Origin of the sequence: Rhodococcus sp. B10 (genome assembly GCF_011770055.1) — a bacterium.
Taxonomy (GTDB): Bacteria; Actinomycetota; Actinomycetes; order Mycobacteriales; family Mycobacteriaceae; genus Rhodococcoides; species Rhodococcoides kyotonensis_B.
In genome coordinates this window covers 1-338,193 of record NZ_JAAFYV010000001.1, presented here as the reverse complement: position 1 = coordinate 338,193, position 338,193 = coordinate 1, and the positions used below count along the sequence as shown (strand labels likewise).

General features: G+C 64.9%; 250 protein-coding genes. 143 read left to right on the top strand and 107 right to left on the bottom strand.

The features are described from left to right. The 14 genes from RhoFasB10_RS01255 to RhoFasB10_RS01190 form a co-directional block, all read right to left on the bottom strand. The coding region (locus tag RhoFasB10_RS01255) for a biotin carboxylase N-terminal domain-containing protein (protein ID WP_277345820.1) at positions 1–433 on the bottom strand (433 nt) is incomplete at its 3' end. 14 nt (positions 434–447) lie between these two features. Further along, positions 448–684: an acyl-CoA carboxylase subunit epsilon gene (locus RhoFasB10_RS01250; protein WP_167674738.1), complete on the bottom strand. Its 237-nt coding sequence runs from the start codon at positions 682–684 to the stop codon at positions 448–450. Continuing rightward, positions 681–2,306, bottom strand: coding sequence for an acyl-CoA carboxylase subunit beta (locus tag RhoFasB10_RS01245; protein ID WP_167674736.1), 1,626 nt, complete (start codon positions 2,304–2,306; stop codon positions 681–683). Before RhoFasB10_RS01245 ends, RhoFasB10_RS01250 begins: the two co-directional genes overlap by 4 nt. A 70-nt stretch (positions 2,307–2,376) precedes the next feature. Next, positions 2,377–2,628 (bottom strand): hypothetical protein, encoded by a 252-nt coding sequence (locus RhoFasB10_RS01240; RefSeq protein ID WP_114329892.1) that lies wholly within the window; start codon positions 2,626–2,628, stop codon positions 2,377–2,379. A gap of 13 nt (positions 2,629–2,641) precedes the next feature. After that, a complete protein-coding gene (locus tag RhoFasB10_RS01235; protein ID WP_167674734.1) occupies positions 2,642–3,823 on the bottom strand; it encodes a 2-oxo acid dehydrogenase subunit E2 in 1,182 nt (393 codons plus the stop codon). A 22-nt stretch (positions 3,824–3,845) separates the two neighbouring features. Beyond that, the gene (locus RhoFasB10_RS01230) at positions 3,846–6,176 is read right to left on the bottom strand and encodes a pyruvate dehydrogenase (RefSeq protein ID WP_167674732.1); all 2,331 of its coding nucleotides are present in this window, start codon (positions 6,174–6,176) and stop codon (positions 3,846–3,848) included. A 420-nt stretch (positions 6,177–6,596) separates the two neighbouring features. After that, positions 6,597–8,219 carry an AMP-binding protein gene (locus RhoFasB10_RS01225; RefSeq protein ID WP_068431892.1) on the bottom strand — a complete coding sequence of 541 codons (1,623 nt, stop codon included), beginning with the start codon at positions 8,217–8,219 and terminating at the stop codon, positions 6,597–6,599. Positions 8,220–8,306: 87 nt separating this feature from the next. Further along, positions 8,307–9,341 carry a 3,4-dihydroxy-2-butanone-4-phosphate synthase gene (locus RhoFasB10_RS01220; RefSeq protein WP_068431889.1) on the bottom strand — a complete coding sequence of 345 codons (1,035 nt, stop codon included), beginning with the start codon at positions 9,339–9,341 and terminating at the stop codon, positions 8,307–8,309. Then, positions 9,338–9,856 (bottom strand): flavin reductase family protein, encoded by a 519-nt coding sequence (locus RhoFasB10_RS01215; RefSeq protein WP_068432097.1) that lies wholly within the window; start codon positions 9,854–9,856, stop codon positions 9,338–9,340. The genes RhoFasB10_RS01220 and RhoFasB10_RS01215 overlap by 4 nt, the downstream gene beginning before the upstream one ends. Before the next feature lie 76 nt (positions 9,857–9,932). Continuing rightward, a complete protein-coding gene (locus tag RhoFasB10_RS01210) occupies positions 9,933–10,688 on the bottom strand; it encodes a creatininase family protein (protein WP_068431886.1) in 756 nt (251 codons plus the stop codon). A gap of 8 nt (positions 10,689–10,696) precedes the next feature. Beyond that, positions 10,697–12,586, bottom strand: a complete 1,890-nt coding sequence (locus RhoFasB10_RS01205; protein WP_068431883.1) for an AMP-binding protein — start codon at positions 12,584–12,586, stop codon at positions 10,697–10,699. Between the two features lie 149 nt (positions 12,587–12,735). Beyond that, positions 12,736–13,533: an enoyl-CoA hydratase/isomerase family protein gene (locus RhoFasB10_RS01200; RefSeq protein ID WP_068431880.1), complete on the bottom strand. Its 798-nt coding sequence runs from the start codon at positions 13,531–13,533 to the stop codon at positions 12,736–12,738. 2 nt (positions 13,534–13,535) lie between these two features. Then, on the bottom strand, positions 13,536–14,399 hold the full coding sequence (locus tag RhoFasB10_RS01195; protein ID WP_167674730.1) for an enoyl-CoA hydratase/isomerase family protein: 864 nt from the start codon (positions 14,397–14,399) through the stop codon (positions 13,536–13,538). An 11-nt stretch (positions 14,400–14,410) separates the two neighbouring features. Continuing rightward, a complete protein-coding gene (locus tag RhoFasB10_RS01190; protein WP_068431878.1) occupies positions 14,411–15,589 on the bottom strand; it encodes an LLM class flavin-dependent oxidoreductase in 1,179 nt (392 codons plus the stop codon). Between the two features lie 286 nt (positions 15,590–15,875). Here RhoFasB10_RS01190 and RhoFasB10_RS01185 point away from each other — a divergent pair, with 286 nt between their 5' ends. Then, positions 15,876–16,511: a TetR/AcrR family transcriptional regulator gene (locus RhoFasB10_RS01185; RefSeq protein ID WP_206030356.1), complete on the top strand. Its 636-nt coding sequence runs from the start codon at positions 15,876–15,878 to the stop codon at positions 16,509–16,511. 47 nt (positions 16,512–16,558) lie between these two features. Here RhoFasB10_RS01185 and RhoFasB10_RS01180 read toward each other — a convergent pair whose 3' ends face one another. Continuing rightward, positions 16,559–17,722, bottom strand: coding sequence for an MFS transporter (locus tag RhoFasB10_RS01180; RefSeq protein ID WP_206030355.1), 1,164 nt, complete (start codon positions 17,720–17,722; stop codon positions 16,559–16,561). A 204-nt stretch (positions 17,723–17,926) separates the two neighbouring features. On the opposite strand from RhoFasB10_RS01180, the gene RhoFasB10_RS01175 reads away from it, so the two are divergent. The 4 genes from RhoFasB10_RS01175 (at position 17,927) to RhoFasB10_RS01160 (ending at position 22,116) form a co-directional block, all read left to right on the top strand. Further along, on the top strand, positions 17,927–18,817 hold the full coding sequence (locus RhoFasB10_RS01175; protein WP_167674728.1) for a LysR family transcriptional regulator: 891 nt from the start codon (positions 17,927–17,929) through the stop codon (positions 18,815–18,817). Between the two features lie 297 nt (positions 18,818–19,114). Then, positions 19,115–19,267, top strand: coding sequence for a hypothetical protein (locus tag RhoFasB10_RS01170; protein ID WP_157105438.1), 153 nt, complete (start codon positions 19,115–19,117; stop codon positions 19,265–19,267). Positions 19,268–19,427: 160 nt separating this feature from the next. Continuing rightward, entirely contained in the window at positions 19,428–20,924 is a 1,497-nt protein-coding gene (locus RhoFasB10_RS01165) for an MFS transporter (protein ID WP_068431872.1), read from the top strand. A gap of 148 nt (positions 20,925–21,072) precedes the next feature. Beyond that, positions 21,073–22,116 (top strand): NAD(P)-dependent alcohol dehydrogenase, encoded by a 1,044-nt coding sequence (locus RhoFasB10_RS01160; RefSeq protein WP_068431869.1) that lies wholly within the window; start codon positions 21,073–21,075, stop codon positions 22,114–22,116. A gap of 12 nt (positions 22,117–22,128) precedes the next feature. On the opposite strand, the gene RhoFasB10_RS01155 is transcribed toward RhoFasB10_RS01160, so the two are convergent. The 3 genes from RhoFasB10_RS01155 to RhoFasB10_RS01145 all read right to left on the bottom strand — a co-directional run bounded on the left by RhoFasB10_RS01155 (position 22,129) and on the right by RhoFasB10_RS01145 (position 23,460). Beyond that, on the bottom strand, positions 22,129–22,407 hold the full coding sequence (locus RhoFasB10_RS01155; protein ID WP_068431866.1) for a helix-turn-helix domain-containing protein: 279 nt from the start codon (positions 22,405–22,407) through the stop codon (positions 22,129–22,131). After that, complete coding sequence (locus tag RhoFasB10_RS01150; protein ID WP_114329879.1) at positions 22,404–22,808, bottom strand: VOC family protein; 405 nt, start codon at positions 22,806–22,808, stop codon at positions 22,404–22,406. The genes RhoFasB10_RS01155 and RhoFasB10_RS01150 overlap by 4 nt, the downstream gene beginning before the upstream one ends. Before the next feature lie 76 nt (positions 22,809–22,884). After that, positions 22,885–23,460 (bottom strand): dihydrofolate reductase family protein, encoded by a 576-nt coding sequence (locus RhoFasB10_RS01145; protein WP_068431860.1) that lies wholly within the window; start codon positions 23,458–23,460, stop codon positions 22,885–22,887. Positions 23,461–24,419: 959 nt separating this feature from the next. Between RhoFasB10_RS01145 and RhoFasB10_RS01135 the strand changes: the two genes are divergently transcribed. Together RhoFasB10_RS01135 and RhoFasB10_RS01130 are read left to right on the top strand one after the other, a co-directional pair. Further along, complete coding sequence (locus tag RhoFasB10_RS01135) at positions 24,420–24,590, top strand: CsbD family protein (RefSeq protein WP_068432087.1); 171 nt, start codon at positions 24,420–24,422, stop codon at positions 24,588–24,590. A gap of 99 nt (positions 24,591–24,689) precedes the next feature. Next, positions 24,690–24,959, top strand: a complete 270-nt coding sequence (locus RhoFasB10_RS01130) for a DUF1049 domain-containing protein (RefSeq protein WP_114329878.1) — start codon at positions 24,690–24,692, stop codon at positions 24,957–24,959. 28 nt (positions 24,960–24,987) lie between these two features. Here the strand turns inward: RhoFasB10_RS01130 and RhoFasB10_RS01125 are convergent, their stop codons facing one another. The 5 genes from RhoFasB10_RS01125 to RhoFasB10_RS01105 are packed head-to-tail and all read right to left on the bottom strand — an operon-like array spanning position 24,988 to position 33,416. Further along, on the bottom strand, positions 24,988–25,695 hold the full coding sequence (locus RhoFasB10_RS01125) for a TetR/AcrR family transcriptional regulator (RefSeq protein WP_206030354.1): 708 nt from the start codon (positions 25,693–25,695) through the stop codon (positions 24,988–24,990). Positions 25,696–25,720: 25 nt separating this feature from the next. Further along, entirely contained in the window at positions 25,721–27,247 is a 1,527-nt protein-coding gene (locus RhoFasB10_RS01120; protein ID WP_167674726.1) for an FAD-dependent monooxygenase, read from the bottom strand. Between the two features lie 32 nt (positions 27,248–27,279). Beyond that, positions 27,280–28,971: an AMP-binding protein gene (locus RhoFasB10_RS01115; RefSeq protein ID WP_167674725.1), complete on the bottom strand. Its 1,692-nt coding sequence runs from the start codon at positions 28,969–28,971 to the stop codon at positions 27,280–27,282. A gap of 2 nt (positions 28,972–28,973) precedes the next feature. Further along, entirely contained in the window at positions 28,974–31,295 is a 2,322-nt protein-coding gene (locus RhoFasB10_RS01110; RefSeq protein ID WP_167674722.1) for a hydantoinase B/oxoprolinase family protein, read from the bottom strand. Positions 31,296–31,313: 18 nt separating this feature from the next. Next, positions 31,314–33,416: a hydantoinase/oxoprolinase family protein gene (locus RhoFasB10_RS01105; protein ID WP_068432081.1), complete on the bottom strand. Its 2,103-nt coding sequence runs from the start codon at positions 33,414–33,416 to the stop codon at positions 31,314–31,316. Positions 33,417–33,672: 256 nt separating this feature from the next. Here RhoFasB10_RS01105 and RhoFasB10_RS01100 point away from each other — a divergent pair, with 256 nt between their 5' ends. From RhoFasB10_RS01100 to RhoFasB10_RS01085, 4 genes are read left to right on the top strand one after another with little or no spacing between them, the layout of a single operon-like run. Next, positions 33,673–34,425, top strand: coding sequence for a maleate cis-trans isomerase (locus tag RhoFasB10_RS01100; protein ID WP_167674720.1), 753 nt, complete (start codon positions 33,673–33,675; stop codon positions 34,423–34,425). A gap of 12 nt (positions 34,426–34,437) precedes the next feature. After that, positions 34,438–35,067: a VOC family protein gene (locus RhoFasB10_RS01095; RefSeq protein WP_068431785.1), complete on the top strand. Its 630-nt coding sequence runs from the start codon at positions 34,438–34,440 to the stop codon at positions 35,065–35,067. Further along, positions 35,064–35,309: a hypothetical protein gene (locus tag RhoFasB10_RS01090; RefSeq protein WP_068431782.1), complete on the top strand. Its 246-nt coding sequence runs from the start codon at positions 35,064–35,066 to the stop codon at positions 35,307–35,309. The genes RhoFasB10_RS01095 and RhoFasB10_RS01090 overlap by 4 nt, the downstream gene beginning before the upstream one ends. Beyond that, positions 35,306–36,541 (top strand): alpha/beta hydrolase, encoded by a 1,236-nt coding sequence (locus RhoFasB10_RS01085; RefSeq protein WP_167674718.1) that lies wholly within the window; start codon positions 35,306–35,308, stop codon positions 36,539–36,541. The genes RhoFasB10_RS01090 and RhoFasB10_RS01085 overlap by 4 nt, the downstream gene beginning before the upstream one ends. 66 nt (positions 36,542–36,607) lie before the next feature. Here the strand turns inward: RhoFasB10_RS01085 and RhoFasB10_RS01080 are convergent, their stop codons facing one another. Together RhoFasB10_RS01080 and RhoFasB10_RS01075 are read right to left on the bottom strand one after the other, a co-directional pair. Beyond that, positions 36,608–37,600, bottom strand: coding sequence for a sugar phosphate isomerase/epimerase (locus RhoFasB10_RS01080; protein WP_068431777.1), 993 nt, complete (start codon positions 37,598–37,600; stop codon positions 36,608–36,610). A gap of 71 nt (positions 37,601–37,671) precedes the next feature. Next, positions 37,672–38,847 carry a Gfo/Idh/MocA family oxidoreductase gene (locus RhoFasB10_RS01075; protein WP_068432078.1) on the bottom strand — a complete coding sequence of 392 codons (1,176 nt, stop codon included), beginning with the start codon at positions 38,845–38,847 and terminating at the stop codon, positions 37,672–37,674. 143 nt (positions 38,848–38,990) lie between these two features. Between RhoFasB10_RS01075 and RhoFasB10_RS01070 the strand changes: the two genes are divergently transcribed. Next, positions 38,991–40,016 carry a LacI family DNA-binding transcriptional regulator gene (locus RhoFasB10_RS01070; protein ID WP_068431774.1) on the top strand — a complete coding sequence of 342 codons (1,026 nt, stop codon included), beginning with the start codon at positions 38,991–38,993 and terminating at the stop codon, positions 40,014–40,016. A gap of 21 nt (positions 40,017–40,037) precedes the next feature. Here the strand turns inward: RhoFasB10_RS01070 and RhoFasB10_RS01065 are convergent, their stop codons facing one another. Then, on the bottom strand, positions 40,038–40,352 hold the full coding sequence (locus RhoFasB10_RS01065; protein ID WP_084424080.1) for a WhiB family transcriptional regulator: 315 nt from the start codon (positions 40,350–40,352) through the stop codon (positions 40,038–40,040). 123 nt (positions 40,353–40,475) lie between these two features. Here RhoFasB10_RS01065 and RhoFasB10_RS01060 point away from each other — a divergent pair, with 123 nt between their 5' ends. Beyond that, positions 40,476–41,672 (top strand): ROK family transcriptional regulator, encoded by a 1,197-nt coding sequence (locus RhoFasB10_RS01060; protein WP_068432076.1) that lies wholly within the window; start codon positions 40,476–40,478, stop codon positions 41,670–41,672. A 23-nt stretch (positions 41,673–41,695) separates the two neighbouring features. Here the strand turns inward: RhoFasB10_RS01060 and RhoFasB10_RS01055 are convergent, their stop codons facing one another. From RhoFasB10_RS01055 to RhoFasB10_RS01040, 4 genes are read right to left on the bottom strand one after another with little or no spacing between them, the layout of a single operon-like run. Further along, complete coding sequence (locus RhoFasB10_RS01055; protein WP_084424078.1) at positions 41,696–42,976, bottom strand: SpoIIE family protein phosphatase; 1,281 nt, start codon at positions 42,974–42,976, stop codon at positions 41,696–41,698. Continuing rightward, positions 42,973–43,404, bottom strand: a complete 432-nt coding sequence (locus RhoFasB10_RS01050; RefSeq protein ID WP_068431768.1) for an ATP-binding protein — start codon at positions 43,402–43,404, stop codon at positions 42,973–42,975. The genes RhoFasB10_RS01055 and RhoFasB10_RS01050 overlap by 4 nt, the downstream gene beginning before the upstream one ends. Next, positions 43,401–43,784, bottom strand: coding sequence for an STAS domain-containing protein (locus RhoFasB10_RS01045; RefSeq protein WP_068431765.1), 384 nt, complete (start codon positions 43,782–43,784; stop codon positions 43,401–43,403). The genes RhoFasB10_RS01050 and RhoFasB10_RS01045 overlap by 4 nt, the downstream gene beginning before the upstream one ends. A gap of 18 nt (positions 43,785–43,802) precedes the next feature. After that, positions 43,803–44,300, bottom strand: a complete 498-nt coding sequence (locus tag RhoFasB10_RS01040) for a pyridoxamine 5'-phosphate oxidase family protein (RefSeq protein ID WP_068431762.1) — start codon at positions 44,298–44,300, stop codon at positions 43,803–43,805. Between the two features lie 249 nt (positions 44,301–44,549). Between RhoFasB10_RS01040 and RhoFasB10_RS01035 the strand changes: the two genes are divergently transcribed. The 5 genes from RhoFasB10_RS01035 (at position 44,550) to RhoFasB10_RS01015 (ending at position 51,756) form a co-directional block, all read left to right on the top strand. Further along, positions 44,550–45,998: a glyceraldehyde-3-phosphate dehydrogenase gene (locus RhoFasB10_RS01035; protein WP_068431760.1), complete on the top strand. Its 1,449-nt coding sequence runs from the start codon at positions 44,550–44,552 to the stop codon at positions 45,996–45,998. Between the two features lie 226 nt (positions 45,999–46,224). Then, on the top strand, positions 46,225–46,659 hold the full coding sequence (locus tag RhoFasB10_RS01030; RefSeq protein WP_068431757.1) for a DUF6069 family protein: 435 nt from the start codon (positions 46,225–46,227) through the stop codon (positions 46,657–46,659). A 186-nt stretch (positions 46,660–46,845) separates the two neighbouring features. Then, positions 46,846–47,697 (top strand): arabinofuranosidase, encoded by an 852-nt coding sequence (locus tag RhoFasB10_RS01025; protein WP_308115125.1) that lies wholly within the window; start codon positions 46,846–46,848, stop codon positions 47,695–47,697. A gap of 43 nt (positions 47,698–47,740) precedes the next feature. After that, positions 47,741–49,351 (top strand): HNH endonuclease signature motif containing protein, encoded by a 1,611-nt coding sequence (locus tag RhoFasB10_RS26200; RefSeq protein ID WP_068431752.1) that lies wholly within the window; start codon positions 47,741–47,743, stop codon positions 49,349–49,351. 479 nt (positions 49,352–49,830) lie between these two features. Continuing rightward, positions 49,831–51,756, top strand: a complete 1,926-nt coding sequence (locus tag RhoFasB10_RS01015) for a carbohydrate-binding domain-containing protein (RefSeq protein ID WP_167674716.1) — start codon at positions 49,831–49,833, stop codon at positions 51,754–51,756. Between the two features lie 9 nt (positions 51,757–51,765). Here the strand turns inward: RhoFasB10_RS01015 and RhoFasB10_RS01010 are convergent, their stop codons facing one another. Then, positions 51,766–52,167, bottom strand: a complete 402-nt coding sequence (locus tag RhoFasB10_RS01010) for a MarR family transcriptional regulator (protein ID WP_068431746.1) — start codon at positions 52,165–52,167, stop codon at positions 51,766–51,768. Beyond that, positions 52,164–53,588 carry an MFS transporter gene (locus tag RhoFasB10_RS01005; RefSeq protein ID WP_068431743.1) on the bottom strand — a complete coding sequence of 475 codons (1,425 nt, stop codon included), beginning with the start codon at positions 53,586–53,588 and terminating at the stop codon, positions 52,164–52,166. The genes RhoFasB10_RS01010 and RhoFasB10_RS01005 overlap by 4 nt, the downstream gene beginning before the upstream one ends. 128 nt (positions 53,589–53,716) lie before the next feature. Here RhoFasB10_RS01005 and RhoFasB10_RS01000 point away from each other — a divergent pair, with 128 nt between their 5' ends. Next, on the top strand, positions 53,717–54,079 hold the full coding sequence (locus tag RhoFasB10_RS01000; protein ID WP_068431740.1) for a hypothetical protein: 363 nt from the start codon (positions 53,717–53,719) through the stop codon (positions 54,077–54,079). Positions 54,080–54,091: 12 nt separating this feature from the next. Here the strand turns inward: RhoFasB10_RS01000 and RhoFasB10_RS00995 are convergent, their stop codons facing one another. The 3 genes from RhoFasB10_RS00995 to RhoFasB10_RS00985 form a co-directional block, all read right to left on the bottom strand. After that, entirely contained in the window at positions 54,092–54,883 is a 792-nt protein-coding gene (locus RhoFasB10_RS00995) for an SDR family oxidoreductase (protein WP_068431737.1), read from the bottom strand. 44 nt (positions 54,884–54,927) lie between these two features. Then, positions 54,928–55,341: a GntR family transcriptional regulator gene (locus tag RhoFasB10_RS26760; RefSeq protein ID WP_157105435.1), complete on the bottom strand. Its 414-nt coding sequence runs from the start codon at positions 55,339–55,341 to the stop codon at positions 54,928–54,930. An 80-nt stretch (positions 55,342–55,421) separates the two neighbouring features. Next, positions 55,422–56,366: an iron-siderophore ABC transporter substrate-binding protein gene (locus RhoFasB10_RS00985; RefSeq protein ID WP_068431732.1), complete on the bottom strand. Its 945-nt coding sequence runs from the start codon at positions 56,364–56,366 to the stop codon at positions 55,422–55,424. Positions 56,367–56,576: 210 nt separating this feature from the next. Between RhoFasB10_RS00985 and RhoFasB10_RS00980 the strand changes: the two genes are divergently transcribed. Then, the gene (locus RhoFasB10_RS00980; protein WP_254303667.1) at positions 56,577–57,836 is read left to right on the top strand and encodes a DUF3500 domain-containing protein; all 1,260 of its coding nucleotides are present in this window, start codon (positions 56,577–56,579) and stop codon (positions 57,834–57,836) included. A 92-nt stretch (positions 57,837–57,928) separates the two neighbouring features. On the opposite strand, the gene RhoFasB10_RS00975 is transcribed toward RhoFasB10_RS00980, so the two are convergent. The 3 genes from RhoFasB10_RS00975 to RhoFasB10_RS00965 are packed head-to-tail and all read right to left on the bottom strand — an operon-like array spanning position 57,929 to position 63,551. Next, positions 57,929–58,510, bottom strand: a complete 582-nt coding sequence (locus tag RhoFasB10_RS00975; RefSeq protein WP_068431727.1) for a phosphoribosylanthranilate isomerase — start codon at positions 58,508–58,510, stop codon at positions 57,929–57,931. 23 nt (positions 58,511–58,533) lie between these two features. Further along, complete coding sequence (locus RhoFasB10_RS00970) at positions 58,534–60,864, bottom strand: MMPL family transporter (RefSeq protein ID WP_167674714.1); 2,331 nt, start codon at positions 60,862–60,864, stop codon at positions 58,534–58,536. A 14-nt stretch (positions 60,865–60,878) separates the two neighbouring features. After that, entirely contained in the window at positions 60,879–63,551 is a 2,673-nt protein-coding gene (locus RhoFasB10_RS00965) for an aminotransferase class III-fold pyridoxal phosphate-dependent enzyme (protein ID WP_068431721.1), read from the bottom strand. Positions 63,552–63,802: 251 nt separating this feature from the next. Between RhoFasB10_RS00965 and RhoFasB10_RS00960 the strand changes: the two genes are divergently transcribed. Genes RhoFasB10_RS00960 through RhoFasB10_RS00945 form a run of 4 tightly spaced genes read left to right on the top strand, consistent with a single transcriptional unit; the run spans position 63,803 to position 67,119 of the window. After that, positions 63,803–64,249 (top strand): hypothetical protein, encoded by a 447-nt coding sequence (locus RhoFasB10_RS00960; RefSeq protein WP_068431718.1) that lies wholly within the window; start codon positions 63,803–63,805, stop codon positions 64,247–64,249. Next, positions 64,246–64,737 (top strand): hypothetical protein, encoded by a 492-nt coding sequence (locus RhoFasB10_RS00955; RefSeq protein ID WP_068431715.1) that lies wholly within the window; start codon positions 64,246–64,248, stop codon positions 64,735–64,737. The genes RhoFasB10_RS00960 and RhoFasB10_RS00955 overlap by 4 nt, the downstream gene beginning before the upstream one ends. A gap of 13 nt (positions 64,738–64,750) precedes the next feature. Continuing rightward, entirely contained in the window at positions 64,751–65,761 is a 1,011-nt protein-coding gene (locus tag RhoFasB10_RS00950) for a hypothetical protein (RefSeq protein WP_068431712.1), read from the top strand. Next, positions 65,758–67,119: an NAD(P)/FAD-dependent oxidoreductase gene (locus RhoFasB10_RS00945; RefSeq protein WP_068431710.1), complete on the top strand. Its 1,362-nt coding sequence runs from the start codon at positions 65,758–65,760 to the stop codon at positions 67,117–67,119. The genes RhoFasB10_RS00950 and RhoFasB10_RS00945 overlap by 4 nt, the downstream gene beginning before the upstream one ends. Here the strand turns inward: RhoFasB10_RS00945 and RhoFasB10_RS00940 are convergent. Beyond that, on the bottom strand, positions 67,113–68,471 hold the full coding sequence (locus RhoFasB10_RS00940) for an MmgE/PrpD family protein (RefSeq protein WP_068431707.1): 1,359 nt from the start codon (positions 68,469–68,471) through the stop codon (positions 67,113–67,115). The genes RhoFasB10_RS00945 and RhoFasB10_RS00940 overlap by 7 nt on opposite strands. A gap of 163 nt (positions 68,472–68,634) precedes the next feature. Between RhoFasB10_RS00940 and RhoFasB10_RS00935 the strand changes: the two genes are divergently transcribed. Together RhoFasB10_RS00935 and RhoFasB10_RS00930 are read left to right on the top strand one after the other, a co-directional pair. Further along, positions 68,635–69,447: a cyclase family protein gene (locus RhoFasB10_RS00935; protein WP_068431704.1), complete on the top strand. Its 813-nt coding sequence runs from the start codon at positions 68,635–68,637 to the stop codon at positions 69,445–69,447. Then, a complete protein-coding gene (locus tag RhoFasB10_RS00930) occupies positions 69,444–70,856 on the top strand; it encodes an MmgE/PrpD family protein (RefSeq protein WP_167674712.1) in 1,413 nt (470 codons plus the stop codon). The genes RhoFasB10_RS00935 and RhoFasB10_RS00930 overlap by 4 nt, the downstream gene beginning before the upstream one ends. Positions 70,857–70,907: 51 nt before the next feature. On the opposite strand, the gene RhoFasB10_RS00925 is transcribed toward RhoFasB10_RS00930, so the two are convergent. Both RhoFasB10_RS00925 and RhoFasB10_RS00920 read right to left on the bottom strand, forming a co-directional pair. Further along, the gene (locus RhoFasB10_RS00925) at positions 70,908–71,747 is read right to left on the bottom strand and encodes a CoA ester lyase (RefSeq protein ID WP_068431701.1); all 840 of its coding nucleotides are present in this window, start codon (positions 71,745–71,747) and stop codon (positions 70,908–70,910) included. After that, positions 71,744–72,544 carry an IclR family transcriptional regulator gene (locus RhoFasB10_RS00920; protein ID WP_084424070.1) on the bottom strand — a complete coding sequence of 267 codons (801 nt, stop codon included), beginning with the start codon at positions 72,542–72,544 and terminating at the stop codon, positions 71,744–71,746. Before RhoFasB10_RS00920 ends, RhoFasB10_RS00925 begins: the two co-directional genes overlap by 4 nt. A 251-nt stretch (positions 72,545–72,795) precedes the next feature. Here RhoFasB10_RS00920 and RhoFasB10_RS00915 point away from each other — a divergent pair, with 251 nt between their 5' ends. From RhoFasB10_RS00915 to thiD, 10 genes are all read left to right on the top strand, one after another. Continuing rightward, a complete protein-coding gene (locus tag RhoFasB10_RS00915; protein WP_068432062.1) occupies positions 72,796–74,016 on the top strand; it encodes an ABC transporter substrate-binding protein in 1,221 nt (406 codons plus the stop codon). Then, complete coding sequence (locus tag RhoFasB10_RS00910; RefSeq protein WP_084424067.1) at positions 74,013–75,005, top strand: branched-chain amino acid ABC transporter permease; 993 nt, start codon at positions 74,013–74,015, stop codon at positions 75,003–75,005. The genes RhoFasB10_RS00915 and RhoFasB10_RS00910 overlap by 4 nt, the downstream gene beginning before the upstream one ends. Continuing rightward, positions 75,002–76,045 (top strand): branched-chain amino acid ABC transporter permease, encoded by a 1,044-nt coding sequence (locus RhoFasB10_RS00905; RefSeq protein ID WP_068431696.1) that lies wholly within the window; start codon positions 75,002–75,004, stop codon positions 76,043–76,045. Before RhoFasB10_RS00910 ends, RhoFasB10_RS00905 begins: the two co-directional genes overlap by 4 nt. After that, a complete protein-coding gene (locus RhoFasB10_RS00900; RefSeq protein ID WP_068432065.1) occupies positions 76,042–76,764 on the top strand; it encodes an ABC transporter ATP-binding protein in 723 nt (240 codons plus the stop codon). Before RhoFasB10_RS00905 ends, RhoFasB10_RS00900 begins: the two co-directional genes overlap by 4 nt. After that, entirely contained in the window at positions 76,761–77,465 is a 705-nt protein-coding gene (locus RhoFasB10_RS00895; protein WP_206030353.1) for an ABC transporter ATP-binding protein, read from the top strand. Before RhoFasB10_RS00900 ends, RhoFasB10_RS00895 begins: the two co-directional genes overlap by 4 nt. A gap of 11 nt (positions 77,466–77,476) precedes the next feature. Beyond that, positions 77,477–78,109, top strand: coding sequence for a hydantoin racemase (locus RhoFasB10_RS00890; RefSeq protein WP_167674710.1), 633 nt, complete (start codon positions 77,477–77,479; stop codon positions 78,107–78,109). Next, positions 78,106–79,461, top strand: coding sequence for an FAD-binding protein (locus RhoFasB10_RS00885; RefSeq protein WP_167674708.1), 1,356 nt, complete (start codon positions 78,106–78,108; stop codon positions 79,459–79,461). The genes RhoFasB10_RS00890 and RhoFasB10_RS00885 overlap by 4 nt, the downstream gene beginning before the upstream one ends. Positions 79,462–79,490: 29 nt before the next feature. Next, positions 79,491–80,954 (top strand): dihydroorotase family protein, encoded by a 1,464-nt coding sequence (locus tag RhoFasB10_RS00880; RefSeq protein ID WP_068431688.1) that lies wholly within the window; start codon positions 79,491–79,493, stop codon positions 80,952–80,954. Continuing rightward, on the top strand, positions 80,951–82,141 hold the full coding sequence (locus tag RhoFasB10_RS00875) for a CoA transferase (RefSeq protein ID WP_068431685.1): 1,191 nt from the start codon (positions 80,951–80,953) through the stop codon (positions 82,139–82,141). The genes RhoFasB10_RS00880 and RhoFasB10_RS00875 overlap by 4 nt, the downstream gene beginning before the upstream one ends. A 170-nt stretch (positions 82,142–82,311) precedes the next feature. Then, complete coding sequence (gene thiD, locus RhoFasB10_RS00870) at positions 82,312–83,103, top strand: bifunctional hydroxymethylpyrimidine kinase/phosphomethylpyrimidine kinase (protein ID WP_068431682.1); 792 nt, start codon at positions 82,312–82,314, stop codon at positions 83,101–83,103. 12 nt (positions 83,104–83,115) lie between these two features. Here thiD and RhoFasB10_RS00865 read toward each other — a convergent pair whose 3' ends face one another. From RhoFasB10_RS00865 to RhoFasB10_RS00835, 7 genes are all read right to left on the bottom strand, one after another. Next, positions 83,116–83,565: a hypothetical protein gene (locus tag RhoFasB10_RS00865; RefSeq protein WP_068431679.1), complete on the bottom strand. Its 450-nt coding sequence runs from the start codon at positions 83,563–83,565 to the stop codon at positions 83,116–83,118. A gap of 1 nt (position 83,566) precedes the next feature. Continuing rightward, entirely contained in the window at positions 83,567–83,866 is a 300-nt protein-coding gene (locus tag RhoFasB10_RS00860) for a WhiB family transcriptional regulator (protein ID WP_302050745.1), read from the bottom strand. A gap of 61 nt (positions 83,867–83,927) precedes the next feature. Further along, positions 83,928–84,740 (bottom strand): CoA ester lyase, encoded by an 813-nt coding sequence (locus RhoFasB10_RS00855; RefSeq protein ID WP_068431676.1) that lies wholly within the window; start codon positions 84,738–84,740, stop codon positions 83,928–83,930. Continuing rightward, on the bottom strand, positions 84,737–85,222 hold the full coding sequence (locus RhoFasB10_RS00850; protein WP_346764328.1) for a MaoC family dehydratase: 486 nt from the start codon (positions 85,220–85,222) through the stop codon (positions 84,737–84,739). Before RhoFasB10_RS00850 ends, RhoFasB10_RS00855 begins: the two co-directional genes overlap by 4 nt. Continuing rightward, a complete protein-coding gene (locus tag RhoFasB10_RS00845; RefSeq protein WP_068431673.1) occupies positions 85,219–86,385 on the bottom strand; it encodes an acyl-CoA dehydrogenase family protein in 1,167 nt (388 codons plus the stop codon). The genes RhoFasB10_RS00850 and RhoFasB10_RS00845 overlap by 4 nt, the downstream gene beginning before the upstream one ends. A gap of 2 nt (positions 86,386–86,387) precedes the next feature. Next, complete coding sequence (locus RhoFasB10_RS00840; RefSeq protein ID WP_167674706.1) at positions 86,388–88,379, bottom strand: acetyl/propionyl/methylcrotonyl-CoA carboxylase subunit alpha; 1,992 nt, start codon at positions 88,377–88,379, stop codon at positions 86,388–86,390. 8 nt (positions 88,380–88,387) lie between these two features. After that, on the bottom strand, positions 88,388–89,965 hold the full coding sequence (locus RhoFasB10_RS00835; protein ID WP_167674704.1) for a carboxyl transferase domain-containing protein: 1,578 nt from the start codon (positions 89,963–89,965) through the stop codon (positions 88,388–88,390). 112 nt (positions 89,966–90,077) lie between these two features. On the opposite strand from RhoFasB10_RS00835, the gene RhoFasB10_RS00830 reads away from it, so the two are divergent. Then, positions 90,078–90,692 (top strand): TetR/AcrR family transcriptional regulator, encoded by a 615-nt coding sequence (locus RhoFasB10_RS00830; protein WP_068431666.1) that lies wholly within the window; start codon positions 90,078–90,080, stop codon positions 90,690–90,692. Here RhoFasB10_RS00830 and glsA read toward each other — a convergent pair whose 3' ends face one another. Beyond that, entirely contained in the window at positions 90,693–91,898 is a 1,206-nt protein-coding gene (gene glsA / locus RhoFasB10_RS00825) for a glutaminase A (RefSeq protein WP_167674702.1), read from the bottom strand. It abuts the gene before it with no gap. A 134-nt stretch (positions 91,899–92,032) separates the two neighbouring features. Here glsA and dapA point away from each other — a divergent pair, with 134 nt between their 5' ends. After that, positions 92,033–92,911 carry a 4-hydroxy-tetrahydrodipicolinate synthase gene (gene dapA / locus RhoFasB10_RS00820; protein ID WP_084424065.1) on the top strand — a complete coding sequence of 293 codons (879 nt, stop codon included), beginning with the start codon at positions 92,033–92,035 and terminating at the stop codon, positions 92,909–92,911. A gap of 4 nt (positions 92,912–92,915) precedes the next feature. On the opposite strand, the gene RhoFasB10_RS00815 is transcribed toward dapA, so the two are convergent. Both RhoFasB10_RS00815 and RhoFasB10_RS00810 read right to left on the bottom strand, forming a co-directional pair. Continuing rightward, positions 92,916–94,232, bottom strand: coding sequence for an NAD(P)/FAD-dependent oxidoreductase (locus RhoFasB10_RS00815; protein ID WP_068431660.1), 1,317 nt, complete (start codon positions 94,230–94,232; stop codon positions 92,916–92,918). A gap of 29 nt (positions 94,233–94,261) precedes the next feature. Next, entirely contained in the window at positions 94,262–95,467 is a 1,206-nt protein-coding gene (locus RhoFasB10_RS00810) for an FAD/NAD(P)-binding oxidoreductase (RefSeq protein ID WP_222634329.1), read from the bottom strand. On the opposite strand from RhoFasB10_RS00810, the gene RhoFasB10_RS00805 reads away from it, so the two are divergent. Next, positions 95,370–96,452 (top strand): YihY/virulence factor BrkB family protein, encoded by a 1,083-nt coding sequence (locus RhoFasB10_RS00805; RefSeq protein ID WP_346764327.1) that lies wholly within the window; start codon positions 95,370–95,372, stop codon positions 96,450–96,452. The genes RhoFasB10_RS00810 and RhoFasB10_RS00805 overlap by 98 nt on opposite strands. Here the strand turns inward: RhoFasB10_RS00805 and RhoFasB10_RS00800 are convergent. The 6 genes from RhoFasB10_RS00800 to RhoFasB10_RS00775 all read right to left on the bottom strand — a co-directional run bounded on the left by RhoFasB10_RS00800 (position 96,345) and on the right by RhoFasB10_RS00775 (position 102,106). Then, entirely contained in the window at positions 96,345–97,097 is a 753-nt protein-coding gene (locus RhoFasB10_RS00800; RefSeq protein ID WP_167674698.1) for a CDP-alcohol phosphatidyltransferase family protein, read from the bottom strand. The two genes, RhoFasB10_RS00805 and RhoFasB10_RS00800, sit on opposite strands and share 108 nt — an antisense overlap. Then, the gene (gene nadE / locus RhoFasB10_RS00795; RefSeq protein WP_167674696.1) at positions 97,094–97,936 is read right to left on the bottom strand and encodes an ammonia-dependent NAD(+) synthetase; all 843 of its coding nucleotides are present in this window, start codon (positions 97,934–97,936) and stop codon (positions 97,094–97,096) included. Before nadE ends, RhoFasB10_RS00800 begins: the two co-directional genes overlap by 4 nt. A 44-nt stretch (positions 97,937–97,980) precedes the next feature. Next, complete coding sequence (locus tag RhoFasB10_RS00790) at positions 97,981–98,487, bottom strand: CinA family protein (protein ID WP_068431647.1); 507 nt, start codon at positions 98,485–98,487, stop codon at positions 97,981–97,983. A gap of 74 nt (positions 98,488–98,561) precedes the next feature. Further along, positions 98,562–99,626: an NAD-dependent epimerase/dehydratase family protein gene (locus RhoFasB10_RS00785; protein ID WP_167674694.1), complete on the bottom strand. Its 1,065-nt coding sequence runs from the start codon at positions 99,624–99,626 to the stop codon at positions 98,562–98,564. A 4-nt stretch (positions 99,627–99,630) separates the two neighbouring features. Continuing rightward, the gene (locus tag RhoFasB10_RS00780) at positions 99,631–100,719 is read right to left on the bottom strand and encodes a glutamate--cysteine ligase (RefSeq protein WP_167674692.1); all 1,089 of its coding nucleotides are present in this window, start codon (positions 100,717–100,719) and stop codon (positions 99,631–99,633) included. Between the two features lies 1 nt (position 100,720). After that, positions 100,721–102,106, bottom strand: coding sequence for a cytochrome P450 (locus RhoFasB10_RS00775; protein WP_167674690.1), 1,386 nt, complete (start codon positions 102,104–102,106; stop codon positions 100,721–100,723). A 78-nt stretch (positions 102,107–102,184) separates the two neighbouring features. Here RhoFasB10_RS00775 and RhoFasB10_RS00770 point away from each other — a divergent pair, with 78 nt between their 5' ends. Continuing rightward, positions 102,185–103,645 (top strand): ornithine decarboxylase, encoded by a 1,461-nt coding sequence (locus RhoFasB10_RS00770; protein ID WP_167674688.1) that lies wholly within the window; start codon positions 102,185–102,187, stop codon positions 103,643–103,645. Between the two features lie 52 nt (positions 103,646–103,697). On the opposite strand, the gene RhoFasB10_RS00765 is transcribed toward RhoFasB10_RS00770, so the two are convergent. Genes RhoFasB10_RS00765 through RhoFasB10_RS00750 form a run of 4 tightly spaced genes read right to left on the bottom strand, consistent with a single transcriptional unit; the run spans position 103,698 to position 105,991 of the window. Next, positions 103,698–103,865 (bottom strand): hypothetical protein, encoded by a 168-nt coding sequence (locus tag RhoFasB10_RS00765; protein ID WP_165839527.1) that lies wholly within the window; start codon positions 103,863–103,865, stop codon positions 103,698–103,700. A gap of 37 nt (positions 103,866–103,902) precedes the next feature. Further along, positions 103,903–104,175, bottom strand: a complete 273-nt coding sequence (locus tag RhoFasB10_RS00760; protein WP_068431638.1) for a DUF4235 domain-containing protein — start codon at positions 104,173–104,175, stop codon at positions 103,903–103,905. Further along, on the bottom strand, positions 104,172–104,444 hold the full coding sequence (locus RhoFasB10_RS00755) for a hypothetical protein (RefSeq protein WP_068431635.1): 273 nt from the start codon (positions 104,442–104,444) through the stop codon (positions 104,172–104,174). Before RhoFasB10_RS00755 ends, RhoFasB10_RS00760 begins: the two co-directional genes overlap by 4 nt. Then, entirely contained in the window at positions 104,441–105,991 is a 1,551-nt protein-coding gene (locus RhoFasB10_RS00750) for a YhjD/YihY/BrkB family envelope integrity protein (protein ID WP_167674686.1), read from the bottom strand. The genes RhoFasB10_RS00755 and RhoFasB10_RS00750 overlap by 4 nt, the downstream gene beginning before the upstream one ends. A 43-nt stretch (positions 105,992–106,034) precedes the next feature. On the opposite strand from RhoFasB10_RS00750, the gene RhoFasB10_RS00745 reads away from it, so the two are divergent. Then, a complete protein-coding gene (locus RhoFasB10_RS00745; protein ID WP_254303665.1) occupies positions 106,035–106,493 on the top strand; it encodes an ankyrin repeat domain-containing protein in 459 nt (152 codons plus the stop codon). 3 nt (positions 106,494–106,496) lie between these two features. On the opposite strand, the gene RhoFasB10_RS00740 is transcribed toward RhoFasB10_RS00745, so the two are convergent. After that, positions 106,497–108,587 carry a catalase gene (locus RhoFasB10_RS00740; protein ID WP_167674684.1) on the bottom strand — a complete coding sequence of 697 codons (2,091 nt, stop codon included), beginning with the start codon at positions 108,585–108,587 and terminating at the stop codon, positions 106,497–106,499. A 203-nt stretch (positions 108,588–108,790) separates the two neighbouring features. Between RhoFasB10_RS00740 and RhoFasB10_RS00735 the strand changes: the two genes are divergently transcribed. After that, positions 108,791–109,870: a hypothetical protein gene (locus RhoFasB10_RS00735; RefSeq protein ID WP_167674681.1), complete on the top strand. Its 1,080-nt coding sequence runs from the start codon at positions 108,791–108,793 to the stop codon at positions 109,868–109,870. On the opposite strand, the gene RhoFasB10_RS00730 is transcribed toward RhoFasB10_RS00735, so the two are convergent. Further along, positions 109,871–111,748, bottom strand: coding sequence for a heavy metal translocating P-type ATPase (locus RhoFasB10_RS00730; RefSeq protein ID WP_167674753.1), 1,878 nt, complete (start codon positions 111,746–111,748; stop codon positions 109,871–109,873). A 134-nt stretch (positions 111,749–111,882) separates the two neighbouring features. Between RhoFasB10_RS00730 and RhoFasB10_RS00725 the strand changes: the two genes are divergently transcribed. Continuing rightward, the gene (locus tag RhoFasB10_RS00725; protein WP_167674679.1) at positions 111,883–112,278 is read left to right on the top strand and encodes a metalloregulator ArsR/SmtB family transcription factor; all 396 of its coding nucleotides are present in this window, start codon (positions 111,883–111,885) and stop codon (positions 112,276–112,278) included. Between the two features lie 220 nt (positions 112,279–112,498). On the opposite strand, the gene RhoFasB10_RS00720 is transcribed toward RhoFasB10_RS00725, so the two are convergent. After that, complete coding sequence (locus tag RhoFasB10_RS00720; protein WP_068431620.1) at positions 112,499–112,858, bottom strand: hypothetical protein; 360 nt, start codon at positions 112,856–112,858, stop codon at positions 112,499–112,501. 522 nt (positions 112,859–113,380) lie between these two features. Between RhoFasB10_RS00720 and RhoFasB10_RS00715 the strand changes: the two genes are divergently transcribed. The 4 genes from RhoFasB10_RS00715 to RhoFasB10_RS00700 all read left to right on the top strand — a co-directional run bounded on the left by RhoFasB10_RS00715 (position 113,381) and on the right by RhoFasB10_RS00700 (position 117,915). Beyond that, the gene (locus tag RhoFasB10_RS00715) at positions 113,381–114,085 is read left to right on the top strand and encodes a GAF and ANTAR domain-containing protein (protein WP_068431617.1); all 705 of its coding nucleotides are present in this window, start codon (positions 113,381–113,383) and stop codon (positions 114,083–114,085) included. A gap of 290 nt (positions 114,086–114,375) precedes the next feature. Continuing rightward, positions 114,376–114,666, top strand: a complete 291-nt coding sequence (locus RhoFasB10_RS00710; RefSeq protein WP_157105431.1) for a hypothetical protein — start codon at positions 114,376–114,378, stop codon at positions 114,664–114,666. A 188-nt stretch (positions 114,667–114,854) separates the two neighbouring features. Further along, a complete protein-coding gene (locus RhoFasB10_RS00705) occupies positions 114,855–115,196 on the top strand; it encodes a hypothetical protein (protein ID WP_157105430.1) in 342 nt (113 codons plus the stop codon). A 235-nt stretch (positions 115,197–115,431) separates the two neighbouring features. Continuing rightward, positions 115,432–117,915, top strand: a complete 2,484-nt coding sequence (locus tag RhoFasB10_RS00700) for an ATP-binding protein (protein WP_167674677.1) — start codon at positions 115,432–115,434, stop codon at positions 117,913–117,915. Positions 117,916–117,935: 20 nt separating this feature from the next. On the opposite strand, the gene hydA is transcribed toward RhoFasB10_RS00700, so the two are convergent. Genes hydA through RhoFasB10_RS00680 form a run of 4 tightly spaced genes read right to left on the bottom strand, consistent with a single transcriptional unit; the run spans position 117,936 to position 121,825 of the window. Continuing rightward, a complete protein-coding gene (hydA, locus tag RhoFasB10_RS00695; RefSeq protein WP_068431604.1) occupies positions 117,936–119,324 on the bottom strand; it encodes a dihydropyrimidinase in 1,389 nt (462 codons plus the stop codon). Then, positions 119,321–119,707 carry a gamma-glutamylcyclotransferase gene (locus tag RhoFasB10_RS00690; protein ID WP_068431601.1) on the bottom strand — a complete coding sequence of 129 codons (387 nt, stop codon included), beginning with the start codon at positions 119,705–119,707 and terminating at the stop codon, positions 119,321–119,323. Before RhoFasB10_RS00690 ends, hydA begins: the two co-directional genes overlap by 4 nt. Before the next feature lie 14 nt (positions 119,708–119,721). Beyond that, a complete protein-coding gene (locus RhoFasB10_RS00685) occupies positions 119,722–120,870 on the bottom strand; it encodes an FAD-binding oxidoreductase (RefSeq protein WP_068431598.1) in 1,149 nt (382 codons plus the stop codon). Continuing rightward, a complete protein-coding gene (locus tag RhoFasB10_RS00680) occupies positions 120,860–121,825 on the bottom strand; it encodes a dihydrodipicolinate synthase family protein (protein ID WP_068431595.1) in 966 nt (321 codons plus the stop codon). Before RhoFasB10_RS00680 ends, RhoFasB10_RS00685 begins: the two co-directional genes overlap by 11 nt. A 188-nt stretch (positions 121,826–122,013) precedes the next feature. Between RhoFasB10_RS00680 and RhoFasB10_RS00675 the strand changes: the two genes are divergently transcribed. The 7 genes from RhoFasB10_RS00675 to RhoFasB10_RS00645 all read left to right on the top strand — a co-directional run bounded on the left by RhoFasB10_RS00675 (position 122,014) and on the right by RhoFasB10_RS00645 (position 128,871). Further along, positions 122,014–123,024, top strand: coding sequence for a LacI family DNA-binding transcriptional regulator (locus RhoFasB10_RS00675; protein ID WP_068431592.1), 1,011 nt, complete (start codon positions 122,014–122,016; stop codon positions 123,022–123,024). Positions 123,025–123,212: 188 nt separating this feature from the next. Beyond that, positions 123,213–124,073, top strand: a complete 861-nt coding sequence (locus RhoFasB10_RS00670) for an ABC transporter substrate-binding protein (RefSeq protein WP_068432031.1) — start codon at positions 123,213–123,215, stop codon at positions 124,071–124,073. Between the two features lie 27 nt (positions 124,074–124,100). After that, the gene (locus RhoFasB10_RS00665) at positions 124,101–124,841 is read left to right on the top strand and encodes an amino acid ABC transporter permease (protein WP_068431589.1); all 741 of its coding nucleotides are present in this window, start codon (positions 124,101–124,103) and stop codon (positions 124,839–124,841) included. Between the two features lie 23 nt (positions 124,842–124,864). Further along, the gene (locus RhoFasB10_RS00660; protein ID WP_157105439.1) at positions 124,865–125,614 is read left to right on the top strand and encodes an amino acid ABC transporter ATP-binding protein; all 750 of its coding nucleotides are present in this window, start codon (positions 124,865–124,867) and stop codon (positions 125,612–125,614) included. A 54-nt stretch (positions 125,615–125,668) separates the two neighbouring features. Beyond that, a complete protein-coding gene (idi, locus tag RhoFasB10_RS00655) occupies positions 125,669–126,277 on the top strand; it encodes an isopentenyl-diphosphate Delta-isomerase (RefSeq protein ID WP_084424057.1) in 609 nt (202 codons plus the stop codon). Between the two features lie 127 nt (positions 126,278–126,404). Continuing rightward, positions 126,405–127,046, top strand: coding sequence for a ScbR family autoregulator-binding transcription factor (locus RhoFasB10_RS00650; protein ID WP_167674675.1), 642 nt, complete (start codon positions 126,405–126,407; stop codon positions 127,044–127,046). 49 nt (positions 127,047–127,095) lie between these two features. Further along, entirely contained in the window at positions 127,096–128,871 is a 1,776-nt protein-coding gene (locus RhoFasB10_RS00645; protein ID WP_167674673.1) for an acyl-CoA dehydrogenase, read from the top strand. A 57-nt stretch (positions 128,872–128,928) separates the two neighbouring features. On the opposite strand, the gene glgX is transcribed toward RhoFasB10_RS00645, so the two are convergent. Further along, a complete protein-coding gene (glgX, locus tag RhoFasB10_RS00640) occupies positions 128,929–130,968 on the bottom strand; it encodes a glycogen debranching protein GlgX (protein WP_167674671.1) in 2,040 nt (679 codons plus the stop codon). Positions 130,969–131,039: 71 nt separating this feature from the next. On the opposite strand from glgX, the gene RhoFasB10_RS00635 reads away from it, so the two are divergent. Next, a complete protein-coding gene (locus tag RhoFasB10_RS00635) occupies positions 131,040–131,231 on the top strand; it encodes a hypothetical protein (RefSeq protein WP_068431577.1) in 192 nt (63 codons plus the stop codon). 24 nt (positions 131,232–131,255) lie between these two features. Here RhoFasB10_RS00635 and RhoFasB10_RS00630 read toward each other — a convergent pair whose 3' ends face one another. From RhoFasB10_RS00630 to RhoFasB10_RS00615, 4 genes are all read right to left on the bottom strand, one after another. Then, positions 131,256–131,732: a GNAT family N-acetyltransferase gene (locus RhoFasB10_RS00630; RefSeq protein ID WP_068431573.1), complete on the bottom strand. Its 477-nt coding sequence runs from the start codon at positions 131,730–131,732 to the stop codon at positions 131,256–131,258. 87 nt (positions 131,733–131,819) lie between these two features. Then, the gene (locus RhoFasB10_RS00625; RefSeq protein WP_167674669.1) at positions 131,820–132,638 is read right to left on the bottom strand and encodes a galactosyltransferase-related protein; all 819 of its coding nucleotides are present in this window, start codon (positions 132,636–132,638) and stop codon (positions 131,820–131,822) included. Beyond that, entirely contained in the window at positions 132,635–133,618 is a 984-nt protein-coding gene (locus RhoFasB10_RS00620) for a glycosyltransferase (protein WP_167674667.1), read from the bottom strand. The genes RhoFasB10_RS00625 and RhoFasB10_RS00620 overlap by 4 nt, the downstream gene beginning before the upstream one ends. Beyond that, on the bottom strand, positions 133,615–134,676 hold the full coding sequence (locus tag RhoFasB10_RS00615) for a glycosyltransferase family 4 protein (RefSeq protein ID WP_167674665.1): 1,062 nt from the start codon (positions 134,674–134,676) through the stop codon (positions 133,615–133,617). The genes RhoFasB10_RS00620 and RhoFasB10_RS00615 overlap by 4 nt, the downstream gene beginning before the upstream one ends. Before the next feature lie 147 nt (positions 134,677–134,823). Here RhoFasB10_RS00615 and RhoFasB10_RS00610 point away from each other — a divergent pair, with 147 nt between their 5' ends. The 5 genes from RhoFasB10_RS00610 to RhoFasB10_RS00590 are packed head-to-tail and all read left to right on the top strand — an operon-like array spanning position 134,824 to position 141,464. Then, entirely contained in the window at positions 134,824–135,774 is a 951-nt protein-coding gene (locus tag RhoFasB10_RS00610; RefSeq protein WP_167674663.1) for a WcbI family polysaccharide biosynthesis putative acetyltransferase, read from the top strand. Then, a complete protein-coding gene (locus RhoFasB10_RS00605) occupies positions 135,771–136,784 on the top strand; it encodes a glycosyltransferase family 4 protein (RefSeq protein WP_167674661.1) in 1,014 nt (337 codons plus the stop codon). Before RhoFasB10_RS00610 ends, RhoFasB10_RS00605 begins: the two co-directional genes overlap by 4 nt. Further along, positions 136,781–138,136 (top strand): glycosyltransferase, encoded by a 1,356-nt coding sequence (locus RhoFasB10_RS00600; RefSeq protein WP_167674659.1) that lies wholly within the window; start codon positions 136,781–136,783, stop codon positions 138,134–138,136. The genes RhoFasB10_RS00605 and RhoFasB10_RS00600 overlap by 4 nt, the downstream gene beginning before the upstream one ends. 50 nt (positions 138,137–138,186) lie before the next feature. Then, positions 138,187–139,101 carry a LysR family transcriptional regulator gene (locus RhoFasB10_RS00595; protein WP_068431564.1) on the top strand — a complete coding sequence of 305 codons (915 nt, stop codon included), beginning with the start codon at positions 138,187–138,189 and terminating at the stop codon, positions 139,099–139,101. 47 nt (positions 139,102–139,148) lie between these two features. Beyond that, positions 139,149–141,464, top strand: a complete 2,316-nt coding sequence (locus RhoFasB10_RS00590) for an FdhF/YdeP family oxidoreductase (RefSeq protein WP_167674657.1) — start codon at positions 139,149–139,151, stop codon at positions 141,462–141,464. Here RhoFasB10_RS00590 and RhoFasB10_RS00585 read toward each other — a convergent pair. After that, a complete protein-coding gene (locus RhoFasB10_RS00585) occupies positions 141,450–142,841 on the bottom strand; it encodes an HNH endonuclease signature motif containing protein (RefSeq protein ID WP_157105429.1) in 1,392 nt (463 codons plus the stop codon). The two genes, RhoFasB10_RS00590 and RhoFasB10_RS00585, sit on opposite strands and share 15 nt — an antisense overlap. 238 nt (positions 142,842–143,079) lie before the next feature. Between RhoFasB10_RS00585 and RhoFasB10_RS00580 the strand changes: the two genes are divergently transcribed. After that, complete coding sequence (locus RhoFasB10_RS00580; protein WP_240930800.1) at positions 143,080–144,162, top strand: ParB/Srx family N-terminal domain-containing protein; 1,083 nt, start codon at positions 143,080–143,082, stop codon at positions 144,160–144,162. Positions 144,163–144,277: 115 nt separating this feature from the next. Then, positions 144,278–145,030: an NAD-dependent deacylase gene (locus RhoFasB10_RS00575; RefSeq protein ID WP_068432009.1), complete on the top strand. Its 753-nt coding sequence runs from the start codon at positions 144,278–144,280 to the stop codon at positions 145,028–145,030. 4 nt (positions 145,031–145,034) lie between these two features. On the opposite strand, the gene RhoFasB10_RS00570 is transcribed toward RhoFasB10_RS00575, so the two are convergent. Further along, positions 145,035–145,607: a giguanylate cyclase gene (locus RhoFasB10_RS00570; RefSeq protein ID WP_254303656.1), complete on the bottom strand. Its 573-nt coding sequence runs from the start codon at positions 145,605–145,607 to the stop codon at positions 145,035–145,037. Positions 145,608–145,847: 240 nt separating this feature from the next. On the opposite strand from RhoFasB10_RS00570, the gene RhoFasB10_RS00565 reads away from it, so the two are divergent. After that, positions 145,848–146,879: a Gfo/Idh/MocA family oxidoreductase gene (locus RhoFasB10_RS00565; protein WP_346764326.1), complete on the top strand. Its 1,032-nt coding sequence runs from the start codon at positions 145,848–145,850 to the stop codon at positions 146,877–146,879. Position 146,880: 1 nt separating this feature from the next. On the opposite strand, the gene RhoFasB10_RS00560 is transcribed toward RhoFasB10_RS00565, so the two are convergent. Then, a complete protein-coding gene (locus RhoFasB10_RS00560) occupies positions 146,881–148,239 on the bottom strand; it encodes an aspartate aminotransferase family protein (RefSeq protein ID WP_068431557.1) in 1,359 nt (452 codons plus the stop codon). 122 nt (positions 148,240–148,361) lie between these two features. Between RhoFasB10_RS00560 and RhoFasB10_RS00555 the strand changes: the two genes are divergently transcribed. Both RhoFasB10_RS00555 and RhoFasB10_RS00550 read left to right on the top strand, forming a co-directional pair. Beyond that, positions 148,362–149,384: an LLM class flavin-dependent oxidoreductase gene (locus RhoFasB10_RS00555; protein ID WP_068431554.1), complete on the top strand. Its 1,023-nt coding sequence runs from the start codon at positions 148,362–148,364 to the stop codon at positions 149,382–149,384. An 83-nt stretch (positions 149,385–149,467) separates the two neighbouring features. Beyond that, on the top strand, positions 149,468–149,902 hold the full coding sequence (locus RhoFasB10_RS00550; protein WP_068431551.1) for an SRPBCC family protein: 435 nt from the start codon (positions 149,468–149,470) through the stop codon (positions 149,900–149,902). A gap of 61 nt (positions 149,903–149,963) precedes the next feature. Here RhoFasB10_RS00550 and RhoFasB10_RS00545 read toward each other — a convergent pair whose 3' ends face one another. The 6 genes from RhoFasB10_RS00545 to RhoFasB10_RS00520 all read right to left on the bottom strand — a co-directional run bounded on the left by RhoFasB10_RS00545 (position 149,964) and on the right by RhoFasB10_RS00520 (position 154,205). Continuing rightward, positions 149,964–150,119: a DUF6131 family protein gene (locus RhoFasB10_RS00545; RefSeq protein WP_165839526.1), complete on the bottom strand. Its 156-nt coding sequence runs from the start codon at positions 150,117–150,119 to the stop codon at positions 149,964–149,966. Between the two features lie 356 nt (positions 150,120–150,475). Then, on the bottom strand, positions 150,476–151,024 hold the full coding sequence (locus RhoFasB10_RS00540; protein WP_068431545.1) for a DNA starvation/stationary phase protection protein: 549 nt from the start codon (positions 151,022–151,024) through the stop codon (positions 150,476–150,478). 89 nt (positions 151,025–151,113) lie between these two features. After that, positions 151,114–152,103: a TerC family protein gene (locus tag RhoFasB10_RS00535; RefSeq protein WP_068431544.1), complete on the bottom strand. Its 990-nt coding sequence runs from the start codon at positions 152,101–152,103 to the stop codon at positions 151,114–151,116. After that, positions 152,100–152,255, bottom strand: coding sequence for a hypothetical protein (locus RhoFasB10_RS00530; protein WP_165839525.1), 156 nt, complete (start codon positions 152,253–152,255; stop codon positions 152,100–152,102). Before RhoFasB10_RS00530 ends, RhoFasB10_RS00535 begins: the two co-directional genes overlap by 4 nt. 148 nt (positions 152,256–152,403) lie before the next feature. Beyond that, positions 152,404–153,609, bottom strand: coding sequence for a helix-turn-helix domain-containing protein (locus tag RhoFasB10_RS00525; RefSeq protein WP_346764325.1), 1,206 nt, complete (start codon positions 153,607–153,609; stop codon positions 152,404–152,406). A gap of 113 nt (positions 153,610–153,722) precedes the next feature. Then, positions 153,723–154,205 (bottom strand): Lrp/AsnC family transcriptional regulator, encoded by a 483-nt coding sequence (locus RhoFasB10_RS00520; protein ID WP_167674652.1) that lies wholly within the window; start codon positions 154,203–154,205, stop codon positions 153,723–153,725. Positions 154,206–154,240: 35 nt separating this feature from the next. On the opposite strand from RhoFasB10_RS00520, the gene RhoFasB10_RS00515 reads away from it, so the two are divergent. After that, a complete protein-coding gene (locus tag RhoFasB10_RS00515) occupies positions 154,241–155,023 on the top strand; it encodes a tyrosine-protein phosphatase (protein ID WP_114329792.1) in 783 nt (260 codons plus the stop codon). 24 nt (positions 155,024–155,047) lie between these two features. Next, the gene (locus RhoFasB10_RS00510; protein WP_114329791.1) at positions 155,048–155,572 is read left to right on the top strand and encodes a peroxiredoxin; all 525 of its coding nucleotides are present in this window, start codon (positions 155,048–155,050) and stop codon (positions 155,570–155,572) included. Here RhoFasB10_RS00510 and RhoFasB10_RS00505 read toward each other — a convergent pair. Continuing rightward, entirely contained in the window at positions 155,555–155,692 is a 138-nt protein-coding gene (locus RhoFasB10_RS00505) for a hypothetical protein (protein WP_167674650.1), read from the bottom strand. The genes RhoFasB10_RS00510 and RhoFasB10_RS00505 overlap by 18 nt on opposite strands. Before the next feature lie 118 nt (positions 155,693–155,810). On the opposite strand from RhoFasB10_RS00505, the gene RhoFasB10_RS00500 reads away from it, so the two are divergent. Beyond that, positions 155,811–156,935, top strand: coding sequence for a methyltransferase (locus tag RhoFasB10_RS00500; RefSeq protein ID WP_068431536.1), 1,125 nt, complete (start codon positions 155,811–155,813; stop codon positions 156,933–156,935). 9 nt (positions 156,936–156,944) lie between these two features. Here RhoFasB10_RS00500 and RhoFasB10_RS00495 read toward each other — a convergent pair whose 3' ends face one another. After that, a complete protein-coding gene (locus tag RhoFasB10_RS00495) occupies positions 156,945–157,367 on the bottom strand; it encodes a hypothetical protein (RefSeq protein ID WP_068431529.1) in 423 nt (140 codons plus the stop codon). A 217-nt stretch (positions 157,368–157,584) separates the two neighbouring features. Here RhoFasB10_RS00495 and RhoFasB10_RS00490 point away from each other — a divergent pair, with 217 nt between their 5' ends. Continuing rightward, the gene (locus RhoFasB10_RS00490; RefSeq protein ID WP_068431527.1) at positions 157,585–158,433 is read left to right on the top strand and encodes a Bax inhibitor-1/YccA family protein; all 849 of its coding nucleotides are present in this window, start codon (positions 157,585–157,587) and stop codon (positions 158,431–158,433) included. A gap of 54 nt (positions 158,434–158,487) precedes the next feature. On the opposite strand, the gene RhoFasB10_RS00485 is transcribed toward RhoFasB10_RS00490, so the two are convergent. Both RhoFasB10_RS00485 and RhoFasB10_RS00480 read right to left on the bottom strand, forming a co-directional pair. Continuing rightward, complete coding sequence (locus tag RhoFasB10_RS00485; RefSeq protein ID WP_167674648.1) at positions 158,488–159,708, bottom strand: acetyl-CoA C-acetyltransferase; 1,221 nt, start codon at positions 159,706–159,708, stop codon at positions 158,488–158,490. Positions 159,709–159,768: 60 nt separating this feature from the next. Further along, positions 159,769–160,725, bottom strand: coding sequence for an SGNH/GDSL hydrolase family protein (locus tag RhoFasB10_RS00480; protein ID WP_174551504.1), 957 nt, complete (start codon positions 160,723–160,725; stop codon positions 159,769–159,771). A 113-nt stretch (positions 160,726–160,838) separates the two neighbouring features. On the opposite strand from RhoFasB10_RS00480, the gene RhoFasB10_RS00475 reads away from it, so the two are divergent. Beyond that, positions 160,839–162,224, top strand: coding sequence for a cystathionine beta-synthase (locus RhoFasB10_RS00475; RefSeq protein ID WP_068432006.1), 1,386 nt, complete (start codon positions 160,839–160,841; stop codon positions 162,222–162,224). A gap of 56 nt (positions 162,225–162,280) precedes the next feature. On the opposite strand, the gene RhoFasB10_RS00470 is transcribed toward RhoFasB10_RS00475, so the two are convergent. After that, entirely contained in the window at positions 162,281–163,465 is a 1,185-nt protein-coding gene (locus RhoFasB10_RS00470) for an acyl-CoA dehydrogenase family protein (protein ID WP_167674646.1), read from the bottom strand. A gap of 73 nt (positions 163,466–163,538) precedes the next feature. On the opposite strand from RhoFasB10_RS00470, the gene RhoFasB10_RS00465 reads away from it, so the two are divergent. Beyond that, positions 163,539–164,714: a cystathionine gamma-synthase gene (locus tag RhoFasB10_RS00465; RefSeq protein WP_068432487.1), complete on the top strand. Its 1,176-nt coding sequence runs from the start codon at positions 163,539–163,541 to the stop codon at positions 164,712–164,714. 3 nt (positions 164,715–164,717) lie between these two features. Continuing rightward, entirely contained in the window at positions 164,718–165,500 is a 783-nt protein-coding gene (locus tag RhoFasB10_RS00460) for an aspartate/glutamate racemase family protein (RefSeq protein ID WP_167674644.1), read from the top strand. Here the strand turns inward: RhoFasB10_RS00460 and RhoFasB10_RS00455 are convergent. After that, complete coding sequence (locus RhoFasB10_RS00455; protein ID WP_068432456.1) at positions 165,459–166,031, bottom strand: TetR/AcrR family transcriptional regulator; 573 nt, start codon at positions 166,029–166,031, stop codon at positions 165,459–165,461. The two genes, RhoFasB10_RS00460 and RhoFasB10_RS00455, sit on opposite strands and share 42 nt — an antisense overlap. 95 nt (positions 166,032–166,126) lie before the next feature. Between RhoFasB10_RS00455 and RhoFasB10_RS00450 the strand changes: the two genes are divergently transcribed. From RhoFasB10_RS00450 to RhoFasB10_RS00420, 7 genes are all read left to right on the top strand, one after another. After that, on the top strand, positions 166,127–167,380 hold the full coding sequence (locus tag RhoFasB10_RS00450) for an MFS transporter (RefSeq protein ID WP_167674642.1): 1,254 nt from the start codon (positions 166,127–166,129) through the stop codon (positions 167,378–167,380). A gap of 126 nt (positions 167,381–167,506) precedes the next feature. Further along, a complete protein-coding gene (locus tag RhoFasB10_RS00445) occupies positions 167,507–169,117 on the top strand; it encodes an ABC transporter substrate-binding protein (protein ID WP_167674640.1) in 1,611 nt (536 codons plus the stop codon). Further along, positions 169,072–170,148, top strand: coding sequence for an ABC transporter permease (locus tag RhoFasB10_RS00440; RefSeq protein WP_167674638.1), 1,077 nt, complete (start codon positions 169,072–169,074; stop codon positions 170,146–170,148). The genes RhoFasB10_RS00445 and RhoFasB10_RS00440 overlap by 46 nt, the downstream gene beginning before the upstream one ends. Continuing rightward, positions 170,141–170,962: an ABC transporter permease gene (locus RhoFasB10_RS00435; protein ID WP_167674636.1), complete on the top strand. Its 822-nt coding sequence runs from the start codon at positions 170,141–170,143 to the stop codon at positions 170,960–170,962. Before RhoFasB10_RS00440 ends, RhoFasB10_RS00435 begins: the two co-directional genes overlap by 8 nt. Continuing rightward, a complete protein-coding gene (locus RhoFasB10_RS00430) occupies positions 170,959–171,870 on the top strand; it encodes an ABC transporter ATP-binding protein (RefSeq protein ID WP_167674634.1) in 912 nt (303 codons plus the stop codon). Before RhoFasB10_RS00435 ends, RhoFasB10_RS00430 begins: the two co-directional genes overlap by 4 nt. Further along, positions 171,867–172,535 carry an ATP-binding cassette domain-containing protein gene (locus tag RhoFasB10_RS00425; RefSeq protein WP_167674632.1) on the top strand — a complete coding sequence of 223 codons (669 nt, stop codon included), beginning with the start codon at positions 171,867–171,869 and terminating at the stop codon, positions 172,533–172,535. Before RhoFasB10_RS00430 ends, RhoFasB10_RS00425 begins: the two co-directional genes overlap by 4 nt. 35 nt (positions 172,536–172,570) lie before the next feature. Continuing rightward, entirely contained in the window at positions 172,571–172,864 is a 294-nt protein-coding gene (locus RhoFasB10_RS00420; RefSeq protein ID WP_068432436.1) for a PASTA domain-containing protein, read from the top strand. Between the two features lies 1 nt (position 172,865). Here the strand turns inward: RhoFasB10_RS00420 and RhoFasB10_RS00415 are convergent, their stop codons facing one another. Further along, the gene (locus tag RhoFasB10_RS00415) at positions 172,866–173,912 is read right to left on the bottom strand and encodes a ferredoxin--NADP reductase (protein WP_167674631.1); all 1,047 of its coding nucleotides are present in this window, start codon (positions 173,910–173,912) and stop codon (positions 172,866–172,868) included. A 216-nt stretch (positions 173,913–174,128) separates the two neighbouring features. Here RhoFasB10_RS00415 and RhoFasB10_RS00410 point away from each other — a divergent pair, with 216 nt between their 5' ends. The 3 genes from RhoFasB10_RS00410 to RhoFasB10_RS00400 are packed head-to-tail and all read left to right on the top strand — an operon-like array spanning position 174,129 to position 177,337. Then, positions 174,129–175,346 carry an iron-containing alcohol dehydrogenase gene (locus tag RhoFasB10_RS00410; protein ID WP_068432434.1) on the top strand — a complete coding sequence of 406 codons (1,218 nt, stop codon included), beginning with the start codon at positions 174,129–174,131 and terminating at the stop codon, positions 175,344–175,346. Next, on the top strand, positions 175,343–176,680 hold the full coding sequence (locus RhoFasB10_RS00405) for a histidine kinase (protein ID WP_068432431.1): 1,338 nt from the start codon (positions 175,343–175,345) through the stop codon (positions 176,678–176,680). Before RhoFasB10_RS00410 ends, RhoFasB10_RS00405 begins: the two co-directional genes overlap by 4 nt. A gap of 6 nt (positions 176,681–176,686) precedes the next feature. Beyond that, positions 176,687–177,337 carry a response regulator transcription factor gene (locus RhoFasB10_RS00400; RefSeq protein ID WP_068432423.1) on the top strand — a complete coding sequence of 217 codons (651 nt, stop codon included), beginning with the start codon at positions 176,687–176,689 and terminating at the stop codon, positions 177,335–177,337. Here RhoFasB10_RS00400 and mftM read toward each other — a convergent pair. Further along, complete coding sequence (mftM, locus tag RhoFasB10_RS00395) at positions 177,334–178,158, bottom strand: mycofactocin oligosaccharide methyltransferase MftM (protein WP_068432421.1); 825 nt, start codon at positions 178,156–178,158, stop codon at positions 177,334–177,336. The genes RhoFasB10_RS00400 and mftM overlap by 4 nt on opposite strands. 121 nt (positions 178,159–178,279) lie before the next feature. Then, positions 178,280–178,912, bottom strand: coding sequence for a mycofactocin system transcriptional regulator (mftR, locus tag RhoFasB10_RS00390; protein WP_068432418.1), 633 nt, complete (start codon positions 178,910–178,912; stop codon positions 178,280–178,282). 114 nt (positions 178,913–179,026) lie between these two features. Between mftR and mftA the strand changes: the two genes are divergently transcribed. From mftA to mftD (RhoFasB10_RS00365), 5 genes are read left to right on the top strand one after another with little or no spacing between them, the layout of a single operon-like run. Further along, positions 179,027–179,140, top strand: a complete 114-nt coding sequence (gene mftA / locus RhoFasB10_RS00385; RefSeq protein WP_068432484.1) for a mycofactocin precursor MftA — start codon at positions 179,027–179,029, stop codon at positions 179,138–179,140. Position 179,141: 1 nt separating this feature from the next. Next, the gene (gene mftB, locus RhoFasB10_RS00380; protein ID WP_068432417.1) at positions 179,142–179,459 is read left to right on the top strand and encodes a mycofactocin biosynthesis chaperone MftB; all 318 of its coding nucleotides are present in this window, start codon (positions 179,142–179,144) and stop codon (positions 179,457–179,459) included. Positions 179,460–179,519: 60 nt separating this feature from the next. Beyond that, entirely contained in the window at positions 179,520–180,752 is a 1,233-nt protein-coding gene (gene mftC, locus RhoFasB10_RS00375) for a mycofactocin radical SAM maturase (RefSeq protein ID WP_068432415.1), read from the top strand. A 13-nt stretch (positions 180,753–180,765) separates the two neighbouring features. Beyond that, positions 180,766–181,944 carry a pre-mycofactocin synthase MftD gene (gene mftD, locus RhoFasB10_RS00370; RefSeq protein WP_068432414.1) on the top strand — a complete coding sequence of 393 codons (1,179 nt, stop codon included), beginning with the start codon at positions 180,766–180,768 and terminating at the stop codon, positions 181,942–181,944. Further along, positions 181,941–183,116 carry a pre-mycofactocin synthase MftD gene (gene mftD / locus RhoFasB10_RS00365; protein ID WP_068432481.1) on the top strand — a complete coding sequence of 392 codons (1,176 nt, stop codon included), beginning with the start codon at positions 181,941–181,943 and terminating at the stop codon, positions 183,114–183,116. Before mftD (RhoFasB10_RS00370) ends, mftD (RhoFasB10_RS00365) begins: the two co-directional genes overlap by 4 nt. A gap of 18 nt (positions 183,117–183,134) precedes the next feature. Here the strand turns inward: mftD (RhoFasB10_RS00365) and RhoFasB10_RS00360 are convergent, their stop codons facing one another. From RhoFasB10_RS00360 to RhoFasB10_RS00345, 4 genes are all read right to left on the bottom strand, one after another. Beyond that, positions 183,135–183,788 (bottom strand): nucleoside/nucleotide kinase family protein, encoded by a 654-nt coding sequence (locus RhoFasB10_RS00360; RefSeq protein ID WP_302050748.1) that lies wholly within the window; start codon positions 183,786–183,788, stop codon positions 183,135–183,137. A 6-nt stretch (positions 183,789–183,794) separates the two neighbouring features. Then, on the bottom strand, positions 183,795–184,490 hold the full coding sequence (locus RhoFasB10_RS00355) for an aspartate/glutamate racemase family protein (RefSeq protein WP_167674629.1): 696 nt from the start codon (positions 184,488–184,490) through the stop codon (positions 183,795–183,797). A 9-nt stretch (positions 184,491–184,499) separates the two neighbouring features. After that, a complete protein-coding gene (locus RhoFasB10_RS00350) occupies positions 184,500–186,062 on the bottom strand; it encodes an NCS1 family nucleobase:cation symporter-1 (RefSeq protein WP_114329771.1) in 1,563 nt (520 codons plus the stop codon). A 142-nt stretch (positions 186,063–186,204) separates the two neighbouring features. Next, positions 186,205–186,921: a GntR family transcriptional regulator gene (locus RhoFasB10_RS00345; protein WP_068432403.1), complete on the bottom strand. Its 717-nt coding sequence runs from the start codon at positions 186,919–186,921 to the stop codon at positions 186,205–186,207. Positions 186,922–187,009: 88 nt separating this feature from the next. Between RhoFasB10_RS00345 and mftE the strand changes: the two genes are divergently transcribed. From mftE to RhoFasB10_RS00285, 12 genes are all read left to right on the top strand, one after another. Continuing rightward, positions 187,010–187,699 carry a mycofactocin biosynthesis peptidyl-dipeptidase MftE gene (mftE, locus tag RhoFasB10_RS00340; protein ID WP_068432396.1) on the top strand — a complete coding sequence of 230 codons (690 nt, stop codon included), beginning with the start codon at positions 187,010–187,012 and terminating at the stop codon, positions 187,697–187,699. Positions 187,700–187,802: 103 nt separating this feature from the next. Beyond that, positions 187,803–189,200 (top strand): mycofactocin biosynthesis glycosyltransferase MftF, encoded by a 1,398-nt coding sequence (mftF, locus tag RhoFasB10_RS00335; protein WP_068432393.1) that lies wholly within the window; start codon positions 187,803–187,805, stop codon positions 189,198–189,200. Then, entirely contained in the window at positions 189,197–190,681 is a 1,485-nt protein-coding gene (gene mftG, locus RhoFasB10_RS00330; protein ID WP_167674627.1) for a mycofactocin system GMC family oxidoreductase MftG, read from the top strand. Before mftF ends, mftG begins: the two co-directional genes overlap by 4 nt. A 137-nt stretch (positions 190,682–190,818) precedes the next feature. Further along, positions 190,819–192,114 carry a transcriptional regulator gene (locus tag RhoFasB10_RS00325; protein ID WP_068432387.1) on the top strand — a complete coding sequence of 432 codons (1,296 nt, stop codon included), beginning with the start codon at positions 190,819–190,821 and terminating at the stop codon, positions 192,112–192,114. 95 nt (positions 192,115–192,209) lie between these two features. Then, the gene (gene adh / locus RhoFasB10_RS00320; RefSeq protein WP_068432382.1) at positions 192,210–193,733 is read left to right on the top strand and encodes an aldehyde dehydrogenase; all 1,524 of its coding nucleotides are present in this window, start codon (positions 192,210–192,212) and stop codon (positions 193,731–193,733) included. Next, positions 193,733–194,275: a DUF779 domain-containing protein gene (locus RhoFasB10_RS00315; protein ID WP_174551508.1), complete on the top strand. Its 543-nt coding sequence runs from the start codon at positions 193,733–193,735 to the stop codon at positions 194,273–194,275. The genes adh and RhoFasB10_RS00315 overlap by 1 nt, the downstream gene beginning before the upstream one ends. Positions 194,276–194,392: 117 nt before the next feature. Beyond that, positions 194,393–195,364 carry a cation diffusion facilitator family transporter gene (locus RhoFasB10_RS00310; protein ID WP_068432371.1) on the top strand — a complete coding sequence of 324 codons (972 nt, stop codon included), beginning with the start codon at positions 194,393–194,395 and terminating at the stop codon, positions 195,362–195,364. 90 nt (positions 195,365–195,454) lie between these two features. Beyond that, on the top strand, positions 195,455–196,894 hold the full coding sequence (eat, locus tag RhoFasB10_RS00305; protein ID WP_167674625.1) for an ethanolamine permease: 1,440 nt from the start codon (positions 195,455–195,457) through the stop codon (positions 196,892–196,894). Then, on the top strand, positions 196,891–198,303 hold the full coding sequence (locus RhoFasB10_RS00300) for an ethanolamine ammonia-lyase subunit EutB (protein ID WP_167674623.1): 1,413 nt from the start codon (positions 196,891–196,893) through the stop codon (positions 198,301–198,303). Before eat ends, RhoFasB10_RS00300 begins: the two co-directional genes overlap by 4 nt. Then, positions 198,300–199,076 (top strand): ethanolamine ammonia-lyase subunit EutC, encoded by a 777-nt coding sequence (gene eutC, locus RhoFasB10_RS00295; protein ID WP_167674621.1) that lies wholly within the window; start codon positions 198,300–198,302, stop codon positions 199,074–199,076. The genes RhoFasB10_RS00300 and eutC overlap by 4 nt, the downstream gene beginning before the upstream one ends. Positions 199,077–199,125: 49 nt before the next feature. Next, positions 199,126–200,751 (top strand): AMP-binding protein, encoded by a 1,626-nt coding sequence (locus RhoFasB10_RS00290; protein WP_167674618.1) that lies wholly within the window; start codon positions 199,126–199,128, stop codon positions 200,749–200,751. Positions 200,752–200,875: 124 nt separating this feature from the next. Then, the gene (locus RhoFasB10_RS00285; RefSeq protein ID WP_167674616.1) at positions 200,876–202,807 is read left to right on the top strand and encodes an acetoacetate--CoA ligase; all 1,932 of its coding nucleotides are present in this window, start codon (positions 200,876–200,878) and stop codon (positions 202,805–202,807) included. Here the strand turns inward: RhoFasB10_RS00285 and RhoFasB10_RS00280 are convergent. Next, a complete protein-coding gene (locus RhoFasB10_RS00280; protein WP_346764324.1) occupies positions 202,804–203,232 on the bottom strand; it encodes a thioesterase family protein in 429 nt (142 codons plus the stop codon). The two genes, RhoFasB10_RS00285 and RhoFasB10_RS00280, sit on opposite strands and share 4 nt — an antisense overlap. Before the next feature lie 41 nt (positions 203,233–203,273). Here RhoFasB10_RS00280 and RhoFasB10_RS00275 point away from each other — a divergent pair, with 41 nt between their 5' ends. The 10 genes from RhoFasB10_RS00275 to RhoFasB10_RS00230 all read left to right on the top strand — a co-directional run bounded on the left by RhoFasB10_RS00275 (position 203,274) and on the right by RhoFasB10_RS00230 (position 307,196). Beyond that, positions 203,274–204,722, top strand: a complete 1,449-nt coding sequence (locus tag RhoFasB10_RS00275; protein ID WP_167674615.1) for an amidohydrolase family protein — start codon at positions 203,274–203,276, stop codon at positions 204,720–204,722. Continuing rightward, complete coding sequence (locus tag RhoFasB10_RS00270; protein WP_114329757.1) at positions 204,719–205,327, top strand: TetR/AcrR family transcriptional regulator; 609 nt, start codon at positions 204,719–204,721, stop codon at positions 205,325–205,327. Before RhoFasB10_RS00275 ends, RhoFasB10_RS00270 begins: the two co-directional genes overlap by 4 nt. A gap of 9 nt (positions 205,328–205,336) precedes the next feature. Next, positions 205,337–205,774 carry a PPOX class F420-dependent oxidoreductase gene (locus RhoFasB10_RS00265; RefSeq protein WP_068432343.1) on the top strand — a complete coding sequence of 146 codons (438 nt, stop codon included), beginning with the start codon at positions 205,337–205,339 and terminating at the stop codon, positions 205,772–205,774. A gap of 419 nt (positions 205,775–206,193) precedes the next feature. After that, entirely contained in the window at positions 206,194–236,358 is a 30,165-nt protein-coding gene (locus RhoFasB10_RS00260; protein ID WP_167674613.1) for a non-ribosomal peptide synthase/polyketide synthase, read from the top strand. Between the two features lie 166 nt (positions 236,359–236,524). Next, the gene (locus RhoFasB10_RS00255) at positions 236,525–250,387 is read left to right on the top strand and encodes a non-ribosomal peptide synthase/polyketide synthase (protein ID WP_167674611.1); all 13,863 of its coding nucleotides are present in this window, start codon (positions 236,525–236,527) and stop codon (positions 250,385–250,387) included. Positions 250,388–250,642: 255 nt separating this feature from the next. Beyond that, positions 250,643–264,211 carry an amino acid adenylation domain-containing protein gene (locus RhoFasB10_RS00250; protein WP_346764323.1) on the top strand — a complete coding sequence of 4,523 codons (13,569 nt, stop codon included), beginning with the start codon at positions 250,643–250,645 and terminating at the stop codon, positions 264,209–264,211. Positions 264,212–264,496: 285 nt separating this feature from the next. Next, positions 264,497–272,563, top strand: a complete 8,067-nt coding sequence (locus RhoFasB10_RS00245) for a non-ribosomal peptide synthetase (protein ID WP_167674609.1) — start codon at positions 264,497–264,499, stop codon at positions 272,561–272,563. A gap of 342 nt (positions 272,564–272,905) precedes the next feature. After that, positions 272,906–291,910, top strand: coding sequence for a non-ribosomal peptide synthase/polyketide synthase (locus RhoFasB10_RS00240; protein ID WP_167674607.1), 19,005 nt, complete (start codon positions 272,906–272,908; stop codon positions 291,908–291,910). 177 nt (positions 291,911–292,087) lie between these two features. Then, entirely contained in the window at positions 292,088–293,107 is a 1,020-nt protein-coding gene (locus tag RhoFasB10_RS00235; protein WP_167674745.1) for an alpha/beta hydrolase family protein, read from the top strand. A gap of 190 nt (positions 293,108–293,297) precedes the next feature. Further along, positions 293,298–307,196 carry a non-ribosomal peptide synthetase gene (locus tag RhoFasB10_RS00230; RefSeq protein WP_167674605.1) on the top strand — a complete coding sequence of 4,633 codons (13,899 nt, stop codon included), beginning with the start codon at positions 293,298–293,300 and terminating at the stop codon, positions 307,194–307,196. On the opposite strand, the gene RhoFasB10_RS00225 is transcribed toward RhoFasB10_RS00230, so the two are convergent. The 8 genes from RhoFasB10_RS00225 to RhoFasB10_RS00190 all read right to left on the bottom strand — a co-directional run bounded on the left by RhoFasB10_RS00225 (position 307,129) and on the right by RhoFasB10_RS00190 (position 314,288). After that, positions 307,129–308,091: an alpha/beta fold hydrolase gene (locus RhoFasB10_RS00225; RefSeq protein WP_240930799.1), complete on the bottom strand. Its 963-nt coding sequence runs from the start codon at positions 308,089–308,091 to the stop codon at positions 307,129–307,131. The genes RhoFasB10_RS00230 and RhoFasB10_RS00225 overlap by 68 nt on opposite strands. A 92-nt stretch (positions 308,092–308,183) precedes the next feature. Beyond that, positions 308,184–309,074: a glycosyltransferase gene (locus tag RhoFasB10_RS00220; RefSeq protein ID WP_167674603.1), complete on the bottom strand. Its 891-nt coding sequence runs from the start codon at positions 309,072–309,074 to the stop codon at positions 308,184–308,186. A gap of 99 nt (positions 309,075–309,173) precedes the next feature. Further along, positions 309,174–310,025, bottom strand: a complete 852-nt coding sequence (locus RhoFasB10_RS00215; protein ID WP_068432334.1) for an ABC transporter permease — start codon at positions 310,023–310,025, stop codon at positions 309,174–309,176. 2 nt (positions 310,026–310,027) lie between these two features. Next, complete coding sequence (locus tag RhoFasB10_RS00210; RefSeq protein ID WP_167674601.1) at positions 310,028–310,861, bottom strand: ABC transporter permease; 834 nt, start codon at positions 310,859–310,861, stop codon at positions 310,028–310,030. Next, a complete protein-coding gene (locus RhoFasB10_RS00205; protein ID WP_167674599.1) occupies positions 310,858–311,829 on the bottom strand; it encodes an ATP-binding cassette domain-containing protein in 972 nt (323 codons plus the stop codon). Before RhoFasB10_RS00205 ends, RhoFasB10_RS00210 begins: the two co-directional genes overlap by 4 nt. An 87-nt stretch (positions 311,830–311,916) precedes the next feature. Further along, positions 311,917–312,870, bottom strand: coding sequence for a diiron oxygenase (locus RhoFasB10_RS00200; RefSeq protein ID WP_167674743.1), 954 nt, complete (start codon positions 312,868–312,870; stop codon positions 311,917–311,919). 14 nt (positions 312,871–312,884) lie between these two features. After that, the gene (locus tag RhoFasB10_RS00195) at positions 312,885–313,760 is read right to left on the bottom strand and encodes a prephenate dehydrogenase dimerization domain-containing protein (RefSeq protein WP_167674597.1); all 876 of its coding nucleotides are present in this window, start codon (positions 313,758–313,760) and stop codon (positions 312,885–312,887) included. A 24-nt stretch (positions 313,761–313,784) separates the two neighbouring features. Next, complete coding sequence (locus tag RhoFasB10_RS00190) at positions 313,785–314,288, bottom strand: hotdog fold domain-containing protein (protein ID WP_167674595.1); 504 nt, start codon at positions 314,286–314,288, stop codon at positions 313,785–313,787. Positions 314,289–314,772: 484 nt separating this feature from the next. Here RhoFasB10_RS00190 and rpsJ point away from each other — a divergent pair, with 484 nt between their 5' ends. Genes rpsJ through rpsQ form a run of 11 tightly spaced genes read left to right on the top strand, consistent with a single transcriptional unit; the run spans position 314,773 to position 320,057 of the window. Beyond that, positions 314,773–315,078, top strand: coding sequence for a 30S ribosomal protein S10 (rpsJ, locus tag RhoFasB10_RS00185; protein WP_003938093.1), 306 nt, complete (start codon positions 314,773–314,775; stop codon positions 315,076–315,078). Positions 315,079–315,092: 14 nt separating this feature from the next. Further along, on the top strand, positions 315,093–315,758 hold the full coding sequence (gene rplC / locus RhoFasB10_RS00180) for a 50S ribosomal protein L3 (protein ID WP_068432479.1): 666 nt from the start codon (positions 315,093–315,095) through the stop codon (positions 315,756–315,758). Further along, positions 315,755–316,426, top strand: coding sequence for a 50S ribosomal protein L4 (gene rplD, locus RhoFasB10_RS00175; RefSeq protein ID WP_068432322.1), 672 nt, complete (start codon positions 315,755–315,757; stop codon positions 316,424–316,426). Before rplC ends, rplD begins: the two co-directional genes overlap by 4 nt. Then, positions 316,423–316,728: a 50S ribosomal protein L23 gene (gene rplW / locus RhoFasB10_RS00170; protein ID WP_068432316.1), complete on the top strand. Its 306-nt coding sequence runs from the start codon at positions 316,423–316,425 to the stop codon at positions 316,726–316,728. The genes rplD and rplW overlap by 4 nt, the downstream gene beginning before the upstream one ends. A gap of 39 nt (positions 316,729–316,767) precedes the next feature. Next, complete coding sequence (rplB, locus tag RhoFasB10_RS00165; protein WP_068432314.1) at positions 316,768–317,604, top strand: 50S ribosomal protein L2; 837 nt, start codon at positions 316,768–316,770, stop codon at positions 317,602–317,604. A 13-nt stretch (positions 317,605–317,617) separates the two neighbouring features. Continuing rightward, positions 317,618–317,899 (top strand): 30S ribosomal protein S19, encoded by a 282-nt coding sequence (gene rpsS / locus RhoFasB10_RS00160; protein ID WP_008718309.1) that lies wholly within the window; start codon positions 317,618–317,620, stop codon positions 317,897–317,899. Next, positions 317,896–318,315, top strand: a complete 420-nt coding sequence (gene rplV, locus RhoFasB10_RS00155; protein ID WP_068432312.1) for a 50S ribosomal protein L22 — start codon at positions 317,896–317,898, stop codon at positions 318,313–318,315. The genes rpsS and rplV overlap by 4 nt, the downstream gene beginning before the upstream one ends. After that, positions 318,315–319,118 carry a 30S ribosomal protein S3 gene (gene rpsC, locus RhoFasB10_RS00150; protein ID WP_068432310.1) on the top strand — a complete coding sequence of 268 codons (804 nt, stop codon included), beginning with the start codon at positions 318,315–318,317 and terminating at the stop codon, positions 319,116–319,118. Before rplV ends, rpsC begins: the two co-directional genes overlap by 1 nt. A 2-nt stretch (positions 319,119–319,120) precedes the next feature. Beyond that, entirely contained in the window at positions 319,121–319,537 is a 417-nt protein-coding gene (gene rplP / locus RhoFasB10_RS00145) for a 50S ribosomal protein L16 (RefSeq protein ID WP_068432308.1), read from the top strand. Then, positions 319,537–319,782, top strand: coding sequence for a 50S ribosomal protein L29 (gene rpmC / locus RhoFasB10_RS00140; protein WP_019663551.1), 246 nt, complete (start codon positions 319,537–319,539; stop codon positions 319,780–319,782). Before rplP ends, rpmC begins: the two co-directional genes overlap by 1 nt. After that, on the top strand, positions 319,779–320,057 hold the full coding sequence (gene rpsQ, locus RhoFasB10_RS00135; protein WP_068432307.1) for a 30S ribosomal protein S17: 279 nt from the start codon (positions 319,779–319,781) through the stop codon (positions 320,055–320,057). Before rpmC ends, rpsQ begins: the two co-directional genes overlap by 4 nt. Before the next feature lie 75 nt (positions 320,058–320,132). On the opposite strand, the gene RhoFasB10_RS00130 is transcribed toward rpsQ, so the two are convergent. Then, on the bottom strand, positions 320,133–321,479 hold the full coding sequence (locus RhoFasB10_RS00130; protein WP_240930805.1) for an AIM24 family protein: 1,347 nt from the start codon (positions 321,477–321,479) through the stop codon (positions 320,133–320,135). 209 nt (positions 321,480–321,688) lie between these two features. Between RhoFasB10_RS00130 and RhoFasB10_RS00125 the strand changes: the two genes are divergently transcribed. The 14 genes from RhoFasB10_RS00125 to map all read left to right on the top strand — a co-directional run bounded on the left by RhoFasB10_RS00125 (position 321,689) and on the right by map (position 330,283). Continuing rightward, a complete protein-coding gene (locus RhoFasB10_RS00125) occupies positions 321,689–322,609 on the top strand; it encodes a glycosyltransferase (RefSeq protein WP_167674591.1) in 921 nt (306 codons plus the stop codon). A 154-nt stretch (positions 322,610–322,763) separates the two neighbouring features. Next, positions 322,764–323,132: a 50S ribosomal protein L14 gene (gene rplN / locus RhoFasB10_RS00120; protein ID WP_068432300.1), complete on the top strand. Its 369-nt coding sequence runs from the start codon at positions 322,764–322,766 to the stop codon at positions 323,130–323,132. After that, positions 323,133–323,450: a 50S ribosomal protein L24 gene (rplX, locus tag RhoFasB10_RS00115; protein ID WP_068432297.1), complete on the top strand. Its 318-nt coding sequence runs from the start codon at positions 323,133–323,135 to the stop codon at positions 323,448–323,450. A gap of 1 nt (position 323,451) precedes the next feature. Then, the gene (gene rplE, locus RhoFasB10_RS00110) at positions 323,452–324,015 is read left to right on the top strand and encodes a 50S ribosomal protein L5 (protein WP_068432294.1); all 564 of its coding nucleotides are present in this window, start codon (positions 323,452–323,454) and stop codon (positions 324,013–324,015) included. A gap of 4 nt (positions 324,016–324,019) precedes the next feature. Further along, complete coding sequence (locus RhoFasB10_RS00105; protein WP_084424121.1) at positions 324,020–324,205, top strand: type Z 30S ribosomal protein S14; 186 nt, start codon at positions 324,020–324,022, stop codon at positions 324,203–324,205. A 389-nt stretch (positions 324,206–324,594) separates the two neighbouring features. After that, complete coding sequence (rpsH, locus tag RhoFasB10_RS00100; protein WP_068432291.1) at positions 324,595–324,993, top strand: 30S ribosomal protein S8; 399 nt, start codon at positions 324,595–324,597, stop codon at positions 324,991–324,993. Positions 324,994–325,007: 14 nt separating this feature from the next. After that, complete coding sequence (rplF, locus tag RhoFasB10_RS00095) at positions 325,008–325,547, top strand: 50S ribosomal protein L6 (RefSeq protein WP_068432288.1); 540 nt, start codon at positions 325,008–325,010, stop codon at positions 325,545–325,547. 1 nt (position 325,548) lies between these two features. Continuing rightward, positions 325,549–325,959: a 50S ribosomal protein L18 gene (gene rplR, locus RhoFasB10_RS00090; RefSeq protein WP_068432286.1), complete on the top strand. Its 411-nt coding sequence runs from the start codon at positions 325,549–325,551 to the stop codon at positions 325,957–325,959. 31 nt (positions 325,960–325,990) lie between these two features. Next, positions 325,991–326,650: a 30S ribosomal protein S5 gene (rpsE, locus tag RhoFasB10_RS00085; RefSeq protein ID WP_068432282.1), complete on the top strand. Its 660-nt coding sequence runs from the start codon at positions 325,991–325,993 to the stop codon at positions 326,648–326,650. Then, a complete protein-coding gene (rpmD, locus tag RhoFasB10_RS00080) occupies positions 326,650–326,829 on the top strand; it encodes a 50S ribosomal protein L30 (protein WP_019663565.1) in 180 nt (59 codons plus the stop codon). Before rpsE ends, rpmD begins: the two co-directional genes overlap by 1 nt. Positions 326,830–326,831: 2 nt before the next feature. After that, complete coding sequence (rplO, locus tag RhoFasB10_RS00075; RefSeq protein ID WP_068432279.1) at positions 326,832–327,275, top strand: 50S ribosomal protein L15; 444 nt, start codon at positions 326,832–326,834, stop codon at positions 327,273–327,275. 337 nt (positions 327,276–327,612) lie between these two features. After that, positions 327,613–328,935: a preprotein translocase subunit SecY gene (gene secY, locus RhoFasB10_RS00070; protein ID WP_068432276.1), complete on the top strand. Its 1,323-nt coding sequence runs from the start codon at positions 327,613–327,615 to the stop codon at positions 328,933–328,935. After that, the gene (locus RhoFasB10_RS00065) at positions 328,932–329,486 is read left to right on the top strand and encodes an adenylate kinase (protein ID WP_068432273.1); all 555 of its coding nucleotides are present in this window, start codon (positions 328,932–328,934) and stop codon (positions 329,484–329,486) included. Before secY ends, RhoFasB10_RS00065 begins: the two co-directional genes overlap by 4 nt. Beyond that, complete coding sequence (gene map, locus RhoFasB10_RS00060; protein WP_068432270.1) at positions 329,486–330,283, top strand: type I methionyl aminopeptidase; 798 nt, start codon at positions 329,486–329,488, stop codon at positions 330,281–330,283. The genes RhoFasB10_RS00065 and map overlap by 1 nt, the downstream gene beginning before the upstream one ends. A 189-nt stretch (positions 330,284–330,472) precedes the next feature. Here the strand turns inward: map and dtd are convergent, their stop codons facing one another. Then, positions 330,473–330,910, bottom strand: coding sequence for a D-aminoacyl-tRNA deacylase (gene dtd, locus RhoFasB10_RS00055; protein ID WP_167674589.1), 438 nt, complete (start codon positions 330,908–330,910; stop codon positions 330,473–330,475). Positions 330,911–331,106: 196 nt separating this feature from the next. Between dtd and infA the strand changes: the two genes are divergently transcribed. The 9 genes from infA (at position 331,107) to RhoFasB10_RS00010 (ending at position 336,413) form a co-directional block, all read left to right on the top strand. Further along, positions 331,107–331,328 (top strand): translation initiation factor IF-1, encoded by a 222-nt coding sequence (infA, locus tag RhoFasB10_RS00050; RefSeq protein WP_005140011.1) that lies wholly within the window; start codon positions 331,107–331,109, stop codon positions 331,326–331,328. Positions 331,329–331,423: 95 nt separating this feature from the next. Continuing rightward, positions 331,424–331,537 (top strand): 50S ribosomal protein L36, encoded by a 114-nt coding sequence (rpmJ, locus tag RhoFasB10_RS00045; RefSeq protein ID WP_025347279.1) that lies wholly within the window; start codon positions 331,424–331,426, stop codon positions 331,535–331,537. Positions 331,538–331,736: 199 nt separating this feature from the next. Beyond that, the gene (rpsM, locus tag RhoFasB10_RS00040) at positions 331,737–332,111 is read left to right on the top strand and encodes a 30S ribosomal protein S13 (RefSeq protein WP_068432265.1); all 375 of its coding nucleotides are present in this window, start codon (positions 331,737–331,739) and stop codon (positions 332,109–332,111) included. Then, complete coding sequence (gene rpsK, locus RhoFasB10_RS00035) at positions 332,111–332,524, top strand: 30S ribosomal protein S11 (RefSeq protein WP_068432262.1); 414 nt, start codon at positions 332,111–332,113, stop codon at positions 332,522–332,524. The genes rpsM and rpsK overlap by 1 nt, the downstream gene beginning before the upstream one ends. Positions 332,525–332,546: 22 nt before the next feature. Next, positions 332,547–333,152 carry a 30S ribosomal protein S4 gene (gene rpsD / locus RhoFasB10_RS00030; RefSeq protein WP_068432259.1) on the top strand — a complete coding sequence of 202 codons (606 nt, stop codon included), beginning with the start codon at positions 332,547–332,549 and terminating at the stop codon, positions 333,150–333,152. A gap of 97 nt (positions 333,153–333,249) precedes the next feature. Next, complete coding sequence (locus RhoFasB10_RS00025) at positions 333,250–334,314, top strand: DNA-directed RNA polymerase subunit alpha (protein ID WP_114331908.1); 1,065 nt, start codon at positions 333,250–333,252, stop codon at positions 334,312–334,314. Between the two features lie 36 nt (positions 334,315–334,350). Further along, positions 334,351–334,926, top strand: a complete 576-nt coding sequence (gene rplQ / locus RhoFasB10_RS00020) for a 50S ribosomal protein L17 (RefSeq protein WP_068432253.1) — start codon at positions 334,351–334,353, stop codon at positions 334,924–334,926. A gap of 5 nt (positions 334,927–334,931) precedes the next feature. Beyond that, positions 334,932–335,822, top strand: coding sequence for a tRNA pseudouridine(38-40) synthase TruA (truA, locus tag RhoFasB10_RS00015; RefSeq protein WP_167674587.1), 891 nt, complete (start codon positions 334,932–334,934; stop codon positions 335,820–335,822). A gap of 24 nt (positions 335,823–335,846) precedes the next feature. After that, positions 335,847–336,413, top strand: coding sequence for an NAD(P)H-dependent oxidoreductase (locus tag RhoFasB10_RS00010; protein WP_167674742.1), 567 nt, complete (start codon positions 335,847–335,849; stop codon positions 336,411–336,413). Here the strand turns inward: RhoFasB10_RS00010 and eccE are convergent. Then, a complete protein-coding gene (eccE, locus tag RhoFasB10_RS00005) occupies positions 336,401–338,080 on the bottom strand; it encodes a type VII secretion protein EccE (protein WP_240930798.1) in 1,680 nt (559 codons plus the stop codon). The genes RhoFasB10_RS00010 and eccE overlap by 13 nt on opposite strands. Between the last annotated feature and the right edge of the window lie 113 nt (positions 338,081–338,193).

Here is a 338,193-nt window from a genome sequence, read left to right as displayed (position 1 = left end):
CGGTACCGGGAACGGAGGGGGCTTTGGCGCGGGTGGCGATGTGGCGTGCGGTGACCTTGTCGCCGAGGTCGCGGATGGACTGCGGTGACGGTCCGATCCAGATCAGGCCTGCGTCGATGACGGCCTGAGCGAACTCGGCGTTCTCGGACAGGAAGCCGTAGCCGGGGTGGATGGCGTCGGCGCCGGACTTCTTGGCGGCGTCGAGAATCTTGTCGATGACGAGGTAGGACTCGGCGGAGGTCTGCCCGCCCAGGGCGAAGGCCTCGTCTGCCAAGCGCACGAAGGGTGCGCCTCCGTCGGGTTCGGCGTAGACAGCGACACTGGTGAGGCCGGCGTCCGCTGCAGCCCTGATCACCCGGACTGCGATCTCGCCGCGGTTCGCGACAAGGACTTTTGAAATGCGTTTCTGTGCAACACCATTGATGGAAGACATGAGCGTGTGGACACCTATCGGGAGTAGTGAGCGTTGACGAAATGCGCTGGTGCCGAATCAAGTCCGTAACGCAGCTGGTCGGTGGGGTGACCCCAGTCCCCGAGCGAACTCACCGGCGACCGGGGCACGTGCGGATGGGCCGACGCCGCAGCGATCAGCACCGCCATGAGTGCGGCGACCTCGGTGTCGGTAGGGTTGCCGCCGAACTGCACTGCCGCTGACGTTTTCGCTTCTGTGTCCTCGACTCTCATAGTGGGATGTTTCCGTGCTTCTTGGGGGGCAGGGTGACTTGTTTGCGTTCGAGCAGACGCAGTGCGGAGACGATCTGTCCGCGGGTGTGGCTCGGTGGGATGACGGCGTCGAGGTAGCCGCGTTCGGCTGCGACGTACGGGTTGACGAGGGTGTCTTCGTATTCCTGCTGCAGCTTCAGGCGCAGCGCGTCGACATCTTCGCCGTTCTTCGCCGCTTCGAGGAGCTGTTTGCGGTAGACGAAGCCGACGGCGCCGGAGGCGCCCATGACGGCGATCTGGGCGGTGGGCCAGGCGAGGTTGACGTCGGCGCCCATGTGCTTGGAGCCCATGACGTCGTAGGCGCCGCCGTAGGCTTTGCGGGTAATGACGGTGATCTTTCCGACCGTGGCTTCACCGTAGGCGTAGAGCAGCTTCGCGCCGCGGCGGATTGTGCCGTTGAACTCTTGCCCGGTGCCGGGGAGGAAGCCGGGGACGTCGACGAGGGTGATGATGGGGACGTTGAACGCATCGCAGGTGCGGACGAAGCGTGCGGCTTTCTCGGAGGCGTCGATGTCGAGGGTGCCGGCGAACTGGGTGGGCTGGTTGGCGACGATACCCACCGAGCGGCCGTCGACGCGTCCGAAGCCGACGATGATGTTGCGGGCGCGGCCTTCTTGGACTTCGAGGAATTCGTCGTCGTCGAGGATGCGGCGGATGACCTCGTGCATGTCGTACGGGGTGTTCGGCGAATCCGGGATCAGGGTGTCGAGTTCGAGGTCTTCGGCGGTGAGGTTGTCCTCGATGCCGCCGATGATCGGGTCCGAGGGGGCCAAGCGGGGAGCTTCGGCGCGGTTGTTGCTCGGCAGGTAGGACAGGATGTCGCGGACGTAGTCGAGTGCGTCCTGTTCACCGGAGGCGACGTAGTGCGCGACACCGGACTTCTCCATGTGGGTGTGGGCGCCGCCGAGTTCTTCCATGGTGACGTTTTCGCCGGTGACGGTTTTGATGACGTCGGGGCCGGTGACGAACATCTGCGAGGTTTGATCGACCATGACGACGAAGTCGGTCAGGGCGGGGGAGTAGACGTGTCCGCCGGCGGCGGCGCCCATGACCAGTGAGATCTGGGGGATGACGCCGGAGGCTTGGACGTTGCGGTGGAAGATTTCGCCGTACAACCCGAGGGAGACGACGCCTTCCTGGATGCGGGCGCCTGCGCCTTCGTTGATGCCGATGAGCGGGCGGCCGGTCTTGATGGCCAGGTCCATGACCTTGACGATCTTCTCGCCGTAGATTTCACCGAGGGAGCCGCCGAAGACGGTGACGTCCTGGGAGAAGACGCAGACGTCGCGGCCGTCGATGGTGCCGTAGCCGGTGACGACGCCGTCGCCGAAGGGGCGGTTGTCGGCGAGGCCGAAGTTCTGGGAGCGGTGGCGGGCCAACGCATCCATTTCGACGAACGAGCCCTCGTCGAGCAGCGCGAGGATGCGCTCGCGGGCGGTCAGCTTGCCTTTGGCGTGCACCTTCTCCACCGAGGTCTCACCAGATGATATCTTGGCTTGCGCTAAACGTTCTCGAAGATCCGCGAGCTTGCCCGCGGTGGTGTGTATGTCGGGCTTGGACAGGCGGGACGGGTGCGTGGTCACTGTGTGTCAATCCTTTTGTATAAGAGCTGCTCTCGATCTCCGAGATAGTGCTGTGCTGATATCGGCGGGTTCACGACGTCGGACGCCAAAAAGGGTAGTTACGCCGCACTGCATCCGTGAGCGCGGATCTACGGTGCTGCGGATCGATCTGGTTCAGAATGTGGCCCAAACGGTCGTAGAATTCATCGATGCGGATTCCGAATTCGGGAAAGATGAATTCGTGTCCGCCGCCGAACGGCGCCCAGCGCTCGGCGAATTCGAGGATCGCGGCGTCGACGGTGTTCAGCGGGGTCCGGGGCGCTCGTCGCTCATCGGCGGTCATGATGCTTCGTGTTTCACGTGAGATCCGCTGCTGTGTAGCCTTTTTCCAGGCGGTCTTTGACGTCCGTGAGGTATCGGGCGGCATCCGCTCCATCGACTATCCGGTGGTCGTAGGACAGCGATAGATGCACGGTGGGTACGACTGCGATCGTCAGATTTCCGGCTGCGTCGTACGCGGGCTTGAGGCGTTCGACGACTGCTCCGGTCCCGAGGATCGCTGACTGGGGCTGATTGATGATCGGTGTGTCGAACAACGCCCCGCGGCTGCCGGTGTTGGTGATGGTGAACGTGCCGCCGGTGAGGTCGTCGGCTCCTACTTTTCCGGTCCGCACCGATTCTGCGGCTGCTGCGATAGCGTGGGCGAGTTCGGTGATCGTCATGTTCTGGGCATTGCGAATGACGGGAACCATCAATCCTTTGGCGCTGTCGACCGCCATTCCGAGATGCACCGATCGGTGGTAGGTCACTTCGGTGACGTCGGAGTCGAGGGCGGAGTTGATGACCGGGTTTGATTCCAGCGATTCCACTGCAGACTTCGTCAGGAACGGTAGGTAGGACAGTTTGTGTCCGGTTCGTTGATGGAAGGCGGTCTTGTGGTCCCGCCGTAGTGCGGCGATCCTTGCGATGTCGACCTCGACGACGGTCGTCAATTGTGCTGCGGTGTGCAGAGATTCGACCATTCTCGCCGCGATGGTGCGGCGAATGCGGGGTAGTTTCTCGACCCTGACTGCACCTGCGTCGTCGGACGTCCCGGGGTTCGGCACTTCTGGCGCACCCGGGGATGTCCGACTCGAGGAATCCACTAGGGCAGGTCTGTCAGCACTGATGGTTCGGGTTGCTGTTGAACATTTTTCGTCGGACGCAGGAACGATGGCACGTTGTGGGTCAGGATTGGTCGGTAACTGTGTTTGGGGGGTGATGTCGGCTTCAGGTTGCGCAGTCCCGTGTACAGCGACCAGAGCGAGTGGGGCCCCGATCTCGACGACGGCATCCTCGTCGGCGATGATGTCGACCAACACACCGGCCACGGGAGATGCAATCTCGGTATCGACTTTGTCCGTCGCGACTTCGAGCAACGGCTCGTCGATGTCGACTGTGTCGCCGATCTGTTTCAACCATCTGGTCACGGTGCCTTCGGTGACGTTCTCACCGAGAGCGGGCATCGGTACGGTCGTCGTTTCCTGCGTGGTCGTCATGATTCGCTTTCCTGTGTCTTCGTCAGTGCCCGACGACGTCGAGGGCAGCGCCGACGATGGAGTCGGTGTCGATCCGGTGGTACTTGTAGACCTCGTCGAGGGATCCGACCTGCCCGAAGTTGCTGACTCCCAACGAGGTCGACGCGACTCGGTTGACTGTGGCGAGAAATGCCAGGGTGTGTGGGTGACCGTCGAGGACCGTGACCAACGGGGTGGCGCGGTCGGCCGGTAGCAGTTGGTCGAGAATCCAGGATTCCGCGGTGCCGTGCCCGCGGCGGGCTTGGAGGGCTTTGTACAGCTCGCCGGGACTGGTGATGCACAGAACGTCGGCGACGATGCCGATCTGTTCGAGACGCTGCGCTGCTTCGAGGGCTTCGGTCATCATCGCGCCCATCGCAGCGATGGTCACCACTGCGCCCTCGCGGCGGATCAATGGATAGCCGCCTGCGACGACCTGGCGACGACGCCGCTCGCGGGCCGCCGGATCGGCGGGCACGTCGGCGAGCTTCTGGTCGACGGGGCGGGTCGACAGGCGCAGATACGCCGATGTTCCGTCGGACCGCCCGAGTCGGTTGATGCTGGCCAGTAGTGTCCATTCGACGTCGATGGCGAATGCCGGTTCGTAGGTGATGCAGCCGGGTTGCTCGAGTCCGATGGACGGTGTCTTGATCGACTGGTGTGCCCCGCCTTCGGCTGCGAGCGTCACCCCGGACGGTGTGCCGACAAGAATGGATTGTCCACCTGCATAGATGCCGTACGACCAGGGTTCGAGTGCGCGTTCGACGAACGGGTCGTACATGACGCCGATCGGGAACAACGGCTGACCCCACCGGCTCCAGGTCGCTCCGAGCTCGCCCATGAGGCCGACGAGGTTTGTTTCGGCGATGCCGAGTTCCATGTGCTGGCCGGTGGGCTTTTCGCGCCAGTGCATGATGGTTTCGGCGTCGTCGGCGAACCAGTTGTGGCGCTCGGCGGTGGACCAGACGCCGACCTTGTTGACCCATCCGCCGAGGTTGGTGGTGGAGCTGACGTCGGGGCTGACGGTGATGATGCGCTTGGCGGCCTCGGGTACCTCACGAGTCAGATCGATCAGAACGCGGCCCAGCGCAGCCTGGGTTGTAGCGGTTCCCTTGGGAGTGCGGCCGATATCGGTCGGCACGGCAGGGGGAGTGGCGGCCGGGATGGGCTCGCGCCGAATGCGTTCTGCTGTTTCGGCACAAAGTTGTCCGGCGGCGGTGTCGTCAGGGAATCGGCCCCACGGACTGCTCGCGTCAGTGCCGAGTGTGCGCGCGAGCTCCTCGTACTCGTCGATGCTCAGTAGCGAGGAATGGTTCTGCGGATGGCCCTGGGTCGGGAGCCCGAAGCCCTTGACCGTGTAAGCGATGATGACGGTGGGGCGGGTGTCGTCGATACGGGAGTACGCCTCGCGGAGTGCGTCGAGATCGTGCCCGCCGAGGTTGCGGATCGACTCGACCAACGTGGCGTCCTCGACGTCGGCGATGACCTCGGCAATGGCGGCCGCGTCGGGACCGCCACCGGGAAGACGGTCACGGACTTGGTCCGCGGTGCAGCGCAGGAGCCGCTGGTACTCGGGATTGGGCATGTCCAGGATCCTGCGGCGCAATGCTTCGCCTCCGGAGCGGGCGAAGAGGTCTTCGAGCAAGCGGCCGAATTTGACGGTGATGACTTGCCAGCCGGCGGCGTCGAACATCTTCTCGAGCCTGCGCGCGGCGATGTTGGGGACGACGCGGTCCAGGGACTGGCGGTTCAGGTCGACAATCCACACGATTTCACCGAGTTCGGCGACGCCGGGGTCGATGATTGCTTCCCACACGGCGCCTTCGTCGAGTTCGGCGTCGCCGACCAACGAGTACTGACGGCCCGTACCCGCTCCGCCGAAGCTGGTGTCGACGTAGCGGCGCGACATGGCACCCCATATCGGTGCTGTCGCACCGATACCGACCGAGCCGGTCGAGTAGTCCACGGTGTCAGGGTCTTTCGACCGCGACGGGTAGGACTGCAGTCCACCGAAGGAGCGCAGTGTCGTCAAATATTTTTCGTCGAGTTCGCCGAGGAGGTAATTGATCGCGTGCAGTACCGGGGACGCGTGCGGTTTGACCGACACGCGGTCCCCGGGCTGCAACTGTTCGAACCACAAGGACGTCATGATCGCGACCATCGAGGCGCAGGAAGCTTGATGGCCCCCGACTTTGAGCCCGGTTGTGTTGGGTCGGACTCGGTTGGCGTGGTGAATGATCGACGTCGAGAGCCACAGCACCTTTTCGGCGATCTCCTGCACATCGTTCGAGGTGTTCCGTCCCGAATTGTGTTCGGCGGAAATAGTGCTGGTCATGACATGTACTCCTGAATCGATGACGTCCGGTGGGTGAATGGTTGGCTGTACCGAGCCGCAATGATGGGCAGAGGGTATGCCAGGGGCGCCGACGAGAGGGTGTGTGCGGCTACATGGTCCGCGTCCGGGTCGCGGAGCGCGTCGAGTTGCGTCCTGTCAGCAACGAGCATCAGTGCATCAGAGTGAATTCCTCTGCACAAGTGGTGATTCTGCGATTGGGCATTCTGCGTAGTTCATCGCCGCGAAAGGTGTTCGAGGTTGTGTTGCTGCGCAGCGCGGGCGACCGCCGCGCGTGTGGACGCAGTACTGAATCTGATTCGAAAATCCTCCGAGACAGTGTATTCGGCTTCGAAAGGTAAGCGCCTACGGCGCCGTCTCACATGGAGGCAGTGGGTGGTCAGCGGCTCGGAGTCGAACGTGTCATCCTTTGATCCTGATGTCCGATGACGCCCATTCCGCCTCGCGCAGTTCGTTTTTGCGAATCTTTCCGGTCGATGTGCGAGGCAGGCTGCCGACGAACTCGACCGAACTGGGCGCCTTGTAGGATGCAATCTGCGTTTTGACGTGAGCGATGACGGAGGCTTCGTTCAACCCCGCGCCCGCGTAGCTGATGACGAACGCTTTCGGTCGCTCACCCCACTTGTTGTCCGGTGTTCCCACAACAGCCGCATCCTGCACCCCTGGGTGGGAAAGGATTGCTTGCTCGACTTCGATGGTCGAGATGTTTTCGCCGCCGGAGATGATGACGTCTTTGGCGCGGTCGAGCAACTGCACGTAGCCGTCTGGGTGCATCACACCTAAGTCTCCTGAATGGAACCATCCGCCAGCAGTAGCTGCCTGGGTCGCCGCATCATCGTTGTAGTAGCCCTTCATGACCGTGTTTCCTCGCATCACGATCTCGCCCATCTCCGTGCCGTCCGCGGCGACGTCGATCAACTCTTCGTCGGGGGAGGTCGTCGTTCGAACCACTCTCAGCCGTTCGGAGGTCAACATGCCGACCCCCTGGCGTGCCATCAGCGTCGCCTGGGTATCCGAATCCAGGGCTGCCCATTCGCTTTTCGGTTCGGACAGCGAGTACGGACCGTAGGTCTCGGTAAGCCCGTAGATGTGCACGAGCGTGGCACCCAGTGCCCGGATACGCGCAATAATCGTCGGGCTCGGTGGCGCACCGCCATTACTGATCGTCAGCGGCGTTGAGAGCTGGTGGGCTCGATCGGCGTTGGCGAACAAAGTCAACACCGTGGGCGCCCCGTTCATGTGAGTGATTTCGTGATCGTCGATGAGCGTCCACATGGTGTCCGCGCGCACGGCCCGGTAGCAGATGTGCGTGCCCAATGCCGCGGTCACTGCCCAGGTGGTGCACCATCCGTTGCAATGGAACATCGGAAGCGTCCATAGATATCGGGTGTCACCGTCGAAGCCCGAGTGGTGGATGTTGCCCAGCGAGTTGAGATACGCACCGCGATGGGAATACATCACCCCCTTCGGGCGACCTGTGGTGCCTGACGTGTAATTGATTGCTATGGTTCGGTTTTCGTCGTCGACGTCCCATGGTAGGTCCTCACCACGTGCATGGGCGAGCGCAGAATCGTAGCGGACCGGCACCCCTTGTTCTTCGTAGCGCCCGGAGGCGTCCGGCAGCTGGACCCAGCGGTCCACTGTCGAGAACGAAAGGCCTGATGCGATCACAGGTCGTAGAAGGTCTGCATCACCGAAAACGGTGCGCGCACCGGAGTGTTCCAAGATGTAGTGGATTTCCTTGGCGGACAGCCGGGTGTTGATAGCGACGAGCACCCCACGCGTCAACGGTACGGCGTAGTGCGCGATCAGTAGTTCCGCTGAGTTGGTCGCGAGGTAGGCGACTCGTTGGCCATCCGAGATTCCCTGCGCACGTAACGATTTCGCGAGTTTCTGCACCGCTGCTGCAAACTCTTCGTACGTCCATTTGCGGTCACCGTCGATGACGGCTGTCTTGGTGGGCGTGACCTCGGCGGCGCGTTCGAGAAATCGAAGCGGCGTCAAGGGCACATCGAGACCGGACACAGTTTCTCCAAGCTGTAGAGCGCTCGAGTCAGAGCGCTGCGGTCAAAGATCGATCGGATCGTTCGAGATCGTGCTGTGGGCAAGCAACTACCGGAGCACCGGCTCTGAAGAACAGGATGCGCCGGTCGTCGTCTCTCGATTGCGTTCCTCTGCTCGCGTGCGGCTGAGGTTCGCGACGACGGCCGCGGCAGCTCCTTGCATCAGCGCGTCCTGCGACACTGCCCACCGGCGGTGGAACCACGAGTAGGAGCGCAGGTAGACCACAGTGCCGCCCTCTTCGGCGATCCGTGATATCTGTTGTTCGAAGTCTTGTTGGCTGGGAGCGGCGGAGACGAACGGGTCGTGGTGTGACGATTCGATGATGACGTGCACCGGGTGGGTAGCTGTTGTACCTACGCCGACGCAGGCGAAGTGCGACGCCCCGGTCAGCTCGTCGAGGTAGTCAACGACGTGCACCGTTCCCTCGGGTACGTCCACGGTGCGGCTGGCCACTGGACGCACCCGTTCGCGGTGGCCGTCGCCGTGGTGTAGACGGTGGTGCGCGACGTCGCGAACGTCGATGATCGGGACGTCGTGTTCGTAGGCGAAGGAGGTTCGCGCGGAAGCGGCGATTTCGGCTCCGTCGTCGTCGAGCAGGGCTGCGGTCAGCGCCACCGGTTCGAGTCGGCCGAGGCGGCACAGATCCACTGCCGCCTCGAATTTCGAGCTCCGTGCGAGTGTTCCGCCGTCGGTCGTTCTGACCGTCAGGACGTGTCCGGGTCGCGTCAGGTCTGTGGGTCGACTGCCGGGACATGCGAGCGTGCGTGCGGTGCGGGCTCGATCGGTGGCGCTGATGCCCGTTCCGACACCCGCGGCTGCATCGACGGCAACACCGAAGGTGGTGGTCTGGGCACGGTATCGAGCATCAGCGGACATCGCCGGCACGTCGAGTTCGTCGGCGCGGGACGCAGGCAGGGCGGCGCATAGCAGGCCCGAGGTGTGCCGGATAGCCCAGGCCGTCCAGTGGGTGTCGGCGAGCTGAGCGGACAGCACCACCTCGGCCCCGTCGTCGTCGATGATGATTACCGGACGGCCGGCTGTGAGGGACTGCAGTGCCGCATCGAGTCGTGTGGTCGTGATCATCGGGGACGTTCCGTGGCTGCGAGAGAGCGAAAGATACTGCCATGGAACACCAATGGCTCGGCCGAGTCGTCGACTGCGGAGTGGTGCACTTCGAGTAGGACCACGTCGTGGTCGCCGGCGGTAACGCTGGTCGAGATGGTGCATTCGAGCCACGCGGCTGCTCCGGTGAGAAACACAGCATCGGAGTCGTCGGTGAACCAGGAGGTTCCCGCGAACCTGTCCACATTCTTCGCTGCCAGCTGGCGGCTGGCCGCTTCCTGGTCGGTGGCCAAGACCGACACTCCGAGTGCGGAAGTACCCGCCAGCCGCGGCCACGTCGTAGAGGTGTGCTGGATGCAGATGGACACCAATGCCGGTTGCATCGAAACCGGTGTGAACGAGGTGGCCACGATGCCGACTGGAGAACCGTCTTCGTCGAGTGCGCAGATGGCAGCGACGCCGGTCGGATAGCGTCCGTACAGTCGGCGCAGCCGTGTCAAATCAGTATCCGTGTCGCCGGAGTCGATGGGGGACAAGCGTGTCGAGGGTGCGTGGAGCCCGTTTGTGGTCGTTCGATAGTTCATGTGAGCCGCCTCGAAGGGTTTGTGGATGTCAGGCGCCGTGATGTCGCGCGTATTGGACGATCAGCGAGGTCACTGCATGCAGGCAAGCGACGCCGATGGCGTTCGATGCCCCGTGTGGGTCTCCGAGAATGCCGGAGGGGGACATCGATTCGATGCCGTCTCGGAAGGTGCGCTCGAGAAATTCCGTGTCCACCGTTCCTGTGAATCCGCGGGCATAGCGCTTCGCTCGCACCTTCTCGGGGTGAAGGGCCAGCATCACCGACGTTTCCGCGACGTCGGCATGACCTCCGACGGATGCGCCCAGGGAGGCTATTTCGTCCGCGGTGCGGCGCCAGGCGTCGATGATCGCCTCGCCGTCGTCGAAGACGACGAGCGATAGCGGCGCTAACTTGGCAGCGAGCCGACCGCTGAATTCGCGCATGACCGGATAGTTTCCGATGTGCCCGGAGAACACGATCAGTCGCTCGAATCCGCTGTCGGTCAGGTGCGCCCCGTAGTCCTCGCACAGCGCTTCGAGGGTAGACGCCCGAATTGTCAGTGTTCCTGGAAAGCCCAGGTGATGAGGGGAGTAGCCGACCCGAATGGTGGGTAGCACCAGTGCGTTGCCGAGTTCGTGGGCGATGCGGACCGCCAACGCATCAGCGTGGTCTGCATCCATCGACAAGGGTAGATGAGATCCGTGTTGTTCTGTTGCGCCCAGGGGGAGAATGGCCGTACGGATGCCTCCCGAGATTGCCTCTCGGACTTCTTCGGTTGTCAGGTTTTCGATCCGCAGCTCGGTCACGATGTCACCTACTTGCGGCCCGTCGGCGCATAACGCGCTTGGCGGGCAATCTCGTTCTGCTCGTCACCGTCGTACAGCTCGTCGATGAGTTCGGCGAAGGATTCGAGAATCGCTGCCCGTCTGATTGTCGCTTTGGCTGTCAGTTCTCCTGCAGCGGCGGACAAGGCGCGCGGCAAGATTTTGAACTTCTTCAGCTGCAGCGGCCGCGACAATTCGGTGTTGACTTCGTCGATCCAGTTCGTCAGCGCGGCGTCACGCTCTCGCGGGGCCATCAATTGTGCTTCGTCGCTGACGCTGAGCAGCACGGTCAGATATTTGCGCCCTTCTCCTACAACTATGGCTTCCTCGATCAGCGAGCTCGCTTTGAGTCGTACCTCGATGGGCTGCGGGCTCACACTCTTGCCGCCGCTGGTCTTGAGAACGTCTTTGAGCCGGCCGATTATTCGAACTTCGCCGTGGGCGTCGATGTCGACCAAATCGCCTGTGCGATACCAGCCGTCCTCGAAAGCCGACTCGGTCGCGTCCTGATTGTTCCAGTATCCATCGAACAGACACGGGCTGCGCAGCTCGAGTTCGCCCTCCTCGGACACCCGGACGGCCCATCGCGGATCGGGCAATGCTTTGCCGATGGTGCCGGGGGTGGGGAATGCTCTATCCCATTGGGCGATAACCGACCCGCATGTTTCGGTGGTGCCGAACAGTTCGCGCAGATCGAGCCCCCACATATGCCAGAGGGCAGCTACGTCCGGTGTCATGGTTCCAGAGGCGGTCCAGCTGACCGTGATTCGGTCCATTCCGACTTTGGCGCGCAGGGGCATGAATGCATACTTCACCGCGGCATCGTTCAGCGTGTCGAGGTAGCGGGGTATCGGCCGATCAGCCCAACGGAGCGCACTGACTCGGCGGGCGACTTTCATTGCGGCAGCGTGCCGAAGACGGAAGAGGCGGCCGGATTCGGATAGTGCGTCGAGGGTCTCGCTGGCAAGTTTTTCGTGCATGCGCGGTGGCCACAGAACAGTGTTCGGCCTTACTGCACGTAGGACTTCCAGCCGCTGGTCCATGGTGCAGTACGTCATGACCAGTTTGGTCATGATGGGCGCAAATACGCCGAGCAGAGCAGGCGCAACGTGAGAGAGGCCGAGAAATCCGACCATATCGTGCCGGGTGGATCCGATGTCGGGATACGACGCGGCGAACCCCAACACCGAGTACTGCAGGGTTCGGTGCGTGTGCTTGACAGCTTTGGGTGCACCAGTCGAACCCGAGGTGAAGAACAATGCAGCCAAGTCGTCTACATGACCGGCGGCGACGAGCTGTGAAAACAGGGTGGGCTCGGCCATGCTCGACGATCGGCCGCTGTAGAGGAGTTCCACCCATTCGGTGACCTGCACGCCGCTCGCGAATCCATCGGGTGCATCGTCGAATCCGATCACCGATCGCACATCCGGTGTTTCAGTGGCCACGGCGGCGATCTTGGCGCAGTCGTTCGCGCTCTCGGCGAATATAGCCACGGCACCGGTGCTTTCGAGGGCGTGGGAGACTTCGGCAGCTGAGCTGGTCGGGTACACCCCGACAGGTACGGCGCCTATCGCGAGGATGGCCAGAGCGGCGACGACCCATTCCCCTCTGGTCGAAGACATGATCGCCACCCGGTCTCCGTGCACGATGCCCAGTCGATGCAGGCCGAGAGCTGCGTCGGTGACGGCGTCGAGATACTCTTTCCAACTGGTGGAGCGGACAGCTCCGTTCGTCCAGCTGCGGAACGCAACGCCGTCCGGTTCGCGCTCGGCACGAGTGCACAGCATCTGTGCGAACGTGCGGTCGACCGCCTCGAAGTCCGTGACATTGCGCAGTACCGGAACTGTGTCCTGACCGTCGTCCGGTGAATTCGTTGTCACTCTGTTCTCCGTATTCGTATCAAGTCGATCCGTCGGCGCGGTCGCCGCTGCGGATAGTGAGAAGCGTTCTGTTCATAGGATTGTCCGTCGACGTCCCTGTCGCCGCCACACTGTGAGCACGCTGATCGTCGAGCTGTCGGGGTCGGCCGTCATTGCCGGGCAGGGGTGCGTGGGCGGTCACGATTCCAGCTCTGGCGTAGGCGGGCTGCGGTCGGATCGTCGAAATATTCGGTGGAGGCGACGAGGGTTCGCCGAAGAGAATCGTCGTCGTGGTGTGCGTTCGGGTTGTTCACGCTGCGTTTGAGCGCTGCGTACAGCACGGGAGCTTTTCGACCGGCAGCGCGTGCCGCAGCGACGGCCGCGTCGAGCAGTCCATCGGGATCGATCAGTTCGTCGACGATGCCCATCCGATGTGCACGCTCGGCACTGAACAGATCGCCTGACAACACCATCTGCCTGGTCGCGCGTACTCCGAGCAGGCGGGAGGCGCGCTGGATGCCTTTGTCCGCTGGAAGCAACCCGTGGTTGATCTCAGGAAACCCGAAACGTGCAGTGTGGGCGGCGAAGATGACGTCGGCGAAGAGTGCAAGCTCCAATCCGCCCCCCACACAGTGCCCGTTCACCGCGGCGACGACGGGGCGCGGGTACGACTCGAGTGCGACGAGCATCGCGTGGAAGTTGCGCATCCGGGAGTCCATGTCACCGCGCTGCGCATAGTCGAGTTCCTTGATGTCGCCTCCTGCGCAGAAGAACCGCTCGCCGCCTCCGGTGAGAACGACCGGAGGCGGGGTCGGCGTGGCTGCGAGATCGGTGAACAATCGACCGATCGCTTCGATGAGTGCGCCATCGAGGGAGTTTGCGGGCGGGCGGTCCAGAATGAGGACGAGAACTCCGTCGTGATCATCGAGCACGATGCCGTCCGCGTGCTCGATGGCGAGATCAGTCATGGTCAGTTCGCTACGTTATGGGTCGAGGCGACGAGGACGGAATGACTGTTCCCGTGGGCCGAGGGGTAGCGTGCGGGCCGGTTTTCGCGGAAGGCCTGTCGTGCTTCGATGTAGTCGGCGCTGGCGAATCCGATGGTTTCCAGTGCTGCAGACAGTTCCTGCTGGGGCAGTGCGTTGGTCAGCCATCCGGTGTTGAGGGAGCGTTTGGTCCAGCGGATGGCTTGCTGGGAGCCTTGCGCAAGATCGTCGGCAATGGCCAGCGCCCGTTCCAGGACGTCGTCCTTCGGTACCGCCAAGCTCACCAGTCCCATGCGTTCTGCTTCTGCGCCGGTCAAGCTTGCCGAGGTGAGTTGGTAGTACTTGGCTTTGGCCATGCCGACCAGAAGAGGCCAGATGAGGGAGGAGTGGTCTCCGGCTACGACGCCGATGCGGGTGTGTCCATCGCGGAGCAGCGCATCGTCTGCTGCGACGCTGATGTCGGCGAGCAGTGCCATCGACAGGCCCCATCCCACTGCGGGACCGTTGATGGCCGAGATCAGAGGCTTGTCCATGTTCAGCAGGGTCGAGATCCGTCGGCGTTCGTCTTCCATCAGCTCGATTGCGTCGTCGAGAGTAGGGTCTGGCTGACGAACGTCCATTCCCGTACAGAAACCGCGGCCGGCCCCGGTGACGACGGCAACCCGTGTCTGTGGATCTCGGTCGACGTCCACCCAGATGTCGGCCATCGCCTTGAACATCGGCATGGTGAGCGAGTTGAGTCGGTCGGGGCGGTTGATGGTGATGAGCAGAACCCCGTGGGGTTTACGCTCGATCGAAATTTCTTCGGGGTACTTGCTGAAAATATCGTCTGCGGGCAGCGTGGTCATCAGAACTCCTTCTACTTCGATGGTGCGTGTGATCGGGTGTTGTCAGCCGCGGCGAGCGCTTCGACCTCGGCGTAGTGGTCGGGCCGTGCGGCCCGAATGTCGTCGAGCACTTTTTCCGGACTGCGCACGACCGCACGCGGGTTCTTGAAGTGCGGGATCACGTATTTGCCGAACAATTCGATCGACTTCATGAGTTCTCTGTGCGGGAGTCCGTCGATGCGCATTACCAAGGAATCGACACCGAGGTCGGCGAACCGCTGAACCTGCGCGATGCAATCGTCGGGATCGCCGACGATGAAGCCCGACGAATCTTCGAACATGTACCGCTCGTCGTGGAAGTCGAGGTCTTTGACCGCTCCCATGTACTGATAGTCGCTCGACAGCTTCGACAGTCGCTGGTAGGCGTCGGTCGACAGAGCGACCGATTCTGTCAACTTCCGCGCCCAGTGCTGCGCCTCGTCCCGGGTTTCGGCGCAGTGCATCCCGCCACCGACTGCCACCAGCTTTTGTGCCTGTAGCGGGTAGGTGTGCGCCGCGCCTGCGAGCGCCTCGTCGTAGATTCTCAGCATGTTCTCGAGGAACTCGAAGCCGAGATAGAACCCTCCGACGATGGCTCCGACCCCCAGCTCGGCCGCGGCGCGAACCGACTCGGGCGAGCCGGTTGCCATGTGAATCGGGGGGTACGGAGTCTGAATTCCCCTAGGCACCAGGCTTCGTGGAGGGATCTTGTAATGTTCGCCCACGAAAGAGAAGACGTCGTTGTGCAACGCACGACGTATTACCTCGAGACCCTCGAGCTGTTGCGCCTTGTTCTCCGCAGGCGAGACTTCGAACGCTCGCAGAGCGAGTGTGGTGTTACCGCGTCCCACACCCAGTTCCACGCGTCCGTTGGAAAGAATGTCCTCGGTGGCGAGCCTTTCCGCCACACGGAGAGCGTGGTTGATGCGCGTGGGCAGAAGGGTCACCAGGTGGATGAACCGAATGCGGCTCGTACGCGCCATTAGATACGGGTAGATCACCTCGGGTGCCGACGTCGTCGCTGTACCGATGGCAACATGCTGCTCGGAAGTGCCGAAAGCGTCGAAGCCCACCTCCTCTGCCAGCAGAACTTCATCGATGAGTTCTCGGTAGCGGTGCTCGTGCGTGTGGCCCGCGGGCGTCTCGCCCTCACTCATGAAAATGAATCGCATCGTCCTCAACCCTTCCGGTCAGTGATGCAGTGATGTGAATGATGATTAACGTAAGCTCAGTCACCGTCCATGTCAACAGATTCGGCGGATTTTCTCCACAGAACGTTTCAACAGCGAAGACTTGCGCGAAAGCTACACACCTGATGCGAGGCGCGATGCTCGCTTTTCGCATTGCGACATGTATCGAGTTACTGACTGTTAACATTGAAGCCGCCTGCGGCTGTCGATGCGAGATCGCACAGGTGCGGTGGCTTCAGATCCGACGAACGGTGGTTAACGTATGAGCATGACTGACGCACGGGATGCGAGGATGGAACCGGCAGCGCGCCGTACTCGCCGGGAGGCCCTCTTGCGCGTTGCTGCCGACCTGTTTCTACACAACGCTTACGATTCGGTGACCGTGGAAATGGTGTGTGCCCAGGCCGGCATCTCGGGGCCGGGACTGTACCGCCACTTCCAGAACAAGCAGGCATTGCTCATCGCCGTGGTGGAAAACCCTCTCGAATTTCTCCAGAAATATGCGCGTGAGACAGTCGAATCGGTATCAGAACCGCGCGACGCGTTGGAGGCCTTGGTCGATTTTCATATCCGGTCTGTATTGTCCGCTGCGCCGACGACGCTGATCTTTCTCAAGAACGAGCATGCATTTCCTGAAGTGGACCGTCGTCGTATCCGCCGCGCTATGAACCAATACGCCGAGGAGTGGATTTCGATCGTTGCACCGTTGCGTCCGGACTTGTCCGAGCCCGAGGTTCGACTTCTGACGCATTCGGTGTTCTCGATGCTCAATACGCTTCCTACGCTCAACCGAGGGTTGGATCAAGACGCCACTATCGCGACCATGTCGAACGCCGCGCTCCAGGCGTTGACGGCGCCGCGGCCGACTGTTCGAAGCGTTCGAACAGACTCGACCAGCCCATAGCGCAGTGCAACCGCTGACCGATCGACAGGTCGATGAGTCCTCGGCACCTATTTCGAGCGGGCGACGAACGTGCCACGCGTAAACCAAGCAACCGTCGACAGCAGCACGAGTACCACTCCCACGAGAATTGAGATAGCCGTCGAGAGCGCGACGAAGTGTGTCGTGACCCCTACGCTCAATACCGGCAAGCTCAGGCCCAGATAGGACACGAAGAACAGTCCAGCGAGCGCCTCGCTTCGAGCAGCGGGCACTGCCATCGCTGCCACAGTGGCGACCGAGCTCTTGAACAGAATTCCGGCCCCGGCACCCGCGCTGACACCTCCAACGACGAAGACGACAAAGTGCTGGCCCGCACTGCCCGCCATGATGGCCGCCATGCCGGCCATCATGGCGCCCATTCCCGACCGTGCTTTCACATGGGGCGACAGGCGACGCGTCGATGTTCCCGATAGCGCAGCAGCCCCGAACACCAGGAACAGGATCAGACCGCTGAGCATCCGAGACGTTTGGTGCAGGGTTCCCGCAACGAATCCCGTCGCGACAGAGGTGAACAATCCGATCACGGCGAATGACGCAAAGCCGATCGTCGCGGCGGCGATGTAGCGCGGCCGATCACCCTGACCGACACCGATTCGTTGCGGGCGATATGCGATGCGCACGGACGGCGCAACGGTGGTCTCGGGAACGATGACGACCGCAACGGTTACTGCCGCCAGCGCTACCGCAAACACGACGTAAGGTGCCTGCAGGGGCGCGTCGGTCCACTGCGACAGTGCCCCCGCAATCAGCGGGCCGACCCCGAGACCGCCGATATTGGCAAGGGTCGAAACATTGTCGAAGCGGTGGCTCGGCCGATCGGGACGGTGTCGAGCGTGCAGTTCGTACAAATACGCCGTTGCAGTGGCAGTCAGAATCCCGATGCCCAGACCCGTCACGAACCGGGCAATCAGAAGCACAACCAGTGAGCTGCTCGTCATGAACAGGACTGCCGCACCCAACTCCAGTAGCAGTGCCGGAATCAGGATTTTCTTACGCCCCACCAAGTCGGATACGTGGCCGACCAGTAACAGGCTGAACACCACCCCGAGGGCATACACCGCGAAAACGACAGTCACGGTGAATGTCGAAAGCAAGTTGAGCTGTTGATAAATCGGGTAGAGCGGGCTAGGTGCTGTGGAAAATGCCATTGCAGTCAGAAATGCAACCGCCACGATCCAGAATCCGACGCCGTGGCGGCGATTTTCGCAGCGGTGTGCATGCCGCGCAAAATCTGAGCTGTTTCTATGCGAGATCAATGAATGACTCCGATGCGAGATGTGGAAGAAGGTTCGACGAGAGAATTCTCTCCGTCGACACAGTTCGCAGTCCAACATGAAAAGCAGCTCGAAACTATCGCGAACGGAGATTCTTGTTCAATGGAGCTACGTCATCTCGAGTACTTCGTCGCAGTTGCCGACGAACGGAATTTCACTCGCGCCGCCGGCCGACTGCACATCGTGCAGTCGGCCGTCTCGGCAGCGATCAAAGCGCTAGAGCGCGAGCTCGGGGCGACCCTGCTCGATCGCAACTCCAAGCGCGTTCTACTGACCGATGCTGGTGCGGCACTGTTGCCGCGGGCACGGGCGGTGCTCGAGGCTGCTCGGTCTGCGCGGGAGGTCGTCGATGAGGTCAACGGCGGGTTACGCGGTTCTCTGCGTATCGGAATCATCGGATCGATCACTCTGTACGATCTTCCCAAACTACTCGGCCACTACCACCGTCGTTACCCACGCGTGCGGCTGTTGACCAGGGCCGCCCCGTCAGGGACACAGGGTCTTCTCGAAGCAGTCGCGGACGGCAGTCTCGACCTGGCATTCGTGTCCCAACCGGAAGAACGTCCAGCGGGTGTCGTCCTACGCAGTCTCGCGTTCTCGGTGTTGGATCTGGTGATACCGCACGAGTATGTACTCGACGGCAGCAACGGAGCTTCGATCGCTGACCTGGCCGGGCTCGACTTCATCGACGCCCCAGTCGGATACGGCACCAGGACGGTGATCGATCGCGCCTTCGATCACGCGGGGATACAGCGTCGTGTCAGCATCGAGATAACCGATCTCGCCGCCGGCGTCGACTACGTCCGCCATGGCCTCGGAGTCGCGCTGTTGCCGCGCTACATCCTCGACGCCGTCATCGACCTACCTGTCGTCCCCGTAGTCGACGCCGATCTGACTCTCGCCCTGTCCGTAGCTACATCGGCTGTGCGGCCTACCACCACGGCGGTCGAAGCGTTGCTGGAACTCGTCGAAGACACAGAACGCGCCACCTAGCCCATGCAAGCACGAACACCCAAAGGCAGGGCAAGCTCGGCGCACGTCGACGACTGCGTGGTCGGGCGACCGAGACGATTCGACAAGCAGTTAAGGATATTTCACGGTATCGTCCACGACACTCTATCGCTGCTCGTCGGTCACGCAACGCGGCCTGTCGATGGCAGCGCGAAATGATGCACTCCACTGTGGATTTGAATCCGACGCTACCGGTACACGACGCGTACTCCAGGTGTTGACAAGATCACACCACCAGATCTATGTTAATTTTGACTCACATTCAAGGAGTTGTCTGGCATGGTCACCATCGCCCTACGTCGCAGCGCAAGTCGCACGCGCTACGTCAAGCTCGGGTCTGGTGTTGCAGAACTGCCGCCCGACGAACAGAACACGGGTGTACCGCAAACGTCGCCTGCTACAGAGCTTTTCGTCCTCGACGTCGTTACTTGACGTGGCAGGCGGCACGCGTCGCGTGCACGAACTCGGGCGATTGCGCGCCACCGAACAGACTCATGGATTATCTCTTCCCACAGCAAACTCTACCGGCGTCCATTCCGACGGCCAGCGCAACGATGCGCGGTCTGCCATCTCCCTCCTCGAAGGAGCGCTCATGCGCTTGAACAGAACTCGCATGTCACACGCACAGGTACGAACCAACGCCACCGCCGTCCTCGCTACGTCGATTGCCTGTGTGGCAGCCTTCAAAGGACTCAACGAGTCGGTAACACCTCCAGCGCTCCCCGTTCTGCAAGAAGAGTTTCAGGCTCCTGCGTCGACCATTGCGTGGGTGCTGACGGGCGTACTGCTGACCGGAACGATCGCTACCCCCATTGTCAGCAGACTCGGGGAGGTTTGGGACAAACGACGGGCACTTCTCGTCGTGCTGACCATCGTGGCGCTCGGCACGTTGACGTCTGCCCTGTCGTCGTCGATCAGCATGCTGATCGCCGGCCAACTCCTGCAAGGTATCGGCCTGAGTACCGTGCCCCTGGCGATCGGCATCATCCGCGACACGCAAACCGAGTCCCGCACCAAATCTGCGAACGGTTTCATGGTTGCAGCAATCTTCGCCAGTACCGCGGCCGGGACGATGATTGCCGGACCGATAGCCGACTACCTTTCTTACCGATGGCTTTTCTGGGTGCCGTTCGTTGCCTTGACGTTGTGCTTCGTAGCCGTGTGGGTCTTCGTACCGCGTTCGCCACGACTACGCAGTGGCGAGCGGCCGAGTCTCGATGTCGTCGGCAGCCTCCTCCTGGCGGCGGGGCTCGCATGTGTGTTGCTCGCCTTGACGTTCGCCCCGCAGTGGGGGTGGCTGTCGCCGAAGTTCGTTCTACTGACCGCCGCTGGGCTACTGGGTCTCCTCCTGTTCATCCGTCGAGAACTCACCGTCGATCAACCCCTCGTCGACATTCGCTTGATGGGAAGCCTCACTGTCGTGGCGGCGTCGGGGATGATGTTCCTCGCCGGGTTCTCGATCAATGCCACCCTGATCAGCGTTCCGTTGCAGATGCAGCTCCCGGACTCGGTGTCTCACGGATTGGGCAGGTCCGCGACGGCCACCTCACTTGTGCTCGTGTCGGCTATGTTGATGGGACTGACCGCCCCCCTGATCTCCTTCCTGGACAGGAAGGTCGGACCACGATTCGCGTCCGCCATCGGACCGATCGCGATCATGTTCGGTGCGGCAATCATGATCGGCCTGGGAGAACGCGGCAGCATCGTCACCATCTTGGCGGCGGCGTTGTTCGTCAATTTCGGGATCAGTGTCTCGATGACTCAGTCGCTGAACCTGGTTGTCAGTGGCGTACCGGCTGAAAAGGTGACCGAATTCAACGGGCTGAACTTCGCCATTCAAGCCGTTGCGGGAACGATCGGCGCCCAGGTATGCGGAGCCGTTCTCACGGGAGGCTCGGGCGACGACGGTGCGACGCTGCCCTGGAGCGCATTTTCGACCTCGTGGGCGGTTCAAGCGGTCATTGCAACTGTCGCGCTACTGCTGGTTTTGGCCGCTCGAACCAGGCCACGAACAAGTCAGGGCCCGGCCCCGGTGCTTCCCCGGGAGGCCGCGCGGGACGCAACGTCGATCACCCCGTCCGAAAACTAATGCACGAGAACGAGTCACGCAGATCAGTGCACGCGTACCGGGGTTTCGGTCAGCCGCAATACCCGCCGACACGACCCCTGCGCCACGGAGGACCGCGGCACGGCGTCACGGGCATCTCGTCGACAGCGCTCGACCCGAAGGAGAATAAGTGAAAGCCCTGCAGTACCGCGTCTTCGGGCACGTTCCGGAAGTGGTGGACATTCCGACACCCGATCCGCAACCGGGACAAATTCGCCTGAAAGTGACAGCAGCTGGCCTTTGTCATTCGGACCACGTTGTCATGAACACACCAGAATCGGCTTTCCGCTTCGGCCGACTACCGCTGACGCTCGGCCACGAAGGAGCAGGCGTCGTCGATGCTTTGGGCGAGGGAGTCGGCGGTGTCGGAATAGGCGATGCGGTGGCCGTCTACGGACCGTGGGGCTGTGGTCTTTGCGTGAAATGTGCTGTGGGAAAGGAGAATTACTGTATCCATGCACGATCTTTGTCCATCCGCCCTCCCGGGCTGGGTTCTCCCGGGGCAATCGCCGAGTACATGATCGTCGGCGACGTTCGCCATCTCGTCCCTCTCCACGACCTCGACCCTGTAGCGAACGTGTCGCTGACCGACGCCGGCCTGACTCCCTATCACGCAATCAAGAAATCGATTCCCAAACTCACCGCCGGAAGCACAGCTCTGGTTATCGGGGTGGGGGGTCTGGGCCACGTCGCCGTCCAGATACTGCGGCAGCTGACCGGCTCGACGGTCATCGCCACCGATCTGACCGAAGCGAAACTCGAACTGGCCCTTCGACACGGGGCACACCACGCCATCCAGAGCGATCACGAAGCGATAGCGACCATCCGTACGCTGGCCGGGCCCGCAGGGGTTCAGTCGGTTTTCGACTTCGTCGGGAGCCAATCAACCGTCACCACAGCCGCAGCGGTAGTAGGCGCCGAAGGCGACGTCTCCATCATCGGCATCGGCGGGGGAAAGTTGCCGGTGGGATTTCAGACCACAGCGTTCGACGTCGATGTCAGATCACCGTATTGGGGAAGCCGAAGCGAACTGATCGAAGTCTTCGCCATGGCCAGACGCGGCCAGCTGCAGGTCGAAGTCGAAACATTCACGCTCGACGAAGCCGCCGAAGCGTATGACAAGCTCGCGCGTGGACAGATCAATGGACGCGCGGTCGTGATCCCACACACCTGAAATTCGATAGACCTAGAGGTCGGCCGCCCAACGTCCGAGCGCATCGATGGCCTCGCGGAGGTCGTGTCCGCGGTCGGTGAGTGCGTAGGCCCGTGTGTTGTGCCGCAGGGGTAGACGGGTGAGGACGCCTGCCGCTTCGAGCTCGCGCAGGCGGGTTGCGAGCATGTTCGTCGGCACTCCGAGGTCACGTTGCAGGTCGCCGTATCGCTGGGGCCCGTCTAGCAGCCGCTCGACGATCAGCAGCGCCCACCGCGCTCCTACGACGTCGAGGGCGGCGGCGAGGTCGCTCATGCAGTCGTGTCGACGTCCGGCTTCATCCAGAACGGCGAGTAGTGGTAGCCGTCAGGGTCGTCGAACTGGCGTTGGTACATGAAGGGATAGTCGTCGGTGTCGCCGATACGCCCGCCCGCAGCGGCGGCACGTTCGACGAGTGCGTCGACTGCCTCGCGACTGTCGAGGTCGAAGGACACCGTGACTTTCGAGGGTGTGGAGGGTCCGCCGATCAGCTCTTCGGTGCCGCCGACGCTCGCGTACATCTCGCGGCTGCCGAGCATGACGTATTGCTCGGGTGCGATCGCGAAGCAGGACACGTTGTGATCGGACATGTCGGCGTTGAGGGTCCAGCCGAGTGCGGTGTAGAACTCGGTCGCGCGTTGGACGTCGTCGACCGGGCAAGTGATGAACAGGCTCATGCAACGTACACTTGCAAAATGCAAGTGCGTAGTCAAGGGCAGCGTTGTGCGCCCAAGCCTTCTCCGCCTCGACCCGTCAGCGAACGACGTCGTACACGACTTTGACGACCCCGTTCGAGTAGGCCTCGGATTCGCGGAGTTCGAGGCGCTGCTCGGGCCGGCTCTGATGGCTGAACAGATTCTTGCCTGCACCGAGAACGACCGGAAACACCAACAAGTTGTATCGGTCGATCAAGCCGGCGTCGGCGAGGCTGCGAGCGAGTTCGCCGCTGCCATGGACGAAGATTGCTCCACCATCCTGTTCCTTCACCGCGGCGACCTCCTGGGTCGACCGCAGAACAGTGGTGTCACCCCAGCCGTCGATCAGCGCGGAATCCTCGAGTGAGGTGGACACCACGTACTTGGGAAGCTCCTTGTAGGCGGCGTGGTCCTCCGAGTCGACCCAGATCGGAGCGAATGCCTCATAGCTGTTGCGGCCGAACATCAATGCTGTCGTATCGGCGAGTTCCTCGCCCTTGAGGGAGAACGCTTCGGGAACGAACGGCGTGCGGACGACCCAGCCGCCACTGGGGTGGCCCTCCGATTCACCACCGGGGGAGTCGACGACTCCGTCGATCGACATGAAGCCGGTCCACACCAATTCACGCGCCATCTGCTGTATCTCCGATTCGGAATTCTGAACGATGCCGCATCCTGGACGGCATCGAAGGGTGGGATTGGAACACCGGTCAACCCTAGCGGGGCCTGGCTCGAAATGTCCGGTACGTGACGATTGCTTACTCCTCGGGTCGACGCCAGTCATCTCTAGGTGCATTGTCGGACCACAACGGGAGGCGAGAGATGAACGGTGATGTGCGAAAAGATCGAACGTGACCTACGTTCGGCCCGAGTGCCGAACAGGTCGATCCGATAGCGAAGCGGGTCGACCGCTCGCAGGTCGTCGGCGTTCGTATGAAGCACGTTTTCGACCTGGCGAAAGCGAATGCGCACCTCGACCTGGAGACCGTACGCGATCTGCTGCGGTCGAGGTGGTTCGAATCGAGGATGGTCGCCGTGAGCATTCTCGACGCCCGCGCCCGCAGGAAAGCCCTAGGCGATCCCGAGCGAAAGCATCTGTACGAAGACCCCGCTGCACGTCTTGTCTCGATCAGCGAATCTGTGGGAGCGGCGCACGCAACACCGTCAGTCGGCCCCATTCCCGTTGACGTACAACGATTTTCGCAGCCTCGGCCGCGGCTGATGCTGGGACCCCAGTCCTTCCGGGGTGCACGTGGACCGGCCCGCCCGTCCGTCTTCGACGCTGCTCAGGCCGCCCATCTTCAGAGAGCCTGAGTCGTGCGTGCGCAATACCAGAACCCCGCCGATCGTGCACGCTGTGGCAACACTCCGACATGAGGACCCGGACCTTCGGGACTTCGACTTACTCGACACGTTCTACAGCCAAAGGCGCCGGTAGAAGGCCGAATTCGAATCGGGTATTCGGCAGGCCAAGGCCGGCGGATGGGCGATCCAACTGTGAGGTAGATCACAGATGCGTGCCGTTTGTTTTCGGGCGTGAGAACCGACTACTTACTGCAACTTTTGATCACGCTCAACGAGAAGGTGGAAGACATGAGCTTTGTCGACAAGGCCAAGAACGCAGCGGAAGACGCCCTCGGAAAGGCCAAGGAAGTCGTCGGCGACATCACCGACAACAAGGACCTCGAAGCCGAGGGCAAGGCCGATCAGGGCAAGGCGGGAGTGAAGAAGGTCGGCGAGAACATCAAGGACACGTTCAAGTAAAACCGCCCTGCCGCAATCACTGCCTGGCGTGTTCGGGGCCGCCGACCTGGTCGGCGGCCCCGCTCCCGCAACCATTCACTTCTACCGTGAGGACCGAACATGACTACCGCCGATTCCACTCCCATCGCACCCGCCCGCCCGCGCCGCCGCGGCGGATTCGCAGCCAAGCTGTCGCTGATCGTGGCTCTGGTGTTCACGATCGCCCTGGTGATCTTCGTGCTGCAGAACACCGTGCACGAGAACGTCAATTTCCTCGGCTGGAACTTCGGCCTTCCTCAGGGAGTGTGGCTGTTGGGCGCTGCCGCAGTCGGATCGATCATCACCCTCGCCGCCGCAGCCTCGCTACGTGTGCGCCGGGCGGTGCGTTAGACACGCGAGCCGCGCCCGGAGCAGCTGCTCAGTCCTTCAGGAGCCTCTCGAGATAGTCGAGGTCCTGGCGGAGCATGGCGATCGCTCGCTCCGGGCCCTCGGGCGCCGACGGTTCGCCGTCGTTCTTGGCGACGGTTCGGATGGCCATGTCAGCGAGATGCGTTGCTACCGAACGATCGGCGTCGGGATCGCCGCTTTGATGCCACCAGGCAACCCAGTTCAGCATGCCGATGATGCCCAGGGCCGCGGTGCGAGGGTCGACGGGCCGCATCTCGCCGGTCTTGATGCCACGTTCGATGACGAGGACGAACTCTTTCAACACGTGCCGTCTGCTCTGCTGGTACTTCCGTGAAATCTCTTCTGGCAGGTCGGCTTCCGATCGGATGATCAGTTTGAAGCGATCGGAACTCTGCGCCTGGTTGAGCGCGATCGCGGTGGCCATCTTGCGCAATTTCTCGGTGGGGCCGAGATCCGTTCTTTCGTTGATGTCGTGCAACACCGCGGCAGGTGTCTCGGTGCTTTCGCTGACGAGCCTCGCGAGAAGTGCGTCCTTGTTCGCGACGTAGTGATACAAAGCAGGCCGCGTGAGTCCGGTGGCGTCGGCGATGTCCTGCAGCGTGGTGCTGGCGAAGCCCTTCTCCGCGAACAGCCGCGTCGCCTGGTCGAGTATTTGATTCTCGACCAGCTCGCGACGCGGGTTGCGCGCGGATCCCCGGGATGCGTCCTCGCGTGTCATTGTCGAAGGATAACCGTCGCCAAAGTCACGACTCCACCGACACGAGGTGCGTGCGCGCGCTGACGAGCCCTGCGACAGCGTCGGACGTGCAGGTCGACGGGACGGCGACGACGACGAGAGCATCGCTGCCACGCATCATCCGCTCGGCCACGTCGAGCCGCGTGAGGACAGCCGTCCGGTCGGGCGGACCCGTCAACCACACGGTGGCACACGCGCGAGCCTCGTCGACGAGCGCCGTGGCTTTCTCGTTCCATGCCGATTCGACGTCGACGGACAGCACGGCCGTGGACGGCTCGTCGCGCAAAGACGCTGGGGCGTATCGGGTGTCGAATGTGCCTCGACGGTGTGCGAGTGGACGGTGCAGAACCCAGTCGGAGATTTCCTCGGGTGGCTCGACATGGCCACCGATGTTCGCGTAGCTCGCAATACCGTTCCACGCGACGTCGGGTGCGGATTCGAGAAACCGTTCCAAGCCGACCTTTCCCGCGCGAGTCATGTAGGCAACCATCAGTTGCTCGACGGGCAGGTCCATGCGCTGGGGGAACGACTCCCACCAGTGTTCGCTGCGACGCGCGATTTCCTGGAGGTGCCGCACATCCGGGCGACGAACACGCTCGTACTCGGTGAGTGCGTCGTCGATGGAGTTCGCAGAGGTCAGAGCGGCGTCGAGCGCGATGGCGTCTTCCATGGCCAGCTTGGTGCCCGAGCCGATCGAGTAGTGCGCGGTGTGGGCGGCGTCGCCGAGAAGGACGACGTTTCCGACGGACCAGCTGCGGCAGGAGACGGTCCGAAATCGCATCCACCGTGTTCGGTTGCCGATAAGGCTGTGTCCCTGCAGCGTCTCGCGGAACGCGGCTTCGAGGTACCGTAACGACGCCTCGTCGCTGTCGCCGGGCTCGACGGAATCCGCGGCGTCGAATCCTGCTCGACGCCAGGTTTCTTCCTCCGTTTCGACGAGGAACGTGCTGCGATCGGACGCATACGGATAAGCGTGTGCGACGAACGTCCCGTGCTCGGTCGTGACCGGGACGAAGATCGCGCTCGGCAGCGCGAAATCCGTTCCACACCACAGATAGAGCCCGGAACCGGTGGAGATGTCGGCTCCGAAAGCGGGCTCGCCGGAGCGCGTCGCACTGTTGATTCCGTCGGCCGCAATGACGAGGTCGACGTCGAGCTCCTGGGCATGGCGGCGTTCGCCGAACTCCAGACGTACCCCGGCGTCCCTCGCTTGGTCCTGCAGTACGGCCAGTAGGGTCGTGCGTGCAATCGCGAGGAGATCCCCGTGTGCAAGGCGCGCCGTCCGGTCTCCCACCTGCAACGACATCTCGTGCGAATAGGCCTCGGCGACAATGGCATCGAGCGATGCCGCGTCGGCTGCGCGAAGGTTGCGCTGAGTTCGCGATGCGAGACCGACGCCGAACCCGAACGTCGAGTCCGGCGCGCTCTGTTCGTAGACGGTGACCTCTGCGTCGGGGTTGGACAGTTTGAGCAGTCGTGCTGCGTAGAGGCCGCCTGGCCCCCCGCCGATGACTGCGACGCGGTCGAGTTTCATGGATACTCCAGTGTTCGAACGTGATACCCGGTCTACGAGGTGGACCCGGGCGTGGTTTCGGTCTGCACCTTCGCAGCGATGTCCATCCGAAGCCGTTTCTTGTCGATCTTGTTCACGTTGGTTCGGGGCAACGAGTCGAGCCATTCGAGGCGCTCGGGCCACTTGAACTTGGCGACGCCGAGCTGGGTCAGATGGTCCTGGACCTCGGTGAGCGTCAACTCCTGTTCTGCCGCAACGAGATATGCGCACGTCTTCTCGCCGAGACGCGGATCGGGCATCGCGACGACGGCCACACCCACGATGCCGGGGTGTCGAAGCAGGAGAACTTCGAGTTCTTCGGCGTTGATCTTCTCTCCGCCGCGGTTGATCAGGTCCTTGATGCGGCCTTCGATCGTGACGAACCGCTGGCCGTCGATCACGGTGACCGATGCGAGGTCGCCGGTGCGGTAGAACCCGTCGGAGGTGAATGCCGTCCGATTGTGTTCTGGCGCTGCGAAATAACCGGCGATGGTGTACGGACCCCTGCAGCTCAGTTCGCCGACCTCCCCGTCCGCGAGTTCGGTCTCGGTGCCCGGGTCGAGAATGCGCACTTCGTCGTCCGGTGAGACCGGTGTGCCGACGGTTGCGATGCGGGCCTCACGTGGTGCGTCGACCGGCGTGACCGTGAACAAGCCCTCCGACATTCCGAAAAGCTGCCCGGCCCAGTGGCTTTCCCCGTCGTCGACGCGGTCCATCAACGCATTCGACACCTTGGCCCCGGACAGGATGACATGTTTCAGTGCGCCTCGCACCCTGTCGAAGTCCGGATCGAGCACGGTCTGGTAGTGACCGTGGCCGATCAAGACTTCGGTGGCCCGTGCGGACTCCATGAGGTCGAGTGCGGGTCCGGGGTCGGCCGTTGCCAGAACGAGGCATGCTCCGACGGCGTGCGATGCATGCAGCCCGCACGAGATACCGGCGTTGTGCACGATCGGAATCAGGTGCGCGACCCGGCTGTCCATCGTCCATTCGAGTCGTTGCGCATAGAGCAGTGCGTTGTTCCAGTACTCGGCGTGAATGCGCGGAATCACCTTGGGGACACCCGTCGTTCCGCCGGAGAGCTGAAAGGCGACGACGTCCTGGGGGTCGGTGTCCGCTTCGATCGCTTCGACCGCCGCCCTGGCGTCACCCGGGTCGATTCCGTGTCCGAGATCTTCGAGACGCATTTCATCGCCACTGTTGCTTCCCACCGTGATGACGCGTCGCACGGTCTCGCTGCCCGACGCGTGCTCACGGGCGAACTGCACCAGGTCGAACGACGGCAATTCTGCCTCGACGATGTGCAGTGCAGCGCCGACGGTCTTGCTGACGTGGCCGATCTCGTGCATCCGATGCGCGGCCAGCGTGGCAACCGGCACCAGGCCGGCTTTGATGCACCCGTACCAGGCGAGGACGGTCTCGAGGCGGTTGGTGATCTGGAAGAGCACAGGTTCGAGTCGCGTGAATCCCAACTGCATCAGACCTGCGGCGATCGCGTCGGTGCGACGGTCCAGTTCGGCGTAGGTGAGCGAGCCTTGGGCCGTGACGAGAGCCTGCCTGTCGGGGTACCGCAGTGCAACCTCGTGGAACCGCCTGCCCGTAGGGAGGTCACTCCACGAACCGCTGTCGCGGTAGCGGCGTGCGCGCTCTTCCGGATAGGGCACCAAGTGCCCACCCCAGTCGAAGTACGTCTGACTCGCTGCCATCGTCATCTTTCTGCCACCGCGGGAAGAAGCCGGGACATCTCGAGCGAGTGATCGGGATGGTCGGCAGGAACGATGCCGGAGTAGATGGCGGTCCAGCATCCCGGGCAGCAGAGCTGACGGAACACGATCGGAGTGTCGACGTACTCGGAGGCGTCGGACGTCACCTGCGGCCCTGCCTCCGAGGACGGTCCTTCGTAGCGAGCCAACTCCAGTGTGCCGTCGTTCTTCTCGTCGCCGAGGAGGCGTCCGCAATGGGCACACGCGACGACGCGGACGTCGGCGACGGTGATCTCGGCGAGATTGTCGTCGAGACGGCGCGCGAGCGTCAGATCCATCGTGGGGGCGTCGCCGTGCGTCGTGGAACGGGCTCGACGCTGCGCGAACATCTCCCGGCGCCGATCGGCCGTGGCCGATTCGTCCACGGCACCGGCGTCGACGACGACACCGTAGACGGCCGACGCGCCCTCTTCGGTGACCTTGCCTTCGCGGAGGTCGACGACCACCGCAGCCGGATCGCGACGCAGCGGGTCGCCGTATCCGCCGCCGCCCTGCCAGTGCATGTACAGGACTTCGCCTGGCGCAACGTAGCTTTCGGCATAGCAGGGGCCGAATTCCTGGCCTCCCGCGACTTCGTCGAGAGTCGACGGAATCCTGCCTGCCGCGAATTGCTCGTTGATGTCGGTGCCGCGCGCCAGGATCTCGAGACCGGTGTTGCCTGGGTAGCCGCCTGCGAGACCGTTGTTCTGTGCCACGGCCTTGCCTGCGGAGGCCAGGACGAGACCCATGGGGAGCGACGTTCCGTAGGGTGTCACCGCGAGCGACGCGCTGACACCGCCTCGGTGGCGTCCCGGGCCGCCGGAGTCGGGCTCTTCGCGACGCCACAGCGTCAGCAGCGGGTACAGGAACTCGGTCATTTCGGTGTCGGGGATGCGGCCCATCGGGATGCAGAAGAGGCCACCGGTATCCATGCCGTCGGCTGTAGGTTGCGCCCCGTACCCGCCCGCCATGGGCTCCATCATGATGTTCAGGAACGGGACCGGTTGTTCGGCTCGTTCGTCCAGGCCGGCGATCACAGCGGTGTCCCATGTGCCGCAGCATGCGGCCTGCACGCTCTTGCCCAGGTCGACGGACCTGTCGAGCATCTGTGACAGGCATTCGGCGATGAGGTTGCCGGTCAACCAGGCTGGTCCGATGGGGCCTCGGCTGACGGCAGCGGGGAAGCTCGCGTTGTTGATCGTGCCTTCCTCGGACACCAAGTCGAAGCAACGCATCAGCCCGCCTGCCGACCACGGGATGTCACCGGCCAGGATCGGGAGCAGGGCGAGCATGACGCCGCCGCGCATACCTGCGTAGGTGCAGTTGATGACGCCGGTCTGCTGGTCCGTCCCGGTGAAGTCGAACGTCAGGTGATCGGCGGTCTTGGTCATCGCGACGGTGATCTTGTGGACGTCGCGATCACCCACGCTCGACTGGTCCTGGTAGCCGGTCGCCTTCCACGTTCCGTCGGGAAGCGATGAAAGCTTGGTGCGGAGGCGCGATTCGGCGTCGGTCATCATGCGCTTCATGACGGCTTTGACGGTATCGGCGCCGTACTGTTCGATGACGGCGAGCATACGGTTGCGTCCGACGGTGTTGGCGCCGATCTTCGCTCGCAGATCGAGGCCGACGAGCATGGGCACTCGTGACCGCCTGACCCACAGGTCGGCGATGTCACGCTGAAGTTCCTGTCCGCGAACCACTTTGACAGGTGGGGTCGGAAGTGATTCGGAGAAGACGTCTTTCGCCGACGGGTCGAACGATCCGAGGCCGGAGCCACCGAGGTCTGGTTCGTGGCAGATCGCGCTCGTCCATGCGAACAGCTTGCCGTCGTGGAAGATCGGCTGGTAGACGATGACGTCGCTCTGATGCAGTCCGCCGCCGACCCACGGGTCGTTGCAGAGGAACATGTCGCCCTCTTCGATGCCGGGATTGGTGGCTCGGTTCTGTAGCGTCCAATAGATCGCCAAGTCCACGGCCCCGACGAGCATTGTGTTGTACAGACCGACCTGAACCTCTTGTCCCACTTCGTCGCTGATGGCGAAGTCGAAGTCGTTCGCATCGGTGACGATGGGGGAGCCGGACATACGCTTGAGTGCCTCGCCCATCTCGTCCGTCACCGACCACAACCTGTGCCGTACGACCTCGTACGTCAGGGGATCGAGATCGTCGATCTGCTCCTGAGTGACGGTATGGATCGGCAGGTTCGGCGGAAGGGAACGGGACAAAGCATCGGGGTCGACGGGTCGACTCGAGAACACTTCCGAGCCGGGAATCGCTGATGTCATGGGAATGCTCCTGGGTGCTTACTGGGCGACGATGTTCAGGTTGCCGAGGCGGTCGACGGTGCCTGTGGTGCCGTGCGGAACGACGACGGTCGTGGTGGGTACCTCGACGATCGCGGGACCGGTGATGACGTGGCCCGCGGCGAGCTTGCTGTAGTCGTAGACGTCGGTGTCCACGTAGCCGATTCGGCCGTCGAGGCACACCTGCCGTGATCCGATGCGTGCGTCGGCCGAGTCGGCCGAGTCGGCGGATTTCAGCTCCGGGAGTGTCGGGGAGAAGGGGAGGACGCCGGTGGCGCGTACGCGATAGGTGATGGCTTGAATTCCTGCCTCGCGGAATCCGCTGTCCTTGCCGTACAGGTCCGCGTACCGCATCTCGAACAGGTCCGACGCATGAGCGATGCTCGCGGCGTCGAGATTGCCTGCGGGTATCGACGTCGCGACCTCGGCGAGCTGCATCGTGTACCGCATGTCGATCTCGCGCTCGATCTCGATGTCGGCGAACTTCAGGCCTTGTCGACCGAGCGCTTCGCGGACTCGTTGCTCGAGGCCGTCGAAATTCTGTTCTGCACGGGCGGGATCGAGTGGCATGGCTGCGGGATCGGACAACTCGGCTGCCAGAACGATGTTCGACGACGCCAGGCCGTAGGCCGAGAAGGCCGACGCGACCTGTCCGAGCGGCACGATCACTTCCTTGACTCCGACCTCGGCTGCGTATCCGGCGCAGTGCGCTGGTCCTGCACCACCGAAGGCGTAGAGAACGAAATCTCGTGGGTCGTGGCCCGCTTCGACGACGGTCTTGCGGAGGAGGTCGCCCGTTTGAGCGTTCTGAACGGCGTAGATCGCGGCGGCGGCCTCCTCGACAGTCAGTCCGAGCGGTTCGGCAATGCGACGCCGGATGGCCTCGCGTGCCTTTTCCTTGTCGAGAGCCTTTCGGCCACCGAGCAATCCGCGTTCGGGAAGAATCCCGAGGACGAGGTTCGCGTCGGCGTTGGTGGGTTCGGTTCCGCCCTGGCCGTAACACGCGGGGCCCGGTACTGCCTGTGCGCTGTGTGGTCCGATCTGGAGGTTGCCGCCTGCGTCGACCCACGCGATCGCGCCGCCGCCCGATCCGATGGCGTGCACCTCGAGGGTGGGCACGTTGATCGGGTGGTGGTTGATGATGGTGCTGGACGCTCGTACCGGCTCTCCGTCGACGACGAGTCCCACGAGGAATGTGGTACCGCCGACGTCGGTGGCGATGATGTTCTCGTGCCCGAGTTGCTTGCCGAGCGAGACCGCCCCGACGACACCACCGGTGAGGACGGAACCGACGGTACTGATGGCATTGTTCGGTGCTTCGGAGGCAGCGACGGCGCCGCCGTTGCTCTGCATGACCAACAGAGGACCGGCCAGATCGAGCGCGCGCAGCTTCTCTTCGAGTGAACCGAGGTAGTCGCGAAGCCCCGGACCGATCTGGGTGCTCATGATCGTGGTCGCGTTGCGGGCGAACTCGCGAATGCGAGGACTTACTTCGGACGAGAGCGAAACGAACATGGTCGGATCGATCTCGTGCACGAGTTCACGAATTCGCTGTTCGTGCACCGGGTTTCGGAACGACCACAGCAACGATACGGCGATGCCCGACACGCCGTCGTCCACGAGCCGGCGGATCGAATCACGCGCGGAGTCCTCGTCGAGGGCGACGACGATGTTGCCGTCGCGGTCGAGGCGTTCGGTGACCTCGAGGGCATGTTTCTTGGGCACGAGGCCGTGAGACTTGCTCTGGCCGAGCACGTTCTGCAGTTGCTCCGGTGACCGGCCGAGGTACCGGCCCTCGACGTTCATGATGTAGATCGAGTCTCGGTGCCCCTTGGTGGTCAGAAAGCCGACCGGGGGAACGTTGCCCATGACCAGCGCATTGAGCGACGACGTGGTGCCGTGTGCGATGTGGTGGGTGTTCGCGAGCATCTCGGCAACCGGTAGGCCGAGCTGAGCGGCCAGAACTTCCAGCACGTCGATGACGCCCTGGGAGTAGTCGGGCGGGGTCGAGGGTGCCTTGGCTGCGACGACGGTACCGGATCCGTCGTCGAGTACTGCGTCTGTGAACGTGCCGCCGACGTCCACTCCGATCACGTAGGTCATGTCGGTGTGCTCCTTAGGTCCGAGTCGAAGACGCCCGAGAGGTGTGAGTGCGTGCTCCAACACCGCTTACGTCTGCGTCGAGTATTCGACGTTGACGAAAACATGTCAAGTAGTAAACGTGAGCGGGATCACCACCTGTGATCTTGCCTGATGGCCCGCCGGGTCGGGATGGCGCAGCTGGGGCGGGCTTGACGGATCGTCGCGGACGTCGAATACTCGTCATTGGCGTAAATTTCTTCGATTCGAAGGGCACACCATGAGTTTTCACCGCATCGGACTCGTCGTACCGAGTTCCAATGTGACCGTCGAGACCGAGATGCCGGAGCTGTTGGCGCGGCACTCGGATGCGCGCTTTTCGTTCCATTCCAGCCGTATGCGCATGCAGGCCGTGTCACCGGAACAGCTGCGCGCGATGAATGCCCAACGTGAGCGGTGCATTCTCGAACTGGGTGATGCCGACGTCGACGCGATCCTGTACGCATGCCTGGTCGCGCCGATGGCTGCCGGCCCCGGCGAACACCAGCGTGTCGAAGGGCTCGTCGCCGAACAACTGGCGGCGGGAGGGTCCGACGCGGCCGTCAGGTCCAGTGCCGGCGCGTTGGTGGAAGCATTGAACGCGCTGAAGGCCACCTCCATCGCACTCGTCACGCCGTACATGAAGCCGCTGGCCGAGAAGGTCGTCGAATACCTCGAAGCCGAAGGCTTTCACATCGTCGACTGGCGCGCACTCGAGGTGTCCGACAATGCAGAGGTCGGTTGCATCCCCGGAGCACGGGTGATGGATGCCGCGCGGTCGCTCGAGTTGACGGGTGTCGACGCTCTCGTCATTTCCGCCTGCGTGCAGATGCCGTCGCTGCCGCTCGTGCAGGCAGCCGAAGACGAGTTCGGAATTCCGGTTCTGTCGGCAGCGACCGCAGGCGCATACAGCCTGCTTCGTGCACTCGACCTACCTGTCGATCTGCCCGACGCGGGGTCCCTGCTTCGAGCAGACGCGGCAGTAACTCTCTAGAAAGGAGATCAGATGTCCCTCCCACACAAGGTCAAAGGCGTCGACCACGTCGCCTACCCGACGTTCGACCCGGCCGCGACGGTCGAGTTCTACCGCGACGTCCTGGGGTTCCCCGTCGTGCACTCCATCTGCGCAGCAGGCTGGGGCCCGGAGAAGCACCCTGATTTCATTCATTTCTTCTTCGACATCGGAAACGACGACCGACTCGCCTTCTTCTACTACTTCGGACTCGAACCGTTCGACGGTGGGCCACAGGGGGATTCGTACTCGCGGTTCGCCGAGGACGTGCCGATCTTCTTCATCCGATCACGGCACCTCGCGATCCACGTGGACAGCGAGGACGATCTGCTCGAGTATCGGCGCCGTCTCGACGGCAGCGAATGGCCTGTCGAGATGCAGATCCAGCACGAGACGATCGAGTCGATCTACACGCACGATCCCAACGGATACATGATCGAGATCACGAGGGCGATGCGTCCGGTCACCCCGCAGGAAGATCTCGACGCCAACCTGACGATCGACGCTCTCATCGACGTCGTGCGCGGCCCCGACCCCAGCATGGCGAACCTGTTGACGCGCAAAGCTGAGTTGATCGTCGAACGCGCAGCCGATTGGGTTCCCGAAGAGGTCGGTACTCGATGACTACTTTGTTCGTTCTGGATGTTCCCGAGAACACCGCGATCGCCGCTGTCGCAGGCCAGGATTCGGCGGTGGAGATCGATCGCATCGGACCGTACTTTCGTATTCGATCCGCTGGCGAGATCGTGATAGATCGCCGAGCGACCGGCTGCAGACACGCAGTCTGGTACTCCAGTGTCGCCGGTTTGCATCGGTCCCGAATTCTGCAGTGGGACAAGGACGCGATGCGGGTCGACGCGCTATGACCTCGACCAGTTCGAGGCTGGGCGCAGGCCGCTACATCGATGCCGCGGAGGCGCCGCCCTCGACCGTGACGTCGGTACACGAGTTGCGGACGGCCGACGATGCCCGAGTGAGCGGCGTCCTACGAACCGTCCCGGGCGCGCGCACCGTCGTCACGTTGATGCATCCACGGCAGGACCTGACACACCACGTTCTGGTTCCCGAGCTGCTCGCTCGCGGTTACGCGGTGTGGACTCAGGGCACCCGATCGGTCAACAACGATCTGGCCCTGGTGCACGAGCAGGCGCTTCTCGACGTCGCCGCGGGGCAGGTCTTCGTGCAGGAGAAATTCGATCACGTTGTCACGTTGGGTCATTCGGGGGGCGGTACGCTCTTCGCGTTCTATCACGAGCAGGCCGGCCTCGCGCCCTCGCAGCGATTGACGACAACCCCGGCGGGACGGCCGATCGACCTTGCGTCGGCCGACATGCCGATCCCCGACGGCGCGCTGTTCATGGCACCGCATCCCGGCCAGGGCGCTCTGCTGCTGCGGTTGATCGACCCGTCGGTCATCGACGAATCGGATCCGATGTCGGTGGATTCGGCGCTCGATCCGTTCGATCCGGCGAACGGTTTCGCCGAGGCGCCCGAAAGTTCATCGTACTCACCGGAATTCCTCGTACGGTATCGCGCAGCGCAGCGGCAGCGAATCGAGCGTCTCGACGAGGTCGCGCGTGACCGCGTCGCCGAGGCGACGGACGCTCGTCGACGGTTCGAGACCAGCGGCAACCCCGTCGACCGCCGAACCGCCCTCGCCCCCAGAATCCTCACCGTTCACCGGACGGACGCCGATCCGAGGTTCATGGATCTGTCGTTGAGTCCGAACGACCGGCCGTACGGGTCGTTGTTCGGCCGTCGGCCGGATCTGACCAATTACGGGCTCGTCGGGTTCGGGCGTCTGTCCACACCGGACGCCTGGCTGTCCACATGGTCGGGGCTGTCCACCAACGCGGATTTCGTTCGATGCGCTCCAGGCGTCGTGGTGCCGTCGTTGTTCGTCGAATTGACCGGCGATCAGGCGTGTTTCCCGGAGGACGCCGAAGTCATGTTCGATGCATTGGGCTCGGTCGACAAGACCACCGTCGGGGTCGCAGGAACCCATTTCGGAGGACCGATCGCCCCCGGCGCACCTCCGGGTGCTTCGCTGGCTGCCGCCGACATCGGCGCGTGGCTTGCCGAGCACTTCGACCGGTAGACAACAGAAGCCGGTCTGAGACGACTCATCCGGGCGCGGCTGAAATGCTGCGCCCGGATGCCGTTGTCAGAGAGCAGCTTTGGCATTGTTCAGCGTATCGACGGCGATCTGGAGACCTTCGAGAGGACCGTAGGCGGTGTCCTCGTGTTCGATGTTGACGGCCATGTTGGGGTCGATCTTCTGAAGCGCTGCGAGGAAGCGGGTCCAGAACTCGACGTCGTGGCCCTCACCGACGGCGACGAAGTCCCAGGCGGAGTCCTCGGGCCACTTGTTGACCACGTGCCTGCCGCCGAGACCGGTGGGGTTCTGATCGGCAGGGATGCGCGTGAAGCGGTCGTCGAGGACGCCGTAAATTTCGCAGTTCGGGTTGATACGGGTGTCCTTGGCGGCAGCGTGGAAGACCAGCGGTCCGAGCCATTCGATGGCCTTGACCGGGTCGATGCCCTGCCAGAACAGGTGCGACGGATCCATTTCGGCGCCGACGTTCGTCAGCCCGCCCTTCTCCACCAGACGCTTCATCGTCGGCGGGTTGAACACGAGGTTCTGCGGGTGCATCTCGATGGCGACCTTGACGCCGTTCTCGCGGGCGAGGGAGTCGATCTCTTTCCAGAACGGGACGGCGACCTGGTCCCACTGGTAGTCCTGGGAGTCGAGGTAGCCCGAATCCCACGTGTTGACGTGCCATGCCGGCCACGTGCCGCCCTCGTGTGCTGCCGGTAGTCCGGACATGGTGACGACGCGGTCGACGCCGAGCAGTCCGGCGACCTCGATGGACTTGCGCAGGTCCTCGGCGTCCTCGGGGCCGACCTCGGGATCGGGATGCAGGGGATTGCCGTTGCAGTTCAGGCCGGCGATGGAGACGCCGGTGCCCTCGAAGTTCTTCAAGTATTCCTCGGGGCTGATCTTTCCGGCGAGGAGGTCGTCGACGGGAAGGTGGTTCGGGGGCAGGAAGCCACCGGAGTTGATCTCGATGCCTTCGAGACCGAGGGACGCGACCGTCGCGATGGCGTCGGGCAGGGTCTTGTCGTGCAGGATTGCGTTGTAGACGCCGAGCTTCATGTTGTCAGTCCTTGTAAGAGTCTGCGGTGGTGGTCTTTTCGGGGGCTGTTGGGGACGGAGCCCCCCGACTGTCAGATCTTGACGGCGATGCCGTTGCCTGCGGCCGACTCGGTGATGGCGGCGACGATCTGCATGCCGCGCAGGCCGTGCGCGAAGTCGGGGAGCTCGGGCAAACCTTGGATTCCAGCAACCTGATCCAGAAACGCACGTGCCTGATAGGCGAAGAACTCGGCCTTGCCGTGTCCGACGCCGCCGGCATCCATGGGCAGGCCGCCGCGAATGTAGGGGTGCTGGGGTCCGATGATGACCTGACGACGGCCGTTGACCGTGTCGTCGATGTCGGTGGTGGAGATGTGGAACTCCGAGGCGCGCTCGAGTGCCCAGGACGCGGAGCCCTTCGTGCCGAACACGTCGAACGAGAGCCCGTCCGGGTTGCAGTGCGAGACACGGGAAGCGGAGAACGTTCCGACGAACCCACCCTCGAACTGCACGGTGAAGGTGGCGACGTCCTCGTTCTCGACGGCAGCCATCTCGCCCGTCGTGTCGGCCTTGGTGTGGCCGTAGGTGACACCGACGGGGACGGGGCGTTCGGTGATGACAGTGGAGAACTGCGCGCCACGGACCGAGGTGATGGGTCCGGCGACGTATTCGGCGAGGTCGATCAGGTGGCTACCGACGTCGGCGAGGGCGCCGGTGCCGAGGCCGCCCTTGTAGCGCCAGGTAATCGGTCCGGTGGGATCGAGGGAGTAGTCGGCGCGGTAACGGCCGTCGAAGTGGACGATGTCGCCGAGGCGGCCGGCTTCGAGTTCGTCGGCGATGGCCTGGACCGCGGGGGAGCGGCGGTAGGTGTAGCCGACGGAGGCGATGCCGGTCGCGGACGCTGCTGCGGAGACCATGGACTGAGCGTCGGCGATGGAACCGGCGAGGGGCTTTTCGCACAGCACGTTCTTGCCCGCGGCGAGGAGTCCTTCGACGATCTCGCGGTGCAGGTGGTTGGCGACGACGACGCTGACGACCTGGATGTCGTCGGCAGCGGCGATGGCCTGCCAGCTGTACTCCGCACGTTCGTAGCCGTAGCGCTTGGCGGTGTCGTCGGCGATGGCCTCGTTCGTGTCGGCGATCGCGACGAGCCGTACGTCGGGACGGTCGGTACCGAACAGGGTCGATGCCATGCGGTATCCGGCTGCGTGGGCGCGGCCGGCCATTCCGCCGCCGATGACGGCAACGCCGATGGAGTCCTGTCTCATGAGCGTGATGCTTTCTGTCGTGGGGAGTTGCACATTTAGTTCGATCTATTTGACCGGTCTAATATGGCTACTATGAGACACCGGTCACGGCCATGTCAAGGCGGCGTAGGCGATGATCGGAACCGTCGAAGCGAGGAGGGCGCATGGGTAACGGGCGTTCGGTGACGATGCAGGACATTGCGGATCGGGTGGGTGTCTCGAAGGCGCTCGTCTCGATGATCTTCCGAGGGGTACCGGGCCCGAGCGCCGAGACCAAGGAGCGGGTCTTCGAGGTCGCCGCCGAGCTCGACTATCGCCCGAATCGCACCGCGGCTTTGCTGTCCCTGCGACGCACGCATCTGATCGGCGTCATGACGAACATCCGCAACCCCTTCCATGCCGAGATGGTCGAGCACATGGTGGCTGCGGCAGACGCGGTCGGGTACGAGATAGTTCTCGGCGCCGTCACGTCGACGCACCCCGAGTCCAAGGTGATCGAGACGCTTCTGGATTTTCGATGCGAGGCTGTCGTTCTTCTCGGACCCGAAGCCCCCGCGGAGTCGCTGATGCTGTGGGCCGAGCGTGTGCCCGTCGTATCCGTCGGACGTCGCGTCACCGGGGCCGGTGTCGATGTCGTGCGCGCCGGGGATTCGCCCGGCATGAGTGACGTCGTCGATCATCTCGTCGACTTCGGGCATCGCCGAATTGCACATTTGACCGGCGGCTCCGGATCGATCGCGATCGATCGATCGGCTGGGTATCGTCGCGCGATGCGCAGGCACGGCCTTGCCGAGTACGAGTGCGTAGTGGACGGTGACTTCACCGAGAACTGCGCGCCGCGCGCCGTCCACGAGTTGTTCGGTTCCTCGGGGCCGCGGCCCACCGCAATCGTGGCAGCCAACGATCTCAGCGCCGCCGGTCTTCTGGATGCGTTGCGGCGCAATGGGTTCGCGGTACCCGGCGACGTGTCGGTCACCGGGTACGACGACAGTACCCTCGCCCGAATGGCGCACATCGATCTCACGACCGTCAGCCAGCGGCCGGAGGAGCAGGCAGTCAGGGCTGTGCGCGCTGCGGTCGAGCGGCTCGACGACGGCCGCGACGAGGCGGCGTCGACGGTCCTCAGACCCCGTCTCGTGGTGCGGGCAACTACTGGTCCGGTGCCTGCGGCAACCGACCGAGTCGTCTGACCACCCCAGGGCCCGCGACCGTTACGCTGTCTTGCGCTGCGCCCTCAGGTAATCCGCCCGCTCCGTCTGCGACATTCCGCCCCAGACACCGTACGGCTCACGGGTCTTGAGCGCATACGAACGACACTGCTCGAGCACTGGGCACCCCGTGCAGATCGCCTTGGCTTCCTGTTCTCGGCGCACCCGCGCGTGCCCGCGCTCGTCGTACGGGTGAAAGAACTGGGAAGAGCTGTGGCCGCGGCATTTTCCGTGGAGCTGCCAGTCCCACTCTTCTGTCACGGCAGGAGGCAGCCACACGGTTTTCGTCGGAACGTCGCGGACTCTCGGTGATGTCATTGCTCCTCCTTCAGGTCCTCGGGTACCACCCTAGAGCGACTTCGGATGTTAAACAACCCCACTTAGGTATTTAAAAGTCGTAAGTATGTTGCTGTTGTCATGTCCAGTTGGTTCAATGGCCTCATGCGAACACCGCGACCCAGCGCGCCTTCTGCCACCGCGGGTGCCGTATTCGCGCTTGTTCGTGACGGAGTTGCGACGACCCGCGCCGATCTGGCCAAACACACGGGCTTGTCACGTTCGGCCATCGTGTCGCGTGTCAATGCGCTGAGTGCGCTCGGACTCGTCGTCGAGACCGAGGACGATCGGTCGACCGGCGGTCGACCGCCTGCGCGACTGTCGTTCGATGTCGACGCAGGCATCGTGCTCGCTGCCGCGATCGGACGCAGTCGCTCGCAGTTGGCAGTGTTCACCGTCGGGGGTGACTTCCTGGCGGGGGATACCGTCGACCAGGAGATCGGCGTCGGACCAGATGAGCTGATGCCGCAGATCACCACACGGTTCGACGCGCTGATCGACGACGCAGGACGCGCCGGCCACCGAATTTTCGGGGTCGGACTGGCCATACCCGGTACCGCGGACACGGTGCGTGGGTGCAGTCTCGATTCGCCGATCATGCACGGATGGGACGGCGTTCCACTGGCGCCCTACTTCGGCCAATTGACCTCCGCGCCAGTCTTTCTCGACAATGACGCGAACGCGATGATCCTGGGCGAACGACGCGACACCCGAGAACACTTCGAGAACGTTCTGTTGGTGAAGGCGTCGACCGGTCTCGGTGCCGGGATCATTGCGGGCGGAGTGCTGCAACGCGGATCCTTGGGTGCTGCAGGCGAGTTCGGGCATACCAAGACGGCCGCGGCTGCAGGCGTGGCATGTCGCTGCGGGGACTCCGGTTGTCTCGAGGCAATAGCGGGCGGGTGGGCTCTGGTTCACGCGCTCCAGGACCAAGGGCGTTCGGTCGGACATATCCGAGACGTCGTCGATCTCGCGGTCGGCGGAGATGCCGAAGCGCGACGGCTCATCCGCGACAGCGGACGCCACATCGGCGAGACACTCGCCGGCGCAGTGAATTTGCTCAACCCGGAAATTCTGGTCCTGGGCGGAGACATGGCCAAGTCGTACGACATCTTCGTCGCAGGACTGCGGGAAACGGTCTATGGACGTGCGACGGCTCTGGCCACCCGCAACCTGACCATCAGAGCCACCATGCACAGTGGCCAGTCCGGTGTGATCGGCTGCGCCGCCTTGGTTTCCGATCGCGTGTTGAGTTCGGACGCCATCGATGCCTCGCTGCGTGCGAGTTCGGCCTCGGCCTGACCGGGCGAGCGGCGGGCGCGGTGTCAATCGTCCGATGTCGCAGGCAGTCCGAGCGCCAACAGAGCCACGTCGTCCTGCAGACCGCTGCCGAAACTGTCGAGGAGTTCGGCCAGACGGCCGATGATCGACTGTGCGCTGGTCGGCGCGGCTGCCGTCGCGAAGGACTGCAGTGCACCGTCGTCGTCGTACCGAGCCCGACCAGGCCCTACAACAGCTTCGGTGAGACCGTCGGTGTAGAAGGCCAAGACGTCCCCAGGCCGCAGATCCACGGTCGCCGCGACGAAGTGGGCGGACGCGAACGCCCCGACGAGCTGGCCGCCGCGGGTGTGCACATACTCGGCTGTGCCGTCTGCTTGTAGCCGTAGCGCCGGGGGATGTCCTCCGCTGGCCAGATGGACCACGACACCGTCGTCGCCGAGTGTGATCGTTCCGTACACGACTGTGCAGAATCGGGGATCGTCACCCCGAAACTCCTGATGCAAAACGGAATTGAGATTGTGCAGGACGGCGATCGGGTCGCGATCGAATACCGCTGCTGCGCGCAGCGTGTACCTGGTGAGCGATGTGACGGCAGCCGCCCCTGCGCCCTTGCCGCTGACGTCTCCGAGGAAGAACGCCCAGGTGGCCTCGTCCAACGGGAACACGTCGTAGAAGTCGCCGCCCACCTCGTCCAGCGACGCGGGGTGATAGAAGCCTGCCACTTCCATGCCGGGTGGTGCTGCCAACACGGGAGGCAACAACGTCCGCTGCAAGGTCGTAGCGAGAACCTGGACTTGCGTTCGCTCCGCCTCGGCGACTCTCCTGGCGTCCTCGGACTCGTCGAGCGCGATCCGAGTTCGCCCCAGAGCTGCTTCGGCGTCGATCTGCGCCGCGTGCGCTGTGTCGCGGTCGGAGATCAAGGCATTTTCTCGCACTACGTGATCGCCCGTGGAGTGAACCGAGATGACCACCGCGGCGTCGCCACTCGCTGATACGCGGTGATTGGCCACGAGTGACACTGGATTACCGCGCGTCGAGTCCGGTGCGGCCAAATCGGCTGCGGCCCCGATCGACGTACCGTCGGAGTGCGACGCGACAGCCAGGAGAATCGACAGTGTCTCGACACTGTCGTCGGTGAACAGCCGCGTGAGAGGCGATCCGATCACATCGCTGCGATCGCGTCGCACGAGGCGGAGCAACGTCGTGTTGATGTAACGAACGGCCTCGGAGTCCGCGTCGACGACGACGATCCCGCAGGGAGCATCGTCGATGAACTCCGAGATCCCTTCGGCCGAAAGGCTTTCGGGACTGCCGGGTGCGGTCATGACGACGCGGGTTCCGACAGACTCCAGACGATGGTCACCACCGTGCCGTCGTCGGTGTTGTCGACATCGAGGTTGTCGCTGACCGCTTCGATGAGTGCGAGACCGTGGCTGCGATCGGGTGTCGGAGTGGGCGGCTGCCAGGTCCCTGTGTCGGAGACGGTCACGCTGAGCGCGTGCGATTCGTGGATGGCCGTCAGCGTCATCTCTCCTTTGTTCTCGGAGCGGGCGTAGGCATGTTCGACGACATTCGCCAACGCCTCGTACGACGCCAGTTCGATGGCGTCGACGACGCTGTCAGCGACCTTCAGCCCTGTTGCCCACTTGCGTACACGGCGTCGCAACGTGGTGGCGGCGTCCGGCGCGGCGGGGCTGGTGTGTGTCCACCGGTCGGGGTCCAAACCGGGCTCGCCCGTCGAGGTCTCGGTCACGATCGAGCCGCCTGAGCTCGATCCCGGATGTAAGCGACCGCGGCAGGGATGCTCGCGAACGTCGACATGACTCGATCGATACCACTCAGCTGAATCGGCAGCACAACTTGATTGTTCACTGCGACGAGCGCCATCGTCGCAGCGGCCGGCAGATGCTCGTGGGTACGGACCAGTTCGGTGATCGCGCTCGACGCCAGGAACCGCACGTCGGACAAATCGACGACCAAGCCGGCCTCTGCAGATTCGGCTACCGGCCGTGCAGTGTCTGCCAGGTTGCGCACAGTCGACACGTCGAGTTCGCCGCTGACTGTCAAGATGGTCACCTGCCCATCGCGGGTCACCTGTGCATGAAAATGCCTGCCCGGAGGCTCGGTCGTCATGGATCGTTCGCCTTTCGGTCAGAGGTCGACGGTGTCATTGCTTCCCACATCCGGTTTTTCGCCGGTGATGCGGGATTTCGCGTAGGCGATGAGTGTGGAGACTTTCGAACCCGGCGCCGACCAATATTCTGCACCCTCCGCGCGAACCTTGATCAGCACGACCTCGGTGGACTCGGGCCCGTTGTCGAACCAGGCGGCCGCAGCTCGGTTCCACAGATCCTTCTTCTTCGCGACATCGTCGACGACGATCTCCGCGCTGCCGGACAAAGACACCCAGGCAGTGCCGGATTGGAATGCGACGTTCACCGAATCGTCGGCACGAATGTCCTCGACCTTGCGTGAACCGTTGCGGGCGAAGAACCACAAGTCGCCGTCGAACTCCGTCTCCTGCAACGCCATCGGTCGAGACAGCAAATGCCCGTCGCGGCCGACGGTCGTGAACATGCACAGCTTGGAATCGCTCATCAGCTCGGCAACCTTCGTGATTCCGGCTGTGTGGTCGTCGGTGGAAGTCATGCCGCCACAGTTACCCGTCTCGAGCTTGAAGGAAACACCACCTCGACACCGTCGGGCTCGATTCGTTCGTCTGTGCAGCGGTTCGCTCAGGCGCAGATTCACACGGCAACAGCCGATTCCGACTGAATTGATTCAGGATTTCCGGTCGGTCGAACTGCGTGCGGACAGCTTGGACGCCCGAGTATGTTCCGCTCGTACGTTTCGAGGATGCGACGGCGAGGCGAAATCCGGGGAACCTAGGATGTCCTCGTGTCCTCAGTAGAACTCGCCCGTTGGAATGCCCAGGAAGCGATCGCAGAGTCGATGATCCCGATCATCGGTACATTGCATCGCGCGAAGAATGTGACGATCCTTCTGCACAGCAGGTCGCTGGTGAACAAGTCGGTGATCAGCATTCTTCGAACACACCGCTTCGCTCGGCAGATCAGCGGCGAGGAGTTGTCGGTCGACGAGACGTTCCCGTTCCTGCAGGCACTGGCCGACTTGGATCTGAGGCCGTCGAAGATCGATCTCGCTCTGTTGGTGATGGCGTACCACGCCGACGATCGTGGACTGTCGGTCCCCGCGTTCACAGCAGAACAACTGGCTGAGGTCACCGGCGCTGACCCCGACGAGCCGCACGCCGGGCCGCGTGACGTGGTGCTCTACGGATTCGGCCGGATCGGTCGCCTCGTCGCTCGGTTGCTGATCGAGAAGTCGGGATCGGGCGGAGGGCTGAATCTGCGAGCCGTCGTCGTGCGCAAGGGCGGGGAAGGCGACCTGGCCAAGCGCGCGTCGCTCCTTCGACGCGACTCGGTTCACGGCAAGTTCAACGGCACGATCAAGATCGACGTGGAGAACAACGCGCTGATCGCCAACGGCAACGTCATCAAGTTCATCTACAGCAACGACCCGTCGGGTGTGGACTACACCGAACACGGCATCGACGACGCGATTCTGATCGACAACACCGGTAAGTGGCGCGACCGCGACGGGCTGTCCGCGCACTTGCGTCCCGGTATCGCCAAAGTTCTGCTCACTGCCCCCGGCAAGGGTGACGTCCCGAACATCGTGCACGGGGTCAACCACTTGACTCAGAACCCCGACGAACAGATCTTCTCGTGCGCGTCGTGCACCACGAACGCGATCGTCCCGCCGCTGAAAGCGCTCGACGACGCATTCGGCATCGTGCGCGGACACGTCGAGACCGTCCACTCCTTCACGAACGACCAGAACCTGCTGGACAACTTCCACAACGCGGACCGTCGTGGACGTTCCGCGCCGTTCAACCTCGTACTGACCGAGACCGGTGCAGCGTCGGCCGTCGCGAAGGCGCTGCCCGAGCTGAAGGCCAAGATCACCGGAAATTCGATCCGCGTTCCCACACCGGACGTCTCCGTCGCAATCCTCAATCTCCAGTTGAAGCGTGAGAGCACCAAGGGCGAGGTGCTCGATTCGCTCCGGCTCGCATCGCTGACGGGCCCGTTGAGCCGCAACCTCGACTACACGGCGGCAACCGACGCGGTCTCGAGCGACTTCATCGGCTCGAGGGCCGCGTGCATCGTCGATGCGAACGCTGCGATCGTCGACGGCGACACCGCCATCGTCTACGTCTGGTACGACAACGAATTCGGCTACTCCAGCCAGGTCGTGCGTACGGTGCAGTACCTGTCGGGCATCGAGTACCCGATCTATCCGGCAGTCGCGTCGAACAACTGACGGTGCCCGACGCTCCCCGCACGCCCGAGCCGGGTGTGCGGGGAGTTCGTCGTTACGAAGCAGATCGACTAGGCCCGTCTGGACAGTGGCGACGACCGAACGTGAGGATGCCTTCATCCGTCCATCCGACTACGCGCGATTTCACGGTGTCCGATGAGTTCCGCGGTCGCGCCAAGTCGGATCCGTCGACAAGTTCGATGCAACCCATCAACGACGGGACCCAATCATGGCGATTTCGGCTTCGACCACTCGTTCACTGTCGCTTTCTCGGTGGCAGGCAGTTCTTTTCTCGGTGCTTGCCGCGCTCGCGACCAACCTCGTGCTGTGGCTGATCGGACTCGCTGCAGGCGGATCGTTCGAACTGACAGACGCCGGCGAGACCATGGCCGTCGCGCCCGGAGGTGTAGTGATGTTGACGGTCGTGCCGATGGTCGTCGGCATGGGGTTGGCTGCGCTCGTGTCGCTGCGATGGGTCGGTGTCGTGCGGGTGGCTCAGGTCGTCGGCGTGATCGCGCCACTGGCCACGATTGCAATGACCATCTCGGCCGACTTCGACGCAGCCTCCACGGTCATGCTGTCGCTCATGCACGTCGTCATCGCCGCCGTCGTGTTCTTCGGATTGGAAGCGATGCGTCGACGCCTTGTGGATCCGCGGCGTTGATCGCACGATCGCGAAGAGCACCCTGCCCGAACCCGCCCGTACCGAGCGCTTTTCAGCCATACTGCTTCGGTGAACAAGACCGGGGGGTCCCGCTTTTCGATAGGTCTCGTACTGCTCGCCGTCGTCGCCTTGCTTGTTTCGGGGCAGGGGATCGGTGGCGCCGAACCGTCCGCCTGGAGATACACGATGGTGGCGTTCAGCAACACGAACGACCGTGACATGGACGTGTACGAGTCCGGAGACGGCACGCAGTTCGCGCCCGTGCAGCTCGGTGCGTTCCGGCCGCAGGCGGGGCTGGTGCGTGACCCGAGTATCTTCCGGCACACCGACGGGTCGTACTACCTGACGTACACGACCGGCAGCGGGGCAACCATCGGTTTCGCGCGCAGCGTCGATCGCGTCAGCTGGACGCCGATGGGGAACTACCCGGTTCCGTTCTGCTGTGCATTCTTGCCGGGGACAGGGGATGGGACGGGTTCCGCGAGTCTGCCTGGGTTCACGGGATCTGCAGGGTCGTCGGACGGCCCGTCGTTGTCGCCGTTCACCACCAAGGCGTGGGCGCCGGAGTGGTTCGTCGACGGCAGCAGCGTGAATGTCATCGTCTCGTTGTCGACGGGTGGCGGGTTCGTGCCCTACCTGATGACGGCGTTGAATCCGTCGCTCACCGCGTGGAGTTTCCCGGTACCGCTGGCAGGGATCGGGGCGGACCACATCGACACGACGGTCGTCGAGGTCGGGAACACTTATCACGCGTTCACCAAGAACGAAACGACGAAGGTCGTCGAACATGCGGTCTCGCCGTCCCTGGCCGGGCCCTACACGTTCGTGCCGCCCGGAAACTGGGGGTCGTTCGTCGAAGGGCCTGCGGTGGTTCAGCTGCCCAACGGGGCTTGGCGGATCTATCTCGACAAGTACACCGAGAACAGGTACCTCTACTCGGACAGCTCGGACGGGATGCGGACCTGGTCGCCGGTGAACGAGCTTCCGGGGTTGTCCGGAACGGTCAGGCACGTGGGCGTGCTGAGAGAACCCGCCTGACAGAAGCCTTGCGATTCGAACATCTGTTCTATAGTCTTGGTTCATGGGCGGGGACGCAGACACGATCGAGATGAATGCCGGTGTTGTGACCGGCGATTTGTCGGACGAGACGTGGCGCAGATCCGAGCGGGAGCTTCTTCAGGATGCCGTCGCGTTGTCGCAGAAGATTCAGGATTTGGAGATCGAACGGATCCGGCTGGTGCGTGCGATCGACGATCGTGTTCCCGCCGAGGTCCTCGGGTTCAAGACTGTGCGGCCGTGGCTGGTGGCGTCGACGTTGCTCGACAACACCGCAGCAGGCCGGATCCTCGCCCTGGCCCGCGGACTGAAACACCACAAGCCCGTCGCCGACGCGTTCTACACCGGATCGATGCCCATCGATCTGGCAGTGATGCTGCTGAACTTCTGCGAGAAGCCGCCGGCGAACATGCCCGAGGAAGCGATGGAACCCGCCTTGGCGGCCCTGGTCGCCGCCGCGACCGGTCCCCGCGCCAGCCGCGACGTCGTCCGGGACGGCATCAAGACTCTCGAGCACATCTTCGACTCGGACGACCCGCCGCCGTCGGAAGACCTCGACCGCAACACCCTGCACGCCTCGACCACCTTGAACGGCCGCGTCGCGGTCAAAGCCGACCTCGACGCAGCCACCGGAGAACAATTCCTCACCGCACTGTCAGCCTTGTCGAAACCCGTTCCCGCGCACGACGGCACCCCCGACCCGCGTACCCCGGCCAAACGCCGCGCCGACGGATTCACCGAACTCGTCGAACGCTACCTCGCCTCGGGCACAGGACCGACCGAGGGCGGGGAGAAGCCGCACATCAACCTGCACATCCGCGCCGATCACCTCGCCGACATCCACCGCACCCGCAACCACGTCGACCACGAACCACACGAACGCTACGACGACGAACCCGCAGAACACCCACATCACTGGAACGCCGCGCGGGACAACGAACTCCACCGACTGCTCGCCGACGATGCAATCGCCCGGGTGACCGGACGCGATACCCCCGCTGATTGGGATATCACCGGGGGCTGGGACCCGGCCGCATCCGCAGACTTGCGGGTGAAGCTGCTGTCCTACAGCGATACCTGGAACGAAGCCGACCACTGGACCGCCTGGGCCCAGCAATTCAATCAAACACAGCAGTTCGATGAGGCCGGCGATGCTGGGCCCAGGAACGAACGTGTTCGCGATACCTCGTTCTACCGTGACCTGATCGACGACGCCGGTGTCGGCTGGGTGCCGTGGACCGGGCCGGTCACCGTCACGACCGCACGCCGATTGTCCTGTGACTGCATCCTCCATCCGATCTTTCTCGACCAGAATCATGTGCCGATCGACCATGGGCATTCCGAACGGCTCGCCTCACGCAAACAGCGTCGAGCACTCGTCGCACGCGATCACGGATGCGCCTTCCCCGGCTGCACGCAACCCCCGGCGTGGACGCAAGCGCATCACATTCAGCATTGGATCGATGGCGGACCGACGGTCCTGGACAACCTGGTCCTGCTGTGCGGATACCACCACCGGATACTGCACCACTCCGATTGGGAAGTGGTGATGGAACCGACCGGCACCCCGAATTCATCCCACCCGCCAGCGTCGACCCGTTCCGACGACCCGTGCCCTCGAACCGAAGCCCCCTAAGCAGACCAGGTGTCCGGAGCAGAACGGGTGCCCGGAGCAGAACGACCCGACATAAACCGGTCGCCGCACACCACTGCACACCAGCCCTGCATCGGACAAACAACCCGGTGCAGGGCCAGACGTGGTCGCGGTAGTCCGTCGAGGCGGGGGCGCCGTGTCTGCTGTACGGGTGCCTAGAGCGCGACATCGACGCGCACGCGAAACCCTTCAGGGTTCGGTCTCGGCCTGCTACCGTCGAAGTATTTCGTATTGCTAAGCACGCCAAGCGATTCCATGACCTACGTATCTCGGGATAATTCGCGCGAAAAAAGCTATCTGTCGGTTAATCGCCGAAGAGCAACCAGTCGGTTCCATACGTGCGCCAAGACAAACTCTGTGTCTATTGTTAACTACTGGGGTTCATGATGCCATTGGGGTATTCCTACCGAGGCGGATAGATGAACCGTTTTGCGCTCGTCCCTATCGCAATTTTGTCCCTGGTGGCCGGCGCCGTAATTCGATCGCCGCACGCCGTGGCCCAAGACGCTGTCGCGCTGGCGCCTGCCTTCGTGCTGTCGCCGTCGACGTCCGGCGCGGTGTTCGACGAGAGTGCTGCCCCAGGTGGGCGAACGCTGGGAATGTGGTCCCAGTCGACCGCGACGGCTCAGATGACCACCCCGTCGGCGACGGGACTGACGCTCCGTGCGCGCGGCGACAGTTGCCTGGGCGCGGCCAAAGTGTCCGTCGCCGTCGACGGCAAAGCGGTGGGCACCGCGACACTGTCCGGGATCTGGGCGAACTACACGATCAAGACGGCGCTCCCAGCTGGAAGCCACTCTGTTGCAATCACATTCACCAACGATTACCGATACGGATCGTTGTGTGACCGTAACGCATACATCGGTTCGGTGACCGCGATCGCCGCGGCCCCCACGACAACCAAACCCCCGACAACCACCAAGCCGCCGGTGACCACGACGACGAAGCCGCCGGTGACCACGACGACGAAGCCTCCGGTGACCACGACGACGAAGCCGCCGGTGACCACGACGACGAAGCCTCCGGTGACCACGACGACGAAGCCTCCGGTGACCACGACGACGAAGCCGCCGGTGACTACCACGACGCCGCCGACCACCACGCCGCCCGTCGACACCGGCAAATGCGGAGTCAACATGTACCTCGCGGCGTATTACAACAACTTGACCGCGACTGGCACGCCGGTGACGAGTCGGTGCGAGTACTCGGTCGGAAACACCTGGGACGCACAGTCTCCCGCCCCGGGCGTCAACGCAGGTAACTTTTCGGTTCTCTACACCGGCTCCATCAACTTCCCGACGTCGGGCACCTACAACGTCAACGCTCAAACCGGATTCGTCGGAGTGCAGGCGAAGATCGACGGTAAGTCGTTGATCGACTATTGGCCCAATCAGACCTGGGGGCGCTACCACACGACCACGAACGTCACCGCCGGACTTCATACGGTCTCGGTCGCGGTGTCGAACCCGACGAAGAATGGGCACCAGCACTTTTCGATCACTCCGGCGGGAACGAGTCCGGCTTCGAACAACGGCAACTACTTCGCCGCCAATTCCTTCTGGAACCAGCCGATTCCATCCAATGCGATCGTGCATCCGAACAGCGAGACGTGGCGGACCATGGTCGCGAACGACTCCCGGAACAACGCGATCAACGTGAACTCGTCGCAGTGGAGCACCGGCATCTACAAGGCGCCCGCAGGCACGCCGACGACCACTGTGCGAGTGACCAATTCGAACAAGACGATCACTGTTCCGTACCTGTCGTCGTACAAGCCGACGCCGGACGCGGACGCGCATCTGTCGATCATCGACGAGAGCAACGGCTGCCTGTACGAATTCCAAGCGTTCAATGCGAGCAACAAGACCGCAATCGCTCAGGCCAGCTACCCGGCATACACGGGATCGGGTGCACACGCGAGCGGGCCGGCGCACTCGGGTGGTGAACTGTCGTACGTCGCCGGCATGATCACCCCTCAGGACGTCAGGGCAGGCGTCATCGACCACGCGCTGCGTTTCGCGATACCCAACAACTCGTCGGAATTCTTCTATCCGGCAACACGTTCGGACGGAACGGTGTCCGGTGGCGTCCCGGAAGGGGTCAGGATTCAGCTCGACCCGAATCTGAATCTCGACACGCTGGGGCTGACACCGTTCCAGAAGATGGTGGCCAAGGCGTTGCAGACGTACGGCGGATTCAACGCAGACGGTGCCGCCAACTTCGCGATCTACGCGCAGAGCCCCGACGACGGCTCCACGTATCCGATGTCGCTCGACGCGCTGCCCAAGTCGCTGATCGGTAAGTTGCGTTACCTCGCACCGACATTCACGTCGACGGATGTCCAGATGGCGACGATGTTCGACAGCGGGTGTCAGCAGCAGCGCTGATCGGAGGGCCTATCCAAGCAGTGTGGCGAGAATTCGTCCCAAGCTCGCGAGGTCGTCGTCGGACAAGGCCGAGAACGACTCCGGGGGCGTGGCGAGGGCACGGTCGGCCCGCGCGGCGATGTCACGTCCTTCGTCGGTGAGTTCGACGAATCGTCGACGACGATCCTCCGGGTCCTGCGTGCGCACGAGGAATCCGCGGGCTTCCAAGTCACGTAGGGTGATCGAGACGTAGGCAGGATCGGATCCCAGTAATTCTGCGAGCGCACCAGCAGACATCGGGCCGGCCTGAAGCCGCCGCATCAGCTTGCACCGAAAGAAGCTGACGCCCGTTGCGGCAACGACGGCGCCGTGCGGATCGGCTACATCGAACATCAACGTGCGCATGTCGCGCCAAACGTCCTCCGTGCTCACGCCACCTCCTGTGGCACCCGTGCGGCGACGCGTTCCGCCGTGGCTCGCGCCCAGGTTCCCGTCGTCACCACCGCCAACGCCAGTACGACCACACCGGCGCCGAGGAGGACGAACCAGGCGGGGCGGGCCGCGTCGACGAAGCCGTCTGCGAAGCTACCCACCATCCCGGCGGTGACGATCGAACCGACTACAGCAACACCGAGAGACTGTCCGACCTGACGACTGGTCGACGCGATTGCCGACGCGACGCCTGCTTGGCTGCGCGGCATTCCGGATACCGCTGTGTTCGTGATCGGCGCGTTGACCATTCCGAATCCGATGCCGAACACGATGTACGGCAGCGCAAGCCACACGAACGGTGTGTCGGGACCGAGTCGAGTCAACAGTGCTCCGGACACGATGAATCCGATTCCGGCCACTACCAACGATGTTCGGGGGCCGCGAGATCCGGTGAGCCGTCCGGAGATCGGCGCGAGGATCAGCGTCATCAGCGCCATGGGCAACGTGTACAGCCCGGCGTGCAGCGGTGAATATCCACGTACGTCCTGCAGGTACAGCGTGTTGAGGAACAGGAATCCGCCGAGGGACGCAAACGAGCAGACGGCGATGATCGTCGCACCCGAGAAGGGAACAGATCGGAAGAAACCCAGTTCGACCAGCGGTTCTTTCTGTCGAGTCTCCACGTACAAGAACCCGATCAGGGACAGCACGACCACCGATGCAGACAGGAGGATGGGCGTCGACGACAATCCTTTGCTCGGGATCTCGATGATCGTGAACACCACGCTCGCGAGCAGAACGATCATGAGAATCTGGCCGACGGGATCGAAACGGCGGGCGTGTGCGGCTTTGGATTCGGGCACGAATTTCCAGGTCGCGAACAGTGCAAAGAGCCCGATCGGAACATTGACCCAGAAGATCGACTGCCACCCGGCCGACGAGACGAGCGCCCCGCCGATCAGTGGACCACCCGCCATCGAGATCCCGACGACGCCACCCCACACGCCGATGGCGCCTGCACGTTCCTTCGGATTCGTGAAGGTGTTGGTGATGATCGACATAGCAACGGGATTCATCATCGAGCCACCGACGGCTTGCACCATACGGAACGCGACCAGCCAGGCGAGCGACGGCGCGATGCTGCACAACAGCGAACCAGCGACGAACGTCGCGGTGCCGATCATGAAGAATCTCTTGCGCCCGAATCGGTCTGCGCTCGAACCGCCGAGCATGAGGAGCGAAGCAAGGACGAGTGTGTAGGCGTCGATGATCCACTGAAGTCCAGAGACCGACGCGTTCAAATCGGTGCGGATCGAGGGCAGCGCGACATTCACGATGGTGTTGTCGATGCTGACGAGGAACAGACTCATGCAGCAGATTGCCAACACCAGATAGCGGTGCCGCTTCGTCAAGTCGGTCATGTGCGTCCAATACTTGTAGTACTACAACTATTAGCTGAAGTATGAAACTAGTTGGGCTCTACATGCAAGTCCCGGTGCCGGATTTCCCGCATGTCGGTACCCTTGGGCGGCGACGGAGGGAGTCGACCATGGTGGACGGCGGGCAGATCTTTCGGACGGTTGCGAACGTGGTGAACAAGGGCGTCGTCCCGCTGCTTCGGCATGGTGGACCGGTCGGCGCGAAGCTGAAGGAGTCGATGGCGGAGGTCACCTACACCGGGCGCAAGTCCGGCAAGGAGTTCACTCTCGTCGTGGGCTACAGGCGAGAAGGCGACACGGTCACGATCGGGTGCGTCATGCCCGACGCGAAGACCTGGTGGCGCAACTTCCTCGGAAAAGGTGCGCCGATGCGATTGACACTGGGGGACAGCACTTACGACGCGCACGCCGTGGCGACGCGCGATCCGGACGGCGCGGTGACGATTCGCGCGCAGTTGACGTCTCCGAGGTAGAGCATCCCTGGCTCAGGGATGAACGTACGACGATCCGTTGATGTCGACGACCGTTCCGCTGCACCACGCCGCCTCGGGGGAGGCGAGATGAACGATCGTCGATGCGACTTCCTCTGGGGTACCGACTCGACCGAACGGGCTCTGGCTTCGGATCTCGTCGCCTGCGGGTCCGTTCAGCTTTCCGAGCTGGCGTTCACTGGAGACGAACCCGGGTGCGACGGCAGTCACCGAAATGCCGTGCGGTGCGAGAGCAATTGCCATCGACTGGCTGAACGCGTGCAGTCCGGCCTTGCCGGCGCCGTATGCGGGGTAGTCAGGCTCGCCACGAAACGCGCCGCGCGATCCCACCGACACGATGGCCCCGGGGCGGCCGCTGTCGATGAGGTGGCGCGCGAAGGCCCAGGAGAGGTGCGCGGTGCCGATCAGGTTGACCTGCACCATGTCTCGCCAGGCCGCTTCCCACTGCTCGAACGTGTCCTCGGTGATGCGATGACGGTTCTGCTCGGTGGGGCCGACTGCCGCGTTGTTCACGAGTACGTCGAGCCTGCCCAGTCGATCGACAGCGCCGGAGACGATGCCGGGTCCTGCCGTCGTCGACGCGAGATCGCCGGACACCGCGATGTGGCCTGAGCCGTCGAGCAGTCCCAACGTTTCCTCGGCAGCTGCGGATGCCGACGAGTAATGCACCGCGACGCGATAGCCTGCTGCGGCGAACGCAACGGCGGTTGCTCTGCCGATGCCCCGAGATGCGCCGGTGATCAGAGCGGTGCGCGTAGCGGTGTCGTCGTCGGAGTGAGGCTGCATGAATTCACTGTATTCACCCGGGGCGCGCTACCCGAGTTGCGGATCTAGGCGAAGCGAAAATCGTCACCGCTGCGGTGCAGTAACCGGTCGTCCACGAGAACGGCGACGGCGGAGCGAACGGTCTTCTTGCCGACGCCGACCCACGACGCGAGCCTGTGCAGCTGCGGAAGCTGTTCGCCGGCAGTGATGACGCCCTGTTCGTGTAGGTCTCGCAGTTGCGTCGCGAGCTGGAAATAGACAGGTACGGCATGCCAGTGCCGCAGGGCGATCGAATGAACCCAGGTCGGCATCGCAGACGAGTTGGTCCGACTCGCAACGGTGTCGACAGCACCGGTGCCTGGCGACTCGGCAGTCGTCGGAGACAGGTGTTCTTCCATTGCTGTCGCCTCCCCGGGTAGCCCTCGTGCTTCGCCGGGCGGGATAGCGCCGACAACGAAGTAACTCACATTCTGGGCCACCAGGGGCAGAATTCGACAGCCTCGAATCCATCAAAAACGCCTCAGCTGCAGGCGTGTCGTCGGCGCCGCCGTGTACGCGATCAGTCCGTGTTGATCCGCGGAACCAACGTGTCGATGGCGTAGGGAATCGACAGGACCGAGTTGTACGTGATCGCCCCGCGCTGATCGATCGACGTCGCGATGACGTTGTTCTGTCGGGCCGCACGCAAAGTACCGAACAAAGGGTTCTCGGCGACGACGTCGACGTTTTGGTCGGTGCTCAGGAACAGGACGACGTCGGCGTCGAGCATTCCGATGTTCTCCGCCGACACGGGGACGAAGAAGCTGTCGCCGGTGTCCTGGCTGGTGATGGCCTCGGGTGTGTCGAGGCCCAGCGAGTTCAGGAACTGCCCGCGTGCGTCTCCTGGCAGGAACGCGCCGTACTGACCGTCGTAGGGGAGTACGGCGACGCCGGTCATGTCTGCGAATTCAGGATGGTCCGACTTGGCCTGGCTCAGTAATTCGGTTGTCTCGCGGTTCAATTCGTCACCGCGTTCAGGGACGCCGAGGGCGGTTGCGATGGTGGATGTCGCGTCCTCCCTGCTGACCGTGTACGCCGCGGTGCCCGCGGGGCGCGCGATCGTCGGCGCGATGTCGGAGAGTTTCCTGTAGACGTCCTCGTCGAAACCGGCGTTGATACCGACGATGAGATCTGGAGCAAGTTCGGCAATTTGCTCGAGGTTCGGTTCGGAGTCCGAGTCGATCAGGGTGAGCGGTGCGTCACCGACCGCCTCGTCGGTCCATGGGCCGAGTCCTGTCTCGTAGAACGAGTAGCCGGTGTTGCCGACTGGGACCGTGCCGAGGGCGATGGCTGCGTCGGCATCGGAAACCCCGAGTGTCACAATGCGTTTCGGCGTCTCGTCGATCGTCGTGCTGCCGAAGATGTGCTCGATGGTGACGGAACCGTCGCTCGACGCGTCTCGATCGGTGTCGGCGCTGCACGACACCAGTGCTACCGCCAGCAACCCTATGCTCGTACTCGCCATCCACGTGTGAATCCGCAACTGCTGCCCCTTACCGATGTCTGAAGTTAGGGCAGCGTAACATTACCGTCCGATTCTGGGTCCGACGACGCTGCCGAACTCCCGGCTGGCATCCAGCTGGCTCACAGGGTTCTTGCAGGAACGGCAAATATCGTCCTCCACATGATGATTCGAAGTTCTTCCGCGACTCGTCGCACACGAGGCAAAGTTGCCGTGACCTCGCTGGTCCTCGTCGGCGGCCTATTTCTCGGCGGCTGCGCGAGCGACGCCACCGACGCCGCGACGACGACGGCCGCAGCACAGCAGGTCTCCACGTCGCAGACGGCCACCACCGCCACTTCTACCGACGCGTCCACGACGGCCGAAACGATCTCCGCCACAACGGAAGCCGCCGAAGCATTTCTGGCTACACTGTCCGACGAGCAGCGTGAGCAGGTCACGTACGCCTTCGACGACGAGACGAAGACGACGTCGTGGTCCAACTTCCCGGTCGCCTTCGTCGATCGAGCGGGGCTGAACCTGGCCGATCTGACGGACGAGCAGAAGGCTGCGGCGCTGAACGTGCTCGAGGCGCTGCTCAGCGACGAGGGATACGAGACGGTCACCGGCATCATGGGTGGTGACGAGTATCTTCACGAGAACAGCAGTTCGACCGAGGAATCGCTGGGACAGTACTACATCGCGTTCTTCGGCGATCCTTCCGATTCGAGTGCCTGGGAAGTCCAGTTCGGCGGCCACCACCTCGGGATCAACGCAACCCTCGACGGCGCCGAGGACTCCGTGACATTCGCGCCGACTCACCTGGGAATTCAGCCCGCCGTCTATACCGACGCCGACGGCAACGAGGTGCAGCCGTTCGACGGTATCTACACCGATGCATTCGCGTTCTACGACAGTCTGACCGACGAGCAGAAAGCGACGTCGTATCAGGGAACCAGTGTCGCAAATATGGTGTGCGCACCTGGCAGCACGTGCGACTACCCAACGGGCACAGGGATTTCCGGTGCCGACCTCGAGGACGAGCAGAAGCAGCTCCTCCTCGAGGTCATCGCCAACTGGGCAGGTCTGGCCGACGAACAAACGATGTCGGACGCACTCGCGAAGATCGAGGCGACGCTCGACACCACCTACGTGAACTGGTCGGGTGCGACGACGTACGACATGAGCCAGGGTGACGGCATCTACTTCCAGATCTCCGGACCCGATGTCTACATCGAGTTCGCAGCCCAGCAGGGTTCGGCGGGTGCCGACGTCTCGGGCGTCACGACGTCGGGATGGGGCCACGTGCACACCATCTACCGCGATCCGACGAACGACTACGCGGGTAGCGCGACGCAGCAGGCAGGATCAGGTCCCGGCGGCGGAGCAGGTGCCCCTGGCAGTGGAGCTGGTGCCCCGAGCGCCGGAGCGGGTGCTCCGGGTGGCGGCCAGCCTCCGGCAGGTGGGATGGGAGCTCCGCCGGCCGCGGGCTGATCCGAATCTGCCCACCCGGCAGTGGCATCGATGGTCCGTGGCAGCCGATAGACGGTTGCCACGGACCATCGATGCCTGCCCGGGCTTCGTTCCTACCGCCGAACCTCGGCGACGAACCGCTCGATCAATCGTGCGTCCTTGACTCCGCGCGACGACTCGATCCCGCTGGAGACGTCGACGCCTGCTGCTCCGGTCGCCGCGATGCCTTCACGAACGTTCTCGACGCCGAGCCCGCCCGCGAGGATCCACGGACGATCCGGACGCTCCAGACGATCCCAGTCCCACGCCTCGCCCGCGCCGGCTGTCGAGCCGTCGATCAACAGATCGTCCTCGCCGATCGAGGTGTAGTCGGCTCCGGCTGTAACTGCGCGGTACACCGTGAGCCCGGCGTCGTGCAGGCGTGAGACGTCGTCACTTCCTGCGAGGTCGTGCACCTGCACCGTGTGCAATCCGGCGTCGGACGCCGTCGCGAGTATGTCGGAGACGGTCGCGCCCTTGAACACGCCCACCGGCTCGGCGCGGCCACGCGTCAGCTCGACGAGAGGCCGCGCATCCTCGACCGAGATCTGCCGTGGGCTTCGTACGAAGACGAAGCCGATCGCATCCACGTCCAACGACAGCGCGACGTCGAGGGTCGACCGATCGCGAAACCCGCACAGCTTGATGAACGTCACGGGTCCAGATTACCGAGCTGTCGTCAACGGCTTCCCGACGCGTCTGCCAGCTCCCGAGTGTCCGACGGCTCGGCAGCCAGGTCGGCCCGTCGACGCCGTCCGGGGAACCACCAGTTCGCCGACGCGGCGACCGCCATCGCGGCGGGCACGACGACCATGCGCACCAGGGTGGCGTCGAGAAGCACCGCGATCGCGAGCCCGAAGCCGAACTGTTTGACTTCGAGTACGTCGCCCACGACGAGGGCGCCGAAGACCGCGACCATGATAGTTGCGCCTGCCGTGATCTGAGGACCTCCACGCGAGAGGGCCGTCAGCACGGCATGGTCGTTGTCGTTCGTCTTCTGCCACTCCTCACGCATACGTTCCACGAGGAACACTTCGTAGTCCATCGACAGTCCGAAGAGGAGGACGAACAGCGCGACCGGAATGAACGCCTGCACCGTCCCAGGGCTGTCGAAGCCCAAAATTCCTTGGCCCCAACCCCACTGGAACATCGCGACGGTGGCACCGAGCGCGGATGACGTCGCGAGAACGTTCAACACGACCGCCTTCACCGGGAGAAAGATGCTGCGGAACGCGAAGACGAGATACACCAACGACATCAGTAGCACTACGCCGACGACGAGTGGGAGCGAGTCGACCGTGACGGTCGCCAGGTCTGTGTACTGCGCGGTCACGCCCCCGACGAGTATGTCGAGATCGTTCTCGTCCGCAAGTCCGCGTATTCGTTCCACTGTCGCCGACGCGTCGGACGAGTCGATGGCAACGGAGGTCACCGCCTGGAGGTAGAAGCACGTGCGGTCGGTGTCCACGAGCGCGTCGACGATGGGTGCTGCTGTGGGCGCCGATACGAGGCGTTCCAGATCAGCGGGCGAGTGACCGCCGAACTGATCGTCAAGCACGGATGTCAACGACACCACCGACGCGACGTCCGGGTCGCTGCCTACGGACTGGGTGAGGGCCGCGAGTGAATTCAGGCCTGCCTCATCGGTCGCACCTCGCCCGCACGCAAGTATCTGGACCGGGCCGACGCTGCCCGCCGAGAACGACTCCTGCAGAACGTGCTGACCGTGGCCGGACGGTGTGTCACGGAGCGAGGACAAACCGAGGTCCATGCCGAGCTCGATCCTGAACACAGGGACGGCCGTCAACGCCAGCAACAGCAAGGCCGGAATTCCGAAGACCAACGGCCGGCGCAGTACCGCACGGCCCCACGCCTCCCATCGCCTCGATGACCCGTCGGACTTTTTCGGACGCAGCATCGCGGGAAGTGTCCCCTTCGCGACGCGTGTGCCGAGCAGCGCGAGGCCAGCCGGCAATGCAGTCAGGGCAACGACGACCGCGCAGAACACGACGAGGCCTGCCGCCAGTGCTATTTCGCGGAAGACATGTGCGCCGATCATGGCCAGCGAGCCGACGGACACGATGACGATTGCGCCGGATGTCACGACGGTTCGGCCCGACGTCGCGAGTGCACGCCCCACCGCTCCCTCGACGGACTCGGTGGCGAGTTCCTCACGAAAGCGGCTGACGACGAACAGCGCGTAGTCGATGCCGACACCGAGGCCGAGCACGGTCGCGATGACGAGTACGAACTGACTCAGAGGGAAGATCGACGTCAACGCGGCCAGAACGCCCGTGCACAGGACGACGGCAGCGCCCGCAGCCGCGAGTGGTACCGCGGCGGCAACGAAAGCTCCGAGGACGAACAGCAGTACCACGAGAGCGACGGGAAGGCCGATGATCTCGGCGGTCTGCTGGTCGGCGACCTCGACGTCGGCCAGATCGTTGGACAGAGCCGACGCACCCGTGAGGACTGCGGTGACGCCGGTCCCCGCCCCGTACTTCGACACGGTCTCCTGGAGTTCTCGGCTTGCCCGCGCGCGATCGGGAGGTCCGCCGTCCATGGCGACCGCCACGTAGGCGACGGTACCGCTCGCCGCGACCTGACCCTGGCCGGCCGCATCGTACGGCGTGATCACCGATGCGACGGAAGAGTGCTCACGAACAGGACGTATCACCCGCTCGACGGCAGCGCGAAAGAAGGGATCGTCGACGGTCGTCTCGGGGTCCTCTGCTACGAACACGACTGCCTGTTGTTCGCTACCGAGCGCAGGGAACATGCGTGCGAGGTCCTGCTCGACCGCCGCTGACTGAGATCCTTCGACGGTGTAGTCCGGTGCACCGAGTTTCTGCTCGATCGTCGCTGCCGACACACCCGCCACCGCGAGTACGAGCGCGGCGAGGACCAGAACGAAGCGGGCACGGCGGGCGACCGCGCGGCCCCACCTGTCGAGAAGCGAGACAGGTGGGGCCGCCGCGACCGAAACAGTCGACGTCACATGGTTGTTCACGGATCGCCTGCGATCTAGGTGGCGAAGAAGCCGGCTGCGGACATGTCGGACACGCTGTTTCCGAACGCCTCCGCCACGACCTTCATGTCGGTGTCGGAATGCGCTGCGCTCAGCAACATCGTGTGCAGTTCGGGCATGTACACCCCGTGTCGACGCATGTAGTACGCCAGCGCGATGTTGGCCTTGATGTTGGAGCCCGCCAGCCGATCTCGGACGCGCTTGGGCTTGGCGTAGTCGAACGTCAACGAGAAGATCGACCGAAACCCCTTGACCGACAACGGCACGGACAGTCCCGCTGCGCGATCCCGCAGTTCGTCGGTGAGCCAGTCCGTCCTGCGCTCGAGGTCGTCGTAGATCTCTCGGTTCTCGTCGAGGTACGCCAGCGTCGCCGACCCTGCTGCGGCGGTGATCGAGTTGCCACTCATGGTGCCGCCGAGGAATGCCTGGCGTTCGATGTCGACGAACGGGTCCTCGGTAGTCTTCGCCATGGACACGACGTCGACATCACCGACGACGGCCCCACACGGAAGGCCACCGCCGATGATCTTCCCGAGGCATGTCAGGTGCGGACGAATGCCGGCGAGCGTCTGTACGCCGCCATATGCGACGCGGAATCCGGTGACCACCTCGTCGAAGATCAGAACGATGCGGTGCGTGTCGCATGCGCGACGCAGATCCTCGAGAAATGCACGATCGTACGAAGCCATCGCCGTCGGCATCGGTTCGACGAGAACGCATGCGATGTCGGACGCGGATTCGACGAGCCGGTCGATCGATCCACGTTCTCCGTACTGGAGCACAAGGGTTTCCGAGACGGTCGACGCCGCCATGCCTGCAGTTCCCGTCGGCTCCGGGCGGTCGGCGCTACCGCTGTAGCGGAACCACGAACTGACGAGTCCCTGATCGGAGAAACCGTGGTAGTGACCTTCGAACTTGGCCACACGTTGTTTTCCGGTGTACGCACGAGCGAGTCGGACTGCCATCTGGACGGCTTCGGTGCCCGAATTCGACAGAATGACACGGTTATCGGAGCCGAACGCGTCGGACAACTGCCGTGCCAGTGCGATCTCGGGCTCGTTGCCGAGAGCGTTGATCGAGCCCGCGGTTGCGGCCTCGGCGATTGCCGCAGTCTGCACTGGATGCGCGTAACCGAGGATGTGAGGGCCGTATCCGCACGACAGGTCGATGTAGTCGTTGCCGTCGACGTCGGAGAGGACGCTTCCCTGCGCCGACTTGACGAGAAGTGGGAAAGCGCTCGGCAGTGCGAACCGATCGAGGTGGGTCGGCGCGATCAGGCGACGATCCGGATCGCGCTTCTCGGCCATGGATTTCGGAATCCGGTCGCCGATCTCGCGATCGAACTGCTCGGCGACTTCTTCGCTCATGTACGGCGAGAAGCGATCGGTGAAGGTGCGCCCGTTCGCCCAGATGTCGATGTCGGGATCGATCTGCGAGATGAAACCCTCACCCGTCAGAAAGGCTAAGGCCAGCAACGAGAATCGTGTCGAGACACGAGCGTTGTACTCGCGGAGCAGCCGGGTCGCGTCGTCGAAGAAGGACATCGTCGACCAGCGGGCCGACGTCTCCTCGAAGTGGCGGCGAAGAACGACCTCCAGCTTCGCGTCGTATTCCGCTCGGTGATCGTCCAGAAGGCTGGGGTCGGCGACGAACGCACGTGTGCATCGCTCGACGGCGAGCTCCCACTGACCCTTGACACACGCGTAGTAGAAGGACGCGAGATTCCATTTGTCGTTCTCGTCGAGGCGGCCGACCAGACCGAAGTCCAGCGCGATGATCTTCCCCTCGTCCGTGAACATCAGATTGCCCGGGTGCGGGTCCACGTGGAAGAAGCCGTGAAAGTACGACATCGCATAGAACGCGTCCTGCAGACGGCGGGCGATCTCCGGTCGCGGGAACTTCACGGTTTCGAAGTCCGGGCCCGGCGTCGCGTGCACGAACTCCATGACGAGAACCTTGCGGCCCGTCAGATGATCCACCGTGGCGGGTACGCGCAGATGCGGGTGGCTGCGGAAGTTCTCCGCGAGTTCGTTCTGGCGGGCAGCTTCGGCCACCATGTCGGTCTGACCGGTCAGCAGAGGGCGAAGTTCGGCGAAGTGCCCGGGCAAGTCGTAGCTGCGTGCTCGTGACGATGCGCGGTGGGCGATGGCAGCGAGGCGCCCGATGACCCACGCACTGGTGCGCAGCCGCAGGTCGACACCCGCCTTGACGACCTTGATCGCGACGTCTTGACCGGTGGCCAGCCGGGCCTTGTGAACCTGGGCGACCGAACCGACGGCGATGGGTGCCCAATCGAATTCGGCGAACACGGCCGTGACCGGACGTCCGAAATGCTCGTCGAGCACTTCACGCAGTTCCGGCGTGCTCATCGGTGGCAGATCGGCGAAGAAGGACCGGAATCGATCGGTCGCATCTTTGGACAGCAGCCCGGACTGCGTTCCGAGCACCTGTCCTGCCTTCATGTACAGCGGACCCATCCGAAGCAGGAATCCTCGGAGTAGACCCGCCATGAACTCGTCGCTTCTGAGTCGTTTCGGGCGCGTGTAGTAGCGGAGCGCGAAAACGGTCGTCCAGACGATGATGCGGATGGCTTCTCGAAACGTTCCGCGAACCAACTCCGGCAACTCCGCCAGGTGGCTCACGCCGAACAGCCGAGACGAACTAGACATGTGTATAACCCCCGTCTACACAATGGACGGACGCGAGAACCGCGTCCGCTGGAGCGGGCAGAAATCTACTGCAGCACTGTGCTGTAGTACAGATGTACGTCGGGTGCGGTGGGTATTTCGCCGGGTTGGTCAGCGCGTTGCGCCTGGTCAGAGCGTATTGCCGCGGAATTGTGGTGAGTGCCACAGTTGCGAGCTATGCTGTGGCAATTTACCGAACGTCCACCGAACGACTACGAACAGTGCAGGGCCACATGAGTACGAACTCGGATGCGAACGGAGACAGTTTCGCCGCCCGCCTCGACCATCTCTTCCGTAAATTGCCCTCGGCGTCCGGAGGTCGGTGGTCGGTGTCCGAAATCGCGCGTCGCAGCACCGATTTCGGTTATCCGATTTCCGAGGCGTATCTCTACCAACTTCGCAGCGGCGTCAAGGAGAATCCGTCGTTGCGTCATACCGAGGGCCTGGCACGTGCGTTCGGTGTGGACATCAGGTTCTTCACCGACCGTGACGTGTACGAGCGGGGTGTCCAGGAAATCGATTATCTGCGGCTGCAGTCGAGTCCCGGAATACACGCCGCGGCGCACCGTATGGTCGATCTGTCCGAGACGCGTCTGTCCGAGGTGATCGATTTCATCCGATTCATGCGTATCAAGGAGGGGTTGCCCGCGGATCCGGGGGAGGGGGACGAGCAGCGATGAAGCATCTGCGTCGGCAGCGACTGCTTCGCGGAATGTCGGTTCCGGATCCGTTCTCGATCGATCGCTTGTGCGACGAGGTCACCGCCGTGACCGGACGTCCATTGCGAGTCGAGTCAGCAGCGCTGCCGTACGGCGTCGCCGGTGCGTTGTTTCGTTCCGAGGCAAGCGATGTCATCGTCCACGATCAGGTCTTGCCGCGGCTCGCGCGATTGAACACGATCCTGCACGAGGTCGGACACGTGATTCTCGGGCACGACAGCGCTCGTGGCGACGACGTCGAACCGATCGAGTTCTCGGTCCTGATGCCCGACGCAGTGGCGAACTTTCGATGCTCGGCGCGTCGTACAGATTTCACGACCGGTCCCGAGCGTGATGCCGAGTTGTTCGCACGAGCGACGCTGCGGCGCATTCTCGAGTCGAACACGGAAGTGACCGCGGCGGGCCGCCTGTGGGCTTCGCTCACTCACCCGGTGCGCACGCACTGGTGAGGGAGCGTATGCGATGACGGTCGTAGCGCTCTTCGTCGTGTCCGCCCTGTGTTACGCCGCGCTCGGTGTGGCGTTCGTGTCGTGGGCAGAGAGGCACGGTTCGTCGCGACTGCCGGGTCTCGCCCTGCTGTTCGGTGCAGCGTCGTCGATCTTCGATTCGTACGCAATGGACATGCCGACAGGACCGTGGACGGCCCTTCCCCGAGTGTCGGCCGACGTCTGCACGTTGGCCACGTGTGCTCTTCTCCTGCAGTGGCGGTTGGTCGTCTCGGGTGAGAAAGGCGGGCGCGTGCGCGTGCTGTGGATCTCGTACGTCGCGCTTGCGACGTTCGCAGCTGCGATGTCGCTCGTCGCCGACGCGTCGGGAAAGCCCATCGTGGTGCTCGGAGCCCCAAGTGGGTCGGTGGTCGAAGCGGCGTACTGGACCGCGATCGGTCTGGCATTCGCGTTCGGATTCGGCGCGGGCGCAATGCTTCTCGGTCCTCGACTACTGTCTTCCGGTAGCCGAATGCTCTGGTGGTCCGCGGTGCTGGTCAGTGCTGGGAGCTGTGCCGCGGTCGCGTACGGCATCTGGCGTCCGCTGTCGCACTGGTCCTCGGTGATCGGAGTGGGCCGTTCACCGCAGGGCACGACCGACGTGGTTGCACTTGCGTTGCTGATCGTGTTCGCGACGTCCGGCCTGGCAGGCCTGGTGGTGCTCGGCGTCGGGGGATGGCTGTACCGGCGTCGGCGCTACCGCGACACGGTCGACATGCTCGGTCGCCTGCATGCGTTCCTCGTCGGGCTCTACCCGGAAATCGACGGTCCGTTACCCAACCGGGGTTCAGCGCACCGATGTACGAAATTGTTGGTCGAGATCGAGGACGGGCTCGCGATCTTGGGGCGGCGCGAACCCGGCGTCGCAGCTGCGCTCGACCTGTATTTCGTCGACTCGGACGGCGACGAGTCCGCCGAACTGACGTACGTCGCACGAGAAGCAGCCAGGCGTTTCAACCGACGATTCACGGGGGTGAGTGCATCATGAACGACAGCCGAGTTCTTGTCATCGGTGCTGGGGTATCCGGTCTGACGTGCGCGTATCGACTGCAGCAGGCCGGGATCGACGCGTTGGTGCTCGAGGCTTCCGACCGGGTCGGAGGTCGTACTCGCACCGTCCGTTCGCCCGACGGCGTCCTGCTGGAAGGGGGTGGGCAATGGTTCGGTCCGGGACAGACTGCCGTTCTGCAGTTGATCGACGAACTCGGTCTGGAGACCACGCCGACCTACACTCACGGACGCACTGTCTTTCGTCTGCGCGGACGTACGTCCACGAGCCGTGTCGGGGTTCCGTTCGAATGGCCGCTCGTCACGCTCGACCTTTCGATCGCGATCACGAGGCTGCAGATGCTGGCAGCCCGGGTGAACAGGGAACGGCCGTGGACGTCGGCGCGAGCTGCAGGCCTTGACCGGACGACGTTCGACGAATGGTTGACCGAGCACACGCGGACCGTCGCAGCGAGGCACATTTTCGATGCAGTCTCCGCGTTGACGCTGGGCGGCGATCCGCGCGATCTGTCGCTTCTCGGTGTGCTGCAACACATTCGCAGCGCAGGAGGTCTGCTTCGGTTGATCGGGGTGCGTGGGGGTGCCCAGGACCGACGCCTGATCACCGGCGCTCAATCCATTTCGACCTCGCTCGCCGACCGGATGCCCGGTCGTGTCTTGCTCGAGACGCCCGCGAAGCAGATCGAATGGGACGCGAACACCGCGACGGTGCGGGCAGCAGGGCACGAATTTCGAGCGTCGGCGGTCGTCGTGGCGATGTGCCCCATCGACCGTGGACACATCGACATGGTGCCCGAACTGCCGCCCATCGAGCGGGACCGAATTGCGCTCAGTGCGCAGTACTCCGGCATCAAGGTGCACGCCGTCTATCCGACGCCGTTCTGGCGTGCGCGCGGGTTCAACGGCCAAGCGGTGTCCGACGTCGGTCCGGCACCGGTGGTGTTCGACAACTCACCCGCCGACGATCGAGTGGGCGTGCTGTCGGCCTTCGTCGCTGGGACGGTGTCCGATCATCCCGCGTCGCCGACGATCGAGCAGATACAGGACCCGGATGTGCGACGCGTCGGCGTCCTCGAATGTTTCGCCGAGCTCTTCGGCGACGAGGCGCGACACCCCACCTACTTCACCGAAGTCGATTGGCGCGCAGAACCTTACATCGAAGGATGCATCCCGAGCGTCGCGCCGGGCGTTCTGACCGCCACCCACGGGCATTCGCACGGAACCGGCAGGCTCGTGTGGGCCGGGACCGAGCAGTCCGACGTGTGGAACGGGTACATCGACGGTGCAGTGCGGGCGGGGGAGAGGGCCGCAGCACACGCACGGCAGTTGCTTCACTGAATGTCGGACAACAGCGCCACGACGTCGCGGGATTCGGGGATTCCTTCGACGACGCGTGCAAGACGATCCGCATCGGTGCCGATCAGCCTGGTGATCTTGCGGTGAATGTCGTCGTAGGTCATCGGAAGATGGTCGACGTCGCCGACGGGGTTGGGCGTCGACGCGCCGATTTCCTCGCCGCTGCGGAGTGTCACCGTCACCTCGGCAGCTCTGCGGTGTGGCAGGAGCGCGTCGAGCTCGTCGGACGCGCTGACCTCCACTCGACTGCTGAACCGTTCCGCGTCGGGAAACACCGAACCGCCCGGGTCGAGCGCGTCGGCGTCGATGTCGTCGGTGACGAAGGCAGCGGACACGACGAAAGGGAGGGAGAACATAGCTCCGAGGCGAGTGACCGGGTGTCGCCGAAACAGAGGCTCCGCAAGTGAATGCGTCTGCACGCGAACCGTTTCGACATCATCGGCGGTCCAGGTTGCACCGGCTTTGATGCTCTGCACCGAATCGATCGCGGCGTGCGTGTAGGAACAACTGGCGTGACGCTTGGCGTAGCCGTGGAGCAGCAGCCAACGGTCGTCGAGATCGTCCGTCAGCACATCGAGATCGAGGGTTCCCACGATGTCGCCGAGGCTGTGTTCGATTGCACCGGAATTGCGCACGAGTCCTGCGCTCGACAGACGTGCCGCGTCGAGTCCGGCTCGGACGGCGCCTGCTATCCACAGGTTCCGACTGAAGTTTCCGTCCAGCACGACGCCCCACGGGGCCACGTGTACCAATGCCGATGCCGAATCGATCGCGCCTGCCACGCACTCGGCGTCCGCGCCCCAGATGGACGCGGCAGCTGCAGCTGCTCCCGTCGCACCCCAGTGACCGTGGGTATGCCACCTGGGGTCGCGGGTCAGTGCGTGGCCGAACCGGGCCGCAACCTCGTACCCGCCGACCACTGCAGCAAGAAACGCCCGCCCGTCGACGGGAGTGTCGGACAGCCTCGCCGCAGCGACGGCCGCCGGGACGACATGCGCGGCCGGGTGCCCTGCGGCGTACTTGTTGCCTTCGTCGAGTTCGAGACAGCAGGACGCGATGGCGTCCAATTCGGCCGCGGTCGCCGCGGTGGTACCGACGGTCGTTCCGAGCGGAGAGACCGAACCCGCTTCGGAGCGCCAGGCCGACGACAACGCGCGTAGCTCGGCCGTGCGCGCTCCTGCGATCGTGACGCCGAACAGATCGAGAAGGATCGAGCGTGCGCGATCGGCGAGTGGCGTCGGCAGGGCCTCGTCTCGAAGTTCGCAGACGGTTCGTGCGAGCGACGCGACGCGGGCGGTGTGTTCCTCTGAGCGGAACGATCTGTGCTCCGGCATGCGTCGCACAGTAGAGACCGCAGCGTGGTTGGTCAACGCGTCACGCCAGGAATGCCTGCAATGATAGTGTGACTCACACCGCAGCCTCGCTTGTCAGATCGTTTCTTTCAGCGGAACGGCACAACTCGGTACAGCATCGCGAAGCAGACGAAGGAGACGTGCAATGTCCGATCAACTCCTCCAGGCCGTGCAGGCCGGGGTGCAGTTCGTCGACCTGGGTAGACAGTTGCGGGTGGGTATGCCGCAGTCGCCCAATCACCCGCAGTTCTGGCACACTTTGCCCAGACGGCACGGCGACATGACGCGGTCGGACGGCGGCAGCGCGGCGAACGACATGATCACCACCGGAACGCACGTCGGCACCCACATCGACGCCCTGGCTCACGTGTCGCACGACGGCAAGCTGCACGGCGGCGCCGACGCGGGGCAGTCCTGCCTGGGCGGCAAGTACGTCGAACACGGTGTGCACACGATCTCGCCGATGATTCGACGCGGTGTATTGCTGGACATCCCCGGGCTTCTCGGCGTCGAACGATGCGACGGCGGATACGAGATCACCGTCGCCGATCTCGACGCGGCATGCGAGGCCGAAGGAGTCGAGATCGCCGAGGGCGACGTCGTACTGATCCGCAGCGGATGGGGCCAGTTGTTCTCCGAAGGTCAGGCGTATGTCGGCGGCCCCTCGGGCGTTCCGGGCGTCAGCAAGGCGGGCGCACAATGGCTGTCGCAGAAGAAGGTGCACGCAGCCGGCGCAGACACCATCGCGTTCGAACGATTGGCGCCCGGTGGTGGGCACGCACTTCTACCCGCGCATCGAGTCCTGTTGGTGGAGAGCGGGATCTACATCATCGAAGCACTGGACCTCGAGGAACTGGCAGCGCAGAAGATGTACGAGTTCACGTTTCTGCTCGTTCCGTTGAACATCTTCGGCGCCACCGGGTCGCCCGTTCGCCCCTTGGCGGTGAAGTCGGCATGACCGAACCGACACTGGCGCAGCATCTTGCGCGCTTTGCCGTCGATACGACGTTCGACACGTTGCCGGCCGACGTCGTCGCGAGTGTCGGAATGCGTGTCCTCGACACACTCGGAATCGCTATCGCTGCAACCGAACTCGACACCAGCCGCGCTGCGATCGCGTGGGCTGCCGAGCAGGGAGGTGCGGCGACGGCGTATGCGGTCGGTGTCGAAGAGGCGCTTCCAGCACCGTTGGCAGCGTTCGTCAACGGCGTGCTGGCGCACTCTCTCGATTTCGACGACACCCACCTTCCTTCGATTCTGCATCCGAGCGCGAGCGTCGTGCCCGCGGCGCTCGCGGCGGCGCAGCAGCATGGGGCAGATGGCAGGGCTCTGGTGCGCGGCATCGCCATCGGGCTCGAAGTCTGTGTCCGGTTGGGCATGGCCGGCTTCGACCCGGAGACGAAGAACTCGGTCTTCTTCGAACACGGCCAGCATGCGACGTCGATCTGCGGGGCGATGGGAGGAGCCGTCGCGGCCGCGGTGATCGGTGGCGCATCGGAAGGTCGAATTGTCGATGCACTCGGTATCACTGCATCGATGGCGTCGGGAATCATCGAAGCGAACCGTACGGGCGGCACGGTGAAACGATTGCACTGCGGCTGGGCGGCGCACTCCGCAGTGTCGGCGGCCGGACTTGCGCGACATGGCATCACAGGCCCTCCGACCGTCCTCGAGGGCCGGTTCGGGTTCTACCAGGCGTGGCTCCACGAGGCTCCCCGCGCGTCCGAGATCGTCGACGGTTTGGGCGCGCAGTGGGCTGTGCCAGGTATCTTCTTCAAGCCCTACCCGGCGAACCATTTCACGCATGCCGCAGTGGACGCGGGTGCAGCGCTCCGTGAACGCGGTATCACTGCTGACGACATCGACAAACTGGTGCTCGGTGTTCCTGCCGCCAATCTGCGGACGATCGGCGAACCCATCGAGGTCAAGCGAGCTCCGGAAACCGGCTACATGGCGCAGTTCAGCGGACCGTACGCGGTGGCGGTCGGGCTGTTCGGCGGTGGTGGTCTCGGTGCGGCGCTGGAAGACTATTCCGACGACTTGGCCCGGTCGACGGACCGTCGAGCGCTGATGGCCAAGGTGGACGTCGTTCCCGACGAGCGGTGCGACGCGATCTTCCCGCATCAGTTCCCTGCGGTACTCACGGCAACGTTGACCGATGGGTCGACTGTTGTGGAGGAGGTACTCACGACGCGCGGGGGACCGGAACGTCCGTTGTCCTTCGACGAAGTGACGGCCAAGTTCAGAGCCAATGCGGGCGCGTTGCTCACCGACGATCGAGTCGACGAGTTGGCCGAACGATGTCACGCAGTGGCCACTCTGAGCGACGTCGGGAAACTGCTGGCTCCTCTGACGAAGCTTCGCTAGAGCCGAGTGCCGGTGATGTGAACGACGGGTTCGTTCACATCACCGGCGGGCCTATACGCGGGCCAGGATCTCCCTGGCCCCGCGCACGACAGCTTCGTCGACGAATCGGCCGTTGTCGTCCACCGTGGGTCCGCCGTCTGCGAGGCGATACAGCTCGAGCAGGCGATGGGCGCGGGTGACATCCTCGTCGGACGGGGTGAGGGCGTCGTTGATGATCGGAATCTGCTTGGGGTGCAGCGCAGTACGGCCACGGAACCCCATCTCCACGAAACGGGTAGTCGTAGCGGCGAATCCATCGAGATCGCGGAAATCCGTCGAGGTCGGCGCGATTGGTGCAGCCAGACCAGCTGCGGCACAATCGATCACGACCTGTAGTCGCAGCGCATCGATCACGCCGGTCGTGTCGGCGGTCCGGGTGATCCGGAGATCCGCAAGCAGATCGACCTCGCCTATGCCGAAGGTCCGAACCCGTTCGAACTTCGCCATTCCATCGATGGAGCGCAGCGATGCGGCTGTCTCGATGAGTCCGATCAGTCCGAGCGGGCGCAATCCGCGGGCCGTCTCGAGGTCGTCGAGCAACGTTTCGGCCCAGGCCAGAGCGTCGACGGAGCATTTCGCAATCATGACGCCGTCGACTCCCGCGCTCGCGGCGACATCGAGGTCCTCGTGGAGAAACTCAGGAGTGACACGAACCCACACCTCGGTGCGCGTGGCGATGCGTCCGGCGAGCCAGGCCCGCACATCCCGGCGAGCCGCGTCCTTGAGGCCGAGGGGAACCGCGTCCTCCAGATCGACGATGATCGCGTCAGCATCGCCGGCGGCCGCTTTGTCGAAGAGTTCGGGCTTCACTGCGGGGACATAGAGAAAAGAACGTGGAACGGCTTTGTTCATCGGGCAGTCCGCGATTCGAGCATCTGGGTGATCTGTTGCGCCGCGGCGATCACCAAACGCGCATGAGCAGTGTGTTCCTCGTCGGCAGACGCCGAGTAGCGAAATGCGGGGCCCGACGAGCTCACCGATCCCAGTACGTGTGCGGCCCCGTCGAAGAACGGCGCGGCTATCGATGCGGCACCGGTCTTCCGTTCGTTGATCGAGGTTGCGTATCCGTCGTCGCGAATTCGTGCGAGACGCGCGTGGAAGGCCTCCACGTCGACATCATGTGTGGCGCCCTGTAATTCCCGCGCGGCATCCACTGCGAAATGCTCCGGCAGAAAAGCGAGGATCGCCAGACTCGATGCCCCCGAATGCAGCGGGAATTGGGGACCGATCTCGATCACCATCTTCACTTCCTGCGGACTCTCGTACTGGTCGAGATAGACGCGGCGATGGCCGACGAGGGCGGACAGCGTTGCAGTCTCACGCGTCTCCGCTCGTAGTTTTCGCAGGACCGGCGCGGCGATCGATCGAACGTCGAGTTGGCTCCACGCCTTCGTGCCCAGACCGATCGCTGCGGGCCCGAGTGAATACGTCGATTCACCCGCCATCGGTTGCACGATCGACCGGGACGCCAGGGACTGCAGTATCCGGTGCACAACGGCTTTGCTGAGCTGCAGGCGACGGGCAATCTCGGTGACACCGAGTGCGCGATCGGACTGCGCGAACGCAAGAAGAACGTCTGCGACGCGATCTGCCGATTCGGTGCCCGTCGACGTCTCGACCGGGGGTCTCGATTTGGGCGGCGTGACCATATGGGTCATCCTTCCTGATGTGGGCGGGACTTCGTAGTCGACCGTCTCGAGATGACCATACCGTTCCGCTGGGCGAACCATCTGGTTTACAAGAAAGTCACGAAACGACCTGTTGCATCCACGTGTCCCGTGTCATACTCGTCGTCAGAAGGAATGTTCTTCATTCAACTGGTGCGCTCAGCGGAACGCTAGGAGCGTCGAAAAGAATGATTCGACTCGGTGCCAAGTGGGCGCGAAAGGCAGACTCGACAATGAAGAAGCTCGTAGGCGTGCTGACGGCCGCCGTGGTGATGAGCGCGGCAGCATGCGGCTCGTCCTCCGGTGGCGACGACTCGGGGGCGATCAAGATCGGTTCGGTGCACCCCACTACCGGCGCACTCGCCGGTGTCGGTGGTTTGATGAACGACGGTGCCGCTCTTGCTGTTGCGGACATCAACGCTGCGGGCGGCATCGCAGCCCTCGACGGCCGACAGCTCGAACTCGTATCCGGTGACAGCCAGGGCAAGGCCGAGGTCGGTCAGAGTGAGGCGCAGCGTCTCATAGACGACGGTGCAGTCGCATTGATCGGGACGTACCAGAGCGACGTCACGCAGAATGTCGCGTCGGTGGCCGAGCGGTCTCGCGTGCCCTTCGTCATCGACGTCGCTGTCGACGACAAGATTCTCGATCAGGGATACCAGTACACCTTCCGTATCCAGCCGAACGCGTCGAGCATGGGAACCGACGGCGCACGGGCGTTGGCTGCCATCGAGAGTCGGACCGGTCAGCCCATCGACAAGGTGTCCTATCTCCACATCGAAGGTTCGTTCGGAGACAGCGTCTTCGACGCGTTCGAGGCCGAGGCGGCAGCCCAAGGTATCTCGTCGGTGCAGGAAATCACCTATCCTGCAACGAATTTCTCCGATGCGACCACCCAGGTTCGCGAAGCTGCGGTGAGCAACCCCGACGTCATCGTCGCAACTGGCTACTACCCGGATTCGCTGCTGATCGCGCGCGCAGTCGACCAGCTCGGCCTGAATGTCAAAGGCCTGTACGGTATTGCCAACGGCGGATTCGACGACAGTTCGTTCCCGGCAGACGCAGGAGCTGCGGGACAAGGCGTGCTGAGCGCCAACTACCACTACGACGCGACGAGCGAGCGCACCAATGAAATCCGTGCCCGCTTCGAGCAGCAGTTCGGCCGCCCGATGGAAACGGCAGCGATGTTGTCCTACCAGGCAGTCGAGGTCGTCGCGGAAGGCCTGAACAGCGGCGCCGACAGCGATCCGGAAGCTCTGCGCGAAGCCATTGCCGGAGTGTCGATCGACGATCCGCTGTTGGCGTTCGCCGGTCCCATCGAGTTCGACGAGACCGGGCAGAACAAGAACGCGACCGTCATCGTGACCCAGGTTCGCGATGGCTCTGTTCTGCAGGTGTTCCCCGAGGAATTCGCAACCGACGCACTCCAGTTCCCCGCCGGAGCCGGACAGTGACCGCTGCGTCCCAGGCGGTGTCCACGACAAAAGGTCTCCGTGGCATCTCGGGACGTAGCCCGGGGGTTGCGGTAGCAGGCGCGATCGTCGTCATCATGGCCGTCATCTACTCGGTCGGCGGTAAGGACCAAGGACTGGTCACCCAATCCGTCGTGTCGGGACTGCTGTTGGGTGGCGTGTACGCCCTGATCTCGGTCGGTCTGACTCTGATCTTCGGTGTGCTCGGAATCGTCAATTTCGCTCAAGGCGCCATGTTGACCATGGCCATGTACGTCGTCTATGCGCTGTCGACCGCAGGATTGCCCGTCTACCTCGCGACGATCATCGCGGTACCTCTGATGTTCGTGTTCGGCATGATCGTTCAGGCGGCATTGCTGACCAAGCTCACGGTCAGCGGGAGCCACGACGGTCCGCTGCTCGTCACCCTCGGCTTGTCGTTGCTGATCATCAACGTCCTGCTGATGATCTTCGGTGGCCGGCCGCAGTCGGTCCAGGCGCCGGTCGACGGTTCGCTGTCCGTTCTGGGCGCCGTCGCGTCGTGGCCCCGCGTGATCGCATTCGTCGGCGCCGCTCTCGTCGCGTTCGCGTTGACTGCCGTGCTGAGGCGCACGCCGCTCGGCTTGTCGATTCGTGCAGTGGCGTCGAATTCGGAGGGCGCGAAGCTCGTCGGAGTCGACATCGGACGCGTCTACGCGCTCACTTTCGGTATCGGTGCGGCGTGCGTGGCGGTGGCCGGGGGACTGATGACCCCGTTCACCAGCCTCACGCCCTCGGTGGGTGAGCAATTCACGATCCTTGCGTTCGTCATCGTCGTTCTCGGTGGCCTCGGAAGCGTCGTCGGCGCCGTGGTCGGTGGTCTGGTGATCGGACTCGTGCAGACGGTCGGCGCGCTGTACCTACCTGGCACCGGCTCGCTCATTCTCGTGTTCGCTGTGTTCATTCTCGTTCTGTTTCTCAAGCCCGAAGGACTGTACGGAGCTCGCCGATGACCGCAACCGTGACAGCACCGACACCGGTGTCCGAGGATTCGCGACTGAAGGACACGTGGCTGCGCCGCCAATTGCTCACGCTCGCAGTGGTATTCGTTCTCGTCGCGCTTCTTCCTCTCGCACTGGGCGAACAAGCGCAGACAGTCGCTGTGCGCACGCTGATCTTCGGCATCATGGCGGTCGCTTGGAACATCATGAGTGGTTTCGGCGGCATGTTCAGCTTCGGTCACGCCGCGTTCTTCGGAATCGGGGCGTACACCGGCGCCTACCTTCTCGTCGATCACGGCATCTCGCCGTGGATTTCCATGGTGTTGGCGGCGATCATCGCAGCGACCGTCGGCACACTGTTGGCCTATCTGTGTCTCCGATATCGGCTCGCTGGATCGTATTTCGCGTTGGCGACCTTCGCTTTCGCGCAGATGTTCTTGCTCCTGGTGCAGAATTTGGAGGTCTTTCACAAGACCGAGGGCTTCAACGTGCCTATCCTGCCGCGCGATTCGTGGTGGATGCTGCAGTTCGAGAAAGGCAGCCCCAATTACATCTGGATTCCGCTCGTGATTCTGACCCTGGCGGTGCTCGGAACGATCTTCTACGTGCGTTCTCGGCCTGGACAATTCGTCCAGGCGGTGCGTGACGACGCAACAGCTGCAGCATCTCTGGGCATCGACACCATGAAGTACCGATTGATCGCAGTGGCTGCGAGTTGTGCACTCACGGCTGTGGCCGGCGTGTATTACACCCAGTACTACTTCTTCGTCGGGCCGGAGCAGGCATTCGGTTCGGCAGTGTCGGTCGAGGCCATCGTCCCGGCCGTCATCGGTGGAATCGGAACCATCTGGGGCCCCGTCCTCGGGGCGGCCGTCATCGGACCGCTGTCCGAGGTGATCAACGATTTCATGCGGAACCCACCTGCCTTTCTCGACTTCCTCGGAGGCACGATCGGTCTCGACGTCGCGACCTACTCGATCATCCTGATTCTCATCGTCATCTTCCTTCCGAAGGGAATCTTCGGCACGATCCGTGAGAGGTGGTTCCGGTGAGCCTGTTGAGCATCGAGGGACTGAGCAAATCGTTCTCGGGTATTCACGCGGTGCGTGATGTGACGCTCGACGTGGCCGAACACGAATTCCTCGGAATCATCGGACCGAACGGCGCGGGCAAGACGACACTGTTCTCGTTGCTGTCCGGCGAGCAGCGTCCCACCGAGGGCCGCGTGATCTTCGACGGCACCGACATCACCGGGTGGTCCGCCGACAAGATCGCGCGTCATGGCCTCGTGCGTACCTTTCAGCTGATGCGTCCGTTCGAGTCGATGTCGGTACTCGAGAACGTCACCATCGCGGCGCTCACCAAACGTCGCTCGCGGAAGGACGCTCGCGCGCACGCACTCGAGGTGCTCGACCGCGTTCAGCTGTCGGATCAGGTAGGAGGCAAGGTGTCGACGATGTCGACAGCAGGCCTCAAGCGTCTGGAACTTGCGCGCGCATTGGCGATGGAACCGCGTGTCGTTCTGCTCGACGAGGTGCTCGCGGGACTTGTTCCCGCAGAACGCGCACCGATGATCGATCTGCTGCGAACCCTGCACGGTCAAGGACAGACAGTTCTGTTCGTCGAGCACATCATGGCGGCAGTGATGGCGCTGTCCGAACGATTGGTCGTCATGCACGAAGGCGCGGTGCTCCTGTCCGGGGAACCGCGGACGGTCATCGAGGACAGTCGTGTCATCGAGGCCTATCTCGGCGAGGAGGCACCCGCATGATGTTGGAGATCGACGACCTGCACGCCGGCTATCGACGGCTCGAGATCCTGCACGGACTGACGATGTCCATCGCACGCAACGAAATCGTCTCGTTGATCGGCGCGAACGGCGCTGGCAAGACGACGACACTGCGTGCGCTGTCCGGGCTGGTCTCGCCCAGTGGTGGACGAATCCTGTTGGACGGTAATCCGATTCAAGGAATGCGTGCGGACCGCATCGTCCGGGAAGGTTTGGTGCACGTCGCGCAGGACCGCGCGCTGTTCGGCAGCCTCCCCGTGTTCGAGAATCTCGAGATGGGTGCCTACACGCAGAAGCGCAGCTCCGTGAAGGAATCCTTGGACCAGGTGTTCGATCTGTTTCCGATTCTCGCGGAGCGACGGGGGCAGCGGGCGGACACGATGTCGGGCGGGCAGCAGCAGATGCTCGCGATCGGACGAGCGATGATGGCGCGGCCGCGCGTGCTCACCCTCGACGAACCGTCCGTCGGGCTTGCACCCAAACTGGCGGCGCAGGTCCTCGAGGCCATCGTGCGCATCCGTGGCACCGGCGTCACCGTTCTGATCGTGGAACAGAACGCGGCTCAGGCTCTCGAAATCTCCGACCGCGCCTACGTCATCGAAAGCGGTTCCATCGTGCTGACCGGCAGCGGGACCGAGCTTGCCCACGACGACCGCGTCAAAGCGGCATATCTCGGCATTTAGGAGTTCTGTACATGCACCTTCTGGCTTTCACGCCGATCGACGTCGACGCAGCCGAACTGCGTCGCCGTCAGGAACGGTACGACCACTTGGCGCCGACGTCGGTCACCGTCGAGCTGCGCAACATCGGTTCGGTTGCACCGTTGGCGCTGAACACCGAAGCCGACATCAGGGCGTCGGAAGACGTTCTGACAGAGGCGTTCCGCGCAATCGATCCGACGGGATTCGACGGGTTCCTTCCCGACTGCGTTCTCGATCCGTGTGCCGAGCAAGCGGAGGACTTCGCTGTGCCGCTCTACGGCTTGTCGCGTCTGACCGCCTCGTTCTACGCGTCTCAGGGACAGCGCCTCGGTGCGCTGGCCCGAAACGCGGCGATCGCCGCCGAGCTCGACCGGCGACTGGCGTTCTACCGCCTGGACGCGGATCCGACCCAGGTACTCGGCTTGGACGTCCACGACATCGCGGATACGGCCGCGTGGGGTGACGCGGTCATCGAGCACGCACGTGGGCTGACCTGCTCGGTGGCGATCAACGCGTGTTCGGCCGTCGAACTCGTCGACCCTCCGCGGCAGCCGCTCGTCGTGGACCCGACGGCGACCGCATTGCGTCTTCTGGGGCTGAGCTCGGAACTCGAGTCGGTCGCATGAGCGAGAACGGACCCGACCTCGTCGTGGCCGGTGCCGGCGGCGGTCTGGTCGCCGCTCTGCGCGCGGCCGAGCGTGGCTTGGATGTTGTCGTCGTCGAAGCGAGCGAACACTTCAAGCGCGGCAACAACACTGCGATGTCGACGGCGATGATCCCGGGTGCAGGCTCGCGTTGGCAACGCGATGCGGGAATCGGCGACACGCCGCAGAATTTCGTCGACGACGTGATGCGGAAGACGAAGGGCACCGCCGACGAGCGACTGACTGCAGCACTGGCCGACGTCAGCGCCCCCTTGGTCGAGTGGCTCGCCGACCATCTACGCATTCCGCTCGAGCTGGTCACCGACTTTGCCTACCCAGGACATTCGAGCTTCCGATGCCACACGGTGGAGGGGAGGCACGGCAGCATTCTGCTCGACTACCTCGTCCGTGCAGCGAACGCCGAGCCGCGCATCGACATACTCGTGCCTGCGCGGCTCACGGACATTTCCATCGACGTCGACGGCGCGGTGAACGGAGCCACCGTGACCCTTCCCGACGGCACGACGGAATCGATTCCCACGCGAGCAGTTCTGTTGGCCACCAACGGATACGGCGCGAACACCGACATGGTGTCCGAGCACATTCCGGAAATCTCGGCGGCTCGGTACCACGGCAGTGAGTACTCGGCCGGTGATGCGCTGACCATCGGTGCACGCCTCGGCGCGAAATCGAAATACCTCGACGCCTACCAGGGACACGCGGCGTTGTCGAAGAAGGCGACGACGCTCGTCGGGTGGGCAACCGTGATGCACGGCGGTATCGTTCTCGATCTCGACGGGCGCCGCTTCGGCGACGAAACCACGGGCTACTCCGAGTATGCGGCTCGTCTCGCAGCGCAACGTGAATCCGAGGGCTGGATCGTCATCGACCGCCCCATCTACGACAAGTGTCTGGCGTTCACCGACTTTCGTCAGACCGTGGAGTCCGGCGCGGCGACGTGGGCCGACAGCTCGGCCGAACTCGCCGACGCAACAGGCTTGCCGCGCGATGCCGTCGAACAGGAACTGGCGGCGGTGCGGGGGTACGCGCGAGGAGAAGAGCGGGATCCGTTCGGGCGCACATCGTTCGAGCACGTCCTGGGTGCGCCGTACGCAGCCATCAAGATCGTGCCTGCGCTGTTCCATACGCAAGGTGGGCTCGTGGTCGACGAACACGCACGAGTGCTGCGTGCCGACGACCGGCCGATCGACGGTTTGTTCGCGTCCGGTGGCGCGGCGATCGGCATCTCAGGCCACGGAGCAGCAGGGTACCTGGCGGGCAACGGACTGCTCCCGGCGCTCGGACTTGCCTATCTCGCGGCTAGTTTCATCTGATTTTTCTCCCATTTCGAAAGGATCTCTCGATGTCCACGTTGATCACCAATGCACGCGTCGTACGCCCGGGCGCGGATGCTCCCGAGGACGGCGAATTCCTCGATCTGCTGATCGAAGACGGCAAGTTCACCCGAATCGAAGCGAACATTCCGGCCGACGCAGCCGACACCGTCATCGATGCGGCGGGGAAGGTGGCATTCCCCGGTGTCGTGGACGCGCACCAGCATTGGGGCATCTACAACTCCCTCGGTGACGATGCCGAAACCGAGTCACGCGCCTGCGTGCAGGGTGGCGTCACGACGTCGCTGTCCTACATGCGCACCGGTCAGTACTACATGAACACGGGTGGTTCCTACGCCGATGTGTTCCCGACGGTACTCGAGGCAACCGAGGGCAGGCCCTACGTCGACTACGCGTACCACCTTGCGCCCATGTCCAAGGAACACATCACCGAAATCCCCTCGCTCATCACCGATCACGGTGTGACGTCGTTCAAGATCTTCATGTTCTACGGCAGCCACGGGCTGCACGGGCGTTCGAGCGACCAGAGCGAATTCCTCATGACGCCGGAAGGGGAGCGCTACGACCTGGCGCACTTCGAGTTCGTCATGCGTGGCATCCAGGCCGCCCGGGAACAGCTGGGCGACAAAGCAGATCACATCTCGCTGTCCCTGCACTGCGAGACGGCCGAGATCATGAGTGCATACACGAAGATCGTCGAAGAAGAAGGCACCCTGCAGGGTCTGGCTGCCTACAGTGCGTCACGTCCGCCGCACTCGGAGGGACTCGCGGTCACGATCGCGTCTTTCCTCGCCGACGAGACCCAGCTTCCCAACATCAATCTGCTGCACCTGTCGTCGCGCAAGGCTTTGACTGCCGCGATGAGGATGGCAAAGGCGTTTCCGCACGTGAACTTCCGTCGTGAGGTCACGATCGGACACCTTCTGGCCGACATCGACACCGCGTACGGACTCGGTGGGAAGGTCAACCCGCCGCTGCGCCCACGCGAGGACGTCGAGGCGTTGTGGGAGCACCTCATCGCAGGCGACATCGACTGGGTCGTCAGTGACCACGCGTGCTGCAAGGACGAGAAGAAGTTCGCCGAGGATCGTGGAGACATCTTCGCCGCGAAGTCAGGATTCGGCGGCGCCGAATACCTGCTGCCCGGCCTGGTCAGCGAGGGCCGCAAACGAGGCTTGAGCTGGCGACGCATCGCGGAGTTGACGTCGCTCAACCCTGCGTCGCGCTACGGACTTCCTGGCAAGGGCGACATCGCGATCGGTATGGATGCGGACATCGCGCTCGTCGACCCCGACCACACCTGGACCGTGCGTCCCGAAGACTCGGAATCGACGCAGGAGTACACGCCGTTCGAGGGCTTCGAACTGGGAGCCAAGGTCACCGACACATTCGTCCGCGGACAGCGCGTCCTCGCCGACGGTGCCGTGTCCGGTGCGCCCGCCGGCCGCTACCTGCACCGTCCGTACAAGTGACCGGGCCGCTCGAGGGCATCAAGGTCCTCGACATCTCGACGATCCTCGCCGGTCCGCTCGTCGCTCAGATCCTCGGTGACTTCGGTGCCGACGTCATCAAGATCGAACATCCGACCCGGCCCGACGGTATGCGTGGGCACGGGTTGGACAAGGACGGGCATCCGCTCTGGTGGACGATGATCAGCCGCAACAAGCGGACGATGACGTTGAACCTCGGAAGCGAGCAAGGCGCCGAGATCTTCGAATCGCTCGCAGCCGAGGCGGACGTCGTCGTCGAGAACTTTCGGCCGGGAACGCTCGAGCGTTGGGGACTCGGCTACGACGTGCTCTCCGAGAAGAATCCCGGTCTGATCCTGTTGCGCGTCACAGGTTTCGGGCAAACCGGCCCGTACTCGACGCGGCCGGCCTTCGGAACCCTCGTCGAATCGATGAGCGGATTCGCGCATCTGACCGGGGCCGCGGACGGCCCACCGACGTTGCCTGCCTTCGGTCTGGCGGACTCGCTGGCGGGCATCGCCGGTTCGTCGGCGGTCTCGATGGCACTCCTGCATCGGACGAACAACGGCGGTAAGGGGCAGGTCATCGATCTGGATCTGCTGAGCCCCATCATGGCTGCAGTGGGACCGGGCATCATCTATGCGGACCAATTGGGAATCGACCAGGAGCGAACGGGCAACCGTTCGAGCAACAATGCACCGAGGAACTTGTACAAGACGTCCGACGGCCATTGGTTGGCGATATCCACGAGCGCCAACTCGATTGCCGAGCGTGTGCTGACGTTGGTGGGTCATGCCGAGGTGATCGACGAACCGTGGTTCGCGACGGGCCGTCAGCGTGCGGCTCACGCCGATCTGCTCGACGAGTACGTGGGCGGATGGATCGGAGAGCGCACGCGCGAGGAAGTGGTGGCGGAGTTCGAGAAGGCGGGCGCAGCGGTCGCCCCCGTCTACAAGCCGAGCGAATTGCTCGACGATCCACAGGTCAACGCGATCGGGATGGTGACCACCGTCGAGGACCGCGAACTCGGCCCGGTCCGAATGCAGAACGTGATGTGGCGGATGGGCGGTTCGCCCGGAAGTATCCGGCACACCGGGCGCGCCCACGGGGAGGACACCGACGCGGTGCTCGCCGAATTGGGTTGTGACGCCGACTCGATCGAGAAGTTGCACAAGTCCGGCGTCGTGTGATGCGGCTTCGCCCCACGTGCGCGGGAATGTGTAGCGGGCTATACATTCCCGCGCACGAGGCGGAGCCCCTTCGTCCGTGAACATCTGCTGTTGCCATACTGAACCTTCGGGGTCCCGCGGCTCGAGCGGGGGGTCGCAGGGAACGAAAGCGCAGTAGAGGAGCGGAACGAATGTCGACACTGTCGTATGTCATCGCCGGCTCGGAGGCGACCGGAGGAGCAGGTCTGCAGGCAGACCTCAAGACCTTCGAGCGCCTCGGGGTCTACGGTGTCGGAACCGTCACCTGCATCGTGTCGTTCGACCCGAAAGCAGGCTGGGGCCACCGGTTCGTTCCGATCGACGGCTCGGTCATCGCCGACCAGATCGAGGCCGCGACGTCGGCTCATGACCTCGACGTCGTGAAGATCGGCATGCTCGGCACACCCGAGACCGTGGCGACCGTCGCGAATTCGTTGAAGAAGCAGAGCTGGCGTCACGTCGTCGTCGACCCTGTCCTGATCTGCAAGGGTCAGGAACCGGGCGCCGCACTCGACACCGACAACGCACTGCGGGCCGAGATCCTGCCGCTTGCGACCGTGGTCACCCCGAACCTGTTCGAGGCGCAGACTCTCTCCGGCATGGACACGATCGAATCCGTCGACGACCTGGCCGAGGCGGCCCGCCGCATCGCCGATCTCGGCCCGCAGTACGTCGTCGTCAAGGGTGGTGCGGGACTGCCCGTCGACGAAGCCGTCGACGTGCTGTTCGACGGTCAGGACGTGACGGTGTTGCGCGCACCGAAAATCGGCAACGAACGAGTGTCCGGTGCAGGATGCATCTTCGCCGCGGCCATCACCGCCGAATTGTCGAAGGGCACACCTGTCGGCGACGCCGTGCAGACCGCCAAGGATTTCGCCCACGCCGGCATCGTCGGCCGTATCACGACGAATGCGCCGTTCGCCGCCGTCGGCTGGCAGGGCTGACCGCGGGCAGATCTATCGACGACCGCGTAGAGCTCGGTCGAGTGCGTGTAGGTGATCGATCATCGTCCCCGGGTCGTCGAGGGCGAGAAGGTCGCCGCCGTAGGCATCCAGTGCGCGACGAGCCCGCTCGTGCACCGCACGCCCGGGTCGTGTCGGCTCGACGACGAATTCGTCGCTGCGGTGCCCGCCGAGACTGCGCGTCACGTGGCCTACGTCGACCAGACCGGCCACGATGCTGCGGACACTGGTGCGGTGCCGGTCCAGCGTGTGGGCGAGGGCCCGGTACGTCATCGGACCCTCGGTGCAGACGAGGTCGAGAACTTCGTATCCGGCCCAGCTGACGCGATGGCGTGCCAGGACTTCGTCGAGCCGCGTCCGCATGGTGTTCGCGACGCGGATGAGCGTCGCCGCGAGGTCGAGCGCGACGGTGCCTCGTGGGGGAGCTAGTTCGTGGCCGTACACGTCAACTCCTGACGCTGTGGATCGGCCGGCGTGTGAGGCGCGGCAACCGGGTTCGTCGTCGTTCCGAGGGCGTCAGCCCACCCCAGATGCCGTGCTGTTCACCGTTCAGCATCGCATGCCGCAGGCATTCCCTCGTGACGGGGCAACGACCACAGACACGCTTGGCATCCTCGATCGACGCCCCGCTGTACTCGTCACCCGACGGGAAGAACATCTCGCCGGCAGAACTCCGGCACGCGGCACTCTCGGACCACGACGTGAGGTCGTCGAAACCCGGGTACAGCGGTTGAACACTGGTCACGAGTCTCAGCTTAGATGGTCGGGCATCCTAGTAGTGGAAGTCCTAGTAGTTGTGAAGAACTTCACGCGCCGGGGACGCGTGCGACGATGCGCCGTGCTTGCTGAATCACCGGCGCATCCACCATGAGGCCTTCGAACGTGAACACCCCGCGGTTGTCCTGAACCGCTGCGAGGAGTCGTGTCGCCCACTCGATGTCCTCGTCGGTCGGTGCGTAGGCTTCCCGGATCACCGGAACCTGGCTCGGATGGATTGCCACCTTGCCGTCGAAACCGACCGCCACCGCATCGTCGGATTCCTCCCGAAGGCCGTCGAGGTTAGGAATGTCGAGAAAGACCGAATCCAGTGCGAAAAGCCCCCGTGCCTTGGCCGCGAGCAATGTCTGCGACCGGACATGCCGTGCGACGTCGCGGTAACCGCCGCCGGCGAATCTGCTCGAATTGCCACCCAGCGCGGCGACCAGATCTTCCGCGCCCCACATCGCGCCGACGGCGTTCTGCGCTGTCAACGAATAGGCTACCGAGATCGCGCCGAGCGGGGACTCGACGAGAACAATGACCTCACGAGGTGCCAACGACGAGACCTGCTCCACCGCTTCGCACTTCGGCAGCATGACGACGCGATACTCGGTCTTGTCCAGTGCTTCGAGGTCGGCTGTCCAGTCTGCGGTTCCATGCGCATTGATCCGTACGACGGTGCGTTTTGGATCGAGGGGCGTGGACGTGAGTGCTTCCCGGGCAGCGTCTTTGTCCGCGGGCGCGACGGCGTCCTCGAGATCGAGAATCACGACGTCCGCCCGATCCGCAGCCTTGGAGTAGCGTTCGGGCCGGTCCGCGGGGCAGAACAACCATGCAGGTCCCGGCGGTGTCCACGTCACGACGCGTCCTCCTCTGGTCGCATACGTACCAACGTCTTTCGGACGGCAACCGCGACGACGTCGCCGTGCTGGTTCCGTCCGGTGTGCGTGAAGGTCACGATGCCCTCGCCCGGGCGTGACTTGGATTCTCGTTTGTCCGAGATCGATGTTTCCGCGTACAGGGTGTCGCCGTGGAACAGCGGCTTCGGGAACGACACTTCGGAGAAGCCGAGATTCGCCACGATGGTGCCCTGCGTCAGTTGTGCCACCGACAGTCCGACGAGTGTGGACACGGTGAACATCGAATTGACAAGTCGCTCACCGAAACTGGTCGTCTCGGCGTACGCTGCGTCGAGGTGGAGCGCCTGCGTGTTCATCGTCTGGGTGGTGAACAGCGTGTTGTCGGCTTCGGTGATCGTGCGCCCGGGGCGATGTTCGTAGACGGCCCCGAGTTCCATCTCCTCGAACCACAACCCGCGCTGGAGAATGCGCTTCTCGCTCACAGCCCGAGTCCCCGGGCGATGAGCATCAACTGCACTTCGGTGGTGCCCTCACCGATCTCGAGGATCTTGCTGTCGCGGTAGTGCCGCGCAACGGTGTACTCGTTCATGAATCCGTAGCCGCCGTGAATCTGCGTGGCGTCGCGAGCGTTGTCCATCGCGGCCTCGGACGCGACGAGCTTCGCGATCGATGCGGCCTTCTTGAACGGCTTGCCCGCCAACATCAATGCGGCCGCGTCGTAGTACGCCGTCCGCGCGGTGTGGGCACGCGCCTCCATGCGCGCGATCTTGAACGAGATCGCCTGATTGTTCGCGATCGGCTGCCCGAACGCCTCGCGCTCCTTCGCGTACTTGACGCTCTCGTCGACGCATCCCTGTGCCGCGCCGACCGACACCGCCGCGATCGCGATGCGACCCTCGTCGAGGATGTGCAGGAAGTTCGCGTACCCACGCCCTTCCTCACCGAGCAGGTTCTCCTGTGGGACTCGAACGTCGGTGAAGCTCAACGGGTGCGTGTCCGACGCGTTCCATCCGACCTTGTCGTACGCGGGTTCCGCGACGAAACCCGGAGTGTTCGTCGGGACCAGGATCGACGAGATCTGCTTGCGGCCGGTTGCCTCGTCGACCCCGGTGACTGCCGTGACGGTGACCAACTCGGTGATGTCGGTACCGGAGTTGGTGATGAACTGCTTGCTGCCGTTGATGATCCAGTCGCCGCCGTCACGCTTGGCCGTGGTCTTGGTGCCGCCGGCGTCGCTACCTGCACCTGGTTCCGTGAGTCCGAACGCGGCGAGCGCCGTACCGCTGGTGAGTTTCGGCAGCCATTCCTGCTTCTGGGCGTCGTTTCCGAATCGGAACACCGGCATCGCACCGAGCGACACACCGGCTTCGAGCGTCATCGCGACGCTCTGGTCCACCTTGCCGAGTTCTTCGAGGGCGAGGCAGAGAGCGAAGTAGTCGCCGCCCATACCGCCGTATTCTTCGGGGAACGGCAGTCCGAACAGTCCCATCTCGGCCATCCCCGCAACGACCTCGTACGGAAAGGAGTGCTCTGCATCGTGTTTCGCCGCGACCGGTGCGACGACGGTACGCGCGAAGTCGTTCACCGACTTCGCCAGTTGCTGATACTCGTCGGGCAAATTGGCCGATGACAGGTAGTCGGTCATGATCAACCTTCGTTCTTCTCGGTGGGGACGATACGAGCCAGGAGCTGATCGACTCGAACCTGATCGCCGACGGCGACCTCGAGTTCGACGGTGCCGTCGATCGGGGTGGTCAACGTGTGTTCCATCTTCATCGCTTCGACGACGACGACGGCACTGCCCGCGGTCACCGTATCGCCCGACGCGGCTGCGACGGCGATGACGGAACCGGGCATGGGGCTGAGGATCTCGGCGTCGCCGGAATGCGCGTCGGTTTCGCGCACGCTCGGCTCGTCGACGGGACGCAATGCCCATGTTCCACGTGAATCGGAGATCCACGTCTCGGCGCCGTCGTGGCCGAACCGCATGGTGTCGCGCCGTCCGTCGAGCACGACGGTGACGGTGTTCTGCGACGCCTCGGCGGTCAACGCCATCGGCGGCTGGTCGTCGAGCATCACCTTGGCCGACGTCGGCGTTCCGGTGATGGCGACGTGGACCGAACGGTCACCGGTCTTCAGTCGCACCGTGTACGGCGCGTGCGCGCCGACGCGCCAGCCGCTGGGCGTCGACCACGGATCGTCGCCGCGGCTGTCCCACGTCGCCAACCAGGACACCGACGCGGCCGCCACGAGCACTTCGTCCGGTGCCGCCGATGCGGTGAAGTCCGGGGCGCGGCGATCGAGCAGCCCGGTGTCGAGCGCGCCGGCTCGAACGTCGTTGTCGGCGAGCAGGAATCGAGCGAACTCGATGTTGGTGACGACTCCGAGGACTGCGGTGTCGGCCAAGGCACGGTCCAACGTCCGCAGTGCTGCAGCGCGGTCGGGGCCGTACCCGATGACCTTGGACAGCATCGGGTCGTAGTTGCTGCCGACCTCGGTGCCGACCTGCAACCCGGAGTCGACGCGGATGCCGTCGCCGACGGGTTCACGCAGTCCGACGACGGTGCCGCCGGTGGGCAGGAACCCACGGCCCGGATCTTCGGCGTAGACGCGCGCTTCGATGGCGTGTCCGGTGAGCGTGACGTCGTCCTGTGCGAGTGTCAGGTGCTCGCCCGCCGCGATACGCACCTGCCATTCGACGAGGTCCTCACCGGTGACCATTTCGGTGACCGGGTGCTCGACCTGCAGACGGGTGTTCATTTCCATGAAGAAGAACTCGTCTGGGCTGTCGGCGGAAACGATGAACTCGACGGTGCCTGCACCCGCATAGTCGACGCTACGGGCCGTGTTGCAGGCTGCTTCACCGATGCGGGCGCGGGTCTCGACGTCGAGAAGCGGCGACGGCGCTTCCTCGATCACCTTCTGGTGACGGCGCTGCAGGCTGCATTCGCGCTCGCCGAGGTGGATGACGTTGCCGTGTGTGTCGGCCAGGATTTGGACTTCGATGTGCCTGGGCCGCAACACGAAACGCTCGAGGAACAGAGTGTCGTCGCCGAACGACGACGACGCCTCCCGACGCGCACTCGCCAGCGCAGCAGGCAGGTCTTCGGCGCGCTCGACAAGACGCATGCCTTTGCCGCCGCCACCTGCGGAGGGTTTGACGAGCACCGGAAAGCCGACGTCGGCGGCACCCGCGATCAGATCCGCGTCGGTCAGGCCCGGCCGCGAGATGCCGGGCACGACGGGGACACCGAACTCGGTGACCGCGGCCTTGGCGGTGATCTTGTCGCCCATCACCTCGATCGCGCGGGCGGACGGGCCGAGGAACGCGATACCGGCGGCCTCGCATGCGGAGGCGAACTCGGCGTTCTCGGACAGGAAGCCGTATCCGGGGTGGATACCCTGTGCACCGGTCATCCGGGCGGCCTCGATGACCTTCGGTATGGAGAGGTAACTCTCTCGCGCGTTCGCCGGTCCGAGCCGGATCGCCGTGTCGGCTTCGGCGACGTGCCGAGCGTCGGCGTCGGCGTCGCTGTAGACGGCGACGGAGCGAATACCCAAGCGCCGCAACGTGCGCGCGACGCGGACTGCGATCTCGCCTCGGTTGGCGATGAGAACGGTGTCGATCTGCGTGGTCATGTGTGTCGTCACATCCTGAAGACGCCGTAGGAAACCGGTTCGAGCGGTGCGTTGGCGCATGCCGACAACGCAAGTCCGAGAACGGTTCTGGTGTCGGCCGGGTCGATGATGCCGTCGTCCCACAGCCGAGCCGTCGAATAGTAGGGGTTGCCCTGGGTTTCGTACTGCTCGCGGATGGGCGCTTTGAACGATTCCTGGTCGTCAGTCGTCCACGGGGTGCCTGCCGCGTCGAGTTGTTCGCCGCGGACGGTCGCGAGAACGGAGGCTGCCTGCTCGCCGCCCATGACGGAGATGCGCGCGTTCGGCCACATGAACAGAAAGCGTGGGGAATACGCGCGGCCGCACATCGAGTAGTTACCTGCACCGTAGGACCCGCCGATGACGACGGTCAGCTTCGGCACCCGTGCGCACGCGACTGCGGTCACCATCTTGGCGCCGTGCTTGGCGATGCCGCCCGCTTCGTAGTCGCGGCCGACCATGAATCCGGAAATGTTCTGCAGAAAGACCAGCGGAATGCTGCGTTTGTCGCACAGTTCGATGAAATGCGCGCCCTTCATGGCTGATTCGGCGAACAGCACGCCGTTGTTGGCGATGATCCCAACGGGGTGGCCGTGAATGTGTGCGAAGCCGGTGACGAGTGTCTTGCCGTATTCGGCCTTGAACTCGTCGAACTCGCCCGCGTCGACGACCCGGGTGATGACCTCGCGCACGTCGTACGGAGTTCTGGAGTCGGTGGGGACCACGTCGTAGAGCTCGGTCTGATCTGCATTGGGTTCGCGAACGTCGATCACGTCCCACGGGCGCGGCGTGCGCGGACCGAGTGTGGAGACGATCTTCCGGACGCGGCGTAGCGCGTCGCGATCGTCGTCGGCGAGGTGGTCGGTCACTCCGGAGATCTTCGAATGCAGATCGCCGCCGCCGAGCTCCTCGGCTGTGACGACCTCACCGGTCGCGGCTTTCACCAGTGGCGGGCCGCCGAGGAAGATGGTGCCCTGGTTCCGGACGATGACCGCCTCGTCGCTCATCGCGGGGACGTACGCACCACCTGCCGTGCACGAACCCATGACCGCGGCGATCTGGGCAATTCCCTTGGCGCTCAGGTTGGCCTGGTTGTAGAAGATGCGGCCGAAGTGGTCGCGGTCGGGAAACACCTCGTCCTGACGGGGAAGGAATGCTCCTCCGGAGTCGACGAGGTAGATGCACGGCAGAGTGTTCTGCAGCGCGATCTCCTGCGCGCGTAGGTGCTTCTTGACGGTCATGGGGTAGTAGGTGCCGCCCTTGACCGTTGCGTCGTTCGCCACGACGACGCACTCGCGTCCGGAGACGCGGCCGATGCCGGCGATCATGCCTGCACCGGGGCATTCGTCGTCGTACAGACCGTTGGCGGCCAGTGGAGCGATTTCGAGGAACGGGCTGCCCGGGTCCAGTAGTTCGTCGACGCGGTCACGGGGGAGCAGCTTGCCGCGTGCGACGTGGCGCTCTCGGGATTTCTCGCTCCCGCCGAGTGCCGCCAAGGCGAGCCGCTCGGAGAGCTGGGCAGTCAGCAGCTCGTGGTCTGCCCTGTTGGCAGCGGTGTCGATAGCCATGGTGGTGCGCGTCCTCGGTCTCGTCTGTCGGAACACGATTTCAGTTAACTGGGAATAACTGATTGCAATAGTAAACTACGATTAACTGAGATGTCCAGAGAGGCGACGACAGATGGCGACACCGACCGACCCCGGGCTCGACGACAAGCCCGCGACGTCCCGTGACCAGAAGAAGGCCGAGCGTCGTGAGCAACTCCTGCAGGCAGCGGCGTCGTTGTTCGCCGAGCGCGGTTTCTCGTCGGTGCGCCTCGAGGATCTCGGAGCAGCCGTCGGTATCAGCGGACCAGCGGTCTATCGGCACTTCTCGGGCAAGGAAGCCGTCCTGGTCGAATTGCTCGTCGGAATTTCGCAGTACCTGCTCGACGGTGGCCGCGCCGTCGTCGACGAGCATGCGCCGAGCGACGCCACGGTGGAGCGCCTGATCGATTTCCATCTGGACTTCGCGTTCGCCTCGCCCGCGCTCATCCGAATTCAGGACCGTGATCTGGAGTCTCTGCCCGAGACGCCGCGCCGGTCGGTCCGACGCAAGCAGCGTGAATACGTCGAATTGTGGGTGTCCGCGCTGTGCGACGCGGACGCGACACTCGGCGAGTCGGACGCAAGGACGAAGGCGCACGCGGTGTTCGGACTGATCAACTCGACGCCCTACAGTGCCGGCAGATCCCCGTCGAAGCAGACTCGACCTCTGTTGCGGGACATGGTGTTCGGCGCTCTTCGACTGGACTGACTACGTGTCGGCCGGTTCGAGCAGATCGTGCGGGTCCGATACGTCGACGTCGTGGCCCTCCGATCGCAGTCGGTCCATCGCCTCGCGCAGCAATCGTCTCGCGGCGTCGTCGACGGCGCGCACGTGCTCGAAGTCGAGCCTGATGCGGTGGTGCGACGGTATGCCGTTTCCGAGACGCGCGAGAACCGACTCGGCGCCGGCGAAGCGCAGGTCTCCTTGCAATTCGAGGACCGTCGCGTCGTCGCTCTCGTCGACGGTCCGCAGCGAGGACATTCCCGACGGCGAGACGTGCATCATGTGCAGTTCGAGATCGCGAGAGAGCCGCTCGAAGACAGCGACGCCGCGCACGCTGTTGCCGTGCTCGTTGAGGCGGGGCGACACCACGGCGATGCCGACCTGGCCGGGGAGCACGCCGATGATCGCACCCGAGACTCCGCTCTTGGCCGGAATCCCGACCGTGGAGATCCAGCTTCCCGTGCCGTCGTACATGCCGCACGTCGTCATGGTGGACAGGACGTGGCTGTTGACCGAGAGGTCGAGAAGTCGTGTACTGGAACCGGGTTCGAGCCCACCGTTCGCCATCACGGAGGCCATGACGGCGAGGTCGCGGCAGGTGACGGAGATGGCGCATTGCGCCGCGTAGCCGTCGACGACCTCATCGGGATCTGCTCCGAGCACACCGACGGCCTTCAGCAGGTGGGTGATTCCGGTGTTGCGGTCGTCGGCATCGAGCTCGGACTCGTACACGGCTGTGTCGATGGACAATTCACGACCCGCGAGTGCACTGTGCAGCGCGCGGATACGTTCGACGCGCTCACGCGCCGAGTCGGCACGCACCATCGCGTGTACTGCGAGTGCACCGGCGTTGATCAGTGCGTTGCGTGGTCTACCGGATCCCGGTTCGAGCGAGATCTCGTTGAACGAGTCGCCGGACGGTTCGACGTCGACGACGTCGGACATCGCATCGAGGCCGTTGTCGGCAATCGCCAGTGCATACGCCAGCGTCTTGGCGATCGATTGAATCGAGAACTCGACGTCGGCGTCACCGGCGGTGTAGACCGTGCCTGCGACGGTGGCGATCGCGACCCCGAACATGTCCGGATCGGCCGCAGCCAGTCGGCGGTTGCCGCTCTCGATCGAACCACCGTCGACCGATCGGCATTCGGCGAGCACGGTGTCCAGATAGTCGGGTATGGGGGATTCCATCTCTCGACGGTAACGGTTCGACACACGTCGGTGACGGTCGGCACGACCGAGCAGCGGCGATGGTCGAGGTGCCGTGACGCTGCGGTCGACTACGATTCGGGACGAACCACAGACCCGAGGAAGGCAGCCCCACCGTGATCACCGGAAGCATCGTTGCGATCGTCACGCCCATGACCGACAGCGGCGACGTCGACTACCCGTCGCTGGATTCCCTGCTCGAGCGACAGATCAGCGGCGGTACCTCGGCGATAGTGTCGGTCGGAACGACGGGTGAGTCGTCGACCCTGTCGGTGTCCGAACACGAGAACGTCATCCGACGCACCATCGATGTCGTCGCAGGACGGATCCCCGTGATCGCGGGCACCGGCGCGAATTCCACCGACGAGGCCATCCACCTGACGGAGGCGGCCCGCGTCGCAGGCGCCGACGGCGCACTCCTGGTCACCCCGTACTACATCAAGCCCCCTCAGGAAGGCCTGTACCGCCACTTCAAGGCGATCGGTGAGGCAGTCGACCTTCCTCAGTACCTCTACAACGTCCCGTCGCGGACCGGTTGCGACATGCTGCCGTCCACCGTCGCCCGGCTCGCCGAGCTGCCGAACATCGTCGGCATCAAGGAAGCGTCGGGAGACCTGGATCGAACGCGCGATCTCGTGGCTCTCGAACTGCCCGATTTCGGGCTGTACTCGGGCGACGACTCGACCGCACGAGCCAGCATGCTCGCGGGCTTCCACGGCAACATCTCGGTGACGGCCAACGTCGCACCGGACGCGATGGCGAAGATGTGTGCCGCCGCCCTCGCGGGTGACGCGGACACGGCGTCGGACATCGACGCGACCCTTGCCGGTCTGCACAGCGCCCTGTTCGCCGAGCCCAATCCCATCCCGGTCAAGTGGGCCCTCGCCGAGATGGGATTGATGTCCGGAGGTATTCGCCTGCCTCTCGTCGAACTGGACGAATGGCATCACGCCGACGTTCGCGCCGCACTACGCAACGCGGAACTGATCGACTGACCCGTCAGCTGTAGGGCTTGCGGGCGGTTTCCGGATCCCCGTAGGTGATGGCTCGCTCGCGTCTCGAGTTGGTGGCCAGCGTGGCCGCCCAGTTGACGAGAGTCCCGACGCGATTCCTGGCTCCCGACAGGAACGCGATGTGAATGAACCCCCACGACAGCCATCCGAGGAAACCGGACATGCGCAGCGGTCCGGCCTGCACGAGCGCGTGTCCGCGCGCGATGTAGGCCGCGCTGCCGAGGTCGCGATACTTGAACGGAGCTCGGGCGTTGCCCGGGTGCTCGAGCTCCGCCGCGATGACCGATCCGACGTGGCGTCCGCCCTGCATCGCCACCTCGGCCACGCCCGGCAGGTCGTCCTTCGCCATCATGTCGCCGACCACCCAGACGTTCGGATGTCCGGGGACCGACAGATCGGGCCCGACGGAAATCCGGCCGGACCGGTCAGGATCGACGCCGAGCGCTGTCGCCAACGTGCGCGCGAACGGCACGGCCTCGACACCCGCCGTCCACAACACCGTGCGCGCGTCGTACCGGGTCTTCGTCTTCGGTTCGGCTTTCGTCGTGGTCTCGACATCGGTCTCGGTGACGTCGGTGACGTGCACGCCGAGGTGCGTTTCGACGCCCACGATGTCCAAGGTCTTCTGAGCCGCCGCCGACAGTTTCCTGTCGAACGACGGCAGAACTCGATCGTCGCCGTGGAAGAGCAACACCCTTGCCTCGCGCGGGTCGATCGAACGGAACTCGTGCGACAGTGCCCTCGTCGCGAGTTCCCGTATCTGACCGGCCAATTCGACACCGGTGGGCCCGCCGCCCGCGACCGCGAACGTCAGCCAGGGCTGTCGCTCCTCGGCAGTCGGGAGCGATTCGGCCATCTCGAACGCGGCAATCAACTTCCGTCGGATCGTCAGGGCGTCGTCGAGAGTTTTCATGCCGGGCGCGTACTGGATGTATTCCTCGTGACCGTGGTAGGCCTGCTGCATCCCGGCGGCGACCACGAGGAAGTCGTACTTCAACTCGTACGTGGACCCGTCGAATCGGCTGGCCGTGACGATGCGCGCTTCGGCGTCGATGGCCGAGGCCTCACCGAGAGCGACATGGGCATTGTCCTGATGCCGCAACAGATGTCGCAGCGGGCTCGCGATGGAACCCTCGGACACGAGACCCGTCGCGCACTGATAGAGCAACGGTTGGAACACGTGGCTGGTGCCTCGTTCGAGTACGGTGACGGCCACGTCGCTGTGGCGCAGTCGCTTTGCCGCGTACAGGCCGCCGAAGCCTCCGCCGATGACGAGGACATGCGGCCTACCGGGTGCGGTCATGAATGAAATCCTCTCGGTGCGTTCGTGACTCAGACTCGACCGCGGAGGATCGAGTGCCAGTAGATCTGGGGTAGACCGTATCTGTCGAATGCGAACGCGGATCGGCGGGGCGTGAGCGGGTCGAGGAACGAGGGCAGCGACGACGACAGTCTTCCGGCGCGGTCGAATTCGGCGGCGACGAGATGACGGTCGTCCAGCGGGATCGGGGCGACCGTGTAACCGTCGTACGTCGACGTGGCCCGACCCTCACGCGTCGCATGGATGTTGTCGACGAGCACCGAAACCTGTTTGCGCAGACCGCCACCCGACGGGTCTGTGTCGATCGACGCGCCATCGCCGACGGCCCAGATGTTCGGGTGCGTGCGATGCCGGAACGTGTGGGGATCGACGTCGACGAGCCCGTGCATGCCGTCGGCACTCAGGTTCGATTCGGTGATCCATCGAGGTCCACGAAACGGCGGTACGAGATGCAGGAAGTCGTACTCGACGGTGCTCGGCGTCGAGCCTGCGGTGACGGTCTCGATCCGCCGAGACGCCGGTTCGAGCGACACGACCGTCGTGTCGAAGTGGAGGTGAACCCCGAGTTGCTGCAACCGATCCATCAGCACAGCGTCGAGCTCCGGGACTCCGAGCAGGCGAGGACGGTCGACGAGCAGAGTGATCTCGATGCCCGAAAGTCGGCCGACGCGGTGCCAGTGCGACGCCGCCAGAAACAGAGGTTTCAGTGTCGTCCCGGTGCAGCTGACCGGCGGCCGCGGCACCGTGAACACGGCGTGCCCGAACGCAGGCATGTTCTCCACCAGTGTCCAGGTCTTGTCGGCGCGGTCGAGATAGTTGCTGGCCACTCCGGGCGAGTCGACGGCCTCGGCAGTGCCGGGGAGTTCGTCGTCGTCCGGTACGAGTCCGGGACCGAGCACGAGGTCGTGATAGCGGAATCGGCGTCCTGACGCGCACGTGACCGTGTTGTTCGGTGCGTCGACGACGGTCGCCGAGTCTTCGATCCACGTACAACCTCGTGGGATCACGGACCGTTGCGTGCGTTGCGCCTCGTTCAGCGTGGCCTGCCCGGCGCCGACGTAGGACAACAACGGACGGTAGGTGTGTACCTGCTGTGGTTCGATCACCGCGACATCTCGTATGCCCGTTCGGATCGCTCGGGCAGCGGCGCTGATACCGGCGTTCCCGCCTCCGATGACCAGGACGTCGAAAGTGGGAATGTCGGTCGAGGTCGTGATCGGGTCCAGTCTGTTCACCTGTGCCGCATTACCCGTCGGTCGCATCGGGAAACCGCGGGCGCGTGGGGACGACGTACGCGGGTATGCGCCCTCTCGACGCGAGGAGAAGGTGACGGTGACGATGCACTCGGAGTGGCTGCGGTCGGTTCGGCGGAACATGACCACCCGATTGGGTGCGTCGGACCTGTCTCTCGTCGCGGGAGGATTGACCTTCTACGCGGCGATCGCCGTCGTACCCGTGTTGCTGTTGGCCTTGCGCGCAGCGACTGTCGTCACGTCTCCGGAATGGGTGCTGTCCCGCATGGCCGACGTCGCCGAGTTGCTACCCGATGCGCTCGGCGCACGGTCGGCGGTCATCACGCTGGCAGAGGCCGGCGCAACGTTGTCGTTGCTGGGAGTCCTGATCGCGATCTTCCCGGCGACGTTCTACGGAGAAGGGCTTCGGCGCGCGCTCGTGGCGTACCGTCCCGTCGACGAGAATCTGACGGGCTGGCGTGGCCGAGCCCTCGTCCTCCCGTTCGTCCTGTTGGCGCCGTTCCTCGTCGTGGTGATGCTGCGTCTCGCGGAGTGGCTGGCCGACGCGACCACCTCGGGAGGCGTGGGCAGTCTGGCGCTGCGGGTGTGGATCGGATTCATCGGAACGTGGCTCGTGCTCGCAGTCGCCGTGAGCTGGGTCTTCGCGGTCGTCGGTCCCGGTCTCCCGCGCGCGACGGTCGTTGCCGCCGGAGCGTTGGTCACCGCGTCGTTCCTGGCCGGGTTCGCGCAGGGGTTCGTGCTGTTCCTGGCGATACCGGTCGATCTCGGTGCTCCCTTCGGGGGGCTGACCGTGATCGGAGCCGTGATCGCAGCAGGACTGTGGATGTTCCTGCTGCACGTGTTACTGCTCGTCGGGTGGGCTCTGACGCTTGCCATCGACGAACTGGGATGGTGGTTCGACGACGCGTCCCCGCAGGGCGCGTCGGACAGCGATCGCCAAGTGAAGTAGCCCGCACGCGGCTAGTACAGCGCCGACCACTGCGCCCAGTGTCGACGTCGTGACTGCGGCCGACGGCACTGCCGCGGCGGTGACAGCGATCAGTATCGACGTGACCACTCGCGACGGCCGTTCCCACACCGTGATCACGAGGACCTCGCGCAGCCCGGCCGCGCCTGCACGTGCACGAAGGGTCTCGTGGATCATGGTGAAAGCCATCATCACGGCGACGAGTGGCCATGGGGCACCGGCGAATCCGACGATCGCCAGAATCAACAGATCGCTGCAGCGATCGGCCACGGTGTCGACGACGAAACCCCACGCGTCGTCCCGTCGCGAGATCACGGCCACTGCGCCGTCGATACCGTCGAGCACGGAGGCGACGAGGACGAGCGCGGCGGCGAGGAACAGCCACGCGCCGCCGGTCCACGACGCTGCGGCCGCGCCCGCCGCCGTCGCCACGCCCGCGGCCGTGACGATGTCGGGCGACAGATGTTTCCGTGCGAGCGGCGCCGACAGGCGGTAGACGGCGCTCAGCCACGGCCGCACCAGCGACGAGGCGTTCTGGTCGTACTGTCCGTGCAGAACGCGCCACCGGTCGAGGTACTGCTCCCTGGTCAGAACCGTTGTAGCCGAGGAGGGTCCGAGATCGGTCACTCGCCTGGCTCTCGGCGCCACCATCGGTCGGTCGGCGCGACCGGGGTCGTGCGCTTGTGCCTGGTCTTCGTGTACCAGCGTTCGATGACGGCGACGGCGTCGTCGTCGACATCTCCGCCGTCGAGGTAGGAATCGATCTGTGCGTACGTGACGCCGAGTGCCTGCTCGTCCGGCAGGGCCGGGCGGTCGTCCTCCAGGTCGGCCGTCGGCACCTTCTTCCAGGTGGACTCGGGTGCGTCCATGAACTGAAGGAGTTGCGCTCCTTGCCGTTTGGTGAGGCCCTCGAGCGGTGTCACGTCGGCTCCGCCGTCGCCGTACTTGGTGAAGAACCCGGTGACGGCCTCGGCAGCATGGTCCGTCCCGATGACCAGGAGGTTGTCCTGGCTTGCAATCGCGTACTGCGCGATCATGCGCTCACGTGCCTTGACGTTGCCGCGCACGAAGTCGTCGAGGCGGTCCACGCCCAGGGCTTTCGCAGCCGCGCGCGCCGACGCGTCGACTGCGTCCTTGATGTCGACGGTGACCGTGCGGTCGGGTCCGATGAACTCGACGGCGGTGATGGCGTCGTCCTCGTCTGCCTGCACACCGTACGGCAGCCTCACGGCGACGAACTCGGCCTCTTCACCGGACGCCACGACGTCACGCACGGCACGTTGTGCGAGGGCACCCGCCAGAGTGCTGTCCTGTCCACCGCTGATACCGAGTACGAACCCACGGGTTCCGCTGGCGCGGAGGTAGTCCGCCAGGAACTCGACTCGGTCGCGAATCTCGTTCTCGGGGTCGATCGCCGGCTTCACGGCGAGCTCGTGCTGGATGTGTGAACGCAATGAGGTGTCCATTCGGCGTGTTATCCCTGTCTCGGTCGAAGGATGTGGTGGATCGTTCAGGCGGAGCGTCGGCGAGCATGGCCCACCAAAGATTCGATGGAGAGCGACAACGTCTGTGCCAGAATCTCTTCAGGCTCACCGTCGAACTGCTTGCGTTCGGTGGTGACGACGCCTCGGTCGCACATGCCCACCCATACCGTCCCCGGCGGTTCGTTCTCCTGTGTCTCGGGCCCTGCCTCGCCGGTCACGGCAATGGCCATGTCGGCGCCGAGCAGTTCGCACGCAGAACGGGCCATCGTGGCGGCCGAGACCTCACTGACGACCGGACCTTCGGGAACGCGGAGAAGCGAGTGCTTGACATCGGCGTCGTAGGCGACGATTCCGCCTCGGAACCAGTCACCCGAAGACGGGGCCTTGCCGAGCATGGCGGCGAGATTGCCTGCGGTCAGAGACTCGACCGTGGCGACCGCGATCGAATGTTCCAGAGCCAACTCCGACAATTCTTCGCACAATTCCGACAGATCGTCGCGGACGTCGATGCGCTCCTCGGGACTTGTCGACATGAAAGAAAACCTCCTACAAGCGTTTCCCCCTGTCCGCCCGATACCCGTGCGCCCGCGGGGTGAAACCCCGCTCGTCAGGGTTCGCGGCGCCGTGACACCGGACCTCGGCCGAGAGCCGAGCCGATGCGATCCAGGAACGTCCGTGCGCGCAGAGGCGGGCTGGATGCGGCTGCCCCCTGGCGCATACCGCGGATCGTCTCCGCCAGCACTTCGGGCCCGTCGAGCGTCGGCGCCCACTTCAGTACCGTCTCGGCGTGGCGTGTGTCGAGCAGGGGAGTCTCGTATGCGAGATCGATCCACCCCGGGTGCACGGACTGCAGCCTCGTGGTGAACGTCGCCGCCGCCACGGCGCGCATGGCGACGCGCGGAACGGGAATCGCATGCGCGGACAAGGTGGCTTCGAAATCTGCGGTGCGAACAGGAGTCGGCGCGGACAGGTTGAACGCGTCGCTGCGGGGACAGGTCAACGCAGCGAGAATCGCGTCGGCGACGTCGCTCGTCGACACGGCAGGAATCGTGATCGACCGGTCCATCGGCAGAACCGGCACGCGATCCACGACCCACGACGGCACGAGGTCGGGTAGCGAATACCGAAGCAGCGCACTGCCGAACGCGTACTGGCCGATCAGCCCGGGTCTGAGACGGACGACTGTCGTTCCGGTAGCGCGCGTCTCGAAACGGTCGAGCACCTGTTCCGCGGCCGCCTTGTCGACGCTGTACGTCGACGACGGAACGCCGTCCCGCGGCCAGGTCTCGTCGACGCGGCGGCCGTAGGCGCCGGGCGAGTACACCCCGCTCGACGACATGTGGATCAGTCGGCCGACCTCGGCCCGTCCCACCGCGTTCGCGACCGCCTCGGTTCCCCCTACGTTGGTGCGGCGCAGATAGTCTCGCTCACGCATGGGCTGAAATCCGATCGCGAGATGTATCACCGCGTCGACTCCGGTCAGAATCGGGACGAGCCGGTTCTCCGCATCGGCGTCGGCGAGATCGATTTCGTGCCACTGCACGCCGGCGTAGGGATCGGTTTCCGGCGGGCGCCGACGAGCAATTCCGACGACGTCGACGTCCTCGCCCGCAAGTCGCCGCAGGAGCGTCGTCCCGACGTTTCCGGTCGCACCGGTGATGGCCACACGCATCGAATCATCCTTCGATCAGGTCGAGAACAGCGTCGGTGATCGCTCCCGATGTCTTCACTGCATCGCGTTGGCGACGAGCCCCGTTGCCGTGCTGGACGTTTCGTCGAATAGCCGAGTCGACGAGGTCGCGCTCGCCGGTCGTCTCCAGTGCTCCTGTCACGTAGGACACGAGGGAATCGAGTGCGCCGGCAGCGGTGCCGAGCCGCCCGGTGGCAGGATCGACCAGTCGGTCCGAGAGGCCGTCCCTGGCTGCACGCCAGTATGCCCAGTGCAGAGCATGTTCCGCCACGCGCGGTGCAGAGGCGCCACGATCGATCGCGTCGGACGCCGTCATGACCAACGCGCGCACGAGCACCGCCAACAGGACCGTGTCCGACGTGTTCGCCGGTACGTCACTGACGCGGATCTCCAGCGTCGGAAAATTCATCGACGGTCGGACGTCCCAGTAGACCATCCCGTCGTCGAGAATGGCTCCGACGTCGAACATCTGGCGGATCAGCGCGTCGTAGTGGTCGACGGAGTCGAAGTACGGGGGAGGGCCTGCACTCGGCCACCGTGACCACAGCACCGATCGCCAGCTGGCGTAACCGGTGTCGCGGCCCGCGTAGAGAGCCGAGTTCGCCGTCAACGCAAGCAGAACCGGCAACCATGGACGCACGTGATTGCTCACTGCGACACCGAATTCCCGGTCGGGAACCGCGACGTGCACGTGGGCTCCGCACACTCCCTGTTCGAGCGCGATCATGCCGTACTCGTCCGCGATCCGTCGGTACCGTTTGGTGTCGGTGATAGGGCCCAACTCCGGAAGCAGTGGAGGGACCCCGGCGGGAAGTAACGCGGCACCCGCACGACGCGCGGCCACGGCTGCCGTCGAACGAGACCGGGCCAGCGACTCGGCCAGTTCCGCCGACGTGTGCAGGACGCTCGACGCGGTCTCGATCTGACACGGTGTGAGCTCCAGCTGTAGCGAGAGACCGAGCTGACGTGCATTGTCCGCAACCACCTCGTTCTGCATCGACGGGATCCCGGTGTTCGGATCGACGAGCAGCAACTCCTCCTCCACCCCGAACGTCGGAACGGGTTCCCGGCCCATGTCAGTGAGCTTTCAGTGCGATCGAGAAGTGGTTCAGCGTTGCCGGAAGGGGTGACTCGCCGCCGAGGGACGGTGTCGACTGCTGTCGAAGGTCGGGCAGCGATTCGATCAGGTTCGCGAGCATCATGCTCGTGGTGAACAGAACGAAATTCTGTCCGGGGCACCGGGCTGGACCGGCGCTGAACGGCACCACCGCGCGTTGTGTGCTCATGCGACCGTCGAGCCACGCATCGGGTGTGAAATCGTCGGCGAAATCGATGCTCGTCCGGTCCCGGTGGAAGAACGCCGTCAGGATCAGGAAGGCTGCACCCGACTCGATGTCGATTCGGCGGTCGCCCTCACCCCAGTGCGTCGTGGTCGTCGAATCGCGCAGAATCGCCGGGGTCGTCGGCCACAGACGAACGGATTCCAGAATGCAGGCCCGCAGATACGGAAGTACCTGCGGCTGAGACAGATCCATCTCGGCGATTTCGTCACGAGCACGCCGCATGTGCTCGGGCTGCGCGGACAGCACGGCAAGTGCGCGGAGCGCGACCATCCCGGCCGCGTCGAACGCGAAAAGCCAGTGCGGAATCTGACCCACCGGATCGACCGTCGAGTCCGGTCGTGCCGCCGCGACGGCCCCCGCAAGACTCAACGGTTCGGCGTCGTCGACGTACTCGTACAGGCGGTCGAGAAAACGATCGCGCACGCGACGCCGCAGCGGGCGTAGGTACGACCAGTTGCCGTCGCCCCGCAGTGTCCAGAGATCATCCGTCACGGCATCGTCGTCGCGCGCGCCGTCACCGAGCACGACACGTCGTACCATCCGCCACCACCCCTCGACGAACACACTCGCGTCGAGCAGACCGTCGTTGCCGCTCGCCTCGGCCACGATGTTGCCTGCTTCTTCGCGGATCGTCGGAGCGAGCGAACCGGCCAGATGGTGCAGTGGCAGATCGCTGTCGAGCACCTGTTCGTTGAACGTCCGTCGTGATTCGCGAGCACGTCCGCGAGAGATCAACACACCGTGGGGTTGGAACGGGCTGAGCGCGGCGCGCTTCTCCCGGTTGGCGGGGGTGAACAACTCGGGGGACTGCGCCAGAACGCGCTCGACGTCGCCCGCCGTCAACGGAACGACGACCGTCCTCCCCGGCAACTCGAGGCGTAGCGGACCGGGTCCGTACTCGCTGCGCAGTTCCAGCATCGTCTCGACGGTGTCGGCATCGCTCTGGCGCTTCTCGAGCAGCGGCATCACCGTTCGTCTTCGTGCGATGACACCGCCTGCCACCAACGGCCCCGAGAGTTTCGCCAGAAGCCGGGCGGCGGCTACTCCCGTCACGACAGGGCCCGCCGGCACCGTCGGGGCAGCCGACGGCGTCGGTACGGTGGATTCGGAGGTAGGCATGCACCCTGCCTACCCTGCGCCGAACAGGGCGAAACGGGCCAGGAATGGTCGACCTCGTGACCGGGTATGGCCCCCCACGTGAACCAATCGGAAACACCTCTGTTGGACGCTGTCGCCCGCTACCACCGCGACGACCGTTACGGTTTCACGCCGCCCGGACACCGGCAGGGAGTCGGTGTGGACCCACGCGTGACCGACGTACTCGGCGCTGCGAGTTTCAGATCCGATCTGTTGGCGTCGGGCGGCATGGACGATCGGCACTCGTCGAACGAATATCTCACGCGTGCAGAACAATTGATGGCATCGGCCGTCGGCGCGCGCTCGGCGTTCTTCTCGACGTGCGGCAGTTCGCTGTCCGTCAAGGCCGCGATGATGGCGGTGGCGGGCAACGACGACGGTGGTCTGCTCGTCGCCAGGGACAGTCACAAGGCGATCGTCGCAGGCCTGGTGTTCAGCGGTGTCAGACCGCGTTGGATCCCGCCGCGCTGGGATACCGACCACCACATTTCGCATCCACCGTCGCCCGAGCAGGTGCGCCGAGCCTGGGACGACAATCCCGACGCGGCCGGCGCGCTGATCGTCAGCCCGACGCCGTACGGCACGTGCGCCGACATCGCTGCGATTGCCGACATCTGCCACGAACGTGGCAAACCGCTCATCGTCGACGAGGCGTGGGGTGCGCATCTGCCGTTCCACGACGACCTTCCGACGTGGGCGATGGACGCGGGCGCGGATATCTGTGTCGTGAGCGTGCACAAGATGGGTGCGGGATTCGAGCAGGGATCGGTGTATCACGTTCAAGGTGACCTCGTCGACGACCGCCATGTCGCGTTGTGTGCCGACCTGTTGATGACGACCAGTCCGAACGTCCTGGTCTACGCGGCGATGGACGGGTGGCGCCGCCAGATGGTCGAGCAGGGTTCGGAGTTGCTCGGCTCGGCGCTCGCGCTCGCCAGGTCGGCGCGTCGCGAGATTTCGGAGATCGACGGCCTCAGCGTTCTCGAGGACGAACTGATCGGGGCCGAGGCGTCGAAGGATCTCGATCTGCTGCAGGTGATGATCGACGTGTCGTCGATGGGTGTGAGTGGATATCAGTGCGCGGATTGGCTGCGGGACACGCATCACCTCGACATCGGGATGAGCGATCACCGCAGAATCCTGGCGACGTTCTCGTTCGCCGACAGCGAGGCCACCGCCGAGAGACTGTACGCCGCGTTACGTGGATTGTCTTCTGCTGCAGCTGCTTTCGACGCCCCGAACGAGATGTACCTGCCCGATCCGAACGATCTTTCTTTGCGCTCGGTGATGTTGCCCCGCGACGCATTCTTCGGCGACACGGAAATGGTGGACGCGAAGAACGCCCCGGGACGGATCGTGGCCGAACAACTCACCCCGTACCCGCCTGGTATCCCGGTCGCGGTGCCGGGGGAGGAGCTGACCGACGGGGTCGTCGATTATCTCACGACCGGTATCGCCGCGGGAATGAACGTCCCCGACGCCACCGACAAGTCACTTCGGACGTTCAGAGTGGTCCGCTGACGTGAAACGGGGGCCGCGAGATGAATCTCGCGGCCCCCGTTCGGTGTCGGCGTCACTCGTCGGCGCCGGTTTCCTCACGCTCGTGTTCGGTGCGGGCGTCCAGCTCCGTGTCGTCGAGGTGCTTCGGTTCCTTCGCGTGCTCGCGATGGTCCGGATGCACTTCCTCGGTCGGAACGATGACGTCGTCGAGGTTCGGTTCGTCGTGGTTGGGTTGGGTCATGAGGGGTGTATTTCCTTTCGGTGGTTGCTCGAAACCTTCAGGACGGGTCTTCGTGCGCGAGTGCGCGGTAGCCGGTGGCACCTGCACGATCCACGGCTGCCTTGACGATTCCGAACACGGCTCCGTGAATTGCCGCTGCCAGCAACACTTCCTGTACCGACCGGTTCAGATCTTTCGGGTCGGGAGCTTCGACGTCGTTGTCGCCCACGTACTTCCAGATCTGCTTGAACACGGCGCCCGCCGCGATACCACCCAGCACGCTGGTCGCCAGGGCGAGAGGTTTGTACATGGCCTTCGATACTGCGCTCATCGGAAAATCCTCCGGGATCGTCGTCTGCGAATGATGATCGTCACGATGGTTCCCGCCACCACCGCACCGATGGCTGCGGCAATCACCTGCGGGTTCTTCTGTGCCGCCGTCTTCGCCCGCTCGGCCTGGAACGACGCCTCGTTGGCGACGCGGGCAGGTACGTCGGCCTTGGCCGCGAGCGCCGCGACGGTCTCGGCTACGTCCGCACGTTGTTCCTCGACGCTGGGTAGGTCGTCGGGTTCCGGTGTCTCGGCGTGCTTTCCACTCATCGGATACCTTTCTTGATCGCAGAGATGTCGTCGTTCACGCTTGCCGCCGTGTCGGCGGGAACCGGTGGGAGTGCGTTTTTCGCGCGAGACGCGCCGACTGCGGCGAGGATGCCGCCGACGACGAGCACCACCACGGCGACGATCAACGCGGCGAGCCACGGTGCGACGACGGTGGCCAGACCGAGCACGGCGGTCGCGATCAGCGTGGCGACGCCGAAGAACAGCAGTAGTGCCCCCGCGCCGGAAATGCCGATACCGACGCCGACGCGTGTGCCCTTGCTCTTGACCTCGTCGAGGCCCGATCGAATTTCGGTCCGGACGAGGGTCGACACTTGGTCGGTCAACCTCTCGACGAGCTGGACCGTCGACAGGTCGCTCACCGGTCGAGTCGACGCCGCCCTGGTATCGGGTGGCGGTGCAGAACGGTCGGTCATGACATCTCCTGTTCTCGTACGTGGCCGATCCGCTTGTTCTGCGGTCGGCGCATCGGGGGAGTCGTTCTGTTCGTGTGCCAGACGTAGACGGCGACCCTGCTCGACGGCATCGGCGTCCTTCTGTTCGTTCTTGTCCGACACGCGGGTATCGCGCGGGGGAAGCTGAAGTCGTTCTTCCGCAACCATTCCCGCCTGCAACTGACGACCACGTTCCAGCTCAGAATCGAGCTCCGCGCCGAACAACAAGGCCAGGTTGGTGATCCACAACCACAGCAGGAACACGATCGCGCCGGCGAGCGAGCCGTAGGTCTTGTTGTAGCTTCCGAAGTTCGCGACGTAGAACCCGAACAGCACCGATGCCAGGATCCACACCAGAATGGCAAGTGCCGCGCCGGACGAGATCCATCGGAACTTCGGTTGCTGAACATTGGGGGTCGCGTAGTACAGAATGGCCACGGCCAGAACGACTATCACAAGGACGATCGGCCAGCGAGCGATGTTCCAGACGGTCAACGCGGTGTCACCGAGGCCTATCGTGTCCCCCACAGCCGACGCGATCGGACCACTGATGGCCAGCATCACCGCAGCGCACGCGACCAGCAGCAGACCGACGAGCGTGACCAGTAGCATCACCGGCCGTAGCTTCCATACCGGTCGGCCTTCTTCGACCTCGTACATGCGATTCATCGCACGGCCGAATGCTCCGACGTAACCCGAGGCCGACCACAACGCGCCGGCAACACCGGTGAGGAGAGCGAACCCGGCAGCGGGAGCCTGGACCAACTGCTCGATGGGGCCGCGCAACGTGTCGACCGCCGACGAGGGGCCCAGATCGCCGACGATCTGCAACACACCGTCGACGGTGGCTTGACCCTGCCCGAAGACACCGAGCAGTGACACCACCGCCAGGATCGCCGGAAACAGGGACAACACGGCGTAGTACGTGAGTGCGGCTGCGAGGTCGGTGCACTGATCGCGCGAGAACTCGCGAGCGGTCTTCTTCAAGACGAACATCCACGACGGCTTCGTCAGTTCGGTAGGAGAATCCGCTTTTCGTGGGTCGTCGGGATCGGCGTCGACAGGCGCAGTGGACGCGGCATCCTGTTGGTTCATGACGGGTGCGATACCCACCTGTCCCGTCCGGAAACGCTGCGCGGTGCCCGTTTCGCTCCCGCAGGTCACGGGTATCGGCGAGACCATGTCGCACGACGAATCCGTAGACCTGACCGAGAACGAGATCGCCGTTCTCCGTGCCGCATTCGATTGGGCTCGGCAGGGCGAAACAGACTTGCTACGACGGTTTCTGGGTGCGGGCGGCCCGGTGAATCTCACCAACGATCGCGGCGACACCCTGTTGATACTCGCGTCGTATCACACCCATCCGGGCACGGTGGCTCTGCTGCTCGATGCGGGCGCAGACGTCGAACGTGTCAACGACAACGGGCAGACTGCGTTGGGAGCAGCGGCGTTTCGCCGGTCGACCGACATCGTGAGCGCTCTATTGCGTGCTGGGGCAGACCCGTTCGCGGGAACCCGGTCCGCAGTGTCGGTCGCCGAGTTCTTCGGTCTCGACGACATGACGGCACTGCTGACCGGGTCCCGCGAGCATTCCTGACCGTCAGTTCGACGGCGGCACTTCCGATCCCATGACCGCAGCGGCGCGGTCCCATGCTCGGTGCAGGCCCATGGCATCGAACAGCGCGTCACCGAAGCTGTCACCGGGCGAATCCTCGGTCACCACACCGGGACCGCCGTCGGTGACGCCTGCGGCCTCGAGCGTTGCCACACCGTCGCCCCATGCGCCGACTGCCTTGCAGTGGCGGAAAGCCTCCTGCAGCAACAGAACCAGCTTGATGTCGTTCGAGGGTGCAGTGCCGCCCGCGACGACGAACGCGTCGAACTCGATGGACCGAACCGTCAGGAACGTGCGTTCGACGACTTGACGATTCGGGCCGTCGCCGAGGAAGCCACCGGTCGCTGCGATGACATGCACCGTCACCCCGCGACTTTCGGCTGCCGTGCGCAACGTGTCGATGCCGGCGAGATCGGAGTCGGCGTCGGCGATCACACCGATCTTGCGTCCGTCGATCGGGCCGGGTGTCGTGACGACCTGCGACAGTGCAGGCGAGGTGACGACATCCGTCGGCGGCGTGCCCGTCGGTGCCGGTAGTCCGAGACCGGCTGCGACGCGACTGCACAAGTCGGCGTCGACGTTCGCGAGAACGGCCAGCTCCCGTTCCTTGATCGCCTGCTCGAACACCTTCCCGAGTTCGAACGTGAAGGCCTCGACGATGTGGTCCTGCTCGATCGAACTCAGACTCCGGTAGAACATCGCGGACTGGGTGAAATGATCGTCGAACGACGCCGGATTCGCGCGCACGGCCTTGCCCTCGATCGGCCGAGGCGTCTGCACGTATCCGCGGTCGGAGGCGTCGGCGTCGATCGGTTCGCCCTCGTCGAGGCTGTTGTCCCGGTACGGCGCCACCCCGGTGTGTACAGCCGTCTGATGCATGCCGTCTCGAAACATGTCGTTGACCGGCGCGTGGGGACGGTTGATCGGCAGCTGCGCGAAATTGGGTCCACCGAGCCGGGTGAGTTGAGTGTCGAGGTAGGAGAACAGCCGCGCCTGCATGAGCGGGTCGTTCGTGACCTCGATGCCGGGCACCAGGTGGCCGGTGTGGAATGCGACCTGCTCGGTCTCGGCGAAGTAGTTCGTCGGATTCGCGTTCAGCGTGAGCTTGCCGATCGGCTGCACCGGGGCGAGTTCCTCGGGAACTAGCTTGGTCGGATCCAGGAGGTCGATGCCTTCGAACGTGTCGGTTCCGTCGTCGGGCATGACCTGGATGCCGAATTCGTACTCGAGCGGTGCTCCCGCCTTGATGCCGTCGGCCATGTCCCGCCGATGAAAGTCCGGGTCGACGCCCGCGGCGATCTGGGCCTCTTCCCACACCAACGAATGAACGCCCGCAACGGGTTTCCAGTGGAACTTGACGAGGCTGGTGTCGCCGTTCTCGGCGACGAGCCGGAACGTGTGGACGCCGAAGCCCTCCATCGTGCGGTACGACCGCGGAATCCCGCGGTCGCTCATGTTCCACAGCACATGGTGCGTGGCCTCGGTGTGCAGAGATACGAAGTCCCAGAACGAGTCGTGCGCCGATTGTGCCTGTGGCAGTTCGATGTCCGGCTGCGGCTTACCCGCATGGATGATGTCCGGGAACTTGATGCCGTCCTGGATGAAGAAGACCGGCATGTTGTTGCCGACGAGGTCGAATGTACCTTCGTCCGTGTAGAACTTGACGGCGAAACCCCGTGTGTCTCGGACGGTGTCGGCAGAGCCACGCGATCCGAGAACGGTCGAGAAACGGACGAAAACATCTGTCTTCTTGCCCTTTTCGGCCAGAAAGCCCGCTTTCGTCACCGATTTCGCGGTGCCGTACGACTCGAACGTTCCGTGCGCCGCGGCGCCGCGGGCGTGCACGACGCGTTCCGGGATGCGCTCGTGGTCGAAGTGGGTGATCTTTTCGCGGAGATAGAAGTCCTCGAGGAGGGTCGGGCCTCGATCCCCGGCCTTGAGCGAATGATGAGTGTCCGGCATCCGGACGCCCTGCGCCGTGGTCAGGAACGTGCCGTCCTGTGCGCGGGTGTCGGCCGACCCTGTCGGCCCCACGGGCGCGGGGGAGGACTGGTCGGGACGGGGTGTTGGAGGCATGTATGCATCAGCTTTCGTCGAAGTGGTGAAGGGGCTGTCTTCCGTACGCTCGACGACGCACAGTGTGGTTCTGTCGGCGATTCGACTGCGGTCCGTGGCTCGACCCGCGAGGGCAGCTGTACCCCGTCGTGGTCGGTCCCATACATGGACTCTCGTACCCCGCGTTACGTGTCGGACGCCGGGCACCGGGGTAGCTGTATCGAATGGCGTCGGAGGAAACGAACACTTCATCTCGTACCGTCACGATCGGCATCGTGGCCGACGAAGGTTTTGCGTCGACCATCGCGTCGGCGATCGGAGATGCATTGCCGGAACGGGTTCCCGTGGACGGGCGAGTTCTCGCCATCGAAACGGAACGGTCCTCGATGGCGCTCCCGCCGACCGAAACGGGCTCGGCGCAACTGGGGCGCTGGCTCGAGTCGGTGCGCGCACGCAACGACTACGACGTAGTGCTTTTCCTGTCCGAGATCCCTCGGCGGCAACGTTCGAGGCCTGTCGTGGCCGAGCTGAGCGAGGACAACACCGCGGCGTTGTACATCCCGTCGTTCGGGACGGTCTCGGTGCGTCGACGCGCGGTCGCGGTGGCGCTCGCGATCGTTCACGACTTTCTCGGCACCGACACCACGTCGCGTCCGCACCTTCGCAGGTCCATGGCACGGTGGGCGCCCGGACCCGGTCCAGGCGGAGCGGAGGAGCGAATCCTGTTGACGCCCGGCATGTTCGGGCGTCTACGCATGGTTCTGGGAATGATCCGCTGCAACAGGCCATGGCGGCTGGTGCCGACGCTGTCCGGTGCGCTCGGCGCGGCAAGTGCCGCGTCGGCGTTCGGTGTCTTCTACGCCAGCATCTGGCAGATGGCGGCGTTCATGTCGGTTCAGCGCCTCGCCGCGGTCGGGATCACCGCGATCGCCGCGATGAGCGTGTGGTTGATTCTCCCGAACGGAATGTGGGAGACGCGGAAGTTCAGGACGTCCACGACCGATCGATGGATGTACAACGCGGCAACGCTCGGCACGGTGGTGTCCGGTGTGCTGTGCATGTATGCGGTGCTGTTCGTCGTCGTTCTCGGGTCCGCGGCCATCGTCATCTCACCCGAATTCCTGGCCGAGCAGATTCACCGCTCGGCGAACTTCGGCGACTACATTTCACTCGCGTGGCTCGCGGCGTCGTTGGGCACCGTTGCAGGCGCCGTCGGATCCGCCGTCGCGGACCGGGGCGACATCCTGAACGCGACATACGGTCATCGGGAACTGATTCGCAGGCAGTCCGCGGACGAGACCTGATCAGCGCTCGTGGCTTCGCCGCCACGCTCGCGTGGACAGCAACCGCATTCCGTTCAGCGCGACCAGCACGGTCGAGCTTTCGTGCCCGGCCACCCCGACGGGGAGTGGAAGAGTGCCGATCAGATCCCACGTCACGAGCACGACGATGAATGTCGCGGCGATGACGAGGTTGGCGACGACGATGCGGTGAGCGCGCCGCGACAGAGCGATCACGGACGCGAGCGCACCGAGATCGTCGCGCACGAGGACGGCATCGGCGGTGTCGAGAGCGAGATCGGAACCTTTGCGGCCCATGGCGACTCCGATGTCCGACGCGGCCAGCGCAGGCGCGTCGTTGACGCCGTCGCCGACGAGCAGTACCCGCGCGCCGGATTCGGCCTGTACCGCGCGCACCGCTTCGGCTTTCTGCTCGGGCAGCAGATCGGCGCGCACGTCGTCGATTCCGGTTCGCCTCGCCACGTCCTGGGCGGCGCGGGTGTTGTCGCCGGTCAACAAGAGCGAGGGGCGTCCGGTGAGGGCTTCGAGGTCGGCGACCGCGGCCGCCGCGTCGGCGCGCACGGTGTCGGCTACGCCGATCACAGCCGTCGGCGCACCGTCGACGCGGACGACGACGGCTGTCTTCCCCGCCGACAAGGCGGAGCGAACGACGCCGAGATCGTTGTCCGGTCCGGCGGGTTTCGTGACGGTGACGAGCCGACCCTCGACGACTCCGCTGACACCCGAACCCGGACTCGACTCGAATGCCGACACATCGGGCAGCGTCAACCCACGGGCACGGGCGTAGCCGACCACCGCGGCGGCGACGGGATGCTCGCTCGCTGTCTCCACCGCGGCGGCCAGGCGAAGAACGCTGTTCTCGTCGTAGTCCGAACCGGGGAGAAGCTCGACGGTGTCGACTCGTGGTGTGCCTTCGGTCAGGGTGCCGGTCTTGTCGAACGCCACGACCGACGTCGTGCGTAGCTGTTCCATCACGACGGCGGACTTGACCAGCACTCCGGATCGACCCGCCGTCGACATCGCCGCGAGCAGCGGGGGCATCGTGGCCAGCACGACCGCGCACGGTGAAGCGACGATCATGAACGTCATGGCCCGGAGCAAGGCGGGCTGGAACTCGCTGCCGAGAAACATCGGGATCGCGAAGATCGCGACGGTGGCCACCACGACGATCGTCGAGTAGTACTGCTCGACCTTGTCGATGAACAATTGCTTCTTCGCCTTGGTCGCCGACGCATGCTCGACCATCGCGACGATGCGAGCGATAACGGTCTCGGACGGATCGACGTCGATACGTACCCGGAGCGTTCCCGTGCCGTTGACGGAACCGGCGAAGATGCTGTCCCCGACGCTCTTGTAGACCGGAACCGACTCACCGGTGATCGACGACTGGTCGACGTCGCTGCCACCGTCGACGACGGTTCCTTCGCCGGCGATGCGCGACCCCGGCCGAACGACGACGACGTCGCCCGGGCGAAGGGAAGACGCGGGTACGTTCCGTTCGGTTCCGTCGTCACCGAGAACGTCGGCCGTGTCCGGCGCAAGATCGAGAAGGCTTCGCACCGAATCCGCGGTACGCCTGGTGAGCACTGCCTCGAGAGCTCCCGACGTCGCGAAGATGACGATGAGTAGCGCACCGTCGAAGATTTGCCCGATAGCGGCCGCGCCCACAGCGGCGACGATCATCAGCAGGTCGACGTCGAGCGATTTTTCTCGCAGCGCGCGGAGGCCCTCCAGGGCCGGTTCCCACCCGCCGCACGCATAGCAGGCGAGGTACAGCGCCCAGGCCAGTGCCGAGGGAGCAGGTGAGAGCTGGAGGGCAAGGCCGGCCAGGAAGAACACGAGCGAAGCCAGCGCCCACCGCACCTCCGGCACGGACAACACGCGCGTTCGGGTGCCGCGAGAGTCGAGCGCAGGAGTTCGGGGTGTGGTGGTCGAGACATGTGTTGCAGTCACGTCCGAGAGCGTACAGGAATATATGAAGACGTTTACATCTGTTCATTGGATATAGTTACGACATGGGACACGGTGTCGACGGACGGACCACACCTCCGGCGCAGCTCGATGCGGATTCTGCAGCCACGGTCGCGGCCACGCTGCAAGCGCTGGCGACCCCGAGCAGGCTGCGAATCCTGACGCAGTTGCGTCAGGGGCCGAGTGGCGTCAACGACCTGGCCGACGCGGTCGAGATGGAACAGTCGGCGGTGTCGCACCAACTCCGGCTGCTACGCGCGATGGGGCTCGTCGCAGGCGCCCGTTCGGGGCGCAGCGTCATCTATCGGCTGTACGACAATCACGTCGCGATGCTGCTCGACGAGGCCGTGTACCACATCGAGCATCTAGGAATGGCGGCTTCGGACCCTGTCGATGCGGAGTCGACCGACCGGATCGAGTCGGGCGCACTCGACGCATAGCGGCTGAGTTCGAGTGGCGCTGTGTCGCTACGGTTTCCGATGTTTCGCGTTCTCGGAGGGATCGTCGAACATGCGGGCGAGATGGGCTTTGATTGCCTCGGTGCTCATCGACGCTCCGACGTGCGAGCCGGACGACAGGTGTCCAGGACGTTCCGGACGTCGTTCCTGATCTGGATGAAGGCTGTCCACGAGATGAAATCCGTTCAGCAGGAATTGATGGTTACGACAGATCTGTTGGACCGTTGGAGTCGCGGCCGCGATGTCGGAGGCCGCGATCTCGAAGGAGTTGGGCGAGAGCCAGTTTCGCGATCGGCTCACGCGCCGATCGCACCAGTTCGTCGACAGCGGCCGTGCGGGACACGGTCCGGAGCGCATCGCTTAATTCGGCGTCGACGGATTCGGTGAATCGAGGGCCGGACAGTCGCTCGACGGTGGCGGACAATTCGGCGAATCGATCGGGTTGCCCGGGCCGTAATCGGCTGCGTATCAACGCGAATGCTGCCACTGCCTCGGGCGAGTCCAACTCGGACAGAGTCGCTGTTTCCACTAGGTCCATGATCGAATCGATGTCGTTCGACATGTATACCCCCCGTTTCGAACTGATGCCGTCACTCGCTGTGCGTATGTCGTCTGGTGTGCGTCGGATGTGCACTGGGCGCGGGGCGGAGTCGCGAACAATCCGCATACGACGCGCGAGGAGACCCCTCGACCCCTCGCGCCGCCCCGCGCCGTTGTGCCGCGGCGAGGCAGTCGAAGAGGAGGGCGGACCGTTCTCTCGATCGCGTCGTCGACGGTGAAACACGATGCGCGCGAGTGTGTGCAACTGCCGATAACAGTTGCCGCTAACGGCACATCGTTCGGAGGACACCGGGATGCTCGGGTGTCACCAGCAGGCGTGTCGCCGAGGTCAGGGGCGATGTCGTTTGCTTCGAGAATCTAACCACGACTCGGTCCGATGTTCCAGTGCGATAGCATGCGATCGACTTGTTTCACCCTCCTCGTGTGGTTGCTGCAGGAGGAACATGAATTGGTCGACCGTCCAGCACGGGGCGTCGGGGATGTACACGCTTGCGTCTGCTCGGAGAGAGCCGGAGGTAGGGATGTGTACGACGCCAAGAAATTCGTGAATGTCGTGGACCGGATGGTCACGGTCGCCGAATCGATGTCCGACGACGACGCCGTCTTCACCGAACTGACCGCTGCGCTGACTGCTGTGTTCGACATCGTCGGCACCAGTGTGCTCGTCTTGGGCGACGACGACGATCTCCACGTCGCTTCGACCTCGGGGGCGATCGAAGCGATCGAACGATGTCAGACCGCTGTACAGCACGGCCCCGCGTACGACGCCTTTCGCGGTTCGCGGATCGTTGCCGTCGCCGACATCGCGCGGGCTCGCCATCGTTGGCCGCAATTCGTGGACGTTGCTGCACACGCGGGAATCGGTGGGGTGGCCGCATTCCCGTTGCAGCGTGGGAACGACGACGTGATGGGCAGTCTGGTTCTGTATTCGACTGTGTCTCGAGCGTGGTCGGCTACCGACCTGGATGCGACCAGGGTTCTCGCACGGCTCGCGATCGCTCAGCGCGCCTCTGCGAAACAGCTCCGCACGATGACCGAGGTGTCCGAACAGCTGCAGCACGCTCTCGAGTCGCGCATCGTGATCGAGCAGGCGAAGGGCGTTCTCGCTGCGACGAGCAACATCGACACGGAGGCAGCCTTCGAGCGAATGCGACATCATGCTCGCCGTCACCGGATGAGGTTGCGAGACGTCGCGCAGGCGGTCGTCGACTATCGAGTTCGACTTTGATGCTGGAGGGGGTTCCCAGCCGGTGGGGTCCGGAGTAGCGTCGAAGTCGTTCCTTGCTGCGGACTTCCACCCCCCTTTGACAAGTCCGGGCCAGAAGAGGGACGCGAAGGCCCCGGCAAAACCCCCCCGTTGCCGGGGCCTTCACCTGTTCCCGTCGATCTCGGCTCTGTACTTGCTCTTTCGAACTTTTCGGTCCGTTTTCCCTCTCGCGCCCGAATTTTCGGGAAACATGGAAGTTATGCATCGGTCGATCGCGCTGGTTGCTTGTCGCCGGTTGCGCGGTGTCTGAGATGTATCTGCATCCGAAGGACGGCGTCGCGATCGTCGTCTGCGTCGAGAACACCCGATCGGAATGGGTCGCACGGTTGCGTGCATCGATCGACGGCATCGGGCCGTCGCACCGGCCACTGTCGTTGACGGTGTGGTCCGACGCGACGCACTTCGGACATGCTGTCGTCATCGGGCTCGACCCCGAATTGGGCTGTTCCAGGCTTGCCGTCGACCCCGACGCCGAGAATTCGGTGCGACGCATCGTTGCGTGGCTGTGTCACCCGATCGCCGGACTCTACGTCAGTACGTGATTGCCGGAACGGCAGACAGCGGGCATGGTGCGCCGTCATAACGTACCGACGGACGTGTACCATCGTCCGAAACAATCTTTTGGACGGTTTGTCCCCGAGGCAGACCGATGACCGAAGACCGTTGTTCGGCCTGGCCCGTAGCGGCGAGCATGGATGGTACGGACGAGACCGATGCGAGGGGGGTTCGCATGATCGCCGACGCAAGTGCGTTCGTCGTCGCAGGAGCTGTTCTTGTCGCGCTCACCGCAGGTATTGCGGGTATCGGTGTCCTCGGTCGAGGTGCAATCGCAGCCACCGACCGGCTTTTCGCCCCGGCAATTCCACTGCTGCTGCTCGGTTCGCTGCTCTTCGTGGCCGGTGTCTGGACGACGGGCGCTCACGACCCGCGGGCCATCGTGACGAAAACCGCGATCAGTTGGACGACGATCACTGCGGGAGTGGTCATCCTGCAATTCCTCCGGCACTCGACGTCGTTCCAGGGACTCGACCGATGGGTCCCCGGTTCGGACGGGTACGACGTCGTCGCATGACGATCGGGGCGCGGAGCGCCCTGTCGCGGAGGTCGATCGGGGCGGGTGCGCGCAGCCGGAGGTAACCGGCGATTCGAAAGTCGACGTCGGTGACGGATAGGGTGCAGAGCAGTAACGATCGGGACACGGGCTGTTGCAATCGGGGAGCGCATGGTTGACGCGTCCTCGATCCCAGGCAGGATGAATCCGACCTTCGGCCTAGAAGCAGACCGACCGACATAGCGAGACAAGAGCGATGACTGACTCACTACGCGACACCACGGCATCGGTGTGGACTGCGAACTCCCTGTTCGCGGGGGACGACATCACGGCAGGCGACCATCGGGCCACCGACTGGGCAAGTACGCCGCTCGGTCCCGTCGAATCCTGGTCGCCGGAGCTGACCGCTGCAGTCGCGACGGTGTTCGATTCGGACGTGGCGATGCTGCTGTGGTGGGGTTCCGACCTGGTTCAGATCTTCAATCACGCGTACACGCCGTTTCTCGGTACGAAATATCCGACAGCGATCGGTCAGCCCGCCGCCGAATGCTGGCCGGACGTATGGCCGGACATGGGTCCTCTTGCCGACGAAGCACTGAAGGGGCGAACCACGCACGGCACCGAGGTCCGGCTGTTCGTGGACCGGCGTGGCGGGGTGCCCGAAGAAACCTTCTGGACGTTCTCCTACAGTCCGATTCGCAGTGCCGATGGTGGCGTGCTCGGGGTGTTCGTCGCGACCAGTGACGTGACCGGACGGGTCCTCGCCGATCGCCGTATGACCGCGATGCAGCGACTCGGTGCCATATCGACGACACAGGGTCAGCATCCGGTGACGACCTGCCGCGCCGCGTTGACGATGCTGTCGGAGTACGAGTCCGACATGCCCGTGCTGATGCTCTATCTCGATCCGGTGGCCACGTTCGACGTCGACGGTGCGCATCGACTCGGGAGTGCAGACAACGTCGTGCCGCTCGACGACGGCCGAACGCTGGAATTGGTCGCTGTCGGTGAGGGCATCGAGCCCGACGACGCGCACCGATGGATCGCCACTGCCCATGGCACCGGCGGTATCGCCGAAGCCGTCGCCTCCGGGTCGGTCGACCTGGCTGGCGGGCTGCCCACTGTCGACGGCGGGCCCGCAGTCGAGTCAGTGCCCATCAGCGACATCGTTCTGCTTCCGTTGCGAATTTCGGGCAGGACGGAGCCGGTCGGTGTTCTGGTCGTCGGAACCAATCCGCTCCAGGTGGTCGGCGATCAGTACCGCTGGTTCCTGGATGTCGTCGCAAGTCGTCTGTCCACGACGCTCACCGATGTCCTGGCGTTCGAGTATCAACGTCACCGCAACGATGCATTGGCCGAACTGGACGAAGCGAAGACCCGGCTGCTGCAGAACGTCAGCCACGAGTTCCGTACCCCGCTGACGATGCTGTTGGCTCCACTTCGCGATTTGGTGCAGTCGACCGACGGGTCCGACCGTGCCGCAGCGGACCTCGCACTGCGCAATGCTCAGCGGCTGCAACGACTCGTCGATTCCCTTCTCGACGTCGCCCGAGCGGGGGCCGGGGCACTTGCACTCGATCGTGCGCCCACGGACATCGACGAACTCACCCGCGCCTGCGTCGACCGGTTCGACGGCGCGGTCGAGGCGGCAGGATTGACACTCGACGTGTCGATCGACGTGAGGCCCTCTGCGATGGTGTCGATGGACCGCGAGAAGTGGACACGTATCACGACCAATCTCGTCGCGAACGCGATCAACTACACGCGCGCCGGCAGAATCGGAGTGTCGCTCGGTCGTTCGGCGGGGAATCTCGTTCTGCAGGTATCGGACACGGGGATCGGTCTGAGCGACGAGGACCGTGCGCGCGTCTTCGACAGGTTCTATCGAGTCGCCGGCGCGGAAGGCCGAAGTGCGGAGGGCTCGGGAATCGGACTTGCACTGGTGGCGGAGCTGGTCGCCGCGCTCGACGGCACGGTGACGGTGGACAGCACACTCGGTGAGGGGAGCACCTTCACCGTCGTGGTGCCCGCAGGCGACGTGTCGGTACCTCCGCCGGCGTCCACGCCGGCAGTGATCGACTTGGACAGCGCTGTAATACAGCCGAGTTCGGGCGAGCTCGAAATTCACCGGGGTGTGCGCGGCGATGCGACGCGCTCGGTTCTGCTGGTCGAGGACAACGTCGACATGCGCGAGTACCTCGTAGGACTGTTGACGGCCGAGAACTGGAACGTGCACGCGGCAGGTGACGTCGAGACTGCTCTGGCTCACGCGCGTTCGACACCCCCGTCGCTGGTGCTCACCGACGTCATGTTGCCCGGGCGAAGCGGCCTCGACCTCGTTCGTGAGGTCCGCAGCGATCCAGCTCTCGTGCGTCTGCCTGTGGTCGTCCTCACCGCGCGGGCAGGTACCGAATCGTCCGTCGAGGGTCTCGAATCGGGCGCCGACGACTACGTGGTGAAACCGTTCGCGCCCCGCGAGCTGATCGCTCGTCTGCGGGTGCATCTCGAATTGGCTGCGTTCCGAGAAGAATTGCTCGAGGCGAGTCAGAACGAGGCGACGACGCTGAAGGAGGCCATGCGGACCCGCAGCACGATCGGCACCGCGATCGGTCTGCTGATGGCGGCGAACAACTGCGATGCCGACGAGGCCTTCACGAAGCTGACGACCTTCTCGCAACACAGCAACCGAAAGGCGAGGGATGTGGCGGCGGAGATAGTCGCGGACTTCACGCGTTCGTAGACGATCTCCACCGCAACGAGTCACATACTGAACGCCCCGCTGAAGTCGAGCGGGGCGGCTTCGATGTGGCGGCCCCGCGGGGTTGAATCCACCAGTTCGCCGTCGCGGACGACGACGCGGCCCCCGACGAGCACCGTCACCGGCTTACCGCGTAGCTGCATGCCTTGGTAGGGAGTGTAATCGGTGGCCATGTGAAGGTCCTCGACGTCGACGGTCCACTTCAGGTCGGCATCCCACAGGACGATGTCCGCGTCGGAGCCCGGCATCAGCGACCCCTTGCGTGGATAGAGTCCGTTCGTTCGTGCCGGGTTGGTCGACGTGAGTTCCACGAATCTGCTCGGCGTCAGCCCGCGTTCACCGACGTACTTCGAGAACACGACCGGTAGCCGCGTTTCCACACCGGGCAAACCGTTCGGCATGTGCCTGACGTCGTGACGGTGGCGTTGCTTCTGAGTCAGGTCGTAGCAGCAGTGATCGGAACCGATCGTCGTGATCTGACCGGTGAAAAGATGTTTTCCGAGGCCGTCGACCACGTCGGCGGAGCGCAACGGCGGGCAGCAGACGAACCGTTCCGGTTCGTCGCCGGAGTACTGGGAGTCATCGAGAACGAGGTGGTGCGCGACGGCCTCGGTGAACGCGACGAGCCCACGTTTGCGAGCGTCGGCGACGAGTTCCACTGCGGCGGAACTCGATTGGTGCACGAAGTAGACAGGTGCGCCCTGGGATTCCGCGATGGCGAGTACGGCTGCGACGGAGGCGGATTCGGCCAGCTCCGGACGAGTACGCGACATGTTCGACGCGTCGATCCCGTCGGTGTGTGCTGCGAGGTTCTGCGCATCCACGACGATCGCGTCGGATTCGCAATGGATGATCACCATGCCGCCCAGATCCCGCGTCGTCTGCATCGTGTTGAGAATCGTGTGCTCGTCGGCCATCGTCTCGCCGGCATATGTCGTGAACATCTTGACCGTGCGTATGCCTGCGTCGGCCATGGTCGCCAGCTGCTCGGCGGTGGTGTCGTCCCACTCGACGACGCACGCGTGCAGCGCCGAATCACACAGTCCCTCGGACGCTTTCGCGCGCTGACCCTCTGCCGCGTCGAGTGGACGCTGCCCGGGCCGCGGAATCGCGAAGTCGACGATGGTGGTCGTTCCCCCGAACACGGCGGCGGTGGTGCACTCGAGGTAGGAATCCAGTGAGGTGAACTCTCCGGATGTGAATCCGACGTGACAGTGCGGATCGACACCGCCCGGCAACACGAGCTTGCCGGTGGCGTCTACGACCTCGGCGGACTCGTCCACGGGCGCACCCGGTGTCAGCACAGCGAGGATCTTGCCGTCGTCGACGAGCAAATCCGCTGGTCCCATCCAGGTGGCTTCGACGACGGTCCCGCCGCGCACCACCTTCACGACCTGGCCCCGAGGTACGCGCGCCAGCCGCCTGCGTCGCTGATGTCGACGACGCCGTCGGCCGTCAGTGCGTTCTCGCGCATCCGCATCGACAACGAGCCGCTCCCGTCGGCGAGCTCGATGACGCCGAGTTCGAGTTCGACCGGCTCGCGCGGAAGCAATTCCTCGCGCAGCACGTCGTACTCCACCTCGTACAGCTCACCGGGCACCACGCGACCGTCGTCGGTGACGGGGTGCAGTCCGGGGAACTCGTCGCGGACGGAGTAGAAGCGGTACTTGGGTGCGGTGTCGACCTTGCCGACGAACTTCGCGTTCTGCAGGGCGTCGTTGAGGCTACCGCCGGACATCGCCTGTCCGTTGACGAACATCGTGACCAGTGCCATCGAAAGTATCTCCTCTAGAGAGTCGGGGTGGCGACGAGACGCGCAGGTGAGTACGCGTCGACGTCGACCGCTGGGTTCTTACCGAGTACGAGCGCCGTCAGAACGTCCGCCCACAGTGGCGCGAACGTGAACGAGTATGTGCCACCGGCGACGAAAAGACCGCGCGCGGAATCGAGTTCACCGATGACAGGCATCTCGTCGGGAGTGGTGACGACGGGACCCGTCCATGCGTCGAGCAGCGTTGCGTGGCCCAAGGATGGAAGTATCCGGGACACCTGCGCGCGACTGCCGGTGGTGCTGTCCGTGTTCAACGGAGCTTTCCCCGTCGGATGGAACGGTCCGGCCGGCCAACCGCCACCGAGGACGATTCGTCCGCGTCGATCCTGTTTGACGGACATTCCTTCGCCGACGTGCTGAACCAGGACGTCGAGCGTTCCGGGGGCCGCCTCCAGCGTGTGCATCTGCAACGACGTCGGCCTGAGATCGAGATGCACGCCCGCCAGCGCCGCGACGTCGGCCATCCACGGGCCTGCGGCGTCGATTACGGAGTGTGCGTTCCACGTTCGGTCGAACGAGGTCACGATCCAGCCGTCCGTTCGACGGTCGAGCGCGGTCACGGGGGTGTCGGGGTAGAAGATCGCGCCTTCGAGAATGGCCTGGCGCAGAAGTGCAGGCGTCGCGAGATCGGGCTCGGCGAAACCGTCCCAGGCGCACCAGGTCGCAGCCAGAACGTCCTGACCGAGGAGGGGCAACGCCTGTCGCGCCTCGGATCCGGTCGATATCTCGGTGGGAATGCCCGCGGCTGTCTCCCATTCGTGCTTTTCGTGCAGAGATGCCACCTGCGCTTCGGTTTCGGCGACCATGAAGCCGCCACACCGATTCAGCCCCAGCTGAGGAACGTTCTCGGCCAAACCGTCCCACAGAATGCTCGTCGCATTCTGCAGTGGCAGAAGCTTCTTCACATCCATCGGCGTTCCCTGCCCCGGGCGTCGGGTGTGGATGCTCTGGATATGCAGGTTGCCTGCGGTGGTTCCGGAACCCTGGGTATTGGCCTGGGACCGGTCCAAGACTGCGACCGTGGACCCGGCGCGGACCAGAGCGAGCGCCGTAGCCGCGCCGACGATTCCGGCTCCGATGACGACGACATCCACCTCAGGCTGCATGGCCTGCTCCGAGGACTCGTGCCGATGCCTCGGCGACGCCGGACTCGTCGACAATGGTCTGCAGCGCGGCGAGAGTGTCGGTGGCAGTGACCGGCAACAGCGGCGGGCGTACGTGTCCGCCGGGTTGGCCGAGAAGATTCATGACGGCTTTGAGCTGGGGGATCGGCGACGCGTACACACCGCTGTAATCGCCGCCGATGAGACGAGACGAGTACGCGCGGTACTTGTCCGCCCACATACGCGCGGTCTCGACGTCGCGGTCGGCCACCGCCCGATAGAACGGGACTGCGAACGGCGCACCGACGCCGCCACCGTCGATGTTGCCGTCGCCACCCAGGTCGAGCAGGGTGGCGAGACCGCGGCGGTGAAGAAAGCTGCCGAAAACGCGTACTCGATCGGACACCGCTTCGACGGTGTCGAGCATCTTCAGCCAGTCCCCGGTGCTGTCCTTGATGGCCGCCACGTTTCCGATGTCTGCCAGCCGAGAGAACAGGCCGGGCGTCGACCCCATGTCGACCGCAACGCCGCGCGGCCAGTTGTAGACCATGAAGGGGAGCTGTGTCGCGCCCGCGACGGCGTCGTAATACGAGACGATTTCGTCGGGACTCGGGTGGACGTACGGCGGTGGCGTCGCCAGAACTCCGTCGGCACCGGCGGATTCGGCGTGCTTGGCGAGGGCGGACGACTCGGTTTCGGTGTAGGCGCTGACGCCGATCACGACAGGGAAGCGTCCGGCGACTGCGTCGACCGCCACCTCTGTCACGGTACGGCGCTCGTCTTCGGTCTGGCTGTACCATTCACCGGTACTTCCGTTCACCAGAACCCCGTCGACGCGCATGTCCGCGTAGAGGTTCATCAGGGCACCGAGGCCGTCGGTGTCGAGGGCGCCGGTTGCAGTGAACGGGGTGGGAGCTGCGGGCCAGTAACCGGACCATGCGACGTCATCGCGATTCATGAGGAGCCTTTCGAGCGGAGTGCGCTGAGATTCGAATATCCGATCGCGCTGATTGTGCGCGGGTTATGGGATCGATTGCATAGACTGCCGTCGGAGGGGTCGAGCAGTCAAGCGGGAAACACAGATGTAACGCAGACGCGATCGAATACCCCTACGCGACAACCAGGTCCGAGAGCGAGCAGGAGCGAATGACAGTCACCTTGATCGATGTCGCACAGGCTGCGGGAGTGTCGCGGAGTACAGCGTCCCGCGCCCTCAGTGGATCATCGCTGATCTCTGCCGAGACCCGCGCAGCAGTGGAACACGCGGCACGGGCCCTGGGTTACCGGCCCAATCGTGCAGCGAGCGCGCTGCGCTCCAATCGGTCCCATCTCATCGGGCTCGTCATGAACAACCTGATCAACGCGACGTTTCACACCGTCGCCGAGGTCGTGCAGAAGCGGGCGTCGGCGAGCGGATTCCAGGTGTTGCTGTGCATCACCGACGCCGACCCCGGCAAGGAGAACGACGTTCTGTCGATGCTCGGCGAACACGGGGTCGACGGCACTATCGTCATCGGCAGCGGTCGCAGCGCCGACGCGTCGAACGCACTGTTGTCGGCCGGAAGGGGCGTCGTCAATCTCATCCGGTCCGTTCGGGGCAGTGGGGCGCCGACGGTTCTCGCCGACGACCTGGAGGGAGCGAAAGAGGCGACCGCGCACCTGCTCTCGCTCGGGCACACCCGCATCGGGTACATCGGGGGCCCGGCCGACGCGACGTCCGGCCGGGAGCGATTCGACGGCTACTGCCGCGCCTTGGCGGACGCGGGCGTAGACGTGGACGAGGGACTGATTCGCAAGGGGCCGTTCACCACCGAGTTCGGTGCCGAGGCCGTGAATCTCCTACTCGACGACGCGCGCCCGATGACGGCCCTCTACGCGGCGAACCACGAGGCGGTGTTCGGCATCCTGCCCACCTTGTCGGCGCGAGGCGTGTCCATCCCGGACTCGTTGTCGCTCGTCTGCCACGAGGACATGCCCTGGTTGAAGATGTGGCAACCGCCTGTCACCGTCGTGGACAACGGGGCCGCTCAGTTGGCCAATGTGGCCATGGATCTGCTGTTTCAGCAGATCAACGACGCGGCGGTCCCGGACGGACGTACCTATCGAATCGGCGCACGGCTCGTCGACCGCGATTCGTGCCGGCCCGAGCGCTCATGACGGACGCGGTGCGTAAACAGTTGGTGTCGTCGATTTCGAGCGTGTTAACCGCGTTGACGGCCACGAATCAGTCTGCGACGCTTTATGCAATCGATCCCATCGATGAAGACGACTCGATGCCGATTCCAACCAAGGCCCTCTGCTGCAATGCAATTCGAACATTGCGGCCCCCTCGAAAGGCTCACCACATGCGCAAGACCACGGTAATCGCGGCGACGTTGCTCGTCGCTGCTGCCGCCGCCGGATGTAGTTCGTCGTCCGACGAAAGCGCCGTACCCACCGACTGCACGCCCACCCTCGGAGCCGCGGATCTCGCAGAGGAGGGTGTGTTGACGATGGCCACCAACGCCACGCTGCCTCCGATGCAGTACGTCGACGCGAACGGCGACGTGATCGGAATGCGCGTCGATCTCGGCAAGGAGATCGCGAAGCGACTGTGCCTCACGCCCGAGTTCGTCAACATCGAGTTCGACGCTCAGATTCCGGGTGTGCAGAGCGGTCGTTGGGACATGATCGACACCGGCATGTTCTACACACCGGCGCGTGCCGAGACGATCGACCTCGTTCCGTACGAGGTACAGGCCGTGTCGATCTCGGTGCCGTCGGGCAATCCCGAATCCATCTCCACCGTCGACGATCTCGCGGGAAAGACCATCGGCGTCGAGGCCCCCGGGTACGAGTTCGACACGCTGACTGCGCTGTCCGAGCAATTTGTCGCGGAAGGCAAGCCCGCGTTGACCGTTCAAACGTTCAAGACCAACGCCGACGCCTACCAGGCGCTGTCGGCCGGGCAGCTGGACGGAACCTCGATCGTGGAGTCGGTCACGTCCTTCTACCAGTCCGACGGCCGATTCGAGACCGCGGTCGGCGGCATCAACGAGGCACCGCTCGCGATGGGATTCGCGAAGGACAGCAAGGCTGCACCCGAGGTAGCGCGTGTGCTCGACGAGATGCGCACGGACGGATACCTGCCGGACCTCTTCGACCGATACGACGTCACCGGCTACGACGGAGCCATCGAAGTCAGCACCGGCCCGCTGGACAGCTGAGTCACCGACAAAGGAAAGGCAATTTCGATGTGGTCGTGGGACGCATTTTTCTCCATCCTGACGAGTAGACAGCTGTTGGAAGGTGCATGGGTCACCATCTGGCTGACGGTCGTGAGCATGATCCTCGGCCTTGTTCTCGCCGTCGTCGTCGCGGCGGCACGGTCGTCGCGTCTCACACCGTTGCGTGCGGTGTCCGGATTCTATGTGTGGCTCATGCGCGGAACGCCGCTGCTCGTGCAGTTGGTCATCATCTATACGGGCCTTCCGCAGGTCGGTATCAAGCTGGGTGTGATCGAAGCTGCACTCCTCGGTCTGGTCCTGAACGAAGCGGCCTACTTGTCCGAGATCGTCAGGTCCGGCCTGATGTCCGTTCCCACCGGTCAGACCGAAGCGGCACGGGCCCTCGGCATGTCGCCGGCCAAAGTCTTCCGCGTCGTCGTGCTTCCGCAGGCGATGCGTGTGATGATCCCGCCCTTGGGAAACAGCTTCAACGGTCTGCTCAAGACCACGACGCTGGTGTCGGTCATTTCAGTGCAGGAGTTGCTGCGACGCACGCAATTCCTGGTGCAAGTCAACTTTCGTGTGCTCGAAGGCCTCATCGCCGCCGCGCTGTACTTCCTCGTCTTGACGACCCTGTGGGGCCTGATCCAGAAGATGATCGAAGTGCGAGTCGGTCGTGGCTACGACCGCAACTACAAGCGTAAGACTCGTGACGACCGAAAAGCGTTGGACGCCAGCGCGATGGAAGCGGAAGCGGTGAACCGATGACGATGCTGGACACTGGCGTGACGATGATCGACGTAAGCGGTATGACCAAGGCGTACAACGATCTGGTGGTGCTCGACGGCATCGACTTCTCGGTGCGCAGGGGCGAAGTGGTGCTGCTGCTCGGTCCGTCGGGAAGCGGAAAGAGTACGTTGCTGCGCACGTTGAACTGCTTGGAGACGATCGACTCGGGCACCGTCCGTGTATGCGGCGAGGTGATGGGATTTTCGGACGACGCGACGCGTCGACCGCTGTCGGAGTCGCGTCTGGCGAAACAGCGACACCACACCGGCATGGTGTTCCAGAGTTTCAATCTGTTTCCGATGATGACCGCCGTCGAGAACGTGGCGGCCGGACCGCGGCACGTACTCGGCATATCGAAGGATCAGGCGCGGTCCGAGGCCTTGTCCCTGCTCGACATGGTCGGCCTCGGTGACAAGGGCGACAACTACCCGTCACAACTGTCCGGTGGCCAGCAGCAGAGAGTGGCCATCGCACGAGCGCTCGCAATGAAGCCGAAGGTGATGCTGTTCGACGAACCCACGTCGGCCCTGGATCCCGAGATGGTGAACGAGGTGCTGGACGTCATGATCAGGCTGCGTGACGAAGGGATGACCATGGTGGTGGTCAGCCACGAGATGGGATTCGCACGCGCTGCCGCCGATCGCGTGGTGTTCATGAGTGACGGCAGAATCGTCGAGGACGCACCGCCGAACGAATTCTTCACGAACCCGAAGAACCCTCGGACTCGGCAGTTCTTGAGTCGCATTCTCTGAGGCGTCGGCTCTGCAAGGTTTCGGAGAACCCGATTTTCGGGGACACTCGGTAGCGTGACCACCATCGGAACCCGTGTGACAGAAGAAGTAGTCCTTGTCGATTCCGAGGGGAATGCTGTCGGAACGCATCCCAAGTCGTCGGTGCACACGACGAGCACGCCGCTCCATCTCGCGTTCTCGTGCTACGTGTTCGACGGGGACGGCCGAGTGCTCGTCACCGAGCGTGCGCGTCACAAGAACACGTGGCCAGGGGTGAGAACGAACAGTTGCTGCGGTCATCCTGCGCCCGGAGAAGACATGGGAGAGGCGGTGATTCGCCGTTTGAAGCAGGAACTCGGAATCACCGTCACCGCCCCGTTCCTGTTACTTCCGAAGTTCCGCTATCGCGCGGTCATGGAGAACGGCGTGGTCGAGAACGAGATCTGCCCGGTGTTCGGAGTGCGCTACGACGGGCCCGCCCCCGAGCCGAATCCGGACGAGGTGCATCGTGCGGACTGGATTCCGTGGTCGGAGTTCTCCCGGTTCGTTCTCGATGGGGGAGACGTGTCGCCGTGGTGCGAGGAACAAATGCCGCTGCTCGTGCAACTCGGCGACGATCCCGGATCCTGGCGGGCAGGCGAGGAGTCCGACCTCCCGGCGGCAGCGACGTACACGGCGCGCTGACCGACCACGGCGTTTCGTAGCCGGTGTCATTCGAACAACCGACACCCGACCCGATATGGTTGATCGGTGGATCACACACGGAGGTCGTCGGGCGTCATCGAAAGCACACGAGGAGCGGTCGGGGTACATGCAGGAGCGTGCTGAGAACACTCGCCAGGCCGTGCTGGTGGGCGCAGCCGTCAGCTTCGAGAAGTACGGGTACGGAACGGCGAGCCTGTCCACGATCCTCTCGCACGCCGGGGTGACCAAAGGCGCGATGTACTTCCACTTCTCGTCGAAGGAAGATCTCGCCAACGCGGTCATCGACGCTCAACATCAGCTCGCCATGGACGGTCTGCGGACGGTTCTCGATCATGTTCCCACCGCGCTGGACGCGATGATCCTCGCCAGCCAGGAGTTGGCGCGTCAGCTCGTCGTCGAGCCCGTCGCTCGTGGTGGAATGCGACTGACGCTCGAGATCGGCAGCATCCAGACGCCGGTGAAACGTCCTTACATCGACTGGATCGAATCGATCGGCAAACTTGCGGCCAGGGCTGCCGCCGAAGGCGACCTCGTCGACGGCGTCGACCCGGAGATGTTGGCCAAGTTCGTGGTCGGTGCCTTCACGGGCGTGCAGACGTTGTCGGAGGTTCTGCACGGTCGCTCCGATCTGTACCAGCGCCTGAGTGAGATGTGGCAAATCCTGCTGCCGGCCGTGGCAGCGGACTCGGCCCTCGATCGGGCTCTGGCGGTCGCGCGCAACGAGCCGCGGGACTGGGCGGCGTCCTAGCGTATATTTCGATTTCAGGACACGACCGTTGTCCGGAACGAGGCTTTTCATGACCGACGTGCTTTCTCGCCGCGACCTCGACTTTCTGCTCTACGAATGGCTCGACGTCGAATCATTGTTGTCGCGCAAGCGTTTCGCCGAACATTCGCGCGAGACGTTCGACGCCGTCATGGATCTGTGTGCGGATCTCGCGCACAAGCATTTCGAGCCGCACAACAAGAAGTCCGACGCGCAGGAACCCAGGATGCGCCCCGACGGTTCCGTCGAGATGATCGACGACGTGAAGACGGCTCTCGACGCGTACTCGGCGGCGGGGCTGATCGCGAGCCAGTTCGACGAGAGCGTCGGGGGAATGCAGTTGCCGACGACCGTCGCGCGAGCGGCGATGGCCTGGTTCCAGGCGGCCAATGCGTCGACGGCGTCCTATCCGTTCCTGACGGTGGCCAACGCGAATCTGATCGCGACGTACGGGACCGCGTCCCAGATCGACGACTACGTCCGGCCGATGCTCGAAGGCAGGTACTTCGGCACGATGTGTCTGTCGGAACCACAGGCAGGATCGTCGCTCGCCGACATCACCACGCGCGCCTTGCGGCAGGATGACGGCAGCTACCGGCTCACCGGCACCAAGATGTGGATCTCGGCAGGCGACCACGAGCTCACCGAGAACATCGTCCATCTCGTCCTGGCCAAGGCGGAGGGTGGTGGCCCCGGCGTCAAAGGTATCTCGCTGTTCATCGTTCCGAAGTTCCTCCCGGGCGGCGCGCGCAACGATGTGACTCTCGTCGGGCTGAATCACAAGATGGGCAATCGCGGTACCACCAACACGCTGTTGGCGTTCGGTGACGGAACCCATTCGTCGGACGGGCAGTCCGGGGCGATCGGCTTCCTCGTCGGCGAGGAGCATCGCGGGCTGTCGTACATGTTCCACATGATGAACGAGGCGCGCATCGGGGTGGGCTTCCTGGCGATCGCGCTCGGGTACGTCGGTTATCTGAAGTCGGTCGATTATGCGAAGGTGCGGACTCAGGGACGTGCTCTCGGCGCGAAAGACCCTCTCTCACCGCCTGTTCCGTTGATCGAACACGCTGACGTCAGGCGGATGCTGCTGGCGCAGAAGTCGTACGTCGAGGGCGCGCTTGCACTGGGTCTGTATTGCTCACGCCTCGTCGACGAGCAGGACACGGCGGACGACGACGGGGTGAAGGCCGAGTCGACTCTGCTGCTGGACGTCCTGACGCCGATCGCGAAGAGTTGGCCGTCGCAGTGGTGCCTCGAGGCGAACAGCCTCGCCATCCAGGTACACGGCGGGTACGGATACACCCGGGATTACGACGTCGAACAGTACTACCGCGACAATCGCCTCAATCCCATCCACGAAGGCACGCACGGCATTCAAGGGCTCGACCTGCTCGGCCGGAAGGTCACGATGCAGGGTGGTGCAGGACTGATGCTGCTCGTCGGCCGCATCGCGGCCACCGTCGAGGCTGCACGGACGGTCGGCCTGTCGGACTACGCGGACCCGCTGAACGCAGCGACTCAGCGAATCGCCGAAGTCACCGCCGGACTCTGGGCGACGGGTGATCCCGCTGTCGCGCTGGCCAACTCGACGATCTACCTGGAAGCGATGGGGCACATCGTCATTGCATGGATGTGGCTCGAACAGCTCCTCGCCGTCGCCGACAAGTCCGGCGATTTCTACGACGGCAAGCGGCACGCTGCTCGCTACTTCTTCCGCTACGAGTTGCCCAAGGTCGGGCCCCAGCTCGATGTGCTTGCCTCGCATGATCGTACGACGCTGGACGCGAATCCCGCCTGGTTCTGACCGCAGACCCGTGCGCGGCAATGTACAGCCCGCTGTACATTGCCGCGCACGGGGGCGTCAGCTGCCCAACAAGGTGAACGAATGTTCGCGGATCAGGATCGTCGGACCACCCGTCTCGTAGGCCTGATCCGGGTCGCTCGACAGCACCTGTCGCCAATTGCCCTCGGGCAGAACGAAATCGACGGTCGCGGGGGACGAATTCACCATCCACGCGAAGACGGTGTCGTCGTCCCCGGAGGCCAAACGGACGAGCATCGACAGCGCCGACGCGTCGTCCCAGTCGTCGTCGCCGAAGATCTCACCGTCGGCGCGATAGAAGTCGACGGTGTTCTCGCTGCCGCTGTCACTCCCGTGTCGGAACCATGTGGGGCGCAGCGCGGAATGGGCGGCACGCAACCGGATAAGGTCAGTGGTGAAGTGCTTCAGTTCTTCGTCCGCCGATGACCAGTCGAACCACGACAACTCGTTGTCCTGGCAGTAGGCGTTGTTGTTGCCCTGCTGAGTCCGACCGATCTCGTCGCCGCCGAGGATCATCGGCACTCCGGCGGACAACAGCAGTGTCGCCAGATGATTGCGCTGCTGGCGGGCGCGCAACGCGTTGACGCCCTCGTCGTCGGTCGGACCCTCGGCGCCGCAGCCCCACGAGCGGTTGTCGGACTCGCCGTCGGCGTTGTCCTCGCCGTTCGCGTCGTTGTGCTTCTCGTCGTAACTGTTCAAGTCCGCGAGCGTGAAGCCATCGTGCGCGGTCACGAAGTTCACCGACGCCAGCGTCGGTCGTCGCGTGCTCTCGTACACATCGGGACTGCCGGTGATGCGCGTTGCGAAGGCGCCGAGCGAGCCCGGTTCACCGCGCCAGAAGTCACGCACGTCGTCGCGGAACTTGCCGTTCCATTCCGACCATCGAGCCGGGAATCCGCCGACCTGGTATCCCTGCGTGTCCCACGGCTCGGCGATGAGCTTGACCGAGGCGAGCGTCGGATCCTGGTGCACCAGATCGAGAAACGCGCTGTGCTTGTCCAGATCCGCGTCCTGACGGGTCAGTGTGCTGGCGAGGTCGAAGCGGAATCCGTCGACGTGCATCTCGGTGACCCAGTAGCGAAGCGAGTCCATGATCAGAGCAAGCGCCGCGGGATGCCCGACGTTCAGGCTGTTTCCGGTGCCGGTGGTGTCGAAGTACGAGCTGCGGTCGTCGTCGACCAGTCGGTAGTACGACGCGTTGTCGATCCCCTTGAGCGACAGGGTCGGTCCGAGGTGATTGCCCTCGGCCGTGTGGTTGTAGACGACGTCGAGAATCACTTCGATGCCTGCGGCGTGCAATGCCTTGACCATCGCCTTGAACTCGTCGACCTGGCCGCCGGTGTCGCCGGCGCTGCTGTACTCGTTGTGCGGTGCGAAGAATCCGATCGAGTTGTATCCCCAGTAGTTCCGACGGCCCTCTTCGAGCAGATGAGAATCCTGTACGAACTGGTGGATCGGCAGAAGTTCGACGGATGTGACGCCGAGATCGACCAATGACTGAACAGCTGCGGGGTGAGCGAAGCCCGCGTAGGTGCCACGAAGATGTTCGTCGACTTCCGGATGGGTTTCGGTGAAGCCCTTGACGTGGACCTCGTAGACGACGGTGCGGTCCAACGGGATTCGCGGCGGAGTGTCCGAACCCCAGTCGAAATCGGACGCGACGGCCACGGACACGGGCATGGATCCGGCCGAGTCGGCGTCGTTCCGTGTCTCCGGCTCGTCGTGATGATGAGAGAAGACCGATTCGTTCCAGTCGACGCCACCTGCGACGGCACGGGCGTACGGGTCGAGAAGAAGCTTGTTCTTATTGTGGCGTAACCCTTCCGCGGGGTTCCACGGACCGTCGACGCGCAGTCCGTACCGCGATCCGGCCACCAGGCCGTCGACGATGCCGTGAAAGACGTGCCCGGTGCGTTCGGACAGCACCGTCGACGACAACTCGTTTCCGTCCTCGTCGACGAGGACGACGGTCACCGAATCTGCTGTTTCGGAGTACACGGCGACGTCGGCCGCACCGGTGTCCAGCAGGGACACTCCAAGGGGGTACGGCTTGCTGATGGGGGACGAGGCGTCGGTCATTGCAGCCCTGTACCCCGCGCAGGGTGGGGTAAACACGTTTGAGATCGACGCGGCGCCGGGTACGGACAGGCATGGCTGATTACAGAGTTCTGAACCCCAAGGGCGACGTCGTGGCAACCAAGACCATCGAGAGCGCCGACGACGCGCACGCATGGTTCATCGACCAGAAGGCAGACGATACCGAGCTGGGCTGGCGCATCGAGGTAGACCACGACGGCGAGTGGTCCTTCTTCGACGACACCGACGGCAACCGACCCCACTGAGTCGCTCGCACGCTGGTTCCGTCGTTACGGGCGGGTGTCCCGTAGCAACGGAACCAGCGGCACGCCGTTGTCGATGATCTCGTCACCGACCTGAACGAATCCGTGACGCGTGTACATCTCGACGAGGTAGCTCGGTGAATCGATACGGCAGGGCGCTGACCCGACGTCGGCCAGGGCTGCCTGCAGCAACCGCGTCGTATGGCCGTGGCCGCGATCGGCGCGCCGGGTGCACAGGTGCCCGAGGCTGTAGGACTTCTCGTTGCCCGAATTCTCTTCCAACAGGCGCACGGTTCCGATGACGTCCCCGTCCCGCTCGAGCCAGAAGTGCCGAGTGCGCGGAAGCAGATCGTATCCGTCGAGCTCCGGGTAGAAGTAGGCCTGCTCGACGACGAACACCTCGACGCGCAACTTCAGCAGGGCGTAGAGCCGATCCGTTTCGAGGTCGCCCGCCCAGGCTCTCACCAGAGTCGGTGGACGGTCGGTTGTGGGCGATGTACTCATGAGCAGTCAGTCCTCGGTCTGGTCGCGTGGGTCCGGAGGTGGTGGGCCCGACGATGTTTACCCGTTGGTCCGTTGTTCACTCCACGTTCAGTGGATGCGAGAAATAGTACCTGCCTGTGTCCGAGTGATCAGACCTCGGCGCTCGAATTCGGTCAACCAACCCTCCATCGGCCAACGACTCCAGCGTTTGTGGAAGACAGCGGAATTGCGCACGATGTCGTCGAGATGCTCGACGGGTGGCGACGACACCGGGTGGTGTTGGTGATAGGCGTGCGCCCCGCCCACCCAGCCGAGTCCGACGCCCGCCGCTCGTGCCGTTGCAGCGAAATCGGTGTCCTCGCCGCCGTAACCCGAATAGCCCTCGAAGAATCCGCCGATCGACGCCCACGTCGTCGGCGTGACACCGAACGACAGCGACCAGAACAGATCGTAGTTGTCACCTTCCTCGACGATTCCGGGAAGTGGGTCGGGTCGGGCAGTGTGCGGGCGCGTGTTGGCGACGAGTTCGTCGGTGGCCCAGGGCCCGTCCTTGGGAGGGAGGTACGTGACCGGGCCGCACAGCAGGTAGTGCCCGTGGCTGCGAGCAGCATCCGCGTACCGCCTCAGCATATCCGTGCCGGGGATGCAGTCGACGTCCAGGAACACCAACACGTCGGCTCCCGCTTCGATCGCCGTCGTCGCACCGGTGTTGCGCGCGTGGGCAATCGGCAGTTGCGGCCTCGGCGCATCCACCGAGACGACAGTCGCGTCGCTACCGCTTTCGGCAACCACGTCGGCGATCGCGTCGTCACCCATCGCGACGACGACGTGCAGCCAGGGGGCCGGCGACGACTCTGCGAGGCCACGCAGTTGGCCTGCCAGGTGCTCGTGCCGTCCCGACACGACGGTGACGACGGCGATGTTCACGACGGCACCGCCCGAGAGATCGCGGAGGCCGCACGTTCGGCGGCGCCGTCCTGCCGAACCTGTTTCCACGCAGCGGGATTCAAGGCCAATGCGTCGTCGAGCAGTCGTGGCCAATTCTCCGCCGACGGCCACTGCGCCGCAGTGACGGCCACCGACGAGCCCGCCAACGCGGCTGCGGTCGCGACCTGTTCGTCGTACGGACGATGTTGCGGGATGACGACGGCGCGCGTTCCTGCGCACGCGACATCCGCGATCGCATTCTGACCCGCGTGCGTGACGACGACGGATGCGGAACACAGCAGGGGCCATACGTCGTCGACCCAGGTCGACGCGTCGAGACCCACGGCCGCCCAATCGAATCGAGTGTCGGATGCAGCTGCGTCGTCGATATCGCATGCGGTGAGCGCGGTTCCGCCCGCGCCGCCCAACACGAGCACGCCTGGGGCGTCGTCGACGGTCTCGTGTGCGCGGCCGGCGAATCTGCTGACGACGCCGACGTAATCGGTTTTGTCGGCGTGCACGCTCAACCAGGTCGGATCGTAGACAGACTGCGACCACGGCGCGACGATGCGGGTCGCGGCCTGGTAGGCGAGTCGGTGTGGAGCGTCGTCTCGCTCGCCGGGCATCGCCATGACGACGACCGGAACGCCGAGCAGCCGGACGAACACCGCCACTTCCACCGACACGTCGACGACGAACACCCGCGGACGCATGCGTGCGATCCAGTCGGCGATGGCAACCATCCGGTCCGTCAGACCGCGGACACCCAGCGGAGCCCAGTGCAGTGTTCCGCCCACGGTCGGGTCGATCGGGGAGACGTCCTCGTCGACGTCGAGAGGAAGCGTGACCCATTCGATGTTGCTGTGAGACGGTCGCTTTCGCGACGACAGAACGACGAACTGTTCGTCACTGGCTGCCGCGATCGACGTGGCGCGGGTGACGTGACCGGACCCGTGGTGATGCGCGTAGTAACCGATCATCGCGGTACCGCCACGGACGAGCCGGCGCGGAAGAGTGCGCGACGGTAGATCGATTCGTGCATCTCGGCGATTCGAGCTCGTTCCTGCTCGCGTGCCTGCCGTGACGCGGAGGCGACGCGGTCACGCGCGTCGGACGCGTCGTGTACGGCCGTCGTCAGCGATTCGGGGTCGAACCTGTCCAGGCCGAATCGATACGTGTGACAGGGTTTCTGCTCGGCGTAGTAACCGCAGTCGGGTGCGATCGCCGCCGTGCCGACGTCGTAGCACGCCTCGAGCCACCCCGAGTGCGTTCCGAACCTGTACGGCAGCACCGACACATCGATCTCGGTCAGGTAGCGCCATAGTTCGTCGTCGTCGAAGCGCCGGTGGATTCGTACGTCGACACCGCGGTTCTCGTACTGTCGCAGCGCGTCACCGACCGGCCTGACGCCGCGTTCGTCGTCGGACGCGAAGACTTGTTCGTCGATGTCGAGCCGGACGACCGCGTCGGGGATCTCGTCGGCCGCTCTCACGACGGCATCCATGACGGCCAGCGGATCGAGGTTGGCGCGCAGGTTCTTGGCATGGACCCCGATGACGAAACGGTCGGAACTCGGGCGCGGGCCACCGATCAGATCGAGCGGAGCAACATGCGGATGAGGCACGACGGTGGCGTCGACGCCCCAGCGCGACACGATCTCGGCGGCAGCGCCGTCGGTCAACGTGACGACCTCGGCCGCGGCGGGCACCAACACATCGAGATGTTCGAGATGCAGCGTGTTGTCCGCGAAGTGCGGGTTGTGCAGGTCGTGCACGGTCAGGACGAGGGGCTTGCCGTGGTCACGCAACACGGTGGCGACGTCGACGAGTTGTTCGGGCGGAAGTGCGTCGAAACCGAAGTGCAGGTGAAGTACGTCGAACGTGTGGACGTTCTCCGCCAGCCAATCCGCTTCCAGCCACCGAGGCGGCCACCACGGATCGTTGGTCGTGGCGCCGGACGGAATGGGATCCGGCAGCCGGACGACGGTCGTACCGGTGACGGGTTCGAGATGGGCCACGTACTGGTGTGCGGTGGGCACCGAAGCGACGGTGATCAAATCGGAGGGTTCCTCTGTCTGCAGACGGGATATAGGAGGTAGTGGCGTACCCTGCCCGGCTGCTCGAGAAGGAGTGTTCTTGGTGACGTTGGAGATACTACCGCGACGTACGGCGACGGCGGCGGCGCTGTGAGACCGCCCCGCGGACGGACCCCGAGTGCCCGAACAGTGCATTACGGGGAGTTCTACGGCGTCAGCGAAGCGGTAGGACGAGACGATCGGCCGGTCTTGGTCGTCTGGGGAAACTGCCAGGCAGAGGCCCTTCGTATCGTGTTGTCGAGCTCTCCGGATCTGCCGTACCGGACGGTTCGCATCCCGCCGGTGCACGAGCTGCTTTCCGACGATCTGCCTCACGTCGAACGGCTTCTCGACGGGGCCGCGGTCATCGTGTCCCAGCCCGTGCGCGCCGGGTATCGCGACCTGCCGATCGGGACAGCCGACATCGCGGACGCCGCGGGAGCCGACACGAAGACCATCGTCTGGCCGGTCGTTCGATACGGCGGGCTGTTTCCGTTCCAGGCAATCGTCCGTTCGCCCGACCGACCGTCGGCGGTGCCAGCGGCCGTTCCGTATCACGACCTGCGCACGATTCTCGCCGTGCGTGACGGTAGATTCGCCCGCGAGGAGTGGGACGTCGACGTTACCCCCGATCGTATTCGCGCCGCCGCAGCGTGGAGTGTCGAACAACTGTCACGTCGCGAGAAGAAGCACTGCGACGTAGGGGTTTCCGACGTCCTGCTCGGTCTGGGCGACCGTGCGGCTCACACGATCAATCACCCCGGCAACCCGGTGCTGATGACGCTCGGAACTCGGCTGCTCGACATGCTGGACGCATCGGGCCCCAGTGCGCCGGATCGCGAGCTCCTCGGAAACGTCCGCGCACCGTTGGAAAGTCGTGTCGTCGAGGCGTTGAGTCTGGCCGCGTCACCACGTGACCGGTGGCTGGTCGACGGTACATCGCTGACCGACGACGAGGTTCGCATCGCCCAGATCGCCTGGTATGCACACCATCCCGAGTTCATCGAGGCGGCGCTGACGCGTTACGCCGAGTTGCTAGACATCCTCGGGCTCGCGTCATGAGCACCGACGTGTGTCACCTCGTCATCGGCCCGCGCAAGCACGGTGTCGTCGAGTACGCGGTGTCGGTTCACGAGGCGCTGGCCGCGGAAGGCGTCGGGCACCGGAGGGTGTTGCTCGACACCCCGTGGTCGCCGTTGCCGTCGGACCTTTCCGCCTGCGGCCTGGTCCACCTGCACGTCACGGACAGGTTGTTCGGTACGTCGCCTGCGCAAGCGTCGAAGCACCTGCTGTCCGTGGTCGAAGCCGTCGGCCGTCCTGTGTCGGTCACGCTGCACGACCTGCCGCAGCCGTCGGACGGTTCGTCGATGAACGCTCGGGTCGATTTCTACCGGACCGCGGTCGATGCAGCGGCAGGGGTGGTGGTGTCGAGCGAGCACGAAGCCGGGCTCCTGAAACGGCACGTGGCCCCCGAGGCGGTACCCGAGGTGGTTCCGCTCATGATCGGATCCCGTGTGCAGCATCCGATGTCGCCGATGCCCGCGGTGCCGACCGTCGGCGTTCTCGGATTTCTGTACCCGGGTAAGGGACACATCGAGACGCTGCGCGCCATGGCAGGCCTGCCGCCGACCGTGGGATTCCTGGCGCTCGGTGCGCCGTCGCCGGGCCACGACGATCTCGTCGACGAATTGCGTTCCGTTGCAGCCGAATCTGGGCGCTCGTGCGAGGTCACCGGCTACCTCGACGACGACGAGATGCGCGAAAGAATGCGCGGTGTCACCGTCCCGGTCGCGTACCACCGGCACATGTCCGCATCCGGTTCGATCAACACGTGGATCGCCCAGGGACGCAGGCCGTTGGTTCCGCAGAGCGACTACATCGACGAACTCGACCGACGGTCGCCGGGCGTGGTGACGATCCACGGCAACGACGACGAGTCCCTGCAGTCCGCGATCTACGCTGCGGTGGAGGACTCGAGCACGACCTGGCTCGATCCGTCCGTCGAGCCGGTACCGTCGCCGTCCGATGTCGCGAACGCCTACGCCGAGGTGCTGGCGAGGTGGCGTCGGTGACCGACGTGTTCCGCGTCGACGACACACACGTTGCCGTACCGGACAACCGGTGGGATCTCGCCGACGGAACAGGTTCCTGCCCGACGGTCAGCGTGATCGTTCCGTATTACGACCAGCCCGCCCAATTGTCGCTCGTGCTGACGGCATTGGCGGCGCAGCACTATCCCCTGGAACGGGTCGACGTCGTCGTCGCCGACGACGGGTCGGCCGTCGCACCCGACGTCGAGCGGTGGCGAACCGACCTGTCGATTTCGGTGGTGACGCAGGAGGACAAAGGGTTTCGGGCCGCCGCCGCCAGGAATCTCGGTGCTCATGCGTCGACGGGGCAGGTTCTGTGTTTCCTCGACGCGGACACCGTGCCGACACCCGACTACATCCGTCACGCGGTTCGTTTGCCGTCGCTCGTACCCGACGCGCTCGTCGTCGGCAGGCGCAAGCATGCGGATCTGTCCGACATCACCGAGTCTGCCGTGCTGCAGTGGATCACCGCACAGGACGAGTCCGGACACGATCGTGAACCGGTTTGGCTCGTCGACGGGTACGTGCGTACGTCGAACCTGTTGGAGCCCGGTTGGGACGGCTACATGTACGTTCTCAGTGCCGTGATGACGTGCAGTCGTGCACTGTTCGATGCCGTCGGTGGGTTCGACGAGTCGTTCGTACAGTACGGGGGCGAGGACTGGGAATTCGCGAACCGTGCGTTCATGATGGGCGCGGTCCTCGCGTACGAGCCGGCGGCCCTGGCCTGGCACGACGGACCGGATTGGGGTGAGCGGGAAGTGTCGGACCGCGTGAGTAGGAAGAATCACGAGGCATTGGCGCTGTCTCGGCTCGTCACGGATCCGGCGGCGAGGACTTCGGGTCTGCGCTATCGCATTCCGGACATCGTCGCGCTGGTCGACACCGACGGACATTCGGCCGCGTCCCTTGCAGTGACGATCGCATCGATAGTCGACGGATACGATTGCGCGGTCTGGCTGAGCGGAGCGTCGGCGAGTGAACTCTTCGACGCTCTGGGACTGGAGGATTCGCGTATTCGCCTCGGGGAACCCGAATTCGATACAATGGCGCGATGCCGATTCGTTCTCGACGTCAGGGGACGTATCGAGTTCTCGTCGTCGACCTTGGCCACGCTCACGACCGACGTCCGCCCCGGAGGGTATGGACGGGTGGAGGTCGAATGTGGTTCGGCGTCGGTCACTCTGACGGCGTCCCGTGCGGTGCATCGCGCCCGCCGGTGGGCCGACGGTTCCGAGATCGACCTGCTGGAGCAACTCTTCGGTGTAGCCCGTCTCGACGCGAGCGAGGTGGGCATCACCGTACGTACCGAGGAGCCCTGGCTGGCGTGGTAGCACTCGGGCCTCGGCTGGTCTCGCGCGGAGCGACAGGCCGGGTGTAGAGGATGCTGTTTCGTCAACTGGAGTACCTCGTCGCGCTGTCACGCGAACGGCATTTCACGCGGGCAGCCGAGGCGTGTCACGTGTCGCAGCCCGCGCTGTCCGAGGCGATCCGAAAGCTGGAGATCGAACTCGACCTGCCGTTGATCGTGCGCGGGCGCAGGTTCGAAGGCCTCACGCCGGAGGGCGAGCAGATCGTTCGGTGGGCCAGGCGCATCGTCTCCGACCAGCAATCGTTGAAACACGAAGCCGCCGCCTTGCGGACGGGTGTCACCGGCACGGTTCGGCTCGGAGTCGTTCCGACGGCATCGGCCACCGTCGCCGATCTGACCGGTCCGCTGTGCGGCAGGCATCCACTCGTCACGGTGAATCTGGCCGAAGATCTGCCGTCTGCCGACATCACCGCACGGATCGACAGATTCGAACTCGACGGTGGCATCACGTATCTCGACGACGACATCACGACGCGCTATCGAACGTTCCCGCTCTACCGCGAGTTCTACGACCTGCTCGTGTCCGCCGACTCGACGACAGCAGGCGGTGACAGCATCACGTGGCGGGAAGCGTCGAGCCTGCCGCTGTGTGCTCTCCCGTCGATGATGCGGGGACGTCGGATTCTGGACGAATTCTTCGCGTCCGACGGCGTGACGCATGCCCCGCAGGTCGAGACCGACTCGATCGCGTCGCTCTATGCCCATGTCAAGACCGGTCAGTGGGCGGCGGTCGTGCCGCGCGTCTGGCGACGGGTGTTCGGGGAACCGCCAGGGCTGCGCTGCATTCCGCTCGCGGGTGGTTTCGACGCTCCCGTGGTCGGACTGATCACCGGTAGAGGCGCCCAGGGGTCGGCACTCGTCCGCGCATTGGAGGACACGGCCCGAGGCCTCGACCAGTCGTCATCGGTGCCACCTATCGACCAGTAGGCGCTGCGTCTTGGACTCGCGTGGGTGCGGTGGTGCACCGTCTGTGCATGACTGTGCGACACGACTACGAGTACGACGAGGACAACATCGTCGTCACGGACAAGAAGAGTTATGCGGCTGGGGTGCCCGCCGTGCTCGTGTCGTTGCAGCGCGGAGTCGAACAGATGGGTGCCGCCCGAACGGCGTTGTCGCTCGCCTCTCTGAACCAACGCAAGGGTTTCGATTGCCCAGGGTGCGCCTGGCCCGAGACTCCCGGTCACCGTAAACACGCTGAATTCTGCGAGAACGGCGCCAAAGCCGTCGCCGAAGAGGCCACGAAGCGCACGGTCGGGCCCGCGTTCTTCGCCGAGCATTCGGTCGAGGATCTGCTCGGCCGCACCGAATACTGGCTCGGGCAGCAAGGGCGCCTGACACATCCGATGGTGTTGCGTTCCGGTGCAACTCACTACGAGCCCATCGGATGGGACGACGCGAACGCGCTGATCGCCGACGAGCTCCGGTCGCTCACGAGCCCGCACGAAGCGATCTTCTACACCTCCGGACGCACGTCCAACGAAGCTGCGTTCCTGTACCAGCTGCTCATTCGGTCCTACGGCACGAACAACATGCCGGACTGTTCCAACATGTGCCACGAATCCTCTGGCAGCGCATTGTCCGCGTCGATCGGTATCGGCAAGGGTTCGGTCTCCGTGCCGGACATCGAGAATGCGGACCTGATCGTCATCGCCGGCCAGAACCCGGGCACCAATCATCCGCGCATGCTGTCGACGCTGGAGAAGGCCAAGCGCAACGGCGCGAGGGTCATCGCCGTCAACCCGCTCGTCGAGGCAGGCCTGCAGCGTTTCAAGGACCCGCAGCGAGTAGGTGGAGTGATCGGAGACGGTATCGCGATCTCCGACGACTACCTGCAGATCCGCATCGGTGGAGACATGGCCCTGTTCCAGGGGCTCGGCAAGCTGATCGTCGATGCCGAGGATGCTGCTCCCGGAACGGTTCTCGACCACGACTTCATCGCGCGCCACACCGCGGGCTTCGACGCGTGGATCGAGCACATTCGCCGGGTCGACCTGGACGTCGTCCTCGAAGCAACCGGTCTGACGATGGACCAGCTTCGATCTACCGCCGACGCGATGATCGCCTCGAACGCCACGATCATCTGCTGGGCGATGGGGCTGACGCAGCAGACGCACGGCGTCGCGACCATCGAGGAAGCGGTGAACCTGCTGCTCGCACGGGGGATGATCGGCAAGCCGGGCGCAGGAGTATGCCCGGTGCGTGGACATTCCAACGTGCAGGGTGACCGCACGATGGGGATCTGGGAGAAGATGCCCGAGGCCTTCCTCGCTGCGCTCGACGCCGAGTTCGGAATTCGGTCGCCGCGCGAACACGGTTTGGACGCAGTCGATTCGATCCGTGCGATGCGCGACGGTCAGGCGTCGTTCTTCATGGGCATGGGCGGGAACTTCGTGTCCGCTACTCCGGACACCCATGTGACCGAGGCAGCGTTGCGTCGGTGTTCGTTGACTGTGCAGGTGTCGACGAAGCTGAATCGCAGCCACCTCGTTCACGGTAGGACCGCTCTGATCCTTCCGTCGCTCGGTCGCACCGACAAGGATGTGCGCGCCACGGGCAAGCAATTCGTCACCGTCGAGGATTCGATGTCGATGGTGCACCGTTCGCGTGGTGGCCTGACGCCGTCGAGTCCCCACATGCGTTCGGAGGTCGCAATTGTCGCGGGTATCGCCGAGGCACTGTTCGGCAGCGAACACTCGGTGCAGTGGTCGAAGCTGGCCGACGACTACGACCTCATCCGTGATTCCATCTCGCGGGTCGTCCCCGGGTTCGAGGATTTCAATCGAAAGGTCAGGCAGAAGGAAGGTTTCGGACTTCCGCATCCGCCGCGCGACAGCCGCACCTTCCTGACCTCCACCGGGAAGGCGAACTTCGGCGTCAACGAGCTGACGTGGTTGCCCGTGCCCGAAGGTCGCCTCGTTCTGCAGACGATGCGCAGCCACGACCAGTACAACACCACCATCTACGGGCTCGATGATCGATACCGGGGCGTGAAGGGCGGCCGACGTGTCGTCTTCGTCAACCCGGCCGATATCGAATCGCTCGGCTTCCGCGACGGCGATCGGGTCGATCTCGTCTCCGAATGGACTCGTCCCGACGGCAGCGTCGAAGAGCGTCGCGCCGACGCGTTCCGTATCGTCGCTTTCGCCACACCGGTGGGCAATGCAGCCGCCTACTACCCGGAGACGAATCCGCTCGTTCCGCTGGACCATGTGGCCCGCAAGTCCAACACCCCGGTGTCCAAAGCGGTTGTGGTGCGTCTCGTTTCGCATGAGCTACCACCTTCCTGACAAGCGCCGGCTCGACGTCAGTGGACGCACAGGGCGCGTTCCCCGCGCCGAGCGCCTTCGGGGCTTCGGTCTGCCGACTCTCCGGGGAAGCCGCCGACCATCCGGATCGCCGCGCTGCGGGTCCGCGGGGGTCGGCAAAGCCGGTGCCGTCGAATCGTAAATGTGTCCAGTCGGTGTGGTGATGCGGAACGAATGGCGACCACTCTCGCTGGTCGTCGGATGTGCACTCCATCCAGGCGCCTGCTTCGCGTGATTGCACGCCTCGCACAGGCCAGCGCCGTTGTCTGCGGACGTCGGTCCGCCGTTCCGGTGCTCGACGATGTGGTCACGGTGCCGAATGGGTGCACCGCACCACGGGGTGCGGCACCACCTGTCGCGTAGGTCGATCAAGTGCGCCAACGACTTCGGGAACAGTCGCGCCGAGGACTCCATCGCCGTCAGAGATCCGCTCGATGGGTTCGCATAGATGCGGCGGAGAGAGACGCGGGCGTCGGCAGCGAGTGCACCGACGACGAGGTCACGCGCGATCGCCGCAGGAATCGGGCCGTACCCCTGAACATGCGCGGGCGCGGCGCCCCCGGCGAGCAGCGATTGATCGGAGATCACCAGGTCGACTGCGACCGGCACCTGATCGGTGCTGCTGATGCCGAGCACACGCTCGGTCAGCAGATCGGCCATGATCTGGTTGCGTGTGCGATCACCGCCCGCGCCGTCGGAGATTGCCTGCTGCGCGTCTCGCATCAGGGTCGCGTGAATGCTGATCGCCTGTTTCATCGGTAGGAGTGACGTCAAGTAAGCCATGCTGTCGGGTGCAGGTCTGCTCGTCACCGATCGCTGCTCCGGTGCCTTGCGCGCCCGAGCGACGATGGCGGCCGCGTCTCGCTCCGCCGCGAGTCCGGCCGCCCGTGCACTTACTGCTTTGTCGCTCAGACCCGCCAAAGTAGTGACCGACGAACACAATTCGACATCGATCGCTTGTCTGTCGGCCTTGTCGAGACACACGATCTCCTTGACTATCAGGTTGACACGCCATTCGTTCAGATCGCCCGCCGCAAGTCGTGCGAGGGTATGAGGCATGTCCTCCAACAGGATTCGCGCCTGCCCGAGATGAGTACCACCGCGGTGTGGTGAGTCCATCCGGGCAAGGCCGATCTGTGCCGCAATACCGCGCGACCTCCGTGATGCAGGAACGCCGTCGGCGGCTCTCTGTACGCGTGTCGCCGAATCGAGGTCCGCAGTGAGTGTCGCCTGCGCGGCGACGGCTGCAGACTTGATGCGTTCGAGTGCGGTGATCTGTTCGATCCGTGTGGCGTTGTCTAGTGACCGATCGACTTCGCCAACCGATCGATGGAACTCGGCTATCGCATCCGTACTCAACAAATGGTCCCCCCGGGCCGAAGTGATAGTCGAACATTAGTTCGAATAACGCCGAAATGCAAGGCGTGGGCCTGAATTGGTCAACATCGAGCTTGGATGTGGAGATTGTTCGGAGGCAGCCGGTCTCACGTCCGTTCATCTGTGGATCACCGTCCGGACATGTCATGGTCACCGGCCGGTTTGCGGGCTGGGCGACGGTTGACCCCTCGCACGTTCCCTATTCGAGGAGTTCTCACAGATGCTCACCGCATCGATTCGCCGGGCGGCCACGATGGGTGCACTCGCCCTCGCCGCGGCGACGACCACGCTGGCTACCAACGTCGTCACAGCGGCACCCGCGACGGCAGCTCCGCTGTTGTGCCAGATCGCCGATGTGCTGCCCACGGGTTCGGCAGGCTCGGCGAATGCAACGCAGTACGGCTGCGCCGAAGCAGGCGAACTGCTCGACATGCGTATCGGCGACGTCCGCGCGACCCAGCCGTCGCTCGGATACGACGAGGTCTACTACAAGCTCGGCCGCTACAGCCAGGGCAAGGACGAGATCAACAAGAAGTTCGACGATTGGTGCGAGGCGAACGGCCAGCTCGAGGCTGCGTCTGCTCAACCCGATGCTCGTCTCGACAACCCCGCGTCGTTCACCTGCGCACTGCCCGTCGGACAGGAAACCGACGAGAGCATCGCCGCAATGAAGACCGTCGTGATCGGCCCGGGCGGCGTTCCGTATCTGACCGACGGCCATCACACGCTGACGTCGTTCTACGAGACTGCCGACGGTGGACCGAACCTGCACGTTCGACTGCGCGTCGTCGCGAACCTGAGCGATCTGAGCCCCGCCGACTTCTGGGCGAAGATGCAGGCCGAGAAGTGGGTCTGGAACCGCGACGTCAACGGTTCCGAGGTTCCAGTCGAGCAACTGCCTGCGGGTGTGGGCCTCGCCAACTTCCAGGACGACAAGTACCGCAGCTTGACCTATTTCGCTCGTGACATCGGATTCACTCCCGGATCGATTGCGTTCCAGGAGTTCTACTGGGGAGCTTGGGTTCGTGACTCCGGCGCCGTCGACATCAGCGGATGGAACAACAACGACCTTGCCAGCTACCTAGCGACCGTCGAGGCTGTCTCGCGTGCACAGGTTGCCGTCCCCAAGGATGCGGTGATCGACAACGGGAGAACCGCAGCGGAACTCGGGGCCCTGGACGCATGGAACGACGGAAAGGCCACGACCAAGGGCGAATTCGGCAAGTTGTCGGCTCCGTACTCGGATGCGAAGCCGGGCAAACTCGCCTACGCGCTGCTCTACAAGTCGGGCTTGGGTAACTGACCCGACTCCGCATCATGGAGCGGCGGCCGATGTCGGCCGCCGCTCCATCTGTTTCATCGGTCCTCCGAGGGCGGTTCAGGTGAACGTGTCGGTCGGCCGTGGGACACTGGCGCGCATGGTCGACGTCGAAGTACCGGACGCTGTCATCGAGCTCGCCCGCGCAGCGTCCCGGGTCGCAGTCCTGACAGGGGCAGGCATGTCAGCGGAATCGGGCATCGCCACGTTCAGGGACGCGCAGACCGGATTGTGGTCCCACTTCGAGCCCGCGGATCTGGCCAGCCCGGACGGGTGGGCACGGGACATGGACCTCGTGTGGGGCTGGTATCGGTGGCGAGCCGAACTGGTACGGCGCTCCGAACCCAACCCGGGTCACTACGCGTTGACCGAGTGGCAGAAGCGAATACACCTCGACATCGCCACGCAGAACGTCGACGACCTACATGAGCGGGCCGGTTCGACCGTGCTCGCGCACGTGCACGGCAGTCTGTTCGATCCGCGGTGTTCCGAATGCGGCGTTCGTTCGCAGCCCGACGAAGAGATCGTCGACGAGGAGACGGACCGGGTGCCGCCGCCGTCGTGCCCCGAATGTGGCGGGCCGATGCGTCCCGGTGCGGTGTGGTTCGGTGAACCATTGCCGGAAGATCAGTGGTCCGCGTCGGTCGACGCTGTCGAGCACGCGGACTTGGTCTTGGTCGTCGGAACGTCCGGCGTCGTGTTCCCGTTCGCGGGCTTGCCCGCCATGGCCCGCAGCACCGGGGCGAAGGTGGTCGAGATCAACCCGGTCGAGACCGAGATTTCGGACATGGCCGACGTTCGATGGCGCACCACTGCTGCCACCGGTCTGCCGGCACTGGTCGCGAAGCTCTGACGGCCTATTCGAACTCGAGGCGCATGGACCGTGCAGCGAAGTGGAGTAACAGCGCGAAGCCCCCGATCGAGACCACGACCGGCGACCAGACGACGATTGCCATCAGCACGGACACGCCCTCGTACTTCACGACGTACACGGCGATGACTGTCGCGGCGAGAATGCAGAACACGACGTGAGTTGCGAGCATCCACCGTTCGAAGAAGAAGCCGACGAACATTCCGAGTTCGATCAGGAACGCAGTCTTTCCGAGGGTTATCTCGGGTGGAAAGTCCGCCACCATGGTCGCCGAGAAGATAGCGAGATCGGCGATCATGACGAATGCGAACGCTTGCTTCAATGTCGGCCACGGGCCGAACATCCAAAAGGCACCCATGATGTACGCGGCGATCATCGACGCCCACTGCACGCCCGACGGGATCGGCGTCGTCGCCCCGTAACCGAAAGCCATTTCCAACGTGACGACCACCGCCATGGCCAGCGTGGCCAGTGCGACGACCTTCTGCACAATGCCGGTCACCGCCAGTGACGACATCAACGCGACTCCCCACGCGTAATGCTGTTCCGACGATTTCACTGCAACAATCATGTCGATTCGCCCCTCGGAATTCGTACCGCTTCCCGATTGAAGCACAGACAACCCGGCTCCGAGCTCGTTTGCTCTTTCGGTGGTGCGAATTCGACGGGGGCTTTCGGCGCCGCCACCATGGACGGCCCGAGGCCGATTCCGGCTACTCGCACGTCGATTCGAGGCCGTATCGACTGTGTAATGTGTGCGGTTGTCTTACAAATACGTTCGGAGACCGAGGAGGGCGCGGTGCGCATCGGAGTTGTCGGGTACGGAGTCGGTGGTCGGTACTTTCACGTGCCCTTCGTCCAAGCCGCCGAGGGTGTGGAACTCGTCGGCATCGTGACACGGTCGCCGGAGCGTGCTGCCCAGGTCCAGAGCGACGTGCCGGGCACTCCTGTGTTCCAGAGTCTCGGTGAACTCATCGACGCGGGTGTCGACGCAGTCACGATCACGACGCCGCCGGAGACGCGTCGCGAGTTGGTCCTCGAAGCACTGTCTCGCGGTGTGCATGTCGTCGCCGACAAGCCGTTCGCGCCGGACCCGCAGGGCGGACTCGATCTCGTCGAGGCTGCAGACAAGGCGGGGTTGCTCCTCAGTGTCTTCCAGAACCGCCGATGGGATGCGGACATCAGGACCCTGCGCGCCGTGATCGATCGCGGAGAACTCGGTCGTGTCTGGCGCATCGAATCGCGCTTCGATCTGGACGAGCCGTCCACGCTCGAGTTGGGGCCGACCGGCGGATTGCTTCGAGACCTGGGCTCACACCTCGTCGACCAGGTGCTTTGGCTGTTCGGAAGGGCGACGTCGGTCTATGCGCGGATGGACTGGGTCGGCGACGGTGACCAGCGCACGGACAGTGCCTTCGTCGTCGACATCGACCATGCAAGCGGTGTGCACTCCACCGTCTCGGCGACCAAGATCAATCGCTTCCAGGCCCGTCAGCTACGCGTGTACGGAACCGACGGCAGCTTCTACTCCGACGGAACCGACGTCCAGGCACAGTCGATCTTCGCCGGACGCAGGCCGGTGGACGATCCCGAATCGTGGGGGTACGAGCTCGAAGACCGTTGGGGCACTCTGTATACCGACGCCGGCGCCCGAAAGGTCCCGTCGGAGCAGGGCAGCTACCAGGACTACTACAGTGCGTTCGCCGCAGCGGTGCGTGGCGAAGGGCCGCAGCCGGTACCGGCGTCGGAGGCCATTCACACCCTCGAGGTGCTCGACGTGGCGCGACGTGCCGCCGAGACCGGACAGGTGATCGAGCTACCGTCGTCCTGACTCAGAGCAGCTGCTCGGTCCTGATCAGGACGTCGCGCAGTATCTGCTCCATCTCGTCGAACTCTGCTTGCCCGCACGTCAGCGGTGGCGCCACCTGAATCACGGCGTCACCGCGGTCGTCGGGACGGCAGTACAAACCGGCGTCGAACAACGCCGATGGCAGAAACTGTTTGACGACGCGTTCTCGCTGGGCCGCGTCGAGTCGGCCTTTGGTTGCCTTGTCGGTGACGAGTTCGACGGCCCAGAAGTAGCCGTCGCCGCGCACGTCGCCCACGACGGGAAGGTCGAGCAACTTACCGAGGGTCTTCTCGAACCTGTCCTCGTTGTCGAGTACGTGCTGGTTGAGCTTCTCTCGTTCGAATATGTCGAGATTCGCCAGTGACACCGCCGCCGACACCGGATGTCCCCCGAAGGTGTAGCCGTGCGTGAACGACGTGGTCGTGTCCGCCAGGAACGGTTCGACGACCCGCTCGGACGCAATCATCGCGCCGATGGGTCCATACCCGGACGACATGCCTTTCGCGCACGTGATGATATCGGGTGTGTAGCCGAACTTGGTGCACGCGAACATGGTTCCGTGACGGCCGAACGCGCAGATCACCTCGTCGGATACCAGCAAGACGTCGTACTTGTCGCAGATCTCGCGCAGGCGCCGGAAATACGAGGTCGGCGCGGTCAGGCATCCACCGGAGTTCTGCACCGGCTCGACGAAGACGGCGGCGACGGTCTCCGGTCCCTCGAACAGAATAGCTTCCTCGACACGGTCTGCCGCCCACAGTGCGTGCGCCTCGCGATCGTCCGAATGTGCTTCCGCCCGATAGAAGTTGGTGTTCGCTGCCCGAAAGCCGCCAGGAGCCAACGGTTCGAAGGCCTGTTTCATCGCAGGCACCCCGGTGATGGCCAGAGCTCCGTGCGTCGTGCCGTGGTACGCCGTCGCCCTGCTGATCACCTTGTGTTTCAACGGTTTTCCGACGAGTTTGAAATGCTGCTTGGCGACTTTCCATGCACTCTCGACGGCTTCGCCGCCACCCGTGGTGAAGAAGACGCGATTCAGGTCTCCGGGTGTGTAGGTCGCCAGCCTCTCGGCGAGCTCCAGTGCGGGCGGCGTCGCGTAACCCCACACGGGGAAGTACGCCAGCTCGGCTGCTTGCGCGGCCGCCACCTCGGCGAGTTCTCGGCGTCCGTGGCCCACCTGCACGACGAACAACGCGGACAAGCCGTCCAGAATTCTGCGACCACGGGAGTCGTAGATGTAACTGCCCTCGCCCCTGGTGATGACGGGGACGTCCCTGTCCTGGAACGAACCCATGCGGGCGAAATGCATCCACAGGTGATCTCGTGCGTCGAAGTCCAGAGTCATGGGCGGCGTCCTTCGTCGGTTCGTCGACGCCATGGTAGTCCCGCGGTGCGTCGACGTCCTCGGCGAAGGTGAAATAGCATGGCGGTTCGACTCGCATCTCTTTTCGTGACACGGAGACCTTCATGCCCGAACGCTCGATACCGCTGCGCAAGTTGGGATTTCTGACCATCGGGTTGTTCGACGAGCAGGACCCGGGGCGCGGCCACCGCTCGACATTGGAGATCATCGAGCTGGGGGAGCGGCTCGGCTTCGACAGTGCGTGGCTGAGGCACCGGCACCTGCAGTTCGGCATCTCGTCGCCGATCGCCGTCATGGCCGCCGCGTCGCAACGCACGTCGCGGATCGAGCTCGGTACAGCGGTCACGCCGCTGGGATGGGAGAACCCGATCCGCCTGGCCGAGGACTATGCAACCGTCGACGTTCTGTGCGGCGGCCGACTCAATGCCGGTGTCAGTGTCGGCGTTCCCATGCAGTACGAACGGGTCAAGGCAGCGCTGTACCCGGAGACGGCGGACGTCGAGGATTTCGGGTACGAGCGGGTGAATCGGCTGCTGCGAGCCGTCGAGGGGCTGCCGGTCTCGGACTGGAGTGGTACGCAGGGGATCGAGCAGTTCTCGGACCGGGTGCAACCGCACTCGCCCGGTCTGCGTCGTCGAATGTGGTACGGAGGCGCGAGCGTACGGTCGGCACAGTGGGCAGGAGATGCCGCGATGAACCTCCTCGTCAGCAGTGTGGTGAAGGCGGAGGAGTCGACGGATTTCGACGACATCCAGTTCTCGCACATCATGCGGTTCCGCGAACACCATCCGGATGGTGGCAGTGCCCGGGTGTCGCAGGGGCTCGTCGTCGTTCCGACCGACTCGGCTACGTCGGCGCAGGTCTCGAAGTATCGGGAGTACGCCCGGAGCAGATTCGAGCGAACTCTGCAGCCCCAGGGTCCCGCACGCATGATGTTCGCCCCTGATCTCGTCGGAACGTCCGACGAGATCGCCGACATGCTGTACGCCGGCAAAGCCTTTCGAGAAGTCGACGAGGTGGCCTTCGCCTTACCGTTCAGCTTCGAGCACGACGACTACGTGCAGATCCTGACCGACATCGCCGAGAACCTTGGCCCGAAGCTCGGGTGGTCTGCCGCGCAGAAGTGAAGGCGCACACGAGTATCGGTGTGTGAGGCCATGACGCAACGGGTAGCCGCGTGCTGGCACCGACTTCCTGCGAAAGGCACTCCATGGTCGAAGTTCGACGAACATTCGTAGTCCGCAAGCCCATCGACATCGTGGTCTCGTACCTGCGAGACTTCGCGCACGCAGAGCACTGGGATCCAGGAACGCAGAAGTGCGTGCAGTCGACGCCAGGTCCCATCGGTGTCGGCACCGAATGGCACAACGAATCGAAGCTGTTCGGAATCGGTACCGAACTCACCTACCGAATGATGGAAGACCAGCCGAACAGGGTTGTGTTCCAGGGAACCAACAAGACGGCGCGATCGGTCGACGACCTGTCGTTCGCGACGTCCGGTCCCGATTCGACCGAGATCACGTACATCGCGGACATCACCTTCAACGGCGCAGCGAAGCTTGCCGACCCGCTGGCCAAGCTCGCTTTCGAACGGGTCGGCAATCAGGTGGTGCCGACGATGACCGAAGTGCTCGAAGCGTTGTAGCGGCGCGCATGAAAACGGCCTCGACGCGGAACGCGTCGAGGCCGTTTTCAGTGCCCGAAGGTCAATACCACGTCTTGCGACCGCCGACCGCGCGACCGGCGGTTCCGAGCAACGTAAGGATTGCGCCGACGACGATCAGCACGATGCCGATGATCCAGAGGATCTGTATCGACGCCAAGAAGCCGATGAGTGCGAGGATGATTCCTAGGACGATCACTGTGGTTCCCTCTTTTCGATTGTGGGCCGCTACCAGCGGCCACCAGTTGATCTGCGTCGATCGCCAATCGCTGACAAACCTACCGTGATTCGGCTGAAATCTACGGTGCTGCCGAAGATTTCGGATCCATCACAGTCGCTGCCTTTCCGATAGCCGATCTGAGCCGACCACGAAACGACCTCACGTGCGCCGTTGGGGCAACGCACAGAAGGGTGATCGTTTCCTGCACCGACGCTGACGCCGGTAGTCGCGACTACCCTCGTCCGCTGTGCTTCAAACCACGCGTCAAAAAATCGCCCCTGTCCCGGTTCGCGAGAACCGGGACAGGGGCGTGACAACCGCTCTGAGCCTGCGGATCAGCCTGCGTCGCTCGCCGCCTGCTTCTCGCTCGTAGCGCCTGCGGTGGAGAGCTGTCCGCCGGAGTTCTCGAGGTGTGCGCGGACGAACCAGTGGAAGAGCTCCAACTGACCGCTCTGACCGATCAACAGGTCCTCGGTGATCGGGTCGATCTTGCCGATCTCCTCGATGGCCTTCCTGGTGTCCTCGATGACGCCGACGTAGACGAGGTCGAGTGCCCCGAGGTGTTCGATCGCCGATGCGCGTCCGATGGAGTAGTCGTCCCACGAACGCTGATTCACGATCGTTCCCGGAGTGCCCAGCGCCGAAGATCCGAGCGTCGCGATGCGTTCTGCAACCTCGTCGGCGAAACCTCGTACCGCTTCGACCTGTGGATCGAGCATCTCGTGCACTGCGATGAAGTTGGGACCCACCACATTCCAGTGGATGTGCTTCAGCGTCAGGTGCAGGTCGTTGAACGCGTTGAGGCGATCCTGCAGCAGGGTCGCGACACGGGCGCCGTCGTCGGTGCTCATTCCTGGAACGGTGTACGAGTTCGAATTTGTCATGGGGGTCGACTACCCGTGCTCGAATCGAACAAAACACGCGGCCTCGCAGCCGATGAAGGCTGCGAGGCCGCGTGTCGGTGAGAGAGTGGTCAGTCGTCCTTGGTGAGGGTCGGCTGATCCGGTGCCGCCTGAACCTCGTCCGGCTCCTCCTTCGGCGGCCGCTTCATGCTGAGGATGATCGAACCTGCGAGCACCACCACGATCACCACGAGGCTCACCACCGACGGGATCTCGGGGATGGACGTGCTGATGACCTTGTGGCTCGCCTGCAGGATCAGCTTCACGCCGATGAAGCCGAGGATGATCGCAAGGCCCTTGGACAGGTAGTGGAACTTGTCGAGCAGACCGGACAACAGGAAGTACAGAGCGCGGAGTCCGAGGATCGCGAACGCGTTCGACGAGTACACGATGAACGGATCGTCGCTGACCGCGAGAACGGCCGGAACACTGTCGACGGCGAACACGAGGTCCGCAGCCTCGATGGCTACGACGACCGCGAGCAGTGGCGTCGCAACGCGCTTGCCTGCTTCCATGACGAAGAACTTCGTACCGGCGTACTCGTCGCGGACGGGAACCACCTTGCGGAGCAGTCGAACTGCGAGCGACGTGCTGGGATCGTAGGAATCCTCCTCGTCCTTCATCAGCTTCCACGCGCTGTACAGCAGGATCGCGGCGAACACGAACAGTACGACGGTGAACTTGGAGACGATCGCGACACCGGCGGCAAGGAAGATACCGCGGAAGATCAGAGCGCCGACGACGCCGTAGAACAACACCCGGTGCTGGTACTCACGCGGCACCTTGAAGTAGCCGAAGATCAGCGCGAAGACGAACAGGTTGTCGACGGACAGGCTCTTCTCGAGCAACCACGCCGTCGTGTATTCGACGCCCGCTGTCGTACCGAGTGTGGCGAAGACGACTCCGCCGAAGATGAGTGCGACACCGACCCAGACCGCGCTCCACCATGCGGCCTCCTTGAAGCCGATGATGTGGGCGCCGCGGTGAGCGAGGAGATCGATCGCGAGCATGATGACGACGACGGCGGCAAACGCCGCCCATGCCCAAACGGGAACGTTCATCGGCGGGTGTCCTTACCTGTGATTCGAGAGCCGATGCTTTTCAGCTTGGCCTGGTTCTCGGGCTTGCTTGCGTAGGCCTTGGCCTTGGCGATCAGAGTGCGGCCCTGGGGGCTGCCCGCGAAATTCTTCAATCGCTGGGTCAGAGATGCCATGATTGCTGGATTCTCCTTCGATCGTACGATCTGCGACGGTCGTCCCGTCGCGGCTCCTCCAATTCTGCCTGTGCAGGTTACGGAATACACCGTCCGATGCTGGACATGTTTTGTCCGCTTACCTTGCCTGTATCCGGCAAAGACGGCTCTAGAGCCGTCGATTCTCCGGCCAACCGAGCAGCCTCGCCCCGAAAACAGCGGTCTGCAGCGCGAACCGCTCACCCGAATCGGCGACGTCGTGCCCGGTCAGTTCGGCGATCCTGGCCAATCGATAGGTGACCGCGCGCACCGACAGATGCATGGACCGTGCCGTCATGGCGGCGTTGCCACCGGATTCGAAGAACGCGAAGAGTGTCTGCAGCAGCGGTTCCGCACCCCCGCGTGACGAGAGAAGGGGGGTCAGCACCGTGTCGACGAGGTCGGTGATGGCAGGCCGGTCGTCGAGCAACACTCGGTAGACCAGGAGTTCCCGCGCGTCGACGACGGGTGCGTCCATGCCCAGTTTGGACGCGAAATCCAACGCGTCGACCGCTTCCCGATAGGACGACGACACCCCGGCAGCGCTGCTCCCGGTGCGGCCGACGCCGATGCGATGCGACCAGTCGCCGTCCACGCGTGCTTGCTTGATCGCTGTTCGAAGGCCGTCGAGAACGTGTGTGACCGCCTGCTGGTCCGGCGCGGAGAAGACGACGACCAGCCTGCCTTCCTTGCTGGCGACGAGAGTGCCTGCGTCGCCCTTGCTGCCTTCGACGGCACGTTCGACGTCGACGATCGCGGATCCCGCGTCCGTGAACGGGTCGTCGGCGGCGACGACAGCGACGCAATGCGGACCCGTCAGATCGAGACCGAAATTCTCGGCGCGGCCGAGAACACCGGCGACGTCGGCGCTTCCGGACAACAGATCGTCGACGAACTCGCGTCGAGCCGACACCTCCGCGCGCACGAGCGACCGTCGCGCGAGCTGGAAACCCTCGGCGAGTTCTGCGACCGCGTCGTCGGACGCGCGCAACATCACCTCGCCCGCGGTGACGACAGCCTGCGGGTCGTGCTCCGCGTCGAGGACCGCCGGGAGGTTGCGCCACAGTCGCCACACCGACGACAGGTACAGGTCGAGCAGCGCACGCAACGGCACGCCCTGACGTGCGGCGGCGTCACCCTTGATGCGCAACGTGCCGAGCTGACGCCTCGTCAACGGTCTACCTGCGGACACGGCCGACGTCAGAACTTCGAGGAAGTCACCGAGCAACTCGGTGGACAGTCCTCCCGCGTCGAGCGCGGCGAGCCGCGCAACCTCGAGCCGCGCAACCTCGAGACGTGCGTCCTCGTTGCTCGCGGAATCCGACTCGGCTGTCACCCGGTCGATCGTATGCGGCCGCCGAGCAGCCATGTATACGGCAACGTGTGCGAGCGCAGATAGGCTACGGTCGAGCAGGGTCGGCGCTGCGTCGGGGGCGGCGCCGAACCCGACTACCTGCTGGTCGGCGAACTTGCGGCGCGTTCGAGGATGGGCGTCGTACGGTACGGGATCAATTCGCTCATCGCGATCGACATGTTCGTGCGTTCGACGCCGGGAATCTTCAGTATCAGGCCGGCGACGCGATACAGATCGTCGGCGTCCACCGCGGCGATTCGGATGTGCATGTCGGACGCACCCGACAGACCGAACACCTCGAGCACTTCAGGAATCGTGCGGAGGTGATCGGTGACCTCGGCGAGCTTGTGCTGGTCGACGCGGGTGGTCACGAATGCCTGCAATGCGTAGCCGAGACTCCCGGGCCGCACCCGGTGGTCGATCGGAGTGAGAGCGTCCTTCTCTTCCCATCGAGTCAGGCGGGCCTGCACGGTATTTCGAGAGAGTCCTAGCGTCGTCGCCAGTTCGACCCCGGTCGCGCGCGGCTTGTCGCACAGCGCGAGGAGGAGTCGAGCGTCGGTGCGGTCGAGGTCCGTCATGGGTCCACGATATGCGTCTTGGTTACTGTGCATCCATGGCAGATACGAGCGTGCGCGATCAATTTCGGTTGTCCGGTGCGTGGAATTTCCGCGACGTCGGAGGTGCGCGTACAGCGGACGGTCGTCGGGTTCGATCGGGTGTGCTGCTGCGGTCGTCCGAGCTGACGCGTCTCGACGACGACGGACGCGCCGAGATGAGCCGACTCGGAGTGCGTCACGTGTTCGACCTGCGTGGTGACTCGGAGATCGAGCGCAGCGGACGCGACCTCGTACCCGACGGAGTCGTCGTGCACAACCTGCCGTACCACAACCACCGGGGTGAGCGGGCTCCGCACGAGGCCGGAGCCAGCGTCGACCCCGAGGCCCAGCTGCGCTACATGATGCGTGCGTACACGTCGTTTCCGACGCTGAAGGGCGCGCACGCGGCGATTCGTTCCGTGGTCACGTCGCTGAGCAACGACGAAGGCCCGGTCCTGGTGCACTGCGCGGCGGGAAAGGATCGTGCCGGCTGGACCGTCGCGACCGTCCTGCGCGCAGTCGGGGTCACCGAGTCCGACGTCCTCGCGGACTTTCTGACCAGCAACACCGCCATCGAGCCGCTGCGAGCCCACCTCGAACAGGTGTGGGCTCCGCGAGAAGGTGGAACGCCCGTCGAGTTGACCGACGCGGTTCTCGGCGTCACCGAGGCCTACTACCGTCACGGAATCGAGGTCGCGACCGAAGAACACGGCTCGTTCGACGGTTATCTTCGGGCGATCGGAGTGACCGCAGACGACCTGGAGAAGTTGAAGCGAACACTGCTCGTTGACGAGAACTGAACGTCGGCACGTACCCTGTCGTGCATGCGTACTGGCGAAACCGCGCCGGACTTTCGGCTTCCCGACCATACGGGGAACGTTCGAAGTCTGAGTGACATGGTGGACAGAGGCCCCGTGGTCCTGTTCTTCTACCCGGCGGCGTCGAGTCCGATCTGCACGGCGGAGGCCTGCCACTTTCGCGATCTGGGCCGCGCGTTCGAATCGCTCGGCGCTCAGCGAGTCGGCATCAGTACGGACACCACCGATCGACAGTCGCATTTCGCCTTGCAGAGGTCGTTCGACTATCCGTTGCTGGCCGATTCGGACGGTTCGGTGGCCGAGCAGTTCGGCGTGCGCCGCGGCGGCTGGTTGATGCGGCGACGTCGGATGAAGGACATCGAACGGCGACGAACCCACACCGTCGAACGCGGGCTGCTGCGTCGGCTGCTGTCGGTGAAACGGACGACGTTCGTCATCGACACGAATCGCGTCGTGCGGCTGGTGGTCACGAGCGAACGCGCGAACGTGCACGCGGACAAGTCGTTGGACTATCTACGGTATCTGTCCTGATGTTCCGTCTCCGCTGAACAACGACTTGTAGACGACGGGTTCGGTGTTCTGCGTGGGCGCGTCGTCCTGCACGGAATCCTTGTGGCTGAACAGCGTCTCGATCTTCTTCGGTGATTCCATCGACCGAGCATGCTCCCGAATCGGTGAAAATGCCATCGAGGCGCGCCGAACGCGACCGAAATTGTGCCGCGTGCAACGTGTTTGGCAGCTCCGATGCGGGGATGAAACACTGATGGACATGCACGACGTCGAATCCGTCCTGAACGGCCTGCGCCGCTATCCCGATGCGGAGGCGCCCAATCTGTTCGCGTCGGATGCTGCCGATCGGCTGATTCTCGACACCGCAGCCGACGCACTGGCCGAGGTCGGTGGACGCGACGCGGTCGTGATCGGCGATCGCTACGGGGCGCTGACATTGGGTGCAGCGGCGATCGTGAAGACGAACGACATTCGAGTACACCAGGATCCGATCACGGGGGAGATCGCACTCGGGCGTAACGCGTCGGCGCTGGGGATGGCCGACACCTACCGGAACCTCCCACTCGGGAGCGATCTTCTGAACGGCGCACGGCTGGTCGTGATGCAGTTGCCTCGAAGTTTGGCCGAATTGACCGAAATCGCCGAGAACATCGCCGCATTCGCGGCTCCCGACGTGCGGGTGTTCGCCGGTGGTCGAGACAAGCACATGACTCCTGCGATGAACGGCGTGCTGGGCGCGAGTTTCGACTCCGTGATCGCGGGCCGCGGGCGTCAGAAGTCTCGGGTGATCACGGCGTCGACCCCGATCCGTCGGGCGCCCGAGAGTTACCCGGTCAGCGAGCGACTCGACGACGTGGGGCTGACCGTCGTCGCGCACGGTGCTGTGTTCGCGGGAGCGAAACTGGACATCGGCACGAGATTCCTCGCGTCGTTCCTGCCGGAGATGAACCCCGATGCGCGTGACATCGTCGACTTGGGTTGCGGGACGGGCATTCTCGCGTGCCTGCTCGCTCGGGACAGGATGGCCGCACGAGTGGTGGCGACCGACCGGTCCGCTGCCGCGACGGCGTCCGCTGCGGCCACCGCTGCGGCCAACGGACTGGACCTGTCGGTGATTCGCGACGACGCCATGTCCACGTTCGATTCCGCGTCCGTCGATCTGATCGTGTGCAATCCGCCATTTCACGAGGGCGCGTCGCTTCACACCGGAAGTGCGGAAAAACTGTTCGCTGCGTCGGGCCGCGTGCTGCGACCGGGCGGCGAGCTGTGGACCGTGTACAACTCGCACTTGAACTATCGAGGCGAGCTCCGCGCGGCCGTGGGGCCGACCGAGACGGTGGGCAAGAACGCGAAGTTCACCGTGACTCGATCGACCATCGGCTGAGCCGACGTCCTATTCGACGGGTCCGCCGTCCTCCGGGGTGCCGTCGATCTGCCCGCGGTCGCGGCCACGATCCTCCACCAGCGTGCCCTCGATGATCTCGGCCTGACGCTGACCGTCGGCGTAATCGATGTCGGGATCCTCGTCGGACTCGAGAATCTCCTTGTCGACGAGATCTTCGGTCAGTTCCGCGTCGGGTGTCTCGGACACCGCGCGCTCGTCGTTCTCGAGCGGAACATCCGGTTCTTCTTCGCTGAGCTTCTCGTCGAGGCTCTCGCCCTGAAGAGCTTCCTCGGGCGTCGTGCCGAACTTGTCGGCTTCGCTCCAGTGATCCGGCGGTTCGACCGTAGAGTCGCCGTCGTCGTTGCGCAGTTCGTCGGAATCCAGGCTTTCACTCTGGTCGAGGGTCTGATCCGTTCCGTCATCGTTCATCATCACGCTATCGACAATGCCCACTGATGTCGGACGGGAAACCGGACGTCGCTGTCCGACGAGTCGCTCCAGACGGTAGAGTCCGATTTGTCGGAAGTTCTCGGGTCCGACTGGGAACTTTTGTCCGTATGTGGGAGTTTTACATACAGCTGTCGGCGACGAGTCGACGCAAGGTCCTCCAGCCACGAAGGGCTTGCAACCTCAGAAGGGAAGAAACACGGTGCGCACCTCCAGCAACCCGGTGTTCCGCAACCTGCCCAAGCAGGAGGGCGGCGGATACGCCACTTTCGGCACTGCGACGGCTGGTGCCTCGCAGGCCACTCAGCAGTTCGGACAGCCGCAGACGTACGGCGAGCCCTACCAGGCCGGGCCGACGTCGCGGGCCATGACCATCGACGACGTCGTCACCAAGACCGGCATCACGCTCGGTGTGCTGACCGTCTCGGCGATCATCTCCTACGTCCTCTCCAGCGGTAACCCGTCGCTCGCCCCCATGTTCGTCATCGGCGGCGCCATCGTCGGCCTCGTGCTGGTGCTCGTCGCGACCTTCGGTCGCAAGATGGACAACCCGGCCATCGTCCTGGCGTACGCCGTCGCCGAGGGTCTGTTCCTCGGTGCTCTGTCTCTGATGTTCACGGACGTCATGTTCGGCGGCGTGGGCGGCGCTGCCCTCATCGGCCAGGCCGTTCTCGGTACGTTCGGCGTGTTCTTCGGAATGCTCGTCGTCTACAAGACCGGCGCCATCCGCGTCACGCCTCGGTTCACCCGCATGATAATCGGCGCGCTCATCGGTGTCGTGGTTCTCGCACTCGGCAACTTGATCGCCAGCTTCTTCGTCGACGGCGGCTTCGGCCTTCGCGACGGTGGTCCGATCGCGATCATCTTCAGCCTCGTCTGCATCGGCATCGCGGCATTCAGCTTCCTGCTGGACTTCGACCAGGCCGACCAGCTCATCCGCGCACAGGCTCCGGAGAAGGCAGCCTGGGGCGTTGCGCTCGGACTGACCATCACGCTCGTCTGGCTGTACGTCGAGATCCTGCGTCTGCTCAGCTACTTCCAGAACGACTAGCACCTGCACGAGAAAGGCCCCCGCTGATGCGGGGGCCTTTCTCGTCTCCGGGTGTCAGCTGAGGCGCTCGAGCACCATTGCCATGCCCATGCCGCCGCCGACGCACATGGTCTCGACGCCGAACGTCTTGTCGTGCGTGGTCAGGTTGTTCAGCAGTGTCGTGGTGATGCGGGCGCCGGTCATGCCGAACGGGTGTCCGACAGCGATAGCGCCACCGGAGACATTCAGCTTGTCGTGATCGATGCCGAGGTCGCGAGCGGACCCGAGGACCTGCACCGCGAACGCTTCGTTGATCTCGAACAGGTCGATGTCGGAGATCGACATGCCCGCGATCGACAGTGCCTTGCGCGTCGCCTCGATCGGTCCGAGGCCCATGATCTCGGGGGACGTGCCGGTCACGCCGGTCGAGACGATCCGGGCGAGCGGGGTCAGGCCGAGAGCCTTGGCTTTGGTGTCACTCATGATCACCAGTGCCGCGGCGCCGTCGTTGAGCGGGCACGCGTTGCCTGCGGTCACGGTTCCGTTCGGACGGAAGACCGGCTTGAGTTCGCTGATCTTCTCGTACGTCGTGCCGGCGCGCGGGCCGTCGTCGGTGCTGACGACGGTGCCGTCGGGCAGCGTGACCGGGGTGATCTCGCGTTCGAAGAAACCGGACTTGATCGCGTCCTCGGCGCGGTTCTGGCTTCGGACACCCCAGTGGTCCTGCTCCTCACGGGAGATGCCGGTCAGCAGGGCGACGTTCTCGGCGGTCTGGCCCATGGCGATGTAGGCGTCGGGCAGCTGTCCGCTCTCACGCGGGTCGGTCCAGCTGTCGGCGCCTTCCTCGGCGACCTTCTTGGTGCGTGCCTCGGCGCTTTCGAACAGTGGGTTGTGGCTCTGCGGAAGCGAATCGGAGCTGCCGTGGATGAAACTGGAGACGCTTTCCACGCCGGCGGAGATGAAGACGTCGCCTTCGCCTGCCTTGATCGCGTGCAGCGCCATGCGGGTGGTCTGCAGCGACGACGAACAGTAGCGGGTGACGGTGGTTCCGGGCAGCGAGTCGTAGCCGAGGAGTACCGCGACGATCCGAGCGAGGTTGTTGCCCTGCATGCCGCCGGGCAGGCCGCATCCGAGCAGGAGGTCGTCGATGTCGGTGGGGTCGAGCTCGGGAACCTTCGCGAGCGCCGCCGACACCATCTGCACGGTCAGGTCGTCGGGACGGACGTCCTTCAGCGAGCCTTTCATCGCGCGGCCGATCGGGGAACGAGCGGTACTGACGATCACTGCTTCTGGCATGAACTCTCCTTCGTTGGGTGATACAGCTTCTGGTTACCGGCGAGTAGCAAGAATCTAGCGTCAGCCGCCCGCTCCTTGGATTTCGGCACCACGTCTGCGTAGGAAACGATCGAGCGACGCCGCGGCGCGCGGCGCCAACCGACGTGATTCCACGGCCTCGGACACCTGGGGGAGCTCGGGCAGCGGACCGCCGTTCCACTCGCCGAGCGCGGCGGCGAGGACGGGCAGCAGTTGCTGCGCAGCGAGTTCGTAACCCGCCGCGGACGGATGAAAGCGGTCCGGTGAGAACATCGTGTCGGGGGCGGCCAGAAATTCGGGCGCGAGGAGATCGGCCAGCGCGACCGGGTGGCCGCCGGCGGCGAGCGTCGCAGCGGTCTGAGCGCGCGCGAGACGAAGGCCCCAATTGCGGACGACGGTGCGCAGTGGCTGCGGAATGGCGGTGACGACGCCGAGATCGGGGCACGTCCCCACGACGACGACCGTGCCCTTCGCGGTCAAGCGCTCGACGGCGGCTCCGAGCCGCGCAGCCGACGCAGCGATCGAGAACTTTTTCGTGACGTCGTTGGCGCCGACGAGGATGACTGCGGCGTCGGGTGCGGGACCGGCGACGAACATGGCGTCGACCTGGCCCTCGAGGCCCTTGGACGTCGCACCGCCGATAGCTTTGGTGCTGAGGCGGATCTGTTTTCCCGTTTCGTCGGCAAGGCCACGTGCGACGAGAACGCCCGGAACCTCGTCGGCGATCACGCAGCCGACACCGGCCGCGGTCGAGTCGCCGAAAATCATCAGATGAATATCTGCTGAACTTCCCATTCGCCAGGGCCGCGGCGTCCGATCACCTGGTCCGTAGATGCCGTCGGCCTCGGGCGGTTTGGCCGTCGACCGGCCGATCACGCCTCTCGCGGACGTGGCTTGGGACATCAGATGTCGGTACATCGCCCACGACGCCGTCCCAGCTGACGAGCCTGCGAGGACTGTTGCCGCACCGGCTCTCGCCGCAATGCGCCATCGACTCATGGGCACTGTTGATCTCCTTCGCTGAGCGCCACGATTTCCATCGTATGCATTTCCGGCGCGTCGTCACGGCGGTACCGAAGAGCGCGCTGCGGCGCGTCTGGGAAGATGGCACCATGCGCATCGCACAGCACGTCACCGAACTCATCGGCAACACTCCGTTGGTCAAGCTTTCCTCCGTTGTCGGCGACAACGCGGGGATCGTTGCTGCCAAGATCGAATACCTGAACCCCGGCGGCTCGTCCAAGGACCGCATTGCCGTGAAGATGATCGACGCGGCCGAGGCGTCGGGCGAGTTGAAGCCGGGCGGCACCATCGTCGAGCCGACCTCCGGCAACACCGGCGTCGGCCTCGCGCTCGTCGCTCAGCAGCGTGGATACAAGTGCGTGTTCGTGTGCCCCGACAAGGTCGGTGAGGACAAGCGCAACGTGCTTCGCGCGTACGGCGCCGAGGTCGTCGTCTGCCCGACGGCAGTCGCGCCCGAAGACCCCAACAGCTATTACAGCGTCTCCGACCGTCTCGTTCGCGAGATCGACGGCGCATGGAAGCCCAACCAGTACGCCAACCCGGCGGGACCGCAGAGCCACTACGAAACCACCGGTCCCGAGATCTGGGCGGACACCGACGGCAAGATCACGCACTTCGTGGCAGGCGTCGGCACCGGCGGCACCATCTCCGGCACCGGCAAGTACCTGAAGGAGGTCTCCGGCGGCAAGGTCAAGGTCATCGGCGTCGACCCCGAGGGCTCGGTGTACTCCGGCGGCACCGGACGGCCGTACCTGGTCGAGGGCGTCGGTGAGGACTTCTGGCCGACCGCGTACGACCCGTCGATCCCCGACGAGATCATCGCCGTGTCCGACGCCGACTCGTTCGACATGACGCGTCGCCTCGCCCGTGAAGAGGGTCTCCTCGTCGGTGGCTCGTGCGGTATGGCTGCAGTCGCCGCGATCAAGGTCGCCGAGCGTGAAGGTCCCGACGCCGTCGTGGTCGTGCTGCTGCCCGACGGTGGCCGCGGATACCTCGCGAAGATCTTCAACGACGACTGGATGTCGTCGTACGGCTTCCTGCGTTCACGGCTCGACGGCAAGACGGACGAGCCGTCGGTCGGCGACGTGTTGCGAGGCAAGTCCGGCGCACTGCCCGACCTCGTGCACACGCACCCGTCCGAGACCGTGCGCGACGCCATCGAGATCCTGCGTGAGTACGGCGTCTCGCAGATGCCGGTCGTCGGTGCCGAGCCGCCCGTCATGGCAGGCGAAGTTGCGGGCAGTGTCACCGAGCGCGACCTGTTGAGCGCAGTGTTCGAGGGGCGCGCGACGCTCGCCGACCCCGTCGCGAAGCACATGAGTCCGCCGTTCCCGCTGATCGGTGCGGGCGAGAACGTCTCCGACGCCACCAAGGCGCTCGGCGAGACCGATGCGCTCATGGTCGTCGAAGAGGGTAAGCCGGCAGGCGTCATCACCCGGCACGATCTCCTCGGGTTCCTCAGCAAGGGGGCATAACCCCATGTGAGTGCGAATGTAGAGCCCGCTATACATTCGCACTCACATGGGAGCGCCTACCGAACCGCGCTGGAACCGGTGAGCGCCTGACCGATGACGAGCTGATGCACCTCGGAGGTGCCCTCGTACGTCAACACCGACTCCAGGTTGTTGGCGTGTCGTAGCACCGGGTACTCGAGCGTGATTCCGTTCGCCGCAAGGATGGTTCGGCATTCGCGAGCGATCTTCAGCGCCTCGCGTACGTTGTTCAGCTTGCCGACCGACACCTGCTCGCCGCGCAGTTCACCCTTGTCCTTCAGTCGGCCGAGGTGCAGTGCGAGCAGCTCGCCCTTCCCGAGTTCGACGGCCATGTTCGCGAGCTTCGCCTGCGTGAGCTGATAGCCCCCGAGCGGCTTGTCGAACACCTCGCGCGTCTTGGAGTACTCGATCGCCGATTCGAGGCAGTCCCTGGCCGCTCCCATCGCGCCGAACACGATGCCGAATCTCGCTTCGTTCAGACAGCCCAGCGGGCCGCCGAGTCCGCGGGCCTCGGGCAGCATCGCGCTCTCCGGCAGCCTGACGCCGTCCAGAACGAGCTCACCGGTGATGGACGCCCGGAGCGACAGCTTCTTCTTCACGGTGTTCGCCGTGAAGCCCGGTGTGTCCGTCGGAACGACGAAGCCACGGATCTTGTCGTCGGTCTGCGCCCAGACGATCGCGACGTCGGCGACGGGACCGTTGGTGATCCACATCTTGCTGCCGTCGAGAATCCAGTCGCTGCCGTCTTGCCTGGCGCGCGTCCGCATTCCACCGGGGTTCGAGCCGTAGTCGGCCTCGGTCAGCCCGAAGCAGCCGATCAGGTTTCCCTCGGCCATGCCGGGAAGCCATTGCTGCTTCTGCTCCTCGGACCCGTACTTCCAGATCGCGAACATCGCGAGCGATCCCTGCACCGAGACGAGACTGCGGATACCGGAGTCCATCGCCTCGAGTTCCATGCAGGCCAGTCCGTATGCCGTCGCCGACGTGCCCGCGCAGCCGTACCCTTCGAGGTGCATACCGAGCAGACCCAGGGCCCCCAGTTCTTTCGCGAGTTCGCGCGCGGGGACGGTCCCCTCCTCGAACCAGTCGGCGAGGTGTGGGCGAATGCGGTCGGTGCCGAACGCACGCACCGTGGCCCGGATGTCCTTCTCCTCGGTGTCAAGCAGGGTCTCGAAGGCGAAGAGTTCGTCGACGCTCTGCGAGCGTGAAGTCGAATCGGCCACGATGGGTGCCTCTTTCTTCTCGGCGGTGTCTCCCGCAGGCTACTCAGTTCTGCTGCCTATTAGGCTGGAAGCCATGAGTGAGCAGCGCAGCAAGGCAGACAGCACCTCCTGGCAGGGGTTTTCCACGAAGGCGGTTCATGCCGGGTACGAACCCGATCCGCTGACGGGCGCGGTCAACGTGCCGATCTACGCGAGCTCGACTTTCGCTCAGGACGGCGTCGGCGGTATGCGCAGCGGCTTCGAGTACGCACGCACCGGCAATCCGACGCGTCGGCCGCTCGAGGCGAACCTCGCGGCGATCGAGTCGGGCACCTACGGGCGCGCGTTCTCGTCGGGCATGGCTGCGACGGACGCGCTGCTGCGCGCGACCTTGCGTCCCGGCGATCACCTCGTCATTCCGAACGACGCGTACGGCGGTACGTTCCGTCTGATCGACAAGGTGTTCACGCAGTGGGGAATCGAGTACTCGGTCGCCGCGGTCTCCGACGTCGACGCCGTGCGTGACGCCATCCGCCCCAACACGAAGCTCGTGTGGGTCGAGACGCCCACCAACCCGCTCCTGAACGTCGGTGACATCGAGGCGCTTGCCGGTGTCGCGCACGAGGGCAATGCGAAGCTCGTCGTCGACAACACGTTCGCGTCGCCCTACCTGCAGCAGCCGCTGCAGCTCGGTGCCGACGTCGCACTGCACTCGACGACCAAGTACATCGGCGGACACTCCGACGTCGTCGGTGGCGCGCTCGTCACCGACGACGAGGAGCTCGACGCGGCGTTCGCGTTCCTGCAGAACGGCGCAGGCGGCGTTCCCGGACCGTTCGACGCGTTCTTGACGCTGCGTGGCATCAAGACTCTCGCCCTGCGCATGGAACGTCACAGCGACAACGCGGAGAAGATCGTGGAGGTGCTCTCCGGCCACTCGGCCATCTCGCAGGTCATCTACCCGGGTCTCGCCGAGCACCCGTCGCACGCGGTCGCCGCCAAGCAGATGCGACGGTTCGGCGGCATGATCTCAGTGCGGTTGAAGGGCGGCAAGCAGGCTGCGCTGGACTTCTGCGCGCGCACGGAGATCTTCACGCTGGCCGAGTCGCTCGGCGGCGTCGAGTCGCTCATCGAGCACCCCGGTGCGATGACGCACGCGTCGACGGCCGGTTCGCTGCTCGAGGTTCCGGACGACTTGGTGCGTCTGTCGGTCGGTATCGAAGACGGTGCCGACCTCGTCGGCGACATCGAGCAGGCGCTGGGTCAGTAAGGAATGATCGTCGGACTGATCGACTCGGGACTCGGAATGTTGCCGACGTCGGCACATCTTCGAACACTGCGTCCCGAGCTCGATCTGTTCCTCCTCATGGACCCGGACGGGGCTCCGTGGGGACCGAAGGCCGACGAGTGGGTCGTCGATCGTGTACTCGGGACCGCCGATCGGGCCGTCGCGTCCGGCGCGGAGGTGATCGTGTTGCCGTGCAACACGGCAAGCGTCACCGCGTTGACGCACCTGCGTGCTCACCTGGGTACGGCCGTTCCCGTCGTCGGCACGGTTCCCGCGATCAAACCCGCTGCGGCAGAACATGATCGGATTGCCGTCTGGGCAACGGCGGCGACGACGGCAAGTGCCTATCAAGCGCGGTTGATCGAGGATTTCGCACCCGGTCGTACCGTGTCTGCGATCGCCTGCCACGGGCTGGCCGACGCCATCGATCGGGGGGACAGGGAGGGCATCTCACGCGCCATCGATGCCGCCGCGGCCGCGACGCCCTCGGATGTCGAGGCCGTCGTGCTCGGGTGTACGCACTACCCGCTCGTCGCCGCCGAGATCGCGGCGGCGCTCCCGGACGGTGTCACGCTGTTCGACAGCGCGGAAGCCGTTGCGCGACAAACCCTTCGGCGCATCGACCAGTTGGGTCGTCCCGCGTCGGGGTCGGGTGCGGTGACGGTGTCGCTCAGCGGACGTGTCGGCAGCCTCCCGGCGAGCGCGCTGGCGCACCACGAGGGACGGTTACTCGCGGGCCTCGTGCTGGAACAGTCGATCGACCAGTGAGCGCGCATAGCTGACGTCGGTACCGCCGAGTCCGAACAGGATGCGGAAGTACAACGGCGCGACGACGTGATCCATGACGTCGTCGCGGGTGGGGGCGGGCTCCCCGCGGTCGCGGGCGTGCCCGAGGATGGTGTCGATCTGCAGTTCGCGTTTGTCGAGGCAGTGACTCTTGCCTGTGTCGTCCTTCGTCGACCCCACGACAGTGCGCAGAAACGAGGTGCGTTCGGGTCGTGCGATGTCGGTGACGAGGAATTCGCACCAGATGGCCAGATCGCGATGAAGGTCACCGGTGTCGGGCACCGGGCCGTCGGCCGTCAGGACTTCCATCGCCACCTCGGTGCGTAAGGCGTCGAGGTCGCCCCACCGGCGATACACGGTGGTGGCAGCCACGCCTGCGCGTTCGGCAACCAGGGGAATCGACAAGGCGTCGACCTCTTCACCGATCAGCTCGGTGACCGCCCGATGAACATCGGCGCGGACACGGGCGCTGCGCCCGCCCGGGCGGGCCGTACGGCGATCGGTAACGGACATTTCTCCATTATTGCAAACGGATTGGCGTTAGTGCAGCCATCGGTCTATCGTCGTCTAAAGCAATAGAAGTTGCGTTAGGCGCTTGGGGAGGTTCCATGACTGAGACGGTTGCGCCCGAAACGGCGAAGCGATCGGCACGACGGATGCCGCCTTCGATCGCGTTCGTCGCGGTCGGAGTGACGTATCTCGTCGTCATGGCGTCGTCGGCGGCACCGTCGCCGCTGTACCCGGTCTATCAGCAAGCATGGGGCTTCTCGTCGACGACACTGACGATCGTGTTCGCCGTGTACGCGCTCGCTCTGCTCGTGGCGCTGTTGGTTGTCGGAAGCCTGTCCGACCATGTGGGTCGAAAGCCGATCATGTTCGGAGCGCTCGGACTTCTGGTCGTCAGCCTCGTGCTGTTCGTCGTCGCCGACGACGTGCCGACTCTGATCGCGGCGCGCGTCGTGCAGGGATTGGCCGCGGGAACGGCAACGGGGGCTCTGAGCGCAGCCGTGATCGATCTGCAGCCGTCGGAGTGGTCGGGCCCGCTGGTGAACAGTGTGGCACCGTCGATCGGATTGGCCACCGGTGCACTGGGTTCCGGGCTGCTGGTTCAACTCGCACCGGCACCGACGGTTCTCGTCTTCGCGCTCCTGATCGCGTCGACGGTTCTCCTGGCGGCAGTGCTGTTGTTCGTGCCGGAGACATCGGCCTTGCACGGCGTGGAATCCCGTCGCCACCTTGCACAGTTGCTCCGGCCGAAAGTCTCGATCCCAGAGGGTATTCGCGCGCAGTTCCTGTTGATCGTCCCGGTATTGATCGCAACGTGGTCGCTCGGCGGGTTCCACCTGTCGCTCGGGCCGTCGATCATGGGTTCGTTGTTCGGCATCGACAATCACATCGTCGGCGGGCTCGAGATCTTCGCCCTCTTCTTCTCGGGTTCCGCTGCGGCCGCGACGGTTCGGCATCGACCACCTCGAGCTGTGATGATCGGCGGGGCGATCGTGTTGTCCGTCGGTGTCACTGCGTCGTTGATCGCCGTCGCTGCCGGATCGGTCACGCTGTACTTCGCGGGTGCGGTCGTCGCCGGGGCAGGGTGGGGTAGTGCCTTCCTGGGGGCGATGCGCACACTCGGCGCGCTGGTTCCCGCGGCCGAGCGAGGCAGTGCCTTCGCGACCACGTTCGTCATCAGTTACACCGCATTCAGCGTCCCTGCCGTGGTCGGTGGCCTGGCGGTTCACCGTTTCGGTCTGGAGCCGACCGCAGTGGTCTACGGCGGGATGGTGATCGTGCTGGCGCTGGCGTCGTCGGTGGGCAGCATCGTCGCCTCGAGGCGCGAGCGAAGCGCTGTGGCAGTTCAGGTCTGAGCCCTACCCGATCGTCCAGTCTTGCCGGACGACCGGGCGGTAGTCGGTCGTCTCGCTGCCGTCCCTCGTCGTCTGTGGGACTATTTGTTTATCTGAACAAGTGCTCAGATGAACGAAGGAGGGTCGATGGCTCGGTCAGGACTGGCTGTGGGCGCTGCATCCCTGTGCGCTCTCGCGCTGGCTGCGTGCAGCGCGCCGACGAACTCGTCGGGCTCGTCGGCCCAGGACGGTCTCGTCCTTGCGGACGGCTACGAACTCGGTGGCTACAACCCGATCGCCGGTTACGGCGCCGCGGGTGAGGCCAAGATGTACGACGGGCTGCTGAAGCTCGACGGCACCGACGGTCTTCCCGGTTTCGAACCGTCCCTCGCGACGGAGCTCCCGACTGCCAATGCCGACGCGACCGTCTGGACGGTTCCGTTGCGCGAGGGTGTCACGTTCTCCGACGGGTCGACGTTCGACGCGGCGGATGTCGTCGCCACCTACGACGCCATCCTGAATCCGGCGTCGGCGTCGGAGGCACGGTCGTCGTTCGACATGATCACCGAGGTGACCGCGCTCGACCCTCGAACCGTCGAATTTCGTCTCGCCTATCCCTATTCGGCGATGCCGACGAAGATGCTGATCGGCATCGTACCGTCGGAATCCGTTGCGACCGAGGGGCTTGCGGCCGAGTCGAGTCTGAACACCGCGCCGATCGGGACCGGCCCGTACACGCTTGTCGACCTGTCTCCCGACCGCGCGGTGTTCGAAGCCAACGAGGACTATTTCGGCGGCGCACCGGAAGTGAAGAAGTTGACTCTGCTGTACGTTCCGGACGACAACACCCGAGCCCAGCGTATGGCGGCGGGGGAGATCGACGGAACCAACCTCCCGCCGCTGCTCGCCGAGACTCTCGACGGACGTGACGGAATGTCGTTGACCGCCAACACGTCTGCGGACTGGCGAGGTGTGTCCCTGCCGACCGACAATCCCGTCGCAGGGGACAAGGCGATGCGGATGGCGTTGAACCTCGCCGCGAACCGCCAGTCGATGGTCGACAACATCCTCGGCGGACACGGCCGCCCCGCCGCGACACCCATCCCGGAGGTGTACGGCGCTGCGTACGAGCCATCGGCCGCGTTCCCCTACGATCCCGCTGAGGCGGAACGGCTCCTGACCGCGGCGGGGTGGGTCGTCGGGCCCGACGGCATACGCGTCAGGGACGGGGTGCGTGCCGAGTTCTCGGTGATGTACAACGCGTCGGACACCGTGCGACGGGATCTGGCCCAGGCGTTCGCATCCGATGCGTTGGCGGTCGGCGTCGAAGTGAATCTGGAGGCTTTGTCCTGGGACCGGATCGACCCGCGCATCTCGTACGACGCGACGCTGCTCGGCGGTGGTTCCGAACCGTACGACCCGGATACCCAGGCGTACAACGCACTCGATTCCGAGTTCGTGGAACCGGGAGTCGGCAGCATCTACGACAACGCGAGCGACTACTCGAACCCAGCCGTCGATGCTGCGCTCGAGGCCGGACGTCGGAGCCTCGACCCAGCCGAACGTGACGCGGCGTATCGCGACATGCAGCGGGCGTACGTCGACGATCCCGGTTACGTCTATCTGGTGTTCCTCGACCACACGTACGTGTCGAAGGATTCGGACTGGACGAAGTCCGGGCCGATCCTCGAACCGCATGCGCACGGTGTGACATGGGGACCGTGGTGGTCGCTGCAGACGTGGACGAGGCAGTCGTGACGGCCACGATCGCGCGGCCCGACGCGAGGACCACGACGCGTCACGACCCGAGTACGCGTCGCCGAGGGATCCTCGCCATGATCGGCCGCCGGCTGATGTTCGTGATTCCGGTGTGCGCTGCGGTGTCCGCGGGTTTGTTCGCGGCCGCGTCGATTTCGCCGTTCGATCCGCTCGTCGCTTATCTCGGAGTTCGGTACACGACGACGTCGGATGCCGACAAGCAGATGATCGCCGAGCAGCTCGGCTTGGATCAGCCCTGGTACACCACGTACTGGCAGTGGGTGCAGGGTCTGTTCACCGGTGACCTGGGCATGTCGAGGTCCTTCGGGCAACCGGTCGTGGACGTGCTGACCGAGCGCGTGCCGTGGACGTTGCTGCTCGCAGGCGTCGGGCTTGCGCTCGCCGTGACGGTCGCACTGGTTCTCGGCGTCCTCGCAGGAATTCGAAGCGGTGGCATCCTCGACCGCGCAGTCACCGCCCTGTGCATCACGATTCAAGGCCTGCCGCCTTTCGTACTGTCGCTCGGCGCGATCGCGTTGTTCGCACTCGGGCTCGGCTGGCTGCCGGTCGCCGGGCTGACGGACGCGGGCGCCGACCCGACGTTCGCCGGCGTCGCGGCACACATGGCGCTCCCGGTCGCGGTTCTCGCGCTGTCGCAGCTGCCGTGGTTGCTGCTGGCGGTTCGCGAGTCCGTATCGGTCTCGCGCGGAGAGGACTTCGTCGCAGGCGCAGTGGCACGCGGTATTCCGACGTCGACGATCACCCGGAAGCACATCGTGCCGACATCGCTCGCCCCGTTCGTCAACGTCGTCGGTGTGCGACTGCCGGAGCTCGTCGTCGGCGCCGTCCTCGTCGAGGAAGTGTTCTCGTGGCCAGGAATCGCCGGAGCCATCGTGCAATCCGCGCGTGATCTGGACATGGCGTTGCTCGCGTTTCTGACGATCGGAACTACGTTGGCGGTACTGCTCGGATCGCTCCTCGCCGATGTGGTTGTCGCACGTCTGGATCCGCGAGTGACGACCGATGGATAGGCGCAGGCTCGCCGTCGCGGGCGCGGTTCTGGCTGTGCTCGCGCTGTATGCGGTGTTCGTGCCGTGGCTGTCGGGAGTGGACGATCGTGTCACCGACTTCGCTGCGGCCAGGCAAGGGCCGTCGACGTCCCACTGGTTCGGTACGGATTCGGCAGGTCGAGACCTGCTCGTCCGCAGCGCGGCAGCGATCCGTACGTCTCTGGTGATCGCCGCCGCGTGTGCGCTGTTGGCGACGGTGATCGGAGCGGCCGTCGGAACGATCGCCGGACTGTGGGGTGGCCCGGTGGACCGCGTCGTCATGCGCAGTACCGACGCGATCAACGCGTTGCCGCACCTGCTGCTCGGGATCGTCATCGTCGCAATGTTCCGCGGTAGCCTCGTCGCGATCGTGCTGTCGATCGCGCTGACGCACTGGACGCAGGTAGCGCGCATCGTGCGGTCGGAGATTCTCGGCCTGCGTGGACGGCCTTACATCGACGCGGCGGTCCTTGCAGGCGCGAGTTGCACGCATGTCATCACGCGGCACATGGTGCCGGCGATCCTGCCGCAGGCTATGGTCGCCGTCGTTCTGCTTCTGCCGCATGCGATCTGGCACGAGTCCACCCTGTCCTTCCTGGGCTTCGGGCTGCCGCCGCACGAACCCAGTCTCGGAACTCTGCTGTCCGAAGCAAGGAGTTCGTTGCTGCTCGGTGGCTGGTGGACTCTGGTGTTTCCTGCCGGGATCCTCGTCCTGGCCACGGTGTCGGTGGCCGCTGCGGGATCGGCACTACGCGCGGCGACGGTCCCGCCCAAGCCTTCGGAGCTCCGACTGTGACTGCACTGACGATCGACGACCTGACGATTCGTATTCCACTGGGCAACGGCTCGGTCGTGCACGCCGCGACGGGGGTGAATCTGTCCGTCCCGGCAGGCACGGTCACGGCGTTGGTCGGTGAATCCGGCTGCGGCAAATCGATTCTCGCGTCGGCCGTGATGGCGATGTTGCCCGTCGGATCGAGGGTGTCGGGATCGATCGAGGTCACGACTGCGAATCGCACGGTCGATGTCCTCACCGACAGTGGTTTCCGCGGTCGTGACGTCGCGCTGATCCCGCAGTCCGCATCGTCGTACCTGACGCCGGTGCGGACGGCTCGGTCGCAGCTCGACGAGACCATCCGAGTACTCGGGTCACGCCATCGTGCCGACGAACTCGCGCGCACCGTCGGTCTCGACCCTGCCGACCTGGACCTCTACCCACACGAATTGTCCGGCGGCATGGCCGGGCGCGTCGCCATCGCGGGCGCACTCGTCGGCGATCCCGCGGTGATCGTCGCCGACGAGCCCACGGCGGGCCTCGACGGGGAACTGACCGATCGGGTTCTGCGCCTCCTGCGTCGATGTGCCGACGACGGGGCCGCGGTCCTGCTGATCACTCACGACCTGGCGTCGCTCGTGCGCACGGCCGTCGCCGATCGAGTCGCGGTGATGTACGCGTCGCGCATCATGGAAACCGGTCCCGCCGCACTGGTTCTGGACGAGCCGCTTCACGACTACACGCGGGATCTGGTGAACGCGTTACCGTCGCGAGGGCTCCATCCCATGCCGGGTACCCCGCCACAACTCACCGATCTGCCGGGTGAGTGCGTCTATCACCTGCGCAGACCGGACACCGTCATGTCCGGCGGACCGACCGAACTGGTCACGATCGGCAGCAGGGCATACCGAACGAGGGTGAGTGCATGAGTCTCGACGCAGTCGGAATCACCGCGGGATATGCCGGTACGTCGAACGTGCTGCAGGACGCGTCGTTGTCGGTGTCGGCCGGAGAGATCGTCGGTCTTGCCGGGCCGTCGGGCTCCGGAAAGTCGACGTTGGCGCGGGTGTTGGCGATGCTGCTCGAACCGCGCGCGGGGACGGTGACCATCGACGGAAGTACAGTTCCAGGAACTGGTTTCGGCGTGCCCGCGTCTATGCGGCGTCAGGTGGCGATGCTGTTCCAGTCGCCACGCGCCGCGACGGATCCACGAATGTCGTTGCGGTCCATCATCGAACAGCCCGCCGCGATCGTCGGGCGGAAGATCGTCGCGCACGATCTCGCTGCACGTGTCGGCCTGACGCCGGATCTGCTGACGCGTCGTCCACACCAGGTGAGCGACGGGCAGCTGCAACGAGCATGTGTCGCACGGGCACTGGCGCAGGAGCCGAAGTATCTGATCTGCGACGAGGCGACGGCCATGCTCGACGCGGCTACGACGGCCTCGATCATGCACGTCATCCGGGACGAGGCCGAAGAAACGGGAATGGGTGTCCTGCTCATCAGCCACGACACCGAACTGCTGAATGCGCTGTGCACCCAGGAAGTCCACAGCATGGACGGCGTGGACTTTCAGGGTAGGCGTGCAACCTGAAGAGGTCAGCAATTCACTTCTCCGTAGGAGTCATCGTGCGCAACTCGTTCAAGAAGACCGCCGCAGTTCTCGCCGCCGTCGGATCGTTGTCCCTCGGCGGTGCGTCACTGGCCTCCGCGGCAACGGCCGACACCCTCACGGTTCCCGACGTCACCGGGTATTCGGCTCCGGCAGCGGTTCGTGTACTCGAGGACGCGGGCTTCACCAACGTCGTCGTCTCCGGTCCTTATGCGCACGACTGGGATACGACGGTCACCCGCACGTCGCTCGCCGCGTCGACGACCGCTGCCGAAACCCAGCCGATCACCGTGTTCGTCGATCCGTGGTGAGTCAGAACCGAATCTCGACGCGGTCGCTGACGGGACGTGCCTGGCACCCGAGGATCATCCCGTCGGCGATGTCGTCCTCGTCGAGGACGTCGGTGTTCTCCATCGCGACTTCACCGCCCACCATGGTGCACGCGCACGACCCGCACTCACCCTCGCGGCACGAGTAGGGGACGTCGATGCCCTCGGCGAGCATGATGTCGACGAGCGTCCTGTCACGCGGCCACGCGAGAGTGTGCCTCCCGCCGTCGAGTTCGACGACGGCGACCGCGTCGTCCGCCTGGGCAGGACTCTCGGCGACCTCTGCCTCGGCGACAGTGGCGAACGGGTCGCCGACGAGCGAGGTGAAGATCTCGCGTCGTACTCGGTTCCGCGGAAAACCGCTCGACGCAAGTGCTTTGACGGCCGCATCCATGAACGGCCCGGGCCCGCACACGAATGCACAACGGTCACGACACGGCGCCGCGAAAGTGGCCAATTGGTCGACGGTCGGTATGCCCTGCAGCGATTCGAGCCAATGTACGACGGTCAACCGTCGGGGATATTCGGCTGCGAGCGTCCGTAGTTCGTTCGAGAAGATGACGGAGTTCTCGTTGCGATTCGCGTAGAACAGGGTCACCGTTCCGATGCCTTCGCTCAGTGCCGACTTCAGAATCGACATGATCGGCGTGATTCCCGACCCGGCGGCGACGAGCAGGAAATCGTCGTCGAGGTCCTTCGGGGTGAATCGCCCCGACGGGGGGAGCACCTCGATCGTGTCTCCCGGCTCGACGTTGTCGCAGACCCAGTTGGAGCCGTAACCGTCGTACGTGCGTTTGACGGTCACCTTCGGCGGCTCACCGCGGTGCGGTGAACTGGACAGGGAGTAGCAGCGGGCGACTGCGCCCGTTCTCTCGCTCGGAATTCGTACGGTCAGAAACTGGCCTGGTAGATACTCGAACGTGTCGGGTGGGTCGAAGACGAGGGACCGCGCTTCGGGGGTCTCGTCGACGACCTCGGCGACCCTGAGCAGCAGGGATCGGTTGCCGCGGCGTGCGTCGGCTGTCGCCATCGGGCGTCCTCTCGTCTATAACTGTAACGTGTTCTAGTTTTGCACGCCGGCTACGGTATGTCGACTGCCGGTCGCTCGTCGCCCTGCCCGATCGGGTAGGTGCCCACCTGCCCGGCCGCTGGTGGGAACTTCGGTCGCCGTCCGGCTAGGGTTGTAACGTGAATCACACGGATCGCGGCACCACGAGCGGCAGGCACAGCAGAGGCGAGTAGGCACATGATCGAGACGGCCGCGACGGGTCGGGCGCTAGCCGATCTGCATTCGCATCGAAACGCGATCGAGGCGCCGCGCGTACTGAAGTTCCACGCGCCCGAGATCGTCTTCGGTCAGAACTCGCTCGGCGAGGTCGCGCACGCCGCGCTGCGACTCGGGGCCCGCCGCCCATTGGTGGTGTCCGACGGCGGTCTCATCGAAGCGGGGTGGGTCGCGCACCTGACCTCGCTGCTGATCGAGGAAGGGTTGGCGCCGACGGTCTGGAGCGACCTGACGCCCAATCCCAAGGACGTCGAGATCGAAGCCGGCCACGTCGTCTACCAGGAATCCGGATGCGACGTACTCGTCGCGATCGGCGGCGGCTCGGTCATGGATGCAGCCAAAGGAATTGCGATCCTGGCCGGAAACGGTGGGTCGATCCTCGATTTCGAGGGGGTCGACCAGGCGACGCGACCGATTCCCCCGCTCGTCATGGTGCCGACGACGTCGGGAACAGGTGCGGACGTCTCGCAGTTCTGTATCGTCACCGACACCACACGATCGACGAAGATCACCATCCTCGGGCGTGCGCTGGTTCCCGACATCACCGTCATCGATCCGAGACTGTTGACGACGATGCCCGAATGGCTCAACGCCGCAACGGGTCTCGACGCGTTGACGCACGGAATCGAAGCGTTCGTGTCGCTGGGGCACAATCAACTCACCGACCACCATGCGCTGCGTGCGGTGACGATGGTGACGTCGCACCTGGCGCACACGATGACCGACCCGTCCGACCTCGGTGCGCGCACGTCGATGGCGCAGGCCGCTCTGGAAGCAGGCCTTGCGTTCACGAACGCGATCCTCGGTGCGACGCATGCGATGAGCCATCAGGTCGGTGGGCTGCTGGACCTGCCACACGGCGTCATCAACGGTGTGCTGCTGCCACACGTCATCCGATTCAACGCTGCGCACGACCCGATGCCCTACGTCGCGGTCGCGACGAGTCTGGGCCTCGCCGAGGCGCGTGGATCCGCGGAGGAGGCTGCACTTGCCGTCGCGGAACGGGTCGAACGACTGGCTCGACAGGTCGGAGTTCCCCAGGGACTGAAGGACATCGGCGTCAGCGACGCCGACATCGACGTGCTCGCCACCAACGCGCTGCGCGACGCATGCATGTCGACCAATCCGCGGTCTGCGACCCATCGAGAGATGGTCGATCTGTTCAGGACCGCGCTGTGACGGCGTCGCAACCGGATCTGTCCCTCCTGACCGGTCTGCGGTCGGGAAAGGCCACGTTCTATCCCCAGTATCGTGGCGCGGCCGAGCGCCTCGAGCGCGTCGTCCATGCGTTGGAGTTGATCTCGCGTGCTCTCGTGCGGACGGTCGACGGCCCCGAGACGTTGATCTGTGCCGTCGCCGAGGCGGCTCGTGCACATCTGAGCGCTCAGTGGGTGGTCTTCGCGCTCGCCGACGGCGCCCTACCGGACGCCGGACCACGCAGACTCGTGCTCGGTCCGGACGCGACGCCGTTCCTGGTCGACAACGTCGAAGGTCCGCCGTTGCCGGGCGATGTCGTCGAATGCCTCGACGCGATTCGGCTCGCCACGATCGGCGACGGCCGAAGTCCCGTCATCGCCGCTCACCACGCATTCGTGCCCATCGCACTCGACGGAGGTGTCGTCGGGGCGTTCGCGGCGTGGACGCCGAAGCATCGGGTTCTCGACGCGACCGACTCGGCGGTCCTCAGCATTCTGGCGAGCCAGACGGCCGTCGCGCTGCAGAACTCCGCGCTGTATCAGAGCAGACGCATTCTGCTCGAGCGCACCGAGAACGCATACGCGGAGGCACATCGGACTGCGGCGGACCTCGCTGTCCGCAACGCGGAACTCGAAGCGACGCAACGACAACTCGGTGCCGCGCATCGACATCAGGTGCTCGACGAGGAGAGGCATCGCATCGCGCGCGAACTGCACGACAGCGTCACGCAGGCCGTGTTGTCGGCTGGGATGCAGATCGACTTGTGCCGCAACGATATTCCGGCCGACGAACGTTTGGAGCGTCTCGACGTTGCAAAAGAACTGACGCGCCGAGCCGTCGAACAGTTGCGGTCGGCCATCTACGCGCTGAATCACGCACAGGACGCGGATCGAACGTCGCTGCCGGAAATGCTCGAGCAGCTGTCGATAGTGCACATGCCGGACGAGCTGAAGGTCTCGCTCCGCGTCGAAGGAACGCCCGTGGAACTGAGCAGCGCATGCGAGCACGATCTGCTGCGCATCGCCGGAGAAGCATTGTTCAACACCGCAGTTCACGCCAAGGCCAGCCGCGCGATACTGCGCCTCGCGTACCGCGAACGACATGTGCAGCTCTCCATCGCCGACGACGGTGCAGGCGACCCGTCGTACCTTCGCCTCATGTGGCGGATGGCCGAGACGGGCGACGTCGACGGTCGTCATCGCGGGCTCGCCAACATGGCTGCGCGGGCGCGAGAACACGGCGGCTCGTTCGAGATCCGCAAGGCACGCATCGGGGGAGTGCGCATATCGGTGCGCATCCCGTCCGAAGGAGAGTGAGCAGTCATGACCGTGACAACCGCTGTAATTCGCATCGTGCTGGTCGACGACCACGCGATCCTTCGGGACGGGCTGAAATCCGTCCTCGAGCGCGAGACCGATCTGACGGTCGTCGGTGAGGCGTCGTCGCGTGGCGAGGGGCTCGCCGTCGTCGAGCGGGTGAAGCCCGACATCGTTCTCATGGACCTCAAGCTGTCCGCCAGTTCCGACTACGAGGGACTCGCGCTGTGCGCGCAACTGTCGAGCGCTCATCCCGGGATCGGGTTACTGGTACTGACGACATTTCTCGACGACCGCCTCGTTGTCGAGGCAGTCCACGCCGGAGCCCGCGGGTACGTCGTCAAGGACGTCGACACGACCGAGCTGATTCGCGCGGTGCGTGCGGTATCGCGTGGCGAGAGTGCATTCGACTCGCGCAGCGCCTCAGCGGTCGTTCGATCGCTCAACGGTCAGGGCGCAGCCGCCGAACGGTTGACCGATCGCGAACTCGAAGTGCTGCGTCTGTTGGCAACAGGACTGTCCAACAACAAGATCGGGACGACGCTCTTCATCTCGGCGACGACCGTGAAATTTCACGTCAGCAACATCATGCGCAAGCTCGGTGTCAGTCGCCGGGCCGAAGCGGTCTACGCCGCGAGCAAACAGGGATTGATCTAGACGCCGACTCCGACGCGGCTGGTGTCGAGAACCAACCAGCCGCCGTGAAATTCGTCGACGTCGAACGGAAGGCCGCTCTGCTCGCCGATGAAGCGCAGTGCGTCGACGTCGAACGTTCGGATATGGCCGTGACAGGCCGTCGCTTCTTCCTCGAACGGAACCGCGACGATCACGCGCTCACGCGCGATACGAATGGCCTCGCCCAGAATGCGCGCACCCGTGCCGTCGTCGACGTGCTCGAGCAGATGCAATGCTGTCACGGTGTCGGAACTCTTGTCGGGCACCGGGATCCCGGCAGCGTCGCACGTGATGACGTCGAGTGTGGCGCCCAGGTGGGGTGCCACCGTGGCGAGCAACCGCATGGTTCCTGCGGACAGATCCGTTGCCGTGACATGCCGGCCCTGCAGCGCGAGCCGTAGCGGGAAGAATCCGAAGCACGATCCGAGGTCGAGAACCGACCCCGTCACCAGTGCTTCGGCGCGTCGGTGCACGGGCGCGAAGTCGGCGGTGCCCGACAGTAGTTCGTCGAGCGAATTGCGGTAGTACGTGGCCCACGCCCCAACGGGGTCGTCGACGGTCGATCGCACCAGCCCCACCATCACGAGCTCGAATTCGCGTTGCGACAGACCGAAGTCGGTGATCCGGGAGACCAGCCGCTCGCCGATGTGCGCCGACGTCAGGCCGTGGCGGACGACGACCTCGTTCGCCGTGTTTCGAAGTTCGAGAGCTCCGACGGGAATCGATTCCGACCACTGCACCGTCGTGTTCTCGTGGGTCCACATCCGCGGTGTTCCTGGGGCGAGTGCGTCGAGTTCGGTCATATCTGTTCTTTTCTCACTGGGTCGTTCCTGCGGGCTCCACTCCGGCCTCTCACTGGGTCGTTCCTGCGGGCTCCACTCCGGCCTCTCACTGGGTCGTTCCTGCGGGCTCCACTCCGGCCTCTCACTGGGTCGTTCCTGCGGTCCCGCCCTCCGCCAGAGGGCCGAGCCCCGAACAGAGGGCGGTCATGCCGTCGGACAGGAGATCGGCGAGGTCGAGTTGTTCGTCGGTGAGCCACTGCTCGTACGCAGACATTGCCACACCGAGCACCATCCAGCCAACGGTTCGCGGGAAATGATTCTCCGGGGACGAATCCGTCCGTGCGGCTACGTATTCGGCGATGACTCCGCGCCAATCCTCGTACATCAGCATCGAATAGCCCTGTAATGCCGGATTGCGCAGGATCAGAGCCATGCGCTGCCTGTGTACGGGTTTCTCGTCGTCGGGAAAGGTGTTGAACTGCAACAGGGCCGAACGGATGCCGTCGGCGAGGGAGATGTCCGACGGCAGCTGGGCGAGCAGAGTGCGCAGCGCGGTGAGTTGTTCGTCGAAATCGCCCCACGGAACCGCGTTCTTGGAAGGGAAATACCGAAAGAACGTACGACGCGCGATGCCCGCGGCGTCGGCGATCTCGTCGACGCTGGTCTCGTCGAAACCTCGTGTGGTGAAGAGCGAGATGCCGATGTCGCTGATCTGCCCTCGCGTCGTGGATGGGCGACGGCCTACCCGGCTGGACGGTTTCGCCTGTCTGCCCACTCTTTTTCTCCCGTATCACTGTCTTTGTGCACTCGATGCCATTATGGTGGTGAACCAAGTCACTGTCACTGCCGACTGTGACCCACCCGATGATTCTCTCCGATGGAGGTACCGATGTCCCAGAACCCGAAAACCGATGTCGTCAGCACCGGCGTGATCGAGTCCGATCTCGTCGAAGAGTCGCTGGTGGAAGAGGTTTCCATCGACGGAATGTGCGGCGTGTACTGACATGTCGGCACCCGTGAAGGCACTCCAAGCCGTGGACCTCGATGCTCGGTGGGCTCTTCACCCGCAGGTGGCGCTGCGTCCCGAATCTTTCGGGGCGCTGCTCTACCACTTCGGGACACGTAAGCTCTCCTTCCTCAAGAATCGCACGATCGTAGCGATCATCGAGTCCTTCCCGCAGCACCCGAACATGCGCAGCGCGATCGAAGCCGCCGGGATCCCCGAGTCAGGCCGCGCGCCCTACGTGAAAGCGCTTACGACGCTGGCGGATTCTCACATGATCGCAACAGTTGGAGACTCCGCCCCCAACGACCCCCGATAGAGCCTGCTACGGGAAACAGCCCTTCCGCAGTAACCCCTCAACTTCGAAGAGGACAGCACAATGACCTCCATGTTGGAGCGGCCGTCTCAGCCGCCCGCCGTCGGTCGCCTGGTCGATCAGTTCGAACTCGGCCTCGACGCCCCCATTTGCCTGACCTGGGAATTGACGTACGCCTGCAATCTGTCGTGCGTGCACTGCCTGTCCTCGTCGGGTCGCCGCGATCCGCGTGAGCTCAGCACCGAGCAGTGCAAGTCGATCATCGACGAACTGCAGAAGATGCAGGTGTTCTACGTCAACATCGGTGGCGGCGAGCCGACCGTGCGTTCGGACTTCTGGGAGCTGGTCGACTACGCCACCGCGCACCAGGTGGGAGTCAAGTTCTCCACCAACGGCGTGAAGATCAACAAGGAGGTCGCCGCACGTCTCGCGGCGTCCGACTACGTCGATGTGCAGATCTCCATCGACGGTGCGACTGCCGAGGTCAACGACGCCGTTCGCGGTCCCGGTTCGTTCGACATGGCCTGCCGCGCACTGGAAAACCTGCGTGAAGCAGGCTTCAAGGACGCGAAGATTTCCGTCGTCGTCACCCGTCACAACGTCAGCCAGCTCGACGAGTTCAAAGCTCTCGCCGACAAGTACGGTGCGACGCTGCGCATCACGCGCCTGCGTCCCTCGGGGCGCGGCGCCGATGTGTGGGACGACCTGCACCCCACGTCCGCTCAGCAGCGCGAGCTCTACAACTGGCTCGTCGCCAACGGCGAGGGCGTGCTGACCGGCGATTCGTTCTTCCACCTGTCCGCGTTCGGTGACGCCCTTCCCGGTCTCAATCTGTGCGGTGCGGGGCGCGTGGTCTGCCTGATCGACCCGATCGGTGATGTCTACGCCTGCCCGTTCGCCATCCACGAGCAGTTCCTTGCCGGCAACATCGTCCGCGACGCGAAAGACGGTATGGGCGGATTCCAATCCGTCTGGCAGACATCGGAATTGTTCCAGGAATTGCGGTCGCCGCAGACCTCGGGCGCGTGCACCAAGTGCTCGCATTTCGACGCGTGCCGCGGCGGCTGCATGGCAGCGAAGTTCTTCACCGGCCTGCCCATGGACGGTCCGGATCCCGAATGCGTGATCGGCAACGGCGAATTGGCGTTGGCTGCGGCGGGGGAGATCCCCAAGTCGAGCGTCGACCATTCCCGTTCCGGAAACCGAAAGACACCCCGCAAGTCGGTGCCGCTCACGTTGATGATGCGGCCGCCGGCCAAGATCTGCGACGAAAACCCGCTCGCAGGAATGGAATAGGAAGCAATCAGCTATGGCCAAGAGTGCGTGGTTCGAGACCGTTGCCGAAGCGCAGCGGCGCGCCAAGAAGCGTCTGCCCAAGTCCGTGTATTCCGCTCTGGTGGCGGGCTCGGAACGTGGCATCACCGTCGACGACAACACCGCCGCGTTCGGCGAGCTCGGATTCGCGCCGCATGTCGCGGGCCTGTCCGACAAGCGTGATCTCGCGACAACGGTCATGGGACAACCACTCTCGTTCCCGGTCATGATTTCGCCGACGGGTGTGCAGGCCGTGCACCCGGACGGGGAGGTCGCTGTCGCCAGGGCCGCGGCTGCACGCGGAATTCCGATCGGCCTGTCATCGTTCGCGAGCAAATCCGTCGAGGAAGTCGCCGCAGCCAACCCTCAGACGTTCTTCCAGATGTACTGGGTGGGCTCGCGGGAGGTGCTGCTGCAACGGATGGAGCGTGCACGTGCGGCGGGCGCGGTCGGGTTGATCATGACGCTCGACTGGTCGTTCTCCAACGGCCGCGACTGGGGCTCACCGTCGATCCCGGAGAAGATGGATCTGAAAGCGATGGTCCAGTTCGCGCCCGAGGGCATCACGCGCCCGAAGTGGTTGTGGGAGTTCGCCAAGACGGGCAAGATTCCGGATCTCACGACCCCCAACCTGACTCCGCCGGAGGGCGGCGTCGCGCCCACGTTCTTCGGTGCATACGGCGAATGGATGGGTACCCCGCTCCCGACCTGGGAGGACGTCGCCTGGCTGCGCGAGCAGTGGGGCGGACCGTTCATGCTCAAGGGCGTCATGCGTGTCGACGACGCGAAGAAGGCCGTCGACGCCGGCTGCACCGCCATCTCGGTGTCCAACCACGGCGGTAACAACCTCGACGGCACCCCGGCGCCGATTCGAGCTCTGCCTGCCATCGCCGAGGCCGTCGGCGATCAGATCGAGATCACGCTCGACGGCGGTGTCCGACGTGGCAGCGATGTGGTGAAGGCACTCGCACTCGGCGCTCGTGCCGTCCTGATCGGACGCGCCTACCTGTGGGGTCTGTCCGCGAACGGGCAGGCGGGTGTCGAGAACGTGCTCGATATCCTGCGTGGTGGCGTCGATTCCGCTGTTCTCGGTCTCGGTCACTCGTCGGTGCACGATCTGTCGCCGTCCGATGTCGTGATGCCGCTCGGTTTCGATCGGAGGCTCGGAGTCTGAGCAACAGCGTGTGGTTCGAGACCGTGGCGGAGGCGCAGCGGCGGGCCGAGAAGCGCCTGCCGAAGTCCGTCTACGCGGCGCTGAGGGCAGGCTCGGAGCGTGGAATCACGCTAGGGGACAACACGGCAGCGTTCGACGAACTCGGCTTCGCCCCTCGCGTCGCCGGGTTGTCCGATACGCGTGAGTTGTCGACAACCCTGATGGGACAACCGCTTTCGTTTCCCGTCATGATCTCGCCGACGGGTGTGCAGGCCGTGCACCCGGACGGTGAGGTCGCCGTCGCGCGGGCCGCTGCGTCGCGCGGAGTTTCGATGGGTCTGTCGCTGTTCGCGAGCAAGCCCATGGAAGAAGTCGTCGAGGCGAACCCGCAGACGTTCTTCCAGCTGCACTGGGTCGGATCCCGAGACGTCATGGGGCGTCTCGTCGAACGTGCCCGTCGTGCGGGAGCGGTGGGCTTGATCCTGACGATGGACTGGTCGTTCTCCGAGGGGCGCGACTGGGGTTCACCGTCGATACCGGAGAAGGTCGACGCGCGGACGATGATCCGTTTCGCGCCGGAGGGGCTGTCGCGTCCGAAGTGGTTGTGGCAGTTCGTGAAATCGGGTGGCATTCCGGACCTGACTGCACCGAACATCGCGGGGTGCGACGGTTCGGCGCCGACGTTCTTCGGCGCGTACCGCGACTGGATGGCCACGCCGCTCCCGAGCTGGGAAGACCTGGCCTGGCTACGCGAGCTCTGGGGTGGGCCGTTCATGCTGAAGGGCATCTCGCGCGTCGACGATGCCCACCGCGCAGTGAATATCGGATGCGACGCCCTGTCGGTGTCCAATCACGGCGGGAACAACCTGGACGGCACCCCGGCATCGATACGACTGTTGCCTGCCATCGTCGACGCCGTCGGCGATCAGGTCGAGATCACCTTGGACGGCGGGGTTCGTCGCGGAAGCGATGTGGCGAAGGCGCTCGCTCTCGGTGCCCGTGCGGTGTTGATCGGTCGTGCGTATCTGTGGGGTCTGGCGGCGAACGGTCAGGCGGGAGTGGAGAACGTTCTCGACATCTTGCGAGGGGGGCTCGATTCCGCGGTGCTCGGGCTGGGGCGGTCGTCGGTGCACGAGCTCACGCGATCGGATGTCGTGATGGCGGCTTCGCCGCCCGTGCGCGCGAATACATAGAGGGCTGTACATTTCTGCTCACGGGTGGCGGAACCGCCGGTCTGCGCGAGACGCCGTGGACGCGACGAGGCGTGCATTGGCCTCGTCGCTCCCGTGCACCCACGCGTGAGCGTCGTCCTCGCTTTTCCCGAACATGGTGTGCCGCTGCACGAGTCGTCGACGCCGCTCGTCGTCGTCGAGATCGATATACCAGACCTCGGTCATGGCGGCGCGAGCCCGCGGCCAGCTTCCGTCGTCGAGCAGTAGGTAGTTGCCCTCGGTGACGACGAGCGGAACGTCGGCCGTGACCGCGATGCTGCCCGCGACGGGTTCTTCCAGAGTTCGGTCGAAGTGCGGTGCGTAGATCACTCCCGTCGTCTGATCGGCGAGACGTTCGAGCAGATGGGCATAGCCGGCGTCGTCGAACGTGTCGGCAGCGCCCTTGCGAGCCGAGCGGCCCAGCCGTAGAAGTTCCGATTGCGCCAGATGGAATCCGTCCATCGGAACGACCACTGCGAGATCGCGCCCGAGCTGGTCGACGATAGCGTCTGCGACCGTCGATTTGCCTGCACCGGGTGGCCCGGTGATCCCCAGGACCGTCCGGCCGGGTCGTTCGGCGAGACTGCGCGCCCGTGAGATCAACTCGTTCATTCTTCGACGATAGGCGCTTCGCGCATGTGCGCGGAAATGTATAGCGGGCTATGTATTTTCGCGCACGTGCGACGGAGCCGCACTCCCGGTGCGCAGTCCCATCGTGACGAGCGATTGCACCGTCGTCGTCGCTGCGGCCACGCCGTCGACGACGGGCCTACCGATTTCCCTCTCGATGTGTGCGCGCAGATCGGCCATGCCTGCGCAGCCCAGGACGATGGTGTCGCTGCCGTCCTGCGAGGCCGCGCGCCGGCAGGCTTCGGTGATGATCGTGCGAGCGTCGGGATCGGTTTCGAGCTCGAGAACCGGAATCTCGCAGGCGTGAACGCCCCGGCACTGCCGCGCGAAGCCGTAGCGGTCCGCGAGATCCCATGCTCGTCCGGTCGTCCGCCCCACTGTGGTGACGACAGAAAAACCGCGGCCGAGGAAAGTTGCCGCGTGCATGGCGGCCTCGGCGATTCCGACGACCGGACCGGACGTGGCTTCACGTGCCGCGTCGAGACCCGGGTCTCCGAAGCAGGCGATGACGTAGCCGTCGGCACCCTGTTCTTCGCCGAGAGCAATCTGTTCGAGAATGCCGGGCACACAGAGGGCTTCGTCGATGTGAGACTCGATGGACGCAGGCCCCATCGTCGGACTGACCGCGTCGATCACTGTGCCCGGGCTCGAGACGGCCCGGGCACACTGACCGATCAACGCGGTCATCGACCATGTGGTGTTCGGGTTGACGACCTTGATCAGCACTGGAAATTCCTAGACCTTCGCTGTGTCGTCGAGGTGGTTCGTCACTGCGAGCTTCGTCTTGGTGGCGAGCAGGAAGTACAGGCCGAATCCGATGCCGCATCCGATGAACCAGCTGTACTTCGACGCGGTGGCCATGCCAGCGATCTCCATGCCGTCGATCGCGCCGTTGAACAACACGGGGAACATCGCGGCCAGGGCGCCGACGACGGTGGCGTACACCGCAGCCGGGTTGTATCCCTTGGAGTACCAGTACTTTCCGGCCGGTGACATCGTGAACAGATCATCGACGACGACCTTCTGCTTGCGGACCAGGTAGTAGTCGGCGATGAGAACGCCGAACAGTGGGCCGATGAACGCACCGAGCGTTTCGAGTGTCAGGTGAATGACCTCCGGATTGTTGTACAGGTTCCACGGCGTGATGAGGACCGAGCCGACGGCGGCGATCATGCCGCCTGCACGCCAGCTGATGCGTTGCGGGCTGACGTTCGAGAAGTCGAACGCGGGTGAGATGAAGTTGGCGACGATGTTGATACCGATGGTGGCGATCGTGAACGTCAGCGCGCCGAGCACGATGGCGAACGTGCTGTCGATCCGGGCCACGGTCTCGACCGGATCGGTGATGAGCTCACCGAAGACCGGAAGCGTCAGCGACGCCGTGACGACGACCAGAATCGAGAACACGAGGAAGTTGAGGGGAAGTCCGAGGAAGTTGCCTTTCTTCACCGCACCGTAGGACTTCCCGTAGCGGGAGAAGTCACCGAAGTTGAGCATCGGGCCGGAGAAGTACGACACGACGAGGGCGATCGCCCCGAGCATGACCGGAACCGAGCTGAAGCCCGTGTACTCGACCTCGCCGAGGTTCAGATCGATTGCGCCCCAACCGGCTTTCCAGATCAGGTATCCGCACAGTAGGAACATGACGACGTAGACGGCCGGACCGCAGAAGTCGATGAACCTGCGAATCGACTCCATGCCGCGCCAGAACACCGCGGCCTGCAGCACCCACAGGAACAGGAAACTGGCCCACCCGAGCGCGGAAAGACCGGCGAATCCGTAATCGGCGGTCACGGCGTACGGCGCCAGCCCCGGGAACAGTTTGATGAGCACGATGTCGAGAGCAGCCGACGCGAGGAACGTCTGGATGCCGTACCACGCGACGGCGATGAGGCCACGGATGATGGCTGGGATGTTGGCGCCGAGTACGCCGAACGACACGCGGCAGATGACCGGGTAGGGAACGCCCGCAGCCTGGCTGGGCTTGGCGACGAGATTGCAGAAGAAGTAGACGATCGTGATGCCGACGAGGAGCGCGACGAGGACCTGCCAGCTCGCCAGTCCGAGAGCGAACAAGCTTCCCGCCGTGACGTATCCGCCGACCGAATGCACGTCGGACATCCAGAACGCGAACAGGTTGTACGAGGTCCACGACTGCTTCTTCAGCGGGGCGAGATCCTCGTTGGTCAGCCGTGGGTCGTACGAGTCCTTGATCAGGCCTCCGCCGACCGGGTGGCCCGCTGCTTCGACCACGTCACCTACCGGCGAAGTGCCTGGTCCGTGCACTGAATTTGTCATCGATGCTCCTGATGGGCGATGGGCTCCATGCGGACGAAATGCATGGCGAAGGCTCGACCACGACGATGGAGCGAACCTGCGACAAAAGGTAGCGAGCACGTGTTGCGTCCGCGTGACGGCAGGAATATATCTTTCGGGCCGCTCAATCCGTGGTGGGATCTGCGAGCAGACCGGTGTCCGCGGGAATGGAAGAAATGACCGTGTTCAAACGTCCGTGATGATATTGCGCGATAGTCGACAGAGCAGCTGCGTCGCGGCCGAGAAATGCATCGAGCATCTGTCGATGATCGGAATGCAGTGTCACGCGATCCGAACCGGCGACGTGCACCATCGGCTGAACAGGCTCGGTGATGTTCCAGGCCGCTTCGAGCATGTGGAGAAGTCTTTTCATGCGTGACGGCCGCGTCAGCGCCATGTGGAATTCACGACTCCGACGGTGGTACTCGCGTGGGTCGTCAGCTGTGATCGCCTGTTCCAGAACCTTGTTCGCGATGATCGCGCGCTCACGGTCGTCGTCGGTGGCCAACTCGACAGCAGTCGCGAGCGCGGCGCTTTCCAGGACTTCCCGCACGATGTACATTTCGCATAATTCCGCGGACGTCAATTGCGCGACGGTGTATCCGAGATTGGGCCGGTGATCCACCAATCCTTCACCGATCAGTGTTTTGAGCGACTCCCGAACAGGAATGGGACTGACGCCGAACATATCCGCGACGTCGTTCAATGGAATCGGGGTCGTGGGCGGTGCGTCGCCGGAAAGAATGACGCGTCGCAGCTCGTCGAGAATTGCGTGTTGCCGGCTTCCGGGGGCAGAGATGTTCAATCGATCGAGAAGCACGGATCTTCGACGAGGTGGCACGTCGCTCCCTTCGAAGATCCTCGGGTGAGAACGCTAACCGGTCGATGTTTCGTTCATGTGAAAAGTGCGCTGCACTAGCATCGGGCGAATGACGCACCCGACACCACTGGCCGACGTGGGGTGGCAGCACGTCGGTGGCGTGTCGACGGTCGTCGTTCCGGTGGGGGCGTTCGAACAGCACGGGCCGCACCTGCCGCTGGACACCGACACGCGCATCGCCGTCGCCGTCGCCTCCCGGTTGCCCGACGCGTCCCTGGCACCCGCCATCGGCTACGGCGCCAGCGGCGAGCACGAGGGTTTCCCGGGCACGGTGTCGATCGGCGCCGACGCGCTGCGGACTCTGCTCGTCGAGTACGGGAGGTCGGCGTGTCGGTGGGCGCCCCGCGTGCTGTTCGTCAACGGACACGGTGGCAACGTCCCCACCTTGGTCGACGCCACCACTCTGCTGCGGTACGAGGGACGCGACGTCGCCTGGGTGCCGTGTGCCGTCCCCGGCGCCGACGCCCATGCCGGACACACCGAAACCTCGCTGCTGCTGCATCTTTCACCCGAGGTCGTCGACATGGAACGCGTCGAGGTCGGAAACGTCGAAGCCCTCCCCGACCTGCTTCCGCGGCTACGGGAGGGCGGAACGCGCGCGGTGTCGGAGAACGGTGTGCTCGGCGATCCGCGTCGCGCCACGGCGGAGGAGGGGGCGTCCATCCTGGACGACATGGTTCGTCGTGCGACGGCGGCGACGGCGCGCTGGATGCCGTCGGCTACGGGGATGTTGGTGTAGTGAAACGGCCGAAAGCCCAGGACGAAAACAGGCGCACGGTATGTTAGTGACTTTTTCGGGCCGTGGATGACACTTTCGTCCCGTGTCCGCTTACGATCACCAAATGGGTCAAGGTCGGTTGCCTGATGGTTTCGGGGTGCGCGTCGATCCGCGCGTACGTACATACTCGGACGGTCGCGTTCTGATCGGGGGATCCCCCACACGCATGCTGAAGTTGGCGCCCACGGCCGCCGCGATGATCGGCGACGGTTTCCTCGAGGTCACCGATTCACAGTCCGCTCTCGTCGCGCGGAAGCTGCTCGATTCGGGCGTGGCGAATCCGCGGCCGATGTCGATCCCGTCGCCCCGCGATGTCACCGTCGTGGTGCCGCTGAAGAACAACGCAGCCGGCCTCGGACGATTGCTGCCTGCGCTGCACGGCCTGAACGTCATCGTCGTCGACGACGGATCGGACGTGCCGGTGAAGCCTCCCGCGATGGAGTGGAGCGTCGGCGGGGTCACGGTTCTGCGGCACGAGACCTCACGCGGGCCGGCAGCGGCGCGCAACACGGGGTTACGCAGCGCCACAACCGATTTCGTCGCGTTCCTCGATTCCGACGTCGTTCCGCGCAAGGGCTGGCTCGAGGTGATGCTCGGGCACTTCTCCGATCCGGCGGTCGCTCTGGTCGCGCCGCGCATCGTGGCACTCGAACCGGAGGGCAACGCGCTCGCCCGGTACGAACACGCCCGGTCGTCCCTGGATCTGGGGCGTCGGGAGGCAGCGGTGCAGGCGGGTAGCTCGGTTTCCTACGTGCCGAGCGCAGCGATGTTGATTCGCCGCCGCGTCGTCGAGGAATGCAACGGCTTCGACGAGTCGATGCACGTCGCCGAGGACGTCGATCTGTGCTGGCGACTGCAGGAGGCCGGGTGGCGCCTGCGGTACGAGCCCGTCGCCAACGTGGCGCACGACCACCGGGTGACGTTCGGCCGCTGGTTCGGACGCAAGCTGTTCTACGGCACCGGTGCCAGCCCACTCGCCGACCGTCATCCCGGCATGGTGCCTCCGATCGCGATGTCCCCGTGGACGCTCGTCGCGTGCCTGCTGGCGGCGAGCCTGACCAAGATCGGGGTGATCGGTGCACTCGCCACGCTGGCCGTCACCATCGGACGCTTGCGCAAGATGTTCGTCGGACTCGACCAGCCGACTCGCATCGCGGCCATCCTCGCGACCGAAGGTTTCGTCGCCGGCCTGTGGCAACTCGCATCGGCGCTGTGCCGACATTATTGGCCGATCACTCTGCTGGCGGTGTTGCTGTCCAGTCGAATTCGCAAGATCGCGCTCGGGCTGGCGGTGGCAGAAGCCGTCGCCGATTGGTACAAGCACCGTGAGCTCGGCGGACTCGACCCGATCCGTTACGCGTTCTTCAAGCGCATGGACGACGTCGCGTACGGTGCTGGACTCTGGCGAGGTGCCGTCGAATCTCGGAGCTTCGGCGCGTTGACGCCTCGTATGGATTCGTGAGCGGTCCCGCCGTCGGCCGATCGGACGTCGTCGACGCGGATGTGATCGTCGTCGGTGGCGGCTCGTCCGGTTCGGTGGTGGCGTCTCGGCTCAGTGAGAACCCGGACTGCAGGGTTGTCGTCGTCGAGGCCGGGCAGGGCGTCTCCCGCGTCCAGGACTACCCACCGGACATCGCCGACGCCCATGTTCTGCCGGTCGGACCTGGAAGTCCGTGGACGTCGTCCTACCCGGCAGAGCTCGCTCCCGGCGTCGAGCGTGAGATCTCGCGCGGCCGAGTGCTCGGTGGATCGGGGGCCGTGAACGGCGCGTACTTCATCCGGGCCCGGCCGGACGACTTTCTGCACTGGCCGTCCAGATGGTCGTACGAGAACGTACTGCCGTACTTCACGGCGTCGGAGACCGATCACGATTACGCGAGTGACCGCCACGGCAGCAGCGGGCCCATCCCGGTGTCGAGAACAGCGCCGAAGGCGTGGAGTGGCGTCACTGCCGCGTTCGTCGACGCGAGCGAGTCGCTCGGGTTCCCGGCCGACCCGGACAAGAACGATCCAAGCCCGGTTGGAGGAACAGGGCCGGTCCCGCTCAACGTCTTTGGCGGAATGCGCATGAATGCTGCTGCGACCTATCTGATTCCGCATCTGAGTCGTCCCAATCTCGAGGTTCTCACGGAATCGACCGTTCTGGAGATACTGTTCGACGGCGACGCAGCATGCGGAGTTCGTATCCTCCGTCGCGGCGTGACAACCGACATGCGAGCGAGCCGCGTCGTCCTGTGCGCGGGTGCGGTGCGCACACCGCAGTTGTTGATGTTGTCCGGAGTCGGCCCAGCGGAGTCGTTGCGGCACTGGGGAATCGACGTTCTTCTCGACCATCCCCGAGTGGGTCGAGGTTTTTCCGATCATCCCGAAATCGGTGTCTACTACCGTAGTTCGGTACCCTTTCGACCCTCGTCACCGATCGAGGTGGTTCTGCACGTCGGCGACCTCGAAATCCGGCCGTACACAGCGTCGTTCGGATACATGATCGCGGGCATCGGCCCGGTGGATCCCATGATCGGAATCGGATTGATGCGGGCCGACAGTCGCGGGGACATCACGCTGCGCTCGGCCGATCCGCTGGACTCGCCGTTCGTGCGCTATCGGTATCTGGACTCGGCGGCGGACCGTGCGGCGCTGCACGCAGGTCTCGACGTCGTCGACGCGTTGTTGTCGACGGCGCCGATGACCGCTGTCGCAACGAAGCTCGAGGTAGCCGGCGACAGGTTGCTCGGCCGACTCGGCACGGCTCTGCACCTGTCGGGAAGTTGCGCGATGGGAGGACCGGAGGCAGTACTGGACGACCGATGCCGTGTCCGAGGTGTCGACGGTCTCGACGTCGTCGATACGTCGTCGTTCCCGGTCGTGCCCACGCGTGGTCCGCACGCGACCGTGATCATGCTGGCCGAACGCGCAGCGCGCGACATCGCCGACGACCTGGGCTGAACGAGCGGCTGTCGATTATCGGCTACGGTCGGCAGCAGTGACCGTAGCGCCGCACCTCCCTCGGGGGTGTGCGGCTGTACCTGCGTGTGTGAGCTGCGTTACAGTGGTGTGAACGCGTCTGAAAAGGGACTACGTAGATGACAGGAAGAGTGGCAGGACAGGGCAACCCGTGGGTAGCAGTTCGCCCCGGTGACGACGTCGATGTCCTGGCTCGCAAGATGTCGACCGCTCATCGGTCCTTCGTCGAGCACGAATGGCCTGCAGGGGATTCCGTCCGATCCGTCGTCCTCGATTCCTGGATGCGGAGTCGTACCAAGGGAGTCGACCCCAACGGTCGCGACGAGGCCCCGGTGCTGACGGGTGTCGAGTTGGAGCGGTATCGCAACGGCCACCCCATGTCGATCATTCGGCCCGTCATTCGCAAACTTCTCGTCGAGGATGCCGCCGATACCGGTCTGCTCGTGGCGATCTCCGACGCGGAGGGCCGCCTCCTGTGGGTCGAAGGGGACACGTCCGCGAAAGACCGTGCTCAGATGATGAATTTCGCCGAAGGGGCGGATTGGAGCGAGGAGAGCAAGGGCACCAACGCGCCGGGAACCGCGCTCGCCGTCGACCATTGTGTGCAGATCTTCGCCGCCGAGCACTTCACTCGTACCGTGCACGACTGGAGTTGTTCGGCCGCTCCCGTGCACCACCCGACGAGCGGGCACATCCTCGGCGCCATCGACATCACCGGAGGACCGCGCGTCGCAGTCCCCGAGGTTCTCTCGTTGATTCGTGCGACCGTCGCCGCAGCCGAGTCCGAGCTCCGCGTGCATCTGATGAACTCGCCGAAGTCGTTGGGCGAGACAGCTCCTCGCCTCGAAGTGCTGGGTTCGGGCAGGCCGGGACTGGTCCGGGGCAGCGGTCGCACCGCACTGTCGCAGCGTCACGCCGAGATTCTGCTGCTGTTGGCTGATCATCCCGAAGGACTCAGCTCCGACCATCTCGCAGTGCTGCTCGACGAGCAGGAACTCGACTCGGTGACCATCAGGGCCGAGATGTCGCGCCTGCGCAAGACGTTCGGCTCCTCCGGCCTGGCGTCGCGCCCCTACCGGCTGGTGGGTGCGCTGACGTCCGACGTCGACGACGTTCGTCGGGCGCTCGATCGCGGCGACGTGGAAGCAGCGTTGCGTATCTATGCCGGCCCGGTGCTGCCCGGATCGGTGTCGCCCGGGATCGAGGAGATTCGCGACGAACTGCGATCGCGGGTCCAGGCTGCACTACTGCGCGTCGGCGACCCGATGTTGCTGGCGCAATGGACGTCGTCGATCCACGGCAGGAGCGACCTCGTCGCGTGGGAGGCCTACCGGGCGACGCTGAGTGCCGATTCCGCGTTGTACGGCCAGGTCAGCGCACGTATCGACCATCTGGATCGCCAGCTCGGCATGTAGTTTTTTTCTGCACGCAGTGCAGCAACGTAGTTGCAACGTTGCAGACTCTAGTGTTCTGAATCACATCAGTTGATGAACGACGAAGGAGTCACTAGATGTCCGTCTATGCCCGCCCAGGTACCGCAGATTCAGTCATGTCCTTCCAGCCGCGCTACGACAACTGGATCGGCGGCGAGTGGGTCCCGCCCGTCAAGGGCCAGTACTTCGAGAATCCGACTCCCGTCACCGGTGAGAACTTCTGCGAGGTAGCCCGCTCCACGTCCGAGGACATCGAGCTCGCGCTCGACGCCGCGCACGCCGCAGCACCCGCCTGGGGCAAGACCTCCGCCGCCGAGCGCGCAGTGCTCCTCAACAAGATCGCCGACCGCATGGCCGAGAACCTCGAGTCCATCGCACTCGCGGAGTCCTGGGACAACGGCAAGCCGATCCGTGAAACTCTCAACGCCGACATTCCGCTGGCGATCGACCACTTCCGCTACTTCGCCGGATGCATTCGCGCGCAGGAAGGTTCGCTGTCGGAGATCGACGACGACACCGTCGCCTACCACTTCCACGAGCCGCTCGGCGTCGTCGGTCAGATCATTCCGTGGAACTTCCCGATCCTGATGGCCGTCTGGAAGCTCGCTCCCGCACTGGCGGCAGGCAACGCCGTCGTGCTGAAGCCTGCCGAGCAGACCCCGGCATCGATTCTCCATCTCATCTCGATCATCGGTGACCTTCTTCCTGCCGGAGTCGTCAACGTGGTCAACGGATTCGGCACCGAAGCGGGCAAGCCGCTCGCGTCGAGCCCGCGCATCGCCAAGATCGCGTTCACCGGTGAGACGACCACGGGACGCCTCATCATGCAGTACGCGTCGCAGAACCTGATCCCGGTCACCCTCGAACTCGGTGGCAAGAGCCCCAACGTCTTCTTCTCCGACGTCCTGTCGTCCGACGACGACTACCAGGACAAGGCTCTCGAGGGCTTCACGATGTTCGCGCTGAACCAGGGCGAGGTGTGCACGTGCCCGTCGCGCTCGCTCATCCAGGCCGACATCTACGACGAGTTCCTCGCACTGGCTGCGATCCGCACGAAGGCTGTGCGACAGGGCAATCCGCTCGACACCGAGACGATGATCGGTGCGCAGGCGTCGAACGATCAGCTCGAGAAGATTCTGTCGTACATCGAGATCGGCAAGGGCGAAGGCGCGCAGGTCGTCACCGGCGGCGAACGCGCACAGCTCGGCGGTGACCTGAACGGCGGCTACTACGTGCAGCCGACGATCTTCACCGGCAAGAACGACATGCGCATCTTCCAGGAGGAGATCTTCGGGCCGGTCGTCTCCGTCACGTCCTTCAAGGACTACGACGACGCCATCTCCATCGCCAACGACACCCTCTACGGTCTCGGTGCAGGTGTCTGGTCCCGTGACGGTGGCGTCGCGTACCGCGCGGGCCGCGACATCAAGGCCGGCCGCGTCTGGACGAACACGTACCACCAGTATCCGGCACACGCAGCCTTCGGTGGCTACAAGCAGTCCGGCATCGGACGCGAGAACCACAAGATGATGCTCGATCACTACCAGCAGACGAAGAACCTCCTGGTCAGCTACGCCCAGAAGGCTCAGGGCTTCTTCTGATGCCTGCCGCAAGCCGGCCCCCGGCCCGGCTCAGAGCAACCGCCGGGGCGATGGAGCTTCTCCGTCGCCTCGGCGGTAACCACGGCGCACTGATGATGCATCAGAGCGGTGGATGCTGCGACGGGTCGTCGCCGATGTGTTACCCCGCAGACGAATTCATCGTCGGTGACCGGGATGTCCTGCTGGGGCTGTTGGACCTTCGTCTGAACGTCGGCGACATCCCGACCGACCTTCCCGAGGGCGGCGACGCGGTTCCGGTGTGGATTTCGGGCTCGCAGTTCGAAGCCTGGAAGCACACCCAGATGGTGCTCGACGTCGTCCCGGGTCGCGGTTCGGGGTTCTCGCTGGAAACTCCGGAGGGACTTCGGTTCCTGAGTCGCGGCCGCGCGTTCACGCAGGACGAGTGGGACGTGCTGAAGGACGAGACTCCGTTCGTCGGAGTCGATTGGGAAGAGGGCCGCAGGCCGCCGGTGCCGGACGACGTCATCGTCGTCGCCGAGGCAGTGGACGCCTGTCCGGTGCCAGGGATGTTGCAGGGTTAGGCAGCTTCGCTGCACGTGCGTGGAAATGTATACCCGGCGGGAGCGGAGCCTGCGGAACGACCCGGCAGCACTGTACATTCCCACGCACGTGCGCCGAAGGCGCCTAGAGTCGATCCGGTGAAAAGTTCCACACCTTCGGACGCTCCCGGTGGCGAGAGCCTCCGTACGGTCGTCGTCGCATTTTGCGCCAACCTCGGCGTCGCCGTCGCCAAATCCGTTGCGGCCGTCGTGACCGGGTCGGCATCGATGGTTGCCGAAGCGGCTCACTCGTGGGCCGACACCGGCAACGAGATATTCCTGCTCGTCGCGAACAAGCGCGGGTCCCGCGGTCCCGACCGCCGTCGGCCCCTCGGCTACGGCCGCGAAGCGTACGTCTGGTCACTGCTCGCCGCCATCGGGCTGTTCGTGGCGGGCTCGGCGGTGTCGGTGTGGCACGGAATCACCTCGCTCCTCGGCGGCGAGTCGTCCGCCGAGAACTACACCATCAACTACGTGGTGCTCGCAGTCGCGTTCGTCCTCGAAGGAATCTCGTTCCTGCAGTCCGTCAAGCAGATTCGCGGGGAAGCGAACGCGTACGAGACGGACTTCCTCGACTACGCGCTGGAGACGTCCGACCCCACACTGCGTGCGGTGTTCGCCGAAGATGCCGCCGCGCTGATCGGTCTGGTCATCGCTGCAGCAGGTATCGGACTGCATCAGCTCACCGGCTCCGCCGTGTGGGACGCGCTCGGGTCCATCGCCGTCGGTGTGCTCCTCGGCGTCGTCGCGATCGTTCTCATCGATCGAAATCGTCGATTCCTCACCGGAGAACCCGGGCCCGGCGCATTATGGGACGCGGTGGTGAGTGGCATCGAGAAGTTCCCCGAGGTGGCGTCGGTTCGTTTCGTCCGCATCGAATTCGTCGGTCCGAAACAGATTTTCGTCGTTGCCAGCGTCGACCTTGTCGGTGACGCCGTCGAATCCTCGATCGCCCATGTGCTCCGTCGATTGGAGAGTCGTCTCGAGTCCAACGTAGCCGTCGTCGACGCGGTGTTCACCGTGTCCGATCCGGACGAGGGCGACACCGGAACCGTCTCGCACCGCACGTAATACAGCCGTCATCTGTTGATGACGCCCCGCTTACAGCGTCGGCCTATCTTCGCTGCAGCGAGAAGCGCATTCGATGAAAGAAGGCCACCCATGTCCGTCGCCGAACCGGCAGGCGCTCACCACGACGGGACCGAGTCCCACGTCGAAGGCGGGGACTACCTCGCCAAACGGCAGTTGAAGAAGGGCACCGCGGGCTGGATTCTTCTCGCAGGGCTCGGCGTCAGCTACGTCGTCTCCGGTGACTACTCGGGCTGGAATTTCGGACTCGAACAGGGCGGGTTCGGTGGTCTGCTGATCGCCGGAATCCTGATCGCCGGGATGTACCTGGCGATGGTGCTGGGCATGGCGGAGATGTCGTCGGCGCTCCCCGCGGCAGGTGGCGGTTACACCTTCGCCCGCCGCGCGCTCGGCCCGTGGGGCGGATTCGCGACGGGCACAGCCATTCTCATCGAGTACGCAATCGCGCCCGCGGCCATCGCCACCTTCATCGGCGCCTACGTGGAGTCGCTCGGACTCTTCGGTATCACCGACGGATGGTGGGTGTACCTGGCGGTGTACGCGATCTTCATCGGCATCCATCTGGCTGGTGCGGGCGAAGCGCTCAAGATCATGTTCGTCATCACCGCGATCGCACTCGTCGGTCTCGTGGTGTTCGCCGTGTCGGCACTGGGACAGTTCGACGCGTCGAACCTCACCGACATCGCGCCGACGGATGCCGCAGGGGCGTCGAGCTTCCTCCCGTTCGGCTACCTGGGCATCTGGGCGGCGGTGCCGTTCGCGATCTGGTTCTTCCTGGCCATCGAGGGTGTTCCACTCGCCGCCGAAGAAGCCAAGGACCCGTCGAAGAACGTGCCGCGCGGCATCATCGCGGCCATGGGGGTGCTCCTCGTGACCGGGGCCGGCGTGTTGTTCCTGGTGACCGGCGCAGGCGGGGCCGAGGCGATGCAGTCATCGGGCAATCCGCTCGTCGAGGCGCTCGGTGACAACTCGGCCGCCAAGGTCGTCAACTACATCGGGCTCGCCGGTCTGATCGCCAGCTTCTTCTCGATCATGTACGCGTACTCCCGTCAGCTGTTCGCACTGTCGCGAGCCGGCTACCTTCCGAAGACGTTGTCTGTCACCAACTCTCGAAAGGCTCCGACGCTCGCGCTGATCGTGCCCGGCGTCATCGGCTTCCTGCTCTCGCTCACCGGCCAGGGTGCGATGTTGCTCAACATGGCAGTGTTCGGGGCCGCGCTGAGTTACGTTCTGATGATGGTCAGCCACATCGTGCTGCGTCGTAAGGAGCCGGCCATGGAGCGTCCGTACAGGACGCCCGGTGGCGTCGTCACCACCGGTTTCGCGCTCGTCGTCGCTGCACTGGCCGTCGTCGCGACGTTCCTCGTCGACAGCACGGCCGCGCTCTGGTGCCTCGGCGTGTTCGCCGCGTTCATGCTCTACTTCGGTATCTACAGCAGGCACCATCTCGTCGCGAACTCTCCCGACGAGGAATTCGCCGCCCTTGCCCGGGCCGAAGCCGAGCTCGAATGACCACCTACAGGCATCAGGTATCCGGCACGACCTACCAGTTCGACGGCCTCGTCGACTTGATGGCCAAGGCCACTCCGCAGCGATCCGGGGACGAACTCGCCGGCTGCGCGGCACAGTCCGACGCCGAGCGCGCCGCGGCTCAGTGGGCGCTGGCGGATGTCTCGCTCGATACCTTCCTGCACGACCTCCTCGTCCCGTACGAGACGGACGAAGTCACCCGGCTCATCATCGACTCGCACGACCGCGTCGCATTCGGGACGATCTCGCATCTCACCGTGGGCGGTCTTCGAGACTGGTTGCTCGACGCGGCCGCGCGGGAGGACTCGGTACGAGTTCTGAAATCGATCGCCTCGGGGCTGACGCCGGAAATGGTTGCGGCCGTCAGCAAGATCATGCGCAATCAGGATCTGATCGCCGTCGCCAGGGCGACGGAGGTCACGTCTGCATTTCGTACGACGGTCGGCCTGTCGGGGACACTGGCGACGCGGCTGCAGCCCAACCACCCGACGGACGATCCGAAAGGCATTGCCGCAGCGACGCTCGATGGGCTGTTGCTCGGATCCGGTGACGCCGTCATCGGCATCAACCCCGCGACCGACTCGCCGCACGCGACGTCGGACCTGCTGCACTTGCTCGACGAGATCCGTCAGCGCTTCGAGATTCCGACACAGTCCTGCGTGCTGTCCCACGTGACGACGACGATGGAACTGATCGAGAAGGGCGCACCCGTCGATCTGGTGTTCCAGTCCGTCGCAGGCACCGAGGGCGCCAATTCCGGTTTCGGCGTGCATGTCTCGCTGCTGCGGGATGCCAACGAGGCGGGGCGATCGTTGCACCGCGGAACCGTCGGAAACAATGTCATGTACTTGGAGACCGGGCAGGGTTCGGCGCTGAGTGCGGGTGCTCACGTGGGCATGGACGGCAGACCTGTCGATCAACAGACACTGGAGGCGCGCGCGTACGCCGTCTGTCGCGATCTCGAACCGCTCCTGGTCAACACCGTCGTCGGGTTCATCGGTCCCGAATACCTGTACGACGGAAAGCAGATCGTTCGCGCTGGGCTCGAAGATCATTTCTGCGGCAAGCTACTCGGACTGCCGATGGGCGTCGACGTCTGCTACACCAACCACGCCGAAGCCGATCAGGACGACATGGACTCCTTGCTGACGCTGTTGGGAGCAGCCGGGGTCGCGTTCGTCATCGCAGTGCCGGGTGCCGACGACGTCATGCTCGGCTACCAGAGCCTGAGCTTCCACGATGTGCTCTATGTCCGACAGGTGTTGGGGCTGAAGCCTGCTCCCGAGTTCGCTGCGTGGCTCGACCGGTTGGGCATGGTCGACGGAACAGGTCGGCTCCTGGACATCGACGCGGCCGGGTCGCCGCTCCGAGCATTGACGAGCTCGCGATGAGCGGTGTCGAACGGCGCGACGACGAATTCTGGCACGACTTGCGGCTGACCACACAGGCCCGAATCGGACTGGGGCGCACCGGCGATGCGCTTCCGACGTCACGAGTGCTCGAGTTCAGGTCGGCGCACGCTGCGGCGCGCGACGCGGTCCACATGCCGTTGGACGTGGAGGCGTTCGCGGCCGAGGTCGAGGCGGTCGGCGTCGGAAAGCCTGTCGCCGTGACGTCGCGTGCGGAGTCCAGGGCCGAATATCTGCGACGGCCGGATCTCGGGCGGCAGCCGAAGGATCTGAGCGCGATCTCGGCAGGCGAATTCGACGTGGGTGTCGTTCTGAGCGACGGCTTGTCTCCGCGCGCACTGATGGATCACGGTACGCAGATGCTTCGGGCCCTCGTGAGCGAACTGTCCGACGTGTATTCGATTGCGCCGCCGGTCATTGCGACCGAGGCGCGCGTCGCGCTGGGCGACCACATCGCCGAGGCGATGGGGGTGCGGACGGTGCTCGTGTTGATCGGGGAGAGGCCAGGGCTGTCCGTCGCCGACAGTCTCGGAATCTATCTGACGCATCTGCCTGCCCCGGGCAAGTCGGACGCCGATCGCAACTGCATCTCGAACATCCACCCACCGGAAGGCCTCGGCTACGAGCAGTCCGCGAAGATCGTCGCGAGCTTGATCGCGGGCGCCCGAAGGTTGGGTAAGTCGGGTGTCGCGCTGAAGGACACATCCAGGGCCGACGCGCTCGAGAGCCTCGACGTGAAGGTGATCTCGGAGTAGCCCCGTTCGGGGGTGGTAGGTAGTGACGGGCGTCACTATCGTGGGTGAAATGGAAACTCTCAGCTACTCCTCCGGGGTGTCGTCCATACCGATGCTGGGCGACACCATCGGTGCCGACCTCGATCGAACCGCTGCCCGCCACGCCGGCCGCGACGCTCTCGTGGACGTCGCCACGAACCGGAGGTGGACGTACTCCGAGTTCCTGGCCGACGTCGAGATCTTGGCTGCCGGCCTGCTGGTCAAAGGCGTCGTGAAGGGCGACCGGGTCGGGATATGGGCACCGAACTGCCCCGAATGGGTGCTCGCGCAGTATGCAACCGCCAAGATCGGTGCGATTCTCGTCAACATCAACCCGGCCTACCGGACGCACGAACTGCAATTCGTACTGAAGCAGGCAGGGGTGTCGCTTCTACTGTCTGCGCCCGAATTCAAGGGCGCGGACTACGCGGCGATGATCGAGGAAGCGCGGACGGACTGCCCCGATCTACGCGAGGCCGTCTTCGTCGGCAGTTTCCCGTGGGAATTGATGACCGATCGCGGGCACAGGGCGCTCGCGGAGAACCCGTCGCTCGTGGCCGATGCGCAGAAGCTGTTGAGCGCCGACGATCCGATCAACATTCAGTACACGTCGGGCACAACGGGTTTCCCGAAGGGTGCGACGCTCAGTCACCACAACATCTTGAACAACGGATTCTTCGTCGGCGAACTGTGCCACTACACCGAGGTCGATCGCGTGTGCATTCCCGTGCCGTTCTACCACTGCTTCGGGATGGTGATGGGCAATCTTGCGTGTACGAGTCACGGTGCGGCCATGGTCATTCCGGGCCAGGCGTTCGATCCGGCAGCGGCGTTGAAGGCCGTCGCTCAGGAGAAATGCACGTCGCTGTACGGGGTACCGACGATGTTCATCGCAGAACTCGCTCTGCCCGAGTTCGATTCGTACGATCTGTCGTCGCTGCGGACGGGCATCATGGCGGGCTCGCCGTGCCCGACCGAAGTCATGAAGCAGGTCATCGAACGAATGGGCATGGCCGAGGTGTCGATCTGCTACGGCATGACCGAGACGTCGCCGGTGTCCTTGCAGACCCGCAGCGACGACACCATCGACCAGCGCGTGTCGACGGTCGGAGCCGTCGGACCGCACCTCGAGGTCAAGATCGTCGATCCCGTCGACGGGCTGACCGTGCCACGCGGCGAGGCAGGGGAGCTGTGCACCCGCGGTTACTCGGTGATGCTCGGCTACTGGGAGCAGCCGGAGAAGACCGCCGAGGCGATCGACGCGGCCGGATGGATGCACACCGGCGACATCGGGATCATGGATTCGGACGGCTACGTATCGATCACCGGCCGCATCAAGGACATGGTGATTCGCGGCGGGGAGAACATCTACCCCAGGGAGATCGAAGAGTTCCTGTACACCCACCCCGACATCCTCGACGCCCAGGTGATCGGGGTTCCCGACGCCAAGTACGGCGAAGAACTCATGGTGTGGATTCGGATGCGCGAGGGTGCGGAACCGTTGGACGCCTCGGGGATTCGAGCCTTCAGCGAGGGGAAGCTCGCGCACTACAAGATTCCGCGGTACGTCCACGTCGTCGACGAATTCCCGATGACCGTCACCGGGAAGGTCCGAAAGGTCGAGATGCGGGAGAGGTCGCTGGATTTGCTGAGTTGAGATTTCCGCCGACTCGAGATTCTCACGGCGGATCGGGATCCTCCGTCGATGCATCGGCTGAGAATCTCGATTCGGCGTGAAGATTTGCGGGCCGGGTCGAATTTGCTCGAGGGATACTGGGCGCATGACCGAACCGCAGTGGACGCCGTCGTCGGAGGACATCGAGCGCGCACGGATCACCGACTTCCAGCGCGTCGTCTCGGAGCGTCACGGGGTCGACACCGCCGACTATCGCGAACTCTGGGAGTGGTCGACGCAGAACGTCGAGCAGTTCTGGCGCACGGTGTGGGACTACTTCGACATCCAGTCGGACACCGAGCCGACCGAGGTGCTCGCGAGTTCGAGTATGCCCGGAGCGCCGTGGTTTCCAGGTGTGCAGCTGAACTACGTCGACCAGGTGCGACGGCACTCCGACAGCGACCGTACGGCGATCGTCCATGCACGGGAGGACGGCTCGCGCGCCGAGCTGTCGTGGCGAGAACTCGCCCGGCAGACGGCCGCGGTCGCTCGAACACTGCGTGAGGCAGGCGTCGAGCCCGGGGATCGGGTCGTGGGGTACCTACCCAACATTCCCGAGGCCGTCGTCGCATTCCTCGCAAGCGCGAGTGTCGGCGTGGTGTGGTCGGCGTGCGGGCAGGACTATTCCGCGTCCGCAGCCCTCGACAGGCTGGGGCAGCTGGATCCGAAGGTGCTGATCGCCGCCGACGGCTACTCCTACGGCGGCAAGTACCACGACAAGCGTGACGATGTCGCGGTTCTCCGAGACGGATTGACGACGGTCGACACCGTGATTCGAGTCGGCGACGCGGTCGACGGCTCCCTCTCGTGGGAGGACGCGTCGGCCGGCGAGGGTGAGTGGACATCGGTGCCGGTCGCGTTCGATCATCCACTGTGGGTCGTGTTCTCGTCGGGGACGACGGGTCTGCCGAAGGGAATCGTCCACGGGCACGGGGGAGTGTTGCTCGAACACCTCAAAGCTGTTGCGCTGCACTCGGACATCGGATCCGACGACACGTTCTTCTGGTACACGAGCCCGAGTTGGATGATGTGGAACTTCCAGGTGGCAGGACTGCTCGTCGGCGCGACGATCGTGTGTGCCGACGGCAGCCCGGCGTACCCGACGCCAGATGCGCTGTGGGCGATCACTGCTCGGGAGAAGGTGACATTCCTGGGCACCAGTCCCGGCTACGTTCTGTCCTGCATCAAGGCAGAATCGCGCCCGTCGCGCGATCACGATCTGTCCGCATTGCGCGCGATCGGCATCACGGGGTCTGCGATGCCCGCGTCGTCGTCACTGTGGTTGTCCGACAACGTCGGTCGCGACGTGCCGGTGTTCTCGATCTCCGGCGGCACCGACGTCGTGTCGGCGTTCGCGGGTGGGGTCCGTACCGTGCCGGTGTGGCCGGGTGAGCTCTCGGCGCCGTTCCTCGGCGTCGCGCTGAAGGCCTTCGACGTCGACGGCCGGCCGGTGACCGACGAGGTCGGTGAGTTGGTCGTGACCGAGCCCATGCCGTCGATGCCCGTGCGATTCTGGAACGACGACGGATCGCGTTACCGCGAAGCGTATTTCGACGCGTACCCGGGGGTCTGGCGACACGGCGACTGGATCACACTGACCGCGCACGGCAGCATCGTCGTGCACGGTCGCTCGGATTCGACGCTGAACCGCAACGGCATTCGGATGGGTAGCGCCGACATCTACCAGGCCGTCGAAGAGCTGCCCGAGATCGTCGAATCACTCGTGCTCGGAGTCGAACGAGGCGACGGCGGGTACTGGATGCCGTTGTTCGTCGTACTCACCGACGGAACCGAGCTGGACGACGCGCTGCGGGCGCGCATCAACACGGCGATTCGTGAGCACGCGTCACCGAGGCACGTGCCCGACGAGATCATCGCCGCGCCCGGCGTCCCGCACACCAGGACCGGTAAGAAGCTCGAGGTGCCGATCAAGCGGCTGTTCCAGGGCGGCGACGCGTCGCGAACTCTGGACCGAACCGCCGTCGACGCACCGGATCTCGTGGATTGGTACGTCGAGCAAGGCCGCGACAAGCGCTAGCGGGTCCACTGTGCGAGGTATGCCTTCTCGTCTGCGGTGATCCGGCGCAGCGACTCCGAGCCGACGTCGACCATCGCCATCTGAGTGGTCGCGACGACGGCAGGCGGCGAACCCACAGGTGCGCCCGCGGCGCGGACCTCGTAGCCGATCGTGAAGTCGACCGACCGCACCTTCTCGAACCACAGTGTGATGTCGAGCGGGCTGTCCGAATGCCGCAGCGGCTTCTTGTACGAGATGTTCACGTTTGCGATCAACGCGCTCTTGATCAGACTCTCGTTGGCCTCACCTGCACTCAGGAGCCACTCGATGCGCGCTTCCTCCAGCAGAGTCACCATGCGCGCGTGGTTGATGTGGTGAAAGGCGTCCATGTCGGACCAGCGCACGGTGACCCGCGCGTGATAGCCGATCTCGTTGTCGTCGGTCACCGCTACACGTTCTCATGACTTCGGTGTTCTAGAGTCCGGGTGTGCTGATCAGAAATGTCGTCCTGGCGCCGGGCGGGCCGGCCGTCGACGTCCAGACGGTCGGCGGCCGCGTCGCCGAGGTGACCGCGACTGCCGCGTCGTCGCGTCCGATCGAAGGCGATGTGTTCGACGGCGGCGGCGCAGCACTGGTTCCGTCGTTCGTCGACAGTCATGTGCATCTGACACAGTGGGCGGCGTCGCTGACGCGCATCGACGTCTCCGGTGCCGACTCCGCCGTCGATCTGGTGGACATTCTCGCCCGTTCCAACGAGCGCCACGGCACGTCCATTCTCCGCGCGCAGGGATTCCGCGACGCGCTGTGGCCCGACGAGCCGCACAAAGAGGTGCTGCAGAACGCGCTGCCCGGTCGCCGTGCAGCGATCACCAGCATGGACCTGCACACGCTGTGGCTGAGCCCGGCCCTGTTGGCGGAGTTGCACATCGACCATCCGACGGGTGTGCTGCGCGACATCGACTGCATGGAAGGGCTGAACGCCCTCGAGCGCTTGGTCGACACGGACGAGGGCGATCGCGTAGCCCTGGCCGCCACGGACGAACTGGCCAGGCGCGGCATCACCGCCGTCACCGATTTCGAGTACGCCGACAACAGGACCGTCTGGTCGCGGCGCAGTGAGATCGCCCGCCCCGCAGTCGACGTGCAGTTCGCGGTGTGGGCCGAATGGTTGGGGCACGAACTGACCCTCGGCGCGCACACCGGCGACCCTGTTGCCGACGGGATCGCACTCGGTCCGCTCAAGGTCATGTTCGACGGTTCGCTCAACACCAGAACGGCGTGCTGTCACGACCCCTACCCGGGCGGCGAGGGGTCGGGACTGCTGTTGGAGACGCCCGAGGATCTCGTCACGCTGATGCGTCGGGCCGCGAGTGGCGGGATCGTGCCCGCGATCCATGCGATCGGTGATCGAGCGAACACACTGGCGCTCGACGCGTTCGCCGCGGTCGGGTGCGGTGGCCGCATCGAACATGCGCAGCAGGTGATGCCCGCCGACATCGCGCGATTCGCGGCGAACGGCGTGACCGCTTCGGTTCAACCGCAGCATGCGATGAGCGATCGCGAGGTCGCCGACGAACTCTGGAGCGGCCGTGCATCGATCGCCTACCCCTATCTGTCGTTGCACAAGTCGGGCGCGCACGTCGTCTTCGGATCCGACGCCCCGGTCAGCCCGCCTTCTCCGCTCGACGCGAGCGCCGACGCGGTGTGGCGTACCGACGACGAGCGTGCGCCGTGGCAGCCCCATGAGGCACTTCCGCTCGACGTGGCGTTGGCAGCGGCATCGGGTGGACGCGCATCGGTGGAGGTCGGAGCATCCGCCGATCTGGTGCTCCTGGCCGAGCACCCGGCTTCCCTCGGTAACCGAGACCTGCGTGCCGTCCCGATCGTGGCGACGGTCCGCGGCGGCGTCTGCACGTTCGACGGAAGGTCGCTGTGACCACTACACCGGGAAGCTGGCGCATCTACGAGGGGTCGACGCTGTCCGCACCGCTCGCGGCCGCGCTCGGCGCGTTCGTCGAGCAGGGTTATCACGGAACGTCGGTTCGGCAGATCGCCGGCCGCGCCGGGTTGTCCGTGCCGGGGCTCTATCACCACTACCCGTCGAAACAGGCGTTGCTCGTCGGGCTGATGACGGCCGCGATGGACGAACTCCTCGCGCGGTCGAAGCAGGCCGACGCCGAGGCGGGCTCGTCACCGTCGGCGCGGTTCGACGCCGTCGTCGAGTCGCTGTTGTTGTTCCACATGTATCGGAGCGACCAGGCGTTCATCGGGTCGACCGAGATCAGGAGCCTCGATCCGGAGAACCGGGCGCACTACGTGCAGCTTCGTGACGAGCAGCAGCGGCAACTCGACGGCATCGTGCTGGCAGGCATCGAGTCAGGAGAGTTCGACGCCGACCATCCGGCCGACGCGTCGCGAGCGGTGACGACGATGTGTGTCGGCGTCGCGGGCTGGTATCGGCCCGGCGGCCCGCTCTCGGCTCTCGAACTGACCGAGGTCTACCTGAACATCGCACGGCGAATTGTCGGTGGTGGGCGGTAGCCTCACGCCATGGACTCACCACCAGACCGTTCTCTGACCCCGGAGGTCCGCGAGTTCCTCGAGACGGGCACCAGAACCGGCAAGCTCGGCTGGGTGGCGCCCGACGGTAGGCCCCTGGTGGCTCCCGTCTGGTTCGTGGTCGACGACGATGTGGTCGTGTTCAACACCGGCAGTGGAACGGCCAAAGGAAAGGCCATCGCCAGGGACCCACGTGTCGTGTTGACTGTCGACCTCGAGGAGCCGCCGTACGGGTTCGTGCAGATCCAGGGTGTCGCCGAGACCTCCGAGGACCCGCAGGATCTGCTCGCCTCGGCAACGGCTATCGGCGGTCGCTACATGGGCCGGGACCGCGCCGAAGAGTTCGGTAGGCGCAACGGAGTCCCGGGTGAACTCGTCGTGCGGATCCGCGCAACGAAGGTCACCGCCGCGTTGAATGTCACCGCGTGAGCGTTCCGCGAGGTTCGATTCCGTCGTGTCCGGGAACACGATGACCTGTGCCACTTCCACAGCCCGTCGGTTTTGGATGACGGGGGAGTGTGCCCTGTAGATTGGTCCGGTGCTCAGCGAAGGATGTGGATTCTGAACCATCGTTTTAGTGACGTGTCACGAACCGCTGGCCCGGCATGGCCGGATGCCGAGTGTCGTACCCAGCGAAGGTGGGCAAAGTCCTCGGTCCTGTGTAACGGTGAAGGCTTGGCCGAGAGATGTACCGAGGGGTAACTTCGATCGGCTCCGTGCTGGTGCCAGTTTGTGTTCAAGATGCGTAGTTTCATTGTTTCGAGATCGATGTGTTCGGTGCCCAGAAGGAAAGTCGGTGCGTCCGACTTCTCGCTGGGGGCGTGTGAAAGTGGGAAGAGAGGATTCGATTGAACCCGCTAGGTTTGGGAGGATCGACCGATGGCGAATCCGAAGGGCTCGGGGCACACTCGTCGTTCCCTCTTTCTCCGGCACAGCTCGGAATGTGGTTCGCGCAACATGTCGATCCCTCCGTACCGGCCAACATCGCCCAGTACGTCGAGCTTCGCGGTGACCTCGATCTAGACCTTCTTCGTCGCTCGTCCGCTGCGGCTGCCCTCGAGATGCAGTCCGGCTACATCCGCATCGTCGAGGTCGACACCGAACCCCGTCAGTTCGTCGACCCGACCCTCGACGCGCCGCTGGGTTACGTCGACCTCCGCGAGGAGGACGATCCGGAGCGCGCCGCCCACGAGTGGATGCGGGCCGACTACAGCGCGCCGATCGACATCCTGCACGACCGTCTGATCGCGGCGACGGTCCTGCACCTGGACACCGACCGCTACTTCTGGTTCAACCGTGTCCACCACGTCGTGCTCGACGGGTTCGGCTCGGTCACGTTCATGAACCGCGTCGCCGAGCTCTACACGGCCGAGGTCGAGAAGGTCGAACCGAAACCCAATCAGTCGTCGGACCTGAAGAAGGTCTACGAGATCGACGCCGCGTACCGGGACTCCTCTCGCTTCGAGACCGACCGCCGGTACTGGGCCGATCGCATCGCGGGCATCGAGGAGGCAACCAGCATCGCCGGTCGCACAGCGCCTCCGGCTGCGATCAGCCAGATCGACACCGCGGCGCTCGGCGACAACACGGTCACCCGCTTCGAGGAACTGACGGCGGCGACCGAATCCACGATGGCCACCGTCGTCATCGCGGCGTTCGCCAGCTACCTCGCCCACATGACCGGCCGCGAGGACGTCGTACTGAGCCTTCCGGTCACCGCGCGCACCACAGCGGTCCTCCGCCGCTCCGGCGGCATGGTGTCCAACGTCGTACCGCTGCGCTTGACGGTGGCGCGGGACACCTCTGTCGAAGAGCTCTTGACCAAGGTCACAACCGAGGTGTCCGGAGCGCTTCGTCACCAGCGTTACCGCCACGAGGACATTCGGCGCGACGCAGGCGGGGCGAGCGGCCAGGCGTCGTTCTTCGGCCCGTGGGTCAACATCATGCTGTTCTTCACCGAGGTGCGCCTCGGGTCGATGGTGGGCGGCATCAACATTCTGTCCACCGGCCTGATCGAGGACTTCGGCCTCAACCTGTACCAGAGCGTCGGTGGACAGACGACGCACATCGACTTCGAGTCGAACCCGAACCTGTATTCGGCCGAGGAGTCCGCGCGTAACCACGAACGGTTCGTCGAGTTCCTCGACCGCTTCGTCGCGTCGGATCCATCGAGCCGCGTGTGGGACCTCGACGTCACCACGGGAGCCGAGAAGGCGCTCGTCGTCGACGCCTTCAATGCATCCGACCACCCGGTCGAGCAACGAACCCTGCTGTCGGACTTCCATGCTCGCGTCGACACGGATCCTGACGCCACCGCGCTGATCTACGAGCAGTCGTCGCTCACGTACGGCCAACTCGGTGCGCGCGTCAGCGCAGTGGCGCGCCGGCTCGTCGAGATGGGCGTCGGTCCGGAAACCCTTGTCGGACTGTCGATTCGACGGTCGCTCGACCTCGTCGTCGCGATGTACGCCATCGTGGAGGCCGGCGGCGCATGGGTTCCGATCGATCCGGACCACCCGGCCGAGCGCACCGCATACATCCTCGAGTCGGCGAATCCGCTGTGCGTACTGGTCACGTCGTACGACGAGGTGGACCTCCCGGCGGGTATCGACGTGCTCGAGGTCGACCGCCTGGACTACGACGCGCTCGACGCCACCCGAGTCACCGACGCGGACCGCCTCGGCCCGGTGCGGCTCGACAACGTCGCCTACGTCATCTACACGTCGGGTTCGACGGGTCGTCCCAAGGGCGTGGCCGTCACGCACGAGGCCATCGACAACCAATTGCAGTGGATGCGTTCCGAGTACGGTCTCGAGCCGTCGGACGTGTACCTGCAGAAGACGGCGACGACGTTCGACGTCTCGCTGTGGGGATTCTTCCTGCCGCTGCAGGTGGGCGCGTCGATGGTGCTCGCGACCCCCGACGGCCACCGCGACCCGATCTACGTCGCCGACAAGATCGCCGAACACGGCGTCACGATCACCGACTTCGTACCGTCGATGCTGACGGTGTTCGTCGCGAACGCGCCGATCGGCACCTGCGGATCGCTGCGCCACGTCTTCGTGATCGGTGAGGCTCTGCCTGCCGAGACCGCCGCGGCGTTCCGTGAACTGAGCCCGGCGGGCCTGCACAACCTGTACGGACCCACCGAGGCCGCGGTGTCGGTGACGTACTACGAAAGCGGAATTCAGGACGTACGCACGGTTCCGATCGGTGTGCCCGAATGGAACGTCAAGGCCTATGTTCTCGACGCATCACTGCGTCCGACTCCGATCGGTGAGCCGGGTGAGCTCTTCCTCGCGGGCGTGCAGCTCGCGCGCGGCTACGTCGGCCGACCGGACCTGAGCTCCGATCGTTTCGTCGCGAACCCGTTCTCGGAGAACGGTTCTCGCATGTACCGCACCGGCGACCTCGTGAAGTGGCGCGCCGACGGCAACATCGACTACATCGGCCGCACCGACTTCCAGGTCAAATTCCGCGGTCAGCGCATCGAACTCGGCGAGATCGAGACCGTGCTGCTCGCGCACGAGGACATCTCGCAGGCCGTGACGCTCGTCGTGCCGACGGCAACCGGTGACCAGCTGGTCGCCTACGTCGTCGCGGCGCCGGGTCGAAACGTGGACCCCAGCGACGCAACGGAATTCGCGTCGCATGCACTGCCGTCGTACATGGTTCCGGCGTCCGTCATGGTTCTGGAGTCGTTGCCGCTCAACACGAGCGGCAAGCTCGACCGCAAGGCTCTGCCCGAGCCCGTGTTCGCCAGCGCGAAGGAGTACCGCGCACCGCAGAGCCACGTCGAATACGTCGTCGCAGGCGTGTTCGAGGACGTGCTCGGGGCCACCCGTGTCGGTCTCGACGAGGACTTCTTCGAACTCGGCGGAAACTCGCTCATCGCAACGCAACTGGTCACACGCGTCGGCACCGCACTCGGCATTCGGATCGGTGTACGCGAACTGTTCGAGGCGCCGACGGTGGGCGCTCTGGCTGCCCGGGCCGAGTCGGCGATGGAGCAGGGCACGAGCGGTCCCGAGCTGGTGGCCGGCCCGAGGCCCGACCTCGTACCGCTGTCGCTCGCGCAGCAGCGTATGTGGTTCCTCAACCGGTTCGATCCGGACACCGCGGCGTACAACCTGCCGTTCATGGTCCGGTTGACCGGTCGGGTCGACGAGAAGGCGTTGTCCACGGCCTTCGCCGACGTCGTCACGCGGCACGAGACGCTGCGAACCGTGTATCCGCTCGTCGACGATTCGCCTCAGCAGGTCGTTCTGCGCACCGAGGACGCGTTCACCGGTCTCAGCGCGACGCGGGTCGACGAGTCCGAGCTGACGTCGAAGCTGATCGATCTGGCACGGGAGAGCTTCGACGTCTCGATCGAGGTTCCGTTCCGCATCGCGCTGTTCCAGCTGGCCGAGGACTCGTTCGTGCTCGCGATGGTTCTGCACCACATCGCCGCCGACGGTTCGTCGTTCTCACCCCTCGCGCGCGACATCATGGTCGCCTACGAGGCGCGCACCAACGGTCGCGTTCCCGGGTGGGCTCCGCTGCCGGTCCAGTACGCGGATTACGCACTGTGGCAGCGCGCGATGCTGGGGTCGGAGAGCGATGTCGCATCGCTGTCGGCGCAGCAGATCGAGTTCTGGGTTCGCACCCTCGACGAGCTTCCCGATCAGCTCGATCTTCCGTCGGACCGGCCGCGGCCCGCGGTGGCCACGAACGCCGGCGCGAAGAGCCGGTTCGTCGTCGACGCTCGCATCCATCAGGGCCTGGCGGAAGTGGCTCGGACGCATCAGGCGTCACTGTTCATGGTCGTCCAAGCGGCGTACGCCGTGCTGTTGTCACGCCTGTCCGGCACGACCGACATCGCGATCGGAGCACCGATCGCGGGCCGAGCGCACGAGAAGCTCGACGACATCATCGGCATGTTCGTCAACACGCTCGTGCTGCGCGCACACGTCGAGCCGAATGCGTCGTTCGACGAACTGCTCGACCAGGTGCGCAACACCAACCTGTCGGCCTTCGCACACGCCGACATTCCTTTCGAGCGTCTCGTCGAGGTCCTCAACCCGGCCCGGTCGCGGGCGCGTCACCCGCTGTTCCAGGTGGCTCTGTCGCTCGACGCCGCGCGCCAGAACGACATCGGCTTCGCCGGATTGCGCGCGTCCGCATCGGAACTCGACGTTCCGATCGCGAAGTTCGACCTGCAGCTGTGGCTCACCGAGCATCAGGACGAATCCGGTAGGCCCGATCGCATCGAAGCGGTCTTCGAGTACGCCACCGACCTGTTCGACGCAGCGACCATCGAGGGATTCGCCGATCGGTTCCTGCGCATCCTCGACGCGATCGTCGCGGACGCGTCGGTGCCCGTGGGCGCCATGGACATCCTGGCCGCCGACGAACTCGACGCGCTCACCAGCGTGCACGGCGGCGAGGTTCCGTCGCACCGCACACTGCCCGAGTTCCTCGAGGCGGGAGTCGCCGCGAATCCCGACGGCGTCGCGGTGTACGCGTCGGGCGACGAGCTGACCTACCGTGAACTCGACGACATCACCGATCGCTACGCTCGGTACCTCATCGATCGTGGAATCGGCGCCGAAACGATTGTCGCACTGGCGTTTCCGCGCTCGATGGAGATGGTCGTGTCGATGTGGGCCGTCGCGAAGACGGGCGCAGCATGGGTGCCGGTCGACCCCGAGTATCCGGTCGACCGTGTCCGGCACATGCTTACCGATTCGGGTGCGGCCGTGGGTATCACGTCGTCCGAACGCATACACGAACTTCCCGACACGTGCGAGTGGTGGGCCGTCGACGATCCCGCGTTCGAGCGTGGCGTCGAGCAGTACACGAACGGAGCGGTCACCGACGCCGAGCGGATCGCTCCGCTCCACCTCGACAACCCGGCCTACGTGATCTACACGTCGGGTTCCACGGGCCTGCCCAAGGGTGTGGCCGTGACGCATCGAGGCCTGTCGGGTCTCGTCGACCAGTCGCGTGAGCTCTATCGGGTCACACCGGAATCGCGCTTCCTGCATGTCATTTCGCCGAGCTTCGACCCGTCGGTTCTCGAATGGGCGTTGACCGCTTCGGCCGGTGCAACACTCGTCGTCGCGCCGCCGTCGGTGATCGGTGGACCCGAACTGCACCGGTTGTTCGCCGACACCGGTGTCACGCACGCGATCATCACGCCCGCGGTTCTCGGCTCGATGGACCCGTCCGGTCTCGACAGCCTCGAGCTGCTGTCCGTCGGCGGTGAGGCGTCTGCACAGGATCTGGTGTCCAGGTGGGCACGTGGACGACGGTTCTTCAATGCGTACGGTCCGACGGAGACCACCATCGTCTCCACGCGCGGCGAGCTGTTCGCCGGCGAGCCCATCACGGTCGGTGGACCGGTCCCCGGCGTCTCGGCGCTGATTCTCGACGCGCGTCTGCAGCCGGTCCCGGTCGGTGTCGCAGGTGAGCTCTATCTTGCGGGCGACGCCGTCGCACGTGGGTACTACAAGCGTGCAGGTCTGACGTCGGACCGTTTCGTCGCTGACCCCTTCGGTCCTACAGGCACTCGTATGTATCGCACCGGCGACGTCGTGCGCTGGACGAAGGACTTCGCGATCGAGTACGTCGGTCGGTCGGACTTCCAGGTCAAGGTCCGCGGTTTCCGTATCGAACTCGGCGAGATCGACGCCGCCCTCGAAACGTTCCCCGCTGTGACGTTCGCAGCGACGCTCGGGCACGAATTGCAGTCGGGCCAAACGGCTCTCGTGTCCTACGTGCACGGCAGCGACGAGATCGACAAGGCCGAACTGCTCGAGCACGTCGGACGGATGTTGCCGAGCTACATGGTGCCGTCGGTCGTCATGGTGCTCGACGAGGTGCCCCTGACGCCGATCGGCAAGCTCGATCGGCGTGCGCTGCCCGAGCCCGAGGTCGGTATCAGCTTCCGCACGTTCCGCGCTCCGACGACTCCCATCGAGGAGACGGTCGCGACCGTGTTCAGCGACGTACTCGGTGCGCCCGTCGTCGGGCTGGACGACGACTTCTTCGAGCTCGGCGGTAACTCGCTCGTCGCCACCCAGGTGGTCGCGCGACTCGGTGCCGCACTCGACGCGCAGGTTCCGGTGCGCGCCATCTTCGAATCGCCGACCGTCGCCCAGCTCGCCGTTCGCGTCGAGCAGGAGGCAGGCCGGGGCGCTCGGGTGGCGCTCGCACGCGGTGAGCGACCGAGCCGCATTCCGCTGTCGTTGGCGCAGCAGCGTATGTGGTTCCTCAACCGTTTCGACACCGAGTCGGCCACGTACAACCTGCCGATCGCGCTGCGGTTGACGGGCGTTCTCGACGTGCCCGCGCTGCAGGTCGCGATCCTCGACGTCATCGACCGCCACGAGTCGCTGCGGACGCTGTTCCCGGATTCGGCGGACGGCCCGCACCAGGTGGTCCTCGACGCCGCCCAGATCGTGCCGAACCTGATGCCCATCGACACCACCGTCGCCGAATTGCAAAGGGCAATACGGCAGTTGGCGTCGACCGGGTTCGACGTGACGGCCGATGTGCCGTTGCGTGCCCGTCTGTTCGAGATCAGCCCGACCGAACACGTGCTCACCATGGTCGTGCACCACATCTCGGCCGACGGATGGTCGATGGGGCCGTTGGCCCGCGACGTCATGGTCGCCTACGCGGCGCGTACCGAGTGGGAGTCGCCCGCGTGGGCCCCGCTTCCGGTCCAGTACGCCGACTACACGCTGTGGCAACGTGCGACGCTCGGCTCCGAGGACGATCCGACGTCGCTGATCTCCGAGCAGGTCGACTACTGGAAGAGCACCCTCGACGGGCTTCCCGATCAGCTGGATCTGCCCACCGACCGTCCGCGTCCGGCGCGGCAGTCGTTCGGCGGCGGCACGGTCGACTTCGAGATCGAGCCACGCGTGCACCGCGGCTTGCTCGACGTCGGACGCGAACGCAACGCGTCGCTGTTCATGGTCGTTCACGCTGCACTCGCCGTGCTGCTGTCACGGTTGTCGGGCACCGAGGACATCGCCGTCGGAACCCCGGTCGCGGGACGTGGCGAGCAGGCGCTCGACGACGTCGTCGGCATGTTCGTCAACACGTTGGTGCTGCGCACCGAGGTCGACGGACACGAGTCGTTCAACGACCTGTTGGCCCACGCGCGCGAAGCCGCTCTCGGCGCGTTCGCGCACTCGGACATTCCGTTCGAGCGGCTCGTCGAGGTGCTGAACCCGTCCCGTTCGACGGCACGGCACCCGCTGTTCCAGGTCATGCTGTCGTTCGAGAATCTCGGCCCGACGCATCTCGACCTGCCTGCGCTCAGCATCGACAGCGTCGACCTCGATGCGGCCGTCGCCAAGTTCGATCTGCAGCTGACTCTCACCGAACGCCTGACTCCCAGCGGCCAGGCCGACGGATTGTCCGCCGAGTTCACCTTCGCCACAGACCTTTTCGATCAGGCGACGGTCTCGTCGTTCGCGGATCGATTCCTGTACGTGCTCGATGCCGTCATCGAGGACTCCGCGGTCCGGGTCGGCGACATCGAACTGTTCGACGCCGTCGAGCGTGGGCTGATTCTCAAGTCGTGGAACAACACCGCACATGCGCTGGATGCGGGTGCGACGGTGTTGGATGCGTTCGACGCGCAGGTGGCGGCACGTCCGGATGCGACGGCGGTGGTGTTCGAGGGGACGGTTCTGTCCTTCGCCGAGTTCGATGCGCGGGTGAATCGTCTTGCGCGTTACCTGATCTCGGAGGGAGTGGGTCCGGAGCGGACGGTCGCGGTGGCGATGCGTCGTTCGACCGAGATGCTGGTGGCGCTGTATGCGGTGTTGCGGTCGGGTGCGGCGTATGTTCCGGTGGATCCGGACCAGCCTGCGGAGCGCAACCAGTACATTCTCGGTACGGCCGGTGTGTCGGTGGTGTTGTCGACGTCGCGGGACGAGGTGGCGTTCGAACATGTTGCGGTGGATCGACTTCCGCTCGAGGGGTTCTCGGCCGGCGCGGTGAGCGACGTCGACCGTATGCAGCCGTTGCGTGCGTCGAATGCGGCGTATGTGCTGTTCACCTCGGGGTCGACGGGTCGGCCGAAGGGTGTGGCGGTGTCGCACGCGGCTGTGGTCAACCAGGTGTCGTGGCTGGTCGCCGAGTACGGTCTCGGCGTCGACGATGTGGTGTTGCAGAAGACTCCGTTCACGTTCGATGTGTCGGTGTGGGAATTGTTCGGTGCGCCCGCGTCGGGTGCCCGGTTGGTGATCGCGGAGCCCGATGGTCACCGCGACCCGCAGTACCTGGTGGCGGTCGTCGAATCCGAGGGCGTGACGGCGACGTCGTTCGTCCCGTCCGTGCTTTCGGAGTTTGTTTCGGCGATCGCGCCGGGCGGATGCAGCACACTGCGCGCGGTGCTGGTGGCCGGTGAAGCCCTGCCGGTGTCGGTGGTGGGGGCTGCCGCGGCAGCGCTACCCGGCGCAGGTATCCACAACCTGTACGGCCCGACCGAGTTCACGGTCCACGCGACGTCGCGGCCGGTGGCAGGCGTTGCGGGGTGGAACATCTCCGGCGTCTCGGTTCCGATGGGCTCGCCTGTCTGGAATTCCCGTGTCCTCGTTCTGGATTCGCGTCTGCGTCCCGTACCGATCGGTGTCGCGGGCGAGCTGTACCTGGCGGGCGAGCAGGTGGCACGCGGCTACTTCGGCCGCGCCGATCTGACCGCAGACCGCTTCGTGGCATCGATGTTCGACGACGGTGCGCGCATGTACCGCACCGGTGACCTCGTGCGATGGACCGCCGCCGGAGAGCTGGAATACCTGGGCCGCACCGACTTCCAGGTCAAGTTGCGTGGTCTGCGTATCGAGCTCGGCGAAATCGAATCGGCACTCGTGGCACAGGACTCGGTGTCGGCGGCCGTGGTGTTGGTTCGATCCGAGCAATTGGTCGCCTACGTCGTGCCCGCCGCGGGTGCGACGGTGGATTCCGGTGTTCTGCAGTCGGTCGTCGCACGCTCGCTTCCGTCGTACATGGTGCCGTCGGCGTTCGTGGTGCTCGACACGCTTCCGGTCGGTGCGTCGGGCAAGCTCGACCGAAACGCGCTGCCGGAACCGGTGTTCGAGGCCCGCGCCTTCCGTGCCCCCACGACTCTCGTCGAGGAGATCGTCGCCGGAGTGTTCGCCGACGTCCTCGGACTCGATCGCGTCGGTCTCGACGACGACTTCTTCGAACTGGGCGGTAACTCGCTCATCGCGACCCAGGTCGTCTCCCGCGTCGGCTCCGCGTTGAACGCGCGTGTGCCCGTGCGTGTGCTGTTCGAAGCATCGACGGTCGAAAGCCTTGCTGCGCGGGCGGAGTCGCACGTCGGTGGAGAAGGACGAGCGGCCCTCGTCGCCGGCCCGCGCCCGGACCACGTGCCGCTGTCGCTCGCGCAGCAGCGCATGTGGTTCCTCAACCGCTTCGACACCGAATCGGCGGTCAACAACCTGCCCGTCGCCATCAGGATGTCCGGTTCGCTGGACGTGTCGGCGCTGCAGGCCGCCGTCGGCGATGTGCTGGACCGGCACGAATCGTTGCGCACCGTGTACCCGGAGACGGACGGTGTTGCCGCACAGGTGATTCTGCCGACGGAGAAGGCCGTTCCGGTGTTGACGCCGGTGGCGATCGCCGAGGACGAGTTGATGCCGCGCATCGCGGCCATCGTGGCGACCGGGTTCGACGTCACCACCGAGGTGCCGCTGCATGCAGAGCTCTTCGAACTGTCGGCGACCGAGTACGTTCTCGTCTTCGTCGCGCACCACATCAGTGCGGACGGCTGGTCGATGGGACCGCTCACTCGCGACGTCATGCTCGCGTACGCAGCACGGACCGTCGGCGAGGCGCCGGGATGGTCGCCGCTGCCGATCCAGTACGCGGACTTCACGTTGTGGCAACGCTCGGTTCTCGGTGACGAGAACGATCCGGCGTCGTTGATCGCCGCACAGGCCGACTACTGGAAGACGGCTCTGTACGACCTTCCCGAAGAACTGGTGCTTCCGTTCGACCGTCCCCGGCCCGCGGTGCAGTCGTTCGACGGCGGCACGTCGCGGTTCTTCGTCGACGCCGAATTGCACCGCGAGCTCGTCGCATTGGCTCGGACGACCGGAACGACGCTGTTCATGGTCATGCATTCGGCGCTCGCGGTGTTGCTCGCGCGGTTGTCGGGCACGTCCGACATCGCCATCGGCACGCCCATCGCAGGCCGCGGCGAGGCCGAACTCGACGACGTCATCGGCATGTTCGTCAACACGCTGGTGTTGCGCTCCGATGTCGACGCGTCAAAGGGATTCGTCGATCTGCTGCAGGCCAACCGCGACACCGATCTGAAGGCATTCGGCCACGCGGACATCCCGTTCGAGCGCCTGGTCGAGATTCTCAACCCCGAGCGTTCGACGGCACGGCACCCGCTGTTCCAGGTAGCGCTGTCCTTTCAGAACTTCCCGGAGACCAGCTTCGAGCTGCCCGGGCTGAAGGTCAGCGCCGTCGACTTCGACATCGACGTGGCGAAGTTCGATCTGTCGCTGCTGCTGTCCGAGCACACCGATTCGACGGGGGCCAAGACCGGAATCTCCGCCGAATTCACTTACGCCGCATCGCTGTTCGACCACGACACCGTCGAGAAGTTCGCGCGTCGTTTCGTGCGCATCCTGCGCGGCGTCGTCGACACACCCGAGCGCCCGGTCGGTGACCTGACCATCCTCGAGGACGACGAGTACGAATGGCTGACGCACGTCCACGGTGACGACGTCACCCACGGTGGAACGCTGCCGGAGATCTTCACCCGCGGAGTCGAGATCAATCCGGACGGCGTCGCAGTACGCGTCGACGGCCGGTCCGTCACGTATCGCGAGTTGGATGCCGAATCCAGCCGCATCGCACGCGTTCTCATCGACCGTGGCGCGGGACCCGACTCGATCGTCGCGCTGTCCTTCCCGCGTTCGTACGAGATGGTTCTGTCGGTGTGGGCGGTCGCCAAGGCCGGTGCCGCCCACTTGCCGGTCGATCCGACGTACCCGGTGGGACGCGTCGAACACATGCTCGGTGACTCCGGTGCCCTGTTCGGCATCACGTCGAGCGAATTCTCGGCACACCTGCCGACTGCGACCGAGTGGATCGAGATCGACGATCCGGCGTTCGCCGATACCGTGGCCGAGCAGTCCGACGCGCCGATCACCGATGCCGACCGGCTCGCGCCGCTCGCGATCGACCACGCCGCGTACATGATCTACACGTCCGGATCCACCGGTCTACCGAAGGGCGTCGTCGTGACGCACAGCGGTCTCGGTGGTGTCCTCGACGCCGCGACCGATCTGTACCACCTGGACTCGGACTCCCGCTTCCTCCACATCTGTTCACCGAGCTTCGATCCGTCCGTACTGGAATGGATGGCGGCGTTCTCCGAGGGGGCGACGCTCGTCGTCGTGCCCGCGTCGATCATCGGTGGCGAGGACCTCGCAGACCTTCTGAAGACCGAGCAGGTCACGCACACCATCATCACGCCTGCCGTTCTGGGCACTGTCGACCCGACGGGAGTCGACAGCCTGAAGGTCGCGTCCGTCGGTGGCGACGTGACCACTCCCGATCTGCTGGCCCGGTGGGCGGTGGGACGCAAGTACTACAACGGGTACGGCCCGACCGAGACGACCATCATCTCGACGTTCGCCGAGTTGCGTCCCGGTATGCCGATCACCGTCGGCCGTCCGATTCACGGCATGTCGGCTCTGGTGCTCGACGCCCGGATGAACCCCGTTCCGGTGGGTGCCGCAGGTGAGCTCTATCTCGCGGGCGGCGCACTGGCCCGTGGTTACCACGAGCGCAGGGATCTGACGTCGACGCGCTTCGTCGCCAACCCGTACGGTGCCCCCGGCGCCCGCATGTACCGCACCGGAGACATCGTCCGTTGGACGTTCGGTTCCGACGCGGTGTTGGAGGACCCGGCAGCAGTCAACATCGAATTCGTCGGCCGCTCGGACTTCCAGATCAAGATCCGTGGCTTCCGCGTCGAACTCGGCGAGATCGACACCGCTCTCGTCCAGCACGACAGCGTGTCGTTCGCCGCCACCGTCGGACACGAACAGGCCAACGGCACGATGGCTCTGGTCGCCTATGTCCTGCCTGCTCGGGATGCGGTCGTCGACGTCGACGAGCTGTCGGCCTTCGTCGCACGCTCGCTGCCGGCACACATGGTGCCCGCCGCCATCGTCGTGCTCGACCAGGTTCCGCTGACTCCGGTCGGCAAGTTGGACCGCGCGGCGCTGCCCGCGCCGGTGTTCGAGCAGCAGGCGTTCCGTGCTGCGGGCAACGAGGTCGAGTGGATCATCGCCGAGGTGTTCGCCGACGTCCTCGGCGTCGAGCAGGTCAGCGTCGACGAGTCGTTCTTCGCACTCGGCGGAGACAGCATCGTCTCCATTCAGCTGGTGTCGCGAGCACGTGCGCGTGGCATCTCGTTCACTCCGCGCGATGTGTTCGAGCGGCGCTCGGTGGCCGGGTTGGCCGAGGTGGCAACAGTTCTCGGCGACGCAGAAGAGCGTGAAGTCGTTGCCGAACTTCCCGGCGGCGGCGTCGGACTGCTCGCTCTGACGCCGATCATGCACTCGATCGTCGACGGTCCTGGCGGATTCTCCCGTTTCGCGCAGTCGGTCGCGGTGACGCTGCCGACCGGCATCGAACGCGAGTTGCTCGAGCGGTCCATCACTGCGGTGGTCGACCACCACGACGTCCTGCGTGCAGTCCTCGAACGTGCCGAAGGCGGAGAGTGGACGTTCCACACCCGTGAACCCGGCACCTGCGACGTCGACGGGATGATCACCCGCGTCGAGCTGGACGCGTCGATCTCGGACGACGACCTTCTCGCGCGCGCCGAGCACGAACTCGACGCCGCGAAGGACCGGCTCGATCCCGAGTCGGGATGCATGCTCGAGTTCGTCTGGTTCGACTTCGTGTCGGATGTCGACGAGACCCCACGACCCGGCATTCTGCTCATCGTCGCTCACCACTTCGTCGTCGACGGCGTCTCCTGGCGAATCCTGTTGCCGGACCTGGCCATTGCGTGGGGCCAGGCAGCTGCCGATCAGAACGTCGCGCTGGCACCGGTCGGCACGTCGATGCGTCGGTGGGCGCACGGCCTGGTCGACGCGGCACACGACAGTGCGCGCGAAGCCGAAGTCACGTGGTGGACCGAAGTTCTCGCCGGTTCGGATCCGATGCTCGGAAGTCGTCGATTCGATCCGACTGTCGACACGCTGTCGACGACCGATCGAGTCGACGTCGAACTGTCGGAGACGGTCACCGAAGCAACTCTCACGACGGTGCCCGCCCGATTCAACGGCGGTGTCAACGACGGCCTCCTCGCAGCACTCGTCCTGGCGCTGACCGAGTTCCGCGCACGTCGCGGCGTCGAATTGCCCGAAGCGCTCGTCAAGCTCGAAGGGCACGGACGCGAAGAATCGATCGTGCCCGGTGCAGACCTGTCTCGAACGGTCGGCTGGTTCACCAGTGCGTACCCCGTTCGCTTCGACGTCCGCGGGATCGACGTCGCGGCTGCGCTCGCCGCAGGCCCGTCGATGGGTGCCGTCGTCAAGGCAGTCAAGGAGCAGTTGCTCGCGGTCCCCGACAAGGGAATGGGCTACGGCCTTCTGCGCTACATCAACGGCGAGACGTCCCACGTCCTCGAATCTGCCTCTGCCGCACCGCAGGTCAGCTTCAACTACCTCGGTCGGGTCAGCACGGAGGGCATCTCCGAGGAGCTCACCGGTGGTGCGTGGTTGCCGAACCGCCTGCTCGCGGACGTCGGTGCACCCGGCGACCCGGATATGCCTGCCAACGCGACGATCGACATCAACTCGGCCGTCGTCGACACTGCAGACGGTCCGCGCCTCACCGCGAGCTTCACGTACCCGCAGGGTGTGCTGTCGCGCTCGGACGTCGAGGAATTCGCGGCATTGTGGTCCGACGCTCTCGGCGCGTTGGCCGAACACGTGGCAGGTCCGGATGCAGGCGGCCTGACGCCCTCGGACATCTCGCTGGTGCCGGTGTCGCAGCGCGACATCGACGTCTGGGAGTCCGGCTTCGCAGGCGTCTCCGACATCTGGTCGCTGGCACCGCTGCAGTCCGGACTGTTGTTCCACGCACTCATCGCGACCCAGTCGCTCGACGTCTACACGATGCGGGTGTTGCTGGAGCTGACCGGCGACGTGGATGCGGACCGGCTTCGCGGCGCGTCGCAAGCACTGCTCGACAGGTACCCGAACCTTCGGACCGCGTTCGTTCAGAATGCAGACGGCACGTCCGTCCAACTCGTCCTCGACTCGGTCACGGTGCCGTGGCGTGAGCTGGATCTGAGCGATCGCCCCGCCGACGCGCGAGAGGCCGAATTCGAGGCCGTTCGTGCCCGCGACAAGGCGGAGCACTTCGAGCTGACGTCGGCGCCGCTGATGCGCTTCACGCTCGTGAAGATGGCCGAGGGCGATTACCGCTTCCTCGTGTCCAGCCACCACCTGCTGCTCGACGGCTGGTCCTCGCCGCTGCTGATGCGAGACCTGTTGGCGCTGTACGCACTTCGGGGTGACGCGTCGGCGCTCCCGCGGGTGCGCTCGTACCGCAACTTCCTGGCCTGGGTGGCAGAGCAGGACGCGTCGGTATCGCGGCAGAAGTGGGCCGAGACGCTCGACGGCGTCGAAGAACCCACGATGCTGTCGTCCGTCGACCAGAACCGTGCGGTGTCCGCGGACGCCGACGAGCTTTCCCTCGATCTGAGCCCGTCGTTGTCGTCGGCACTGCAATCCTCGGCCGCACGTCTCGGCGTCACGCTGAACACGATGGTGCAGGCAGCGTGGGGCATCCTGCTCGGACGCACCCTCGGCAGCGACGACGTCGTCTTCGGTGCAACGGTGTCGGGCCGCCCGGCAGGACTTGCCGGTGTCGAGTCGATGGTCGGGTTGTTCATCAACACCCTGCCGATCCGCGTTCGCGTCGACGGGCACGAATCCGTCGAGTCGTTGCTGACCAGACTTCAGGGTGAGCAGGCGGATCTCCTCGATCACCATTACGTGAGCCTGGGCGAGATTCAGCGTGACGCGAAGATCGGTGCGCTGTTCGACACGCTCACGGTCTTCGAGTCGTACCCGGTCGACGAAGCCGGACTCGCGGAGCAGGCGAAGAACATCGACGGCATGTCCGTCGCAGGGGTGGCTCTCGAGGACGCCACGCACTACCCGCTGACGCTGCTCATCGCCGTCGAAAGCCAGGTGCACCTGAAGCTGAAGTACCTCACCGATGTGTTCGGCGCAGCCGACGTGGCATCGATGATGGGCAAGCTGGAGCGCATCTTCCAGGCCATCGCAGCCGATCAGGCTCAGCCCGTCGGCGACATCGATCTGATCGACGATGCCGAGCGGGTGTTGTTGGCCGGGGTGAACGACACTGCACGCGTGGTGGATTCGGCGGCGACGTTGGTGTCGTTGTTCGATGCGCAGGTCGCGGCGTCGCCGGATGCGGTGGCGTTGGTGTTCGAGGGTGAGTCGCTGTCGTACGCGGAGTTCGATGCTCGGGCGAATCGTGTTGCGAGATACTTGATTTCGCGGGGTGTGGGTCCGGAGTCGTTGGTGGCTGTGGCGATGCGTCGGTCGTTGGATTTGATGGTCGGTTTGTATGGCGTGATCAAGGCCGGTGCGGGGTATGTGCCGGTGGATCCGGATCAGCCTGGCGAGCGGGTGGCCTACATTCTGGAGACGGCGCAGGTGACGGTGGCGTTGTCGACGTCGCGGGATGGCTTCGCCGCTGATGGTGTGGATGTCGTTCTCGTGGACAAGGTCGAGCTGGGCGGGTTCTCCGATGAGCCTGTGTCGGATGCGGATCGGGTCCGGCCTCTGCGCCCTGAGCATGTGGCGTATGTGTTGTTCACTTCGGGGTCGACGGGTCGGCCGAAGGGTGTGGCGATCAGCCATGCGGCGATCGTGAATCGTCTGGTGTGGATGCAGGCGGAGTACGCGCTGACCGATTCCGATGTCGTTGTGCAGAAGACGCCGGTGACGTTCGATGTGTCGGTGTGGGAGTTGTTCTGGCCGTTGCAGGTCGGTGCTCGGTTGGTGGTGGCGCGGCCGGATGGTCATCGGGATCCGGTGTATTTGGCGTCGTTGATGCGGGATGAGCGGGTGTCGGTGGCGCATTTCGTGCCGTCGATGTTGGCGGTGTTCGCGGGGGAGCCGTCGGCAGCGGAGGCGTCGGGTGTGCGGTGGGTGTTCGCCTCTGGTGAGGCGTTGCCGGTGGCGACGGCGCGGTCGTTCGCGGGGGTGTTGCCGTCGGCGCGGTTGGTGAATTTGTATGGTCCGACCGAGGCTGCGGTGGATGTGACGTTCCACGAGTACACCTCGGATGATGTTGCTGTTGTGCCGATCGGGCGGCCGGTGTTCAACACGCGGGTTCATGTGCTCGATGGCCGGCTGCGTGCGGTGTCGGTGGGCATGGTGGGTGAGTTGTATCTGGCGGGTGTGCAGTTGGCGCGCGGGTATTACGGTCGTCCGGATTTGTCGGCGGATCGGTTCGTGGCGGATCCGTTCGATGTGGGTGGTCGGTTGTATCGGACCGGGGACTTGGTGCGCTGGACTGCGTCGGGTGAACTCGAGTACATCGGTCGTAGTGATTTTCAGGTGAAGTTGCGTGGTCTGCGTATCGAGTTGGGGGAGATCGAGTCGGCGTTGTTGGTCGACGATTCGGTCGCGCAGGCCGTCGTCCAGGTCCGACAGGATCAGCTGGTCGCCTACGTCGTGCCGACGTCGGGCGTCACCGTCGACGTGCCCTCGTTGTTGCAGTCGGTCGGTGCACTGGTGCCCGAATACATGGTGCCGGCGTTCGTGCTCGTGCTCGACGAGTTGCCGCTCGGACCGTCGGGCAAGCTCGACCGAAAGGCATTGCCGGACCCGGTCTTCGAGAGCACCGCAGAATTCCGCGACGCCGAGACGGATGTCGAGCGTGTCCTCAGCGATGTGTTCGCCGAGGTTCTCGGACTCGACCGCGTGGGCATCGATGATTCGTTCTTTGCGCTCGGTGGCGACAGCATCGTCTCGATCCAGCTCGTCGCACGCGCCCGCGCCAGGGGAGTGGTCATCGCTCCTCGGGATGTGTTCGAGCAGAAGACCGTTGCCGGTTTGGCTTCGGTCGCGACGTCGGACGACGTCGTCGGCAAGGCCGTTCTGGAGGAGCTCGACGGCGGTGGCGTCGGCTCGATGCCGTTGATGCCGTTCGCGCAGTTGATGATCGAGCGGGCCGGGAGTGGAGCCCGCAGGAACGACCCAGAATTAGGCGGTGCCCACGACCGGTTCGTGCAGACGGTCACGCTGGAGCTTCCCGCAGCGATCGACCGTCAGGGCATCGCTCGCACGGTCGCGGCCGTCATCGACAAGCACGATGGCCTGCGCGCGACGCTCGTCGAGAATTCCGAGGGGTGGAGTCTCGAGATTTCCGCACCCGGAACCGTCCCGGCCGACGGACTGATCGACCGCGTCGAGGTCGACCCGGACATCGACGAGGCAGCTGTGCTGTCCATCGGGTCCGATGCGGTGAACGAGTCGATGAGCCACCTCGATCCGCGTTCGGGCCGCATGCTGCGGTTCGTATGGATCGACTTCGGCCCGAGGCGATCCGGTCGACTCGTCGTCGTCGCACATCACCTCGTCGTCGACGGTGTGTCGTGGCGAATCCTCGTGCCGGACTTCGTCGCTGCGTGGGCGCAGGTGTCGCTCGGTAACGATCCGGTGCTTCCCGAGGTCGGTACGTCCGAGCGCCGCTGGGCGCACGCCTTGCACGAGGAAGCGCACAGCGCCGATCGTATTGCGGAACTTCCTGTGTGGAAGGCGATTTCGAGTACCGATGATCCGGTACTCGGCGACCGGCCGTTCGATCCCGCGATCGATGTGTCGTCCACCGTCGAGCGCGTCTCGGCGGTCGTTCCCGCAGACGTGACGAAGGCGTTGTTGACGGCGGTTCCCGACGCGTTCCGCGGCGGCGTGAACGACGGCCTGCTCACTGCCCTCGCGGTGGCGGTCAACCGGTGGCGCGCGGCACGTGGCGTCGACGCGCCGTCCACGCTCGTCCAGCTCGAAGGCCACGGCCGCGAGGAAGAGCTGGTGCCCGGAGCCGATCTGTCTCGAACGGTCGGCTGGTTCACGAGCGTATACCCGGTTCGGCTCGACCTGTCCGGTGTCGACACCGCCGAGGCGCTGGCCGTCGGTGGCGAGATGGCTCGTGCGGTCAAGGCCGTCAAGGAACAGCTGCTCGCCATTCCCGACAAGGGCATGGGATACGGGCTGCTGCGTTACATGAACCGGGAGACCGGGGCGGAATTGACGGCACTGTCGGACGGGCAGATCAGCTTCAACTACCTGGGCCGTATCTCGACGGGTGAGCTGCCCGAGGGACTCGACGGCTGGGTTCCCGCATCGGATTTCGACGACCTCGTGGTCGTCGGCGACGCGGACATGCCTGCCAACAAGACGGTCGACATCAACGCCATCGTGCGCGGTGTCGGCGACGAATCCGAGCTCGCCGCGACGTTCGCGTTCCCGACGGGCGCGATCGGCCGAGGCGACGTCCAGGAACTGGCCGACCTGTGGGTCGCGGCTCTCGTCGCGCTCGCCGCGCACGTCACCGACGGTTCCGCCGGTGGTCTGACGCCGTCCGACGTCCCGCTCGCGCAGGTCACCCAGCGCGACATCGACGTCGTCGAAACGCAGTACCCGTCGACGACCGACATCTGGTCGCTGTCGCCGCTGCAGTCGGGCCTGCTGTTCCACGCGAAGCTCGCCGGATCCGACCTCGACGTCTACACCATGCAGATGGTGCTCACCCTGACCGGCGACGTGGACGCGCAGCGCCTCCGCGGTGCCGCACAGGCATTGCTGGACCGCTACGACAACCTGAGGACCGCGTTCGTGACGACCGCGGACGGTTCGTCAGTTCAGGTCGTCGTCCAGGATGTGACGGTGCCGTGGACCGAGCACGACCTCTCGGACGTCCCCGAGGCCGAGCGCACCGCGGCGTACGAGCGTTTGCGGGCCGAGGAGCAGGCGACGCAATTCGACACGGCCGCAGCACCTCTCGTGCGATTCACGCTGGTGAAGCTGTCGGACGGTGAATTCAGGCTGCTGTTCGCCAACCACCACATCCTGATCGACGGCTGGTCCATGCCGCTGTTGATGAAGGATCTGCTCGTCCTGTATGCGGTCCACGGAGATGCAGGGACGCTGCCACGCGTCCCGTCGTACCGCACGTTCCTGTCGTGGATCGATCGTCGGAACCACGTGGAGTCGGCGGCGGTGTGGGCGCGTGCGCTCGAGGACGCGCCGGAGCCGACTCTGTTGGCGCCGTCGGCAGCGGGCCGGGAGATCTCGTCCCGTGCAGGCGCCGTCGAACTCGCGATGTCGGCGGAACTGTCCGCGTCGCTGTCCGCACTGGGTGCGCGTCTCGGCGTCACCGTCAACACGCTCGTCCAGGCGGCATGGGGAATGCTGCTGTCGGCGTCGACCGGGCGCGACGACGTCGTCTTCGGTGCGACGGTGTCCGGTCGGCCCGCATCGCTCCCCGGAGTCGAATCGATGGTCGGCCTGTTCATCAACACGCTGCCCGTCCGCGTCCGGATCGACTCGTCCGAATCGCTCGAGTCCGCACTGACGCGTCTGCAGAGCGAGCAGGCGGATCTGCTGGATCATCACTACCTCGGCCTGACGGACATCCAGCGTGCCGCAGGCGTCGGCACATTGTTCGACACGCTGACGGTGTTCGAGTCGTACCCGGTCGACGAAGCCGGTCTCGCCGCGCAGGCGTCGGACATCGACGGCATGGCGGTCACGGGCGTCGAATCCAACGACAGCACGCACTACCCGCTGACACTGCTGATCGTCTCCGACGACCGAATCCGATTGACGCTCAAGTACTTCGAAGACTTGTTCGAGCGCGACCAGGTGACGGCCATGCTGGCACGGGTACAGCGGATTCTCGAGGCGATCGCCGCTGATTCGACGCGACGCGTCGGCGACGTCGATCTGTTGGATGCGGCTGAACGCGCACTCGTGCTGGACACCTGGAACGACACCGAGCACGCCGTCGACGACGCGCTGCTTCTCGATGCGTTCCACGCGCAGGTCGAGCGCACACCCGACGCCGTGGCGCTCACGTTCGAGGGCGAGTCGCTGAGCTACCGCGAGTTCTCCGACCGTGTGGGTCGTCTGGCGCGGTACCTCGTCGGTGAAGGTGTCGGACCCGAGACGACGGTGGCGATCGGCATTCGTCGCTCGTTCGACCTGCTCGTGGCGATCTACGCGGTCGTCGAGGCAGGCGGCGCCTACGTTCCGGTCGATCCGGAACAGCCGACCGAACGCATCGAGTACATCGTCGACACTGCGGCAGCGGCACTGGTCCTCACCACCGGCCGGGATGGCCTCGACGTCGGCGCGGGCGTCCGCATCCGGCACCTGGATCAGCTGGATCTGGACGGATACGAGGGCGGCCGGCTGACGGAGTCCGAGCGTCCTGCGACGACGGACGGCAGCGCCTACGTGCTGTTCACGTCCGGATCGACGGGTCGGCCCAAGGGCGTGACGATCGGCCACCGGGCCATCGTCAACCGCCTGGAATGGATGCAGGCCGAGTACGCACTGACCGACTCCGACGTCGTCGTCCAGAAGACGCCGGTCACGTTCGACGTGTCGGTGTGGGAGTTGTTCTGGCCGTTGCAGGTCGGTGCCCGCATGGTCATCGCACGTCCGGACGGACACCGTGATCCGGCGTACCTCGCACAGTTGATCGTGTCGGAGTCCGTCACGGTTGCGCACTTCGTGCCGTCGATGCTGGCCGTGTTCACCGCCGAACCGTCGGCGCGCACGGCGACGAGCTTGCGGTGGGTGTTCGCGTCCGGTGAGGCGCTTCCGTCGGCGACGGCAGCGAGCCTCACCCAGGCGGTGCCGTCGGCGCGCATGATCAACCTGTACGGACCGACCGAGGCAGCGGTCGACGTGACCTATCACGAGTTCACCTCTGCCGACGTCAGCGGTGTTCCCATCGGTAAGCCCGTCTACAACACCCGGGTCTACGTGCTGGACAACGCTTTGCGGCCGACACCTGTCGGTGCCGAGGGCGAGCTCTACCTCGGCGGCGTTCAGCTCGCACGTGGCTACGCGTCGCGTCCGGATCTGACCGCAGATCGTTTCGTGGCCAATCCGTTCGGCGAAGGGCGTCTGTACCGCACCGGTGACGTCGTGCGGTGGAACGGCGACGGCGAACTCGTCTATGTCGGACGCTCCGACTTCCAGGTGAAGCTGCGCGGTCAGCGCATCGAACTGGGTGAGATCGAGTCGGCGCTGGTGGCTGCCGATTCCGTCGCACACGCTGTCGTCGCAGTACGCGGCGATCGACTCGTCGCGTGGATCGTGTTCGCGTCCGGACTCGACAGCGAGTCCGGTGCAGTCGAATCCGTTCTCGCCGACGCCTCGGAGCGGCTGCCGTCGTACATGGTGCCGTCCGCGGTCGTCGTGTTGGACGATCTGCCGCTGACCTCGTCGGGCAAGCTCGATCGCAAGGCTCTGCCGGAGCCCGAGGTCGCTGCCGCCGAATACCGTGCCCCCGGAACGCCGATCGAGCAGGCCGTCGCGGACGTGTTCGCCGACGTGCTCGGCGCCGAGCGAGTCGGTCTCGACGACGACTTCTTCTCGCTCGGCGGCAACTCGCTCATCGCGACTCAGGTCGTCGCGCGCCTGAGTGCGGCGGTCGACGCCCAGGTTCCCGTCCGCGCGCTGTTCGACGCGACGACGGTCGGCGCGCTGGCGCGCCGGATCGAGGATCACGTGGGTGCCGGCGCACGGGCGGCGCTCGTCGCCGGTCCACGGCCGGAACGCATTCCGCTATCGCTGGCGCAGCAGCGCATGTGGTTCCTCAACCGGTTCGACACCGAGTCCTCGGTGAACAACATTCCGGTGGCGATCCGCTTGACCGGGTCGTTGGACCGGGACGCGCTGCGGCAGGCCATCTCGGATGTCGTCGCTCGCCACGAGACGATGCGGACGATCTATCCCGAGTTCGACGGAGTCGGCCACCAGGTCGTGCTGCCGGCATCCGAGGTCGAGGTGGACCTCACTCCGGTGACGGTGTCGGAGCACGACGTTCTTCCCACCGTCGTCGACATCGTGTCGGGTGGGTTCGACGTCACGCGTGAGGTGCCGGTGCGGGTGCGGCTTCTGCAACTGAGCGGCAGCAACGACCACGTGCTCGTGTTCGTGGTGCATCACATCGCGTCCGATGGTTTCTCGATGCGGCCGTTGACGACCGACGTGATGGTCGCGTACGCCTCTCGCGCGGCGGGTGATGTTCCGGCATGGGCGCCGTTGCCGGTGCAGTACGCGGATTACGCGGTGTGGCAGCGCGAGGTGCTCGGAACCGAGGACGACGCGTCGTCGATCGCGTCGCAGCAGGTCGCGTACTGGACTCGTCAGCTGTCGGGTCTGGCCGATCAAATCGAGTTGCCGTTCGACTACGCGCGGCCGACCGTCGCGACGAACCGTGGCCGGACGACGTCGTTCACGGTGTCGCCTGAGCTGCATCACGCATTGGATGTGGTTGCGCGCGAGAACAACTCGACGTTGTTCATGGTCGTGCACACCGCGCTCGCGGTGTTGATGTCGCGGCTGTCGGCGTCCGAGGACGTGGCCATCGGTACGCCTGTTGCAGGGCGCGGCGAAGCCGAACTGGACGATCTGATCGGCATGTTCGTCAACACGCTCGTGCTGCGCACGCAGGTCGAGCCGTCGACGAGTTTCCGTGACGTGCTGGCGCATGCTCGCGAGACGGATCTGTCGGCGTTCGCCAACGCGGACGTGCCGTTCGAGCGGCTCGTGGAGGTGCTCGATCCGGAGCGCTCGCAGTCCAGGCATCCGTTGGTGCAGGTGGTGCTGGCATTCCAGAACCTGGGCCGTACCGCGTTGGAACTGCCGAACCTGTCGGTCGAAGCGCTCGAATTCGACGCGGGAATCGCCAAGTTCGATCTGCAGTTCACGTTCGAGGAGGCGACGGACTCTGCCGGCGCGTTGGGCGGCATGACCTGCTACATCAGCTACGCGACCGACCTGTTCGAGGAGTCGACCGTCGATCGTTTCGGCCGTCAGTTCCTGGCGGTGTTGAGCGGTGTGGTTGCGGATGCGTCGGCTGCGGTCGGCGACTTCGACATCGTCGATGCCGACACGCGTGATCGTGTTCTGACGCAGTGGAGTTCGTCGGGTCCGGACGTGTCGGTCGGTGCGGACACGTTGATCGACCGTTTTGACGCGGTCGTGGCGGCGCACCCGGAGTCGGTGGCGGTGCGTTTCGACGGGGTGTCGTCGACGTACGCGGAACTCGACGCTCGGGTCAATCGTCTGGCACGCCGGTTGATCGCGGCGGGCGCCTGCTCGGATTCGTTGGTGGCGGTGGCTCTTCCGCGTTCGGCCGATCTGGTCGTTGCGTTGTTGGCGGTGGTGAAATCCGGTGCGGGTTATCTGCCGGTCGATCCGACGTATCCGGCCGAGCGCATCGCATTCATGATGTCGGATGCGGCGCCGGTGGCTGTGGTGACGACGCCGGAGGTGTCGGCTGCGGAGTCGATGGCGGGTGTGCGCGGGGCGGACATTCCGGTCGTGGATGTGACGCAGGACGATCCGGATGCCTGGTCCTCGAAGCCGGTCACCGATGCCGAGCGCCGTGCGCCGTTGTCTGCGGACAATTTGGCGTACGTGATCTACACGTCGGGTTCGACGGGTCGGCCGAAGGGCGTGTTGATTCCACACAGCACTGTGGTGCGGTTGATGGACAACACGGACGGCTCGTTCGGCTTCGACGAGACCGACGTGTGGACGATGTTCCATTCGTATGCGTTCGACTTCTCGGTGTGGGAGCTGTGGGGACCGCTGCTGTACGGCGGGACGTTGGTGATGGTGGATTACTTCACCTCGCGGTCGCCCGAGGCGTTCCGTGAGCTGCTGGTCGCCGAGGGTGTGACGGTGCTGAACCAGACGCCGTCGGCGTTCTACCAGTTGGCCGAGCTCGATCGGGCCGGTGCGGCGAACGCGGGCGAGTTGTCGCTGCGGTACGTGGTGTTCGGTGGTGAGGCGCTCGAGCCTCGTCGTCTCGAGGGCTGGTTCGCGCGTCACGGTGACGGCAGCGAGTCCGGGCCCCTTCTCGTCAACATGTACGGCATCACGGAGACGACGGTGCACGTGTCGTTCCGTGCGCTCTCGGCTGCGTCGGCGGGTTCGGCGTCGGTGATCGGTGCGCCGATCTCGGGTCTGGGTGTCTACGTCCTCGACACCCGTCTGCAGCCGGTTCCGGTCGGTGTTGCGGGTGAGCTGTACGTGTCGGGTGGGCAGTTGGCGCGTGGGTATCTCGGGCGTGCGGATCTGTCGTCGGTTCGTTTCGTGGCGAACCCGTTCGGTGAGGGCCGGCTGTATCGGACCGGTGACGTCGCGCGTTGGGTCGAGAAGGCTGACTCGTCTGCAGAACTGGTCTACCTCGGTCGTGCTGATGATCAGGTGAAGGTGCGTGGTTTCCGGATCGAGCTCGGTGAGGTCGAGGCGGCGGTGTCGGCGCAGCCGGGTGTGACCGCGGCTGCGGTGATCGTGCGCGAGGACACCCCGGGTGCGACGCGTCTGGTCGCCTACCTCGTCGGCACGGCCGACGTCGAGGCAGTGCGGTCGGGTGTGGCGACGTTGGTGCCGGAGTACATGGTGCCGTCGGCGTTCGTGGTGCTCGGGGAGATTCCGTTGACGGTCAACGGCAAGCTCGATCGTCGTGCGCTTCCGGTGCCGACGACCGCGGCGGTGGAGTTCCGTGCACCGTCGACGCCGTTGGAAGAGATCGTTGCGGGTGTGTTCGCGGACGTGCTCGGTGTGGGCCGGGTCGGTGTCGACGACGATTTCTTCGCGCTCGGCGGTAACTCGTTGATCGCGACGCAGGTCGTGTCGCGGCTCGGGGCAGCGCTCGACACGCAGGTTCCGGTTCGGCTTCTGTTCGAGGCATCTTCGGTCGGTGACCTGGCCGGACGGGTCGAGTCGTCGGTCGGTGCCGGCGGTCGTCAGGAACTGGTGGCGCGCGAGCGTCCGCAGCATGTGCCTCTGTCCCTCGCGCAGCGCCGCATGTGGTTCCTCAACCGATTCGACAGTGCGTCGACCGCGTACAACATTCCGATGGCTCTGCGTCTGTCGGGCGAGCTCGACGAGGATGCGTTCGCCGAGGCGATCGGCGACCTCGTCGCACGCCACGAAACGCTGCGCACGGTCTACCCGAACACCGATTCCGGTCCGGCACAGAAGGTTCTGACGCCGGAGCAGGCAGGCATCGCGCTGACCGTCGAGTCGGTCGACGCGGCAGCGGTCACCGAGAAGGTGCTCGCGCTCGCGGCGACGCAGTTCGACGTGACCAGCGAAGTGCCGGTGCGCATCACGCTGTTCCGCATCGACGGCGACGTACCGGAGTACGTCCTCGCGATGGTCGTGCACCACATCTCGGCCGACGGCTCGTCGGCAGTGCCGGTCATGACCGATCTGATGACGGCGTACGGCGCCCGCACTCACGGGCAGTCCCCGGATTGGGCACCCCTGCCGGTGCAGTACGCGGACTACGCGCTGTGGCAACGGGACGTGCTCGGTGACGAGGACGATCCGACATCGGTCGGTGCACGCCAGCTCGAGTACTGGAAGAGCGAACTCGCCGATCTGCCCGACCAGCTGACGCTTCCGATCGACAAGCCGCGGCCTGCAGATCAGAGCTTCCGGGGCGATCGCGTCGAATTCGCGGTGCCGGCGACAACCCATGCGGCACTGCAGGATCTGGCACGCGAGAACAACGCGACGGTGTTCATGGCCGTCCACGCGGCGTTCTCGGTGCTGCTGTCGCGCCTGTCCGGCATGACGGACATCGCTGTCGGAACGCCGATCGCAGGCCGCGGTGAGGCCGTGCTCGACAACCTCGTCGGCATGTTCGTCAACACGTTGGTCTTCCGACTCGACGTGACAGGCGAGCGCAGCTTCGTGGACCTGCTCGCGACGGCTCGCGAGACGGATCTGCAGGCGTTCGCCAACGCGGACGTGCCGTTCGAGCGTCTCGTCGAGGTGCTCAACCCGGCACGGTCGACGGCGCGTCATCCGCTGTTCCAGGTGGGCTTCTCGTTCCAGAACGTGGCACGAAGCAGCCTGGAGCTCGGCGACCTGACGGTCTCGGCAGTCGACGCGGATTCCGGCAACTCGCAGTTCGATCTGCATCTCATCCTCGCCGATCATTACGACGACGACGGTGCGCCCGCAGGTTTCGAGGCGATCATGACGTACGCGACGGATCTGTTCGAACGCGGAACGGTCGAAACGATCGTCGAGCGTTTCGTGCGCGTGTTGGAGTCCGTGACGCAGGCGCCGTCGACGGCCGTCGGCGACATCACGATCCTCGACGACGACGAACGTGACGCGTTGGTGTCCGGCTGGAACGACACCGGTCACGACACGGATTCGAGCGCAACACTCGTCGACCTGTTCGACGCGCAGGTGCGTCGCGATCCGGCGGCAACGGCGTTGGTGTACGAGGGCGAGTCGCTGTCGTACGGAGATTTCGATGCCCGTGTCAACCGTGTCGCACGCGCACTCGTCGAACGTGGCGTCGGACCGGAGTCGTTGGTCGGCTTGGCCATTCGACGGTCGGTGGACCTGCTCGTCGGCATGTACGCCATCGTGAAGGCAGGTGGCGCGTATGTGCCGATCGATCCGGATCAGCCCGCCGAGCGGGTCGAGTACATCCTCGACGTCGCCGATCCGGTCTGCGTGATCACCGCAGGCGAGGACATCGGCTCGGGTTCGGTCGCGCTCTCGGAGCTCGAGAACGCCTGCTCCGACGCGTCGCCGATCGCACCGGAGGAACGGCTTCTGCCGCTGCGTCCGGATAACACCGCATACGTGATCTTCACGTCCGGTTCGACGGGCAAGCCCAAGGGTGTTGCTGTGACGCACGGCGCCATCGTCAACCAGCTGCTGTGGAAGCACGCCGAGTTCGGTATGGATGCAACGGATTCGGTGCTGCTGAAGACGGTTGCGACCTTCGACCTGTCGGTGTGGGAGTTCTGGTCCGCGCTGACGTCGGGCGGAAGCATCGTCGTCGCCACGGCAGACGGACACCGCGATCCGGACTACCTGCTCGCGTTGATGCGCGATCACGCAGTCACGACCCTGCATGCCGTGCCGTCGATGTTGTCGATGTTGACGACCGTCGCCGGTGGCACGTTGCCGACTACGTTGCGACGCGTCCTCGCGATCGGTGAGGCGCTCCCGCCCGCAACCGCTCGTGCATTCCGCCGGCACAACTCGGCAGAACTGTTCAACCTGTACGGACCGACCGAGGCGGCGGTGTCGATCACGTCGCACCTCGTCACCGATGCGGACGTGACGTCCGTTCCGATCGGCCGGCCCGAATGGAACAGCGAGGTGCTGGTCCTCGACAGTCGCCTGCAGCCGGTTCCGGTCGGCGTCAGCGGCGAGCTGTACCTGGCCGGTGCGCAGTTGGCGCGCGGATACCACGGCCGGGCAGACCTGACGTCGGATCGGTTCGTCGCGAACCCGTTCTCGAGTGGCCAGGAGCGTAGCCTGCGGAGTGACCAGACCGACGGCACGCGTATGTACCGCACGGGTGACGTCGTGAAGTGGACTGCCGCAGGCGAACTCGACTATGTCGAGCGCGTGGACTTCCAGGTCAAGGTGCGCGGTTACCGTATCGAGCTCGGTGAGATCGAGACGGCGCTGCGCGATCAGGACGCCGTCCGCGAGGCGGCGGTGACCGTGCACAACGACGGCCGTACAGGTGATCAGCTCGTGGCGTACGTCGTGCCTGCTGCCGGCGAGTTCGATGTCGCGTCGTCTCGTGCGGCACTGACGTCGAGCCTGCCGTCGTACATGGTGCCGTCGGCCTACGTCGTGCTGGATGCGTTGCCGCTGAACACGAACGGAAAGCTCGATCGCAAGGCGCTGCCGAAGCCGGAGGTCGTCGCTCGAGAATTCCGAGCACCGACCAACCCGGTCGAGGAAGTGGTGGTCCGGACGCTGGCCGATGTGCTCGGACTGGATCGGATCGGACTGGACGACGACTTCTTCGAGCTCGGCGGCAACTCGCTGATCGCGACGCAGGTCGTGTCCCGGCTCGGTGCCGCACTGGACACGCAGATCCCGGTGCGGGCGCTGTTCGAGGCGTCGACCGTCGAGGCATTGGCCGCGCGGATCCAGCCCCTCGTCGGCGGTGGCGCTCGTGTGCCACTCGTCGCGCGGGAACGGCCTGCGGCGATTCCTCTGTCGCTCGCGCAGCAGCGCATGTGGACGCTGAACCAGGTCGATCCCGAGTCGGCGGCGTACAACATCCCTGCGGCCGTTCGATTCTCGGGCGCGCTCGACACCGACGCGTTCGCGGCTGCGATGGCCGACGTCGTCGAGCGTCACGAGGTACTGCGCACGACGTACCCCGACAGCGAGACCGGCCCGATCCAGGTCATCGGCCCCGTTGCCGACGCGCTCCCGGATCTGACACCGATTTCGGTGTCCGAGTCGGAGGTCTACGAACGGGTCGGTGCCGTACTGGGCGCCGGGTTCGACGTGACGACCGAGGTCCCGGTGCGAGCGGCTCTGTTCTCGCTCGGCGAGAGCGAGTACGTGTTCGCACTCGTCGCGCATCACATCACGGCCGACGGATTCTCGATGCGTCCGTTGATCCGCGACGTCATGCTCGCCTACACCTCGCGAGCGGCAGGGGATGCTCCGCAGTGGGCGCCGTTGCCGGTGCAGTACGCGGACTTCACGTTGTGGCAGCGCGAAGTTCTCGGAAGCGAGGACGATCCGGACAGCGCCATCTCCACTCAGTTGGCGTACTGGAACCGCGAACTCGCGGGTCTACCGGAACTGCTGCCGCTGCCGACCGATCATCCGCGTCCGCCGCGTCAGTCCACGATTGGTGCCGCGTACGAGTTCTCGTTCGGTCCGGAAATCGCACACCGCCTCGAGAAGACGGCGCGCGAGCACAATGCGACGGTCTTCATGGTCGTGCACAGTGCGCTCGCCGTGCTGCTCGCTCGACTCAGCGGCACCGACGACATTGCCATCGGTACACCGACGGCGGGTCGTGGTGAAGAGGCGCTCGACGACCTCGTCGGCATGTTCGTCAACACGTTGGTGCTGCGCACCCACGTCGACGGTGGAATTTCGTTCGCGGACTTGCTGTCTCGGACGAAGGACACCGATCTCGCGGCCTTCGGTCACGCGGACGTACCGTTCGAGCGACTCGTGGAGTCCATGGGACGCACGGCCGGTGGCCGGTCGGGCTCGAGTGCGTTCTCGCCACTGTTCCAGGTGATGCTGACGTTCCAGAACGCGGTGAGCGGAACGTTCGCGCTGCCGGGACTCGAGGTGTCGACGCTCGCGGCGGACGAGGATCAGGCGAAGTTCGATCTGCAGCTCACGGCGATCGAGCAGTTCGACGACTCGGGTGCCCTCACGGATGTGAAGGCGCTGTTCAACTACGCCACGGCGCTGTTCACGCGCTCGACGGTCGAGAAGTTCGCGGACAGGTTCTTGCGGATTCTCGACGCGGTCACGCAGGATCCGTCGGTGACACTGCGATCGATCGACATCCTGTCGGAAGCCGAGCGTGCGGCGTTCGCGCCGAAGCGGGCGGCCAAGACGGTCGACGATCTGCCGGGGCTGGTGTCGGAGGCGGCCGCTGCCTCGCCGGCGTCCGTCGCACTGACCCACGACGGAACCGAGGTCACGTTCGAGGAACTGAACACCAAGATCGGTGCGGTATCGAAGGCGATGGGCGCCACGCTCAAGCCGGAGGCACTGATCACGGTCGCACTGTCGCAGTTGGTTCCCGGAATCCTGCCCGCACTCGGTGCCGAAGGGTATGCGTCGCTGATCGCGTCGATGATCGAGACCGCGTCGACCGTGGTCGACAGCTGAGGCGGCCGGTACGGGGAGTTTGCCGACGGATCATTCGGATGCCGACCTGATCAGGTGGGTATCCGAACAATCCGTCGGCGAACTGGGCGGTGGTCCGTTCGTCAGTAGGCTTCGTACGGCTGCGATAATCGAGGTTTCGCGAGTGGTGATTGGGAGGACGAGGTAGATGGTGTCTGGTGGGTCTGGTTCGCAGTCGGCGGCGATCGAAGATCTACCGGGGTTGGTCGGACGGGTCGCCGCAGGTCAGGCCGACCGTGTCGCCGTCGCTGTCGGTAGTTCGACCGTCACGTACGGAGACCTGCACCGCGAGATCGGCAACCTCGACACCGCCATGGGCGGAGTGCTCGGCGCCGACGCGTTGGTACCCCTCGCACTCTCGACGGTCGCGCCGGGTGCCGTCGAAGCGGCCGACGGTGGGCTGGAGGGGATCGTCGCGTCCGTCGTCGCCGACGCCCGAGAGGTGCTCGGCGAGGTCGCTGCGGTCCCCGTCGCCGAGACGCTCGTCAGTCGTTTTCGCGACCAGGTCGAGCGCACCCCCGACGCGGTCGCGGTGACCTTCGACGGGACCGAACTCACGTATGCCGAATTCGACGGCCGGGTCAATCGTCTGGCCCGTCGCCTCGTCGAACTCGGAGTCGGCCCGGACGTTCGCGTCGGTCTGTCGATCTCGCGGTCGCTCGACCTCCTCGTCGCGATGTACGCGATCAGTGCTGCGGGAGGCGCGTACGTTCCCATCGACCCCGGACATCCCGCCGATCGCATCGGCTACGTCGTCGACATCGCCGAGCCCATTCTCGTGCTCACCACGTCGACCGAGGACGTCGCGCTACCGGGCGACGTTCGTGCGCTGAACGTGGACACCGAAGATCTGGCGCAGTACGCGTCGGAACCGCTCGTCGACGACGAACGCAACGGTGCGCTCGATCCGGCGAACACGGCGTACGTCATCTTCACGTCGGGTTCGACGGGACGCCCGAAGGGTGTCGCGGTCTCGCACGAGGCCATCGTCGCGAACCTCGACTGGCGGCAGGCCGACTACCCGCTGACCGCCGACGACGTCGTTCTGCAGAAGACTCCCTTCACGTTCGACGTGTCGGTGTGGGAATTCTTCTGGCCGCTGCAAGCAGGCGCACGGCTCGTCGTCGCCGCGCCCGACGGCCACCGCGATCCGGCGTACATCGCCGAGACGATGAGCACGCACGGCGTGACGACCGCACATTTCGTGCCGTCGATGCTGTCGGTGTTCCTCGGCCAGTTCGACTCGGACCAGGCGCCGACGATTCCGAGCCTGCGGCAGGTGTTCGCGTCGGGCGAGGCACTGCCTGCGTCGACGACGGCTCGTTTTCACGAGGTGTTCGACGCCGAACTGCACAATCTCTACGGCCCGACCGAGGCTGCCGTCGACGTCACGTACCACCGCACCGACAGCTCCGACCTCGTGTCGGTACCGATCGGCGTCGCGGTGCCCCGCACCGGACTGCACGTGCTGGGGGAGGGCCTCGACCGCACTCCGCCCGGCGTGCCCGGCGAGCTCTACCTGTCGGGTGTGCAGCTGGCACGCGGATACATCGCCCGACCCGATCTGACCGCCGACCGGTTCGTCGCCGACCCGTACAGCGACTCCGGCGAGAGGATGTACCGCACCGGCGACCTCGTGCGCTGGAACACTGCCGGTGTCTTGGAATACTTGGGCCGCACCGACTTTCAGGTGAAGCTTCGTGGTCTGCGCATCGAACTCGGTGAGATCGAAGCGGCGCTTCTCGCTCAGGAGACGGTCCGCCAGGCAGTGGTCGTCGTCCGTTCCGACGACTCGGATTCCGGGGTCGACGACCAGTTGGTGGCGTATCTGGTCACGTCGACCGGTGAAGCCGACTCCGCTGCATTGGCCGCCGGTATCCGCGGCACGCTGCCGGACTACATGGTTCCGGCCGTGTTCGTCGTGCTCGACGAGTTCCCGCTGAACGCCAGCGGAAAGCTCGACCGCAAGGCCCTCCCGAAGCCCGACGTCACCCTCGCGGCCGCCGAATACCGTGCTCCGGCAACCGAAGTCGAACGCACCCTGGTCGCCGTCTTCGAGGACATCCTCGGAGCCGAACGCGTCGGCGTCGACGACGACTTCTTCGCACTCGGTGGTAACTCGCTCAGCGCGACCCGCGCGATCGCTCGCGTCGGAGCCGAACTGTCGATCAAGCTCGACGTGCGTGCATTCTTCGACGCACCGACCGTCGCCGGTCTCGCGAAGTCGGTCGACGCCGCGCAGGCCGACGGTTCGTCGGCGCGTGAGCCGCTGGCGAAGCGTGAACGTCCCGACGTCGTTCCTCTGTCCATGGCGCAGCAGCGCATGTGGTTCCTCAACCGCCTCGACCCGAATTCGGCCGTCGACAACATTCCGGTCGCGATCAGGCTGTCCGGGCTGCTGGACGTCGACGCGTTGCAGGCTGCGATCTACGACGTCGTCGACCGGCACGAAGCATTGCGCACCGTGTACCCGGAGGTCGACGGTGTCGGTCGCCAGGTCGTGTGTGAGACGGACGACGCCGCGCCCGATCTGCTTCCCGAACGCGTCGACGAAACGGCGTTGTACGGCCGCGTCGTCGATGTCGTGTCGCAGGGATTCGACGTGACGGCCGAGGTGCCGGTTCGACTGCGCCTGCTGCAGGTGTCACCCACCGAACACGTGTTGATTCTCGTCGCGCATCACATTGCGGCGGACGGTTTTTCGATGCTTCCGCTGACGCGAGATGTCGTCACCGCGTACGCCGCCCGCAGCGACGGCAACGCTCCAGGATGGGCGCCCTTGGCTGTGCAGTACGCGGACTTCGCGCTGTGGCAGCGCGCGGTCCTCGGCTCGGAAGACGATCCACGATCGTTGATCTCCGCGCAGGAACGATTCTGGCGCGGCGCGTTGGCGGACCTGCCCGAACAACTGGACCTGCCGTCGGACAGGCGACGTCCCGCCGTGGCGTCGGGACGGGGTGCGACGTACGCGACGGACATCGACGCGTCGCTGCGCAGTTCCATCGAGGCGCTGGCAACGACGCAGTCCGCGACGCCGTTCATGGTGGTGCACGCCGCGCTGGCGGTGCTGCTGGCCCGGCTGTCGGGAACCGAGGACATCGCGGTCGGAACACCCGTCGCGGGTCGTGGCGAGGAAGCTCTCGACGACCTCGTCGGCATGTTCGTCAATACGTTGGTCCTGCGCGCCGTCGTCGACCCGGCCGACTCGTTCACCGACCTGCTGGCCGCCGTGCGTCGCTCCGATCTCGACGCGTTCGGTAACGCCGACGTGCCGTTCGAACGTCTCGTCGAGGTTCTCGATCCGCCGCGATCGCAAGCGCACCACCCGCTGTTCCAGGTGCTGCTCGTGTTCCAGAACCTCGGGACCACCAGCCTGGAGTTGCCGGGCTTGACCGTGTCCGGAGTCGAGTTCGACACTGCCGTCGCGAAGACCGACCTTCAGGTCACCGTCTCCGAGAACGACGCGCAGTGGAAGCTCGAATTCACCTATGCCACAGACCTGTTCGACGAGTCGACGATCGCGACTCTGGCGTCGCGGTTGATCGGTGTCCTCGGCGCCGTGACCACGGATGCCGGGACGGTCGTCGGCGACATCGAGCTGATCGACAGCGCCGAGCGCACGACGGTGTTGGAGACCTGGAACGTCACGAGCCACGACGTGGCCGACGAGTTCGTGCTCGACGCGTTCCACCGGATGGCGTCGACCACGCCGGACGCGGTGGCGCTGTCCTTCGACGACGAGACCGTCACCTACGGCGAGTTCCGTTCGCGTGTGACGACTCTCGCGCGCCATCTCGTCACACTCGGTGTCGGGCCCGACGTCCTGACGGCCGTCGCGATTCGCCGGTCCGTGGACATGGTCGTCGCGCTGTATGCGGTGATCGAGGCGGGCGGCGCCTACGTACCGATCGATCCCGACCAGCCGGCCGAGCGCAACGACTACATTCTCGACGTGTCCGAGGCTCCCGTCGTGCTGACGACGACTCGCGACGATTTCGCCGCGCCGCGAACGAGCGTCGTCCGGATCGACACGCTCGACCTGTCCGACTACCGGGCCGAGCCGTTGGTGGACGCCGATCGTCGCGGGTCGACGCACCCGAATCAACTTGCGTACGTGATCTTCACGTCCGGCTCGACCGGTCGTCCCAAGGGTGTCGCCGTACCGCACCGCGCGGTGGTCAACCAGATCGCGTGGATCGTGAACGAATACGGCCTCGGCGGGCACGATGTCGTCCTGCAGAAGACGCCGCTCACGTTCGACGTGTCGGTCTGGGAACTGTTCGGTGCACCGGCGTCCGGTGCTCGAATGGTCATCGCGCGTCCCGACGGTCACCGCGACGCGACCTACCTGGCCGACGTCGTCGAGCAGAAAGCGGTCACCGCAACCTCGTTCGTACCGTCGATGGTGCCCGTGTTCACCGCCGAGATGGCCGCGCGGGACGCGTCGTCGCTGCGATTGATTCAGCTTGCGGGAGAAGCGCTTCCGGCGTCGGTCGTCACCGGGCTCGCCCGAGTGACCGATGCGCAGGTTCACAACCTGTACGGGCCGACCGAATTCACCGTGCACGCGACGAGCAGGCCGGTGGCAGGCGTCGACGGCCACGCGCTGCACGACACCACGGCACCCATGGGCACCCCGGTGTGGAACACCGCCGCGTACGTTCTCGACGGTCGGCTGAACCCGACGCCCGTCGGAGTAGCCGGTGAGCTCTACCTGGCGGGTGTGCAGACCGCGCGCGGGTACCACGGTCGATCGACGTTGACCGCCGAGCGGTTCGTCGCCGACCCGTTCGGTGGCGGACGGATGTACCGGACCGGCGATCTCGTGCGGTGGAACGCGTCCGGCGAACTCGAATACATCGGACGCACCGACTTCCAGGTCAAGCTCCGTGGCCTCCGTATCGAACTCGGCGAGATCGAATCGGTCGCGCGCACAGCACCTTCGGTGACCGACGCGGTTGCCGTTGTCAAGAGCGATCGCCTCGTGCTGTACGTCGTCGCCGGTACACCGGTCGACCTCGAGGAGCTGCGCCGGACGCTGGCGGCGGAGTTGCCGTCGTACATGGTTCCGGCAGCGTTCGTCGTGCTCGACGCCCTTCCGACCAATGCGGCGGGCAAGCTCGACCGTGCGAAGTTGCCGGAGCCCGAACTTCAGGTGCGCGCCTTCCGTGCGCCGTCGACTCCTGTCGAGGAGATCATCGCGTCCGTGTTCGGCGACGTGCTCGGTGTCGAACGCGTCGGCGCGGACGACGACTTCTTCGCGCTCGGCGGTAACTCGCTGATCGCGACGCAGGTCGTCTCCCGCCTCGGTGCTGCGCTGGACACGACCGTCCCGGTTCGTCTGTTGTTCGAGGTGTCGACCGTCGCCTCGCTCGCGGTGCGCATCGAATCCGAGGTGGGCAGGGGCGCTCGTGTCCCGCTGACTCCGCAGGAACGACCGGATCACATTCCACTGTCGATGGCGCAGCAGCGCATGTGGTTCCTCAACCGCCTGGATCCGGACTCCGCGGTCAACAACATTCCCGTCGCGATTCGGTTGTCGGGCTTGCTCGATCGGCATGCGTTGCACGTCGCGGTCGCCGACGTGCTGTCCCGTCACGAATCGTTGCGGACGGTGTATCCGGAGATCGACGGCGTCGGCTATCAGGAGGTGGTGTCGACTCGGTCGGTCATTCCCGACCTGGCACCGATTCCGGTGGACGCTCAGCAACTGGCCGCGTCGATCGAGGAGACGGTGCTCGCCGGATTCGACGTAACGACGCGTGCCCCGTTCCGTGCGAGCCTGTTCGAGGTGTCGTCCACAGAGCATGTTCTGGTGTTCGTCGCCCATCACATCGCGGCCGACGGCTACTCGCTCGGCCCGCTGACGCGTGACGTCGTGCGTGCTTACACCGCTCGCGCGGCCGGGCTCGATCTCGACTGGGAGCCACTGCCGGTTCAGTACGCCGATTACGCGCTGTGGCAACGCGAGGTACTCGGCTCGGAGGACGATCCCGAATCGATCATCTCCGCGCAGAAGGCGTTCTGGCAGAGGACACTTGCCGGCGCACCGGAACAATTGGACCTGCCGTTCGATCGGCCGCGTCCGGCTGTCGCGTCGGGACGCGGCACGACGCATCGGTTCGACATCGACGCGTCGCTGCGAAGTGCAGTCGAAAACCTGGCGTCCGCGGAACGGGCCACGCCGTTCATGGTGGTTCACGCCGCGCTGTCCGTGCTGCTCGCGCGCCTGTCGGGCACCGACGACATCGCCGTCGGCGCTCCGATCGCCGGCCGCGGTGATGCTGCACTCGACGACATGATCGGCATGTTCGTCAACACGCTCGTGCTGCGGACACGTGTCGACGCACCAGCTCGTTTCGACGAGGTGCTGGCTCAGGTCAGAGAGTCCGACCTGGCGGCGTTCGCCAACGCCGACATCCCGTTCGAACGACTCGTCGAGATCCTCGATCCGGCTCGATCGACGGCACGGCACCCGCTGTTCCAGGTGGCGTTGTTCTTCCAGAACCTCGGTCGCTCCGAACTCGACCTTCCGAACCTCAGCGTCTCCGCAGTCGACTTCGATGCGGGCACCGCCAAGTTCGATCTGCAGGTCGCAGTGTCGGAGCCGACTGAAGGTGACGGCTGGTCGGTCGAATTCACCTATGCGACAGATCTGTTCGACCCGTCGGGCATCGAGCTGCTGCAATCGCGATTCCTCGCCGTCCTCGAGGCGGTGACGACGAACCCGGCATCGGTCGTCGGCGACATCGACGTCACGACCGAACCGGAACGCGACGCCCTGCTGCGCGCATGGAATGCGACGGACCACGAGCTGCCGGCTGCGTTGCTTCTCGATGGGTTCGACGCCGTCGCCGTCGAACGTCCCGACGCAACGGCCCTCGTGTACGAGGGCGTGTCGCTCACGTACGGCGAGTTGTCCGAGCGCGTCGACTCGTTGGCGGCAGTGCTCACGGCGGCAGGGGCAGGACCGGAAACACGTGTCGCTCTTGCTATTCGACGGTCCGTCGATCTGGTCGTGGCGATGTACGCGGTGCTGCGTTCCGGCGCCGCGTACGTTCCGATCGACCCCGACCACCCGGCCGAGCGCATCGGCTACATCCTCGACGCCGCGGCGCCCGTCTGTGTGCTGACCAGGTCCGAGGACGAGTTCACGCCGCCGGTGGACGTTTCGGTCGTCGACGTGCACGCTCGTCCCGAATCCGACGCGACGTTCACCCCGCCGCGGGTCTCGCCGGACTCCGTCGCGTACGTCATCTTCACGTCCGGATCGACGGGCAGGCCGAAGGGCGTTGCCGTCAGCCACCGGGCGATCGTCAATCAGATGCAGTGGATGCAGTCCGAATATCGACTGGGCGCAGCGGACGTCTATCTGCAGAAGACCGCGACGACGTTCGACGTGTCCCTGTGGGGATTCTTCCTGCCTCTGCGCGTGGGGGCGACTCTCGTCCTCGCGACGCCGGACGGACATCGTGACCCCGCCTATCTCGCCGACGTCATCGCACGACATGCGGTGACCGTCACGGACTTCGTGCCGACCATGCTGTCGGTGTTCGCAGCAGCGGTGACACGGGCATCGATCGCGAGCCTGCGCCAGATCTTCGTCATCGGCGAGGCACTGCCCGGCGAGGCCGTCCGAGACTTCGCCCGCGTCTCTTCGGCGCGCGTCCACAACCTGTACGGCCCGACCGAAGCGGCAGTGTCGATCACCTACGCCGACGTGACCGACACCGCGGCAGGTACAGCCGTGACCATCGGTGTCGCCGAATGGAATTCGGCGGTCTACGTTCTCGACTCGCGACTGCATCCGGTGCCCGTCGGTGTTCCCGGTGAGCTGTATCTGGCAGGCGTTCAGCTTGCTCGTGGCTACCACGGGCGCGTCGACCTGACGTCGGATCGGTTCGTCGCGAACCCGTTCTCCAAGCACGGCGCTCGCATGTACCGCACGGGTGACCTCGTGGAGTGGCGTGCCGACGGCACGATCGACTACATCGGTCGCACCGACTTCCAGGTCAAGTTCCGCGGACAGCGCATCGAGCTCGGCGAGATCGAGGCTGCCTTGGCCGCGCATCCGTCCGTCGGTCTGTCCGCGGCTGCTGTCGTCGCCACCGATGCCGGTGATCAACTCGTCGGTTATGTCGTTCCTGCGGGTACCGACACCGTGGACACGGACGCACTGCGCGCGGCGCTGGGGCAGACGCTGCCGACGTACATGGTCCCCGGCGCGATCGTGGTACTCGCCGAGTTCCCGCTCAACACGTCGGGCAAGCTCGACCGAAAAGCGCTTCCCGCACCGGAATTCGCTGCCCGACAGTTCCGTGCACCGTCCACGCCGGTCGAGGAGATCGTCGCGGGAATCTTCGCCGAGGTACTCGGTGTCGAACGCGTCGGTCTGGACGACGACTTCTTCGCGCTCGGCGGCAACTCGCTCGTCGCAACGCAGGTGGTGTCGAGACTGGGTGCGGCACTTGACTCGTCGGTTCCGGTCCGGACGCTGTTCGAGGCGCCGACCGTCGAGGCGCTGGCGGCAGGCGTCGAATCGCACACCGGCGGACGCGTCGCACTGACGGCGATGCCGCGACCGGACCGGATCCCGCTGTCGCTCGCACAGCAGCGCATGTGGTTCCTCAACCGGCTCGACCCGGCATCGGCCGTCAACAACATTCCGGCAGCGGTGCGGTTGACGGGAACGCTCGACGTCGACGCGCTGACGGCGGCGATCGACGACGTCGTCGCACGGCACGAGATCCTGCGCACCGTGTATCCGGAGTCGGACGGCACCGGCATCCAGGTCGTCATGCCGGTGGCCTCGGGGCGCGCCGACTTCCGCGTGGAGGCCGTCGCCGAGACCGATCTGTTCGACGCGGTGACGACGATCGTCACCGAGGGCTTCGACGTCACACGGCGAGCACCGCTGCGGATCAGGCTCCTCGAGGTCGGCGACAGTGAGTACGTACTCGTCGTCGTCGCGTATCACATTGCCGCAGACGGGTTCTCGATGATTCCGCTGATGCGTGACGTGATCACTGCGTACGTCTCGCGAAGCCGCGGCGAGGAACCCGGCTGGACGCCGTTGCCCGTGCAGTACGCCGACTACACGCTGTGGCAGCGCGAGGTCCTCGGATCGCCGGACGACGCGTCGTCGATCGTCAGCAAGCAGGAGGCCTACTGGAAGACGGCGCTGGCCGGGCTCGACGACGAGATCGAACTGCCGGCGGACCGTGCCCGGCCCTCCGCGTCGAGCGGTAGAGGTGCGGCGCACTCACTGACGCTCGACGAGACCACGACCGCAGCAATCGACCGGGTGGCTGCCGAACGGGCCGTGACCCCGTTCATGGTCGTGCACGCGGCGCTGGCCGTCTTGCTGTCGCGCGTGTCCGGCAGCGAGGACGTCGCCGTCGGCACACCGGTCGCCGGTCGCGGTGAGGCCGCACTCGACGACGTCATCGGCATGTTCGTCAACACCCTGGTCCTGCGGACGCAGATCGACGGCTCGCAGAGCTTCGGCGACGTTCTGGCTCAGGCACGCGAGGTCGATCTGTCCGCGTTCGCGCATGCGGATCTGCCGTTCGAGCGTGTCGTCGAGGTGCTCGATCCGCCGCGTGTGCAGGGACGCCACCCTCTCGTGCAGGTCCTGCTGACGTTCCAGAATTTCTCGTCGTCGTCCTTCGAACTGCCGGGGTTGACGGCAGCCGCGGTCGATTTCGATTCGGCCGTCGCGAAGATGGATCTGCAGGTCACGGTCTCCGAGCCGCATGAGCAGTCGGACGGTACGCGTGGTCGGTCCGTCGAAATGGTGTACGCCACAGATCTGTTCGACGCGGACACGATCACGGAGCTGGGTCGCCAGTTCGTCGCGGTTCTGCACGCTGTCACGGCCGACGTCGAGACCGCCGTCGGCGACATCGAGTTGGTCGACGCCAGCGAGCGAGACTGGTTGGTGCGTGGGGTCAACGCGACCGACCACGCCGTCGACCCTTCGGCGACCCTGGTGTCGATGTTCGACGCGCAGGTGGCGCGGACACCGGATGCCCCCGCCTTGACGTTCGACGGCCGGACGATCACCTACGCGCAGTTCGACGCCCGCGCGAACCGACTCGCCCGGTACCTGATCGGTCGCGGGGTCGGTCCCGAGTCGACGGTCGCCGTTGCCATCGGGCGATCCTTCGAGCTGATGGTCGGCATCTACGCGGTACTGAAGGCCGGCGCCGCCTACGTGCCGGTCGATCCGTCGCAGCCGACGGAGCGCATCGCCTACATCTTGGACACCGCACGCGTCGCGCTGACGCTCACCACGACGCGCGATCGCGGCGATTTCGGCTCCGAACTGCCGATCGTGATCGACGACCTCGATGTCGCCGAGTTCTCGGACGCGCCGGTGACGGACGCGGAACGCAGGAGGCCGGTGAGCGCGTCGGATGCGGCGTACGTACTCTTCACGTCCGGATCGACGGGCAAGCCGAAGGGTGTGACGATCGAGCATCGCGCGATCGTCAACCGACTGGTGTGGATGCAGGCCGAGTACGCACTGACGCCTGCCGATCACGTCGTTCAGAAGACACCCACCACGTTCGACGTGTCGGTGTGGGAGTTGTTCTGGCCGTTGCAGATCGGTGCGCGTCTCGTGATCGCCCGCCCCGACGGCCACCGCGATCCGGTGTACATGGCACGACTGATCGAGGCCGAAGGCGTAACCGTGGCGCACTTCGTGCCGTCGATGCTCGGTGTGTTCGCGTCGGAGCCGGCGGCCTCGGCGGCTGGGTCGTTGCGCTGGGTGTTCGCGTCCGGTGAGGCGTTGCCGTACTCGACCGCGAAAGCCTTGTCCGACGTGTTGCCGTCGACGACTTTGGTGAACCTGTACGGCCCGACCGAAGCGGCCGTCGACGTGACGTATCACGAGGTCACCGATGCGGACACCGCAGGCGTTCCCATCGGCCGACCCGTGTTCAACACGCAGGTCTACGTGCTCGACGCCAGGCTGCGTCCCGTGGCAGTCGGCGCGGTGGGCGAGCTCTACCTCGGCGGTGTCCAGCTGGCTCGTGGTTACGCGTCGCGTCCTGACCTGACGGCCGACAGATTCGTCGCCGATCCGTTCGGCGACGCAGGCGAAAGGCTCTATCGCACAGGCGACTTGGTGCGATGGAACCGCGAAAGCGAGCTCGAGTACATCGGGCGTTCCGACTTCCAGGTCAAGCTGCGCGGTCTCCGCATCGAGCTCGGGGAGATCGAATCCGCGGTACTGGCGGACGAGTCGGTGGCGCAAGCGGTCGTCCTGGTACGTGGTGAGCGTCTGGTCGGATACGTGGTGCCCGCTGCCGGCGCGTCCATCGACGTGGACACGGTGCTGACGTCGGCGGCCGAAGTGCTGCCGGAGTACATGGTGCCCTCGGTGCTGCTGGTACTCGACGCGCTTCCGCTGGGTCCGTCGGGCAAGCTGGATCGAAAGGCGCTGCCGGAGCCCGTCTTCGAGGCTGCGGAATTCCGCGCCCCGACCACCGATGTCGAGCGCATCGTGGCCGAGGTCTTCGCAGAGGTTCTCGGTGTTCCGCAGGTGGGACTCGACGACGACTTCTTCGCGCTCGGCGGCAACTCGTTGATCGCGACGCAGGTGGTCTCACGCGTCGGTGCGGCTCTCGATGCCGAGATCCCGGTGCGGACCATGTTCGACGCGACAACCGTCGCGGCGTTCGCGGCAACGGTCTCCGAACTGGCGGGCACGGGTGTTCGCCCGGCCCTCACCGCGGGGCCGCGACCGGAACGTATCCCGCTGTCGCTTGCGCAGCAACGTATGTGGGTGCTGAACCACCTCGACCCCGAGTCCGGCGCATACAACATTCCGCTGGCAGTGAAGCTCTCCGGTGATCTCGACACCGACGCGCTCGGACATGCGGTGGCAGACGTCGTCGCCCGGCACGAGTCGCTGCGCACGATCTATCCGTCCGACGCCGACGGCCCGCAGCAGCGGATTCTGGCTCCGGCCGACGTTGCGTTCGATCTGACGCCACGCGCGGTCGACAGCGAAGCCGACGCGACCCGCGTCGTGGCCGAGCTCGTTCTCGGCGGGTTCGACGTCGCCGACGCAGTACCGGTCCGCGTCGGTCTCGTTCGGCTGTCGCCGCGGGAGCACGTTCTCGCGCTCGTCGTGCATCACATCTCGGCCGACGGTGCGTCGATCGCCCCGTTGGCACGCGACGTCATGGTCGCGTACTCGGCGAGGGTCGCCGGTCAGGCGCCGGAATGGACAGAACTGCCGATCCAGTACGCGGACTTCGCGTTGTGGCAGCGGGCCGTCCTCGGAGCCGTCGACGACGCCGATTCGGTTGCGGCGGAACAGCTGAGCTATTGGACGAAGACGCTCGCAGGCATTCCGGACGCACTCGATCTGCCGACCGATCGGCCACGTCCGGCCACGCAGTCGATGCAGGGTCGATCCGTCGACTTCGACCTCGACGCCGAATCCCATGCGCAGCTGGCCGCATTCGCACGTGACCGCGGCGCATCGCTGTTCATGGTCGTGCACGCCGCACTCGCGGTCCTGCTCGGGCGTCTCAGCGGCAGCAGCGACGTCGTCGTCGGTACGCCGGTGGCGGGTCGAGGGGCAGCCGAGTTGGACGAGCTCGTCGGCATGTTCGTCAACACGCTTGCGTTGCGCACCGAGATCGATCTGGGTGGAACTTTCTCCGGGCTCGTCGACGAGGCGCGGACGGCCGATCTCGGTGCCTTCGGTAATGCCGACGTACCGTTCGAGAACGTCGTCGACGCCGTGGTGCCCGCGCGTTCGCAGGCGCGTCATCCGATCTTCCAGGTAGCGCTGTCGTTCCAGAACCTCGAGCGCGTGCGCCTGGATCTGCCGGGCCTGACGGTCGAGGGTCTCGATGCGGGGGAGTTGGGCGCCAAGTTCGACCTGCAGTTCACCGTCGAACCACGGACGGACGCAGACGGCCACCCTGCGGGGTTGTTCGGATCCCTGCTCTACGCAACGGATCTGTTCGACGAGCCGACCGCTCGAACGTTCGGTGACCGGTTCACGCGCATTCTGCGTTCCGTGGCTGCGGACCCGTTCGTCATCGTCGGCGACATCGACATCATGAGCGAACAGGAACGGGCCCTCACCCAGGCGCATGCCGCGCCGGAGGCCGAGACCGCCCCTGCCTCGTCGGTGTCGCTGGACAGGTCCCTGCCGCAGGTGATCGGTTCTGTCGTCGAGCTGGATCCCGACGCTCCCGCCGTCGCGGTCGACGGTGAGGAACTGTCGTACCTCACCGTCGAGGGTCGCGCCGCCCGATTGGCACGAGTGCTCATCGGTCGCGGTGTCGGACCGGGAGACAAAGTCGTCGTCACGGTGCCCGTGTCGGTGGATTGGGCAGTCGCCGTGCTGGCGACGACGTTCACCGGAGCGGCCGTCGTCGTGGGTGAAAGCGACTGCGACGCACAGGCACTCGTCGAAGCCGTGGGTGTTCGGCTGGTCCTCGGACGAGACGGATCGGACGTGCCCGAGGGGCCGGAGGTGCTCGAGGTCGACGACGCGTCCGTCGTCGGTGCCGTCTCCGATGCATCGCCCAGGCCGATCGCGTACTCCGAGCGCACACGCTTGCTCGATCCGTCGGACCCTGCGGTCGTCGTCGTGACGGGTGACGGAACCGTCGAGGAGATCGGACAGAGCACGCTCGTGGCTGCGCTGACCGAAGCGAACGGGCGATACGGAGTGACGTTCGAGTCACGGCTTCTCGCTGCGTCCGACGCCGGCGATGCCTGGCAACTGTCGGCCCTGTTGGCCGCAGGTGTCGTCGGAGCGGCGTGGGTCGTGCCGAGCGGGGACGGCGAGCTCGCGGACCTCGTCCTCGACGAGTGGGTCACGCATGCGTTCGTACCGGCGGCCGACACAGGCGAACTCGGCGGTGACGACTTCGAGGATCTCGACGCCGTAGTGGTCACCGACGGCGGTTCGGCCGACGAACCGGACGGCGTGACGCTGTTCGTCGGCGGGAAGTCGTTCGGCCGAATGCAATAGTCGGGCCGATACGGGGCAGAGCCAGGAACGACACCATTCGAACGGTGTAAAAACTGCAAATAGCTTGAAATTTGCGGTTTGAACCAACCGAATGGTTTACAGTGATCGGCGTTGTCATCCAGCAGCGCGGTGTCGGCATGTGGACGCGCGTGCGCTGGATCAGTCGAGTTCGGGGTGAATGGCTGTGGTACCGGTGTCTTCAGTGTGCGTTTTTTTCGTATGCGTCCTGTCCGATCATGCTGAAAGTCGAACCGCGTGAGCGTCGACTCGGCGGGATCCGAATCGACACGCAGGCGCACACCTCGAAGCGGTAGGGAACGGCCGACCCGGGCGACACGGCACCGGGCGGCGCGCTCCGCGACGCTCCCGCAGCTTCTCGCTGCGGCGGTGGACGCGCGACCGCACGGGATCGCCGTCCACACCGACGACGGTTCGATCACGTACGCGGACCTCGACCGTCGATCGTCGAGGCTCGCGCGCGTTCTGATCCAGCGTGGTCTCGGCCCGGAGGATCTCGTCGCCATCGCCGTCACCCGCTCGTTGGAATCTGTCCTGTTCGTGTGGGCAGTCGCGAAATCGGGCGCGGCCTTCGTTCCGATCGACCCGGACTACCCGGCCGAGCGTGTGCGCTACATGCTCGACGATTCGGGTGCGAAGACCGGTCTGACGACCCGGCGCGCCATCGACGTCCTGCCCGGCAGCGTGCCGTGGATCGTGCTGGAGGACATCGAGCGCGATGCGTCGGCGATGTCGTCGGAACCCGTTGCGGCGGTGGAGCGTACGTCGGTTCTGCGCGCGTCGAACCTCGCCTACCTGATCTACACGTCGGGGTCGACCGGTACGCCCAAGGGTGTCGCCGTCACCCACACGGGCCTGCAGAATCTCGCCGACTCGCAGCGCGTGACGTTCGGCATCTCGGCCGAGTCCCGTACCCTTCACTTCGCATCGCCGAGCTTCGACGCCGCGGTGCTCGAGCTGTTGCTCGCCGTCGGCGCGGCCGCCACGATGGTCGTCGTGCCGACCGGAATCGTCGGGGGCGACGAATTCGCCGACGTATTGAGGCGGCACCGCGTCACCCACGCGTTCGTGACGCCGGCGGCACTGGCGTCCGCTCCGAACAACGACCTGCCCGATCTGGAAGCCGTGATGGTCGGCGGTGAGGCGTACACGTCGGAACTGGTGGCGCGATGGGCTGTCGGCCGACGCTTTCACAACGTGTACGGGCCGACGGAAACGACGTGCATCACCACCAGCAGCGCGCCCCTCGACCCGTCCGGGCCGATGCCGATCGGTACGCCGCTGACCGGCGTGCGCGCCTACGTCGTCGACTCCCGACTTCGGGCCGTCCCCGTCGGCGTGGTCGGCGAGCTGTATCTCGCCGGGCCCGCCGTGGCCCGGGCGTATCACCGGCGCGGTGGATTGTCGGCGTCGCGGTTCGTGGCCGATCCGTGGGCCCCGGACGGTGGCGCGGGGAGGATGTATCGCACCGGTGACACCGTGCGTGTACGTCCCGACGGCTCGATCGACTACGTGGGACGCAACGACTCCCAGGTCAAGGTCCGGGGCTTCCGTATCGAACTCGGGGAGATCGACGCAGCGCTCGAGGCGCACGACACCGTCGACTTCGCAGCCTCCGCGGTACATGCGGGGGCGGACGGCGTCGATGCGCTGGTCGGGTACGTGCTTCCCGCCGAGGGGCACACCGTCGAGCCGCGAGCACTACTCGACTTCCTCGGGCAGTCGCTGGCACGCCACATGGTTCCCGCGGCCATCGTGGTCCTGGACCGCATCCCGCTCACCCCGGTCGGCAAGCTCGACCGGAAGGCACTTCCCGCGCCCGTGTTCGACACTGCCGCGTTCCGTGAGCCGGTCACCGACATGGAACGAGCCGTGGCCGAGACGTTCGCCGAGGTGCTCGGCGTGCCGAGGGTCGGCCTGGACGATCACTTCTTCGAAATCGGCGGAAACTCACTCAGCGCGACGCAGGTCGCGTCGCGGCTCGGGGCGAGATTGAACGCCCGAGTCTCCGCACGCGTGGTGTTCGAGGCGTCGACAGTCGCCGGACTGGCCTCGCGGGTGGAAGGGGAACTCGGCGGCGGAGATGCACTGCCGCTCGGACCCGAGGTGCGGCCCGACGTCATCCCGCTGTCGTTGGCGCAGCAGCGCATGTGGTTCCTCCAGAAATTCGATCCGACGTCGCCTGCCAGCAACGTCCCGGCAGCTCTGAGCCTCGACGGGCCTGTCGACGTCGACGCGCTTCGTGACGCCGTCGTCGATCTGCAGCGACGACACGAGTCGCTGCGGACCGTCTATCCCGATCGCGACGGTATCGGCTTCCAGGTCGTCGTTCCGGTCGAACGCACCGGCGTCGAATTGAAGTATCTGTCGATGACCGACAGCGCCGTCGCGTCGCACCTCACCGACGTCGCACTGCAACCGTTCGATCTGTCCACGTCGGTACCACTACGCGTCGAGCTGATCTCCCTCGGCGGTGACAGACACGTGCTGGTGGTCGTCCTGCACCACATCTGCGCCGACGGTGCTTCGGTGGCGCCGCTCGTCACGGATCTGGTGACGGCGTACCTCGCTCGCGCCGAAGGCCGCGAGCCCGGGTGGGCGCCGCTGCGTGTCCAGTACGCGGATTACAGCCTGTGGCAACGGAAATTGCTCGGGTCCGAGTCCGATCCGACGTCGCTGGCGTCGCGGCAGCTCGAGTACTGGACCACGGCACTTGCCGACATCCCCGATCGCATCGAGTTGCCGACGGACAGAGCACGACCTGCGGAGGCATCCGGCGTCGGCGACACGGTCGAGTTCGAGGTGAGCGCGGCCGTCCATGCAGCACTGACCGAACTGGCTCGACGGTGCGACGCGACGCCGTTCATGGCGATGCACACCGCCTTCGCGATCATGCTGTCGAAGATCGCGGCGACGAACGACGTCGTCGTCGGAACCCCCGTCGCGGGTCGCGGCGAGCAAGACCTCGACGCGCTCGTCGGAATGTTCGTCAATACCTTGGCACTGCGCACCCAGGTCGATCCGTCGATGACGTTCGTCGAACTGCTGGGGCGCGTCCGCGAGGCGGACCGCGGCGCGTTCGCGCACGCCGAGCTGCCGTTCGAGCGGCTGGTCGAGGTGCTCGACCCGGTTCGCTCCGCCGGCCATCACCCGTTGTTCCAGGTCGCCCTCTTCTTCCAGAATCTGCAACAGAGCAGCTTCGAGCTTCCCGGCACGTCCGTGACATTGCTGGATCTCGATGTGGCCGTCGCGAAATTCGATCTGCAGCTGACGATCACGCCCCGGATCGACGAGGCCGGTGAGCCCGCGGGCATGTCCGCCACGTTCACCTACGCGACCGACCTGTTCGAGCGGCGCACGGTGCGCACGTTGGCCGATCGGCTCGGTGCCGTGCTGAGCGCGGCCGTCGCCGATCCACACGTCGTCGTCGGTGACATCGACGTGTTGACCGACGCCGAACGCACCGACGTGATGCTGGCGTGGAACGACACCGCGCATGCGATGCCGGAGCGAACACTGCTCGATCTCTACGACGCACGCGTTCGGCGAACCCCCGACGCAGTCGCGATCGTGTCCGATCGAGAGAGCCTGACCTACGCCGAGTTCGACGACCGTGTGCAACGCCTGGCCCGGGTTCTCGTCGATCGTGGAGTGGGTCCCGACGTGCTCGTCGGGCTCGCGGTGCGCCGCTCCGCCGAGTTGGTCGTCGGTATGTACGCGGTACTCGCGGCAGGCGGCGCGTTCGTTCCGCTGGACCCCGCGCATCCCGCCGATCGGTTGACCCACATCCTCGATACGGCGCGACCGCTCTGCGTGTTGACCACCTCCGCCGACCGCCCCGCGCTTCCCACCGAGGCCGGTGGCGTCGGCGTCGATGCCGTCGAGATCGACACCATCCTGGCCGACGGGGACGTCACCGCTACCGCACGGGTTCTCCGCGCACACGTTCGCCGGGACAACCTGGCGTACGTCATCTTCACGTCGGGCTCGACCGGGCGACCCAAGGGCGTCGCGGTGTCGCATCGCGCGATCGAGAACCAGATGTCCTGGATGACAGCCTATTACGACCTGGACAGCGACGACGTCTACCTGCAGAAGACCGCGACGACGTTCGACGTGTCGCTCTGGGGATTCTTTCTGCCGTTGCGCACCGGCGCGTCGATGGTCCTGATGTCACCCGACGGGCACCGCGATCCAGTGCTGGTGGCCGACATCGTCGATCGCGAACAGGTGACGGTCACCGATTTCGTCCCGTCGATGCTCGGTGTGTTCGCGGCGCACGCGGCTGCCGATCGGCTGACGTCTCTGCGGCACGTGTTCGTCATCGGGGAGGCGCTGCCTCCCGAGACTGTCGACGCGTTCGCGGCGGTGTCGTCCGCGCGTCTGCACAATCTGTACGGTCCGACCGAAGCAGCGGTGTCGGTGACCCAGTGGGAAGCGACTTCGGTCAGGTCGCTGCAGCGACAGACGGTACCGATCGGAGTGCCGCAGTGGAACGTTCGCGTGCACGTGCTCGATGCACGGTTGCGACCCGTCGCGCCGGGGGTGGCCGGCGAACTCTACCTCTCGGGAGTGCAGCTCGCGCGGGGTTACGTTGGTCGACCCGATCTGACGGCTGACCGGTTCGTCGCGGACCCCAACGGCTTCGTCGGGGAACTCATGTATCGCACCGGCGACCTCGTTCGGTGGATCCCAGGTGGACAGGGTGCGCTGGAGTACATCGGTCGCACCGACTTCCAGGTCAAGTTCCGTGGCCAGCGCATCGAATTGGGTGACATCGAGTCAGCATTGTTGTCACATCCGTCGGTCAGTCAGGCCGTCGTGCTCGTCGCGGTGACGTCGACCGGAGATCAGCTGGCCGGGTACGTCGTGCTCGCTCCGGGAGCCGACGCCGACAGCTCGGAACTGACCACGTTCGTACGTGACATCCTGCCGTCGTACATGGTGCCGACCGCGATCGTCGTTCTCGACGCACTGCCGTTGGGCACGAGCGGCAAGCTCGACCGAAAAGCATTGCCGTCACCGGAGTTCCGGGTCAACGAATATCTACCGCCGACGACTGCTGCGGAGGAGATCGTCGCGGAGGTCTACTCGCAGGTACTGGGGCTTCCTCGCGTCGGAACCGACGACAACTTCTTCGACCTCGGCGGAAACTCTCTGGTGGCAACGCAAGTCGTGGCACGCATCGGCGCCGCGCTCGATACCAGGGTGCCGGTCCGAGTGTTGTTCGAAGCACCGACCGTCGCCGCGTTGGCGCTGCGCCTCGACTCCGCGTCGGACGTCGGACGCACTCCGCTCGTCGCCCGTGTGCGTCCGTCGGTGGTGCCACTGTCGCTCGCCCAGCAGCGCATGTGGTTCCTCAACCGATTCGACACCACATCCTTCGCGGACAACCTGCCGATCGCGATGAAGCTGGTCGGTGACCTGGACTCCGACGCGCTCGCGGCGGCCGTCACCGACGTGGTGTGGCGTCACGAGCCGCTCCGCACCCGATACCCGGAGCACGACGGGGTGCCACGCCAGCTCGTACTCCCCGCCGATCGTGTCGATCTCGATCTCGAACCGCGGTTTCTGAACATCTCCGATGTGACGGCCGATCTCGCGACCTTCGTGTCGATGGGTTTCGATGTCGCAGAACAAGTTCCGCTTCGAGTCCGGCTGTACGCGATCGGTGAGGACGACTACGTGCTGGCCGTCGTGCTGCATCACATCGCGGGCGACGGGTTCTCGATGCGTCCTCTCGCGCGCGACCTGATGACGGCGTACGTCGCACGGACGGCCGGGCAACCGCCGTCGTGGTCACCGCTCGACGTGCAGTACGCCGATTTCGCGCTGTGGCAGCGCGCAGTGCTGGGCGATCAGAACGACCCGAACTCCGTCCTGAGCACCCAGGCCGAGTACTGGACCGCTGCACTCGCCGGTTTGCCGGACCGCCTCGAACTGCCGACCGATCACCCGCGTCCGCGGGTCGCGTCCCACCGTGGTGCGATGCTCGAATTCTCGGTCGCGGGTTCGGTACATGCCGGGCTCAATCAGCTTGCGCGCGAAAGCAACGGCACTCTGTTCATGGTGTTGCATGCGGCGCTCGCGGTGCTGCTCGGGCGACTGTCGACCGCGTCCGACATCGCCATCGGTACACCCGTCGCGGGTCGAGGTGAGCAAGCCCTGGACGACCTCATCGGAATGTTCGTCAACACGTTGGTACTGCGCACCGAACTGGATCGCGCGGACGAGCCGTTCGTCGAACTGCTGGATCGGGTGCGATCCGCGGATCTCGCGGCGTTCGGCCACGCGGATCTGCCGTTCGAACAGCTCGTCGACATTCTCGCGCCGGAGCGCACGACCGATCGCACTCCGCTGTTCCAGGTAGCACTCGTGTTCCAGAATCTCGGTGAAGAAACGCTCGATCTGCCGGGGCTGCAGGTCTCTCGACTCGAACTGGAATCGAACACGTCCAAGTTCGACCTGCAGTTCACGGTGTCAGAAACGATCGGCGTGAACGGCGAATCCGCCGGCCTCGCGGGTGCGTTGACGTACGCCACCGACCTGTTCGACGCGGACACCGCCCGCACGCTCGCGAGACGGTTCGAAACCATCCTCGGTGCAGTCGTCCACGGACCGGCGACGCCGATCGGCGACCTCGACATCCTCGACGACTTCGAACTGGAGACGCTCGTCCGGGCACCCTCGACTCCGGAACCGCCCGTCGTGCTGACCGAGCTCCTCGCCGCAGCGGTTGCCGCCGCACCCGACGGCGACGCCGTGTCGTACGGCGGCTCCTCGCTGACCTACACCGAACTGGACCGGCGTTCGTCGCGTCTCGCGCGGGTACTTCTCGACGCTGGGGTGGGGCCGGGCGACCTCGTCGCGATCGCGATTCCGCGGTCCTTCGACTCGATCGTCGCGCTGTGGGGCGTCGCGAAGTCGGGCGCCGCGTTCGTGAGTGTCGACCCGAACTATCCGGCGGACCGCGTCGCGCACATGATCGACGACGCACAGCCCGCGTTGGGTCTGACCGTGGCGAGCGCGAAAGAGACTCTCCCAGAGGCGATCTCATGGCAGGTGTTGGACGACGACGAATTCCGGCGATTGCTGGCCTTGCGCTCCGCCGAGCCGGTTGCACGAGAGGAACTGCGACGGCCGCTGCACGCGAGCCATCCCGCGTACGTCATCTACACGTCGGGTTCCACCGGACGGCCCAAGGGTGTGGTGGTGACCCACTCGGGACTCGCCAATTTCGCTGCGGAGCAACGAGATCGATACCGATTGGGCCGCGACGACCGTGCGTTGCACTTCGCGTCACCGAGCTTCGACGCGTCGATCCTGGAACTGCTGCTGGCGCTGGCATCGTCGTCGACGCTGGTCGTGGCACCGACAGATATCTACGGAGGCGAGGAACTGACGTCGCTGTTGCGCGGCGAACGCGTCACACACGCCTTCATCACGCCTGCCGCGCTGGCGACTGTCGACCCCGACGGGCTCGACGATCTGCGAGTGCTCGTCGCAGGCGGCGAGGCATGCCCACCGGAACTCGTTGCGAGGTGGACGGATTCGCGAAGTGGCCGCGAATTCTTCAACGGGTACGGACCCACCGAGACCACGATCATGACGAACATCTCGGCGCCGCTCGAGGCCGGAGACCGCATCACGATCGGCGGACCGATCAGAGGAATGTCGTCGTTGGTGCTCGACGACCGCCTGCGGCCGGTTCCGGTCGGTGTCAGCGGTGAGCACTACATCGCAGGCATCCAGCTCGCACAGGGCTACCACCGCAGGCCCGGCCTGAGCGCCGAACGATTCGTCGCCGACCCGTACGGTGCGCACGGAACGCGGATGTACCGTACCGGAGACGTCGTGCGGTGGACGGCCGACCGCGAGATCGAGTACGTCGGCCGCTCGGATTTCCAGGTGAAGATCCGTGGGTTCCGTATCGAACTCGGCGAGATCGACGCGGTGCTCGCGTCGCATCCGGACGTCGAATTCGCCACGACTGCAGTACGCGAGCTGGCGTCGGGAAGCGCTGCCATCGTCGGCTACGTTCTTCCCGCCGCGGAGCGGACGGTCGAGCCGCGGGAGCTTCTGGGGTTCGCTTCCGGTTCGCTTCCGGCGCACATGGTTCCGTCGTCGATCGTCGTACTCGACTCGGTGCCGTTGACGCCGGTGGGCAAGCTGGATCGAAAGGCACTGCCGGAGCCGGTGTTCCACGCGGCGGACCGAACCGAACCGGTCGACGCCACCGAGACGGTGCTCGCCGAGCTGTTCGCGGACGTGCTCGGACTGGACACGGTCGGCACCACGGATTCGTTCTTCGCACTCGGCGGCGACAGCATCGTCTCGATCCAGTTGGTATCCCGAGCGAAAGCCCGCGGACTGCGCATCTCGCCGCGGCAGGTGTTCGAACACAAGACGGTCCAGGCGCTCGCGCGGGTTGCGGTGCTCAGCGCTGACACCGACGTGGCGGGCCTCGCGGAACTCCCCGGTGGGGGCGTCGGCGAGATGCCGTCGACTCCGGCCGTTCGGTTCATGACGTCGCGTGGTGGGTCGTTCGATCGGTTCGAGCAGACGCTCGGGCTCGAGCTGCCTGTCGGAATCGAGCGCGCGCAGCTCGTCGCGGTCGTGCGTGCCGTGATCGATCGGCACGACATGCTGCGTGCGACGCTCGTCGCGGACGGCGACGTACCGATCCTGCGGACCTCGGAGCCAGGATCCGTCGACGTCGAGGCGATCGTCGAGCGCACTGCGTTCGACGAGAACGTCGATGCGGACGGCCTTGTCGCGCTCGCAGACGATGCGCTGGAAGACGCACTCGCCGGGCTCGACCCGTCGACGGGTCGTGTCATCCGGTTCGCGTGGCTCGACCCGGTGACGGCCGACGGTGGGTCGTCGCGTCGCACGGGACGACTGATCGTCGCGGCTCATCACATGGTCGTCGACGGTGTGTCGTGGCGAATTCTGATTCCCGATTTCGTCTCGGCTTGGCTGGCGGTGTCGGCGGGACAGAAGCCTCATCTGGACGCGGCAGGTACGTCGTTCCGCACGTGGGCACACGCGTTGCAGGACCGCGCGTCACGCGCCGACGAGGTGGAACTGTGGGAGACGGTCCTGGACGGACCGGACCCGCTGATGTCACCGCGCTCGTTCGATCCGTCGATCGATCTCGCATCGGCGGTGGAGAAGGTGACGGTACGGCTGTCGCAGGACGTGACCGTCGCCGTCGTGACGACGATCCCGACGATGTACCGAACGGGTGCGGGCGATGCGTTGATCGCGGCGCTCGCGATGTCCGTGGCGCGCTGGAGACGAGATCGCGGTGTCGACGAGATGTCGTCGCTGATCGGTCTCGAAGGACACGGCCGTGAGGAATCCGTGGTTCCCGGCGCCGACCTCTCTCGGACGGTCGGCTGGTTCACGTCGATGTTCCCGGCGCGAGTGGACCTGAGCGGAATCGACCTCGACGACGCGTTCCGCGGCGGCCCGTCGGCCGGGGCCGTGGTCAAGCGCGTCAAGGAACAGTTGCTTGCGTTGCCGGACAAGGGGATCGGATACGGCATCCTGCGTTATCTCGGCAACGCCGACGTCTCCGCGCGGCTTGCCGGCGGGCCTCGGCAGGTGAGCTTCAACTACCTCGGACGACTGTCGCACGGTGACATTCCCGAGGCGATGCAGGGCATCGGGTGGCTGCCCGCGTCCGATCTCGGTGAACTGGACGGCCGGGGCGATCCCGACATGCCCGCGATGGCGACGGTGGACATCAACGCGATCGTGCTCGGCGGCGAACTCAGCGCGGGCTTCGGATTCCCGTCGACGTTGATGGACCGCGACGACGTCCGGGAACTCGCCGACACGTGGGTCGACGCTCTGACTGCTGTTGCACGACATGCGCATTCGTCGAACGGCGGGCTCACCCCGTCGGACGTCGAACTGGTCCGTACGACGCAGTCGGACATCGATGCGTGGGAGGCCGCGTACGGCTCGGTCCTCGACGTGTGGCCGCTGACGCCGCTGCAGCAGGGGCTGGCATTCCACGCGCTGCTCGCCGGCGGTGGCGGTGGGGTGTACACCACGCAGATGGTGCTGCACCTGGAAGGGCACGTCGATGTCGACCGTTTACGCGGCGCGGCCGAGGCTTTGCTGTCGCGGCACCCCAACCTGCGCACGGCATTCGTTGCCGACTCGACGGGGTCGCCGGTTCAGGTGGTTCTCGACGACGTCGCATTGCCGTGGTACACGATCGATGCCCGCTCCGACGAGGTCGAGAGGTTACTGCGTGACGATCAGGAGGCGGGCTTCGACCTCGGCGCGCCTCCTCTGATCAGGTTCGTCTGCATCCGGACCGCTTCGGACCGAGTGACGCTGGGCGTCACGTGCGAACACGTCCTGCTCGACGGGTGGTCGATGCCGATCCTCTTGCAGGACCTGCTGGTGCTCTACGCGGTGTCGGGTGCGACCTCGGCGTTGCCCGCTGTGAGGCCGTTCTCCGACTACCTCAGGTGGCTGGTCGGCCTGGACGCGAACACGTCCCGCGACGCATGGGCAACCGCGCTGGCCGACTTCGACGAACCGACCCTGCTGACGACGGTGTTCGAATCCGATACGCGTCGAACAGGATTCGGGGACCATCGCTTCGCCCTGTCCGCCGAGACCACGATGGCGCTGACCGACGTCGCCTCGTCAGCCGGTGTCACTCCGAACACCGTCGTTCAGGCTGCGTGGGCGATCGTGCTCGGGTCGCTCACCGACCGGGACGACGTGGTGTTCGGAACGACGGTCTCCGGACGGCCCGCGGATCTCGACGGCGTCGAGTCGATGGTCGGACTGTTCATCAACACGATTCCCGTTCGCGTTCGACTCCCACGCACGTCCTCGGTAAGGGCAGTACTGCAGGAGTTGCAGGCGACGTCCGCGGGTCTGCTCGATCACCACCACGTCGGGCTCGCCGAACTCCACCAGCTCACCGATGTCGGGACGCTGTTCGACACCTTGGTGGTGTTCGAGTCCTATCCTGTCGACCGCACGGCGATCGAGCAGGCCAGCTCGATCGACGGGATGTCCGTCGTCGGGATCGACACGGTCGATGCGACCCACTACCCGTTGTCGATCGTCGCCGTCGCCGGGGACGTGCTACATCTCGACTTCAAGTACGCGCACAGTATGTTCGACGAGGTCTCGATCGGTGACCTCGCGTCGCGGTATGTCCGCGTGTTGGAAGCAGTCGTCAGTCGCCCCGATTCGCTCGTCGGCGACGTCGACGTCACGAGGGACCACGAGCGGATCGCGCGCACCGGGCCGCCGGACGTCGGCCCGATGGTGCTGTCGGACATGCTCGTTCGCGGCGCGACTGTTTCTCCCGACGCGGTGGCTGTGGAGTGCGAGGATCGCATTCTCACTTACCGAGATCTCGACGAGCGGTCGAATCGCCTCGCTCGTGTCATCGTCGGGAGGGGTGTCGGCCCCGACGACGTCGTCGCAGTCGGAATCCGGCGTTCCCTCGAGTCGGTGATCGCCGTGTGGGCCGTCGCCAAGTCCGGTGCCGCGTTCCTCCCGGTGGACCCGTCCTACCCGCAGGCACGTATCGCACACATGATCGACGATTCGGGCGCGGTTCTGGGACTCACGGTCGCGCAGGATGCCGAAGCGCTGCCGTCGTCGACCGAATGGATTGTCCTCGACGATCGGGCTACGGTTCGCGAGACCGACCGTGTAAGTGCTGCTCCCGTGACAGACGACGACCGCCTGTCGGCTGTTCGGACGTCGCACGCCGCGTACGTCATCTACACATCGGGGTCGACCGGTGTGCCGAAGGGTGTCGTGGTCACCCACGCAGGACTGTCGAATCTTGCTGCTGCACAGTGGGAGAAGTTCGGCACCGACTCCACCAGCCGGACTCTCCACTTCGCGTCGCCGAGTTTCGACGCGTCCGTTCTCGAGCTGTTGCTCGCGGCTCCGGTCGGCGCGACGATGGTCGTCGTACCGACGTCGATCGTCGGCGGCGACGAACTCACGGAGTATGTGCAGGCCCACCGCGTCACGCATGCATTCGTCACGCCCGGCGCTCTCGCCACGATGGATCCCGGCGTGCTGCCCGACCTTGGCACCGTCGCTGTCGGTGGTGAGGCGTGGCCGCCCGAGCTTCTCGAGAGATGGGCACCGGGCCGGCGGTTCCTCAACGCCTACGGACCCACCGAGGCGACGGTCGCCACGACCATCAGTAACCCGTTGACCGCACGCGAACCGATCACCATCGGCGGCCCGATTCACGGTGTGCAGGCGTTCGTCCTCGACTCATGTCTACGGCCTGTCCCGGATGGAGTCGTCGGCGAGGTCTACTTCGCCGGTCGAGGGCTGGCGCGTGGCTACGCGGCGCTACCCGGACGAACGGCGGCGGCGTTCGTTGCCGATCCGTTCGGCGAAGGTGGTCGCTTGTACCGGACCGGAGACCGTGCGCGGTGGCGAGACGGTGCACTGCGCTACGTCGGAAGAAGCGACGCCCAGGTCAAGATCCGTGGGTTCCGAATCGAGCCGGGTGAGATCGATGCGGCACTGACGGCGATTCCGGGCGTCGACTACGCGGTGACGACTGTGCGTCACGACGACGACAGGCCGTACCTCGCTTCCTACGTCGTGTGCTCGCCGTCGAGCACGGCGACGGTCGGGGAACTACGCGCGCAGCTGAGGCAGACGCTTCCCGCACACATGATTCCCCTCGCGATCGTTCGGCTCGACGAGATGCCGCTGACCGGATCGGGCAAGCTCGACGTGGACGCGCTACCGGCGCCGGAGATCGGCACTCGGGTCTTCGTCGAACCGACGACCGATCTCGAACGGCTCGTCGCGACAGTGTTCGCGGAAACGTTGTCGGTCGAGCGGGTCGGTCTCGGCGAGGACTTCGTGGAACTGGGCGGCGACTCTCTTGCGGCCACGCAGGTGGTCTCGGCGTTACGTCGACGAACCGGCCGAAAGGTCATGGTGCAGTGGATTCTGGAGTCGAGGACCGTGGAGGGACTGGCGGCGAGAATCGGTGCCGGCGACGTTGTCGATCACGATCGTTCGTTGGACGTCATCGTCGCGCTGCGCGCATCGGGTAGCGGAACTCCGGTATTCTGCATCCACCCGATGCTGGGTCTCGCATGGGGATACGTGCCTCTTCTTCGAATCATGGATGCCGACGTGCCGGTGTACGGAGTGCAGACGCCGGCGTTGCGGGAGCCGGACTTCGACGCTCGATCGATCGTCGATCTGGCAGCACGTTATGCATCGGAGATCGAAAGGACGAGACCGAACGGTCCTGTATCTCTACTGGGCTGGTCGCTGGGAGGTGTACTCGCACACGCCGTCGGCGTGGAGCTACAGCGTCGAGGTCGTACCGTCGAGGCGTTGACACTGTTGGACTCGTTCACACGTGTCGACGCGTCCGCGTTCGACTCGGAGGTGCGGGCGCTACTGACGGCGGCCGGCGTCGCTCTCGACCCCGACGTCGCGGTGACGTCGCCGAACAATGCAATCGTTCGTGCGCTCATGTCGATCCTGCCCGACGATGTCATCGCACTGGACGAGGATCGGATCTCGCGCATGTTCGCGGCCGCGTCGTCGTCGCCCGATTCGATCAACGCCTACGAACCCGGCGTGTTCTCGGGCCGTGTCACGGTCGTCAGGGCAGGCATCGATCGTTCGGACGACCACGACACCGTTGCGACCTGGGGTCCCTACGTGTCGGATGCCGTGCTGGAGCTCGTTGCGCCTGTCACACACGCCGACATGTTGTCGCCCCTTGCCATGGACGTGATCGGACGTGCGCTGCGCCACTGAACGAGGCTTACGAGCTACTCGCGGGTAACGGACGTCGAACAGGAGCCGATACTGTTTCGGGTTGCGAACGAACGTCTGTGATCGGTAACTGACTTCTCGTCGTGCCGTCCGGCGGGACGATTGGTTCGAATACCCTGTACGGGCTCGGCAGCAGGGCCGAGTCGGCCAGGCTGCCGTGATCGACGGTGGTGAAGACCGATCTCGAGGGGCGATGAACGAAGTGCGCAGGAATGCCGTGGACAATGACGAGATGTACTACTCAGCTCGGCAAGGTGTCACGACCGCATGACCGATCGCTCCGAACGTTCACGTTCTCGACGTCCACGGCCCAGCCGCACGCGGGTGCGGCGGAACGCGACGGCGCTGTTACCCCAACTCCTCCGCGGGGCAGTGGAGATCGATCCGACCGCCGACGCTTTGGTGTCCGGTGATCGCACCGTGTCTTACGGCGAGCTCGACCGGCGGTCGTCCAAGATCGCCCGCGTTCTGATCGCGGAGGGTGTCGGTCCCGAGGACATCGTCGCCATCGCAATCACGCGGTCCGTGGAGTCCGTCGTCGCACTGTGGTCGGTCGCGAAGACGGGAGCCGCTTTCGTGCCCGTCGACCCTACGTACCCGGCCGACCGCGTGTTGCACATGTTGACCGATTCCGGCGCGCAGATCGGCGTGACTACGTCCACGCATCGCGCAGATCTCCCGGGCGCGGTCCAGTGGACCGTCATCGACGACAGCCACTTCGTGGAGCGGCTCGACTCGGTCGCCGACGATACGATCTTCGCCTCGGACCGCGTCGCGACCCTACGGACCGACAACCTCGCGTACCTCATCTACACATCGGGTTCGACCGGTATCCCCAAGGGAGTGGCCGTCACGCACTCGGGACTCGCCGACCTTGCCGCAGAACAGATGGACCGGTACGAACTGACGCCGTCGGCTCGGACGCTGCATTTCGCGTCACCGAGCTTCGACGCGTCCATCCTCGAACTGCTGCTGGCGATCGCCGCCGGCTCGACGATGGTCATCGCACCGAGCGATCTCTACGGCGGCGACGAGCTCGGTCGATTCCTGCACGACAACAAGGTGACGCACGCTTTCGTAACGCCGGCCGCCCTGGCCTCCGTGGATCCGTCCGGCCTCGATTCGCTCGAGACCGTCTCCGTCGGTGGGGAAAGCGTTCCGCCCGAGCTTCTCGCGAAGTGGGGAGCTGACCGTCGATTCCTCGACGTCTATGGACCCACCGAGGCGACGGTCGTCAGCACGATGTCGTCGCCGCTCACACCTGGCGACGCGATCACGATCGGTGACGCGATAGCCGGGAGTCACGCATACGTACTCGATCAGCGTCTGAGACCCGTTCCGACGGGTGTGGCAGGCGAGCTGTACCTCGGCGGCGCGGGTGTCGCCCGGGGTTATCACGGCAAGCAAGCGCTCACGTCCACGAGGTTCGTTCCGAACCCGTTCGCGGACAGCCCCGACAACAGCCAACTGCGCGGCACACGGATGTATCGCACCGGGGATATGGTGCGACGAAATTCGTCGGGTTCGTTGGAGTACGTGGCGCGAAACGACTCGCAGGTCAAGGTGCGCGGATTCCGCATCGAACTCGGTGAAGTCGACACCGTGCTCACCGCGCATCCCTCTGTCGCTTTCGCCGTCACCGTCGGCCAGGACGGGCCCGCCGGAGACACCGTTCTCGTGTCGTACGTTCGGGCGGCTGCAGGCGCCGAGCCAAGGCCCGAAGAACTGGCGTCTTTCGCCGCAAAATCGTTGCCCAAGCACATGATTCCGTCGTCGATCATGATCATCGATGCCGTGCCTCTCACGCCATCGGGCAAACTCGATCGTGACGAACTGCCGGACCCCGAGTTCCTGACACGGCAGTATCGGGCACCCGAGACGGACACCGAACGTGCCGTCGCGACGGTGTTCGCCGAGATACTCGGAGCGGACCGCGTCGGACTCGACGACGACTTCTTCGAACTCGGCGGGAACTCGCTGTCGGCAACTCGATTGGCTGCACGAATCGGGGCAGCGCTCGATCTGAAAGTCGGGGCGCGGGAAGTGTTCGCGGATTCGACCGTACGTGGGCTGGCAGCCATCGTGGATCGACTGGACGGGGGCGCCCGCGTCGAACTGACTGCCCGGCCGAGGCCCGACCGTATTCCGCTGTCGTACGCGCAGCAAAGGATGTGGTTCCTGAACCGATTCGACGAATCGTCCCTCGCGTACAACGTTCCCATCGCGATTCGACTCACCGGCGACCTCGATCGGCCGGCGCTCGAAGCGGCGATCGCAGACCTCGTCGTCCGACATGAAGTTCTCCGCACCGTGTATCCGGAGCACGACGGCACGGGATATCAGAAGATCTTGTCCCCGTCCGAGGTGCCCAACGGACTCGACATCCAATCGGCGAGCGAAAGCGATCTGATTGCACGTATCACCGACTTCATCGCGCGTGGGTTCGATGTCACGGCCGAGATCCCCTTTCGGGCTTCGCTTTTCACTCTCGGCACGGATGACGCTGTTCTGGTTCTCGTCGCGCACCACATCGCAGTCGACGGTTTTTCCATCGGCCCGCTGACGCGCGACCTGATGACGGCGTATGCGGCTCGCATGTCCGGTGACGAAAACGGTCTTCCCTCGTTGGAAGTGCAGTACGCAGACTTCGCGCTCTGGCAGCGAGAGGCTCTCGGTAGCGAAGACGACCCGACATCGGTTCTCGCGCAGCAGCTTTCCTACTGGTCGAATCAACTTGCGGGATTGCCCGAGGTGCTCGAACTGCCGACGGATCGACCGCGGCCGACCGAAGCGAGCGACGCGGGCGCCGCGCATACCTTCGTCGTCGAGGCGGAACTGGCAACCCGACTGCACGAGCTTGCTCGCAGCCGAGACGCGACGCTGTTCATGGTCACGTCTGCGGCTCTGGCGATCGTGCTGGCCAAGACGTCGGGGACCTCGGACATCGCGATCGGCACGGCGGTCGCCGGACGGGGTGAGGAGGCGCTCGACGAACTCGTCGGAATGTTCGTCAACACCCTTGTCCTACGGAGCGACGTTGCCGACGCACGATCTCTGGCGGAGCTGATCGACGAGGCTCGCACTACGGCGCTCGATGCCTTTGCACACGCAGACGTTCCGTTCGAGCGATTGGTCGAGATCCTCGATCCACCGCGCTCGACCGCACACACCCCGCTCTTTCAGGTCATGCTCACCATGCAGAACCTGGAGAGCTCGGAACTCCAGCTGCCCGGATTACGGGTCGGCGCCGTCGATTACGACTCGACCTCGGCCAAGTTCGATCTCGCACTGACGTTGACGCCGTCAACCGACGGCGGCGCTATCGGCGGCACAATCGTGTACGCGACCGATCTGTTCGACGAAACAACTGTCGCCGCGCTTGCCGAGCGTTTCGTCGGCGTGCTGCGACTCGTCGTCGACGACCCCGAGCGTCGTGTCCGCGATCTCGATCTACGTAGCTCCGGGGAGATCTCCGATCTTGCACGGTGGAACGCCACCGACGTCGCTCGGACCGACGAGACCGTTCTCGATGCATTCGACCGATTCGTGGAGACGACTCCGAATGCACCAGCGGTCACCTTCGGTGACACGACGCTGAACTACGCAGAATTCGGTCGCCGGGTCGACGCGGCTGCGCATCATCTGGTGAGCTTGGGTGTGGGACCCGAGACTGCGGTCGCAGTGGTCGCGACGCGATCGTTGGACATGCTCACAGGCATATACGCTGTGTTGCGCGCGGGCGGAGCGTACGTCCCGCTGGATCCGTCGTGGCCGCACGACCGAATTGCCTACGTCCTGGACATCGTGGAGCCGGTCATCGTCCTCGGCGCGGACGACGACTTCCCGACGTCGGGAGTTCCGCTGGTTCGCCTCGACGCCCTTGCTGCCGATGCAGACGGTAACCGGCCGGATTCGGCGAGGCTGCGGCCGGACAACGTCGCGTACACCATATTCACCTCGGGATCGACGGGTAGGCCGAAGGGTGTGTCGGTGTCGCATCGTGCGATCGTCGGACAACTCCAGTGGTTGGCCTCGGAGTTCGAGGTCGGTCCGACCGATGCGGTCCTGCAGAAGACCGCGGCTGGATTCGACGCGTCGGTGTGGGAGCTGTTGCTCCCGCTGAGTACCGGGGCTCGTCTGGTGCTCGCCGACCCGGAGGGGCATCGCGATCCTCGGTACATGGCGAATCTGATTGCAGCCGAACGCATCACGATTGCGCAGTTCGTTCCGTCGGTGTTGGCATTGATGGCAGAGGTCGCGATTGCCGACGAACTGCGCACGCTTCGAGCCGTTCTGGTGGGTGGCGAGCAACTCGACGCAGCCTTGGCATCCGATATTCGGGCGCTCAGCGGCGCGGACGTACACAACGTGTACGGACCGACCGAGACGACGGTCCAAGTCACCCACGCGGCGAGCGGACCGTCCGACGTGTCGGTCGTTCCTATCGGCACACCGGTGTTCGGAGCGCGCTTGTATGTCCTCGACGGTGGCTTGAACGAGGTGCCGGTGTCAGTAGTCGGGGAGCTCTACGTCGGGGGAGACCAGCTGGCGCGCGGTTACATGTCCCGTCCCGACCTCACGTCCGAGCGGTTCGTGGCCGACCCGTTCGTCGGCGGCGGTTCACGTCTGTACCGGACCGGAGACCTGGTGCGCCGTCGTCGGGACGGATCGCTGGTCTACGTCGGCAGGAGTGACGCACAGGTGAAGGTCAACGGACTCAGAGTCGAGCTGGGTGAGATCGAGTCAGCATTGCGGGCCGATGCAAGTGTCAGCGCTGCGGCGGCGTCGGTCGTGTCAGGCGTTCTCGTCGGGTATGTCGTGCCTGCCGAAGGACACATCGTCGACGAGGATGCACTGCGCGAACATCTGAGCACGAACTTGCCTGGATACATGATCCCCACCCGGTTCATGGTGCTGGAGAAATTGCCCTCCAACGCCAGCGGAAAACTGGACCGGCGTGCGCTTCCAGCTCCGAGTTACGTTGCGTCACAGTCCTATCGAGCGCCTGAAACCGACATCGAGCGTGTGCTCGTTGCCCTCTTCGCGGAGGTACTCGGACGCGAGCGGATCGGTCTCGACGATTCGTTCTTCGCGATGGGCGGCGACAGCATCATGTCGATTCAGCTGGTGTCCAGGGCGCAAGCCCGTGGTCTCGCGTTCCGTCCACGTGACGTCTTCGAAGCGAAGACCGTCGGACAACTGTCTCAGGTGGCCTCGTGGTCCACCCAGGACGCCGTAGTGCTTTCCGAGATCGAGGGTGGTGGTGTCGGAACGATGCCGACGACCCCGATCGTGGAAGCCATGATCGAGCGCGGAACCGATTACGGCAGGTTCACCCAGTCGGTGGCACTGGAGCTGCCGACCGGGATCGACCGGGACGGAATCGTCGCGACGATAGCTCACGTCGTGAACCACCACGACATGCTGCGATCGCGATTGGACCTGGACGAACGCGTGATCGAAGTAGCGCCACCCGGATCGGTGGATGTCGACACTCTCGTGCTCCGAGTCGACTGTGCGCCGGACGCATCGCCGTCGGCCGTCGCCGAAGCAGGGTCGACGATGCTCGACCGTGCGCTCGGCCAACTGGATCCCTCGTCGGGCGCGGTTCTTCGATTCGTGTGGATCGACTTCGGCCCCACCAGGGCGGGGCGAATCCTCGTCGTCGCTCACCATCTCGTCGTGGACGGAGTTTCGTGGCGCATTCTCGTCCCTGATTTCGTGACGGCATGGGCGCAGCACTCGGCCGGTGGCCCAGTGACCTTGGCGCCGGTCGGGACCTCCATGCGAACATGGGCTCACGCGATCCGTGAAGAGGCCGCGTCGGCCCCGCGGCGCTCCGAACTCGACTTCTGGCAATCCGTTGTGGACACGCCCGATCCTCTGCTCGGCAGCCGAGCGTTCGACCCGACGATCGACACGCGTTCGACGATGGAGTCGGTCTCCGTATCGGTGCCGTCCGAGGTGACCGACACGTTGCTGACGACGGCCCCGGCAATCGTCCGGGGTGGAGTCAACGACGTGCTGCTCACCGCACTCGCGATGGCGGTGACCGAGCTGCGGCGGCGACGCGGAATCGACGCGCCCGCCACCCTCGTGAGCCTCGAAGGACACGGCCGTGAAGAGGACGTCGTGCCGGGCGCAGACCTGTCGCGCACCGTCGGCTGGTTCACCACGGTGTTCCCAGTCGCGCTCGACCTCTCCGGAATCGACCTCGTCGATGCGTTCGGGGCGGGCGCCGGTGCAGGTGCAGCTCTCAAAATAGTCAAGGAGAACCTTGCCCGGATTCCCGACAAAGGCATCGGGTTCGGCTTGTTACGTCACCTGGACACCGTTACGGCTGCCGCTCTCCAGGGGCGACCACAGCCGCAGATCGGGTTCAACTACCTCGGACGAGTCGGGGCAGGTACCGGCGAGATTCCCGCCGGCGTGGAGATCGGGTGGGTACCCGCAGGCGATATGGGCGACATCGACGCCCCCGCAGACGATCTCGCGGCGGTAGCACTCGTCGACGTGAATGCTCTGGTGACGAACACCCCGAGCGGCGAGCAGCTCGAAGCGAGTTTCGCCTTCGCGTCGAGGACCATTGCACGCGAAGACGTCGACGAACTCGCGCAGCTGTGGGTGGATGCGCTCGACGCTGTCGCAACCTATTCGGTCTCGGCAGGGGCCGGCGGGCTGACACCATCCGACGTCCCACTCGTGTCCGTGTCCCAGGCCGACATCGACCGGTGGGAAGCGGCTTACGGCGACGTCGAAGACATCTGGCCGCTCACGCCGCTGCAGCAAGGACTGCAGTTCCATGCGCTCGCGGCAGGCTCGTCTCCGGACGTCTACATGCCGCAGATCGTCCTGACACTCGGCGGAGACCTCGATGCCTCGCGCTTACGCAGCGCCGCGGAGGCGGCAGTGGCTCGTCACGACGGCCTCCGAACCGTGTTCGTTCAAGCCGAGGACGGCCGGTCGGCGCAACTCGTGCGGTCACGTGCCAGCATCGGGTGGAACGAACTGGATCTGTCGGCTGAAACCGAGGCCGACAGACACCGTCGATTGCAGGCCGCGATCGAGGAAGACCGGTCCACTCGGTTCGATCTCGTCGGTGGCCCGCTGCTGCGGTTCACCGTAATACGGTTGTCGCGCAACGAATTCAGGCTCATCGTCACCGACCACCACATCGTGCTCGACGGGTGGTCGATGCCGATCCTGCTTCAGGAAATTCTGGCGCTGTACGCGCTGCGCGGTGACGATGGACTCCTGCCTCGCCCGAAGTCGTACAGGTCTTATCTATCCTGGCTCGGCGCGCGCGACATCACCGAGTCGTTGGACGTATGGTCCGCCGCGATGGCCGAAGTCCAGGAACCGACGTTCGTAGCAGGTCGCGAAAGGGTTGTGGTCGGGGAATGGGCCGAGCCGAAGTCTCTGACCCTCGGGCCGGACGAAACGTCGGCGCTGACGGCAACGGCAGCCCGGTTACAGGTCACCATGAATACTCTGGTCCAAGCAGCCTGGGCGATACTCCTTGCCCGCACGCTCGACCGCACCGACGTGGTCTTCGGTGCGACGGTCTCCGGCCGACCTGCCGAGATCAACGGGGTCGAAGGCATGGTGGGGTTGTTCATCAACACCATTCCGGTCCGCGTGCATCTCGAACCCGACGCCACAGTCGCATCCTTCCTCGAGCGTCTCCAGCGCGAACAGGTCGAGTTGCTGGAACACCACCACGTCGGACTCGCGGACATCACGCGCCGCGTCGGCGCGGGTGCGAAGTTCGACACCTTGACTGTGTTCGAGTCCTACCCGGTCGACGGGGCGGGGATCGCCGAACAGGCTGCGTCGATCGACGGGCTGACCGTTCTGGGCATGACGTTCGCCGAGTCCACCCACTACCCGGTGACGTTGCGCGTAACCCTCGGCGAGGAGTTGAACATTCGGCTGGAATACATGCGGGAAGTGGTTCCGGACGAGGTCGCGCATGAGTTGCTGCAGTCGTTGGAACGAGTCCTGTCGGTGTTCGGGTCCGATCCGGACACGGCGTTGCGTTCGGTGACGCATGCAGTCGGTCCATTGGACATTCGGTCGTGGCCGGCGAGCCCGACGGCTGTGGAGCAACTGTCACCGCGAAGTGATCGAACCGCCGACGTGGCTGCAGCGGTAGCGGCGACGTCCGAGCTGTTGGGACTCGCCGATGTGCGTGCGGAGGACAATCTGTTCGACCTCGGTGCCGGCTCGCTCGACGCGCTCGCACTCGCAGGTGTGTTGACCGCCGTGCTGAATCGTCGCATCCCGCTCGCCTCGGTGTTATCCGGAAAGACGATCGAAGCAATCGTCGGGTGAACCGTTTGCGAGCAGCTGTGAACAGGTCCCTGCCAATGTCCGAGTTATCGGTCATTTCACCGAATAATCAGCGCTTATGGATATTGCATGGTTTGTTCGTAAGGAATTGTTCATGTGTCGCCTGAGTCGGATCGACGAGGGGTTGTATGGCATCTCTGCAGGTCAAGGGCCGCGATGTGGGAGGAGGTCCAGGTCGCCCGGCGTGCCCTGAATTATTCGTGACCGTGCTGTAATAGGGCGCAGCGCCCAAAGTAATCGCCTTGGTAGTGGTGATCGCCGACGGTGCCGAGATGAGACGCGGGGTCTCGTCTGGTTCGTCGACGCTCTAGGGGTTTTGCACGTATGAGTTCACGGTCGTCCAAGGAATCGCCCTCTACACGGACGGACGGAACCCGGGAGAAGCGGACGCCACGAACACGCAAGTCCCGTCGAGCGCGCGCGACACTTCTTCCTGCACTGCTCGCCACGGCAGTCGAGCGCGATCCGTCGGCAGTTGCCCTGGTCGACGGCGATCGCACGGTGACCTACGCAGAACTCGATACTCGCTCGTCGACACTCGCACGGGCGTTGATCGCCGACGGCGCGGGTCCCGAATCGATCGTGGCCGTTGCGCTCACCCGCTCGCTCGAATCGATCACCGCCATCTGGGCCGTGATCAAGTCAGGGGCGGCGTTCCTCCCCGTCGACCCGTCGTATCCCGCCGAACGGATCCGGCACTTGCTGACGGACTCGGGTGCCTCGCTGGGCGTGACGGTCGGTATCCACCGCGACGTGCTGCCGTCGTCGTGCACATGGTCGGTCCTGGACGACGACGCCTTCGTGCGTCGTCTCGAGCAGTACTCGGGCGACCCGGTGTCGACGGCGGACAAGACCGGCACGCTGCGCGCGACGAACCCGGCCTACGTCATCTACACGTCCGGCTCGACGGGCACACCGAAGGGCGTCGTCGTGTCTCACGCGGGACTCGCCGATCTGTGCGGTCATTCCGTGCGGACGCTCGGTGTCACCGCCGAATCTCGCACCCTGCACTTCACGTCGCCGAGCTTCGACGTCTCGATCTTCGACTACCTGATCGCGATCGGATCCGGGGCGACGATGGTGATCGCGCCCCCGGACAACTACGGCGGTGCCGAACTGAAGGACCTGCTGAAGCGAGAGCGCGTCACGCACGGCTTCAGCACTCCCGCCGCACTGACGTCGATAGACGGTGACGGGTTGCCCGATCTCCAGGCCCTCGTCGTCGGCGGTGAGGCGTTCGGTGCCGACCTCGTCGCCCGGTGGGCGCCAGGTCGGGCCGTGTTCAACGGGTACGGACCGACCGAGGCCACCATCTTCGCGACCATGTCGTCGGCCTTGGTCGTCGGCGAGCGCATTCCTCTCGGCGACCCCGTCGACGGCATGCGTGCGTACGTGCTCGACACCCGTCTGTCGCCCGTTCCACCGGGTGTCGCGGGCGAGCTGTATCTGGCAGGCGGCGGTGTCGCGCGTGGGTATCACGGGCGCCTGGCTCTGACGTCGGAGCGTTTCGTCGCAGATCCGCACGACCCCGCAGGTGGCCGGATGTACCGTACCGGCGACGTGGTGCGCCGGGACGCGTCGGGCGCCCTGGAATACATGGGACGCAACGACTTCCAGGTCAAGATCCGCGGCTTCCGCATCGAGCTGGGTGAGATCGACGCAGCGCTTGCCACGCACCCCGACGTCGAATTCGCGTTGACGGTGGGCAGTGACGCAGGGGCAGGGGGCACCGCGCTGGTGTCGTATGCGCTTGTGGCAGAGGGCTCTTCGGCGGACAGCGCGGCACTGCTCGCCTGGCTGCGGGAGTCGCTGCCGAAGCACATGGTGCCGTCGGCGATGATGCTGATCGACCACGTTCCGCTGACCGGTGCCGGCAAGGTGGACCGCTCGAAGTTGCCCGCCCCCGCGTTCGAATCACGCGAGTATCGCGCGCCGTCGACACCGACCGAGGATGCCGTCGCCGCCGTGTTCGGCGAGTTGCTCTCGCGCGACACCGTCGGCGCCGACGACGACTTCTTCGAGCTCGGAGGAAACTCCCTCATCGGCACGCAGGTGGCCGCGCGCGTCGGAGCGCGTCTGCACAAGCGTGTGCCGGCGCGCCTCCTGTTCGACGCGCCGTCGGTGTCGGCACTGGCTGCCGCGATCGACAATCAGGCGGACGTGGGCCAACGCGTGGAACTCGGTGCGCGGGAGCGGCCCGAACGCATTCCGCTGTCGCTCGCGCAGCAGCGCATGTGGTTCCTCAATCGCTTCGACCCGACGTCGTCGGCCTACAACATCCCTGTCGCCGTGCGGCTTTCGGGTGCACTCGACACCGATGCGCTCACTGCAGCCGTGACCGACGTCGTCGAGCGCCACGAAACGCTCCGGACCATCTATCCCAGCGACGAGCAAGGGCCGCATCAGGTCGTGCTGACCGCGACGGACGCGTCGGTCGCTCTGGAACGCCGTCGTACCACCGAGAGCGACGTCACCGCCGACGTGCTCGCGAGCATCGACACCGCGTTCGACGTGGAAACCGAGGTGCCGCTGCGTATCTCATTGTTCGCGCTGTCCGAGACCGAACACGTCCTCGTCGTCGTCGTCCACCACATCGCTGCCGACGGTTCCTCTGTCGTACCGCTCACGCGAGACGTGATGATCGCGTACTCGGCGCGGACGCAGGGGACCGCACCGCAGTGGACGCCACTGGATGTCCAGTACGTGGATTACACGTTGTGGCAGCGCGATACGCTGGGCGACGCCGAGGATCCGACGTCGACGGCTTACACGCAGATCGAGTTCTGGAAGTCCGAGTTGGCCGGCATACCCGATCAGCTCGACCTACCGTTCGACCGGCCTCGCCCGCCCGTCCAATCTCTTGCAGGCGGCGAGATTCCGTTGGAGTTGGACGCCGACCTGCACGCAGCCTTGACCGAGACAGCGCGCGCATCGAACGCGTCGCTGTTCATGATCATGCACGCGGCGTGGGCGGTGACGCTGTCGCGCCTGTCTCAGTGCGGTGACATCGCCGTCGGTTCCCCGATCGCGGGACGCGGCGAAGCGCAACTGGACGACCTGATCGGAATGTTCGCCAACACCATCGTGTTTCGAACACACGTCCGCTGGGGCGACAAGTTCGAGACTTTTCTTCGCTCGGTCCGCGACACCGACCTCGAGGCGTTCGCGCACGCCGACGTTCCGTTCGAAACACTCGTCGACGCTCTCGAGACCGTCCGCAGCACCGCACGCCACTCGCTGTTCCAGGTCGGGTTGTCGTTCCAGAACATCGCTCGCACCGCACTGGAGCTTCCCGACCTGACCGTCACCGGTCTCGATGCCGACGGAGGAGTCTCGAAGTTCGACCTGCATCTGGTCGTGTCCGACACCTACGAACCCGACGACGCACCAGCGGGTATGGCCGTCGTTCTCACGTACGCGTCGGCACTCTTCGACCGCTCGACGGCGGCCGCGACGCTCGACCGCTACGTGCGCGTTCTACGAACGATCGTCGCCGACCCGCGCATCGTGATCGGAGACATCGATCTTCTCGACGCGGCCGAGCGCAGTCTCGCGTTGGAGGCACGCAACGACACTGCCTCGCCGGTGGATTCGTCGGCGACTCTGGTCTCGCTGTTCGACGCGGCCGTCGCTGCCGGACCCGAGAGGACGGCCGTCGTCTTCGGTGACGAGCGGTGGACGTACCGCAGGTTCGACGCGCAGGTGAATCGACTTGCACGGCATCTGATCTCGCTCGGTATCGGCCCGGAAGCCTCGGTCGCGCTTGCCTTCCCGCGGTCCGTCGATCTGCTCGTGGCCATGTACGCCGTCGTCAAGGCAGGCGCGGCGTACGTGCCGGTGGACCCTGCGCAACCTGCGTCACGCACCGATCACATCCTGCGGACCGCGGACGTGGCTGCAGTGCTGACGTCGTCGGCCACCGAATTCACCACCGAGGTGCTTTGCCCGGTAGTGGCGGTGGACGGGCTCGACCTCGATCGTCGTGCGAACACGACGATCACCGACGTCGATCGCCTGTCTCCGCTGCGGCCGTCGAACACGGCGTACGTCATCTTCACCTCCGGTTCCACGGGCAGGCCGAAAGGTGTTGCGGTCGAGCATCGTTCGGTGGTCAATCAGCTGCAGTGGCTGCGCCACGAGTACCAGCTGAGTGCGTCGGATGCGGCTGTACTGAAGACGCCGGTGACGTTCGACCTGTCGGTGTGGGAGCTGTGGTCGATGCTCACCGTGGGTGGTCGCCTCGTCGTCGCCGAACCGGAACGCCACCGCGAGCCCGAATACTTGAATGCGCTGATGGCGGCCGAATCCGTCACCACCCTTCACGTCGTCCCGTCGATGCTGGCGGCGCTGGTCGCCGGCGAGGCAGACGGGTTGCCGTCGACTGTGCAGCGCGCCCTGGTGATCGGCGAGGCGTTCCCGCCGCGGACCGCGTCGGCCGCCGCACGGGGACACGATCTTCGTCTCGACAATCTGTACGGCCCGACCGAAGCGGCCGTATCGGTGACGCGGCACACCGTCACGGAACCGTCGGAGGAGATCGGATCCATCCCGATCGGTCTGCCGGAATGGAACACACAGGTATTCGTGCTGGACGCTCGGTTGTCGCCGGTGCCCGACGGTGTCGTCGGCGAGTTGTACCTCGCGGGCGTGCAGCTGGCGCGTGGCTATCGAGGACGCGGTGACCTGACGGCGGAGCGGTTCGTCGCGAATCCCTACAGTGCCGACGGCTCCAGGATGTACCGCACAGGCGACCTCGTGCGGTGGGTGGCAGGCGAACTCGATTACGTCGGCCGCGTCGACCATCAGGTGAAAGTTCGGGGTTTCCGTATCGAACTGGGCGACATCGAGGCCGCGCTGCGTGCTGTGGACGGCATCGGCGATGTCGTCGTCGTGGATCACGTCGATCGACACATGGGCACCACGCTCGTCGGGTACGTCGTCGGAGACGTCGAACCGGCATCGGTGAAGAAGGCTCTGTCGCAGGAACTCCCGTCGTACATGGTCCCCTCGTCGATCGTGGTGCTGGACACGATTCCGCTGACGGTCAACGGCAAGGTCGATCGTGCGGCCCTTCCCGCCCCGGTCTTCGAGACCACCGCTTATCGAGCGCCGACGACGCCCGTCGAGGAAACTGTCGCCGCCATCATCGGAGATGTCCTCGGTACCGATCGGGTGGGGGCGGACGACGACTTCTTCGCGCTCGGCGGCAACTCTCTGCTCGCGACTCAGGTCGTCGCCCGCCTCGGTGCTGCTCTCGACACGCAGGTGCCCGTCCGGGCGATCTTCGAGGACCCGACGGTGGCCGCTCTGGCCGCTCGGGTCGAGGAACACGCAGGAAGTGGAGCGGCGATCCCGCTGGTGCCTGCGGATCGTCCCGACGTCGTTCCGCTGTCGCTCGCTCAGCGGCGCATGTGGTTCCTGAACCGCCTGAACCCGGAGTCGACGACGGAGAACATCCCGGTCGCGGTCCGGTTGAGCGGATCCCTCGATCTCGAGGCGTTGGCCGCTGCGGTGCACGACGTCATCACTCGGCACGAAGTACTGCGCACGGTTTACCCCGAGATCGACGGAGTCGGAACCCAATCGGTTCTCGGCGCCGACGAGGTCCACGTGGACCTCGAGCCGCGTCGGATCGCCGAGGATGCTCTGGCGTCCGAGGTCGTAGCCGTCGTCGGAGCAGCGTTCGACGTGCAATCGCAGGTCCCGCTGCGCACCCGCGTCCTCCGCGTGGCCGACGACGAGCACGTTCTCGTCCTCGTCACCCATCACATCGCCGCGGACGGTTCGTCGATGGCACCTCTCGCCCGCGACGTCATGATTGCCTACGCGGCGCGCGCCGAGGGTGCCGCGCCGACATGGCCGCCTCTGCCCGTGCAGTATGCCGACTTCGCGTTGTGGCAACACCGCGTACTCGGCGACTCGAACGACCCGGAATCCGTCGGTGCCGTCCAGGAACGGTTCTGGCGTGACGAGCTGCACGGGCTGCCGGAACAGCTCGAACTGCCGACCGACCGGCCACGTCCCCGCACCGCGTCGGGTCTCGGCGCGTCGGTCACCGTGGACGTCGCGTCCGAGTTGCACACGCGCATAAGACGCTTCGCGCGCGAGCACCGTGCGACGCCGTTCATGGTCGTTCACGGCGCACTGGCCGTGCTGCTGTCGAGGCTGTCCGCGACCGCCGACATCGCAATCGGAACGCCGACCGCAGGACGTGGCGACGCCGCACTCGACGATCTCGTGGGCATGTTCGTCAATACACTGGTCCTCCGGACACCCATCGACCCCGCAGCATCGTTCGATTCCGTGCTCGCCGATGTCGCGCGCATCGACCTCGCTGCCTTCGGCCACGCAGACGTGCCCTTCGAGCGAGTGGTGGAGGTCGTCGATCCGCCGCGATCGCAGGGCAGGCACCCGCTCGTCCAGGTGCTTCTCGCGTTCCAGAACACCCCGCGCACGACGTTCGAACTGCCCGGTCTGACCGTGTCCGCCGTCGACATCGGCACGACGACCGCCAAGATGGACCTGCAGGTCACCGTCGTCGAACAATTTTCGGCCGACGGTTCGAACAACGGGTACAGCATCGCATTCACGTACGCGACGGACCTGTTCGACGAGAGTACCGTCGCCGGATTCGCTGCCGGGCTCGTTCGTGTTCTCGAGGCCGTGACGTCGGGTTCGGACGCCTCGGTGGGGGACATCGATCTGCTGGATTCGAGTGAGCAGCAGCGAATCCTGTTGTCTTGGAACGATACCGCACGTGTGCTGGATGCGGGTGCGACGGTGTTGGATGCGTTCGATGCGCAGGTGGCGGCACGTCCGGATGCGACTGCGGTGGTGTTCGAGGGGACAGCTCTGTCGTTCGCCGAGTTCGATGCGCGCGTGAATCGTCTTGCGCGTTACCTGATTTCGGTGGGGGTGGGTCCGGAGCGGACGGTCGCGGTGGCGATGCGTCGCTCGACCTCGATGCTGGTGGCGCTGTATGCGGTGTTGCGGTCGGGTGCGGCGTATGTTCCGGTGGATCCGGACCAGCCTGCGGAGCGCAACAAGTACATTCTCGATACGGCCGGTGTGTCGGTGGTGTTGTCGACGTCGCGGGACGAGGTGGCGTTCGAGCATGTTGCGGTGGATCGACTCCCGCTCGAGGGGTTCTCGGCTGGGCCGGTGACGGATGTGGATCGGGTTCGGCCGTTGCGTGCGTCGAATGCGGCGTATGTGCTGTTCACCTCGGGCTCGACGGGTCGGCCGAAGGGTGTGGCGGTGTCGCATGCGGCTGTGGTCAACCAGGTGTCGTGGTTGGTCGCCGAGTACGGCCTGGGTTCCGATGATGTGGTGTTGCAGAAGACTCCGTTCACGTTCGATGTGTCGGTGTGGGAGTTGTTCGGCACGTTGGCTGCCGGCGGCACGCTCGTCGTCGCCGAGCCGGACGGTCATCGTGATCCGGAGTATCTGGGGTCGGTGATCGAGTCGGAGGGTGTGACGGCGACGTCGTTCGTTCCGTCGATGCTGTCGGTGTTCCTTGCTCAGGTCGATTCGTCACGGCTGCAGTCGCTTCGGCATGTGTTGGTGGCGGGTGAGGCGTTCCCTGCTGCTGTCGCCGATGCGGTGCGGATGGCGTTGCCTGCTGCAGGTGTGCACAACTTGTACGGTCCGACGGAGTTCGCCGTGCATGCGACGGCCTATACGCTCCGCGCCGGCGATGTGGTGCCCTCGGGTGTTCCGATGGGTCGACCTGTGTGGAATTGTGCTGTGTACGTTCTGGATTCGCGGTTGCATCCGGTGCCGGTGGGTGTGGTGGGTGAGTTGTACCTGAGCGGTGTTCAGTTGGCTCGGGGGTATTTCGGTCGTGCGGATCTGACGGCGGATCGGTTCGTGGCGAGTCCGGTGGGGAACGGGGAACGTCTCTATCGCACGGGTGATCTGGTGCGCTGGACCGCCGATGGGGTACTGGCATACGTCGGTCGCTCCGATTTTCAGGTGAAGTTGCGTGGTCAGCGGATCGAGTTGGGTGAGATCGACGCGGCTCTGGACCGGCTGCCGTCGGTCGCTCGGGCGACGGTCGCGGTGCGCTCGGATCGCTTGGTTGCCTACGTTGTCCCGGCCGGCGAGGCGATCGACGTCGATGTGGTGAAAGCGTCTGTGGCCGAGGTGTTGCCGTCGTACATGGTGCCGTCGGTGTTCGTGGTGCTCGACGAGTTGCCGGTGGGTGCGTCGGGCAAGTTGGATCGGAAGGCGTTGCCGGAGCCGGTGTTCGAGGTGCGTGAGTTCCGAGCTCCGCAGACGCCCGTTGAGGAGATCGTCGCTGACGTTTTCGCGGACTTGTTGGGTGCCCCGCGCGTCGGAGTGGACGACGACTTCTTCGAACTCGGCGGTAACTCGCTGATCGCGACACAGGCACTGTCACGTATCGGTGCTGCGCTGGGACGACGAATCCCCGTCCGTGTCATGTTCGAAGCGTCATCGGTGGAGGCGCTGGCTGCGCGTGCCGAAACACTGGCGGGGGACGAGCGTGCACCGCTGGTATCGCGTCCGACGCCCGCGCGCGTGCCGTTGTCGCTCGCCCAGCAACGTATGTGGTTCCTGAACCGTCTCGACCCGGACTCTGCGACGGACAACATCCCGGTGGCTGTGCGCCTGCGCGGTGACCTCGACGTCGCTGCGTTGCGTGTCGCGGTGACCGATGTGCTTGCGCGTCACGACATTCTGCGTACCGTGTATCCCGACGTCGACGGAGTCGGCTATCAGCACGTGCTCTCCGTCGCCGACGTGGAGGTCGATCTCGAGCCGCGTGGCGTCACCGAAGACGACGTTCTCGGCTCGGCGTTCGAGCTGTTCGCGCGCGGATTCGACGTGACGACGGAGCCGCCCGTGCGTACGCGGCTGCTACGGGTCGAAGACGACGACCATGTGCTACTCGTGGTCGTACATCACATTGCGGCGGACGGTTTCTCGGTCGGGCCGTTGACCCGGGACATCATGATCGCCTATTCGGCGCGGGTGAACGGAGGCGTTCCTGCGTGGACTCCGCTACCGGTGCAGTACGCCGATTACACGCTGTGGCAGCGGGACGTGCTGGGGTCCGAGGACGATGCACGCTCACTGCTGTCGCGCCAGCAGAGGTACTGGGTCGACCAGCTGGCCGATCTGCCCGAACAACTCGACATTCCCACCAGCCGACCGCGGCCGCGCGCCGCGTCGGGACTGGGTGCGATGCACACGTTCTCGATCGGTGCCGATCTGCGCGCCGGCATCGACACGATCGCGGGTGACCAGAGAGCTACGCCGTTCATGGTCGTGCACGCAGCGTTGGCCGTGGTGCTGTCCCGGTTGGCAGGCACGTCCGACGTCGCGATCGGTACACCGGTCGCGGGACGCGGTGACGTGGCCCTCGACGACCTGATCGGAATGTTCGTCAACACGCTTGTGCTGCGCTCACGGGTGGACGCGGGATCGCGTTTCACCGACATCCTCGCCGCAGTGCGAAACAGCGACATCGAAGCATTCGAGCACGCGGATATTCCGTTCGAGCGTCTCGTCGAGGTGCTCGATCCGCCTCGCTCGCAGGGTCGGCATCCGCTGGTGCAGGTGCTTCTCGCGTTCCAGAACATCGGCGCAGGCACGTTCGAGCTGCCCGGATTGACCATCAGCGGAGTCGAATTCGACGCCACCGTGGCCAAAATGGATCTGCAGCTGACCGTGTCGGACAGCGTGAATGCCGGCGGCGCGTCGGCGTATCGCGTCGACGTCACCTACGCCACCGATCTGTTCGACGCCTCCGCGATCGAAGACCTGGGTACGCGTCTACTGTCGGTGCTGGGTGCAATCACCACGGATGCGGACGTCGTCGTCGGTGACATCGACCTGGTCGACGAAGCCGAGCGCGGAACGTTGCTGGCTTCGTCCGTCGGTGCGGTGGTCGACATCGATTCGGACGCATCAGTTCTCGATGCGTTCGCTCGGCGGGTGGCGGAGCGACCGGACGCGGTGGCCGTGCGGTTCGGTGACTCGTCGTGGACGTATGCCGAATTCGACGCGCGAGTGACGGCGATCGCGTCGGGATTGCGTGCTGCGGGTGTCGAGGTCGGCAGCACGGTGGCCGTGGCGATGCGGCGGTCGAACGACATGCTGGCTGCACTGTACGGCGTGATTCGTGCGGGTGCGGCCTACGTGCCGATCGATCCGGATCATCCGGTGGAGCGCAGGGAATACATTCTCGATTTGGTGCGCCCGAATCTGGTGTTGACAGAAGAGGTGCTGGGGAGCCTCGCCTCCGGCAGTGCGGCGCTGCCGCTCCCGAACCGCGACGATGCAGCGTACGTGATCTTCACGTCGGGCTCGACGGGTCGGCCGAAGGGTGTGACGGTGTCGCATGCGGCTGTGGTCAACCAGGTGTCGTGGCTGGTCGCTGAGTACGGTCTCGGCGTCGATGATGTGGTGTTGCAGAAGACTCCGTTCACGTTCGATGTGTCGGTGTGGGAGTTGTTCGGCACGTTGGCTGCCGGCGGCACGCTCGTCGTCGCCGAGCCGGACGGGCATCGGGATCCGCAGTACCTGGGGTCGGTGATCGAGTCGGAGGGTGTGACGGCGACGTCGTTCGTTCCGTCGATGCTCGCGGCATTCGCATCCCAGGTGTCGCCCGAGGCGGTTCGCTCGCTGCGACACGTGTTGGTGGCAGGTGAGGCGTTCGGATCGTCGGTCGCGAACGCTGCTCGGCAGGTGATGCCGTCGGCGCAGCTGCACAATTTGTACGGGCCTACCGAGTTCACGGTGCACGCCACCGCCTACTCGCTCGACGGAAACGCCACTGCTTCCGATGTTCCGATCGGTACGGCTGTGTCGAATTCGGCTGCGTACGTCTTGGATTCGCGACTACATCTCGCACCGGTCGGCGTCGTCGGTGAGCTGTACCTCGCGGGTATGCAGTTGGCGCAGGGCTATTTCGGTCGCGCGGATCTGACGGCGGATCGGTTCGTGGCGAGTCCGTTCAGCGCTGGGGAGCGTATGTATCGCACGGGAGACCTCGTGCGGTGGGATGCGTCAGGCCGGCTCCTGTACGTGGGCCGCTCGGACTTCCAGGTGAAGTTGCGCGGTCAGCGGATCGAGTTGGGTGAGATCGAAGCGGCTGTTGCGCAGTGTGGTTCGGTGTCGCGTGCGGTGGTGGAGGTTCGTCAGGATCGTTTGGTGGCGTACGTCGTCCCGGCTGCCGAGATAATCGACGTCGATGTGGTGAAAGCGTCTGTGGCCGAGGTGTTGCCGTCGTACATGGTGCCGTCGGTGTTCGTGGTGCTCGACGAGTTGCCGGTGGGTGCGTCGGGCAAGTTGGATCGGAGGGCGTTGCCGGAGCCGGTGTTCGAGGTGCGTGAGTTCCGAGCTCCGCAGACGCCCGTTGAGGAGATCGTCGCTGACGTTTTCGCGGACTTGTTGGGTGCCCCGCGCGTCGGAGTGGACGACGACTTCTTCGAACTCGGCGGCAACTCGCTGATCGCGACACAGGTCGTTGCCCGCCTGGGTGCGGCGTTGGACACCAGGGTTCCGGTTCGAATGCTGTTCGACGCTTCCTCGGTCGGTGACCTCGCTGCACGGGTCGAGTCGTCGGTCGGTGCCGGCGGGCGACAGCAATTGGTGGCACGTGAGCGTCCAGAGCACGTGCTGCTCTCCCTCGCGCAGCAGCGCATGTGGTTCCTCAACCGGCTCGATCCGCAATCGGCCGTCTACAACGTGCCCATGGCTGTTCGTCTCGTCGGTGAAATGAACGTCGATGCGTTGAAGGGTGCCGTACTCGATGTCGTGGGCCGGCACGAGGCGCTGCGGACGTACTATCCGACGGTCGACGGAACTCCTGTCCAGCGCGTCGTCTCGGTGGACGAAGTCGCGTTGGACCTGAATCCGATCGCGGTGTCCGAAACGGGTCTTCTCGAGGTCGTCTCGGACACAGTCGGTAGGGGATTCGACGTCGCGTCGGCCGTCCCACTCCGTGCGGCGCTGATCGAGGTGGGGCGAAACGACCGGGTTCTCGTCGTGGTCGTTCATCACATTTCCGCAGACGGATCGTCGATCGCGCCGTTGGCGCGTGATGTCATGACGGCGTACGCCGCACGCAGCATCGGCCAGGAACCCGACTGGGTTCCCCTGCCGATTCAGTACGCGGATTACGCCCTGTGGCAGCGAGACATTCTCGGCGAGCTCGATGACCCCGCCTCGATCGCGCGTCGGCAATTGGACTATTGGCGCGGACGACTCGCCGATTCACCCGAGGTGCTCGATCTGCCGACCGACCGGCCGCGTCCCGCCGTTCAGTCCTTGGCAGGTGCGTCCGCGACATTCGAGATCGACCGCTCGGTACATGTGGCGCTCGATGCACTTGCCCGGCGTTGTGGGGCAACGCGTTTCATGGTTGTGCACGCTGTCCTCGCTGCACTGCTGGCGCGTTGGGCAGGTTCGTCCGACATCAGCATCGGCACACCCGTTGCCGGTCGTGGGGACGCGGCCCTCGACGATCTGATCGGTATGTTCGTCAACACGCTCGTCCTGCGCACACAGGTCGACTCCGCGGCCTCCTTCGACGAGTTGGTGGAATCGGTGCGGCGCACCGATATCGAGGCCTTCGGCCATGCAGACCTGCCATTCGAGTGGCTGGTCGACGAACTGTCGCCGGCGCGTTCGACCGCGCATTCGCCGCTGTTCCAAGTCCTTCTGGTGTTCCAGAACTTCGCGCGAGAACATTTCGAACTGGGCGGCCTGGCAGTATCGGGTGTCGACGCCGACACTCGTACAGCGAAATACGACCTTCAGTTCAGCTTCGTCGAAAAATTCGACTCGGCGGGGTCCGTCGACGGGGTCGCCGTATCGATCATGTACGCGACTGCATTGTTCGACGACACCACCATCGACGCGGTCGGACGCCGGTTCGTACGAATGCTGACCGCGGCCGTGTCGACTCCGAACATGGTGGTCGGCGACATCGACGTTCTGGATTCCGTCGAACGCTGCGACATCGTCGACCGATGGAATGCGACGGACCAGTGGATCGATCCTGCGACCCACCTGGTCGAGTTGTTCGACCGACAGGTTCGACGCACCCCGGACGCAGTTGCGGTGGTCGAGGGGGACCGGTCCTGGACCTACTCGGAATTCGACGCTGTCGTCAACAGTACTGCGCGGCAGTTGATGTCGATGGGCGCCCAGCCCGAGGTGACCGTCGCCGTGGCCATGGCGCGGTCGTTCGATGCGCTCGTGGCCGTGTACGCGGTGATGAAGGCCGGCGCTGCGTATGTTCCGGTGGATCCGGAACAGCCGATGGAGCGCAACGAGCGGATCATCTCCGTTGCCGACCCGGCGATCGTCCTGACCAGACGGTGTGACGACTTCATTCCATCCGATGACGGCCCTCGCGCGACCTACTTCGAAGACTTGGACTGCTCGTCGCAGCCGAATTCGACGGTGACGGACATGGACAGGGCTCGGCCTCTTCGTGCGACGGACGCGGCCTACTTGATCTTCACGTCAGGTTCGACCGGATTGCCGAAGGGTATGGAAATCACCCATGCCGCCACGGTGAACCAGTTGTCCTGGGCTCAGGCGCACTATCCCCTCGACGAGACCGATGTGGTGCTGCACAAGACACCCACGACGTTCGACATCTCGGTGTGGGAGATGTTCTGGACGTTGCACACCGGCGCACGCATCGTCGTCGCCGAACCTGGTGGGCATCGTGATCCCGAGTACCTACGCGAGGTGATTAAACGGTGTGGCGTCACGACGATCCACTTCGTTCCGTCCATGCTGGTCGCGTACAGCCACGCCGCGGGTGCGCTCGGGTCTTCGATTCGACGTGTTTTCGTGGCGGGCGAGGCGCTGACGCCGTCGACCATCGAGCTGTTCCGTGCGAACAACGATGCAGATCTGCACAATTGGTACGGACCCGCCGAGGTTCAGGTCGTCACGGCATCCCGAGCAGACAACACAGATGGCCCCGTGTCCATCGGTGCGCCGGTGTGGAACACGAAACTGCGAGTTCTCGACGCTCGTCTGCAGCCTGTGCCCGTCGGCGTGTCGGGTGAGCTGTACGTGTCGGGTATGCAGTTGGCGCGCGGATACCGACGTCGGCCCGGATTGACGGCAGATCGATTCGTCGCTGATCCGTTCGGTGCCGGATCGCGCATGTATCGTACCGGTGACCTCGTGCAGTGGACACGCGACGGCGAGCTGATCTACAAGGGCCGCACCGACTTCCAGGTCAAATTGCGTGGCCAACGGATAGAACCGGGGGAGATCGAAGCGGTGCTCACGCGCCACCCCGACATCGAATCCGCCGCGGTCGTTCTGCATCGCGACGCCACACTCGGTGACCGTTTGGTCGCCTACGTTGCGTCGTCCACCGACATCTCGCCGGCCGATGTGACGACGTTCGTGTCCGAGGCCGTGCCGTCGTACATGGTGCCGTCGGCGGTCATCGTGATGGACGTTCTGCCGCTGGGCGCGACCGGGAAGATCGACCGCAAGGCATTACCCGAACCGGAGTTCGCTGCAACCGAATACAGGGCGCCGGTCACCGACACCGAACTCGCCGTGGCCGACATCTTCGGCGCAGTGATCGGTTCGGAGAAGATCGGACTGGACGACGACTTCTTCGCGCTCGGCGGAAACTCGCTGATCGCAACGCAGGTCGTCGCCCGGGCGTCGGAGCGCTTCGACCGACAGGTCCCGCTTCGGTTGCTGTTCGAGGCGTCGACGGTCGGCAGTTTCGCGGCCAAGGTCGAGACGTTGGTGGATTCCTGCCGCCGATCGGCGCCAGTTCCGCGGAGTCGCCCGGATCGGATCCCGTTGTCCCTTGCCCAGCAGCGGCTGTGGGTCCTGAACCGTCTGTATCCCGGCTCCGGAGTCCGTAACATTCCGGTGGCAGTTCGGCTGTCCGGACCGTTGAACGAGGACGCCCTCCGAGCGTCCGTTCGCGACTTGTTGGCGCGGCACGAGTCCTTGCGCACCATGTATCCCGAGGCGGACGGTGTTGGGTATCAGTTGATTTGCGACGTGGACGATGTCGTCCTCGACCTCACGCCGGCCGTAGTCGACGAAGCGAACCTTCGAGCTACCGTGGAGGACATCGCAACTCGCGGCTTCGACGTCTCGTCCGAGGTACCGCTCCGGACCGGACTGCTCCGAATCGCCGACGACGACCACGTGCTGGTGTTCGTCGCGCATCACATCGCGGCGGATGGATTCTCGATGCGCCCGCTCACTGCAGATGTCATGGTGTCGTACGCCGCGAGGTCGGAAGGTCGGTCGCCCGACCGTCCACCGCTCGCGGTCCAGTACGCCGACTACACACTGTGGCAGCGAGACGTCCTCGGCGTTCCGGAAGATCCGCAGTCGCTTGCGGCGCGACAACTGGACTACTGGCGGAAACAGCTGGACGGTTTGTCGGAGGGGATCGATCTCCCGTTCGACAGACCGAAATCCGGTCCTGCCAGCTATTCCGGAGCGACCGTGACGTTCGCCGTGTCCTCGAATCTCCGCGCGAGAGCCGAGGCTCTTGCACGCGCGAACAATGCAACGTTGTTCATGGTGTTCCATGCTGCCCTCGCGGTCCTGCTCGGACGATTGGCCGCAACCGAGGATGTTGCGATCAGTTCACCTACAGCAGGCCGAGGCGCCGCCGAGTTGGACGACCTGATCGGAATGTTCGTCAACTCGATGGTTCTCCGGACCCGAGCGACGTCGTCGACGACGTTCGCCGAGATGCTCGCGCACACCCGTGACATCGATCTCGACGCATTTGCGCACTCGGATGTCCCGTTCGAACGCGTTCTCGAGGAAATCGACTCCGAGCGTCGGTGGATCAACGGTGCACGAGTGCCGGTGGCGTTGAGCTTCCAGAACCTGGGATGGGGCACGCTCGAGCTGTCGGGGTTGCGCGTCGACACCGTCGACTTCGACCCGGGATCGGCCAAGTACGACTTGCATTTCGTGGTTCAGGAGGCGACGGACACGGAGGGGCGGCCGGGTCTGATCGGATCGATCACCTACGCAACGGACCTGTTCGACGAGTCGACCGTGCGCGAGATCGGCGAACAGTGGATACGGGTACTGGAGGAAGGTACGTCGGATCCGTCCGTGGCGGTGGGCGACATCGGTCTTGTCAGCGCGACGGAACTCAGCCGCACCATCTCCGAGTGGAACGACACGACGACCGTGGTTCCGTTCGTCCACACGCTGCCCGAGTTGTTGGATCGGCAGGCAACCCGAGCTCCCGACGCCGTTGCGGTGGTCGAGGGGGACGCACTGCTGACCTACGGTGAGTTCGCCGCGACGGTGGCGCGCACAGCGAGATGGTTGATCTCGTGCGGCGTCGGACCCGAGGACCGGGTGGCCGTCGCGATGCACAGGTCCATGGATCTCGTTGTCGCCGTGCATGCGATCACCGTCGCAGGCGGTGCCTACGTGCCGATGGATCCCGATCAGCCATCGCTCAGAACCGAACACGTCGTGGCGACGTCACGTCCGGTCATGGTGCTGTCGGAAATCGACGGCGACACTACAGCTGCCTTCCCGTCCGACCCCGTGACCGACTCCGATCGCATTCGACCGCTGCGTTCCGACAACACCGCGTACGTGATGTTCACATCCGGGTCGACGGGGCGACCGAAGGGCGTCGCGGTATCGCATGCGGCAGTGGTCAACCAAGTGTCCTGGCTCGCTGCCGAATACGGAATCGATGCCGACGACGTCGTGCTGCACAAAACTCCGTTCACGTTCGACGTGTCGGTGTGGGAATTGTTCGGGGCGACCGCAGGTGGTGGCCGTCTCGTGATCGCCGCGCACGACGGTCACCGTGACCCGCAGTATCTCGCGTCGACGATCGAGTCGGAGGGTGTCACGGCGGTATCTTTCGTTCCGTCCATGCTGTCCGTCTTCGCAGCTCAGGTGAATCCGGCCCGGCTGCACTCTCTTCGACACGTGCTGGCAGCCGGTGAGGAGCTGGGACGGGCCGCGGCGCGAACGGCGTCGGCGTCTCTGCCGTCGGCGACGCTGCACAACCTGTACGGTCCGACCGAATGTGCAGTCCATGCGACGGCGTACCGCTACGACCCGAGCGAGCCGTCTCCGACGGGCCCAGGCGAGGGAGTTCCGATCGGAAGTCCTGTCTGGAATTGCGGTGCCTACGTGCTGAATTCACGTCTGCAGCCGTCGCCCGTCGGTGTCGTCGGCGAGTTGTATCTGGCCGGTGTCCAAGTGGCGCGCGGCTACGAGAATCGACCGGACCTGACGGCTGAACGATTCGTCGCGCACCCGTTCCGTACGACAGGGGAACGGTTGTACCGGACCGGTGATCTCGTTCGACGTACTCGGTCGGGACAGCTGGTCTACGTGGCGCGTGTCGACTCCCAAGTGAAGCTGCGCGGCCAGCGCGTCGAACTCGGGGAGATCGAAACGGTTCTGCTGCAGCACGATTCTGTGGGCGGCGCTGCGGTCGATGTCCGCGGCGACCGGCTCGTCGGATACGTGACGCCAGCTGGACCCGGGACCGATGTCGCCAGGGACGCAGTGCGAACGCTGGTGAAGGAGACGCTGCCGAAGCACATGGTTCCCGCCGTCCTGGTCGTGGTCGACGCCATTCCGACGACTGCGACCGGCAAGTTGGACCGGGCGGCCTTGCCCGATCCGGTCACGTCGGTCGCGGAGCGCCGTGCGCCGACCACGCGTGTCGAGGAGGCTGTTGCGACGGTGTTCGCGGACGTCATGAACCTGCCGCAGGTGGGACTCGACGACGACTTCTTCGAACTCGGCGGCAATTCACTGCTCGCGACGAAAGTGGTGTCTCGACTCGGCGACGCACTCGACGCCTCCGTTCCTCTTCGACTGCTGTTCGATGCGTCGTCGGTAGCCGAACTGGCCTCGGCCTTGGACGAATACGTGGGCGACGGTCGGCGACTGCCGTTGATCGGCAGGCCGAGGCCCGGCATGATCCCACTGTCGGTGCAGCAGCAGAGGACGTGGTCGTTGGCGCAATGGATTCCGAAGTCGCCGTATTTCAATATTCCGGTCGCAGTTCGCATCACCGGAGCGATCGACGCGGACGCGTTGGCCGTGGCCGCGCGCGACGTCGTCGAGCGTCACGAATCACTTCGGACCGTGTATCCCGAAGTCGACGATGTTCCCGTGCAGGACATTCTGCCCGCCGAGGCGGTATCACTCGACCTGTCACCGATCGACGTGACGGAGGACGATCTGCCCGACCGCATGGCCGGATTGCTCGCCGTCGGATTCGACACCGGGTGCGAGCCGCCGATCAGAATGACGCTGTTCCGGCTGGGGGCGTCGGAGCACGTGGTTGTCGTCGTGTTCCACCACATCGCGGCAGACGGATCGTCTTTCGGCCCGTTCGCGCGCGACCTCACGCAGGCATATTCCGCTCGGGCTGCGGGGGAGGTACCCGGTTGGGAACCGTTGAAGGTTCAGTACGCGGACTACGCACTGTGGCAACGGGAGAGACTCGGCGAGCTGTCCGACCCGGCGTCGCTCGCCAGTCGTCAGTTGCAGTTCTGGCGTGAGACCCTCGCAGACCAGCCGGATCTGCTGAACGTCGAACTGGACCGTCCTCGTCCGGAGGTACGCACGATGGCGGGAAGCTCGGTGAGTGTTGCGCTGGACCGGGATGTACACGCCGCGATCGATCTGTGTGCGCGAGCGGCGGGAACGACACGCTTCATGGTCGTGCACGCGGCGATGGCTGTGGTACTGGCTCGGTGGTCCGGTAACACCGACGTCACCGTCGGAGCGCCCACTGCAGGCCGCGGTAACGAACTGCTCGACGGGTTGGTCGGAATGTTCGTCAGCACGGTCGTGCTTCGCACCGTCGTCGACACCTCGATGTCGTTCGCGGAGCTGCTCTCCGACGTCCGTAGCCGAGACATAGCGGCGTTCGAGAACACCGACATTCCGTTCGACTGGCTGCTGAACGAACTGCTACCAGCTCGGCCGGTGTCGCAGGTGCCGTTCTTCCAGGTCATGATGGCGTTCCAGAACTACGAGCAGCGGGTGGCCGAACTCGGCGGGGTGACGATGGAGGCGATGGGAACGGACGTCGACACCGCAAAACTGGACCTGCACTTCGTGTTCGTCGAGGCGACCGAACCCGATGGATCGTGCGCCGGCATGTCGATCGAGATCGCGTACGCGACCGAACTGTTCGACGAGTCGACCGTCGTCGCTCTCGGTCATGCTCTTCGCCGGGTACTGACGGCCGCGGTATTCGATCCGACGTCGACAGTGGGAGACTTGCCGATGGAAGAGGCTGTGGGTTCGGTACATCTCACGAACACGGATCGGTAACGGATAACGGAAGTATGTCGATTAGGGGTCGGCAGGTACGGTACGTCCGGATGGACACCCGAGTCGTTCGAGCGAGTGGGAAGCCACGAAGCCGAGCGAGTGAAACCTCACAGAATGGTGGAAGTAGAACTTATGCGTCGAACGAAGCCGCGCACGTTGTCCTCCGTGTTCACACGGATGGCGGTCGTGTCCGTCGCACTGGTGGTGCCCTTCGCGGGCCTTGCAGGGACGGCGTCCGCCGATCCCGTCGTCGACAACGCTGCGCCTCTGGTATCCGCGACGTCTGCCGACGGTTCCAAGGTCACCCGCATCGAGACCAAGAACGACCGAGAGCTGACGATGTACGTCTACTCGGCCGCGATGGACGAGGAGATCCCGCTCGACGTTCTGCGTCCCGGTGACACGAGCGTTCCTCGACCGACGCTCTACATGTTGAACGGAGCTGGTGGCGGCGAGGATTCCGCCACCTGGCGAGCGCGCACGGACGCGTACGAGTTCTTCGGCGACAAGAACATCAACGTCGTCTCGCCGATCGGTGGAAAGTGGAGCTACTACACCGACTGGAAGCAGGCCGACCCCGTCCTCGGTGTCAACAAGTGGAAGACGTTCCTGACCGAGGAGATCCCGCCGTTGGTCGACGCGGCCCTCGGAACCAACGGCGTCAATGCCATCGCCGGACTGTCCTCGTCGGGCACCTCCGTCCTGCAGCTCGCGATCGCCAAGCCAGACCTCTACCGCGGTGTCGCTGCGTACAGTGGCTGCGCGCAGACGTCCGACCCGATCGGCCAGACCTTCGTCAAGCAGGTCGTCGAGCTGTACGGCGGCGGCAGCACCCTCAACATGTACGGGCCGGACAACGACCCGATGTGGGCCGAGAACGATCCGTACGTCAACGCAGAGAAGCTGCGTGGGCTGGATCTGTACATCTCCAACGGCAACGGCTTGCCTGGCATGTACGACAACCTGAACGGCCCGGACATCAACGGCCGAGTGCCCACCCTGGCCAACCAGATCATCGTCGGCGGTGTCATCGAGGCCGCGACCAACTACTGCTCGCACAATCTGCAGAACAAGCTCAACCAGCTCGGTATCCCGGCCACGTACAACTTCCGTGACAGTGGCACGCACTCGTGGGGTTACTGGGATGACGACCTGAAGAACTCGTGGCCCGTGCTCGCGCGCGCGCTCGGAATCTGACGGACACCGCTCGAGAATTTTCACAAATGCCTCCCTCCGAACTGGAGGGAGGCATTTGTTTCAGTAGCCTGGAGTTTGCCGTCGCCCGACGGCGCACCATCCGATAGCTCAGCATCGACGTACAGCCCGAACCGGTCTCGGCACATCGTCTGTTCGTTGCCGTCGAGAATGGGGATGAGAGGACTGTCGCGTGGCTGACGATCGACCACCTGCCGGTGTGCTGTCGATCAGCGACGTCCCGTCACTGATCGCGCGCGCGGCGCAGGTCGCACCCGATCGCACGGCCGTGACATTGGGCGACGTCAGTCCTACGCTCGCCCGCGTCGACTCCGAGTTGCGTGCTCTCGACGAGGCCATGGGCGGCGTCCTCGGACCCGAATCACTCGTACCTCTGGTCTTGTCCGCGCTGGCTCCCGACAGTGCGTCGACCGATGGCGGCGCGCTCGAGCGTGCAGTGGATGCGTTGCTCGTGACGGCGGCCGACGTTCTCGGTCTCGATCCGGCGCCGCAACCGAACGACAGGCCGCGGACACTGATCGAGGCATTCGAAGCGCGCGTCGCACTCACTCCGGACCGTATTGCCGTCGAGCATCGCGCAGACGCACTCACCTACGCCGAGCTGAACCGTCGGGCAACCGTTGTCGCGCAGACGCTCCGTGCCCACGGTGCGCGGGCCGACACCACCGTCGGACTGGCCCTCCACCGATCCGTCGATCTCGTCGTCGGCATGTACGCGATCCTGAAGACCGGCGCGGCCTACGTTGCACTCGACCCCGACCATCCGGTCGACCGACTCGCGTACGTGCTGTCGGTGGCCACGCCGGTCGTCGTGCTGACCGACAGCAGGATCGCCCCCGGACTGCAGGCCGAGACGCTGACGATCGACGACATCGACATCGACATCGACATCGACATCGACGTCGACGTCGACCGAGACGACGACGGCATGGCGGGGCAGGCTAGTCCCGACGACTTGGCCTACGTGCTGTTCACGTCCGGATCCACCGGCCGCCCCAAGGGCGTCGCCGTATCACACCGGGCGATTCTGGCCAATATCGCCTGGCGTCAACGCCGCTACGTACTCACCGAGGACGACGTCGTCCTGCAGAAGACGCCGTTCACGTTCGACGTGTCGGTGTGGGAATTCTTCTGGCCGCTGCAGGTGGGCGCCCGTCTGGTGCTCGCAGACCCGGGGGCGCACGGGGATCCGGACCATCTCGCCGACATCGTTCGTCGGTCGAGCGTGACGGTCGTGCATTTCGTGCCGTCCATGCTCGCGGCCTTCGTCGACGCGCCGACGACGAGTGAATTGCCGACGCTGCGCTACGTGTTCGCGTCGGGCGAGGAGCTACCGGCCGCGACTGCGGCTCGATTCCGCGTCGAACACGCTGCAGCACTGCACAATCTGTACGGCCCGACGGAAGCAGCCGTCGACGTCACGCATCACGAGGTGACCGACGTCGACGACGTGGTCGTGCCTATCGGTACGGCAGTCGACGACACCGAACTGTACGTCCTCGACGCCGGGCTCGGCCGTGTGCCGCCTGACGTCGTCGGCGAGTTGTACATCGCCGGAGTGCAACTCGCGCGTGGCTATCTGTCCGCGCCCGCGAGAACAGCCGAACGATTCGTCGCCGATCCGTTCCGTCCGGGCGAGAGGATGTACCGCACCGGCGACCTCGTCAGACGAACCGCCGGCGGCGAATTGATCTATCTCGGTCGGACCGACTTCCAGGTCAAGCTCCGAGGGCTCCGTATCGAGCTCGGAGAGATCGAAGCCGTTCTGCAGGCGCACGACTATGTCGCGGACAGCGCTGCCGTCGTTCGTGGTGATCGACTCGTCGGGTACGTGGTCCCGTCTCGTCGAGCAGAATCGGACTTCGACGTCGACGCGCTACGGGCGGAACTGCGACACACGCTGCCGGCGTACATGGTGCCGTCGCAGCTGGTGGTTCTGGACCGGATGCCCGTCGGGACGTCGGGAAAGCTCGACCGCGCGGCCTTGCCGGAACCGTCGGAACAACGCGAAGAATTCGCAGAACCCGTCGGCGATACCGAAAGTGCTGTCGCCGCGGTGTTCTCGGAGATTCTCGGCGTGCGTCGAGTCGGACGCACCGACGACTACTTCGCACTCGGCGGCAATTCCCTCAGTGCCACGCGGGTCGTTGCGCGGCTGAACAGTCGGTTCGGAGTCCGGATCGGAGTTCGAGAATTCTTCGACGCGTCGACGGTGGCCGAGTGGGCTCGCCTGATCGACGACGCCGAACCAGCAGGTCGGTCGCCCGACTCGGTTCTCTCACCGCGCACATGGCCGGAGCGGATACCGCTGTCGTTGGCGCAGCAACGCATGTGGTTTCTGAATCGTCTCGATCCAGGGTCGTCCGTGAACACCATCTCGGTCGCTCTACGGCTCAGCGGAGACCTTCGCGAATGGGCACTCGAGAACGCGGTCGGTGACGTGATCAGACGGCATGCGTCACTTCGGACGACCTATCCCGAGCAGGACGGCATCGGGTACCAGCTTGTCCACGCGGCCTCGGACATCGACATCGATTGGCGTGCATCGTCGGTCGACGTCGCCGACCTCCGACGTCACATCGTGACTGCGGTGACCGAACCCTTCGACATCACCGCCGCCCCGCCGTTGCGAGTTCGACTGTTGCAGATCGACGCACGCGAGCACGTACTCGTCGTGGCCGTGCATCACATTGCGGCGGACGGGTTCTCGATGATTCCGCTGACACGCGACATCATGGAGGCCTACGCCGCGCGTAGCGCCGGTCACGCACCCGGGTGGCAGCCTCTGCCGGTGCAGTACGCGGACTACACGCTGTGGCAACGAGAGGTACTCGGGCTGTCGGAGGAGCCCGCGTCGCCGATTGCGGTCCAGGAGCGCTACTGGATCGACACGCTTGCCGAACGACCCGACCAGCTGCAGTTGCCGACGGATCGGCGTCATCCGCCGATTACTTCCGGAGCCGGCGCGCGGCACACGACGATGGTCGACGCGGCGACTCACGCCGGGCTCGTGTCGATCGCCCGCGAGCACGGAGTCACCGTGTTCATGGTGGTGCACGCGGCGTTGGCAGTCCTGCTGGCACGGCTGTCCGGCACCGGCGACATCGCGATCGGAACGCCGGTGGCCGGTCGCGGCGAGGCCGTTCTCGACGACGTCATCGGGATGTTCGTCAACACACTGGTCCTACGGACCCAGGTCGACGGGGTGTCGCACTTCGGTGAACTCGTGGGGCATGCACGCGAAGTGGATCTCGCCGCGTTCACGCACGCGGATGTGCCGTTCGAACGCGTCGTGGAACTGGTGGACCCGCCGCGGGAGACGTCACGACATCCGCTGTACCAGGTGATGCTGACCTTCGGTGACGTCGGTGACATCGACCTGCAGCTCGACGGTCTCACCGCGCGTGCGCTCGAAACCGACGTCGCGACAGCCAAAGTCGACCTCGAGTTCTCCGTTGTCGAGCGCAGCACCGTGGTCGAGCAGAGCACCGGCCTGTCGATCGGCATCACGTACGCGACCGACATCTTCGACGCGTCGACCGTCGAACTGATCGGTCGCCGATTCGTGCGGATACTTGCTGCAGTGGCATCCGACGCGACGGTGCGGGTCGGTGACATCGATCTTGTCGACGATGCTGAGCGGGTGTTGTTGGCTGGGGTGAACGACACTGCACGCGTGGTGGATTCGGCGGCGACGTTGGTGTCGTTGTTCGATGCGCAGGTCGCGGCGTCGCCGGATGCGGTGGCGTTGGTGTTCGAGGGTGAGTCGCTGTCGTACGCGGAGTTCGATGCTCGGGCGAATCGTGTTGCGAGATATTTGATTTCGCGGGGTGTGGGTCCGGAGTCGTTGGTGGCTGTGGCGATGCGTCGGTCGTTGGATTTGATGGTCGGTTTGTATGGCGTGATCAAGGCTGGTGCGGGGTATGTGCCGGTGGATCCGGATCAGCCTGGCGAGCGGGTGGCTTACATTCTGGAGACGGCCGGGGTGTCGACGGTGTTGTCGACGTCGCGGGATGGCTTCGCCGCTGATGGCGTGGATGTCGTCGAGTTGGATCGTGTGGAGCTCGGTGGGTTTGCCGGTGGTCCGGTGTCGGATGTGGATCGGGTGTCGCCGTTGGCGGCGTCGAATGTGGCGTATGTGTTGTTCACGTCGGGGTCGACGGGTCGGCCGAAGGGTGTGGCAATCAGCCATGCGGCGATCGTGAATCGTCTGGTGTGGATGCAGGCGGAGTACGCGCTGACCGATTCCGATGTCGTCGTTCAGAAGACGCCGGTGACGTTCGATGTGTCGGTGTGGGAGTTGTTCTGGCCGTTGCAGGTCGGTGCGCGGTTGGTGGTGGCGCGGCCGGATGGTCATCGGGATCCGGTGTATTTGGCGTCGTTGATGCGGGATGAGCGGGTGTCGGTGGCGCATTTCGTGCCGTCGATGTTGGCGGTGTTCGCGGGGGAGCCGTCGGCAGCCGAGGCGTCGGGTCTGCGGTGGGTGTTCGCCTCTGGTGAGGCGTTGCCGGTGGCGACGGCGCGGTCGTTCGCGGCGGTGCTTCCGTCGGCGCGGTTGGTGAATTTGTATGGTCCGACCGAGGCTGCGGTGGATGTGACGTTCCACGAGTACACCTCGGATGATGTTGCTGTTGTTCCGATCGGGCGGCCGGTGTTCAACACGCGGGTGTATGTGCTCGATGGCCGGCTGCGTGCGGTGTCGGTGGGCATGGTGGGTGAGTTGTATCTGGCGGGTGTGCAGTTGGCGCGCGGGTATTACGGTCGTCCGGATTTGTCGGCGGATCGGTTCGTGGCGGATCCGTTCGATGTGGGTGGTCGGTTGTATCGGACCGGGGACCTGGTGCGCTGGACTGCGTCGGGCGAACTCGAGTACATCGGTCGTAGTGATTTCCAGGTGAAGTTGCGTGGTCTGCGTATCGAGTTGGGGGAGATCGAGTCGGCGCTGTTGACCGACGACGCTGTTGCACAGGCCGTCGTCCAGGTCCGCGGCGATCGGTTGGTCGGGTATGTCGTCGCAGCAGTGGATCGTTCGATCGACGTCGATGCGCTGCGCGCGTCGGCGGGCCGGTCGGTACCGGAGTACATGGTCCCCGCGGTGATCCTGGTGCTCGACGAGTTGCCGCTCGGGCCGTCGGGCAAGCTCGACCGAAAGGCGTTGCCGAATCCCGTGTTCGAGGTCCGGCAATTCCGCGAACCGACGACGGACACCGAGGTCGCGGTCGCTCGCGTGTTCGAGGAGATACTCGGTGTACCGCGCGTGGGTCTGGACGACGACTTCTTCGCGCTCGGCGGCAATTCGTTGGTCGCGACGCAGGTGGTGTCCCGGCTCGGTGCTGCCCTCGATGCCCAGGTGCCGGTCAGAGCCATCTTCGACGTCTCCACGGTCGAGGGCCTGGCGGCACTCCTGCATGGCAGCGTCGGAAGCGGCGGTCGAGTGCCGCTTCGTGCCGGTCGACGACCGCGTCGCGTTCCGTTGTCCCTTGCGCAGCAACGCATGTGGTTCCTCGACAGGTTCGATCCGAACTCCGCGGCCTACAACATTCCCATCGTCGTCAGGCTCCGCGGTGGAATCGATGCGGATGCACTCGGGTCGGCGATCGACGACGTGCGCGGACGCCACGAGTCGTTGCGCACCGTCTATCCCGACGTCGACGGCGTCGGTCATCAGGTGGTGCTTCCGCTGTCGTCGTCGAAGTTCACGCTCGGCGTGGCCGAGTGCACCGAAGGGGATGCGCTGCAGGACATCCGGCTGCTCGTCGTCCGCGGGTTCGACCTGGCGAACGAACCGCCGTTCCGTGCCCACCTGTACCGGATGAGCGAGACCGAGGACATTCTCGCTGTTGTCGTGCATCACATCGCCGCCGACGGCTTCTCGATGGGACCGCTGATGCGGGACATCGTGACGGCCTACGCCGCGCGCATCGGTGGTCGAGCGCCGCAGTGGCAGAACCTGTCGGTCCAGTATGCGGATTACGCTGTGTGGCAACGAGACATGCTCGGTGACGAATCGGATCCGAACTCCATCATGAGTACGCAGATCGCGTTCTGGAAGCGGGCTCTCGACGGGATCCCCGAACAGCTCGACCTACCGACCGATCGCCCACGTCCGGTCACTCTCACCGAGCATGGAGGCATCCACGCCTTCGGCATCGACGCGGCGCTGCACAGATCGATCGTCGCCCTCGGGCTCGAGGTCGGATGCACGCCGTTCATGATCGTGCACGCTGCGTTCGCGATCACGCTGGCGCGGTTGTCGGGAAGTGACGACATCGCGATCGGCACTCCCATCGCCGGACGCGGTGAGCGGGCGCTGGACGACGTGATCGGCATGTTCGTCAACACGCTCGTGCTGCGCACCGCCGTGCCGTCGGGCATGGCGATCTCCGACCTGTTGAGTTCCGTCCGCGACGTCGATCTCGACGCCTTCGCACACGCCGACATTCCGTTCGAGAGGCTGGTCGAGATTCTGGACCCACCTCGATCGACGGCGCGCCAACCGCTGTTCCAGGTGATGCTCGCATTCCAGAACCTCGAGCGCACCACCGTCGAACTTCCCGGCCTCAGTGCGGCAGGCGTCGAACTCGAGACGGGGCTCGCCAAATTCGATCTGTACCTGACGATGTCGGAGGAGTTCGACGCGTCGGGTGAGCCGATCGGCATGTTGGCACAGTTCCTGTACCTCACCGACCTGTTCGACGAACCGACAGTGGTGCGCATGGCACGGCGGTTCCTGCAGATTCTTCGGACCATCGTGAACGACCCGTCGACGATCGTCGGTGACATCGACGTCGTCGACGACCACGAGCAGCAGTTGGTCCTGCGGGAATGGAACGCCACCGACGTGGCGTCGGCTGACGAATTGCTCCTCGACCGGTTCTCCGAGCGGGTGCAGGCGACGCCGGACGCCGTTGCGCTCACCTGTTCGGGCGAGTCGATCAGTTACGCGCAGTTCGGTTCTCGGGTGAACCAGCTCGCCCGCGTTCTGATCGGAGAGGGTGTCGGACCGGAATCCGCTGTCGCAGTGACTCTTCCGCGTTCGATCGACATGCTGGTCGCGATCTACGCAGTGGTGACGGCGGGAGGTGCGTACGTTCCCGTGGATTCGACCCAGCCGGCCGATCGAGTCGACTACGTACTGGGCGCCGCGAGCGTGTCCGTGGTGTTGGCGGCCTCGAACGACGTCGTCCCGCCGGGGATCCGGCGCGTCGACGTCGATACCGTCGACCTGAGCGGCATGTCCGGTGCACCGGTGACGGACGAGGAACGGACTGCGCCGCTGCGACCGCGCCATCCCGCCTACGTCTTGTTCACGTCCGGATCGACCGGGCGACCGAAGGGCGTCGTCGTCGACCATCGTGCGATCGTGAATCGATTGTCCTGGATGCAGGCCGAGTACCGGCTTCGCGTCGACGATGTCGTGGTGCAGAAGACGCCGGTGACATTCGACGTGTCGGTGTGGGAATTGTTCTGGCCGCTGCAGATCGGAGCCGAACTCGTCGTCGCAAGGCCCGACGGCCATCGCGACCCGGCCTACCTGGCTGGATTGTTCGCCGAAGAGTCGGTCACCGTCGCGCATTTCGTTCCGTCGATGCTTGCGGTGTTTCTCGCCGGACCTGCCGTCGACGCCGTCACGTCGCTACGCTGGGTGTTCGCATCCGGTGAGGCGCTTCCGGCGGCCACGGCGGGAACCGCACGGGAGCTACTGCCGTCGACTCGTGTGGTCAATCTGTACGGCCCGACCGAGACCGCGGTCGACGTGACGTATCACGAGTTCGTGCCGTCCGACGTCGTGGCCGTGCCCATCGGACGGCCCGTGTCGAACACCCGATGCTTCGTGCTCGACGGTCGATTGCACCCGGTGCCACCGGGAGTGGTCGGCGAACTGTACGTCGCCGGAGTGCAGTTGGCGCGAGGCTACGTCGGACGCCCGGAGCTCAGCGCCGATCGATTCGTCGCCGATCCGTTCTCCGCCAAGGGTTCTCGGATGTACCGCACCGGCGATCTCGCACGGTGGAATCCGCACGGCGAACTCGAATACTTCGGCCGACGCGATTTCCAGGTCAAGCTCCGTGGCCAGCGCATCGAACTGGGCGAGATCGAAGCGGCGGTGCTCGCGCACGACGGCGTCGGCCAAGCCGTCGTGGTACTGCGCACGGACGCCACTGTCGGTGACATCCTCGTCGCGTACGTCGTCCCGAATCCAGGACGTGTCGTGGACCCGGTCGAGGTGCGTCGTACGGCGACCCGCGGAGTGCCCGACTACATGGTGCCCACGTCGGTGATGGTCGTCGAGACGCTGCCGGTCGGGCCGACCGGCAAACTGGATCGACGTGCGCTTCCGCGACCGATCTTCGAGGTCAAGGCCTTCCGGCCGCCGTCCACGCCGATCGAGGAAGTCGTCGCGGCGACGTTCGCCGACCTGCTCGGCGCCGAGCAGGTGGGTCTGGACGACGACTTCTTCTCGCTGGGCGGCAATTCGCTGACGGCGACGCGCGTCGTCGCGCGGTTGTCCTCGGCGCTGAACGCGGACGTCTCGCTCAGATCGGTCTTCGAATCTCCCGGCGTCGAAGCCCTCGCCGCGCGCATCGAAATGCACACCGAACCGGCGCACCGCGTACCCGTTCACGTTCGACGAGACGTACACGCACCCGTCCCGTTGTCGCTTGCGCAGCAACGCATGTGGTTTCTGGGTCGACTCGACCCCGAGTCCGCCGCCCACAACGTACCGGTGACGATTCGGCTCGCCGGAGAACTCGACGTCGATGCGTTCACCTCGGCGTTCCACGACGTGACCGCTCGGCACGACATACTGCGCACGGTGTACCCCGACATCGCCGGGGTCGGGTACCAGGTCATCGAGCCGGTGTCGGACAGTTCCGTCGTGCTGCACATGGAGGACATCGATTCCGCGACGGTCTCCGCTCGGGTCCTCGAGCTGGTCGGCGCACCGTTCGACATCACTGCGGCCGTTCCCGTCCGAGCGACGCTGTTCCGCGAATCGCCGACAATGCATGTGCTCGTCGTCGTCGCCCACCACATCTCGGTGGACGGCTATTCGATCGGGCCCCTGACCCGGGATCTCGTGCGCGCCTACGCGGCACGGGTGATCGGGCAGGATCCCGGGTGGGAACGTCCGGCGATCCAGTACGCCGACTACGCATTGTGGCAACGCGAAGTGCTCGGCTCGGAAGACGACCCGTCGTCGATCACGTCGACCCAGATCGACTACTGGACACGCCAACTCGCCGACCTTCCCGACGAGATCGAACTCCCGGCCGATCGCCCGCGCCCCACGACGGAATCGCACACGGGCGCAGTGGTGACGGTGTCGATCGACGCCGAGGTACGTCGCCGGGTCACCGACGTCGCGCATGCTGCAGGCGCGACGCCGTTCATGGTCGTGCATTCCGCGCTGGCCGTACTGCTGGCACGGTTGTCCGCGTCGGACGACATTGCCGTCGGCACACCGGTGGCCGGACGCGGCGAGTCCGAACTCGACGACATGATCGGCATGTTCGTCAACACACTCGTCCTGCGGACCCGCGTCGACACGGGCGCATCCTTCGAGGACGTGCTCGACGAGGTGCGGGAGAACGACCTGTCGGCATTCGCTCACGCGGACATACCGTTCGAGAAGCTCGTCGAAGTTCTCGATCCGAATCGTTCGCGCGGACGGCACCCGCTGTTCCAGGTGATGCTGACGTTCCAGAATCTGGCGACCACTCTGCTGGAGTTGCCGAATCTGACCGTCAGCGGCATGGAGTTCGATGCCATCGCAGCCAAGTTCGACCTGCAGGTGACCGTTGCCGACGCGTATGGTTCGGGCGGCGACGTCGACGGATGGGCTGTCGAATTCACCTATGCGACGGACCTGTTCGACGACGTGACGGTTCGGGGCTGGGCCTCGGCTTTCGTGCGGCTGCTCACCGCATTCGTCGAGAAGCCGGACACGGTGGTCGGTGACGTCGACCTCACCCCGCCCGACGAGCTCGACATCATCGTGAACCGTTGGAGCATTTCGGGACCGGAGGAGCTACCGGTCTCGGCGACGCTGGCCGAGGCGTTCGAAACGGCGGCGACGCGCTGTCCGGACCGCGTTGCGGTTCGTCACGGCGACGAATCCTGCTCGTACGCCGAACTTCTCCACCGAGTGCATGTACTCGCACGTCGTCTGAAAGCTGCGGGCGCACGACCGGAAACACTGGTGGCAGTGGCACTTCCGCGATCGATCGATCTGGTCGTCGCGCTTCTCGCCGTCGTGACGTCCGGAGCGGGATACCTGCCGGTCGACCCGTCGTACCCGAGGGAACGCATCGATTTCATACTCGACGACGCCCGGCCCGTCGCCGTCGTCGCATCCGGTGACGATCTCGACTTCGGAACGTTGCCGGTGATCGATCCGTCGGAATCGACACCGGAGACCGACGGAGCCGTCCGGGGCGAGGTGCGGGTGCCGGTGTCGTCGGGCAACACCGCCTACGTCATCTACACGTCGGGTTCCACGGGACGACCGAAAGGCGTCGTCGTCACGCACGACAACGTGCTGCGGCTGTTCGCCGGGACATCCGCGGCGTTCCGGTTCGACGAGAACGACGTGTGGACCATGTTCCATTCCTACGCGTTCGACTTCTCCGTGTGGGAGATGTGGGGACCGTTGCTGCACGGCGGCACGCTCGTCGTCGTCGACTACTTCACGTCCCGTTCCCCGGAAGCCTTCCGTGAGCTGCTGGCCACCGAGAAGGTCACCGTCCTGAATCAGACGCCGTCCGCGTTCCACCAACTCGCCGAGGTCGATCGGGTCCTGCCCGCGGTCCCACTTGCACTGCGCTACATCGTGTTCGGCGGCGAGGCGCTCGAACCGCGTCGCCTGCAGAACTGGATCGAGCGCCACGGAGACGGCACCGAGGACGCCGACGGACGCGTCGGGCCCGCGCTGATCAACATGTACGGCATCACCGAGACCACGGTGCACGTGTCGATCCGCCGGATCACCGCGCACGACACGCGGTCGGCGTCGATGATCGGGGTACCGATTCCCGGGCTGCGCATGTACGTCCTGGACCGACGGTTGCGTCCGGTGCCGATCGGCGTCGCGGGCGAGCTCTACGTCTCGGGTGGACAGGCCGCACGTGGGTACGTCGGGCGCTCCGGGCTGACGGCGACGCGCTTCGTCGCGGACCCGTTCGACGGTGACGGCGGAGTGCTCTACCGAACCGGTGACCGGGCTCGATGGCGTCGGGCGGAGTCGACCGGCGAGCTCGAGTATCTCGGACGTACCGACGATCAGGTCAAGGTGCGGGGATTCCGAATCGAGATCGGCGAGGTCGAAGCGGCGGTCGCGGCGCAGCCGTCGGTGGCGTCGGTGGCCGTCGTCCTGCGTGAGGACTCACCGGCCGGTGTGCAGCTCGTCGCCTACGTCGTGCTCGGCGAGAACGAGGAGCTGGAACCGGAGAATCTTCGTCGAGGCGTCGGCACCTGGGTGCCGGACTACATGGTGCCGTCGGCGTTCGTCGCGGTGGAATCGATACCACTGACAGTCAACGGAAAGCTGGATCGGTCGGCGCTGCCCGCGCCGGTTCTCGTCGAAACCGCCTTCCGGGCACCGTCGAATCCGATCGAGGAAGTCGTGGCCGACGTCTTCGCGGACGTCCTCGGGCGGCAGCGCGTCGGAGCCGACGACGATTTCTTCGCCCTGGGCGGCAACTCGCTGATCGCGACCCGCGTCGTGTCGAGGCTCGGTGCGGCGCTGGACTCACGCGTCGACGTGCGCACCCTGTTCGAGGCGTCCACGGTCGCCGAGCTCGCGGCCAGACTCGAGACGGCCGTCGGCGACGACGATCGGCCAGCGCTCGGTGCACGCACGCGACCGGACACCATCCCGTTGTCGCTCGCTCAGCGTCGAATGTGGCTGGCCAACAGACTGGATCCGACGTCGGCCGCCTACAACATCTCCCTGGCACTTCGGATGAGCGGAGATCTCGACGTCGACGCGCTGATGTCTGCGATCACCGACGTCATCGCTCGTCACGAAACGTTGCGGACGCGGTACCCGGACGTCGACGGCATCGGCACTCAGGAAGTACTGCCCGTCGCGGACGTCCTGTCGCTCGTCGGGCGCGAACATGTCGACGCCGATGACGCGGCGGATCGTGTGCGACAGCTGGTGGATCACCCGTTCGACGTCGCATCGTCGGTGCCGCTGCTCGTGCGTGTGCTCGAGATGTCCGGCAGCGAGCGCATCCTGGTACTCGTCGTCCATCACATCGCGGCCGACGGGTTCTCGATGGGGCCACTCACACGCGACCTCATGGCTGCGTACGCGGCACGTGCGGTAGGGCGCGTACCCGAATGGGCGCCTCTCACCGTGCAATACGCCGACTACGTGCTGTGGCATCGGGACGTTCTCGGCGACGCCGACGACCCGGCGTCGATCGTGGCGACCCAGGAATCGTTCTGGCGCAGCGCGTTGGCCGGCCTTGCCGAGCAGGACGGTCCGACGCCGGATTGGGTGCGTGTGGGGGCACCGACGGGTATCGGTGCCACCCATGAGTTCGCGATCGGCAAGGCCTTGCTGACCGCGCTCGACGAGGTGGTGCGCAGCCACAACGCGACGTTGTTCATGGCATTGCACACTGCCGTCGCGGTACTGCTCGCACGGCTGTCGGGGAACGACGACATCGCGGTGGGCACCCCGGTGGCCGGGCGCGGCGAATCGGCACTCGACGACGTGGTCGGCATGTTCGTGAACACGCTCGTGCTGCGTACGGACGTCGCGGCCGACGCCACGGTGTCGGACGTCCTGACGGGCGCACGGGAGGTCGATCTCGACGCCTTCGCCCACGCGGACGTGCCGTTCGAGCGCATCGTCGAACTGCTCGACCCACCGCGCTCGGAATCGAGGACACCGTTCTTCCAGGTCGTCGTCGCACTGCAGAATCACGGAACCTCGTGGCTCGATCTGCCGGGACTGTCGATCTCGGGCCTCGCCTCGGGCACCCAGACGGCCAATTACGACCTGCAGTTCGTGTTCTCCGACGGCGTAGGGGAGGACGGCACCAGCGCTCTCACCTGCTCGATCGTCTACGCCACGGACGTCTACGACCACGTCACCGTTCGTAGCCTCGCGGAACGGCTGACGCGGGTACTGCGCGTCCTGACCGAGTCACCGGACACCGTCGTCGGCGACATCGACGTGCGCACCGAGGCCGAGCGGACAGAGCCGGCCGTCGACGCACCCGCCGTCGCGCCGCGTCGGAACGTCCGTCTGCTCCCGCAGACGATCGAGGCTGCCGTCGATTCCGAACCCGACGCTCCCGCCGTCGTCACCCACGAGACCGAGGTGAGCTACGCCGAGATCGCCGCAGGCGCAGCCCGTCTGGCGCGATACCTCGTCGCGCGCGGAATCGGGCCGGGAGACCGCGTCGCCGTCGACCTGCCGATGTCGATCGCTTCCGTCACCGCGGCGTGGGCGGTGTGGTCCGCGGGCGCTGCGCTCGTCGTAGGGCCCGCCGACTCGGCGGACACGCTCGTCGTTCACGCAGGCGCCGACACCCGACGCGGCTCGATTGCTCTCGAGGATCCGGTCACCGCCGACTCGATCGCCGGGCAGTCGAGCAGGCCGGTCGATTACGCGTCACGAACTCGCACGCTGCTGGCCGACGACGCGGCGATGATCGTCGTCGACGAGCTGGGCGAGACCGTACTGACCCACGGCGACGTTGCGACACGAGCGCTCGCGGCGGTGGATACCTGGAAGCTGACGTACGAGTCTCGAATCCTCGTCGTGGACGAGTCCGCCGCCGCGCGTGCGTGGGACGCATTCGCTGTTCTCGCCGCGTCCGTGACAGGCGCCTCGATCGCTGTCGGGGTGCCGGGCGGTAGCGTCGCGGACACCGTCGAGCAGCTGTGGGTGACGCATCTGTTCGCGCCGTCGGCGACGGAATTGGACCCCGACATTCTCGACCTGGATGCGGTGATCGAGACCGACGCCGCCCGTCCCTGGGCTACTCAGCGGGCGCCGCACACACCAGCGGGTGTGTCTCGGCGTAACTGGGGTCAAGGGCAGTGCTGATCATGTGGGCGACGTCGGGATCACGCGTCAGTCCCATGTGCGACGCCTGGTTCGCCGGGCAGACGTCCTGAACCCATTCGTTGGTGACCTGCCCGCTGCCGCCGTCGTCGAGGAACGTGCGCTCGGGAGGAGTCACGACGGCGTCGTGGCGCGTGGCGATGACGGTGTATTCGACACCTGGCATGACCTCGCTGCCTGCGTTGAGCTGCTTGAGGAGCGGCGAACCGATGAGCTGCTGAGTGCCTGCCACACCGAAGATGAGCTGCGACGTCACGTCACGCGGTAGCCCGAGGGAAACCCCGACGAGGTAGAGCTGCTGCAGACCGGCGAAATTGGTGCCGTGATTCGTGGCGCCGAGGGTGATGACGCGATGCACCTTGTTCCGAGCCGGGTCGGCCGCGTCGGCGCCGCCGTTGAACTTCAGGTACTGGCGCGCCAGGGTTCCGCCCTGCGAGTGACCGATGAGATCGACCTGGGAGGCGCCGGTGCTGGTCAGAACCGAATCGACGAACCGGTCGAGCTCGGCGGCGGACTTCGTGATGTCGTCGATGCCCCAGACGAGTCTGCTGTGGTCCCACATGACGGGCATCGCGCCGTAGTTGAGCGCGAACACACAGTAGCCCTGCGATGCCAGCTCGGGAGACAGCGTCGGCCAGCTCTCCTGCATGTCAGTGTCGGTGCCGTGAATCAGAACCACCGGACGAGGGTGCTCAGGTGACGGTGTGCACGACCAATCGTTCGAGCCCGCAGGAGGCACACCCATCTGGTCGACGAACGGTGGGGGACTTGCGGCCGCGCTCGGCGCGGTCACCAGTGCTCCGGCGCCGAGGAGAAGCAGCAACGATGCGAGTAGCGAGTAGGTCCTGCGAATACGGGCCGTACCGCGAAAACTCAACTGTTTCTCCTTTGCGTTCCCTGTGTTGCCCTTGTGGGGATTCGTCGGGGTCGCCCACCAGGATTGCGGCAAACGTTGGAGAAATCAACTTGCTACCACCCGAATGTGCGGTACCTTATTCCGCCGCGCACTTCGCCCGTGTGCGCGGCGACCGCCCTGACCCACTGGCCGCGCGAGACGCGTACGACGAACCTCGGGACCAGCGGATTGCCCAACAGCAGCAACGTCCACCAGTACAGAACCCGCCTGACCTTCACCGGCGGGCAGCCTCGGTCGCGGTAATCACCTTGTAGCTTCGCGAAGCCGTAACCGAGTCGGTACGACTGGCGGATCAGCGGCTTGAACTCGTCGCGGAGGCGATAGGCGACGAGCTGCTCGTTGCTGAAACCCAGCGAGTACCCGGCCAGCTGCGCTCGCCAGCTGAACTCGACGTCCTGGCTGGTCGAATAGCGGTTGTCCATACCGCCCAGATCGCGGTAGACGGACGTCCAACAGCCGAGGCTCGCGCCGATGGCGAACGGCAGGAACGGGGATTTGCCCTGACGCTCCGGCTGAGTGGTCGGTGTCCAGGACAAGGCACGCGCTGAATTCAGGCTGGTCGTCTCGACGGCGGTGCCCACGAGATCGTGCTGCTGCGCCAGGGTCACCAATTCACGAAGCCATGTGGGGTGTACGACGTCGTCCGCGTCGCAGAACGCGAGGAAGTCGCCCGTCGCGGCCTCGACGCCTCGGTTACGGGCATGGGCCGCCCCGGAATCGTCGGACGAGTCCACGTAGGTCAGCGTCAACGCATCCTTCAGCCGATGGCTCGAGACGTGGTCGGCCATGTCCGCGCTGCCTCCGTTGTCCGAGACCACGACGTCGAAGGCTCCCGGATAATCCTGCTTCGCGAGTCCGTCCAACTGCTCGTCGAGCAATTGGATGGGGTTCCTCGTCGGGATGACGACGGTTACGTGCGGGGTAAGGGATCGACCCTCGGACATGGCACTCCTGCAGTCAGCCCGTCGATGGGAGCGGGTCCGAGTCGGAACTGTAGTCCCTACAACCGTTCGGTACGACTCGTGCGACGCCGACCATGATCATCAGGCCGACGACGAAGCGCGTCGATATCCGCGAATCGCCGGGACGAGGAACACCGCCACCAGACCGAACGACCACGCCAGCGTCTGCAGCACCGGGACGAGGGTGGGACCGCCCAACGCCAGAGCCCTCATCGCGTCGACCGCACACGACATCGGCTGCGCCGCGACGACAGGCTGTAGCCAGGTGGGATACGCCGCAACGGGTACGAAGCCCGAATTGAAGAACAGCAGCAGCGTGCACAGCATCGACACCAGTTCGACGAGCGGAGCGTCTCCGGCGGCCGTCGCGAGGAACGTCACCATCACCGCGAAGCCGAGACCGAACACGATCGGCAGCAGAATCAACCCGATTCCAGCCAGCAGGCCGTTGTTGAATCGGAACCCGAGAACGAATCCCATCGCAACGATGACGATAGTCGTGACCAGAACTCGCACGGCCTCTGCCATCATGCGTCCGAGCAGACCAGCGGCCCGATGCGTCGGCAGCGTGTAGAAGCGAGACAACAGACCGCTGTTCCGCTCGCCCTTGAGCCCGACGGCACTGACGATCGACCCGAACATCGCGCCGATCAGCGCAATGAGCGGAACCTGTCCGTACACCGCGGGCTGACCCGTGGCCAGCGTGATCGAGTTGCCGAGCACGACCCGGAACATCAGCAGCATCAGCGCCGGGTACAGGATCGCCTGAATCATGGTCGACGGGTCACGCGACCACCGGATCAGCAGACGTTTGCACTGAATCAGGCTGTGCGTCCACAACGCGCGGGGAGAGGACTCGGGCAGCGGATGTTCGACCTCGGGGAAATCCAGGGTCGACGTCGGTGTCGAACGGGCCGGGTGCAGGTCGGTCATGCTCACTCTCTCCGTCGCAGGCTCGCCCACAGAGCGAGCGGAATCAGCACGACGCTCAATCCGATGATCCACAGCAGCGCCGGCAGGATGACCGAGAACGTGATGGCGCCTTCGGCCATGTCTCGCATCGCGGCCGAGAACTGAGAGATCGGCTGGTTGCGGACGAACGGTCGTATCCATTCGGGGAACCCGGTCTCCGGAACGAAGCCGGTCGACGCCATCCCGAGAATCAGTTGGGGGAGCGTCAGCGCCTGGCTCGTCGCCTCCGGACTCTTGGACAACGTGCCGATCGCGTCGGCGCCGAACGACAGCACCGTGCTGATGGCGAGAGCCGTCGCACCGAACATGATGGCCTGCAGTGGACCTGCGCTGAACCGGAAGCCGATGACGTGGCCGTAGATCAGCGCGGCGGTGAGCGTCACCGTGGACCGCAGGAACGCGCTGGTCATGCGGGCCATCAGCGGGGCGCCGATGACGACGGGCATCGTCTTGAGCCGCGTCGACAACCCCGTCAAGGCCTCGGTCGATGCACGCTGCGCGGACGAGATGGCGGTGAACGCCATGGCCTGCAGGACGATGATCGGCATCAGGAACTGGGCGTAGTCGATGCCCTGGAACTGCATGACGAACTTCAGCGGCAGATAAAAGCCAATGGTGAAGATCAGCGGTGCGATGACCGCGACCAGCAGTTCACCCTTCTTGACCATCGTGCGCACCGTCCGCGCAGTCAGGACACGCCACTGGACGAAACCCGACGGCTCGAACCGCCGTCGACGTGAGCGGTCACCGCCGGCCTCGCTCTCCGAGGATCGCGAATCTTTCTCGGCTGTGGTCACGGCGTCGGAACCGGGTTGGTGTGGCCGGTCAGAGTCAGGAACACGTCGTCGAGAGACGGCCGTCGCAACGCGATGTCGGCGAGGGGAATGCCCGCTTGGTCGATCCGTCGAAGGACCTCCGACAACGTGCCTGCGCCGTCCGGAGCCGGAATCGACAACCGGTCGACACCGGGTGTCAGATCCTTGGCGACGGCCTCCGGGACGAGCTCGCCTAGAACCGTCACCACGGCGGGCAGCTGATCGGGATCCAACGGCACGACCTCACAGAAGTTGCCGCCGGTCATCGCTTTCAACTCGTCCGACGTGCCTTCGGCGATGACGGTGCCCTTGTCGATGACGATGATGTTGTCGCTGAGCACGTCGGCCTCTTCGAGGTACTGCGTCGTCAGCAGAACGGTGATGCCCTGCGCCTTCAAAGCCTCGACCAGCGACCACACACCCTGACGGGAGCGGGGATCGAGACCGGTCGTCGGCTCGTCGAGGAACACGACCTTGGGGCGAACGACAAGCCCGCACGCGATGTCGATACGGCGACGCATACCGCCCGAGTAGCCCCGCACAGGACGCTTTCCGGTGTGGACCAGGTCGAACTCCTCGAGGAGGGCCTGGGCGCGAGCCTTGGATGCCTTCTTGTCGAGCCCCATCAAACGGCCGAACAGCTCGATGTTCTCGCGCCCGGACAGCGTGTCGTCGAGTGCGGCGTACTGGCCGGTCATCATGATCGACCGTCGAACTGCAGGCGCCTCGGCGGACACGTCGTGCCCTGCGACGAGAGCGCGCCCTCGGTCGGGCCTGATCAACGTCGACAGAACCTTGACCGTCGTCGTCTTGCCTGCGCCGTTGGGGCCGAGGATTCCCAGAACCGAACCGCGAGGGGCCGAGAAGCTGATCCCGCGGAGAGCGTGGACGTCGTCGAAAGACTTGTGGACGTCCTCCACCAGTACAGCTGCGTCCTCGGACAAGGCCATCGATTCTCCGTACGGTCGGGGACAGTGAGGGTCGAGCAGTTCCGCCCTGAGATGTTACCTGCGGTCACAGCGAACCCGAACGAACGCTCACGCCCAGTCGATACCGATTTCGTCCTCGACGTCGAGTTTTCGGCACAGCGCCCTGATGCCGCTGTAGTCCTGGATCAGCTGCCGCCTGCTCCCGTCGGTCTCGACCTCGTTCAGCATTCGCTCGAAATCGGGAACCTCCTCCTGACGCAGAATGGCTCGCCACGTCGAGAAGTCCGTACTGGAGAACGCGTCCATTCCGTCTTTCAGGCCGTCGAGAAAACTGCGTCGACCTCGGTCGTCGAGCTTCTCGAACACGATGCCCGCCAGGTCGTCGGCGATCGACGCGTGGCAGTACTCGTCTCGGTTGTGCAGCTTGACGGTTGCCCGGTTCACCGGCTGGACCAGTTCGTTGTCCTCGATCAGGTCGAGGTAGGACGTGATGGAGATCTCTGCAACCGTCGTGAACGCGAGGGCGCTGAGAGCCGCGCTCTCCGAGTCCGGTGCCGTCAGCTGAGCTTTCTGACGTCGTCGAACCGTCGCGCTGAAGGGAAGGCTCTGCGTTCGAAGGGGCCAACCGCGCCTGCGACGCGTCAGGACGCTCGCGTTGAGGTGCATGAGGGTGTGGTACTGCTCGTCGACCATTGCCTGGGTGACGGCGACTGCGAGCGTGTCGCCGAGTCCGGTCTCGAAGGCATCCTGCGCCAGTAACGAGAAACCCGGATTGACGACCTGCTGCTCGACGTCCATGACGTTCTTGTTGTAGGCGATCCAGCCCCACGCTCGAAGCTTTTCGCGCCTGGCCTCGGGGAGTTCGCGGTAGGTGTCGTGCTCCGCGAACGGAATGAGAGCTTCGGGGAAATCGTGCTTCGCAGGATCGAAGAGGTCGTCGAGATCCGGTTCGGCCTTCTTGACGGTTGCCCGATGCTCCCAGTTTCCGGCCAGGCGCTTGACCACGGCGCTTTCGACGGGGTCGGTGGCGTCGTACTGGGGAAGTGAGGGGTGCTCGATCATTGCGTAGTCCTCTGTCACGTGGCGCTACCTCGAACCGTACCGAAAAGCTCGGTACACAACGCCGAATAGACGTCACCGTTCGGCACCGATGCGCCCGCACCTCGCATGAGTTCGGCGAAGCCCGACTCGGTACCGGACGCGACTGTCGCGTCGAGGTCACGAAGCCCGCGCGCCAACGCCGCGCGTGCCGCGGCCGCATGGGGGTTGCCGGCCTGAACATCCCAGTAGACCTCTGGTTGACCACCCGAGACCCGTGCGAGGAGGGCGAGGAGAGTCCGGGCCGGGGGAGGAGCGACGGCGTCGACCAGGGACGCGTCGACGCCCAGTTCGTCCAGCGCCGAACCGAAGGCCAGCACCGCCGCGTGCGTCAGCGCCTGCGTCGCGGCTGCCAACCTGTCGTGCGTATCCGCGTCGAGTTCGACCACGCGCCCACCCCAGCGTCGGACCCTGTCCAGGAACTCGGTCGCAGCTGTTCCGGGTCGGTGCGTGACGGCGGCTACCGGGCGGCCCCGCATACCGAGCGCGGGCGCGAACATCGGGTTGATGCCGATGACCGGTCCCGCGATGTCGCCCACGGACGACGCGAATCCCGACTTCACCGACAGCGTTTCGACAAGCAGGGCGGTCGGAGCGTGCCATTGTAAAATTGCTTGCAGCGCAACGGATTCCGGCACCGCGAGCACGACGACGCCGGCTGCGTTCAGGTGTGACGCCAACTGTTCGTCGGGGTCCGTGATGTCACCGACGACGTGGTCGATGCTCGTGTCCCGGTCGTGTGGTGCGACACGGTCGACTGTCAGGACCGTCGATCCGTCATCCGCCAGCAGGTGGGCGAGCAGGGTGCCGACCGCACCGCTCCCGCCCGCGACCACGGCGTCGTACGTCTTCATGCGATCAGTATGTAGTGCAGCGGTTCACCGGTCGTGTGTGCGCGCGGCGCGCGACACCCAGATCGTGATGTCGGCATGCACGACCTCGGTCCCGGCCTTGTCGGTGATCCGTACGGGAACGACGAGATCCATGCCGTCGTCGATTGTGTCGAAGTCGGGTATTTCGATCTCGGCGACGGCGTGAAGCGACGTCGTCGCCTTGGTCAAGTACTGCACCCTCATCTCTTTGGGGATCCAGCGGTGCGTCGTCGGGACCGTCGCCTCCGCGAGCATCCCCATAGCGACCTCGGCGAGATTGCACGCGGCGATGGCGTGGAAGGTTCCGAGGTGGTTGCGGATGCCCCACCACTTCGGCGCTGCCACCTCGCATCGGCCTGGTTCGAGCGATCGGACGTGGGGGAGAATGGTGCCGAAGTACGGCACGCGCACGCACATTCCCAGAGAGAACAGTGCTTCTCCCACGACAGTGCGTGGCAGGCGCTGCCAGGTGCGGTACGTAGGTCCGACGGTGTTCACAGTGGCGGTCATGTCCGCACCTTACCGCCGAGTAAGTTCGGGCGACAGCAGCATGCGCTGGGCAATCGGGGCGGATTTGTACTCACGGCCGGTGTACGGCATACTGGTCGGGTTGCCTGGGCAGGGACGCGCTTCTGTGCGGCCTCGAACAGGTAAGAACAGCAGAACGGACCAGCACTCTTACGTGAGTGCGTCCGGTTCGCCAGCTCGGAGATGCACCGACGGCCTCGCGCCATGGAGCTTCGGAGAAGAGCAAGCGGTCGAAGTATGAGTAGAAGTACGACACGCCCGACCGCGTGGACCGGAGAACCATGACAGATGAACAGCGGCAACGGATCGGGTACCCGCCTGATCGCCAACGTTCGGTCTGTCGTGCGAGCACGAAGGCAGTTCGAGTCCTATTCGGTGAAACCGAACGACTCGGGGACTGTGCATACGAGGTGGAGCAGGCCGAGTGGCCGGTTCTACGACAAGCGGCAAGAAAAGGACACTAAGCGTGGCGGGACAAAAGATCCGCATCAGGCTCAAGGCCTACGACCATGAGGCGATCGATGCGTCAGCGCGCAAGATCGTCGAGACGGTCACCCGTACGGGTGCCCGCGTCGTCGGACCGGTGCCGTTGCCGACCGAAAAGAACGTGTACTGCGTCATCCGTTCGCCCCACAAGTACAAGGATTCGCGCGAACACTTCGAGATGCGTACTCACAAGCGGCTCATTGACATCCTCGACCCGACGCCGAAGACGGTCGACGCGCTCATGCGCATCGATCTGCCTGCCAGTGTCGACGTCAACATCCAGTGAGCGCGGAGACAACGATGACTGATAACAAGAATCGGCCTGCGACAGGAATTCTGGGCACGAAGCTCGGAATGACCCAGGTCTTCGACGAGAACAACCGCGTCGTTCCCGTGACCGTGATCAAGGCAGGCCCGAACGTGGTCACCCAGATCCGCACGCAGGAGCGCGACGGCTACAGCGCAGTCCAGGTCGCCTTCGGTGCGATCGACCCGCGCAAGGTGAACAAGCCGACCACAGGCCAGTTCGAGAAGGCAGGTGTCACGCCCCGCCGCCACGTCGTGGAGATCCGTGTCGCCGACGCCTCGCAGTTCGAGGTCGGCCAGGAGCTCACCGCCGCTGTGTTCGAGGACGGCGCATTCGTCGACGTCACCGGCACCAGCAAGGGCAAGGGCTTCGCCGGAACCATGAAGCGCCACGGCTTTGCCGGCCAGGGTGCAAGCCACGGTGCGCAGGCTGTCCACCGTCGTCCCGGATCCATCGGTGGTTGTGCAACCCCCGGTCGCGTCTTCAAGGGAATGCGCATGTCCGGACGCATGGGTGGCGACCGCGTCACCACGCAGAACCTCTCGGTCCACAAGGTGGACAGCGAGAACGGTCTGCTCTTGATCAAGGGAGCGATCCCCGGCCGTCGCGGCAACGTCGTGATCGTCAAGTCCGCATTGAAGGGTGGTGCACGGGCATGACCAGCCTCGAGAAGAAGACCAATCTGACGCTGGACGTCAAGGAAGCCGGTGGCAAGACCAACGGCACCGTCGATCTCCCCGCCGAGATCTTCGACGCTCCTGCGAACGTCGCGCTGATGCATCAGGTCGTCGTCGCACAGCTCGCTGCTGCTCGTCAGGGAACGCACTCCACGAAGACTCGTGGCGACGTTCGCGGTGGCGGCAAGAAGCCGTACCGCCAGAAGGGCACCGGCCGCGCTCGTCAGGGCTCGACCCGCGCTCCGCAGTTCGTCGGCGGTGGAACCGTTCACGGACCGCAGCCGCGTGACTACAGCCAGCGGACGCCGAAGAAGATGAAGGCCGCCGCTCTGCGCGGAGCCCTCTCCGACCGGACCCGCAACGAGCGTCTGCACGTGATCACCGAACTGGTGGCCGGACAGACCCCGTCGACCAAGGTTGCCAAGTCGTTCCTCGCCGAGATCTCGGACCGCAAGAAGGTCCTTCTGGTCGTCGGCCGCGAAGACATCGCAGCGTGGAAGAGCGTCCAGAACCTGGACGGCGTGCACCCCATCGCACCCGACCAGCTCAACACGTACGACGTGCTCGAAGCCGATGACGTCGTATTCAGCGTGGAAGCGCTGAACACGTTCATCGCAGGGCCTGCGAAGAACGAGGAGGGAAGCAAGTGACCACCATCGCCGATCCCCGCGACATCTTGCTGGCGCCGGTCATCTCCGAGAAGTCCTACGGACTGATCGAGGAAGGCACCTACACCTTCCTGGTGCACCCGGATTCGAACAAGACGCAGATCAAGATTGCCGTCGAGAAGATCTTCGACGTCACTGTGACCAGCGTCAACACGCAGAACCGTCAGGGCAAGCGCAAGCGGACCCGGTTCGGTTACGGCAAGCGCAAGGACACCAAGCGCGCGCTCGTGACGCTCTCCGCCGACAGCAAGCCCATCGAGATCTTCGGAGGTCCGGTCGCGTAAGCGGCTGGGATTCTTCGGAACTAGAGGACGAGAAGACTCATGGCAATCCGTAAGTACAAGCCGACCACTCCGGGCCGCCGCGGCTCCAGTGTCTCCGATTTCGCGGAGATCACTCGCAGCACGCCCGAGAAGTCGCTGATTCGCCCCCTGCACGGTCGCGGTGGACGTAACGCACACGGTCGTATCACCACCCGGCACAAGGGTGGCGGTCACAAGCGCGCGTACCGTCTGATCGATTTCCGTCGCAACGACAAGGACGGCGTGCCGGCCAAGGTCGCTCACATCGAGTACGACCCCAACCGCACCGCCAACATCGCACTGCTGCACTACGCGGACGGCGAGAAGCGCTACATCGTCGCACCCAAGGGCATCAGCCAGGGATCCCCGATCGAGTCCGGCGCAGGCGCCGACATCAAGCCGGGTAACAACCTGCCGCTGCGCAACATCCCCACGGGTACGACCATCCACGCTGTGGAGCTTCGTCCCGGTGGCGGCGCCAAGATGGCCCGCTCCGCCGGATCGAGCATCCAGCTCCTCGGCAAGGAAGGCACCTACGCCACCCTGCGTATGCCCTCCGGCGAGATCCGTCGCGTCGACGTGCGCTGCCGCGCAACCGTCGGCGAGGTCGGCAACGCCGAGCAGTCGAACATCAACTGGGGCAAGGCCGGCCGTATGCGCTGGAAGGGCAAGCGCCCGACCGTCCGTGGTGTCGTCATGAACCCGGTCGACCACCCGCACGGTGGTGGTGAGGGCAAGACCTCCGGTGGTCGCCACCCGGTCAGCCCCTGGGGACAGCCTGAAGGCCGTACCCGCAAGAACAAGGCGAGCGACAAGCTCATCGTCCGTCGTCGCCGTACCGGCAAGAACAAGCGCTAGGAGGGAGTTCAGAATGCCACGCAGCCTGAAGAAAGGCCCGTTCGTAGACGATCACCTCCTCGCGAAGGTCGACGTCCAGAACGACAAGGGAACCAAGCAGGTCATCAAGACCTGGTCCCGTCGCTCGACAATTCTCCCCGACTTCATCGGTCACACCTTCGCCGTCCACGACGGTCGTAAGCACGTACCGGTGTTCGTGTCCGACTCGATGGTCGGCCACAAGCTCGGAGAGTTCGCACCGACCCGCACGTTCAAGGGTCACATCAAGGACGACCGGAAGGCGAAGAGGCGATGAGCAAGACCGAAACCGCCAACCCGACTGCAAAGGCCGTCGCGAAGCACGTACGCGTCACGCCCATGAAGGCACGCCGCGTCGTCGATCTGGTTCGCGGGCGCTCCGTCGAGGACGCGCTCAACATCCTGAAGTTCGCGCCGCAGGCAGCCAGCGAGCCGGTCGCCAAGGTGATCGCGTCCGCAGCGGCCAACGCCGAGAACAACCTGGATCTCGACCCCAGCACGCTGGTCGTCGCGACTGCATTCGTGGACGAGGGCGCAACCCTCAAGCGTTTCCAGCCGCGTGCTCAGGGCCGGGCATTCCGGATCCGCAAGCGCACGAGCCACATCACGGTGATCGTCGAGAGCCTGCCCAAGACCGGTGGAACCAGCCGTAACCGCCGCAAGGGTCAGGCGTCCAAGGAAGGGGCTCAGTAGTGGGTCAGAAAATCAACCCGCACGGCTTCCGCTTGGGTATCACCACTGACTGGAAGTCGCGTTGGTACGCAGACAAGCAGTACTCGGAGTACGTCAAGGAAGACGTCGCGATCCGCAAGCTTCTCGCCACCGGCATGGAGCGCGCGGGTATCGCGAAGGTCGAGATCGAGCGCACCCGTGACCGTGTTCGCGTGGACATCCACACGGCACGCCCGGGCATCGTCATCGGTCGCCGTGGCGCCGAAGCCGACCGCATCCGCGGAGCACTCGAGAAGCTGACCGGCAAGCAGGTTCAGCTCAACATCCTCGAGGTCAAGAACGCCGAGTCCGAGGCTCAGCTCGTGGCCCAGGGTGTTGCCGAGCAGCTCAGCAACCGCGTCGCATTCCGTCGCGCGATGCGTAAGGCCATCCAGTCGGCCATGCGTCAGCCGAACGTCAAGGGCATTCGTGTCCAGTGCTCCGGCCGTCTCGGCGGCGCCGAGATGTCCCGCTCGGAGTTCTACCGCGAAGGCCGTGTGCCGCTGCACACGCTTCGTGCGGACATCGACTACGGACTGTACGAAGCCAAGACCACCTTCGGCCGCATCGGCGTGAAGGTCTGGATCTACAAGGGCGACATCGTCGGTGGCCGTCGTGAGCTGGCCGCTGCTGCACCTGCTGCAGGCAACGACCGCCCGCGTCGTGAGCGTCCCTCGCGTCCGCGTCGTTCCGGTGCTTCGGGCACCACGGCGACCAGCACCGAGGCCGGTCGCGCGGCATCCGCAGAGGCTCCGGCCTCGACCGAGTCGAATCAGGAGGGCTGACGATGTTGATCCCACGCCGGGTCAAGCACCGGAAGCAGCACCACCCGAAGCGATCGGGTGCGTCCAAGGGCGGCAACCACGTGACGTTCGGTGACTACGGCATCCAGGCTCTCGAGCCCGCCTACATCACCAACCGTCAGATCGAAGCTTCCCGAATCGCGATCACTCGCCACATCAAGCGTGGCGGCAAGGTCTGGATCAACATCTTCCCGGACCGCCCGCTCACCAAGAAGCCTGCCGAGACCCGAATGGGTTCCGGTAAGGGTTCGCCCGAGTGGTGGGTCGCGAACGTCAAGCCGGGTCGGGTGCTCTTCGAGCTCTCGTTCCCCGACGAAGCAACCGCGCGTGCAGCACTGACTCGCGCAATCCACAAGCTGCCTATGAAGGCACGCATCATCACCAGGGAGGAGCAGTTCTGATGGCTACCGGAACCCCAGCCGCAGAGCTTCGCGAGCTCACCGGTGAAGAGCTGGTCACCAAGCTGCGCGAGTCGAAGGAAGAGCTGTTCAACCTTCGTTTCCAGATGGCTACCGGCCAGCTGGACAACAACCGTCGACTGCGCACCGTTCGTCACGAGATCGCGCGCATCTACACCGTCCTGCGTGAGCGTGAGCTCGGTCTGGCCACCGGCCCTGCCGACGACACTGCAGGTGACGCGGCATGAGCGAGGAAAAGACTGTGACTGAAGGACGCAACAACCGCAAGACCCGCATCGGATACGTCGTATCCGACAAGATGCAGAAGACGATCGTGGTCGAGCTGGAAGACCGGGTCAAGCACCCGCTCTACAGCAAGGTCATCCGTCGCACGACCAAGGTGAAGGCCCACGACGAGAACGGAGTCGCCGGAATCGGTGACCGCGTTCAGCTCATGGAGACCCGCCCGCTGTCCGCCACGAAGCACTGGCGACTGGTCGAGGTCCTCGAGAAGGCCAAGTAGGAACCCCGTCCTTACTGCGAACGAAGCCCGCTCCCGAATGGGAGCGGGCTTTTTTCGTATGTTCCGGCGAGGCTCTCAGCGTCCGAGGAGCCCACCGAGCGCGCCACCGACACCCGCCTGTTCGCCGCTTCCACTACCGCCGATCATGCCGGCAGGCGGCAGCTCCGACGGTTGGACGACGACGAAGCCCTGACCCGCGAATTCCAGTGTGAAGCGCTCGCCGGTCGATCGACCGATCAACGTCCCGAGGCCGAACGAGTCGTTCTTCTTCACTCGCGTGGACAGGCTGGACGACCATGCGACCGCCGCCTGCGGATCGGCGAACGTCGGCTGATCCACGTTCAGCACGACGGGAACGCCGTCGGTCGTGATCGCGATACGGCCTCGTCCGGTGAACACGCAGTTGAAGAACCCGGCATTCCCGCCCGATGCCGCGCCCTGGACGCGTTTGACGTCGTAGCTCAGCGACGAATCGAACGCCAGCACGTTTGCACCGTTGATCGTCAGACCGTCGGACCCGTCGAGATCTATCAGGTGAACGTCCTGGGCGGCGTTCGCGAGGAACAGATCTCCGCGCCCGGAAACCTTCATGAGCGGCACGCCCTCACCGGACAGCGCCTGACGGACGGCTCTACCCAAGCCACCCGAGCCCTTCGCTTCGAAGCTCAGATCGCCCTGGTAGGCGACCATCGAGCCGGCGCGTGCCATGACGTCGCCGTTCATGCCGACCCGGCACATCTTGCTGCCTTGCTTCTGAATACCCGCGCCCGGGACCTCGGAATGCGCGGGCGCGAACAGGTCACTCTTCATGGGCTGATGCCCTCCTGACGTAGGAGCCGGCGATGTGGGAGCGGCCGCCGGGGTGGATGGGGGAGTGCTCGTGGGCGACGCGGCCGACGCGTGGGCTGGTTCGTCGTCGTCGATGGTGATGCCGAAAGCTTTTGCCAGCCCGGCCAATCCGTCGGCATAACCTTGGCCCACCGCGCGCAGCTTCCAGTCCGAGCCGCGGCGGTAGATTTCGAGACAGATCAGGGCGGACTCGTCAGCTCCGGCATCGGCTCGATAGCTCACGACGGCGCTTTCCGACGCGTCGCCCACTGTCGTCGCGACAGGACCGGCGGCCGCGAAAGTCGTCGGGCCTGTTCCATCCAGCGATGCCGTGATCGCGACTGTGTCGATGTCGGACGGAATATGGGCGGTGTCGACGACGATACGGTGACGGCTGCCCTCGTGGCGGTACTCGACGCCGGGCCCGACGGGTTGGTTGTAGAAGATCAGGTCCGCATCCGAACGAACACGGCCGTCCGCGGCGAGCAACAACGCCGACACGTCCAGCGGATACGCGCTCTCGACGTGGATCGTCATGGTCGACGACGGGGCCGGACAATTCTCCCCAGGGGCGAGTGTCTTCACGAGATCCAGTGTGCCCGACGTCGGTAGAACCGGGGGATCGGCCGCAGAATCAGACGGAAATGGCGAAATTATTCTTTCGGCGGTTTCAAGTCGATCAATCGACCGACAACAATTTCGTTCGACCTGTTACGAGATGCACAGGACGGTCCGAATGGATTAGTGTCGAATCGCTGTACGTCTCTTCATGTTTTCCGGCTGCCGACGCGAGCGGGGTTTCGATGACCGAACTGCAGATTTCCGAGAAATCGGAATCCAAACGCCATCACGACGAGATCCTGGTCTCCGTCGTCATTCCCGCAAAGAATTCGCTGCCGGATCTCGACGACCAGCTGGACAGTCTCGCCAAGCAGAGCTACCCGGGTCCGGTCGAGGTCGTGATCGCCGACAACGGATCGGACGACGGCCTCGACCAACATGTGCGCGAATACGCCCGCAAGGGACTGCTCGACGTGCGCTACGTGGACGCGTCGGGGAAGGCGGGACCGTCGTACGCACGCAACCAGGGCGCGAACGCTGCCCGTGGTGAGTTCCTCGCCTTCTGCGACGCGGACGACGTCGTGCACGCAGACTGGCTTGCCACGTTGGTCGATCTGGCGCAGGAGAGCGACGTCGTCGGCACCGCTGTCGAGACCGACTCGATCAATACGGCCAAGGCGCTCGACTGGACGCCGACGAGTCCGCCTGAGACGCAAGGGAAGACCACATTTCTGCCTTTTGCGATCGGTGCGAGTTTCGGTTGCTGGGCTTCGGTATATCGCGCACTCGGAGGAATGTCGTCCGAATTGAAAGCAAGCGAGGACGTCGAATTCTGCTGGCGCGCGCAATTGACGGGGTACACCCTTGCTTTCGCGCAAAAACAACTGGTCGGATATCGACTCCGCGACAGGCTTGTGCCGTTGATCAGACAGTCCTACAAATTGGGCTATGGGTTCGCCCAGGTGCAAGGGCTCTATCGCGCCCAGGGCTGCCCGCCGGTCCATCTACGACGGGCCATGCGGTGGTGGGGGCTGTTGCTTCTCGGCAACCCGCTCGTGCCGCGATTCATCACGCGAGTCTCGCGTGGACAATGGTTGCGCGCCGTAGCTGCCCACGTCGGTGAGGTACGCGGGGGATTGAAGTACCACACGTTCGTCTGGTGACCAGCCTCGATTTGGTTTCGGCTCGGTAGTTCCCTACACTTGACCAGTTGCCTGTGGCAGCGGTGTGCCCTCGTGCGCCCGTGTTGCGGCAGCCGACCGCGCGTGTCGGGACGGAAATCCGGCACGTAAGCACATCCAGGTCTAGGAGAAGTTTGTGATTCAGCAGGAGTCGCGCGTACGCGTTGCTGATAACACGGGCGCGAAGGAAATCCTTTGCATCCGCGTTCTCGGCGGCTCGTCACGTCGCTACGCCGGAATCGGCGACGTCATCGTGGCAACGGTGAAGGACGCCATTCCCGGCGGCAACATCAAGAAGGGTGAGGTCGTCAAGGCCGTCATCGTGCGTACCGTCAAGGAGCGCCGTCGTCCGGATGGCTCGTACATCCGTTTCGACGAGAACGCTGCGGTGCTCATCAAGGCCGACAACGATCCCCGTGGAACTCGCATCTTCGGCCCGGTCGGCCGCGAGCTCCGCGAGAAGAAGTTCATGAAGATCGTCTCGCTCGCCCCGGAGGTGCTGTAAATGAAGGTGCACAAGGGCGACACCGTTCTCGTGATCGCAGGCAAGGACAAGGGCGCCAAGGGCAAGGTCATCCAGGCCTACCCGGCTGATTCCAAGGTCCTCGTCGAGGGCGTGAACCGCATCAAGAAGCACACCGCGGTTTCCGCGAACCAGCGTGGCGCCTCCTCGGGCGGCATCGTCACGCAGGAAGCCCCGATCCACGTTTCGAACGTCGCGGTCATCGACTCGGACGGCAACCCCACCCGCGTGGGCTACCGGACCGACGAAGAGACCGGCAAGCGCGTTCGTATTTCCCGGAAGAACGGGAAGGACATCTGAGATGACTACCACTGAGAACACGCAGCCTCGGCTGAAGGCGCGCTACCGCGCCGAGATCCGCGACGCTCTCAACTCCGAGTTCGCATACGACAACGTCATGCAGATCCCGGGTGTTGTGAAGGTCGTCGTCAACATGGGTGTCGGCGACGCCGCCCGTGACGCGAAGCTGATCAACGGTGCAGTTGCCGACCTCGCTGCGATCACCGGTCAGAAGCCGGAGATCCGCAAGGCGCGCAAGTCCATCGCACAGTTCAAGCTCCGCGAAGGAATGCCCATCGGTGCGCGCGTCACGCTGCGCGGCGACCGCATGTGGGAGTTCCTGGACCGCCTGACCTCCATTGCCCTTCCCCGAATCAGGGACTTCCGTGGCCTCTCCGGCACGCAGTTCGACGGCAACGGCAACTACACGTTCGGCCTCAACGAGCAGTCGATGTTCCACGAGATCGACGTGGACAAGATCGATCGTCCGCGCGGCATGGACATCACTGTGGTGACCACCGCAACCAACAACGAAGAAGGCCGCGCGCTGCTCAAGCACCTCGGCTTCCCGTTCAAGGAGAACTGAGTCCATGGCTAAGAAGGCATTGGTCAACAAGGCCAACAAGAAGCCGAAGTTCGCTGTGCGCGCCTACACGCGTTGCAACCGCTGCGGCCGTCCCCACTCGGTGTTCCGCAAGTTCGGCTTGTGCCGTATCTGCGTTCGCGAGATGGCGCACCGCGGTGAGCTTCCTGGCGTTCACAAGAGCTCCTGGTGATCTGAGGCCCTCGGGCCTCGCACCACGCTGACGGGCGTGGGTTCCGAATGGAACCCACGCCCGTTTTTGCGCTTAACGGACGATTTGGAGATCAGCGGCCCATTGCCTACACTTGTGCGGTTGCCCGGGCTTCGTCGTGCCTGCACACGAGTCCTTGCAATGACAGACGCAACCTCGAGTCTTCCACGTTGAAACTCGTAACACCTGGCAGTGCAGCGATGCATTGCCAGGAGCGCAACCCCTGACCGGCAACAGTCGGTCAGGACATGTTCACTTCGCTGTAGGCCCACGATGTGACGAGCCAGGCCAAGGGTTTTCTTTCGACCCGGTGGCACCAGTTCGCGCGTGCTGCATGGGAACCGCTGCGAGAAAGGTGCACAGGTCACACCATGACGATGACCGATCCAATCGCAGACTTCTTGACTCGTCTGCGCAACGCCAACTCGGCGTACCACGACCAGGTGAAGCTTCCTCACTCGAAGCTGAAGGCGAACATCGCCGACATCCTGAAGCGCGAGGGCTACATCGCTGATTACCGTACCGAGGACGCAGAGGTGGGCAAGACCCTCGTCGTCGACCTCAAGTACGGACCCAGCCGTGAGCGCAGCCTCGCCGGCGTGCGTCGCATCTCGAAGCCCGGCCTTCGTGTGTACGCGAAATCCACCAATCTGCCCAAGGTTCTCGGCGGACTGGGCGTGGCGATCATCTCCACGTCCACCGGTCTGCTCACGGAGCGTCAGGCGGCCAAGCAGGGTGTGGGCGGAGAAGTCCTCGCCTACGTCTGGTAGGGGAGGCCACCACCATGTCACGTATTGGAAAATTGCCGGTCGCGGTTCCCGCGGGCGTCGACATCACCATCGACGGCCAGAACGTCGCGGTCAAGGGCCCAAAGGGTTCCCTCGAGCTGACGATCGCCGAGCCCATCCAGATCGCCCGCGCCGAGGACGGCAGCATCGCTGTCACCCGTCCGGACGACGAGCGTCGTAGCCGCTCGCTGCATGGCCTCTCGCGCACCCTCGTCGCCAACCTCATCACCGGTGTCACCAACGGTTACACCACCAAGATGGAGATTCACGGCGTCGGTTACCGCGTTGTCCTCAAGGGCAAGGACCTCGAGTTCGCTCTCGGGTACAGCCACCCCGTGCTGATCGAGGCACCGGAAGGCATCACGTTCACGGTGGAGTCGCCCACGCGATTCACCATCAGCGGCATCGACAAGCAGGCAGTCGGCCAGATCGCTGCCAACATTCGTCGTCTGCGGCGTCCGGACCCGTACAAGGGCAAGGGCATCCGCTACGAGGGTGAAGTCATCCGCCGCAAGGTCGGAAAGACGGGTAAGTGATATGAGCCAGACAACAGACAAGGCGAAGGTCGACCGCACTCCTCGCGGAACCGACGTCTCGACGAAGCGCCGCCTCTCCAAGGCACGTCGCCACTTCCGCCTGCGCAAGAAGATCTCCGGAACGCCCGAGCGTCCCCGGTTGGTCGTCAACCGCTCCTCACGCCACATCCATGTCCAGCTCGTGGACGACCTCGCAGGCCACACGTTGGCCAGCGCGTCGACCATCGAGGCGGACGTGCGCGCGTTGGACGGCGACAAGAAGGCGCAGAGCGCCAAGGTCGGCGAGCTCATCGCCAGCCGCGCCAAGGCAGCTGGAATCGACGCGGTCGTCTTCGACCGCGGCGGCAACACCTACAGCGGCCGCATCGCGGCTCTGGCAGATGCTGCCCGCGAAGGCGGGTTGGCATTCTGATGATGAACACGAACAACGGAAGGACAGCCTGATGCCGGGACGTCAACGGCGTGACGGCGGAAACGGCCCCGCCGGACAGAACAGTGGACCGAACAGCGGCGACAACCGCGGTGACAACCGTGGTGGACGCGATCGTCGCGACAACTCGCGTGGCGGAAACGCTGCCGAGAAGTCGAACTTCATCGAGCGCGTAGTCGCGATCAACCGCGTCTCCAAGGTCGTCAAGGGTGGTCGTCGCTTCAGCTTCACCGCCCTCGTCATCGTCGGCGACGGCAACGGCTTGGTCGGCGTCGGCTACGGCAAGGCCAAGGAAGTTCCCGCGGCGATCCAGAAGGGCGTCGAAGAGGCACGCAAGGGCTTCTTCCGCGTTCCGATGATCGGCGGCACCATTACGCACCCCGTCCAGGGTGAAGCTGCAGCAGGCATCGTCATGCTCCGTCCGGCCAGCGCCGGTACCGGTGTCATCGCCGGTGGTGCTGTCCGCGCCGTGCTGGAGTGCGCCGGAATCCACGACGTGCTGTCGAAGTCGCTCGGAAGCGACAACGCCATCAACGTCGTCCACGCCACCGTGCAGGCTCTGAAGGAACTGCAGCGTCCCGAGGAAGTCGCGGCTCGCCGCGGCCTGACCCTCGAAGAGGTTGCTCCCGCAGGCATGCTCCGTGCGCGCGCACAGGCAGGAGCGGTGAAGTAATGGCACAGCTGAAGGTCACTCAGATCAAGAGCACCATCGGCCAGAAGTCGAACCAGCGGGACAGCCTGCGGACACTCGGACTGAAGGGCATCCGCCAGTCCGTCGTTCGCGAGGACACGCCGCAGACTCGCGGACTGGTCAACGTGGTGCGCCACCTCGTCACAGTTGAGGAGGTCTAACCATGACCATCAAACTGCACCACCTGCGTCCCGCTCCCGGATCCAAGTCGGCGAAGATTCGCGTCGGCCGCGGTGAAGGCGGCAAGCGCGGCAAGACCGCTGGTCGCGGTACCAAGGGAACCGGCGCACGCAAGAACGTGCCATCGCGTTTCGAGGGCGGCCAGATGCCCCTGCAGATGCGTCTGCCGAAGCTCAAGGGCTTCACCAACCCGAACCGGGTCGAGTTCCAGGTCGTGAACCTTCGCGACATCGAGCGGCTCTTCCCCCAGGGCGGCGAGATCAGCATTGCCGATCTCATCGCCAAGGGTGCGGTACGCAAGAACCAGCCCGTCAAGGTTCTGGGCGACGGAAAGCTGACCGTCAAGGTCGACATCTCCGTCAACAAGTTCACCGGCTCTGCCAAGGAAAAGATCGCCGCTGCCGGCGGTTCTGCAACCGAGGTCTAGCCTGCTCCGGCACCCGCCGTGCTTGCGGGTGCCGGTAGGTACATCGGTACATCGCGCGATGGCCGCAGTGCACTTCCTCACGAAGGCGTGCACTGCGGCCATCGGTGCCTCACCGGGCGTTCGTGGGTTCCACCCGGATGGCGAAGACGGTGCCCGATCGGGTAGCACGGCAACTGACCGTCAGCCCGCACGGCGCACACTGTTAGAGTTCTAGAGTTCACTTTCATTGCTCGAATGCGGGCGACGAACATCGTCTGCAGTCCACGGTCGAAGCTCGGCCGGACCGATCACGGTCCGACGGATCTCGACGCCAACGCGCCTTGTGCCAGGAGGATCTTTGCTTTCCGCCTTCGTGTCGGCCCTCAGGACTCCTGACCTGAGACGGAAGATCCTCTTCACCCTCGGGTTGGTTGCCCTCTATCGGTTCGGTGCAACCCTGCCGTCTCCCGGCGTCGACTACGCCAACGTCCGAGCATGTATCGACCAGGTCTCCGGTGGCGACCAGGCGGGCATCTACTCGTTGATCAACCTGTTCTCCGGCGGCGCACTTCTGCAACTGTCGGTCTTCGCGATCGGCATCATGCCGTACATCACGGCCAGCATCATCGTTCAGCTGTTGACGGTCGTCATCCCGAAGTTCGAAGAACTTCGCAAGGAAGGCCAGTCCGGCCAGGCGAAGATGACCCAGTACACCCGGTATCTGTCGATCGCTCTCGCGATCCTGCAGGCAACGGGTCTGGTTGCACTCGCGTCGCGCGGTCAGCTGCTGCAGGGCTGCCAACAGGACATCATCGCGGACACGAGCATCTTCGGTCTGATCATCATCGTGCTCGTCATGACTGCCGGTGCGGCGCTCGTGATGTGGTTCGGCGAGGTCATCACCGAACGCGGCGTCGGCAACGGTATGTCGCTGCTGATCTTCGCCGGCATCGCGTCGCGCATCCCGTCCGAGGGCAAGTCGATTCTGGACAGCCGTGGAGGCCTGGTCTTCGGCCTGGTCTGCGTCGCGGCGCTACTGATCATCGCCGGCGTCGTCTTCGTCGAGCAGGGCCAGCGTCGTATCCCGGTGCAGTACGCCAAGCGCATGGTCGGGCGCAAGATGTACGGCGGTTCGTCGACGTACCTGCCTTTGAAGGTCAACCAGGCAGGCGTCATCCCCGTGATCTTCGCGTCGTCGCTTCTGTACCTCCCCAACTTGATCGCCCAGTTGACGTCCGCGAGTACCGCGACGGACCCGAGCTGGTGGCAGCGAATCATCAACGAGTACTTGGTGAACCCGGCGAACCCGGTCTACATCGCCATCTACTTCGGACTCATCGTCTTCTTCACCTACTTCTACGTCGCCATCACCTTCAACCCGGAGGAACGCGCCGACGAGATGAAGAAGTTCGGTGGATTCATCCCGGGCATCCGCCCGGGCAGGCCGACCGCCGACTACTTGAACTACGTGCTCAGCCGCATCACACTGCCGGGCGCGATCTACCTGGGCACCATCGCCGTGCTGCCCAACCTGTTCCTCGACATCGGTAGCTCGGGCGGCGCGCAGAACTTGCCGTTCGGCGGTACTGCCGTGCTCATCATGGTCAGCGTCGGCCTCGACACCGTGAAACAGATCGAAAGCCAGCTGATGCAGCGTAACTACGAAGGGTTCCTCAAGTGAGACTTGTTCTTCTTGGTCCTCCCGGTGCCGGTAAGGGCACCCAGGCAACGATCCTGTCGGAGAAGCTGGGTGTACCCCACATCTCCACCGGAGATCTGTTCCGCGCGAACATCAGCGAGCAGACCGCACTCGGTATCGAGGCGAAGAAGTACCTCGACGCGGGCGACCTCGTCCCGAGCGAACTCACCGTCGACATGGTGCGCAGCCGCCTCGCCGAGCCGGACGCCGTCAACGGCTTCCTCCTCGACGGCTTCCCGCGTTCGGTCAACCAGGCTGAGGCGCTCGTCGGAATTCTCGCCGACATGGGCGCGAAGCTCGACGCGGTCCTGTCCTTCGTCGTCGACGAGGACGTCGTCGTCGAGCGCATGCTGGCCCGCGGCCGCGCGGACGACAAGGAAGACGTGATTCGTAACCGCCTCAACGTCTACCGCGACGAGACCGCACCGTTGCTCGACTACTACTCGGACTCGATCGTCACGGTCGACGCGATCGGTGAAGTCGACGAAGTCAGCGCACGCGCTCTGAAAGCTATCGAGGGTTTCGACAAGTAATGGCGTTCGGTCGTAAGCGCAAGGTAGTGCCGTTCCGCAGTCCAGGAGAGCTCGACGCCATGGCTGCGGCCGGCGCTGTCGTCGGCGCCGCATTGGTAGCCGTCCGTGACGCGGCCAAACCGGGAGTATCGACCCTGGAACTGGACCGGGTCGCGGAGGCCGTCATCCGGGATGCAGGTGCTGTCCCGTCGTTCCTCGGTTACCACGGCTTCACCGGCAGCATCTGCTCGTCGGTGAACGACCGTGTCGTGCACGGCATTCCGTCCGCCGACGACGTTCTCGCCGACGGCGACCTGATCTCGATCGACTGCGGCGCCATTCTCGATGGATGGCACGGCGATTCCGCCTGGACCTTCGGTGTCGGCCACATCATCGAGGCCGACGAGTTGCTCAGCGAAGCAACGCGGTTGTCGATGGAAGCGGGCATCGCGGCCATGATCGCGGGCAACCGTCTGACGGATGTCTCGCATGCCATCGAGACAGGCACGCACGCGGCCGAGAAGGCACACGGCCGCAAGTACGGCATCGTCGACGGATACGGCGGCCACGGCATCGGTCGCGAAATGCACATGGAACCGTTCCTCGCGAACGAAGGCGCACCTGGCAAGGGCCCCGAGCTCGTAGTCGGTTCGACCCTCGCGATCGAACCGATGCTCACCCTCGGCACCTACGAGACCGAGGTTCTGGGTGACGACTGGACCGTCGTCACCACCGACGGTTCCCGAGCAGCGCACTGGGAACACACCGTCGCCGTCACCGAGGACGGTCCGCGCATCCTGACGCTGCGGCCTGAATAGGTAATCCGGCGTCGCGCTCCATCCCCGCGCTTCGTCCCCGCTCCGACCGAAGGTGACATTCGGTCACTCCGAGTGACCGAGGGACGCTCTCGGTGCGGGCGGGGTGAGCGAGGGACGCATTCTGTCACTCCGAGTGACCGAGGGACGCCCTCGGTGCGGGCGGGGTGAGCGAGGGTGACATCCGGTCTGTCAGAGCTCGACCGAAATGGTCACCGGACCGTCGTTGACGAGCGCCACCTTCATGTGAGCCCCGAACGTCCCGGTCTCGACGATGGCTCCGAGTTCGCGAAGGCGATCGACCACCCGTTGGACGAGTGGTTCGGCGACCGTCCCGGGCGCGGCCTGGTTCCATGACGGTCGCCGGCCCTTGGCGGTGTTGGCGTACAGCGTGAACTGACTGATCACCAGTAGGGGAGCACCGACGTCCGAAGCCGCTTTCTCGTCGTCGAGAATTCGCATTTTCCAGATCTTCTCGGCGAGAGCGTCGCTCGACTCCACGGTGTCGGTGTGTGTTGCTCCGACGAGCACGACCAACCCCTGCCTGCCGTCGGCGAGGTCCAAGGTGCCGACCACAGAGCCGTCTACCTGGACCGATGCGGATGTCACCCGTTGAATCAGCGCGCGCATCCCCGTAGCTTGCCATCCCCGCTGGAGGCTCATTTGGCCTGGTGGGAGTTTGCCGGTAGCATAGGTCGGCGGTGCGCTCTGCGTACCGGTTGTCCGCATGCCTGCGTGAGCCGGCGGTCGTGCGACCGGGCAGTGAGCATCACGGTAACGGAAAAAGATGCAATCAACCAGGCGTGAAGCCAGGGACGCGGAGGATATGGCTAAGAAAGACGGTGCCATCGAGGTCGAGGGCCGGGTCGTCGAACCCCTGCCCAATGCGATGTTTCGCATTGAGCTGGAGAACGGCCACAAGGTGCTCGCACACATCAGCGGAAAGATGCGCCAGCACTACATTCGCATCCTCCCCGAGGATCGCGTCGTAGTGGAGCTCTCTCCGTACGACCTCACGCGTGGGCGCATCGTTTACCGCTACAAGTAAAAAGCTTCTTCGGCCAGACCCGGTCGGAGAGAACCATGCTCGCGGCGGTGCCGTGCAATTCGGCGCGCGTGGGCAGAACACAGGAGATCAGCGACGTGAAGGTTCAGCCGAGCGTCAAGAAGATCTGCGAGAAGTGCAAGGTGATTCGTCGTAACGGGCGAGTCATGGTCATCTGCGACAACCTGCGTCATAAGCAGCGTCAGGGATAACCACCGAGCATTCGCGTTTCTGCTTGGCACATAGCTAGAAGAAGACCTCCCAGCACCAACCGCGACATACGCGTCACGGCATACCCCCGGCACGGAGGCCGGGGCCCCACTGAGTTCGAGGGAATTTCGGTTCCCAGCAGTACAGAGGCACAGGGGACGGACTGGGAGCAGACCTCCGGAACAAGATAAGGATTGCCACATGGCACGTCTCGCAGGTGTGGATCTGCCGCGCGAAAAGCGCATGGAGATCGCACTGACCTACATCTACGGCATCGGCCGTACCCGCTCGAAGGAGATCCTCGACGCAACCGGCATCAGCCCGGACCTGCGCAGCAAGGATCTGTCCGACGAAGATCTGACGAAGCTCCGCGAGTACATCGAGGAGTCCCTCAAGGTCGAGGGCGACCTGCGCCGCGAGGTTCAGGCCGACATCCGTCGCAAGATCGAAATCGGCTGCTACCAGGGCCTTCGCCACCGTCGTGGTCTGCCCGTCCGTGGACAGCGCACCAAGACCAATGCGCGCACCCGTAAGGGACCGAAGCGCACCATTGCCGGCAAGAAGAAGGCGAAGTAATGCCCCCCAAAGCACGCGGTACCGGTCCGAAGAAGACGCAGAAGGCGCGTCGCAGGGACAAGAAGAACGTCCCGCACGGATCTGCACACATCAAGAGCACGTTCAACAACACGATCGTGTCGATCACCGACCCGTCGGGCAACGTCATCTCGTGGGCGTCGTCGGGCCACGTGGGCTTCAAGGGCTCGCGTAAGTCGACTCCGTTCGCTGCTCAGCTCGCGGCCGAGAACGCTGCGCGCAAGGCACAGGAGCACGGCGTCAAGAAGGTCGACGTGTTCGTCAAGGGTCCCGGCTCCGGCCGTGAGACCGCGATCCGCTCGCTTCAGGCTGCTGGCCTCGAGGTCGGCACCATCTCCGATGTCACCCCCCAGCCGCACAACGGCTGCCGTCCGCCGAAGCGGCGTCGGGTCTAGCGGGAAGGAAAGGTTTTAGAAAATGGCACGTTATACCGGTCCCGCTACCCGCAAGTCGCGTCGTCTGCGCGTCGACCTCGTTGGAGGCGACCAGGCGTTCGAGCGTCGTCCTTACCCGCCCGGCCAGCACGGCCGCGCGCGGATCAAGGAGAGCGAGTACCTGCTCCAGCTGCAGGAGAAGCAAAAGGCTCGCTTCACCTACGGCGTCATGGAGAAGCAGTTCCGTCTCTACTACAAGGAAGCCAACAAGCGTCCCGGCAAGACCGGTGAGAACTTGTTGACGATCCTCGAGACGCGTCTCGACAACGTCGTCTACCGCGCCGGACTCGCACGCACGCGTCGTCAGGCACGTCAGCTGGTCACCCACGGACACTTCCTCGTGAACAACCAGCGAGTGGACATCCCCAGCTACCGCGTCTCGCAGTACGACATCATCGATGTCCGCGAGAAGTCGCTGTCCACGCTTCCGTTCCAGGTCGCCCGTGAGACGGTCGGCGAGCGTCCCGTTGCCTCGTGGCTGCAGGTCGTCCCGAACCGCCTGCGGATCCTGGTTCACCGGGTACCGGAGCGCGCGCAGATCGATGTGCCGCTCCAGGAGCAGCTCATCGTCGAGTACTACTCGAAGTAAGGCGCAGCACGCCTGCGGGTGTCGTATTCACCCGCAGGCGTTCTCGCCTCCACACGTGGGCGTCAAATAGCGGACGTCCGTACAGGAGGAAGAAACAATGCTCATTTCACAGCGCCCGACGTTGACCGAAGAGGTCATCGCCGACAACCGCTCGAAGTTCGTCATCGAGCCGCTCGAGCCTGGCTTCGGTTACACCCTCGGCAACTCGCTCCGCCGTACCCTGCTGTCGTCGATCCCCGGCGCTGCTGTCACCAGCATCCGTATCGACGGCGTTCTCCACGAGTTCACCACCGTTCCCGGAGTCAAGGAAGACGTCACCGACATCATCCTGAACCTCAAGGGACTCGTCGTGAGCTCCGAGGAGGACGAGCCGGTCACCATGTACGTCCGCAAGCAGGGCCCCGGCGCTGTTACCGCAGGCGACATCGTTCCCCCGGCCGGCGTCACGGTGAACAACCCGGATCTGCACATCGCGACCCTGAACGACAAGGGCAAGCTGGAGATCGAGCTCGTCGTCGAGCGCGGTCGCGGCTACGTCCCTGCCGTTCAGAACAAGGCGTCCGGCGCAGAGATCGGCCGTATCCCGGTCGACTCGATCTACTCGCCGGTCCTCAAGGTCACCTACAAGGTGGAGGCCACCCGCGTCGAACAGCGCACCGACTTCGATCGGCTCGTTCTCGACGTGGAGACCAAGAACTCCATCACCGCGCGGGACGCGCTCGCTTCGGCGGGCAAGACCCTGGTTGAGCTCTTCGGCCTTGCCCGTGAGCTGAACGTCGAAGCAGAAGGAATCGAGATCGGACCCTCGCCCGCCGAGGCCGATCACATCGCTTCCTTCGGACTCCCCATCGAGGATCTGGACCTGACGGTCCGTTCCTACAACTGCCTCAAGCGCGAGGGTGTTCACACCGTCGGCGAGTTGGTTGGTCGTACCGAGTCCGATCTGCTGGACATCCGTAACTTCGGACAGAAGTCCATCGACGAGGTCAAGGTCAAGCTGCATTCGCTGGGCCTCTCCCTCAAGGACAGCCCCGCGTCCTTCGATCCGACCACCGTGCCCGGATACGACGCCACCACGGGAACGTGGAGCGACACCGACGCCGGTTCCTTCTCGGACACCGAGGGAACCGAGCAGGACTACGCCGAGACAGAACAGCTGTAATCAGCTCTCGCGGGAGCTCTTACTAGGAGATTCATCATGCCCAAGCCCACCAAGGGCCGCCGTCTCGGCGGGTCGGCGTCGCACCAGAAGGCCATCCTGGCCAACCTGGCGACGGCACTCTTCGAGCACGGACGCATCACCACGACCGAGTCGAAGGCCAAGCGCCTTCGTCCCCACGCCGAGAAGCTGGTGACCCACGCCAAGAAGGGTGACCTGGCGCATCGTCGCGAGGTCCTCAAGGTCATCAACAACAAAGATGTCGTGCACAAGCTCTTCGCCGAGATCGGTCCGTTCTTCGCCGATCGCGACGGTGGCTACACGCGCATCATCAAGACCGTCCCCCGCAAGGGCGACAACTCGCCGATGGCCATCATCGAGCTCGTCAACGAGCAGACGGTGTCCAACGAAGCCGATCGCGCTCGCCGCGTGAAGGCGTCGCAGGCTGCACCGGCCGCTGCCGAGGCACCCGCCGAGGAGAACGTCGTCGAGGCTGTCGAAGCCGACGCGACCGACGCCCAGGTCGAGAACGCCGACGCAGTCGTCGACGGCATCGAGGACAAGGACGCTCACGCAGCGGACGCGTCCGAGGCAGAAGACGCCAAGAAGGACTAGTCCTCTTGGTTTCGGAGCAAGACCGAAGCGGACCCGTCGTTCCCACAGGGGACGGCGGGTCCGCTTTTTCGGTTCCCCACAGGTATCGGCTCGACGTCTCCTACGACGGCACCGACTTCTCGGGCTGGGCACGTCAACCTGGAATCCGCACGGTGTGCGGCGTTCTCGAAGAAGCCTTCTCGACCGTGCTGCGCCAGACGATCGAGCTGACCGTCGCGGGTCGCACCGATGCCGGCGTGCATGCGAGCGGGCAGGTTGCCCACTTCGACGCCACCGCCGTCATAGACGAGCCTGATCGTCTCGTTCGACGGATGGCCAGATTCCTGCCGACGGACGTTCGTGTGACCGCGGTGACCGCTGTGTCCTCGGACTTCGACGCTCGCTTCTCGGCTCTGCGGCGCCACTACGAATACCGTTACAGCACAGCGCGATACGGCGTCGATCCGCTGGACGTGCGCGGCGTCGTGTCCTGGCCGCGCGACATCGATCTCGACGCCGTGCGCGACGCGTCGTCCCGCCTGCTCGGCTTGCACGACTTCGCGGCGTTCTGCAAGCGTCGCGACGGCGCGACGACCGTGCGTGAACTGCAACGGTTCGACTGGGAACGCGTCGGAGACCGGGTGACCGCCTACGTGAGCGCCGACGCCTTCTGCTGGTCGATGGTCCGAAGCCTGGTCGGTGCGATGCAGGCGGTCGGAGAGGGCCGTCGGACACCGGAATGGACGGCTGGATTGCTGGAGACGCGCGACCGTTCGAGTGCGGTGACCGTGGCGCCCGCGCACGGATTGTCGCTCGTGCGTGTGGATTACCCTGCGGCCGCGGACCTGGCGGCACGGAACGTGGCGACGCGCGAGGTTCGCGGGGACATACCGCCGAGCGTGACAGGGTGCTGCTGACAGCGGCCTAAGCTGATGGGTGTGGTGACGAACGAGGATCCGGTGAAGTTGGCGGTCATCGTGGCCAGTGTCCGGCCCGAACGGGTGGGTCCGGTGGTTGCGGACTGGTTCCTCGGTCGCGTCGCCGAAACGCCCGGATTCGCTGCCACGACACTGGATCTGCGCGACTTCGACCTACCGGTCGATCTGCGTTCATCGGCGGCAGGTGAGAAATTCGCCGCAGCGATCGATGCTGCCGATGCGTTCGTGGTGGTGACGCCCGAATACAATCATGGCTACCCGGCCTCTCTGAAAACTGCTCTGGACAGCGTCAAGTACGAGTGGCGTGGCAAGCCGGTCGGTTTCGTGTCCTACGGCGGGATGGCCGGGGGACTGCGGGCCACCGAACAGTTGCGACAGGTCGTGGCCGAACTGCACATGGTGTCGGTGCGGACGAGTGTCGGATTCCATCGGGTCAAGAAGGCGTTCGACGCGCACGGCCGTACGACGGACGCGGTGGCGTTGGATGCGTCGGCGACCATGCTCGAGCAAGTGCGTTGGTGGGCAACGGCGGCGAGGGCGATACGCGTCGAACATCCTTATCCGGGCTGACCCACCGGGGTCGGTCGGACGGTGCGCGGTCGGCCGATGAACGCGGTTTCCTGCGAGATCGTGACCAGGATCAGTTCGGTTTCGGAGGTACCGGTCCGCACGAACAGTCGGTCGCCTGCCGCGCCTGGTTGCACGATGCTCAGGTCGGGGTCGGGCATCGGTGTGCGCGGGAGGTGTTCGGTGAGGACCATCGTCGTCGCCCCGTCGGAACGTCGGCCGCTGGGGAACACGGCATCGGCGTGATCGTGCAGTACGACGTCGAAACGTGTGTCGGCGCGAAGCGTCCCACTCTCGACGTGCAGGCGATCGGGCGACGCCACCGAGTCGACCAGCGGCGCCCACGCGTGCGCCCGGTCCGTTCGGATGAGGACCCGTGCGCCGGTGGCGACCGCGCGAAAGACCAACTGCTGTGCCAGATACAGCTCTCCGGCGATCAGAACCGTCGCGAGATCGGGTCCGTGCAGACGCATCGCCAACCCATGTCCCGACGCGTCCGAACCCAACAGCTGACCGCATCCGCTGATGGGAATGCGCAACGTCGCGATCCGGGCGACGGCCATTTCTCGGACGGGTTCCGCGTGACCTGGCGCGGCGATTCCGAGCGGTAACGACGTCGACAACGCTTCGCGATGACGGCCGTTCATGGACACGGCACCCGGGATTCTCGGCGCGGGTCGAGTCCCTCGCGACACGAAGCGGCATTCGCCGTCGACACGCACCAGGCCGGGCGACGATCCAGGTGTCAGTCGAAGTGCGACGGCCGTGCCGAGCGAGGGAGTTGCCCAGACGTCGGCCAGAACTGTCGAGTCGAGACGGCGACAGTCGAATCCGAATCCTGTGTTCGACACGCCGGGAAGTGGTGCGCTCGACCAGCTCTCGGTCAGTTCGTCGGCTCGGACGCCGCGCAGGAGCGTCGACGCGACGGTCGTGATGTCGGTACCGGTCAGCGTCCGCGAGGCGATCCCGCCGGCGGCGAGTGCACGTGCGACGCGTTCTGTGGCGATCCCGACCGTCCGCGCGATCCCCGTTCGACCTCCACCGCGCGCGTCGATCGCACGTCGATTCGACGCGATGTCCAGCGATACGGCCACCCAGACGCGTCGCGATGCAACTGCGGGAAGCGGGCCGATGAGATGCTCGTACACGTCGGCGGCAGGTGTTCCAGACGCAGTCCGCATCCCGTGCGCCACGATGTCGATGCCGCTGAGTGAGATGTCGTGTTGGCGTAGACATTCGGCGAGGGCGGCGAGGTCGACGAAGGATTCGGTGTGGGCCTCGGATCGTCCGAGCCTCGTGACAGCACCGCGGGGCGGGAGCAACTCCAGCACCGACGTCACCCGTCCGGCGTGCCAGTGCACACCGAAGGATCGGCCGTCGGCCTCGGTGCGGTCGGTGACGACCCCGAGCTCCGGCGTGCGTCCCGTCGCGTACCGCCCGACGGTCCACAGCCAGTCGAACACGCCGCGACCGGCCACCGCGACGAACGGGAGGACGGCGACGACGGCAGCACCCGAGATCACGACGGTGAGCGATGTACCAAGGCAGACAGCTCCGAGCGCGGCGAACGCCAGAACCGATTCGGTCCACACCACGCGGGCAAGCCCTGGCATCCGAAGTGCGATCACCTGGTCGACAGACGCCGTGCGTCGACGTGGAGACGTGGACATCACAGATCGAATCCTCCCCCCGAAGGCTCTGCTGACGAGAAGGGCATCGCCCACTCGTTCCTGGGACTGTACTGTGTCGGCCGGGGAACGGCTCGGGGGGTCGGGTCGGACAC

Coding starts and splice junctions, on each gene's coding strand:
- RhoFasB10_RS01250 (WP_167674738.1), bottom strand. CDS start 684: ATGAGAGTCGAGGACACAGAAGCGAAAACGTCAGCGGCAGTGCAGTTC.
- RhoFasB10_RS01240 (WP_114329892.1), bottom strand. CDS start 2,628: ATGACCGCCGATGAGCGACGAGCGCCCCGGACCCCGCTGAACACCGTC.
- RhoFasB10_RS01235 (WP_167674734.1), bottom strand. CDS start 3,823: ATGACGACCACGCAGGAAACGACGACCGTACCGATGCCCGCTCTCGGT.
- RhoFasB10_RS01230 (WP_167674732.1), bottom strand. CDS start 6,176: ATGACCAGCACTATTTCCGCCGAACACAATTCGGGACGGAACACCTCG.
- RhoFasB10_RS01220 (WP_068431889.1), bottom strand. CDS start 9,341: ATGATCACGACCACACGACTCGATGCGGCACTGCAGTCCCTCACAGCC.
- RhoFasB10_RS01200 (WP_068431880.1), bottom strand. CDS start 13,533: ATGACTGATCTCGCCATCGAGCACGCGGACGGCATCGTGCTCGATGAT.
- RhoFasB10_RS01195 (WP_167674730.1), bottom strand. CDS start 14,399: ATGACCACGCTGCCCGCAGACGATATTTTCAGCAAGTACCCCGAAGAA.
- RhoFasB10_RS01190 (WP_068431878.1), bottom strand. CDS start 15,589: ATGCGATTCATTTTCATGAGTGAGGGCGAGACGCCCGCGGGCCACACG.
- RhoFasB10_RS01185 (WP_206030356.1), top strand. CDS start 15,876: ATGACTGACGCACGGGATGCGAGGATGGAACCGGCAGCGCGCCGTACT.
- RhoFasB10_RS01175 (WP_167674728.1), top strand. CDS start 17,927: ATGGAGCTACGTCATCTCGAGTACTTCGTCGCAGTTGCCGACGAACGG.
- RhoFasB10_RS01170 (WP_157105438.1), top strand. CDS start 19,115: ATGGTCACCATCGCCCTACGTCGCAGCGCAAGTCGCACGCGCTACGTC.
- RhoFasB10_RS01165 (WP_068431872.1), top strand. CDS start 19,428: ATGCGCTTGAACAGAACTCGCATGTCACACGCACAGGTACGAACCAAC.
- RhoFasB10_RS01155 (WP_068431866.1), bottom strand. CDS start 22,407: ATGAGCGACCTCGCCGCCGCCCTCGACGTCGTAGGAGCGCGGTGGGCG.
- RhoFasB10_RS01150 (WP_114329879.1), bottom strand. CDS start 22,808: ATGAGCCTGTTCATCACTTGCCCGGTCGACGACGTCCAACGCGCGACC.
- RhoFasB10_RS01145 (WP_068431860.1), bottom strand. CDS start 23,460: ATGGCGCGTGAATTGGTGTGGACCGGCTTCATGTCGATCGACGGAGTC.
- RhoFasB10_RS01135 (WP_068432087.1), top strand. CDS start 24,420: ATGAGCTTTGTCGACAAGGCCAAGAACGCAGCGGAAGACGCCCTCGGA.
- RhoFasB10_RS01130 (WP_114329878.1), top strand. CDS start 24,690: ATGACTACCGCCGATTCCACTCCCATCGCACCCGCCCGCCCGCGCCGC.
- RhoFasB10_RS01125 (WP_206030354.1), bottom strand. CDS start 25,695: ATGACACGCGAGGACGCATCCCGGGGATCCGCGCGCAACCCGCGTCGC.
- RhoFasB10_RS01120 (WP_167674726.1), bottom strand. CDS start 27,247: ATGAAACTCGACCGCGTCGCAGTCATCGGCGGGGGGCCAGGCGGCCTC.
- RhoFasB10_RS01115 (WP_167674725.1), bottom strand. CDS start 28,971: ATGGCAGCGAGTCAGACGTACTTCGACTGGGGTGGGCACTTGGTGCCC.
- RhoFasB10_RS01110 (WP_167674722.1), bottom strand. CDS start 31,295: ATGACATCAGCGATTCCCGGCTCGGAAGTGTTCTCGAGTCGACCCGTC.
- RhoFasB10_RS01105 (WP_068432081.1), bottom strand. CDS start 33,416: ATGACCTACGTGATCGGAGTGGACGTCGGCGGCACGTTCACAGACGCA.
- RhoFasB10_RS01100 (WP_167674720.1), top strand. CDS start 33,673: ATGAGTTTTCACCGCATCGGACTCGTCGTACCGAGTTCCAATGTGACC.
- RhoFasB10_RS01095 (WP_068431785.1), top strand. CDS start 34,438: ATGTCCCTCCCACACAAGGTCAAAGGCGTCGACCACGTCGCCTACCCG.
- RhoFasB10_RS01090 (WP_068431782.1), top strand. CDS start 35,064: ATGACTACTTTGTTCGTTCTGGATGTTCCCGAGAACACCGCGATCGCC.
- RhoFasB10_RS01085 (WP_167674718.1), top strand. CDS start 35,306: ATGACCTCGACCAGTTCGAGGCTGGGCGCAGGCCGCTACATCGATGCC.
- RhoFasB10_RS01080 (WP_068431777.1), bottom strand. CDS start 37,600: ATGAAGCTCGGCGTCTACAACGCAATCCTGCACGACAAGACCCTGCCC.
- RhoFasB10_RS01075 (WP_068432078.1), bottom strand. CDS start 38,847: ATGAGACAGGACTCCATCGGCGTTGCCGTCATCGGCGGCGGAATGGCC.
- RhoFasB10_RS01070 (WP_068431774.1), top strand. CDS start 38,991: ATGGGTAACGGGCGTTCGGTGACGATGCAGGACATTGCGGATCGGGTG.
- RhoFasB10_RS01065 (WP_084424080.1), bottom strand. CDS start 40,352: ATGACATCACCGAGAGTCCGCGACGTTCCGACGAAAACCGTGTGGCTG.
- RhoFasB10_RS01060 (WP_068432076.1), top strand. CDS start 40,476: ATGCGAACACCGCGACCCAGCGCGCCTTCTGCCACCGCGGGTGCCGTA.
- RhoFasB10_RS01055 (WP_084424078.1), bottom strand. CDS start 42,976: ATGACCGCACCCGGCAGTCCCGAAAGCCTTTCGGCCGAAGGGATCTCG.
- RhoFasB10_RS01045 (WP_068431765.1), bottom strand. CDS start 43,784: ATGACGACCGAGCCTCCGGGCAGGCATTTTCATGCACAGGTGACCCGC.
- RhoFasB10_RS01040 (WP_068431762.1), bottom strand. CDS start 44,300: ATGACTTCCACCGACGACCACACAGCCGGAATCACGAAGGTTGCCGAG.
- RhoFasB10_RS01030 (WP_068431757.1), top strand. CDS start 46,225: ATGGCGATTTCGGCTTCGACCACTCGTTCACTGTCGCTTTCTCGGTGG.
- RhoFasB10_RS01025 (WP_308115125.1), top strand. CDS start 46,846: ATGGTGGCGTTCAGCAACACGAACGACCGTGACATGGACGTGTACGAG.
- RhoFasB10_RS26200 (WP_068431752.1), top strand. CDS start 47,741: ATGGGCGGGGACGCAGACACGATCGAGATGAATGCCGGTGTTGTGACC.
- RhoFasB10_RS01005 (WP_068431743.1), bottom strand. CDS start 53,588: ATGACCGACTTGACGAAGCGGCACCGCTATCTGGTGTTGGCAATCTGC.
- RhoFasB10_RS01000 (WP_068431740.1), top strand. CDS start 53,717: ATGGTGGACGGCGGGCAGATCTTTCGGACGGTTGCGAACGTGGTGAAC.
- RhoFasB10_RS00995 (WP_068431737.1), bottom strand. CDS start 54,883: ATGCAGCCTCACTCCGACGACGACACCGCTACGCGCACCGCTCTGATC.
- RhoFasB10_RS00985 (WP_068431732.1), bottom strand. CDS start 56,366: ATGGCGAGTACGAGCATAGGGTTGCTGGCGGTAGCACTGGTGTCGTGC.
- RhoFasB10_RS00965 (WP_068431721.1), bottom strand. CDS start 63,551: ATGTCTAGTTCGTCTCGGCTGTTCGGCGTGAGCCACCTGGCGGAGTTG.
- RhoFasB10_RS00960 (WP_068431718.1), top strand. CDS start 63,803: ATGAGTACGAACTCGGATGCGAACGGAGACAGTTTCGCCGCCCGCCTC.
- RhoFasB10_RS00955 (WP_068431715.1), top strand. CDS start 64,246: ATGAAGCATCTGCGTCGGCAGCGACTGCTTCGCGGAATGTCGGTTCCG.
- RhoFasB10_RS00950 (WP_068431712.1), top strand. CDS start 64,751: ATGACGGTCGTAGCGCTCTTCGTCGTGTCCGCCCTGTGTTACGCCGCG.
- RhoFasB10_RS00945 (WP_068431710.1), top strand. CDS start 65,758: ATGAACGACAGCCGAGTTCTTGTCATCGGTGCTGGGGTATCCGGTCTG.
- RhoFasB10_RS00940 (WP_068431707.1), bottom strand. CDS start 68,471: ATGCCGGAGCACAGATCGTTCCGCTCAGAGGAACACACCGCCCGCGTC.
- RhoFasB10_RS00935 (WP_068431704.1), top strand. CDS start 68,635: ATGTCCGATCAACTCCTCCAGGCCGTGCAGGCCGGGGTGCAGTTCGTC.
- RhoFasB10_RS00930 (WP_167674712.1), top strand. CDS start 69,444: ATGACCGAACCGACACTGGCGCAGCATCTTGCGCGCTTTGCCGTCGAT.
- RhoFasB10_RS00925 (WP_068431701.1), bottom strand. CDS start 71,747: ATGAACAAAGCCGTTCCACGTTCTTTTCTCTATGTCCCCGCAGTGAAG.
- RhoFasB10_RS00920 (WP_084424070.1), bottom strand. CDS start 72,544: ATGGTCACGCCGCCCAAATCGAGACCCCCGGTCGAGACGTCGACGGGC.
- RhoFasB10_RS00915 (WP_068432062.1), top strand. CDS start 72,796: ATGAAGAAGCTCGTAGGCGTGCTGACGGCCGCCGTGGTGATGAGCGCG.
- RhoFasB10_RS00905 (WP_068431696.1), top strand. CDS start 75,002: ATGACCGCAACCGTGACAGCACCGACACCGGTGTCCGAGGATTCGCGA.
- RhoFasB10_RS00895 (WP_206030353.1), top strand. CDS start 76,761: ATGATGTTGGAGATCGACGACCTGCACGCCGGCTATCGACGGCTCGAG.
- RhoFasB10_RS00890 (WP_167674710.1), top strand. CDS start 77,477: ATGCACCTTCTGGCTTTCACGCCGATCGACGTCGACGCAGCCGAACTG.
- RhoFasB10_RS00885 (WP_167674708.1), top strand. CDS start 78,106: ATGAGCGAGAACGGACCCGACCTCGTCGTGGCCGGTGCCGGCGGCGGT.
- RhoFasB10_RS00880 (WP_068431688.1), top strand. CDS start 79,491: ATGTCCACGTTGATCACCAATGCACGCGTCGTACGCCCGGGCGCGGAT.
- thiD (WP_068431682.1), top strand. CDS start 82,312: ATGTCGACACTGTCGTATGTCATCGCCGGCTCGGAGGCGACCGGAGGA.
- RhoFasB10_RS00845 (WP_068431673.1), bottom strand. CDS start 86,385: ATGACCGACTACCTGTCATCGGCCAATTTGCCCGACGAGTATCAGCAA.
- RhoFasB10_RS00840 (WP_167674706.1), bottom strand. CDS start 88,379: ATGACCACGCAGATCGACACCGTTCTCATCGCCAACCGAGGCGAGATC.
- RhoFasB10_RS00835 (WP_167674704.1), bottom strand. CDS start 89,965: ATGGCTATCGACACCGCTGCCAACAGGGCAGACCACGAGCTGCTGACT.
- RhoFasB10_RS00830 (WP_068431666.1), top strand. CDS start 90,078: ATGGCGACACCGACCGACCCCGGGCTCGACGACAAGCCCGCGACGTCC.
- glsA (WP_167674702.1), bottom strand. CDS start 91,898: ATGGAATCCCCCATACCCGACTATCTGGACACCGTGCTCGCCGAATGC.
- RhoFasB10_RS00815 (WP_068431660.1), bottom strand. CDS start 94,232: ATGACCGCACCCGGTAGGCCGCATGTCCTCGTCATCGGCGGAGGCTTC.
- RhoFasB10_RS00805 (WP_346764327.1), top strand. CDS start 95,370: ATGCCCGTTCGGATCGCTCGGGCAGCGGCGCTGATACCGGCGTTCCCG.
- nadE (WP_167674696.1), bottom strand. CDS start 97,936: ATGGACACCTCATTGCGTTCACACATCCAGCACGAGCTCGCCGTGAAG.
- RhoFasB10_RS00790 (WP_068431647.1), bottom strand. CDS start 98,487: ATGTCGACAAGTCCCGAGGAGCGCATCGACGTCCGCGACGATCTGTCG.
- RhoFasB10_RS00785 (WP_167674694.1), bottom strand. CDS start 99,626: ATGCGTGTGGCCATCACCGGTGCGACCGGAAACGTCGGGACGACGCTC.
- RhoFasB10_RS00780 (WP_167674692.1), bottom strand. CDS start 100,719: ATGGGCCGGGAACCCGTTCCGACGTTCGGGGTGGAGGAGGAGTTGCTG.
- RhoFasB10_RS00775 (WP_167674690.1), bottom strand. CDS start 102,106: ATGCCTACCTCCGAATCCACCGTACCGACGCCGTCGGCTGCCCCGACG.
- RhoFasB10_RS00765 (WP_165839527.1), bottom strand. CDS start 103,865: ATGACCCAACCCAACCACGACGAACCGAACCTCGACGACGTCATCGTT.
- RhoFasB10_RS00760 (WP_068431638.1), bottom strand. CDS start 104,175: ATGAGCGCAGTATCGAAGGCCATGTACAAACCTCTCGCCCTGGCGACC.
- RhoFasB10_RS00755 (WP_068431635.1), bottom strand. CDS start 104,444: ATGAGTGGAAAGCACGCCGAGACACCGGAACCCGACGACCTACCCAGC.
- RhoFasB10_RS00750 (WP_167674686.1), bottom strand. CDS start 105,991: ATGAACCAACAGGATGCCGCGTCCACTGCGCCTGTCGACGCCGATCCC.
- RhoFasB10_RS00740 (WP_167674684.1), bottom strand. CDS start 108,587: ATGCCTCCAACACCCCGTCCCGACCAGTCCTCCCCCGCGCCCGTGGGG.
- RhoFasB10_RS00735 (WP_167674681.1), top strand. CDS start 108,791: ATGGCGTCGGAGGAAACGAACACTTCATCTCGTACCGTCACGATCGGC.
- RhoFasB10_RS00725 (WP_167674679.1), top strand. CDS start 111,883: ATGGGACACGGTGTCGACGGACGGACCACACCTCCGGCGCAGCTCGAT.
- RhoFasB10_RS00720 (WP_068431620.1), bottom strand. CDS start 112,858: ATGTCGAACGACATCGATTCGATCATGGACCTAGTGGAAACAGCGACT.
- RhoFasB10_RS00710 (WP_157105431.1), top strand. CDS start 114,376: ATGTATCTGCATCCGAAGGACGGCGTCGCGATCGTCGTCTGCGTCGAG.
- RhoFasB10_RS00705 (WP_157105430.1), top strand. CDS start 114,855: ATGATCGCCGACGCAAGTGCGTTCGTCGTCGCAGGAGCTGTTCTTGTC.
- RhoFasB10_RS00700 (WP_167674677.1), top strand. CDS start 115,432: ATGACTGACTCACTACGCGACACCACGGCATCGGTGTGGACTGCGAAC.
- RhoFasB10_RS00690 (WP_068431601.1), bottom strand. CDS start 119,707: ATGGCACTGGTCACGATGTTCGTCAACGGACAGGCGATGTCCGGCGGT.
- RhoFasB10_RS00685 (WP_068431598.1), bottom strand. CDS start 120,870: ATGCAGCCTGAGGTGGATGTCGTCGTCATCGGAGCCGGAATCGTCGGC.
- RhoFasB10_RS00680 (WP_068431595.1), bottom strand. CDS start 121,825: ATGAATCGCGATGACGTCGCATGGTCCGGTTACTGGCCCGCAGCTCCC.
- RhoFasB10_RS00675 (WP_068431592.1), top strand. CDS start 122,014: ATGACAGTCACCTTGATCGATGTCGCACAGGCTGCGGGAGTGTCGCGG.
- RhoFasB10_RS00670 (WP_068432031.1), top strand. CDS start 123,213: ATGCGCAAGACCACGGTAATCGCGGCGACGTTGCTCGTCGCTGCTGCC.
- RhoFasB10_RS00665 (WP_068431589.1), top strand. CDS start 124,101: ATGTGGTCGTGGGACGCATTTTTCTCCATCCTGACGAGTAGACAGCTG.
- RhoFasB10_RS00660 (WP_157105439.1), top strand. CDS start 124,865: ATGATCGACGTAAGCGGTATGACCAAGGCGTACAACGATCTGGTGGTG.
- RhoFasB10_RS00650 (WP_167674675.1), top strand. CDS start 126,405: ATGCAGGAGCGTGCTGAGAACACTCGCCAGGCCGTGCTGGTGGGCGCA.
- RhoFasB10_RS00645 (WP_167674673.1), top strand. CDS start 127,096: ATGACCGACGTGCTTTCTCGCCGCGACCTCGACTTTCTGCTCTACGAA.
- glgX (WP_167674671.1), bottom strand. CDS start 130,968: ATGACCGACGCCTCGTCCCCCATCAGCAAGCCGTACCCCCTTGGAGTG.
- RhoFasB10_RS00635 (WP_068431577.1), top strand. CDS start 131,040: ATGGCTGATTACAGAGTTCTGAACCCCAAGGGCGACGTCGTGGCAACC.
- RhoFasB10_RS00630 (WP_068431573.1), bottom strand. CDS start 131,732: ATGAGTACATCGCCCACAACCGACCGTCCACCGACTCTGGTGAGAGCC.
- RhoFasB10_RS00620 (WP_167674667.1), bottom strand. CDS start 133,618: ATGATCGGTTACTACGCGCATCACCACGGGTCCGGTCACGTCACCCGC.
- RhoFasB10_RS00605 (WP_167674661.1), top strand. CDS start 135,771: ATGAGCACCGACGTGTGTCACCTCGTCATCGGCCCGCGCAAGCACGGT.
- RhoFasB10_RS00595 (WP_068431564.1), top strand. CDS start 138,187: ATGCTGTTTCGTCAACTGGAGTACCTCGTCGCGCTGTCACGCGAACGG.
- RhoFasB10_RS00590 (WP_167674657.1), top strand. CDS start 139,149: ATGACTGTGCGACACGACTACGAGTACGACGAGGACAACATCGTCGTC.
- RhoFasB10_RS00580 (WP_240930800.1), top strand. CDS start 143,080: ATGCTCACCGCATCGATTCGCCGGGCGGCCACGATGGGTGCACTCGCC.
- RhoFasB10_RS00575 (WP_068432009.1), top strand. CDS start 144,278: ATGGTCGACGTCGAAGTACCGGACGCTGTCATCGAGCTCGCCCGCGCA.
- RhoFasB10_RS00560 (WP_068431557.1), bottom strand. CDS start 148,239: ATGACTCTGGACTTCGACGCACGAGATCACCTGTGGATGCATTTCGCC.
- RhoFasB10_RS00555 (WP_068431554.1), top strand. CDS start 148,362: ATGCCCGAACGCTCGATACCGCTGCGCAAGTTGGGATTTCTGACCATC.
- RhoFasB10_RS00550 (WP_068431551.1), top strand. CDS start 149,468: ATGGTCGAAGTTCGACGAACATTCGTAGTCCGCAAGCCCATCGACATC.
- RhoFasB10_RS00540 (WP_068431545.1), bottom strand. CDS start 151,024: ATGACAAATTCGAACTCGTACACCGTTCCAGGAATGAGCACCGACGAC.
- RhoFasB10_RS00535 (WP_068431544.1), bottom strand. CDS start 152,103: ATGAACGTTCCCGTTTGGGCATGGGCGGCGTTTGCCGCCGTCGTCGTC.
- RhoFasB10_RS00530 (WP_165839525.1), bottom strand. CDS start 152,255: ATGGCATCTCTGACCCAGCGATTGAAGAATTTCGCGGGCAGCCCCCAG.
- RhoFasB10_RS00520 (WP_167674652.1), bottom strand. CDS start 154,205: ATGACGGACCTCGACCGCACCGACGCTCGACTCCTCCTCGCGCTGTGC.
- RhoFasB10_RS00515 (WP_114329792.1), top strand. CDS start 154,241: ATGGCAGATACGAGCGTGCGCGATCAATTTCGGTTGTCCGGTGCGTGG.
- RhoFasB10_RS00510 (WP_114329791.1), top strand. CDS start 155,048: ATGCGTACTGGCGAAACCGCGCCGGACTTTCGGCTTCCCGACCATACG.
- RhoFasB10_RS00505 (WP_167674650.1), bottom strand. CDS start 155,692: ATGGAATCACCGAAGAAGATCGAGACGCTGTTCAGCCACAAGGATTCC.
- RhoFasB10_RS00500 (WP_068431536.1), top strand. CDS start 155,811: ATGCACGACGTCGAATCCGTCCTGAACGGCCTGCGCCGCTATCCCGAT.
- RhoFasB10_RS00495 (WP_068431529.1), bottom strand. CDS start 157,367: ATGATGAACGATGACGGAACGGATCAGACCCTCGACCAGAGTGAAAGC.
- RhoFasB10_RS00485 (WP_167674648.1), bottom strand. CDS start 159,708: ATGCCAGAAGCAGTGATCGTCAGTACCGCTCGTTCCCCGATCGGCCGC.
- RhoFasB10_RS00480 (WP_174551504.1), bottom strand. CDS start 160,725: ATGAGTCGATGGCGCATTGCGGCGAGAGCCGGTGCGGCAACAGTCCTC.
- RhoFasB10_RS00475 (WP_068432006.1), top strand. CDS start 160,839: ATGCGCATCGCACAGCACGTCACCGAACTCATCGGCAACACTCCGTTG.
- RhoFasB10_RS00465 (WP_068432487.1), top strand. CDS start 163,539: ATGAGTGAGCAGCGCAGCAAGGCAGACAGCACCTCCTGGCAGGGGTTT.
- RhoFasB10_RS00460 (WP_167674644.1), top strand. CDS start 164,718: ATGATCGTCGGACTGATCGACTCGGGACTCGGAATGTTGCCGACGTCG.
- RhoFasB10_RS00455 (WP_068432456.1), bottom strand. CDS start 166,031: ATGTCCGTTACCGATCGCCGTACGGCCCGCCCGGGCGGGCGCAGCGCC.
- RhoFasB10_RS00450 (WP_167674642.1), top strand. CDS start 166,127: ATGACTGAGACGGTTGCGCCCGAAACGGCGAAGCGATCGGCACGACGG.
- RhoFasB10_RS00445 (WP_167674640.1), top strand. CDS start 167,507: ATGGCTCGGTCAGGACTGGCTGTGGGCGCTGCATCCCTGTGCGCTCTC.
- RhoFasB10_RS00440 (WP_167674638.1), top strand. CDS start 169,072: ATGGGGACCGTGGTGGTCGCTGCAGACGTGGACGAGGCAGTCGTGACG.
- RhoFasB10_RS00435 (WP_167674636.1), top strand. CDS start 170,141: ATGGATAGGCGCAGGCTCGCCGTCGCGGGCGCGGTTCTGGCTGTGCTC.
- RhoFasB10_RS00425 (WP_167674632.1), top strand. CDS start 171,867: ATGAGTCTCGACGCAGTCGGAATCACCGCGGGATATGCCGGTACGTCG.
- RhoFasB10_RS00415 (WP_167674631.1), bottom strand. CDS start 173,912: ATGGCGACAGCCGACGCACGCCGCGGCAACCGATCCCTGCTGCTCAGG.
- RhoFasB10_RS00410 (WP_068432434.1), top strand. CDS start 174,129: ATGATCGAGACGGCCGCGACGGGTCGGGCGCTAGCCGATCTGCATTCG.
- RhoFasB10_RS00400 (WP_068432423.1), top strand. CDS start 176,687: ATGACCGTGACAACCGCTGTAATTCGCATCGTGCTGGTCGACGACCAC.
- mftM (WP_068432421.1), bottom strand. CDS start 178,158: ATGACCGAACTCGACGCACTCGCCCCAGGAACACCGCGGATGTGGACC.
- mftA (WP_068432484.1), top strand. CDS start 179,027: ATGTCCCAGAACCCGAAAACCGATGTCGTCAGCACCGGCGTGATCGAG.
- mftB (WP_068432417.1), top strand. CDS start 179,142: ATGTCGGCACCCGTGAAGGCACTCCAAGCCGTGGACCTCGATGCTCGG.
- mftC (WP_068432415.1), top strand. CDS start 179,520: ATGACCTCCATGTTGGAGCGGCCGTCTCAGCCGCCCGCCGTCGGTCGC.
- mftD (WP_068432414.1), top strand. CDS start 180,766: ATGGCCAAGAGTGCGTGGTTCGAGACCGTTGCCGAAGCGCAGCGGCGC.
- RhoFasB10_RS00350 (WP_114329771.1), bottom strand. CDS start 186,062: ATGACAAATTCAGTGCACGGACCAGGCACTTCGCCGGTAGGTGACGTG.
- mftE (WP_068432396.1), top strand. CDS start 187,010: ATGACGCACCCGACACCACTGGCCGACGTGGGGTGGCAGCACGTCGGT.
- mftF (WP_068432393.1), top strand. CDS start 187,803: ATGGGTCAAGGTCGGTTGCCTGATGGTTTCGGGGTGCGCGTCGATCCG.
- RhoFasB10_RS00325 (WP_068432387.1), top strand. CDS start 190,819: ATGACAGGAAGAGTGGCAGGACAGGGCAACCCGTGGGTAGCAGTTCGC.
- adh (WP_068432382.1), top strand. CDS start 192,210: ATGTCCGTCTATGCCCGCCCAGGTACCGCAGATTCAGTCATGTCCTTC.
- RhoFasB10_RS00315 (WP_174551508.1), top strand. CDS start 193,733: ATGCCTGCCGCAAGCCGGCCCCCGGCCCGGCTCAGAGCAACCGCCGGG.
- eat (WP_167674625.1), top strand. CDS start 195,455: ATGTCCGTCGCCGAACCGGCAGGCGCTCACCACGACGGGACCGAGTCC.
- RhoFasB10_RS00300 (WP_167674623.1), top strand. CDS start 196,891: ATGACCACCTACAGGCATCAGGTATCCGGCACGACCTACCAGTTCGAC.
- eutC (WP_167674621.1), top strand. CDS start 198,300: ATGAGCGGTGTCGAACGGCGCGACGACGAATTCTGGCACGACTTGCGG.
- RhoFasB10_RS00290 (WP_167674618.1), top strand. CDS start 199,126: ATGGAAACTCTCAGCTACTCCTCCGGGGTGTCGTCCATACCGATGCTG.
- RhoFasB10_RS00285 (WP_167674616.1), top strand. CDS start 200,876: ATGACCGAACCGCAGTGGACGCCGTCGTCGGAGGACATCGAGCGCGCA.
- RhoFasB10_RS00265 (WP_068432343.1), top strand. CDS start 205,337: ATGGACTCACCACCAGACCGTTCTCTGACCCCGGAGGTCCGCGAGTTC.
- RhoFasB10_RS00255 (WP_167674611.1), top strand. CDS start 236,525: ATGGTGTCTGGTGGGTCTGGTTCGCAGTCGGCGGCGATCGAAGATCTA.
- RhoFasB10_RS00245 (WP_167674609.1), top strand. CDS start 264,497: ATGACCGATCGCTCCGAACGTTCACGTTCTCGACGTCCACGGCCCAGC.
- RhoFasB10_RS00240 (WP_167674607.1), top strand. CDS start 272,906: ATGAGTTCACGGTCGTCCAAGGAATCGCCCTCTACACGGACGGACGGA.
- RhoFasB10_RS00235 (WP_167674745.1), top strand. CDS start 292,088: ATGGCGGTCGTGTCCGTCGCACTGGTGGTGCCCTTCGCGGGCCTTGCA.
- RhoFasB10_RS00220 (WP_167674603.1), bottom strand. CDS start 309,074: ATGTCCGAGGGTCGATCCCTTACCCCGCACGTAACCGTCGTCATCCCG.
- RhoFasB10_RS00215 (WP_068432334.1), bottom strand. CDS start 310,025: ATGACCGACCTGCACCCGGCCCGTTCGACACCGACGTCGACCCTGGAT.
- RhoFasB10_RS00205 (WP_167674599.1), bottom strand. CDS start 311,829: ATGGCCTTGTCCGAGGACGCAGCTGTACTGGTGGAGGACGTCCACAAG.
- RhoFasB10_RS00200 (WP_167674743.1), bottom strand. CDS start 312,870: ATGATCGAGCACCCCTCACTTCCCCAGTACGACGCCACCGACCCCGTC.
- RhoFasB10_RS00195 (WP_167674597.1), bottom strand. CDS start 313,760: ATGAAGACGTACGACGCCGTGGTCGCGGGCGGGAGCGGTGCGGTCGGC.
- RhoFasB10_RS00190 (WP_167674595.1), bottom strand. CDS start 314,288: ATGACCGCCACTGTGAACACCGTCGGACCTACGTACCGCACCTGGCAG.
- rplC (WP_068432479.1), top strand. CDS start 315,093: ATGACTGATAACAAGAATCGGCCTGCGACAGGAATTCTGGGCACGAAG.
- rplD (WP_068432322.1), top strand. CDS start 315,755: ATGACCAGCCTCGAGAAGAAGACCAATCTGACGCTGGACGTCAAGGAA.
- rplB (WP_068432314.1), top strand. CDS start 316,768: ATGGCAATCCGTAAGTACAAGCCGACCACTCCGGGCCGCCGCGGCTCC.
- rpsS (WP_008718309.1), top strand. CDS start 317,618: ATGCCACGCAGCCTGAAGAAAGGCCCGTTCGTAGACGATCACCTCCTC.
- rplV (WP_068432312.1), top strand. CDS start 317,896: ATGAGCAAGACCGAAACCGCCAACCCGACTGCAAAGGCCGTCGCGAAG.
- rplP (WP_068432308.1), top strand. CDS start 319,121: ATGTTGATCCCACGCCGGGTCAAGCACCGGAAGCAGCACCACCCGAAG.
- rpmC (WP_019663551.1), top strand. CDS start 319,537: ATGGCTACCGGAACCCCAGCCGCAGAGCTTCGCGAGCTCACCGGTGAA.
- rpsQ (WP_068432307.1), top strand. CDS start 319,779: ATGAGCGAGGAAAAGACTGTGACTGAAGGACGCAACAACCGCAAGACC.
- RhoFasB10_RS00125 (WP_167674591.1), top strand. CDS start 321,689: ATGACCGAACTGCAGATTTCCGAGAAATCGGAATCCAAACGCCATCAC.
- rplX (WP_068432297.1), top strand. CDS start 323,133: ATGAAGGTGCACAAGGGCGACACCGTTCTCGTGATCGCAGGCAAGGAC.
- rplE (WP_068432294.1), top strand. CDS start 323,452: ATGACTACCACTGAGAACACGCAGCCTCGGCTGAAGGCGCGCTACCGC.
- RhoFasB10_RS00105 (WP_084424121.1), top strand. CDS start 324,020: ATGGCTAAGAAGGCATTGGTCAACAAGGCCAACAAGAAGCCGAAGTTC.
- rpsH (WP_068432291.1), top strand. CDS start 324,595: ATGACGATGACCGATCCAATCGCAGACTTCTTGACTCGTCTGCGCAAC.
- rplF (WP_068432288.1), top strand. CDS start 325,008: ATGTCACGTATTGGAAAATTGCCGGTCGCGGTTCCCGCGGGCGTCGAC.
- rplR (WP_068432286.1), top strand. CDS start 325,549: ATGAGCCAGACAACAGACAAGGCGAAGGTCGACCGCACTCCTCGCGGA.
- rpsE (WP_068432282.1), top strand. CDS start 325,991: ATGCCGGGACGTCAACGGCGTGACGGCGGAAACGGCCCCGCCGGACAG.
- rpmD (WP_019663565.1), top strand. CDS start 326,650: ATGGCACAGCTGAAGGTCACTCAGATCAAGAGCACCATCGGCCAGAAG.
- rplO (WP_068432279.1), top strand. CDS start 326,832: ATGACCATCAAACTGCACCACCTGCGTCCCGCTCCCGGATCCAAGTCG.
- map (WP_068432270.1), top strand. CDS start 329,486: ATGGCGTTCGGTCGTAAGCGCAAGGTAGTGCCGTTCCGCAGTCCAGGA.
- dtd (WP_167674589.1), bottom strand. CDS start 330,910: ATGCGCGCGCTGATTCAACGGGTGACATCCGCATCGGTCCAGGTAGAC.
- infA (WP_005140011.1), top strand. CDS start 331,107: ATGGCTAAGAAAGACGGTGCCATCGAGGTCGAGGGCCGGGTCGTCGAA.
- rpsM (WP_068432265.1), top strand. CDS start 331,737: ATGGCACGTCTCGCAGGTGTGGATCTGCCGCGCGAAAAGCGCATGGAG.
- rpsK (WP_068432262.1), top strand. CDS start 332,111: ATGCCCCCCAAAGCACGCGGTACCGGTCCGAAGAAGACGCAGAAGGCG.
- rpsD (WP_068432259.1), top strand. CDS start 332,547: ATGGCACGTTATACCGGTCCCGCTACCCGCAAGTCGCGTCGTCTGCGC.
- RhoFasB10_RS00025 (WP_114331908.1), top strand. CDS start 333,250: ATGCTCATTTCACAGCGCCCGACGTTGACCGAAGAGGTCATCGCCGAC.
- rplQ (WP_068432253.1), top strand. CDS start 334,351: ATGCCCAAGCCCACCAAGGGCCGCCGTCTCGGCGGGTCGGCGTCGCAC.
- eccE (WP_240930798.1), bottom strand. CDS start 338,080: ATGTCCACGTCTCCACGTCGACGCACGGCGTCTGTCGACCAGGTGATC.